This window comes from Microvirga sp. VF16, from assembly GCF_016864375.1.
In the GTDB taxonomy this organism is placed as follows: domain Bacteria; phylum Pseudomonadota; class Alphaproteobacteria; order Rhizobiales; family Beijerinckiaceae; genus Microvirga.
This window is the reverse complement of record NZ_CP069356.1, coordinates 115,343-571,586: the sequence shown is the minus strand read 5'-3', so window position 1 is coordinate 571,586 and position 456,244 is coordinate 115,343. Positions and strand designations below refer to the sequence as shown.

The window sequence follows — 456,244 nt, the reverse complement described above, 5'->3', positions numbered from 1 at the left end:
GCCAGAGACACCTTCGTTCCCGCAGCGATCTGGTCACGACTTCGCCCCGAGGGCCGCCAGAACCCGCCGAAGCGCCCGCTCGTTGACAAAGGCGTCAACCCGAACGCGCGCGCCGCCTGGCAGGTCGATCTCGATCACGCCAGGCCGCTCCTCCAGCGTCGACGTTCTGGTCGACCGATCGGCTCTCGACTGTGCTGAACTCTCCACCGGACTGGTGTCCGGCGGGCGAAGAGCCGGCATCGTGATCGCGGGCCCTTCGTCGTCGCACGTCCCGAAGACCCCGATCGGAATGAACTCATTGTGCGTCGAAGCCTTCGGTACAAGGATCAGAGGAGCCGGCCGGGGGCCCAGTTGGCCCGCTTCTGCCGCCCGGATCCAACCGAAAAGCTGATTGTTGTTGACGCCGTGCCGACGAGCCACCTCCGCGACAGCGTTTCCCGGGAGCCTGGCCTCCTCGACAAGCCGCCACTTCTCCTCCGTGGTCCAACTGCGTCGACGACGAGGCTCCATCTCTGACATGCATGCCGCCTAAGTGTCCGCTTCAATCTTCGTGGACACTTATCTCATCCTGATCGCCGCTTCGGTAGGCGGCCATGACGCCACGCTTACGGAACAAGAGCTGCTCTCAATGACACGATTAGGTAGAACGGATTGGCAACCCTTCACGACGAGCCTTCAGGACTGACCCGCTATTTGAAGCCAGATGATCCTCACGTCGCTCTGGTACCCGTTTGAAGCTCTTGCGCTAATCGGCTTCGGCGAACCTTTCCCGACACTGGCACTCTTTTGCGGACGATCCGTTGGCGGGCAGTAGGCTTTCCCATCCAGGTGTTCGGCCTGGATGACGGCATAAACATCAAGATCCAAGCTGTATTCAGCCATTGCGCGGGTCTTTTGGTCAGTTCATCGACCCATGTTCTTGCTACGTACTGCGTTAGCGTGTGTCGGCATTATAAACCAAACACAGCAATTCTGGAGATGGGATCGCTTTCTCGGATCTTGGTTTGACGCATTTCGTGCCCAACCGCCTGAACCGAAGCACCGGCGGTGTGATGGAGCGGCAATAGCCGAAGGTGAGGCAAATCCGCCTTATGCCAGACCATCGCCGCAAGCAGATGCCATCAATGGTCCTTATCTTGGAGGTCCTTATCTTGGAACGCCCTAGCCATGTCCGACATGGTAGTGATGCTCGCCACCGCCGACCACGAGGTCAGAGCCTCGCACAAAGCCATAGTTCCCAAGGAAAAGCTGTCTTTGGTTTATAATGCCGGCGTGTGTTCGGGAGCAGATCTTGTTCCGGCCCCTAATCTGCTGCTGTGGTGCCCAGCCTAATCACTGGTGCTATCGCCGGGGCGTTCCATTGTCCTGGTCCGGATGATCTTTGTCGCAGCCGTTGGCCTGACGACTGAAACAGAATGGAACCTTCCCTGCCCTTTCGCGCTGATAGCGATTCCGTGCTCTTCCGGCTGCGGGATTAGCCATGCCCGACGACCCTGAAAAGACCTTACAGGAGTTGCGTCAGCGAATTGCCACCGAAGGTCTGCCGAAGTGTGTTTCGGCGTGCAATGTTGGCTCTGACGCAATTTTGGTGGTGAGGCGCTATGCCGGCGCGACGAGGCGCGCCTCGAGCAGATCGAGTTTCCCGCGACCGTACATCTGGCGCTTCACCAGCTTGAGCTTGGTGATCTGGCCCTCAGTTTGGCCGTTGGACCAGGAAGACGTTATGGCCGCGGCGACAGCGGCGTGATCCTTTCTCACGCCGCGGCCGAACGCCGCCACGAGGCTCGAATTGGCTCGTTCCAGCCAGGGAGCAAGGTCAGCCAGAGCCTTCCTGCGGATCATGCCCTGGAAGGCAGCGATGATTTCACGCGCCTCGACAAGCGAGGGCACGCCGCTCTCGATCGCCGCAACCAGCACGGTTTCGGACCTGGAGAGCTTGTCGCGGGCGATGGTCATCAGTCGTGCGAGGGTTCTCGCCGATGGCGTCCGCTTCAGGATGCCGTCCTCGATCGTCTCAGCCCGCCGGCGGCGCGTTGCCCACTCGGTGACGACCCTCAAACTGCCACGGAACCCCTGGTGTCCGAGACGACGCCAGAGTTCGGCACCATTGCGCTGCCCGGCGGCCCACTGCGCGTCGAGCCAGGGCAGGAACAGTTCAAGCGAACTCTCTCGGGAGCGGAAGACATCCGAGCGCTGCCCGCGCAAAACGCGCCGAACCAGACCGCGGCTATATCCGGTGCGGCGAACGATCTCCTTGATCGTCACCTCTGCCTTTGCGAGTTCGAGAATAGCCGCGTTGGTCTCTTCGCGACGAAGGTATCCTTCATACTGGATGCGCTCGGCAGCGGTGAGCAGATCCGGGGCGATTGTCGCCGCGCCAACGACAGCACGGAGCTGGCGCATGGATTTGCGAACGGCGTCGATGAATGCCTGGCTCGCATTTTCCATCAGGTGCCAGCGATCAGCGACCTGCATCGCTGCTGGCAGGGCCTTGGCGGCGGCCAGAGCATAGCCGCCGCCCCGGTCTCGAGCGACAATGTTGATCTGAGGCTGGGCTGTAAGCCACGCCTGCGTCGTTGCCGGCTCCCGGTCAGGCAACAGAGCAATGGTCTGGCGCCGTTCCAGATCGCAGATCAACGTTCCATAGCGCTGATTGCGTCGCCAGGCCCAATCGTCGATCCCGATCACGGTGGGCGGGATGAAGGGCGGTCGGCCTCGCCTTCTGATCACCCGGAGCAGCGTGTCGTTGCTCGCCGGCAGCATCAGTCTTTGTGCAAAGCGTGCCGCGGGCCGGCCGCCCAAAGCGAGCCCGAGATGGTGGATGATCTGATCGAGCCGGGATGTGCGCCGAGACCACGGTAGTAGCACCCCATTGTCGAAGCGCTCTGTGAAGATGCGGCGCGGGCACAGAACCGCCTCGCAATGAAAGCGTCGTGCCCGAACGACGAGACGGACCGGCCTGCCGGAAAGCGGCAGATCCGCCAGCTGCCGGGTATAGCGGCTGTGAACGCGCGTTGAGGTTGTCCCGCATCCCGGGCAGCAACTTTCCGCGCTGGATGCTCGGAGGCCGATCCGGATGCCGAAATCCGCTTCGGCCACCTCATCGACGATAAAACCGCCCGGCACCAACTCCGAGACTCGCAAATGCTGACCCATGGCCTTGATTCTCCACGTGAACCAAGGCCAGCGAGACGCTCAACTCCATCAAAAGTGAGTCAGAGCCAACATTGCACGCCGAAACACAGACGAGGACAGAAACGGAATGGCCTCGAAGGTCCCAGTTGGATCAGACAGCAAAATTCCCTGTTCTTCAGGAACGTCCGGTGTGCCCTGATTAAGCAGACATTCGGTTCGCTTCCGAGAAGTGCCATGAGCGGTCCTTCCCTAAACCCGCAATCTCAATCCGACAGCAGCAATCTCCGTTTCAGCCGCGGTGCCGAAGCGCCTCGACGAGGACCTCAAGACGAGCAATCTCACTCTCTAGGCGCCGCACCTGGGCTTCCAGATTACGTAAGTGCTCGCCTCTCGGATCATCTATGCCGGAAAGCGCCTCGGAATACAGACGCATCTTCTCCAGAAACCAGTTCATCTTTCTTCCTCGTCTTTCGGATACTCTCAGATCTGCGCTATTCAGCTGCCGCAGCAAGGACGGGAAGCCTTTGCGGCTCAGTGCCGTGCAGTGCCTCATGTTCCTCATCGACGACCTCAGGCTTGATCCGGAACCACGCCGCATAGAGGGCCGGCAGGAAAAGCAGGATCAGCACCGTGCCGACCGCCGTGCCGCCAATCAGCGTGTAAGCCATCGACCCCCAGAAGACGGAATGCGTGAGGGGGATGAAGGCCAGCACAGCGGCAAGGGCGGTCAGGATCACGGGCCTCGTGCGTTGCACCGTGGCTTCGATGACGGCGTGATAGTCGTCAAGACCGGCAGCGCGGTTCTCCTTGATTTGTTCGGTCAGGATCAGCGTATTGCGCATCAGGATGCCCGCCAGTCCGATCAGGCCCAGAATGGCGTTGAATCCGAAGGGCTGGCTGAAGGTGAGCAACATAGGCACGACGCCGACGAGGCCAAGCGGTGCCGTCAGCAGCACCATGGCCATTGCCGAGAAGGATCGCACCTGCAGCATGATGACGATCAGCGTAACGGCGATCATGGCCGGGAAGACTTTGCCCAGCGCGGCGTTTGCCTTGGCCGCCTCCTCGATCGATCCACCCAAATCGATGTGATAGCCGACCGGAAGGGATGCGATCAGCGGCTGAAGCGCCGTCATGATCTGCTTGGAAACCTCTGGAGGCTGGGTCGCCTCATTGATGTCCGAACGGATCGTGATGACGGGCGTGCGATCGCGGCGCTTCAGGATCGGCTCTTCCAGACGGACTTCCGAATGGCCGATCTGGTCGAGCGGAATCTGGCGGCCGTCCCGGCTCATCAGTGAGAAATCCGCCAGACGGGTCGGATCCAGCCGCTCGCCGCCGGCGCTGCGGGCCACGATGGGGACATTGCGGATGTCCTCGCGGACCTGCGTAACCGGAATGCCGGTGAGGAGGAACTGGAGCTGCTGGCCCACCTCCGCCGGCGAGAGGCCGATGAGGTTCAGGCGATCCTGATCCGGGACAAAGCGCAGCACGGGCGTGCGGTTGCCCCAATCGCGGTTGGCCTGCCGCACGTCCGGGACGCCCCGCATCGTATCGAGGGCTTTTTCAGTGATCGCGTACAGTTGCGCGGGATCAGGTCCCATGACCCGGAACTCGACCGGGAACGGCGTGTAGGGTCCGAACACAAGCTGCGTGACGCGCACATAGGCCTCGGGTGCGAGCCCCTGTGACACCGCCTCTCGGAGCCGGTGCTTCAACGCCTCGCGCGCCTCAGCGTCCGGGGTCAGCACGACGATCTTGGCGAAGGCAGGATCAGGCAGCTCCGGCGCCATCGCGAAGAAGAAGCGGGGCGCGCCCTGACCGACATAGCTCGTGACAATCTTGGCCTCGGGCTGGTCGTCCAGCCAGTGCTCGAGTTTCCCGACCGCAGCGGTCGTCGTCTCGATGCTGGTGCCCTCCGGCAGACGGACCTCCACCAGAACCTCGGGGCGGTCGGAGGTTGGGAAGAACTGCTGTTTGACGGCGCCCATGCCGACACCGGAAAGCGCGAAGGCGATGCCAACGATGCCGCAGGTGACAAACTTGTGGCGCACGGCAAAGGTGATCAGCCCTCGCAGACGCCGATAGTTCGGTGTATCGTAGATCGCGTGGTGACCGCCCTCGATCGGTTTGATCGCGGGCAGCATCTTGACGCCGAGATAGGGGGTGAAGACCACCGCGACGATCCAGGAGACGATGAGGGCGAATCCCACGACCCAGAAGATGTTGCCGGCGTATTCGCCGGCCGTCGAACGTGCGAAGCCTACCGGCAGGAACCCGGCGATTGTCACGAGCGTTCCCGATAGCATCGGCGCCGCCGTGTGGCTCCACGCATAGGCGGCCGCCTTGATGCGGTCCATGCCCTCTTCCATTTTCACCACCATCACCTCGATGGCGATGATGGCGTCGTCCACGAGAAGACCAAGCGCCAGGATAAGGGCGCCGAGCGTGATGCGGTCGAAGAAGCGGCCTGTCTCCAGCATGATGAGGAACACAACCGCCAACGTCAGAGGGACGGCAGCCGCGACGACGATGCCGACGCGCCAGCCCAGGCTGAGCAGGCTCACCAGCAGCACCACGCCGAGCGCCATCGCGAACTTCATCATGAATTCATCGACCGCCGAGGTGATGTTGACGGCTTGGTCGGTCACCTTGTCGAGCGTCATCCCGAGCGGCAGTGTTTGTGCGATGGCCGCCGTCCTGTCCTCCAGCGCCTTGCCGAGCGCGAGACCATCCCAGCCCTCCTGCATCACCGCCGCGAGCATGATGGTGGGCTCACCCTGACGTCGGATGAGGTAGGTGGGAGGATCCTCGTAGCCGCGGCGGACCTCGGCGATGTCGGCGAGCTTCAGCGTCCGCCCCGCAGCGACGATCGGCGTGTCGGCGATCGCCTGGACACTGTCATAGGCGCCGTCGACCCGGATGAAGACCCGCGGCCCCCGGGTGTCGATCGAACCTGCCGGTGTGATGCTGTTCTGCCGCTGCAAGGCGGCGACGATGTCCTGTGCTGATACGCCGAGGGTTGCCAGCTTCGCGAAGGAGAACTCGACGAAGATCTGTTCGGGACGTTCCCCAAGGATGTTGATCTTCTTGACACCGGGCACGTGCAGGAGGTCCTGACGGATCACCTCGGCTTGCCTGGCCAGCTCACGCATCGGCATGCCCTTGGCCTTGAGCGCATAGAGGGCGAAGCTCACGTCCGAGTATTCGTCATTGACGAAGGGGCCGAAGACGCCGGACGGCAGGTTGCGGGCTTCATCCCCGAGCTTCTTGCGCGCTTGGTAGAACTCCTCTTGGACCTCCGATGGCGGCGTGCTGTCCTTCAGCGTAAGCGTCATGAGCGCAAAGCCCGGGCGCGTGGTCGTCTCAACCCGGTCGTACCAAGCCAACTCCTGGAGCCGCTTCTCGAGCGGTTCGGCGACGAGATCCTGCATTTCGCGCGCCGTCGCGCCCGGCCGCGCCGCCGTGACCGTCAAGTTCTTGATGGTGAAGCTCGGATCCTCAGCCCGGCCGAGCATGACGAAGGCGTAAGCGCCGGCGGCCACCAGCAAGAGGATCGAGAACAGGGTGACGGCCCGTTCGCGAACGGCGAGAGCGGAGAGATTGAGGCTCATCAGTTGCTCCTGCTTTCCAACGCAGTCCTGACGTGAGCGCCCTCCTGCAGGAGATGAGCGCCGAGCGAAACGATCGGATCACCAGAGCTCAGTCCGGAGATCACGGCGGTTTCGCCGCTCACCCGAACAAGCTTGACGGGCTGAAAGCGTACCGTCGAGGTGGCGCTGTCCAAGACCCACACGCCGGTCTTGCGGCCGTCGTCGAGCACGGCTCCCAGCGGCACCTGGACTTCCGGCTGGCCCGCTTGGCTGGCCAACCGAATGGTTACCGTCGCGCCAAGCGGTGCTGCCGCGGCCTCACCGTCGAGCACATAGCGGGCCTCATAGGTGCGGGTCTGGGGATCGGCGGCATCGGACAACTGCCGCAGGTGGGCCGTGTAACGAATTCCATCGCTTCCATAGATGCGGGCCTCGGCCGCCGAGCCGATCACCGGCCGGATCGTCTCGGGAAGCGCGACCACGGCCTCCCGGGGGCCGGCCTGGGCAAGACGGACCACGAGCTGTCCGGCCGAGACCACTTGCCCCGGCTCGCCAAGTGTTTCGACCACCGTTCCGTCCGCGTCCGCCACCAGGATCGAGTAGGTCGCCTCGTTCTCGGCGACCCGTGCTTCGGCTTCAGCGGCGGCGAGTTGCGCCTCGGCTGTATCCGACGCGGCTTTCGCTTGCTCATAGCGCTGTCGGGAAGCCCATCCGTTGCTGACCAAGTTGGCGTATCGCCGCTCATCCGCATCCGTCTGAACGACGGACGCACGCGCTGCGGCAACGGCGTTGCGCTTCGCCGTGAGCGCAAGGCGAAGGTCGGTTTCGTCGATCCGCATCAGCGGCTGACCAGCCTTGACCTGTTCTCCGACATTCACCAGCCGCTCCACGATCTTGCCGGCGACGCGAAAACCGAGATTGCTCTGCACCCTCGCTCCTATGATGCCTGTGAAACTGCGTTCGGATCCGGTCACCCGCGCTGCGATCACCAGTCTGACGATCGGTGGTTCCTGCCTTGGGTCGCTCACGGCAGAGGCTTGCTGCGTGCGAAAGGAAAGGGTGAAGACTGCGGCCGCCCCGGACACTGCGATCAGGAGGCCCCCCAACGCGATAGCTGGTTTCTTCTTCATGCCCGTCGCCTCGATAAAATTAGATTGCGTTCGCACTCTATATCGGATATAGATTACGAATGCAATCTAAAAAAGGAGAACGGCGATGCGCGTGAGTCGCGTTCAGGCTGAGAAAAACCGCCAAACCGTGATCGATGTGGCCAGCCACCTCTTTCGGGAACACGGCTTTGACGGCATCGGCCTCAAGGACCTGATGGAGAGTGCCGGGCTGACCCAAGGCGCGTTTTACAAGCAGTTCGCGTCGAAGGACGACCTGGCGGCGCAGGCGTCCAGACGGGCGTTGGAGAGTGCCTCCCGCCGGTGGTCCGCTGCCGCCGAGGCTAATCCGCAGGACCCGCTTGGCGCCGTGGTCGGGTTCTATCTCAGCACGGGGCATCGCGCAGAGAGGATGGACGGCTGCCCGGTGGTCGCGCTCGGCTCGGATGCCGCGAGGCAGGGCGCCGACGTAAAGGCGTCATTCGAAGCCGGGGTCCGGGACTACCTCAAGATGCTCAGCCTTTGGGTTGGCGAGCCGGGCGGCGAGGAGCCCAGCGGCAAGGCCATGGCCATTCTTTCGACAATGGTCGGCGCGGTGCTCCTCTCTCGCGCCGTCAACGACGAGCAGTTGTCGAAGCAGTTCCTGCAGGCGGCCGCCGAGAGCGTGCTGACAGAGTCGTCTGCTGGCGATGCCCAAGAAGGACCGCGCCCATGACGATGGATTCTCCAACCAAAGCGCGCAACGCCACTGCTCCTATCTCCGGGTTGGCAGGCTGGTCCGGGCTTGAGCTCGTTGCGAGGCTGGCAGACGGGAGCATCCGCCGCCCACCGATGGCGGAGACGCTCCCTTTCACCTTGCTTCCTCCGGAGGAGGGCAAAGTCGGGCTCCTGGCTACGCCTGAGCCGCGCTTTTGCAACCTGACGAATACGGTTCACGGCGGCTGGATCATGACGATGCTCGACACCGTCATGGCGCTTGCCGCCCAGACGACGCTTTCGCCGGGCGAAACCTGTCCGTCACACGAAACCACCGCCAAGTTTGTCCGCCCAATCTTCGTCGACTCCGGCGAGATGCGCGTCATCGGCCATGTGGTCTCGCGCGGCCGGACCGTCATCACGCTGGAGGGCAGGATTGAGGACGCGCAGGGTAGGCTCCACGCGCACGGTACGTCGAGCTGCTTGGTGGTGGGCAGGAAGCCGTGATGTCCGCGTTTTCGATCGCAACCCCGGCGCCTTCCCAGCGCCGCCTGACGGGCGGCACCCTGTTCCTGCTCGCTGGTCTGGCTGCGCTCGGCGCGCTCGCCACCAACATCATCCTCCCGGCCTTTCCACGGATTGGCGCCGGCCTCGGCGTTTCTTCCCAGGAACTCGGCCTGACGTGGAGCAGCTTCTTCGTTGCCTTCGCGTTCGGACAGCTTCTGGCTGGACCGCTCTCCGACCGCTTCGGCCGTAAATGGCTGGTGCTGGGGGGCCTTGCAGTCTTTGCCGCGGGCAGTGTCCTTTGTGCCTTCGCCGACACCTTGTCCTTTCTGGTCCTCGGCCGCGTCATCCAGGCGCTCGGGGCTTGCGCCGCCTCGGTCCTGTCGCGCGCCATCGCACGTGACCTGTTCGACGGCGAGGCGCTCGCGCGGGCTCTGGCGCTGACCATGATTGCCGGCGCGGCTGCACCGGGCTTTTCGCCGCTGCTCGGAAGTGCGCTTGACAGCCTGTTTGGTTGGCGGATCACCCTCCTCGTCGTTGCGGCGTTTGGCGTGGTGCTCGCGCTGCATTATTCGACGAGCGTCGGCGAAATTCATCTGGCCGACCGCAGGGCGTCCCTGGCGGCTTCGGCCGCGGCATCCGCCTATGGCCGCCTGGCCATCGATCCGCGCTTTCTCCTTCCCGCCGTTTCAGTGAGCCTTGTCATCGGCGGGCTCTACACCTTCTTCGCGGCGGCGCCCGCCATCCTGATAAGTGAGCTGGGCCTTACCGCCTTTCAGCTCGGATTGTCCTTCGCGACTACGGTTATGATCGTCTTCGTGGCTGGGTTTCTCGCGCCGCGCCTGGCTCACCGCTGGGGCCAGCGCACCATTGGCATGATCGGCCTCGTCATCGCGCTGGCTGGCAGCCTCTTTCTGTTCGCATTCGCCGCCGCGCCGGCCCTCACCCCCTTCACCACGGCCATCGCGCTGTATCTGCTCGGCATGGGATTGATCAATCCGCTCGGCACTGCGATTGCGCTGCATCCGTTTGGAAGGCAGGCCGGGCTGGCATCCGCGCTGCTCGGTTTCCTGCAGATGGGCTGCGCGGCCATCGGCGCGTCGTTCGCCAGCATTCTGCCTCTTCAGCCGTCTGCTTCCCTTGCAGTCATCCTGACGACGGGTTCGGCGCTTGCCCTTCTGGTCTTTGTCCCTGTCGCAATGCGTCAGCCCAAAGCGGAGGTGCAAGCATGAAACACGTTCAGCGCGACGCTCTGTATCGCAGGAGAAGCAAGCGGCAGTCGCGAGCGCGTCCCCGCACAGGATCGAGCCACAGCTCGGCAGTGCTGCCCACGGACCCAGATCGAGAGGAAGATAGATGCGACGGATTGTTGTAACAGGCATGGGTGCGGTCACGCCCCTTGCCGCAGATGTCGAAACGTCCTGGTCGCGTCTCCTGGCCGGTTGCTCGGGCATTCGGAGGCTTCCGGACGATGTGGTGAGAGACCTGCCGGCGAAGATCGGCGGCGTGGTTCCCTCCTTGGAAGAAGACCCCGAAGCCGGCTTCGATGCGAACACCGCCATGGCGCCGAAGGACCAGCGCAAGGTGGACCGGTTCATCCTCTTCGCGCTTGCCGCTACGCAAGAGGCACTCGCTCAAGCGAAGTGGACACCCGTCTCGGAAGCGGATCGCTTGCGCACGGCCACGATCATCGCTTCGGGCATCGGCGGGTTCCCCGCCATCACCGAGGCGGTGCGCACGGTGGACCAGCGCGGCGTCCGCCGTCTGTCGCCCTTCACGGTACCGTCCTTCCTCGTGAACCTCGCGGCGGGCCACATCTCGATCCGCTACGGCTTCAAGGGGCCACTCGGCGCCCCGGTGACGGCGTGCGCGGCCGGCATCCAGGCGATCGGCGATGCCGCTCGTCTTATCCGTGCAAACGAAGCCGATATCGCCGTGTGTGGCGGAACAGAAGCATGCATGAATATCGTCAGTCTCGGTGGCTTCGCCGCGGCGCGCTCGCTTTCCACCGGCTTCAATGAGACCCCAGCCCAAGCCTCGCGCCCCTTCGACCTGTCGCGGGACGGCTTCGTCATGGGCGAAGGGGCCGGCATCCTGGTCATCGAGGAATTGAGCCATGCGCTTGCGCGCGGTGCGAAACCGCTCGCCGAACTCGTCGGCTACGGCACGACGGCGGACGCTCATCATGTCACCTCCGGCCCCGAGGACGGCGATGGTGCGGGCAGAGCCATGGAGATCGCGATTGCTCAAGCCGGCATTTCGGCACGTGAGATTCGCCACCTCAATGCGCACGCGACCTCCACGCCAGTCGGCGATCTGGGAGAAATCGAAGCAATCAGACGGGTCTTCGGCACCGATTCCTCCATCACTGTCAGCGCAACGAAGTCGGCAACCGGACACCTGCTTGGAGCCGCCGGCGGGCTTGGAGCCATCTTCGCAATCCTGGCGCTCAGGGATCAGATGGCACCGCCGACACTCAACTTGAGCGCTCCCGATCCAGCCGGAGACGGGATCGACTTCGTCGTAACCCAGGCCCGGCCATGGGAGATGGACTACGCGATCTCCAACGGCTTCGGCTTCGGAGGAGTCAACGCCAGCGCGCTGTTCCGACGCTGGACGGACGAGCTGGCCGGCGCGAGCACCGGGAGAGATCCATGATCGAAGCCTTGCCTCTTCAGGTTTTTCCCAACCCATCCAATGGCTGACGGAGAGAACGATGTCGAAACAATCGATCAGCTCGACAACGGGCGCTCCTGACGCAGCCGGTGGCACAATGAGCAGCTTCGCCGGAAAATGGGCGCTGATTACAGGAGCATCGAGTGGCCTCGGCCTTGAATTTGCAGATCTACTGGCGGCGCAGAAGGTCAATCTCGTATTGGCGGCCCGCCGGCAGGAGTCGATGGAAAAGCTCGCCTCCAATCTTCGCCGCAAATACGGGGTGGATGTGCTGGTCGAGGTGATCGATCTTGCCTCATCCGGCGCGGCCAATCGCCTGAAAAGCAGTCTCGACGCGAGATCGGTGGCGATCGACATCCTGCTGAACAATGCCGGATACGGCCTGCACGGCGATTTTCTGGAAACCCCGATCGAGCGCACCGTAGATATGATCCAGCTCGACATCACGGCGCTCACCGAGCTGACCTATCTCTTCGGCCGCGACATGGCTACGCGGCGATCTGGATATATCCTTCTCGTCGCCAGCCTCCTGGCCTTCCAAGCCGTTCCCAGCTACGCGGCCTATGCGGCGACCAAGGCTTATGTGCTCGCCCTTGGCGAGGCCCTGCATGACGAGCTCCGCCCGCATGGTGTGATCGTGACCACCCTCTGCCCGGGGCACACTGCGACCGGGTTCGATGCGGCAGCTGGCGCAACCGCCTCGGCCTTGTTGCGTCTCCTCACCATGAAGCCACGGCCGGTCGCCGCGAGCGGTATTCGGGCGCTCTTGCAAGGAAAGGCCATGGTGGTCGCAGGCCTGCCGAACAAGATGGCTGCCTTTTCAAACCGTCTGACGCCACGATCGATGCAAAGGGCCACGATGAGAAGGATCATGGGGTCTTAGGGTCTGTGGCCCCACGCTACACCGCTGGAAAAATGGCGCGCTAATTGTCTGGTGGCGAACGTCCGTCGTTTGCCGCGGGCCTTTAAGGACAGTGGCTTGCCCTTCTATCCCAGCGACAGCGCGATCACTGGCCTGCGCATTGGGGCAGAGGAGAACACGCGCGCCGTGTCGGATGCGTTGTTCGAGGCGGGCATTTACGCGCCTGCGATGATCTATCCGGTCGTGGTCCGCGGGGAAGCACGTTTGAGGATGCAGGTCAGCGCGGCGCACACCGACGGCGATCTGGATCAGGTGGCACAGATGATCTCCCGGTGCATCGGGCAGGCTTCGTCGTAAGCCCCCGCCGTCGATTGCCGTCGCGTCACCCGAACCCATGCGAGCACGGATGCAAGAGCATTCTGGGCGGGTGCCGGTGCCAGCTCCGCCGAGACTGTGCTTTAAGCACGTAGGTCTCGGACCGGCTAGAGTCCGCTCTGGGTCAGGCAGTGAAATTCGCGGACCTTGAGGAGCGTCCGGTTACGCGAGGATTGCTGCCCTTCGGCCAACGTCTCAGGAGTGCCAGTTGGAGACGTTCCGTTGCAGGGGCATCAGGTAAAAGGCGACACTGGCGATGGGATACGGATAGTCATCACCCACCTGGGCTAGGCTGACGAACCGTCAGCCGCCTTCCGCGAGAAACTGTCGGACCTCGTCGGCCAGCCAATCGCGCACGGCGCGAACCTTGGGGTGGTCGTGAGTGCCGGTGCGATAGACGAGGTCATAGCCCCGCTCGGCCTTGAGCCGTATCTGCGGGAACGGGGCCACCAGCCGTCCGGCAGCAAGGTCCTCTGCCACCAGGACGCTGCGCCCGAGCGCGACGCCTTCCCCGCGAATGGCTGCCTCGGTGGCCATACTGCCATGAGAGTAGATCGGGCCACGCACCTTTGGAGCGCCATCCACTCCCGCCGTCGCAAACCAGAGCTCCCAGTTTGCCAGCATGCGGTCGTCACGCAGCAAGCGGTCTTCATGCAGTAACCTGCACGCGGCAAGACTCTCAACCGTCACCAGTCCACCCATTTCAGCCCGATAGCCCGGGCTGCACACCGGCGTGAGGGTTTCCTCCAGGATCCGCTCCGCAACGACGTGCGGGTAGCGGCCATGGCCGTAGCGCACCGCCGCATCGATCTGCCCGTCGTTCAGATCGGCATCGGGATCGGTGATGTCGAGGTGGATATCGAGTTCGGGATGGCGCGCGATCAGCCGATGCAGGCGTGGTCCCAGCCACTTGCTCGCGAAGGAGATGCCCGTGCTGATGGTCAGGCGCCCTCCGCTCCTCTGCCCCCGGAGACGTTCGGCCTCCCAGGTCAGTTTCGCCAGCAGGCGGGAGACCGTCTCATGGAATTGGGCGCCTTCGTCCGTCAGGACGATTTTGCGGGTCAGGCGTCGGAACAAGGCGACGCCAAGATGGCCTTCAAGGGTCTTGATGTGCCGGCTCACCGCCCCGTGGGTGACATGCAATTCCTCTGCGGCTCGCGTCATGCTCAGCAGGCGTCCGGTGGCCTCAAAGGCCCGCAGGGTTTGCAGAGGGGAAGCCGGTCGAACATGGGCCTGCATGCGTGAGTTTGGCTCACACGTTATGTGAGAACAAATGGTTTGTCAGCCATGCCACCCGCTCCTACCACTCGGGACAGTCGCGACGTCACGTCATCTCCATGCAGAGTTGTTCATGTCGAGCCAGAGCACAGCGGGCACACACCCCAACTCCTCTCTTTCCCCTGCTGCTTCCAGCAACGCGGCCCTGTCCGTGCGCAGCCTTGCGGCCATGTTGCTGCTCGCCCTCATGTGGGGGCTGTCCATTCCGGTCACGAAGCTTGGTCTCCTGACGTTACCCCCGTTGACCCTAACGGCTCTGCGGTTCGCCATCGCCGTGCCGTTGTTGCTGTTCCTTACCCTCGGCAAGCAGCGGCTGCCGATGCGTGCGCTCCCCCGCATCGCCGCCCTCGGTGCCCTGGGCATCGGCGTGGGCCAGGTTGCCCAGGCCTTCGGCGTCGCCGGCACGTCAGCCTCAGTCGGCACGATCATCTCTGCCACCATTCCGGTCTTCGTCGTGGTGTTCGCGGCACTCCGCCTCAAGCAGCCTGTCCCGGGTCGGCAGAAGCTGGGCTTGCTGGCGGCGTTCGCCGGGATCGCGCTCGTTGCGTTGGGCAATGGAGATGGGGCGAGTGCCGTATCCGCAACCACCATGGTCGGCGCCGGCCTCATGGTGGTCTCCGCGCTGGCCATTGCGTTCTATTACGTCTGGAGCGTTGAGCTCACCCACGAGTACGGCACCGCCACCGTGGCGGCCTGGAGCACCTTGTTTGGCTTCATCGCCCTGCTGCCTTGGACAGGCTGGGAGATGTGGCACGTTCCAGTCCACCTCACCGTTGAGGCCGTAGGCGCCGCGGTCTATCTCGGGCTCGCGGTGAGCGTCGCAGGTTTGTTTCTATGGTTGAATATCCTGCGCACCGTCCCGGCTGGGATTGCCGCCAGCGTTCAGTACCTCCAGCCGGTGTTCGGCATCGCCGCTTCATCTGCGATGTTTGGTGACGAGATGGGAGTGCTCTTTGCCGTCGGCGTGATCCTGGTTCTGGGTGGTCTGGCTCTGACCATGACCTCCCGCAGCAAGGCAGACGAAGCGCCTTAGGAATTGGCGTGATGCGAGCAGAGATGACGGTGAGTTCGCTTGGCCTCCAGATCGGCTAGAGGTCTCCGTCGGGTCAAAGGACTAAACCGCTACCGCGGTAGGATATGCCGGCTCTGTCGGCGTCTGGAACGATCATAGAGGTCACGCCGGGACGTGTCCGGCCTGAGAATGGAGAGGTTTCCTCCACCCTCAGGACAGGAGCCTCCCATGACCCACGCGTCCGTCAGCCCTCTCCGTCAGCGCCTGATCGACGACATGACGATCCGCCATTTCGCCCCGCGCACGCAGCAGGCTTACATCCGCGCCATCCGCCGCTTCAGCGCCTTCCTCGGCGCCTCCCCCGACCAGGCCGGCTTCGAGGACGTGCGTCGCTACCAGCTCTTCCTGATCGAGACCGGCGCCAGCCCGCCCACCATCAATCACGCCGTCACGGCCCTGCGCTTCCTCTTCCAGGTCACCCTGCACAGGCCCGAGGTCATGCAGCAGATCCCATTCGTGCCCGAGCCGCGCAGGCTGCCGGCGGTCCTCAGCCCCGATGAGGTTGCCCGCCTGATCGAGGCTGCCCCCACCCTCAAGTCCAAGGCGGCGCTGAGTGTCGCCTACGGCGCGGGCTTGCGCGCCTCCGAGGTCGTCACCCTCAAGGTCAGCGACATCGACTCCACCCGCATGGTCATCCGCGTCGAGCAGGGCAAGGGCCGCAAGGATCGCTATGTCATGCTCTCGCCGCAGCTTCTCGCGCTCCTGCGTGCCTGGTGGAAGGCGGCCCGGCCGCAGGGCTGGCTCTTTCCCGGCCAGAACCGGGTCAACCCGCTCACCCCGCGTCAGCTCAACCGCGTCTGTCATGCCGCCGCCCGCCTGGCCGAGATCGACAAGCCCGTCAGTCTGCACACCCTGCGCCACAGCTTCGCCACCCATCTGCTCGAGCAGAACGTCGACATCCGCGTCATCCAGGTGTTGCTCGGCCACACCAAGCTCGACACCACCGCCCGCTACACCCGCGTGGCCACCCAGATCATCCGCACCGTGATGAGCCCGCTCGATCATCTGCCTCTCGCGGATCCGCCCGCCTGAGGGCGGGCCCCATGCCCCGCCCGGCTCTCGAGGTGGCGGAGATCTTCCGCGCCCACGGGGCTGTCTGGCGCGCCGCCCATGCCGGCCATCTCAGCCTCGGCCAGATCAAGGTGATGAGCGCCATCGAGGCCTGCCGCACGGCCGCGCTCGGCGGTCATGTGGAGCGCTGTGAGACCTGTGCCCAGACGCAGATCGCCTACAATTCCTTGTATGGGGATTTTTCTGTCAAGTCGGTGGTGCGGTTCTCAGCATCTTTTTCCTTGAGTCTCTCGACTGCCGGCACCGAGGCCAGAAGTAAGGCAGTCGACCGCGAGGGTGAGGCGGGCGTGAACCCGGATCAGGAACAGGGCGAGCAATGCGAGGGGAGCCTGCCTCGGGGCGCAAAGCATCGCGCCGCGACCTTGTATTCGGTTGGGTCCGCTCGGGACCCTGACCATGAAGCAGTCAATGGCTTCAGCAGCAAGGCTCCGAGGCGGCGGGCCCATTCTGCCGACGGCATTGGAGCCATGGAATTGTTCGGGTCACCGCCACCTCGAATCGCTACGCCTGGGTTCGTCGCGACAGGCGATCCGTCGCGCAACAACCCTGTCGCGTGTTCAGATCGTCGGCCGTAGCGCGACGCCCGCCGGGATGTCGCCAATGGTGACCATGCGCCAAAGCGCAATCAGGAGCTTGCGGGCGAGCGCGACAATCATTGTGGTCTTGCGTGCTCCCTTCGGGCCATCAGTCCGCGCCCGGTACCATTGCGCGAGCGCGCTGCCGCTCTGGAACCTCAAAAACCGCCAGGCGAGTTGGATCAGTCCGCGACGCGCGCGGGGATTGCCTGCCTTGGCCAATCCTTTCTCCCGCCGCCTCTTGCCACTCTCGTCGGGCGAGCCCGTGAGGCCAACATAACGGGCTACAGCTCGCCGGTCTCGAAGGTTTCGGGACAACACCTCCTGTACCAACATGTCCGCAGTTTCCACTCCCACACCGACAACGCGGGCCAACAGGCGTACCATAGCGTGTGGCCCTGCTGCCGGCGCGTTTTCCAGGCGCGCAAGGCGGGCCCGTTCGATCCCATCGATCTGTTCGCGCACGACGGCGAGCCGATCCATGTCACGTCTGATCTCGTCGAGCGTGTTCGGTGGAATCGGAACACCCTCCGGCGTGCGCAAGGCGGCGAGCCGTTGCGGCGCCTTGCGCAAGGCCGGTTTGAACCCGCGGATGCCGAGCCGGGCCAAGGCCGCCTTCATGCGGTTGATGATCCGTGTACGCTCGCCGACCAGGCTTTCCCGTTCACGGCTCGGGCGCTTGGCGTCCTCTTGCTCGAGCGTTGGGATCGCCACCATCCGGCAGTGTCCGCGCTCGCCACGCAGCCATCCCACGAACACGCGCATCAGCATCGCCGTATCCAGCCGATCGGTCTTCGCGCGACGATGCTCGCGTGACACCGCGACGCTCGTCGAATGGACCACGTGCGCTGTGATGTCGCGCGCCTGCAGCCACCGCGCCAGCCAAAACCCGTCCCGTCCCGCCTCAAAGGCGAGGGCAATCTGTCCAATCATCTTGCCCGCCTTGATCGCCTCCAACCGCCAGCGCTCCAGCAGCCGCAGCAGCGCAACCGGGTCCGGCTCCTGCTTCTTCACGGGTTGGCGCTCAATGCCTGGAATCAACCCAGCGACGAGCCAACTGGCCTCGCTCAGCTCAACGACCACCGTCAGGGTAGTATTTTGATCAAAGGGAGCAAGGGAACGGCTTAGATCACTGACTTGACTCATGGGGCACATCCTTCCGTTTCATCGAGCACCGGAGACATTATTTCACGCCCGGGCCGCTCTCCCCATAGCTTCTGCCGCAACCGGCACTGCCCAAAATGCCAGGGCGCGGCGGCCCGGGACTGGCTCGCTGATCGCGAAGCCGAGCTGCTGCCCGTGCCCTACTTCCACGTGGTGTTCACGCTGCCGGCCGCGATCGCCGATCTCGCCTGGTCCAACAAGGCGGTGGTCTATGATCTGCTGTTCAAGGTCGCCGCCCAGACCCTGCTCACCCTGGCGGCCGATCCCAAGCATCTGGGCGCGCGCATCGGCTTGACGGCGGTGCTGCACACCTGGGGCTCGGCCCTGACGCATCATCCGCATGTGCACGTGATCGTGCCCAGCGGCGGCATCGCCTTGGATGGGAGCCGATGGATCGCGGGCCGGCCGGGCTTCCTTCTGCCGGTGCGGGTGCTCTCGCGGCTGTTCCGACGCCTGTTCCTGGACGGGCTGTCCCGCGCCCAGGCGACCGGGCGCCTGGGCTTCTTCGGAACTCAGACGCATCTGGCCCAGCCGAAGGCGTTCAACGCCTGGCTGGCGGCGCTGCGGCGGATCGAATGGGTGGTCTACTGCAAGCGCCCGTTCAGCGGGCCCGCCGCGGTGCTGGCCTATCTGGCGCGCTACACGCACCGCGTGGCGATCTCCAACAGCCGGCTGATCGCCTGCGATGCGGATGGGGTCACCTTCCGCTGGAAGGATTATCGGGCCAAGGAACGTCAGCGCTCCAAGGTGATGCGGCTGAGCGTCGATGAGTTCATCCGTCGCTTTCTGCTGCACGTGCTGCCTGACGGCTTTCATCGCATCCGCCATTACGGGCTGTTCGGCAATGGCGTGCGTCAGGAAAACCTCGCTCGTGCGCGTGCGCTGCTGGCGGTGGTCGGGAAGCCCCTGGCCGATGCTCCTGTACCCGACGCCTTGATCGCGCCGTCGCGGTGTTGCCCGTGCTGCGGCGGTCGCATGATCATCATCGAGCGGTTCGCCCGCGGATGTGCATCGCGTTCTGCGCCCCCTCACCCCATCCGGATCGACACCTCATGACCGCTCGCCTGCCCGCCCGTGACCCTCATGCTTCTGATGACGGGTGCTGAATCCGATGCTCGGGCGCTCGCTGTTTTGCCCCGTGCGGTGATCACGATGCATCCCCATCCGTGCAGTTGGCACTCCAAGAGTTTCATCGGCCGGGCTCGCGGCGGCCTTCACAGCGAGTTCACCCACACCGGATCCGGTCAGTGATGGTTGCTCAACACCCGATGCCGACGCCACAATCCCCATAACATCCGCAGCGTCAGCACGGTGTTCCGCGGTTTCCTCCTTTGAGGCTTATCGAACGCCTGCCGCTCGTGCCGCGGCTCCGTTCCGCCGCGGCAGGCATCCAACAAGCCTTAACACTCAAGCCTTAACACTGCAGACCTTTCTGAGACCTTCCTTGGTCTGCTGCCGGGGATCACAATACTTCAAGCTGGGCTCATACCGTCACTTGGGTGCCAACTTCCACCACGCGACCAGTCGGGATCTGGAAGAAGTCCGTCGCGTCGCTGGCAGACTTGGCCAGGCTGATGAAGAGCTTGTCCTGCCAGAACGGCATGCCGCCATGGACGGAGGGCCGGATCGAGCGGCGGGACACGAAGAACGACGTGGTCATGATGTCGAACTTGAACCCCTGCTTGCGCAGGAGAACCAGTCCGCGCGGGATGTTCGGCGCCTCCATGTAGCCGAAGGCCATAGTCGCGCGCCAGAACGAGTCCCCCAGGTGCTCGATCCGAACGCGCTCGTCATCGGCAACGCGCGGCGCATCCTCGGTCCTCACTGTCAGCACCACGTTCTGCTCGTGCAGGATCTTGTTGTGTTTGAGATTGTGCAGCAGGGCCGCGGGAGCTGTGTCGGGATCGCTGGTCATGAACACGGCAGTGCCCTTGACCCGGTGCGGCTGGCTCTTCTGGAGCATGGTGACGAGTTCGAGCAGCGGCACGTCGACCTTGCGGGTCTTCTCGAACAGGATGCGTGTCCCGCGCCGCCAGGTCATCATGAGCATAACCAGCAGGCCGCCAACCAGCAGTGGCATCCAGCCGCCTTGGGGAATCTTCAGGGCGTTCGCCGCCAGGAAGATCGCGTCGACGGCCAGGAAGGGCGCGATGACGGCGGCCGCGAGCCACGCTGGCCATTGCCAGAACCGCCAAACCACGAAGAAGGCCGTGACGGCGGTGACCACCATCGTGCCGGTGACGGCAATGCCATAGGCGTGCGCCAGGGCGCTCGAGCTCCTGAACACGATGACCAGCAACAGGACGGCCGCAAGCAACAGCCAATTCACCCGCGGCACGTAGATCTGGCCCTTCTCGGTCTCAGACGTCCACCGGATCTCCATGCGAGGCAGGAGACCGAGCTGGATCGCCTGCTGGGTCAGGGAGAACGCACCCGTGATCACCGCCTGGCTGGCGATGATGGTGGCGAGGGTTGCCATCGCGACCATCGGGAGCAGCGCCCATTCGGGATAGAGCAGGAAGAAGGGGTTCTCGATCTTGGTCGGATCAGCCAGGAGCAGGGCGCCCTGGCCGAGATAGTTGAGCGCCAAGCAGGGCAGGACGAAGCCCAGCCAGGCAACCTGGATCGGTCTTCGCCCGAAATGGCCCATATCGGCATACAGCGCCTCCGCGCCCGTGACAGCCAGGAAGACGGCGCCGAGGGCGAGAAGGCCAGCCGTGCCATGGGTGGCCAGGAAGACGATGCCGTAGGTCGGGCTGATCGCTTGCAGGATGCCTGGATCGTCGGCGATGTGAAGGATACCGCCCAGGGCCATAAGAGCGAACCATAAGCCGGTGATCGGCCCGAACCAGGCGGCGACCCGGGCCGTGCCGTGGCTCTGCACGGCAAAGAGGCCAATCATGATCACCAGGCTGAACGGCACCACGTAAGGCTCGAAGGTGGGCGTCACCAGCTTGAGGCCCTCGACCGCCGATAGGACCGAGATGGCCGGGGTGATGATGGCGTCGCCATAGAAAAGGGCCGCACCGATCATCCCCAGCAGGGCGATGATGAGGATGTTGTGCCCCACGGCTTTTTGCGCCAATGCCATGAGCGTGAGCGTGCCGCCCTCACCATTGTTATCGGCACGCAGAATGAAGAGCACGTACTTCACCGTCACGATGAAGATCAGCGCCCACAGGATCAGCGACACGATGCCGAACACCATCTCGCGCGCGACGGTCCCGCCCGCCGCCGCGGCCGAGAGGGACTCCTTCAGGGCGTAGAGCGGGCTCGTACCGATGTCGCCATATACGATCCCGAGGGTGCCCAGCGTCAGGGTCCAGAAGCCGGATGCGTGCGGGGCCGCGGGTTGGGCTGTTGGCTCCGCGGGGCTGGGCTGGCTGGAAGCCGTTGCGGTCATTTACCTCTCCACCCCATGTGTGATGGAGGCCGCTCCGGCCCTCTCCATCCGCCTGAACGCCGTGACGTTGCTTGGAGCCCGGCCCTGAGCCTTCAGAATCTGGACATGCACGAGAGCACCAAAGATCGCGAGCGCCGGGTTGTCGTGCTGGAACTCGGCGACGTCATCGACCCAGTTGATCGCAAGACCGCGGACGCCGATCGCACAGTTCCAGCGGCTGTCGTCACAGGACAGGCGGTGGATCACCCAGTCCGGCAGCTCACAGCCGATCAGCCAAAACCCGAGATCGACCCAGGCTTCCGCGTCGATCAGGCGCCGAACGAGATCGTCGGGCTGGGGCGCTGCCTGGAGCCGAGGACACGCGCGGTGGAGAAGCTCCGTCACGAGGCCTCCCGTCGGCTGGGAGGCCCCTCGATCCGCGACAGAAGCGAGCGGAGATCTTGTTCCTGGTTTTGCTTCGACCACATCTTGGCTGTCCAAACAAGTTGGGACCGGACAACCCGCGCCCCAAGGCCGGCAATCCAGCCCCGACCTCCCGGAACAGACATGGCCAGGGCCGCATAAAAAATCGATTGGGAAGTGAGGGTCGCGATATAAAGGCCGTATAAAGACGCCGGCCCGGCCGGAGCCTAGACGGTATCCAGCAGTCGGTAGCCGATGCCCGGTTCCGTCAGGATAAAGCGTGGGTCGGACGGATTGGGCTCGATCTTCTGCCGGAGTTGGCCGACATAGACGCGCAGGTACTGGGTGTCGTTGTCGTGGGCGGCGCCCCAGACGGCGGTCAGGATCTGCTTGTGGGTCACCACCTTGCCCGCATGGCCCGCCAGAAAGGCAAGAAGGTCGAACTCCTTCGGGCTCAAGTTCACCTCTGTCCCCTGCCATGCGACCCGACGCCGGGGGACATCGATCTCCAGCCCGCCGACGCTGACCACGGGGGTCTCGCCCTTGCGCTGCATGCGGTGGCGTAGCGCGGTACGCAGTCTGGCCATGAGTTCGCCCATTCCAAAAGGCTTGTTCACGAAATCATCGGCGCCGAGATCAAGGGCAGCGATCTTCTCAGCCTCACGGTCGCGGGCCGAGAGGACAATGATCGGCACGTCCGACCATTCGCGCACCCGGGCGATCACGTCTTTGCCGTCCAAGTCGGGCAGGCCGAGATCGAGCACGACAACGTCAGGAGCATCGGCGGCGATGCGCTTCAAGCCCTCGGCTGCCGTGCCGGCGCTCAGGGCTTCGTACTCGTTCACCTCGAGGGCCGGCCGGAGGAAGCGATGGATCGCCGGCTCGTCGTCGATGACGAGCACCCGTGTCGGATGGCTCATGGCGTGTTTTCCTCCAGAGGAATCCGTATGAAGATACGGGTGCCATGCCCGTTCGCGACAGGACTTTCCGCGGCAATCGACCCGCCATGCGCTTCAATGATCCCTTTCGCGATGGCCAACCCCAGCCCGGTTCCCTTGCCTCCGTCTCCATCCTGTTCCCGGCCTCGCGCGAACTTCTCGAAGACGATTGGGAGCAGGTTTTGCGGAATACCCGGACCGTCGTCGGTCACAGATAAGATGATGCCATCGCCGTCGCGGCGCGCCGCGAGGACCACCTGCGCATCCGGCCCCGCGTACCGGACGGCGTTGCCCACGATGTTGGCCAGAGCCTGATCGAGCAGGGAAGGATCGGCCACAGCGAAGGACAGTTGTGGGTCGATATTGAGACGGAGGGCTTGGGTTGCCCCTCTTCGCTTGGCCAGAGCCACGACGCGGTCGAAAGCCTCCCGGATGTCGATCCAGTCCTTGCGTAGCTCGAGCCCTCGAGCCTCGACACGGGTCATCGACAGGAGATTGCGGACCATTCTGTCGAGATGCTCCGCCTCATCCTTCACCTGGTCCAGAAGATCCCGTCGGGCATGCTCCGGCAGCTTTGGCCCGTACTCGATCAGTCCGGTCGCCGCGCCAAGAATGGAGGCGAGCGGCGTTCGGAAGTCATGGCTGATCGAGGCCAGCAGGGTGTTGCGCACCCGTTCCGTTTCGGCGGCCGTGTTGGCCGTCACGATCTCTCGCGTCAACCGCGCCCGCTCCAGGGCCGCAGCCGTCAGCTCCGCCACCGTCTCGACCAGGGTGCGGATCTCCGGATCGAACGCGGCTCCGTTGGGGGCGACACCCAGGACCCCGACCCGACCATGGGACGAACGCAACGGCAGAAAAATCCAGCGCGCCGAGGGGAGCGTTCCCGTACCCGCGCCGGCGGCCTCATCCCGTTCGTAGGCCCAGCGCGCGGCCGAGGCAGAGGCCGTATCGAGTTCATCCTCCGGAGGCCAGGAGGCCACCAGCTCAAGGGTATCAGTTTGAGGCAGGAGGATTGCCGCGGGATGGTTGAGATAACCATTCAGTTCCACGACCGCTCCTTCGGCGACCGCATTCGCATCGGGGAAGCTCGAGAGCCGGCGGGTGAACTCGTAGAGCCGCCGCGTCGCCCGGGCCCGAATGACCGCCGCCGCCGCCTGCTCCCGCGCCCGTCCGGCCAGGGCTGAGGTCAGAACGGCTGCGCCGAGGAAGATGAACAGGGCCAGCAGTTCGTGCGGGCGGGCAACCGTGAAGGTGTAGACGGGATCGATGAAGAAGAAGTTGTAGCCTAAGAACGACAGGATTGAGCTGACGATGGCGGGCCAGATCCCAAACCGCACGGCGGCAAAAAGCACCGCCACCAGGAAGATCATGGAGACGTTCGGCAACGAGACGGCCGACGTCATCATCCGTCCAACCACAATCGCTCCGGCGACAGCAAGGGCCGACCACACGAAGGGCGTCCACGACCGATCTATGTTCACGCGTGGCCTGCGGGTCCACCACCGCATCCTCCGAACCTGTCCGTCCTTGGCGGTGACGACATGAATGGCGATGTCCTCGGCGTGATGAACCAGTTGATGCGGCAGCGAGCGTCCGAGGAGTTCGGACCACCAGCCGCCGCGGGATCGTCCTACCACGATCTGAGTGACGTTCTCAAACCGGGCGAAGCGCAGAAGCTCCTGGACCATGTCGCCGGCCACCAGCGTCTTGGTTTCATCAGCGCCCAGCCGCGCGGCGAGTTGAAGCGTTTCATCCACGCGATGCCGTTGGTCGTTTCCGAGGCTCTCGCCCGGACGCTCGACGGTCACAGCGAGCCAGGGCGCTCCGATCGCATCCGCGAGACGCTTGGCGTGCCGCACCACCGCGGGGGAGATCTCGTCGGCGCCGACACAGACCAGAATGCGCTCCCCCGCAGCCCACGGGCCCTCGACGCCGCCACCCTGCATCCGCTCAAGCAAATCGCTGTCGATGCGCTCGGCGGCGCGGCGCAGCGCCAGCTCCCGCAAGGCCACGAGGTTGTTGGGACGGAAGAAGTTGTCCACGGCGCGCGCTGCCGTGTCCTGAACATAGACCTTTCCCTCGGCCAGCCGTTTGAGAAGCTCATCCGGTGGCAGGTCAACGAGAACCAACTCATCCGCCTCATCGAACACCGCATCGGGCACGGTTTCGCGAACGCGCACCCGTGTAATCCGCTGAACGATGTCGTTGAGGCTTTCGAGATGCTGAACGTTCAGCGTCGTCCAGACGTCGATGCCTGCCGCCAGCAGTTCCTCGATGTCCTGCCATCGCTTCGGATGGCGGCTGCCGGGGGCATTCGTGTGGGCGTATTCATCGACGAGGATAAGCTTTGGGTGGCGGTTCAGAGCAGCATCGAGGTCGAACTCCTGCACCATGCGACCCCGGTAGGGAACGGAGAGACGAGGCAGGATCTCGAAGCCCTGGAGAAGCTCCTCCGTTTCCTGACGCCCATGCGTCTCGACGAGGCCGATGATCACGTCAGCGCCGTCCTCGCGCGCCGTTCGGGCGGCCTGGAGCATGGCATAGGTCTTTCCAACGCCGGGAGCCGCCCCAAGAAAGATCTTGAGGCGGCCGCGTCCCTCCCGGTTGGCCAAGGTGAGCAGCGCGTCGGGCGATGCCCGGGGCGTCTCGGTCAGACCCATCAGAGCGAAACCTCCTGCGTCTTAGGATAAACCATCGTCGTGTCCCTCACGAACCCAGCCGGTCGAGCGCGCGGTTGACCCGCAGGACATTGACCCGTGGCTCCCCGAAGACTCCAAAGGTACGTCCCTCGGTTGCATCTTCGATGACCTGCCGGACCTGAGCCTCGGGAAGGTTTCGAGCCGTGGCAATTCGGCCGACCTGCTCCTCCGCGTAGGCCGGGGACGTGTGCGGGTCGAGGCCGCTGCCGGAGGTGGTGATCGCATCCCCGGGGATTGGCTGTGCCAAGCCCAATCCGCGCCAGGCTTCGGCGGAGACCGTCAGGCGTTCCGCCAGCTTCTGGGAGGTTGGCCCCAGATTGGAGCCTGCCGACGCCGCCGCGTTATAGGGCGCATCCACCGTTTTTGTCGGATCCGCCGGATCCTGAGCACTCGTCGCCGAGAGGCGTGGCCACAGGTAGCGGTCGGATGTGAACGCTTGTCCGATCAGATCGGAGCCGATCACGCGGCCGTCTCGTGTGATGAGGCTTCCGCTGGCCTGTGCGGGGAAGAGAGCCTGGCCGATCCCCGTCAAAACCAAGGGGTAGGCAAGCCCTGTCAGGGCTGTGAACAGCAGGAGGAGAACCAAAGCGGGACGAAGATGGGACATGTCGGCCTCCTTTCAGGCCCAGCCAATCGCCGTGACAGCGAGGTCGATGATCTTGATGCCGATGAAGGGCACGATGAGTCCGCCCAAGCCGTAGATCAGGAGATTGCGACGCAGCAGAGTTGCAGCCCCCAGAGCGCGGTAGGGAATGCCGCGCAAGGCGAGCGGGATCAGCGCAATGATGATGAGGGCATTGAAGATCACCGCCGACAGAATGGCACTCTGCGGCGTTGACAGGCCCATGACGTTGAGCGCACCGAGCTGGGGGATGGCCGCCACGAACAGCGCCGGGATGATGGCAAAGTATTTGGCGACGTCGTTGGCGATGGAGAACGTGGTCAGCGAGCCACGCGTCATCAGGAGCTGCTTGCCGATGCCGACGATCTCGATGAGCTTCGTCGGGCTGGAGTCGAGGTCCACCATGTTGCCGGCCTCGCGGGCAGCCTGCGTACCGGATTGCATCGCAACCCCCACATCCGCCTGCGCCAAAGCCGGAGCGTCGTTCGTGCCGTCGCCACACATGGCGACGAGGCGCCCTTCGGCCTGAGCACGGCGGATGTAGTTGAGCTTGTCCTGTGGCGTGGCTTCAGCAATGAAGTCGTCGACGCCCGCTTCCGAGGCAATCGCCGCCGCCGTCACCGGATTGTCGCCGGTCACCATGACGGTGCGGATGCCCATGCGGCGCAGTTCCGCGAACCGTTCCTTGATGTCGGGTTTGACCACATCCTTGAGGTGGATGACGCCCAGGATCCGGTTGCCGTCGGCGAGCCCGAGCGGCGTGCCGCCCGAGCGGGCGATCCGGTCCACGGCGGCTGCAAAACCCTGATCCGTCACGCTCCGCCCGCTGGCGTCGCGAACGAAGCGGAGTACGGCATCCACCGCTCCCTTGCGCAAGGATCGATTGCCGAGATCAACGCCAGAGAGACGTGTCGTTGCGGTGAATTCGATGAAGCGGGCATTCTCCGGCGACTGCTCCGGAACTCGCACACCATACTTTTCCTGAACCAACGCCACGATCGAGCGGCCCTCCGCCGTCTCGTCCGCAAGGCTCGCGAGCAATGCAGCTTCCGCCGCTTCGCGCTCCGAGACGCCGGACACCGGGATGATCTCGGACGCCATGCGGTTGCCGAAGGTGATGGTGCCCGTCTTGTCGAGGAGCAACGTATCGACGTCGCCTGCGGCCTCCACGGCACGGCCCGACATGGCAAGCACATTGAAGCGGATCAGTCGGTCCATGCCCGCGATGCCGATGGCCGAGAGCAGGCCGCCGATTGTCGTCGGGATCAGCGTCACGAGCAGCGCCACCAGAACCGGAACGGGAACATCGGCTCCTGAGTAGTGTCCCAACCCTGCAAGAGTCACGATGGTGATCAGAAAGACGATGGTCATGCCCGCCAGCAGGACGTTGAGAGCGATCTCGTTCGGGGTCTTCTGCCGTTCGGCCCCTTCCACGAGGGCAATCATCCGGTCCAGGAACGAGGATCCTGGCGCCGCCGTGATGCGGACAACGAGCCGGTCGGAGATCACAGTCGTGCCGCCCGTCACGGCGGAGCGATCGCCGCCGGATTCGCGGATCACAGGCGCCGACTCGCCTGTGATGGCGGCCTCATTCACCGAGGCGATGCCTTCCACGACCTCACCGTCACCCGGGATCAGGTCCCCGGCCTCGATGAGCACGAGATCGCCGACCTCGAGGTCGAGAGCGGGCACCGTGACATACAGTTCCTTGCGCTCCTGATCGTAAAGCCGCTTGGCGACGGTTTGCGTCCGGGCCTGGCGCAACGTGTCGGCCTGCGCCCGGCCACGCCCTTCGGCCACGGCTTCGGCGAAATTAGCGAAGATTACCGTGAACCAGAGCCACGCCGCAATCTGCCCCGTGAAGAAGGCAGATGCACCTGTCACAAGATCCCGGACAAGGAGGATGGTAACGAGCAGAGCTACAACCTCCGTGACGAAGATCACCGGATTGCGAATGAGCTTTCCAGGATCGAGCTTCCTGAACGAGTCGAGGATCGCCTGACGCAGGATCGCTCCGTCGAGCATCGATACAGTCGGTTGAATGTGTTTGCTCATGGAGCACCTGTCAGAATGTCTTGCCCGCCAGCATCAGCATCTGCTCGGCGATGGGGCCGAGAGCGAGAGCCGGAAAGAACTGAAGTCCGCCGAGGATCAGGATCACGCCGATCAACAGGCCGATGAACAGCGGACCGTGGGTCGGGAACGTGCCAGTCGAGGATTCAAGCCTCGTCTTCGCCGAGAGCGATCCCGCGATGGCCAGCATCGGCACGATGTAGGCAAAGCGGCCGAGCAGCATCGCGAGCCCGAGCGTCGTGTTGTACCAGGGCGAGTTGGCGGTCAGGCCTGCGAAGGCGGAGCCATTGTTGCCGGCCGCCGACGAATAGACATAGAGGATCTCGGAAAGGCCGTGCGGTCCCGCATTGAGGAGCCCGGCGAGCCCTTGCGGGATGACGGCTGAAACCGCCGAGAAGCCGAGGATCGCGGTCGGCAGGATCAGGATGGCGAGCATCGCCATCTTGACCTCCTTCGCCTCGATCTTCTTGCCGAGATACTCCGGTGTCCTGCCGACCATGAGTCCCGCCACGAACACGGCGATGATTGCCATGACGAGGATGCCGTAGAGGCCCGATCCGACACCGCCCGGCAGGATCTCGCCGAGCTGGATCAGGAACATCGGAATCAATCCGCCGATGGGTGTGAAGCTCGCATGCATGGCATTGACCGCACCCGTGGACAGGCCGGTGGTGACGGCGGCCCACAGAGCAGAGAGAGCCAAGCCGAAGCGAACCTCCTTGCCTTCCATGTTGCCATCGGCCGGGTTGATGCCCGCCGCGTGCAGCATCGGCGTGCCAACGGCTTCGGCCGCGTAGGTGATGCCGATGCCGGCCACAAGCAGGATGCCCATCACCCAAAGCAGGGCCCGTGCCTGCCGGCTGTCCCCGACGAGGCGCCCGAAGGCGAACACGACAGCGACTGAGATCACCAGCATCTGCCAGATCTGCACGACGTTCGTCAGCGCCGTCGGGTTCTCGAAGGGGTGCGCCGCATTCACGTTGAAAAATCCGCCGCCATTCGTGCCGAGCTGCTTGATCGCGATCTGGCTCGCAACGGGCCCGAGAGCGATGATCTGCTTCGCGCCTTCAAGCGTCGTGGCATCGCCGGAAGCACGCAGGGTCTGCGGCAGCCCCAGCGCCACGAGCACAAGCGCCGTGACGGCAGCAAGAGGGAGGAGGACATAGAGGGTTGAGCGGGTCATGTCGGCCCAGAAGTTGCCGACCGTGCCGACCTTGGAGCGGAGAAAGCCCCGCACGAGCGCCATGGCGAGAGCAAGCCCCGTCGCAGCCGACAGGAAGTTCTGCACGGTCAACCCTGCCATCTGCGAGAATTGGCTCATGGTGGTCTCGCCACCATAGGATTGCCAGTTGGTGTTGGTGACAAACGAGACGGCGGTGTTGAAGGCAAGATCCGGCGAGAGGCCGCCAAAGCCCTGCAGATTGAACGGCAGGACACCCTGCATCCTCAGGATACCATAGAGCAGCAGGAATCCTGCTCCGTTGAACACGAGCATGGCGAGCGCATAGGCACGCCAGCCCTGCTCGCGGGCAGGATCGACGCCCGCCAAGGCATAGAAGCTTTGCTCGACAGGATCCAGCACAGGCGAAAGGAACGTGCGCTTGCCTGCATAGATCCGCGCCATGAAGGCTCCTATGGGGATCGCTGCCAGCAAGACGGTTGCAAGAATGATGGCGATCTGGAGCCAGCCAATGAGTGTCATGACGGGCTCCTAGAAGCGTTCCGGCCTGACCAGCGCCAGGACTAGGTAAGCAGCGAGCCCAAAGGCGACGGTGCCGCCAAGGAGAAGATCGAGGGACATGGAGAGGCCTCCCTCACAGCCGCTCGGCTGCACGAGCATACAGCGCCATCAGCGCGAAGAACCCGAGGCCGACAACGAGATAGACAAGATCATCCATAACAGCACCCATAGATAGGAGTGCCGCAAGCTAGCTCTGAAGGGCATCAAGTCTCGATTGGGAAATGCGGCAGAGAATATAAAGGCGGTATAAAGGACTAGCTACCTTTTGAACTGAGGGATGCTTGGCGAAGAGGCTTGATCGGGCCAGCAACGGTCTCTGCATGCCGCCGTGTTAAGGTCAGCGCATCGCGCCTCTGCAAAACCTCAGCCTAGTTGCAGAGCATGCTATCTGGAGAGATAGCGGCACGTCACGGCTGCAACTCCCCTTAGCTCGGTAGATCGACTTCGCAGAGGATCACTTATTGAGTGCTTCCTTCATCGCCCATTCAGGCCAACAGTGATTTCTTCGCAAGCGACATGAAACCAGGAGATCTGCGGTGAAATACCTGCTCACGTTCTTAATGCTGGTTGCCCTTTCTGTCGCGACGCCGAGTCACGCCGGCAACACGTCCTCAAACTCCAGTTCGAACTCCTCAAATGGGGTCCATACTCGGGTCGATACTGTCATCACGGACGAGGGACGGGGGCGAACCGTCTATGAACGGCGCGTGTATCGCCAACGTGAACGGGATGATGATCGCTCGAAACGCCGCTGGCCGCGCGGCGAGGATGACAATTAGTGTCGCGTAGTTCCGATAAGACACTTTTCCGAAAATCTGGCGAATAAACGCCTCCTCAGAGACAGAAATACCAGTGATCGGAAAACACTGGTGCGCGGCGACCGAACTGACGTTGTTCCCTGGACAAGCGAGCGGCCGACTTGCTTTATTCTCTAGGTTCTTGGTGCAAGCTCCCTTTTTGGCTTGACCGGGAACTGCAACGGGCGCATCTGGCTTCTCATCGGCGCCCTGCTTCGGCGGGCGTCGAACCCACAGGAACCCTGAACCCCATGCCAAGCGACAGTCCCAGTCGATTGACCACGCCGTTGCCGGCCCGCGCGCGCCTGATCGCTTGATCGGCTCGCCTACGACCGGTCTGCAACGGCTGGTCGGAACCGAGGTGAGCCATGACCCTCCTGAACCTGATCCCGCTCCGCGCCCGTGAGCGCCCTGAGCCTGCTTCCGCGGACGACCGCAGCATTCTGCTGATGGTGGCCCTGCTCCTCGGCCTCGTGTTCGTGCCCATCATCGGCCTGCACATCGCCGCCGTCGCCTTCGACCCCGAAGTTGCGGCATCCTCGCCGGACAACCTCGCCCATCACGTTACCCCGCCGGCGAAGCACACGCGCGGCTGATCCGTTACACGCTGGAACGAACCGATGATGCATTTCCATGGCCTGCGCCAGGGCCGTCTCGTGCGCCTCGCACACGAGAGCACCACGCTCCCTGCTCCCTCTGACATGCTCTGGATCGACCTCCTCGATCCCACGCACGAGGAAGAGAAGGCCGTCGAGGCGCTGCTCGGGCTTCAGGTGCCAACCCGGCAGGAGATGGCCGAGATCGAGGAATCGGCCCGCCTGTACGAGGAGCACGGCGCCCTGGTCATGACCGCCGTGATCATCAACGGCGTGGCCGAGGGCCGGCCGTCCCGTACCCAGGTCACCTTCGTGCTCACTCCAACCCATCTGGTCTCGGTGCGCTACGCCGACCCGGTGCCCTTCCGCACGTTCATGGCCAAGTGCCAGCGCCAGCCGGAGGCCCACACCACCAGCGACAGCCTCCTGGCCTCGCTCCTGGAGAGCATCGTCGAGCGCGCCGCTGACGTGCTGGAGATGGTGGCCGCCGACTTGAACGAGGTCTCGACAAGGCTGTTCATCGAGGACCGCAGACCGAAACGCCGGGCCAAGCGGGTCGAGGACGAGCTCCAGGTGCTGATCAAGCGGCTCGGGCGCAAGAACATGACGGTGGCGATCCTGCGCGAGAGCCTGCTGTCGCTGTCGCGGCTGGTGCCGTACCTGCGCCAGGGCGCCGAGGAGTGGCTCACCAATGGCAGCCCGGCCCGGCTGAAGCAGGTCGAGCGCGACCTGCGCTCGCTCTCGGCCTACGAGGGACAGCTCTCGTCCGAGATCGTGTACCTGCATGACGCGACGCTCGGACTGATCAACCTCGACCAGAACCGCATCATCAAGGTGTTCTCGATTGCCGCCGTGCTCTTTCTGCCGCCGACCCTGGTCGGCACGATCTACGGCATGAATTTCGAATTCATGCCGGAGCTGGATTGGGACTACGGCTATGCCGTCGCCCTGGTCCTCATGGTGATCTCGGCCGTACTGCCCTATCATTGGTTCAAGTGGAGGGGCTGGCTCTAGCCCTCGTCCCTCCGGCCGGTCGCCAGGAGGATCGCCATGCTCCACCCCGTGCGCGCGTTGCTTGTTCTCGCTCTCACCTGGGTGGCGGCTCTGATCCCCACCATGCCCGCCCGGGCGCAGACGGAGGTGGATCTCGCCCTCGTCATTGCTGTGGACATCTCCTACTCCATGGACACGGACGAGCAGGAATTGCAGCGGGAGGGCTTTGCCGAGGCGTTCCGTTCGCCGCTCGTCCACGACGCGATCCGCCATGGCATGCTGGGCCGGATCGGCGTCACCTACATGGAATGGGCCGGATCGGGAGATCAGCAGGTGATCATCCCCTGGACGATCCTCGACAATATCGAGAGCCTGATGGCCTTTGCCGACAGGATCGCCTCGATCCCGTTGCACCGGGCGCAGCGCACGTCGGTCTCGGGCGCCATCGATGCAGCCGCGAACCTGTTCGACGGCAGTGGCCTAGAGGCCTCCCGCAGGGTGATTGACGTGTCCGGTGACGGCGCCAACAACCAGGGCCGCTCGGTCACGCACGCCCGCGACGAAGCCCTTGCGAAAGGGATCACGATCAACGGCTTGCCCATCATGCTGAAGAAGCCGGGCTCCCTCGACGATCCGGACCTCGACCTCTACTTCCGCGACTGTGTCATCGGCGGTCCGGGCGCCTTCATGGTGCCGGCACGCGAGAGGTCGCAGTTCCAACTGGCGATCAAGGCCAAGATCCTCCTTGAAGTCTCAGGGCTGCCGCCGTCCGAGGAGCCTCTGATCAGACCCGTGCAAGGTGATGCGACCCGTCGGGCGAACTGCTTCGCGGGCGAGGCCCGCTGGCAGGACCGGTTTGGCAATTAGAGGCTGCTGGCATCCCTGCCAGACCAGTTCAGTGCTTCGGCCTGAGCCAAGAGGCAGAGCCCTCGAACCCGGAATCGCAGGCCCAGGCGGAGCATGCGCTTCGCGGCTTTCGGTCGGCCTGCCGTGTCGAGGGTTTCGGCCAGGACAATCAGACGTCGGGCCGCGCTTTCCTGCCTGTGGGCTTGCCGTGTTAGGTCTTGATGATGGTGCCACGTTATCAGTCGTAGCCGCCGTGTCGCCATACCTACTTCCCGTCATGACCTGGGACGAGCGATCATCCCGTCCCCCTGCTGCCGCAATCAAACGGTAGCGTAGCCTTGACTGCCTGAACGGGAGCTTAGGATGGTCGGCATCAGGCGCTGCCTTGCAACCCTGCTGGTGGCTATAGGGATCTCGGTCACAGGGGCTGGGAGCGCCCAAGCCAAGACCGAGGTTGATCTCGCACTCGTGCTCGCGGTCGATATCTCCCAGTCCATGGAGACGGGTGAGCAGGAACTGCAACGGGAAGGCTAGTCGATGCCTTCCGCTCGCCGGAAGTGCACCGCGCCATCCGCCAGGGCATGCTTGGACGTATTGCCGTCGTCTATGCCGAGTGGTCTGGGGCCATGGAGCAAGAGGTCGTCGTCCCTTGGACCGTGATCGAGTATTCCGAGGATGCGCTTGGTTTTGCCGAACGTCTGGCGCGAAGCCCGATCCGCCGCGCGGGATACACATTCGTCTCAGGGGTGGTTGATTTCAGTATCGGGCTGCTCCGCGAGAGGGGGGGTCGATCCCGCTCGCCGGGTGATCGACATCTCCGGCGATGGGGCGAACAACCAGGGCCGCGCGGTCACGGTGGCGCGTGACTAGGCCCTGGCTCAGGGGATCACGATCAACGGCTTGCCGATCATGCTGAAGCGGCCCGACGGCTTCTGGGACATAGAGAACCTCGACCTGTACTTCTGTGACTGCGTGATCGGAGGACCGGGCGCGTTCATGATCCCGGTGCGGGAGAAAGCGCAGTTTGCCGCAGCCATCCGGACGAAGGTCGTCCGTGAGATTGCCGAAAGGCCCCAGACCGAGCTCCTTGCTCAGCCGGCCCAGGCGGAAGCACGGGCCAATTGCCTGGCCGGAGAACTCCGGCGGCAGCAGCGAATGGGGAATTGACCAATTCCGGGAGCGGATCAAAGCCAGCCGCTTCGGCGGAAGCGCCAGTAAAGCCACCCGCAAACCGACGCGATGATCGCCAGCACGAGGGCGTAGCCGTACTTCCATTGCAGCTCGGGCATGAACTCGAAATTCATGCCGTAGATCCCGGCCACCGCCGTTGGCACCGCCAGGATGGCCGCCCAGGCGGCGAGCTTGCGGGTGATCTCGGTCTGCTGGGACTGGCCCCGCATCAGGCTCGCCTCGAACGCGAAGGCCAGCACCTCTCGCAGCGACTCGATCTCCTCCTGCACCCGGCGGATGTGGTCGGAGACGTCACGGAACAGCGGCTGCATCGCCACGTCGATCCCCGGCAGCCCGGGCTGCTCCAGGCGGCGGCAGACCTCGACCAGCGGCACCGCGGCATTGCGCAGCCGCAGAAGATCCCGGCGGAGCTGGTAGATGCGGGTCATCTGGTCCTGAGATGGATTCGCGCTCAGGACGCTGTCCTCAATCTCCTCGACCTCCGCCTGGATCGTCTCGATCACCGGCATGTAGTTGTCGACGATGAAATCGAGAATGGCATAAAGGATGAAATCCTCCCCCTCCGAGAGGGACTTCGGGGCGGCCTCGCAGCGCTCCCGGACCGGCGTGTAGGTCGTGGAAGGCCCATGGCGGACCGAGATCACGTAACCACGCCCGATGAACAGGTGCGTCTCGCCGAAGGCAATCCGCCCCTCCAGCATCTGGGCCGTGCGGGCCACCACGAACAGCGCCTCGCCGTATTGCTCGACCTTGGGCCGCTGGTGCGCCTTGAGCGCATCCTCGATGGCAAGCTCGTGCAGGCCGAACTCGGCTTGGAGCCGCCGCAGGAGATCGAGACCGGGCTCGTGCAGGCCGATCCAGACCACGTGCCCCGGCTTGCGGGACCATTCCCCCGCCTCGTCGATAGCAATATCGGCCACGCGCCGGCCGCCCGCATAGGCGGCCGCGGCCACCACGCCGGGGGTGCGGCCGGGCTGGGCTGAAACGAGCTTGAGCGAGTTCGCCATGACCTATCAACGCTTGGCAGTGGCGTACGGTGCCCCCGGCGGGGGTGCCGACACCCGCGTGCCGCCCAAGGTGAAACCCTCCAGGGCACGGCTCCGTTAGGCCACGGAAGCCGAGTACGTTTTGTCAGTAAGGGAGGGCTGATCATGGCCACCACCGGAGTCAGCGCAGCCACCGCCACCGGCTCTCCAGACTACGCGCACGCTGCCCCGACCTCCTTTTGGGCCCTCACGCTCGGCTCCATCGGCGTGGTCTACGGCGACATCGGCACCAGCCCGCTCTACGCCCTCAAGGAAAGCCTCGCCGCCGCGACCGCGCATGCGGGTCACGCCGCCTTGACGCGCGAGATGGTGATCGGAGTGGTCTCCCTGATCCTCTGGGCCCTGATCATCATCGTCACGCTCAAGTACGTGGCCATCGTCCTGCGGGCCGACAACAACGGCGAGGGCGGCACCCTCTCCCTCGTGACCCTGGCGCAACGCGCCCTCGGCCACAGCACCGGCGCCACCATCATCCTCGGCATGGTCGGCGCCTCGCTGTTCTACGGCGATGCCATCATCACGCCCGCGATCTCCGTCCTCTCAGCGGTCGAGGGTCTCAAGCTGGTGACGCCCGCCTTCGATCCCTACGTCGTGCCACTCAGCCTCGCCATTCTGATCGGCCTGTTTGCGGTGCAACGCCACGGGACCGCGAGCGTGGCGATGTTCTTCGGGCCGATCACCGCCTTCTGGTTTGCCGTCATGGGCATCGGCGGCCTCATGCACATCCTGGACGACCCAGGCATCGTCGGCGCCATCAACCCGGTCCATGGCCTCAGCTTCCTGGTAAGCCACGGCACGGCCGGACTGTTCGCGCTTGGCGCGGTCTTCCTGTCGGTTACCGGGGCCGAGGCGCTGTATGCCGATCTCGGCCACTTCGGCCGCGCGCCGATCCGCGCCGCCTGGCTCGGCTTCGTCTTGCCGGCGCTCGCCCTCAACTATCTCGGCCAGGGCGCCATGCTGCTGGCTCATCCCGAGATGCTGGAGAACCCGTTCTTCCTGCTTTACCCCTCCTGGGCGCTGCTGCCGATGGTGATCCTCGCCACGGTGGCCACCATCATCGCCAGCCAGGCGGTGATCACCGGCGCGTTCTCGATCTCGCAGCAGGCGATGCAGTTGGGCGTGCTGCCGCGCTTCCGGGTCCTACGCACCTCCGAAACCGAGAAGGGCCAGATCTATATCCCGTTCATCAACTGGCTCCTGCTCGCCGCCGTCATCCTGCTCGTCGTGCTGTTTGAGACCTCCAGCGCCCTCGCGGCCGCTTATGGCATCGCCGTGACCGGCGACATGGTCATCACCACATGTCTCCTGTTCATCGTGGCCTGGAAGTTCTGGCGCTGGTCACCAGTGGTCACGGTGCTGGTGCTGGCGCCGTTCTTCGTCATCGAGCTGATCTTCCTGGGGGCCAACGCGCTCAAGATCCCGCAGGGCGGCTGGTTCCCGCTGCTGACCGGCGCGGGGCTGTTCACCCTGATGTGGGTGTGGCGCAAGGGCTCGCGTCTCTTGGCCGAGATCTCGCATCAGGGCCGTCCGCCCCTGCCCGAGTTCATCCGGATGGCCGAGAGCAGTCCAGTGCCGCGGGTGCCCGGCACGGCCATGTTCCTGACCGGCAACGCCCAGGACGTTCCGGCGGCTCTGTTGCACAATATGAAGCACAACAAGGTGCTGCACGACCAGAACGTCATCCTGACCGTGGTGACCGAGGAGGTGCCGCGTCTCCTGGAAGAAGGGCGTGTGACCATTGAGAAGCTCTCGGACCGGTTCTCGCGCGTGATGGTGCGGTTCGGCTTCATGGAGAGCCCGAACCTGCCCAGGGCGCTACGGGAGGCAGGCTTCGATCTGGAGAACGTGTCATTCTTCCTGTCGCGGCGGGCCTTGCAGGCGTCGCGTCAGTCGGGCTTGCCGCTGTGGCAGGACAACATCTTCATCCCGCTCGCGCGCTCGGCGAGCGACGCCTCGGATCATTTCTGCATCCCGGAGGATCGGGCCGTCGAGGTGGGTGCGCGGATCACGATCTGACCGAAGGCATGGGGTCGTCTCCCATGAGCCGTGAGTCCCTGGGAGCCTTTGTCTTGCGGCCTCGATCCCGGGCCACGGGGATCCGATCGGACGGCAGGGACGCTAAGGGATGAGCCACAGAATGGAGAGGAGGATCGAGAGCCCGGCCGTCACCCTTGCCATCCTGCGCCAGTACCTGAAGTCCCATTCCCTCTGGTAGGGCACGTCGCCGGTGTACGGGGTGAGCGGAGCCTTCAGGGCATCCTGAAAATGCTGCCAGGAGCGCCTCGCGATCAGCATGGCAACAACGGACACCCCGCCGAAGACAACGGCGAAACACCAGAGGCGGTCATTGTAGGCGCCGAATGTCACGCGAGGCTCCATGGAAGGAACTCGGGCAGCCTGCCTTATCCAGATAGGGCTCAGCTCCCTCTCGTCAGTGCCCGGTAGCGGCGTGGGGAGCGGTCACGGGCTTGGACTCGAGTGATCCCCGTTCCCGCAGGTAGATGCCGAGCACCGGCAGCACGGCAATCGACAGGAACTCGCTCTGCCAGTTCTGGAAGCTCTCGTACCAGAACTCCGGCTCCGCCAGGGTGTCGGCCATGGTCTGTGGCGGCTGATGATGCTGGAGCGCCTCCTCGTTCATCCGGCGCGTGCTCCCCGCCAGGTGCAGCCAGAAGGACGCGAGGAACAGCGTGACCAGTGCGATGCTGAGGGAATGCGAGTAGAGCTTCAGCAGCGGCCGCCGCGATGCACGGGCCAGGGAGCATCCGGATCGTTGCGCTTGGCGGAGGGCGGTTCATCCTCGGGGTTGTCCTCATCCGGCTTCTTGGACTCCGAGGCGCCCTTCTGGAACAGGAAGATGGTGAGCAGCACGTAGGCCGCCATCTGGAGGAACTCGCTCTCCCAGTTCTCGAACACCGCCGAGATGAAGTGGCCGCTGGTCAGGTACTCCAGAAAGCCGGTGGCAGGAAGTTCATGCAGACGGAGTTCCTCAGCGTGGGCCTTCCAGCCTGTAATTGCCTGACCAACAAGGGAAACCAGGAACAGGGTGAACAGCATCACCGACAGGCCATTGTCCCGAAGGAACCGCCGCATACGCCTGACCTCACCCGAACTGCCACGGTTTGACAACGCCGGACCATGCGCCCGGTTTCCGGTCCCATCCCGCCGTTGAGAACGCCCCCGGTTGTTGCATTGGATCGGCCACGACGATCGTCCTGTCGCTCCGGCCCGCCAAGTCGGCGGAATGCCGGATCCCGTAATGTCATCCGAATTCGGGCATGCCACTGCCGAGGCGGGAAACCAAGCCGAAGACAACTGCCTCGTCCCAGTAGTTGAGCGACGTGTCCATCGGGCGCTCGCGGGCATGCAGGGCAAGGACAATGCAAAGAACGGCAGCCAGGGCTGCCACCTCGAAGAACAGGGTCGGACCTCCGGACCCCGTCTGGAGGCCACAGATGATCAGGAACACGGCAAGCTTGAGACCGAAGCGAACGATGACGTGCCGGGATGCCTCAGGGAAGTGCCGGCTGACCGGATCCACGGGTTCACCCCCAGGATCGATGCGGCCGCGCGGGTCCGATCGCCTTCCGGAGCTCGCCGATGAGCCGGGCCGGCAGCACGGGCTTGGAGAGCGCAACCAGGTTGGGGTGGCGGTGGCGGACGTCCTCCGGGACAACACCGCCGGTGTAGATGACGGTCGGGATGCCTCGTGCGCTCAGGGCCTCCAGGATGGGCGTCACCGAGCCGTCGGCGAGGTTCACGTCCAGGACCGCCGCATCAAGCACGGCGACATCCCTGATGAGCTGGCGGGCCTCGCGCACGCTGGCGGCCGGTCCGACCGGCACCGCCTCCGCGTCCGTGAGCATCGCACTGATGCCCATCGCGATGAGCGCCTCATCCTCCACCACGAGAACACGGGATCCTGCCAGCATCGCGCTTCGTCCTTTTGAAGCTGGCCAACGAGTACCCGCGAGTGATGTTCCTCGTCGCAGGTCCCTGACGTCCGATTTCATGGCTGCCGTCCTGCATGGGTCCGGCAAGCTCAGCGGACCGGCGGATCGGGTACGGCCGTGCCAGACCCAGGCCACGAGGTCTGCTCGACGCGGGATGGTTGTGCTGGCGGTCGACTTGTGGGGCGGCTGCCCGGGTGGATGACCTCCGCACCGTCTGCCGGTCAAGCGGGATGAGCGTGAGCCGCGGTCGCCTCCCGCAACCTGGCGGCGCGCCGACGCTCCTCGAGGGCGGCCTGACACAGGTGCGAGGCTGCGGATCGCAAGCATAGGGTCCGGTCCATCTGGCCCTGGTCGGCGAGATGCCCGGCCTCGCGGTCGAGCACCGCGATGGCGCGGTCCCGCGCCTCGGCCCAGCGTTCGAGGGCCTCGGCATGCCTGAGGAACTCAGCCGGACAACAGACCCGGATCATCGCTGCACCCGGAACGTTCTGGTTGGGAAAACCGACCCTGCCCGAGAATTGCGTTCAAACCGAGTTCATGCGCCCGTGATGCCCGCGGCGCCTCCCCCGAGGGCTGCCTAACGACCATGGGGCGCTGGCGATCTGGTTGCCGCACGGCAGCCTCGATCGTAGAATCGCGGGTGCCTGACGGGCGGGGTTGCTGCGATCATGGAGGCTGCCATGGGACGCAAATACATCGACTGCCGTGCCTTCCCGAGCGAGATGAACTGCTCGATCACCATCATCGCCGACACCGAGACCGAACTGATCGAGGCCGCCGTGCAGCATGCGGTGGCCGTGCACGGCCATCAGGACACGCCCGAGCTGCGCGACCAGCTCCGGGGCGCGATCCGGGACGGCATGCCCTCCGAGGCAGCGCCATCCCGCGCCGCCTGACGGGTCAAAGCAGCCCGCCCCGGCACTACCTCCTTTGGGGAGCTTGCATCGTGCCGTGCCGGATCCCACTTGGCGGCCAGAACACGGCGAGAGCCGGGTGTCATCGGAGGAAGCCCATGTCCACCACGTCTGGACAGTCTGTTCGTCCGGCCTTGGGGAACACTCCCCGTGTCTATCCGCCCGACCTCCAGCCCCTGCTGCAATCGATCCTGGCCGCTTTGGCCGACATCGACTTCGTGCATGAAAGTGAGGTCGCGATCGTCAGGGACAGCGACGCGGACGAGTGGCTCAAGCAGACCGTGATCCGCAGGTTGGAAGAGCGCCACCGGGAGCGGCGTGCGCCGTACGTCCGGCAGCTTGCGGCCGTGGAGGAGCGTATCCGGGCGCTCGCCGCCTGACTGAAGTGCTTTCGTCATCGCCCATTCAGGCCACGTATGGTGTCGTCACCGGCTACTCAAAGCCAGGAGGTGATGGTGCAGCACTTGTTCATGATCTCAATGCTGCTCACGTTGTGTATCGCGACACCGAGCCAGGCCGGCAATACGTCATCAAACTCCAGCTCGAGCTCCTCGAACGGAGTCCATACCCGGGTCGACACTGTCATCACGGACAATGATCGCTCCAGGCGCCGCTGGCAGCGCGTGGAGGATGACGACTGAGGATCGCGCGCCGGCGATGTCGCCTTCTGCGACGAGGGCTGGACGATCCTTAGTAGGTACCGAGCGTGAAAAACTGGCTTCAGGATGAGCTACCGTTGGGCAACCGTCAGCCGTGGGGACCACAACGGCCGGAGAAGCGGTTCGGCTACAACCCCACCGATCATCGCAAAGGCCGCCAGGATGAGCCCAAGCCGGCCATAGAGCACAAAGCGATCCTTACGGGTCATGCACCCTCGCAATCGTTTGGCTGGAATCAGGTCAGACGGATCCTTGTGGCCAATTGTGGCGACAATACTGCTCAGATTTGAGGGGGGTGCTGCGCGTGATGCGCGTGTTTCCCTCGAACGGTGATCCCCATCAGAGCATGCGGCAGCGGCTTGGACCTTTGGGTCACGAACCCCTCGATCAGCCTGAACTGACCCATCCATAAGCCAGCGCTCGGAAGGTCTGCAACGGGTCCAGGCTGTGTGGAAATGCGTTCGTCTGTTAAGCTGCTGGTTGATCAGCGGAGGGCGAGATGAAGCGTTTCGTTGAAGGGCAAGACCGTCGGCAGACCACCCTGCTTCCTGAGTGCCTGGACGACTATGTGGCGCCCGACAATCCCATGCGCATCATCGAAGCTTTTGTCGATGAACTGGGCCTGGCGGCCCTCGGCTTTGCCGGCGTGGTGCCGGAGGCAACAGGCCGCCCGTCGTACCACCCCGCTATCCTGCTCAAGATCTACATCTACGGCTATCTCAACCGCATTCAGTCGAGCCGGAGGCTGGAACGGGAGAGTCAGCGCAACCTCGAACTGATCTGGCTGACCGGCCGGCTGAGGCCCGACTTCAAGACCATTGCCGACTTCCGCCGCGACAACGGGCCAGCCATCCGTGCGGCCTGTGCCCAGTTCATCGTGCTGTGCCGCAAGCTCAACCTGTTTACCCGCGCGGTCGTTGCTCTCGACGGCTCCAAGTTCAAGGCCGTCAACAACCGCGACAAGAATTTCACCACCGCCAAGGTGGCCAAACGCATCGAGCAGGTCGAGGCCAGTATTGCCCGCTACCTGGCGGCGCTCGATCGAGCCGACCGGCAGGACAACGATGTGGCCGAGGCCCGCACAAGCCGGCTCAAGGAAAAGATCAAGGGCCTGCGCCGGCAGATGCAAGCCCTCAACGCTATGGGCCAGCAGGTCGAGGCCGCGCCCGACCAGCAGATCTCCCTCACCGATCCGGATGCGCGCTCGATGGCCACCAGCGGCAAGGGCACGGGCATCGTCGGCTACAATGTGCAGATGGCGGTGGAGGCCGAGCATCATCTCATCGTGGCGCACGAGGTGACCAATGTCGGCAACGACCGCACAACTGCTCGCGATGGGATGGCAAGCCCAGGACGTGATGGCGTGCGAGGAAATCACTGCGCTGGCCGATCGAGGTTACTACAATGGCGAGGAGGTGCTGGCCTGTGAGGGAACCGGCGTGCTGCCCTGCGTTCCCAAGACCCAGACCTCCGGCAACACCAACCGCGGTCTCTTCACCGGGCAGGACTTCGTCTACGACGCCGAGCATGACCGCTACATCTGCCCGGCGGGCCAGCACCTGACGAAGGGCAAGGTACGCTCAGATCGTCGGGACACAATCGATCATTGCCGCAACCTGACCGCCTGTCCGACCTGTGCCCTCAAGCCCCGGTGCACGCCGGACAAGCACAAGCGGGTGAAGCGCTGGCAGCACGAGGATGTGCTTGACCGGATGCAGGCCCGGCTGGATGGCATGCCTGAGGCCATGACAATCCGGCGGCAGACGGTGGAGCATCCGTTCGGGACCATCAAGGCCTGGATGGGCAGCGCGCATTTTCTGATGAAGACCCTGGAGAAGGTCAAAACCGAGATGAGCCTGCACGTGCTGGCCTACAACCTGAAGCGAGTCATCAACATCCTGGGCGTGGGGCCCCTGCTGAAGGCTCTCGAAGCCTGACGCCACACGCCCGCCCATGCGCACCATGGCGGCACCCGCGAAACAGCGCCCGTCATCCGCACGAGGGCAGCAGCGTTTTGACACATTGGGTAATCGCGGAGCGAGTCGCCCTAAGACCGGATGGTCACTGCATGGAAGAGCGGGTGGTTGTTCCCCGATAAGATGGAATGACGGGCTCTCGACTGGACGCCGGGCCCAAGCATCGAACGGAGAACACCCATGGGCGAGTATATCGGTCTTGACGTGTCGGTGAAAGAGACGGCGATTTCCGTGCGGCGGGACGGCAAGCGGATCTGGCGCGGCAAATGCCCGTCTGATCCAACCCTGATTGCGGAGATCGTCCGCAAGCGTGCGCCTGCGGCCCAGCGGGTGGTGTTCGAGACCGGGCCTTTGGCGGTGTGGTTCTATCATGCGCTCCAGACCGAGGGGCTGCCGGCGATCTGTATCGATGCGCGCCATGCCAAAGCCGCCCTCGCCATGGCGCCCAACAAAACCGACGCCAATGATGCCGATGGCCTGGCCCATCTGGCCGAGGTCGGCTTCAAGCGCGCGGCTGTGGCCGTAGCCCGCAAGTTGGCGGTCATCATGCACGCGATGCTGAAATCCGGCCAGCCGTTCAACTGGGCAATCAGCGCCACCGCCTGACCGGCCAGAACTGCTATGCGCCTGTCCTGAGGCGTGCCGAGGCGTCCCTGCCGGGACGTGGATGAACCATTCCGCCTAGGCTGTTGCACCGACGCGCCCATAGGCCCGGAGCGTGCGTTTGACACCTTGGAAGGTTCCTCCTGCGAAGCCCCATCATGCGGCGACTGCTGTCGACCGCGAAGACGACACTGCTCCCGGCAAACCACAGCCTCGGCACCAAAAGGGCTTGCATTCCAACGAGCGATTAGACGACAGCCAGGGTCAACCTTTCACCTTCCGGACGCTCAATGAACGTCAGCTCTGACCAGCTAGAGCTGACCAAGCCTTTTGGACCGAGGCGTGCCACTAGCCGACCTAGCGACGTGAGCTGATCACTTCTGGGAAGCTCGTCCATCGTATTGCGATGGGCATTCTCGTTTTGGCAGGCCTATTGCATTTCACTTAAATTTCTATAAGTCTCGACATATGGAACCAGAAAACGTCATTCTTGCCCTTGCGGCCCTCGCTCAGCCCACGCGTCTCAACGTCTTCCGTCTCCTGGTAAGGCACGAGCCCGAGGGCCTTCCTGCGGGCGACATCGCCCGGGAGCTGGCCGTCCCTCACAACACCATGTCGAGCCATCTCGGCATCTTGTCCCGGGCGGGGCTCATCCACTCCGAGCGCCGCAGCCGCTCGATCATCTATCGGGCCGATCTCGACCGCCTGCGCGAGGTCGTGACCTTCCTGCTCCAGGACTGCTGCGGCGGCCATCCGGATGTATGTGCCCCTCTCGTCGACGCGCTGACGCCCTGCTGTCCTCCGAAGGAGAAAGCCGATGGCTGACCATCGTCCCTACAACGTGCTGTTCCTATGCGCCGGCAACTCTGCCCGCTCGATCCTGGCCGAAGGTATCCTGCGCAAGGACGGCGCCGGCCGCTTCAACGCGTTCTCCGCCGGCAGCCAGCCAAAGGGTGTCATCAATCCATTCGCCCTGAAGGTTCTCGACAGCTTCGAGTATCCAACCGACGGCTTCCGCTCGAAGGGTTGGGATGAATTTTCCGGGCCGAATGCACCCGTGATGGACTTCATCTTCACGGTCTGCGACGCCGCCGCCGGCGAGGCCTGCCCGATCTGGCCCGGCCATCCGGCCTCGGCCCACTGGGGCATCGAGGATCCGGCAGCCGTTCAGGGCACCGACATCGAGAAGGAAAGGGCCTTCGTACAAGCCTTCAAGTACCTGAAGAACCGGATCGCCGCCTTCCTGGCCCTGCCGATGGCGAGCCTCGATCAAATGACTCTTACGCAGCACCTAACGGAAATCGGACGACTGGAGGGTACGACTTCCGGCACGGTGCTTCCCTTCGATCGCTCTTCGACCTGAGGTTTCCCATGGACGTCATCATCTACCACAACCCGGATTGCGGCACGTCCCGCAACACGCTGGCCATGATCCGCAATGCCGGCATCGAGCCGCATATCATCGAGTACCTGAAGACCCCGCCGACTCGGCTCCTGCTGCGCCAGCTCATCCAGCGTATGGAGGGCCAGGTCCGCGACGTCATCCGCGAGAAGGGCACACCGTACCATGAACTCGGCCTCGATGATCCAGCCCTGACGGATGACCAGCTCGTCGACGCGATGATGACGCACCCAATCCTGATCAACCGTCCCATCGTCGTCACCCCCAAGGGCGTGCGCCTGTGCCGGCCGTCCGAGGCCGTCCTCGACATCCTGCCACCGCAGCAGGGCGAATTCCGCAAGGAGGACGGCGAGATCGTAATCGACTCATCGGGACGCCGCGCCGCCACTGCCTGATCGAACCGTAATCTACCGACTTCAACCGCCAACGGGTCGCGGCAGCCATGGACAGCGGCTCAGGGAGATAACTCATGGCCTCACAACTCAAGCCCCAGCGCCTATCGTTCCTCGACCGCTACCTGACGGTGTGGATCTTCGCCGCCATGGCGCTCGGCATTGTCCTGGGCACCGCGTTCGAAGGATTGCCCGCCGCCCTCAACAGCCTCTCGTCCGGCTCAACGAACATCCCGATTGCCATCGGGCTGATCCTGATGATGTACCCGCCCCTCGCCAAGGTCCGGTACGAGGAGCTCCATCAGGTCTTCAAGGACAAGCGGGTGCTGACCCTCTCGCTCCTCCAGAACTGGATCATCGGCCCGACGCTCATGTTCGGCCTAGCCGTCCTGTTCCTGCGTAATCATCCCGAGTACATGACGGGGCTGATCCTGATCGGGCTGGCGCGTTGCATCGCCATGGTGCTGGTGTGGAACCACCTCGCGCGCGGCGACAACCAGTACGTCGCGGGTCTCGTCGCCTTCAACTCGATCTTCCAGATCCTGTTTTTCAGCGTCTATGCCTGGTTCTTCCTCGCCGTCCTGCCGCCCCTGTTCGGCCTGGAGGGCAGCGTCATTGACGTGAGCTTCAGGACGATCGCGGAGGCAGTCCTGATCTATCTAGGCATCCCGTTTCTGGCCGGCTTCCTGACCCGGCGCATCCTGACCGTCCGTAAGGGCCAGGAGTGGTACGAGCGCGTGTTCATTCCGAGGATCAGCCCGATCACGCTCGGTGCCCTGCTCTTCACCATCGTGGCGATGTTCAGCCTCAAGGGCGGCGACCTGGTGCGCCTGCCCCTCGACGCCGTAATGATCGCGATCCCGCTGTCGATCTATTTCCTGGTGCAGTTCCTGATCAGCTTCGCGATGGGCAAGCTGATCGAGACCGACTATCCGCGCACCACCGCCATCGCCTTCACGGCCGCCGGCAACAACTTCGAGCTGGCCATCGCGGTCGCGATCGCCTCGTTCGGCTTGGCGTCGCCCGTCGCGTTCGCGGCCGTGATCGGTCCGCTGGTCGAGGTGCCCGTGCTGATCCTGCTCGTCCATGTCGCCCTGTGGTTCGGCCAGCGGTACTTCACTGGTCTCCGCAGCCACCATACTGCCCAAAGGAGAGCCGCATGAGGCTGCGCCCCCTCCCCGACCCGCACCATTTGCCCGCCCTGGACCCACGATACGCCCATGCCCGGCCTGCGGGCGGCCTTGGGCCGCAGGGCCACAAGCCCCGCATCCTGCTTCTCTATGGCTCCCTGAGGGAACGCTCCTACTCTCGGCTGGCCACCGAGGAGGCGGCCCGCCTGCTCGAGCACTTCGGGGCCGAGACGCGCATCTTCGACCCCTCCGATCTGCCGTTCCCGGACCAAGTCGACAAGGACGACCATCCCGCCATCCGCGAACTGCGCGAGCACTCCATGTGGTCGGAGGGTCAGGTGTGGTGCAGCCCTGAGCGGCACGGGCAGATCACGGGACTGATGAAGGCGCAGATCGACCATCTGCCGCTCAGCATGGGCGGAATGCGGCCGACGCAAGGTCGCACGCTGGCGGTCATGCAGGTCTCGGGCGGGTCCCAATCCTTCAATGCGGTCAACACGCTGCGCATCCTCGGCCGCTGGATGCGCATGTTCACGATCCCGAACCAGTCGAGTGTCGCCAAGGCTTTCCAGGAATTCGACCAAGCAGGGCGGATGAAGCCGTCGAGCTACTATGACCGCATCGTCGACGTGATGGAGGAGCTGGTGCGCTTCACGGTCCTGCTCCGTCCGCAGGTTGCCTCGCTCACTGACAGGTACTCGGAGCGCAAGGAGGCCAACAGGCCCATCGACCCTGCGCAGGATCTCTCGTCGATCGCCATCGCGCCCCAGGAGCCTGTCCGGCGCCATGGCTGACATCCTCGATGTCGTCGTCATCGGTGGCGGACAGGCAGGACTGTCGGCTGCCTACTATCTCAATCGGTCGGGCCGGAGCTTCCTGGTCCTCGACGATCAGGACACGGGCCGGCGGCGCCTGGTTCCACGGCTGGGGCTCCCTCCGGCTGTTTTCCCCGGCCGAGTACAGCTCGCTTCCCGGATGGAGAATGCCTCCGAGTGGAACCGGTCGCTTTCCGAGCCGTGACGAGGTCATCGACTATCTCCGGCGCTATGAGGAGCGGTACGGCTTCCCGATCAGGCGACCGGTCCATGTCGAGCGCGTCACCACCGATGGCGAGTCTTTCGCCATTGAGACGAACAGTGGCACATTGCGTGCAAGGGCCGTCATCAGCGCCACGGGAACGTGGAGCCGTCCCTTCATCCCGGGATATCCGGACATCGGTCTTTTCAGGGGTACGCAGGTCCATTCCGCTCACTACAGGGATCCGGAATCCTTTGCAGGGCAAACCGTGCTTGTCGTGGGCGGCGGCAACTCCGGTGCCCAGATCCTTGCGGAAGTGTCGAAGGTCGCAAGGACCGTCTGGGTTACCCTCGAGCTTCCGAGGTTCCTGCCTGACGACATCGATGGTCGGGTGCTCTTCCAGCGGGCGACCGATCGCTTCAAGGGCGAGGCTTCGCCACTTGGTGGGCTGGGCAATATCGTGATGGTTCCTTCCGTGCTCGACGCTCGGCAGCGTGGTGTGCTGGAGAGCGTTCGGCCGTTCGTTCGCTTCACCTCCAACGGAGTGATTTGGACCGACGGAACGGAAACCCAGGTCGATACCGTGATCTGGTGCACAGGCTTCAAGCCTGCTCTGGACCACCTGCGTCCTCTCGGCATCATCGGACCGGGTGACCGGATCACGGTGGCCGGCAATCGATCCGTGCAGGTCCCCGGGCTTTGGCTGCTCGGCTACGGGGATTGGACGGGTTTCGCCTCCGCGACCCTGATTGGAGCAGCGCGGACGGCACGGGCGGCGATACCCGAGGTCCTGGGATTTCTCGAAGCGCATAGCTCAGCCGCTTAGGACCGGATGTACCCGATCCGCTAAGCGTGGATAGGATGAAGGCAGCCGTTTACCTGGGAGACACCTCATGGCTGAACTGGAACTCATTCGACGCGATTTGGATCAGGTGGCGGCTACAAGCTGGGCCCTGCAAACGCTGCTTGTGTGCCTCATAAGCCGCTTGGACAACCAGGAGCCGCGCATCACAGGTCTCCTCCGCAATGCGGTCGACGACGCAGCGAACCTCACGGAGCAGATCGCGGTCATGGGCGGACAGGACAGCATGCGGTGTGCCGCAGCGATCAAGGTTCTCGAGGAAGTCCGGTTGGCAGTGCAGGGACAGGACCAACTCAGGCAAGGTCTCTGAACTGCTGTCAATGGCCTCCGGGATCGCTTGCCGGATTACTGATGCTGCGCAGATGCGGCCCCATTCCGCGACTGTGCCCGTTCCTCGTCTGCCCGAACATCGTCCCCGGTCTGGAACAGATCCGACAGAACCCGCAGGAGTTCCTCGTTGATCGTGTATCGCACGACGCCCGTCGTCGCATTGCGCGCCGGGTGGACGATGCCCTCCGCCACGAACACGTGCAGGTTCTTGATGACGGTGCTCTTCAGGTCCTCGGTCGCTTCGGCCAGCTCGTCGGCCGTGTGGGGAATGCGGTTCTGCTTCATGTACAGGAAGAGCATGAACCGCCTTTCCTGCGAGATGATCGACAGCTTCTTCCGTAGGTCCGAGTAGCCGTAGGTCCTCGGATCCGGCTCGCCGGATTGAAGAATTCGCTCAAGCGCCTTGTCCAGACGCTTCTTGGCAAGGGGGCGTGAAGGCTCCATCGATCGATTATCGCGCCGCACTCGGCTCCGTTGTCAAGCTCCGCTGATCGTCGGATACGAAAGTCTCGTCAAACGAATACCCTGCCCCGCGCACGGTGCGGATCGGATCCACTTCGCGCGGTCCGTTAATGGCCTTGCGGAGGCGGCCGACGTGAACGTCGACCGTCCGCTCATCGATGTAGACGTCCGAGCCCCAAACCCTGTCGAGCAAGCGCTCACGCGAGAAGACCCGTCCTGGGTATTGCATCAGGTACTCGAGCAGTCGGAACTCCGTGGGGCCAAGGTGGATCTCGCGCTTGGCACGTCTGACCCGGTGGGACTCGCGGTCAAGTTCCATGTCTCCTGCTATCAGCAGGGTGGCTACCTGTCCCGGGCTCGCTCGGCGCAGGAGGGCCCGTACCCGCGCCAGCAATTCGGGCACGGAGAACGGTTTCACGATATAGTCGTCGGCCCCTGTCTCGAGACCCCGGATCCGGTCGCCCTCCTCCCCTCGCGCCGTCAGCATGATGACAGGCGTCCGCTGGGTCTCGGCGCGGACCCGGATCCTGCGGCAGAGCTCGATCCCGGACAGGCCAGGAAGCATCCAATCGAGAATGACGAGATCCGGAATCTGCTCACGAAGAGCGATCTCCGCCTCGTCGCCGCGGGCGGCGGTGTCGACCTGGTAACCCTCCGACTCGAGATTGTAGCGCAGGAGGAGTGCCAAAGGCTCCTCGTCCTCGACGATGAGAATCCGGGGATTCATCGACTGCCCCTCACTTTCAGCTATTCTTTACTTCCGCCACGGCGAAATTGGCCTGATCATCCTTCGGCCGATCAGCCACGAGGGTTTCGCCCCGCACGAGATAGTGGATCGTCTCGGCAAGGTTTGTCGTGTGATCGCCGATGCGCTCCACGTTCTTCGCGCAGAAGAGAAGGTGGACGCAGAACGAGATGTTTCGCGGGTCTTCCATCATGTAGGTCAGCAGCTCGCGGAAGAGCGACGTATAAAGGGCATCAACGGCCCCGTCCCTTTTCCAGACGTCGAGCGCCTTGGCGATGTCCTTCCCCGAATAGGCATCGAGAACGTCCTTAAGCTGAGCCAGGACGAGATCGCTCATGTGCTGGATACCCAGCACGGTTTTCGCGGGCTGTTGCTGTCCGGCGATCGCCACCACGCGCTTGGCGATGTTCTTCGCCAAGTCACCGATCCGCTCGAGATCGCCTGCGACGCGGATGGCGGACACCGTCTCGCGCAGATCCACGGCCATCGGCTGGCGACGTGCGATCGTCAGGATTGCCTGCTCCTCGATGTCGCGCTGAATGGTGTCCATCCGTGCGTCGGCCGAGATGACGGCCTGTGCCAAGGCCGTGTCCTGCCGTGTCAAGGCCACGGTCGCGTCGCCGAGCATCTTCTCGGCCAGGCCTCCGAGTTCCGAAATCCGTGTGCGGAGGTTGGCCAGCTCTGCATCGAAAGCCTTCATCATGTGTTCGGCCATGGCTCGCGTTCCTTCCTGAGCGCAAAAGGTGAAGCAGGACCAATCAGCCGAAGCGGCCGGTGATGTAATCCTGGGTCCGCTTGTCGTGGGGATTGGTGAAGATCTGCTCGGTCGCACCTTCCTCGACGAGTTTCCCCAGGTGGAAGAATGCGGTCCGCTGGGACACGCGCGCCGCCTGCTGCATGGAATGGGTCACGATGATGATCGTGAAGTTTTCCCGCAGCTCGTCGATCAGCTCCTCGATGCGCGCCGTTGCGATGGGATCGAGTGCCGAACAGGGTTCATCCATCAGGATGACCTCCGGTTCGACGGCGATGGCCCGCGCGATGCACAGGCGCTGCTGCTGCCCACCGGAGAGGCCCGTGCCAGGCTGGTTCAGGCGATCCTTGACCTCCTCCCAGAGGCCGGCCTTCCGCAGGCTGGTCTCGACGATCCCGTTCAGATCAGTCCCTGAACGGGCAAGGCCATGGATGCGGGGTCCATAGGCCACGTTCTCGAAGATCGTCTTGGCAAACGGGTTCGGCTTCTGGAACACCATCCCCACTCTTGCCCGGAGTTGGACCACGTCGAGGCCTCGATCGTAGATGTCCTGTCCGTCAAGCTCGATCTTACCGTCCACCCGAGCAATCGGGATCGTGTCGTTCATGCGGTTGATGCACCGCAGGAAGGTCGACTTCCCGCAGCCAGACGGCCCGATGAAGGCGGTCACGGACTTCTCGGCGATGTCCACGGAGACATCATGAAGTGCGTGCTTGTCGCCATAGTAGACGTTTACGCCGCGGGTCTGGATCTTGCACCGCTTCGAGGTCGCGGAGCCGTGCGCGTTGCTGACGACCGGAGCGGATATTTTTACGCCTTGAGCCATGGTTGCGTCTTTCGATTGGTTGTCGGCGGCCGTTACCACTGGAGTCTCTTGCGGAGACGATAGCGAAGCGCGATCGCGATCGCGTTCAGACCCAGGGTGAACGCCAGCAGCACGAGGCCGGCCGCCGCGGCATTCGCGTGGAAATCGCTGCCGGGGCGCGAGATCCAGTTGAAGGCCTGGATCGGCAGGACGGTGAAGCCGTCGAAGAGCCAGCGGAAGGAGATGAACGGGAACTCGCCCGTGATCGGCGCCTCCGGCAGGAATGCGATGAAGGTCAGCGCGCCGATGGTGATGAGGGGGGCCGTCTCGCCGAGAGCGCGGGACAGCCCGATGATCACACCCGTCAGGACGCCCGGCATCGCTGCCGGGAGCACGTGATCCCGCGTCACCTGGCCCTTCGTCGCACCGATGCCGTAAGCGGCCTCGCGGATGCTCCACGGCACTGCCCTGATCGCCTCGCGGGTGGCGACGATGATGATCGGCAGGATCAGCAGGGCAAGCGTGAGGCCCGCCGTCAGGATACTGCGTCCGGTTCCCAGCGCGTAAACGAACAGGCCGAGCGCCAGCAGGCCGTACACGATTGAGGGTACGGCCGCGAGGTTCGAGACGTTGATCTCGATGAGGTTGGTCATCCAGTTCCGGCGAGCGTATTCCTCCAGGTACACGCCTGCACAGACGCCGAGCGGGATGGCGACCGCGGCGGTCACGAGAATGACGAGGACTGATCCGACCCAGGCCGACAGGATGCCGGCCTGCGCCGCCCGCCGGGAGGGGAAGCTGGTGAAGAACTCGAGGGAGAGCCGGGGAACGCCCGCGATTGCGAGATCGAGCAGGAGGGCAGCCAAGGTCAGCAAGGCGAGTGCGACCGACCCGATGCCGAGCGCAACGAAGATCTTCTCGCGGCGGCGCCGGGAGTCGATCTGTCCCTGATCAAGCGTGCTGCCGCTACCTGCCGCAGCATCCGTTTTCAAAGCCAGTTCAGCCATCAGTAAGCCTCCCGGAACCGTGCGCGCAGCCAGAAGGCGAACACGTTGAAGAGCAGGGTGATGAGAAGAAGGGTCAGACCGGCCGCGAAAATCGTCTGGTAGCCGATACTGCCATGCGGCAGGTCGCCAAGCGCCACCTGCACGATGTAAGCGGTGATCGTGGCTGCCGGCTCACGCGGGTCAAAGGTAAGGTTCGGTTGCTGGCCCGCGGCAATCGCCACGACCATCGTTTCACCGACGGCACGGGAGATCCCGAGCACGAAGGCTGCGGCCACGCCCGAGATCGCCGACGGGAGGACCACGCGGAAGGCCGTCTCAAGCCGTGTCGCTCCGAGCGCGAGCGATCCGTCGCGGAGACCTTGCGGGACGGCTCGCATCGCGTCCTCGCTGAGGGATGCGACATACGGAATGATCATGATCCCGATGACGATGCCGGCGCTGAGGATGTTGAACCCAGGCAGGCCGGGAACGATCTTTTGCAGGAGCGGCGTCACGAACAGCAGGGCGAAGAAGCCGTAGACGACCGTCGGCACACCGCTCAGGAGCTCGAGCATCGGCTTGACGACTTCGCGAACCCGCGGCGGCGCGAACTCGCTCAGGTAGACGGCGGTGATGAGGCCCAGCGGGCCGGCGACGCAGAGCGCGACCAGCGTGCTCAGGAGCGTCCCGGACAACAGGGGAAGGATGCCATAGCGGGGATTGGCGAACAGCGGCGTCCAAACCGTATCGGTCAGAAACTCCGTGATCGGCACGGTCTGGAAGAACGTCGCAGACTCGTAAACGAGGACGACCACGATCGCGATGGTGACGAAGACAGAGAAGGCCGCGCAAAAGAAGAGTGTTCCCTCGAAGAGCCTCTCGCGCAGGTAGAGGGTTCGAAGCTGAGCGGAGCTCAACCGAGAAGCCATGGGATTTCCCTTTTTCGCACGGTTGAGAGGCGGCTGACCATGACGTCCGCCACCTCCCGGTTAGTGGGTCAATGAGGATTTACGAGCGGGTCTCGCGCTTCATTAGATCGTCAAGCGACACGCCGACCTCCGGCACGCCACCAAAGACGGATCCCGTCTTGCCTTCATTGAACTTCTTGAGGGCGGCCTGGTAGGCCTGCCCCGGCAGCGGGAGGTACTTGACCTCCGTCACGAGCGGAACGGCTTCCTTCATCGCGAACTCGACGTACTGCTTGACCTCGGGCTTCTCAGCCGCCTTCTTGCTTACGTAGATGAAGAGCGGGCGGGCGAGCGGGTTGTAGGTGCCAGCCGTGACGGCCTCGAGGGACGGCTTCACGCAGCCCTTGCCACCGTCGACGCCAACAGCCTTCATCTTGGCCGCATGCGGGGCATAGTAGGCGAACGGAATGTAGCCGAGGGAGTTGGCATCATTCTCGATCCCCTGGACCAAGACGTTGTCGTCCTCGCTGGCCGTGTAGTCGGCGCGCGTTGCCTTGGCCTTTCCGTTAACGGCCTCGGTGAAATAGTCGAACGTGCCGGAGTCGGAGCCTGCGCCGTAGAGCGTGATCTTCTGGTTTGGCCATTTCGGATTGACGTCGCTCCAGTTCATCACCTTGCCCTGGGCGGCGGGCTCCCAGATCTTCTTGAGCTCGGCAACCGTGATGCACTCGAGGAAGGTGTTCTTCGGGCTGACGGCAACGGTCAGGGCGTCGAAAGCGATCGGCAGCTCGTAGAACTCAATCCCGGCCTGCTTGCAGGCTTCGATTTCCTCCTTGAGGATCGGGCGCGAGCCGTTGGAGACATCGGTCTCCCCACGGCAGAACTTCTTGAAACCGCCACCGGTGCCGGAGATGCCGACGGTCACGCGGACCTGACCCTTGGTCTGGCCCTGGAACTCTTCGGCGATGGCCTCGGAGACGGGGAAAACGGTGCTGGAGCCGTCGATTGTGATCGTCTTGGTCTGGGCGAACACGGGCGAGGTGTAAACAGCCGCGATAACCGCGACGCTTGCAAGATAGCGAATTTTCACAGGACTTCTCCCTGTCGGTGCACTGGAGTACGAAAAGGCGGTGCCGAGCTCATCGGCTCAACGCGCAGACCGGTATCGCTGCTGCATGCCAGTCATATGAATGTTCGATGACAGGTATGTGACAGTCGGGTTCCTGCCAGAGAACGGGGTCCGCGTCGGCTTTCGGTGCCAGCAAAGTCAGTCGCGCGTTCGAACCTGCTAACGTGACCCTTCGGTCTCAGTTCCCCGCTGGCTTCCCATCGCAAATGAACCGGGAGGCTGATGCAAGGTCATGCCTTGGCCGTTCTCATTGTGAAGCGTAACTCCTACCGAGTGATGCCTCGATTGCGCTCTTTTGCTTACTGCTGACAGTCAGAGGGTATTACGCCCAGGTCTACGTCGCGCTGGTTTGATCGAAGAGAGCCTACGTCATGACCGCTCACCGTCCGCTTGACGCAAAAATCCTGGCCGCGTTCAAACAGGCTTGGGCAGAGATCCGCCTCGATGTGGCCGACGATCTCTTCCGGGCGCTCAAAATTCTCGACGGGGCCGGGGCCCGGCTCGCCATTGGACGAGGCGTATTTCACCTTTTCCGCCACTCCCAAGGACCGCAAGCGCCCGAGGCAGCCACTCTAATCCGCCTTTATTCGAATATCCTAGAAATACCGCTTGACGAGCAACGCGGGCGGGTCCATGATATTTCCATGAACGTCGAACAAGCAGCCAAGCAACTTGAAGCGCTCGGGAACACCACCCGGTTGCAGGTCTATCGCACCCTCGTGCGGGCCGGAGAGGCGGGTTTGCCCGTCGGGCAGATCCAGGAGCGCCTCAAGATTCCGGGGTCGACGCTCTCGCACCATCTCCAGCGTCTCCTGCTCACCGGGCTGGTGACGCAGGAGCGGCAGGCCACGACGCTCATCTGCCGGGCCAACTACCCGGCGATGAACGGCCTCATCGGCTTCCTGGCCGACGAGTGCTGTGCCGATGCCGGATGCGCGCCCCAGGCGGAGAACGCCGCCTGATTTATTTTTGCCAGCTATTTCCAAACTACCGGAAATAGCGATGTAGGAGATGCCGATGCTTACGCTTCCCTCCTTTCCCACTCGCGGACGCCGCGTCGCCACGCACCGCGAGATGCTGTCCCTGGCAGACCTCGATGACCATCTCCTGCGCGATATCGGCCTGAGGCGGATTGAGCTCCATGCCGTTCCCGTGGAGCGATTCCTTCCCGCCTGCTGCTCCAGGGTGGCACGTCGCTGGGCCGAGTTCGTCACCCGCCTCCGCAATGTCCTCTCCCCCGAACCCGTCCCCTGCTGCCGATAGCCTCCGAAGGAGCCGCCCCATGCCATCGTTTGATGCCCTCCCCGTTGCCGTCATCGGCGCAGGCCCCGTCGGCCTGGCCGCCGCCGCCCACCTGATCCGGCGCGGCTTGCCCGTGAAGGTCTACGAGGCCGGAGCCACCGTCGCCGCCAACGTGAAGGATTGGGGGCACGTCCGCCTGTTCTCGCCGTGGGAGTACAACACCGACACGGCGGCGCGTGCGCTGCTCCAGGCCCACGGCTGGCAGGAGCCGCCCGGGAAGGCGATGCCGACGGGATCGGACCTGTACGAGGCCTACCTCAAGCCGCTCGCCGCGACGCCCGCGATGGCGGCGGTGATCGAGACCGGCGTGACGGTGAAGGCGATCACCCGCCAGGGCGCCGACAAGGTGCTCAGCAAGGGGCGTGACACCAAGCCGTTCGTGCTCGCCGTCTCGAGCGGCAACGGCACCATCCGGCGCGATCTGGCACAGGCAGTGATCGACGCCTCGGGGACATGGACGGTGCCGAATCCCCTCGGGGCGGGCGGCATCCCCGCGGAGGGTGAGGCCGAACATACGCGTCACATTGCGTACGGCATCCCGGACGTGCTTGGGCGAGACCGCGCCGCCTACGAGGGCAAGACGACCCTCGTCGTCGGCGCCGGGCATTCGGCGGCCAACGTGCTCCTCGACCTCGCGAAGATGGCGGAGCGGGATCCCGCGACGTCCATCGTGTGGGCGACCCGTGGCGCGAACCTGATGCGGGTGTACGGCGGCGGAAGCGCCGACCAACTCCCGGCCCGCGGCGAACTTGGTTCCAGGCTCAGGGCCCTCGTGGACAGCAGGCGGGTCACGCCGGTCTCCGGCTTCTCCGTGGTCCGCGTCAGAGCCGCTGGCGATCAGGTCATCGTTGAGGGCGAGACGGCGAACGGCCTCCGCGAGGTCGGTCCTGTCGACCGGATCGTGGTCTCCACGGGGCAACGCCCGGACCTGACCCTCACCCGCGAGTTGCGGCTCGACCTCGACCCGTGGCTGGAGAGCTCGAAGGCGCTCGGTCCCTTGATCGACCCGAACCTGCACTCGTGCGGATCGGTGCCACCGCATGGCCACCGCGATCTCGCCCATCCTGAGCCGGGCTTCTACACGGTCGGCATCAAGAGCTACGGCCGCGCCCCGACGTTCCTGATGCTGACCGGCTACGAGCAGGTCCGCTCCGTCGTGGCGGCCATTGCCGGAGACCTTGTCGCGGCCGACGACGTACACCTCGTCCTGCCCGAGACGGGCGTGTGCACGACGAACATCCCTGCTGACGGTGTAGCGGCATACTCGGGATGCTGCGGGGGGCCTGTCCCGGCGCAGGTCGACGCCTGCTGCGTCGCCGATGCCGAGGCCAAGGCCGCGGGCAGGTCGGGTTGCGGATGCGGCACGAAGGCGCCGGAAAAGGTTGCGGAACCTGCGGGCTGCTGCTGAGATCGCCCGTGTCAAGTCCTGTGAGTGAGTCCCTGGCGAGCGATCCCGCCAAAACGCAGCCGAGTCCGAGGGCGGTCATCTCCGCCCTCGGCATCACGCAGATTCTCGCCTGGGGATCGTCCTTCTACCTGCCTGCGGTGCTGGCTCAGCCGATCGCCGCCGACACCGGATGGTCGCTCGGCTGGGTCGTGGGCGGGCTGTCGATCGGGCTCCTTGCTGCTGGCCTCGTCGCGCCGCGGGTCGGTCGCACCATCGACCGCAAGGGAGGCCGCCCCGTTCTCATCGGCAGCTCAGTCCTTCTTGGATCGGGCCTTGCGACTTTGGGCTTGGCCCACAGCCTCCCGATCTACCTTGCGGCATGGCTGCTCATGGGCGTCGGCATGGGAGCCGGGCTCTACGACGCCGCCTTTGCCACCCTCGGGCGGCTCTATGGCAAACAGGCCCGACGTGCGATCACCACCCTGACCTTGTGGGGTGGCTTCGCCAGCACCGTCTGCTGGCCCTTGAGCGCCTATCTCGTCGAGCATCTCGGCTGGCGTGGAGCCTGCGCTGTCTATGCGGCACTCCAGATCTTCATCTCACTCCCCCTGCATGCCTTTGTTTTGCCCGGCATCGGCACCGTTAGGCCGGATACCAAGCCGTCAGGGCAGTCCTCCGACGCACCAGCTCCAGCGGTTCTGACAGATGGCAGACGCACGCAGGCCTTTCTGCTGCTCGCAACCGTACTCACCCTCGGTGCCATGACCGCCTCCATGATCGGCGTGCACCTGCTGACCTTCCTGCAATCCCGTGGACTGGAACTCGCGGCAGCCGTTGGTTTAGGGGCACTCGTCGGGCCGTCACAGGTCGGAGCCCGCGTGATCGAGATGGCCTTCGGGCGGCATTACCATCCGATCTGGACGATGGTGGCGTCCGTCACCTTAGTGGCCAGCGGCGTGATCCTGCTGCTCGTCGGCTTTCCCATCCTGGCCTTCGCTCTGGCGCTTTATGGTGCTGGCAACGGGATCGGCTCCATTGCCAAGGGCACCCTCCCCCTCGCTCTGTTCGGACCGTCGGGGTACGCCTCGTTGATGGGCAAGCTGGCCATGCCCAGCCTGCTCGCCCAGGCCTTATCCCCGTCGATTGGGGCTATTCTCATCGACGTCGGCGGACCGGATGCGGCGCTCAGAGTTCTCTCTGGGCTGGCTTGTTTGAACCTCGCCTTCGTGGGTCTGCTGTGGGTAGTCTCACGGCCGACCCTGGCGGCGAAGGTCGTAAGACTGCCCTAGGCGGCCGTAGCCTGAGCGATGGCTTGTCTGCGATCGGACGTACGGCGGTCGTATTCGTCCGCCAGGGCGGACAAGGCGGCTCGGCCATCGCCCGAGAAGGATGGGCCGTGCATCAGTGCCAGCGTCCGTGGCGACAGCGTTGCGAGACTACGGATCGTCGCTCCCATGTCGGGGCTCAGGCTGGAGTACTGGAACAGGTCCTCGGCGGCGATCGCCGGACCGACAATATCGCCCTCGATCAGCGCCGGGCCATGGCCGAGTTGGGTGAAGAGGTCGCCGCACAGCAGGGTTCCGGTCGACTCCTCATAAACCACGCCGGCATCCCACCCGTGCGGGGTGTGCGGGGTATCGATGTAGCGGATCCGCTTGCCGCCGATGTCGATCATCTCGTCGTTCGCCAGCACCCGCGGCGGGCGATCCGACATGTCGTTCAGCGACACCAGACACCCCGTCATCCCATGCGCCACCTGGGCCTGCGGGGCCACGGCCAGCCATTCGTTCATGGCGCCGCACTCATCGGCCTCGTAGTGGCCGAACGTGATCCAGCGAAGATCGCCGACCGGCATGATCCGGGACACCGCTCCGGACACGAGCGGAAACATCTTTCGCAACCCGGTGTGGAACAGGAGCGGCTCGTCGCCGAGCACGAGGAAATGGTTGAAGGTGAAGCCCGCGGGCGGGGCGATGTCCGGCACGAAAACCGAGATCCGATAGATGCCGTCGGCGATTTCGCTGATGTTGGGTTCCATGACTTTCTCCACGCGATCACCCTGGTGGTCGCCACCGGCCGGACTGGGCGACGGTGGACAGCAGTCACATTTGAACGTACAATCATGTGCATCGAAAATAGTGGATGGTCAATATGGCGGCCCAGTGCCGTGTGCCGAAACACACATGACCCGGACATACACCCTCAAGAAGCGTGCGGAACAACAGGCGGGAACCCGACAGAGGATCGTCGAGGCCGCCGTGGACCTGCATGGCAGTGTCGGTCCGGCGCTCACCTCACTCAGCATGATCGCCGAACGGGCTGGTGTTCAGCGGCACACGCTTTACGTCCACTTTCCCGATGAGCGCAGCCTTTTCCTGGCCTGCTCGGGACTGACGCTGGAGCGCGATCCCCTGCCCGATGCGGAGACATGGCGAACCATCGAGGATGGGATCGAGCGCCTCCGGGTCGGCCTTCTTTCCATTTACGGCTGGTACGAGCGCAACGCCGATCTGGCCGCATGCGTGCTGCGGGATGCCGAATACCATCCCCTGACGAAAGAGATCGCCGAGCTGCGGTATGGTCCGTTCATGGCGACATACCAGGAGGTGCTCGGAGCGGACCTGGATAGGACACAGCGGACGGTGCTGAGGCTGGCGCTCAACTTCTTCACATGGCGGACCCTGGTGCGCGAGAGCGGCCTCAAGCAGGAGGCGGCCGTGCGAGTCATGGTCCAAGTGATCGATTGCACCAAGGAAGCGTGACGAAGGGCTATACTGACCAAGTGAACATGCACCCGTTCCACTTCGCGGTCTGACCCAGGCAGCATTCGGCGCCCGTAGCCAGCCCACGCCGAAGTGCGGTAGCGTCGACCTTCCGCAGCATTTTGGCGGGCCGCACCATGGGTGCCTCTCGTTACGAGCCAATCAACGTCTACAAGCCCCTCGCGCCGGATATCGGCATCGTCGATGGCCCATTCGAATACCTGACCGTCGGCGGCATCAGGCTGCCGCTTCCGTTCACGACCCGCATGACCGTGGTGCGGCTGTCGAACGGCGACCTCTTCCTCCATTCGCCGATCAGGTTCGACGAGGGATTGGCCAAGGAGTTGGAGCGGCTGGGCACGATGCGTCATCTCGTGTCGCCGAACCAATTCCACTATGCGCACATCGGGGAATGGGCGCGGGCGTTTCCCGGAGCGATCGCGTGGGCGTCGCCACGGGTGCGCCAACGGGCACGGGCCCGGCACGTGGACATCAACTTCACGAGGGATCTCGATGCCCATGCGCCCGAGGAATGGCGCGGAGAGATCGACCAACTGCTTTTCCCCGGCGGCTATTTCAAGGAGATCGTTTTCTTCCACAAGGCTTCGAGGACGCTGGTCCTCACCGATACGATCATCAATCTCGAATTGGACAAGATGTCCGATCCCTGGCGAACGGCCGCCAAGCTCACCGGGATGTACCATCCCTACGGTCAGATCTTCTTCGGCATGCGGCTGCCGCTCCTCCTCCAACGGCACAAGGCACAGGCGGCGATCGGCAAGATCCACTCCTGGCAGCCGCAGCGCATTGTGCTCAGCCATGGCCGCTGCTTTGAGGCCGATGCCGATGAGGTCATCCGACGGATATTCGGCGGCCCGGTCCCTTGAGGCAGTGTGTCGGTGTGAGCGCCCTGACCGGCCGCAGGTCATGCAAAACGGAAGGGTCTCAGTTGCAGATGATCCGGCGCCCTTGAGGCTGCCCGCACCAGCAGGCGGACCTGCTCGGTGGAAGGACCCGGCGCATGCAAATGTCGTGGCGGGATAGACCGTCGTGCACATATCCGACGCACCAGAACCGTTCCGTCCGTCGCGCGTACCAAGGATTCAGGGACGGGTGGCTTTCCACTGCTTGCCATCGTTCGCGTGCTCCTGGTTTCCCCGGCGGCAGCAACCTCGGAGACCGCACAAGCCTAATACAACGGAAAGGGGAGGCAATGGATCGTGCTATGCCTTCAGTCCCTGCACGACAGGCTTGCGGAATTGAGCCACGGCGGGGATCAACGCCAGAACGCAGCCAAGGCCGAGGACCGTGCCTGCAAGAGCCAACTCCGGCCCCCCAACCTGCGGAACGAAAACAATTCCCGTTTCCTGTGCCAAGAACGACGAGACGACATACGCCAGTCCCACGCCCGTGATGAGACCGGCAACGGTCCCTGAAACGACGATGGCTCCCAGATAGCACCAGATCGTCGCGAGGATGAAGAAGCGTGAAGCGCCGATCGCCCGAAGGACCGCGAACTGGCGCTGGTACAGATCCATCAGTGCAACGACCCCGGCGATGATGGCCAGGATCACGAGGATCTGCGTGGCGGTGGTGAGATAGCTCATGACCTGCCGCACGTCCCCCATTACCCCGTAGAGCTGGATCAGCACCTCGGCAGGAAAGAAGGCGGTCGATTCCGTCGTTCTATACGCATTCCGCAAGCCATAGGCGGCCGCAAAGGACTCCGGCTTCAAGACGACTGCCGGAACGCCCGGGAGCAGCGCGGGATCATAGGGTCCACCGATCGCCTCCGAACCTTTCGGATGTCCGGTCGGGAGGCCATGAACCTCCCAGTTGTACTCGACCGGGACGACAATAGCCCGGTCCCAGGGACTTGCCGTAGGTTTCATGCGGCCGACGACGCTCAGCTCCCATCCATGTTCATGAGCACTATCCCCCACAGTCGCAGGCCCGTGGCCGTGGGTCGGACGAAAGCGGTGGCCGACGGGCAAATCCACGGCGGCACCGACAACGGCCTCCGATCGCGTCGCAAAGGCGCGACCTTCAGCCATCCCGTCGGCCAGATGGCTCACGAACCGCGCGCTCGTGCCAACGACCGGAATGCCTTGGAAGCTGTCCCCGAAGGCAATCGGCGCAGCAATGGTGGCCTTCGGCTCCGCCAGGATCCTTGCGAGTGATGGACCCGGAATCAGTTCGATGGCACTCGGTTGAAGGAAGATGGTGCTCAGGACAATGTCGGTTTGACTTCCAGGTGCGGCAACGATCAGGTCGAACTTGTCGACCGCCCGGGCTGCGCCCCGGCGAAGCGCCCGCTCCTGCGCCGTGAGAGCGACGCCCAGGGCGACGGCCGCCGCAATCAACGTGAGGAACAGGAAAAACGACAGGCGGTTGGCCCGAATGGTGGCACGGACGACCGGCAAAGGATTCATCTGCTTATACCTGAACTGCCCCGGCCGCAGCCATGTGGCCATGTTCCATGTGGAGGCGGACCGGCGCACGCTCGATCAGCCGCGGATCGTGGGAAACGGCGATGATGGTTCTTCCCGCGGACGCCGCGAGTTCGCTCAAGTCATCGAGGATGCGGGAGCTGGCCGCCTCATCGAGGCTCGCCGTCGGCTCGTCCGCCAGGATGATCGGCGGGTCGAAGAGAAGGGCGCGGGCCAACGCCACGCGTTGCTGTTCCCCGCGGGACAGGTCCAACACCCGTCGCCGCGCCGTCGGAACGGCGAACTGCTCCAGAAGAGCCTGCGCACGATCCCTCAAGTCCGCCGGGGCACGAAAGTTCTCGAACCAGGCCGGAAGGAGCGCGTTGTCGAGCGGGGACATTTCCTGGATAAGATGGAAATCCTGGAAGACGAAACCGAAATGATGGCGGCGAAAGCGGTCCCTTGCACGCTCGCCCAAGTGCGAGATGTTGGTCCCGCCCCAGCGGATCGCACCGCTATCAGACGAGATCAATCCGGCAAGCGCATAGAGAAGTGTCGATTTGCCCGCACCGGATGGACCCGTGATGACGGCGAATGAGCCGGCACCGAGATGCCAATGCGGCAGATCCACGATCCTCAGCGTTCCCCCGCCCGAGTCCCGGAAGCTGATTTGCAGATCCAAAACATCCAGTTCCAGGGCTCTGGGAGCCTTCGGCACCATCGGCTCAGGCCCTCTTGAACGTCGCATCGACGATCCGGATGAGGCTCAGGAACCCGGTCTCGGGATCCGTCTTGCTGCCCAGCTCAAGTGTTCCCGATACCTCGATGAGGATGTTGAAATCGATCGGGGTGAGCAATGATGATGTGTTGACTACGACGATGTCGTCAGGCCACTCGATCTCCGAGCCGCAGAACGGGCAGGACGCCATCGGCATCTTGGTCAGCACGAAGAACTTCGCCTCCGCCTTCAACGGCGGCGCCATGAAACCCCGCATCGTGACATTCTGCCGGGTGAGCTCGTTCAGGCGTGGGGAGAATTGTCCCTGACGAACATACAGGTCCCCGAAGGTCAGGGGCGTTGCGGCCTGTGCGGTCTTCGCAAGCAACGGAGTCGCGAGCAGTGCGAGAAGCTGCCGACGGTTGATCATTGAAACCCTACCTTCCAAACGACTGAGGTGGGCAGAGCGCTTCGCACGCTCAGGCCCACCTCCTCACGTTATCGGCCTGCACTACTTGGCGGCGTGCCGCTCTGTCAGCTTCGTCGCATGATCCATGATGTGGAACACGGTGTTCTGCTCCATGGTACCCTGAAAGAGATGAGCCCAAGGTCCTACGGCGTAGACGGCCACGTCATCACCGGCGTGGGTTTCGCTCTCGATCGGCACCAGCGCCTGCTGGATGAAGTCGGGCGCCTTGGTGTCGACGTTCGACAGATCGGCACGGGCCTGGTCCTTGATCGCGCCGGGACCGTTCGTATAGGCGAGCGTCGTGTAGGGCTTGCCATCTGTGCCCTTCGACATCTCGCCCTTCTCGTCGACGACAACGCCGAGAATCGGATTCCCGCGCTTGGGATAACCGCTCATCGTAAGGGTGTGGCTGTGATCCGCCGTGACCACAATGAGGGTCTCGTCGAGATTCACCTTTTCCATCGCACGCTTGATGGCTGCATCGAACGCCAACGTGTCCTCAAGGGCCCGATGGGCGTTTCCTGCGTGATGGGCATGGTCGATTCGTCCACCCTCGACCATCAGGAAGAAGCCCCGCTCGTTCTGCGCGAGCATGTCGATGGCCTTCGAGGCCATGTCTGCCAGCGAGGGCTCGCCACCCTTGTCCTTGGCGCGATCGGACTCGTACTCCATGTGGGAGCGCTCGAAGACACCGAGGAGATGCTTGGTGTTCTTGATGTCGATCTTGTCGAATTGATCCTTGTTCCAGACGACCGCGCCGGAATTCGAGTAGCGGTCGGTCCATGCCTTCAGGAGGTCCTGACCGTCCTTGCGGTTGCCCTTGCGGCCGTCATCTTCCGGGTCATTGGCGTCTGTTGGCAGGAAGTGCTGGCGCCCTCCCCCCAATGCGACTTCGAGGCCATCGCCGTGCGGCCACTTGACGAGCTGCTGGGCGATATCCATGACACCTGCCGCCTTGCATTCCGCCGGCATGGCACTCTCGTCCTCCCAGTCGCGATAGGCGGTGTGGGAGTAAACGGCGGCCGGAGTGGCGTGCGTGATCTTCGCGGTCGACACTACACCCGTCGACAGGCCGGCCCGCTCGGCCATCGCGGCGAGCGACATCACTTCCTGGCCACGAGCGGCCATGCAGTCCTTTTCCTTAACGGACGAGTTCATGCCGATCACGCCGTTCTGGAGTTTGACGCCGGACATCATGGCCGAGGCCGTCGGCGCCGAGTCGGACACCTGTCCATTGTGCGAGTAGGTCTTCGTCAATCCAACATAAGGAAATCTATCGATGGCCAGGCTGTTGGACTCCCCGTCGACGCCCCGCTTCTGTCCATCCAAGATCCGGGATGCCGTAACCGTCGCGACGCTCATGCCGTCGCCCACGAACAGGATGATGTTCTTTGCACGCCCCGTGCGCGGCGCCGCCCCGAGACGCCTGGCAAGTTCTTCCTTGCCGGTGGTGTAATAGGCATCGTTCGCCTGAGGGATTGTTTGGGAGTAGGCTCCGGTGCTCAAGGCAAAGAGCGAAATGCCGGCTGCAAACGCAGCATTGCGAATGGTCATGGGAATCTCCTGGGCCGGGGACCGTGTCGGTCGGGACACCTCATGGCGATAGGAACTCTCAATGACACTGGCGTGACAGACTGCGTGTCCTGCCTCGATTTTCATGCCGCTTCGTGCCGCGGTAACGTGCGGAGCACCGGAAGGCGTGCGCTCACCGTCAGTGACTGTGACCCGCATGGCTATGTTGGCGGGCGTTGGGCTTCATCACCTCCCCCTTCACACGCAATTCGCCGGCCCTTTCGAATTTGAGGACAAGATCGAATTCTTGATCAATGCCCAGAGGCCGCTTCAGTCCTTCGAGACGGATAGCAAATCCATCGGGATCCAGCCGCAGCCGGCCTCGTGCAGGAACACCAGCAGATCCAAGCGGCTGCGCGACTACGGTGTCTCCGCGGGTAGACAGGCCCACGATCGCGGCCGTCTCGGCATCTTGGCTCACAACACCAATAAGGCGATCCTCGCCTCCTCGGTTCTCGATGTCGAGGAACACGTCAGCGGGCTTTTTGGGATCAGAGACAGCCCTGGTCCAGACATGGACGACCTTGATGGCGCCGGCCTGAGCAGTATGGTGGTCCCCAGCGGCCGCAACGGGCCCCGCAGCCCCCACGAAGGAAAGAACCCCAACGGCGCAACCCAAACGGAATATATCCAGCATGATCGCTCCCCAAGCTAATCGTTCCGATAGCTGGGTTTGATGATGGAGCTGTGACACTTCCCTCTGACAATTGCGACTTGATGGTGCGTTCAAGCGGGCCGGACCTAATCGAGGGCACTCAGGACGGCATCGAAGGTCAACAAGATGGAAGCATGACGGGCGTTGACGTTTCGGGCCGGCAGAAATGCCTCGGCATCGCTCCACTTCCCTGTGGGTGGCACGCCATTGTCCTTCAGCATCGCGTAGATCGCCTGCCGGACAGCACGCAGTTCCTTCGCCGTCGAGCCAATCACATTCCGTGCCATGATCGAGGACGATGCCTGCCCGAGCGCGCAGGCCCTGACCTCGTGCGCGAAGGAGGTCACGACCTCGTCCGTGACTGTGAGATCCACCGTGACGGTCGAGCCACATAGCCGCGAATGAGCTGTGGCACTGGCATCCGCCGCCGGCAACCTGCCGAGGAGGGGAATGTCAGCGGCGAGTTCGAGGACGCGACGGTTGTACAAGTCGTTCAGCACGACGTCTCCTGTTCCCATCCGCGCACTTGCCAGACCTCAGCCCCCGGTCATGCTCATGTGGCGCGCAACCGCTGGCCGCGTGTGCCGCCTGTCGATGATGAAGTCGTGTCCTTTAGGCTTGCGGGCAATCGCGTCCGTGATCGCCTGCTCCAAGCGCTCGTTCCCCTCGGACATCCGCAGCGGCGTCCGGAGGTCAGCCGCGTCCTCCTGACCCAAACACATGAAGAGCTGGCCCGTGCAGGTCAGGCGGACCCTGTTGCAGCTTTCGCAGAAGTTGTGGGTCATCGGCGTGATGAACCCTAGCTTCCCGCCCGTTTCACTCACCCACACGTATCGCGCAGGTCCGCCCGTGCGATCGTCGAGGTCGTCGAGCGTGTACAATCCGGACAGGCGCGCCCGCACGACCGACAACGGCAGGTATTGGTCGAGGCGGCTCGGCTCGATGTCGCCGAGCGGCATCACCTCGATCAGGGTCAGGTCCATGCCGCGCCCGTGTGCCCATTCCATCAGGGTTCCGATCTCGTCCTCGTTGACGCCCTTGAGGGCGACCGTGTTGACCTTCACGCGCAGGCCCGCTGCCTGCGCGGCGTCGATCCCGGCCAGCACCTGTGCGAGGTCGCCCCAGCGCGTGATGCTCCTGAATTTCTCGGCATCGAGCGTGTCGACCGAGACGTTCACACGTCTCACGCCGCAATCGGCGAGTTCGGCGGCGAAGCGCCCGAGCTGGGAGCCGTTGGTCGTCAGGGTGAGCTCGTCGAGGGCACCCGAGACCAGGTGGCGCGACAGCGAACGGAACAGGCCCAGCACGTCGCGCCGCACGAGCGGCTCGCCGCCCGTGATCCGCAGCTTGCGCACGCCGTGCGCGACGAACGCCGAGCAGACGCGGTCGAGCTCGTGCAGGGTCAGCAGGTCCCGCTTCGGCAGGAACGTCATGTGCTCCGACATGCAGTAGACGCAGCGGAAGTCGCAGCGATCCGTCACCGAGACGCGCAGGTACGTGATGGCACGTCCGAACGGATCGATCAGCCCGGGATGCCGGGTCGGCTCCCGTTGTACGGATACGCGTTCCTTGGTGAGCAGCATCAAGGATTCCTCGCCACCTGTTCATTGCCGGGGCCGCGGCTCCCGCGAGGGGCCGGACGTGCCCGCCCGGCCCTTGCGGGGAAAGCCTACGAGACCTTGTACTCCTTCGACTTGAACGACAGGCCCTTCACCGCCTCCGGCGCGTCCGCGATCTTGCGGATGTTGCCCCAGGTCTGCTTGTAGTTCGGGATGATGAACTCGTTCACCCCGGCCGAGACCACGTTGCCCTGCACGCCCATCGGGTAGGCGAACAGCATGAAGGTCTGTTTCGGCTTCGCCGCCTCGGTGGGATAGGCCATTGCCTGCGTCGAGCCGTTGTCGTTGTAGACCTCGACCAGGTCGCCCGGCTTCAGGTTGAGCTCCGCCATGTCGCGCGGATTCATCTCGATGAACGGGAACGGCCAGCGGTCCATGACGAGGTCGTTCTCCTGGTCGAGATAGGCGCTCTGCCAGACATGGTTGGTGCGTCCGTTGTTGATCAGGAACGCGAACTTGTCCTTCTCCGCCTGCTTGCCCGCAGCCTGCAAGCCGCGCCATTGCGTCTCCATGAAGATGGCCTTGCCGTCCTTCGTGTTGAACTTCCCATCCGCGTAGAGCCGCTTCGTGCCGATGATGCGTTCGGTCCCGCCTGTCGGAGCAGGAGCCGCCGCTGAACCCGTCGCGGCCTGCTGCACGGGCTCCTTGCCGCGGGCACCCTCGATCGCCGGCCCCTGCACCACCATGCCGGGCTGCTGCCCCGTGGTCGTCCCGCCCGGTGAGCTGCCGGTGCCGACCGGGCCGCCCTCGATCCCGACCGCCGGCTCCTGGAAACCGTTCGTGCCCATCGCCCTGAGACGGGCGTAGGTCACGAACTCGCCGCCCTTCTCGTGCTGGTGGTAGCCGTCCATGAAGGCGTCTTCCTCGGTCTTCCAGTCGAAGCCCTTGAAGCGGTCGGCGACGTCCGTCTTGCCCGTCTCGCGGAAGACCCGCTCCAGGTTGTTGGCGATCCGCGCCGCGATCAGGCAGTCCGGCATGGCCCGGCCGGGCGGATCCATGTAGCGCTCGGTGAGCCGCATGCGCCGCTCGCCGTTCATCGACGTCAGGTTCATCTCGCCCGACGTCGCGGCCGGCAGCCAGATGTGGCTGGCCTGCCCGATCTGGGTCGGGATGATGTCGACGTCGACCGAGAACAGGCCACCCTTGCGGATCGCGTCCATGATCGCCGCGACCATCGCGGGGCGGTCGCCCCACGGTACGGCCGAAATGGCGTCCTTCACCAGGTCGGTCCGCTTCTTGTAGGCCTGCTTGAACTGGAGCGCGTTCAGCGTCGTCTTGTAGTGGTCGCAGCCCCAGATGTGGTGCACGCCGCCCTTGCCGTTGATCAGGAGCTGGTCGACGTATGCCGCGGGCCGGCCGACGTGGGCGTCGGCCGGCCGGGAATAGCCCTCCTGATGGCCGCCGAGGCGGACGCAGCCGCCGCCGGGACGACCGATGTTGCCCGTCGCAAGAGCGACGTTCACCAGCGCACCGTTGGTGCGGTAGTTGTCGTTGCCCCAGATCAGGCCCTTCTCGTAGGCGAACATGGTACGGCGACGGGCTCCGCCGGCCTTTGGTTGAGCGATCCACTCCGCCGATTGCCGGATCTGGTCGACCGTGAGGCCGGTGATCTGCGCCGCCTCCTCCAGGCTCGTCCGGTTGCCGGCAATCGCCTTGTCGAAGTCCTTCGTCGAGGCGTCGATGAAGGACTTATCGACCCAGCCCTTCTCCGCGATGTAGGTCAGCCAGGCGTTGAACAGCGCGAGGTCCGTGCCCGAGTTGATCGCCAGGTGCATCACCCGGTCCTTGCCGGCCTCGACCTCGCAGGCGTTGATCGTCACCGTGCGACGTGGATCGACAACGATGACGCGGGCGGGCTCGTGCGGCTCGCCCGGCAACTGCGCGTTCTTCTTGTCCGCGGACATCCCGCGCAGGTTCGGGATCCAGTGGTTCAGGAAGTAGTTGGTCTGGGTCTCGAGCGAGTTCGCGCCGACAACCACGATCGTGTCGGCGAGTTCGGCGTCCTCGTAGCAGTTGTTCAACTCGCCGACGCCCATGTCACGTGTCGCGTGGACCTCCGAATTGTAGGCGGGCCTGTTGTGGATGCGGATGTTCTTCACCTTCATGGCGGTGAAGTAGAGCTTGCCCGTGCCCCAGGTGTTCTCGTAGCCGCCACCGGCCCCGCCATGGTCGAAGGCGGATACGAACAGGCCGTCCTCGCCCTGCTCGTTGATGACCGCGGCGGTCACGCGGGCGACGAGGTCGAGGGCGTCGTCCCAGCTCGTCGGCTGCATCTGGCCGTAGCGCCAGACCATCGGATCGGTCAGACGTTGCTGCTCGGTGTTGCGCACGGGCGAGTAGGACATCTCCGCCATCCGGGCACCGCGGATCGAGCCGAGGCCCGAGTTCACGACGCAGTCCTTGTCGGGCTTGATGACGATGTGGACGTCCTTCCCGTCCTGCCGGACGACGTTGTACATCGCGGGCGCATACCAGGCCTCGGTTTCGGCGCCCTGCTGCTTGGCGAGATCGACGCCGAATTTGTTGCCGGATGGGTCTGTGGTGCCCTGTCGGTCGATGTCCCAGGTGTAGGCCTTGTAGCCGCATCCGACGATGCAGTAGTGACACACCACGTTGTGTTCCCTGGCGTCCGCCGGAATGATCGGAAGGCGGTCGATCTGTCGCTTGTAGGCCATCTCAGCCTCCCTCAGAGCACGTTGGACAGGCGGCCGTAGAGGAGCTCGTCGAGCCCTTCCGCGTAGATGTCGCCCTTGTCGTCGACCCGCAGCGAGTACTGCGGCAGGTTCTGGGTCGCGTGGCCCCAGGTCTCCTGCCCGCCGGCCTCGCAGTCGAAGACCGAGTAGTGGCTGGAGCAGTTCAGGGTCTTGGTCTGGGCGTTGTAGGCGAGCGGATAGCCCTTGTGCGGGCAGATCGTCGTGAAGCCGACGATGTCGCCGTCGGGACCGATGCCACCCTCGACCCGCTTCCCGAGCTTGAGCAGGACACCGGGCGCATCTGGATCGGGGTACGCGACGTCCACTGGCTCGTTGAGCTTGAGGTCCTTCACGTTGCCGAGACGGTTGGACGGATAGGCCACCCTGGCCGTCGGTACCGCGGCCTTGGCTTCCGCCGTGGGCAGGACGGCATTGGCGGCCGCCCCTGCGGCGGCAAGGCCGGCGCCGGACAGGAACCGCCGGCGGCCGAGATCGACGAGCAGATCGCAGCGTTTCATGGATTTCCTCCCGCGTGTCTTGTTGCGGAAGGCCATGTTGCAAGGAGCGTGCCAAGCGTTGCCTGCCGCTATCCGCCCCGTGGCCCCACGGGATCGACGGGTGATCCGCTCCCGCGATCGCCGGAAATCCGAACGTCGGCGCTCTCCATGTTCGGATTTCCGAACGTCCCCTTGCCTGCCGACCCGTCGATCCGGTGGCGGCGCATCTTCTCCCACATGGTCGTCCGCGAGATCCCGAGCATGCCGGCCGCCGCGTTGATGACGCCGCCGTTCAGGCGCAGCGCCCGCAGGATCTCCCGCCGCTCGGCCTCGTCCCGGACCGCCTCCAGGCCGCCCACCCGCGGCGCGGCATCGCCCCGCCTCCCGGCCCGTTCCGGGAACAGGTCGCCCGGCGTGATCCATGGTCCTGGTGACAGGGCGACCGCGCGTTCGATCCGGTTGCGCAGCTCACGCACGTTTCCCGGCCAGGCATGTGCCTTGAGCTCCTCAAGGGCAAGGCCGCTGAAGCCCGCCAGCTCGACTCCGGCATCGGCCGAAAAAACGTCTGCGAAGCGAACCGCCAGCCACTCGACATCGTCCGGACGCTCCCGCAGCGGCGGGACAGGCACGGTCAGGACGTTGATCCGGTAGTACAGGTCCTCGCGGAACTCGCCCGCCCTGATCCGGGCTGCCAGGTCGGCATTGGTGGCGCAGACGAGCCGGGCCTTGAACGGGACCTCGCTCTCGCCCCCGAGGCGATGGAAGGTGCGGTCCTCCAGCAACCGGAGGAGCTTGGTCTGCAACTTCAGGTCCAGCTCGCCGATCTCGTCCAGGAACAGGATGCCGTCGCGGGCGCGCTCGGCGTACCCGAGATGGCGGGCGGAAGCGCCCGTGAAGGCTCCCTTCTCATGCCCGAACAGCTCGCTCTCCATCAGGTCCCTCGGGATCGCCGCGCAGTTCACGGCCACGAAGGGACCGGGCGCGGGAGCGCGTAGCCCGTGGAGGTAGCGGGCGCACACCTCCTTGCCGACACCCGTCTCCCCGGTCAGCAGGACGGGCGCGGAGAGATGCCCGATGCGCTGGAGCAGCCGTTGGGTGTCGAGCATCTGCCGGCTGATCCCGAGGACGGCGGCGCCGGATGGCACCGTCGGACGGAGCAATTGCCCGAGCCGACTCAGGAAGGCGCTCATCTCGAACGGCTTCGTCAGGTAGTCGCTGGCCCCGTTGCGCATGAGCCTGACGGCCTGGTCGATGTCGGCGTGTCCCGTGACGAACAGGAACGGCGGTCCCTCAGGCATGGACGAGGCGATGCGGAACACGTCCTCGCCGGTGCCGTCCGGCAGGCGGATGTCACAGACAACGAGGTCGGGGGACGACGTCCCGAGGTTATCGACGGCGGCCCGGCAGTCCTGCCACCAGATGACGTTGGCCCCCTCCAGGGAGAGGCGGTCGGCCAGCGACTCGCCCATGATCGGATCGTCCTCGACCAGCGCGATGGTCCGTCCCTCAAGCGACATTGGCGGTTCCCTCCTCATCCTCGAGCGGGATCGTGATGCGAACGACGGTCCCGGCCGGAATTCGCGGCAGCGCCGCGACCGTGCCGCCGACCTCCTTGACCAGGCGATGCACCATCCAGAGGCCAAGCCCGCCCCCGGAGCCCGAGAGAGGCTTGTTCCCCGGATCCGTCAGCGCGTGTCGTGCGCCCACGGGAAGGCCGGGTCCCATATCCTCGATGGTGACGACGAAGCACGGGCCTTCGACGTGGGCCTCGAACGCGACCTGGCTTCCCTCCGGCGTCGCCCGGCAGGCGTTGAGAAGGACATTGAGCAGCACCTGCCGGACGACCGAGGGCGACATGGGCAGTTCGTCGTAACCCTCGTTGACCCACCGGAGCATCAACCGCTTGCGCCGGACCTCGGGCTCGACCAGCAGCCTGAGGTCATCGATGTCGGCCCGCTTGAGCGAATGGACGTCACGGTCGGCCCGGTAGGTCACGAGCGTCGTGCGTACCACGTCGCGGATGCCCTTCAGCCCCCGCTCGATCAGGTCGATCGTGCGGCGGCGGACGTCGCCGCGTTCCCCATGCTCCTTCAAGGTGTCGAGGGCGTTGAAGAGGCCGCCGAGCGGATTATTGATCTCGTGCGCCATCCCGGACGCCAGGCGACCGAGGCTGGCCAGCCGCTCTTCCTCGACGAGCTGGCGCGAGAGTGCCTCCCGCTCCCGCGCGGCCTCGGCCATGCGATTGAAGGCCCCGAACAGGCGGCGGAACTCGACCGGGGCTTTGTCCAGGAAGGAATCCGGAATGGGTTCGACCTGTCCCTGCATGCCGGTCTCGAGGTGAGACGCCAGAACCCGGACCGGCCGCATCATGCGTCGGACGACGAGCCAGGCCGCCAGCGCGAGAACGAACGTCAGCACCGCGTTGGTGACGATGAGGGACAGCAGGACCGAGCGCCGCTCGGCCAGGAGTGGGGCGATGTCGAAGGCGGCATGCACCGAGCCGACGACGGTGCCGCCGGAGGACAGGTCCCGGCGCGCGACGGCACGGGCCTCGTCGGCGCGCACAACGATCATCGGCGCCATGGCCCGCTGGGGCAGGAACGAGGGCGGCAGGGCCGACAGGGACGGATGGACCCGCGGGTCGGACGACGCGAGCACCCGCCCGTCGGCGAGCGCGACGACGGTCTCGGTCAGCTTGAGCCCGGCATGGGTCTGGCGCGCCCGGTCGACGATGTCGAACGCCTCCCAGACGTCCTCTCGGACCACCGGGTCGACGAGCGACGACGCGAGGCCGTCGAGGTAGATCGCGGCCAGGTCGCCGAGATGCTTGGTCTGCGCCTCCTGGAAGCGGGTGAGCACCCGCTCGGACACGAACACGGCGACCGCCGCCATGAACACCGTCACCACCAGCGGGATCTTGACGGCCATGGGAAGGCGGAGCGCGATCATCCGGCCCCTCCCCGCACGACCGCCATCTCGGCGGCGATCATGTCGTAGAGGCCGGGCGCCTCTATGCTGAACCCGTCCAGGCGCAGCAACCGCAGGACGGCCTGGCCGTCCGGGTGGTCGGCCATCCGGACGAGCGCGGTCCGCAGCGCCTCGGTCCTGGAAGCGTCCATGATGCTGGCCGCGCAGGCGATCGGCGGGAACCCCATGGGCTCGGACTGGCGGATGACCTTGGTCGGGGCAATGAGATCCGGCTCGGTCTCGCGCATGACTTCGTAGACGTAGCCGTCGACGCTGCCGCTCATGGCCAGTCCGGACGCGACGGCGCGGATGACGTTCCGGTGGCCGTAGGTGAAGATCGTCCGGCCGAAGAACCGCTCCGGCGTCCGGTTGTCCCGGGCGAGCGCCGCCGCGGTCACCAGCCAGCCCGAGTTGCTGTCTGGGTCGGAGAAGGCGTGGACGTCACCCTTCAGGGCCTTGAGACCATCCGCTTGCCTGTCCCGTCCGGTGATGAGGTAGGAGCGGTAGAGCGGCCTGCCGCGCCAGACCGGGACCGCGACGAGCGCCAGCCTCGGCTGGTTCGCCACGAACGGGTAGCCGCAGATCCAGGCCGCGTCGAGCTGTCCCGAGAGGAGGAGCGAGGTGATCTCCTGGTACGTGCGCCGTGTGACCAGCCGGACCGGGAAGCCCGTCGCGTGCTCCAGGTACGAGCGCAGGCGGTCGAGAAGCTCGAGGTCGGAGGTGAGGAAGACCGGGGTCAGGCCGAACCTGAGTTCTTCGGGCGCGGCAACGGCTGGGGGAACGCCGGTCACCGTTGCCAGTGCCAGGATGCCTGAAACCACCTCCCGGCGTGAAAGCCCGGGGCGATCCATCGCTTCCTCCCATCCGGATACCCGGAAAGTCTTTTGCCGGACATGCTATGCCCGAAGCTGCCAGGAGAGCAAGGCGACGCTTCTGTATCAGCCCTTTGGGTTAAAGGGTTGGCAGGCCGCTGCCCTTTCCTATCTCAGCCATTCGCCGCGGACTTTTTCCCGCGTGTGAGCAGTTCTTGCGGATGGCCTTGCCGGACGACGGTCCGCTTGGCTCGTACGCCGGAAAGACGTCGATTTTGTCGAGGGGGGTTGCCCCGAGCAATAAGGTCTTCAGAATGGAACAGGGGCCGGGTTTCTGGACTAATGGTATTCGGCTGGGACCCTCCGCTCGCTTGTCACGATGACGTAGCATGGACTAGCCCCTGCGCTCGGGAAATCTCAGATTGGTTGCAGTCAGCCGCATCATCGGAATGACCGCAACGGGTCATCCTTTCACCTTCCAGTCACCCAAGGGACGTCGGCTCATGACCGCGGAAGCGGACCAAGCGCTTACGTCTCTGGAGTGCCAAAAGGCGTCATTCGCCAGAATTCGGTCTGGGAGCAGATACTTGTTTCGCCGCATGACGCCACTCCATCGATGGCGTCCCGCCTTTCCATACCTGAAGTCTCATCGCGCATGCCTTCAGGACGGCGGCAACGGACATCACTGCCACGATCGATGAGACGATCTGGAACAGCCCCTCGTAGCCGTATGCCGCGATCAACGGCGTGCTCAGGAGGGGCGAACAGAACTGACCGATGAACACGGAAGCGGTCAGGATCCCGCCAGCCATCCCTCTCCTCCGGATTGGCGTAATCCCCAGGGCAAGGGTCACGAAGCCCGGCGAGACCAGTGCGTAGCCCGCTCCGATGGCTGAGGCCGCGACGAACCACACTGGAGGTGTCGAAGCATGGGCCAGCAGCAGAAACCCGGTTGCCATCGCACCATACCCCAACGCGAAGATGCCGACATGTCCGATGGCCTGCTGGACCCGGCCATACAGCAGCGCGAAACAGCCGCCCGAGAGCATCAGGACGCCAAGCGCCGATCCGGTCATCACCGGGCTATCGTAGCCAGCCCGCTCGAAGAAGAACGACAACTGGGTCGGCATGACGAAGAAGATCATGTTCGTGACGGCCTGAAGGAGCACGAGCGACGCGAGGGCGAAACCCCATGACGAGGGGGTCGGAGAGTTGTCCTGCGGGCTGGCGCCGGGATCGGATGAGGTCCGTTGCGGGTCGACGACGACCTTCCACATCAATGGCAGGAAGAGCGCGGCAACTCCGTAGATGGCAAAGGGCAGACGCGGCGAGATCACGGCAAACCATCCGGCGAGCGAGATGAACGCGAGTCCGCCGAAATTGCGGGCCGATATCTGAAGCCTGTCAGCGCGTTTCGGCCGGCACCGGTGAAGTAGTCGCCGACGAGCGCGGTCTGGGCCGTCATGATGAGGGCGACGGCGTCCCCCAGGATCAGTCGGCTGACAAAGATGGCCGGAAGATCAGGAAGGAGCAGTCCTGCGCATCCGGCCAGCACGAAGAGACCGACCCCGGTCAGGAGCATCCGTCGCCGACCGTACCGATCGGCGACGATACCCGCGAACGGCGCGAGGATGGCAACGGCGATTGAAGGTGCAGGCACCAGCAGCCGCACCAGCATCGCGGCGTTCGGATCATCCGCGAACAGGCGCTCTAGCCCGGGGAGCGCGGGACTGATGGTGGCGTTGGCCATGGTCGTGAGCGATGCCGCCATCAGCAGCACCACGGCTCGTGGATCATGCCAGACGGGCTTACGGGATTGATAGGGTGCCATGGCGTTCCTCTTGCTCAAATCGATGATTCGAAACACGGTACGACTTCAAGCCGCCTTGAGGTCAAGCATGGGAATGATGGATATCGGTGAGGTCGCCGAACGTTCGGGCGTGCCGGCCTCGACGTTGCGTTACTACGAGGAGGTCGGCTTGATCAGATCGGTCGGCCGGCATGGGCTGCGGCGGCAATTCGATCCCGATGTCCTCTTGAGGTTATCGCTGATCGAACTCGGGAAAACAGCAGGCTTCTCTCTCACCGAGATCGCGGGCATGTTCGGAAAGGATGGGCGGCCCGACATCCCCCGGGATCAATTGCACGCCAAGGCGGATGACTTGCAGCGCCAGATGATCGACCTGCGGGTGCTGCGGGATGCCCTTCGGCACGTGGCGGAGTGTCCCGCCCCGTCTCACTTGGAATGTCCAACCTTCCGCAAGCTTCTCAAGACAGCGACGCGCAGGCGCGTCAGCCGTCTGGCATCCGGTACGGGACATCGAGGACGCCGCCGGCTTGGCGAATAGAAGGAGACCGCGCCAGCGCATGGCCGGCCACGGTCCTGCATCGAAGACTCCTGCTCCCTTCAATGAGCTAGGCGGGCATCTGGAGGACGTCCGGATGCAGTAGCGGTGCGTCCTTGATCCAGATCCGTGCCCCTTGCTGTCCGGCCGTCCCGATCAGGTCCATCCCGGCAGGCAGTCGGCCCCAACCCTGCGCTTCCAGCTTCTCCCCGCCGACCGAGAGCTCGCCGGAGAGCACGAGAAACTCCAGTCCGCGCACGTTCTCGACCGTCATGGCCTCGCCAGCGGCCCAGTCCTCGAGGCACACCTTCTCCCGGCCGTCGTCGAACAGCACGGTCGCGCTCGCTGCGCCTTCGCGAGGTGCGGCCTCGTCGCCTTCGCCGGGCTGACGCACGATCTGCGCCTGATCGCCGGCACGGAACTGCCAGAGGCGCACGAAGATGGTGCAGCCGTCTTCCGACGCAGGGATGTGCGAGGTACCCGGCGGGTTGCGGAAGTAGCTTCCGGCTGGGTACTCGCCATGCTCATCCTGAAACGTGCCTTCAAGGACGACGATCTCCTCGCCACCGCTGTGGGTATGGCGTGGGAAGGCGCTCCCAGGCGCCTAGCGGACGATAGAGGTGGCGCGAGAGGTGGCGCGGGCGATCTCGTCGCCAATCCGGAACAGCATGCGCCGGTCCACGCCGGCGGCCGGGCTCGGGATCCACTCAAGCTTCGCGGCCTGGACGATCACGGGTTGGGTCAGGTCATCGTTGATGCGCATGGTCCGTCTCCTTCATGGTCAGCACCATCCGGAACTTCACGTTACCGGACTTCATCCTCTCATAGGCCTCGCGCGCCTTCTCCAGGGGCATGGTCTCGATCAGGGGCCTCACGGCCGTCAGCACGCTGAAGTCCAGCGCCCTCTCATTCTCGTAGGGCGATCCGGTGATCGATCCGAGCACGCTCCGCTCGCCGACGACGAGATGACCTGCCGAAACGGGCAGCGGGTCCTTGCCCGCGCCGAGCAGCACCAGGCGTCCCTGTGGCGCGAGCCCGCCCATCAGGGACGAAACGGCCTCGGGGTTACCGATGGTGGCGATAATCGCCTTGGCGCCGCCCATGCCCTTGAGCCTTTCCCCGGCGTTTTCCTGGCTGGTATCGATGTAAACGTGCGCCCCAAGCTCCAGGGCATCCCCGGCGATGTCTTGGCCACGACCGACGGCCACGACCTTGAATCCCATCCTGCGGGCATATTGCAGAGCCATATGGCCCAGACCGCCGATGCCGAGGATCGCCACCGTGTCCCCCACTTCGGCGCCTGACTTCTTAAGCGCGTTGAATGTCGCGATGCCGGCACAAAGGATGGGAGCTGCCTCCTCGGCCTCCAGCTCGTCGGGAATTGACACGAGACCCGTTCCGCGTGCGAGCATCACCTCGGCGTAGCCGCCATCGCAGGACGCGCCGACGAACGGCTGGTTCCGGCAGAGCTGGAACTGACCCTGGCGGCACTGGGGACATTCGTTGCAATGGCCGCCGAGCCGTCCGACGCCCACGCGCTGGCCCACCTTCCAGATCGACGGAACACCCCCGCCGAGGGCAATGATGCGGCCCACGACCTCATGGCCCGGCACGCGGGGCGGTTGCAGCGTCGGATCGGCCCTATCGATGTCGGCGGCATCCGCACCGCAGATCCCGCAAGCCTCGACCGCGATCAGGACCTCGCCGGCACCCGGGGTGGGCGTCTCACGCTCCACGAGCTCAAGGGTGCCGGGCGTCGCCACCTGCATGGCCCGATAGGTTTTCCTCATTGGTTCCGTCTCCCTAGTGTCCTGCTTCCAAGGGTTCAGTGTCGGAGGCTTCTGTCTGGAGGTCTTCAAGCGATCCAGGAGTCCAGTGACGGCACGTTCCGCCGCCTCAACGGCTCCGGCGACGTAGCCGGGCTCACTGAGGCTGGTTTCGCTCCCCGCCAGGGAAACGTGTGCCTGCCAGTCCCCGTCGACCCACGGCCGTCGGTCCGGGCTCGGATGCCCGCCGGCGATCCGATCGTCAGGCGTCGCCGTCAGGGGATCTGCGGCCCAATCCTTGAACAAGGTCGCAACCGGATTAGCGGCTTCAGGTCCGAACAGGCTGGCAAGCTGTTGGATGCAAGCCGTGACGAGCGCGTCCTGCCCGACGGCAAGGCGCCGTTCCGCAGGAACGCCGACGAACCCGAACAGCGCCGCCTGGCCCGAAGCGGTCGTCGCGTCGTGGATCTCGGCGAGCGGCCCCACCATGCTCTGGGCCGCGCCGGAGAGACCTCGATCGCGCCAGAAGGGACGATCATAGAGCGCGAAGAACTTGGCGTGCGGCGCCATCCACGTCGGCGTATCGTGCCAGCGCCGGGCCGTGGTGGCGTCGAGGGCGGGCGAGAACGAGACGGTCGCCTCGAGCAGACGCGGAGGCAGGGCAAGGACCACGTGCGAGGCGCGCATTGTCTGCTCGGACCCGTTCTCCCCAATGAAGCTGACTTCCACGCCCTGTCCATCGTGCGCAACCCGCACTACGCGGGCATTGAGCAGGATGCTCGACGTCGGAAGGCTGGATGCGAGCGTGCGGATGATGGCTCCGGTGCCACCTGCCAGCCGCATGGATTTCGGCTCCTGTCGCATGCCTCGGAAGCGCTGCGGCGCTTGGCCCAGCATCCGTTGGTAGATCACGTCGCCATCGCTGTGCTGCGGAAAGGATGACAGGCCAAGTTCCGCGATCAGCGCGGCCATCGCTGGCTGCATCCCGGGCCATATCCAGGAGGGTCCGAGATCGAAGCCGTCGTCCGAGATGTTTCCCGAGGCATCGGCAGACAGGATGCGTCCGCCCAATCGATCGCGGGCTTCCAGGAGCTGGAAATCGATCCCGGCGCGATGAAGGTGACGAGTGGCCGTCAGGCCAGCGAGGCCGCCGCCGACGATGAGAACAGGATGATGCATGGTGAGCTTCCCTCGCGGCGATGCCGGCGGAGATCATCCCGCCTGCATCGTTCATCCATCCTTACTGGCGACCGGCGGTCACGCCACCGTCGACGGGAAGCACGGTGCCGGTGATCCAGGATGCTCGGTCGGAAGCCAGGAACAGAATGGCCTCGGCCACGTCCCTCGGCTGGCCGTTGCGGCCCAGCGGATGGAAGGCATCGAAGGTCGGCAGCACCTCCTTCACCTGTTCGTCGGACAGGAAGGTGTTGTAGACCGGCGTCTCCACCACCGCCGGGGCCACGGCATTGATGCGGATCCTGTAGGGCGCGAGTTCGATCGCGAGGTTGCGTACCATGGCATGCACTCCGGCGTTGGCGGCGGAGTACGCGGCCGACGGCGTCGCGCCGATCGCCTGGATGGCCCACATCGATCCCGTCTGGACGATGGCGCCGCCCTTATCCCTCATGGCCTTCGCCGCAGCCTGGGCGGTGAAGAACTTCCCCTTCAGGATCGTGTCGAGATACCAGTCGTAGTCCGCCTCGGTGAGCTCGAGGAAGGGCTTGGGATTGAACACGCCGGCATTGTTGACGAGCACGTCGAGCTTGCCGAAGCGGGACACCGCAGCGTCCACCAGGGTCGCGCCGGTGGCGGGCTGGGCGATGTCGCCAGCCGACACGATGACGCTCTCGCCGCGTGGGTCGATCTCATGCGCTGCTGCCTCCAGCTTGGCGGCGTCACGCCCATTGATGGCGACCTTGGCCCCTTCCGCGATGAAGCGGGCAGCCGTTTCCTTGCCGATCCCGGAGCCACCGCCGGTGATGGCAACCACTTTTCCCTGAAAGCGCATTGTGCAATTCCTCTATCTATCAGTAGATAGGCAACTCGATAAGGGTTGTCAGGCGGTTTGGCAACATCTATCTATCAGAAGGTAGATAAAAAGGTCGGAGGTCATGAACGACACCGTGAATGCCATCATGGACGCGGCGGAGCGTCGTATCCGGGAGGCCGGCTACGGTGGCTTCAGTTTCCGTGACATCGCCGCCGATGTCGGCGTGAAGAGTTCGAGCGTCCACTACCATTTCCCGACCAAGGAGGCGCTCGCGGCCGCGGTCGCGTCCCGGTACACGGATCGCTTCACTGACGCCGTGGGCCAGCAGGTGGCGGATGGAGACAATCCCGTCGAGGCGTGGCGAAAGGCGTTCCGTCGTGCCTTGCGCGACGACGGCAGCATGTGCCTGTGCGGGTCACTTGCCGTGATGTCCAGGGACCTGTCGCGTGAGGTCGCAAGCGAGGTCCGCAGGTTCTTCGAGCTCGGCGTGGAAAACCTCGTTGCCCGAGGCCTGACGCGCGAGAGGGCCATGCAGGTGATAGCAACGCTCGAAGGAGCCATGCTGCTGGCGAATGTCCTCGGTGATGCAACCGCGTTCGACGAGGCGACCGCCGCCCTCGCGTAGGCCTCCCCGGGAGTCGTCCGAGAAGATGGGCGATCTTGCTGGACTGGGCTCATCGGCAGCTGCCTTTGGGACGAACGGGACACCGTGCCGCCTATCACGGATGGGTTGTCACGGCATCCGTAATGCGGGTGATCGCTTCATCAACCGTGGACCTTGGACAGCCGAGATTGACGCGCATGAATCCTTCGCCGTCGATACCGAACTTGGAGCCGTGATCGAGCCAAACCCGGGCCTTGGTGAGCATGAAAGTCCTGAGTTCCGGGGCCGACAACCCTAGCCCCCGGCAGTCCATCCAGGACAGGTAGAGGGAATCCGATGGAAGCACCCTGATCCTCGTCGTGGCGCTGTTGATCGTGCGCGCGAAGTGTTCACGATTGGCGCGGACGTAGTCCAGCATGGCCTCGAGCCAAGGCTCTCCATGCGTGTAGGCAGCCTCTGCCGCGACCATCCCGAGCACGTTCACCTGACCGGAGCCGTTTCTCTCGAGCTGACGGCGCAGCTCCCCACGAAGCCGCGGGTTGGGCACGATCACGTTCGCAGTCTGAAGGCCAGCGAGATTGAAGGTCTTGCTCGGAGCCGTGCAGGTGATGCTGTTCTGTGCGAATGCTTCGCCCAGGGACGCGAAGGGCACATGCCGCTTCGTCAGGTTCAGGACGAAGTCCTCGTGGATCTCGTCCGCGACGACTAGCACACCGTGACGCGCGCAGATCTCGCCCATTGCCCGGAGCTCATCTTCGGACCAGACGTTACCCGTGGGATTGTGCGGATTGCACAGGATGAAGATCTTCGTGTTGTCGCGAATGGCGGCTTCGAAGACCTTCTCGTCGAACCGGTACCCGTCCTCCGACAGGACGAGCCGGGCGTAAGCCAGACGCCGGCCGTTCACGACCGGATCGTCATGGAAGTGCGCGTAGACGGGCGGCTGGATCAGGATCGTGTCGCCTGCTTGAGAGAACGCCTGGATGATCGTCTTCAATGCGGTGACGACGCCCGGGCTTTGCAGCAGCCATTCCGGCGAGACGTTCCAGCCGAAGCGTTTGGCCTGCCAGTTGATGACGGCATCGACATAGGACTTCGGCACACCGCCGGGATAGCCGAGGATGCCGTGCCGGACGGTATCCGTGATGGCATCGAGGACGGGCTGGGGAGCCTTGAAGTCCATATCGGCGACCCACATCGGCAGCGGGTCGGCGGCGCACTCCTCGGGCGTCAGCAGTTTGCCGGAATAGGCCCACTTCACCGAATTGGATGAACGACGGTCTATGACTTCATCGAAAGCGAAACCATCGTCGGCTTGCTCGGGACTGCGACGATGGAAGGCTGTGACAGGGCTGTTCACTCGTACGTCCTTTGATCGGGTTGTAGGCTGAAAGTTCATCCGACCGCCGTCACGACGCCTTGGCGACCGAGCGGACAAGCGCGACGAGCAGGCTCAGGATGCCGCCGAACCATAGCGTCATCGCAACCGTGCCCAGAGCCATGGTCCAGCCCATGTCATCAGGCCCATGCATCATGGGATGGGGCCACGGAGCGCCCGTTGAGTCCATGGCGAAGTGCCGCGAACCGAACTGATGTAGAACGATCATCATGGCGATGCCGAAGAGCAGGGCAACACCGCCGATAGTGGCTAACCTCCTTGTACCAGTCATGATTGGTTCCTTTCTCGGTTGGTAGGTCGTGGTCGATCGTGATCAAGGTCTGGAAGACCGCTCCTGATCGGGGATCGGTACAGGTGTCCTCGCCTTCCAGGAGAGTGCAGCCCCGGCGAGCAGGAGCGGGGCGAATGAGATCCACAGGACCGTGTTCCAGCCATAGGTCGTCAGCAGGCTGCCCGATGAGAACGAGCCCACCGCCATGGTCCCGAACACCAGGAAGTCGTTGAGCGACTGCACCCGGGTACGCTCCTCCGGGCGATGGCACCCCAACACCAGGGCCGAGGCGCCGACGAAGCCGAAGTTCCAGCCGACGCCGAGCAGGATCAACGTCAGCCAGAAATGCGCCACGTCCACGCCTGTCAGTCCGATGGCGGCGGAGGCGGCGGTCAGGATGAGGCCGGCGGCCACGACGCGGGGCGCACCGAAGCGCGTGATCAGCCGTCCGGTGAAGAACCCGGGAGCGTACATGGCGATGATGTGCCATTGCAGGCCAAGGTTCGCCGATTCCTGCGGCAGGCCGCACAGGTGCATCGCGAGAGGTGCGGCCGTCATGATGAAGTTCATGAGCGTGTACGAGACGACACCGCAGATCACGGCCGTGATGAAGCGCGGCTGGCGCACGATATCACCGAGCGGACGTCCGCCCGCCATCTCCGCCACCGTCGGCATCGGAACCCGCACGCCGAGCAGAACGAGGGTGGACACGGCCGCCACTGCGGCCTGCGCCAGATACGTCGCCGCGAACTGGTAAGGCAGCCACAGGTCCATGGTGTAGGTCACGAGCTGGGGACCGATGACCCCGGCAAACACCCCGCCCGCCATCACGGTGGACAAGGCCCGCGGACGGCGCGCGGCCGGGACGCAATCGGCGGCGGCGAAGCGGAAGGACAGGACCACGGCGGCATAGGCCCCGCCGAAGAACGTGCCTAAGCAGAACAGCCAGAACGAGCCCAGCACGACCGCGAGCGCGGCGAGCAGTCCGGTGAGCACGCCACATCCCGTCCCCGTCAGGAATGCGGCGCGGCGGCCATGGCGCCGAGCGATGACCCCGGCCGGCAGGGTGCAGGCCGCCATCCCGACCACAAAGATCGAGATCGGCAGCGTGGCGAGCGCCTTGCTGGGGGCGAGCATGTTGCCGACGATGGCGCCGGTGGCGTAGACGACCGCCGAGTTGGCCCCGCCGAGCGCCTGGGCGACCGCGAGCCTCAGGACATCGGCATCCCCGGAGCGAGTCGCAGGTACCACCCCCGACACTGCATTGGCATTCATCTGTGACATGAGGTTCCTCAGGCGGCGAGTTGGCCGTGCCAGCGCGTGTCGCGTGATGACGGGCGGCGGTGCAGGCGGCGGTCGAGCAGTTCACCGGCCTTAACGGCCTCGCCGCTGCGCATGAGCGCCAGGAGAAGCATGTCCTCCATCATCTCGCGCTGGGCGCCGCTGCCGCCGATGCGCACGACCTCGGCCGCGACCGGCTCCAGGATGCGCGCGCAGCCGGCGTAATCGTCGTTCGCGAAGGCAAGAGCCGCGCGGCAGACCGCCGGCACCACCGGCCCTGCCGGCAAGCCTCCCGCCTCAATCAGGTCCATCTGGGCCTTCACGCGTTCTTCGATGGCGGCCTTGTCACCGGTCGCCGCGGCGATGAGCGCCATGTGGACGTCGGCAAACGCAAAGCCGGCCTTCTGGAAGTAGCTTCCCGAATAGGCTGCCGCATCCTGCCACAACCCCGCCGGAACCGTGTGGCCATAGGCCTTGAGCCGCCACAGGAACGAGGCCGTGTCGCTGACCACGTTGACCGGCATCCCCGCCGTCACCGACGGCTGGATGTAATCGGCGTAGATCGCCAGTGCCTGTTCCGGATCGCCACGCTCCAGCGCGCCAAGCGCCGAGTGCCAGGCGATGTGGCCATGCAGAATGCCGACGCGGTCGTAGCCCGGCAGCCAGTCGGCGATCAGCTTCTCCGCCTCATCGTGCGCACCGCCCTCGTACATGGCGTGGGAGAGCGCATGTGCCGCGTTGGCGTTGCTTCTGCGCAGGTCGAAGGCGCGCTGCGTGAGGGCGCGGCCGTGCGCGACGTTGCCATTCTCCGCATGAGACCAGCCCCGGTAGGTCAGGAACCACCAGTCGTCGGCGTCGAAGTGGCGGGCGTGACGCTCGCAGAGATCGACCCGCGCCTGGTCATGGTTCGCCATGCCGGAGAAGGCGAAGAGCCCGAAGGCACCGAGGGGCAGCGAGAGGATCAGGATGTCCCGCGGCCAGGTGTCGGCATGCGCGAGCGCCCGCTCCAAGGCCTGGGCCGATTGGCCATTGATGGCCAGCGACAGGACCGCTACATGGCTGCGCTCCCGCTCGGTTCCCCGCCGGGCGACGATCTCTTCCGCCGTCGCGATCCGCGCCTTGGCCTTGGTTAGCTCGGTGCGGATGACGTGCAGGCGGGCACGCGCGGCGTGGGCGAGAGCGAAATCCGGGTCGGCCGCGATGGCGTCGTCCAGGGCCTCCGCGGTGCCCGGCCAAGCGGAGAGGAGCAGGTCGACGCCCTCCCGGTAGCGCTCGGCTGCGAGGTCGGATGTGGTCGAGAGTGGCAGGCCACGGCTGTCGAGGCGGGTCATGGCAGGGTCCTCGTCATGGGATCGGGCGCGCATCGGCGCAGTACTCGGCCATCTATACGCGATCTTCTCCCGTCCGTATTTTGATAAGCCGTCAAACTGTGTAGAATATCAGCCAAACTGGAGGTGGGACATGATGTGGGAGAGGATCCAAGCGCCACCTGGGTTGGCTCCGCCCCAGCCGATCACCGTGCGCGCGCAGTCGATCCCGGCGCGGCACTTCTTCCCGGAGCATACCCACAACTGGAACCAGATGGTCTACGCGATCTCCGGCGTGCTGACGGTGGCGGTGGAAGGACATTCCTTCGTGATCTCACCGGAGCAGGCCGTCTGGTTGCCGACAGGCCTGCGGCACCGGGTCGGATCCTTGCTCGGAGCGGAGTTCCGCAGCCTCTGGATCGCTGACGAGGTGGGCCGTGGCCTTCCGGAGGACCCGACCGTGTTCAGCGTCACGCCGCTGCTGAAGGCTCTCATCGTCGAGGTCACCGAGATCAAGGGAGATGAGGATCATGACGGCTACGCCGACCGTGTGACGGACCTGATCCTGGACCAGCTCCGGCGAGCATGCCCCCTCCCCGGCGCCCTCCCATGGCCGCGCGGGGGCTCGTCCCTGACGGCATTGTGCGAGGCGCTCTACGCAGCCCCGGCCGACCGGCGTGGATCGGAGGCGTGGGGTCGGGAGCTTGGGATGTCGGAACGGACCCTGACTCGCCGCTTCGAGGCGGAGGTGGGCATGAGCCTGCGGACATGGCGCCGACGTCTGCGGCTGTTCAAGTCAATCGAACTCATGGGCGGCGGCCTCGACGTGACCCGGACGGCACTGGAGCTCGGCTACGGCTCAACGTCGGCCTTCGTGTACGCGTTCCGAACCGAGATGGGGTGCAGCCCCCAAGCCTACATGCGGGGATGTGGGGCGGGTCAGTAGGAATGACTGCAATGGGTCAACCCTTCACCTTCCGGCCGCCCAACGAACGTCGGCTCATGACCGCCGAAGCGGACCAAGTGCTTACGTCTCAGGGGTGCCAAAAGCTGTCGGCAGGCAGGAAAGCGAAGGCACCCGCCCACACTACTTAAAGTACAGTCGAATTACTGCTTAGCTTATCGCTTGACACATAAAGTGATTAGATCGCTTTCACTCATCTCGGATATGATAGAGGCCGCATTTTCAGCGCTTCATGCTGCGCACCAACGAGCCGGCCAATGTTCATCACCTTGCCGCGCTGCAATTTGCGAAGCCGGGCATTGAAGCCGTCATGAGGTAATCATGGCACGCTGGTGGCGACATATCCTCATTGCGGTAGCAAGCACCGCTGCTGCTCTCCCCCTGCGGGTTCAACTTGACCTCGGCCATAGCTCCAGCTTGCCCATCCTGGATGGCGCAGCTTTCGCCAAGGGCGGTGACCGTTCCGGGGGCGATGGGGGTGGAGGCCGCGGCGGCGACGGCAATGGAGGCGGGAAAGGCGGTCAGGGCGGCAAAGGCGGTGGCGATGGGGGTCGCGGCGGGAAAGGCAGCGATGGCAGGTCCGGCGACGCAGGCGGCACAGAAGGTGGAAACGGGAATGCCGGCGGCGGCAAGGCTGGCTCACCTGGAGGGAACCCGGCCGGAGGCAATGCAGGCGCAGGTGGCCCAGGTGCGGGCAACAAGGGCGGAGAGCGAGGTAACGGTCAAGGCGGGGGCAAAAGCAACCCTGGCCAGGGTGGCCAAAGCGGCGGACCCTCCGGAGGTCAACGCGGTGACGGAGGCGGCACAAACGCGGGGGCGAGTGCCGGTAACAGCAATGCTGGAGGAAACTCCCAAGGCCAGGGCAAAGGAGGCAGCTCGGGAAGCAACTCGTCCGCAGGCTCCGGTGATGGAAAGTCAGGCAACGGCGGGAGCGGCAAAGGACGAGGCGGCAAGGGGTCAGACAAGACCGACAGCGCACGGGGCGGAAACACGAGTGCCCGCGGCAACATGGGATCCGACGCGGCCGAAGCCGGGTCTGGTCTGGGCAACGGTAAAAGCAACGGCGGAAGCAAAGGGACCTCGAAAGGCAGTCCTAGTGGCGTCGGCTCGGTTCAGGGCAGCAGCAATGCTGACGGCAAAGGCGGCAAAGCCGGAGGCAAGAGCAGTAACGCTAGCGGGAACAGCGGCACGAGGACGAGAGGAGACGGCAGCGTAGCCGGCAGCACCGCCAGCGCAGGATCCAGCAAGGGTAAAGCTGGCGAGGATAAGGCTAGAGCGCAGAGAGCCAACGGTGCCCCGAAGGCTGGTGACACGACTACCTCTGCGAGCGGCACGGGAAGCTTCGCCAAGACAAGCAAGGCAGGTAACAGCGAAAGCCAACGCGGCAGCCCGAAGGCACAGGCGATCGCCAGTCCAACCGCGACGAGACAGGGCAAGACCGCCGAATCTGACCAGCAAAGGTCCGGTCGGACAAAAGCTGCCACTCAACCATCTGCGACATCAACGAAACCAACCCAGGCAAAGGTAGAAGTAGGTGCCTCCGTTGGCTCAACACCGCTGAGCCAGGACACCACCGCGATGCCCGACCAACCAACTGCGAACCCTGCCAACGCGTCCGCTCAATCAGCCGCTCCGACGTCTGCGACTTCTCAGGATCCAGCCGAGACGCAGGCCGCACAGGCAGATGCTCCCGCTAGCTCCGCTCCGATAAGCCAGAGCTCATTCCCCGCATCAGAGCAGGCAGTTGATCAGGCTCCTACGGCTTCTCCGACATCGGCAAGTGCCAGCTCGACGCCGACGAGCGAGACGCAAGCGCCCACCCCGGCGCAGGAAAAATCGCAGCCATCTAGCACGACAGAGACGGTACCGGCAGACGCCTCCACCAGCTCCACCCCGACGAGCCAGGATGCGGTCCCCGGGGCCGAATTGTCGACAGAGACACAGCCCTCCACAATCTCTCCGGCTCCAGGGAGCTCCAGTCCAGCCCCGTCGAGCCAGGACATAGCCGCTACACCTGACGAGCAAACGGTGAGCCCTGCCCCGGCACCCTCGCCGGCTACGACGAATTCCCAGGAAACAGCCGAGACGGAGGCTGTACAAGCTGGCTCGTCCACCAGCTCCACCCCGACGAGCCAAGCCTCAGTATCCACGCTCGATCAGACATCATCGAGCCAAACCCCGGAGTCCTCCCCGGCCCCCACGAGCTCCGAAGAAACAGCCGAGACGGAGACTGCACAACAAGCCTCCTCGACCACTTCGACCCCGACCAGCCAGGCCTCAGTGCCTACGCCTGAGCAGGCATCATCAAGTCCAGCTCCAGAGGATACCCCGGCCCCCACGAGCGAGGTCATGGCCACGGAACCCGACCAGCCTGCGGACCAACCACAAGCCGTCGCCGAGGTGCCGACGACATCACAGGGTTCAGCCGAGTCAGGGCCTGTGCAAGCAGACGCTCCGACCGGCCCAGCCTCAACGAGCAAGAGCATAGCTTCCGCATCCGAGCAGGAAACCTCGCCGACACCGGCAACATCGGAGGTTTCAACCCAGACGGAGACTGCGCAGGCTAGTGCCACCAGCCCAACGCCGACGATCCAGAGCACAGTCCCGGCATCCCCCGAGCCCATTGGGAGCTCGGCGCCAGCTCCGGCATCGGCGAACACCCATCCGACGCCGACGAGTCAAGGCGTGGTGGCCACATCGGATCAGCAGGCTTCGAGCGCATCCCAGGTGGGCTCCAAAGCAGGCGCGTCGACGCAGACGACCTCACAGGCATCAGCCCAGGCAGAGTCCGTGCAAACCGCCAGTGCCCCTGCCAGTGCGCCCGATGCCGTCGACCCACGCCCCAAGCCGCGGCAATCCACGAGCTCCATCCTGGCGTCGGGCCTGTCCCGGGACGATCTGACCAAGCTGACCGCTCAAGGCTTTCACATCGAAACCCAGACGAAAGGCCGGGTCGCCCCACAGGTGGTCAGGCTGCGCGTTCCCCAAGGCGCATCCCTGACGCAGGCCCGGCAAGCGGTCCGTATGGTCGATGCTCGGGCTTCAGCGGATTTCGATCACTACTACTATCTCGATGAGGGCGTGGGTACGTGCACTGGCCTTGAGTGCAGGGCGACTGCTCTCGTGAACTGGTCAGTGTCCGACGCAGCTCAGTGCGGCCCGACGCCTCTCATCGGCCTGATCGATACGGGCATCAACCTCGAGCACGAAGCCTTGAAGGACCAGGCGATCGAGGTTTTGCCACCTCCAGCATCCCATGCTGACGCCTCCTTGCAGGATCATGGCACCGCGATTGCGGCCCTCCTTGTCGGACGGCGAGGGAGCCAAACACCTGGTCTCCTGCCAGATGCGAAGATCGTCGCGGTCGATGCCTTCTACCGGGACGGCGGCACTGCTGATCGGACGGACGTGATGTCCCTTGTGGCCGGCGTTGAGGCATTGGTCGAGCGTGGTGTGCAGGTCATGAACCTGAGCCTGTCAGGCCCGCCGAATGAGGTCCTCCAGAAAGCCATTGAGGCAGCCCAGGCCAAGGGCATCGTGGTCGTCGCGGCCGCGGGAAACAATGGTCCCGGCGCCGAACCGTCATATCCGGCCGCCTATCCTGGGGTCATCGCGGTAACAGCAGTGGATCAGGAACTGAATGTGTACCGGCGCGCCACGCAAGGCGGATATGTCGACCTAGCTGCGCCCGGGGTGAATATCTGGACAGCATCGTCGAAGGGCAGCGGTGCCCTGAAGACAGGCACATCCTATGCCGCCCCCTTCGTGTCCGCCGCAACAAGCCTGTTGTTCGCGTCCAATCCCACGTTGGACTCCAACGTGGTTCAGTCCCGTCTTGAAGCGCGCACTCGCGACCTTGGGAAGCCCGGGTGGGATCCGACGTACGGGTTCGGCCTGATCCAGGTGGCAGGCCTGTGCGCACAACCCACGGAGCCGGCACCGGTGACAGCAGCCTATGAGCAGCCGGCTGCTTTACCTTTTGGAGCACGGACTTCAGACGTGCCTTGACCCGCGACATGCAATCTTACTTTGGGTGCAAAAAGGCGGCTGAGTGTATTTGCGAGCGAGGCCGTGCTTGAGGCCATTGGTACATCTGTCTCGGCCCATTCGGTGTGCCGGTACACCTTGAGAGGCCGGCGCGAGGCACCGGCCGTCGCCCGACTACTCTGACGAAACAACGCCCTCGAGGAAGCGCATGGGATCGTCGAGAACCACACGCCATTCGTCTATCCTGCATCCGGTACGCGGTGAATGTCCGTATCGGGTCTTGGCTGTGTAAAAACGCTGACGTGTCGCTCGCTGGAGCAATTCTATGTCTCGTGAGGCCGATTGGACCGGAGAATTCACGCCAAATGAAGCTGATGTTGTACAAATAGTTCCTTGAGAGCGGACCCGTTCGCGTTTTGACACATTGGGTAATCGCGGAGCGAGTCGCCCTAAGACCGGATGGTCACTGCATGGAAGAGCGGGTGGTTGTTCCCCGATAAGATGGAATGACGGGCTCTCGACTGGACGCCGGGCCCAAGCATCGAACGGAGAACACCCATGGGCGAGTATATCGGTCTTGACGTGTCGGTGAAAGAGACGGCGATTTCCGTGCGGCGGGACGGCAAGCGGATCTGGCGCGGCAAATGCCCGTCTGATCCAACCCTGATTGCGGAGATCGTCCGCAAGCGTGCGCCTGCGGCCCAGCGGGTGGTGTTCGAGACCGGGCCTTTGGCGGTGTGGTTCTATCATGCGCTCCAGACCGAGGGGCTGCCGGCGATCTGTATCGATGCGCGCCATGCCAAAGCCGCCCTCGCCATGGCGCCCAACAAAACCGACGCCAATGATGCCGATGGCCTGGCCCATCTGGCCGAGGTCGGCTTCAAGCGCGCGGCTGTGGCCGTAGCCCGCAAGTTGGCGGTCATCATGCACGCGATGCTGAAATCCGGCCAGCCGTTCAACTGGGCAATCAGCGCCACCGCCTGACCGGCCAGAACTGCTATGCGCCTGTCCTGAGGCGTGCCGAGGCGTCCCTGCCGGGACGTGGATGAACCATTCCGCCTAGGCTGTTGCACCGACGCGCCCATAGGCCCGGAGCGTGCGTTTGACACCTTGGAAGGTTCCTCCTGCGAAGCCCCATCAGCGGCGACTGCTGTCGACCGCGAAGACGACACTGCTCCCGGCAAACCACAGCCTCGGCACCAAAAGGGCTTGCATTCCAACGAGCGATTAGACGACAGGCTGGGTCAACTTCTGTCGTTTCCCTGCCACTCCGGGCAGTCTGGTTCCTGCTCTTGAACGGACGGTCGAGATACTTCTCATGCAGCGGTGTGAGCTGACGGGCTCGACTTGGACTCCGGCATGCTGGACGTGGGCGACCTCGCCATCCGGCAGGTGTTCCGGATGGAACGCCTTAGCATAACGGGAATTGCCTTGGGAGGCGGCGATGACGCCGCCCTGGAGGAGTTCGCCCGATGCCCGACCGCAAGCAGGATGGTCAACAGCCCGAGGCTTTGCGCTCCCTGAAATCCGCTGCGAAGGCGGGAAGTCAGAAACCGCGGGACCAGGGTCTCGAAGCCCGCGGCGACACCGCGCCGATCTCCGCTCCTCTGGAGCAGGAACAGGATGCCGCCACGAAGGTGCTTCGGGAGGGGGTCAAGAAGAACCCACAAGGGATGGAGAAGGCGGCCCGGAAGGCTCCTGAGCGATAGTCTCCCGAACCTTGAGATCCTCTCAGGGCAAGGGAGAGTGAAGGAACGTCAGTCCTGGCCATGGAGCGGGGGGCAGTTCGAGTACGTCTTCAAGGGCGGGCAAACTGCGACTTTGCACGGAACGAACAAGAGATCAGCGTACCGTTCGAACCCGGATGTTCGGTCTACTTCTGCTTCGTCTCACCCGAGGAAATTGCCGACGCCTTACGAATGTCTGTTGTCCCCTTCCCCAGCAGACATTCGGTCGACTTCGCAAATGTGCCATTTCCTGACCTTCGGCATCGCGGTTCAAGCGCGAGCTGGCCAGTTAGTACGAGTAGCCGCAAGCACTCTGGAACATTCCCAGAATCTGAAGAAGGAAGGCCTCCTCCCGTAGGCCCCGGGTGCCGAGGTAAAGGGCTTGGGTGCCATAGGCATCCGCCTCCAGCGCTCCCGGGCATCGGACGTGTTCATGCGCGCGGCTCATGAACTGCTGCGCATGCACCAGTTCGTGAACGAGATAGCTGCGCGCGAGCGGGGTGCCGGGATCGAGATCGTCAGCTAGGAGGATCTCTCGGGTCGCCGGGACATAGACGGCAGCCACGGTCTCGCCATGGGTCTCGTCAAAGGCTGCCGGGAACACGAGCCCCTCCAGACGTCCCTTCCTAGCCAGGCGCACGCAAGCCTCCGGGACTGGGATGCCCGTCTCCTCCGCCACGAAGGCTCTTGCCTCGGTGATCCAGTCGCCCTCAAGGCATCCGCCAGATCCGTCCGCGCGGGCCGTCGCAGGACCAATGGCGGCCAACAGCAACGCGAGGCTGCAGGCGACCAGGGCAAGCACATGAACCAGATGCGATACATCCCATGGAGCCTTGGCCGTGTCGTGATGGCTGTCTTGGCTCTGGAGTGGGCGAACTTTCCTCATGGTTCAATCCTTCCGCATGCGGTGCATGCGGGAGTTAGACGGATGGAGCGTTAGCCGAGCGTGAGGCGGGTGCTTCTCGGCGTTTCGTGGATCCTGACGCGGTGCTAGACTGGTCCTGCTGCGACAGCGTCCGAGGCATCCATGGCGGAACTCGAGATCGCACTACTCGGCGGGCTTCGCCTGCGGCATCCCGATCGCGGGCCCATCGAACTCGCGGGCGAGAAGGGGCCCCAGTTCCTCGCGCGCTTGGCCCTGCACCCCGGCACGAAGCATCGGCGCGACATTCTCCAGGCGCTGCTGTGGCCGGACGCTGACCCACCGCACGCCCAGGGCAACCTGCGCTTCGTCCTGCATCAGCTCCGGAAGATCCTTGGCGGAAGCGCGGGGCCGCTTTGCAGCGATAACCGCTCGGTCTGGCTCGACCCGGATCGCGTGGCCGTTGATGCGGTGCGCTTCGAGGCTCTCGCGACGGAGGGGACACTTGAGGCGCTCACCGCAGCCTGCGATCTGTACCGCGGCGACCTTTTGTCGGATGTCGGCGATCTCAGCCCCGAGTACGAGGATTGGCTCCTGCCCGAGCGGGAACGCTTGCGCGATGTGGCTCGCTCCGCCTTCTGGAACCTGTTCTCATTCAGGCTGTGGCGTGGCGAGGTGACGGAGGCGAAGGCCTGCGCCCAGCGCTATCTCGCGATCGATCCCTACTGCGAGCGCATGCACGCGGCACTAATGCGGCTGCACCTGACGCAGGGCGAGGGTGCGCTCGCGGCCGGTCACTATGCCGAGTTCCGCGCCCGCCTGGCACGGGATCTCCAGATCCCGCCGGGCGCCGAGGTCGAGCAACTCGCCCGCGCCGCGAGCCAGAATCGTGGGCGCTCTGCCCCGGAGCCGTTCAATGCTGCCTGGGTTCTGGGCCGCAGCGACGTACCCTCGGAGGGCAGGCCGCTCGTGGCGGTCCTGCCCTTCCGGGATCTCTCCGAGGATCAGACCTTGGTCAGCCTGCCAGCGGCCCTGACCGAGGACGTCATCGCCGATCTGGCGCGCTTTCGCCGGCTCGGTGTCCTGGCCCGGCACACGTCCTTCGCACTCGGTCGAGATCCCGATCCCGAAGCCCGGCTGCGCCAGCTTGGCGCCCGCTACACGGTCGAGGGCAGTGTCCGGCGCACCGGCAATCGCTTGAGCGTGACCGTCCGCCTGGTTGACAGCGCCTCGCAGCGCCAAGTCTGGGGCGAGCACTACCAGGGTGATTGGGAGGAGCTGCCCTCGTTCCAAGAGGAGGCGGCCATGGCCATCGTGGCCACCATCCCGGTGCAGGTCGAGCAGGCGGAGTTGGAGCGGATACGCCACCGGGAGATCCAGTCATTGAGCGCGTATGAGCATTGCCTGCGCGGCCGTGAGCACCAGCGCTCGATCGCTCATGCGTCACATGCCAAGGCCCTCGAACACTTCAGCCGCGCTCTCGAGCAGGATCCGACCTCGGCGGCCGCCCATTGCGGGCTCGCCGTGTGCTACATCTCGACCGGCGGGATCACGCCGGAAGAGGAGGACCTTCGACGGGAACGGGCGATCAGCCATGCGCAACAGGCGATTGCGCTCGATCCGCTGGATCCGCAAGGGTATTGGCTGTTCGGCATGCTGCTCCAGATGCGGCGCGACTTCTCCGGCGCCCGCTTTCATCTGGATCGCGCCGTCACCCTCAGCCCAGGCGATGTCGAGACCCTTGGCTATACAGGCCTGGAGTACGCCTATGCGGGTGAGCCCGAGCGCGGCATCGCGCAGGCTGAGCAAGCCATCCGGCTCAATCCGTACTTTCCGCCCGTATCCGCCGAGCAGATCGGCAAGGCCTGCTTCATTGCACATCGCTACGATGAGGCGCTGTTCTGGCTGAGGCAGACGCCGGACCGGATCACGACCAACCGCGGTTGGCTGGCCGCAGCGGCGGCTTATGCAGGACGGGTGGACGAAGCAGCCATGCATGCCCGGCGGATGCGCGCCACGCTGCAACAGCGTCTGGGCGAGGAGGAGCTGCGGTCAATTGGCGGTCCCATCGCGTGGCTCCGCTTGCCCGCCCGGTTCCAGCATGCAGCCGACCTGGAGCACTACGAACGTGGTTTGGCCATGGCCGGCCTTGAATAGAGATTTCGGCGACGGATCATGCGAGCCACGCCCGACAGGATCGCCCTCTTGCCTGCAAGCAAATCCATCTGTTGGTCCCGCTCGTGGGTGTATAATCGCTCTCCTGACCCGGGATCCCATCGGGTCTTCGGGTCGCACGGCGCAGGAGGATGCCATGCGGACTAACGTCGAACTGATCCAGATGCTTTATGAGGCCTTCCGCAGCGGGCGGATCGACACCATCCTGGAGCACTGCTCGGATACGATCGCTTGGGACTGCGTCGGCAATCCCGACTGGGTGCCGCTGGCCGGAACTCGCAGCGGCAAGGCTGCCGTGCAGCGCTTTTTCGAGGAGCTCGACCGCGGCTACACGTTCGAGGAGTTCGCGCCGCAGAGCTTCCATGACGCGGGCGACCATGTGTTCTGCTTCGGCCACGAACGGGCAACCGCGACCGCGACAGGACAGACCATCGACATCCGCTTCCTTCATGCCTTCCGGATTGAGAATGGCAAGGTGGCCGGGTTCACGCAGTTCTCGGACACGGCGGCGGTTGCCGTCGGGAGCGGAACCCTGCGTGTAGCCGGAGAGAAGACCAAGGCGGCCTAGCACGGCGCGCTGATAAATTCACTTCCATGGTCACAGGTGAAACCGACATTGGGAGACAGCGTCATGATCAACGCTCTCACATCGATTGCCGTCGGCCTGACAGCAAGCCTGCTCGCGACGGCCGCCTCGGCCCAGGCGACACTGAACAGCGTGAAGCAGAAAGGCATCCTGACCTGCGGCTCGAACCGGGGTGCCCCCGGCTTCGGCGCGCCGGATGCGCAGGGCAACTGGTCCGGTCTCGACGTTGACCTGTGCCGCGCCATTGCAGCAGCAATCTTTGACGACCCGACCAAGGTGCAGTTCGTTCCCCTCTCGGCGCAGGACCGTTTCACGGCGCTCCAGTCCGGGCAGGTTGATGTCCTTGCCCGCAACTCGACCGCGACCATGTCGCGCGACACCCAGCTCGGCCTCGAGTTCCCGGCGATCAACTACTTCGACGGCCAGGGCTTCATGGTCCGCAAATCCCTTAGTCTCACTTCGGCCAAGGAGCTGAACGGCAAGTCGGTCTGCACCGACCAGGGCACCACGACCGAGCTCAACCTCGCCGACTACTTCCGCGCCAACAACCTGACCTATCAGCCGATGAGCTTCGCGAACGCGACGGAGGCGAAGAAGGCCTATGAGGCCGGCCGCTGCGATGCGATGACGACCGACGTCTCCGGCCTCTATGCCGCGCGGCTGACCCTCTCGAACCCGGACGATCACGTCATTCTGCCCGAGGTCATCTCGAAGGAGCCGCTTGGCCCGGCCGTGCGCCAGGGCGACAACCAGTGGGCTGACATCGTGCGCTGGACCTTCAACGCCATGCTCGATGCCGAGGAGCTCGGCGTGACGCAGGCCAACGTCGAGCAGATGAAGGCCTCTGTCAATCCGGAGATCAAGCGCCTGCTCGGCACCGAGGGCAAGTTCGGTGAGGCCATCGGCCTGCCCAACGACTGGGCCGTCCGCGTCATCAGGCACGTGGGCAATTACGGCGAGAGCTTCGAGCGCAACGTCGGCGAGGGTTCTCCGCTCAAGATCAAGCGCGGTCAGAACGCGCTGTGGACCAAGGGCGGTCTTCAGTACGGCATCCCAGTCCGCTAGCAAGCCACGAGATTTCTCCGGCAGCCATTCCCACGACACGATCTGAGAAGAAGCGGATACGCGTGGGGGCTCCCGGCTCCAGTCATTTGGTGAAGGTCAGGAATGGGTCAAAGAGTAACGAACAGCCAATGAAATGAAGGTCCGCTCATCGCGCCTTTACAGACATTCGACGTACTTCTGGAACGTGCCACACGCAGACATTCTGACCCTTTTGATTGCTTGAAGGACGGGAGAGGGTATCGTCCTGAATTCGGCTCAAACGGCGACTTCGCTAGGCGCGAACATTGGAAGGGCGGTGACCCTCGCGTGTGCGGAAACCTAGGATAGCCTCACCCGCAGCCCACTCAGTCCAGCCTCTTCACCCTCAGCGCAACGCTCAAGATCAATCGCAGATGACGCCATTCGTCCCGGACCTCGACACACACCTCGCGGGTGCGTGGCAACCAATCCCGTCCAAGCGCAAGAGCGGTCTGCGTCGCCTCCTGCTCGGCACCCTCCAGGCTGTCGAGTTCAAAGCCGTCCGGATCTGAGAGGACCTCTGTCCCTGCCCGGACGTCGAAATAAAAATGCGGCATGTCACCTCTTCCATGAGCCGCGTGCGGCGGCTTTGCGGATGGGAAGCTCTGGGCCAAACCGACCAGGATTGGAATCAGGTGAGGACCCGGAACGACCGTCAGAGTTCCTCTGGTCCAGGCCAGAAGAGCCTACGGTTCAATCCGTTTTGGCAGCCTCGGCATAGTGGGCCTCTCCTCATGAGCTTGTGCTAGCCGCCTGCTTGTGCTGCCCAGCGGAAAGCTGCACCATCACTCCTTCCCAAGCCGCTGTCCAAGGGTTCGGTTACGAGACCGATGAAGGCTGATGGGACGTATTCTCCTAGTGTAGATCTTGAACCCACTGCCTCGCGTTGATGATCAGTTCGACTGCCAGAGTGAGTTCAGGCTCGTCGAGTTCGGTGCAGCCGCAACTGTCGACGACCGCTTGCCGTGAATGGGAGTAAAGCTCCAGCCAGAGCCATGGCAGACCCGGCAGCCTTAGCTCCTCCGGGATCTCGGTCAGCCGTGCCTCCAGCGCGCCGAACCGGACCACGGTCACAGTGCGCGAGCCATCCGTCTCAGGCGTGCAGGCAAGCTGGACATAGGCGCGGATGATGCGCTGTTCGATCTCGTCAGGGCTCATCGCGGCCCCGATGAGGCTGATGGGAATTCCTGTTTTTCCGAGCATCCCAAGCATTGCGGTCTCCGGACTGTCGATAGCGGAGGTCTGCCCCCCTGGTTCTTTCATCCGAATTTCTGACGGCCGATGCGATGATCGCTTTGTCGATCCGGGTGCCTGCGGCTCGCCAGAGGCCGATCAGGCGCCTGCCAATCCACGCCAGCATATTCTATTCCTCAGCTATCACGTCGGACGCCGCTCTCGCCGGGGCTCCGTCGCCTGGCGCTCTGAACGAAGGCCTCTGAAGGTCTAGCCTCCAGCCGGCCGGAAGACATGTCGGTCCGGACCAGCCCCAAGGCGTCGGCGCCAGTCAGCAAACCGCATTGCCACTTGGATTGAAATCAGGTGAGGACCGGAAGAGCGGGTCGGGATTGCCCTACTCTCTGAGACAGGGAGTCAGGGCTCGATCAGCTTGTTGCGCACGGCATAGAGGGCAAGCTCCACCCCCGAGCGCAGGTTCAGTTTCTTCATCGCCGAGGTCCGGTGGCTCTCGACGGTCTTGATGCTCACCTTCCAGCGCTCGGCGATGTCGCGGTTGCTCTGCCCCTCCGCCACGAGCTGGATAACCTCCCGTTCACGGGAGCTCAAGGTTTGCGAGGCCACCACCTTGCCGCCGCTCAGAAAGGTATCGAGCAAGGTTTCGGCCACTTGGGGCGAGAAGTAGGGCTGCTTGCGCAATAGAGCCCGCACCGCCCTGACAACCTCAGTGTCGTCCTCCGTCTTGAGCAGATAGCCGCGTGCCCCGGCTCGCAGCACGTCGCGGATCACATCGTCATTGTTATGCATCGTGTAGATCAGCACTTCGGTGCCCGGGCTGGCGAGGCGCATGTGGCGGGTGGCTTCGAGGCCGTTCAGCCCCGGCAGGGCGTAGTCGAGGATCGCCACGTCCGGCCGATGTTGGCCGGCTAGGTCGACCGCCGATTGCCCGTCGTCGGCCTCGGCGCAGACCTGCCAGCCGGCTTGCGCCTCCAGCAGAGCCTGCAAGCCCCGACGCACGATGGCATGGTCGTCGGCTACAAGAAGTTTGATGGTCATGGCACGCTCATAGGACCCGACAATTCTTACCTGCGGCGCCGTATCAGACCCATCGGGTCTGGACCCGAACAAGGACTCAGGATTTTCCTGAGTGCCGTGCCCCCTGGGAAGGCTACTCTCCCGAACCGATGGCACTTCGGACCCGGCGACCGTCAGTCTGGTCCTCTCCAGTGACAGCAGGGAACATCAGGCGCACTGTCGTGCCGCGGCCCTCTTCACTCTCCAGCTGCACGTCACCGGCACTTTGCTGGACGAAGCCCAGCACCTGGCTGAGGCCGAGCCCGTTTCCATGTCCCTTGGTGGTGAAGAAGGGGTCGAAGGCCCGCTCCAGCACCGCCGGAGGCATCCCGATGCCCGTATCCGTCACCGAAATCCGAACCCACCGCTCATCCCTGCCGGACATGCGGTGGAACGCCACCGGCCCGGGAGGTGGGGCGGTGATCTCGGTCGCCACGGTGATGATGCCCCCGTCCGGCATGGCATCGCGGGCGTTCAGCACTAGGTTGAGCAGCGTTGCTTCGAGCTGGACCGGATCGAGCAGGGCTGCGCTGCCCATGCCGGCCAACTTGAGGTCGAGCGCGATCCGAGGACCCGCCGCCTGCCGCAAGATCGGGGCAAAGCCCGCGATCCGCTCGTCGATCACGGTCACCTCCGGCCGAAGGTCCTGCCGCCGCGCGAAGGCGAGCAGGCGCTCGATCATGGCCCTCGCACCCTTGAGGGCCTGGTCGGCCTCGTCAACCAGGGACAAGGTGTCGGGGCGGTCGGCCAGAGAGGGCCTCAGGAGCAGAAATGTCGATTGCATGATCCGGATCGTGTTGCCGAGATCGTGTGCGATGCCGCCGGCGATGCGCCCGAGTCCCTCCAGTCGCTGCGCGCGGCTAAGCCGCTCCTGCTCGGCCTGTTCGCGTCGGCGGCTTCTCTGAACGAGGACAATCAGGGCGCCGACCAGGCCGAGGAGGACGGCCGTCGAGATGGCCTCCATGACCGCATGCTCGCGCCAAGGCTGAAACACGGTTTGCTGCGCCAGGCCAACCAGAACCACAGCCGGTGTGGTGCCGAGGGCATGATACGCGGTCACCCTGATCGTACGGTCGACCGGGCTGGCGCCCCAGAAGACGCCCTGCGAACTGCGTGATAGGTAAGTGTAGAATGGCTCCGCCGCTGCGTAGGACCTGCCGATGGCCTCCTCGGAGGCCGGGCTGCGGGCCAGAAGGGTGCCGTCGCGCAGCAGAAGCGCGATAAATCCGTTCTCACCAACAGAGAGGTTGCGGTAGAACTCCTCAAAGTACCTGGGCTCGACGGCGGCCACGACGATCCCGCCGAAGCTGCCGTCAGGCCGGTTGATCCTGCGGCTGAAGCTGACGAACCAGACATTGACTGACCGACTGCGAAGCGGCGGCCCGATCTGCAGGCCGAGGCTAGGATCTTCCTGATGTGCCTTGAAGTAGGGCCGGTCCGCCAGGGTGACTCTTGGTGTGGAGGGATAGTCGGTGTCGTGCGTGATGAGTCCATCCGGACCAATGACATAGAGGGCGCGAACATACGGCAAGGCCTTGAGCCGCTCTTTCAGCGCATCCCGGAAGCGGGCATCGTTCTCCGGCAAGTCGGGAGCGGCGGTCAGGGCCTCACGGAGCCCCAGCAGCGTGAAGTCGACCGCCTGGAAGGTTCGCTCGGTCTGCTCGGCCAGCACATGGACGAGATTCCGGGCATTCTCCTCGCCCCGTCCTACCCTCTCGTTGTAACTTTGCATGAGTTCGAGCGCGCCCAGCAGCACGATGCCGAGCGCGAGGACAACGGCTGGGGCAAGGGAAAAGCCAAACCGGGCAGACCGGGGCCTCATGCATTGATCTCCAGGCCGTGAAGCAATCACTGCATATGTTATCCTAGGTCGCCCGTTCCAATCAGTCATGAGGGACGAGCCAGACTCTTCGGCTGAATCGTTTGTGCGCACCGCAACAGGTGACCAGTTCGGGTCACGCACTGCCCCTGAGCGCGACGGTGTCGATGTCCGTTCCACCGCAGGAAGGCGGATCTTCAACCTACCACCGCTTGGTGCCAAAACCCGCACTTCGCATCAGACGACAGAAGGTTAGCTCTATCTCCTAGCCTCGATCTCCTGCTTTTGATCCCTTCCTGCCGCCAGATCGCGCAAGGCAAAGCTCCGTCGATCTAGGAGACAGCACTGGAGCAGCCCCTTCAGTCATGCCTCTCCGATGGCGCCACGCGGATGGGCAGTGCAGCCCCACGGCGACGACGACAACGCACCCGAACCGCCGATCGGATCAAATGCCACTGGCGTCGAGTTGTCCTGCGGTTAACCTGAACCGAAGGCACTGCACGATGGCCGACCCGGCTCCGGCGCCGCCCCCGCCTGCCCTTCAGCCTGCGGGATCCCCTATCCTGACCGCCGGTGGCATCGTCCTGGCAATAGCTGGCCTCTACTTCGGCCGCGATCTCTTCGTTCCCTTTGCTCTCGCGATCCTCCTGAGCTTCGCCCTGACGCCGCTGGTCAACTGGCTCAGACGCTGGAAGCTGCCGCGGATCGCAGCGGTGCTCGTGGCCGTGACCCTGGCCTTCATCCTGATCGCGGGCATTACGGAGGGACGGATGCTGGATCTGGTGATTGCCGCGAGGCGAAAGGATGTCGGCGGCTTCGAAGTTGGCCGAGTGCTGCCCTTCATGAGGCGGCGCATGGTCGGACCGTTCATCTTCTTCGACCATATGGGACCGGTGGACCTGCCGCCGCACATGCCTCGAACAACCAACGTGCGCCCCCATCCTCACATCGGCCTCTCAACCGTCACCTACCTGTTTGATGGCGAGATCACGCACTGGGACAGCACCGGGGCGCAGCAGGCCATCCGGCCCGGAGCCGTGAACTGGATGACCGCCAGCAGCGGCATCAGCCATTCCGAGCGGTTCGACGGCCCCATCCGCCAGAGCGTCGGGCGGGTGCATGGCATCCAAGCCTGGGTGGCTCTCCCGGAAGCCCAGGAGGAGATGGCGCCGAGCTTTGTCCATCATGGCGCTGAGGACCTACCAGTGTTCGGCGAACCGGGTGTCTCGGCCCGACTTATTGCGGGACAAGCCTTTGGGCTGTCCAACCCGGTCAGGACGCAATCACCCCTCTTCTACATCCATGCCGAGCTGCAGCCCGGCGGCCGGATCGGCCTGCCCAGCGAGTATCCGGAGCGGGCCGCTTATGTGGTGACGGGCCGGCTGGAGGCGGACGGGCGGGAATATGGCCCAGGGCAGATGCTGATCTTCGCCGGCAGCTCGGATCCCGTCCTGACCGCCCTTGAAGCCTCGACGGTCATGCTGCTGGGCGGGGAACCTCTGGGGCCACGGCACATCTGGTGGAATTTCGTGTCATCGCGCAAGGAGAGAATCGAGCAGGCCAAAGCGGACTGGCAGAACGGCCGCATTCATCTCCCCCTGAGCGATGACCAGGAGTTCATCCCCTTGCCCGAAGACCCGAGACCTGCTCCAGAACCGATGTCCTGAGCCAGACCCGCTCTGTGATAGGCGACGTGAGAGCATGCCTCAAAGCGGTCGAGGAGGCGGCAGGCCGCCTCCTGCGCCATCACGTGCCAGTAGCGCTCGACATCCTGCTCGATGCGCGTGTCTCGCTCCGCAGCGGAGAGGATGGGATACCAGCCAGAGCGCTCAATCGCTTCCTTGAGTGTGTTTCGGCGTGCAAGTTTGGCTCTGACGCAATTTTGGTGCAGTTTTGGACTGAACTGATGCTGTCTTCCCGCAAGAGGCAGTATTATGCACCGAAGCCTGCGCCCCTCAGCACTGATCCCGCCCGGCCTGATCGTGGATCAGATCCACGCTGATTCACGGCAGGTGACCATCACAGTCCATTCCGCTTACCGATCTGCCGCGTGCCCTTCGTGCGGCACCATCTCCTCGCGTGTGCATAGCCATTATCTCCGGCGCGTGGCGGATCTGCCGCTGGCAGGGAGACCGGTCCAGTTCCTGATCCGAGCGCGGCGCTTCCGCTGCGACGCGATGGGGTGCGGGAGGCGGATCTTCACCGAACGCTTTGCCCCAGATGTGATCGCCCGCCATGCTCGGCATACTGCCCGGCTCGAGGGCGTTGCCCACCACCTCGGCTTGGCTTTGGGCGGACGACCTGCAACGCGCCTGGCCTGGCGGCTGATGCTGCCTGTGAGCAAGGATACGCTCCTGCGCCTTGTGCGCCGGCATGCCCACCCTCCTTCTGAGCCGCTGAACGTCATCGGGATCGATGACTGGGCCTGGCGCCGCAATCACCGCTACGGCACCATCGTCTGCGATCTCGAACGGCGCCGGATCGCGTCGCTTCTTCCGGACCGGGAGCAGGCCACCGCACAGGCATGGCTGGCCCATCACCCGGAGATTACGGTTGTCGCCCGCGACAGAGGCGGCTATGGCGAGGCAGCGGCCAAGGCGCTGCCGGATGCGGTGCAGGTGGCCGACCGCTGGCACCTGATGGAGAACGCCAGCCGGGCCTTTTTAGAGGCCGTTTGCGCCGTGAGGAGACCAACGCAACAGTCATGGCTCTGGCTGCGGAAGGTATCCCGATCAAGCAGATCGTCCGGCAAACGGGCCTGAGCCGCGGCACGGTACGGCAGATCCTGCGAGGTGGCCGCAGCGATGTCTTCCGCCAGCGGGAGAGCAGTCTCGAGGCATACTGGCCGCTGCTTGAGGCTCTCTGGACCGGCGGGTGCCACAATGGTGCAGAGCTGTGGCGGCGTCTGCGGGCTAGCGGCTTTCGCGGCTCGCTGCGCGTTGTGGGGGAATGGGCCACCCGCCGCCGTCGGGCTGAACGGATCGGAGACGAGCAGCTTCAGCGCGTTCCGTCCGCCAGGACCATCGCCCGGCTGATGAGTACGGGGCGAGACACGCTCTCCAAGACGGACACGGTGACCATCGCAACCATCGAAAGCGGCGTACCAGCTCTCGCCAGTGCCCGCGACACGGTTGCGGAGTTCCAGACCCTGATCCGGAATGGCCGCGAGGCTGACCTGACGTCATGGATCGCCCGAGCACGCCAAAGCCTCGTGGCCTCATTCGCCAATGGCATCGCCAAGGACGAGGCAGCCGTTCGTGCGGCAATCACGCTGCCGTGGTCAAACGGTCAGACCGAAGGCCAGATCACTAAACTCAAGCTCGTGAAGCATCAGATGTACGGCAGAGGCCGTCTCGATCTCCTGCAAGCCAGATTAATTGGAGCGGAATGACAGTTCACGAGGACGGGTGCACCAAAACTGCGTCAGAGCCAGTTCAACGCCGATCCGGAGTTAATCTTCAAAGCTGATTGACATCCTTGAGCAGCGCCCGCGCTTCCCGTTCCACCTGATCTGGTCCGATGCTCACCGTTCAAGTCACGCCCTGATGCGGTGGGCGGTAAAGAAAAGACCGCTGTTCCCAGCGGCCTTGAGTTGAGAGGGGCTCGCCCTCTTTCCAGAGAACCGTTGCGTCCATCGTCGAGAACGCGCGAACGCGAAAGATAGTGACGTCAGGCCGGTTGATTGTGGACTCCCATGTCGTCAATGCACCCATGCGCGCAATTCAATGCACGTACCGCCTGCCAGTCGCCCAACAGGTTACAGCAGGCGCTTGTGACGAATGTCGGTCTCGACGATGAGGTTGTCGCCGAAGCGACGCTCGATATCGGATAATGGCCTGAGGCGATGCCTCGACTGCGACGCGGCTTGGATTGCCTGCAGCCTTAACGAGCACGCCAGGCACTTGGCGGACCCAGTCCTCGGCCATCGCCCCTTCCGACCGGACCTCACGCCTGATGGCGACTACATAGGTGGCCAAGGCTATCCCTCCGCGTGTCGGGGCTCACTATAGACCAACTTGCACAGCAAATGGGATCCCGCAGCCGTGAGAAGGATAGAGTTTGACCTCACGCAGGATCGCCCGCAGGATCCCTCGAGCAGCCTGTGACCGGTCAATGTTTCGGAGATCCTTTTCGTGGATATCGCTCGCGGAAGACTCGGTGACTACGTCCGCCGGTCAGGCCGCTTTGGCTGCATTGTTGAGAGCCGTTGGCAATGTCCGTAACCCTACTTATCGGACATTGGTGCAGTGCTCTGCTGCATGGATCGGATTGTGCACGCATTGAATGCATCCGGAGCCCGACTTCAAGCGATGCGGACGGACTTTGGGCGACCAAGCTCAAGCATGCAGTTCAGCGCATGAATGGCGAGGGTAACTTCGGTGGGCGACGCCGATCCGCTCGCGAGCGCAGGGCAGCGCCGATCACTCGTTTGAAGCGAATGATGGTGTCTCCACCAGAGCCCGGCGAGTGTACCCAGACCTTTTCTGTCAGCGTACACGTCCATGCTCAGCGATGCTTTTGAGATGCCGAGCGCTGGGTCGGGATGCTCTCCGCCATGTCGCTAGGCACTGCTGTTGAGCGTGGAGGAACGATCACGTCAGCATCAGGATGGCGCTTGGCGACGGTGGCATAGATGCCGGCCTGATCGTAGACTCCGTCGCCGGTGAGAGACGCCAGAGGACTTGTATCCAGAGGACTTGTATCTGGTCGAGCAAGGGCGCGACCTGCGAGCCATCGTCGACATCACTGGTCGTCAGCTCTGAGGCAGAGATCTTTCCGGTATCAGCATCGACGCCGATATGCAGCTTGCGCCAGGACCGACGTTTCTGGGTGCCGTGCTTCCCGACCAGCCACTCGCCGGATCCACCCATCTGCAGGCCTATGCTGTCCACCAGCAAATGAATGGGCCCGGTGCATGACTGTGGCCGTGGAACTTTCAGGGTTTCAGTTTCGGCACGCCGGCTCAGGGTCGAGTGGTCTGGGACAGCCAGATCCAAGCCAAGGAGCTGGAGAATAGAATCGGTCAAGCCCTCCGTCCGGTGCAGTGCCAACCGGAACCCCGCCCGCAGCGTCAGGGCTGTCTTGATTGCCAGAGCCGAGTAGCGTGGTTGACCACCCCGTTTCCTTCGGGGCTCAGCCCGCCAGACGGTGATCCCCTCGTCAGAGAACCAGACCGTGAGGCTGCCCCGCTGATGCAGGGCCGCGTCGTACTCCGCCCAATTCGTCATCCGATACCACTGCTTGGGTATGCGGTGCCGACGAGTGGCATTGGCTTCGAACGGCACGAGAGACATCCGGCGGGAAGGGCACAGTCCTCCTATGTGAACCGGTTCCAGTTACCAACCCGCCTATTCGTGCAACAAAGCGGGCCCAGCTCGTAATTATACGGTACGCCACCACCAAGCCTTTAGTCTCCTTTAGCAGGCGCCCCATGAGGTGCTATTTTTCAGCAGCCATCGTCTCTTATCTGGGCTGGATCTCATGCCATATCGTCAAGCTCCACCGGGAGCGACTGCCGAAGAGCCGATCATATTTATCGTTGAAGACGATGAAGCTCTGCGCGAAGCGCTCAGAAGCCTGTTTCGGTCAGTTGGGCTCAGGACCGAGATGTTTGGTTCGGCAGCGGAATTGCTACAAAGCAACCTGGTCAATGTAGCTAGTTGCCTGGTGCTCGACGTCAGACTTCCGGGACTGAGCGGTCTCGACTTCCAGGCCGAATTAGCCAAGGCGAACATTCATATTCCTATTATTTTCATGACGGGCCACGGCGATATCCCAATGTCAGTGAAAGCTATGAAGGCTGGAGCCGTCGATTTCCTAGCCAAGCCGTTTCGCGACCAGGATATGCTGGATTCAGTTGCCATAGCGCTTGAGCGCGATCGTCAGCGGCGGCAGGCCCAAAAGCAGCTGTCGGACGTGCGGGCGCGCTTCGACACCTTGACCCAGCGCGAGCAGGAGGTGATGGGCTGGGTTACTACCGGAATGATGAACAAGCAAATTGCGAATGAACTGGGGCTCAGCGAGATTACCGTCAAGATTCACCGCGGCCACGTCATGCGGAAAATGGGCGCGCGTTCGCTGGCCGATCTGGTGAGAATGGCCGAGTTGTTGGGAATCCACTCGTTGGTCTCGCGGTAGTTCCCCGAGAACTCCACCACCGCGGCGGGACCCGACCTGCCGCCGCTTCCTGCCACATGATGCGGCCTTCTGCTGCAGGCTGATGAGGAATGAAGAGCGGTGGAAAGCGTCCTCCGGTCGTAGTGGGGAAAAAGGTGCGGGATCAAATTGTATGAGAGCTCGGTTATTTCGGTCTAAGAACCCGCGTGAATCCTGAACGAGACAGGTAAGATCTGCTGCTAGAGAGAGATGTTTGATACCAAGATTTGATGGTGCATTCTTGTCTTCTGAATGGAGGAATATGCTGAACATGTAAGGGATCAGAGTGCGATCGCCTGATGCTCAGAGCTACAGCGCCTAAAACCTAAGTATGGTTTCATCCGAAAATATTCGGATCATACTCGGTCCAGTTGCGATGGTTTCCTAGTCGCAGGGCGTTCTATCCTCGAAGGTAGGAGGGCGGATCGTTGTCCAACGTTCCGGTCATTTCAGTCATTGACGATGATGAGTCCCTTCGCGCTGCAATGAAGAGCCTTGTGAGTTCGCTCGGATTGATTATTCACATGTTCCAATCCGCCGAAGAGTTTCTGCGTTCCTCCCACATCGACGAAACCTCCTGTCTGATTACAGATATTCAAATGCCGGGGGATGGTGATGGCGGGATCAGGTGACAGTTTCACTCATAGTTCGCCTCCAGAGGGTTAACGCGAAGAGCTGGAAACACCATTGGGCCGATGGCTGACTCGTCATGGCACCAAGTAATGGAACCAGCACACGCAGCACAGCTCCTATGCTCGTCATCCGTTTCCGTTCAGTCTCATCCGGTATACTATCCGGATGAATCTAAGCTGCACATTCGGCTACGGTGGCAATGAGACCGAAAGCGTCTATGAAGGATTGTGCGCTCCTTCCAAACCAAAGTATAGTGTATCTAATCTCAATCGACTGTCATTCTTTCCGCAAGGACAATCGAGCTATGACAGTGGGACGTGCTACCTTCACATCATTCTTTACTTGAACTTCGTCGTCGTTGAGCGGCCGTTAGGCGAATTGGCAGAGACTTCTATAGGTGTGATCAAAGGGGAACTACACTGACCACCGTACTAGAAACGGTGCCACACGGGATTGGCAGAGCATAGCCTGCCTAGCAGGGCGCTCATATCCGCATCGGGAAGCAGAGACGGGCTACGCAAAATGCGACTGTAGGGCGTCCATGGTTCTCAGGTAAGCAGTCGATACAAAGTGATTTCACACGGAGTACTGGGCGGTCTGCACACCGGCGCGATAACTGCTTGGTGCAGCGTCCAGTTATTGAGCGGTAATTTCATCCCAACGCGAAAAGCATTCATCAGTTTGGAGAACCGCATGTCCCGGCGCAGTGCAACGCATCCAGTTGGCCTACTCTCATCTGATCTCTGCCCCGATGAAATTGAGCAAAAGATAATCCGTGCTTATGTTAAGCTTGTGTTTAGTGCCAGAGATGCGACTGGATCTCGAACGACTCTAGTTGCACGGTTCGGCTCTCTTGATGTACGCCTAACCGAGTTTCCTCAAGAAAGTCTCTCAGATGGCCGGCCGCTGTTCTGGCTAGAGATCTACTCTCATGCGACCCGCTCAACGGTCGACAGTTGTGGCTGCTCTGAATTTGATGAGTCCGAGTTAGCTACTGCCGTAAACCTTGTGTTGAAGGCAAAGCAACGTCACGAGGTCTATCATTAAGTGGTCGGGACGAACTCAACCTGTCAGTCAGGTATAGGGATTCAGTGTCGCACTACGTCGTCCGAAGAGGAAGTCGGGACGGTCCCACGACGCGCATTGGCGAATACATTTTGACTGTATATTTTGACGTGAGGAACGTTTTGGATGAGTTTGGGAAGACGTGCTTTCATCAGCGCATATGAGCGCCAAGCCGCCTCTCTACGTGAAACGAGCCGGTTGCCGTGACTCCAAGTCAATACACTATCGACTGTGCTAGATCGGCGCCTGGCCGGGCGGACTGCCCAGCATCATTGCGTCACAGATTTCAATGCGGTGGGTTCCGGGTTTGCCGGAAGTCAATGCCTGTATTTACGGTGTGTCGTGGACTATGAAACGGCTGTTTCGCTCCTCAATCCGCCAACACTTACTGGCATTCAACATTGCTCTCATACTCCCTGTTCTAGTGTTTGCAGCTGTGCTTGTCTGGTGGTTCACCGAGGCCGAAAGCCGCTGCTATGAACGCGATGCGCGTGACGCAGCGCAGCGGATCATCATTGCCGTCGACCGTGAGCTTACGGAGGTGCTTGCGACGGCTCAAGCACTTGCTGCAGCAGCGTCCTTCGACAGCGAGTACGAAGCTTTCCATCGGCGAACTCATACTATTTTGCGCTCAATGCTTCCTGAGGAATCCGCGATCTACGCTCTTGTCGTCAGAGACACCACCGGTCAACAAGTAGTGAATACCCGCCTTCCCTGGGATACATCTCTTCCGAAGGACGTGAATCTTCGGATCGACCAAGAGGTGATCAACACAAAGAGCCCCTTCATTCAGGACTTGTTCGTTAGTCAAATCTCTGGGGACTTCGTTGTAGATGTGCGGGTGCCGGTGCTGAAGGACGGTCAGGTCACTCATGTCCTCTCCGTTGTCTTGGAACCGAAGCGCTTTACCAAATTACTTCAAACGCAAAGCATTCCAGCCGACTGTATGGTCGCCCTGGTCGATCGCGCTGATCGGATTATCGCCCACTCTTGGCAGTATGACGACTTTGTCGGCAGGCTCGCCACGGAAGACCTGCATAACAATGCGATTGCAGATGAAGGTGCCTGGGAAGGGGAGATTCAGGAGGGCTCCACAGTCTTGGCAGCCTATACTCGATCCAGACTATCGGGCTGGAGAGCGGTCGTCGGGGTAAGAAGCGAGGTTACCGAACAGCCGCTGAAGAGATCTTTGTGGGCCGCTGCGACACTAGGTCTAGCACTTACTGGCCTCTCCTGCCTGTTTGCGTTGGGATTCGGGCAGCGTATTACCGCTCCCATTCAAGCGCTCGCCGATCAGGCGCGGATGCTTGGAGTAGGTGCACCAGTGGTGCCGCTGGATACCGGCTTGTACGAGGTCGACAATGTTAGCCGTGCACTCTCGGCGGCATCCTCGAAGCTGCGACAGCGGGAGGCGTCTTTGCGCCAAAGCGAAGGTCGCCTATGGGCGACGCAAGAAAACGCAGCTGTCGGGATTGCCGAGGTGGATCGAGAGGGGCGCTTTGTCTACGTGAATGAGGCGCGGTGCAAATTGACTGGTCACACCCGGGAGGAGCTGCTGGGGTTGCACTTTACCCATGCGAATATTGGCGCTGAGCTGGAGGCCGATCGCGACTTATTCTTCCGACACATCGCGGGTAAGCTTGATGTCTATACCATCGAAAAACGGCACGTCCGCAAAGACGGAGCAAAGGGATGGACCCGCGTATCAAGCAGCGCGGTACGGGATGACTCAGGCCACTTTCTCTATGCGGTTCGGATCGTGGAGGACATCACCGAGCGTAAGCGAGCCGAGGAGCGCCAAAAATTCCTTGTCGATGAACTGAACCACCGAGTAAAGAACACGCTCGCCACCGTCCAGTCGCTTGCCTGGCAATCGCTCCGCCAAGGGTTGCCTCCGGAAATCGCCCGTGATCGGTTTGAGGCTCGTCTACTGGCATTGTCCCGCGCTCATAACCTTCTCAATGAGACCGGTTGGGAGGCAGCCTCACTGTGCAAGATCCTCAATGCCGAGCTTGGAGCCTTTGGGATTCAACAGCAGTATACCTTAACTGGGTCGGACGTGGATTTGCCTCCGAGAGCGGCCGTCGCTCTCGCTATGGCATTTCATGAACTTGCGACAAATGCTCTCAAGCATGGTGCTTTATCGGTGCCAACTGGGCGCATTTTGGTAGAGTGGAGGTCCGAGATTGACGACGGCGGAACGATACTTGACATTACTTGGCTGGAAGTGAGCGGCCCCAGAGTTGGAGAGCCGACCGTCGCTGGCTTTGGCACGCGCCTGCTTAAACGGACCGTCCAGCGGGAATTGGCGGGAAGCCTCGACATGCAGTATCGGCCTGAGGGTCTGGCCTGCCAAATGCGCCTCTTGCTCGGGGGGCTTACGAATGCTGCTGCTGAGGCGACAGGGCACAGCCAGCCTAACCCAGGAGCGACGGAGCACTCGCATAGCTGAGGGATGAACCCCTCCAATCACCCCACTGCTCCCATCGCCGCTCCCGGCTGAGGTAGCTATGCCGTCCAGTTGTAGACCTGCGTTCCCTTGAGCCTGCGGATGGCCGAGGAGATGCTTGCGGTCCGGGCATCCTGGTCAGCCACGAGACGGTGTGGCAATGCACGCTGAAGTTCGGCCAGAGCTTCGCCAATCAAATCCGGCAGCGTCTTCCAGCGGCTGGAGACAAGCGGCACCGGATGAGGTGGTAATCAGTATCTCTGGCCGGAGATCCAGAAACGGATTGGCACGGTCGTGGGGGAGGTCAAGATGCGCCCAGACATTGCGGGACTGGCGAAAGCGATCGGATGCTTGATGGCGCAGACAAAGGCCAGCACAGAGGAAGCACCAATCCCGGCACGCTCATCAGAAGGTGGCATTCTGCATGTCGTGATGAACGGAGCCCCAGGGCGGCTCCCTTGGTTGCCGCCATCTCCTCCCTCAACGTTCATGCCAGGGTACCGTTTACTCAGAAAATCATATCTTGGCCCAGCGCCGAGCCCTCGGCTCTGACATTCGAGCTCAGGTTCTATCGAAGTCAGCTCAGGCCACCACCTTCAACCAAGAACCTAAGCGTCCATATATTTTCGCCTGCCTCATCAGTGACGTGCAACCGCCACTCCGTGCCGTTCCAGAACTTTTTACCAGCGTCCCTGAGGAGTTCGCCTGCAACGATTATTGCATAGGCGCGGGCTTCCTCTCGATTGGCAAGGACAGTGCCGTGCTCGTCGTTAAGTTCTTCGTTATCGAAGATGTGGAAGAAATATCGACGCATTCTACGGTTCCTCACATCCAGCTAGGAACGAGCCCACCTAATCTGATCAATCTCACATTTCTGAGGCGGGACGCTGCGGAGCGATCAAGCTACGGTGCCTGATCATCCGCGCCCTCTTTCTAAATCTTAGATTTGCCTAAATCTTAGATTTGCCCGCGGGTGGAAACGCCTGTGCTTTGGAGTGGAGTATTCGTCGTTCTTGAATAATATCATTGCTCGATTAACAGTGTTATATGCGCATATGGCATGTTTTCCATCTTTGCCCGTCCGAATCCTCAGATCATGTCTAGAAAATGTCGCGATTAACATTGAAATTTCTTCGATGAATATCTTTCTGCGACCTCGAATTATTATATCTCGATGACATGCCTCAATTAGCTTTGTGGAAACTGTAGTCAGAAGAAGGGATTAGATATCTATACTTTGGTTTGTGTATATTGCACTGTTGCACGAACCTCGACGGTATAATCCAAAAGGTCCTGATAGGACTCCCCCCTTTAACAAGCCGGTTCTGAGATACTGCGTCGGTCTGGGACTATGAGGGGGCGGGAAGCCTCTGGCCCGCCTCAGGATTGAAGAGAGCACTGTTTCTAAGCGTAGCGCAGGCGACATTCGGAAGACGGTCGGCACACCGCGCAGGGCGCGTGGGTGAGAACGACGGCGTTCGCGCGGCTAAGCATACCAGGTTCAGCTCACCGCATCATGTTGAATGAGAACTCGCGACCAATGGTATATATCAGTGCTCCTCCGATGGGCAGGTACTCACAATACACGAGCGAGACCGATGTTGCTGCCCTCGCTAGGCAACCGACCGACTCAGGAGCCGGTGTAACCTGCGCGGTCAAGAATGTCCGGTCCCGCCTTACTTATGCTATGCGCCCCCGTCCAGGTATCTTATTATTCTAGCAAGTCTCCGGCGTCGGCACAGAAGACGCACCGGTCGTGCGAGTACCAAGGACCCAAGGCCAATGTCAGTCCCTGCTCCGGGCCTAACTTTGCGGTGGTTTGCTCGTCCGCTGATCCTGGCGGTCGCGGTGTTTCTAACGCTGTTTGGCGCAACTGGGTTTCTCCGCCTCCAATATTGGCACGAGCGGCAAGCGGCAGATCTCTCGCTCGAGCATAGCCGCCAAGTGCTCGATACGCTCGATCGGCTGCGGACGATCATCGCCAACCCGGAGGCCGAAAGGCGCGGGTATCTGCTGACCCTTGACCCGGCATATCTCAAGGCTTACGAGGTCTCTGATGACAGCGTCCGACGGGAGGCTCAGGCACTCCAGGCTCTGGTAGCGAACGATCCATTGCAGAATCTTCGCGCCGAACATTTGGCGCCGACTGTTTTAGCAACGCTGCACGAGATCGACGATATCGTCAAGACGCCCCATGTATCCGGGCTGGTGGCGCTTGCGATGATCCGCAATATGGACGAGATCCGATCACAAGTCGATCAGATGGCGGATCACGAGCGCTTCCTGCTCGCGGATTGGAAGACGCGCGCCACCACACTCGAACAACACAAGACCTGGCTCATCGCTGCGGCCGCCGTCAGTGTCACTGTCTTAGCAGGGACGGCGCTGGCGCTCGCACGGCTCGAAGCGAGACGGCGGCGGAAAGCGACCGAGGAGAACGTCCGACTCCACAGCGATCTTGAAAGACGCGAAAAGAAGATCCGGCGCCTAGTCGACGCTAACATCATCGGGATCGTGATATGGGATCTCGAAGGCCGAATCCTTGAGGCCAATGACGCCTTTCTCCGCATCATCGGCTACGACCGTGAAGACCTCGTCGCGGGTCGCATCCGCTGGACGGACCTGACGCCCCTAGAATGGCGCGAGCGTGACGTCCGGCTGACGCAAGAGGTGAAGAGAACTGGCAGCCTGCAACCGTATGAGAAGGTTTACTTCCGCAAGGACGGCAGCCGCGTGCCTGTGCTAATCGGCGCGGCAACCTTCGAAGAAGGCGCCAACCAAGGTGTCGCTTTCGTGCTCGATCTGACTGAGCGCAAGCGGGCGGAAGAGGAACTGCAGCGCAGCGAGGCCTACCTAGCGGAGGCGGAATCGCTGAGCAAAAGTGGCAGTTGGGCATGGAACCCCGCCACGAAGGCGATCATCTACTGGTCGCAGGAACGCTACCGCTTGTTTGGCTTCGATCCGAAAGCAGGTATCCCGTCCTTCGAAGCGCTTCTCCAGCGGATTCATCCGGAGGATCGGGGAAAGTGGCTGGCAAACACGGAAACCGCAATTCGTATCAGGGGCGATTCCGAAACCGATTTCCGAATCGTCCTCCCGGACGGCGAGATCAAGCACCTGCACGGTATCGGCCATCCCGTTTTCAGCGAGCCCGGCGACCTGCTTGAGATCATCGGGGCGGCGATGGACGTTACCGAGCGCAAGCAGGCGGAAGAGGCGCTGCGGGCGAGCGAGGAGCGCTTTCGCACCCTCGTGCAATTCTCCTTCGATGTGTACTGGGAGACAGACGCGCAGCATCGCTTCATCCGCCAGGAGTTCGCCGAAGACCTTGCCGACGCGCCGGCACCGGGCTCCGAGATCGGGAAGACGCGCTGGGAAGTACCCTACGTGGAGCCTGATGAAGAAGGCTGGCGGAAACACCGGGAGACGCTCGACGCGCATCTGCCGTTTCGTGATTTCGAGCTCGCGCGGCCTACGCCCGACGGCGGCAAGCGCTACGTGTCCGTCTCGGGGCTGCCGGTATTTGACCAGACGGGGCGCTTTATCGGCTACCGCGGCGTCGGGCGGCATATCACCGAGCGCAAGCAGGCGGAGGAAGCGCTCCGCGAGAGCGAGGAGAAGTGGAAGGCGGTCTTCGAAAGCAACCCAACCATGTACTTCATGGTGGACGCGGCTGGGACCACCCTCTCGGTGAACGCCTTTGGGGCGGAGCAGCTCGGTTACACCCCCGACGAATTGGTCGGGAGCCCGGTACTGAACGTGTTCCATGAGCCTGACCGCGAAGCCGTCCAGAGGCTGGTCGCCCGCTGCTTCGCTCAACCCAACCGGGCGATGAGCTGGGAGGCCCGCAAGGTGCGCAAGGACGGCACGGTGCTTTGGGTGCGTGAAACCGCCCGGTCCGTGCTGTTGAAGAACTGCCCGGTCATCCTGGTCGCGTGTGAGGACATTACTGAGCGCAAGCGCGCCGAGGAGGCGCTGCAGAAGGCGCAGGCGGAGTTGGCGCATGTCACGCGCGTGACGACGATTGGCGAGCTTACCTCCTCGATCGCGCACGAGGTCAACCAGCCGCTGGCCGCCATTGTCACCAATGCCAACGCGGCCCTGCGTTGGCTCGCCAGCCAGCCGCCCAATCTCGCCGAGGTGCGCGCGACGCTGGAGCGAATCGTTCAGGACGGGCACCGGGCCGGCGCGGTGATCGGGCGCGCGCGCGCCCTCTTCCGGAAGACGGCCACCATCACGACGCGGGTGGATCTGAACGAGCTGATCCGGGATACGGTGGCCCTCGTCCAGGGCGAGGTGCGCCGCCATCGGATCCTGCTGCGGACCGAGCTGGCGCCTGACCTCCCGCCCGTGGCAGGCGACAGGGTGCAGTTGCAGCAGGTGATCCTGAATCTGGTACTGAACGGCCTCGAGGCGATGAAGGAGGGGGCGGAGCGGCCGCGCGAGCTGCTGATCCGGTCCCGGCTGGATGAAACCGGGGCCGTGCTGGTCGCCGTGCACGACACCGGCGTCGGGCTAGACCCGCAGAATATGGAGCGGGTGTTCGAGGCGTTTTACACGACGAAGCTGGACGGCCTGGGCATGGGTCTGGCGATCTGCCGCTCGATCATCGAGGCGCATGGCGGCCAACTGTGGGCATCTGCGAGCGAGCCGTGGGGGGCCGTGTTTCAGTTCACCCTGCCGGCAGACCAGGACAAGACCGCTTCCGCTGAGCAGGGGAGCATGAGGAAGTGCGGGGCAGTTTGGTAACGGGCTGACGGTACTAGGCTCTCAACCGGACGAAACAAGATGGCGGGACACTCTCATTTGCCAAGGCGCGCCCATTCCGATCCGGAGACACCTATTCTTCCAATGCACCGTAGATCTGAGTTCTGTCGCAAACACGAAGTATAGTCCATTTCAGCACCATTTTTGCGTAACGCGGTCGCGTTAGCATTTTACAACACCCGGCCCTAGCGGATTAGCTATTTTAGGCAAATAAAATGCGAGTTTGCGACAGCCGTTCAGCATATCCTCATGCTGCTGACCCAGGCCGGTTCTTCTGGGCAGCCTTAGGACTTGACATAGGACGTCTCAAACGTCAGAAAACTTGTCTCAACTGAATTGAGCTCTGGGCTTCACCGCTACCGGGCGCTTTCTTTTTCAGCTTCCCTCGCAATTTAACTCCATGGGCATCATCGATAAATGCGCCAACAAGCTGCGCAGCCTCGCTGATGAAGCGCGCCCTCTGCCACCGCCCAACTGGCGACACCCCAATGTGTTTCATGAGGCCCGCAAGGAGTTGGCGCTGCAGATGCTGAACCTTGGGAACGTGGTGATGGACAACATCACCATCGCTCTGCCGCCAGCACGATCCTTCGTTCAGGAGAAGCCGATCATTTCGCCTTCGGGCGACGTAATCCCCTTCCCATGGCCAATCAAACAGCACTCAAAGTTTTCGCTCGTAACAATTTCCGCCTCCCTCGAGGGTCTTGTAATGCGACTTCAGAGCATCCTTCGAACTCTTGGATCATGGGCGCTCATTTAGAGCGAGGATTATCCACGCCAAAGTTCCAACGGCAGTCGCGATTAGTACCACGTAATATGCCAGTTCAAAGATGTCATTCCGCTTCCAATTCACGCCGACCCACCCACAGTGGAACCATAATTGACACAGGTTCGAGTCATCCAAGTTCGACAAGAATGGGCTTGCATCATGGGCCCAAAGAGAAACAAGTGCAGGCAGCTCGAGCGGTTCCTACAGCGATCGAACTGCCTGCTTCGCCTAGAAGAGGGAAGGACTTCTGGCGATCGTTCGGGGAACAGTCGTTCGCGTCCAAGAGCGATTCTTCCCCGAACCGATGTGGATAGAAGCGGGAACTTAGAGAGGTTGTCGATCAGACGAGACGGTGATCGATTCAAACCAAAGTGTTATTGGTCGAGCGAGCTGACTAGTGCCACACTTCAAGAGTGCTGGGTCTAATGCCTAAGCCCCTCGGTTGTCGAGCACGGTAGAGAATCCTGACGTAGGCGCAGCCCGGAGCACAAAGGGAAAGCCTGTCGAGGTGAAGTCCGCAATCGGAAGCGGGATTGATAGCTCACAATAAATGCCGCTCCCATAGGTTCTGTTGCAGCTTTGAAGCTTCCCCCTGCCCGGGCTATGACGTGAGGGCATTGTGAGAGGCTCGTGGTGAAGTACAACAAGAAGAATCCGTTCAAGGGTCGGCATTTCACGTCGGAGATTATCCTGTGGGCGGCCCATTGGTACCTGCAATTTCCGATCAGGTATCGTGATCTTGAGCGCATGCTGGCTGATCGCAGCGTCCAAGTGGACCACATGACCTTATCCCGGTGGCCTCAGGCATATGCACCCAAAATCGACAAGCGCATCCGTCCGCATCTTCGACCCACGAATGGCTCCTGGCGGATGGATGAGACTTTGAGTGAAGGGAGAATGGGTGTATCTGTACCGCGTCGCAGATGCGATGGGACAGACAATCGACTTCGTGCTTGCGGATTCCGACGAAGTCGGCCAGTTGTTCCGATGCGATGTCGGCCATGCATTCCGACCTGAAGTCGGCCACCTGAGGATAGTCCCCGGGTCCTTGTGTTGCAACGTGAGTGACGCTTGCGCGAAGGTCAAGCCGCCCCATCGAGCGCGGGTCTTGGCTCTCGCCCGCCAAACTCAGGCGATAGGTGTTGTGGACAACCCGGTCGAGAATGGCATCCGCCAGCGTCGGAATGCCGATCATCTCGTACCACTTCTCCACCGGCACCTGGCTGGTGATCAGTAGCGAGCCGGAATCGTACCGGTCCTCGACGATCTCCATCAGATCCCGCTGCTGTTCAGGGCTGAGCGGCTCGGGACCCCAATCGTCCAGCACCAGCAACTTCGCCCGCGCCAGCGTCCGCAGCAGACGGGCATGGCGGCCTTCCGTGCGCGCCAGGGCGAGAGCCGCAAATAGCCGCGGCACACGATGGTAGAGCACTGACAGATCCTCCCGGCACGCCCGGTGCCCAAGCGCGCAGGCGAGCCAGCTCTTGCCCACGCCGCACGGGCCAGTGATCAGCAGGTTGCGCCTCTCGCGGATCCAGTCGCACGACGACAGCTTGAGGAACAACGCCCGGTCGAGAGAGCGCGGGGCGCAGAAGTCGACATCCTCCACGCTGGCGGGATGGCGCAGCCGGGCGGCGCGGGCGCGGGTCTCGAAGCGCTTCTGCTGCCGCAGTGTCACCTCATGATCCAGGATCAGGCCGAGCCATTCGGCATGGCCCAGCGCCGGTGCCTCAGGATTGTCGCTGAGCGCCTTGAAGCCCTTGGCCATGCCATGCAGGCCGAGTTCGTGCAGCAATTCGAGAGTGGGATGGGTCAACATGCTTGTCGTCTCCTTCAGTGGAAGTAGCCCGGTCCGCGAATGTTGCGGTGGGTGATGGCAGGACGCTCGGGGGAAGCAGGCTCGGGGCTCGCGCGGGCATCGAGCAGAGAGACGATGCCCTTGTAGGAGAAGGCCCTGAGCGCCAGGGCTTTGGCCGATGCAGCCTCGACCCGCTCCTTGGAAAGACCACGCATGTGGCGCAGCACGCCGGTGCAGGTGCGATATCCCTGCTCGGGATGGCGGCGGGAAGCCAGGATGGCGCCGATCAGCATCTCGGTGTTGGGGCCGATCGAAGCGGCCCAGGAGCGGAGGCGCTCGGGTGACCAGGAGGCATAATGCCGATGCGAGGCCGGCATGTGCTCGGGCTTGGTGCCATGCGCCTGTCCGCCATAGCGGCGGCTGTGGGCGGCCACCCGCTCGCCCTTGTGGAAGGCCTCGAGGGTCCGCTGCGTCAGGCGCACGTCGACCTGCTCGCCGATGAGGCCGAACGGCACGGAATAGAAGAAGCCGTCCACCTCGATGTGATAGTCGAGCCCGACGGGGGCGAACTGCCATTGCGCGAACTCATAGTCTTCCGCCGGCAGGGCCGCGAGGGTTGGTCTCTCCACCGTCTCGAAGAGTTCGCGCCGGCTGATGCCGAGGCGGCCCAGGGGCGCGGTGTTCATGCGCTCCACTGCTCCCGCGATGGCGGCATTGGCCTCGGCGAGCGAGAAGAAGGTGCGGTTGCGCAGGCGCCCGAGAATGTAGAACTGGGCAAAGCGCACGCCCACCTCCACCTTGCTCTTCTTTCAAGTCCAGGACTGCAGTTCGTGCTGACACTCAAGCGCGTATAGAGTTCGAGGTCACGCACCCGTTCCATCCGTGGCGCGGCCAGCGCTTCGTGCTGTCGACCCGCAAGCAGAACTGGGGTGAGGACCGCGTCATGTTCTACGACGCGGAGGGACGGCTTCGTTCGCTGCTTGCGTCATGGACGGACGTCGCCGGACCCGATGTTTTCATTCAGGTCGCGGCCGGCAGGTCGTTTGTGCGTCCCGATGATCTGGCAACCTTGGCGGCGTTGATCGCGCAAATCGAGCGCAGCCATGGCGGCTGACCGCGTGTCAGGCAATTTATGCCGCATATGTCAAGCTAATTATGCCGCTGCATGCAGACGTTGCCGTCGGCCCTGGCCTCTGGTTTGCGTTAATTTCCGGCATTCGTTCCGTATGGTAGCAGCCTTCATTAGATTGACACGTTCTCTGCTAAGGCGTAATTTGGCTTACATAGAGGGAAGAGGCTATACCATGCCCAACGAGACCAAACGCGATCGACTGCGCCATCTCGGAGCACTCAACCCTCGTCCCGAAGCTGTCCGCGCACCCTGGTTTCGTGAGTCCAGCTTCTTCGATCCTCTCGATCTCGTGCAGGTGAAGTACGAGATGCTGCGTTACGTCCAGGAGGACGGCGTCACCAAGGCCGATGCCGCCGCGCTTTTCGGTCTGTCGCGGCCAACCTACTATCAGGCCGAGGCCGCGTTCGAACGCGAGGGCATCACCGGCCTGCTGCCACGCCCCCGGGGACCAAAGTCAGCCCACAAGCTCACCGCCGAGGTTATGCAGCTCATCGAGCAGAACCAGCACGCGGGGGCCCCGTTGCAGGCACGATCCCTGGCGCAACTGCTGCATTCGACGCTCGGTATCAGTGTCCATCCCCGCAGCATCGAGCGCGCGATCGCCCGTAAAAAAAAACGGTGAGACCCATGCGCGCATCCCGACACTGCCGCACGGCTGCAAGGATTGCTATGAGACGCTGCGCGCCGCCGTCTTGTGCGGTCAGGCCTGCGTCAAGGACATGGGCGCCATCGTTTTTCATGGCTTTTGGCAAGGGCTGGCGGTGCTGATCGCGGCTCCTCAGCCTCCCCCGCCGATCCATCGGCGGCCGGAACCACCGCCCACGGCTTCGGCGGCAGTGCACGATCGCCAGCTCGTGCATATGCTCGCCAACATGGTGCTGGCAGCAGAGACGCGAGGCAATCATGTCTACTGATATTGCCATGAAGGTTGGCGCCGACCATCTGCGGCGTGATGCGTTCCTCTACGTGCGTCAGTCCTCTCTTCGTCAGGTGTTCGAGAACACCGAGAGCACCAAGCGGCAATACGCCTTGCGCGATCGCGCCGTGGCGCTAGGCTGGCCCATCGAACGTGTCCATGTCATCGATAGCGACCTGGGTCTCTCCGGCGCGCAGTCGCAGGACCGCGACGGCTTCCAGCACCTGGTGACCGAAGTGGCGATGGGGCATGCAGGGATCGTGCTGGGGCTGGAAGTGTCGCGCCTGGCACGCAACAATGCCGACTGGCACCGTCTCCTTGAGCTGGCTGCCATGTCGCGCACGCTCATCATGGACGAGGACGGCGTCTACGATCCGGCTTATTTCAACGATCGCATGCTGCTCGGGCTGAAGGGCACGATGAGCGAGGCCGAACTGCACATCCTGAAGTCGCGGCTGCAAGGCGGCATTCTCAACAAGGCACGCCGCGGCGAGCTCGAGATGCCGTTGCCGATCGGGTTGGTCTACACCCCTGACGCGCGGGTCGTGCTCGATCCCGACCGGCAGATCCAGGACACGGTGCGGCTCCTGTTCGATACCTTCCGCGAGACCGGCTCAGCCTGCGCTGTCGTGCGCCGCCTGCGGGGTGAGCAGATCCTCTTCCCCCGGCGGATCCGCCGCGGCATCGGCAAGGGCGACGTTCTGTGGAGCGAGATCGACCATTCCCGCGTACTCCAGATTCTGCACAACCCGCGATATGCCGGCGCGTTCGCTTATGGGCGCACGCGCACAGCCTACAATGCCAAGCTCAAGTCCGTGCAGCTGCGCGTGGCGAGATCCGATTGGCAGGTGCTTATACCCGAAGCCCACGAGGGCTACATTCCCTGGGCCGAGTACGAGCGCAATCAGACAGCCCTGGAACAGAACGCCGCCGGCTTTTCACCTGGCCTGCGTGGACGCATGCCTCGCCAAGGCAGCGGTCTGTTGCAGGGACGGCTGCTGTGCGGCCGCTGCGGTGCACGCATGCGGGTCCACTATGAGCCGTTCGAGGGGCGGCTGCGCCCGTATTATGTCTGCAACGAAGCGGTCGTGCGACACGCCGGCAAGCACTGCCAATGGGTGCGCGGCGCTCCGGTCGATGATGCGGTGAGCACGCTCCTGCTGGAGGCGATGGCGCCGGCGGCGATCGATGTCGCGCTCGCCGTGCAGCAGGAGATCACCCAGCGCGTGGAGCAGGCTGCGGCGCTGCGCGGCACGCAGCTGCAACGCGCCCGCTATGAAGCTGAACTGGCCCGCCGGCGCTACCTGAAGGTCGATCCGGACAACCGTCTGGTCGCCGACGCGCTGGAAGCCGACTGGAACGCACGGCTGCGTGACCTCGACGCACTCCAGCGCACGCACGAGCGCCAGAACGAGGCCGACTGTTCGCTGCTGGACGAGCCAGCGCAGGAGCGCATCAGGGCGCTGGCCGCCGATTTCCCGCGCATCTGGAATGACGAGCGCACCGGTGCCGTCGAACGCAAGCGCATGCTCGGCCTTCTCATCGATGACGTGACGCTGCTCGTCGACGAGCAGGTCAACATCCATATCCGTTGGCGCGGCGGGCGCACGCAGAGCCTGTCGGTGGCCAGACCACGGCCTATGTCAGTGATACGCAAGACGCCGGCAAAGGTCGTGGCGTTGATGAACGAGCTGCTGGAGATCGCCAACGACCGGCAGATCGCCGCCCGTCTCAATGAACTCGGGCATCGCAACTGGCGCGGCGAACCCTTCACGCTGAAGAAGGTCATGCTGGTGCGCCGCACCTATGGCTTGAAGAGCCGGTACGAACGGCTGCGGGAGAGCGGCATGATCACCGGCGAAGAAGTAGCCCAGCAGCTCGGCGTGTGCGTCTCGACCGTTCACCAACTCGGGCGGAAGGGCATTCTCAAGCGCCATCGATACGCCACCAACCATCGATACTTGTACGAACCGCCGGGCAACGTCAGACTCGAAAAAGGTGCCGGCAGCCGATATGGTGGTCGTCCGCCCAGATTAATTGTCGCTCAACCACTCCAACAAGGTGCATCGTGATGCCTGCTCCTTGTCCCGAGGCTTGCGGCTGCGGGTGGGTAGGATGCCGACGTCGTAATGGGCCGCGAGCTTGCCGTAGCTGCGATTGAGCTCGGGATCGTAGAAGGAAGCCTTGTGTACGCCGCTCTTGAGGTTGTCCGGCACGACGATCCTTGGCGCGCCGCCAAAGAAGCGGAACATCCGCACATGGGCCTCGATCCAATCCGGCAGGGTCTGGGTCCAGGTCGCCTCGGCATAGGTGAAGTTGGAGGCGCCGAGCACCGCCACGAAGATCTCGGCATGGCGCACCTCGCCGGTGGCAGGATCGACGATGGGCAGCTTCTTGCCCGAGTAGTCGACGAACACCTTGCCGCCGGCGACGTGGTTCTGACGCATGGTCGGCGACAGGCGGCGCTCGAACTCGCGCATCAGGTCGCAGAAGCGCGAGTAGCCGTAGCCCTCAGGGCAGGCCGCCCTGTGCTCCTCGTGCCGGATAGTCATCGTGACGCCCGGGCGCTTCATCTCCCTGGCGAGAGCAGCCCAGTCCGGCTCCGGGCGCCGGCGCAGGCCGGTCTTGACGCCGCTCCTGGCGAACAGGCGCTGCTCGAGGAGGGTGTCGGTGAGATCTGCGGGCAAGGGCCAGGTCAGTCCGGCAGCCTTGGCCCGCTTCAGGGTGTCTTGGACAGTGGAGCGGGCGGCTCCGACGGGTCGTCCGATCGACCGGTCGCTCTCGCCGCTGGCGTGCAGGCGCAGGATGTGACGTATAGCTCTCATGGTCAGCCTTCTCTTTGCCGGCATGGCCGCTCCTTGTTCGTAACAAAGGAGCCTTCATGCCTGATCGGCGGACCCTGGGAACACCCTTCGACGCTGTCTCAGCCCCTGGCCGGACAATGATCGGAATGGTGGCCGGAGATTGATCGGAATCGCGGCCGGCTTCATCTCGGAATCCCTGGCCGAATGAAATCGGAATCTGCATGCGGCTGGTGTGATCATCATGAACCAAGGCACCGAAGGACAGACAGGGATCTTTGCTGGATCATTGGCAGCGGTTGCCAGAATCCCGGTACTCGGGGTACCGACGGAGGTCGGCCTCAGACTTGCAGCGGCGGCTCAGAAAGCGAATGGCACTGAAGTTCATTTGAAGATCGAGGCGGAGAACGGGATCCGCCTGACACACAATGTGATTGCCGAACAAGATACAATGAGCGGCAGCTTTGTCGTCGTAGGGGCTCACCTCGACAGTGTGTCGGAAGGACCGGGCATGAACGATAACGCCAGCGGCTCGGCGGCGGTCTTGGAAGCTGCTCTGCGGCTGGTTGGAGAGCCTGCAACAGGCATCCCCATCCGGTTTGCCTTCTGGGGTGCAGAGGAGCGCGGTCTTCTCGGGTCCCGGCACCACCTGAGTACCATTCCTGAGGAGGAGCGCCGGCGCATTGGGCTTTACATCAACCTGGACATGGTCGGGTCACCGAATTTCGCCCGCTTCATCCAGTACACCTCAGAGAATTCATCCGGGCTTGTGGCGAGAATCGCCGCGTCCCTCAACCATGCCTTTGCACAGCATCGCCTCCCCGTGGAGGAGCGGACCAGACGCTCCCGAGGGTTCGGCTCGGACGATGCTTCCTTTGCTACCAAGGGGATCCCGGCGATTAGCCTGTTTACAGGAGCTGGCGGGGTCAAGAACAAGGCACAAGCTCAGCAGTTCGGCGGGAGCGCCGGACAGCCAGTCGATCCCTGCTATCACAAAGCTTGCGATATAGTGGCTAACATCAGTGAGCAGGTACTGAAGCAGATCACGGATGCGCTGACCGATGCATTGAATGAGCTCGCTAGTCACTGAGCCGTCTGGCGGCGGGGAGATGCGAAAAGTTGCGAGCGCATTTTGCGGGCATCGGATCATCGATTGAAGGCCGATACGCTATCGCACATCTTGGTGTTGCTCTCTCAGATCAAAGGCATGTGGCTGCTCATGTTCTCTTCCCCGCTATTGCTCAGTGCGATTGCCATTGAGGGCTATGCCGTTCTCGCGGTGGAGCTCCTCACCATCCGTCAGCTTACCCCGTACGTGGGCAATGCGACCGACACCGTTGCCATCGTGATTGCCGCGGTTCTGCTCCCTCTTGCTTTCGGGTATGAGGCGGGCGGCCGGGCCAGTCTTGTTCCCGGCGATGAGCCAGGGGTGCGCCGTCAGCTCACCCGCAGCCTGCTGATTGCCGCCCTCGTCCTCAGCTTCGGACTGTCCCATCCCTTTCTGGCCGCATTCTTCGCGATCCTCGACAGCCTTGGGCTCACCCATCGCCTGGTCCAGACTGCCATTCATGCCTGCTTGTTCTTGGTCTACCCAGTCTACCTTCTGGGCCAGACCATCCCGCTGATCGCCTATTGCTCCACCGGCGTCAGCCTGCCCCGCTCCACCGGACTGATGCTGTTCCTGTCGACTCTTGGCTCGTTCCTGGGCTCCGTGGTCTCAACCCTCGTGTTCATGACCTTCTTCGACGTCCACATCACGGTGGCACTGACCCTCGGGCTTCTGGTGTTGCTCGCCACCCTCATTGGCTGGCGGATGGCGGGCCACAACAGGCTGGCTCTCACAGCCAGCGCGCTTGGGCTCTACATCATGGCCATCGACAGCCCCGCGGTGGTCAAAGCCTATGGCATCGTCAGCAATAATCTCTACAGCGAGGTGCGGATCGTCACTAACCCGGCCGAGGACAGCCGTCTCCTGGTCAACAACAACAGCCCGTCCTCCAAGTTCGCGGCCCATCCCGAGCATCGCTTTGCTTACTTGAAGTTCATCGAAAAGGAGATCCTCAGGCGACTCGAGACGGATCGGCCCCGGCGCATTCTGGTGATTGGGGCCGGAGGGTTCACCATCGGCTTGGAAGATCGCTTCCACGCCTACACCTATGTCGACATCGACCCTGCCCTGCGTCAGGTGAGCGAGGAGTATTTCCTGCGCCAACCTCTGTCGCCAAACAAGACATTCGTGCCGGAATCCGCCCGCGCCTTTCTGCGCCGCAATACCGAGACCTATGATGTTGTGGTGCTGGACGCCTTCACGAACCGGATCAGCCTGCCGCCAGACCTGATCACCCGCGAGGCATTTGCCGCCGTCCGGCAGGCGGTGGCGCCGGACGGTCAGGTCATCATGAACATCATCACCTCTCCAAGCTTCGCCGACAGGTTCAGCCGTGCATCGATGCCACGATCCGTAGCGTGTTTCCCTTCGTTTCCCGTCAGATCCTGCCTGAGACCCGGACCGGCAGCGTTGCGACTGTGCTCTATCTCGCGGGCCGTTCAGACAGCCAGCCGCACGACATCTACACGGACGATCGAAACCGCTCGTTCCTGGATGACTAGTGTTCGTGATGAAATCGGCCATCCGTTCCGGGAAGTGCAAGGCGCTGTACGCAGCCCGTGCGAGGAGCTCTTCCGGGAAGCTGCGATGAAGCCGGTCCGACGGCAGTACGAGAGGCACCAGGATTACGGCCGCCACTGTTACCCCACATGTTCTTATGCTCTCATCGTATCCAGCCTGCTCCATGCAACCCCTTGAATTCACGCGCACCACGGGCTCAGCAGCACTTCGCCTGACGTCCACGCTACCGACAGTGCGGTACAGGCGATCGCTTGCCGGATCACTTGCGCCATCCTGGGCTCGACGTCGTCGAACCGCTCGAGCCGGTGAACATTGGCCATGAGTTGGTCAATGGTCTGGATTTTCTCTCGCCGCAGCAGGTCCCAGGCCATGGGAGGCAGGTAGAGACCGCCAATCGGCCCGGCGCAGATATCATCAACATGGACCATAGGACTCTCCTGCCTCATCGATAAAAAGGACTGCGAGCAATGCTTCTCAACTTCCAGCGAGCGGATTATAGGCGGGCCTCGATGATCAGGTTGAACGGAGTCCGGGTGGCTTGGCGAATGGTTTCGAACCCGGCCGACTTCAGCACGGCTTCGAGCCTGCTCGGTCCTGCTTGGGCGCCGAGAACATGCGTTCCCTTCTCCGAGATTGCATGAGCGCAGCACAAGGTCGTCGAGGCCGCATAGTATAGCCGGCCGATCGGGCTGATGTTGTCTTCGACCCGGTTACCGGCATACGGCTCGATCAGCATGATCGCGCCATCCCTGGCCATCGCGGTCCTTGCATGGTGCATCGCATCGACCGGCCGGCCCATATCGTGCAGGCAGTCAAAGAAGCAGATGAGGTCGTAGTCGCGGCCGACATATTCGTCGGCGTTTGCGACCTCGAAGCTGACCCGCTCCTCCACCCCCGCCTCTTGGGCTACCCTTCGGGCGATCTCAATCGACCCCTCATGGACGTCGAAACCCCAGAAGCTGCTCTCGGGATAGGCCTTGGCCATCAGCACCGTCGAGTGACCGTGCCCGCAGCCGATGTCAGCGACCTTGGCCCCCTTTTCGAGTTTGTCCGTGACACCCGAGAGGGTCGGCAGCCACTCCTGGACAAGGCTCGCGCTGTAGTAGTTGCGGTAGAATGCGGCGACGCCGCAGAAGAGGCGGTCGCTATGCTCGCCCCAGCTCACGCCCTCTCCCGACTTGAAAGCATTGAGTGTCTTTGCCTCGTCGGCCCACATGGAGGCAACCACCTGCCAGGCATGCGGCAGGAACACCGGGCTCGTGTCGTCAGCCAGGACGGCGGCCTGCTCCGGCGTAAGTTCATAGGTCGCTGAAGCCGGATGGTAGGCGACGTATCCTCCGGCCACTTGGGAGTTGAGCCACTCCCGGACATAGCGTTCGCTACAGCGGCTGCGCCGGGCGATTTCATGTGAACTCAGCGGACCACCGCCGGCCATCGCACGGTAGAGACCCAGCTTGTCGCCGAGGCTGACCATGACGCCGCCGTAGCCGGCCGAAAGCTCTCCGAGGAGACTTCCGACCAGTGTATCGAGCTTCTGCTGATTGATCGTCATCGTTCACTCCATCCTTGCGCTTCCGCGCTCATTGCGCCCAATTCCAGGTCAGGATGCCGATTGGCTGCTGAGGCCGGGAGTGCGAGACTGGCCAGGATCGGTCCATTTATGCCAGGAGACCCGTCGATGCCGGAAATGGCGCGCCCGCTGCACATCAGCCTTGTTGCTATCCCCGATGCGGTCATCTCAACCCTGACCGGGATCTACGATGTTCTGGGCTCGTTCCGCATGCTCGGCCGCCTGGAGCCCTCAATTCCTGAATCGCCGCCGTTTACTGTCGAGATCGTCGCTATCGAGCGGGGCAACGTGGCGCTGGCGAGCGGCGTCCCTGTGCAGGCGCACCGCTCCGTCTTGGAGGTCGCGGCGACCGATATCATCATTGTTCCGTCGGTCCTGCTCGGGCACGACGGATGGACGCCCGGCCGTTACCCCGAGATTGTCGATTGGGCCCGGCGCATGCATACCGAGGGTGCCCTGCTCTGCTCGGCCTGCTCCGGTATATTCCTGCTCGCCGAGACCGGGCTCTTCAACGGTCGAGCGGCGACAGTGCACTGGGGCTACGCCGAGGCATTCTCAAAGGTGTTTCCTGATGTGCCTTTGAGCCCTGAGCGGGTACTGGTGGTCTCGGGAGAGCGCGAGGAGTACATCACCTCCGGAGCCTCGATGACCTGGCATGATCTCGTGCTCTATCTGATCGCCCGGCATGTGGGGGCCACCGCGGCACAGACCGTGGCCCGCTACTTCGCTCTGCAATGGCACCACGACGGGCTCGCGCCCTACATCGTCTTCCAGGGCCGCCGGGATCATGGCGATGCGGCCATCGCCGAGGCGCAGGCCTGGCTTTCAACCCATTTCTCGATCGCAGGTCCCGTCGAAGAAATGGTTCGGCGCTCGGTCCTCCCCGAGCGGACATTCAAGCGGCGCTTTACAGAAGCAACCGGCTTCACGCCGATCGACTATGTCCAGCGCCTGAGGATCGAAGACGCCAAGCGCCGGCTCGAGCGCACAGATGAGCCTGCCGACGAGATCAGCTGGAGGGTCGGGTATGAGGACCCTGCCTTCTTCCGTCGCCTGTTCAAGCGCGTGACCGGAATGACGCCTAGCGCCTACCGCCGACGCTTCCAGGTGCCCACCTTTGCTCGGTCGAAAGCGGGTCGATCGTCCACTTAGGGGCAACTTTCGTTCATTCACTGGCAACCCTCGGACCTCCGCCCGGCGAGAGCTCTGCCATTCCTGTGGCTTCATCCCGTCCTGTCAACCGTAGGCGCAAGGGCGCTGGTGCTTCATTTCGTTAGGGATCTGGTTTTACATATTGCCCGATATCAGCGCTCGTAATGTCGATGCGACGATCAGACTTCCTGCTCACTGTTTCCATCCTGGCGGGTCGCGCAAGAAGGATATACTAAGCGAAGTGTATGTCCTCCGGATTTACAGGCACTCCCTCAAGACCCACATTCCTGGAGAGGGAGACGCAATGGCTGATAAGAAGGATCTCACACGACCACCTACCGCTGGCGGCAGTCCGGCTTCGATGATCGACTCCTTCCTAACGGAGGCCAAACGCCTTGGACCACTGGCCGGCAATGCGCCCCGGGCGCGGCTCGTGTTCGCCCTCGATGCCACCATGAGCCGGCAGCCGACCTGGGATCTCGCCTGCCGCGTCCAGGGCGAGATGTTTGCCGCAACCAGCGAGGCCGGTGGCCTCTCGGTGCAACTTGTCTACTTCCGAGGGTTCGGTGAGTGCCGCGCGTCCCGCTGGGTCGCCGATCCGCGGGCGCTGACCGATCTCATGACCAAGATCGGTTGCCGGGGTGGCCAAACCCAGATCGGTCGGGTGTTCCGTCACGTCCGGACAGAGGCGAGCCAGACCCCGTTGAAGGTGCTTGTCTACGTTGGTGATGCCATGGAGGAACCGATCGACGATCTCTGTGCTGTCGCCGGCGAACTCGGTCTCCTCGGGATCAAGGCCTTCATGTTCCATGAGGGACATGACCCTGATGCGGCCCGCGCCTTTCGGGAGATCGCCCGCCTGAGCGGCGGAGCCTATGCCCATTTCGATGCAGGAGCCCCCCAAGCCCTGTCCGAGCTCCTGCGCGCCGCAGCAGCCTATGCGGCTGGTGGTGTCGAGGGGCTCACCCGGTTGACCGCCGGCAGCCCGCAGGCCCGCGGCCTGCTCACCGCAATCACTGGAGGCAAACCGTGATGCTGCTGTACGGCATCGCTGGCGTGGCAGTCCTGTGGTGGTTCCTGAGCAACTTCGCGCACGCGAACCCGGCTACCCTTGCGAAGCTTTTCAAGGTTATCGGCGGGGTTGTAGCGTTGGGCTTCGCGGGCTTGCTCGCGGTGCGGGGGCGGATCGATATGGCCCTGCTGATCGGCAGTTTCGGTGCTTGGCTCCTCGGATGGAGTCGCCTCACCTTGCCCAATCTCGGTGCGCGTGCACAGCGGGCCTCCGGACGCACCTCACGCGTTCGCTCGCAGCTGATTGAGATGACACTGGATCATGATACCGGGGAGATGGAGGGCTCCGTGCTCGCCGGTACCTCCGCCGGGCAGCAACTCGCGTCACTGGATGAGGCTCGCCTGCGGGATCTGCTGGCAGAGTGTCATGTCAGCGACCCGGAGGGTGTCCGCCTTCTCGAGGCCTATCTCGACCGCCGGTTTCCCCATTGGCGTGAGGATTCTCAGACTGAGGAGCAGCCGCAGGCAGACGCTTGGTTTCCATCGGGCGTGATGACCGCGGAGGAAGCCTACCGGATCCTTGGTCTCCAACCGGGAGCCGGCGCCGATGAAATCCGACAGGCTCATCGCAATCTGATGAAGAAGCTGCACCCGGACCAAGGCGGTTCGACCTATCTCGCAGCTCGCGTCAACCAGGCCAAGGACGTTCTGTTGAGACGGGGCAACGGGTAGTCGTGGAGGCACATTCTTGCTGCGTGCTTCGTCACAGTTTGTTTAGGCGCAATACTTGTTCCAATCCCAATCTGCCCCGCTTACCTCACGCAAGTAAGTGGGACAGATTGGCGAGCGAAGGCTCGAACTATGGCGCGGGAAAAGGTTCGAGACGGAGCGACTTTCGGCGGGCCGCGCCACTCCGCTCAACCTGCCTTGCGCTTGGCTATAATCAACGCCAGAGGATTGGGCTTCGCTTCTCCGACCCGGTGGAGCGTGTTCCGGTCCTGATGGGCAAAAGGCACATCCCGGCCATGCACCAGCAGCTCAGTATCGGTAACGTAGCTCCAGTTCCCCTCCGGATGGAAGGTGATCGTGATCTGGTAGCTGTTCGTGCGGAACGCCTGCTCCAGAAAGGTTGTCGAGCAGATGCCATAATCGGTCTGCCCGCGGGTTGCCGTCACGACGATCTCGTCTGAATCGGATGTCGCCTGGCCCGCCGCGATAGCGACTTGCCCGCGTGGGATGGCGATGGTCTGCATAACGAGGCCGGTGGCCGGCTCCCACAGCCAATACCCGACCTGATCGTGGAAGGTGATGTCCTCTTCCTCGGTCGTGATGTGGATGTGGTAGCGCAAGCCGTATAGCAGTTGTGGCCCGTTCGTCTGCGGGTCGATTGCCTGAAAATCGATATTTTCGATGAACACGCGCCGCTCCGGGCCTTCCGCTTTGGGGTTGAGATCGATGCCCTTGCGCGCGCGCCAGCGTCCCGCCAGCCGCCGCAAGGGGCCCAGATTATTGAGCGTTTCCGGATCGACGTCGCTGGGTTCGGTGAATACGTCCGTGAGGGCAGTCATAAGCGAAGGAGTCATGGCAGAACCTTTTTGTTCGCAGGTGAAGGGACTAGCAGACACCGACAATGCTTGTCCGCCAGGGCTGCGGCGGCAACCATGCGGCGGCGGTGTCCAAGGCGGCGTCATAAGGGTACTGTCAAGTTGGTAAAGGTCTGGGGTCTGTGGCAGGGCCCCAGACATGAGCACGATCTCCAACCCCTACCGCGGCTACCGCTTCCCGGCTGACATCATCAATCAGGCGGTCTGGTTGTATCACTGCTTCAGCCTCAGCCTGCGCGAAGTCGAACTGATCCTCGCGGCGCGAGGCATCGTGGTCAGCTACGAGACCATCCGCGAATGGGGCCTGCGCTTCGGACAGACTTACGCCAAGACCTTCAAGAGGCGGCCGAAACCCGGTGACAAGTGGTTCCTGGACGAAGTGTTTGTCCGCATCCGAGGCAAACTGCACTACCTCTGGCGAGCCGTTGATCAGCATGGCAACGTGCTCGATGGGTTGGTCCAGAGCCGCTGCAACAAGAAAGCGGTCAAGCCCTTCTTTCGCAAGCTGCTGAAGGGTTTGTGTTACACGCCCAGAGTCATCGCGACGGATAAACTCGGATCCTATGGCGCCGCTAACCGCGAGATCCTGGAGGGTGTTGAACATCGCCAGAGCCGATTCCTGAACAACCGCTGTGAGGTCCCACACCAACCCACCCGACGGCAGGAGCGCCACATGAGGCGATTCAAGTCGGCTCAACAGGCCCAGCAGTTTCTCTCAACCCATAGCCCGATCCACAACCACTTCCAGCTCTGCCGTCATCGCCTGTCTGCCAATGAGTACCGGACTGCGCGTGAGCACGCCTTCGCCACTTGGCGCAATGCGACCGGTGCTGCCTTCGTATAATCGCTTGGACCGACCTGACGGCTCCGCCCGCACCAGCTTTGTCCATTAGCCATCAACTTGACAGTACCCAGCCGGAACTATTGTATCTGGGTCGCGTTGGCTCTTGTTCTGCATGAACGGAGGACACCATGTGCCACTATCGAGGATCATATGTGTCCGAGGACAGGGCGAAGGCTGAGGCTGATCGCCAACGGGAGCTTGAGGCTAGACGCACCCAAGCTATCGATAAGCTGAAGCAGGAGGCCGACACAGCGGCCCAGAGGGCAGCGTCCACCCCAGCAAAGGAACCTGTTCCGGCGAAGTAGCTTGGCCCTACATTCGGGCGGTCATTGCAGGTACTGTGCCCTGCCAAGGCGGGGCATAGTCCATCCGAGGCGCAACGTTGCCGCTGCCGTCCCTGTGCAACAACATAAGGGCAGCAAAGCCTTAACGAAAACTCGGCACCTCGTAGCACCAAGTTCAAGTATTAATTTGACCGGCTATGGCAGATCCTGATCGCCGCACGATCAGTTAAGCAGCCTTTTTCGAGCGACGGCCCTTTGCGGGAGCGGCATCATTGGTGACAGCCTCTACCGGGGCCTTACCTTTCTTGCGCTGCTGGCCAAGTCCCATTGTCTTGGCAAGCTCGGAGCGCGCCTTGGCGTAGTTCGGTGCAACCATTGGGTAATTGGCTGGCAAGTTCCACTTGGCGCGGTACTGCTCGAGGGTCATGTCATAGGTCGTGCGAAGATGGCGCTTAAGCGATTTAAATGACTTGCCATCTTCCAGGCAGATGATGGCATCCGGGGTGATGGACTTCCGCACCGATACAGCAGGCACCAACTCAGTCTTGGGCTCCTCTTGCTGACCTTGTGCGGTCCTCGTCAGGGCAGCGTGAACGGACTGAAGCAGCGAAGGTAAGTCTGCTGCCGGAACCGAATTATTGCTGACATAGGCGGACACGATGTCAGCAGAGAGTTCGATGTAGTTCGGAGAGATTGCGCTCTCGCTCATGATATTCTTGTCCTCGGCTGCACGGGAGCTGGTTTGAGAAGGTGTATCGAACAAGAGAATCTGTTCTAACAGGATCAGCAGGAACAGCCCATACGGCACAACAGATACCTGTGATCTCGGCCCCACCTATGGCCTTTGTTGAACTTTGGCAAGGCTCATCCTCCGACATTGAGGTTAATCATTGCCTTTGTGCCACTAAACTTCACGATTAGGTTTGAATACCTCGGAACCTTTCGAGCCAGGAAACGTCAAGGTGAAACGCTCTCAAAACAGACCACCGACGCAACAGGCACTACCACAAAGCAGAAGACCGAGTGCTAACGACCCTCAGCTAGACCATGCGTACTCCTGCATTACTATTGGCCTGACACGCCCCAGCCAAGAGAGGCCAATTCGATGATCTGCCCCTTCTGCAAGCAAGAGGTTGATGAACCCTGCCACAATACCGTTGAGATGCAACGGCGGGCCCGCGATCATATCGACCGGTGCGACAAGGCTCTCAGAAGCCTAAAAGGGATCAAGTACAGCTAACCATGGCGATTGGCGTAGCGGAGTTTCTTGGTGAGGTTCATCCGTGCTTCGAGTACCTTCGCTGCAGCAAGGCTCGTGTGATTGCGCACCAATCCAGTACGTATCGCCAACAAAGACTCTGCCCTCGGATGGGCTAAGTCTCTCAAGAGAAAACATGCTGTATGGCGCAATGCTGCCCAACGCGCACCGGTTCCTGGCTCAGAAGGAAGAAAGTGGGACCGAACGAAGGGCTTAGCCTGCCGTTATTCTTGATATGCGACGCATGGCGCGACCAGGACGATGGAGGAAGACATGCTTGGTAAGCATCTCGTATTGGCTCTTCTCGGCACGGCTTTGGCGGTCGCCCCGGCTCTGTCTCAAACCAATCAGCCCGCTGGCGCAATGCCAGCACCTTCGGCGGGTGATGGTAGCTTCGGCGCGAGTGAACCAGTGCGCATAGATCCCGGCAATTGGCTGACCCAGGAGCAGTCGGGGCAGTGGCGGGCCTCCAAGCTTGAGGGCCTGGATATCTACAACCAGAACAACGAGAAGATCGGTGACATCAGCGAAATGCTCGTGGACAGTAGCGGCAGGATTCAGGCGGTGGTGGTCGGCGTCGGCGGGTTCCTGGGCATCGGTGAACGTGATGTCGCGATCCCATTCGATCAGGTGAAATTCGTGAATGAGCCGCGCGCCGCGGCGACCACAGCCACCACGACCGATCCGAATGCCCCAGCATCAGCGAGGGCCACAGCAACCGCTCCGGCGGCCAGCCCGAATGCGCCGAGCACCACCGGCACCGTGGCCACGGATCGGACCGCCGATGCGATTGCTCGCGCGGCTCCGGATCATGCGGTGCTGACGACGAACATCACTAAGGATCAGTTAAAGGCGGCTCCCGAGTTCAAATACGCTCGGTAAGGATGATCCTGACAAGAAGGGGCCACGAAGCCCTTCGGCTTTTGCTGCTGTCTGAGAGACGCAAAGATTCCTGTCTGTTTGAGAGGATAGCCTCAGTTATCTGTGACGGTTGGTGTCGCGGAGTTTCTGCTCAGGCGCAGAGGTAGGATTTTCAGCGATCACCCAGTAACCCCGATGCCATTCCCACCGGATGCGGCCCAGGCCGATATCGGTGACACAGCAGGGCACTGTGTTTGAGGTGTTCTCAGGCATACACAACCTCTCCGTGTTCGCGCATGGGTCTCGGGTTAGTCACCGTCAGGGGTTCTATCCGGTGCCGGAATATCGGCGTCACCAAAGCCACGCCGCCCATGGAGCTTGACCTTCGAGGTCGGTGCAGAACAGTCTTCCAGCATCCGCACGGCTTTCCAGACTGAGCTTACAACCCTCTGAATAGGACTAAGCGGCGTCTTGCTCTTGATAAGTTCGCCTTCCTCCACTGAAGCGGTATTGGCCGTTAGCGTCCCCCACCCTCGCCGGTCATCTTTGAGTTGGAGATGTCTGAAAACGCGACTGTCAGGCCATGCTGATTAGCTCTGACCATGATCGCGAAACTCCAGTCGTGCCGATCCTCGTCCTTTTGGGCACCACGCTGGCTCAGTCGTTTTGGAGTCTTGCTCATGCTTGGATGGGACAACGGAGCGCGGGCTTTTTGATGACGGTGAAGGCTTGGACGATCTGAGTTAGTGTCGCGGCCATGCGGATGGGCGGGACAAAAGCGACGTTTCTTCCCGAGCATGTTCGAACCGACAACAAACATATCCTTGCACTTGAGGAGGGCGTATACTCCCCGATTTTGGGAGGATATCAGAATGCAGCGCATCCGGTCCTATCTTTCCTACGGAAACGAAGCGACCTTTGCTGCCGCTCTGGCGTTCTTGTTCTGCGGGGCAGTGATCCTGGGATTCGTCTAGTGCTTGCCCAAACCTTGATCGCACTACTCCTGATGGCCGCTGTTGTGGCAATCTACGTCCTCGCGATCAGGGCTGGGTAGTGGAAAAAGCCCGGATGGTTGAGATGAAATTGTCCAGTTGCGATGATGTCGCCGATCTGCTGGGGTGCGCCGGACAACGAAGACTCATTGCCCGCGCTGTCGCAGCGCGAGCCTTGGAGGTGGCCTATGGCCTATATGATGTTTCAGTATGACCGTCCGACCGACACGCAGAACTGGAACAACTACAACCGGCATGTCTGGGACTGGATTGGTTAGCTTCTGAAACTGCCCGGAGTGGTATCCTTTGTCGCGTACCGCACCGCCAATCAGGAAAGTCCTGACACGATCACGATGCTGGAGTTCCGCACCATGCAGGAGGCTCAGCAAGCCGCAGTGCCGGAGCCATTGAAGCAAATTCTCGACGAGTTGCGGAGCGTTGGCGCGGTGGCCAGGGTGCTGCTGATTGAACGGCTGCCGTTCACGCCCGAGCCCATCCTGGCCTGAAATCAAAAATTCAGAGAGCGACTCAGCCACGCCAGCTTGGATGTTTTGCCCTAACCTTTCCTGGCCCCAGCACGCCTTACCTCTGGCGCGTATCAGTCCCTACCGGCTGAACTCGTGCTTGCTCGGTCCAGATAACCGATGGCGCGAAGCCGGGTACCTATCGTGAACTGATCAAGGCTGGCCAGCGGCAGGCGGAGGAACGTGCCGATCCGGCTCTTCAGGAACTGGAAGGCGCGAACAAAAGCTTGCTCCTTGTCGGCGTCAGAACCTTCGACAGCGGCTGGATCGTCGATGCCCCAGTGAGCGATTGAGGGAGGTCCCGGCCAGACCGGACAGGCTTCACCAGCCGCGCTGTCGCAGACGGTGACGATAAAGTCTATCACAGGGGTTCCCAGAGCCGCGAACCCGTCCCAGCTTTTCGAGCGGTATCCGTCTGTCGGATAGCCGTGGTCTCCGAGTACCTTCAGGACCAGTGGATGGATCATTCCCCTCGGCTGGCTGCGAAATACGCCCGGAAGTGTCCCTCACCGTCCTTGCGCAGGATGCCTTCGGCTAGGATCGAGCGGGCAGAGTCGCCGGTGCAGAGGGACAGAACATTGTCGGTTTGCTCGGTCATGGGTGCCCTCCCCGTGCCAGACATTGCACCTCAGCTCCGTGCGCCGAAGCGCCGATCCCCTGCGGCTGAAGTGCTGGTTTTACAAAGCCGGTGGCCTTCCCCGCTTGGTACCAAAAGAGCGAGCGGGAGTGCCAGGAAACAGCGACACATGCGTGTGCTGGGCCACCCACTCCTCACCCACGGCCTGCCGCCCGAGCGCAACTGTCGCGCGCCCAGGCCGATCAAATGCCTTGCCGTCTTCGGTGTAGCCCGTGGACTCGAACACCGCCATGCCGACTGCCGTGAGGCGGTCGGCTGAGATGATCGTTCGCAGGTCATCCAGGTGCCACCGGAACTGGTCGATATGGTCCCAGACGTGACGCCACTGCTCTCGTTCGGTCGCCTCGCGTCCAATCGTGAACGCGATGAAGGAGCCGAAGGTGATCATGTCTGCGGCAAAGAGTGGTCGGGAGCCGACGAAATCCCCCGTCTGAACGCAGAGTTGGAGCTTCCGGAACCAGCGGCGGATCAGGGCAACGTCATCGTCGTGCTCAGCCATGACAGCCTCCTGGAACTGAGGCTTGCAGGCCGATGGTGCGCGTGGCCTCGCAGAGGGTCAAGCCGTCCGCAGACTTCAGGTTCGCGACCGAATGGGCTGGCTGACGGGCAACCGTAGGTGTATGGTGAAGCTTCTACCAAGGTGGAGCGAGGCCATGACCATAGCCGCTCGCCAACACAGCCATCTCGCTGCTCAAGCGACAGGTCGCAGCCGGTCGGCCCAACGAAGGCAGGCACGGCTCCGTCATATCCATCGCCTCTCCCATGCGCAGCACCTCGGTCTCGTTGACGAGGTCCTTGCGGGCCGTCGCTCAACATACATGCGCGACCGCCTTCCCGCCGTTCTCCCCCACCTGCGAGCCTTCGCGTTGTCCCTGACCCGCGATCCGGACCGGAGTGATGATCTTGTGCAGAGCACCCTCCTGCGGGCTTGGGCAAACCTGGATCACTTCCAGCCCGGCACCAACCTGGAGGCGTGGCTGTTCACCATTCTGCGCAACAGCTTCTACTCAGAGCATCGTAAGCACAGACGCGAGATCGAAGACCCAGACAGCGGCTTTGCCAGACGCCTGATGGTTCATCCTGAACAGGAATCCAAGCTGATGCTAGAAGACCTTCAACAGGCGCTGTCGCATCTGCCGCCCGAGCAGCGTGAGGCTCTCCTCCTGGTGGCCGAGCAAGGCGAGACCTATGCCGATGTGGCAGCTCTCTGCGGTGTCGCGGAAGGCACGATCAAAAGCCGGGTGAACCGGGCTCGCACCCAGCTTGCCGCGTTGTTGCACATGGAGAACCGGCACGATTTCGGCCCGGATTGGGTGATGCAAGCCGCGCTGCAGCAGCCGAAGGCCACAGCTTCCATGTGAAACCGTCCCTGATTTCCAGAGTGGAGGGTCACATGTCCACTTCGAAGGTAGACAAACCGGGGCAGGAGAAGGTCGCCCAAGGCGAAGCCCAGGAGCCGACTTCCGCTTTCCTCAAGCCATTACAGCCCTCGCCGGAACTGGCGGCTATCGTGGGCTCAGACCCCTTACCGCGCCCGGAGGTGGTGAGCCGAGTCTGGGACTACATCAAGAAACACAAGCTCCAGAACCCGCAGAACAAGCGGGAGATCATGGCGGACGAGAAGCTTCAGGCGGTGTTCGGGGGCAAGAACAAGGTCAGCATGTTCGAAATGAACAAGCACCTCGCGCAGCATCTCAAGTGACCGCCTCGCAGAGCGAGCTACGCAAACTGCTCCGGGAAGCAAACTACATCTGGAAGGACAGCCCTTTGTTTGAAAAGAAGCAGAGCTACACACCCGCAGAAGCCCAGCGGGCCTACAAGCAACTGGGTCAGCTTGTCGCTAAGAAAAGCATCAATCCACGGCAGGCCAGCGCGTACCGGCGACACATTGCCAGCCGGGTCCAAGTCACGCTGAAGCCGTCCTACACTGCACAGGCGGCACGGTGGGCCAAGGCCGAGATTGTAAGGCTGACCGATGCTGGGGCGCTCACCATGAAGTCGGCAGCGGCGTACCAAGCACACATCACCAAACGTACCATCGGAGCCTAAAGCTTGTGGTCTGGGAGACTTTGGCTTGGATGATCCTGGGGAACCCATGACGATGAACCCACCATGTCTACATTCATTGGGATCATCCGGCTGCCAAAGCCGCACTTAATGCTTTGGATGCTTTGGTTTCCCCCAAGCTCTTTACTTAGGCTATGGTATCCCGGAACGGCGCGCGCAGCCTTGGCGTTACAACTGATGCAGGTTTTCGACACACCTGCTCTGAGTGTCCTGGAGGGCTCGTATGGCGAACGCATCTGGCATCGGCAGCCAACCCACTCCTGATAGAGCAGAGCCTAAGTCAGCGGAGTGTCCCCCGGACAACATGCTGCCCGAGAACTCGCAGGAGAGCCTCGATGCAAGGCTCGATCATGCCATCGAGGAGACCTTCCCGACGAGTGATCCGGTCTCGGTAACCATCACTAAGGGGCCTGAGCCTGATCGCTCTGATCAAGAAGCCAACATCTCTTCGGCGGATGACCAGCAGGGCCAACCGGAGCAGGGCTCAACCGAGCATGTTCTTGATCAGGTGCGGGAGGCGCTCAACGATGTCGCCGGAAGTGCCGCCGAAGCCGTAGGGACTGTGTACAGCCAGGGCGAGCGCTACGTGCGGCATGCAGGCGAACGCTATCCGCAGGCTGAGCGATATGTTCGTGAGGGGCAAAGCCTTGTGGGCCGATATACGACGGGGAACCCGCTTCTCTCGCTCTTCGTCGCTGGAGCCCTCGGCTATGCCCTGGCCTGGATGATCCATGGCGAGAGGCGAAACCGGGACAGGCGCGTGCCGGATTATGCCAGGACCAGACGCGACTATGCTTCGCAGGGTGACGCCCAACACCGGTGGTGACAGGCACACCAGCGCCCAGGGAGGCAGCGAGGTTACTCGAACACTTTTCAAAGGAGGAAGTGATGGCACAAACTGATACGACAACTCGCACCGACGCACCGGGAGTGATGACCGGCAAGCCCTTGATCGAGAGTGATCGGGTTGAGGGAACCGCCGTGTATGATCCGCAAGGCGACCACCTTGGCTCGATCAAGCGCCTGATGATCGAGAAGATCAGCGGCAAGGTCGCCTACGCGGTGATGTCGTTCGGCGGCTTCCTCGGGATGGGCGAGGACGAGCACACCATCCCGTGGGGCAAGCTGACCTACGACACTGGCCTGGGCGGCTACCGCACGGACATCACCGAAGAGCAGCTACGCGGCGCTCCGACCTTCTACCGGGATCGCGATGATTACGACTGGTCCGACCGGGAGCGCGAACGGGAACTGCACGACTACTGGCGAGCCCCGTACTACTGGCCGATCTGAGCGTTAGATGAGGTCAACTCGCACGGTGCAGCGGTAACCCAGAGGAGCGCGAATGCTCCTCTGGCCCATGTGAATGAGAGAAGTGAGGAATGCCGGATGGTTCCGAAGCCTCACCCAGGTTCAGCAATTCTCAGAGATGACACCCACAACGTTGTTGGAGGCCGAGTTCAACATGGCAAAGAACCCGTGGCTCAGTCTCTGGTTGAGTGCAGCAAATACCTGGGCTGGGGCGGCTCGTGGCTTCTGGACAGCCGAGATGCACCGTCAGCAGAAGGCGATGTTGAATGAGATGACGCGACCGAAGTCTCGGTCCTCGACCAAGACTCGCTCATCCAAGAAAGCGGCATCGGGTGTGCGGAGGAAAGCCAAAGGCTGATCATGGCCACACGCTCTCATCCGACATAGCCTCAATAATCCGGCACCAGCCGTCGCTCGACCAGCGGCGCATCCATCCGGAACCGCAATCCCGCGCTGTCGTAGTGAACCTCCACCTCGGCATTGCACTGCATCGGCAGAACCCGCTCAAGGAGCATCAAGCCAAAGCCCTGGTGCTGCGGCTCACTCACGGGTGGACCACCGAACTCTCTCCATTCCAGATGGAGCCTTCTGCCCACATCAGTCTCGACCACGTTCCACCTGATCTGGATGTATCCAGTCGGAACCGACAGAGCCCCGTACCGGACGGCGTTTGTGGTCAGTTCATGGAGCGCCATGCCGACTGGGACCGCCAGATCAGCCGATAATTCAACGCGTGGGCCAATCAGCATGAAGCGCGGCACTCGGCTTTCCGCAAAGGGTTTGAGTTCGTTGAGGGCGATTTCCCGCAGCGGTGCCGTCTGCCAATAGTCCTCGGTCAGCAGGTTGTGGGTCTTCGCCATCGACATAATGCGGTTGGAAAACGAGCGGTAGAACTCGTCAAAGCTGCCGGTGGACCGACCCGTGGCTCCGACGAGGCCCTGGACGGTTGCCAGCGTGTTCTTCACGCGGTGGTGAAGCTCGCGCACGAGCAGAGCCTGCCGCTGCTCGATCCTGCGACTGACCTCCAGGGCCTCACCCTGTTCCAGAATGACCCGTCGTCGCTCCAGTTGCGACATGACCTGCCGCGTCAAGGCTTTGAGGGCAAAAGCCTGATCGTCGGTCAGATCGCGCGCCACATAGTCGAGCACGCACAGGGTGCCCAAGGGTACACCGTATGGGGTTTCCAGCACGGCCCCGGCATAGAAGCGCAGGTGCGGCCTGCCCGCCACCAGCGGATCGGCGGCAAACCGCGCGTCTTGGGTCAGGTCGGGGATCACGGTCAGGCCCGCGCCACGAATGGTGCTCACGCAGATCGAGCGGTCCAGCGGCGTTTCGCGAAGACCGAAGCCTACCTCGGCCTTGAACCACTGTCGATCATTCTCAATAAGGCTGATGAGGGCGACCGGGGCCTGACAGACGCGTGTGGCAAGCTGTGCCAGATCGTCGAATTCAGGCTCGGGCGGCGTGTCGAGCACCCGGTAGCTGCGCAGGGCAGCCAGCCGCTCACTCTCGTTCCACGGGCGAGACATTTGTTCGTTCGTCACGACGGCTACTCACGCCACCACGGTGATGAGAACGGGCGACATGAGCGCGAGTTCGGGCCAATCCGACCCCTTCCCCAGAAGAGTTTAGGGACGCCCGACTGCAAGCTGCTGACAGGCTTCGACCAGCACGGCAGGCGGAGCGGGCTTCTCAATCCAGGGCACATGATGAAAGTCCGCCAGAAGCTGGCAGTTTTCGCTGAGGCCCGAGTAGATCAGGAATGGCACCTCGCGCCGTGCGAGTTCAAGAGCGATCTCGCGGCAGGGACCATCCTTCAAAGCCGCGTCCAGAATCGCGGTGTCGGGCGTCTGGGTCCGGAGCCATTCCAAGGCAGCGGCACAGGTGGTAAAGAGGCCAGCCACCTCATAGCCTGCGTCCTGTAGCTCGTCCTGGAGATCGAGCGCGATCAGGGCCTCGTCCTCCACGACGAGGGCAAGCGGTTTGCCATGATCCTGCTGGATCATCCGACGAGCCTTCACCCATTCCGCTTGAATCTATCCTGAAACGGCAAGCTTGACGATCACTTGGGTTAATGTAGCAGCTTACCGGGCCGCCAGGAGTTCATCCCGCAGTAATGCCTCGAAGCTCACCTCAATCTCACGGACCAACTCCTCAAGGCGTGGGGATAGCTGCTGCGGGAGGGGCTCGGCATACTTGATCTGGAGTCCCGCACCGATCCGGTCCTGTGTCTGACCTTGAATGTCGCGCCAGAGACTGTCCCTCGCTACGCATGAGGAACAACAAGGATCAGATCAATGGGCCACTCTTCGTTCGCGTCACATACCGTAAGGCGTTCCCTGCCAATCCGCTCTGTTCTGGGAGCGTGGCAGTAGACGGCCCAGGCCAGCCGACTTTCCAACATCACGGGAGATTTTCTAACCTATGTTAACGGCCCAGGTGAAACCAAGGCTGCCGCAGTCGGTTCTGCTCCCATAACGTCTGAGGGCAATTTGGTTGACGAATAAGCCAGAGGCGGGTGGCTCCGATGCACTCGCCCGAGGATAGTCGCATGACATGGATCGCCACAGCCGACTGCTGGGTTGGCCTGAAGCTTGCTGAAATGATCGGACACGACCTCCGGTCTCTCTGTTCCGAAGTCCTCCACATACCTCTCCCGGAACACCTGACAGCCATTGTCGCACGGCTGGAGGTCTATGGGAGGGGTGACCATGGCCGGTAAGCAAACTTCCTCCAAGTTTGGGTACTGGCACCTGATGGAGACAGCCCCACAGGATGGATCACCTGTTCTCCTGTTCACTCAGTGGCGCGAACGAGTTGTTGGACACTGGTCGCCAGAGCGCGGCGTCTGGATTGACGCGAGCCACGGGTTGTGGTGGCCGTCTGCTGGATGCCGCTCCCGGACCCACCCGTGACGGAGGCGAACGATGATGGAGAATGTTCTTACTCATCGAATCATAGCGGCAGCCGCCCAGGCATTCTGGTGTCAGGATGACTTCCTCCATGAGATTCAGATCACCCTCGCGGCTCTGGCCGATGTGGAATACCGCCGCGAGAAGGACCGTGAACGCCTGAAGCAGCGGTTTGGCCCAGATGCCGTCAAACACCGCCTGTGGGTTGAGCGGGAGAGCCGCTACCAAGCTGACCGTGAGCCGTACTTGCGGAAGCTCGAACAGCTTCGGCGGCGGATCAGAAGCGACCTATTCTCGGGGCTGTAGGGCTGCGTCGAGGAGACATGCCGCTGACGCTTCGTTTGAGGTGGGCCTCAAGCCTAACCCGATGAGGTCGGAGGGCCTGTAGTTCCTGATCAAGACCGTCACGAACCGACTATTAGCGATGCCCTATTCTTCCGTCAGTTCACGGATTAGTCGAATCATGCCCGTCATCCGGTATGGCTTGGGTACAAAGCGAGCGTCCGGAGCGACCCCGGAGAACCCAGGTGTAATGCGCCTGAGACGACGACGACAATCTGCGGATGCAGCGTCCGGGCGATCCGGGCCAGATCAAAGCCATTGAGGTCATCGGGTGTTACGGCTTCGGTAAACACTAATCGGATATCGGCCCTCCGTTGCAGAAGGGCCACGGCGTAGGTGGCGGACGATGCCTCAACAACATAGAAACCTTCTCCCTCACGGGCATCGACGGCCATTGCGCGCACGTGCGGGTCCGGTTCAACAACAAGAATTGTTAGAGCAGAGGAGGCTTGGATATCGGGCATAGTTGCCGACCAGATAGTGCGCCGATCTATGAGGTCAGGGCTTGACGTTCGAAGGCTGACACCGTCTGCCATCAGCGGCAAAGACTCCCCCGATTCATTTAACCTGATGGGTGAAGTCAAGCCGTGGACGTAATCGAGAAGCAGGCAACTAAACGGTTGCAGGTTCACAGGTTCCGTTGCAAACCCTGACTTAGGTTAAGCGAAGGCCGAACGTGATCCAGATCAGGCAGCAGCGCTGAAGAGAGCAGCAATGAAATCACGCTGAGCCTTCATGTCGTTTGCTGGTGCGATCGCGACCTGCCCTTTGCGGATCATCGCCATAGCCTCATAGCCAGCAATTGTCTGCGAGGCGGTCGAAAAGCTTTTGAAGCCCAGCCCCGGCCGAACCAGGTGCTTGATGCGCCGGTGATCCTGCTCGACGATGTTATTCAAGAATTTCACCTGTCGGAGTTTGGCAAAGCGCCAGAGTTCTCCATCACGTTTCATGGCTTTCGCCGCAATAGGATAAGCGGCGTTCTTGTCGACCGTAATGGTGCGTGGATTAACTGTATGCGGCTGCTTCAAGGCCTTGCGGAAGAAGCGTCGGGCGGCAGCTGCATTCCGTTTGGGTGAGAGCAGAAAGTCGATGGTTTGACCGGTCGCATCGATAGCGCGGTAGAGATAAACCCACTGACCCTTCACCCGGATGTACGTCTCGTCCACCCTCCACGAGCCATTCGCGGTTTGGAGATGAGGGCGGATGCGCTTCTCAAGTTCCGGTGCATAGGCCTGAATCCAGCGAAAGAGGGTGGTGTGGTCTACCTGGGCGCCTCGGTCGGAGAGCATGCACTCAAGATCACGATAGCTGATCGGGAACTGCAGATACCAGCGTACCGCCCACAGAATGATCTCTGCCGTGAACTGCCGACCCTTGAACGAGTTCTTGTAATTCAGTTTCACCCTCAGCCCCTCTCAGCACCCTTATGTCGTAGCTCAGGCGGAGCGAGGTCCAAAGCTGCAACAGATCCGTTGCAGGCGCGTTGGTGAACGCTCCGAGCCAAGGCAGCCAGGATGCTTGTATCATCCGAGTCCAGAACAGTAGCGGATTGGTAGCTTCCAGAAAGCGCCCTAAACCCTCGAATGGAGGCACCGGCCGGACGGCTAGAAGCATCCGCTCCGGCCCACCTTCCCAGGCGCGGCGATGGAGGATCTCGATGTCGGCATTGGGGAGGTGCGCGGTTATCTTTGTTTCATCATAAATACCTTGAGCCATGGCCTAATCTCCAGGTCCGTGCAGGACTAGCATAACCGCGAATGTGAAGCACTTCGTGCGCCAGTGAGCCGCATCTCCGCCAGCGGAAGGCGGGGTGTGGTAGAGCAACGAGCGGCTCACACAGCTTCGTTCCAAATGCCGGCCCGGTCAGAAGACCGGAACCTCCGGTCATCTCTGGTTGCTCGCTTTACAAATGCCTCAACGGCTGACAGCCTTTGCATCAAGATGTCAGCGGCAGCACTGGTAAGTCCCCACGTACTCGGTGTTCCTTCAATATAAACCGTGAAGGTGCCGTCCTGAGTGGCTTTCTTGGCAACCCGAGCCATCGCGCAATGCTCCTTCTGTGAAGCGTTCGAATCCTGAGGCGGGATTCGAACGGGAGAGACAGGGTCCGCATCGACGAAGCGGTGGTCGTGTTACGATGTCAGCCTGTGACAACTGCCCGGTGCGGCTCATTCCAGTGATGGGCCGGGTTAGGTTCCTGCGTCGTAGGCCAAGTACCAGTGCACGCAGAGTAGATCACCGATCGATCAAAATGCCGGCCTTTGAACACTGGGTCCTCCGCTACCGAGACTATCATCCCCGTAACTAAATTCTGAAACAAAGCATTTGCGACAGACCTCTCATGCGTGCCCGTCTGGCTCGATCATTGCAAGGAAGCATGCGAGCGAATGGCAGGCGTACACCCCGACATCTCGCTTCAGATACCGACGGCCGTCCTCATCACGCTCAATCTCCTTCGTCTTGTGCTCGATCCTGGCGAGGATACCGCGCCGGAACACGTAGGGCCTCCTGCAGTGCGCACATCGGCCCCGCTGATTGAGCCGTGGGCTCGGCACCTTCGATGGGTCCATCAGGATGCCAAGGATTCTCATTAAAACCTCACCGGGTTCTCACGTCCCGCCGTCGGGCTCGATGAAACAGAACACCTCTTCCTTGCCGAAGGTGGACGATGACGGAGGTGGCGCGCACAGGTGAGGTTCAGCGCCGAGTCCATCGGGCACCTGATCCCGCGGCACGATCTTGCTGGGAGGAATGTCCACCCACTGGCCGTATTTAAGCGCGGTCCATCGCTTCTTGACGCTGTCCCACTTCGCTTTGGTGGGAGCGCAGTCCTGCTCACTGCAACAGCTCGAGTTCTTCACGTCCGGGCGCATGATGCCGTTATAGAGGTGATGATAGGCGCCGTGCGCCGTCTGATGCTCGTGAGAGTATCCCTCCTCGGCCCTGGCAGGGAGCGAGTAGAAGAGGGCCGCAATGACCATGATCGTCATCACGACAGCCAAGGCGTTATTGAAGGCCGCCCAGATTCCGGCACGCCGCATCGAAGCCTCCTTTCCCCAAGACCGACGCTCGGTCAGGTCGGCGGTGTGCCCTGAGCCGTCACGAGCGCCGTCACCCGCAGCCGCACAGCGTTGCGCCACCATAAGGTGATGATGATCGCGGCCGCACTCCACGCCAATTGTCCACGTGGTTGGCTTGATTACACCTTGGTATGGGCTGGGGATGCGCGCGGTATAAGCGGGAGCCCTCCGATGGCTGAGCACCGGCTGCGTGGTGTTAGGGGCCCGAGTGCCGCCTCGACCTTCGCTGGAGGGAACGGCACGGAACGCAGCCGCATCATCGTGCGATCAAAAGGCAGATCCGACCCATGCTCGAGTTCCGGACCATAGCCAGTGCCATCGTGATCCTGAGCGGGATTGAGATGATCCCCATGATGTGCAAACAGCAGGCGAAGTACGCCAGCAATCTGCAACCGTCGCTTGCCTAGCCGTTTTACATGTCCCGCCCCATAAGCGCTTAACAGAACATCTGCGACTTTCTCGTCTATGCTTCGGATGTGCGACAGAACCAGCAGAAGCGGAAGGGCGGATCCGATACCCAAGAAAGCGCAAGGCTGGGCCTTCGCCGGTCTCAATCGGTCAACGCCATCGCCGATCTGACGATCTGATCGCGCAGCCAGATCGACCCTGGTTCCCTGTCGGCCCACCGGTGCCAGAGGACGCGATAGACGAAGTCCGGGACGTCGAACGGCACTGGATAGGTCGTCAGCCCCTCCGATCCTATCGCGTTGAGGACCCGCGAGGGTATCGTCATAACGAAAGGGGTCGCCCTCAATATCGCGGCCGTCGCCGCGAGGTGAGCGGTCTCCAATGCGACAGACCGGGACTGCCCGATCGCCGAGAGCGCGGTGTCGATCAAGTTGGGGATCGTCGTCGTGAAGTTCACCTTGAGATGCGGGTAAGCCAGGTAACCCTCTAGGCTGAGGCTCCGCCGATGGTTGCCTTGCGCCAAAGGATGGTGCGAGCCAACGACGACGACATGTGTCTCCCGGAACAACTCGGCGCTCGAGAAGGGGTCTCCGGGGGGATCGGTCGCCCAGAACGCCACGTCGAGCCGGCCATCTGCCAAGAGGTCGTAAACGGACTCGTCGATGCCCTGGAACGTGAAGCTTGCGCCGGGCGCTTGGGCAGAGAGTTCGGGGCAGAGCATCGGGAGCAGGGTCAGCGAGGTGAACTCGCTCGCGCCGATCGTGAACCTGCGCTTCGTCTCGGCTGGAGCAAATGTCGGCTCTTTCAGCGCGCGCTCCACCGCGCCCAACGCCTCACGGAGCGGGGACGCCAGTGCCACGGCACGCGCCGTCGGAGCGAGACGTCCGCCGCTGCGGATAAACAGGGGGTCGTCGAGCAGGGCGCGAAGCCTGCCCAAAGCGTGGCTGACGGCTGGTTGGCTGAGCCCGAGGCGGCCCGCAGCGTCAGTCACCGAGCCACAGTCCCAGACCTCGTTGAAGACAACGAGCAGGTTAAGGTCGATCCTCGCCAAATTCATCTTGTTCATGTGACCATGATATCAATGCATTTGCCGAATGTCTCTCCGTCCGACATAGTGCGGACCATCACCCGTTCTGCTCGGGGTTTCGAACCGCCGTCAGCTGCCGGAGCTCAGGCCACTCCGTCGCCGGGTCGATCCAACGCAGTCAGCGCCGTTCAAGATCGAATCTTGCTGGCAGCGGAGACTGCACCACGCCATCGGGTCGCGGGACCGACCTGACATCAAGAAACACCGGGAATCGCTATGACCGAACCTCTCAAGACGAACCGGAGACGAGTGCTGGGTACCGCCGCGGTTGGACTTTTCGCTCCCGTCATGTCGCCCCTCCTGGGTGCAACGATGTCCTCGGCGCGAGCCGCGGCGGTGGCGGGACCGTTGGACCTCGAGATCAAGCGGTATCAGCTCGGCTCGTTCAAGTTGACGGTGATCAGCGACGGCGCTTCTATCCAGCAGAAGCCGTGGGAGACGTTCGGCACCGACCAGCCGCAGTCGGCCGTGGAAGACCTCCTGCGCACCAACTTCCTGCCGACACAGAAGTTCGCCGTGAGCTATGCACCCGCCATCCTGGATACGGGGAGCGAGGTCATCCTGATCGACACGGGCTTTGGGGAGAGCGGCCGGATGTCGGGGTCCGGGAAGATGTTGCCCGCTCTGGCAGCGGCCGGGTACAGCACCGATCAGATCTCGATTGTCCTTCTCACGCATATGCATCGCGATCATATCGGCGGCCTCATCGAGGGCAGTATCTCGCCGTTCGGGAGCGCCCGCTACGTCGCGAACGCGACCGAATACGACTTCTGGGTATCGGACAACCGTAAGGGGACGCCGGCGGAGGCTAACCATCTCATCGCTCTCTCCAACGTCAAGCCGCTCGCTCCGAAGATGACGTTCGTGGAGGATGGGCAGGAGGTCGTTCCGGGGGTGACGGCCATCTCCGCCCCAGGCCACTCGCCCGGGCACATGATGCTGCATCTCGAGTCGGACGGCCAACGGATGGTGATGATCGCCGACACGGTCGTGCATTACGCCCTGTCGGTCCAGCGCCCCGATTGGGAGGTGCGCTTTGACATGGATAAGGCGCTTGCCGCTGTCAGCCGCAAGAGAGCACTGGACATGATCGCGACGGACCATTTGCCCTTCATGGGTTACCACATGCCGCACCCGTCGATCGGGTATCTCGATCGCTCCGGATCAGGCTATCACTACGCCCCGGCGACATACCAGTTCGATATCTAGTAACCCTCGGTCGGGATGTCCGCGCTCGGCCGGCGCCGGTCGATACGTGTCTGGTGGCGGAACGTTGTTGGGACCAAGTGCGTTGCGCGATTGAGGAGTATGCTTGGCGCTTTGACGGCCTGCGGCGCCGAGCTCCTCATCGCAGGAGGACATGATGCACTCCCTTCATCCGCAAGCCCGCACCACTCCAGCCGTCCGCCAGGAGATTGCCCGCTCATCCGAGCCGACGGGCGTGCTGGCCCAGCGCTTCAGTGTGAGCACCGAGACGGTCCGCAAATGGCGCAAGCGCGGCCCCAAAGACTGTCAGGACCACAGCAGCCGGCCGCACAAGCTGCCCTGGAGGGCCACCGAGGAGGAACGCGCCATCGTCTGCGCCCTGAGGCAGGCCACCGGCTTTCCGCTCGACGATCTGACCTTCGTGGTCACGCATTTCCTGCCGCATCTCAACCGTGATGCGGTCTACCGCATCCTCAAGGCTGAAGGCTTAGGCCGCCTGCCACCGGCGCAGCAGCGCCAGCGCCGGAGCGGCACCTTCAAGGACTACGATCTCGGCTTCGTGCACATGGACATCAAACACCTGCCCAAGCTGAGAACCGCCAATGGCGAGAGCCGCAAACGCTTCCTCTATGTCGCCATCGACCGCTGCTCGCGCTGGGTGCACCTGGCCGTCAAAGACGACGAGCTGGCCATAAGCGCGATTGCCTTCCTCAAAGAAGCGATCCGCGCGTTTCCCTTCAAGGTCACCCACGTGCTCACCGACCGTGGCTCGTGCTTTACCGCTGATGGCTTCGAGGACGCCTGCCACCAGTTGAAGGTGGAGCATCGCAGGACCAAGCCCTACACGCCGCAAACCAACGGTCTCGCCGAGCGCTTCAATGGACGGGTGCAGCGTGAAGTGCTCGGCATCACGATCTACAGCCATGGGGATCTGGAGACGCTGCTCAAGGGCTTCAACCAAGCCTACAACAGAAGACGCCAGCGCGTGCTCAAGGGGCGATCACCGGACGAGGTCGTGCGAAGCCGCTTGGTCGCTGAGCCGAAGCTGGCCAATCGGCGCGCGAAGCCACCCGATCCACACGCTTTGCCTCAAGCCCTCCAGGTCGTCGCTCACGCCAAGGAGGTCTCGCATCCAGACAGAACATCAGTGGCTTAGCGTCCTCGCGATGACCGCAAAATGGCGCTCACAACGCCGATACGTCGAGTTTGCGATAGAACCTTTCAATGCCATCTAAGATCACGCGCACTGGTGATAGACTGAAAGCCCAGCATGGGGCGGACGCGGCGTTTGACGGCACGGTGATCCTGCTCAATCCAATCCCGCAGTCGATTCATTGTGTCATAGGACAGGATCGCCGCAGATTTGGCCTGGCTGCCATCAATGACGATCCGCGCGAGGCGGACCGATCGAAATGCCTGCCGTTGAACACCACGTCCTGCGCTGACGGGATTTCAATCACAGTAGCGACAACTCGGAAACAAACTGCTTGCGCCATAACCCAGCTGGGATCTACCAAGGTGCGACAGCATTCTGCCTCGTGGATGAGGGCACCTATACTTTGATGTGATTGCTGTCGCATAGGGATGCCGCTTAAATACTGCACTGCGATAGGGCGAAGAGGTCGCAGCATTGCTGCAGTCTTGAACGTTTCCTCCTCAAACTCTGGGCCGCTGGTGACAGTGGCCTTTTTCTTGAGTGCTCCCTTGAGCGGGATTAAAGGCAAGTCGGCACCGAGCCTTGAGGGAGAGTTAGGATGAGATGACCCGCGTTCCGCGAAAGCTCCGATCCCACCGGGCAAACATGGTCCTCGTTTTGCCAAGGCAACCGATTGGAACAGCCGATCCGAACAAGGCGCATTCGCTGCTTTGTCGTGCCTCCGGACACATTTTCGCAAAGACGCGCACACCCGGTTCAGAGGAGACGCATCATGGCGCAAGTCGAAGGAGTCGAGGACTGGTCCGTCGCGAACCAGCATCTCGAAGAGGTTGGCCTCACCCGAATGCAGGCGAATGTCCCGTTCGTCATCCTCACTCGCCTGACGAAGGGCAATGGGATGGTCTCTATCGCAGATCAGCCGGGGACCAGCGACACGCCATATGCCCGCATCACCAGACGTACCAAGCGGCTCGAGGTCCTGTCCTACGGCGGAGTGGAACGCTTGCATGAAGCAACCGGGTGAAACCACGTTTGGCTGGATTCTGACGCAGGTGGCGCGGCTTCACCGCTTTTACCTGAATGAGAAGCTGGCTGAGATCGGCCTGTTCGCCGGTCAGGAGCAGGTGCTTCAGGTGCTCGATCAGCAGGATGCGATCACGATGAGCAAACTTGCCGCTATCCTGCGGGTGCGCGCACCGACTGCCTCCAAGACTGTGACACGACTGACGGCTTTGGGCTTTGTTGAACGGCAATCCGATGGCGGGGATCGGCGCTCGGTCCGGGTCAAGCTGACCCGAAAAGGCAAGGCCGCTGCCGCCCACCTACATGCACTCTGGGATGAGGTGGAGAGCGACATGGTAGCGGGGTTCGATCCGAAGGAGAACAAGCGGTTGCGCAAGCTTCTCCTGCGAGCGGCGACGAACCTTGGTGCAACCCTCAGCGGCACTGAGCAGGACTTCGATAGTCCGATCGACGCCTCAGACGATCACCATGTTTAGGCGACGGCACCAAGGCCTCTCCAGCCTTCCCTTCGCACTCTCTGCCCGAGGCACAATTCCGTATCAATTGGACACCCATCATGCCGGTTGAGATCGAGCGCAAATTTCTTGTTCTGAGTGATGAGTGGCGCAAGGCCGCCACAGGGTGCCAGCGGCTGCGGGACGGGATGCTGGCCCGCTTCGGCGACGGCAAGGTTCGGGTGAGGATTGCGGATGATCAGGCGTGGCTCACGGTCAAGGGGGCGCGCATTGGTCTGCGCCGGTTGGAGTTCGAGTACGAAATAGCGTATGCCGAGGCCGAGGAGATGCTGCGCACCCTCTGCCCTGAGCCGCTGATTGAAAAGATCCGGTACTTTGTCCCGTACGACGGCTTCATGTGGGAGGTTGATGTCTACGAGGGGGCTTTGGAAGGCCTGATCCTGACTGAGATCGAACTGGAGCACGAGGAACAGGCTTTCACCATGCCTGAATGGGTTGGGCCAGAGATCACGAACGATCCGGGCTACAAAATGGCCAACCTGTTCAAGCTGCATGCGGACCCGCAGAGCCTCTCCCGCAAGAGGGCAGCCTTGGCGGCCTCGTCAACTTAACGGGTCTTGCTTGCGTTACGAGGGTTTTTGATCCGGAGCAGGTTACGAAAATTCAACGGCTTAGAGGTGAGTGTGACGCTTTCAATCGACCCTTACTCGCTCAAGGTGACGATGCTACCAGAAGACCGCCGGAGCGATGCTCCTGTGGGTGCGGGCGCATCGCAGCCCGGTGGCGATCGGGCTCGTGCTGAATCGGCCACCAATCCGCTCGTCCTCTCCTGCCCTGGTGTGGCCGAGTGATGGGCTCGCATGTGCTGAATGTAAGCTGCGATCGGCATCGTCAGGGACTCGTGCGCCCTGATCTCGAGGGCGTGGCCATCAGGAGTGTCGCGGATCCAGGGCTCACCCTCTTGCGAGAAGTATTCCGTGCGGTGCCCGGCCATGTGGTCGAGCGTGAGCGTGTCAGACGGCACTGTAATCGTGTCCGACAGTGGAATGGGCTTCGAAGCCTGGGTCAGTCTGCGTGTTGAGTATGTCGGCTTGGGCAGACCGCGCTGCGGCGCTGCGATCGAGCTCGCGGAGCACCCAGCGCCGGGACCGCCGCTTCATTGAGAGCTTCATCCTCGCCTCCTGTGTGCTGGATGTGCGCAGGTGCTGCGTGGATATGACAGAACAATAGTGCGGGGAGCGTGCGTCGCTCTATTCTACGCAGGTTGGACCGGGGCCTATCTCGGTCGAACCGAATTCTGCCAAGGGTTTGGGCGAGCTATCACTTGGTGTTATGGCGCAGCGCGATTGCCAACCGGTGGCAAGGCCGGACACCTCCAGGCGCGGGCTGCTGGCCGCGATCTGCTCAAGCTGACCTGAGAGGCTCTGTCGCATGTATCGTCCTGTCTGGATGGCGCCCGTTTGGCAATGTGATTGTTGACGACGTTTGGGCCTAGCGGGGCGGATGCGGTCATGTCTCCGGCCTTTGAACGCGGTGCTACATGACCGCGGGCCCTGATGTTTTACGCTGGAGCTGGTCCCTCTCACATTATCGCGCTCGACTGACGCAAGACGACACCACGGGTTTGCCAGTTCCGGCGATCCATATCCGCTTGGCTTCACATCATCTCATCGTCACCGTGCCAACTGGGTTGCCCCAAGGGGCGAATGGTTTTGAGCTGGTCGTCTATGAGGCCGCCGGCGCGGCCGCTCCCTTGCCTCCCGGGCTCGTAAGCCGTGCTCCTGGCCATGACCGCCCAGGCGATCCGGGCGATCTTGTTGGCCAAGGCGACGGCGACCACCTTGAATGGCTTCTTGGCCAGCCGCGACCGGGCCCAGTCAGCCAGGGCCGTCCTGGTCTTGGCCGACTTCATGCTGTAGAGCGCCGCGTGTGCGCCGACGACCAGCAGCTTGCGCAGATGCCGATTGCCCATCTTCGAGATGGAGCCGAGCCTCGCCTTGCCGCCGGTTGAATGCTGCCGGGGCACGAGGCCGAGATAGGCGGCAAACTCCCGGCTGCCCTGGAACAGGCCGGCATCCGGAACACTGGCCGAGAGACAAGAGGCCGCAATCGGGCCGATGCCGGGAATGGTGGCGAGCCTGATGCTCACCGGATCGCTGCGGTGGGCCGCCAGAATGGCCTTGTCGAGCTTGGCGATCTGCGCCTCAATCTCAACCAGCATCGCCGCCAGAGGCTGGAGTGCGACCCGAGCTGCCGCGGGGAAGTCTGGATTGCCCTCCTCATGGAGGAAAGTGATCAACTGGCGCGTGGTGCGAGCGCCCTGAGCGACCACGATGCCCAATTCGGCGAAGTGGCCGCGCAAGGCATTGATCAGGGCGGTCCGCTGCCCGATCAGGAGATCGCGGGCTCCGTGCAGCATGAGGGTGCTCTGCTGCTGCGGGCTCTTGACCGGAACGAAGCGCATCGACGGCCGCGTGACGGCCTCACAAATGGCCGCCGCGTCGGCGGCGTCATTCTTCTGCCGGCGCAGATAGGATTTGACGTAGGCGGGAGGGATCAGGCGGACGTCGTGACCAAAAGCCATGAGCGTGCGCGCCCAGGGGCGAGCCGTCGCGCAGGCCTCCATCCCGATCAGGCAAGGCGACAGTGTGCTGAAGAAGCCTGGGACCTGGCTGCGCCGCAGTGCCCGGCGCAGGACGATCTTTCCACTCCTGTCGACGCCGTGCAGCTGGAAGACGTTCTTCGCGATATCAAGGCCGATCGTGACAATCGTAAGCGCGCATTTCAGTGCACCTCGTAAGGCGGCATTCAGGCTGGCTGTTTGTTGAAGTTGAAGGGCAGCAGGTCCTCGATATCGGCATCGTCGGGACGTTGCGGCAATTCGGTGAGGACGTGTCGTAACCACGCCAAGGGTTCGACGCGGCAGGCCCGGCAGGTCAGCATCAGGCTGTAGATGACGGCGCTGGCATGGGCGCCCTGGACTGTATCGCTAAAGAGCCAACTCTTCCTGCCTGTTGCAAAAATCCGGATGTCTCGCTCCAGAAGGTTGTTGTCGATCGGCATCCGGCCGTCTTCGGTATAGCGCGTCAGGTATTCCCACTGGTTGAGCGTGTAGGAGACGGCATCTTCGAGCTTGGTGTCTGGCACAACCTTCGGAGCGATAACGTCGAGCCATGCCTTGAGGGCGTTCAGGACCGGAACGGCATGTTTCTGGCGAAAGCGGCGTCTGGCGTCGGCTTGCGTTGCGCCCTCATCCGGCTCTTCGTCCCGCGCCTGCCTTTCAATCCGGTAGAGCTGGTCGAAGAACGTGAGGGCCTGCGCCGGCGGCCCGCCGGGTTTCTTCCTCGCCTTGAGGGCGTCGACAAAGCGCCGCCTGGCATGAGCCATGCATCCAACATGCGTGGCCCCGTTCACCGTGCGCCAGGCCGAGTAGCCGTCACTCATCAAGATGCCGCGATAGTCGCCGAGGAAGGTCCGCGGATGTTCCTGCCCGCGGCCGGGCTGGTAATCGAACAGCACGATCGGCTGCTCGCTGTCCTCGCCGCTGCGATAGGTCCACATGTACGAGGTGCTGGTGGGGTCCTTACCCTCTTCCTTCAGCACCTGAACCGTGGTCTCGTCGCCATGGATGACGGTCTGGGATCGCAGCCGCAGCTTCAGCGCGTCATAGAGGCGATGCAGATGCCTCTCGCTCGAACCGATCACCCAATGGCCCAGAGCGCCGCGGCTGACAGGAACCCCGGCCCGTGCGAAGGCCTGCGCCAGGCGATAAAGCGGCGTGCCGTCGACATATTTGTGAACGAGCGCGAAGGCCAGCGTCGAGGCCGTGGCGATGCTGCCGGGCAAGGGCTGCGCGGGCATCGGCGCGATGACGACGGGCGTGATGATCCCGGTGCGGTCGCAGTGTCGGCATGCATATTTGAACCGCGCATTCTGCAAAACCTTCGCCTTCACCTCGATCTGCAGCTGCTCGGTCACTAGCTCGCCCATGCGATGCATCGGGTTACTGCAGCACGGACAGTTCTTCTGGTCGTCGGCGAGGTCATACTCGACGCGCTCGCGTGGCAGGTTCGCCGGCAGGGGCCGGCGCCCGCGTTTCTGGCCGTCCGGCTTTTGGGTGTCCGGCAATCCCGTGTCCGGAAGTTCAACGGCATCCGCCTCGGCGCTGCCCTCGTCTGCATCGGCCTCGCGGGCGACCTGCTCGGCTTCGTTGAAGACGCGATCCATGTGCTTTTCGCTCCGCGGCGCAAACCGATGCAGCCGCGCCAGTGCCAGTTCTTCCTCCAGCTTGACGATGCGCTGCGAAAGAGCTTCCCGCTCGGCCTTCAGCGCGGTGATTTCGGCCGTATGCGCCGCCAGAAGCGCCATCAACTCCGCAACGGTCGGGGTGCCGGCTCGAGTCATCGTATTGTTGAATCGGAAGCCTCCCCTGACGTCAACCGGCAACCTCACCCGACAAATTCGTATTGCCGCACCGGATGGCGGACCATCGCGTCGAGATCGATGCCGTCGAGCAGCCAGTGCAACTGCTCGGCGTCAAGCAGGACCACCGTCTCCGGCCGCCGCGGCCAGCGGAACTTGTCTTGCGTCAGCGCCTTCAGCACCAGCACAAAGCCCGACCGGTCAAAGAACAGCAACTTTATCCGGGTACGCCGGCGATTGCAGAAGGCAAACACCGCACGCTCGAACGGGTTGAGGCCCATCGCCTGCTCGACCAGGATCGCCAAGGTGTTGATCCCGGCCCGGAAGTCGATCGGATCCCGGTGCAGGTAGACGCGCAGATCATCAGCGAGCCGGAACATGGCACCGCCCCAGCGCTTCGATCATCGCCGACAGAACCTGCGCATCCGCATCGTCCAGCTCCAGCCGCACCCCGTTCGGCAGCGCCGCCGTCACGCGGACCCGTGCCGCTGGCGGCCGAGCTGACGGGGCCGGCAGCCGCGCCATCGGCGTGGTCTCAACCACCGGCACGAAGGCTGACGGCGCGCCGCTCGGCATCACCGTCAACGCCGCCTTCTCGGTCGCCTTCCGGTCCTGGCGCAGCTTGACCCACTTGCGCAACTGATTGGCGTTGATCCCGTGCGCCAGCGCGAGCCCTGCCACCGATACCCCCGGCTCGAGGCAGGCGTCGATCAAGCGCTCCTTCTCGACCGGATCAAACCACCGCTTGCCGTTGCGAAGAACCCTGACGACCCGCAACTGCCCTGGTACTTCCGCGCTATTCACTGTCATTGCGTCCGCAGCCTCCATTGCGGACACAGACTCCTTCACTGCATCAGCAATGAAAAGGTGCAGAGATTTGCGCGCTTACTGACAATCTCTGGCATGGACGTGGATCCTCTCCGGTTCTTCAACATGCCCATTCTGGCACGTCTGACGCTGGTGGAGGGCGCCATCCACGACATCACATTAACTCGGGCGTGAGAGCGAGGCGTGTAGATGGGCTGGCATGACTCAGCCCGTCAGCTACAAGCGCCACCGCTTCCCGCCCGAGATCATCGCCCATGCGGTCTGGCTCTACTTTCGATTTCCGCTGAGCCTCCGCTTGGTCGAGGAGATGCTGCTGGAGCGCGGCATCCTCGTTTCCTATGAGACTGTCCGGCGATGGGCTCTGAAGTTCGGGCCCAATTACGCCCGCCGCCTGAAACGCAAGAAGCCGAGCCGGCGCGACATTTGGCATCTCGACGAGGTCGTGATCACCATTGCCGGCCAGAAGCACTGGCTGTGGCGAGCCGTCGATCAGGATGGCTATGTGCTCGACGAAATCGTCCAGACGCGGCGCGATACCAAAGCGGCCAAACGCTTGCTGAAGCGTCTGTTGAAGAAGCAGGGCTGTCTCCCTCGGCGGATGATCACCGACAAGCTGGGCTCCTATGTTGCCGCCCGGCGCCAGATCATGCCGGCGGTTGAGCATCACTCACATAAGGGTCTGAATAACCGGGCCGAGAATTCGCATCTGCCGCTGCGCCGGCGAGAGCGGGCAATGCAGGGCTTTCGATCACCGGGAGGCCTGCAGTGATTTGTCAGTGTGTTCCCTGCCGTCGGCAATCTCTTCGTTCCACCCCGTTCCCGCCGCTCTGCCCTTGCCATCCACCTTCACCGCCTCGACGCCATGGCGGCTTGGAAGGCTGCAGCCTGCGTTGCTGCCTGAGCCACTTAGGAAGCGAAGTTTGCCTTTACTCGTCCAACTTCAGTTAACGTGACAGGTCCCAGTGGAGACAACAGTGACGCTGGATTGTGGCGTGCACGTCCAGCGACTTCGGTCAGCAGGCGGGTTCTTCTGACCATTCGGCGACGCAACCCACGCAGAGCGACGTTCTGATAGTGCATGGACGAGCTGGATCGCCGTCATAGTGTTGCCGCAATCCCTAACCGAATCTTACCTCCGACAAGAAAGGGGATTGCGTATGAACAGAACATTCACGACGCTCGGGGCTTCCGTGGTTGCGCTAGGAACCCTGATCGGTAGCGTGGAGGCGAAAACCGTCTTTTACGAAGTCAACGGACAGCGTTACTCATACGACACCAGCAATCGTCGGCAGACGGCAGCTGCCCGCAAGGTGATCGAGGTCGCGAAAATTGCAGAAACAGCCAATGCGAAAGCTGCTGCGGAGCGTGCGAGCAACCCCCTGGTTGCCGTCTTCGGATCGCAGGCGCAGAGAGAGGCTGAAGCGGCGCAGGCACAGCTCAATCAGATCGTAGCAGAGCAGGAACAAGCCGCAGCCGCCACAAAGGCTCAGCGGGCGGCGCAGACTGCTACGGAGGAGAGTTCCGCGAAGTCTGGCAATGGGAAAGCTGAGAACCCGACACGCGTCAGCGAGCAGGATCAGGGAGCCGCAATCGGAATACCGACTGCCCAGCCTGTGACACCCGATCTTGCCGCCTCGGCAGAAGCAACCCATTCTGACAAGATCCCAAAGGCTGCGATCAAATCGGTTTTTCTTGATGCGGACACCGGGATCAAGACGATCATCCGAGCTGATGGATCAATGCACGAGGAGCCATTTGATCCCAGCGTTCTGTCGAAGCTCGATCCGGAGAGCCGTTCCGCGCCCCTTAGCAATGGTCCCGATACAGGGAAACTGGCCATGCCGGCACCGGATGGCGTGACGGGATCCACCAGCGTCCGAGGAACGACGTTTGGGATGAACTCGGGTGCTGCCTTGGACCGCGCATCTTTCGCCAACTGATGATGATCCAAGATCGATCTAGGTTCTGTCGCAAACTCGAAGTATAGGCATTTTGCAGCGCCATTTTGCGTCGTGACCGCAGCGCTAAGCCGTTGATTCTACAGCAGCTGGTCAGCGCGGAACCGCTAGGGCCTGTTAGGGCTTGAACTCATTTTGTTTGGAAGCGTTTTGCTCGTCCTGTTTGAGGAGGAGCTATGCTGACGGATGCACAATGGGCGATGCTAGGGCCACTGGTGGAGCAGTGCCGTCCCAAGGGCAAAACCCCGCCGCAGGATCTGCGCCGCACGCTTGAGGCGATCTTGTGGCGTCATGAGAACGGCGCGAAGTGGCGCTCTGTGCCAGCTGAACTGGGCCCCTGGTGGCGAGCCGCTCAGACCTTCATCCGCTGGGCGCGGTTGGGTGTCTGGGAGCGCCTGCTCCATCTGGTGCAGAACCATGGGATCCAGCTTGGCATGACCTTTCTGGACGGCACCAGCGTGCGGGCGCATCAGAAGGCGGCCGGAGCGCGCCGAAAAGGGGCTCTCAAGCTGAGCGAGACGATCGTGAAGCACTTGGCCGCTCTCGTGGCGGCTATGGCACCAAGGCTTGCGTGATCGCCGACGGTCTTGGACGCGCCGTCGCATTTCGGATCGCGCCCGGCCAAGCGCACGAGCTGCCGCACGCCCTTCCGCTGCTGGAGCAGCTACCAGGCGTGCCGACCTGGGTTGTGGCGGATCGCGGCTACACCAGCCATGCCTTTCGCGAGCATGTCTGGCGCATGGGAGCCAAGCCGGCCATTCCACCGCAGAGGCATGAGGCGCCGGTCGCTTGTCCAGACTGGATCTATACCAATCGAAATCTTGTCGAGCGGCTCTGGGCCCGGCTCAAGGAGTGGCGCGCTGTTGCAACCCGCTACGAGAAGACGGCCTCATCGTTCATGGGCGTGCTCTGCCTCGCCGCTGCGCTCGACTGGCTCAAGACCTAACAGGCCCTAGTATTGGCAAGTAAAAACCGATTTTGCGACAGAACCCGCAAGGTTTGTGCAATAAACCGCGCGAAACCGGACAAAGTAGGAACGATGCTCGTCAGGCTCGTTCAGCTTATTTGTGATGACCAACCCTGAGGCGATCAGAAACCCGAAAGAGATCAAAACCATCGCAGTATCGCTTATCGTCGATGGATGATCGGGAATGTCGGGCAACGCACGTTCCTCTGACCTGCGATTGCGAATACCATTGAAGGGCTACACCAAGCACAATTGGCTGCAAAATTGCGTCAAATCGCATGATTCCGGACAAATGTTCGTGCTTCGTCCAAGTTACCGAGGTTTGTTGAATAGACCTTGTGCGCTCCCCAACCTTGAAAAAGGACGACGCCGGCGCGATCGAAGCTGGAGAGCTTCCAGAGAGGCCGAAGTCCTGAGATTAGCGCCTCAAGCCTCCGCTACGAGGCCCTCTTTTGGTTTATAAAATCAAAGCGTATCTGCGCGCCCAGGCTGAGCGATCTCTGGATGCGCTCTGGCGAGCCATCGGCGACATCTGCGATGTGGTTGAACCTAAGTTGTCTGGTGGCGGAACGTTGTTGGGACCAAGTGCGTTGCGCGATTGAGGAGTATGCTTGGCGCTTTGACGGCCTGCGGCGCCGAGCTCCTCATCGCAGGAGGACATGATGCACTCCCTTCATCCGCAAGCCCGCACCACTCCAGCCGTCCGCCAGGAGATTGCCCGCTCATCCGAGCCGACGGGCGTGCTGGCCCAGCGCTTCAGTGTGAGCACCGAGACGGTCCGCAAATGGCGCAAGCGCGGCCCCAAAGACTGTCAGGACCACAGCAGCCGGCCGCACAAGCTGCCCTGGAGGGCCACCGAGGAGGAACGCGCCATCGTCTGCGCCCTGAGGCAGGCCACCGGCTTTCCGCTCGACGATCTGACCTTCGTGGTCACGCATTTCCTGCCGCATCTCAACCGTGATGCGGTCTACCGCATCCTCAAGGCTGAAGGCTTAGGCCGCCTGCCACCGGCGCAGCAGCGCCAGCGCCGGAGCGGCACCTTCAAGGACTACGATCTCGGCTTCGTGCACATGGACATCAAACACCTGCCCAAGCTGAGAACCGCCAATGGCGAGAGCCGCAAACGCTTCCTCTATGTCGCCATCGACCGCTGCTCGCGCTGGGTGCACCTGGCCGTCAAAGACGACGAGCTGGCCATAAGCGCGATTGCCTTCCTCAAAGAAGCGATCCGCGCGTTTCCCTTCAAGGTCACCCACGTGCTCACCGACCGTGGCTCGTGCTTTACCGCTGATGGCTTCGAGGACGCCTGCCACCAGTTGAAGGTGGAGCATCGCAGGACCAAGCCCTACACGCCGCAAACCAACGGTCTCGCCGAGCGCTTCAATGGACGGGTGCAGCGTGAAGTGCTCGGCATCACGATCTACAGCCATGGGGATCTGGAGACGCTGCTCAAGGGCTTCAACCAAGCCTACAACAGAAGACGCCAGCGCGTGCTCAAGGGGCGATCACCGGACGAGGTCGTGCGAAGCCGCTTGGTCGCTGAGCCGAAGCTGGCCAATCGGCGCGCGAAGCCACCCGATCCACACGCTTTGCCTCAAGCCCTCCAGGTCGTCGCTCACGCCAAGGAGGTCTCGCATCCAGACAGAACGTCCGTTGCGCTAGGATGTTTGCATTCTCACGGCCCGGTATGGGGGGCAAACTTTGCCCTAACGATCTCGGCAATGCTGGCCGGGCTGGCTGGCGGACGACCGTCGCAGGTGATCTCCGGTTGCTTTGCGACGTGCCACAGCATCAGTCCATCAAGGGGGTGGTCCTTTCCAGCAAGGACGATGTCCGCGAGGCGCTCCACAGAGTTGGAGGCGCCGCTTGGCCTCCTGTACTGGTCGGCGATGTTGACAGATCCCTTGCACGTCGCATCCGCAATCCGGTTGACGAGGATTGAATCACCCCATGCATGCTTTCCGGAGATCATGCCGATCGTCACCACGGTCCTGGCCGGCATGATCGCCCGGTACTGCTCGTAGGCGACGGCTTGATCATAGAAGTTGGATCCGGAGTCATAGGCCATGATATTCAGCAGGTCCACCAACTCGCCTACCGTTCTTCCTGCGTGTGGACCCGAGGGTACCGTACGCCTAAATGTCATGCGTTCGCGACCAGCAGATCCACCCGAACCCGACCTCCTTCCCGTGCCTTCGTCTCCGGTTGCAGCAGTGTAGTCGCTGCCGGTCGGAGATGCGGCGAGGGCCAGGATGCCATCAGGCCGTGCGGCATCCACTGCTTCGCGAAGGGCCTGGATGACACGGGTGTACTCTTCCACGGTTGCGGCATCGGCTGCGTGCCTCTCGTAGTCGACGTCTAGTCCATCCAGGCCGAGATCCCTGACGATCTGCGTTAGGGCGTTCTTGATCTGCTGGTTGTCATGCCCTGCCTCTGCTGCCAGAGTAGACCAGCCTCCGTAGCTCGCTCCACCGACCGACAGGATCACCTTTGCCCCCGTGGCCTTGAGCAAGGCTACCTCCTCCTTCACCTTGTCGGGTGGGGCCGAGAATTCCAACCCGGTGCCTTTCCAGGTGCCGGACTCAAGCCCCGACCACATGAGGTCGGGACGGGCAAAGGACAGCATGACGTGTGAGTACTGCCCGGCAATAGCGCCGAGAGGGGCTCCACGATCGTTCCAGGACGGATGGTATCCGACGAAGGCCCTGCCGCCCAGCTGGGCGGCAGGGCCAACACCTGTGGGTGCTGCGGAAACAGTCCCCCCTCTGGACAGGACCATGGACGTTGCAGTCACGGTCGCTATGAAGCAGGTGATCCTGCCCAAGACGAAGAGGAGGTCATGGAGGTGTCTGGCGCCGCTCAATGTTTCTTCCTCCAATGCTCGGGTGACCCATTTCAGCTGACCTAAGGCTGAAGGTACACTCGGAGGAGTTCCCCTTGCTGTCGAGGACGCGAAAAGCAAAGGATTGGCTCCGCTGACGTGAAGGGTCCCGATATCCTCGCCACCGCTTGGCCTGTGCCACGGCCTCCAGTACCTAGCCAGCCTCGGTCGCGAACACCTCAGCCAGCTTCTGCCCGTTGGTGCCGATCCGATGGGATGGACGCCTCCCTCCCGTAGCGCGTTCCGTTATGCTGGAGCGCTTGGCATTACCGGAGAATCCAACCATGGCAGTCGCCACCGTCGGTCTTGATACCACGGAGCATGTCTTTCAGGTGCACTGCGCAGACGCCCAAGGGCGGCCGCTGATCCGAAAGAGGCTCCGACGTGCTCGGGTGCAAGCCTTCTTTGAAGCCTTCCCGCCCTGCCTTGTCGGTATGGAGGCCTCCGCAAGCGCGCAACATTGGGCGCGGGAACTCAGCAGGCTCGGTACCGGGTCAAACTGGTGCCGCCTCGGCACGTCGGTCCCTTCGTCAGGACGAACAAGAATGATACCGCGGACGCGATCTGCAAAGCGGCCTCCATGGAGATTGACTACGTGAGTATATCAGGTGCAGCCTCTGTGTCGTTAGCGCCTATTTGAGAACAAGCCATTTCCCAATATACAAAGCCTTATGCGAGCACCAGCCATGAGATGTTGCGGTTACTGAGAGTTCTCAAACAGGCCCTTATCGGGCTTCCGGTTTATTCGGCCTATTTGGGGGTGATGAGCGTTACGGTAGCGCTATTCAACCGTGGAACTGAAAGGCCACACCTCGCTTTTTGAGGATCCACCTTCTGCAAACCTACGTACCAAGAACCTATCAGCGTAAAATTCGTGGACTAGCCATAAATAAGATTAGCCGCGAAATATCTATTCGAGCAAAAAAGCTGAATTGATAGGCAATAGTCATATAGATGCTTTTCCCACTTCGACGCAATGTTCTGACTGCGGCAAATATATGGCGACAAACTGCGGGCCGCAGCCCAGAAGATTTCTCGCCACGCCAATATACTACTTTTGGGCCCAGTTGGGGGTATTGCAGCATGAATGCAAAATCGACTACACCGCTATGCAACATCAAGAACGCTCCTGAATAGGAGTGATGAAATTCGCAATACCGCGTGAATAGCCTTCTTGTTCAAGCGCGTTAGTAATCGGCTTCCTTCACGAAATTCATATTGATTGGGCATGCGAAGTGTTGGGACACAAAGCGCTGTAACACTGGTATGGAATCGCCATTTTAGAACTCCAATCCAATAACGATACGGATTTCTGCTGAACCAGCAGAATTCTTTTCAAGCGATGCTTTGTAGAGCAGTTGGCGCGGCACCTTTGTCCCATCCGAAAGTGCAGAGTAACAATACCACGGTGTGAGCACGTAACTAGGAGCATTCGCGGCTCTATAGACGGAGGCGACTTGCCTATGAGCGGTATTGAAGCGAGCGACGTACTGCGGATAGCAGTCATTAGCGGCCTCATCGGCTTTGGCGTGTTTTGTGCGTCCTATAGCCTGAGCATCTGGTTCAAGCGTAATAAAGCCAAGCCGAACAGGCTCGCGCGGCTCAGTTTCCTCCTTCTTATGCTTGGCATTTTTGGCGCGGCCAGCAACTGGGCCTACATGGAATTCTCGCACCGAAGTGGCATCGTGGGTGGTCAGGACCTGTTTGTGGTTCATGCTAAGCGTAATGTGACTACTGACAAACTCGCGCCGGAAGGCGCTATCAAGGAAGGCGAGCGGCTTGTTGAATTCATCCCGCCTGCCATTGAAGGTCAGTTGGCGGTGGTCGACAGCCACATCAAGCAATCGCAGGCGAAAATCCAGGCACTTGACCTGCGGGCGTTGCCTGTGGACGCGTTACTGCTCCAGCGGCAGGCACAACTCAGAACCCAGATTGATCAGGCCAAAACATTCCAGTTCGATCTTCAAAAGTCCCGACGTGAGGTGGAGAAATCGAAAAACGACGTCCGTAACCAATGGACCAAAGAAGTCAGTCAAATCGACCTGCAAACGGCAGAGCAGCGGGAGCAGCTTACGACCGCAGCGGCGCAGTTGCAGATTGCGCAGACTGCGTCGACCCGTGCCACCGAACTGCGCAAGAATGGCATTGGGACGGTGAATGTAACTGAGGAGAAAACTTCGAACGCCCTGACGCAGGCGCTTGCGCTCAACAAGGCCAAGGCAAGCCTCGCCTCGTTGGATCGGTACAGGGTTGCCGTTGATAAGCGCTATGATGATTCCATTAAGGCGCTCGATGTGCAGCAGGCCAATATCGACCGAGACCTGAAAGAGGTTGAAGGTTCCCTCGCGCTGCTCTCCGGGCAATTGACGTTGGTCGAGAAGGCGGTTGCCGATGACCGCAAGCGGGCGGTGGATGCCATAGCACGCGAGAAGGAGGTAGCGCAACATGAACTCGAAGGCTTGCAGGCTGAACGCGTCAGCACATTGGCCGTCACGCAGGTCAAGGCCCCGTTCTCGGGTGAGGTTGTGTACCGACACCCGGCTCCCGGCTTCGCACCTGAGAACACGCCTGTGCTGGCCGTGTCGAAAGGCAGCGGTTTCGTCGCTCGTGTTTGGCTGCCTGAGGATGACGTGAAGAAGGTCCAGCACGCTGGCAAGGTCCAGTTTGCTCTTGAGCAGCCGATCCTCAACCGCTTCTTTGTCGGTGAGTTCCGTGACGCAGAGAAGGCTCCGTTCGAGAAGGAGCGCGTGATTGCTCACTTCGATGCGAAGCTGCCGCTTGATGCTATCACCTTGCTGGCCAGCGCCGGTAATCCGGTTCCGGTCCGCCTGCTGTGGCGTCCGAACCTGTTCGACAGCCTCGCCTTCAACGCCAGCCTCGGTCTCAGTGCCCTTGGCTTCCTGGGGGCGCTGGCGAGCGCCATGCGCGGTCGTGCCGTCAACGACGATGACGTGCCACAGCAGCAAATTAATTACGAGGCGCGAGACCAGCGCTTGCGAGAGATGGCGCAGAACTTTCATCGCCTGCTGCGGCACGGCCACTTAGAGCACGATTCCGATCTCGTGCGCGGCTTGGTCAAGCTCGTCAACCAGTTGGGTGAGCCTGCGGTCGGTGCCCTGCGTGATGAACTGGTCTTCGACAGTGAACTCGAAGACGCCATCCAGAGTGTCGATGACGAGAATGTCCTCACGGTGCTGGATAGGGCTCGCGGTCAGATCACCATCCCACATGTTGCCTAAGTATCAATAGAAATCCATGACCGAGATTGTTCAACGTGCCGCCGCAGTCGGGGAATTTCGTACAAAGCCTCGCACTTATCACCGGTGGGTCATCAACTTCCTGGCGATCACCACCTTCCTCTACGGACTGTCGCTGACCTTTACTCTGCCATGGACCGTTCAGGAGGCCGTGTTCTCATCCGAGAGCGGCCTTCTGAACAAAGGCCCTCTCTCGGCAGTATGGGGCATTTTCCTGATTGTGATCGGCGCTTTGATCATGATCCGCTGGATGACCGTGCAGGCGCTCGCCTTCTATGGGCATGATCGTGTGCGCCGGAAGCCGCCACAGCCGCTTGGTAACAATGCGCCGTTCGTGTCGATCCTTGTTCCGGCCTATAATGAGTCGGACACGGTCATCAATGCAATCACGTCGCTGGTGACGCTCGATTATCCAAACTATGAGGTAATCTTTGTAGACGATGGCTCGTCTGACGACACGTATGTGAAGGCGTTCGCCATGGCGGGGGCGTACGCGAACTGTACCCTTCACGTCTACACCAAGCCCAATGGTGGCAAATGGAGCACGCTGAACTTCGCTTACTATAAGTCAAAGGGCGACCTGCTCCTGTGCGTGGATGCAGATTCGGGTCTAGCCGAAGACGCGCTCAAGATCATGGTGCCGCGCATCTACGAAAAGGGTGTTGTGGGAGTGTCCGGGCAGGTGACGATCCGCAATCGCGTCAACTTCCTGACCCGTCTGCAAGCAGCGGAGTACCTGCTCGGAAACGGCGGTATGCGCATGGCCCTCAGCCTCCTTGGGGCCGTGACCGTCGTACCGGGGCCTATTGGCCTGTACCGGCGAGAGATGATGGAGGAGGTTTCCAAACTTCCCGGCAACCAGCCTTCAGAACGAATGAAGCACCACGGCGAAGGGCTGGTCTTTGGGCCGCTCTCCGGTGAGACCTTCGCGGAAGATTTCCAGCTATCGCTGTCGGCGCTCGCGCTTGGTGGGCGCATTGTCTATGAACCCCGTGCCTATGCCTATACCAAATGCCCGGAAGATGTCGGGACACTTATGAGTCAGCGCTATCGCTGGATTCGAGGCACGTGGCAGGTGTACATGCTGTACCTCAGGAGCCTACGCAAGTTCAACAAGACCAAGGCCCCGCTGTTGGGCATCGTGATGACCATCTTGTCCCAGTGGACATCTATCTCGTTCCAATCTTGAATTTCTACTTCTGGCTGGCCATCGGCTATTCGGTGGTATCCGGCTTTGCGATGGATTTTGTCATTGCATGGATCGGCTCGGTGGGCCTGCTGAATGTCATGACGGCCATGATCTACATCCTTGAGCAGGATGATGAAATCTCACTGATCCCCCTCATTCCAGCACTCGACATTTATCAAAGCCTGTTGATCAACAGTGCTTGGGTAATTGCTGCCGTCGATGAAATGCGCGGCACCGGAATGAGGTGGCATTAGCTACAACTCTCCGCACTTTACAGGGGCTTATCACGTTAACCGCTGTTGGGCGCAATGAGACCTGGCCGACAGCATAATTGTTCGAGCGGCAATGCCCGTCGCAGTTTTCCATTACGCAATGGCATTAAGGCGGTGAAGCTGGATGGAATGAGGGAGAGCATAGGGAAACGTGGGGCAACAACATCCTCCATAGCCTTAGCTGTCATTGCACCGCGGTCGACTTGGTTTGGTCGCAGCCTCCCGGACGCAGCCCTCCCACTGCGTGCCCACGAATCCTCATGCTCCCTGTGGATTTGATGTGCCGGCTATCTCTCCCTCCATCCAAGGCTACCTTGAGGGAAGCGCTCACGCGGTCGGCAGTTCCCAAGCCCGGAAATCACCTCGTTGGCTCCCGCGCAGATGCGGTTGCACCCTATAATCCTGTCTCCAACGGATAGGACACCCATTCATGCACGTCGTCGGCGCCTTTGAATTGGATGTTCAGCCCGGCACTCCCGACAATCCGGCATCCCTCAGGGTTGCCCTTCTGCGCTACGTCCGGGGCGAGGATGGGCGCCTCTTCATCACCCCGGAGTGCACGTCCTTCGAGGAAGTGGAAGGACAGCTCAATTCCCTGCAAGACGAACTGGACGAGATCCGCGAGAGAGCCCGCCGAGCGTTTCAGGTCGCATGATGAGCAGGTCAGGGCTGCATAGGCTCTGATGCCGTACCTAGAAGGCCCCTCATCGTCTTACTTTTGCGGACCGAGCGGAACAAGGCAGATTGAGCAGGCACTTCTGATGACCCATAGGCACTTTTGTATCGCGACAGGAAGGAACGATACACGCCATACTTGAAGTAGATCGGGTTCGCGTGCGTCGTATTTGGGCCCACCACATCAGCGGTGAGGCGCCCGTTGACATACACCCGGATGAACCCGTCTGCGGCCATCGACCAGCGTGCATGAACACGGATGTCCTGCCAGCGCCCTCGAAGGCTCCGCTCACTGATCAGTGGGAAGTGTCCAAGCTTAGTCTGGTTGAGATCGAGGTAGTAGCTTGAGGTATTCGAGCCCTGCGGAATACCGTACTGAAACAGCACAGGCGGGCTTGTGACGCCTTTCTGGTGGAACTGACCCAGGGCTGTCTTGGCCGGGTAGATATTCGGGAAGTTCTTTGGAAGGTAGAAGGAAAACTGATACCAGTACTCGTCTCCCACACGGCTCGACGCGTCGACCTCCCCCAACTCTGAGCGTTCTCGATCCCTAAAGCAGTCACGCGATGTGCAATCTCCGGGGCGCACCTCAAACCTCTGCACCGACCCTCTCCTGGATCCCGGGACCGTTGTGACGCCGTGTGGTCGATCACTCAGACTCCGCCTGAAGGGGGAAAACTCCTCGGCTCTAGCTGTCGCACTCGCCACGAGGAGCATGAGAACGATCGAGAGCAACTTCACCATCAGACCTCACGAGTGTTTGTTCGAGCGCCAGACTTCATAGCATAGCAGGGTGCTCGCAATTCTGCTTCGCCAGATGGTTTCATATCGAGGACGGCTGCACCCGAGTAACCTCTGCCTGAACCAGCTTCCCAAACCTTGAGGGAACCAGGACAATGATGGGCGATCGCATAGGACGTCCTGAAGTCAGCCGGAACGTAACCGCCGCCAGTTCTCCACCTGCCCGTGGGTTTGCATCACTTCAAACCAGCGCAGGTTGCGCAAGGTCTGGTCGGCACGCTTGATGGCGGTCTCGATGGCATCCTCAATGCTGCTGGTCAACGAGCCCACCAGTTCAACGACTTTGTAGACGTGATCCGACATCACAGGCTCCCCTCTCCTATTCAGGATCACAGGTAGGGCAGACGACGTTGCTTGCGAGACGGCCCGGCTCTTAACGCGCGGCGTGACACACCAATCAAGAACATTGCCGCGGCCGAGGTGGAACCGTGGCCGAGGTGTTCCGGTAGGTGTGAGGGAGCAGCCGCTCGAAGCTGCGGCGCACCGTGCCGTAGCACTCGCAGGAGGCCCTCTCCAGGCCGGCGCGGTCCGTCACGGTGATCACGCCTCTGCTCTGCCGGATCAGTCCCGCCTTCTGAAGCGATCGCGTGATGCTGCTCACCGTGGAGCGCTGCACGCCCAGCATGTCCGCCAGGAACTCATGCGTGAGCGGCACGGCGTCCCGATCCAGCCGGTCATGCATGCTCAGGATCCAGCGGCAGCACCGCTCCTCGACACTATGAACCGCGTTGCAAGCCACGTTCTGCAACACCCGAGCCATCATGGCTTCGGCAAAGTTCAGCACCAGCTGGCGCACCTTCGGACGGATCCTCATCACCTCGTGCAGGCGCTCCAGCTCAATCTGCGACGCGGTGCCTGTGGCCTGCACGATGTAGCGTCCGAAGGATTGGACGGCCGTCATGGCACTCACCAGGCCCAGGGCTCCCTCTCGGCCATAGACCGCCATCTCGGCCGAGCGGCCGTCCTTCAGCACGGCCACCAGCGAGACCACGGTGTCATGGGGGAAGTAGGCATGGCGCAGAGGATCGCCGGCCTCGTACAGCACCTGATCCTGCCGCAGGCTGACCCCGTGCAGGTGCGGCTCCAGTGCTGCGAAGTCATCGGGCTCGAGTGCCGCCAGGAGGCGGTTAGCCCGGTGATTGATGCTTGAAGCTTGAGCGGCGGCGTAGATGTGAGGTTTCATGTCTCAAGCCTAACCGGAGATGCGATCGAAGAAAGGATGAAAACTGGTGGAGACGTAACCGGGGACTGTCACGCCCGTCTTAGGATTGTGGCCGACGCGGTGGCTCTTGTTGCGTACTGTAGAAACCTGAACTTGATTTGACGGACAGTGTCGGAGCGAGTTGCACTCTGGCAGCCTGAAGGATGGCTTGGGGCTGCGGCGGGTCCTCAAGCCGTGCGCCTGCGGCGCACCGCTCAGCGGCTCTGGGGCTTGACCACCCGCCTGGCCCAAGCTGAGGGCGACCATGCCAGGATGGCGGGTTCTGAACCCGGCTCCCCCCGTACAGAACATGAATTGATCCGACACTGTCCGACAGGTCAAATCCAGACTTTCACACCCCTTCCCAAACTGAAGCCTCTCCGGCGCCTGGCTCAAGCGGCAGCGGACATCAGAGATCGATAGACATCTCCTCTGACCAGAAGCACCCAGGCTGTCCCGGCAGCAGTCCTCGTGCGCGCATAGCGGATCACCGTCGCGGGGGTCCCAGCTCCCGTGTGCTCATCCCGATCACCGTCATCGTTTGACCTCGCCGTAGGGGGCGTCAGCTCAGACCGAGCGTGACATCTCTATCCGGGAGGGCTGAGACATTTCCATCGGTGATCTACACCCTCAAAAGCCCACATTCCAGAATCGCGGTTTCGTTCCCGCCCACGCTTCATAGCCTTTCAGACGCGAGGTAAAGGCTGCAATCGTCGTGTCGTTGGCCCAGACAACAAGAGGCATATTGGCAACGAACTGCTGCTGCAAAGCATCAAGGGCTCTCTGCTTCTCCTCTGGAGTTGCGGCGGCGTAGAGCTTCGTCAGCTTTTCACGAGCGGCCGGACTATCCCAGACCTTGTCCGCCTGTTTTATCTTATCTCCGATGAAGCGGTCGAACAGGAACATCGGATCCAAATATGGGGCAACGTTCCAGACCGTCATTTGATAGCGGCCGGAGTAATACCGTTGGAACTGCGTTGCAAACTCAACCACTTCGACTTCGGCATTGATGCCAACCGCCTTCAACATCGCCTCGACAAAGATGGCAGTGTCCCCCATGATCGGAAACTGCTTATTCGTCAGGATGACAATCTTTTCGCCTTTGTAGCCGGCTTCGGTGAGCAATCTCCTGGCACCCTCTGGATCGTAACCTACTCCGGTTTTCTGTGCTGGTCCGTAATGTCTGCTTGTCACCGGAACGAGCGATCGATTGACCTCGGAGGTCCCGGCTGTCAATGCTTGAGATAATGCTTGGCTGTCAATCGCCATGGCAATAGCTCTGCGCACCCGAGGATCCTTGAGAACCGGGTCCTTGTTCTGCATCGGCAGGGTGTAGACAGCCGCGGTTTGAGCAACACTTGTGCCAACGGCGACACTCGCCTTGACCTCAGCATAGACGCTGGGATCGACATCGGCCCATAGGTCGATATTGCCCGACAGGACCGCGAGTTTCGTGGAAGAAGGATCCGGCACGATTTCTAGGCGCACCCTATCTATCTTCGCGTCTTTAGCCCCAGCATAGCCATCTGTCGGCTCTGCCCGACTGGCATATTCCTGATGGCGAACGAGCTCGACGAACTGCCCTTTGCGCCACTGCGAAAGCTTGTAGGGTCCTGTACCAATTGCTTGAGTCCAGCTGCCATCTGCCGCCATCGAGTCTGGATGCGCAATGCCGGTGGAATCGCAGTCTGAACGAGCCATTGCGCTGAGCAGCGCTCCGCTCGGTTTAGCAAGTTTGAATGCGACTTTTCGTTCGCCTATCGCTTCCACAGATTCGATCTTGATGTTGTCTCCATCAAAGGTGCCGCGGCATACCCATCCGGACTTCGGATCCAGAAACTGCTGCCATGTCCAAGCGACTTCTTTGGCGGTCAATGGCGCGCCGTTGTGGAACTTCACGCCCTCGCGTAGCATAAAGGTATAAAGTGCTCCATTGTCCTGTACATCAATTGTCTCAGCAAGCATCGGTGCGACCGTTCCGTCGGATTTCCACGCAACGAGGCCTTCATAGATATTCTGAAGCACCGTTCCGGTGCTGACATCCGGGCTCTTTCCGGGCATGGTACCGCGTATATCGGACGCGAGTATCGTCCGAAGCACGCGTTCCTGCGCAGTTGCCGCACCCGCCGATAAGGCAAACACCATGCTTGCGAGTGCAAAGGTAACCTTCGTTCTCATCAATCGACCCTCTGACGATAATTTGTTATCTTTTGTGCGGCCCGAGAAGCCGTTCTCAGAGCGCACGTCGCTTGAGGTAATGCTCGGCAAACTCTCGGCCCGTGACGATCTGCCCACCGCTGTCGCGTGCGCGTTGGAGCAACCGCTCTACCAGTGGCAGCCGTGCTGCTCGTCCGATGCCCTTATCTGCGCGCGGATGAAGCGTCAGGCACGCATAGCCACTTTCACTGAGAAGGGCATCAAGTTCCTCATTGAAGAATGCCTCAACGCGCTCTTGGGTCAGGAGGCGACTGAAGTGCGTTGCGTCCGTCAGTCCCTCGAACAGTGGGAGTTCGACCATCCCCGGCGCACCATCTTCATCAAGCAGATAGGGGAAGTCGTCGTCGACGAAACTCGAGTCGTAAAGATATCCAAGACGTCTCAGGTGGCTTAGGGTGGCATACGATACCGTTCCGTCGGGAGATCGAAATCCCGCCGGTCTCGTGCCACAGAGTTGCTCCAAGCGATCGCACGCCCGCTCAAGGACCTCAGCTTCGCGGTCTCCGAGGCTCGACAGGCTCTCAAAGCTCTGGCCATGGGAGCCGATTTCATGGCCATCCGCGATGCAACGCTCGAAGAGCGATCCACACCGTTCAGCTTCAAAAACAGGCCAGAAAAACGTGGCGCGAACATCCCACGTCCGCATCGCATCGAGGACACGAGACAACCCGATCCGATACGTATATCGCCCGTGCGCGAGCCGCCCAAAGAGGTGCTCCTCGGGAGCATTGACGGCTTCGGGACCTAATCCATGCACATTCACGGTAAGAAGGACAGACTTGGTCATGGACGGCGCGCCTTCAACGCAGCCTCATTCGCGAGGCAATGGTCAGCCAAATCACGGCAGGAGAGGAAGGAGACGTCCGGCTGCGCGGCAAGATGCTTGAGAAACCGCTCGACCGCTTTTGCCCGAGCTGGCGGCCCTGACCCTGCGCCGGCAATCGGATGCAGCGTCAGGTGCAGGTAACCGTCGGCATCCCGGATTGCCTCAAATTCCTCAATCCAATTCTGGAGCACCTCCGATGCTAGGGATTGTCCAAACTGGTACATCGGATAATCGTCGAGGGAGACTGTGTTGTTCGGCAGCATCACGAAGGGCTTCTCGCCGTCGCCGGACATAACATAGGGAAGGTCATCATCCTTTTCGCTGCAATCGTAGTAGTAGCCGAGCCGGCGCAGTGTCGGCAGCGTGAGCGAGCTCTTACGTCCCGATGGCGAACACCACCCGACGGGCGCCACCCCAATGACATCAGTGATAGTACGATGGGTCTTTTCGAGCAGTTCGGGCTCAGTCTCGCCGAGGTCCCACCCCTCATGCATGTAGCCGTGCGCCGCAATTTCGTGGCCGGCGGCATGGATGTCGCGGTATATCTGCGGGTAATGTTCGACATCGTGGCCACATGCGAAGAATGTTGCTGGCACGCCAACCCGTCCGAGCATCTCAAGACAGCGAGGAATACCCCGTCGCATGGCGTATCTGCCACGGGAGTGAATTCCGAGCGGCACCAATCCTTTCCCGACCTGTACGCAGGGGCCATCGACATGGATGGTCACGACCACCACTGTTCCCCTGCCGGACGGCCATGCTGGTTGGTGCACTCCTTCAAGTGACAGCATGGTATGTTCCCGTTTCCATTCGTTGCGCCGCCTGATCGGCCAGAGTTCCTTGCTCGTCGCGCCAGCGCAGACGGACCCCACCTCCCTCCTTCGCAACCAACATCGGAATGGCGGATAGAAGCTGACGCGTATATGGATGCTGTGGCCGGTCGAAGATCGCATCGCGACTCCCCTCCTCCACGATTTGACCATCCTGCATGACAACGACCCGATCGGCGACCTGCTCGACCACGCCGAGATCGTGGCTGATGAACAGGCAGGAGAAGCCATGCCGCTGCTGCAGATCGGCGAAAAGGTCGAGCACTTGGGCGCGCACGGTAACATCGAGCGCGGAGACAGGCTCATCGGCAATAACGAAGGCTGGTCGGCGCACGACAGCCCGGGCAATAGCCACGCGCTGGCGCTGTCCCCCGGAGAGTTCGTGCGGATAGCGGTTCGCATACGCCTCACCGAGGCCGACTTCGCGCAGCACCTCGTGAACGCGTTCCGTCTTCTCACGCCCGCTCATGTTCGGCATCTGGCGCAAGGCTTCGCGAACAAGCGCCCCAATGGTCATCCGAGGATCAAGGGAAGAATATGGATCCTGGAACACCATCTGGCAGTTCAGGCGGTAGTCATTCCATCCCTCGCTACCTGGAATGATCGAGCGGCCGGCGTAGCGAATTTCCCCGCTAGTCGGGCGGAGAAGGCCGGCAATCGCCCGCCCCAGCGTCGTCTTGCCGGATCCTGATCCGCCCACCAGCGCCACAACCTCGCGCGGCTTGATCGACAAGTCGATGCCACGCAGGGCCCGCTTACCGGGTTCCTTGCGAAAGAAGCCCTGCCGGCCGCTGTAATCAACTACAAGGTTGCAGATCTCGACGATGGGGGTTGCCATGGCCGGGATGCTCCGCGCCGGGAGGCGGCGCGGCATCGCGGCCAGAAGCTTCTGTGTGTACGGATGCTGGGGCTGGCGCAGCAGGTCCTGTGTCGCACCCTCCTCCACGATCTCGCCCTTTTCCATGACGATGATACGGTCGGTGTAGCGGGCGACCATCGAGAGATCGTGACTGATCATCAGCACTGCGGTGCCCCGGGCCCGCGTCAGCTCGACCATCAGCTCAAGGACATCTCGCTGCACGACGGCATCGAGCGCTGTGGTCGGTTCATCGGCGACCAGGAGCGCCGGCTGGAGGAGCATGACGGAGGCGAGCATGATGCGCTGGCGCATGCCCCCGGAGAACTGATGGGGATACGCGACGAGTGCGCCCTCAGGGTCCTTGATGCCAACACGCCTGAGCATGTCGAGGATGAGGGTTCGCCGTTCGTCGGCGCTGAGATTGCGATGAAGGGCAAGACCCTCATCGAGCTGCTGGCCGATGAGCATGGACGGGTTGAGGGATGTCATCGGCTCCTGAAACACCATGCCGATGCGCACGCCCCGCAACTTCCTCAACTCGCCAGGCGAGAGCTGCGCAATATCCGTCCCCTCAAACCGGATGGTTCCGGCGGTGCGGCGGATGGCCGGCGGCTCGAGTGCCATGATTGCGCGGGCTGCCAGGGTCTTTCCGCTGCCGGACTCACCGACGATGCCGACGATTTCCCCTGGGGCCACTGTAAAGCTGATGTTCTTGACGACCTCAAGTCCGCTTCGCGCCACCATGAGCCTTAGGTCTTCGACACTGAGAAGTGCAGTCTTGGTCATGTCAGACTCCTCGCATGCGCGGGTCGAGCTTGTCGCGCACAGCATCGCCAAGCAGATTGATGCCGAGAAGCGTCAAGGAGATGCACAGGCCGGGGAAGATGCCGAGCCAGACGGCCTGCGCGATGAAGGAGCGGCTGCTGGCCAGCATGTTGCCCCAGGTCGGTGCCGGCGGCGGCACGCCGAGGCCGAGGAAGCTCAGAGCGCTCTCGGACAGCAGTACCCAGCCGAACATCGACGTGGCGAGAACAGTCAACGGTGCGATGCAATTCGGCAGGATGTGTCGCGCCATGGTGAAGATCTCGGAATTGCCCATCACACGCGACGCTTCGACGAACTCCTTCTCGCGCAGCGACAGCACGGTACCGCGCACGATTCGTGCCACCGACGGCGTATAGGCCAGGCCGAGTGCCAGGATAATGCCGTACTTGTTCGCACCAATCACGGCGAGAAGGCCGAGCGCCAAGAGGATACCCGGGAATGCCAGCAGGGCATCGTTGAAGGCCATCAGGATGCGATCGGTCCAGCCACGCAGGTAACCGGTGAGGAGGCCGATGATCGTGCCGCCCGTCACGGCCGCCGCGACGGTGACGAGGCTGATCCAGACGCTGGTCGCCGCCGCCGCCATCAGTCGACTCAGCACATCGCGGCCGAATTCGTCCGTGCCAAGCAGGTAGACCGGGCCCGGCGGCTGCAGACGCGCCGCGAAATTGATCTTAAGTGGGTCGAAGGGCGTCCAGACTGCGCCGAAAAGCGCGCAGACGATGACAATGCCGATGATCGTGCCACCAAGGATGGCATTGGGAGCTGGTAATCTCATTCCGCAGTCACCCTTGGATCGAAGACGGGATAGAGCAGATCGACGATGAGGTTCACGACCACATAGACGAAGGCCACGAAGAGCAAGCAGCCCTGGATGACCGGGTAGTCGCGCGCGAAGATGGAGTCGACAAGGAGCCGACCGAGGCCGGGGATCGTGAACACCGTCTCCACCACGGCGATGCCGCCCAGCAGATTGCCGAGGACGAGGCCGATCAGGGTCCAGGTCGGGCCGAACGCGTTCTTGAAGGCGTGCCGCCACAACACAGCGTTCTCGGAGAGCCCCTTTGCGCGGGCATGAGTGATGTAATCGAGCCGGAGAACCTCAAGAGTGCTGGCACGCGCCATGCGGATCAGCACGCCCATCTCATGAAGAAACAGGGTCATCACCGGCATAATGATGTAGAGGAGCGCCGCCGTCGGATTCTCCATGAACGAGACATAGCCGACGACGGGGAGCCATTCGAGTTTCAGGCCGAAGAATAGCAGGAGCAGGAGCCCGAGCCAAAAGGTCGGGATGGACAGGAGCACGGTCGCAGTGCCCACAAGAGCAAGGTCGAGGGTACTGTTCTGCCGCCACGCCGCGATCATTCCGGCCGGGACGGCGATCACGCTTGCGATCAGGACCGCGATGAGCACGATCCTGGCACTGATCCAAAACCGGTCGAGCACGAGCGGCAGGACCGGCTGGCTCGACGTGATCGAGTTGCCGAGGTCGCCCTGCAGAACATTGCCGAACCAGATCATGAACTGAATCGGCAGGCTCTGGTCGAGGCCCAGCCGCTGCCGCAGGTCGGCGAGGCTCGCGGCATCCGCGAGGTCGCCGAGCATGAGGGAGGCCGGGTCTCCTGGGATGAGGCGGATCAGGACGAACACCGAAACCGCCATGATCAGCAGGGTCGGGACGGCCATGAGGATCCGTCTGAGTGCGAAGCGCAGCATGGTCGTACCCTCCCTCCCGTCAGTTCGTCACAATCCGGGCGCCCCACACGCGCGGCTTGCCCTCCCACGGAGCGGCGCCCTGGACACGCTTGGTATGAGCCCAGGCTTCCTGACCGTTGGCGAAGATGATCAGCGGCGTCGTTTCCAACTGGCGCTTGTGGAGTTCATCAAAGATCTTCTGGCGCTCGGCTTCGTTGGAGATCGCCGACGCCTTCTCGATCAGAGCCTGGGCTTCCGCCTCGTCCCAAACCTTGCGCGGCTGCTTGTCCTTCGGACCGGCAAACTGCTCGTAGCTCAGGGCGGGGTCGAGGCGCGCCGAATACGAGAAAGACATCATCTGGTAATTGCCCTTGTTGTAGCGGTCGAGCTGGGTCGCCCATTCGAGCACCTCGATTTCCGCATGGATGCCGACGGCCTGCATCATCGCCTGCGCAATGACTGCGGCATTGAAGCTGGGCACGTGAGTGCGCTTGTTGGCGATGATCTTGATCGGTTCGCCCTTGTATCCTGCTTCCTTCAGCAGCTTCTGGGCCTTGGCCGGATCATAGCTGTAGCCCTTGCGCTGGGCATCGTTGTAATAGGCGGACGTCACGGCAATCGCCGAGTTGTTGGGCTTGCCGTTGCCGTTTGAGACCGCCGCGACCAGTTGGGGCACATCGATGGAAGCTGCGATGGCTTGACGAAGCTTTACGTTGCTGAGAAGCGGATCGCGCGTCTGGAACAGGAAGGTGTGTTTCGTTGCGGCCGGGTGTAGGCTGACTTCGACGTTCTTGGCCTTCGCGAGTTCGGGCACGTCCGAATCCAGCACCTGCGCCATGTCGATGGCGCCCGAGACGAGAGCGGCCTTAATGGTGGACGCATCCGGAACGACGAGAAACTTCACCTCGGGCAGAACGGCGCGCTTGGCACCGACGAGACCATCTGGCTTGTCACCGGGCGGGGACTGGTACCCATCGAACCGCGTCAGGGTCACGTACTCGCCGCGACGCCATTCGCCGAATTTAAACGGGCCGGTACCGATCGGCTTGTCCCAGTTCCCATCCTCCTTGACCGAGCTCTTGTGCAGGATCGCCGTCATGCCGCAATCGGTGCGGGCCAGCGAGTCGAGGAAAAGCGCGCTGGGGCGATCGAGCGTCATGGTGAAAGTGGAGGCGTCAGGCGCTTCGACCTTCTCCACCTTGAGGCCGGCGCGGCCGTCGAAATCTGGACGGCAGCGCCAGTCGGTCTTGGGATCCATATAGCGGTTCCAGCTCCACATCACGTCATCAGCCGTCAGTTCCGCGCCGTTGTGGAACTTCACGCCCTTGCGAAGCCGGAACGTGTAGGTCTTGCCATCGGGCGACAGCTGGACCGATTCCGCCAGCAGGGGCGCCACGATTCCATTCTCCCGATAGCCAACGAGGCCTTCCACCATGTGCAACACCACCGCATCGGTGTTGTCATCCCGGTTCACGCCGGGATTGGTGCTGCGGATGTCGGCATTGAGCGCCACGGTCACGTTTTGAGCCGCCGCCGGAGCAGCTGTCACGAACACTGCTCCCAGCGCGGCTGCGATGGTTCTCTTCATTGTCTTATCCCTCTGCTCTGGCATTTTTTTGGGTGCGCCGGTCCTTCAGGACATCGGCGAAGAAGCTTTCCACATGTTCGACGATGCGCTTGCCGTCGTGCGGTACATTCGGCACGAGGTCGAAATGGACCTTGATTCCCTGAGCCTCGAAGGAGCGGCGCAGGCTGTCGAGGCGCTCGGGGCGGGTTCGTCCCGCATCGTTGGCCCCTGGCATCCAATGCCGGCCACCTTCACGATGGGTGATTTCCCAGGTCTCGAGATCGGCCGCGCCGACGATCATCTGCACGGGCACGCGCCTCATCGCGTCGGGATCGATCTCGATCCCGAAGCGATGCTTCACGTCGCGGATGCCGACCCACCAGTCACGGGTCGGGTCGAGCAACGTCACGGAACCGGGCGCGCCCACGGACGCAGCCCAGAGGCGTTCCGGGTGAAACATGAGGAAGCGGTGGGTGAAATGACCTCCGCCCGAGTAACCGAAAAGAGCAAAGCGGGTGACGTCGAGGCCATAACGCTCGCCGACCTCCTCCACGATCGAGAGAAGCACATCATCGTAGCGGATGTCGGCTTCCTGGATGTACTTGAAGCCGTCGCGGTTGCTATCGCCCAGTACCCCGACCGGAAAGAGCGGGCACAGAATGATGCAGTTATTCCAGCGGCCGAAATCCGCGAAGGCGTCGCGATAGGACATGAAGGCGCGCCCAGTGCCATGCATCGCCACGACCAGATCCGGCCTATCACCCTGACCGAGGGTCGGCGGCACGTAGAGGCAGTAGGAGAAGCGAGGGTCGCGTTTGCTCGCGAACACCGTCGTATGGCCCAGATCATAAATCTGGCGCCCGCGATCCTTCTTTCCGGCCTCTTTCAGCGGTTGAGCGAGTGCTAAATCCATAAGGGCTGTCCGATTGGTTGAGAAATTGGCGCCAAAATGTTTGCATTAGCCAGCATCTTTGGCAATACTGATTTCCGAATTTTTCTCAGGATGCCTATGATCCGTAATTTGATTACGGGTTCGACCGACGGCATTAAAGGATTGTTCCAGTCGACGGATGGCGTATGAGATGCGCCAATCTGTGCAATTGAGGTTCTGCTACTCCGATGACCGCCAAGAGTGAAAGATCGCCAGACAGCCTCGTCGATACCATGGCGCGGGACATTCAGGCGGGCGTCTTCACGCCTGGCACTTGGTTGAAGCAAATCGATCTTGAGAATCGCTACGGCGCGACCCGCATGGACATCCGCCGGGCCCTCGACCAGCTGGCTCTGAAGCGCCTGGTCCGGCATGTTCCTAACCGCGGCTACCATGTCCATGCCCTCGACAACCGGCAGGCCGATGAAATCCGCGACATCCGCGTGATTCTGGAGACCGCTGCGGCCGAGAGCATGGTCGAGAACGCCGGCGCCGCTGACGTGAAGGATCTTCGCCGTCTCGCTACGCGGTTCGACGAACTGATCCTGACCGGCACGATCCTGGAGCAATACGAGGCGAACATCGCTTTTCACGTGCGACTCCTGAAGCTTTGCTCCAACCAGGAACTGGTCAACCTCATCATGGAGTTGCGCGGCCGCGGCCCGTCGGCTCCCGCCACACAGTGGAAGACGCGGGCGCGCATCGAGCAATCCGGCCGCGAGCATTTCATGATGATCGACGCACTCGAGGCGCGGGATGCGACTGCACTCAGGCGCGTCCTGACGGCGCATATCCGACAGACCGGATCGGAAGAGGCCTCCGAGGTTCAGCCGCCCAAGCGCAGGAGCGGCTGAACCGGGCTGCGGATTGAACGGTCTCAATTCGTGACCCGCACCTCCCAAGCGCGCGGTTTGGACAGGACGGACGCGGTATAGCCTTGGACGTTCTTGTGATAAGCGCTCGTATCGACGCCGTTATAGAGCATCACGAACGGTACCTCCGTCAGGAACCGGCGCTGGAGTTCGTCGAAGATCTTCTGACGCTCCGCTTTGTCGGAGACGATCATGGACTTATCCAGCAGCGCCTGCGCTTCGGGATTGTCCCAGACCTTGCGCGGCTGCTTGTCCTTTGGACCCATGACGGATTCGTAGCTCAGCGAAGGATCGAGTCGCGCTGAATACGGGAATGCCATGATCTGGTAATTGCCCTTGCTGTAGCGGTCGAGCTGCGTCGCCCATTCCAAGACCTCCAGATTCGCATTGATGCCGACCGCCTGGAGCATGGCCTGAATGATGACCGAGGATGAGAACGTCTGCGGATACCGCTTGTTGGTGAGGATCACCACCGGCTCGCCTTTATAGCCGGCTTCCTGCAGCAGTTTCTTCGCCGTCTCCGGGTCATACTTGTAACCCTGGTCATGCGCCGCCGTGTGGTACGACGAACTCATCGGGACGATTGAGTTGTTGTGCTTCGCCAGTCCCTCGGTGACCGCCTGGACGATCTGGGGCGTGTCGAGCGCCGCCGCAATGGCCTGGCGCATCTTCACGTTCGAGAGCAGCGGGTCGCGCGTCTGCATCAGCAGCGTGCTCAGGCCCGCGTTCTGCGCAATGGAAAGGCCCAGATTCGGGTTGGCCTTGATTTCCTTCACGTCCGTATTGGCGACGTCGGGAACGATATCCACGTCTCCGCGCAGCAGCGCGGCTTTTGCGGCGGCATCGTCCGGGATCACCAAGAAGCGCACTTCGTCGACGAGCGGACGCTTCGATCCGGCATAGCCGTTGGGCTTGCCCTCAGCTCGGTTCGCATAGCCGTCGAACTTCGTGAGCTTGACGAACTCGCCGCGCCGCCATTCGGCCAGCTTGAAGGGACCAGTGCCGATCGGCTTGTCCCAGGTACCATCGGCTTTCACGGAATCCTTGTGAATGATGCCCGTCATCGCACAATCCGTGCGAGCCAGCGAGGCCAGGAAAAGCGCATCCTGGTTCGACAGGCGGAAGACGACGGTCTGCGGATCGGGTGCCTCGACGGCCTCGACCTTCGAGCGGCCGCGACCATCGAAATCCGCAAGGCAGCGCCATTCGGTTTTCGGATCCATATAGCGATTCCAGCTCCAGGCCACGTCCCCCGCCGTCAGATCGGCACCGTTATGGAATTTGATGCCCTTGCGGAGCTTGAAGACATAGGAGCGCCTATCCTCGGACACGGTCACGGATTCTGCCAGAAGAGGCTGGATGCTGGTATCCTCGCCGTAGGCGACAAGTCCCTCGACGGCATGAAGGACGACCGCATCCGTGTTGTCGTCCCGGTTGACGCCGGGATTAGTGCCGCGGATGTCAGCGTTAAGCGCAATGCGAAGCGCGGATTGCTGCGCGAGGGTTGGCAGCGCCGATGCGGTCATCAGGGCCGATACGCAACCGGCGAGAAGATGTTTTGCCTTCAGTCTCATCGTAGTCCTCCGAACATTTGATGGTTCCTGCTCTGTTATCGTCGAGGGCAGCTGTTGGTCGCTGCTTAAACGGCCTTCACGATCGGTGCGGCCTGGGCGGATCCGGGCTGGGCCTGAATGATTGGCCGCTGGACCTCCATATCGAGTTTGTACGTCGTGAAAGTACGGTTGAGGGCCGGCAGCATCGCCACTTCCATGACGCCGAGCATGGGCTCCATTGCGATCATCGCGACGGTCGCGCTGAGATTGCTGCTGAGGTTCTTGCGCGGCGGGCGGCAGACCGACCAGGGCGTTTCGAAATCATCGAAGAGAGCGTTCTTCACGGTCTCGCGCGTGATGCTGCCGAGACTCGGTTCGATGAGCGCGCGCACGCGAAGGTCGCGATAGAGGCTGTCGGGCGTGTTGGCGATGCCGGTGTCCTTCAGCTTCGAGAGAGCGATCGGGCTCTGGAAATGGTTGGCGTGGACGATGAGACCCCGCTCCGGATGAATCTGGAAGGTTTCGTCAGGCGCGCATTCGAAATCGATGGCGATGCCATTGGCTTGGCTGACGATCATGTTGTTGGCGGCAGATTTCGGCGTCGTATAGACCGCGTGCATGGCGGCGGCCAGCTGCTTCTGCTCCAGAACCTTCCGTCGGATCAGCGCCAAGGGAACACCGAGCCGGCGATAATCCCGGTCGGTCTCCAGATAGTTTGCCGTGATGGCGATACCGGCCGCATTGAAGCCTGAACGGGCGAGACCGCCCGCCTCCGTGAAGGTCAGGATATCGGGGCCATCATCGCGCCTGATCTTGAGAACGACGGCAGTTTCGGCGCATTCGACCTTCCAGTCCCAGTTCTGGGCGTGAATCAGGCGCCCTTCCTTGGTGACCCCCGGCATGGCGACGACGCCGGTGCAGCCATCAGGATCGTCATCCGGCACATTCCGGTCATCGGCCGGGCGCTGGGCGAGCTTGAGGATCTCGGTTCGCGCGTTGAGGAGGACGACGGATTCGAAAGGCACGCCGGCGCCTTCGGCAATCCCGCGCATCTCTTCGAGATAGGTCGGATCGAAGCGGGCGATGGTCGGCTCGAACCGCTGCACAAGTTGCTTGATGCCGTCGGAGGTCAGGTCGTTGCGGCCAAGCTGACTGGAATAATGTTCGATCCCGAGGCGCACCCGGTCCGCCGCCTGCTCACCATATTGGCGGCCCCGTTCACGGGGGCCGCCGGATACTTCAACGAGCGGGCAGGACGGTGTCATCGGGGTAGCCTCTCAATAAGTCTGGTGTTTTCGTCAGGTCTATTGTATTTCATCAGGAGGGAATACAATCAAGAGGAAATTCGGCGTGCATCAACCGACCCGCTTGCAGCAGGATCTAGCCGACCGCATCGTCCAACTCGTCAACGAGGAGGGCGTCGCCGTCGGAGACCTGCTGAACGAGAACAGTCTGGCGCGGCGGCTCGAGGTGTCCCGCACTCCGGTGCGGGGCGCCCTTCGGCATCTCGAAAATCAAGGCATCGTGGCCCGCAGGCCGAATCGGGGTGTCGAGCTGATTGCCATTCCTCCGACCGAAAAGGCCTCGGCTCCGGGTTCGATCGACGAGCACGAGGAGTGGCTTGTGCGGATCGCCCGGGACCACAGAAGCGGCTCCCTCCCCCAGGACATTTCCGAGGTCGAGGTCATGCGCCGCTACGGCCTGAACCGCCCCATGGTGCAGCGGGTCCTGTCCCGCCTGGCCGAACTCGAGATGGTGGAGCGCAAGCCCGGCTACGGCTGGCGTTTCCTAACGGGCGCCAGGGATAAGGCGACCCGTGACGAAAGCTACCGCTTCCGCATGATGGTCGAGCCGATGGGCATCCTCGAGCCGGATTTCCGTTTGGAGCCATCCTGGATCGAACACATGCGCCGGCTCCATGACGAGACCCTCGAGCGTCGCTGGCATGAAGCATCCAGCGTCGCTTTCTTCGAGATGAACGCCGCCTTTCACGAGGGTCTCGCCGCGGCGTCCGGCAACCGGTTCGTCCATGCGGCGATCCGTCATCAGAACCAGTTGCGGCGGTTCTCGCAATACGACTGGAAGTTCGGCTTCGAGCGCGTCGTCGTGAACTGCCGGGAACACCTGGAGATGCTCGATTACTTGGCCCGGGATGAGCGGCAGATCGCCTCCCTGCTCATGCGGCGGCACCTGGAGCGAGCCAGTCTGGTCCGATCTCGCGACAATCCTGACCCGCGTTGATCTGTGATTGTATTTCAATTTCACAAAAATCATATCGAGCCACCCAAAATCTGTCTTTGACAGGAGCATTCAGATGACCGCCTTGCCCCAGAAAGCCGCCCGCCCGCTCGCCAACGACGTGGGTGATGCCCACTGGCTTCCCTTCACGGCCATGCGCCAGTTCCGATCGAACCCGATGATGTTCGTTGGCGCCGAAGGCATGCACTATATCGCGGCGGACGGCCGGCGGGTTCTGGACGCGATGGCCGGGCTTTGGTGCGTCAACGCGGGCCACGCCCAGCCTCGCATCGTCGAGGCCATCCGTGAAGCCGCCGGCCGCCTCGACTTCGTCTCATCGTTCAAGATGAGCCATCCCGCCACGTTCGAACTCGCAGGCCGCCTCGCCGGTATCGCGCCCGACGGATTCGACCATGTCTTCTTCACCAATTCCGGTTCGGAAGCGGTCGACAGCGCACTGAAGATCGCCCGCGGCTATCACCGCGCGCGCGGCGATGCCGGGCGCACTAAGTTCATCGGACGCGCCAAGGGCTATCACGGCATGGGCTTCGGCGGTCTCTCCGTCGGCGGCATCGGACGCCACAAGCGGGATTTCGGCCCACTCCTCCCCGATGTCGCCCATCTCTCGCTTCCCTATGATCGCTCGTCGATGGGTTTCTCGCGCGGCCAGCCCGAAGTCGGCGCGCATTACGCAGATGAATTGGACAGCCTCCTCCAGATCAACGATCCGGCGACCGTCGCCGCCGTGATCGTGGAGCCCGTGATCGGATCTGGCGGCGTCTATCCGCCCCCGGTGCAGTATCTCGACAGGCTGCGTTCCATCTGCAGCAAGCATGGCATCCTTCTTATCTTTGACGAGGTCATCACCGGGTTTGGCCGACTCGGACGCCCCTTCGCGGCGCAGGCGCTTGGCGTCACACCCGACATCATCACCTGCGCCAAGGGCATGACCAATGGCGCGGTGCCGATGGGTGGCGTCCTCCTCCGCGATTTCGTGTTCGATACCTTCATGGACGGCCCACCGGAGACGATCGAACTCTTCCATGGCTACACCTATTCCGGGCATCCCCTCGCCTGCGCGGCCGGTCTTGCCACACTGGACGTCTACAAGGATCTCGGCCTTTTCGAACGGGCCGCAGCCATCGCTCCGTTATGGGAGAAGGCCCTGCACGGCCTGAAAGGCGAACCTCACATTGCGGATATCCGCAATATCGGCATGCTGGGCGTGGTGGAACTGTCGTCCCGTGCCGGCGAGCCGGGTGCACGGGGAACTCTTTGCGCCCAGACATGCTATGAACAAGGCGTTCTCGTGCGCGCATCGGGCGATCTCATCGTCCTGTCTCCGCCCCTGATCATTTCAGAAGAGCAGATCGAGCAGACGGTCGAGAGCATTCGCTTCGCACTGCGACAGATGAACTGACGCCTGCCGACACAGAGCCGGAGAACGACACGTGCAGTCTCACCATCACTTCTACATCGACGGTCAATGGGTCGCGCCGATTGAGCAAGGGCTCATCGATGTCATCAATCCCGCGACGGAGGAACCGGTCGCGACCATCGCGGTAGGCGGACGTACCGATGTGAACCGGGCGGTTGCCGCGGCGCGGCGCGCGTTCGAAACCTACGCCGAGACAACTCGCGAGGAGCGCCTGAGTCTTCTGGACAGAATCGTCGCGGTCTACCGGCAGCGCGCGGATGACCTTGCAGAAGCCATTTCCACGGAAATGGGTGCCCCTCTCGCCTTTGCCCGCGAGCGGCATGTGCCCGCCGGGCTCGGCCATCTGATGCGTGCCATCGAGGTTCTCAAGACGTACCAGTTCGACGAGACGATCAACGCGACTTTGATCACTCGCGAGCCTGTCGGGGTGGTTGGCCTGATCACGCCATGGAACTGGCCGCTGAACCAAATCGCCTGCAAGGTCGGCCCGGCACTCGCCGCCGGTTGCACCATGGTGCTGAAGCCCAGCGAGGTTGCGCCCCTGTCTGCCCTCATCGTCGCCGAAATCCTCCACGATGCGGGCGTGCCTCCGGGTGTCTTCAACCTCGTCAATGGAGATGGTCCCAACGCGGGCCAAGCCCTTGCGAGCCATCCCGACATCGACATGGTGTCCTTTACGGGTTCGACCCGCACGGGAATCCTGGTCGCTAAGGCAGCCGCGGATACCGTGAAGCGGGTGCATCAGGAACTCGGCGGAAAATCTCCCAACATCCTGCTGGACGATGCGGATTTCGACGCGGCGGTCACGCATGGCGCGCGAGCCTGCTTCGCCAACAGCGGACAATCCTGCAACGCGCCGACCCGCCTCCTCGTCCCGGCCGATCGGCAGGAGGAGGTGATGGAGATCGCCAGGCGCGTCGCCGAGGAAACCGTGGCCGGCGCCCCCAGGGCTGCCTCGACCACTATCGGGCCCGTCGTCAGCCAGGTCCAGTTCCATCGCATCCAGAGCCTCATCGAAGCGGGGATCAGGGAGGGCGCAACTCTCGTGACCGGAGGCCCCGGACGTCCCTCGGGGCTCGACCGAGGCTACTACGTGCAGCCGACCATATTCGCCAACGTGCGGAACGACATGAGCATTGCGCAGGAGGAAATCTTCGGGCCCGTTCTCAGCATCCTGCCCTACAAGGACGAGGAGGATGCCGTCCGGATCGCCAATGACACCATCTATGGGCTTTCAAGCTACGTCACGTCGGGCAATCTCGAGCGTGCCCGACGCGTCGCCCGCAGAATCCGCGCCGGTATGGTGCATCTGAATGGATCGCGCGGCGACACTGCCGCAGCCTTCGGTGGATACAAGCAGTCCGGCAATGGTCGAGAATGGGGCCGGTTCGGTTTCGAGGAGTTTCTGGAGGTCAAGTCAATCTTCGGCTATCTGGCGACCTGAGATGAGGATGTCACAGTACCTCTTGGTGAGGAATACGCGACCTAAAAGCTGCGGCATGGCCAAGCCTGTCAGCCACAAACGCCACCGCTTCCCGCCCCAGATCATCGCCCATGGGGTTTGGCTTTACTTCCGGTTCCCGCTGAGCCTGCGGCTTGTCGAGGAGATGTTGCTCGAGCGCGCGGCGTCGTCTCTTACGAAACAATCTGTTTGATCCCGCGATTGGTTGCGGTGGGGTGGACGCCCCCAGCGGCCTTTGTGCCAAAGTGGAGGTGTTGATCGTCCGTACAATGGTGCCAAGTTTCTCGATCTGGGTGAGGTTCCGACGGCCTTGAGATCTCAGCGCCGGAGGTGGCATGCGGAAGATGACTTTAACGTGGCTGCGGTCAATCTCGATCCGTCGCATGTCAAACGGTGTGAGGTTCGGCGACATCGTTTCAACTTTTCCGATCGTCAGATCCACCTCTGATCAGATCCACAGCCTCTTAGCGCCAAACTAGCGATGAAAATGCCTATACTTCGAGTTTGCGCTCAGAACCCCTGGTACCACGCCGGAATGTCGGTTCCATTGCAACTCCCGACATAGGTCGAGCGAAGGCCGGACAAGAACGCAATTACGCGGCTGCGCCGAACAGGGTGGCAATGAAATCGCGCTGCGCGCCTATGTCATTCGCTGGTGCACTGACAACCTGTCCCTTGCGGATCACGCCTCACCTCATAGCCGGCAACTGCAAGGCAGTTTGAAAGCTCTTGAAGCCCAAGCCTGGCCGGACCAAGCGCTTGATGCGCCGGCGGTCCTGCTCGACGATATTATTCAGAATTTTCACCTGCCGGACTTTGGCAAAGCGCCAAAGCGGCCCCTCCCGCTTCATGGCTTTTGTCGCGATGGGGTAAGCGGCGTTCTTGTTGATCGTGATGGTCCGCGGACTGCCTGTATGTGACTGCTTCAGAGCTTTCCGGAAGAACCGTCGGGCTGCCGCGGCATCCCGCTGGGGCGAAAGCAGAAAGTCGATTGTCTGCCCGGTCGCATCAACGGCGCGGTACAGGTACACCCACTCGCCTTTGACCCGAATATATGTCTCATCCACGCGCCATGAGCCGTTCGTTGGACGCAGATGCGGTCGGATGCGCTTCTCGAGCTCTGGAGCGTAGGCCTGGATCCAGCGAAACAACGTCGTGTGATCAACGCGGACACCGCGATCCGCCAGCATGCACTCAAGGTCGCGATAGCTGATCGGGAATTGCAGGTACCAACGCACCGCCCACAGGATGACCACCGCCGTAAATTGCCGGCCCTTGAACGGGTTTTTGTTATTTCGCTTCACCACCAGCGCTCTCAGCCCGCTCCTGTCGTAGCTCGGGCCGAGCAAGCTTCAAAGCTGCAACAGATCCCCAAAACCTGCCCAAGGTCGGCTGTCCGTCGCCTCAGAGGGTCTTTCGCGAGCAGCGAACACAACGCCAGTCCGAGCGTTATGGCTACCATCCGCAGTGGATGTACAGCCATGCCTTCTGCCCATCAGGCCGATCCGTCAGCTCTTCCTGTGCCATTGCCTCCTGGGCGGACCCACCACTTTGTCGGAACTTTCCGCAAAGGATGGTCGCAGAAACGAAAGACGGTCAGGCGCCAGACGCCCATGCTCCGCCTGCGGTCAGCCATCCTCCACCGTCCACAGGCAGCATTTCGGTGAAGGGGACGCATTGCGCAGAGATCATTCTCTCCAGTGCATCGCATGGCCACGCTCCTCCCGACTTGCTGGAGGCTGCCAAGCAGCCTCCAGCTTCTTGGGAGTCTGTGAATATGTCCATGAACCGCCCGCAGCCGAGGTCGAAAGCAGAGAGGGAGATGAGCCATGAGATTGCCAATGACTGGCTACGCCCAACGTGTTTCAGACACCGTCGAGCGAGCGATGAGCATCCTCAAGGACCGCAAAGATCCTGCGATCAAGGCTCAGGGCGGGGCGCAGCCTCAGGCCGTCTCGTCTCGAGCCAACCCACAAGCAATCCGTTAAACTTGCACGACAGTGCAGCATACTCCTCCTCACATTGCTCTGGCGCTCTCAATAAGTTTGGCTTGCAATGCAAACTGCCCGAGATCGACACAGCTGATCTATCTTGAAGCAATGCCTGCGTCGTTAGGCTGAGAGAAGGATGCCCGTCGAGGACCTGTTGCAACTTTTGGCCTCGCTTCACCTGAGCGACGACACAAGGCTGTTGAGAGGGATAGGCGGTGAAGCAAGGAAAAAGAACTCGTTCAAGGGGCGGCAGTTCACGACGGAGATCATTCTCTGGGCGGGGCGTTGTCACATGAACGAGTTTAACTTGCCTATACTGTGCCTCAGCCGAATACCGGATTGTGCGTTTTCAATGACTAAGGCAACCGGAGCTGACGGCCAAAATGGCCGTTACTGGCTTGATGTGACAACGCCGGCAACAAGACGGCTCCTCGACTGGCCACTCCTCGTTATACTGCCAAGGTTAATGCACCGATGCCAGGCCCTCAGGCCAAGGGCTCCAGTGGAGCTGTTGTGCAGTGCTGGTCCGGTCGTCATTGCCGGTGAGGCCGTTCACGTGCCGAAGATCAAACTTGCCCAAGGCCGTCAGGCTGTCCCAGTTGGAAATCTCAAGCACATGGCTCTTGAGCTTGATCAAGCCCATTGTGCGCATGGTCTGGATCACACGATTGACATGGACGATGGTGAGGCCGAGTGTGTCGGCAATGTCGCCCTGTGTGAGGGGCAGTTCATATCTGTGGTTCTGTGCAAGGCCTGCAGCATTGAGGCGCAACAGCAACTCACAGAACAGATGCGCGATGCGCTGGGTCGCATTACGCCGTCCAAGGGTGACGATCCGCTCCCGCAGCATAGCCTCCGTCACGAGGCCGCTCCAGTAGAGGGCGCGGCTGATGCGCGGATGCTGGTTTAGCATATCAAGGAACTGATGAGGCGAGATCACCCCGATTTCGCAGGGCGTCAGGGTGTCGATACAGTGCTCCATGTGTTTGGACAGCAAACCATGGTCATTGCACAAATCGCCCGGGATCACGAAGCTGATGATCTGGCGTTTGCCATCGGGAAGGATGGTATGGCGGCAGGCCCAGCCCGTCCGCACGAGGTAGATGGTCTCGCACGGGTCTCCCTCTCGCAGAATATTGCTGCGCTTGTTACAGACGACTACCCGTGACGTGAGGGCTGTGAGAGCGTTCATGTCTCGGTTTGACAGTGGTTCATACTGCTGAAGCTTCGCGACGAGCGGGTCCGGCATGGTGATCCCAACAGTCAGATGTTCATGGTCAGGCTCAATGAGCAACGAAGCCGAACCGCGATACTGCGAAAAACACTCCCCTGGCTCGTGGTCCGTAAGAGATCAGGCTTGGCTGATTGAGCCGTCAGGCCGGGGGCGTCATTCCTGGCGGAGCCTTTTGTCTGGTGCTTGCGACCCTCCCCCTGGACCGAACCGCTCACCCGTGGCCGGTGGAGGACAGCTGACCGCAGGCGGAGCAGAGGCTTACGCCGGCCGGTTCGCCATCAGCATGGACGTCCGGCGCCTGACCGTCTTTCGTTTCTGCGACCATCCTTTGCGGAAAGTTCCGACAAAGTGGTGGGCACGCCTCGGCCGTGCCGTCACAGCTGGGTCCGAAAGGTCCCAGGCGTGGTGCCGGTCAGCTTGCGGAACATCGTTGTGAAGTGAGCCTGACTGGGGAAGCCAACGGCGTAGCTGATCTCGGCCAAGGACAGCCGCGGGTCGGCCAGCAGCTCCTTGGCCCGGGCGACCTTCTGCTGCAACACATACCGGTGGGGTGCGAGTCCGGTACTCTCCTTGAAGACGCCCGCGAAATGGTGCGGGCTCAACTGAGCCACTTCGGCGAGCCGGCGCAGGCTGGTATCGCCACTCAGGTCGCTGGCAATGCAGTCGAGCACGCGGCGGAGCCGCGCCGGCGACAGACCACCCCGGCACGAGGCAGTCCTGAATGGAAAGACCGAATAGTGCCGCAGCAGGTGCACCGCCAGCGCCATCGCGAGGGACTCGCCATAGAGCCGGCCGGCCGGGCAACCTGCCCGCACTTCGGCAGCCAGGGCAAGCAGGAGATGGTGGACGGCCGCATCCTGGAACGTGCAGGGATTGGTGAACGCGACCCGACATCCATCAGCTCCGGTTTGCTCGGCGATGGCCGAAACATAAGCCGGGGCGAGGCCAGCCGCCAGGAAATCGGTCTGCCGCTGCTGCCACGCCGCCAGCGGCACCCCTTCCGAGACAAAGCAGATGTCCCCAGGCCGTGCCGTCGAACGGTGCGGGCGTTGCCCAGCGATCCGCATTTCGACCATGCCCGGCGCGGACAGACGGACCCCAAGCGAATGATGGCTGAAGTGGGCCTCCGGGACCTCGCCCTCCGCGACCCGGACGTGCTCAAGCTTGAGCACATCGTTCCAAGGGGCGTCCGTGCTCGACCAGAGCGTCCATGCGGCCTGGCGCGGGATCGGCCGTGCCACCAATTGGGAATGCAATGGCTCGGTTCGGGCTTCCTGGTCGCGCGGCATGGCCTATCCCTTCCCGAATGGCAGCAGTTCCGCCGGTTATCGCGCCAGCCCACACGATTGTCGTATGCGGCGCAAGGCACTCAGGCACTATCGCTTATAGTTGTCGCGCAATTTGGCAGAAACCTGACAGACCTCGTGGGCGCGAAGCGGCGCACGCCTCGGCTCCACCGCCAGCGACGAACCGGCCCGGCCCCTTCTCCGGATGGCTCTTCTCCATTCGGCGGGTTGAAGTCAAGCGTCTTCCAAGCTGTCTGTCACACCGATGGTGCTTGCCCTTCGCCAGGCCTTGCTTCTCTTCGAGATCGGCTCTCAAGCCGTCTCACCATGGGATCAGGCGAATGAAGCGGGCAATCTAAACGGCGCTGTTGCAGTAACTTGGACAGGGCACAACGATCCCCGTCGAACGGTCCGCTCAGGCAACAAGACCGAAGAGTTGATCGACCAGACGGATTTCGCCTGTTGGTCCGGCCTGTCGTAAGATGCAGTGACCGCGACGGATCATCCGCATGACCTCAAAGCCCTTCAGGGTCGCGGCGGCGGATTTCATCGTCTGGAACCCGCGAGTTGGCCGGATCACGCGCTTGAGCGCTCCATGATCAGCCTCGATGATGTTGTTCAAGTATTTCGATCTCCGGTGCTCGAGATCTTTCGGCATCAGCCCTTCATTCTGCAGGCGCCGGATTGCTTTCGGGTAAGACGCCAACTTGTCGGTCGTGATGGATGACGGAGGGCAGTCGCTCATCGTCTTCACCGCCTTACGGAGGAACCAATAAGCGGCCCTGGTGTTGCGCCGGTCGGACAACATGAAGTCGATCAGTTGACCGTGCCTGTCGACTGCACGGAACGGTATTGTTGCATGGATCGGCTTCTGCATGCAGTAAAGGCCCACAGGCCCGCAGTCAGACGATCCGGACGGACTTTGGGTATCCAAGCTCAAGCATGCGGTTGAGAGCACGGGCCGCGATGGCGACCTCAGTGGCACGTCGCTGGTCCGTCCGCGAGCGCAACCCATCCCCGATTACTCGTTTGAAGCGGCTGATCGCGGTCTCCACCAGGGCTCGCCGATTGTACCCGGACCGCTTCTGCCAGCCTATGCGGCCATGCTCCTGGATACTTTGGAGATGCCGATCGCGCTGGGTCGGCGCGATCTCCACCCCCTCACTCAACACCGCCGTTGATCGCGGTGGGACGATGACGTCAGCTTTAGGATGTCGCTTGGCGATCATGCGGTAGATATCGGCCTGATCGTAGGCTCCATCGCCGATGAAAGAGGCAGGTGGACCGGTAATCTGATCGAGCAAAGGCTCAACCTGCGAACCGTCATCAGCCTCGCTCGTGGTCAGTTCTGACGCGAGGATCTCTCCGGTCTCGGCATCGACGCCAATGTGCAGCTTTCGCCAAGCGCGGCGTCTTTGGGCGCCATGCTTTTCGATCAACCATTCGCCGGGCCCGCACAGCCGCAAGCCTGTGCTGTCCACCAGCAGGTGAATGGGTCCGGTGCGTGACTGCAACCGTGAGACCTCCAGAGTTTCGGCGCGGCGGCTCAGGGTCGAGTGATCCGGCACGGCCAAATCCAGCCCCAGAAGTTGGAGGATCGAGCCGATCAGGCCCTCGGTTTGACGCAGTGCCAGCCGGAACACCGCCCGCAGCGTCAATGCCGTTCTGATGGCGAGAGCAGAATAGCGCGGCTGACCGCCTCGTGTGGTGCGGGGCTCAGCGCGCCAAGCCGTAATGGCGTCCTCGGTGAACCAGACTGTGAGACTGCCCCGCTGACGCAGGCTGGTGTCGTACTCGGCCCAATTCGTCACCCGATGCTGCTGCTTGGGAGTGCGATGCCGGCGCGCGGCATTGGCTTTGAACGGCACGGGAGATATCCGACATGAAAGGCACAGGCCTCCTATGTCAGCCAGTTTCGGTTACCAACTCACCTATTCGTGCAACAAGGCGACCTCCCGTGCCCAAACCAGGTCGCGGACCGCCTCATGCCTTGCGTCCGGAACCCACACGGAGGTGAGTTCGCCGGCACGATGCAGTCGCGCCAGGCTCATGGCATCGCGGCGGTTGGTCTTCACACGATCTCCCGGGCGCTTCGGTATCAGCGACGGCGCGACAACGACGCAGCCATGGCCCATTGCGATAATTTGGCGATGGAGATCGTAGCTCGTCGGCCCGGCTTCGTAGCAAAAGTGAAGCCGTGCTCCTCGAGTGGCCAGCTTGTCGACCATCGACCTCACTGACCCAGGGTCCGACGGGATCTCCCCGTAAAAGCGCACCTCACCATTCCGTTCGCCGTTGGCAACTGCCACTGAAATTTTGAGCTTCGATGTGTCCAATCCGATAAAAGTCTCGCTATGCTGCTCCATGGTTCGCCCTCGCTTAAGCTTGGGGCTCGGCTCCGGCCCATCCGAAGCAACCCCCAACTTCAGCTTACCGCGGGGGCGGGCCACCTTCACTCCGCGAACATACAGTCTGTCAGAGCGTGGGTTGCTATCCATCCCCATAGGATCTGCACCCGCCCCGCTCGGCTCGATCGCCATCAACAATCACATTGCCAAACGGGCGCCATCCAGACATGACGGTGCCCTTTGACGTCCGATGCTCGACATCGTTCGACAGCAGCTCTTCGTCCTGCAGGTACCGGAACGCCTTGGGATAGGACGCCAGCTTATCGGTCGTGATCGAGGATGGTGGATAATCGCTCATCATCTTCCTGGCTTTTGCCAGACGGCTCCTGCGCCCGGCGCTCGAGCGGCATGGCCAACCCGACATGCCAAGGGGCTCCTATCCAGACCGGTCATATCACGATGGACATCGTATTGATCGACCCAAACCAAAGTATGATCGTCGCAATCTCTCCCGATGATTGGTGGACCCACAAAGACAATCGAGTCCCAATTATGAGATCGGCTAATGTCAGAACGTCAAGGCTCCCGAGGTGAACCTCACCAGCGAGGGCCAGCGAAGCGCCATCGTGCAGGAGACTGCTATGAGCCCGATCATGAACGAATGCGTACTGATCGTGGACAGCAATCCAGGTTTCTGCAAGCGGCTTGCGCAGGCGTGCCGGGCTGCGAACTACACTGTTTTGGCGGCCGACTCGGGCGAACGGGCCTTTCTCATCCTGAGGCATCGGCAACACCAGATCGGCTGGCTGTACAGCCGGGCTGCCTTACCGGGCTTGATCGATGGCTGGATCCTGGCAGACCAGTACCACCAGGCCTATCCCAGTCGCCCTGTCATCATCGCCGCTCACGATACACGCCTCTCCGCTCGAGGCGACATCGTCCTGAAAGAGCCGACAGTGACTGTCGTGTCAGAAACAATTCGGCACGTCATTGAGGGGACACAGCCGGCCCGAGCCGCTGCTCCGCTCGGGTTCAGCGAGCATCGACGCGCTGCGTAACAGATCCGTGCCTCGCGCGCCGATGGCCCATTCCTGGGATTGAGAATACAACGAGATGACGCGGGAGCTTCGAATGTCATGGGACTGTCGAAATGATTCCGGAAGTTCTCCCTTGTCCGACCTCTGCTCGGACGAGATTGAGCAACAGATCATCCGCGCTTACGTCCAGCTCGTGTTTGCGGCCGAGAATACAGCCGGCATTCGAACCACTCTTGTTGCACGGTTCTGCTCCTTCGAGGTGCGTCTCAGCGAACTTCCGGACGCGTCCGTCTTGCAGGATCTGCCGCCGTTCTGGCTCGAGATTTACTCGCATGCCACCCGCTCGACAGTTGATAGTCTCGGATGCTTTGAATTCGATGAAGCCGAATTGGCCATGGCCGTAGAACTGGTGCTGAAGGCGAGGCACTGTCGCGAGCTCTATCACTAAGTGATTTCGGCTGTCATGTTGATTGACGTTTGGTCGCCATCGCTGGATTGTGCCTACAGGTTTGCTCGATCGGCGCCGCACTGGAGGCTGTCTCGCAGATCAACCGAGAGGGTGCGGCGGCCTGGCTTCGAGCTCTATACCCCGGCGTCTCGGTCGATCGTCTGAAAAGCAATGGTCGTAAAGTGAACCGCGGGCCGATTGACCCTTCGTACTGGGTCGCTGATCTGAGGACCGGTGACCGAGACCCTATTGCATGACATCCGCATCCCGATTTCTCTTCAGAGCGGTATCGAGGCATTGGAGTAACGTTTGTTCGTCGAACGGCTTGCTCAGGAGACAAACCGCTCCAGTTTTCAGCAGTCGCAGTCGAATGCTCTCGTCGAGGACGGCCGTGATGAATACTATTGGCATGTGCTGACGTTGGGCGATCAAGGTGCGTTGCAGCTCGATTCCACTCATGCCCGTCATTTGAACATCCGTGATTAGACACGCTGTATCGCTCACGTACGCGGACTGCAAGAAATCTTCAGCGGATGCGAATAGGTGAACGATCATTCCAATCGAGTTCAGGAGGCTCTTCATCGCGATCCGAACGGACTCATCATCGTCGATGACCGAAATGATCGCAACTTGTGGCAAGTGACCCGCCCTCCTGATGTGAGAAATGGAACACTTTCTGATTACGAAGCCACCGCAAGTGCCAAGAGTATGATGCGAATATACGCCAATGATACCATACTTAGGTTTTATAAACGCTATGGCTTCGTGCGGATTGCCAGAGTCTCAGTCGTTCTCGCCACTTCCGCCAAACTCAGCCGTCGCTTCGCACGCTATAGTTGGAGCTTGAATGGCAGGTCAGGTCTAGCGTGGGAGTTCGGTGGGGCATTCAAACCGTGGGCCCTGGGTCACGACGAGATCTCCTGGTGTGGAGGCAAGGAGCTGAAACACAGCGTCGTGGGGTAAGTTCGCCGAAGCCCAAAGCCGTCTGCCGTGAGCTTCGACGATCGAGCGGCAGATCGGCCGTCCCCTACGAATGCCGCCGGGTTAGTGGTGTAGAGGCGTTGAATAGGTGGGACAGGCAGGCTAGATCCAGTCCCGGCCCAGAATCATGCGCAGCCACAAATACGCCGTGCGCGGCATCCCTGATCGTGCTGACCAGAAGGGTCCGGGTTCCAGCAAGGACGCCGCTCATGGCTTTGATGGCATTCATGACCAGGGTTAGGGTTACCCGTTGCAGCTGGACACGGTCTTCCGTACGAGCGGCGGGCCGGGCGTGAGCCGCGTCTCCGGCGAGACGCCGTTCCAAACCACTTCGTTATGGGCCAGTGCAAGAGTTTCGAGAATGGTGCCGGTGAGGTCGACCAGGTCATTGCGCCGCGGGACCTTCTTATAATGAGGGCGCGGAGCCGACCGGGGACTTCGCTGGCGCGATTGCCGTCCTTGGTGATGTGGTCGAGGGCCTGCCGGACCTTCTCCAGATCAGACGGTTGAGCGCCAAGTCAGCGCAAAGCGCGTGTGCGTGGGTGCCCGGCAGCAATCGGCAGATCGACCTCATGGGCGATTGAGGCCGCCTGTTGCCACCGTCGTGACGCGGTTGACATGCGCCAGCTCCATCTGTGTCTCGCGTAGGGTCTCTCGATCGGTCTCATGGAAGAGACTCAGCACAGACCGCCCAGTCAGCTTGCCGACAGTGTAGCCGAGCTGCACAGCGCCAAAGGGATTGATGGACAGGATGGTGCTGGGCACATCGGTGATGAAGTATTGGCGGATTGTTCTCGAATACGGCCCGCCATGGCTCCTCGCTGTTCATCGAGCGGGAATTCGTCATCTCAGCGCGGGCCCCCTCGCGCTGTCTCCATGCCCGTGGGCCTACTGTGAGGATGAGTGGCCTCTGAGCACCTCGGCCATTTTCACCAGATCGGCCAGAGAACGTGCGCCCATTTTCCGCATGACTTGGCCACGGTGGATTTTGACGGTGATTTCGCTGATCCCCAGCTCCCCCGCAATTTGCTTGTTCATTAGGCCGGCGGTGACCAGGCTCATCACCTCACGCTCGCGCTGAGTCAGGGTCTCGAAACAGGCCCGCAGGTCCGATAGCTGGTTCGCGGCCCGTCGCTGCTGACGATCGCGCTCGAGCGCCATGGCGACCGCGTCCAACATATCCTGATCGCGAAACGGCTTGGGCAGGAAATCGACGGCTCCAGCCTTCATGGCTTGCACTGACATTGGAATGTCACCATGGCCCGTCATAAATATGATCGGAATGTGAATATTTGCTTTGGCCAGCTCCGCCTGAAGGTCGAGGCCGCTCAGCCCTGGCAACCTGACGTCAAGCACCAGACAACTTTCCACGTCCGGAAACTTGCCGCGCAGCAGTTCGGCGGCGGAACTGAACATCTCGACCTTGAGTCCAACGGAGCGAAACAAGCTTCCGAGTGCCTCGCGCAGGGATTCATCATCTTCAACAATAAAAATGACCGGCTCTGCAGCCGCCGGCGGCGGTGGAGCTGGACGATGCGTCATGAGATCCTTCTCCCGCTACCAGGCGATAGCAGCTGAAATTAGCACTCAAGGAGAGATTGCTAAAGGAAGCTCGAACGGCTTGAGATTGCGCAAGTACGCGAGAGTCCGGCAGGTGGCAGGCTGGAGACCGAGCGGCTCAAAGCCAAGCCTGGCGCGATGCTAGCGAGCAGCCACGCTTAGCCCGAAGGCTGCGGCGCTGCACCAAATCGTTTCACCGAGCAGCGGCAGGTTTTATGCTCTGCCGTGTCCGACGGGCAGTATGCATCTCGAACGGCTTTGTCGCATCAAGCAAGTAAAGGCCGTTTTGGGTGTGCGCCGTGACAAGGCGGCGCACACCCGATGCAGACCTTCCGGCCCTCCGCTTCGGGCCATGGAGCTATCTTTCCGCCGACCTCGTCGGATCAATGAGCAGAGCCTCGACGATACAGACACCACCTGTGGGCTCGTACACGAGACGTGACGCGAAATCTGGTGGCGGTTGCTGCCGAATGCCGGAAATTTTCCTGGCAGGAGAAGCGCTGGCTTCAATAGATTGAGAGGCTTTTCCCTCGATCCTTGCTATCGAATGAAGGACCGTTCTCCTGGCCGACAGCGTGCTGGGGCGTCCTTAGGATTGACGGCCTCACCGCGCATGCAACGAGCTGACCGACTGATGGCGTATTTCTGCGAGAAGTTGAGGCACACTCGAAAATAAAGCTCAATTTTTGCAGCTACTTGGCGGACGGGCTGCGGCATCCTTTGGTAGCATCGACAGTAGCTGTGTGGCAAAATGGCCGATCAAGCTCGCTCTGGTCAGCTTACGCGGACGATGGGTGCGGAGGCATGGTAACGCAGCCGGTCCGCCAGCGGCCCCAGACTTGAGGGTGGAGTGCGGCACATGAATCTGAGCTTTCGGTTCGGCACTGAAGGGGAGAGCAACGTCCAAGTCCTGGGCCAGGACGATGAACGTGTTCTCGGTCGGGGCTGGCGCCTCGACCCCAACGGCCAGCGGCAGGCTGTGCTGGTCGTGCTACCCACCACCGAGCACCCGACGCCCTCGAGCCTTGATCGCCTCGCCCACGAATACGAGTTGAAGGATGAACTGGACAATGCATGGGCCGCACGGCCGCTGGAGCTTGTGCGCGAAGGCGGCCGCACCATGCTGGTGCTCGAGGATCCGGGCGGTGAGCCACTCGACCGGTTACTCGGTGCGCCCATGGAGTTGGGACGCTTCGTGCGCGTCGCCATCGGCATCGCCATAGCTCTGGGCAAGCTCCATCAGCGCGGCCTCGTCCACATGGACCTCAAGCCGGGCAATATCCTGGTGACCGGCGCGGACGGCCAGATGCGGCTCACCGGGTTCGGCCTCGCCTCGCGCCTGCCGCGCCAACGGCCGGCGCCCGAGCCGCCTGAAACTATTGCCGGCACCCTCGCCTACATGGCGCCCGAGCAGACCGGACGGATGAACCGGTCGATCGACGCCCGCAGCGACCTCTACGCCCTCGGCATCATCTTCTATCAGATGCTCACCGGCGTTCTGCCGTTTGCGGCATCCGATCCGATGGGATGGGTGCACTGCCATATCGCAAGACAACCGATGTCGCCCGCCGAGCGGCTGAAGGGCATCCCCGAGCCTCTGTCCGCCATCGTGATGAAGCTGCTCGCCAAGACCGCCGAGGAGCGCTACCAGACCGCCGCCGGCCTCGCGCACGACCTGCGGCGCTGCCTAGCCGCATGGACCACGCAGAGCCGCATCGAGGCCTTCCCGCTGGGGACGCAAGACCTGCCGGACCGGCTGCTTATCCCGGAGAAATTGTACGGGCGCGAGCGCGAGATTGAGATCCTGCTCGCCGCCTTCGATCACGTCGTCCAGGGTGGCGTCCCAGAGCTGGTGCTGGTGTCCGGCTATTCCGGCATCGGCAAGTCCTCCGTGGTCCACGAGCTGCACAAAGTGCTGGTGCCTTCGCGCGGGCTGTTTGCATCGGGCAAGTTCGACCAGCACAAGCGCGACATCCCCTATGCGACACTCGCGCAGGCGTTTCAGAGCCTGATCCGGGGCCTTCTGGCGAAGAGCGAGACCGAACTGGCCGGCTGGCGCGACGCTCTTCGCGAGGCGCTGGGCTCGAACGGCCAGCTCATGGTCGACGTCGTCCCCGAGCTGAGGCTCATCATCGGTCAGCAGCCTCCGGTCCCGCCGCTTGAACCACAGCAAGCGCACGGCCGCTTCCAGCTGGTGTTCCGACGCTTCATCGGCGTCTTCGCCCGATCGGAACATCCACTGGTACTCTTCCTTGACGACCTGCAGTGGCTCGACGCGGCGACGCTCGATCTGTTGGAGGATCTGTTGATCCGCTCGGATCTGCGGCACCTCATGCTGATCGGTGCCTATCGCGACAACGAAGTCACTGCTGACCATCCGTTGATGCGAAAATTGGACGCCATCAAGAGCGCCGGCGGGACGGTAGCAGCGATCACAGTGGCGCGGCTCGCCCGAGAGCATCTCGGGCAGTTGATGGCGGACGCTCTCCGCTGCGCGCCGGAGCGCGCCGCGCCGCTGGCGCGACTGGTACACGAGAAGACGGGTGGCAATCCGTTCTTCGCCATTCAGTTCCTGTCTTCGCTTGCCGAAGAGGGAATGCTCACCTTCGATCATGATGCGACGCGTTGGTGCTGGGATCTCAATCGCATTCATGCCAAGAGATACAGTGACAACGTCGTGGATCTGATGGTCGGCAAGCTCACCCGCTTACCGGCCGAAACGCTGAAGGCGCTGCAGCAGCTGGCGTGTCTTGGAAACATCACCGAGCTCACGACACTTTCGATTGTTTTCGAGACTTCGGAGGAGCAGATCCATGTGGCTCTGTGGCCGGCCGTTCGTCAAGAATTGGTCGAGCGCCTAACGGGCACCTACCGGTTTGTCCACGATCGCATACAAGAGGCCGCCTATTCGCTGATCCCGGAGGAGCTGCGTGGCGAGGCGCACCTTCGAATCGGGAGACTGCTTGCGACGCACATACCTCCTGAGAAGCGGGAGGAGGCGATCTTCGACATTGTCAACCAATTCAACCGCGGGGCGGCCTTGGTCACCTCGCGCGATGAGTGCGAGCAACTGGCCGAGCTGAACCTGCTTGCAGGCCAACGCGCCAAGGATTCGACCGCCCATGCCGCGGCGCTGACCTATTTCACCGCCGGTGCGGCGCTCTTGCCGGAGGACACTTGGGCGCGCCGGCCCGAACTCGTCTTCGCGCTGGCCTTGCACCGGGCCGAGTGCGAGTTCCTGACCGGCGCGCTGACGGAGGCGGAGGCGCGGTTTGCTGAACTTGCAGACCGCGCCACCAGCCTCCCCGATCTGGCCGCCATTACGCGGCTGCAGGTGGAGCTGTTCACGACCCTCGGCCGGAGCGACAGCGCCGTCGAGGTAACCCTCGACTACCTGCGCCGCGTCGGTATCGCTTGGTCGGCGCATCCGACAAAGGAGGAGGTCAGGCAGGAATACGCGCGGATGTGGCGGCAGCTCGGGGACCGCCCGATCGAGGCGCTGCTCGACTTGCCGCGGATGGCCGATCCGGCCGCGTGCGGGACGATGAACATCCTCACCGCGGTGGTGCCGGCGGCTAGGCACACCGACGAGAACCTGCGCCCGCTCGTCATCGGCCGCATGGCGAACCTCAGCCTGGAGCACGGCAACAGCGACGCGTCGTGCCATGCCTACGCCATGCTTGGCACCGTGCTGGGGCCGGAATTCGGCGATTACAAGGCAGGGTTCCGCTTCGGCCAGCTTGGCCTCAATCTGGTGGAGCAGCGCGGGCTGCGGCGCTTCGAAGCCCGCGTCTCCGTGTCCTTCGGCGCCGTCATCAATCCATGGACGAGGCACGTCCAGACCGGCCGGCAATGGGTGCGGCGGGCCTTCGATACGGCCAACAGGCTCGGCGACCTCACCTTTGCCGCCTATAGCCGCAACAACCTGATCACCAACCTCCTCGCCGCCGGCGATCCGCTCGCCGAGGTGCAGCGCGAGGCTGAGGCCGGGCTCGATTTCGCGCGCCAGGCGCGGTTCGGTCTTGTCATCGTCTTCATCACCACACAGCTCCAGTTGATCCGGACTCTCCGTGGTCTGACCCCGGCGTTCGGCCGCTTCGACGACGCCGGGTTCGACGAGGGCCGGTTCGAGCGGCACCTGGAGGCGGACCCGGGCCTGTCGATCGCCGCCTGCTGGTACTGGATCCGCAATCTGCAGGCGCGCTTCTTCGCGAGGGCCTACGCGTCCGGCCTCGAGGCGGCATCAAAGGCACAACGGCTGCTCTGGACGATGCCGGCCCATCTCGAGTGGGCGGAGTTCCATTTCTACGCTGCGCTGGTGCGGGCTGCCCTCTGCGACGCGGCCCGCGCCGCGGAGCGTAGCCGCCATCTCGAGGCCTTGACCACCCACCACCGCCAGCTCCAGGAGTGGACGGAGAACTGCCCGGAGAACTTCGCGAACCGCGCCGCGCTGATCGGCGCCGAGATCGCCCGTCTCGAAGGCCGCGAGCTCGAGGCCGAGCGGCTGTATGAGCAGGCAATCCGCTCGGCCCGAGGCAACGGCTTCGTTCACAACGAGGCGATCGCCTATGAGCGCGCTTCCGCCTTCTACCGGGCGCGCGGGTTCGACGAGTTCGCCGAGACCTATCTGCGCAAGGCCCGCGCCTGCTATGCCCGCTGGGGAGCCGATGGCAAGGTGCGGCAACTCGATCAGCTCTATCCGCACCTGCGGGAGGACGAGCCAGCACCCGGCCCGACAAGGACAATCGGAGCGCCGGTCGAACATCTCGACCTTGCGACCGTGATCAAGGTGTCGCAAGCCATCTCGGGCGAGATCGTTCTCGAAAAGCTGATCGACACGGTCCTGCGCACGGCCATTGAGCAGGCGGGGGCCGCGCGCGGCCTGTTGATCCTGGCGCGTGGGACCGAGCTGCGGATCGCAGCAGAGGCCACGACCCGCGGCGACACGGTCGTTGTGCAACTATGCGACGAGACTGTGACTGCGACCATACTGCCAGAGTCGGTCCTGCACTACGTCTTGCGCACCCGGGAGAGCGTGATCCTCGACGATGCGCTGGCCGAGAGCCCGTTTGCCGCCGATCCGTACATCCGTCAGTGCAAGGCCCGGTCCATTCTCTGCCTGCCATTGCTCAACCAGGCCAAACTCATTGGCATGCTCTACCTTGAAAACAACCTGGCTCCCCGGGTCTTCGTGCCGGCGCGGATCGCGGTGCTGAAGCTGCTCGCCTCGCAGGCTGCCATCTCACTGGAGAATACCGTCCTATACCGCGATCTCGCCGAACGCGAAGCGAGGATCCGACGCCTGGTCGAGGCCAACATCATCGGAATCTTCATCTTTGGTCTCGACGGCCGGATCCTCGAGGCCAATGACGCCTTTCTCCGCATCGTGGGCTACGATCGTGAGGATCTCGCAACGGGCCGCTTGCGCTGGACCAACCTGACCCCACCGGAATGGCTCGACCGCGATGCACGACAATGGGTGCCAGAGCTGGAGAGGACCGGGATCTTGCCCCCGTTTGAGAAGGAGTACTTCCGCAAGGACGGCAGCCGCGTGCCCGTGCTCATCGGCGTGGCACTTTTCAAAGAAGGTGGAGACCAAGGTGTTACTTTCGTGCTCGACTTGACTGAGCGCAAGCGGGGCGAGGAGGAACTGCGGCGCAGCGAGGCCTATTTAGCGGAAGCGGAGGCGCTGAGCAAAAGCGGCAGTTGGGCATGGAACCCCGCCACGAAGGCGATCATCTACTGGTCGCAAGAACGCTACCGTTTGTTTGGCTTCGATCCGGAAGCAGGTATCCCATCCTTCGAGGCGCTTCTCCAGCGGATTCATCCGGAGGATCGGGCCAGATGGCTCGGAAACGCGGAAAGAGCAGTTCGCATCCGGGGCGATTCCGAGACCGATTTCCGGATCGTTCTTCCGGACGGCGAGACTAAGCATCTTCACGGAGTAGGCCATCCCGTTTTCAGCGAGACCGGCGAGCTGCTTGAAGTTATCGGAGCGGCTATGGACGTTACCGAGCGCAAGCGGGCCGAAGAGGTGCTGCAGAAGGCGCAGGCCGAGCTTGCACATGTCACGCGTGTGACGACGATGAGCGCGCTGACGTCCTCGATCGCGCACGAGGTCAACCAGCCGCTGGCCGCCATCGTCACCAATGCCAACGCAGCCCTGCGCTGGCTCGCGCACCAGCCGCCCAATCTCGACGAAGCGCGGGAGACGGCGGGGCGCATCGTCCAGGATGGGCACCGGGCCGGCGCGGTGATCGGGCGAGTGCGCGCGCTCCTCAGGAAGACGGCCACCGTCAAGGAGCGGCTGGACCTGAACGACCTGATCCAGGATACGGTCGCCCTCGTCCAGGGGGAGGTGCACCGCCATCGAATCCTGCTACGAACCGAGCTGTCGCTCAACCTCCCGCCCGTGGCAGGCGACAGGGTGCAGTTGCAGCAGGTGATTCTGAACCTAGTGCTAAACGGCCTCGAGGCGATGAAGGAGGGGGCGGAGCGGCCGCGCGAGCTGCTGATCCGGTCCCGGCTGGATGAAACCGGGGCCGTGCTGGTCGCCGTGCACGACACCGGCGTCGGGTTGGATCCGCAGCATGTAGAGCGGGTGTTCGAGGCGTTTTATACGACCAAGCCGGAGGGGATGGGCATGGGCTTGGCGATCTGCCGCTCGATCATCGAGGCGCATGGCGGCCAGCTGTGGGCATCTGCAAACGAGCCGCGGGGGGCCGTGTTTCAGTTCACCCTATCTGCAGAACAGGACGAGACCGCTCCTGGTAAGACCCTCAGGAATGGTTGAACTGACAGTGCTGACGGGACCGCCGTGCCTTAAAAGCGGTCAAATCAATGGCTTGGCACCGACCGATCAAATGGAAATCGGTACTCTCCAGAAGCGGTGGACGCTCTCAAAAGTCCGCAACCCTGCCCCATGCAGAGGCGCTTAGGCGCTCAGGCCTGTAGGGGTGTGGATCAACAATCGGTGGTTTGCCCGTAATCAGATCCGCAATGAGGTGGCCAGCCCCTGGTCCAATGCCGAAGCCATGACCGCTGAAGCCGGCGGCCAGAATGAAGCCCGGAATACGCTCAACCTCGCCGATGGCAGGAACGCCATCAGGTGTGCTGTCGATATATCCGGCCCATATGTCGGATACGGGCATTTGCGGCTTTGTTGCATTAACTTGGAAAGGGCACCATGAATCCAGTCGAATGGGCCACTCAGGCCGCGAGACCAAAGAGCTGGTTGACCAGACGGATTTCGCCTATCGCGCCGAGCTGTTGCTGGATGCAGTGACCGCGGCGGATCATGCGCATGACTTCAAAACCTTTGATTGTTGCAGAGGCAGTTTTCATCCTCTGGAAGCCGCGCGTCGGCCGGATTACACGCTTAAGTGCGCCGTGATCCGCCTCAATGATGTTGTTCAAGTATTTCGAGGTCCGATGCACGACCTTTTTGGGCAGCAGCCCTTCGTTCTGCAGGCGCCCGATCGCTTTCGGGTACGATGCCAGTTTGTCGGTCGTGATCGATGCAGGAGGATAGTCGCTCATCATCTTGATGGCTTTGCGCAAGAAACGATAAGCTGCTCGAGTGTTGCGGCGATCCGACAGCATGAAATCGATTGTAGTAGTCGGTATTTGATCTGACAACTGGCGTCTGGAGATTGGTCGGGTTCCCCTGTCTGATGGCTTCATGCGGCGATCATTTTCTCCTTCGCTAACGGGATTGCATCGAGGAAGGTCTGCATTGGCGTCTTGCCAAAACACCACCGGCCCTGGTGCGGCCGCTCCTCATTATAACTCCTCACCCAGGCATCGAGATCGCTCTGCAATTCGGCAATTGAGCCATAGATCTTCTTGCGGAACGTCACACGATAGAACTCGTCCAGCACCGTCTTGTGAAAGCGCTCAACGATGCCGTTCGTCTGTGGGCTCTTGGTCTTGGTTCTGGAATGGTCCACGTCCTCGACTGCCAGATAGAGCTCGTACTCATGGTGTTCGGGATTGCCGCAGTACTCGGTGCCGCGGTCGGTGAGCACCCGACACAGCTTCACCTCATGGGCGTCGAAGAATGGCAGGACACGGTCGTTGAGCAGGTCGGCGGCGGTAAGCGGGATCTTGCGATCATACAGTTTGGTGAAGGCGACCTTGGTGTAGGTGTCAAGGAAGGTCTGCTGGTAGATCCGCCCGACCCCTTTCATGGTGCCGACGGTCCCACGGTCTTCTGCGGGGATCGGGCCGTGGCCGGCTGTCCTTACTGCGCCAAGCACCGCTCCTTGGCCTATATCAAGGCATGAGTTTGGATCGAGCAAGGCATCACTGAGCCTTGGAAGAGACTGCTGGCAGATTGAAGGCAACACTCTTCTCCTCGGAATTCACAGCTACTGGTGCGTGTATTTGACTCATCCCCGAATGAGAACATACTAGGAACATCATCAACAAGATATTTGCGTTTGGCACGGATTCCATGGACCCCGGGCGACAGGACAGGCTTGCCGATTTACGGCTCCAGATTGCCCGGCACGAAGGCGGGTCTCGCAGGTCCAAGCCCCTGCCTTTCGGTGTCCACGACCTCGACGGTCACCTGCCGGGCGGCGGCCTTGCCCGGGGCGCGCTGCACGAAATGATCGAGGCGGGGATCGCCTCCGAGTTCGCCGGTTGCACGACCTTGTTCACGGCTGGGATCGCGGCCCGCCTCAAAGGCCCCGTCCTCTGGTGCCTGACCCGTCGGGACCTGTTCGCGCCAGGACTCCTGCGCGCGGGGCTGCATCCAGATCGCGTGATCTACGCTGAAGCCGAGCGCGAGCACGAGGTCCTGCCGCTGATCGAGGAAGGACTGCACGTGAAAGGCCTCGCGGCCGTCATTGGCGAGGTTGCGCGCCTCGGCCTGACCGCCTCGCGTCGCCTGCAACTGGCGGCTGAAGCGACAGGGGTGACGGCCCTGGTGATCAGGCGCTGGTGGACGGTGGCCGAGAAGGACTTGGTCCATCTTCCGACCGCCGCAATGACCCGTTGGCGCATCGCCCGTGCCCCGTCCGAACTCATGCCGGCACCCGGTCTCGGGCGGGATCGCTGGCACGTCGAACTCCTGCGCTGCCGTGGCGCCCAACCCCGTACCTGGATTCTGGAGACCTGCGATGCGAAGGGTCGTCTCGCTCTACCTGCCGACCTGGCCGACCGATCGGGTCAGACGGCGGACCGGCGAGCCGCCGCGTCATGAACCGCTTGTGACCGTGCATACGATCGGATCGCGCCGCGTGATACGCGCGGCCTGTGCGGCTGCGCAGGAGGTGGGGCTGTACGTGGGCATGCCTGTCGCACAGGCGCAGGCGCTCGTTCCCAACCTGCATGTCGTCGACGCTGTACCCGAGGATGATGAGGTCTCGCTACGGGAGCTGGCGCGGTGGGCCATCGCCTATTCGCCCGTGGTGGCGCCCGATCCCCCCGACGGCCTGTGGATCGACATCGCCGGGGTCGCCCATCTGTTCGGCAGCGAGGAAGAGTTGCTCGCGGATCTGACCGGCCGCCTGACGCGGCAGGGTATCGCCGCCAGAGCCGCCGTCGCCGATGCCCCGGGTGCCGCCTGGGCGGTGGCACGCTACGGAATTGGCGGCGTGGTACCGACAGGTCGGACCGTTGACGCCGTTGCGACCTTGCCGATCGGGGCGCTACGGATTGCCGCCGACAAACTCACCGCCCTGCATCGGCTCGGCATCGAGCGGGTCGGACAGCTTGCTGCCATGCCACGGGCGCCTCTGGTCCGGCGGTTCGGCCGGGACGTGGCGCTGCGTCTCGATCAGGCCCTGGGCCACACCTTCGAGGTGATCACGCCACTGATCCCAAAGGAAACGCCGACGGCGTCCTGCGCCTTCGCGGAGCCCATCGGTCGGCTCGAAGACCTGAAAGCGATCCTGCTGCGCCTCTCCAAGGATCTATGTCGGCAACTGGAGCGCCGCGGCGAAGGGGTACGCCGGCTCGATCTCCTGTGTCAGCGCGTCGACCAGAAGAGCGCCTGCCTGCGCGTCGGGACCGCGCGAGCCAACCGGGATGCCGCCCATCTCGCGAAACTCTTCAATGAGCGTCTGCAAACCATCGATCCCGGGTTCGGCATTGAGGAGATCGTCCTCGTCGCGAGCAAGGTCGAGCCGTTGACGGAAACGCAACGCCAGGTTCGGGGGCTCGACGGCGACGATGCCGGTGACGCGGATCTCGGCCAGCTCGTCGACCGGCTCGGTGCCCGCATCGGCATGAGACGGGTCTACCGCCTCGCGCCCGTCCAGAGTCTCGTCCCCGAACGCATGGCGCGCAGGATTCCGGCACTGGCGCCACCGACCGGTGCCGTCTGGCCGCAGAACCTGCCGCGGCCCACGCGCCTTCTCGATCCACCCGAGTCCGTCGTGGCCACCGCCCTGCTCCCGGATCATCCACCGGCCTTCTTCGTCTGGCGCAAAATCCGGCACAGGGTCACCCAGGCCGATGGGCCGGAACGCATCACGCCGGAATGGTGGAACGGCGACAAGGGCTCGGCCGCACGCGACTATTACCGCGTCGAGACCGAGCAAGGCGGGCGCTTCTGGATCTTCCGCGACGCACCCGCCGCCGAGGGCGGGCGCTGGTGGATGCATGGCTTCTTCCCATGATGGACGATCATCCCTTCCATGTACGCAGAACTCCAGGTCACGACGCATTTCTCCTTCCTGCGCGGCGCCTCGAGCCCGCGCGAACTGTTCGAGCAGGCCAAACTCCTCGGCATCACGGCACTCGGTATCACCGACCGCAATTCGCTGGCTGGGATCGTGCGCGCTTATGAGGCAGCGCGCGACACGGGCGTCCGTCTCATCGTCGGCTGCCGGCTCGATCTCACCGACGGCACGTCGCTCCTCGTCTACCCGACCGATCGGGCAGCCTATTCCCGCCTGTGCCGGCTGCTGAGCATCGGCAAGAGCCGCGGCGGCAAGGGCAAGTGCCATCTGGTATGGGACGATGTCGTCACGTGGAATGAGGGTCTGCTCGCGATCCTGCTGGGCGATGATGCGAACGAGGAACTCGTTCGAAACCTCGCCCGCCTGAAAGGAACCTTTGGCAACCGTGCCTACATGGCGCTGATCCGGCGCTTTGCGCCTAACGAGCATCTCCGGCTCTACTATGTCGAGCAGGCAGCACAGGCCGCGCGTGTCCCGACCATCGCCATGGGAGATGTGCTCTACCATCATCCCGACCGGCGCCGCTTGCAGGACGTCGTCTCGTGCATCCGCGAGGGCTGCACCATCGACGAGGCCGGCTATCGACTCGAGCGCCATACCGACCGCCATTTTAAGGATCCGGTCGAGATGGAGCGCCTGTTCGAGCGCCATCCCGAAGCGTTCCGTCGCGTGCGCGAGATCCTCGAGCGCTGCACCTTCTCGCTCGATGAGCTGCGCTATCAGTACCCGAGCGAGACGGAGCCGGGCGAGACCGCGCAGGAGAAGCTGGAACGCCTCACCTGGGAGGGCGCGCAAAAGCGCTATCCGGAGGGCATTCCCGATGTCGTCGCGCTCACCTGCCGGCACGAGCTGCACCTGATCGAGGAGCTCGGATATGCACCTTACTTCCTGACGGTCCACGCCATCGCCTCGTTCGCCAGGTCGCGCGGCATCCTGTGCCAGGGCCGCGGCTCGGCGGCAAATTCCGCGGTGTGCTTCGTGCTCGGCATCACCTCGATCAATCCGACCGAGCACGACCTCCTGTTCGAGCGCTTCGTCTCCCAGGAGCGGCGCGAGCCGCCGGACATTGACGTCGACTTCGAGCACGAGCGGCGCGAGGAGGTGATCCAGTGGATCTACGACACCTACGGCCGGCATCGGGCGGCGCTCACCGCCGTCGTCACCTGCTACCGTGCCCGGGGCGCCGTGCGCGAGGTCGGCAAGGCGCTCGGCGTTCCCGAGGATGTGACGGCCGGTCTCTCCAAACTCGTCTGGGGCTGGGGCAATGAGGGCGTGTCCGACAAGGAAGCGCGGGAGCTCAACCTCAATCTCGACGATCCGCGCCTGCGCCTGACCTTGGAGCTGGCCGCCGAACTCATCGGCGCGCCGCGCCATCTCTCGCAGCACCCGGGCGGCTTCGTGCTGACCGAGGCGCGCCTCGACGACCTCGTCCCGATCGAACCGGCCGCGATGGAGAACCGTCAGGTCATCGAATGGGACAAGAACGACATCGACACCCTGAAGTTCATGAAGGTCGACGTCCTGGGCCTCGGCATGCTCGGCTGCATGCGGCGCGCCTTCGATCTCCTGCGCGAGCACAAGGGCGAGGACGTCGACATCGCCACGATCCCGGGTGAGGATCCGGCCACCTACGCCATGATCCGCAAGGCCGACACGGTCGGCACCTTCCAGATCGAAAGCCGTGCCCAGATGGCGATGCTGCCGCGTCTGAAGCCGAGAACGTTCTACGACATCGTGATCCAGGTCGCGATCGTCCGGCCCGGCCCGATCCAGGGCGACATGGTGCATCCGTATCTCCGTCGCCGCGAGAGGCAGGAGGCCCCGGACTATCCTCGACCAGAGCTCAGGCGCGTGCTGGAGAAGACCCTCGGCGTGCCCCTTTTCCAGGAACAGGCCATGCGGGTGGCGATCGAGTGTGCCGGCTTCACGCCGTCCGAGGCCGATCAGCTCAGGCGGGCGATGGCGACATTCAAGCTGACGGCCGGCGTCTCCAAGTTCCGCGACAAGCTGATCCAGGGCATGACCACCCGAGGCTATGACGCCGAATTCGCCGAGCGCACCTTCAAGCAGCTCGAAGGTTTCGGCTCGTACGGCTTTCCCGAGAGCCATGCCGCGAGCTTCGCCAAGATTGCCTATGCCTCCTCCTGGGTGAAGTGCCACCATCCCGATGTGTTCTGCTGCGCGATCCTCAACTCCCAGCCGATGGGGTTCTATGCGCCGGCCCAACTGGTGCGGGACGCCCAGGTCCATGGCGTGAAGGTTCTGCCCGTCGACATCAATCACTCGCGCTGGGACTGCACGCTGGAAACCACGGCGGACCCACGGCGCTTCGCTGTCCGTCTCGGGTTTCGGATGGTGCACGGTCTTGCCAATGCCGAGGCCAGCCTGATCCCGATCGTCCGCACCGAGCAACCGTTCTCGACCATTGAGGATCTTCGGCGCCGGGCCGGAATTTCGGTCGCCGCCCTCACACGCCTGGCGGAGGCCGATGCCTACGGCTCCCTCGGCGTCAAGCGCCGCGACGCGCTCTGGACCATCGAGGGGATGTCGGATGAGGTGATGCCGCTGTTTGCCGCCGCCGACGAACGCGGGCGCACGATCCAGCCGGAGGTCATCGAACCCGACGTCGAACTCGTTCCGATGACCGAGGGCCGTGAAGTCGTCGACGACTATCGCTCGAAAGGACTGACGCTGCGCCGGCATCCCGTGGCATTCCTCAGACAGGAGCTGACCGAGCGCCGGATCAGGTCCTGCGAGGACCTGCACCATGCCCGGGATGGGCAGAGGATCACGGTGGCGGGGGGCATCCTCGTGCGGCAGAAGCCGGGCTCGGCCAAGGGCGTGACCTTCATGACCATCGAGGACGAGACTGACGTCGCCAATATGGTGATCTGGTCGACGGTGTTCGAGAAGCAACGGCGGCTGATCCTGTCGGCACGCTTGATCGCTTGCCGGGGCCGGCTCCAGCGCGAAGGCGGCGTCACTCATCTGATCGCCGAACACTTCATCGACCTGTCCGACCTCCTGCGCTCGGTCGCGGATCGTGACGGTGACCTTCGCCTGCGCAGCGGACGTGGGGACGAGGCAAGGACCGGCACACGCGATTGGGTTCGCGGCGGTTCCGATGACGCCATTCAACGGCCGGAGACGAAGGCTGAGTTCGACGAGGCCGTCATCAAGATCCCCGCACGAAACTTTCGCTGATGAGAGCCAGCCGGGCGATCCCCCCTCTCCGGCGCGACGAGCTGTGCCGTTGCGAACAAAACGGGAAACGGGATCTATAGTGGACCCAAAGGAATGATTCGACTGTGTCCGCTAACCCCGCCTACCTTGACCACCTTAACCCGCGGCAGCGTCAAGCGGTCGAGCACGGCGTCATCGCCGGAGGTGCATCATCGTCAACGCCCTTGCTGGTCATTGCCGGGGCAGGATCGGGCAAGACCAACACCCTGGCCCACCGCGTGGCCCACCTCATCGCCAACGGCGCCGATCCGTGCCGCATCCTCCTGTTGACCTTCTCGCGCCGGGCCGCGGCCGAGATGGCGCGTCGGGTCGAGCGGATCGCCAAACGGGTCATGGGCCATAGCGCAGGCGTGATGACCGACGCTCTCACCTGGGCCGGCACATTCCACGGCATTGGCGCCCGGCTCCTGCGCGACTACGCGCCGGAGATCGGTCTCGACCCCGCCTTCTCGATCCATGACCGCGAGGACTCGGCCGACCTGATGAACCTCGTCCGGCACGAACTCAGGTTCTCCACCACCCAGAGCCGCTTTCCCGCGAAGGCAACCTGTCTGGCGATCTATTCCCGCTGCGTGAATGCCGAGACGGCCCTCGAGGGGGTGCTACGCACTTCATATCCATGGTGCGCCGGATGGGCCGCCGAGCTGCGGCAGTTGTTCGCTGCCTATGTCGAGGCCAAGCAGCGCCAGAACGTCCTCGATTACGACGACCTCCTGCTCTACTGGGCCCAGATGGTGGCCGAGCCTTCGATCGCAGCCGAACTCGGCGGGCGCTTCGACCATGTCCTCGTCGACGAGTACCAGGACACGAACCGGCTCCAGTCCTCGATCCTGCTGGCCCTCAAGCCGGGCGGCCAGGGCCTGACGGTGGTCGGGGACGATGCCCAGTCGATTTATTCCTTCCGGGCAGCCACGGTCCGCAACATCCTGGATTTCCCCGGCCAGTTCAGCCCGCCGGCCGCGATCGTCACCCTCGACCGCAACTACCGTTCAAGCCAGCCGATCCTGGCCGCGGCCAATGCGGTGATCGAGCTCGCCTCCGAGCGCTTCACCAAGAATCTCTGGACCGACCGCACGTCCGCTGAGCGGCCGCAACTGGTGGCCGTGCGCGACGAGGCCGGCCAGGCCCGCTACGTGGTCGAGCGTGTGCTGGCGAGCCGCGAGAACGGCGTGAGCCTAAAGCAGCAGGCGGTGCTGTTTCGGACCTCGCATCACTCCGGCCCCTTGGAGGTGGAGCTGACCCGCCGCAACATCCCCTTCGTGAAGTTCGGCGGCCTCAAGTTCCTCGATGCGTCTCACGTCAAGGATCTGCTCGCCCTGCTGCGGTTCGTGCAGAACCCGCGTGATCGCGTCGCCGGCTTCCGGCTGATGCAGCTACTGCCCGGCGTCGGCCCAACCTCGGCCCGGCGCGTGCTTGATCGCATGCATGACGCCGCCGATCCGATCGGAGCCCTGATGGAGGCACCGGCCCCGCCCCGGGCTGGAGATGAGTGGCGCTCCTTCGTCGACACGATCACGCAGCTTCGCGCCGGCACGGCAGGGTGGCCGGCCGAAATTGAAGGAGCGCGGACCTGGTACGAGCCGCACCTCGAGCGCATGCACGAGGATGCCGCCACCCGCAAGGCCGACCTGATCCAGTTGGTGCAGATCGCGGCCGGTTACCCGTCCCGCGAGCGCTTCCTCACCGAACTCACGCTTGATCCGCCGGATGCCACCAGTGATCAGGCCGGCGTGCCTCTGCGCGACGAGGACTACCTGATCCTGTCGACCATTCATTCCGCCAAAGGGCAAAAGTGGAAATCGGTGTTCGTTCTCAACGTGGTCGACGGCTGTATTCCGTCCGACCTCGGCACTGGGACGACGGCGGAGATCGAGGAGGAGCGGCGGCTGCTCTACGTCGCCATGACCCGAGCCAAGGACCACCTGCACCTCATCGTGCCGCAGCGCTTCTTCACGCATCAGCAATCCGCCACCGGCGATCGTCATGTCTACGCCGCTCGCTCCCGTTTCATCCCCAGCGCACTCCTGAAGCTGTTCGAGCGGATGTCGTGGCCCATGGCGATAGCGGAGCCGACTTCCGCAGCCACCGCAACGAGAGAGGTTCGGGTCGACATCGGCGCGAAGATGCGGGGCATGTGGCGGCAGTAAAGGGAAGTTGCATGGCACAATCAACGGCGATGCGGCATACGTGTGCATTCAAGGTGTTGTCTGCGCACCGATCACTTTGACGCTCCCATCCGGTCAACAGGCCAATTCCTCATCTATTGAAAGGTCCGGTATTCCTACCGTGAGCTGACGTTCGGTGTACTTCCGCCTCGTGCCAGAACGAGGCATTCCAGACACACAGACGAACAGGCCCTCTCCGGTCCGACTTTGAAGCCCATCATCGTTGTGCCCTGACGCCGGTGGATGACGGAAACATTTTGCCTGTGACCCCGCTCACAGATCCTGCATGGAGCGCATCGTAAACTCCTCACTTGTCGAAGAGGAGTCCTCCCATGAAGTCTGGTATTACAACATTCACCCAAGTTGCCGTCGCGCTCTCCGCCTGTCTGGTTTTCGTTGCCACACACGACGGAGCCATAGCACGTGACCGCGGCTACGATGGCAGCGGCTTCGTCGTGCGCGATCATCGCATGCCACCCGTGGTCCGTGATCATCGTGCGCCTGTGATCGTCCGAGATCATCGGGCAGAACCCGTGATCAGAGACCATCGCAGTAATCCAATCGTGCGGGATCACCGAGTGCCAAGAGGGCCGCAGGGTGGAGTGAGCGTCACATCCTCTGGGGGCCGGCGTGGTGGATTGTCCTGCATTCGCTCGGTGTTCGGCGGGCCTTGCTTCGGTCTGTGATGTGAAGCGGGGGCGAACGCGGATTTTCCGCCGCCCCCGCTCTGAATGCCACCGCTTGATTTGACGAGCAGGTCGAGCGGTGTCGCGAAATGGACTTCTGAAATGAGGGCCAATCGAGTCAATCGCTCCGTCAGCCACGTGTCTCAGACGCAGGATAGTCCGGAGTGGGTCAAAGAGTAACCAACGGCAAACGATTGGAAGGTCCGCTACGTCGTTATGACCGTAACACCGCGCTTCTTCCGAGAAGTGCCCGGAGCCGACCTAGACCCTGACTCGCCGCCCCCCGAATTGCAGGACGGCGATGCTGGCCAGGATCTAGCAAGACAACCAAGAAGATTTATCGTATCGCCGACCAGAAGGACGCCAATCGCCGACGCCACGACCAATCATTCACTAACATTGATCCCGGACCACCTCGTGGGGCCGGCCAGCGACGCCTGACCTCTGCACGGTCAGGTCGGGAGGTCGCTCGCCAAGTCGGGAAGGACCAAAGGAAACCCTTTCCTCTGAGCCGCTTCACCACAGGAATGACTGCGATCGCTTTCGCACAAGCCATGTGTGGCCCCGGTCACGGAAGGACGGGCTGTTTCGAGCGATCCTGGTGACATCGCAGGAGGTCACCATGACACGATCCTCAAAACGCCAGGCCAGACGCTGGATCATCCAAGAGCTGACTCGCTGCATGGAGCAGCGCAGCCAACCTCTCCCCTCATCCAAGCCGATTGGGGAGTGATCATGTTGTACGCGCGGGCCCAGGAAACCTCCGACATCATGGACAGCCAGATCAGGGCCAGGGCGAAGGCTCTCTGCGTCGACGATGGCTTCGATCCGGACCTGAGTGTGACGCACGCGTACGGCGACGACTTCACCGCCGAGGAGTGGGATTCCTGGTGGACATCCAACCCGGAAGTCCCCTTCCAAGAGGTGGTCAGCCCGATGTGGCGGCTGTACCGCGCCCACGCGTTCATGGAGCTGTCGCAACTCCAGAAGGTGCTTGAGACCAGCGCCAACGTCGTCTTCTTCAGGCGAAGGAACGTTTAGCGCATCGTGCGGACCCGGAGGGCCACGCCAGTGAAAAGTGGATCCGGTTTTCGCTGACGCGGACCTCCGGTTCCGCATCAACGATGCGCCGCTTAAGGGATTGAGCATCGGACCCAAAAGTGGGTCCACTTTTGGGTCCGATGCTCTAGCGTGGGGAAACACCCGACGTCGTGCTGACAGTCCCCACCCGCGAATTGCCGGAACGGCCGTTACTTGGCTGCGGTCGCGGTAGGTGCGATCCGATCCCCGAACCAGACCCAGGCCTTGCCCTCCGCTCCCTCACCCTTGACGTAGACGTAACCTGTTTGCTGCCAGGGCAGAACGGCATCCCTCTTGTTGTCCAGGATGAGATCGCCGAGATCCGTGCGCACCCTCAACACGGCATGCCCGGCGCCCAGTTCATCGATGACGACAGTCATGCGCATCGCCCGTTGCGGCAGTCCCCGTTCAACCAGGAGCTTGCGCTTGAGCAGTTGCATGTCCTCGCAGTCTCCAAGCCCGTCGTCCGGATAATCCCAGCGATCCACCACACCCCAGTGATCCTGGTCCGGCACCGCCGCTATCGTTCGGTTGACGTGCTTGTTGACCTCCTGAAGAGAGGACCAGGTGCCGTCGGTCAGCGGGATGGTGTCCGGCTCGGAGGAATCGATCGAGCACTCCCGTGGATGCTGATCGCAGAACTGCATCCAAGCCAAGGTCGGTCCGGCTTCTCCGGAAGAGCGAAGATCCTCGCTGACGATTGGCGGCGCCACAGGAGCGGGTTCGGGCGTCCCGGCGAGGACAGGGTGGGCGCCCCAGAGACACAGAACAGCGGCTGCCTGGCTGGCCCGCCTCAGGACACGATAGACACACGTCTCCTCTTGGGCGCGACGCCGCCTCGATGCATTCCGGTGCATATCTTGCTCGCTTGGCTTATTGCTTGGGCATTGGTCCACGCCCAGTAGACCTGCACAGTGACTAGGCAGGAACCACTTGAATGCCCTTTCTTGGTTCGCCAACCGCTGATAATGTGTGCTTTTGCCTATTGGTTAGGCAACACATTTGCTTTCTGAGACGTCATGTCGTTCGAGGCAAGACTAGCGCCTGAAAATCAGGCTCTCGCCGAGTGGTCTGGCAGTAAGCCTCACCGGACGGCATACCCGAAAAACCGGTCTCATTTTGCGCTGCACAAATTTGTCGCGGCGCCCTGAGCTACACTTCCGGACCATATGCGATACTCTCGCTTCCTGACGGCCCTCGCTATGGAGAGAAAGGACCATATGGTCCAGACATCGTGCCCAAAGTGTTCATGTGACGCGGCATCAGTCCTGAGCGTTGCCACGAAAGACGGGTACTTCACCGCCTCTGTACAGTGCCACGTCTGCGGGTTCGAGAAGAGCACGGATCAGGGTTTCCAGGACGAACGGACCGCCCGCGAGGCCGCTACCCAATCCTGGGTGGATGGAACGGAACCCATCGCTTCAAGCCAACAAGGGTGATCCGGAGTTGCGGGGTCAAGCGTCCTTCGCAACCGGATCTGCTACAGCGACGCGTCGCTTGGACCGCTGCGGGGCGCCCGCATGGGCTTCCGGGTCCCGTCATCTGGCGAAGGTCAGGAAGGGGTCAGGGACGGTCTCTAAGCGTGACCGTGTAAAGGTCCGCTTCGCTCGCCTCTTGCAGAAGTTCGGTTTAGGTCAGCCCCGTGCCAACTGCAGACCATCGGCAGAACCGTGATTGTCCTTTCATGAGCATAGGGATATCCCGGCGCTTTGTCGCCCTCGGGATGGAGACGCAACCGGCAATCATGCTCTGGCCGCTGAGGGCACCTAGAGACCCCAATCCGCGGAACCACGAAACGTTTGCCCACAAAGTGCCCCAGCGGAACAGATGGCAATCCCAAATGAAAAGGGGGCAATGCCCCTGGATCACCCCCGGCGGTTTCGATCAGGATGACAGCAGCACTGACCGCCAGCGTGACAAAGATGGCAATCCCGATCCCTTCGATCAGGTACTCCACCCTTTCGGTTCCCGGCGGCACCGGGCCGGCACTTGCAGTTGCTGTTATGAGAGGCTGGTCAAATGCAGGCGTCTCCGGCATCTGTGCCCCTCTGGCTGCAGTCCCAACACACAACCGCGGTCGAGCGCGGCAATCCGGCCTTATCCCTGACCCGTCCGCTTCCGCAGCTCGGCAATCTGCCGGACATAGGGTGTGCGGCGCTCGACGTGCCGCTGGCGTACCGTGTCCATGATCATTGCTGTGAGATTAGGTTTGGCCGTCACCCGGATCCGCGCCAACTCGAGCTCATACTCGACATCAATGTTGGCTAACGTCGTGGACAAGATAGCGATGAGTTCAGCAACGCGATTATCGTTCGCAGCCTTGTCCATGGACTTGTGTCCCTCCCTGACGGGTTCTTGAGGCTTCCAAAAGCAAACTTGATCGCGCCCCTCACCAGATCTTCTTCAGGCGAACCTGTTGCGGAAGGGGGGCCAAGTTTCGGGGGTGGCCGCACATCCGTGCCACCCCCTTAGCTCGTTCCTCGATCGATTTGGCGTCTCGCCGCCTCTCTGGGCGGCTCTCTCCCTAAACCGCAGGCATCGTCGCTGCCTGCCATTAACCTGAGATAACTTCTGACCCTAACGGGCACCAGTCGGAGATTCCCTACGGATTGTTCCGTAAAGGCTCAGAAGGCAGCCTCCACAGCATCGGCATGCTGAGCAGTTCAGGCAGGATTGGTCCGGTGAATGACCCCCTTGCTCCCTGCCCCGCTGACTGATGTGAAATCAGATCCGAGCCGTTAGTGACAGGCACTGCATGGATACTATCCTCGCCGGCGAGGCTGGCGTTCAGCCGGAAGCTCTCTCCAGGGGAGTACGTAAAGATCCGTCGTAACCCTACCCATCCCTCAGCACTTGTTAATCCAAGTTGATGCCGGCATCTCTTAGGCCAAGAAGCAAGAACACCAAGAGGAAACTATGCCTGATTATCCCACCGGACCTATCGCATAGCCTCGCCGAGCCTCGACGCCATGATGAGAGAAGTTCTCCATACGCTAGGTGACATCGACTTTGCGGCCGAGGTCGAGCTGGAAAACGTTGAGGTGAGTGCTCGCGAGCCAAAGCTGAAAGTGCACATCAAGAGCAAGATCAAAGCCGCTCATTGGGAGAAGCGCCAGCCATACGTGGACCTGCTGGAAACGCTGCGGCGGCAACAGCACCGCCAGTCTTTCGCTGCCTGAAGGTGTCAACGCTGATCGGTTTGCCTGCTCGAACTTTCCAGAGAGGCTCCATCGTCACCGGCTTGGGGCCGAGAAGGACGGAATAGGCAGGAGTGCAAGCGCAGCCAACTCGTACCGACATCCTCTGTTTGGCACAGATGTGGTCGCTAGCATCATTCACCACTCAAACTGGAAGGAGGAACAATGATCCAGGTTCGTGTAGAGCTGGGCTCCCTGATCAGAGCCTGCGAGGCCGCAGCCCAGACGCACATTCACTATGCGCGGCACGCCCATACCGAGTTCCAGCGTTCGTTCCATGAGCGGCGCGCGGCCGAGGCGCTCCAGAGGGCTCACAGGTATCGACAGGAGCTCCAACAACTCTCCCATGGCAGCTGAGGAGGCCACACGCACCGTGTCGTGCAGGCCGAGAAGGCCGCCGAGCGGGCCAGCCGCGCGCCTTGAGCTTCTCGGGTTCTGACATGAACGCTCTCGGCTCATCGGCCGAGAGCGTGGACGTTTATGAGAGTCCAGAGATCAAATACCTGGTTTTCGACACCTCATCCGCCGGCTTGATCTGCCGCCTGCTGCCGGTTGAGAGGTTTTCGGATCCGCACCTGCGCCGCAGCAGGATTGCAGCTTGTAATGCCCAAGCCCATTGCGGATGTTTAGCGTAATCCAGCTTTACTCTGGTACCGCTCCAGCCAGGGCTGGGCATCTGTGGTCTGACGCCTATAATGCTCACCCAGCACAGGTTTCTTATCATGATGCCCCTGTACTATCTCCACATTCGAAACGGGGACAAGCTCGAGGTAGATCCAGACGGCACAGAGCTGCCCGATCTCGATGCCGCCTTTGCGGAAGCTGTGAAAGTGGCTCGGGAGCTCGTGGACGAAGTGGATGACCTAGTTGTCTGGTGGCGGAACGTTGTTGGGACCAAGTGCGTTGCGCGATTGAGGAGTATGCTTGGCGCTTTGACGGCCTGCGGCGCCGAGCTCCTCATCGCAGGAGGACATGATGCACTCCCTTCATCCGCAAGCCCGCACCACTCCAGCCGTCCGCCAGGAGATTGCCCGCTCATCCGAGCCGACGGGCGTGCTGGCCCAGCGCTTCAGTGTGAGCACCGAGACGGTCCGCAAATGGCGCAAGCGCGGCCCCAAAGACTGTCAGGACCACAGCAGCCGGCCGCACAAGCTGCCCTGGAGGGCCACCGAGGAGGAACGCGCCATCGTCTGCGCCCTGAGGCAGGCCACCGGCTTTCCGCTCGACGATCTGACCTTCGTGGTCACGCATTTCCTGCCGCATCTCAACCGTGATGCGGTCTACCGCATCCTCAAGGCTGAAGGCTTAGGCCGCCTGCCACCGGCGCAGCAGCGCCAGCGCCGGAGCGGCACCTTCAAGGACTACGATCTCGGCTTCGTGCACATGGACATCAAACACCTGCCCAAGCTGAGAACCGCCAATGGCGAGAGCCGCAAACGCTTCCTCTATGTCGCCATCGACCGCTGCTCGCGCTGGGTGCACCTGGCCGTCAAAGACGACGAGCTGGCCATAAGCGCGATTGCCTTCCTCAAAGAAGCGATCCGCGCGTTTCCCTTCAAGGTCACCCACGTGCTCACCGACCGTGGCTCGTGCTTTACCGCTGATGGCTTCGAGGACGCCTGCCACCAGTTGAAGGTGGAGCATCGCAGGACCAAGCCGTATACGCCGCAAACCAACGGTCTCGCCGAGCGCTTCAATGGACGGGTGCAGCGTGAAGTGCTCGGCATCACGATCTACAGCCATGGGGATCTGGAGACGCTGCTCAAGGGCTTCAACCAAGCCTACAACAGAAGACGCCAGCGCGTGCTCAAGGGGCGATCACCGGACGAGGTCGTGCGAAGCCGCTTGGTCGCTGAGCCGAAGCTGGCCAATCGGCGCGCGAAGCCACCCGATCCACACGCTTTGCCTCAAGCCCTCCAGGTCGTCGCTCACGCCAAGGAGGTCTCGCATCCAGACAACTAGTGCGAGAAGCGGTCATCGAGATCGCCGATGGATCTGGGGATACAATTCTTACCGTGCCATTCTCAGACGCGGTCCGACCGCATTAGAGACGCGGGTCGTGCCGTTTCCTATCACCTGTGTGGTCAGCCTTGCCGATCCTGCGGTTTGGACTGCAAGCCGGCTGCAACCGCAATCTGCACCAGCTCGGGCAGGCTCTGAGCGCCCAGCCGCTCCATGATGCGGGCCCGGTGCGCCTCAACCGTGCGCGGGCTGAGCCCAAGGTCTCGTGCAATCGTCTTGTTCGTGCCCCCGGCCAGCAGCCCATCCAGCACCTCCCGTTCGCGCGGCGGCAGCGCCGCAATGAGCGCCTTCACGCGCTCGGTGGCCTGATCCTGCTCGGCCCTCTCGCGGATGGTCGCCTGGGCCGAGGCGAGCGCATCCAGCACCTGTTCAGGTTGATACGGCATGTCGAGGAAATCCACGGCTCCGGCCTTCATCGCCTGAACCCCAACCGCAACATTCCGGCCAGCCTCACCGAGCACAATGACCGGCAGCCCGGCCCGGCGCGCCTTCAGTTCTCTCGGAATCGTCAGCCCGCCGGCTTCGGGGCTGCGCGTATCAAGCACCACGCAGCCTGGCACCAACACCGGCGCCACCGCGAGGAAAGACTGCGCCGAGGCAAAGGATTTCACCTCGTAGCCAGCGCCCTGGAGCAGAAGGCTCAGGTCGCGACGTGAGGCCTCGTCGCCATCCACCACATAGACTATGGAGCCTTCGTGTTGGGTGAGATCCTGGGCGATGCCGCCCACCCGCCGGATCCGTCCCTGCTCATCTCGGATCGGAAAGAACGTGTCACGGATCCAGCGCACACCACCGTCAGGCCGGATGATGTGGTACTCGTGCGTGCCCTCCTCCCCACGTTGGACGCGCTCGAGGGTGGTGCTAGCCCGGTCACGGTCGTCGGGGTGAAGGGCCTTGGCCCAGTGACCCGGATCGCGTAAGGCGACCTCCACAGGCTCGCCCCAGATCGCCTCGTAAGCCGGGCTGACGTACTCCATCTCGTGGGTTTCGAGATCCTGGATCCACAGCACCGTGGAGGAGTGCTCGGCAAACTGCCGGAAACGCTCCTCACTGTGCCGGAGCGCCGTCTCGGCCCGGGCTCGCAGGATCGAGGTCCAGGTGCGCTCGGCCACCTCCTGAATCAGCGATACCTCGTCATCGCGCCAATGGCGCGGCTCGGTGTGATGAACATAGAAAGATGCGACCAGCCGACCGTCCCTGACCAGGGGCGCAATGATGGTTGAGCGCTTTCCCGCCCGGAGGAACTCGGCGGCGACGGGATCTTCCCCGGTGAGCGGATGCGCCAGGGCATCGTCGATGCACACGGTGCGACCCGCCCTCAACTCGTGGTCGATCAGAGGACCAAAGTCACTGATGCGGTGCTCGCCGGTAAAGCTTGGAGTTGTGGCATCGGTCCAGTCGCGCTCAACCGCAAAGGACTCACCACCCTCACTTAGTTCATAGTACCCGGCGCGGTTCGCCCTCAGGTGGCGTCCCAGCATCTCCGCGGCAGTGGCCATGACCTCGCGCGCGCCAGCCACCCCACGTAAGCGTGTGCTCAGATCGACCAGAAACCGAAGCCGCTGCTCAGTGAGCACGCGCTCTGTGGTCTCCTGCAAGATTATCAGAACGCCACCAAGCTGGTCAGCCCCGTCCATGACAGGGCTGACTGAGCCGGTCCACCAGGTCTCCTCGGGGTGGGTTCTTCGCTGCACGATGTCGATGGGCACGTCTTGAACATAGGTCGTCTCGCCACGAAGGGCTCGCGTGACCATCGGCGAAGCGATTTCCCAGATTTCGGACCAAGCCTGCGGCAGAGGTTGCCCGAGTGCCTCCGGTCGGTTCCCGCGTAGCTTGAGGGCGGGGTCATTGTAGAAGGTGATGAGATCCGCCCCCCATGCGAGATAGGTCGCGAATGCAGAGTGGAGCATGTTGCCGAGCGTGATACGGAGCGCTTCCGGCCAGGTTTCGATGGGACCTAGCGGCGAGCCTGACCAGTCATACGCCTGGATTCGGGCCCCCATGGTGCTGCCCATCAAAAATTGCCTCGTGCGCAAGCCGCCGTCTCTCCGTCGTTTGCCATCGACCAGAACCGACCAATCTTGGCGATAAGAGGTCTGGCACCTCCACCAAGGCTATCAGTCGCGCCCATCGGCCCTTCCGCTCCGTTCGAGAACGCCACACTGCTATGACGCAGGGTCACATCGAGCCGATGGAGGGTATTTCTCCGTCGTAGTGTGCCGACATGACAACGCGGATGCGCCCGAATAGATAAACCATTCCGGCACGATTACTTTTGCCCCTACGGGTCGGACCTTGGAGCGCCCCTGGAAGAGAGGGCGCTTTCTTTTTGTAGAGACAGGACCTTTAGGAAACTCGCCTCGCAGATCGCCGAGACTGCTGAGAGCTGAATCTCAGAGGTAAACGCCAGTCCAAGTAGCCACTGCCGCCCTCGACCCATCACGGGTGTCGTCTTGTCAAACGGCAAATGGCCATGCCGAACTGGCCGAGCCTGTCGAGCAGGCGTGCCTTTTCAGACTGCGTGTGCCCGAAGGGCTGCTCTGGGTCAGGAACCGAGATTCCCTGCGCTTTGGGAACGTCCGCTTCGATGAGGATTGCTGCCTTCGAGCTTACGTCTCAGGCGTGCCACTTGCTGACCTTAGCCGATGCCTCCCCGTTCACGGCAGGAGGCTTAGGGCCCCTTCACTTTCTCCCATTGGAAGAGAGCGAACACCGGCGCGGCTCCCAGCATGACGATGAACACTCGAACGATGTGATGAGCGGCCACAAAGGCCACTTCGATGCCAAGGGACAATGCCACGAGGCTCATCTCCGCCAGACCGCCGGGCGAGTAGGCCAACAGCAGCGGGACCTGGCCATAAGATGACACGTGGCTCACGCCGGCCGCGAAGACGGCCGTAATGGTGAGCAGGATCACCGTGGACCCAAGCGACAGCACGAGGATGCGGATGATCTCCCGCGGGGCCGTGCCGGCGAAGCGGCATCCGATGCTTGTGCCCAGCACCAGCTGCGCGACATTGACGATCTCGATGGCGGGAGCAAAGCGCGTCCAGCCGAGGGCGTGGACCGCCGCGCTGACCAGCATGGGACCGAGGAGCAGCCGGGCCGGCAGCCGCAGGAAGTGTCCGAGCAACGCTCCGGCCAGCGCGGTGCCGAGGAGCCATATCTCGTCCCGCAATGGCGTCTCGAATACCGACACGCCGAACTGGGGTCGTGCGCCGAGCGGAGCCCCGCTGATCAGGCGCACAAGAAACGGCAATGTGAGCACGACTAGGAGTACACGGGCCGAATGGACAAGCGCGATAGTACGGGCATCGCCGCCCTTGTCCTCACCGGCGATCACCATCTCCACCAAGCCGCCCGGCATGCCGGCAAAGTAGGCCGTCGGGCGATCAAATCCTGCAACCCGGCGGAAGTAGGTGACGCAGGCCGCGCCGCTGACCGCAATAAAGCCTGCCAAGCCGAGCACCGTCGGGATCCAGTTCCCCACGCTTTCAATGATCTGTGGTGTGAACCCCGTCCCCAGCATCACGCCGATGATCATCGTCATCGGCGGCCGCACGGCGCCAGGCGCGGCAATCGGTGCCCGCACGAGTGAAGCCAGCGTGCACGCCGTCATGGAGCCGAGCATCCACGGCAGGGGCAGACCTGCTCGCGCGAAGATCCACCCCCCGGCTGTGCCAACCAGCAGGGCGGCGATGAACCGGATGTACGGGAACGACGCAGGTGTGAACGTTCGCAACCATCCCTTCAATGCCCCTCGGATCCCAAGCACCTCAACTCACCTCCTCGATCTTGCCGCTCTCAATCAACGCTGTGTCCGCGGCGGATCCGCCGGACCAGCCAAGCCACGCCAATGAGGGCGAACGGAACCGTGAACGCGGTCGCCACATTGGGATCGACGTGGACGCCAGCGGAATGGGCCCCCTCGAACAGGAGATGGGCGAGGCTCGCGACATAGTACGTGATTGCAGCCACCGAGAGCCCCTCGACTGTCTGCTGCAGCCGCAGCTGGGTCCGGGCGCGCTCGTTCATGGTTTCCAGCAGGCTGCGGTTCTGCTGTTCCAGGGCCACATCAACGCGCGCCCGCAGAAGCTGCGCCGCTCTTGCAAGCTTGCGCGACAGGTTGGCCTGCCGCTCCTCCGTCGAGGCGCAGGTGCGCATGGCAGGGTTCAGCCGGCGGGAAAGGAAACCGGACCAGCTTTGCATTCCCGGCACTAGGCGCTCGCCAATGGCGTTCAGGCGCAGGCGAACGAGCTCGTCGTAGGCGCGTGTGGCGCCGAAGCGATAGAGGCTGGCGGCTGCGCCGGCCTCCAGTTCCGCCGCAAGCGCCGTGATGCGGTTGAGCAGGCGGTGGTTGGCCTCGAAGTCGTCGCTCTCCTGCATCTGCCGCAACAGATCCGGCAGCTCAACCTCGATCCGGCGTATCACCGGGGCCAGCGTCTGGGCTTCAGGCAGTCCAAGAAGGGCAAATGTCCGGTAGGTCTCAATTTCGAGCACCCTTTGCACCAAGGCTCCAGCCTGTTCGGGTGTCAGGCCGCGGTTGATGATCAGGACCCGCACCCAGCCATGGGCCTCGGGCTTGAAATCCGTTGCGATGAGGGCCTTACCCTGCTCCGCTTCCGAGGCTGCGATCTGCGTCTGGCCGAAGACCTCCTGCAACCCAGTTCGGATGGCGCCGTCCGGAACGAGATGGAGGTCGACGGCGACGAGAAGCCGACCCGGTGGTGGAAGTTGCGGCAGTTGGCTCAGGAAGGAATTGGCCGATGGATGGAACGGCTCCGCGGCAGCATGGCCAGGCCTCGCCAACTCCCAGGTGCACGTGGTAAACTCCGAGTGGCTCTCCCACACCAGAACTCCTTCCGGCGTGTCGATGCGCGTGTGCTTCGCGTCGGTTGCAGGATTTGGAAAGCCGCAGCGCGCGCAAAGGTCGATGAGGGCGTCACGATGGGCAGCCGCCGCCTCCGCGCTGTTCACATAGGCGAGATGCAGAAGCCGTGTCGGGGTTTCAACGGGAGAGAATGGGCGGGCATGAACTTCAGCAAGAACGCGCGCCCGCAGCGGGTGGATCTCCGAACTTTGGATCACGCGGCTCCTCCCGTCAGTCATGATGCAGTTGTCCGGCTGCACCACGGCAACAAGGCCTTGAGATGGCGTTCGCTCAGAACCCGGTGAGCACTTCGGACGTATGCTCAACCACGGGCGGAGCCTCGAAGCAGTGCGAGACCAGCTTTCGCCACTCGGCAAATCCCTCCGAGTTTCGGAAGTGAACCATGTGGTCCTCCACCGTGTCCCAGCCGACGACGAGCCGGTAGTTGCTGGAGTTCTCAATCGAGCGATGGAGCTTCAGGCTCCTGCACCCCCTGGCCTTCTGAAACACCGGAGCCGCCTTGGCCACGCCTGCCTCGAACTCGGACTCCATTCCCGCCTTGACGGTGATCGCCGCCACTTCCCAGATCACGTTGAATTCTCCCTATGTGGTCAGTGTTGAGATGAGTACCCCGGTGACATCGGCAGCGACACCTTCACTGGAAGCTGTTCCTCCAACCAAGCCCTGCCTCCGTCGTGGCCGCCGGCATATATTCAAGCCCAATCGACCCCGCGTAGTTTGCTGCGTCGAGCGCTTCAAACAGACCGCCAAAGTCGATGGTCCCGGTCCCTGGCTCGTGCCGGCCAGGATGATCGGCAATGTGAACGTGGGCGATGCGGCCGTGGTGCTCCTGGACGAAGGCAACCGGATCAATCCCTGCGTTCGCCGCATGAAATGCATCAAACAGCATGGAAAGATTGGGCGCTCCAATCTCCTCGATCGCCTGCAACGCAAGATAGGGATCGTCCATCATGTAATTGGCGAGGGTGGCCGCGCCGATGGGCTCGATCAATACCGACATCCGGGCTGCCTCGGCAGCCTTGCAGGCTGACTCCACGTTCCGGAGGTAGGTCGGCCAGACCTCCTCCCGGTTCATGTCGTTGGGCAGGACACCAGACATGACATGGACGAAGCGGCTGCCGATCTGCATAGCGTAGTCGAGGCCCTTCCTGACACTGGCCTCGAAATCCAGCTCTCGGCCCGGGAGGCACGCGATGCCCTTCTCTCCACGGCTGGCATCCCCTGCCGGAAGTGCCATTTGGGCAAAGGTCAACCCATGCTCCTCACAGAGGCTCCTTACCCGCTCCGCCGGCAGGCCATAGGGACTTGGATGCTCCACCTCTATGAAACCGGCTTGGCGTGCCGCCGCGAACCGCTTCTCCAGTGGCATCTCTGCAAACAGGTAGCCCAAGTGTGCACTGTATCGAATCATCGAAGGAGCCCCGTCCTTTAGCCTGCAACGGATTGGTGCGCTTCGATGATCGCTCTGTCGAACGGCAGCATAGACTCGGTGCCGGTCTTCCGTGCCAGATCGACGAGATCGGTGATCGTATCGTCAGGAAGACGAAGTCCCGCGCGACGGTTCCTAGCGTCGTTCCGGGCCTCCAACTCGCCCGGATACACGACCTCGTCGAAACCTTTGGCCAGAGGCACGGACTTCAACTCGGAAATGAGCTCTTCCATCCGGCCGTTGAATTCCTGCAGCGGCTGGAAGGCCTCGATGTTCATGACGATCATGAGATGCCCGACGCCGCCGGGATGCTCGGCCTGGTAGGGACCAGTCACCCCTTTGCCGAACTGGCTTCCGCTCAGAATGCCCGAGAGCATGTCCATCATGACCGAGATGGCATACCCCTTGTGCTCGGCCATCGGCAGCGTGACGCCACGCAGGGCCTCGACCGGATCGGTGGTCGGCTCCCCGTCCGCGTTGATGGCCCACCCGGTTGGAATGGGAAGACCCTTCTGCCGGGCCAGATAGATCTTGCCCCGGGCCACGGCGGTGTTGGCGATATCCAGAACCATCGGCGCGTGCCGGCCGGCGGGGGCGGCCCACGACCAGGGATTGGTCCCGACGGTCTTCTCCCGCCCTCCCCAGGGGGCCATGGCAGGGCTTGCGTTGGTAGAGAGGAACGCCACGCATCCCTCGGCGGCTGCCATCAGCGTGAAATACATCGCCGTGCCGAAATGGTTGGAGTTGCGCAGCGCCACAACGCCAACCCCGTGGGCCTTTGCCCGGCGAATGGCATCCCGCGCGGCCAGCGCCGTCAGAACCTGACCCATTCCATCTCGTCCATCCAGCACCGCCACAGCGCCGGCGTCCGTAACGAACTCAGGCTCGGCGACAGGCTTGACGACACCCGCCCTGAGACGGGCCGTATACCAGGACAGGCGCATGACGCCGTGGGACTGATGCCCCCAGAGGTCGGCCTGAACAAGGGTGTCGGCGGCCAGCCGGGCATCGGCCTGCGGCATGCCCGTGGATGCATAGACGGCTGTCGCGAAATCGCGGAGGCGGTCGCCTGAAACCAGGTTGTTGCTCGTCATATCTCTGCTCTCAAATCTGTTCGGTAACGAATGGTCTTGTGGCCTGCCGCTGCACCCGCGGCTTGAGCAGGCAGGGAATGTCAGTGCGATGTCGCCGTGCCTTCGGGATCGCCGACCCGGCGGCTGCGCAGGATCACTGGGATCAGCACCAGCAGAGCGGCGATCACGAGCAGGGACAGCGCGATCGGGTGGGTGACGAACACGCTGAGGTCACCCTGGCTGATGGTCAGCGCGCGGCGGAATTGCTGCTCCGCCAGAGGACCTAGGATCAGGCCGACGACGCATGGCGCAACCGGCACGTCGAGCACGCGCATCCCGAAGCCAAGGAGGCCGATCACCCACAGGATCACGAGGTCGACCAAGTTGTTGTTGAGGGTATAGGCGCCCATGGTCGCGAAGATCAGGATGCCTGCATAAAGCCACGGCCTCGGGATTTCGAGGAGCTTCACCCACACACCGGCCATCGGCAGGTTCAGCACCAGCAGCAGCACGTTGCCGATATAGAGGCTGGCGATCAGGCCCCACACGAGCGTGGGATTGCTGTCGAACAGCAGCGGTCCGGGCTGGATGCCGTATTGCTGGAAGGCAGCCAGCATGATGGCGGCCGTGGCGGAGGTCGGCAGGCCGAGCGCCAGCAGCGGGGCCAAAACCCCTGCGGCCGAAGCGTTGTTGGCCGCTTCCGGACCGGCAACGGCCTCGATGGCGCCATGCCCGAATTCCTCCGGATGCTTCGACAGCCTCTTTTCGGTCAGGTAGGACAGGAAGGTCGGGATCTCGCTTCCGCCGGCCGGCAACGCACCAATCGGAAAGCCCAGCAGGGTGCCGCGAAGCCATGGCTTCCAGGAGCGGCTCCAATCCTCGCAGCTCATCCACTTGGAGCCCTTCAGGGCGTACATCTCTTCCTTCTCGAAGCGATGGCGCGAAACCGCAAACAGGGTTTCCCCGACGGCGAACAGTCCCACGGCGACGACCACGACGTCGATGCCATCCAGAAGTTCGGCGATGCCCAGCGTGAAGCGTGCCTGGCCGGTCTGCAGGTCGATGCCCACGAGACCCAACGCGAGGCCGATGAACAGACTTGCAAGACCCCGGGGAAGCGAGTCGCCCAGCACCGCAGTGACTGTGGTCAGCGCCAGGACCATGAGGGCGAAGTACTCGGCCGGCCCGAACATCAACGCGAGTTTGACCATCAGGGGTGCGACAAACGTCAAGGCGCCTGTGGCGATGGTCCCGGCCACGAACGACCCGATGGCGGCCGTGGCAAGCGCCTGCGCTCCACGTCCTTTCTTGGCCATCGCGTGCCCGTCGAGCGCGGTGACAATCGAACCTGACTCGCCCGGCGTGTTGAGGAGGATGGAGGTTGTCGATCCGCCATACATGGCGCCGTAGTAGATGCCCGCGAACATGATGAAGGCGCTGGTCGGCTCAAGATTGTAGGTGACGGGCAGGAGCAGGGCGACCGTCAGGGCAGGCCCGATGCCCGGCAGCACGCCGATGGCCGTCCCGACCGTCACGCCGACGGCGGACCACAACAGGTTGTAAGGCGTCAGGGCGACGGAGAAGCCATGGCCCAAGGCTGCGAGCGTTTCCATAGGTAATGCCCTTGAATGCGTTTTGCGGCTTCGGACCGGCGAGACGGTCCGCCCGAATGGATCAACAAAATGTCACTCGGTAGCCTCGCCCGAACCCAGCACCCGCTCAAACAACGAGCCTGTGGGGAGGTTCAGATCAAGGCCGTAGTCAAAGACGGCGAAGGTCAGTGCGGTGAGCGCAAGCCCGAACGCCGCATTGAGAACATGCCGCCGGCTGCCAAAGGCGCGGGCCACCAGCATGAAGAGCAAAGTGCCTGCGGGGATCCAGCCGACAGCTTCCAGAAGCAGGATCTGAAGGACCAACGCTCCGGCAACCAGAGCCACCGCTGGCCAGTCGAGTTCCAGGCCTCCTTCGTGGGCGATGTGGCCGGCCAGCGCCTCCCGAAGGAGGCTCAGCCCGACCACGATCAGCCCGGTCGCCACGAGCCCCGGGAAGAGCTTGGGACCAACCGCGGACGATGCCACCGTCTCGGGCATCGACCACGTCTGGATCGCGACGAACAATCCGAGGGCGAGCACCCCCAACCCCAGCACGATCTCACCCCGACGAAGGCTTCGTTCCGTTGTCATCGCTCTCATCTCCCCATGGGCTCGCGGCGGTTTGGCATCACTTCAGGATGCCGGCATCCTTCAGGGCGCCCTCGATCTGCTGCTGCTGCTGCTTGAGGAACGGGCCGAACTCCGCGGTGGGCTGGTAGGTGTCGATCCAACCGCGCTTTTCCAGCGCTGCCTTCCACGCCGGGCTCTTGACCATGGTCGCGAGCATCTCCGAGATCGCCTTCTTGTCCACCTCACGGGTTTCCGGGTGGGTCATGATCCCGCGCCAGTTGACCAACGAGACATCCACGCCGGCCTCCTTCAGGGTGGGCACGTCGAACCCTGGGATGCGCTTGTCCGCCGAGATGGCAAGGGCGCGGACTTGGCCAGCCTGAATTTGCGGACGGAACTCCTCGACGCCGCTCACGCCGACCGTCGCATGCCCACCCAGGGTGGAGGCCATCACCTCACCGCCGCCAGCGTGCACGACGTAGTTGACCTTCGTGGGGTCGACGCCGGCAGCCTTCGCGATGAGGCCGACCAGCACGTGGTCGAAGCCGCCGATAGAGCCGCCGGCCCAGGATACCGATCCCGGGTTCGCTTTCATTTTGGCGACGAGGTCCGCTATCGTCTTGATGTCGGAGTTCGCAGGCACGACGATCACGTCGGACTCGCCCATGAGCCGGGCCACGGGGGTCGTCTGATCCAACGTGATGGCGGACTTCGTGGTCAGAACACCACCGACGAGGGCGAAGCCGACGATCATGATGGTGGGATTGCGCTTCTTGCCCGTGACGTACTGCGACAGCCCGACGGTGCCGCCGCCGCCGGCGACGTTTTGCACCTGAATGCCCGAAGCGAGCTTCTCGTCCTGAAGGACGGTCTGGATGGTGCGGGCGAGCTGGTCGTAGCCGCTGCCGGGTCCGCTCGGCGCCATGATCTCAAGGCCCTTGACTTCCGCTTGGGCAGCCCCGGCCCCAAGCATGATGGCGGCTGCCGTGACGGCCATGAACTTCGAGAACGAACGGCGGTAGATCGACGTCATTTCAGTGTTTCCTCTCTGAACATTTTACAAGTTTGCTGATCATGTGCCCGGCGGTTGTCCTCCCCGGGTCGTTGTTTTGGATGGTTCTGGCGGCACGCATTCCGCTTCCGCGCCGCCGTCGAGCAGGACCTACTTGGCGCCGTGTTCGGCGTCGATGGTCCGCGTGTCGCCGGTCGCGATGATGGTCCGCGTGGCGTCCACGGACGCATAGGTCCAGAAGATGCGCATCGGCTCGGTGTCCGAGGCGTTCCTGAAGAAGTGCGGGACGTCGGCCGGGATCCAGGTGGTGTCCAGCGGACCGAGAGCATGCTCCACCCCGTCGATCACCGCGATGGCGTGCCCTTCGAGGATCATCACGCTTTCCTCGCAGTTGTGCTTGTGCAGCGGGATCTGGGCACCGCCCTCGAAGGCCGTGATGCCGTTGATGAGGCTGGTCGACCCGACCCTGCGGGTGACGAGCGGCGTCGTGCGGGCGCCGCCGCCCCGCTCGCGCGGGGTGATCTCGGAAGGACGCAGGATGGCGCCGGTTGGTTGTGTGTTGCTCATGGTGGATGTCCTTGGCAGCCAGTTATTCGGATTGGGTGACTTTGGTCGCTACCTTCGCGGGGCCGATCCAAAGCGTCTTGTTGTTGGTGAACTCGCGGATCCCGAGGGCACCGAGCTCGCGGCCATAGCCTGACCGCTTGATGCCGCCGAAGGGCAGCGCGGGCTGGGAGGCGACCATGCCGTTGATGAAGACCGCGCCTGCTTCAATGTCTCGCGCGAACTCACGGGCCTTTGCGACATCCTTTGTCCAGAGCGAAGCGCCCAGACCGAACTCGGTGTCGTTGGCGAGCCTGACCGCCTCATCGGCGTTCTTCACGCGAATGACCGCGGCCACCGGCCCGAACGTCTCCTCACGGAAGGCAGTCATCTCGGGCGTGACGTGGTCGATCACCGTCGGGGGATAATAGAAGCCGTCCCCGTCCAGGATCTCGCCGCCCATTTTCAGCGTCGCGCCAGCATCCAGGGTGCGCCTGACCTGATCGTGCAGGCCGGCACGCAGGTTGGCGCGGGCCATAGGGCCGATGGCCGTGTCGGCTTCCATCGGATCACCGACCTTCAGCTTCCCGACGCCCTCACAGAAGGCGGCGATGAACCGGTCCGCGACAGCCTCCTCGACAATGAAGCGCTTGGCGTTGACGCAGCTCTGGCCGACGTTGATGTAACGGGCCTTGACTGCAACAGCGGCGGCTTCCTCGATATCCGCGTCGGCGAGCACGATGAACGGATCGGAGCCCCCGAGTTCGAGCACCTGCTTCTTGAGCGCCTTGCCCGCCTGGGAGGCGACAATGGCGCCGACCTCGGTTGAGCCGGTCAAGGTCACGGCAGCAATTCTGTCATCGGCGATGATGCCCGCGACCTGATCGGGCTGGATCAGAAGGGTGCGGAACAGCCCATCGGGGCAGCCTGCCTCCCGCACGACCTCCTCAATGGCCAAAGCGCACTGCGGCACGTTGTTGGCATGCTTGAGGATTGCTCCGTTGCCAGCGGCCAGCGCCGGCGCTAGAAACCGGAACAGCTGCCAGAACGGGTAGTTCCACGGCATGATCGTCAGAACGATGCCAAGCGGGTCATAGACAATCGCGCTTTCCGAGGCATTCGTGGCGACCAGCTCGTCCGCCAGGTAACGCGGAGCGTGCTCGGCATAGAAGTCACAATTCCAGGCACACTTCTCGATCTCGGCCTCGGACTCGACGAGCGGCTTGCCCATCTCCTCCGTGATCATACGGGCATACTTGTCCTTGCTGGCCCGCAAAGCCGCGGCCATGCGGTTCAGCAGCGTGACGCGTTCGGTGATCGGAACCTTGCGCCAGGCAGCCTGTGCCTTCGCGGCGGCCGCCAATGCTGCGTCGACTTCAGCAGGCGTATGCTCCTCGAAGCGGGCGATTTCCTTGCCGATCGTTGGATTGATCGAAACAATCATTCTGTGATTCCTCGTAATGGAGCGTTGGCCGGGCTTAGGCTGCCTTGTTGGAGCCGCTCTCGGCAGCGATGGCCGTGCACACGGCCTCTGCGAAGGCATCGGTGTTGAGTGAGCCTCCGATGTCGCGCGTGCGGGTCGCCGGATTGTCCAGGACCCTCTCAACGGCAGATTCGAGAAGAGCAGCCGCCTTCTTCAGCTTTTCGTTGTCATCGCGGCGCCCACGCCAGTCGAGGAGCATCGCAGCTGACAGAATTAGCGACGTTGGATTGGCGATATTCTTTCCGGCGATGTCAGGGGCGGAACCATGCTGAGCCTGAGCGACGCAGACGGACTCGCCTGCGTTGATGGCCCCTCCCAAGCCAAGGCTTCCCGACAACTCCGAAGCCTCGTCGGAGAGGATGTCGCCGAACATGTTGGTGGTGACGATCACGTCAAACCGGTCAGGGGTGCGGATGAGATGGGCGGCCGCCGCATCGACGATCAACTCCTCCAGCTGAACGTCCGGATAGTCTTGGGCCACTTTGCGGACCTCGCGTAGGAAGAGGCCGTCCGAGAGTTTGACCACGTTGGCTTTATGGACGGCGGTGACCTTCTTCCGCCGGCCCTGGGCCAATTCGAAGGCTGCCTGAGCCACTCGCGACGAGGCCTTGGCGGTGATCTTGCGGATCGAGAACGCCATGTCGGGATCAGGCATGAATTCGCCGCTGCCTGCGAACATGTTGCGATCCGAGTAAAATCCTTCCGTGTTCTCCCGGACGATCACCAAATCCATGGGCTTGCGCAAGATCGTCAGCCCCTCGCGCGAGCGGCAGGGGCGTACGTTGGCATAGAGCTCGAACTTGACGCGAAGCTCGCCAGAAGGGTTGATGCCGCCCTCCTGTCGTGACGGATACTCATAGTGCGACACGGGTCCGAGGATGACACCATCCATCTGCGGGATGCGCTCCATGATTGCGTCAGGCAAAGTCGTACCCTGTGACTTCAGCGAGGCCAGGCCGATGTCATGTTGCTCGAAGCTGAGGCCAAGACCGACCTGCACGTCGACGACCTGGAGCACTTTGATCGTGGCGGCGGTGATTTCAGGGCCAATCCCATCACCGGGGAGAACAAGGATTTTCATTTCAGCAGCCTTCCAAGAATGGTTTTGGGCAATGAAGCCGGATCTTCGCGTCACTCGGCTTTCAGTCCGGTCTGTTTAGCGATCTGGGCGTACTTCTCGCTTTCGGTTTTCACGAAGGCGGAGAACTGATCGACGGACATCGGCGTCACGTCCGCACCTTCCGACAGAAGTCGTTCGTTGATGTCGGGTTGGGCGAGGATCTTGTTAATCTCCCCATTGAGGCGCGTGACGATGTCTTTCGGTGTGCCGCGCGGCGCGAAGAAGCCAATCCACAGCGTGATGTCGAACCCCGGTGCGTTGATCGCCTCGGCCACGGTCGGCACATCGGGCGCACTCGCGCTGCGCTTCTCCGATGAGACCGCCAGAAGCTTCATGTTGCCGGACCTAACGTTCGGCATCGCGGCCGGAAGTCCCGGGAAATACAGGTCGACGTGGCCGCCCAAGATGTCGTTCAGTGCCGGGCCGGCCCCCTTGTAGGGAACATGGGTCATGCTGCCTTGGGTCTTCAATCTGAGGAGTTCGCCGGCGAAGTGGCTTGGCGTGCCTGCACCGGCTGAAGCATAAGAGAGCCCCTTCTGGGAGGACTTTGTCCCGGCGACGAGCTCCGCTAGGGTCGAGTAAGGCGACTTGGCCGGCACGACCAATCCAAGCGGCACAATGGCCCCGAGGGAGACCGGCATGAGGTCCTTATCGGGATTGTAGTTGAGGCCCTTGAGGAGATGCGGGTTGATTGCAATCTCAGCGCTTTGTCCGACGAGGATGGTATGTCCGTCTGGCTCGGCGCGCGCCACGCCACTGGCGGCGATACCGCCGCTGGCGCCGGCGCGGTTTTCAACCACAACGGACTTGCCAAGAGACTCGGAAAGCTTCTGCGCAACCAGACGCGCGATCACATCGCCGGTTCCGCCCGCGGCATAGCCGACCACGAAGGTGATGTTGCGGGTGGGATAGGTCTGGGCCGCTCCCGGGGAAACGAGCCCGACGAGCCCCGCCGAGAGCAATACTGCTCCTGCAAGCTTCCGAAGGGCCGCCGCCCTGAATAAAGTTTTGCCAATCATGTCGTCCTCCCAGAGTTCACTGTTGTCAGGCCCCCCGGCCCAGCTGTGATCATGCGAAGTCGAAGAGCTCGGCCGCATTGTCGACCAAGATACGGTGGTGCCGAGCGGGATCCCCTGCCCACTCGGCGAGCAGGTCGAGCACGTGCGCATCGTCGATCTGCTGGAACGGCTCGATATCAGTGGGTTGGCGCGCAGCCCTCTCAGCGAGGCCCCCGGTGTGGGGCCAGTCCGACGCCCAAACGAGGCGCTTGTGGTTGGCCTCGATCAGCGCCTCCGCGATTGGGCGAATGTCGCTGAATGAGGGCTTATCTTGGGAGGCGCGGTAAACGCCGGATAGCTTTACCCATACGGCACCGGTACGAAGCAGTTCCGTCAGGGCTCGGAAGCCGTACTGCTCGACGCCCAGAGCCGCCTTGGCCCCACCGAAGTGATCTAGGATGAGTGGAACCCGCAACTGGGCGATGTCGTCGGCCATGTCGGCGATGAGCTTCAGGTCGGCGTAGACTTGTACAGCAAGCCCAAATGACATCACGCGCTCAGAAATCGCGGAGATGACGCTGAGAGCGAGTCCCGAGCTCCGCTCGCCCTTGGACTCAAGATTGACCCGGACGCCGCGCACACCGGACTTGTGGAGATCCTGAAGCGTCACATCGCTCACGGTCTCGGGATCGATGACAGCCACACCGCGGGCCACGTCAGGCCCCAGGGTTGCGAGGGCGGAGAGAAGGCACCGGTTGTCGGTGCCGTAGACGCTCGGCTGGACGAGCACAACGCGGCTAATGCCAAGGCTTTTCCGAACGAGATCGAGTCCCTCAACGGTTGCTGCACCCGGCGTGTACGTCCTGTCCGGCGCATACGGGAAGTGTTCGGGGTGGAAGACATGGACGTGGCAGTCGCATGCGCCCGGCGGAACAGCAAAGCGGGGCTGTCTGGTCCTCCAAGACACATCGCTGGGCTGAGCCAAACCAGGAGCGGCCGCAGCGGGGGTGTGCATCTTTAAAGCGTTGCGATGGACGCTCTCAGGCATGTTTTCCTCTCTTGGCCGCAACTCTTGTATGGTTTTTTGGACTTACAAAATACCCGATAAAGAATTTTTTGGTATTATGCAAGCATGAAAAACCATGTATGGTTGGATTTATCAGTTGGACTGTGGCAGAAGGGGACGGTCACTTGAGCAGCCAGTGGACCATGCAGCCGACACCACTCATCACCCAGCTTGCCAACCGGATCGTTGAGCACATGCGATCCGAAGGGCTTGGAGAGGGCGAGCGCTTGACCGAGCGGAAGCTGGCGGAGTTGTTCCGCGTTTCGCGATCACCTGTCCGAGGCGCCCTGCGCCTGCTTGAAGAGGCGGGCATCGTTCGTCCAACCGAGCGTGGCGGCTTCGTCATCGCAAAGCCTGAGGGCATGCTCCCTGCGGCCCTTGAGGCGTCATCGACGGATGATGACGAGCAGGTCTATTTCCAGATCGCGGACGACAGGCTCAACGGCCGGCTCACGGAGAGGATCACCGAGAACGAACTGCTGCGCCGCTACGGTCTCACCCGAGGACGCCTGATGCGAATTCTTCGGCGTATCGCAAACGAGGGCTGGATTGAGCGTCTCCCCGGACACGGCTGGGCCTTTCTCCCCGTGCTGACGTCCCTTCAGGCCTACGAGGACAGCTACCGCTTTCGCCTTCTGATCGAACCGGCGGCAATCCTGGAGCCCCGCTTCACCCTGAACCGCCCTGCCCTGGAGCGTTGCAGGGAGCAGCAGCAGTGGCTCATCGACGGGGGGATCTGGGAGGTCTCGGATGCAAAGCTCTTCGAGCTGAATAGCGGCATGCACGAAACCATCATCGAGTGCAGCCAGAACAGCTTCTTCATCGACGCCCTGAAACGGATCGACCGCGTTAGGCGATTGATCGACTATCGGCAAATGCTCGACCGCGAGAGCGCGATTGGCCGCTGCCGGGAGCACGTCCATCTGCTAGACCTTTTGCTCGCAGATAAAAGGATCGAAGCGTCAGAGTTCATGAGGCAACACCTCACGGAGCTAAGCACGCTGAAGACGGCCGTTCGGACCAAGCGCCAGGAAAAGGCGCCTCAAGATCTCCAGAACAAACGAGCGGCGGCAGAATAACAGCCTGCGGCTGTCACACGCCCCTTGAGATATGTGGCCGACCAGCTCCGCGCGAGTTCCACCCGGCAGGATCATCGGGCCCATTCATTATTCCGGCATAAATTAAAGAGACTTTGATGACCGATTTACTCTCGCTTCCAAAGGATAAGATCCGGGCTCTCCTGCTGGAAGGTGTCAACAATAGTGCCGTCGACCTGATGCGGGCGGCGGGCTACACAAACCTGACCTATCTCAAGACGGCCTTGGACGAGGACGCGCTGAGGGAGGCCCTGCAAGGTGTCCATCTGCTTGGCATCCGCTCGCGGACGCAGCTAACCAGGACGGCTTTTGCGTCCGCCGACCGCCTCATCGCGGTTGGTTGCTTCAGCGTCGGCACGAACCAAGTAGATCTCGATGCCGCACGCCTGGCCGGCATACCGGTGTTCAACGCGCCTTTCTCCAACACCCGCAGCGTGGCGGAACTCACGCTGGGCGAGATCATCATGCTCTTCCGACGCGTGTTTCTGAAATCGACGTCAGCCCATGCTGGCGGCTGGGACAAGTCGGCAGCCGATAGCCATGAGGTTCGCGGCAAGACGCTCGGCATCGTGGGCTACGGCAACATCGGCTCTCAGCTCTCGTACTTGGCCGAAGCCATGGGCATGAGGGTCATCTTCTATGATCAAACCGACAAACTGCGGCACGGCAACACGGAGCCGACCGCCAGCCTCCACGACCTCCTGAGCCAGAGTGATGTGGTAAGCCTGCACGTGCCCGAGACGCCCGACACGCATGGCATGATCGGTGCCGCAGAAATCGATGCGATAAAGAAGGGTGCATTCCTGATCAACAACAGCCGGGGCACCGTGGTCGATCTCGACGCCCTCGCGGCAGCGTTGAAGAGTGGCCATCTGCGTGGAGCCGCTGTCGACGTGTTCCCAGTCGAGCCCCCCTCTAACAAGGAGCCGTTCCAATCGCCTCTACAAGGCCTCGACAACGTGATCCTCACCCCGCACATCGGTGCCTCCACCCAGGAGGCGCAGGAGCGGATTGGGGAGGAAGTTGCCAGAAAGCTCGTCGATTTCTCGGATGTCGGCTCAACGATTGGCGCAGTGAATTTCCCGCAGGTGCAGCTGCCGCGCCGACCGGCGGGCACGCGCTACATCCACATCCATCAGAACGTGCCCGGCATGCTCGGGCGCCTCAACCAAGCCTTCTCAGATCGCAGCCTCAACATCACGGCCCAGCATCTGCAGACCGACGGGGAACTCGGCTACGTGGTGATTGAGGCGGAAGGGGACCCTGGGCAGAGCCAAGGTGCTCTTGAGGAGATCCGCTCGATGGAGGGGACGATCCGAGCCCGGCTCCTGTATTAGGACGAGACAAAGCTCGCCTCGCAGCGAAGCTCAATTCAGGAAGATTACTGTCGAGAGACCCCGCCGAGCAGATACGACATGTGTACTCCAGGCTAAGGTCTGCTCAGAGTCAAAAGACGACATTAGCTCGCGGAGGCAAGAAATCTTCGGACCACGGGCTCGATTTTGGTATTGTCGGCTTGAGCAGCCGTGAGCGATCCGAACCCGCGAGGAAACTGCCGTGGACGAGCTGGAGCGCTGGCTGGCGCCACTAGGCTTGGCACAGCTCGCGCCCGTGTTGCGGGCGAACGATGTCGATTTCGAAGTTCTGCCCGAACTGAACGAGGCGGACCTGGAGAAGCTCGGTCTCTCGCTTGGCCAGCGCAAGAAGCTGCTGAAGGCGGTGGCGAGCCTGCCGGCCCCCTCAGCGCGAACAGCCCCCAACGCGACACTGGCGCCAAGCCAGATCCCCGCGTCTTCGGCCGAGCGGCGCCAGCTGACCGTGATGTTTTGCGACTTGGTCGGCTCGACGGCCCTCGCGTCACGGCTCGATCCCGAGGACCTACGTGAAGTGATTGGCGCGTATCAGCGCTGCGTTGCCGTGACGGTTGCCCGCTTCGACGGCTTTGTTGCCAAATACATGGGCGATGGGGTCTTGCTCTACTTCGGATACCCGCAGGCGCACGAGGACGACGCGGAGCGGGCGGTGCGGGCGGGACTGGCGCTGGTGGAGGCCGTCGGCCGGGTGCAGGCGGCGGAACCGCTGCGAGTTCGCGTCGGCATTGCCACTGGTCTGGCGGTCGTGGGCGATGTCATCGGCACAGGGGCTGCACAAGAGCAAGCGGTCGTCGGCGAGACGCCGAATCTGGCGGCGCGACTGCAGACCATGGCTGATCCTGATGCGGTGGTGATCGCTCAGAGCACCCACCAACTGGTGCACGGCCTGTTCGAGCTAACGGATCTCGGCCGTCACGACCTCAAGGGTTTTGGAGAACCGGTGCAGGCCTGGCGGGTGCTGGGCCAAAATCGCAGGCGGGACCGGTTCGAGGCGCGGCACGCCAGAGGCGTAACGCCACTGGTTGGCCGGGAGCATGAGCTCGGTCTTCTGCTCGATCGCTGGCAGCAGGCCAAGGAGGGCGACGGGCAGGTTGTTCTGTTGTCGGGCGAGCCTGGGATCGGCAAGTCCCGTCTCGTCCGCGCCCTGCGCGAGCGGCTCGTCAACGAGCCCTATACGCCGCTCAGCCATTTCTGCTCGCCTTTCCACCAGACCAGCGCACTCTACCCGATCATCGATCTGTTCGAGCGCGCCGCCGGGCTCTCCCGCGATGAGGCGCCCGAGCGAAGCCTCAGTAAACTGGAGGCGCTGCTGGCTCAGGCAACGACCGATGTGGCGAAAGCTGTGCCTCTGACTGCCATCCTGCTGTCGATCCCAGGGGGAGAGCGCTATCCGGCCCCGAACCTGACGCCGCAGCGGCAGAAGGAGGAGACCTTCGGCGTGCTGCTGGCTCAGCTCGCCGGGTTGGCAACCAATCAGCCGGTGCTGACCCTGTACGAGGATGTGCACTGGGCCGATCCGACCACGCTCGAGCTGCTCGACCGACTCATCACGCGCGTGCAGCGCCTGCCGGTGCTTGTGCTGATCACGTTTCGCCCCGAGTTCATCCCTCCCTGGCATGGCCAGGCGCACGTTACGTCGCTGACTCTTAACCGCCTCAGCCGCACCCGGGGCGCATCGATGGTGGCCGACTTGACCGGCGGCAAGGCGCTGCCGTCGCAGGTGCTGATCGAGATTCTGGCGAAGACTGACGGGGTGCCGCTGTTTATTGAGGAGCTGACCAAGACGGTGCTCGAAACGGGGCTGCTCCAGGACGAGGGTGAGCGCTACGCGCTCGCCGCCCCGCTGCCGACGCTGGCGATCCCGACGACGCTGCGCGACTCGCTCATGGCCCGGCTCGACAGACTAGGGGGCGTCAAGGAAGTGTTGCAAGTCGGCGCTGCCATCGGCCGCGAGTTCGGCTACGAGCTGCTCGCCGCGGCCACGCCGCTGGACGAAACCGAGCTGCAAGACGCCCTGCGTCGGCTGACCGAGGCTGAGCTCGTTTTTGCGCGAGGTACACCACCGAATTCGAGCTACATGTTCAAGCACGCGCTCGTGCGTGATGCTGCATACGAGAGCCAGCTCAAGAGCAGGCGCAAGCAGCTTCACGCCCGCATTGCCCAGGCCCTGGAGCAGCGCTTCCCCGAGACAGCAGAGGCGAAGCCGGAAGCGCTCGCCCGCCACTTCTGCGAGGCCGGGCTGGTCGACAAAGCGGTGCAGTATGGGCTCAAGGCCGGGCAGCTGGCGATCCGGCGCTCGGCTATGGCCGAGGCCATCGCTCACATCACCACAGCGCTGAACCTCCTTGCCAGCCTTCCGGAGAGCGCTGAGCGCTCAGAGCGAGAAATCGATCTCCAGATCGCCCTCGGCGGAGCATTGATCGCTGCGAAAGGCCACGCCGCGCCAGAGACCGGTCGGGCCTATGCCCGCGCGCGCGAGCTCTGCCGGCAGGTTGGCGACCTGGGCCGGTTATCTCCCCTGATGTTCGGACAGTGGGTGTTCCATATGGTCCGCGCCGAACACGTCGCGGCGCAGGAGATTGCCGAAGAGCTGCTCCGCGCCGCCAAGCGGGATGGCGATGCGGCTGGTCTGATGGTCGGCCACCGCGCGGCCGGGATCAGCTCGCTCTGGCAAGGTGCCCTCATCGCAGCGCGTGAGCACCTGGAACGGACGCTTGCATTATACGACCCGGAGCGACACCGGCCGCTCGCCAATGTCTATGTCTACGATCCACGGCTCGCGGGTCTAGCTGGGCTGGCTTTTGCCCTGTTTCAGCTGGGCTTTCCAGAGCAAGCCGTCGCGCGTTGCCGCGAGGCGGTCGACGACGCCGAGCGACTATCGCATCCTACCGGTTTGGCCTATGCCCTTCAGCACGCGTGCATGTTGGACCAGGTCCGCGGGGACGCTCTGGGCGTCGGGCAGCACGCTGCAGCCTTAGTTGCGCTTGCGGCCGAGCATGGTTTTCCTCTCTGGCACGCGTTGGGTGTGGCTTTCGACGGCTGGGCGCTGGTCCAGCAGGGTCGAGTGGCGGAGGGAATTGCCCAGATCGAAGCCGGCCTCCACGCCTATCGGGCGACGGGTTCCGCGCTTTTCGTTCCTTACTTCTTTGCCCTTCAGGGCACGACATGCGCCGCTGCCGGGCGAGCAGCTGAGGCCCAACGCCTGCTCGCGGCAGCTGTGGATGCTGGGAGCGCGAGCGGCGAGCGCTGGTTCGAGGCGGAGTTGTATCGGCTCAAAGGGGAGCTGCTGGTCTCAGCCGCCGGGGATCGAGCCACGGCCGAAGCTTGCTTTATCCATGCGATGGCCGTGGCCCGCGAGCAGAGCGCCAAGCTTTGGGAACTCCGCGCCGCCACGAGCCTTGCCCGGCTTTGGGCCGCGGAGAGCCGGCAGGCCGAAGCCCGCGAACTCCTCGCGCCCGTCTACGGCTGGTTCATGGAAGGTTTTGACACACCTGACCTGCGGGAGGCCAAGGCGCTGCTTGATGCGCTTTCGTGATACATTTCGTAATGTCAATCGGTGCGAGGAGTGAACCCTGATCGGCGTCGCACCGGAATGTCGGCTCAGGGTCGGGACTGTGCGAAAAGGACGGACGCTTACGCAACAGGAAAAAGCGGCAGCCTGGGGATGTCGGAATTGAGCATTTCCATAACGCTGACGGGCCACTCAAGATGGTCGCTCCTGAAGTCGCTTTGAGCCGGTATGATGGTGGTCCAGATGAGGCTGGACGAGCTCTGCTCACGGTCTTCCACATCACGAACAAAGGTCTAGCTGTTTGATCCCAGGGTTTGATGGTGCATTCTTATCGCCTGAATGGAGGGATGCGCTATGGGCCAGGTTCTCCATGGGAGCGCCACAACGACAGAGGCAATCCGTCGAGCGATACAGCATAGTCAAGCGAGCCTGAGAGCCTTGGCCCAGCGCTACGGCATCAACCCGAAGACGGTCGCCAAGTGGAAGACGCGCGCCTCAGTGTCGGACCTGCCGACCGGCCCCAAGGACGCCAAGTCTACGGTGCTGTCGCTCACGGAAGAGGCCATCATCGTCGCCTTCCGCAAGCATACCCTGCTGCCGCTGGACGATTGCCTCTATGCCCTTCAGCCGACCATTCCGCACCTGACCCGCTCATCACTTCACCGCTGCCTGCAGCGCCATGGCATCAGCCGCCTGCCGGAGGTGACCGGCGACAAGCCGGCCAAGAAGAAGTTCAAGGCCTACCCGATCGGTTACTTCCACATCGACATCGCTGAGGTGCACACGGAAGAAGGGCGGCTCTACCTGCTGGTCGCGATTGATCGTACCAGCAAGTTCGCCTTCGCCCAGTTGCACGAGAAAGCCACACGCCGTGTGGCCGCCGACTTCCTGCGGGCGCTGATCGCTCTCGTGCCGTACAAGATCCACACCGTGCTGACCGACAATGGCACCCACTTCACCACACCGGGCAACACCAGTTCAGCGGCTCCTTTGATCAAAGAGGCCATGGCACGAGGCGAGATCTTCCGCGCCCACTCATTCGAGCTCGCCTGTGCCCAGAACGACATCGATCATCGTTTGACCAAGCCACGGCACCCGTGGACGAACGGACAAGTGGAGAGGATGAACCGCACCCTGAAGGATGCAACCGTCAGGCGCTACTACTACGACACCCACGATCAGCTGCGGCGCCACCTGGATGACTTCCTCGCCGTCTACAACTTCGCCCGCCGGCTGAAGACCCTGCGCGGCCTCACCCCATACGAGTACATCTGCAAAATCTGGAAAACCGAGCCTCAACGCTTCAGGCTCGATCCACTCCACCAAATGCCGGGACTAAACACAGTCGCCAGTGCAGGATGTGGTCGAAGTGGTCCATCGTGGCCGTCCTTGTGGTGCACCCCCACGCGGAAAGGGTGCCCCTTGGGCGCTAGTCCTGTCAATCGATCGGGCGCAAGTTCATCCGGCTCCTCGTCTCGCACCAGACTGGTTGTGGGCGGCGATTGACCGATCTGGAATGTGTCGAGCTTTGGCGGATTGCCGTCGGTCACGAACGCTCCCTCGTACAGACCCGCTCGGGTATGGGCCACGCCCTCGATCGTCGATCCCCTCTTGGAGAGCATAAGGATTTATGGGGCAGGGATAGAGCACTTGAGAGCCGTCGTCATTGACGTGCTTATGAACGTATTGAGATGGTGGGCTCCTGAAACTGATCCGGTACTGGGTGTCCCACAGATCCTCATGCTCTCCCTGGCTGTCTCATGCCAAAATGGTCAGTGACACCGGGCCAATACCCTAGCCGAAGCCGGGACGGACTACATCGCGGGGCCGGCTCCGGTCAGGCTACATGTTGTCTTCGTCACGAAGAACGGTGCCAGCCCGCTTGGCCTCATCCTCGATTGCCTCGTCGATCGACTTGATCGCGTTCTGGATCTCCGTGAACTCGACGGCTCTCTCGGGAATGAAGGCCGCCGTGTTGATGATGATCTCGGCCATCTCGCGCCGGTGCGCGACCAGCCGCTCGCGTGCTTTCTGCAACTGCTGAACGTAACGGTGCGTCATGGGACCAATCCGCTTCGAACCCGGGTCAGGTCGCGCCAGAATAGCATGTTTGCCGACATCGGATCGACCGAAGCAGCCGGGTTGCCTGAGGGTCTCGAACACCAGCGTGGTGCAGCTAGCCACGTGCAAGGGAATGGGGCCCGGGAGACGCTTCCCTGACCAGGAACGGCCGCTCTTATATGGGCTTGTCCCGTTAGGCGCTGCTCAGGCGCCGCAGCGAAGGAGGGACACATGTCGATCGTGAAAATGGTGGAGTTGTCATCCCAGTCGCCGGACAGCTGGGAGGATGCGACGCGCCAAGCGGTCGAGCGCGCCGCACAGACGTTGCGCAACATTCGCTCCGTCTGGGTCAAGGAGTTCGAGGCTGTGGTGGAGAACGAGCAGGTCACCCAGTTTCGGGTGATCCTGAAGATCGCGTTCCAGCTCGACGAGGGGGCGAGTACCAGGAGCACACGGAGCATGGGAAGCGAGGAGATCCTGGGCTTGGAGTGAGATCCTCAAGGTTGCTGGCGGAGTCACGGATCGGCAGCACATGACGGCAGAAGCTTCGGCGGAGCGATGGGCACGAGCTTATCCCTGCACACGCTCTTCGCGAGGCCCGACGGTTAGGTTCCATACCGCCGGGCTCCTGCGGAGCGCGGGGCGTCTGAAACGGGTCAAAGTGTAACGTAGAGCGGATCAAATGATGGTCCGCTCAGCGCGTGACCGCGGAACTTCGGATAAAGTCAGCCCAGTGCCAAAAGGCGACCTACGCGCCAATTGCCTGGATCGCAGCCGGACCAAGCATAGGACACACGCGCAAAGTCCAAGCTTGCGGCATGAAGCGCGCCAGCCGCACCGATCCGCCAGTTCCTGCTATTGCAACAGCTCCTTGGCCGGGAGCTCAATGGTGCATTGCAGCCCGCCGGGTTTGAACGTCAGCGTCGTTGTTCCCCTGAGCTGGTACGGCACCGTCTGCGTCAGCAGCTCGGTCCCGAAGCCGCTGCGCCGCGGCGCGAGCGAGAGCACCGGCACCCCTGTTTCCGTCCACTCGATCCGCGGTGCTGTCCTGTCTGGATGGCGCCCGTTTGGCAATGTGATTGTTGTTGACGTTTGGGCCGAGCGGGGCGGGTGCTGTTGGAGTGGACGGCCCCCTTACGGCATCGCTGTGCCAGAATGAGGTCGTTGCAGATCTCAGTCACAGGAGACCGTCCATGGACCAGATTATCCGCATCGGAATGGATACGTCAAAGCACGTCTTCCAACTGCACGGCGTGAATGCCGCCGAGGAGCCGGTGCTGCGCAAGAAGCTGCGGCGCCAGGATCTGATCACCTTCTTTGGCAAGCTTCCGCCCACCGTAGTTGCCCTTGAAGCCTGTGGGGGCTCGCACCATTGGGCGCGCCTTCTGCAGTCGTTAGGGCACCAGGTGAAGCTGATCGCGCCGCAATTGGCCAAGCCGTACGTCAAGCGTGGCAAGAACGATGCGGCTGATGCCGAGGCGATCTGCGAGGCGATGAGCCGGCCCACCATGCGCTTCGTGCCGGTCAAAACAGCCGACCAGCAGGCGGCCTTGATGCTGGTGGGCGTGCGCGATCGCTTGATCCGGCAGCGCACCCAGCTGGTCAACGTGATCCGCGGCTATGCGGCGGAGTTCGGGCTCATTGCCCCTAAGGGGCTGTGCCGGATCGAGCCTCTGCTGGAGCGGGTCAAAACCGAGGAGACCTTGCCGGCTCTCGCCCGGGAGCTGTTTGCGATGCAGGCCACGGAGTATGCGCAGCTGCAGGCCCGATTGGAGGAGATTGAAGATCGCCTCATGGCTTGGCACCGCGCCCATGAGATCAGCCGACGCTTGGCCAGGATTCCTGGGGTGGGTCCGATCGGCGCTGCGATGTTGGTGATGAAGACGCCTGCACCCGAGGCCTTTCGCTCGGCCCGCCACTTTGCCGCCTGGCTTGGCTTGACCCCGAAGGATCATTCCACCGCCGGCAAGGTGCGGCATGGGGTGATCACGCGGGCCGGTGTTGAGCTGGTGTCGGACCTTGCAAGGAAGCGAGCAGATGGTGTGATCGATCGATCCAGACGGTGAGACACTCCGCACATGACTGTGGTCTGGCGAGGCCGCGGTGCTGTTGGGAACTCACAGAGCGGACGCCATCTTGGCCAGCGGTCATGTGTGACTGCAATGAAAGGCCGGACATATGACCGCAAGCGATCCGATCAAACCATGCCGAAATCTTCTTGCGAGGCGGGGGCCGTCCACATAAGTCATGTCTCCGGCCTTTGAACGCGGTGCTACATGACCGCGGGCCCTGATGTTTTACGCTGGAGCTGGTCCCTCTCACATTATCGCGCTCGACTGACGCAAGACGACACCACGGGTTTGCCAGTTCCGGCGATCCATATCCGCTTGGCTTCACATCATCTCATCGTCACCGTGCCAACTGGGTTGCCCCAAGGGGCGAATGGTTTTGAGCTGGTCGTCTATGAGGCCGCCGGCGCGGCCGCTCCCTTGCTCCCGGGCTCGTAAGCCGTGCTCCCGGCCATGACCGCCCAGGCGATCCGGGCCATCTTGTTGGCCAAGGCGACAGCGACGACCTTGAACGGTTTCTTGGCCAGGAGAGCCCGGGCCCAGTCAGCCAGGGCCGTCCTGGTCTTCCCCGACTTCATGCTGTAGCTTCATGCTGTAGAGCGCCGCGTGTGCGCCGACGACCAGCAGCTTGCGCAGATGCCGGTTGCCCATCTTCGAGATGGAGCCGAGCCTCGCCTTGCCGCCGGTTGAATGCTGCCGCGGCACGAGGCCGAGATAGGCGGCAAACTCCCGGCTGCCCTGGAACAGGCCGGCATCCGGGATGCTGGCCGAGAGACAAGAGGCCGCAATCGGGCCGATGCCGGGAATGGTGGCGAGCCTGATGCTCACCGGATCGCTGCGGTGGGCCGCCAGAATGGCCTTGTCGAGCTTGGCGATCTGCGCCTCAATCTCAACCAGCATCGCCGCCAGAGGCTGGAGTGCGACCCGAGCTGTGACGGGGAGATCGGGATTGGCGTCATCATGGATAAGGGCAATCAGTTGGCGCGTGGTGCGAGCGCCTTGCGCCACCACGACGCCCAATTCGGCGAAGTGACCGCGCAGAGCATTGATCAGGGCTGTCCGCTGCCCGATCAGGAGATCGCGGGCTCCGTGCAGCATGAGGGGACGTTGGTGCGTAATTCGGCCTGAGGTGTCGCGCGAAGATCGGGGTGAGGTATAGAGGCGGTCGTCGGAATCCGAGAGCTGCATGCCTTACAAGGTCAATCAAGAGCGCCGCCACAGAATCCCGAAGGCCCGCTGCCGCGTGAAGAATTGGCGCGACTACGATGCCGCCCTGCGTCGGCGCGGCGACCTGACGGTGTGGGTGACGGCTGAGGCGCTTGAGGCATGGACGCCGGCAACCACGGGCCGGCGTGGTCGACCACAGCGATACTCCGAGATGGTCGTCGAAACGGGTCTGATGCTGCGGCTGGCTTTTGGACGGCCCTGGCGCCAGACCGAAGGCATGCTGGCCTCGATCCTGCGTCTGCTCGGCTTGGCCCTCCCGGTTCCGGATCACACCACCTTCTCGCGTCGCAGCGTCGACCTGACCGTCGCCAAGGCGGTGAGAACAGCAACCACTCCAGTGAATGTGGTGATCGACTCCACCGGCCTGAAGGTGTTCGGGGCCGGCGAATGGCAGCGCGACAAGCATGGCGGCAAGGGGCGCCGAACCTGGCGCAAGTTGCACCTTGCTGTTGATCCCGAATCCGGCGAGATCCTTGCTTCAGAGCTGACCACCACGGAAGACGGCGATGCCTCACAGGTCGGACCGCTGCTTGATCAGATCTCAGGCCCGATCGCTTCGGTCACAGCCGATGGTGCGTACGATGGCGATCCCGTCTACCGCACCATCGCCGCGCGGGACCCTGCCGCCGCTGTGATCATCCCACCGCGATCAACGGCAGTGCCGAGCGGCACCGCCGAGACGACGCCTACGCCGCGGGATCGGCACCTCCGGATGATCGAAGAGCGTGGTCGGCTCGGCTGGCAAAAGGCGATTAACTACGGCCGTCGGTCATTGGGCGAGGTGGCGATGATGCGCTACAAGACCGTGATCGGGCGGCGCCTCCACGCCCGGACGCTGCCGACGCAAAAGGCTGAGGCCGCGGCCGGCTGCAAGGTCATCAACATCATGACCCGCCTCGGCATGCCGGTATCACAGTGCATCACCTGAGCCCCGCCGCAGGCACGGGAGCGGTCTACCTCTGAATTGCGCACCAAAGTCAGATGTCGGATCACTCACCGCTTTGGATCGAGATCGAGACGGACTTTGCAGACAGCTACCTCCAGGACATCGCTGGGTAGCCGCCACTACAACGACCTTAAACGGATCTGTCGCAACTCTTTCTTTCCTAGCGCAGGGCTATGGCCTGCGCTAGGAAAGAAAGAGAGTGAGGCATAATGTTCAAGGGCAGGCAATTTGATCGGTCAGTCATCCTGCTCTGTGTCCGGTGGTACCTGGCTTACAGCCTCAGTCTGCGCAACCTCGAGGAGATGATGGCGGAGCGCGGCATCTCCGTCGACCATGCCACAGTCGTGCGCTGGGTGGTTCGTTACTCACTCGAACTGCTCGACCGCTTCAACCTCTGGAAACGAGCCGTCAGCCGGAACTGGCATATCGATGAAACCTACATCAAGGTCAGAGGATGCTGGATGTGTGTGGACGCCCCGTTGAATGCAAGAGAAATCATAACGTGTGATCTTGGGTCTACGATCGGGTGCTGACGTGTGTCCGGCCTCTCGAAGCGGCAATCCAAACGCCGCAGGCCCTTATGGAAGTCCGCAGATCAGATCCAACGTGTATCTGCGCGCTCGAAGCGCCCATCCAGCGACTGGTTCTTCTGATCCCGTTCGACCCACCGATTTCCCATAAATCTCTGTTCGACCTTCTCACATCCTCCGGCAGTTCCTCGGGTTATACTGCCGACACGACAGCTCCCGAAGCTCGGTAAACTCCTCCCGGGCCATCAGCGCCCAGGCAATCCGCGCCATCTTATTGGCCAGGGCGACCGCAATCAGCATCGGCGGTTTGCGGCGCAGCATCCGTCCCAGCCAGGAGTGCGGAGCCGTGCCATGTCTGGCCGCCCATCGGACAACTGCCGTGGCACCGATGATGAGCAGGCGACGCAGGTCGCGTTGTCCCATTTTCGATGTCTTGCCTAATCGATGCTTCCCGCCAGACGAGTTCTGCCTGGGTGTGAGCCCCATCCAGGCTGCGAAATCCCGCCCCTTGTCGAAAGTCTCGGCCGCCGGAGCCAAGGCCTCCAGAGCTGTTGCCGTGACCGGACCAACACCCGGAATCGTCATCAGGCGTCGGATCTCGTCGTCCTGCCGCGCCCGCTGCGCGATCTCCCGGTCCAACCCACCGATCTTCTGGTTGAACTTACTTAAGGCCGTGATGAGCATCCGGCAGACGGATCGCGCCACCTCAGGAAGGCCATTCGCCGGATCGTCAACCGCGGTGACGAGCGTGTGAACGTGTCTCGTTCCTTGGGGTGCGATAATGCCGAATTCGGTGAGATGTCCGCGCAGGGCATTGATGATCTGGGTTCTTTGGCGCATCAGCAGATCTCTGGCCTTGAACACCATGGAGGAGGCCTGCTTCTCCTCACTCTTGACCGCAACAAAGCGCATGGTCGGCCGCTGAGCGGCTTCACAGATGGCTTGGGCATCGGCGGCGTCATTCTTCTGCCGTTTGACGAATGGCTTCACATAGTTGGGGGCGATCAGTCTCACTGTATGGCCCAAGGTGCTGATCTGGCGTCCCCAGTAATGAGCGCTGGCACAGGCTTCCATCGCGACAGTGCATTGGCGCTGGGTGGCAAGAAACGACAGCAGCTTGCCTCGGGACAGCTTCTTCTGAAAGAGCACAGCGCCAGTTTTGCGTGCGCCATGGAGCTGAAAGACATTCTTCGCTAAATCGATGCCGATGATATCAAGGGTCTGCATGGACGGGCCTCTTGGTGGTGGTTGCGGATGTGGCAACCTTGGCAGCTAGGCGCTGCCGGAGGGGCGTCCACCCCATTGTATCTTTACCGGGCTATCGACAGCAACGGCGACACGGTTGAGTTCTGGTTCAGCGAACGACGGGACCTCATTGCCGCCAACCGGTTTCTGCGCAAGGCCCTCAACCGGCACGGCCGGCCCGAGAGGATCGTCATCGACGGCAGCCAGACCAATCGGGAAGCCATCCTGTCGTGTGATGCCGAGAGCCGGCTGCAGGACCGTTCAAGACGCAGGCTCAAGCCGATCAGGATCCGGCAGAGTCAATACCTCAATAACCGTATCGAGCAGGATCGCCGCGCCGCCAAGTGCCGCGTGCGACCGCTGCTCGGTTTCAAGTCCGCTGACTGCGCCCGCGTGGTCCTGGGTGGCATCGAGTTGGTTCATATGCTGCGTAAACAGCAAGCGAAATATGTCTACTTTCAGCAGCTGTCGCTTGCGGAGCAGTTTCACCTGCTCGCCGCATAAGGGCAGTACGGTGCACCTGCTGCTTTCTCGTCCCTGTTCCGGATTTGCGACAGAACCGGCCGGCTTGCCTCGACAGCCTTATTCCTCCTGCACTTCGCCAGCTGAGTCCTTCATGTGCCGTGAAACCACGGTCTCCTCGCCGAGGAGTCCGCGCGGCCGCACCAAAAGAATGAGCACCAGAAGCAGCCCGATAAGAACGACTTGGAGGGTTGCTGCCCTGGCCTGATACTCAGCCGGCACTAATTCACGAAGCACATTCCCGGACAGGGTCCATAAGGCCCATACCACGAAGGCTCCAAGGATAGCCCCGAGATTGTTGCCCGAGCCGCCCACAATCAGCATCGTCCACATCTGAAACGTAAGAATCGGCAGAAAATCCTCCGGAGCAATGTAGCCGACAAAGTGCGCGTAAAGTGCCCCGCCAAGCCCCATGAGCATGCAGCCGATCACAAAGGCTTGCAGACGAAACCGGAAGGCCCGCTTCCCAAGGGACGCGGCCGCCGTCTCGTCCTCGCGGATCGCTCGCAGAACGCGACCCCAGGGGCTGCGCACCAAGCGTTCCAGGGCAACATAGCTGAGACCAAGCAATGTCGCGGCTATCACCAAGTAGGTCAGGTTCCAGGCGAGGTTATCCGCGATGATGTCGGCGAACGGCTTCGGGATGAACTGCAGCCCGAACGGCCCGCCCGTCAGGCCCTGGGCATTCAACGCGATCAGTTGCAGGGTAACAGCAATACCGAATGTGGTGATGGCCAGATAGTCGTGCCGCAGCCGCAGTGCTGCCACCCCAACGACGAAGGCTGCAAGCCCAGATGTCGCCATCGCGCCGATCCAACCGAGGGGAATGGGCAAGTCCAAGCCGCCGATCTGATCTGGGTAGTCCGGCGCTGTTAGGAGCGCCGACGTGTAGGCCCCAATCGCAACAAAGCCCGCCACGCCGACATTGAACAGGCCCGTGAAGCCCCATTGCAGGTTGAGGCCGAGCACCACCAGCCCAAAAATCGTGGCAAAGACGAGAAAGAAGGTGCCGTATGAGAGCAGACCGAGCAGATCGGGCATCACGTCCTCTCGCCGAAGAGACCGGTGGGGCGGACAAGCAAGATGGCGATGAGCACCACGAAGGCGGTGGCCGCTCGGTATTCAGCCCCGACGAGCGGCACCGACAGGCTTTCCGCGAGGCCGACGATGAGGCCGCCCGCGACCGCCCCGTAGACGCTGCCGATTCCCCCGAGAATCGCCGCGGCGAAGAGCGGAAGCAAAAGGTCGAGGCCGAGTTGCGGTCGCAGCTGGACAGTGAGGCCCGAGAACACCCCGGCCACGGCCGCGAGAACGGCACCGATGATCCAGGTGGCGCGGATCACGCGATCGACGTCGATGCCCGTCACTCGGGCAAGTTGTGGGTTGATGGAGGTTGCCCGCATCGCCTTGCCGAGGGTCGTGCGCGTGAGGAAGAGATGGAGCCCGACGACCGAAACGGCCGTCAGACCAAGGACAAAAAGCTGGTCCGGGGTGATCCGCAACCCGCCCAAGACATCCCTCGGAATCAGCCGGATCGCAACCTGGATCTCACGGCTGTAGTATTCCGGAACCGCCCCATAGATGAACTGGAGCAGGTTGCGCAGCACGAGAGCGGCTCCGAAGCTCGCCATGATCAGCGTGATCGCGTTCCCGTGCCGCCGCAGCTGACGGAACAGAAGCCGATCAACCAGCAGCGCCAGCGCCGCAGTTGCGATCGCGGCGACGACCAGTGCGGTGAGGAGCGCCCATCCGAACGAGAACGGGCCGAGGGGCTCCATGGGCCCCCAAACCGCCGCCATACCGAGGAGCGTCGTCCAAGCGAAATAGGCGCCCCAGGTCAAAAACTCGCCATGGGCGAAGTTCGCAAAGCGCAGGATGGAATAGACCAGCGTCACGCCGATCGCTCCGAGCGCAATGACCGAGCCGATGACGAAGCCGTCGGCCATGAGCTGCAACATTAGATGCCTCCTCGATGCTGTCCGAGATAGAGTGCGGCGACCTGCGGATCGTCCGAGAGGTCGCGCGCGGCGCCGACGATCCGGGTGCTTCCCTCGACCAGGACTGCGGCGCGATCGGCGATGGCGAGCGCCGCCTTCACGTTCTGCTCCACCAGCACGATTGTGACGCCGGTGGCGCGAACTTCCCTGAGCTTCTCGAAGACGATACCCACGAGCTTCGGCGAAAGCCCCGCTGAGGGTTCGTCCAGCATCAGGACCTTAGGCGCGCCGACCAGCGCCCGGGCGACCGCGAGCATCTGGCGCTGCCCCCCCGAGAGACGACCCGCCAAGAGTCGCCGCTGGCGTGCGAGGTCCGGGAACAAGGCATAGAGATCGTGGAGCCGCTGCTTCTTGGGCACCTTCAGGATCGAGGCGGCGAGATCGAGATTGTCCTCGATCGAGAGGTTCACGAACACATTCTCGGTCTGTGGCACGAATCCAAGACCTTCGTGGGCTAATCGATGAGCCGCGCGCCCCGTGATCTCGCGATCGTGCAGGAAGATCCTTCCAGCGGAGATCGGCACCAGCCCGGCGATGGCTTTGATCAGGGTCGACTTGCCAGCGCCGTTTGGTCCGAGGATGGCAACGATCTCGTTCGGCTCGACCGACAGTGACGCGCCGCGCACGATCGGGAGCCCTGGCTCATAGCCGGCCTCCAGAGCCTCGATCCGGAGAGCCGTCACGCCGGGGCTCCGCCGAGATAGGCTTCGACCACCCTCGGATCGTCACGCACCTCCTGCGCCGTCCCGGACATCAGAAGGCGACCCTGCGCCATCACCATGATGGGACGGCACAAACTCATCACCAGATCCATGTTGTGCTCGATGATCAGGAACGTGATGCCCTGCCGGTTGAGGGCCACGATCCGGTCGACGATCGCATCCAGCAGCACGGGATTGACCCCGGCTCCGGGCTCGTCGAGCAGGATCAGGCGCGGCTTGGCCACAAGAACCCGGGCGAGCTCCAGGAGCTTGCGCTGTCCGCCGGACAAGACGCGCGCCGGCTGCTGAGCGAGATGCGACAGGCCCACGAAGTCGATCCAGTGTCGGGCTGCGGCCGCCAACGCCCGTTCCTCGGCGGCTACGTGGCCCGGCGTGAGCCAGTTAGCCCAGAACCGCTCACCGCGCTGGTGCAGGGGTGCCACCATGACGTTCTCCAGCACCGTCATCTCGGGAAAGGGTCTTGGGATCTGGAACGTCCGGGCGAGGCCCTGGGCGAAGATCTGATCCGGCGCAAGCCCGTCGATCCGCTCCCCGTCGAGGCTGAGCAACCCGGACGTCGGGGGAAACAAGCCCGCCAGGCAGTTGAAGAGGGTCGTCTTGCCGGCCCCGTTCGGCCCGATGAGGCCCGTGATCGTCCCCTTCTCGATCGTGAAGGACACCGCGTCGACGGCGCGGTTGCCGCCGAAGGTCTTGGTGATCGATTGGGCTGTCAGCATGAGCGGAATGAAGTCACCGGCCGGGCCGTGTTGCGAGGGCGGCAATTTTGCGTCATGACAATGCGCACGTGCAACAGGCAATGGACGTTGTCCCGTGTCGGATGATTTCTTCGATCTCTACGACCTGCGGGTCGAGGTTGTCGCTCCGGAGGGTGCCACATTGTATTGTGGGGCCAAGCCCGGCGACTATTTCGAGCTCAAGGGGGAGATGCTTCACCTCCCCCCAGGCCAGGGCTTCTCGATCTATTCGCTCGCTGCGCTGCTGCCGCTCCTCCCCGCGAAACAACGCGTCACTCATCCGAACGACTGGATGTCCACCGATGCCGAGGTCGCCTGCCCGGACCCCAATTGTCCGAGCCGGCTCCGGATCAGCCGGATGGCGAAGCGCGTATTCCGCCACTCGGAGGTTACGGCCGTACCCTTGCCCGATGCGAAGGCCTGACATGACCGTCGAAACGATTGATCTCGCTCCGGGCTACCGAATCTCTCGCATGCTGCGTGGGGGCTGGCAGCTTGCCGGCGGGCATGGTGCCATCGAGGCCGAGCGGGCGATCGCCGATATGTCTGCCTTTGTAGATGGGGGCATCACGACCTTCGACTGCGCCGACATCTACACCGGCGTCGAAGAGATGATCGGGCATTTCCGCGATCGCATGCTCGCCGAACGCGGCTCCGCAGCGCTGAAGAACTTCAAGGTGCACACGAAGTTCGTGCCGGACTGGGATGCCCTCTCCCGCGTCGACCGTGCGTACGTGCGCGAGATCATCGACCGCTCGCTCCGACGGCTCAGGATGGAGCGTCTCGATCTGGTGCAGTTCCACTGGTGGAATTACGCCGTCCCGGGCGCTGTCGAGACCGCACTCATCCTCAAGGAACTCCAGGACGAGGGAAAGATCCACCAGATCGGCGGTACCAACTTCGATACCCCCCACACGCGAGCCCTGCTCGACGCAGGGGTGCCGCTCGTGTCCATGCAGGTCCAATACTCGCTTCTCGACCAGAGGCCCGAGAACGGCCTTGTTGCGCTGTGTCAGGAGCGCGGCATGAAGCTTCTGTGTTATGGTACGGTGGCAGGTGGTTTTCTGTCGGAGCGGTGGCTCGGCGTCCCGGAGCCCCAGGAGCCTTTCGCCAATCGTTCGCTTGTTAAGTACAAGCTCATCGTCGACGATTTTGGCGGCTGGTCCTTGTTCCAGAACCTGCTCGCCACCCTGCGGGAGATCGGGCGCAAGCACGGGGTCAGCCTAACGGCGGTGGCCACCCGGTGGGTCTTGGACCGGCCCGCGGTGGCAGGCGCTATCATCGGTGCCCGCTACGCCGAGCACCTGCCCGATAATCTCGATGTGTTTCGGCTCACCCTCGATGAGGAGGACCGGACCGCCATCAACAGGGTCCTCGCACTCAAGACCGGCCCTGAGGGGGATACCTACACGCTCGAGCGTGACCGGGAGAGCCGGCATGGTCGCATCATGCATTATAATCTCAATGAGGCCTGACCCCTCATGGGGCTCGACCATCCCCTCGCCCAAGCCGCACTGCAGGAGGTGGTCGACCTGCATGCCTTCTTCGAGACCTGGCTCTGCGGAACGGTCGAGAACACGCATGCCGTATTCTCTCGTCTGGAGAACGCTCTGGGTGAAGAGTTCACCATGGTGTCTCCAAGTGGAGCGAGGCTCCAGCGGCCGGACGTGATTGGGTGGTTACGAGGAGCTTACGGTACCAAAGGAAAGCAGGACCCGTTCCACATTGCCGTTGTCGAGCCCGAGCTCCTGCTCCTGCGGCCGCCGCTCATCATTCTCCGCTATATCGAGGAGCAAGCAGCGGGCAGCATCGTCACCCGCCGCCGATCAACCGCCGTGTTCGAGGCCTTGGCAGAGGAGGGTGTGCGATGGCTCGCCCTACACGAGACCTGGATCAGCCCGGGCTCTTGAGGACTATCCCAGCCCGCCCCGCTTGCCAAACGGCCGCCAAGGCGGAACACTGCCTACCCGCCGGGAGGGGCAAGTGACACCAAAGCTTACCTTCGGCGGACCAGATCAGGGAGAGTGTTCACCGTGCGCTTCGCATCCATTGTTTCAGCCGCCACTCTGGCGATGGCTCTTGCACCACTGCCGGCATCCGCACAGCAGCCCTGCACGCATACAGTCGGCGTTGTCGTGGAGCTGACCGGCCCAGCCGGACGCTTCGGCCAAGCTGCAGCCAAATCCATCGAGCTTGCCTTTAAGGAGATCAACGAGGCTGGCGGAGCGGCTGGGTGCCAGCTCGCCACGGACCTTCGGGACTCGCAGAGCCAAGGCTCCGTCGCGGTCGACCAAGCCCGACAACTTGTTGACCTCAAGCGCGTGCCTGCGATCATCGGCGGCATCATCTCCTCGGTGTCGCTCCCTGTACTGACCTCGGTGACGGCGCAGGCGAACGTGGTTCAAATTTCGCCCGCCTCCTCGTCGCCAACGCTCACGCGAATTGCACAGGAGGGGAAGACCAACGGCATCTTCTTCCGCACCATCACCTCGGACGCGCTCCAAGGCACGGCGGCTGCGAAGTATGCAATGGATCAGGGCCTGAAGAAGATTGCGATCATTCACGTCAACAACGATTTCGGCGTGAACATGGTGGCGGAGTTCAAGCGTGCCTACGAGGCGCTTGGGGGCCAGACCACATCCACTACGCCCTACAACCAAGGCCAAGCCTCCTATGCGCCGGAGGTCACTCGCGCTCTCGACGGAGATCCGCCCGCCCTTTACCTCGTCTCCTATCCGGGCGACGGCACATCGATCGCACGCACCTGGATCTCACAGGGTGGTGCCCCAAAGTTTCTCCTGAACGACGGCATGAATAGCGCCGACTTCATCCGCGACGTCGGGCCTCGTTATCTAAATGATGCCTTTGGAACCTCGTCGGGTACGACCAAGACACCCTCGACTGAGCACTTCGCAACAGCCTACCCGGCGATGTCCGGCGGCTTTGATGCCAATGCCCCCGCCGCTGACCGAGCTTATGACGCGGCGGCAATCCTCGGCCTTGCGGTGGCTCAGGCCGGCAAGTTCGAGGCGGCAGCCATCCGAGACGCCATTCGCAAGGTCACCGGGAGCGACGGCGAAGCGATCCATGCCGGACCTGAGGGCTTCAAGAAGGCGCTCCAGCTCATCAAAGAGGGCAAGCCGGTGCACTACGAGGGCGTCATTGGACCTGTGACGTTCGACCAGTACGGCGATATCACCGGCCCCTTCCGGCTGTGGCGGATCCAGAACGGCGAGGTCACGACCATTGGCCAGATGGGTGTCGATGAGGTTGATACCATCAAGGCGAAGATCCCGTCGCGCTAGACCCTGCTGGTCATTGGCTTAGGCTCCGCGCTCGGCGCGGAGCCTAAGCCGTTTTGCCGGAGATTGCCATGTCCATTCGTCCCGACCGGACACTGCTCGCACCTGGACTCGAGATCAGCCGCATGGTCACAGGCCTTTGGCAAGTGGCCGACATGGAGCGAGAAGGCCGTCTCTTGGATCGCGATACTGCAGCAGCCGCTATGGCCGACTACGCCCGCGCGGGCTTTGACAGCTTCGATATGGCAGACCACTACGGCAGTGCGGAGCTGATCACCGGTCGTTTTCTGGACATGCAGGTTGGAGCCGAGGGGCAGCGTCCAACTGCCTTCACGAAGTGGTGTCCCTCGCCGGGACCGATGTTCGCAGACGTCGTCCGGGCTGGCATCGCCGAGCGTCTGGAGCGCCTTGGTGTCGAAACCATCGACCTGCTGCAGTTCCACTGGTGGATGTTCGAGCACCCCGGCTATATCGATGCCATGAGGGAGCTCGCCGCGCTGCAGCAGGACGGGCGCATCCTCCATCTCGGCGTGACGAACTTCGATACCGACCACCTGCGCCTCTTGGTGAAGCACGGCTTTCCGATCGTGTCGAACCAGGTTTCGTTCTCCCTGCTCGATCGCCGCGCCGGGGAGGACATGAGCGCGTTTTGTCTCGCCACGGGCGTGCGCCTGCTGGCCTATGGTACACTCGGAGGCGGCTTCCTGACGGACCGGTGGATGGGTGCGCCGGAGCCAACCTCTATCAAGGATTGGAGCAAGTCGAAATACAAGCGCTTCGTTGACACGATTGGAGGATGGTCTGCTTTCCAGTCGATCCTGGCCGCCTTGCACAAAGTTGCTCGTAAGCACGGGGTGTCTGTCGCCAATGTGGCCACCCGTTGGGTGCTCGAACAGCCGGCCGTTGCGGCTGTCATTGTCGGAGCCCGGCTCGGGGAGCGTGAGCACCGGGCGGACAATGCGGCCCTGTTTTCGTTCTCATTGGACGAAGATGACAAGCAACGCATCGACGAGGCGTTGGCTTCCACCCAGCGTATTCCAGGGGATTGCGGTGACGAGTACCGTCACCCACCATTTCTCACAGCGTCGGGCGATCTCAGCCATCATCTTGAGAGCTTTCCACCAGTGTTCGACGCAGTCCCAATCGATGGGCGGCCCGACCGCCTACGCATTGACTCTGGCAGCGTCTGGGAGCCCATCTGTGGCTACAGCCGTGCGGTGCGGATCGGCAATCGCATCCTTGTCAGTGGAACCACGGCTACCCACGGCTCAGGCGAGATCATCTGCCCAGGCGATGCCCAAGGGCAGGCGGTCTACATTCTGGATAAGATCGCAGCGAGCATCGCCTCCTTGGGAGGAACGCTCGCAGACACTATCCGAACACGTATCTATCTAAACAATGCAGACGACTGGGAGCCCGTTTCTCGGGTGCATGGCCGCTACTTTGGAGCAGTGCGACCTGCGAATACGCTGCTTGAGATTTCACGTTTGGTAGGAGACTACGCGGTTGAGATCGAGGCCGAAGCTGTCGTCGGTTAGTTATCTTGAGTGGAATGGTTCAAGTCGCGGCTTTGTTGCATGGATCGGACTATGGGCGCATTGAAGGCCACCGAACCAGCACTCAAGCGATGCGGACGGACTTCGGGCGACCAAGCTCAAGCATGCGATTTAACGCATTGATGGCGATGGCCATCTCGGTCCTGCGGCGTTGTTCTGCCTGCGAGCGTAAGCCGTAACCCATCACTCGTTTGAGGCAGCTCATGGATGCCTCCACCAGGGCCCTTCGAGTGTACCCGGATGTTTTCTGCCAGACCATGCGTTCATGCTCGACGATGCTTTGGAGATGCCGATCGCGCTGTGTGGGCGCGCGCTCTACATCCTCGCTCAGCACCGCCGTTGATCGGGGTGGAACGATCACATCAGCATCAGGATGGTGTTTGGCGACGGTGTCGTAGATGCCCGCTTGATCGTAGGCTCCATCACCGATGAATGAGGCGAGTGGACCTGGGATCTGATCGAGCAAGGGCCCAACTTGCGAGCCATCATCGACATCGCTCTTGGTCAGCTCTGATGCGAGGATCCGCCCGGTCTCAGCATCAGCACCAATGTGCAATTTTCGCCAAGCCCGCCGTCTTTTGGTGCCGTGTTTCTCGATGAGCCACTCGCCGGGTCCACACAGCCGCAGGCCTGTGCTGTCGACCAGCAGGTGAACGGGTTCTCTTATTGCGCGACAATCTGGATTGGGAGTGGGCGGCGATCAGGATGGTGATTGGCTGTCGCGGCGGGCATGATGATTGTCGCGCCGCGACACAGATGCAAGCGCTTTCTTGATGGGGATGTCACGGTAACTTTTGGGCAGTGGCTTGTGGCTTAAGTGCTCGTGCATGACCAAGCCCATCAGCTACAAGCGCCATCGGTTCCCACCTCAGATCATCGCCCATGCGGTTTGGTTATACTTCCGATTTCCTCTGAGCCTCCGGCTCGTCGAGGAGATGTTGCTCGAGCGCGGCATCCTCGTCTCCTATGAGACCGTCCGCCGGTGGGGGAAGAAGTTCGGACCAGAGTATGTCCGGCGCCTTCGTCGCAAGCCGCCACGCCCAAACGACATTTGGCATCTGGACGAGGTCGTCATCAACATCGCTGGCAAGAAACACTGGCTGTGGCGGGCTGTCGATCAGGACGGGTACGTGCTTGACGAAATAAGGCCGCCGCAACACCAAGGCGGCGAAGCGCCTGCTGACCCGGCTGATGAAGAAACAAGGCATGGCACCCAAGCGCATCATCACCGACAAACTGGCCTCCTACGGGGCCGCAAAGCGGCAGGTCATGCCAAGGGTTGAGCACCGGTCCCAGAAGGGTCTCAACAACAGGGCTTCTTTATTCGGCCGATTGAAGTCAAGCGCAATCGGATCATCCAATCCTAGGGCTTCAACTGTCCTGCGGGCTCTTGCTTCTCTCCGGATTCGGCACAATGGCCCTTCCATCATGGGGTCGGAAGAATGAAGCGGAACTATCTGAGAAGCGTCCTTCTGCACCCAGAGGTGCGAGGAGCATGCCCTATTTCGAACTCGCCTCATTCATCGTCCCGCAGGGGACAGCCTTCCGCCCTGGTGCGGAAGCTCGTGGTTCTCCTTGATCAGACGGCGCGCGATCGGCGGGCCTGTCAGGCTGCTTGCGCCTCCCGCGTCCACCGGAATTCCGTGCCGTCGCACCACATGCGATGCATGATCACGGCCAGACGCCTCGCCAGGGCGACAACGGCTTTTCCGCTGCCGCGCCGCCGGGCCACCTTCATGGCCCAGGCCTTCAGCCACGACCACCGGGTGGACTGCCGCAGCATCGTCTGAGCTGCCTCGAACAGCAGCGTTCGCATCATGCCATCCCCACAGAGCGAGATCCGGCCAACCCGATCACTTTCGCCGGACTGGCTTCGGACGGGCGTCAGCCCCAGGACAGGCCCAACCGCTTTCGAGTTCCGGAACCGGGCCGGAATGTCGATCGTCGCCACAAAAGCCAGCGACACAACCGGACCCACCCCAGGAATGGTCATCAGGCGCCGGCATACCTCATCCCCGCGGGCGAGGTCCAGAAGCTTACGGTGCAGAGCGGCGAAGTGCTCGCGTAGCCTGCACCGGGCATCCAGCAGCCGTTCGACAATCTCGGCCAGGTCCGGCAGGCCTGCAACAAGCTCGCGGATGCGCTGCTCGAACTTGACCGCTCCCACTATGCCAATCTTGAGACCGAAGTTCAGCAACAGGCCACGGATGTCATTCTCAATTGCGATGGCTTTCTCCTGCAGGAGCTTGCGGGCGGTCAGCAGCACCCGCCGCTTTTGGCTGGTGAGCGTCTTCACGTGCACCGGACGAAAGAGATTGACCCGCATCATCTGGGCGATGCCGCGGGCATCATTGCGGTCGCTCTTGTTGATCTGCGCTTTCAGGAAGGCCTTGGCGTGGCGCGTCTCAATGCACACAACCGGCAGGCCCGCGTCTGCCAGCCCGTCGAAGAGCCACTGCGAGAGCTGGCACGCCTCGAGCCCGACCCGCTCCAGGTGCCAGGCTGGATCCTGTAGGATCCGCAGAAGATCCTCCGGATGGGTGGCGACCTTGACCTCACGGCAGATCTTTCCCGTCTCGTCCAGGATACACACGGAGGTTTCTTTGACCGCGATGTCTAATCCCGCATCGTGCTTCATGGTGCGTTTCTCCTACTGAGGCTCGAGGCCGTGACCTCGTTGTACCATCAGCCTGGAGCGCTGCGCCTCATGGCGACGTGGCAGGCGCGGCGGCAGGCCGAATACCTCATCTGAGAATTCACATCTCCCGTTGCGAAAGCGGGAGCGGATGATGCAGGGCTTTCGTTCCGCGGGAGGCCTGCAGCGGTTTACCTCGGTCTTTTCGGCTGTCAGAAACCACTTCGTTCCGCCTCGCCTGTACCAGTCTGCCCTTGCCACCCACCTCCACCGTCTCCATGCCATGGCGGCATGGAAAGCCGCGGCTGGAGTTCTGACCTGAGATCACTGAGGCAAGGCGTCTTGCGACCTTCTCAGGTTAACGTGACAGGCCCCGACGCTCGGCGTTCCCACCGCTCATTTCGAACCGTTTAGCTCCTAACATTAACGTGCACGGTTCTTGGGCTTGGGCTTGCGCTGGAGGTGCTGATCACTCCCTCGGGCACGGAATGCCCGAGCACGCTTGAGAGCTGCGCTCTTACTGCCGTGCTTGCCCGTTAGCCCGAGACGGTGAGCCTTTCCGATCACGGCATTGCGCGTGACGCCGCCGCCAAGCTTCTCCGCAATCAGGCGGGCCGTCGCTCCAGCAAGCCAAAGGCGCGTCAGCAGCTCCATTCGTGGCTCGTCCCAGGGCGCCGTCATCTCAACTCCTGAATCTCCTCGCCTCCAGCAAGACTGTGCCCATACAGATCGCCGATCAGGGGATGGAATTCGATGGACCCTGGGCGATCACCATGAATATGGCAGAGAGAACACCAGCGAGCAGCAGGCCGCCGAGGAAAACAGTACGCAGTGGAACGCGCCGGCTCATCCAAGCCAAGCGCACGCCTTCCCGGTGGTCCCGTTTGATGGCCTCATCATTTGCATCAGTAAGCCTGATAAGCGTATCAATATCATCGAGCAGATCGAGCAGATCCTTTGATTGGAGGGATCGCCGCCATTGCAGGCGTTGCTCCCGAGAGGTCTTGAGCTGAACTGATCGTGCCCGGATTTTGGCGTGCGACCGCATCTCTGTCCGGATGCCGTAAATGCCTGCAGCCATAAGAGCTGAGACGAGGGCGACGCCTCCAATAAAGATCCAGTCTATCGGGGTCAGCCGAGCCAGAAACCCATCCAATGCATCTGCTCTGTCGCAGGACCCACCAGCTTTGCCGGTGGCTCAATGAAGGAAGATCTATGAGAGCACCATCGATGCCTTTCTATGTCTTTTTTACAGGTTACAAGGAGTGCCGATGCTTTCGACGCAGGCAGTGCCGCGATTGTTGGCGGGCTGTTGAGCCCCTGAATGACAGCACTCGGAGCCTCTGATGACGTGGCGTCTCCCTGACGTGACACGCGCCCCCTCTGTGGTGGCAGATAAGGGCCGGTGGGGTTAATCATCAGGATCAGATCAACCTCCCATTCGCAGCCATTCCATCACTAAAATCCCTGGAGCGACCTGCAGTCGAGATCAGAGCTCACATGGTGTCCACTCGCCCTTTGAAGCCGAGCCCCAGTGCCAGATCGCCATGGCTCTGGGCCATCGGCTCAATTCCGCACCTGGGATCGTGGTGGGGTTTAGCCGATCAGCTTCGATCAAGCCGCTTGCCGATTGACGGCTGCTTCAGCCAACTGGGTCAGCACGGCATCGGTGTGCTTTTCTTCTTGCAGTGTTTGCTCGAGAAGCCGGGCGGCCTCGGTCAGGCCAAGCTGGGTCGCCCACGTCCGGAGCGTGCCATAGCGCGAAATCTCGTAATGCTCGACGGCTTGGGCCGCCGCGAGAAGCCCGGCATCGAGCGCGTCGGAGCCCTTGAAGTCCTCGATGACCTCTTGGCTCTCCTCGACCATGCCCTGGATCGCCTCACAGGGTTTGCCGCGCGCCGCTTTGCCCAGCATCTCAAACACCTGCTCCAGGCGCTCCACCTGGCCCTCGGTCTCCGCGCGATGCTGTTCGAAGGCCTGCCGCAGCTGATCTGACTCGGCCGCCTTCGCCATCTTCGGCAAGGCTTTCAGGATCTGCTTTTCGGCATGGTACATGTCCTTGAGGGTCTCGAGAAAAAGATCGTTGAGGGTCTTCTGCTTGGTGGCCATGGCACACCTCCTGTGCATGGGAGAACTTGGATTCAACCAACCGGAGGCATGGCAGTTCCGGCCTCCGAAGCGCTCTGGACTGTCCTCGCCCGCTCAACAGTTGGAGCGGCATTCTGGAACCGCCAAGTCAACCTTCTTGTTGTCTGGTGAACCTGGGGACCAAGCATGGCTCTTAATCCCACCGCGCGCACGCCGGCTGGTGCAGGACGCGAGGCGGAGGATTTCCCCATCTCCGCAGGCATCCTGTTCGGACTTGGACTTGGCGGCTTCTTCGACGGGATCGTGCTGCATCAGCTGTTGCAATGGCACCACATGCTGACCAGCGCCGGTTACCCACCCGACAGCGTGGAGAGCCTGAAGGTGAACACGCTTTGGGACGGCATCTTTCACGCCAGCACCTATATCTTCACGGCACTCGGCCTCTACATCCTGTGGCGGTTCTCGCGGACAACCCATATTCGGTGGTCCGGCAAACTCCTGCCGGGAACAATGCTGATGGGGTGGGGCATCTTTAACCTCGTCGAGGGCCTCATCGACCACCACCTGCTCGGCATCCACCACGTCAATGAGACAGTGCCACGGGAGCAGTGGCTCTATTGGGATCTCGGTTTCCTCATCTGGGGCGCTGCGATGCTCATCGGTGGCTGGCGCCTGCTTCGCGCTGGACAGCGCAATACATTGGAGCGGACACCATGAGCAGGTTGCGATCCTAATCCGGTTGTGAACCCTGTTCCGTCAACAGCCTTCTGCGCACTTTATCTCAGCGCTTGGATCAGATCTCAGCGCTTGGATCAGCAAGCGACGACGGAGCGGTTCCTCGACTGGCCACATGGGGTTATCTTGTCGAGGTGAACACAACGATGCCTGAGTAACGTCCCGGGCGCACCCGTCAGAACCAGCAGGGCTTGCAAAACCATCCAACCTCTTGAGGTCCGCTCACCGTGCAAACACCTGCGACCGCGGCAAGAGCGTCGTCCCTACCGCCACCTATGCCGATTGCGGGTCCTCGCTGAAGGTGTTGAGCACAGATTGAGCCTGATCGCCACCGGTGCAGTCGTGCTCAAACCCGGGTGCGGCGACTCGAGAAGTACCAGATCACGGCGGCGACAACGAGCACCAGCCCAGCAGGAGGACCCACCAGTAATCCGTGATCCCACCGGTTTGCCCTGTCTCGGCAGGGCCAGTGGCAGGAGGCGAGCCGGTTATCGTCTGCGCCAGGGCGGACGACGCAGCCAGGATGAGAAAGCCGATCAATGCCAGGGGCTGGAGCATGGATGTGTCTCCGGATGAGCGCAGCCGGCCAGATTTCTCCATCGAACAGCCAAGCCGGACCCACCACGGGAACGCATGCTGCGACAAGGTGTTCCGATCAGCGCGATCACATTGGCATCATCGGCGTGGTCCACGTTCTGCTCTCTGCTTCTTCACGTGGAGAACCGCATGGCCTGTCTCGGATGGATCGGGCGCGCCAGGCGGAGATGAAACAGGCGCTGAGGGGGACGATCGCCGTCATTCTTGCACGCGCCATCACCAAGGCGCTCGAACCTCCGCAAGGATACTGGGATGCGATCGATTCTGTCGCTAATGCTATGGACGGCGAAACGGCGCAAGAATGCCTCTATTTCGAACTTGCGACAGAACCAGATGGCAAGATGCCGGTCAGTTGAAGAGGAGCAGCACCCATGGTTCCGTTCCTCCTATCCAGAGCCCTCCATGAGAAAGCCCCACCCTGGGTAGACTTGGACGGAGCCTCTCTTCCTGGACGAGGCTAAGCAATTTACCTGTCAGCGGTCTGCCTTCTCGCCACTCGTGGTGAGTTCAACGTAGCGGCGAGTCACCGGCTCGATCAGATCAGCGGCCTGTTGTGCCGCCAGCTCTTCTTCCTGGATCGACTGGCGAAAGGCCGAGGCGTGAGCCGTCTCGCCGGCGGCCTCTGCAATCGCAATCAGCGAGCGGTAGGCGGCAATCTGCTCGTATTGATAGGCGTAACCAGCATAGAGGTTCTTGAGCGTCTCGTCCTGGAACATCCCATGCACGGTTGCCCCGACACTGCCAGCGACACTGGTCACCGTTTCCTTGAGACTGGATGGGCTCTCACCGACCGATTGGAGCGCCTGCTCGAGCCGTTGCACCTGCTGCCGTGTGGTCTCAATGTGCCGTTGGAGGAGCGCCATATAATCTGGGTAGTTCTCCAGTCGCGAGGCTTGGGCTTCCATCTGCTGCAAACCCTGCTGTTCCATAGCGTGGGTATTGCGCAATGCCGAGATATAGATTGAGCGAGCATCTGTGGCCATCAGCATACTCCCTATAAGCGCATCCGATGGTAACGGGCCGAAGTCGGACGGAGTTCCTTTGGCCACCGCATGCACAACCAACGACTGGCGTTTTCCAGAACCTGGCGCAACGCCTCGACAGGTGGGCGCTTCCAGCGCCGACAATGGCCATAGAAGACCGGAAGCCGAGCAAAGAAACTCCACCCGGGGCAGAGCTGGACTTCAGAGTTTCCGCTACGGCATCCAGGTTCTCGTGCGAGAGGATGCAGTGTTCAGGGACAGGTCTTTCAATCGGTCGGTGATCCTGTTGTGCGTCCGGTGATACTTGGCCGACAATCTCAGGCTGTGGGATCTTGAGGAGATGATGGCCGAGCGCGGCATCGCCGTCGACTGACGCGCAAGCAACGGGCGAAATGCGCCTGCACACTGCAGCCGTCACTCGCGGAGCAGTTCGACTGCTCGCCGCCTAAACGGCGAGCGCAGTATCCGCCGTTCTCGCGTCCGTCCTCCAAATTAGCGATGGACCCGCCGAAGGTTGTCAGTGTCCGGTCGTGGCGTGCGGTGCCGCAACCGGCTTCGACTCGGGCGAGCCGCGCTCCCGCAGGTAGATGCCGAGCACGATCAGCACGGCAATCGACAGAAATTCGCTCTGCCAGTTCTGGAAGCTCTCGTACCAGAACTCCGGCCCGGCCAGCATTTCACCCATGGTCTTCATCGGCTGATGGTGCTGAAGTGCCTCCTCGTTGGCCCGCCGTGTGCTCCCCGTCAGATGCAGCCAGAAGGACAGGACGAACAGTGCCACAAGCACGAGGCTGAGCGAGTGGGAGTAGAGCTTCAGCAGCAGGCCGCCGCGGTGAACCGGCCAGGGCGCGTTGGGGTCGCTGCGGCGGCTCTCCGGCGTCTCGTCTTCCGGATTGTCCTCATCGGGCTTCTTGGACTCAGACGAGCCCTTCTGGAACAGAAAGACGGTCAGCACGACGTAGGCTGCCATCTGCAGGAACTCGCTTTCCCAGTTCTCGAAGGTCGCCGAGAGGAAATGACCGGTCCGCAGGTAATCCACCAAACCGATCTCAGGCAGCTCATGCAGGCGGAGTTCCTCCCCATGGGTCCGCCATCCGGTGAGGGCTTGGCCCGTAAGCGAGACGAGGAACAGGGCCAATAGAGAGATGGACAGCCCGTTGTTTCGCAGGAACTGCCGCATCCTCCTCACCTCGCCGTTGTTGAACACTGGGCGAAAACCCAGGACTGGATCTTTGGGTTCCACAAGGTAAGCGCCTGTGACCGGCCCCTCACCTCCGCAACCGAGCTGCGCTGGGTCCGGTGTGGCCGTCTTGAGACGATACCCCAGGCCCTGTAGCGGGTGCGGCCGGTGAGCTCGCGCGGCAGCGCGCCGCCGAGCTGCGCCAGCATCAGGTCAATGGCCTTCGGCGTGACCTGCAAGAGCTTGGCTCCGAGCGGCACCGTCACCAGGGGACGCGACAGGAACAGCTCGACCAAATTCGGTAGCTTGGAGTTGCTGCGGCACTCTTTGGTCACCCGGCTCATCAGCTCGCGGGCGAGGATGAGCCGGTCGAGGTCCTTGTGGGCGATGGTCAGCGCCGCCTCGAGCACTTGGCAGAAGCCCTCCAGCTTCTCCTGCGCCCCTTCCCTGCTCTGCGGCCGGAACCGGGATTGTTTGAACCCGGCGGCGAGCGGCAGCAGATGGCCTGTCAGGCCGCGAGGGGCTCAGCTGCATCGGGTCGGACCCTGGAGATCTCTGCCCTTCACGAAAGTCTGCTTTGGCCGGGCGAGCAAACCGAAGCGTTACTTCCGAGAGGCGCCGGCTCTAAACCTTGGTGTTCTTGATCGAATGTAAATTGGCTTAAGGATTGGGATCGCGTTTTTGACGATGGCCGGACGGGTTGATCTTGGAGGATGTGTTTTCCGCCCGACCGATCATCCAGTCGGCAACTAGCCGGTCGTCGATGGTTTCTTCCGCGAGGAGGACCGCCTGCCGCCCTTCCTGCTGTCGCCGGTGCCGCGGTCCTCGCCCGACGACCTGCCGAGCGCGCTTGTCACGACCTCCCCTGCGGCTCCAATGGCAGCCGCTGCGATCTCCAGTGGAGCGGCGACGATCTCGGCGCCGAGGCTTCCTGCGGCCGACATGGCGTCCCTGCCCTGCTGCTTTCCGCTGTCCTGCCCCTGCTCGCCGCCCTGCGGCTTCTCAAGCACGTTCGCGACCGCCCTGAGAGCCTCCGCCATCACCGCGCGGGCATGCGGAGAGGTAGGCGTGGTCTCGAGAGCCGAGAGCCAGGCCATTGGGTTCATCATGCCGCCCTGCGACCGCAAGCGGGATGCGGAGCGGGTCTGCGTCGTGGACCGCGATCGCGATGCGCCCGAGGTCGAGCGTGCCGCCGTGCGCGATCCTGCGGAGGAACGGGATTTCGCCGGAACAGCCTGGGACTTCGTCGCGGATCGAGAGCCGGTCATCGCCTTAGGCTGCGCCCGCTTGGGAGCGGCAGCCCCTCGCTTGGCGGCAGACCGGGGGCGGACTTCGACGCCGACTTCTCCGGCGCCTTCCGGCTCCGGCTGGGTTGTGAAGTACCGTCCTTCTTGTTCGTAGCCATGGTCATTCCTTCGTCTGCTGGGGCCGTAAGCCGGCCGTGCCGAGGAGCAGTTTTCCTCAACGAGGACAATGACGACGTGGCTGTTCGGTTCGCACGCACAAGTAGCCAAAGATAGGGATTAGGGATCCTGCCGCCGAACCGTTTGAGCAGGTTTGTGATCGGCAGCGGAAGGTCCGCTAATGGGATGGACCGGCCGTGCTTACCGGCGCACCCTTCATCAGGGGCGCCCAGCACGAGGATCTGAGCCATGCCTAAAGCCCCGCTTCCGCCCATTGCCACCCTTGGCATCGACATCGGCAAGAACAGCTTCCACCTCATCGGCCTGGATGTCCGTGGCGCCATCGTTCTGCGCCAGAAGCTCTCGCGTGGACAGATCGAGGCACGCCTGGCCAATATGCCGGCCTGCCTGATCGGCATGGAAGCCTGCGTCGGCGCCCACCATCTCAGCCGTCAGTTGCTGGCCCTTGGCCATGATGTGAAGCTGATCCCGGCGCAGTTCGTGAAGCCCTTCCGTAAGAGCCACAAAAATGATTTCCGCGATGCCGAGGCCATTGCTGAAGCCGTACAGCGGCCCAGCATGCGCTTCGTGCCTACGAAGACAGTCGAGCAACTCGACCTGCAAGCTCTGCATCGTGTTCGCGCCCGCTTGGTCAGCCAGCGCACGGCCGTGGTCAACCAGATCCGCGCCTTCCTGCTCGAGCGCGGGATTGCGGTGCGACAGGGCTTGCGATCCCTGCGCCAAGCGCTGCCGGACATTCTCGCCCAGCGCACCGATGTCCTCACGCCGCGCATGGTACGCCTGATCGAAGGCTTGATGCAGGACTGGCATCACTTGGATGAGCGCATCGATGCTGTCACTGGCGAGATCGAGGACCTCGTGGCGGCCGATGAGGCCTGCCAGCGCCTGATGAGCGTGCCAGGCGTGGGACCGATCATCGCCAGCGCCATGGTAGCCGCCATTGGCAACGGCGCCGCCTTTAGCCGAGGACGTGATTTCGGCGCCTGGCTCGGGTTGGTGCCCAAACAGACGTCAACGGGCGACCGCACGATCCTGGGCCGCCTGTCGAAGCGCGGCAACAGCTACCTGCGCTCGCTCCTGGTTCAGGCCGCTCGCGTGCTGCTGCTCTGGCCGGCCAAGTGGCGCCAACACAGTTTCGGGGCATGGCTCACCGCCGCGTCCACACGCCTGCACCACAACGTGCTGGCGGCGGCTTTAGCCAACAAGCTGGCGCGGATTGCCTGGAGCGTGCTGAGCCAGAACCGCACCTATGAACCACGGACAGCGGCTGTAATGGGTTGAGGGCAGCATCGCCCCTCCCCTGCATCAACCGCCTGGAACTCGCCGAGGTCTGCGAGAGGAACACGAGATGGAGAACGGTCGCGCCGTCGCATCTGGGCTCTGGTGACCCGTTTGGCCATGAAGGGCCGGTCCGCTTATGAGAACCGATGCGCGCGGATCTCCATGATGGCCAGGAGCAATCGCTCCACATGGGCCGGATACATTAGCGCAAGACCAACCTCGCCATCTCGAAAAGCCTCTTGCGACGCACGGCCGGTCCATACAAGCGGGTCAACTCTTCACCTTCCGACCTCTCAATGAACGTCGGCTTTTCCCCGGCGGAGCGGACCAAGCTCTTTGGTCCGGGGAGTGCCAACAGCGGTCGTTGGGCTCGCTGGGCCAGAAGAAAGATTGCGCTTGCCTTTCCCCAGTTCGGCCGAGTGGCCAGTAGGAGATGAATTTTGCTGAGCTTGCAGTGAAGCTTCTCAATCGCTGAGAACTCTGCATGGAAGGCTATGTGGCATAGGCGATTGGGCGCTATCATAAACAGGAGCGGCACGAGATCGCCGGGGCGGAGGCCTCGTCGTGTCTCAGCAGAGGACGGCGGGGATGGCCGCAGGAGGACACCCTGATGACCTCCAACAGCGATCATCTCGACGTGGTTGTCGTTGGTGCTGGGTGGGCCGGACTGGGCGCAAGCTACTATCTGGCCCAGGCCGGACTGCGGCATTGCGTGCTGGAGCGGAGCCGGATCGGCGAGACCTGGCGCACCCAGCGCTGGGATGCCTTCCGCCTGAACACTCCCAATTGGGGGTCCGTCATGCCGGGCGATCACTCCGATGGCCCTGATCCGGACGGCTTCATGACGCGCGATGAGTTCGTGGCGCTCCTGGAGGGGTTCGCCGCGCGAAACGGCTTGCCGGTCGAGACCAACACCCCGGTAACCGAACTATCCCTCGATTCAGAGCTGGACGCCTTCCGTGTGCTCACGCCACGGGGGGCGCGATGGGCGCGCAATGTCGTGATCGCCAGCGGCAGCCTCAACCGCCCGCGCCGCCCGGCCGCGACATCCGCGCTGCCCTCCCATCTGGTGCAGATGGACGCGTCCGACTACCGCACTCCCGCGGCGCTGCCGGCCGGCGCGGTGCTCGTGGTCGGCAGTGCCCAGTGCGGCGGCCAGATCGCCGAGGATCTGGTACAGGCTAATCGCACGGTCTTTCTCGCCACCGGTCGGGTCGGGCGCATGCCCCGCCGCTACCGAGGCCGTGACATTGTCTTCTGGCTCCGGCGCAGCGGGCTCTTCGACGTGCCGCGCAAGGACTTCCTCGACCCCTCAGGCCGCGTCATGGGCCGGCCGCTGCTCGGTGTCGGCCACACCGTCAGCCTGCAATCGCTCAGCGCCCAAGGGGTGGTGCTCCTCGGCCGCCTCACGGGAGTCGATGGCAATCGGCGCCTGACCTTTGCGCCGGATCTGGAGGACAACATCCGCTTTGGAGATGAGACCTCCGAGCAGTTCAAACGCCACATTGACGCCTACATCGCACGCGAGGGCATTGATGCTCCGGCGGCGGAAGACGATCCTGACGAGACTGTTGCCCCGCACCTCCCCGATCCGCCGGTCGGCTCTCTCGATCCGGCCGAGCATGGCATTGCGTCCGTCATCTGGTGCACCGGCTTCGAGGGTGACTTCGGATGGGTGCAGGTGCCGGGGGTGCTCGACGCACGCGGCCAGCCCGTGCACGAGGAAGGGATCGCTAAGCGACCCGGCCTCTACTTCGCCGGTCTGGACTTTGCGTCCACGCGCAAGTCCGGCACCCTCCTGTCGCTCGCCGAAGAGGGCCCGCGCCTGATCAGCCACCTTATGGCGCGCCACGTGAGACCCTGATCAGGCACCACGCGGGCTGCATTCCTAGGGTGATGGGCGCAAAACTGGATCCGGAAGCCAGCGCCGTCCGGTCTGGCGCAGGTCATCGAAGGCCGCTTCGAACATCGGCGCGGCGAGCGTCGCTTCCACGTGCAGCGTCGTCTCAGCGGGATTGCGGAACCCATGCCGGTAACCCGCCGGCACGATCACGGACTGCCCGGCTGTCAGGGTGATGCGTTCGTCATCGATCCAGACCTCAGCTTGCCCGGCCAGCACGGTGAGTACCTCCTCCACCGCATGCAGGTGAGTGGGTGCGCCACAGCCAGGGTCGCACCACTGCTCAAAGATACACAACTGCGCCGCGCCGGTCAGGGCCGAGACGCGCATGCGGGTGAGCACGCCAGGTCGCCACTGTCCCGCTCATGTTCTACCGGATCAATGATGCGCATCAGGGCCTCGCTCAATCAGCGTTTGGTGGCGGTCCAGCACGAGGATGAGGATCGTGCAAGGGAATCTGTGCGACGAGCCCCCGTACGAGAGCTGCGTAATCCTCGTCGGTGTGGTAGGTCCACGTCGAGTCGGGCCCCGGATCGTCCAGGACGCGATGGACCTGCGCCACATGCTCTGGCGTGAGTGTCATCGGTTGGGTTCGCATCGGATTCCCCTGCCGGTCGACTGCCGCATTCCGACGATACCCGAGAGCGCCGGTCCTGTCGCGGAGGACCATCGTCGTCGAAATTCCGGGAGGACGCGCCGTGGGGTAAGATAGTCCCCTGACATCCCATCCGGTGGAGGCTGCGATGGCGGAGCCGAATCCCTCATTTCGCGCGTTCGAGCATCAGGGCTGGTCGGCGGAAACTGTTGCCGCCGGATACCACGACCATCTCTCCCCCGTCACGACGCAGGCCATCGAGGCACTCCTTGACGCCGCCGGAGTCACGCGCGGTATGCGTGTCCTGGATGTCGCCACGGGCGCGGGATATGCCGCGGCCGCCGCCGCCGGCCGCGGCGCCGATGCCATCGGAATCGACTTCTCCGCCACGCAGGTTGCCCTGGCCCGGCGACTCTACCCGGACCTGGATTTTCGGGAGGGCGACGCCGAAGCGCTCCCGTTTCCCGACGGCAGCCTCGATGCCGGCGTTTCCAATTTCGGCGTGCTGCATTTCCCCGATCCGGATGCCTTCCTGCGCGAGGCCTTCCGCGTGCTCCGTCCCGGCGGCCGGATCGCCTTCAGCGTCTGGGCGCCGCGGGACCGCGCTGGCTTCGGCCTCGTCTACGGCGCCGTGCAGGCCCACGGCCGCATGGACGTTCCCCTGCCGCCCGGTCCCAGCTTCTTCCTGTTCAGCGATCCGGCCCAGTGCGAGAACAGCCTAGCCGCCGCCGGCTTCCGGTCCGCGACCGTAGCCACGGTCCCGCTGGTCTGGCGCCTGGCGTCGCCGGACGGCCTCTTCGAAGCGATCATGAAGGGTTCGGTCCGTGCCGCCGCCCTGCTCCAGGCGCAGACGCCGGAGGCACTGGCAGCCATCCGCAATGCGATGCGCCAAGCCGTCGCCGCTTACGCACGGGACGGTGCGTTCGAATTGCCGATGCCGGCGATCGTGACCGCAGCCAAAAAGCTCTGAGACGCGCTCACAAAAGAGCGCCTCCAGGCGTCATTCGGAATAGCGACTTGATCCAACACGGGCGTCTTGTGAGGCACACGTTGTGCGCCAGCTACGTGGATCCATAAGGGCGTAAGGTCCGGGTTGGGTCAAAGTGTAACGTAGAGTGGATTGTGTGAAGGTCTGCTCACTGCTTCATGAGCAGACCAGAGCGCTCGATGGATCCGGAAAACGTTGCGTTCGAGCGTATTCGGAAGACCCCGTCGGCAACGTTGCGTCGCACCTATAGGACCGGGAGGACTCCTCACCCGGGCGTCCCCGTGAGGCGGCCTTTTCCGTAGCCTCGCCGACCGATTTCCCTATCATGGAGGTCGTGGACGAGACACCGCAGGTCGAACGCAAGCTGGTCGCGATCCTCGCCGCCGACGTGGTGGGGTACAGCCGCCTCATGAGCCTCGACGAGACGGGCACCCTGACCCGACTCAAGGCGCTGCGCCACGATGTGGTCGATCCGGTGATCGCAAACCATCACGGCCGCATCGTGAAGCTCATGGGTGACGGCGCGCTGGTCGAGTTCGCCAGCGTGGTCGATGCCGTGGCATGCGCCGTGGAGATCCAGCGTGCGATCGCCGCCCAGCGTGAGCCCCTCCCCGAGCACGCGCGGATCTCGCTCCGGATCGGCATCAATCTCGGCGACGTCATCATCGATGGCGATGACGTCTACGGCGACGGCGTCAATATCGCCGCCCGGCTGGAGGGCCTCTGCGAACCGAACGGCATCGTCATCTCGGGTACCGCCTATGACCACGCCAGGAACAAGCTTGACGTTGCGTTCCAGTCGCTCGGCAGGCAGCATCTGAAGAACATCCCAGAGCCGGTCCGGGTCTATCGCGTCCTGCTGAAGCTGCCTGCGCGAGGCCTAGGCCGGCGGCCGCGCTGGTCCACCCTGGCCGCGGCGCTGGTGCTGTTGGCCATCGTAGCCGCGATCGGTGCCGTTTCCTGGCCCCGGCCCGCCACCCTGTTGTCGGACCTCCTGCGCTCGACCGGACTGGGGGCGGGCAAGCCGTCGCTCGTCGTCCTCCCGTTCGACGGTCCCAGCGACAATGCCCAGCAGGACTATTTCGCCGACGGACTCACCGACGATCTCATCACCGACCTGTCCAAGATCTCGGGCCTGACGGTGATCGCCCGGCACTCGGCGTTCGCGTTCAAGGACCAGCCCAAGGACGTCGGGTCGATCGCCCGGCAGTTGGGGGTTCGGTACGTGCTCGGGGGCAACGTCCGCCGTGTGGGCGACACCATCCGGGTCAATGTGCAGCTCGCCGATGCCGCCACTGCAAGCACCATCTGGGCGGAGCGCTATGACGGAAGCGCCACCAGGATCTTCGAGTTGCAGGACCAGTTGATCAAGCGCGTCGTCGAGGCCCTGTCGGTCCGGCTGACCGAGAGCGAAACCTCCGCCATCACCCGCCTGCCCACCCGCAATCTCGAAGCCTACGATTTCTACATGCGGGCCGAACAGAAGGTCTATTCGATCGGGCAGCGGTCCCTGGGAGAAGCCCTCTCCATGTACGAGAAGGCGATCTCCCTCGATCCCGGGTTCGCCGACGCCTATGCGGGCCATGCGAGGGCGATCGTCGATGTTCTCGCCTTCGACTTCCAGCCCCTGATGCTGAGCGCGGTCGCCCGGCAGCGGGCCTATGAGTCGGCGGGCCGGGCCCTGGAACTCAATCCGGGACTGCCGCGGGCCTATGCCGTCCTCGGCATCCTGCAGATGCTCGACGGCGAGATCGACCGGGCAATCGAGTCGGTGCAACGGGCGGTCGCGCTCGACCCGAACGGCGCGGACGCCAAACTCAACCTCGCCATCGTGCTGACCTACGCGGGGCGGCACCCGGAGGCCCTGGCGGCCATCGAACGGGTGCTGCAACTCGATCCGAAGCCGAAGGCGCAGGTCTACGACTACTACGGCCTGGTGCTGTACATGAACCGCCGGTACGAAGAGGCGCTCAAGGTCCTCCGCTCGGTCGGCCCTGACGGGTTGGGCGATGTCGGCCTCGAGACCCTGGCCATGGCGAGCGCCCAACTGGGCCGCATGGAGGATGCGCACGGGGCCGTGGAGGCCATTCTCAAGAGGATCCCCAGTCAAAGTGTTGCCAGTCTCCGCGTCGTGTACGGGCATCATCGGCGACCGGAAGATCTGGACCACCGGGTGTCGGCGCTCCTCAAGGCAGGCTTGCCGGAGTGGTGTTTTGGTTTCAGTGGCCGCCTGGAGGATCGGCTGGATGCGTCGACGATCCGCTCACTCGCTTCGGGAAAGACGTGGATCGGGCACCTCCAGAACGGCGCGCCGTTCGTCATGCAGCTCGGCTCGAACGGCGACTTCGCGGTGCGTACGCAAACGAGGATGGCCGTTGGCCGGTTCACGCTCGAACAGGACCTCTTCTGCACGCAATCCGCGGGCGTCACTCTCGGCCGGAAATTCTGTAGTCCGGTCTATCGCAATCCCGGCGGAAGCGCCGAGACCCGGAACGAGTACGTTTATCCCGACTCCACCACCGTCCGGTACTTTTCGATCGCCCAATGACGTCGCCACGAAGGGCCGCGGCCCCAGGTGGGAGGCTGGAGACCGACGCTCAGTTGCCGCTCCCCTGTCGCGCACGGAATTCCTTCTGCTGGATGTCCGGCCACTTGACGTCCGCCTTCGCGACCACATCCCCAACGTGGGCGTCAAAGTCCTCCTCCAGGCCTTCCCGTCCGCCGAACAGGTAGAGTTTTCCGCCCACGATCCGCCAGGCTTCCGGATCGATGTTGGCGGAGGCTTCCTCGTTCGCCGTTCCCAGGGCGCAGAAGCCGCCATACTGCGGCGCGTAACGAATGGGTTCGGCCGCGAAGGCGTCCCGGTTCCCGGCGTTCGAAAATTGCCACGTGGCGCCAAGCCAGTCGTAACTGAACTCGGGAGCCCCCTTGGTCGGGCGGCCCTCGGTGAAGTAGGCGACCGCGTCGTAGCCCTTTATGGCGACGTTGCCGAAGTATCCGGTGTTCACGCCGTCGGCCCCTGTGGCGGTGCCGATGCCCAGGCACAGGAGCAGCGGGAGGGGTTTCACCGCGCGTGGCAACCATTCGGGTGTTAGGAAGCGACGCAAGGCCATGGCGGGCACTCCTCTTCTCTGATCCGGTCAATTCGCGGCCGCAAGGCACGCGGCCTGCGAAGCGCCGATCTTTTCTTTCGGCTGGCATCGGGCGCCGTGCCGCTTCAGCAGCGCCATCACCGCGGCGCTCTTGTAAAAGGTCGCCCGGCTCAACGGCGTGTAGCCGTAGCCCTGGACCGCCTCGACGTCGGCTCCGCGTGCGATCAGCAGCTCGGCAACCGCGGCTTGGTTCTGCTCGGCGGCGACATGCAGCGGCGTGATGGCGTGCATGCTCCTGGCATCGACCGCGGCGCCATGGTCCAGCAGCAGGGTCGCGATGCGTGGGCTGCCCGCATAGGCCGAGGCATGGAGTGCGGTGAACCCGCGGTCATTGCGCGCCTCGAGGTCGGCTCCGGCCTCGATCAGCGCCGCAACGGCTTCAGGCTGGTCCGCGAGTGCGGCTTCGATCAGGGGCGTCTCGCGCTCCCGGTCGCGGCCGTTCACGTCACTGCCGGTGGCAAGGAGCTGCTTGACCTGGTCGACGTTGCCTGTGCGGGCCGCATCATGGAGCGGCGCGGCATTCCCGTGACCGCCGGCGCCAAGGCAGACGGCGAAGGTCAGGGCAGCAAGCCATGGGGACCGCATCACGCTCGTCTCCAACGTGCGTCCGATCCAGATCGCCACGATGGTCCAGCGACTGGCACTGCCGTGGCATGGCGGAGCCGGAGTTTACTCGGCAAGCGACCGAACCCTGGAGGCTCCATCAATGGGGAAATCTTACGCCCGATCCCCAGGAAGGCAAGTAACCGCTCACCCGGCGTATTCGGACTGCCCGGCTTATTGCCGGGGCCGATCGGAAGATCCGTCGATGGATCGAGTCGTCAGGTACCGCCAGCATGCCCGTCCTTGATCGCCGAGAGATGAAGTTGGATCTGGCACCGCTCAGCGGGCAGCCGGTTTGGTTGGCCTTGTGGGGTCGTCCGCCCTCTCGCCTTCCGAAGGACAGGCTTCGTCATGGGACCGGCCGGATGTCCCCCTCACGAAGGGTAAACGCGGGTTCGAAAATCGCTGTTGGGTTTGGCGGTAGGATGGCGCAGTAGGTTGCATAGCCCATCATGAAGCCAAGCCCGCTCTCGAACCGCCCGCACCAATGCCCCCCGTCTTGTTTCACCCGTATCCCCGAGCAGCGCCCGATACTGGATCGCGAGAGCTCTGAGCGCAACGTCGGCGAGGGCTCTCCGCTCAAGATCAAGCGCGGCCAGAACGCGCTCCGGACCAAGGGGAGCCTCCAGTACGGCCTGCCGGTCCGCTAGCGGGCCGACGTCCGAGGCGCGGGATGCGGCAGGGCGCCGGGTCTCGTGCTACCCTTGGGCCAAGGATTGTTGCAGGAGCCTTCCGAATGGCGAGCACCCGGACCGAGCGGCGGCTGGCCGCGATCCTGGCGGCCGACGTGGTCGGCTACTCGCGCCTCGTCGAGCAGGACGAGGAAGGTACGCTCATTGCCTTTAGGGACATCCGAGGCGGCGTAATCTCCCCTCTGCTGGCCGAGCATCGCGGCCGGATCGTCAAGCTGATGGGCGACGGGCTACTGGCGGAATTCGGCTCCGTGGTCGACGCGGTCGCCTGTGCCCTTGCCATCCAGGCTGCGACGGCAGCCCGCCAGGACGACATCCTGCCGGAGCGCCGGATCGTGTTCCGGATCGGGATCAACCTCGGCGACGTGGTGGTCGAGGGCGAGGACCTCCTGGGCAACGGTGTGAACATTGCCGCGCGGCTGGAGCAGCTCTGCGAGCCAGGCGGGGTGATGGTCTCGGGAACCGCCTACGATCACCTGAAGGGCAAGCTCAATGTGCCCTTCGATTTTGCCGGACAGAAGCGCGTCAAGAACATCTCGCAACCCGTACGCACCTACACCCTGAGAATGGAGGGCGTCCAACGGAGCTGGTCGTGGCGCACCCGGCTCGTCCGCCGTTGGCACCTCGCAGCCACTCTTGCGGCGGTGTTGCTCGTCATAGGGCTCGGCCTCTGGTGGTGGTCTCAAAGGGGCGAGACCACCATCAGCGAGCCCGCCATCGGAGAGACCGGTATCGGCAAGCCCTCGATCGCCGTGCTGCCGTTCGACAATCTCGGCGGCGACGGTGCGACGGGACGCCTGGCGGCCGGGGTGACCGAAGACATCATCACGGATCTGTCCCGCTACCGTGACCTAGACGTCATGGCGCGCAACGCCACCGCGGCCTACGCCGGCAAGCCGATCGACATCCGGTCGGTCGGCAAGGCGTTGAATGTTCGCTACGTGCTGGGAGGCTCGATCCAGCGGAGCGGCGAGCAGGTCCGCGTGACGGCGCAGTTGATCGAGGCCGATCGCGGCACGCACCTGTGGTCCGAACGCTGGGACAGGCCTGCCATAGACGTCTTCGCGGTGCAGGCCGAGGTCGCCGAGCAGGTGGCGACCCGGCTGGCGGCCTCCGGCGGGGCGATTCCGGAGGCCGAACGGGCGGCCAGCCGGCGCGCGCGACCGGAGGACCTGAAAGCCTATGACCTCTATCGGTTGGGCCAGGAAGCGATGGGCCGCTTCACCAAGGAGAGCGTCGAGGAGGCCATCCGCTGGCTCGAGCAGGCGGTCGACCAGGATCCGAAACTCGCCCGCGCCTGGGTGGCACTGGCCGCCGCGCACGACCTGACAATGCATTATGGCGCGGATGCTGACACCGCGCGGGCAGCCGCGATGCAGGCGATCCGGCGTGGCCTCGAACTCGATCCCGTGGATGCGGCCGCCCATGCCACCCTCGGCCATATCCTGGGGATGGCCGGCGACCTGCCGCGGGCGGAAGCCGAGTTCGAGACCGCACTGCGGCTGAACCCGAGCGATGCCGGCATCCTGACGAACTACGCCGGGTGGGCAAGCACATTCGGTGACCCCGAGCGCGGCGCGCAGGCGACGGACCGGGCCATGCGCCTCAACCCGAACTACTCGGTCTCGGCCGCGGGGTTCTACAGGCTGGCCTACCTGATGGCCGGTCGCTACGAGGATGCCTTGCACCTCGTGGAGCGCGAGGATCCGCAGACCCGCACGCGCGGCGGTTGGGTGCAGGCGGCCGTGACCTATGCGGCGCTCGGCCGCCAGGAGGAAGCGAGGGCAACGGTCCTCGAAGCGCTCAAGCGCCATCCCAACCTCACGATCGAGAGCTTTGCCCTGAACAGCCCCGGCTACAGCGACGCCGAGCGGCAGCGGCTGGTCGAGGGGATGCAGTCCGCCGGCTTCCCGCCTTGCACCAAGCCTGAGCAGTTGCAGGCCATGCCGGCACCAGTCCACCGCTTGCCGGAATGTCAGACGGTCTCCCCACCGTAGGCTGAGCGGCTTCTGCAACGTGTGCACGGCGACCTTGGGCTCCGAGCTGCGGTCGTTGCACTGATGGCCCATAGCCAGCAACGCGATCTCCCAATACGGCTTGCTCAGTGCTCGTTCGGAATCAGAAGCGTCTGGATGAGGCGGACCAGCGTTTCGGGATGAACCGGCTTTCCGATGTGCTCATCGTGTGCCATGGCCACTTTCATTCGCTCGGCCAGCGTCGAAGGAAGAAGTCCATTCCAGGTCATCGAACTGCCCTGGATCTGAAGCAGCAAACCCGTAAAGGACCGCTTAGGGTCAAAGTGTAACCTAGAGCGGATCAAATGGAGGTCCGCTCAGTACTTGATTACGGAACTTGGGACAAGGTCTGCCCAGTGCCAAGCCAATAGGGGTCATTAGGACCGTGTGCGCCGAACAACCCAACTCAGCTCAACCGAACGCCCAAATCGCCGTTCTTTGGAAGTGGTTCGCCTGATCTGCCATACGGGCGGGGCAAATGAGCCTTACTTCACGGGCACCCATATCTCCAAGCCGCCTGCGCCGGTCCGCGGGTTGAACCGCTCGCCATACCTTTCGAGCAGGTCAGGCATGTCTCCGGCCGTCAGCCCGGCAGCGGGCAGCGCCTGGGCGAACACGGCATGGATCGTGCTGGCAATGGTGATGTGACCCTCGTGCGGAAACACAGCCCAGCGCTGCGCTGGAAGCCGCATCCCGGTGAAGCTGCTGTCGAGATCGACAAGATCCGCGACCTCGACGCCCGCAAGATAGAAATAGGTGCCCCTGGCCGCCGCCGTACCGGCGACCAGACCAAGGCGGCATCGCTCTTCTGGCCCGGGATTGCGCCAAGATAGGGGTGGAATGCCTGCCAGAGCGCCGGGATGCCGGCAAACTCGTCGTCAGCGAAGCGGCGCCCGATGCCGGCAATGAGCAATGGTCCCGGCGAGACAAGACGCGGCGGTGGTAGATGCACAGGAACCACCGGATCCTCCCGCAGCGGCTCCACCAGCGCAAGGCCCTCCAAATGGCCCCGCGCCCGGAGCTCGGCCGGGCTGAGGCCGAACTGGTCGCGGAAGGCGCGGGAAAAGGCTTCGTGCGAGCCGTAGCCGGCCTGGAGCGCGACGGCCAAGATGTCGGGAGCGCCGTCGGCCAGGGCGCGGGCCGCCTCCGTCAGGCGTCGCCTGCGCACATAGGCCGTCACCGTTGTGCCCGTGGTGCAGGAAAAAAGCCGCGACACCTGGAAGCGCGAGAGGCCGCAGACCCACGCCAGATCATCGAGCGTAATGGCGTGCGAAAAGTGGCTCTCGATGAACCAGATTGCTTTCTCGACCGGCGTTTGCATGCCCACCATGAGCCGCGGCCACCTCACCCCTCGAACACTTTCTCCTCGCGGCGGCGCAATGCGTTGAAAACGGTCTCAGGCACGCGCAGCCGCGCATCCTCCGCAAAGCGCCGCCTCACCGCATCGAAATTCGCATCCGGATCGGCCGTCAGCAAGGCGATTTCATCGAAGAATTCGAGTTCTGCATCCGGCAGGGTGGCTTCGGGCGCAGGCTGGGCGCCCCACACATCCCAGGGCAGGGTTTCGCAGCCGTTGAGGGTGGCGAGATCACGGATCAGGCTGCCGGCAATGAACCAGAGGCCGCGCAAGTGCGAGAACTCGATGCCGAACAGGTCTGGATCCAGTTCCCCGCTGCGGCATCGGCGCCAGGCGTCAGACGCCGTCAGGAACTGGTCTCGCGGCACGTCATAGATATCGTGGCCGATGGCGAGATTGCGGACGAAGACATCATCGAACTGGCTGTCCAGCAGCGCCCAGCGGCCGTCCTCCACCCTCCAGTATTCGCAGACCCAATGATCCTCGAACCTCCCCGGATTGAAGTAAGGGCCAAAGCCGCCCCTGCCCCGGGCGGGCACCCCGTGATGGCGAAAGATCGCGAGGGACAGCAGCATGAAATGGCGACAGATGCCGACGAGGCGCTTTTCGGGTGGTCGGCTGACATCGAGCGGGCGGTCGTCGAGCGCCAGCAACACATCGAGGATCTTCTCCATGGGCCGAATATGGCTCTCGGCGCGGCGTGCCTCGGGCAGCGCATAGCCGTAAAACGGTTCCGTGACGTGTTCATAGATCAACAAGCCTTGCACCGTGCGGGCGATACCAGCCGGATCAGACGGGAGCGCATCAAACAGGGCGGCATGGCGCCCGGGCGTGCTGAAGGGCGAGTGGTCGGCATAGGTGTCAAGCACGCGCTGGGACCCCCTCACATGATGCTTGAGACGCGCAGGAAGGACAGTGGCGTTCATGTCAGCCTCCAAAGGTTCAACTGCCTGTTCGCCCGTTCTTGCCTCGAGATTTGGTGGTTCGCTTGATCCTGTTTGCAGGCGCGAAGCTTCGCCGTCTTCCGCCTCGAATGAACAGCCATCGCGAAGAGGCAGATATGCCTGTCTATCGCGCAGGAACGGGCATCGGCTTCTGGGTTGGAGATCTTGCAACATCCCCAGCGAACGTCTGTTAACGTCAAAGTGTAACGTAGAGCGGATCAAATGAAGGTCCGCTCAGCACGCCACAGCGGAACTTGGGATAAGAGCAGCCCAGTGCCATTTCGGGTTTAATGAGAACTCATAAAATCTAAGCAGATGACCTTTCCATTATTCAGAGTGATGGCCAGGAGTTCGCCCTCAGCGCTACGATGGTGGCGCTCGTGTTCACCCCGGGACATACAAAGGCACGTTTAGGCTGTTCCTCCCGTCGAGGACAACGGCAAGCCGCTGATAGTGGCTGATTCGGCCGGAATGGCGTTCAACACCGTCAGCACGGTCGGCAACTCCCAGACCTACATCAAACCTCAGTGTCCGATGGCCGATTTGGCCAGAATCCTGGACGCGCCTGTTGCCATGTCAAACCGCTCCGAGCTCGCCAACGCGGTGAACAGAATCCGACAACGAGGACCAACTAGCCATGGGCCGGACCGGGCACCTGCGCCAGGTCCGACCCGTTCTGCCTCACTGGGCGCCGGCAACGCCGAGCACGGTGGTGAGAACGATCTTCTTCACCGTGAGATTGCTCTGGGGGTCAGTATCCATCCACTCGTCAAGCGAGTGGAAGCGGTCCGCTTTGCCGGTGCGCGGGATCGTGAGCGCTGGAATGCCGAGGCTCATCGGCATGTTGGAATCGGTCGAGGCGCATTCGTAAGCTGGCGGGACTCCATTCGCCTGGAAGGCGGCCGTCGCGATCTGCACGATGTCCTGCTTTTCGTCGGTTCGCCCAGCGGGCCGGTCACCGATGAGCTTGATATCGGCCGACACCAATCCTTGCTTGGTGGACCGGGCAAAGTTCTCCGTCTCCAGGGACTGATTCACGATGGCCAGGAAGCGCTTCTCGAGGCGGTCCAGCTCCTTCGCGTCCACGGAGCGCATGTCGAACTCCATCCAGACCTCGTTCGGGATCGAGTTGACGGACGTTCCGCCGCCCGTGACGCTCGCGGCGTACGTGGTCTTCGGCTGGGTGGGCGTCTGGATCTTGTAGAACTCGACCACCGTCTGGGCCATGGCAGCCATGGGGTTGACGAGCCCGAACGCCTGGTAGCTGTGCCCGCCCGGCCCCTTGTACGTCACCCGGTAGCGCTTCGATCCAACCCCGCAGTTCGTGATCGTGGGCGTGCCGCCGCCATCGAGCGAGAAGAAGTACTTGGCTTGGTCCTTGTACTTGCCCTCCGTGAAGAAGTAGCGCACCCCGCGCAGGTCCCCCGGGCCCTCCTCGCCGACGGTGCCCATGAAGACGATGTCGCTCTTCGTCTTAATCCCGGCCGCATTCATGGCCCGGACGATGCCGAGAAGGGTGGCAAGACCGGCGCTGTCATCGCTGATGCCCGGAGCGGCCAGGCGGCTGCCGTCCCGCTTGACCGTGACGTCCGTTCCCTCGGGGAAAACGGTGTCGAGATGGGCGGACACGACCACCAGCGGTCCGCCTCCGGTGCCTTTGCGCACGCCCATGGCGTTACCCTCCTTGTCGATCTCGACGTCGGTCAGGCCATGGGCCTTGAGCATCTCCATGTAAGCCTTGGCCCGCTCCTGCTCCTTGAACGGCGGAGCGGGAATCTCGGTCAGCTTGATGACTTCGCTGATCCAGCGGTCATGCTCATTCTGGAGCGCATCGACCGCCGCCTTGAAGGACGGGCTGTCCACGATGCGCTTCACGGTTTCCATGTGTGCCGGTGCAACCTCTTGAGCAGTGGCCGGGCCCGCAATCAAAGTTCCGACCACCAGAGCGTGTCCCAGTTTCCTTAGAGTCGAATGCATCGATTACTTCCTCCTGGTTGTTCAGTGCTGGGATCAGTACTGATGGAAAAAGGGCCAATGAGTGGGTGCTTTGTTTAGCTCTCTGCGAGGGACATCGCGAGCGATCGTCGCTGAACAACATATGCGGGCAGAAGAGCCAAGACCCATCCTGTGGCTAGTATGCTGGCTGCGATGAGGTACTCGCTTGAGGCGAGTGTCGGGGAAAGCTCCACGCCTGTATCAGCGGCAAGCCACTGGCTTACTCCGTATGAGAGCCCATAGCCGGCCCCGAGGCCGAGCAGCACTCCGGCGAGCACCAACGTGGCGGTAAAGCCCCAAGCAATGGCAGCAATGAAGAGTCGAGGAGCGCCTAGAGCCCTCAGGGTGATGAGCTGTGGCACGAGAAACCGAAACAACAATAGCACACCCATCACGATGGCCATTAAGACCAGCGCTTGTGTGACGATGGCTAGCAGGCTCATGAGCTGGCGCAAGTCACCCATCACAGAATAAAGACGGGCCAGCATAAAGACGGGCCAGCGCTTCGGCGGGAAAGAATGCCATGGACTCGTTGGTCGTATAGGCATTGCGAAGCTGATACGCGGCGGCGATCGTAGTAGGTCGAACCACGGCCGCCGGGACGCCGGGCGTCCGGGTTGGATCGAAGGGCGGGCCGACCGCTTCGCTGCCCTCCTCATGACCATCAGGCAGTGAATGGAGCTGCCAGACGAGCTCGACCGGCATCATGATGGCGCTATCCCACGGCGACCCTGTCGGCTTCATCCGGCCTACGACCGTGATCATCGAACCATGCTCGTGAGGATCAGTGTCTTCCTCCGGGTTGCTGTCCCGTGGTATGCCGTGCGTCGGTCGGAACGTCTTCCCAACGTTTATGGGCGAGGCAGCTCCCACAACCGCCTCCTCTCGACGGGCGAAAACCCGGCCTTCCTGCAATTCGTTCGATAAATGAGTGACGAGCTGGCTCGTCGTTCCGATAATGGGCGCATCGCGGTGGCTGTCTCCAAAGCCGATCGGAGCCACAAACGCCGCGCGTTTGTCGTTCAAGAGTCGCACCGTTACTTCTGGCGGGAGCAGTTTGGTCGTTCCAGGACGCAGAAACACAGCGGTGAGCAAGACATCAGTTTGGCTCCCGGGGGCTGCCACGATCAAATCGAAGCGGTCGGCCGCACGGGCGCTGCCGGCGCGCAAGGCCCGTTCTTGGGAAATGAGCGCGACCGCAAGGCTGACACCTGCTGCAACTAGGAAGATGAACGCGAGGGCGGCCCAGCGATGCCGGACCAGGAACGCACGTACAATGGGCCAGGGATTCATGCGCGGTCTCCCGCTCGGAGCCCAAGGAACTGATCCACGGCAGGCGGGCCAATCCGCCCAGCCTTCAATGAAATCACCTCATGTGCCCGTGAAACGAGCAGGTCATCATGAGTGACACATACGACGGTCCTCCCCTGTCCGGCGAGGCCCTCAAGTGCCCCGGCGACCGAGGCGGCGTTTGTGCGATCGAGGCTGGCGGTCGGTTCGTCCGCGAGGATGATCGCAGGGTCCATCAGGAGAGCGCGGGCAAGGGCGACCCGCTGCCGCTCGCCACGGGACAGGCGCGACGTTGGAACGGAACGCTCCAGCAATCCAAAATCGCGAATAAGCGTGCGGGCCCGTTCGCGCAGGATCGAAGGAACCCGATAGTGACCGAACAGCGCCGGCGTTGTGACATTCTCAAGCACGGTGAGTTCGTCGATGAGACGAAAATCCTGAAACACCATTCCGCAGTTGTGACGGCGCCATGCGTCACGAGCGCTCTCCCCTAAGGAGCTGACGATCACGCCACTATGACGAATCTCGCCTGAACTCGGAACGAGAATGCCCGCGATGCAATGCAGGAGGGTCGTTTTTCCAGAACCCGATGGGCCGACGATGGCGGTAATTTGACCGGGTTTGAACTGCGCCGTGATGCCGGACAGAGCATTGAACCGGTCGCCGGTCGCGTCGCAGAAGGAGACCCCAAGCTGGAAGACTGAAAGCCCTACCTCAGCGTCATGCGGGTTCACGCACCTGCCCTCTGAAAGACTGCGTCTGTCAGCCTGACCTTACTGACGAAGCCAGTCGTCGGGTCAGTCGCAGGCCCAACCTCGAGCGTTCCCTGCACCAGGATGAGTGTCCCAGGCGCAGCCATCTCCTGCCTCGTGCGCATGCGCACAAACACGATCGAGTCGATCCATTCACCCTCCGATGCACAGAAGGGGCAGGTCTCGACCGGTGTGTTCGACAAGATGAAGAAGTCGGAATCGACCTTTAGATGGGGCGCCATGAAACCCTGCATGGCGATACGTGTACCCTTCAGCTCATCTGCGCGTGGGGAGAAGGACCCGTCATGATTATAGAGTTCGCCCATGCGGATCCTAGTCGCGGCTAAACTCGCTTTTGGAAGAAGTCCGGCCGTCAGGGCAGCAGTGAGGAGAGTTCGTCTGGTCACCATTGCAGGTATGCCTCCTGACACGCTTCGCTCAGGTTGACGGATGGGCGGGAAAACTGCCCAGACTAGCTCGCTATTGTGATTAGACCCACAACTCGTACATTAGTTCAATGAACTTGAGCCTTTCCTTAGCGACCGAGGTGTCAACGGTCATAGGCTCGATCGAGGCCTTCAAAGATGGATCTGCACGAAGGGTGACAGTGCTCCATGCCGGCCAAGTGGTGACCCACCGTACGATCATGCAGGAGGTCTGGGGACCGAAGGTCGACGTGCAGTACTTGCGGATCTACGTGCGCCAGCTCCGCCAGAAGCTGAAGGTGCGGCCCGACCAGCCTCGGCACATCCTAACGGAGACCGGGGTTGGCTATCGGCTCCAGACCGACGCGGATATGCCGGCAGTCGGATTGCCAGTCTACGCTGCATCGCGGAATGTCGCTTCCGGGTCAGGAACCGAGATTCCCTGCGCTTTCGGAACGTCCGGTTCCATGAGGATTGTTGCCTTCGAGCTTAGGTCTCAGGCATGCCATGTGTGGACGTTCGCTTGCAGATCTACGGATGCCCCTGACAAGGAGCCGGGTATTCCCGTCTCGAGGGGTGCATCCAATGGGTTTCAGCAGTCGCGCCTTTGATGTCGTCCTTGGATCAGCGCTTCACCCGCTCGACAAGAGCGTTCAGGTTCATCGGCCACCGCCGGTTCGGAGGCGCAAATGCGGCCCGCATCCGCAACGCGCGGTACCCGCCACGAGTTGACAACAGGCCCCCTACGACCCGGTCGGAAGGCATCCGAGTTGCGGGAAGAGGCCGAGCCGGTCGAGCTCGACCCGGTCCTCTTTCAGCTTGCCGCCGGCGAAGCGGCCGATGGTGATGGTGTCCGCCTGAAGGCAGATCCCACAGTTCACACTCGTTGCTGAAGTGCTCTGCGCCATAAGTGCCACCGGCCCCCATGGCATGGCCGGAGCTTGTCTCATGGTTGAGGAACCGGGATGCGCCCGATCTCCCGAATAGTTCTGTCGGGGGCGACTGCGGCCACGACGATCTCCCCCGAGGCTGGATTGGAGCCAGTCAGCGCCTGGATGTTCGCGCCATGGGTCACGATAAGAAGAGTCTCGGGCCCTTTCCAGCCGGTGACGATGGCCTTGGCCCCAGCCGTCAGGGCAGTCCGCTGCTCCGCCAGAACAAAGGCGTTGGCGAACGTCGGCTCAATTTCGACAGGGCCCAGATCCATCAAGCGGGCCGTGTCGACACAGCGGCACCAAGGCGAACTCAGCAGCCTCGCGACGGCAACGCCCTTGGCCCGCAGTTTCTTCCCGATTGCTTGGGCGTCCGCGCGCCCCTTGGCGCTCAGGTTGCGCTGGGTGGAGCAGTCGTCGAGCCTGAAGCCTGGCGGATCACCGGCGCCGCCGGGCGCTTCGGCATGGCGCATGAGGGCCACGTGCCCATCTTGGCGCAAGGCCGTCCATGCCGCTGTCTCGTCTGCGAGCGCAGGCCCAACCATGCCGCCCCATCCGATAAAACCAAGAGCAGAGTATCGGGATAAGGTCCGCATCGAACGGTCCCCCTTTTGTCAGAGGGTCGAGCCCTTGCGCGACTTTTCCTGCTGGACCAGGTCCTGGAGGAGCTGGTGGGCAAGGGTCTCATGGGCCACCCGGGGATTAATTTCGGCGGACTTCCTGCCGTAGGTTGTCGTGACGGTCAGCAGTTTTCGGTCCACCTGGTAGGTTCCCGAGTAGGTTCTTCCGTCAACCTTGATGTGGATCGCATGGCCTGACATGGGAAAAGACCTCCTCAATGAGAGCTCGCCCGCTGCCTCGGCGGGAGAATACTTCCTCTACTGACGGGAGACCACACCCCGTGAGGTATTCCAAAGCGCGTGGGCTGCGAGCCTGGCCAGAGTGCAGTTGGCATGCCCAAGCGTCCGCGTGGGGTCAGCTGTTCACCCTCCGGTCGCCCAACAAATGTCGGCTCATGACCGCGGAAGCGGACCAAGCGCTTACGTCTCAGGAGTGCCAGGAGCTGACCTTTCGCCGCCACGCGTCATCATCAATACACCGGTTGCACCTCCGGAAATGTCCAAGTGCCGCTCAAGACTTCGGCACGAGGTCGAGAGCGGCGGACCACATGGAACGATGGTCGGCTCCGCCAAGATGATGGTCACCGCAAGTTTACGAGGATGCGCGCAGATGCCATGGCTCTCGCGGACGCAGCGTGGGGACCTCTAGTGGTCGAACTCAACGTCAACGCGGGGAGCCTGGGGAAGCTGGCGGTCGAGAGACTCCCGGTAGCGGAGGCAGCCGCGGAGGAACTGCGGCCAGGCCGGCACCTTGATGTCATCGGGGATCGGTTCGGGCAATAATCCCCATAATTGCGGGTGATGCCAACAGAGTTCGTGACCGCTGCTGTCGCGGTGTGCGCGGATGCCATTCCGGAGCCGGATCACCTCCGCGACGAGATCATCCCGCGAAAGATCGGTGAGATCGTCATCCATGTCAGCCTGCCGATTTGGTTCGGGCGTTGCTTGATAGCGGTCAAATGCGACGGAAGTCGTTCATCGACTCGGTGATCGCCCCCAAGGACTGCCGGACACCACGCAAGTGGTTGGATGAAGGACACTCACGCCCTGCGGCTGGCACAGGACCTCCACGGATCTCGAAGGCCTGCTAGTGCTCGCGTAGAAGCGGTCGCCACCCGCGGGCCTGCCTAGCCAAGGCGACAATGGGATCAACCCCATGGGAGCAGGCACCTTCACCGCGGAGGCATTCACACGCTGTCCCACACCCTTCTGGCTGTCTTTGCCATCTGGGACGCAACTCATCAATGATGCTAACCCAGTGATCCGTAAGCATTTATCGTTAAAACAGTGAGCATAGTAAACTATTTATGTCGAAAGTCGTTCTATTATGCATGAATTACTTCTGTGCTCTTCGAGCTTTTTGTGTGGCAAATTCACGGAGATTAGAGAGCAGTATTAAGAAGTACTGTCTGAGGGTTTACACTGATCCGAATCTCTTCTATCCAGAATTCGCTGGCTGACGCGAAATGCAGTGAACATCGCATCCAGCTCCACAAGCACGCGCTCAGAGCGCTCTCACTGTTCAATCCGTTTGATCCTCACGAGCTGGCGCATCGGCACGCGCCCGCTCGCCGGGCAGACACAACACAGGAGAATGACATGGCAACAATCGGCGGTAGCGAGAACATCGATCACTTGCAGGGCGCCTCCGGGGCAGACGCTATCTTCGGCCATGGCGGAGACGATCTGATCTTCGGCCGAAGCGGCGACGACGATCTGTACGGCGAGGACGGTGCAGACCTGCTCGATGGCGGCGCCGGGGAGGACTGGCTCTCTGGTGGTGCGGGTGGCGACAACCTGCTCGGCGGTTCCGGAGTCGATCACCTGCTCGGCGACGATGGGGACGATGATCTCGACGGCGGCGCTGGCACTGACATCGTGCTCGGAGGGGTCGGCAACGACGCGCTTGACGGCGGTGCTGGCGCTGACCTGCTGCAGGGCGGCGCGGGCGACGACATCCTGCGCAGCGGCTCCGGAGCCGATCTCATTGAAGGCGGAGCGGGTGACGACCTTCTCGTCGGCGGCGCGGGTGGCGACACGTTCGTCTTCACCGGCGGCGGCGGCAATGATGTCGTGCTGGATTTCAAGCCGGGCCAGGATCTGCTGCAGATCTCCAAAGGGATCAACGGCACCGATATCGCGACGGCCGACGATCTTGCCGATCGCGTTCAGCAGGTCGGCGACAACACAGTTATCGACTTGGGTCACGGCGACACGATCACGCTCGTCAATGTCGATGCTGAGGACGTGAACAGCAACCCGGGCGACTACTTCTCAATCCAATAAAGCGTAAGGGCGTCACGGCTCTCGGCCGTGACGCTTATCCCGAGCCGAGGGCAGCCAACCTCATGGGGTGAGGCGGCTTGCTGCAAACGTACGAGGTGTTGGGGCTGGAGGTTTCGCGGAGCCAATCCGAGCTTCTGTGACCTGCCTCCAGCAACCCGCACCGATGCTTCGAGCGGATCATTCCTTCTCTCCGCCAAGAGATCTCGCTCCGCAACTCGTGAAGAATGGTCCGCAGCTTGTGACGGGTCGACCGCCCCCTGTTGGCCCTGTCACCGGCAAGGTCTCGGATGACCGTAGCCACCATATCGGTCATCCGGGGCCTCCGCCGTGCCCGGGCGCGAATTGCGCGGAAGGCCATTCATGGAACTGGATGGTCGTAATGAGCGTGCCAACAAAAACCCTGCTCCGATATCGGGGCAGGGTTGAGTGATCTCCTCGCCTTCGGGGTTGCTCCGAAGCCAGGCCAGTAGGCCATGCCACGCCCTACCTGTCAAATCAGACAAGGTATTCATGAGTTTGTAGGCATGTATTCACGTCAGAATTACTGACGTTGCTGCGCAAATCAGCGAAGTGTTGCATCTTTGCTATAGGCCTTCTTGGATGGCGGTTCATACTCTGCCCTTGTGGATCTTTGCACATAAGGGGATTGCTCATGAAATCTCGACTTCTTGGGTTGCTTGCTGCCACAGCCCTCTCAACCGCGGCGGTCTCCACGGCCTTCGCGGCCGACCTTCCAAGCGCAGCGCCTCCGCCGGCCCCGATTGCGGCTGTTCCAGTCTTCACCTGGACCGGCTTCTATGTCGGTGGCAACCTCGGCTGGGGCTGGCGTGACGATGATAACGAAACCGTGGTGCTGACCGGCCCGGGCATTCCGGCCGGCCTCGTGGGCACGCTCAACTTCGACAACGGCAACGACGGCAACTTCACCGGCGGCGGCCAGATCGGCTACAACTACCAGATCGGCGCGTTCGTGATCGGTGCCGAGGCCGACATCCAGTGGATTGACACCGACGACAATGATGCGGTGTTCATCCCAGGCCCGGGCTTTGCCGGCACCTTCGTGCCCGGCGAATTCGAGGACTCTTCGGATTGGTGGGGCACGGTGCGCCTGCGCGCCGGTGTCGCCTTCGACCGCTTCCTGGTCTACGCCACCGGTGGTCTGGCCTACACCGACAACAACACCGGCTGGACGGCCGGCGGTGGTGTCGAGTGGGCCCTGCCGGTGAACTGGTTCGGCTCCTCAGCCGTCACCCTTGGCCTGGAGGGTCTGTGGGTCAGCATCGATCAGGACGATGATGACGACGGCCGCATCGGCACCTTCACGCCGGTTGGCGGAGCGCCGGTTGATGTGTTCCTGCCGCGGGACAATGACGAGCAGGACTTCTTCGTCGCCCGGGCCAAGCTGAACTTCAAGTTCGGCACCTACTAAGAGCGCCGCAGCACCCGCAGAAGAGGCCCCGGGGGAAGCCCGGGCCGCGCAATTCGCAGAAGTCCGGACACAACATCGCTTGGATCTCAAGGTGCCCATCGACCCGCTCGTGTTGATGGTGCACACCTGAGCGCCAGACAAGGGGAGCCCATGTCGAGACATCATCGAGCCGAGCTTGGACGGATTGAGTTGCTATCGCAACCGATTCAACTCCCAGGCAAAGCAGCGAGCACTCAGGTTGCGGTGATCGGCTGTGGAGCCTGGGGCAAGAACCTGGCCCGCTGCTTTGCCGAACTGGGCTGTCTCGGTGCTGTTGCTGATCATCACTCCGAGGCCGTCGAGACTGTCGCTGCCCGGCATGGTAGCCGAGCTCTGTCCTTCGACCAGATCCTGGCCGAGCCTTCGATCCAAGCGGTGGCGATCACGACGCAACCGTCAGCCCATCATCACCTCGCCAGGCTTGCCCTTCTGGCCGGGAAACATGTGTTCGTCGAAAAGCCGCTCGCGCTTGAACTCAAGCATGCCGAGGAGTTGACACACTTGGCGCGGCGCTTGGATCGACGGCTGATGGTGGGTCATATTCTCCAGTATCACCCTGCCTTTTCCAGGCTCCAGAACCTCATCGCGACCGGCGCCATCGGCCGCGTCCTGCGGGTTCAGGCCACCCGGATGAACCTGGGAGCGATCCGGCGCGAAGAGGACGTGCTCTGGTGCCTGGGGCCGCATGATATCTCCGTCATCTTAGCTCTCATCGGCACAGAGCCAAGCGAGGTTCATGCGGTCGGTGGCTATCACTTGCGGCAGGCCATTGCCGATGCTGCCACCCTTCACCTGTCCTTTCCCGCTGGCGAGCAGGCTCAGGTCAACCTGTCCTGGCTTCATCCGGTCAAGGAGCATCGACTCACCGTCATCGGGTCAGAGGCCATGATTGTGCTGGATGATAGCGCGCCATGGGAGCGCAAGTTGCTGCTGTATCCGCACGCGGTGACCGTAGCGCGGGACACCCCGGCAGTAATCCGTGCTGAACCGCTTCCGGTTGCGGTGGAGGAGCATGAGCCGCTCAAACTCGAGTGTCAGCATTTTCTCGACTGCATTGCCCAGAGGCGAAAGCCGAAAACAAGTGGCGAGGAAGGACTCCGCGTGATGCGGGTCTTGCTGCGGGCCAGCGAGGCGATGAACTCCCACCAAGGCCCGCGGACTGATCTCAGACGCGAAGACCCTATCCATCGCCATGTCTATCGCTAGAGCAAGCGTGCCAGACCTGATCCCCTTTATCGATCTTGGCGCACAGCGCCAGTCCCTTGGGCAGGCCGTCGACGAGGCAATCCTGCGGGTGCTCGACCACGGTGCCTACATCATGGGTCCGGAAGTCGCGCGGCTCGAGGGCGATCTCTCCGCGTTTTGCGGCGCCAAGCACACGATCTCGTGCAGCAGTGGCACCGATGCCTTGGCTCTTGTGTTGATGGCCAAGAATGTAAAGGCGGGCGATGCCGTGTTCTGCCCGGCCTTTACGTTCGCGGCCACCGCGGAGGCGATCGCCGGGCGTGGGGCAACGCCGGTGTTCGTCGATATCTGCGAAGATACCTTCAATCTTGACGTGAGCAGTCTGCGATCTGCCCTACTCGTGGCCAAGGACAAGGGCCTCAATCCAGTCGGGGTCATTGCGGTTGACCTCTTCGGCCAACCGGCCGATTACGATCCCATCGAGACAGTGGCGGCAAACGAGGGTCTGTGGCTCGTCTGTGATGCGGCACAAAGCTTCGGCGCGAGCTACAAACAACGCCAGGTCGGGACAATCGGTCTCGCCACCGCAACGAGTTTCTTCCCGGCCAAACCCCTCGGCTGCTACGGCGATGGCGGCGCGGTCTTCACAGATAATGCAGAGTTGGCGGAGATCATCCGCTCTCTCCGCCTTCATGGCCAGGGAGCGGATCGGTACGACAATGTCCGGGTCGGCATGAATGGCCGGCTTGATACCTTGCAGGCAGCCGTTCTGATCGAGAAGCTCAAGATTTTCCCCGGTGAGATCATCGCCCGCAACCATGTCGCCAAGCGCTACAACGAGCAGCTTGAAGACATCGCTCTCGTGCCAACGGTCCTGGAGGGTACGACCTCGGTCTGGGCGCAGTATACGCTCCGCCTGCCGGGCTGTGACCGGAAAGCGTTTCAAAGCTCCCTGGCGGCGGCTGGCATTCCAACGGCCATCTACTACCCGACGCCCCTGCACCGACAGGCTGCCTACAGGCACTTTCCAACGGCCTGGGATGGTCTGCCCGTTTCTGATCGCCTGGCGGCAGAGGTTATCAGCCTGCCGATGCACCCCTACCTGAGGGAGGAGGTGCAAGATCAGATCACGGCCGCCGTGCGGACGGTCGTGGCGGCGCAAGCTTAATCCTGGCTCCACGCAGGGGAAACGCCGCTATTCATACCGCCTCAGGGGACGGAGTTGCCCTCTGACCCGCATCAGATGCCCCTCGATGGCTCGCCTGCGGTCCATCAATCGACTCATTTCGACCAAGAGACGCTGCTTGTCCTGAGCAGCCCTTGTGGCGTCAGAAGCATCGTTGCAGAACCGCTGCCGCTGGGTGACACGAGCCACCGCGAAGTCGAGCCTTTCGCATTCGTGAGCAAGGCGATGGAGTTCCGCGATCAACTCCTGCTCATTCATCTGGTCCAGGCCAGACATCACCCTTGGACCTTGTCGAAGTTGCCAGCGCAGCTCTCTTCCGCCATAGGAATAACGCTACTCAGTATTTTGGGAGATATGGTGACGTATCTGGAGAAGGACCGCTCCGGGTCAAAGAGTGACGAACAGCAAATGAAATGAAGGTCCGCTCAACGCCTCATGAGCAGACCAAAGCGATTCTTCCGAAATGTGCCAGGTCCTGACATTGCCTTTTAGTGGCTTCCTGCGCGAGTGATCCTCTGGATTAACGGGACGCTTACTCGCCTGCCGGATAGTGCCGGTCTACATACGGCAAAGGAGAGGCCATGAGTGACGTCGTTGGAATTCCGGGCAATCGGATCCGCTCGTTTGTCGAGCGCATCGAGCAGATCGAGAACGAGATCAAGGACCTGAACGAGGCCAAGAAGGAAGTCTTCTCCGAGGCCAAAGGTGAGGGCTTCGACGTGAAGATCCTCAAGGAGATCATCAAGCTGCGCAAGCAGGATCAGGACGAGCGCGACGAGCACGACAGCCTGCTCGACGTCTACATGCGGGCGATGGACGAGGCAGGCCCGGCCCCTGTCGCTGAGGCGGCCTAATCGCGCCTTGAAGATTTCGGATGACGAGAAGGCCGCCGACCAAGGCGGCCCTCTTTCCCATGGAATGCAGAGCCGCCCGACCGATCATCCGGTCGGCTAATCGCCGCTCGCTGCTGAATTCTTGCGCGAGGAGGATCGTCTGCCGCCCTTCTGGCTGGCGCCTTTGCCGCGGTCTTCGCCTGATGAACCGCCGAGTGCGCTTGTCACGACCTCCCCTGCGGCTCCGATGGCAGCCGCGGCGACCTCCAGCGGAGCGGCGACAATCTCGGCCCCGAGGCTTCCGGCGGCTGACACCGCATCCCGGCCTTCCTGCTTTCCGCTGCCCTGTCCCTGCTCGGTGCCCTGCGGCCTCTCCAGCACGTTCGCGACGGCCCGCAGAGCCTCCGCCATCACCGCGCGAGCTTGCGGCGAGGTGAGTGTTGTCTCCAGGGTCGAGAGCCAGGCCATCGGGTCCAGCAGGCCGCCCTGCGCCCGCGAGCGGGAGGCGGAGCGGACTTGTGTCGTGGACCGCGATCGCGATGCGCCCGAGGTCGAGCGGGCCGCCGTACGCGATCCTGCGGAGGAGCGGGATGTCGCGGGAACAGCCTGGGACTTCGTCGCAGACCGGGAGCCGGTCATCGCCTTGGGCTGCGCACGCTTAGTAGCAGTCCCTCTCTTGGTGGCTGATCGGGAGGCGGCCTGCGACGCCGACTTCTTCGGCGCCTTCCGGCTCCTGCTGGGTTGTGAAGTACCGTCCTTCTTGTTCGTAGCCATTGTCGTTCCTTTGTCTGCTGTGGCCGCAAGTCGGCCGGACCGAGGAGCAATGGTCCTCGACAATGACAATGACGACATAGCCATTCGGTTCGCACGCACAAGCCGCCGAAGACGGGGGAACCTGTCTCCGAAGTGTTTGAGCAGATTCGTGAGTCGTACGAGATCTGCGTCGATCAGGCTCTGAAGCTCCTATCCTCTCTCAAGGCCTGCTGAGGCCCTGACGCGCAGACCCATACGCTGGTTCCAAGCAGTGTTTAGTGGCAACCAATCATGCGCGGGGTTGACGGTAGCGATCGGGCATCTGCGGGTTATTCGCCGGATTGGTGTCATGCCGCGAGATCCGCAGGATGGATATCCCGTCCACCACGGACTGCAAGTCAGCCTCAAGGGCGTCTGCTTCCTGCTTTGGATACACGGCCTCGCCTTTGATGTGGAGGGCAAATGACCGGACGTGCTTTGCCCTCTTGACGGGATCTTCGAGCGTCGCCTTCGTCCACGCATAGAGCGGGTAGCCTTCGACTCCATGCGCCTCAGCTTCCGCCACATAATCGGCAAAGGCGTCGAGCTGGCATTTCATGGTCGCGCTGTGCTTCTCTAGCACGCGGGCCAATGGTCCGAGTGCGGGAGCGGCGGGGTCTCCGCAGGCCACCGCAGCAAGCTCATCAGCCAGATAGATCCGTAATTGGTACTGCCACTGACCATTCATGTTTCAGCTCCATCGGGAATGTCCGCCGAATCCAGATCGCAGGGAAGTCTAGCACCATCCTCCAAATCAATCCGGGTCTGGTCAGCCCTGTGGTAATGCGTGATGGCGAGCGGTGGCCCGTGAAGGTCCGCACACCGCGCAAATGCGGATGTTCGTTCTGCTTCCGGAACGTGCCACGAAGAGACATTGCGAAATCATCGTTTTCCTGCGCCAGGGATAGTCGACATCGGACAATGCTCGACGTGGGGCAGACAGCATGGCGCCTGGATCTCTACGGTCTGCCAACCTTGAAGCTTGCTGCGATGAACAGCGTGGCAGCCCCTAACAGGGCAAATGCGGCTCTCAGGTCCGTCAGGTGAGCGACGAAGCCGATCAGCGCCGGGCCGACCAGGATGCCAAGGTATCCGAGCGTGGTTACGGCCGTCACTGCCAGGCTCGGTGGCATCGCACGGGTGCGCCCTGATACGGAGAATAGCACAGGGACAATGTTGGACGCCCCGGCGCCAACGAGCAGGAACCCGACAAGGTTTGCATAGGCGGTCGGGACGAAGGCAATCGTCGCGAACCCGACCGCGGCCAGGATACCGCCGATCAAGAGCACCCGTTGCTCTCCGAGGACCGTGCGCAACCGATCACCGGTGAGGCGTCCGAGGGTCATGCTGGCCGCGAAGGCCGCATAGGCCAAGCCCGCAAGCCCGATGCTGCTACCTCGCTCAGTGATGAGAAACACAGCGCTCCAGTCGAGGACCGCTCCCTCCACCAAAAAACACAGGAAGCACAGCAAGCCAATGAACAGGACTGCGCCCTTCGGCCAAGCAAAAAGCGGGGACTTCTCGCTGCTGTCATCCCCATAGGGAAGCAGGCCCGGCATCGCGAGCACGAGCAGGATCAGGGACACGACACTGGTCAGGCCCGCCGCAAGAAGGGAACTGATCGCACCGCTTCCCAGCAAGATGCTGACCAAGCCGGCGCCGGCGATGCCACCAACACTGTAGAGGCCATGGAAGCCGGACATCATCGGCTTGCCGCTGTTGCGCTCCACGATGATGGCCTGAAGGTTCATGGCGACGTCAACCGTTCCCAGAGCAGCGCCAAAGATGGCAATGGCTATTGCCATAGAGATCCAGCCCCCAAGCAACGCCAGGAGCGGCAGGGTCAGCAGGATCAGTAGGGTCGAAACGGAAATGACAACCTTGCACCCGATCCGGGTTGTCAGAATACCCGTGACGGGCATGGCCATGATCGAGCCAAGCCCCAGGAATAAGAGGAGCACCCCCAGGGAACCCTCATCGAGTTGGAGCCTCTCCCTCGCCAAGGGAACGAGCGGCGCCCAAGCCCCCGTGGAAAAGCCGGCGATGAAGAATGTGAGCCGTGTCGCAATTTGCTCGCGACGATGCTCTGCATCCCGCGTGGGGGCTGAAGTAAGGGGCGGATGCATTCGGACGAAACCTGGCTGGGCAATACAGGGTTATGGTGATGACTTTACGGACGCCTCCTCAAATTAGGCCTTCTTGCAGAATTTGCGACCACGGCCACCAATCCGGGCTCAATGAGCCGTCAGCAGCATTTACTTCGAGAACGGTATGGGAAACCGAGATTTCCCGGCGCGACGGCGTCGCAAGGGAGGCCATCCCACTTGAGAATCCAGCCAGTTGTTTGCCCAACGCATACAACGGAATTGCCAAGTGTCTCCGTTGGGGGCGGCACTGCCCGGGGGAGAAGGGCTGGAGGCTCCGAGGGCGATCGTCAAATGGTACAGAGCTAGCCCCGTCGGATCGGAGCCGACGATCACATCCTCATCCACGCGTCTTCTCTGCATTGAGTTTTCCTTCCCCCATCGCTGGATCGGTGCGAACGAACGGTGACGGGGTCGGTCCGAGGGCCCCCTCAACGGATCGGGCCCGCTCCCGGGATGACGTGTTCAATGCGGTAGGATCTGACCGAGGAAGTTGCGCGTACGCTCGTGCTTAGGGCTGCCGAAGAACGTGCTCGGCGGTCCTTCCTCGACGATCTCACCCCTGTCCATGAACATGACGCGATCCGCGACGCTGCGGGCGAACCCCATTTCGTGCGTCACGCACAGCATCGTCATGCCGTCCTCCGCTAGGCTGATCATGGTATCGAGCACCTCCTTGACCATCTCCGGATCAAGGGCGGACGTCGGCTCATCGAAGAGCATGATCTTGGGGTTCATGCAGAGGGCGCGGGCAATCGCCACGCGCTGCTGCTGGCCGCCCGAGAGCTGTGCGGGATACTTGTCAGCCTGTTCGGGAATACGCACCCGATTGAGGTACTTGCGGGCGATCGCTTCCGCCTCCCCCTTTGGAGTGCCGCGAACCTTCATGGGCGCCAGCGTGCAATTTTCCAGCACCGTGAGGTGCGGGAAGAGATTGAATTGCTGGAAGACCATACCGACCTCGCGCCGGATGGCGTCGAGACTGCGGCTGCTCGTCCCGAGCTCAATCCCGTCGACGACGATGCGGCCCTCCTGGGCATGCTCGAGATGGTTGATGCACCGGATCAGGGTCGATTTGCCGGATCCCGAAGGTCCGCAGATCACGATCCGCTCGCCGGTGCGGACCTCCAGATCGATGTTCCTCAAGACCTGGAAGGTCCCGTACCACTTCTGCACGTTCTCCATGCGGATGATGATTTCGTCCCGCACGTGCTGGGCCTGCAACGCCGTCGACATGTCTCGGTCCTCCGGTCAGGGCTTCTTCATCTCGGGCGCGTCCGTGCCTAGCCATTTCCTGTACGTCGCGTTGAGGGCGCCGTTTGCCTTCTCCTCGGCGAGGAACGCGTTGACGGCTCCCAGAAGTTCGTCCTGCCCCGGCCGCAGGGCGATCCCGTGCACCTGCTCGCGCAGGGTCAGCTTGCTGTCGAACTGGCCGGGTGCGACCTTCTCGATTTCGGCGACGACGTTCGTTGCCACGCCGATCAGGTCGACCTGTCCGGACAGCAGCGCCTGGACCGCTGACGCATCATCGTCGAAGCGCCTGATCTGGGTTCCCTGTGGGGCGACCGCGGTGACCGAAACGTCCTGCGTGCTCGCCCGCGCGACGCCGATCGCGAAGTTCTTCAGATCGGCAGGCTCCTTCACGCTCGCGGCCTTCTTGCCGTAGACGACGATGCGAATGCCGGCATAGGGATCGGAAAACGTCACCTGCTTGGCCCGCTCGGGAGTGATGGCCAGGGACGCGACCAGCATGTCGAGCTTGCCCGTCAGAAGAAACGGGATGCGATTCGGACCGGTGACCGGGACGATGTTCGCCTTGACACCGAGGTGCTTGGCCAGTGCCCTCGCAATGTCGGCGTCATAGCCGTCGGGCTGACCCTCGGCGTTCGTGATGCCGAACGGCGGGAAGTCCACCAGCATGCCGATCGTGACCTGGCCCTTCTTCTTGATCTCGTCGACCGATTGCGCAGCGGCTGGAACCATCGCGGCAAGTCCGGTGACGAGGATGGCTCCGATGGCGAGCGCCTTGCGGAAACCTTGGAAGTACGATGGTCGATTCATGGGATCCTCCCTGGGACGTGAGCACTGTTTGCGAGCTGATTGCCGCTACCTTGTGGTTGCGGCTGCGAAGCGGCGTTCGAGCCGCATGCTGAGGTGCGACAGCGGCCAGCACAGGATGAAGTAGATGGCTGCCACGATGCCGAAGACTAGAAACGGCCTGAAGGTTGCGTTGTTGATGATCTGGCCGGCGCGGGTCACCTCGGTGAAGCCGATGATCGCGGCGAGCGAGGTCGCCTTGATGAGCTGCACCAGGAACCCGACGGTGGGCGGCAATGCGATCTTGAACGCCTGCGGCAGGATGATGTAGCGCATCGTGGTTGGGTAATGCAGGCCCAGCGCCCCCGCGGCCTCCCACTGGCCCTTGGGCACCGCCTGGATGCACCCGCGCCAGATCTCGCCGAGGAAGGCACTGGCGTTGAGGGTGAGCGCGACGGCTGCCGCGATCCAGGGATTGATGTCGAGCCCGAGCGTGGTCGCCCCGAAGAAGACCAGGAACAACTGCATCAGCAGCGGTGTGCCCTGGAACACTTGGATGAACCCGCCCGCCGCGAGGGATACCGGCTTCACGTCGGAAACCCTCGACAGCGCCACGGTCAACCCGCCGATGGTTCCCCCCGCGAAGGCGATCAGCGACAGCAGCACCGTCCAGCGGGCCGCCGTCAGAATGAACAGGAACTCGCTCGTGCCGAACTGACGAAGCATCCGTTCCTCCTCAACGCCGATCGGGATACGCGAAGGCGACCCGGTGGATCGCCGAGAACAAGGCCGAGAAGGCCAGGGACATGACGAGGTACATCAGCGTGACGACGAGATAGACCTCGAAGCTCGTGAACGTCAGGGACTGGATGTTGTTGGCCACGGACGTCAGGTCGTCAGCCGAGATGGCCGACACGACGCTCGACGTCAGCATGAGCAGGATGAACTGGCTCGTCAGGGCCGGGTACACCGTCCGCAGCGCGGGCTTGAGGATGATGTAGCGGAAGACCTGGAGCGGCTTGAGGCCCAGCGCCAGGCCGGCTTCCACCTGCCCCTTGTGGATCGACTCGATGCCCGCCCGGATGATCTCGGTCGCGTAGGCCCCGACATTGATCACCATCGCCAGCAGCGCCGCGGCGTTCGGCGACAACCTCAAGCCGACCGCCGGAAGCCCGAAGAAGATGAAGAAGATCTGCACCAGGAACGGCGTGTTCCGGATGATTTCGATGTAGCCGTCGACCACCCATCGCAGCGGTTTCGGCCCGGACGTCTTGGCCCAGGCGCAGATGATCGCGACGACAAGCCCGAGCATCATTGCAGACGCCGAGAGCTGCAAGGTGAGCCAAGCCCCGGCGAGGAGGTCCCCGTAGGCTTCCAGCACGGGACCGAACCTGAACGTGTATGTCATGGCTGCCCCTGTTACGCGAGAGTTCGGGACATGGCAGGGCGTACCGGGGCGGGCGGGAGCGGTACCCGGCCCAGGATGTGGTCCGCCGCCTTCTCGCCGATCATGATCGTCGGCGCATTGGTGTTCGACGACGTCACGTACGGCATGATCGAGGCGTCACAGACCCGCAATCCCTCGATGCCGTGGACCTTCAGGTCGGGATCGACGACCGCCATCTCATCGGTGCCCATCTTGCAGGTGCCGCAGGGATGGTGATCGGTCTTGCACGTGGCAAACGCGTATTGGACAAGGTCCTCCTCGGTGGTCCTGTCCGGCCCCGGCATCCGTTCGGCCAGGATGAACGGCTTGAGGGCCGGCTGGCGCATGATCTCCCTAGCCAGGCGCAATCCCTCGAGGGACATCGCGCGGTCGTAAGGATCCTCCCAGTAGTTGGGATCGATCAGCGGCATCTCCGCGAAGTCCGCCGTCCTGAGGCGCACGGTCCCCCGTGATCGCGGACGCAGGAAGGCGGAGTTCAGCGTCACGCCGGCGTTGCGCAGCTTCTCCACGCCTGCCTCGATCCCGGATCCCAGGCCGAGGTGGAACTGGATGTCCGGCGAAGGGGCGGCCTTGTCCGCATACCAGAAGCCGCCGGTCTCGAAGAGCGTCGATGCCACCGGCCCGCGGCCGAAGAGGACGTATTGCAGGCCTGCCCATACCGTCTTGTGGAGCTTGGCATAGGAGTCGTACGTGAAGTCCCCGGTGCATTCGCAGATCGCGTAGAGGTCGAGATGATCCTGGAGATTGGAGCCCACGCCCGGCAGGTCATGCAGCACATCGATGCCGACCGACCTGAGGTGACCGGCCGGTCCGATGCCGGACAGCATCAGGAGCCGCGGCGATCCGATCGCGCCTGACGACAGCACGAGCTCGCGCTCGCAGCGGACCACCGAGCTGGCGGCGTCCGCTGACGCCAGCTCGACCCCGACGGCCCGTCGACCCTCCAGGATGATCCGCTTGACGGCCACGCCCGTCCGGACGGAGAGGTTCGCCCGCTCCCGGATGGGCTTGAGATAGGCGGAGGAAGCGGAGGACCGCCGGGCGTTCCGGACCGTGACCTGGTAGTGCCCGATGCCGTCCTGCGTGGCGCCATTGAAATCGGCATTGTACGGGACACCGTATTCCTGCGCCGCCCGGATGAAGGCCTCGCTGATCGGAAGCGGGTTCACGGGAACGGAGACGCCGAGCGGGCCGCCCGTGCCGTGATACGCATCGGAATAGCGCTGGTTGTCCTCCGCCCGCTTAAAGTACGGAAGGACGTCCGCGTAGCCCCAGCCCGCGCAGTTGCCCTGCCCGGCCCAGCGATCGTAGTCGAGCCGGTTGCCCCGGGTGTAGACCTGGGCGTTGATCGATGACCCGCCGCCGATCACCTTCGCCTGCGTATACCGCAGCACGCGCCCGCCGAGATGCCGCTGCGGAACCGTCGACCAGCCCCAACTGGCAATGCCCTTCGTCATCTTGGCGAAGCCCGCCGGCATGTGGAACAACGGGTTTCGGTCCCTGCTGCCGGCCTCGAGCAGAAGCACCTTGACGCCCGGGTCGGCGGAGAGACGGTTGGCGAGCACGCATCCCGCGGGTCCCCCGCCAACGATGATGTAATCGTATGTCATCGTAATCTTCCACTTCCCAGCTCGGTCAAAGGCGCGCGATGCTCAGGCCGCCGTCCACGTCGATGACGCTCCCGGTGGCAAAGGCAAAGGTGCCCGATGCGAGCGATGCCACGACGTTCGCCACGTCCTCGCCCTCGCCCCATCGACGCGCGGGCACGAGGCCGTCGGCGATCAGCCGGTCGTATTTGTCGGTCACGCTGGCCGTCATGTCGGTCCGGATGATGCCCGGGCGGACATCGAAGACCCCGATGCCTTCGGGCGCCAACCTGAGGACAAGCCCCTGGCTCCACATCGCGAGTCCGGCCTTCGAGATGCAGTAATCGAGGCGTTCCGGCGAGGCATGGGACGCACTGATGGAGGTCACGTTGATGATCGACCGGGGTCCATCCTCGCGCCGTTGCCCGAGCATCACCCTGAGTACCGCCTGGGTCAGGAAGAGGGTACCGCGGAGATTGACCCCGATGACGCGATCGAAGTTCTCAGGCAGCAGCTCCATGACGTCACCGCGAACGACGGCGCCCATGCCGGCATTGTTCACCAGGCAGTCGATCCGACCCGCGTTGTCACGGATCCAGGTGATCCAACGGTCATGGACCTGGAGGTCGCTGATGTCCCCGGACAGATAGGAGGCCTTGCCACCGAACTGCCGAAGCTCCTCGAGGGTGTCCTCGGGACCGTTGGCGGTGGTGCCCGTGACGATGAGATCAAATCCATCCATGGCGAGCTTGCGCGCGATGGCGAGGCCGATGCCTCGGCTTGAGCCGGTGACCAGGGCGACGGGACGGGCGTTCATGCTGCGAACCTTGTCGATTGGATGTGGTCGGCAACCCGCAGGGCCTGTGCCGCCACGGTCAGGGAGGGATTCACCGCTGCCGACGAGGGCATGAAGCCCGCATCGACGACGAACAGGTTGGGATGATCGTGGGCGCGGCAGAACGGATCGAGCGCGGATGTCGCGGGATCATGCCCGAACCGGACGGTGCCGCATTGGTGCGAGGGAGTCCGCTTGTCGAAGGCGCGGGCGAGCACGATCGGGTAGCCGGCTTCGCGGAAGACCTCCTTCATGCGGCGGACGAGGCCGCGATGCGCCGTCATGTTCGTGCGCTTCCATGCCAGGACGATCGATTTCCCGTCGACGTGCACCCGGCTTTCGGGATCGGGCAGATCCTCGCTCATCAGGTACCAGTCGACGCTGTGGCAGGCGAGGCGCTCGAGCACGAAGTCCGGCACCCATCGCAGGCTGGCCTTGAGGACGGGAGCCGAGATTCTACCCAGGAGCTGGACGTTGCCGAGGGGCGGGCCGCCGCGACCGTCGTCGAAGTAGAAATCGTTGATCCCAAGGGTCTTCTGGTAGACCGAGTCGTTGCGCTTGCGCGGATCGATCGTCAGCATCGCGGTCGCATTGTGATTCATGAAGTGACGGCCGACGACGCCGGAGCGATTGGCGAGACCGCCGGGGTGGCGCTCGGTGGCAGACCGGAGGAGGATCGCGGCGGAGTTAATGGCCCCGGCCGAGAGAACCACGGTGCCGGCACGGATCACGAAGCGCTCGCCGTCCTTGACGTACTCCGCTCCGGCAATGCGACTGCCATCCCTGTCCAACTGCAGGCGTTCGACCATCGCACCGGTCACCAGACTCACGGCCGGCTGCGCGAGCGCGAGCGCAAGCGCCGCCGTCTCGGCATCGAACTTCCCCGTCCGCGTGTCGGGATAGGCATCCCAGGGCGTCTTGGCATGGTCGAGCCATCGCCCGATATCGATGGCGAGCGGAAGCGAGAACGGATGCAGGCCCACCTTGCGCAACCGCTCGCGGGCAGCGGCGATCGCGGGTTCGTCGGGTACAGGCGGGTGAGGATAGCTGGCGGAATGTTCCGGTTCCGTCGGATCCTGTCCCAGCGCGCCCCTGACCTGGAACAGACGCTCAGCGGCGCAGTACCAAGGCTCGAGGTCGTGATAGCCGATCGGCCAAGCGGGCGACACCCCGTCGGCATGCGTGAGATCCTCGAAGTCGCGCTCCCGGTAGCGGAGCATCACGGCGCCGTAGAACTTCGAGTTGCCACCGACGTAATAGTAGTTGCCGGGGTTGAACTCGAGCCCTGCCGCATCCCGCCACATCTCCTTGGGCCGGTAATGCTCGTCGACGAAGATCGATCGCGGGTTGCGCGCATGCGCAGACTGCGGCAGTTGCTCCCCGCGCTCGAGGATGACCACGGACGCGCCGCTTGTGCTGAGGCCCGCGGCCATGCAGGCCCCGCCGATCCCGGACCCGATGATCAGGATATCGGCCGATTGCTCGCGCATCATGCCACCCGATTGCCCGAGGCAGGATCGAACAGCACGGCACGGTCCATGTTGTACGCGAAGTCCATCGTGGAGTGCAGCTTCACGGCCGCATCCGAACGCATGCGGGCAACCACGTCCTTGCCGCCGAGCCGGGTCACCACGAACGTGTCGGATCCGGCGGGCTCGACCACTTCGGTCCGGCAGTTCACGCGGATGACGTTGCGGGCATTGCGGTCGGCCCCATCGATGTCCGTGATCGCCTCGGGCCTGATCCCGAGGACGACCTTTCCACCAGCGTTGCCGGCGGGGGCGCGATCGTCGGCGATCGGCAGCACGACCGGTGCCGATCCGTTACGCTCGATCGAGACGGCATAGGCATTTCCGGACTTCACGAGCTCCCCGGGGACGAGGTTCATGGGAGGCGAGCCCATGAAGTCGGCGACGAAAGTGTTGACCGGATCGTTGTAGATCTCGGCCGGCGTGCCGAACTGCTGGAGATGACCGTCCTTCAGCACGGCGATCTTGGTGGCCAATGTCATGGCCTCGATCTGGTCGTGCGTGACGTACACGATGGTGGTGCCGAGGCTGTTGTGCAGCCGCTTGATCTCGGTCCGCATGTCGACGCGCAGCTTCGCGTCGAGATTGGACAACGGCTCGTCGAAGAGAAAGAGCTTCGGCTTGCGGACCAGCGCCCGGCCCATCGCGACGCGCTGGCGCTGGCCACCGGAGAGCTGGCTCGGCTTGCGGTTGAGGAGATGCCCGATCTGGAGCGTCTCGGCCACCTCCGCCACGGCCTTGTCGCGCTCGGGCTTGGGCACCTTTCGCATTTCGAGGCCGAACGCGATGTTCTGAGCGACGGTCATATTGGGGTACAGAGCGTAGGACTGGAACACCATCGCGATGTCCCGCTCGGACGGGCGCAGATCGTTGACGCGGCGGCCGTCAATCCTGATCTCGCCACTGGTGATGCTTTCCAGTCCGGCGATCGTGTTCAGCAATGTCGACTTGCCGCATCCGGACGGCCCGACGAGGACGAGGAAGCCGCCCTCCTCCATGGCCAGGTTGATGCCCTTCAGCACCGACACGGCGGCGTAGGACTTTTCAAGGCGGTTGATTTCGAGAAAGGCCATCGTAATTCCTCCCATTATCCTTTCACGGCGCCCGACATCAGGCCGCGCACGAAGAACCGGCCAGCGACGATGTAGACGATGAGCGTGGGCAGGGCGGCCAAGAGTGCCCCGGCAAAGTGGACGTTGTATTCCTTGACGCCCGTCGACGAGTTCACGAGGTTGTTCAACGCCACCGTGATCGGCATCGCGGTGGGGCCCGAGAACGAGGCGCCGAACAGGAAGTCATTCCACACGTTCGTGAATTGCCAGATCACGGTCACGACGATGATGGGCCCCGAGCTCGGCAGCAGGATGCGGTAGAAGATCTTGAAGAAGCTCGCGCCGTCGACCTGGGCCGCCCGCACCAGCTCGGTCGGGAACGCCTCGTAGTAGTTCCTGAAATAGAGCGTCGTGAAGCCGAGACCGTAGACGACGTGGACCAGGATCAGCCCGTAGATCGTGCCGGCGATGCCAAGCATCCCGAGAATGCGCGCCATCGGGATGAGCACGATCTGGAACGGGATGAAGCAGGCGAACAGCATCAGGCCGAACACGATCTTGTGGCCCGGGAACCGGTACTTCGTGAGCACGTAGCCATTGAGCGCGCCCAGGATCGTCGAGATCGCGACCGCCGGGACGACCATGAGGATCGAGTTCAGGAAGTACGGCGCGAGGCCCGTCGCCTCGACGCCGATCTGGGCCTCGTTCCAGGCCTTCCGCCAGGGCTCGAAGGTCGTTTCCGCCGGCAGGGACAGCATGTTGCCGCCCTGGATCTCCGCCAACGGCTTGACCGAGTTCACGACCATGATGAACAGCGGCAGGAGATAGTAGATCGCGAAGGCGATCAGCACGAGGTAGAGGAGCGCTCTCGCCAGGGACCGGGACGAGGTCGCGCCACGATCCTCGGGAATGGTGGAGACGTGCGCGGTCATTTCTTCTCTCCCCGCAGCTCGGCGTAAAGGTAGGGAACGATGATCGACGAGATCATGATGAGCATGATCACGGCGGATGCCGCACCGACGTTCATCTGGTTACGCGTGAACGTGTAGGAGTACATGAACGTGGACGGCATCTCGGTGGCGCGGCCGGGCCCGCCGTTGGTCATCGCGATGATGAGGTCGAACGACTTGATGGCGAGGTGGGCCAGCACGACGAAGGCGGACAGGAACGCCGGACGGAGCTGCGGGATCACGATGCGGCGGTAGGTCTGGACGGTCGAGGCGCCGTCGATCTGGGCCGCCTTCATGATCTCGCTGTCGATGCCTCGCAGTCCTGCCAGGAACATCGCCATGACGAAGCCGGAGGACTGCCACACCGCAGCGATGACGATGGTATAGATCGCCATCTGGCTGTCCTTGATCCAGTTGAAGGTGAAACTGGTCCAGCCGAGCGCGTGCATGGTCTGCTCGAGGCCGATGCCCGGGTCGAGGAACCACTTCCAGGCGGTTCCCGTGACGATGAAGGAGAGCGCCATCGGATAGAGGAAGATCGGGCGCAGCAATCCCTCACCCCGGATTTTCTGGTCGATGAGGATCGCCAGGAACAGTCCCATTGCGGTGCACAGGACGATGTACAGGGAGCCGAAGATCGCGAGGTTCTTCAGCGCGACGGTCCAGTTGGGAATCGAGAACAGGCGCGAATAAGCGCCGAACCCGATGAAGTCGAAGACCGGCAGCAGCGTCGAGCTGGTCGTCGACAGGTAGATCGTGAACAGGATGAAGCCGTAGACGAAGAGGATGAGCGCCGCGAAGCTGGGTGCGAGCACCAAGCGAGGTAGCCAGTCCTCAATCCCGCGCGACGTGCGGGCCGGCTTCGGTAACGTGGTATGACTCGGGATCGCGGCGACCGCCATGGCGTGTGCCTTTCGTCTCAAAGCAGGTTGGGTCGGGTCCTGGGTCCCGCAGGCAGGACCCAGGACGAACGGTGCAGCGAGCCTATTGCTTCGCGCCCGCGACGGCCGTCACGAGTTCCTTCACGCCTTGGTCGGGAGAGTAGTCCCCGTTGAACACGCCCGTGATGACGTCGTACATGGCGTTCTTGACCGCAGCACGCGCTGCGTGCCCATGGGCCAGCGATCCAAGCAGGGTTTCTTTGGCCACGGCTTCCTTGACGTCGGCGATCGCCTTCTTGCCGCAATCGTCGAAGGCGGCATCCGATACGTCGGTCCGGGCAGGAGCAGAGCCTTTCACGACATTGAAGGACGACTGGAAGCCGGGATCCTCGATGGCCGTGGCCATCTTCTGCTGCGCTGCCTGCCGGTCGGCGCCGACCTTGAACATCGCGAACTGGTCGGTGTTGAAGGTAACGACGCCCTGCGTGCCGGGGAAGCGGGTGCAGAGGAAGTCGGTGCCCGGCTTCTTGCCGGCATTCACGAACTCGCCCTTGGCCCAGTCACCCATGATCTGCACCGCGGCATCGCCCCGGATCACCATGGCGCTGGCCAAGTTCCAGTCGCGGCCCGAGAAGTTGTTGTCGACGTACTTGCGGAGCTGTGTCATCCGCTCGAAGACCTTCTTCATGGTGTCCGAGCCGAGCGCCTTTGGATCGAGGTCGATCAGAGCCTTCTTGTAGAATTCGGGTCCACCGGTCGCGATGACGACGCTGTCGAAGATCGTCGCGTCCTGCCAGGGCTGTCCCCCGTGCGCCAGGGCGGTCTTGCCCGATGCCTTGACCTTGTCGAGCGCCCCGATGAACTCGTCCCAGTTCTGCGGCGGCTTCAGGCCGAGATCGTCGAACACCTTCTTGTTCATCCAGATCCAGTTCGTGGAGTGCAGGTTCACCGGGGCGGCCACCCAGGTCCCCTTGTACTTGGAGAACTGCTGGAGGGCGGCCGGGATGTTCTTGTCCCAGTTCTCCTTGGTCGCGATGGCGTTGAGGTCCGCCAGGACGCCCTGCTCGGCCCAGTCCTGGATGTCGAAGCCCAGCATCTGCGAGGCCGTCGGCGGGTTGCCGGAGGTGACCCGGGCCCGGAGGACGGTCATGGCCTGCTCGCCGCCGCCGCCGGCGACGGGCACGTCCTGCCAGGCGACGCCCTCGCCGTTCAGGTTTTGCTTCAGGACGTTCAAGGCCGCGGCCTCGCCGCCCGATGTCCACCAATGCAGGACATCGACGCGCTGCGCCCCCTGGGCGAGAGCTGGCAAGCCAGCAAGCGCGCTCGAAGCGAGCAACGCTGCCGAGAAAATGAATGACTTCGTGACGTTCATCTCTGTTCCTCCCTAGAGCCGGATACGTTCCGGCGTACGCTTCAGGTTTCCGAAGGGCGTGGTACCCACCAGGCCGTGCGCGGGCCGGAGTGGAAGTGTAGTGTCTTCTCTTCGGTGTAGTCATCGACCGCCCTACGGCCCAACTCGCGGCCGAGACCGGATTGCTTGTACCCACCGAAGGGAAGTTCGCTCGCGCCGTCCATGAACGTGTTCATCCAAACGGTTCCGGCATGGATGCCGCGGCTGACGTTGAGGCAGGTGTCGAAGTCGCGGCTCCAGACACCGGCGGAGAGCCCGTAGTCGGTGCCGTTGGCGATCGCGACCGCTTCATCGGCCGTGTTGAACGTGAGAATCGACAACACCGGGCCGAAGATCTCTTCCCGGGCGATGGTCATCTGGGGCTTGACGCCGTCGACGATGGTCGGGGCCATGAACTGACCGCTCTCGTGGTCGAGCCGGGTCCCGCCCATCCTGACCTTAGCACCGGCCTCACGGGCTTCGGCAACATATCCCTCGATTTTCGCGAGATGGTCCGGCGTGACGATAGCGCCGACCCGCACGTCCTCGTCGAGCGGATCACCGACCTTGACGTTCCGCACCTTTCGCTGGAGGTCCGCCACGAAGCTCTCGGCGATCGGCCGCTGGACGATCAGTCGGCTTCCGGCATTGCAGCATTCGCCGGCGTTGAAGTAGGCACCGAACACCGCCGCATCGAGAGCGGCCTCGAGGTCCGCATCGGCGAACACGATCTGGGGGTTCTTTCCACCCAGTTCCATCGAGACCTTCTTCAGCGTCTGCGCCGCCGTGGCCATTGCGCTCTTTCCGACGCGCGTCGATCCCGTGAACGAGATCATATCCACGCGGGGGTCGGACGTCATCGCGGCGCCGACGTCCGCTCCCCTGCCGGACAGGATGTTTGCGACGCCGGGCGGTAGGCCTGCTTCGAGCAGAAGCTTTCCGAGGTGAAGCGTCGAAGCCGATGTCAGCTCGCTCGGCTTGACCACGGCCGTACACCCTGCGGCGAGCGCGAACGGTAGCTTCTGGCTGACGATCAGGAACGGGAAGTTCCAGGGCGTAATGATCGACACGACGCCGATCGGATCCCTGACGACCACGCCCAACTTATGCGGACCGATCGTTGAGAAGCTTTCGCCGTGCAAGTCCCGTGCAAGCGCGGCCGCATAGCGCCAGATGTCGGCGGCACCCGCGATCTCGCCGCGGGCCTGGGCAATCGGCTTGCCGCATTCCAGCGTGTCCAACATGGCAAGGAGTTCGGCATCACGCTCGATCAGGGACGCAACGTCGAGCAGGACCTTGGAGCGCTCGGAGGCCGTCATACGCGGCCACGGACCGCGGTCGAACGCAGCGCGGGCGGCCGCAATGGCGAGGTCAGCTTCATGTTCGGAAGCCCTGGAATAGGTCGAAACCGTAACTCCGTGCGCGGGGCTTGTGCGCTCGACCGTTTCCTCACTGCGGGCCTTGGTCCAACGTCCGTCGATCAGCAGCTCGTAGGAGCGCGGGGTCATTGCCAATGCGGCGTCCAACCGGGAGGAGTCGAGTTTGATAGGTGCGTTCATGGATCAACCCTCAAGTGTTCGAGTAGGACGGGGACCGCTTCTCGCGGAAGCTTGCGATGCCCTCTTTCAAGTCTGCGGTGTAGGACACGAGAGCACCCGCAATTCCCTCCACGGCAGCAGCGGTTTCCTCGCCTTCCGCGGCGTTGATGAGTTCCTTGCTGATCGACACGGCAATCGGCCCACGTTCGGCAACGAGCCCCGCAATCTCATTGGCTCGCGCGAGGGCACCGCCCTGCGGGACGACCTCATCGACAATCCCTTGCCGCTCGGCCTCCTCGCCGGACAGCAGCGCGCCCGTGAGCGAAAGGCGCCGCACGGTCTGCGACCCGAAGCGACGCACCAGGCGCTGGGTTCCGGACCAGCCGGGCACCATTCCGAGACCCGTTTCCGGAAGGCCGATCTTGATCTGCTTCTCGGCCACCCGGATGTCGGCTGCTGCGGCCAGTTCCAGACCACCGCCAAGGGCATGACCGCCGAGCGCGGCGATCAGCGGGACTCTCAGGCGGGCCAGCCGGTCGAACGCACGATGTCCCTGGCGCGTCCACACCCGCCACATGTCCAGGGGCTCGAGGACGCCCCAACCGGCGATGTCCCCGCCGGCGCAGAAAGCCTTGCCCTCGCCAGTGATGATCGCGCAGCGGATCTCGCGACTGTCCTCGATGGCGATCGCGGCATCCACGAGTGCCTCGATCATCGGCATGTCCAGGGCGTTCAGCTTCTCGGCACGAGCCAGGGTGATGGTCGCCACTGCACCGTCAACCTGGAAGCGGACGTAGGGTGTCGTCATGCCGCTCTCCTCTTGGCCTTCGCGGTATCTTCCCGCGCCGGAACCCGCAGGCCGAATGGTTCCGGCCGGAAAAGGGCGGCGTCCATCAGTTTCGGAGCAGTCGGCACGAGCAGGGGGAATGCGGCATGGGCGAGCACGTCCCGTTCAAGATTGATGCCCGGCGCGATCTCGACCACCGCGATCCCATCCGGCGTGAGCTTGAGGACGCAGCGCTCGGTCACGTAGGTGATGTCCTGGCCCTGCTCGATCGCGCGCCGGCCCGAGAAGGAAACATGCTCGACGGCCTCGACGAGCTTGTCGACCTTGCCCTCCTTCAGGATCCTGAGTTCCCCGTCGACGATCTCGAACTTGGCACCGGCCGTGTAGAAGCCCGAGAAGACGATCCGCTTGGCATGGCTCGAGATGTCGACGAACCCGCCGGCCCCGGCCGTGACATGCGGCCGTGCGCTCAACTTCGAGACGTTCACCGATCCGGTCCGGTCGATCTGGAGGAACGACAGGAGCGAGAGGTCGAACCCGCCGCCCTGGAAGTAGGTGAAGTTGTAAGGCGACGGCATAATGGCTTCGGCGTTCGATGAGCAGCCGAACTTGAAATCGAGCAACGGGATGCCACCGACGGCGCCGTGCTCGATCATCCAGGTGACATCGCCGTGGCATCCCTCCTCGATGAGGATCCTGGGGACGTTGGCCGAGATGCCGAAACCGATATTGATGGCGTCACCGTAATTCAGCTCCTGCGCGACGCGGCGGGCGACGACCTTCGAGACGTCGAATTCCGGAATGCTGAAGCTTGCCAGGGGCCGGAAGATCTCGCCCGAGATCGCCGGATCGTAGACGGTTTGGGTTGTCTGCATCTGGTCCGGCGCGACGACGACGACGTCGACGAGAATGCCGGGCACCATGACGTCGTGGGGCTTGAGCGTCCCGCTCTCCACCAGACGCTTCACCTGCGCGATGACGAGGCCGCCGTTGTTGCGGACGCTCAGCGCCTGCTCGATCGGGCCGAGATAGGCGCCCTCATGTTCGTACGACAGGTTTCCGCGCTCGTCGGCCGTCGTCGCGCGGATGATGGCAACGTTCGGAACGATGCTCTTGAAGAAGAGCCACTCGTCGCCCTCGAATTCCCGCGTCTGCACGATCGGCTCGGCGGACGCCCGCTCGTTCATAGCGCAGCCCTCGCGGGACGGGTCGACGAAGGTGTCCTTGCCGACCTTGGTGAGCACGCCCGGGCGCTTCGCCGCGGCCTCGCGGTGCATGTCGAACAGGATGCCCGAGGGGATGTTGTAGGCCGGGATCTCGTTGCCCGTGATCATCTTCCAGATGGCGGGAGGCTCCGCCGAGGACGGACCCGACGGGTACGAGCCGGCGATGATGCGGGCCAGCAGTCCCGGCTTCGCGAGATGGTCGACGCCCTTGATCCCGGACATGTCACCGGCAGCGATCGGATGGACCGTCGTCAGCGCGCGCGGGTGACCCGTTCCGTCGAACCGCTTGCCGATGGCGGCAAGGACGGCATCGGGACAGCCGAGCCCGGAGGCGGAGGATACCGTGACGGTGGCGCCGTCCGGAATGAGGGCGGCCGCTTCGTCGGCCTGGAGGATGCGGGGGAAGCTCATTGCGAAACCTTTGGGCTGTTTGGCTGAACGGGATCGATGGCGACGGCCCGGGATGTCCTGGCGGACTCGAGGGCTGCCGCGGCGACGGCCAGGGACCAGACACCGTCATCTCCGGTCGCGGCTGGATCGGCATCCCCGGCGACGGCCGCGGTGAAGCGCGCGACGCTGCGCTCGTAGAGATTGGTGCGGTCGATCGGCAGGAGTTCCTCGCCGGACGCCGTCCGCAGCAGGACATCGCCAACCGCCCTCTGCGTCATGCAATCGGTCCCGATCAGCGATCCGTCGGTGCCGTGGACCTCGAAGCCGGTCCTGGCGTGAGCGGTGGTGAAGGCGTCGTGGAACTGGGCCAGAACGCCGGAGCTGAAGCGGATCGCGCCCATGGCGCCGTCCTCGACCTCGCCCTGGGACAGGCCGGCGGACTGGGACATCGCCGTGACCTCGACGGGATCGTCCGCCAGGACGAAGCGCAAGGTGTCGGCGTCGTGCACGGTGATATCCAGGATCACGCCCGCGCCGGCGCCGGGGTTCGTGAGGCGCCAGCCTTGCAGGTGGGTCGGCAGGTAGACGGCGTGGAAGACCCGGGCGAAGAGCGGCCGCCCGATGCGACCCGCCCCGATGGCCTCGCGCATCGCCCGATGGGTTCCGGCGTTGCGGAGGTGATGGTTGGTTCCCAGCACGACGCCCGCGGCGCGGCAGGCCTCGACCATCCCGCGGGCCTCACTGATCGTGAGGGCGAGCGGCTTTTCGCACAGGACGTGCCGACCGGCACGGGCGGAGCGCAGGACCTGGTCATGGTGGAGTTCGTTGGTGGTCGAGACGTAGACCGCGTCGACCCTGTCCAGCAGCTCATCCAGGCTCGTCGTGGCGTGCGGGATCCGGTTGGCGTCCGCGTAGGCGGAGGCCCGATCCGGGTCGCTGCTCATCACCGAGACGACGTCGCCGCCCGTCGAGCGGATCGCGTCGATCATCCATTCCCGTGCGATCGTACTCGCCCCGATCAGTCCCCAGCGAAATGTCGTGTTCATGAGATCTTCCTTTCCCTCGGTGGCGGGCAGCAGCTTTCGCGGACGACGAGGCGGGCCTCGCCGATGTAGGTTTCCTGTGCCCGGCTGCCGGAGGCGATCTGGCGCAGGAGCATCTGTGCGGCCCGCTCACCGAGGTCTCCCGCATCGACCGCGATCGTCGTGAGCGGCGGAGAGACCTGTCGGGCTTCGGCCGTATCGTCGAAGCCGGTGATGGCCATGTCCCGCCCCGCGACGACGCCCTTGCGGCCCATCGCCAGCATGGCCCCGATCGCCACGACGTCGTTGAAGCACACGACCGCGGTCGGCCACTCACGACGGGCCAGCAGGTTGGACATCGCGGTGAACCCGCCGTCCTTGCTCGGCATCGACTCGAGCATGAGCGCGGGATCCACGTGCATCCCCGCCTCCTCGAGCGCGCGGGTGAAGCCGGCGATCCGGTCCTTGCGCACGGCCATGGGCTCCATGCCGCCGAGGAAGGCGATCCTGCGGTGCCCGAGGGAGATCAGGTGAGCGGTGATGCGGGCGGCTCCGGCCGTGTTGTCGGATGCCACGAGCGAGGACCGGGCGCCCGGCACGCGCCGGATCGCCAGGATGAGGGGCATGCCGAGATCGAGCAGGTCGTTGACCTCCCGGCCCTCGGTCTCGAGTGCCGGACACAGGATGATTCCCGAGGCGCCGTGCTCGCGCATCGAACGCACGACCTCGGCCTGGCGGACAACGCTTTCGGCCGTGTTGGAAATGAAGGGGATGTAGCCCGAGGTGCGCAGGACGCGCTCGATCCCGATGGCGAGCTCGGCGAAGAACGGGTTCGACAGGTCGTTGATGACCATGCCGACGATGCTCGACTGCGCGCCCCGCAGGTTCGCCGCGCCGCGGTTGTAGACGTAGCCGAGCTTGGACATCGCCTTCGAGACGCGGTCGCGGGTGTCGTCGGCCACGAGGGAACTGCCCTTGAGCACCAGCGACACGGTCGATTTTGAGACACCCGCCTCGCGGGCGATGTCGATGATCGTGACGCTCGCCGAGGCCCGCCGCTTGTCGGACATGGGGCTGCCTTTCCATCCCTAAAGTTATTGGAACGTTCCATATCACGCCGATTCGCGTTCTGTAAATATCCTTTTCGCCGCAGGGAAAATCGAATAATCGGCGGCCAAGCGGCAATCTGGCACTTGCGCATTTTTATTGGAACGTTCTAAAAGACAGCCCTGTTGAAGGGCCTGTGTTGGCGGCCCGGACGGGAGGTTGGAACGCTATGACTCAGATTGATCTGCTTCGTCTGGATGGCTCGGTCGAATCGCATCGGGTCGGTGAGGCTTCGCCTTATCCACTCACCTATTCGGGCCAGTCGCCCCGCACGGTCTATGCGGCTGCCCACGTCGTGGCCGACCCCGTTGCCCTGAAGAATCCCTGGCAGTCGTCGGACGTCGACTGGGACGCCACGCTCAAGTTCCGCCACCACCTGTGGGGCCTCGGTCTCAAGATCGCCGAGGCGATGGATACCTCCCAGCGCGGCATGGGCCTCGACTGGCCGGGGGCGAAGGAACTGATCAAGCGCTCACTGCTGGAAGCCAGGACGGTCCCCGGGGCCGACCTGGCCTGCGGCGCGGGCACCGACCACCTGAGCCCCGCCGACGTGCGGACCCTGGACGACGTGGTCGCGGCCTACGAGGAGCAGTTGGCCCACATCGAGGCCTACGGCGGGCGCGCGATCCTCATGGCGAGCCGCGCCCTCTGCAAGGTCGCCCACTCGAAGGACGACTATCTCTACGTCTACGACCGGATCATCCGCCAGGCCTCCGACAAGGTCATCCTCCACTGGCTCGGGGAGATGTTCGACCCGCAACTGTCAGGCTACTGGGCGAGCAGCGAGGTCGATGTCGCCATGGCCAACTGCCTCGAGCTCATCAATGCCCATCCGGGGAAGGTCGAGGGAATCAAGATCTCCCTGCTCGAACGCTCCTACGAGGAGAGGATGCGCGCCCTCCTCCCGGGCGACATCAAGATGTACACGGGCGACGACTTCAACTACGCCGACCTGATCGAGGGCGACGGCACGTACCATTCGCACGCGCTTCTCGGCATCTTCGACCCGATCGCATCCGCCGCGGCCGCCGCGATGGACTGCCTGGCGAGAGGTGACAGCGCGGGCTACCATGCCATCCTGGATCCGACCGTGGCGCTCTCGCGCCGCATCTTCGAGGCGCCGACCCAGTACTACAAGGCGGGTGTGGTCTTCCTCGCCTGGCTGAACGGCTTCCAGGATCATTTCCGGATGCTCGGCGGCATGGAGTCGGCCCGAGGCATCCTGCACTACTCCGAGATCTTCCGACTCGCCGACCAGGCCCGCCTGCTCGTCGACCCCGATCTCGCAGTCGCGCGGATGCGTCAGTTGAATGCCCTGAATGGCATCTAGCGTCGGTCTGTACATCAGAGATGAAACGCCAATCTTGACGCCGTTCGCATGGCCGGGAGGCCGGCCTCCCTGTCGCGACGGCATGCCGGACCGGAAAGGCCATGCCGATGGCTGACGATATCAGGATACTTCGCTCCCTGTTCGAGGCGGCCTTGCCCGACGGCAAGTTCGCCGCCAACCTGCCGAACCGCCCCAGGGGGCGCACGATCGTGCTGGGCGCGGGCAAGGCATCCGCCAGGATGGCCCAGGCCTTCGAGGCTGCCTGGCCCCATCCGTGCGAGGGTGTCGTGGTGACACGGTACGGTCACTCGGCGCCCACGCGGCGGATCAAGGTCGTGGAGGCCTCGCATCCCGTACCGGACCAGGCGGGCGTGGATGCCGCGGAAAGGATCCTGGAGCTGGCCTCCGGCGCGGGGCCCGGCGACTTGGTCGTGTGCCTGATCTCCGGAGGCGCATCGGCCCTACTTTCGCTGCCAGCCTCGGGCATCACGTTGGCGGACAAGCAAAGTATCACGAAGGCTCTCCTCAAGTCGGGGGCGCCGATCCATGAGATGAACAAGGTGCGCAAGTCGCTCTTCCGCATTAAGGGCGGCCGGCTGGCCCTGGCTGCCGCGCCGGCCCGGGTCGTGACCTATGTCATTTCCGACGTGCCCGGCGACGATCCCGCCGGCATCGGATCGGGTCCCAGCATTCCCGAGCCGCAGGATGCCGACGAGGTTTTCACCATTCTCGACCGTTATGGAATCGAGATTCCAGCCCCCGTGAGGGATGTGATCGTCGAGAACTGCCGGCATCATCAGGACGCCGAACGCGACTTACGCATTCTGGCAACCCCGATGATGGTCCTCACCGCCGCCGAGCGGAAAGCCCGCGAGCTCGGTCTCGGCACGCTGGTCCTCGGGGACGTGATCGAAGGTGAGGCTCGCGAGGTCGCCAAGGTGCTCGCGGGGCTTGCGCGCTCTGTGATCGATCACGGCGTGCCGGTGCGCAAGCCGTGTGTCCTTCTCTCGGGTGGGGAAACGACGGTTACGGTCCGCGGGAATGGTCGTGGCGGCCGGAATGCCGAGTTTCTCCTGGCCCTGCACCTCGCACTATCGGATTTTTCCAACGTTGCCGCCATCGCCTGCGATACGGATGGCATCGACGGGATCGAAGACAACGCGGGCGCCTGGTTCGATCATGGCAGCCCTTCCACCGTCGCTGCCCTGGACGCCTCCGCGTTCCTGGCGAACAACGATGCCTACGGGTACTTTTCGAGGCTCAACCAACTCGTCATGACTGGACCGACGTTGACCAACGTCAACGACTTCCGGGCCATCCTGATTAGGTGATTGAATTCGGGCGCAGGTACGATCCTCATCACACGCTTGGAGACCTACGATGAACGACAGCAACAATCTTGATGCGCTCTTGGCAGAAGAACGGGAGTTGCAGTTTCCGTCCTTCGGCGCCGATGTCGCTTGGGCTCTCGGCAGCCACATCTACCAGCGTGCGAAGGCCGGCTCCCTTCCGATTGCGATTGAGGTTTCCAGGAACGGCCAGCAACTGTTCTTTGCGGCATTGCCCGGGGCAACGCCAGACAATGCCGAGTGGATTCGACGGAAGCGGGCGGTCGTCCAACGCTTCCACCACAGCTCCCTCTACATGTCCGTCGAGGCAGAGGTGCAGAGGCGTCCGTTCTTGCAGCGTTACGGGCTTTCCGAGCAGGACTATGCGGCAGCCGGGGGTGGGTTTCCCATATTCGTCAAGGATACGGGTTGTGTCGGCGCGGTCGTCGCGAGTGGTCTTCCGCAACTTGAGGACCATCGCTTGGTCACGGAGTCGATACGAGCCATTATCGCTCAGTCAGCAATGTAGTATCCCAAGGGGATGAAGGATTGTTCGATCAAGCCCGACACAGTTGACGGACGCATGTGCCTTGGTCGGCCAGCAACCTTCTCATTTGTCGTGTCGCCCGAACTAGGCTGCTTCGAAACACCTGGATATGCGCGTGGATCTGCACCGATTGGTTGCGGAAGCGATCCTGGCCGCCGCCGTTGACGCCGTGGTAGCGACGGACCGAGAGGGGATCATTCAGGTGTGGAACCCGGGGGCCGAGCGGGTCTTCGGCTATCGCGCCGAGGAGGCTCTCAGTCAGTCGCTCGATCTCATCATTCCCGAGCGCCTGCGTGCCCGCCACTGGGAAGGTTTCCGCCATGTCATGGCGACGGGCGCGAACCGTTACGGCGAGGGCGACCTCTCGGTACCGGGCCTGCGCCAGGATGGGCAGCGGATCTCGCTGGAATTCGCCATCGCGCCGCTCAGGAACAGGCAGCGACAAGTGCAGGGCATGGCCGCCGTCATGCGCGACGTAACCAGCCGGTTCGAGGAAATGAGAGGTCTCAAGCAGAAGCTGGCAGAGGCCGTCGCGCGCTCCAACAGCTAGTGAAGGATCAAACGACTGAAGCTATGAGCATGCGCTGATCGGATCGAAATCACGGAAGGTCTGGAACGGGTCGAGCCTGTGTCAAAACTCAAAGCAGCCTGATCTCAACGAAATGTTTGTACAATTCGACGCCCTTATACTGGGAAATCCTCGGCTCGTTTAGACCTACAAGACATAAAATTGCCCTTGGCAAGGCCCCGTCAGCGTTTTGACACACTCTCGGTCAGGCTCTGACTATCCCATGCCTTTCAGGGACGTCCGGTGCTCTCCACTTGAGCGGACATTCGGCTTAGGTCAGCCCCTGCCAAAAGCGGTCGAATTGAGCGGCACAGGCATCCACGGACCCTCACTGAAGCTCCGACGCGCAAATCTCCTATCAAGATCATGGGCGTCCGTCCCTCGGGAGTGCGGCGACCAGTTCATGGGTCGTCAGGATGGTGTGCGCATTGGCGGTCCCAGGCCATTTTCAGTGTCCGGTCGCTTGGGAGACCTTGGAATGCTATAATTGATAGTTTGAAGCAACCGCATGTCGGTGATCGACGTTGCGTGGCGGCTCACGGCCGCTTGGAGGGCGACCAGGCGGATCACCAGCGCTTACCTCGAGACCGATCGGTAATGGGGAGGTGTCGATGGCTGCGAATGAGCAATCTTCCATCGACCAACTTGCGTTAGACGAGTTCGGATCAACCCTCCGCGGTGAGCTCGTTCGGCCCGGCGACGGCAGCTACGACGAGCGTCGGAGGGTGTGGAACGCCTCGATCGACCGGTACCCGGTGCTTATCGCGCGCTGCGCCGGCGTAGCGGACGTAATCGAAGCGGTGCGCTTTGCCCGCACCCACCAACTTCTCGTTGCTGTGCGCGCCGGCGGCCACAGCTACCCCGGCTACGGTGTGTGCGACGACGGCATGGTGATCGACCTGTCCCTGATGAAGGGGATTCGCGTCGATCCCGAAGCACGAACGGTTCGCGCCCAGGCCGGTGTGCTCTTGGGGGAACTGGACCGCGAGACGCAGGCCTTTGGATGCGCCGTTCCCGCCGGATTCATCTCACATACGGGCATGGCAGGGCTGACGCTTGGCGGAGGGATCGGCTTCACGATGCGAAAGCTCGGCCTCACCATCGACAACTTGCTCTCCGTCGACCTCATTACCGCCGAGGGCGAGTTCGTAAAGGCCAGTGCGCAGGAGAACGCCGACCTCTTCTGGGGTCTCCGTGGAGGAGGCGGCAACTTCGGGATCGCGACGGAGTTCGAGTTCCGTCTCAATCCGCTCGGGCCTGTGATCTACGCCGGTCCGATCTTCTGGCCGCTCGACGAAGCCCCGCGTGTCCTGCGCTTCTACCGCGATTGGATCGCCGACTGCCCCGACGAGCTCACGACCTTGGTAACCGAGCGGAGGGCTCCGGCGACGCTCGCCGGCTTGCCTCCCGATCTCGTCGGTCAACATATGATCGCCATCACGTCCATCTATGCCGGCTCCATCGATGAGGGGGAGAAGGTTGTGCGTCCGCTGAAGGGGTTCGATTCGCCCGCGCTCGATCGTTGTGCCCCTATGCCGTACCTGACGCTTCAGCAGTTGTTCAACGCATCGTTCCCCCGGGGTGGTGGTACTACTTCCGTTCGTGTGACGTCGCCGAGCTCAATGACGACATCATCGACGTCATGGTGCAGTACGGCGAGCAGATCGAGTCTCCGATCACGGCCCTGGGGGTCTGGCAAGGCGGTGGTGCGGTCTCTCGCGTCGGCGAGGGCGAGACTGCTTTCAACGGCCGGAGCGCCGGCCACACGTTCAACATCGGCGGAAACACCACGAGCGCCGAGGGCTTCGAAGAAGAGCGAGCATGGGTCCATCGATTCTGGACGGCCCTTCAGCCGTATCACACCAGCGTGTACGTGAACTTCCTCATGGACGAGGGCCATGAGCGGATCCAGCAGGCATACGGAACGGAAAAGTACCAGCGCCTCCGGGCGCTCAAGCAGAAGTACGACCCCAGCAACTTCTTCCGGCGGAACCAGAACATCCCGCCCGCCTAGGAAGGTCCGGCCCTGCGAGGCAAGGGATCTTGCTGCGCAACTTGGAGGGTGCTCTACCCAATGCATTGGGGCGCTTGAGGTCTTGGCTCATCCCGAGAGCAGTGCGCTCATGCACATCGGGGCGATAGCCTCAAATGGGACAACCACAAGGTTCGGCGTCTTTTGCGAAGATGCATTCGTCCACGCAGGGCCGCTTTGGGTCAGATCTTCACGTTCCCGCCGCTCAATAGAACGTCGGCTCTTAGGAGCCGAAGCAGACCAATCTGATTCACCCCCATTGGCTGCCGGTCCCAGCCGATCCGCCGGATGCGGACTGATCCGATTTTCGGTTTCAGTCTGGATCAACCCGTCACCTGGATTCGGACCTCGACCAAGCGCCCGGCCGGGATCTGGAGAAAGTCGGTAGCGTCGCTGGCCGACTTGGCGAGGCTGCTGAAAAACTCGATTGGGAAGTGTAGCCTCGAAGATTGAGGCATAAAGAACCGCTGCCGCCGGCTTGCGCGGCTTGGTGCCGGCTGGGACCTAAAGCCACCGCACCTGGCGGAAGCGCCAGTACAGCCAGCCACACACCAGCGCGATCACCACGAGCACGACAGGGTAGCCGTACTTCCAATGCAGTTCGGGCACGACGTCGAAGTTCATGCCATAGATGCCCGCCACCGCGGTTGGGATCGCCAGGATGGCCGCCCAGGCTGCCAGCTTGCGGGTGATCTCGGTCTGTTGCGCCTGACCCGTCATCAGGCTGGTCTCAAACGCGAACGAGAGCACCTCGCGCAAGGACTCAATTTCCTCCTGCACCTGGCGGATGTGATCAGACACGTCACGGAACAGCGGGTGCATCGCCGCATCGATCCCGGGCTGCCCGGGCTTTTCCAAGCGCCGGCACACCTCCACCAGCGGAATTGCGGCATTGCGCAAGCGCAGAAGGTCCCGTCGAAGCTGGTAGATCCGACCGATCTGATCCTGGGACGGCTGCGCGCCCAGAACACTGTCCTCGATCTCCTCCACCTCTGTCTGGACGGCCTCGATCACCGGTATGTAGTTGTCGACGATAAAGTCGAGGATGGCATAGAGGATGAAGTCCTCGCCCTCCGAGAATGCCGTCGGCATCGCCTCGCAGCGTTCCCGCACGGGGGTGTAGGTGGTCGAGGCGCCGTGGCGGACCGAGACCACATAGCCGCGCCCGACGAACAGATGCGTCTCGCCGAAGGCAATCCGCCCGTCCAGCATCTGAGCGGTGCGCGCAACGACGAACAGCGCCTCGCCATATTGCTCGACCTTGGGCCGCTGATGCGCCTTGAGCGCGTCCTCGATGGCCAGCTCATGCAATCCAAACTGTGCCTGCACCTTCCGCAGAATATCGAGGCTGGGCTCGTGCAGGCCGATCCAGACCACGTGCCCCGGTTTGTGCGACCAATCTCCTGCCTCTTCGATGGCAATGTCGGCGACGCGTCGGCCTTCCGCGTAGGCGACCGAGGCCACCACGCCAGGAATGCCCTTCGGCTGAACCGAAACGAGCTTGAGCGGCTTTGCCATGATGAATCAACGCCGAGCCACGGCATCCAGTGCCGCCGCCGTGCCCAGGTCCCGCCCAAGGTGAAACCCTTCGTGGCACGGTCACGTTGGGCCGAGGGGAGGCCACTCCTCATGAGTACGAGTGGGAGGCAGTCATGGCCGCAACAGGCATAAGTGGGAGCGCAGCCGCAGGTTCATCGGACTTTGGGCACGCCGCTCCGACCTCCTTCTGGGCCCTGACCCTTGGCACCATTGGGGTGGTCTACGGCGACATTGGCACCAGCCCGCTCTATGCCCTCAAGGAGAGCTTGGCCGCCGCGACGGGACATGCTGGCGCCGGAGCCCTCACCCGCGAGATGGTGCTGGGCGTGGTCTCCCTCATCCTGTGGACGCTGATCATCATCGTGACCGTGAAGTACGTGGTCATCGTCCTGCGGGCCGACAACAATGGTGAGGGCGGCACCCTCTCGCTCGTGACCTTGGCCCAGCGCGCCCTCGGCCACAGCACCGGCACCACCATCGTCCTCGGCATGGTCGGCGCTCGATTCGACAGTGTCGTGATCTGGTGCCGCGAGTTTTCGGTTCTGATCTCGCCGGCTGACCTACAGTTCAAGGCATCAAAGTTAAGTGCCGTGGGTGATTAAGACGCGATCATCAGCAGCAATTCGCTTGTTTGCCGCGGATGCGTGATGTAGGGCAGGTGCGGCGTGGGCAACTCGAAGCAGCGCCAGCGCTTGTTGTCTCGCGCCGCGGCGGCAAAGCGGTCGAAGTACGGGCTGGGCCAACCGAGGCATCGGATGTAGGTCCGCGGCAGCTTGTCGGCATCGGCGTTACGGCGCTGGACGGGCTCGGTGAAGTGTCCGAACGGGGTCGGGGCGAGGCGCGGCAGAACCCAGCTCAGGTCGGCCTCCTCGGTGATGCCCCAGGCTTCGGGGACGAACGTCTCCCAGGGCGGGGAAGCCAAGCGGGGCAGGAGCCAGCCGTCGCCTTCCCCCTGAACGAGCGCCTCCATCACCGAGCGCCTCTCGGGCGGGATCAGGTCGTACAGGCTCTCGGCGTCCTCCGGTACGAACGCGTCGAGATAGACGATGTGGCTGATGCGGTCGGGGACCCGGTCGGCGACTCCGGTGATCACCATCCCGCCGGAGCTGTTGCCGACAAGGATCACGCCGTGCAGGTCTTCGCATTCGATCACACCGACGACATCGTCTACGTGCGTTGCAAGGCCGACTTCCGGCCGCGCCAGATGCCGGCGCTCCCCTAGTCCGGTGAGTGTGGGGGTGTGAACTGCGTGGCCGTGGGCGCGCAGCAGGGGTGTCAGCTTTTTCCAGCACCAGCCGCCGAACCAGGCGGGATGCACCAGGACGAATGTGCTCATGGTCGTTCCCTTCCCATTCCATCATAGCAGACCGGCAGGGGCGAATCGTCTGCAATTGCCGCTCCGCGTGGCAGACGACCCGACGTGACACGCTCTCCCTACCTCGGGGCGCATTCAATGACTGGGGCTCAGGCTAGTTCTGGAGATGGACTGCGGCATGGTTGCAGAGCTACCAACCGGATTTCCGCGGTTTCCTGAAGGGCTGCCGAAAGACCGCTCAGGGTCAGGTACGGTCCTTAAACATGGACGTGTGAAGGTCCGCTTCACTCTCCACTTGCGGAAATTCGGCTTCGGTCAGCCCGTGCCGGAAGCCGCCGTTCTGGAGCCTGGGCTTTCGCGACCTCTGACTTGGGCCTAATATTAGTTGTGTGCCATCTTCTGAACGGGGCGAGAGCCCGCGTGATCTCTGGCCCTCTTTGAATTGTCGCGACTGTACGCAGTGTCTTCCTGCCTGGAACTCATCCGCCCCCGCAGAGGAGAACGATATGTCGACCTTCTCAGCCCGCATCGATGTGCATCACCACCTGATCCCTCCGGACTTTGTCGCAGCCATGGCCGCACGCGGGCTGACCGAGGTGGCAGGCTCTCCCCTGCCCGTCTCCTGGACCCCGGAGGCCTCCATCGAGATCATGGACGCGAACGACATCGCGACTGCCATCGTCTCGGTGCCTGCCCCGGTCTATTTCGGCGACCGCAGCGAAGCTCGCGATCTGGCCCGGACCTGCAATGAGTCTGCCGCGGAGTTAGTCGTTCGCCACCCAGGCCGCTTCGGCTGGTTCGCGGTGCTGCCGATGCCTTTCACGGAGGATGCCTGCCGGGAGGCGGTCCATGCGCTCGACGTGCTGCGCGCCGATGGCGTCATCCTGCTCGGCAGCACCGAGGGCAAGTTCCTCGGCGATCCTGTCTTCGACGAGCTGATGGCCGAGCTGGACCAGCGGGCGACCGTTGTCTTCCTGCATCCCAACCTGCACAAGACCAGCACCGAACTCGGCCTTGCTGGCCCAGGCTCGCTCATCGAGTTCCTCTGCGATACGACCCGGGCGGCAACGAACCTGATTCTGTCCGGCACCATGGAGAAGTATGTCCGCATCCGCTGGATCCTGGCGCATGCGGGCGGCTTCCTACCTTATGTGGCCTGGCGGCTGTCGCTTGTGGACGCGCTGCCGGAGTATGGACTCGGACTGCCGCAGAGCATGCTGACCTACATCCGCCGCTTCTACTACGAAACCGCGTTGTCACCCTCGCCTTACGCCATGGCGGCCCTGCGTGAACTTGTGGATCCCGACCAGATCGTCTTTGGCAGCGACTACCCGTTTGCGCCGCCGTCGCTCGTTTCGTTGGAGATCGCCACCTTTGAGGGCCTGAATGTGTTCAGTGAGGCAACCAAGCGGGGCGTCGACCGGGCTCATGCGCTCGCCCTGTTTCCGAAATTCGCCTCTGCCGACTACAGCGATGACCAGGTGCGGCCTGCGGCAGAGATGAGCCAGCCCGTAGAGTGATCAGACCTCTATTCCCTGTCACCTTTGATTGCCCGAGGCAGCCCTATGGCGGCCCGATGGAACCCTCGGGCCGTTTTCATGCCATTGAGCACTGTGCGGGAGTAGCAGGACGGATGTCCTTCGAGCCGAGGAAATCTACTTTCTGAAGGTGTCTGCTGTCCCGTTTGTAGCTGACGAAGCCGCAATGTCTCAGGCGTGCCAGGACGAGACATTCGCAGTCCCACGATCCTTGACAGCTCAACGGTATGATTGACGCTGCGAGGGCAATCTGGAAGTCTTTCCTTGCGACGGCCTGGCTACGATCAGCCATTCCTAAACCGCCGTCCCTGGATTGCCATGGGAAGTTGCACTGAGATTACTCATGGACCGGCATGACCAGGTTAGGAAGATCGTCATCCTCGCGGACGGCACAGGCAACGCTTTCAGGAACCAGGAATCGAACATCTGGCGGCTCTACACCGCTCTCGATCTCAAGGGCCAGGACCAAGTCGCAGTGTACATCCAGGGGGTGGGGACGTCCGGCTTCAGACCCTTCGCAATGTTCGACGCCGCGACCGGTATTGGGGTGCCCTCCAACGTTCGCAAGCTCTATCGCTTCCTGTGTTGGAACTGGCGGCCAGGCGTCGAGATCCACATGTTCGGTTTCAGCCGTGGGGCCTTCACGATCCGCACTCTGATCGGCCTGATTGCGAGCCAAGGTCTCCTCCCAACCGAAATCGACGGCTCTCAGGTCTCGCGCGCCGAGATGAGGCGCAATGCCAAGGCAGCTTGGCGAGCGTATCGCGCCGAAAAGGTAACCTGGCGCAACAGTTTCCCGACCATCCCGATCGCCCGTGCCATCCGTGACGCCGTTCTCGCGATCTATCGTCGTCTTCTCCGGCAGCGGAGCTATGCAGCCGTTCGCGCTACCATAGACCCTTTGAGACGGAACGTGCGCATCAGGTTCGCCGGCCTCTTCGATACGGTTGAAGCCTATGGCGTCCCGATCGAGGAGATGAGGACGGCGATCGACAAGGCCATCTGGCCAATATCGTTCCGCAATCGCGTCCTCAGCGACAAGGTGGATTTCGCGCGGCACGCTCTCGCCCTTGATGACGAGCGCACGACGTTCCATCCGCTGCGTTTCGATATGACGCATGAGGGCCCTTGGACAGCCAACGCCCGCATCAAGGAGGTCTGGTTTGCGGGCGTTCACTCGGATATCGGTGGCGGATACCCTGAGGACGCGCTGTCGTATGTGCCACTGACATGGATGATCGAAGAGATGGTCGCGACAGGCACGGGATCGGAAGGCGGTTTGCGTTTTCTGCCTGGCGCCCTTGATGCCTTCCGCGAACAGGCCTCGCCGCTCGCGCCGATCCATGACTCGCGTCAAGGACCTGCCGTCCTTTACCGCTACGATCCAAGGCCGATCGCATCGGGAGCGGAGAGCGGCGGCCCGCCGGTGATCCACCACTCGGTCGCCGAAAAGATGGTGTATGGCACCGAGAATTATGCACCGTTGACCCTCCCCAAGAGCGCCTATGTCCTGATGCCGGATGGCACCCGGCACCAGATTTCGGGGTTCAAGGCGGAAGAGTACCGGACGCACTCCCCCTTGGCGTTCGAGCCCCCAGCTGCCGCGACGTCGGCGATAGACGCCGTTCAGCGACTGAATGAGCCGAATGAAGCCTTTGTCGCTCTGACGCGCGACATGATCTGGTGGCGCAGGGTCGCATATTTTGCCCTGCTCACCGCAACGCTCGTCCTCATCGGCCTTCCGGTCACCGCGTCGGTGTTAAGCGATGCTCTCGACTCCGGTGTGCGCAGCCTCGCGTCGGCAGTCGGGCGTGAGGACCTCGCGGCATGGGCGCAGAGAAGACTGGACGATGCCCGCGACGGCCTCAGTTCGAACCTGACCGATCTGTCCACGACGTTCGGCGGCCTTGTTCCGAGCTACGCGAAAGGCTGGGTTGGAGCCCTTGTGACCCAACCGGTGACATCGCTTGCGATCATCATTGCAGTGCTCGGCCTTTATCGCGTAAACGGCAGCCTGCGCGATCGCATCGCCGACAGTGCACGTTGCGTCTGGTTCTTCGAAAAGCGCGCCGACGGAAGGGTGCCCCAGCAGGCCCGCCTGCGTGAGCCGGAAGAGCTGGGCTTCCTCGTCACTGTGGCGCGACGCCTGAGGCAATCGCGCGTTGCCGCTTTCCTGTACACGGTGGTGTCGCGCTACGTTTTGCCAGGAGCCACACTCGTCATCATACTAGGATTGGCCGCGGCCCTCGTGGGCCGGGCCGTGCTCAATTATCGATCCGGCGCAGGCGGCGTGTGCAAAGAAACCGCGGCGAAGAACCTGCTGCGCCAGCCCAAGGACGGTGTCGCGAACTTGGCTGAGGGTTTCCACACCAGCAATCCTTGCTGGGGCACCGGTATCTACGTCGACAAAGGCCGCCTCTATACGGTCTGGGTCGAGATGTCCGAACCGTATCTCGACGGTCGGAAGGTCGTAGACATCATGGGCTTCCGCGATACCTCCCCGCTTTATCTTCTCGGGCTGCCGCTTCGCCGCTGGTGGACGGCCGACTGGTTTCAGCCCATTGCCCGGATCGGTCACAGGGGCAATGTTGAGTGGGCGCTGCAGGCGAGCGATGGCGCAACAGCCCCGGAATTGGCCGACGACGCTGAAATCTCACCGGAGGGCAGGTTCCCAATCTGCGAAGGAACATCCGTTTTGGACAGCGCCCAAGTCCAGGAGATTCAAGCCCGCAAGGGCATACGAAAGAGCTTTGTGTCCCAATTCCAAGCGACTGCGAGCGGTGAGCTCTTTCTCTACCTGAATGACGCCATGACGGCAGTGCCATTCGGGCCGCTCGTCACGTGTTTTTATCAGAACAATGGCGGAGCCGCTAAGGTCACAATCGAGTTAATGCCCCGCCCCCAACCGCCGCCGCCACAGCCGTATGATTTCTCGCAAAATCCCTAATGAACTACGGATTAGCCGAACGCCAAACGCGCACTGGGCGCCAGGGATGGCGCTTATTGAGCATCATTGCCATTCTGTTGAGCGCTGTTTCCGGCCTTTGCACACGATAATCTGGGTTCAAGAATAGATGCGCAGCTGACCGAGCCTACCGGGAGCCCTCGGCTAAAACGGTCGCCCTCAGCCCGCCAGTGCTAAAGGTCTGCTCAGGATCAAAGAGTAACGAACGGCAAATGAAATGAAGGTCCGCTCACCGCATCACGAGCGGACCAAAGGGTTTCTTCCGAGAAGTGCCAGAAGGCGACATTCCCAGGTCCGCCAAGAGCGCGTCATGCACTTGGCGACAGTGCGGAATTCTACACAACCCCTGGAACATCTATCGCGGACTGCCGAGGAAGCGCTTCAAGCCGCGGAGATTTGCTGCCCCGGTTTTTCAGGAGAACGGAGTCGACTTGGCTCTTGATGGTCGGCTCCTTGAATCCCTGTGAGGCCGCCGCAGTATTCTTGATGGCACCACCATACAGAGCACACGCTATCTCCGATTCTGCCGGTGTCAGCTTGAACAGCCGCCGCAGCACGGTGGGATCAGGTGCACGAGTTTGATTGGGTGGACGCCGCGAAATATCTGTCTCGGCGTCCTTGATCTTATGGCCGGAGGTCGGGAAAGTCAGGCCGCGGCGGCCAGAGCGGTCCGGGCCTTCGCGGCCAGAACCTTGGTGGCATCGACGCAGTCCTGGCCTACATGCCAGTAGCGATCCTGCAGCTCGATGTTGAACACGACATTATGCGGAAAGATGCAGGACGCCATCAGCGCATCCCAAGGGATATCGCCCCACCCGACCGGCAGATGAAGGTCACCATGGCCATAGGCTAGCCGCTCGCCCTGCGTAAACATCCAGATATCATCCTGGCGGCCGAAGGAGTCGTGCACGTGCAGATGCTTGGCGAAGGGCGCGAGCGCCGCGCATTCCGACACGAGGTCGCCGCCGGTGAAGGAGAGATCCAGGTAGGCATGGCTGAAATCCAGCGTCGCCATGACATGGCTGTGTCCGACCGCCGCGAGCTCGCGGGCCAGACGCGAAGGGCTTGCGGTGTGGACCTTGCCCTCATGGCCACCAAACAGGTTTTCGACGCACAGAATGACATTGTGCTGTTTCGCGATGTTGCCGGCACGTACCAGCCATTCCCGCTGCCGGGTATAGGCTTCCTCTATGCCCTCGTTCTGCGTCACCCCGATCAGGCCCGAATGCATGACATAGTGGATGGCACCGAGTTCACCTGCAATTTCCAGCGAAGCCTGCAGGACCTCGAAATGGCGTTGGTTGCGAAACGGTGCATCGAAGAGGTTGATAGCCAACGGACCATGAACGGTATAGATCACGTCGCGTCCGGCGCAGATCGCCTTGAGTGCTGCAAGCTGATCCCTACGGATCCGGCCGCCGACGACAAGATCAAGGTCGAAGATCGGCAGCTCGATCGTGTCGACGCCGAAAGCCTGAGCTTGATCGAGATTCTGAGCAAATTCGCTGAGGTCCGGCTTGCCGGGCGTAGCCGAGATGCCGGTACCGAGAACATGCTGTGTCATCGAGGGAAACTCCTTTGAGGCGTAGGCCGAGGCAGCGGCCCGAGACGATTTCGATGAAGCGGATCAAGCTTCCATGCTTTCCCGCTGCCCGCACCTTTTGGTCATTGTCGTCCTGCCGTAAGAGAAGTGCGTGACGGCAGGATGAAGCTTGCACGAAACGTACATGACATTCGGCAATGTTGGCTCCGCATTCGACCGGTATCCGATCAACGCTACGGGCCATGCAGCCGTAGCAACGCAAGATGCGGACCTACCGCCTTTCTCAAGAGGCATTCCGACATCACCTGTCTGCCTCCTTCTCGAAGGTGAAGCTTTCCTCATGCAGGTGCAGGTCGAGAATGATGTCGTACAATTCGCCGGCGCCACAGGCGATATAATCTGCACCTGCACTCAGAAGAACGTCTGCGCGCCCGGCGCGCGGGTCGTTCGGCGCGATGAATCCGACTGCCCGTACCCCGGCCGTTTTGGCCGCCATGATCCCGTGAGGGCTATCATCAATGAACAAGGCACGCTCCGGATCTACGCCGCAGCGCTCAAGGCACAGGAGCGGAAGGTCGGGAGCCGGCTTGCCGCAAGCCACCATGTCGGCGCCATAGACATGCGGCGCGAAGTGCCGCCAGATCGGCAGGATGCCTAGACTGTTGACGAGCCGCTCCAATCGGCTGTTGGAGGCAACGCATTTACGAATATGAAGAGCATCGAGCACCTGCGGGATGCCGGCCATCTCCGTCAAGTGGCGGTGGAATTGAGGAAAAAGGTGTGCGTCATAGTCGGCCAATACCGCAGCCGGATTATTGATGCCGTAACGCTCGCGCATGATCCTTTGCGTATCGTCCGCACTAGAGCCGGTAAATGCGATCAATGCCTCGCGCGAGCTGATGTCAATACCCGTTACGCGATAGATGAACTCCGCCAGGACACGCGAGGCGAGCAGTTCGCTGTCAATCAGAACGCCGTCACAATCGAATATCAATAAATCAAGTTGAGACATTCAATAAGCCTCATTGCAGATGTGAAGTATTCGTCTGGAAACCTTTTAGGGCCTGTTAGGGCTTGAACTCATTTTGTTTGGAAGCGTTTTGCTCGTCCTGTTTGAGGAGGAGCTATGCTGACGGATGCACAATGGGCGATGCTAGGGCCACTGGTGGAGCAGTGCCGTCCCAAGGGCAAAACCCCGCCGCAGGATCTGCGCCGCACGCTTGAGGCGATCTTGTGGCGTCATGAGAACGGCGCGAAGTGGCGCTCTGTGCCAGCTGAACTGGGCCCCTGGTGGCGAGCCGCTCAGACCTTCATCCGCTGGGCGCGGTTGGGTGTCTGGGAGCGCCTGCTCCATCTGGTGCAGAACCATGGGATCCAGCTTGGCATGACCTTTCTGGACGGCACCAGCGTGCGGGCGCATCAGAAGGCGGCCGGAGCGCGCCGAAAAGGGGCTCTCAAGCTGAGCGAGACGATCGTGAAGCACTTGGCCGCTCTCGTGGCGGCTATGGCACCAAGGCTTGCGTGATCGCCGACGGTCTTGGACGCGCCGTCGCATTTCGGATCGCGCCCGGCCAAGCGCACGAGCTGCCGCACGCCCTTCCGCTGCTGGAGCAGCTACCAGGCGTGCCGACCTGGGTTGTGGCGGATCGCGGCTACACCAGCCATGCCTTTCGCGAGCATGTCTGGCGCATGGGAGCCAAGCCGGCCATTCCACCGCAGAGGCATGAGGCGCCGGTCGCTTGTCCAGACTGGATCTATACCAATCGAAATCTTGTCGAGCGGCTCTGGGCCCGGCTCAAGGAGTGGCGCGCTGTTGCAACCCGCTACGAGAAGACGGCCTCATCGTTCATGGGCGTGCTCTGCCTCGCCGCTGCGCTCGACTGGCTCAAGACCTAACAGGCCCTAGCAGGTTGGTTTCGACCTCTGCCGACTAAGCAGCCTGCACTCTTAAAGCCAGATCAGGGCTATCCGTCGTCAGATAACCGAGCCCTTTGTCAAGCCAGTGCCGCAATCCCTGCTCGTCATTGACGATCCAGACGCACAGCTTTTCCTTGGGATGCATGGCAACGATCCGACTCCATTCAGCCGCCATCAACTCGTGATGAACGGCGATGATATCGACCAGCGGCCTCGCCTTAGTCAGGAACGCCTCCACCCCGCCTGCCCTGTCGGCCCAATCGGCATTGACCGATACGAGACGCCTGATCTCTGGCGCCTCCTGACCGCACGTTTCTAGAACCGTCATATCGAAGCAGGTCAACCAAGCGCGATCCGCAAGCTTGTAGTGGCGGAGCATGTCCGCAGCTTTCTCGGCAAGACCAGGATAAGGTCGTCCGTTCTCGTCGTGCTTGATCTCGACATGCAGTTGCACGTCATGAGCGGCAAGAACCTCAAGCACCTCTTCAAGAATGGGAACATGATCTTCCGTCAGGCCTTCTGGACCTCTCAGCCGCGCCGCTCTGCGCGCATCGGGGCTCAGGGCTCTGACAGGGCCATTTCGATCGGTCGCTCGGTCCAGAGTGGCATCATGAATGACCAGAACTTCCCCCGCATTACTGAGATGCAGATCCAACTCTACCGCTTTTACACCAAGTTCCAGCACATTGCGGAACCCGGTGAGCGAGTTCTCCGCCCAGATATTACGCGCCCCACGATGGCCGATAATCATTGTCATCGTTCAGTATTCCTTTTGAAGGGTTCAACTGTCGCTGAAGAAAACTCAGCGCATGGTCGGATCGAGCCTGTCGCGCAGCCAGTCGCCTACCAGAGAGATCGAAAGCGTCGTCAGCATGATGACGAGTGCTGGGACCAGCATGATCCAGGGCGCCCGTGTGAGATACTCACGGCCGAAACCCACCATGTTGCCCAGCGAAGTCTCCGGCGGCTGCACGCCGAGGCCCAAGAAGGAAAGACCGCTTTCCATCAGGATGATCTCTGGAAAGGTCAGGGTCATCGAAACGATCAGCGTTGAGGCCACGTTCGGCAGGATGTGCTTGAGATAGACCCGCGCGGGCGTGGCGCCGAGTTGAACGACCGCGGCGGCATAACCCTGGGCGCCCGCCGAAATGGCAAGTCCACGCGCGATGCGGGCATATCGCTCCCATCCATAGAAGCCCATCAGGCAGACCAGAAGCGTCATCGACGACCCGAAGAAGGCCAACACGGAAAGAGACAGGATCATGAATGGCAGGGCAGCCTGAAAGTCCGCCAGTGTCAGAACCACATGCTCCACGATGCCGCGGAACCGTGAGGCCAGAAATCCCAAGGTCGTGCCGAACACTGCTGACAGCAACGTAGCTCCAAACGCGATGACGAGTGAAACCCGAATGGATTGCAGCAAGCGGGAGAGAACATCTCGCCCGAGTTCATCCGTCCCCAGCCAATGGCCCGGTGTGCCTGGGGCAGCCAACCGGGCTGAAAGATCCATTTTCGTGATGGGGTAAGGCCGCATCCAATCAGTCAAGATAGCGATCAGGATCATCAGAACGAGCCAAAGAAGGCCGCCGACGACGAGAAGGGGCACCTTGTTCCGGATACGAGGCAGAAACCCTGGACGCGCAACATGAGCTGCTGCATTTGCGACGAAGTCGGTCATGGTCGCATCTCCTTAATGTGCGCCCGATTTGCTGCGCAGGCGAGGATCCAGCCAGCCATACAGAATATCCACTGCGAGATTGGCCAGGACCATCGTGCCGGCAATCAGCAGAAGCAGGCATTGCACGACGGCGAGATCACGGTTGGAGACCGATACGACCAGCAATCGTCCAATGCCGGGCCAGGCAAATATCGTCTCGACGACCACGGCCCCGGCGATCAGAGATCCGATCATGAAGCCGACAATGGTGACGATCGGCACCGAGGCATTGGGAAGGGCATGTTTCCAGACCACATCGCGCCAGTTGACACCTTTGGCGGAAGCGGTCCGGATATAGGGCTGGCCCAGGACTTCGATCATGGCGGAACGGGAGAACCTCGCCAGAATGCCGATGCCGCCGATGCTCATGGTCAGGGTCGGCAGGATTCCATGAAGCCAGCTGTCCTGACCGCCGGATGGCAGCCAGCCGAGCGTCACCGAGAAGATCAGCACGAGCAGCAACCCGATCACAAATGACGGCATGGTAAAGCCGAACACGGCCAGCATAATCACACCACGATCGGCGATGCTTTCCCGATGGAGCGCCGCGTAGACGCCGGCCGGAATGCCGATGCCGAGCTTCAGAAGCAATGCCGGAATCGTCAACTGAAGCGTCGTAGGGATGCGTTCCAAAACCAGCTGCAGCGCCGGCGACTTATCGCGCATCGAAACGCCGAAATCGAGCGACATGAGTGATTTCAGATACGCCCAATACTGCACGATGATGGGGTCATTCAGTCCCCAACGCTCTCGGAACGCGTCGATTGCCTCCTGCGGAGCATCAGGTCCGAGCAGAATCTGGGCCGGATCACCGGAGAGGCGCAATACGCAAAAGGCAAAGGTCATGACCAGCAGCACGGTCATCGAAGCGCGCAGCAGGCGTGAAAGAATGAACGAAAGCATGAGACAATTTCCTTAGGCGAAGCTCACGCCATAAGGGGAACCTCAGACGGATCGAGGAGATGACAGGCCGCCATGCGCTTGCCCTCAAGCATCTTGAGCGCGGGAACGGAGCTTCGGCAGGAAGCTTGAGCCATTGGGCAGCGCGGGTGGAATGCGCATCCGGTTGGTCGCTTGGCCGGATTAGGCGGTTCGCCCTGCAAGATGATGCGACCTTCGAGTTTCCGTCCAGGGATCGGCACCGACGAAACCAGCGCTCGTGTATAGGGGTGCAGCGGCCTGGCGAAGATTTCGTCGGAGGAGGCCTCCTCGACGATCCGACCCAGGTACATCACGGCCACACGGTCCGCGATATTCCGCACGACCTTCAGGTCATGGCTGATGAACACCATGGCGATGCCATGCTTTTCCTGCAAATCGCGCAGCAGGTTCACCACCTGGGCCTGAATGGAGACGTCGAGAGCCGAGACCGGTTCATCACACACCAGCAGTCTCGGTTCAGTTGCGAGAGCGCGAGCGATGATGACGCGCTGGCGCTGACCGCCGGAAAGCTTATGGGGATAGCGTCCTGCCTGATCGCGTCGGAGCCCGACAGCAGCCATCAGTTCCAACGCGCGCTCCGTCACGTCCCCTTTGGCGACGAGGCCATGGATCACGAGAGGCTCGCCAATCTGCTCGGCAATCGGCAAGCGGCGATCGAGGGCGGCCAATGGATCTTGAAAGACCAGTTGCATCTGTGCCCGGAGCCTACGCCAGGCGAGCGTCCCCAGAGCCGGCATCGGCTTTCCATCGAACAGCACCTGCCCTCCAGTCGCGGGATCGATCCCTAAGAGCACTCGGCCGAGGGTGGATTTTCCGGAGCCGCTCTCTCCAACAATTCCCAGCGTTTCGCCTGCCGAAACCTTCAGGCTGACACCGTCGACGGCGCGCACGGGAGTGGGCTTTGACCAAAGCCCGTGTCGGGCTTCATAGACCCGCAAGAGGTGCTTGGCTTCCAGGAGAACCGTCATGCCGCGACACTCTCGCGACAATCGGGGACCTGCAGACGCTGACCACTTCCGGACACCGGGTGAAAGCAGGAGAGTTGGCGACCATCCGGCTGAAGCTTCAAAACGGGCAGCTTGTCACGGCAAAAACCCGTCGCCCGAGGACAGCGAGGGGAGAAGGCACAACCCTGCGGCAAGTTCTTCGGATCCGGTACGGTGCCATGGATCGGGATGAGCCTTTCGCGCCCGCCATCGAGTTGGGGAATGGCGTCGAACAGCCCACGCGTATAGGGATGGCGTGGATTGTCAAAGAGGATTCCGATCGATCCTTCCTCGACGATGCGGCCGGCATACATGACACAGATCCGCTCGCAAACTTGGCTGACGGCACCGAGATCATGGGAAATGAACACCATGGCCATGCCGGTTTCAGCTCGTATTGTACCTAGGAGGTCGAGAATCTGCGCCTGAATAGTGGCGTCCAATGCCGTCGTCGGTTCGTCAGCAATCAACAGCTCCGGCTCTCCAGCGAGCGCCATGGCGATCATCAGGCGCTGACACTGACCGCCTGAGAATTCATGCGGATAGGCGTCGAACCGGCCTCGGGCATCGGGAATGCCCACCATGTCTATCAGGCGGATGGCTTCGTTGCGAGCGGCGTCGCCCTCCAGCCCGCGGTGAATGCGGAGCGCCTCGGTGATCTGGCGTCCCACGCGGACAACGGGATTCAAGGAAGACGAGGGATCCTGAAAGATCATGGCGATGCGCCCCCCTCGAATACCCTCCAAGGTCGAGCGGGTGGCTCCGCAAAGCTCCTGTCCATCGATCGCCACCGAACCCATGACGCGGGCCCTGCCCGGCAGCAACCCGAGGGCTGCGAGCCAAGTCACGGATTTACCGCATCCGGATTCTCCGACCAGTCCGACGGATTCTCCCTTCGCGACATCGAGATCGATGCCGTGGAGGACCTGAATGCCGTCAAAGGCGACCCGCAAGTCACGTATCTTGATGAGGGACATGGCAGACCTTTTGTTGTTTGATGAGCCGCATTGGGTCATGCGGCTCAAGGTTCACACGGCAGGACGGCATGGAGCCTGGCCCCGGCAATGACGGTTGCCGGGGCCAGTCAACTCAGAGGGACCAGTTCTCTTTGCGGAAATCCATCGCGAAGGCCGGAGCAGCCTTCCACTTCAGGGACGACTTCACGCCCGTGAACACCGCGTTCTGATGAATGATCTGGTAGGCGGGATCCTCGCGTTCGCAGATCTCCAGCATACGGGCGAAGGCCTTCTTACGGGCTGCGCGATCCGTCGACTTCTGGATGATCTCAGCCATCCTGTTGGCCTCTTCGTTGGTCCAGTCCTTCTTCTGCTGAACCTCGCCGTTCGGCCCGAACTGGTTGACAATCGTTGCAACTGGATCGTTGAAAGCTGCACCGGCCGACCAGTCGCGCACGCCACGCGGCGCAGAGGCGTCATGGATCTGGGCCCAGTTTTCCTTCATCTGAATTTCAACGTTCAGACCGACCTGCTTCCACATCTCAACCATGATCTGCGCATTGGGGACCTGGTTGGTGTAGTAGTTGTTCAGCACGCGGAAGGGGATCGGATCGCTCTTGTAGCCGGCTTCCTTCAGCAGAGTCTGCGCGAGCTTCGGATCATAGGTCGGCACGCCCCAGCCATTAGCGAACATGTCGCCGTAGAACTCGAACTGAAGTCCCTTCGGGATATTGGTCTTGCCGGCCCACAGAGCTTCGACGATCGCCTGACGGTCGATCGCGTGGGTCATGGCACGACGGACCAGCGGATTCTCCAGGGCCGGATGGTACTTGTTGAAGGTCGAGATGCGGTGGTTTAGGATGGGAGAACCCTGCACTTCGAAACCGCTGGCCTTCTCCACAGCCCCGACCTGGTCCGGCGGAAGGTCACAGGCGAAGTCGTACTCTCCCGAGAGTAGGCCGTTGACGCGCGAAGATACTTCCGGCACCTCGACGAAGCGGATCTGCTGCAGCGGCGGACGGCCACCCCAGTAGTCGTCGTGAGCCTCCAGCACGAGCGAGACGTCGGGCTTGTACTCGATGACTTTGTAGGGGCCGGTGGTGATGGGTTTGCGCGCCCACTCCGTATAGGACTTGGCATCGTGCCAGGCGCGTCGGCTGGTGATCTGACTGCCGAAGGCGAACAGACGCCCTTCCAGCGTCACGTCGGGTGACGTATTGTGGAACCGAACCGTGTATTTATCGACAGCCTCAACGCCGCGCAGGGCCGGCCATATGCGGCGGGCGACGCCGGGGACGGAAGCGGGAAGCTCCTTATCGGTCTTGGGCTTGTAGTTTTCCTCATAGATGGTCTTGCCGCCGTCGGGCTGCGTGTTCGCGAACATCCGCTCCGCGGAGAAGGAGAACACCACGTCATCGGCGGTCATCTCATCGCCGTTGTGGAACTTGACGCCCTGGCGCAACTTGAGTTCGACGGTCTTGTCGTCGAGACGCTTCCATTCCGTGGCAAGTCCAGGAACCGGACCCTGATTGCCCATCCAGTTCCGCAGAATCAAGCCCTCCCAAAGGTTCGGGAAGAACACGCGCTCACCGACGTTGGACTGTTCGTACCAGACGTCGAGGGTGCCGTTGATGGTGATTTTCTGCACCGCAATGGTGATTGAAGGACGTGCGCTCTGCCCGATGGCAAAGCGCGGTAGGATCAGGGTGCCGCCGGTTGCACCGAGAAGTCCAAGCGCCTGACGGCGGTTCATCTTCAACATTCAATTCCCCTTGGCTAAGCAGTCAAGCATGAGCCGATCGCACGTCTTAGACGCGACTCAAAAAGGCAGCTGGAGGTACGAAACGACGCCACCCAGTTGCGATGGTTCAGGCCATATTGGGAATGTGCAAAGGTTGGATGATGTTTTCGTGATGGTTTGATGACGCTTGCGCTTACTGCGCGACTCTATCGAGAAGGAGGGATTGGTGCGAAGGTCGCGATATGCACGCTCACGGCAGCGGTGCCATGGTCAAAACCGACACTCAGCTCCTCTGCGGCGTGCATATCGCCGTGGTCGCGGAAGCTTTTGCGCTGGCCACCAAGGTTGGCGTCGATCTCAAGATCCTGCTCGAGATCATGAGTGGGTCAGCCGCCTCGAGCTGGATGCTGAAGGATCGTGGACCGCGCATGCTCGAGGCAGAGCCCGAGGTGACGAGCGCAGTCGACATTTTCGTCTAGGGTCTCGGGATCGTTCTTGATACCGGCCGCGACACGAAAGCGGCACTTCCTTTGGCTTCGGCAGCTCTTCAGATGTTCCTTGCCGCTTCCGGACGCGGAGACGGAGCCGCAGACGATAGTCAGGTGATCCGTTCTTACTTTACCTTGAATGGCAACAAATGACCGACATCACCGTTCAAGCTCTGTTGAGGGAAGCTTTCTCTTTGCGCTTTTGCTGGTTGACGCCCCGTCTGGATGTCTGCTTCGGGCCAGACTCTGAGATTCCCCTGCCCTTCACGAACATCCGGTATTCGCGCGCCAAGCGGACATGCGGTCTACTTCCGCCTCGTGCCATAAGCGGCCCTTCGGTCATCTGGACTCCCCGATGAATTCCGTACTGCTTCAGGCTGAGATTATCCCGGTGATGCGCGGATCCTCGAACAGGTTGCTGGTGTCCCCAGTGTGGAGGAAGACAACTTTGCTTCCGACCGAAACCTTGCCCTCGCGGATGTGGGTGAGCAGTCCTGCAAAGCCCTTGGCGGTACAGACCGGACCGAGGAAGACGGCGTCGCTCGCGGCGAGCTCCCTGATCGCTGCTGTTCCTTCGACCGATGGAACCGCATAATCTGGGCCGATGAACCGTTGGTCGATGTCCATCTCCGCCACGATGGCATCCTCGGTCGGAGGGACCTGTCCGAGACTGCCGTGGATGGCCTTGACGCGCTCGACGATGATGCCGTGATGGATGTAGTTGTCGGGACGATATGAGCTGATGGCGATCGACCTGATGCGCGGCGAGCCGCCCGTCAGCAGCTTGCCGGCGACGAACGCGGGCAGGACCCCACCGGTGCCGGTCGTGTGGTACAGGTAGTCCGGCGTGAACCCAAGCGCATGGCTCTGCTCGCTGATCTCCTTGTAGGTCAGGAGATGGGCCGCAAGGCCGGAGGGGTGAATCGCGCCGGCCGCTGCGATTAGCACCTTGTGCCCGTCAGCCTCGAGCTGGGTCTTGCGAACCTCGACCGCCGGATAGAGCGTCTGGTCCCAGACCTTCTCCTGCGACTCGCCCGGCTTGCGCGGGAAGCAATGGACCTCGATCCCCATCACCTTGTTGAGCAGAAGGTTGCCTACAGGTTCGGATCGGCCGGTATACAGGGACAATGGATGCGATCCAGTTTCGTTCAAGCGAGGCCTCATCATTTGCCCTATGGAACCGCGACCAAGGCGATGGACGTTGACAGGCACCCTTTACAGCGCCGGAGTACCCGTGCCCCGCTTCTTCTTCGACACTTACGACGGCGAACGCTTTGTCTCCGATGAGCAGGGCCAGGAACTGGAGGACATCGAGGCGGCTAAAATCATCGCCCAAGAGGAGTTGCCACAGATGGCGTGGGACGAGCTCCCGGATGGTGATCAACGCACCTTCATCGTCAGTGTGAGGGACGGAGCGGGACAAGTCGTGATCCGGGCCGCACTCTCCTTGGTCGTGGAATACCCATCCAAAGAGGCCGGGAGTGCGCCGGATTGACAATCACAGGAACGGTGGCGTGGTTCGATCAGACCAAACAATTTGGCTTCGTGGCGCTGGAGGGCGGTCATGGCGACGCCTTCCTGCACATGTCGGTGCTCAAAGAGGCTGGCTATGTCTGGCTACCGCGGGGTACCACGGAACGGGTCAGGGTCGAGATGGATCGTGGCAAGCAGCGGGTTGCCGAGGTACTTGAGGTTGATCCCAGCACCGCCAGACTGGGAGAGAACGAACCGATCCTGCGTAAGCCTAGGACCTGAGTGCCCCAAGTCTGCGCGCGTAATTCGCAAAATCCCTTTTCTGACGAGCGGCTCAGCCTCGGCCGATAGCGTCTCGGATCAGCCCTCGATGGACGTACCAGATCTCAAGGGTGTCCTCGAAGTTCTGAAGCAATTTCTTGGCTTCAGTCGTGTCCTGGCCCCGCTGGGTCATGTTCTGGATCAGGATGATCTGCTTGGCGATCCGCCGTTTGCCCGCAGCGAGATGCTGATCCGCCAGGATCAGGTGTTCACGTTCCTGCTGCCGGTCGACCATGGCAGCGCTCCTCGGCCTTGTAGGCGGGAGCGCGCGTCTCTCAGTCACCAGCGCCTACGGGTTCGGAACGGCTGGTGATGGAGCTATTCTACGCCTTGTGAGGTGGCGAACGTTAGGCTTTTGAGGTGCGTTAATGGTCTCGTTGCTCTGCCACCAGGAGCAGCCTTGTATTCCCCACACCATGATAAGGCCGCCGAGTATCGGCAGCAGACTCAGGAGGTCCGGGACCTCGCCCGTCAGATCTCGATCAATGACGCCCGCCGCCAGCTTCTTGAGACTGCCATGCATCTGGAGGCGCTGGCGGAGGAAGAGCGCAGGGTTCAGGAAACCGCTCCTGATCATGTCCCTCGCACGATAAAGGAATCAACGCTGAGTTGCGAATAACGAGACATTATAGAATGCGGCGCCACGCGATGGTCCGCTCAGGGTCACGTCGCCCGATGCCTGGCCAAAGCTCTACTGCAAGGGTCTGGCGCTCAACTGCTGGCGCCGTCTTACACGTGTTACAAACGGCAGGGTTGATCTGCCAAGGCCGTGGAGGTGTCACCGTGCTCAATCGAACGGGGCTGGAACCGGCGGTGTGCGAGCCCCCGCTTGCCCCATACGGGCCCGGATGCTCCGGCGCCGTAGAACACGATCGGGTCGCTGAGGCTGTTATCACGCAGGATTGCCCTATTTGGGATGGAGTATCGTCATGGTGCCTATCTCGGAACAGTCCGGAGAGCTTTTTGCCCCGCCTCGTCGTCGTGTCCAATCGGGTCGCAATCCCCGATGCTTCTGGCAAGAGCTCCGCCGGCGGCTTGGCGGTTGCCCTTCGCGAAGCTTTTCAGCGTCAGGAAGGTTTATGGTTCGGCTGGAGCGGTAAGGTTTCCGCCCATCCCTCCACCGAGCCCAAGATGACCGATAAGGGCCATGTCCGCTACGCCCTGATGGACCTGACCGCCACCGATCGCCAGGAATATTACAGCGGCTTCGCCAACCGGGCCCTCTGGCCCGTGATGCATTACCGGATTGGGCTGTCGGAATTCTCCCGGGCGGACTACGCTGGATACCTGCGGGTCAACCGGACCTTCGCCCGTGCGCTGGCACGACTGATCCAGGCAGACGATCTCATCTGGGTGCACGACTACCATCTGATCCCCTTGGCGGCCGAGCTGCGGGTGCTAGGCCTGGCCAATCGGATCGGCTATTTCCATCACATCCCCTGGCCGGCTCCGGAGGTCATCGGAACGCTGCCCGGAAGCCAGGACTTGCTGCGCGCGATCACGGAGTACGATCTCGTCGGCGTGCAGACCGAGCGGGATGCAGACAACCTCCGGCGCGGCATTATCCAGGAGTTCGATGCTACCCAGCGCACAGCTGATGTGATTGTCCTCGGCGGTCGCCAGACACGGGTCAAGGATTTTCCCATTGCCATCGACGTGAGTAGCTTCGAGCAGGCAGCATGCCGACCCGCCAGGCATCGCTTGATCCAGCAGACCGTCGCCAGCCTCGGCTCGCGCAGCCTTATCATCGGAATCGACCGCCTTGACTACTCGAAGGGAATCCCCGAGCGGATGGAATCCTTTGAGCGCTTTCTCATCAGCAACCCCGATCAGCGCGGCCGCGTGACCTATCTTCAAATCGCGCCGACGAGCCGCAGCGAGGTCCCCGAATATGCCTCGCTCAGCCGGACCGTGAGCGAGACCCTCGGACGGATCAACGGAGCGCACGGCGAACCCGGCTGGGTGCCGATCCACTACGTGACGAGCGCCTATCCCCGCGGCGTGCTGGCGGGTCTCTACCGGATCGCACGGGTAGGCCTCGTCACGCCGATGCGCGACGGCATGAATCTTGTGGCCAAGGAATATGTGGCCGCGCAGGATCCGGAGGATCCCGGCGTGCTGGTGCTGTCCAAGTTCGCCGGCGCTGCCGAGCAACTCGGCGGCGCGCTGATCGTCAACCCCAACGACAAGTTCGAGGTGGCTGAGGCGATCAGCGTGGCCCTCCACATGGAACGGTCCGAGCGGATCGCCCGCTGGCGGCGGATGATGGATGTGCTCCGGCGCTATGACATCTCCTGGTGGACCGATGCCTTCCTGACCGAGCTCGCGAGCCAGAGGAAAGCCAGCAAGACGCGGAGCCCAGCGCCGGTCTAGGATCAATGTCCAAGATCATCGACGCGCAGGCCAATACGACCCTTGCAAATGGCAAGTGGGCGGAACAACGGAGTTGCACAATGTCAGGGTCTCAAGAAGCTCGGAAGCCGAATGCAGCTTTGATGAAGCCGTTGCAGCCCTCGCCGGAACTGGCTGCCATTGTGGGCTCGGCTCCCCTGCCGCGTCCGGAGATGGTGAGCAAGGTCTGGGAGTACATCAAGAAGCATAAGCTCCAGAACCCGCAGAACAAGCGTGAGATCATGGCGGACGAGAAGCTTCAGGCGGTGTTCGGGGCAAGAACAAGGTCAGCATGTTCGAGATGAACAAGCACCTTGCCCAGCACCTGAAATGACGCTCATGGTCGGGTGACGGAGATGCTCAGCCTGCCCAACGGCGGGCCCGGGCTGTTGCTGGCCAGCTTATAGAGCTGTCCCTTGGCGGCGCGAAAGGCACAGCGCCCGTCCGAGCACCGCTTGCCATCGAGCGAGAGAGCGGGTGGAGCGCTGTTGATGTCTTCGCTCCCCTTGACCATCCTCTTAGCGCTCGCCTGGACATCGGCATCTTCCGGCGCCAAAAACTCGACGGCATAGGGTTTCTGAAGGTCTCCGCATCTCACCGCACCGATGGCCTCAATCATCTCGGCTGCGAACACGGGGAACGCAGACAATCCAGCGGCGAGTCCGACAGCCTGAGCTTTCACGAGAAGCTGGCGCAACATCGTCTCGGCTCCTTCCGAGAAATATCGCTGACGCGCTGCCAGCATCTTAGCAACTTTTTCCCGGCTCGGGAGACAATCCTGCCTGATCTGGAACGCTGCTCTGGGATCAATCGGAAGTCGGGCAATTGTGCTCCTTGGCGCCACGCGCAGTGCCTCGAGTGCAGGCGTGGACGGATCCAAGATCCCGCCGGTCCTCAGTCCTTCTGCGGGTGCGCGAGGATTGAGAGCGTTGATGCGCGTGGTGCGGTGCCCTGGAACAGACTTAGGGAGGAGCGCCGAAGGTCACCTTCTCCGGTACAGGCGCCGCTCAGCCCTCCGAGTGTCTCAGGGCCGGCCCTTCGCGTCCAACCACCCTAGACATCGGGAGGGTCAGCGCCGCTCGCCCTGCGCCATCCCGGGTCCTGAGGAGACGGCAGCCCCTATCGCTTTCAGGCGCGCATAGCTGACAAGGCAAAGGCCTGTGCGATAGCCCTGCCGCCCTGGGCCCCCGCGTCTTCGTGCTCCTGAGACGCCTTTCAGCGAGTTGCGCTACCCTTTTCAGCGCCCTGGCCAGTCAACACGATGATGTTATCCGGTCGATGCTCGATCCAGTGACAGGTGGCGGCATAGTCGAGGCCGAGCTTGAAATCGTCGCTGCGCTGGCCCAGGCTCACCGTCCACCAGTGCCTGAGGCTCTGCATCGAGATCCCCTGCCCTTCGGCCTTGCCCAAGCCACGCACGAGATGACGGACAATATGGAGCGCGATGTTCTCTGAGGTTGCGGGGCTCACAGCGAAGGCCTCCTTCCGTTCGGTGTCCTTGTCGCGAGAACTCCTGCGGTTCATGCCACCTGAACCCTCAGCCGATGGGACTGCGTCAGCAGGTTCAGAAGACCTCGTATCATCGACAACAGGCTAGCGTTCGCAGCAATCGGTCGTAAGTGCCAGTGCTATTTGGAGGAGTGACGGTTGGGTAACCTCGCCTCAGAAGAAATGAGAAGCCAATCCCGAAGATGCGAGGCCACATCCGAGGGTATGGGATAAATTCAACCAGAGCGTAGAGCTGATGGGATAGATATGACTTAAGCGATCGCCTGGGCCGTCGTTCAGGCACTCAGTTCGCTTCACAGGATCAATAGTCTACGACGCTCAAATTACCCAGTGCCGACGGTCTGCGCACGAACGAGAAGTGCATCCACCCGCCGCTAGAATGCTCAAGAGATCGGATTGTGCGGCCCTTGGGAAACCATAAAGATGGCGGAGCGCACAGCCGCCAACATCAACCTACCCTGCAACAGCGTGCCAGAGGGGATGTGGTGGCTCTTCCAGGATAGCCACACCGCTTCCTTGTGCTCTGCCCAGTGTGGCTTTGGCTTTCGATCTGCCATGATTGCTCCTATTCTTCCGAAGAGGCCCCCGTTTTGACATCATAACTGCCGACGATAGGCTTCGTTTCGACAGCAACGGCTTGAACACAGGGGGTGCTTCATTGATCAAGGGCGGAGTTGAGCTGGGCTACCTTTGCCCTGGCTGTGGATCGATGCGGGCAGTCGTGTCCCCGAAGCCTCATGACCACTCGATTGTCCGCTGTTCTGAGTGTCAGCGGACGCTTGGCTGCCTCAGTGACATCAGACGGGAGCTCGCAGTCAAAGCCCGAGAAGACGCGAGCGCTCTCGCCAAGCAGATCTATCGACAAGGTCGAGGTGTTCGACGCTCCTGAGGCATGCCCTCATCTTTCGACGAGCAGGCACCGGAGAAGCGAGCGCTACCTCATGGTGGGAGGATGCCCTGTGCGAAAGCCCTGATCTCCGAATTCAGAGCACGTGTTTCCCGATGCTGCGTGATGGCCTCGCGACTGCGCTGTATGAGCGGCATCTCAGAATGGCCAGGGGCATGGAATTGATCGCAACCCAGGTGCTGGGGCATGAGACGGGTTGAGCGAGCGATCTAAGTCCCAGCGCGCTATTTGTCGCTGCTGGACAGCTGACACTCGCCCTTCATGTGACGTGCGATGGCTGTCATTGCGTCATTGAGAGACAGGAAGTTGGCAGTCCCCATCCCCGACAGCCCGGAACTGCCGTTTGCATCGATGGCGAATAGCGCCGGAGAGACTTCGCTAATTATCCCGAGGGGCCGCCCCAGTCGATCGCTCAACGTCCAGGTCCCTGTTGGTTTGAGCTCGGCCAGTGTCACCACCACGTCCATGGTAACTTCTCCGCTTGACGCAGAATAATGACATTTGTCTTGCCTCGAGAAGTCGCTTGTCAAGCGAAGTCTCAACGGAGGCCGTGAGACCCCCTCTGTGGAGAGCCACGCGAGGCTGATGCCACAGGCCCAGCCACGGGAGGACAGTGCCTGAGCGATGTCAGCGCCCATGAAGGGGATAGAAACCGGAAGAAAATCCTCCCGAAGCTTTAAGGTTGCTCATGGATGTGTCTCAGGTTGAGAAGGTCCAGTGCGGCCATCTCCACCGACGACTAAGCTGGCTTCATTCGAGAACGCATCGTGATCGGGCTTATTCATAGGGCTTATTCCTAGGCAAGCCACCCTGTGCTGGATAAACTTCGATCGACCATGACAGGGACTGAGCAGCCGAGATGATGAAGAAGCAGACGCTCGCAATCCAAGACATCTATGTGCCCGTGCAGCGGCGGCAAACGCTTGATCCCAAGAAAGTCGAAGCCGTTGCAGAGAGCATCATGGAGAAGGGACAGGACGTCCCCATTCTTGTGCGGCCTGATGGCAAGCGCTTTGTTCTAGTCGAGGGCCTCCATCGATTGGAAGCCTGCAAGGCACTCGGTGAGACAACCATCCCTGCCTACTTGGTTCAGGCGCGGAAACATTGATCCGCGCCGTGCGGGGCTGGAACAGCTCGGTTACAGGCCTTGGAGGGAGCCAATCGGGTCAGAGGCTGATCGCGCCGAACCGGGGCTGTGGCCTCTTGCGAGGGGCTCGTCGCTTCGATCCTGGAGAGGTTGAGAGGCAGCGGGAGATGAGAGATCGCCTGTAGGGAGATGGGTTGCATGATCCATCCTATGTGCACCGGCGCCCATCAGCCCTGCTCTGGCAGAACCTTGTAAAGGCCAAAGAGCCAATCTATCGTCCGGATATCGAGATTGGCCAACGACTGAGCTGCTGCGCTTGACCGTGCACCTGCACGGACGACCTCCCCAAGCATCGATCCTTATCAAGCCAAGGCGCTGATGCATCTTGGCCTAACCTTATCATGAGCAGCGAAAGGAACTCGCCATGGCGACCGGCACGGTGAAGTGGTACAATGAAACAAAGGGCTATGGCTTCATCCAGCCTGACAGCGGCGGCAAGGACGTCTTCGTCCACGCATCGGCCCTGGAGCGCGCCGGCCTGCGCGGCTTGGTTGAGGGACAGAAGGTCTCCTATGAGGTTGAGTCTGACCGCCGCACCGGCAAGGAGTCGGCTGGGAACCTGAAGACGGCCTGATCAAGCCCTTGATCACCTGTTTTGCAATCGAGGCTGCCCCTGATGGGCGGCCTCTGCGTTTTTTGCTGATGCAGCTTTCTGGTGCGTCGCGCCAAGAAAAGGATACGAACGTTGGCCCGCAAGAAGTCAAAGCCCGTTGAGAGCGGCTATACCCTCTTCGACGTTCTCTACGAAGATGGCTCTCGTAGCTCGAACCGGCGTGTTCCCCGCTCTCTTCTGGGCGGTCTCGACGGCGATGAGCCCGCCCGCAAGGCGATTGAAGAGCAGGACAACGCCATTGCCGAGAAAGCCGGCCGGTCCCGCATTCCGATCAAGAAGATTACGCATTCACCCACCTAGCGTGAACTATGCTTCCGCACAGGAATTTCGACTCGTGATCATAGTCATTTCTGGTGAGATCGTCCGATTTCGAACTCTCAGCAGAATATTTCTTAGTGAGTTGTGAAAGAAAATCTTGTCAGGCGGCCCGATTCTGCCTCAATTTCCGAGCGGTCTCTTGTAAAAAACGGATTGGCCCCTATATCTTCATTATCGACTTTGGCCGGACAATCGGGCCGTTTCGCTGTTGGCACTGCCAGGCGCACGTTCAGACGCTCTCTCCAAACCATCGACGAACCGAGTTGAGGTCACGTTTCGCGTGCCTTCACTCATGTGCATCTGCAACAACCGCGAAAGGTTATTCCCATGATCATGGGCACTGTGAAATTCTACAACGACATGAAGGGCTTCGGTTTCATCCAGCCGGACGATGGCAGCAAGGACGTATTCGTCCACGCCACTGCCCTTGAGCGCGCCGGCATGCGCAACCTCGTCGAAGGTCAGAAGGTCTTCTTCGACACGGCCGAGGATCGCCGCAGCGGCAAGGTCGCCGTCAACAACATCCAGAAGGCCTAAGGATGATTTGGCGCATATCATAAGCGCCTCTCCGAAGCCGCTCCCGGGTGGAGCGGCTTTTTCTTTGCGAAGCTCCATCGTTCGATGGTCCAACGAGTGAGGAAGCGATGAACACGTTTCGAAAAACTGCCCCTGCAAAGTCCGTCATGTTCATGGTGAACTATGACGATGGTCGCACGGCCTACCTGTGGGTCGACAATCCTGCCGAGGCGGGCGACACGCGGGCCATTGGCTTGATCGCCCGAGCCCAGCAAGAGCAAGGCGCCCTGCCGGAGGGCACCATCACCAGCATCAGGCGTGTCCGATAGTCGACACGGGTCAGATAAGGCATCCGTATTGAGATCAATGAGTGGAATGAAGCAGAAAGATTTTAGCGAACGGCTGAGTGCCGCCAGAGACGCAAAGCAGGCAATGGCTGCTAAGTTTCGTCAGCGCCCCGGCTCTGATGACCCAGTGGTTGCGGAACGGCGGGCCGCTCGGGCAACCGTGAGCGCCGCGCGGGATGCTCGCATCGCTGAGCGGGAAGCCCAGCGCCTTGCGGAGAACGCCCGCCTTGCCGCGGAGCGTGAGGCCCGTGCGGCAGAGCACGCCGAGCAGGAGCAGCGCGCAGCTGCCGAAAAGGCAGTGAACGATGCCAGGCTGGAGGCCGAGCGCAAGGCCGCCCGTGATGCCCGTTACGCGGCCCGCAAAGCATGGAAGTAGTGCCCCCTACCAAGTCGCATTCTGATGATTGCGCCCAATCCAACTCACTCAGTAACGAGGAGATTGACCGATGGCTCACAAGTTCAAGGTCCGGCTGAAGCAGCCCGGGTTTTCTGACGCCCAGACGACCTCAACCGGTGTTTACGAAGTCGTAGGGCTGAGCCGGCCGATCAGACCGGCGAGCTGTCCTACCGCATCAAATCAGGCGTGATTGAGAGAGCCGTCCGCGAGAGTGAAATTCGCAGCACGTAGTATCTCTTAAGCCTATTGCTGACCGTCTAGCAGTCACATGCTGCGACGGCCCGGACGCAACGAGCAGAGAGGACATTCATTGCAGGTCTTGGTACGCGACAACAATGTCGATCAGGCACTCAGGGTGCTTAAGAAGATGCAGCGCGAAGGGATCTTTCGCGAAATGAAAGCACGGAAAGCCTACGAGAAGCCCTCCGAGCGTAAGACGCGCGAGAAGGCAGAGGCTGTGCGGCGCAGCCGCAAACTGGCCCGTAAGCAGGCCATCCGGGAGGGACTGATCGCTGCTCCCAAGCCCAAACCTCGTTTTGCTGGACCGCGTCGACCCGTGACTGCTCCAGGCGTCGGCTCCCCCACCCCGACAGCAGAGCCGAAGGTTTAGCGTGTTCCGAGATAGAGCCTCGTATCGGGTCCAGGCTTTGCAAGTGGCGCACAGAGTATCGTGCGCCACTTAGCATCTCAGCATCTCAGTAGTCAGTGCCGAACCTGGACGTTAGCCGATCATCTCGATGATGTGACGGATCTCCTCGCGCGAGAGGCCAGACGGTTGTGGTTTGGCGGCTGCCTTGATCTGTTGGGTGTCTTTCGACGGCTGCGGTTTGTGCTTCGGAAGCTGGGTTTGCGTTGAAGTAGACATAGATTTCCTGTCGCCGCATCGGATCATGTTCCAAGCAGCCTTTTGTGGTTGAAGTCGTCGAATGCAAAGCAACGACGTGTAAGTCCGCTTGCGCAGACGGGAGAGTAGCAATCGATTGGAACGGAAAGCGGGCTCGGCGCTCAATCACGAGCAAGGGAGAGCAGGCCGAACACGTCGGTTGATTGATTCAAGATGGACCACGACTTGGTCTTTTGCAAGACCAAAACCATCCTAAGGCCAACAATCTCTTTTCTGGCAGTGTGCCTTGTATTTGCCGCAACCGAGCACTAGGTAATGCTTATCGACATTTGGCCGGACAATCGGGCCGTTACGCCTTGGCACTGCCAGGCGCACGTTCAGACACTCTTCCCAAACATCGACGAACCGAATGCAGGGACATGCTTCTTGCATGCCCTCCGTTCACGTGCGCTTACGCCTACAAACCAAGAATATTTACATGAATACGGGGACGGCTAAGTTCTACAACGATCAAAAAGGCTTCGGCTTCATCCAGCCGGACGATGGCAGCAAGGACGTGTTCGTCCATGCCACCGCTCTTGAGCGCGCCGGCATCCGCGGTCTGCGTGAAGGCAGAAGGTTTCCTTCGACACCGCCGAGGATCGCCGCTCCGGCAAGGTTGCCGTCAACAACATCCAGACGGCGTAATTTTCGTTGAAAGAGGCGGCCTGGCATCCATTGCCGCCGAGCAAAGCCGCTCCAGAGGAGCGGCTTTTTGTTTTCTACAAAAGGATTTTGCAATGGCTAAGGAAGAACTCATTACATTCGAAGGCGAGGTCGTCGAGATCCTGCCGGATGCGCGCTATCGCGTGAAGCTCGAGAGCGGTCACGAGATCGTCGCATACACGGCCGGCAAGATGAAGAAGAACCGCATCAAGACGCTCGCGGGCGACCGCGTCACCGTCGAGATGTCGCCGTATGATCTCGACAAGGGCCGGCTCATCTTCCGTCATAAGGACAGCGGTTCGGGCGCTCCCCGTCCGGGAGCTCCGCGCCGTCCGCAGTTCCGCCGCCGGTAAGGTGTGCAGCGGAACCGTCAAGGAACAAATCACGATGCTTGAAAAGACTTGGACGTTCGAGGCCGGCGACCGCGTGCCGGAATGGCTCATGCGTCAGATCAACTGCGTGTTGCGGTTCGACCGCGACGCTGTCGTCGTCGAGAACAACAGCGAATTCCAGATCTACCCGGCCAGCGCGATGAGCGACGACGATACGATGGTGCTGGCCGAAATCATCGATCAGCAGATTGATGCCGAGGTTGAGCATGTTCTGCCGATTATAGCCCATACAACTCCCCGGTCGATGTCCCTTAATTGACGAGAGGAGGCTTTTCCATGAGCCACAAGTATTCGATTGGCCAGTTGGTTCATGCCGCTGGCACGCACCTTGCCGACCGCACAAGCGGTATCTATGAAGTCATTCGTCTGATGCCCGAGAGAGACGGCGAGTTCAGCGACAGAATCAGGAATACCGCGAGCGGGACGGGGCGCGCCGCGGGCGAGTCCCAGATCCGCACCGTTGACGCCGGACTTGGCGTGCGGGCGTCGGCATCCGTTGACCGCTGATTCATTCCAAGGAAGCCACCCATCGTGCAGCGTATCCGCTCTACCCTCTTTGACGTTCTGCTGGCCATCTGGACGGGCCTCTTCGTACCCGTCCTGGCACTCCTTTGGCTATGCGGCTCCCCGGAGCGTGGCGTTCGACTGGCGTCACGGTTGTGGGCTCGCGGCATACTCGTCAGCCTGAAGTGCCTCGTTGGACTGACCTATGCCGAGCGGGGCCAACACAATATTCCTGACAGACCCTGTCTGATCATCGCCAATCACCAGTCAACCTGGGAGACGCTCGCGTTCCTGATCCTGTTTCCGGATGTCGCCATTGTCGCGAAGCAGGAGTTGCTGACGATCCCTGTCTTCTCCTGGTTCCTGCGCAAGTCGCCAATGATCCTGATCGACCGGGAGAGCGGCTCGAAGGCTGTCCGGAGGATGGTGCAAGGGTGCCAAGCGGCGCTGGCGCAGGGCCGTTCCGTGCTGATCTTTCCCGAGGGAACGCGAAAGCCGGTTTCCGAGCCGATCGAGTTCAAGCGCGGAGTTGAGTTGCTATACGCCAAGCTCGATACACCGGTTCTACCTGTCGCTGTGAATTCAGGACACTTCTGGGGACCCGGCCGGCCCTACAAACGAGCGGGAACAATCTCGGTTTCTTATCTTGATCCGATTGCCCCAGGTCTGGCCGGCCATGAGTTCATGCGCAAGGCGGAGGAACTTCTTGAGGCTGAGACAAAATCCTCGTGGCCTCAGGCCGCTTAAATCCAGTACCTGATGATCGGCGTCTCGCCGGATCCATGCTCAGCCGGCCGTAACGGTCGGCTGACCCGGCTCGTAGTTGCTTATCGTTCAGCGACCAGCTCGATGAAGGGCTCAAGACTGGCATAGGGCAGCGTAAACTTCTCGCCTCGGAACAGCATTGGTACATCTTGCCCGCCGGCGAAGCCGTGGGTCAGCTTGCTACGAACCGTAAAGGTCTCGCCGGCTGTCACCTGCCCCCAGGATTCATCGGTGTGATCCATGATGCCAAGCTCGTTCAGCTTCGCGTTGACGGTCTGCGTCCGAGCGTGAGAAGGCAGTTCACGGAGGCTGCTTTCGATATCGCCACGCATGGCAGCGTATGCGGGGTTACGAACCTTATAGCGAAGCTCTGTATCCTGAGTGAAGCGCCATACGGAACCGATCGCCATCTGTTGCTGCTTGGTGACTGGCTTCTTCTCAGTCTTCTCGCCTTTCTTTGCAGACTTGGCGCGGGCACGAGCCTCGGCAGGCTGAACGTCGGCGATCAATGCCCATTTTCTCGACCATTCTACCGCCCGATAATCGCCCTTTGTGAGGCGATCGGTGAACTCGAGAATATCCTGATCAATGGGACGTTTGCCACCACTCGCTTCGAAGTACCGCAGCCGCATATCGTCCGGAAGCAGCAGGTAGAAGTTGTCGCTTTTGACGTCCACATCGAAGATGTTCGTGACTTTCACCACCTGATCGCGGGCGGACGGAGCCTCAACGCCATCACCCGTCGGGTAGACACAGGTCCCTTTGGGAACGCGGATGTAACCGCCCATCTGAATCTCTGACATTTGTTCTTGTCTTTCTGTTAGGTGATCGGCAGTTGCTGAGAAGGCCAAAGGCTTGAAATGGGAACGGCACCCGAAGGTGCCGTTTCTGTTGCTAGGCTGTCCCGAGCCCCGGATGGTTACGCCGCGAGGCGCACTGCACCCATGTCAACGTTGTCGTTGGCATTTATGAATTTGCACTGTTAAGGCCGTAGCTCAGCCTAATCGCAACCTAGCCTTTATCGCGCCCAGTCGAACCCATGTCGCCCCCATCACAAACACACCGGGATGGCGGCCTGACCTCAACGAAAGGCCAGTCGCCCAACATCCGTCTTGCAGTCCCTGGACGGCCGGTGTGCTTGTGGTGGAGGCGGCGGGAATCGAACCCGCGTCCTAAACGCCTATTCCACTCTGCCTCTACGATCATAGTCAGGCGAACCTGACAACTGCGATATAGACACCCGAAGGCACAATATCCAGTCTTAAAGCAGACGATCTTTTCAGCGATGAACCCGATTCGGCGGCCCGCGCTCTGCTGGTGGGCTCAAGCGAGATTGGTTCCCGAAGCAGCGACAAACATGCTGGATCATCCTGGATCATCCGCGCGCCGCGCTCCTTGGCCGTCCTGACGGCTCTGGACAGCTTGAGACGGAGCCGTCCTGCCTGACGATCCAGCACCTCGGAGAAGGGCAGCACCAGAACCAGCTCGCCCGCAGCATTCACAATCTCGAAGGCATAGGAGCTGGGATTGCAGCCCTCGGCGAGCCTCTCCTGCGCCATGTCCGTGGCGGCCCGGAACGTCCAGGTAGGCGGCTTCAACATCGGGACAGTCCATTCCCGTGTCATCCTGTTTATAGCCCTCAGGGTCACCTCTGAGATGAAAGAAAAAACGCGACATGACGGCGCTCCTCAACCTTGCAGGCGGGAGCGCACGTCTCTCTCGGCCACCAGTGCCTACGGGTACGGTTTAACTGGTGATACAGGGCAACGGATCAGATCCGGGTCTGTTCGCACGTCCACCACGTCCACGAATTTCGCATAAACCGCAGAATGGAATTCGGCTTGCCTCAAGGCTGGCGCTTTAGGGAATCCAATAGGGGCCATGACGGAGGTAGCGAGCACGGCTAGATGTGCGGGCTTCGGAGCAGCGCAACAGACTGGGCAATCCGTGCCTTGCTATAGCGGATCAGCTCCCGGGAACGAGCCACGAGCATGGCGGAGGTCTGGCAGGCCACAGAGCAGGCTTGTACGGCCTCGGACTGGTCGACGGCTCTCCTGCGCTCTCCTCCGCATCCACTTGGATCAACAGCAGTGGCCTTGCGCGAGCTTTCGAGGCGGTGCGCCTGAATTCCCAACGGCCCCGCCTGGCCTCCAGTCTCATCGACAGCCGCAATGACAGCCTGGGCACACTGCCGGAATGGCTGCTTGAGTCGTTCCGGCTCTCGGTCCCAGCCCCGCGCGCAGTCCTGAGCGTCGTAGAGCGTTTGAGCGATGACTTCGACTTCGTCTTTGGTCACGAGCATAGGCGACCTCTCAGCTAGCGACACAGATCCTGACCACAAATAAAGGCGAGATTAGATGTTTGATCCCCGGGGTTTGATGGTGCATTCTTATCGCCGGAATGGAGGGACGCGCCTGGCTTCTCCGATGCTCGGATAAGCTCCGGTAATGTTTATGAGGTCGTGCGGCTCATGCCTACCGATCAGACCGGGGAACTTTGGTATCGGATCAAGTCGGGAGCTATCGAGCGAGCCGTTCGGGAGGGCGAAATCCGGGGCGCTTAGCCATCAGAGCTTCGAAGTAACGGATATCCTTCGCAGGTTTTCGTCAGAGATAACAACGTTGACCAAACCCTTCGAGCGCTCAAGAGGAAGATGCAGCGAGTAGGGGGTTTTCCGTGAAATGAAAGCACGGAAATTCTATGAAAAGCCATCTGAGCGAAAGATCCGCGAGAGAGCGGAAGCGGTCCGCCGGGCGCGCAAGCTCGCACGCAAGCAGGCAATCCGGGAAGGTTTGATCGCGGCGCCAAAACGCCCTGCCCGCCACGGGCGCGGACCCACGGGGCTCGCTCGTCCTGGTGCACCCGCACCAAAGCCGTCGCTGTAGCCGAATCTTTGGTTTTGCTTTGCAGGGACCCGGGAGCCTGGGATCATGCGCAGTGGCCTGCCGGCTCGGAGAGTGAGCGGACCTGCCGAGCCAGCCGTAATGATCCATATGCAGAGTATTTAAGGCCAGGCTCGGTACATTATCATCGTTCCCTACTGAAATCGATGAGTTTTGCGGAACCTATTTCACAGTTCTCCCTTGCCTCCATAAGGCTCGCTTTCTCGGATCGGACCCACAGTCGGCAGATTGTCAGTCCCAAATCTCCGGTTCAACGGAACCAGAAGGTACTTACCTGCGAGATTCGACCGAGCCGTCACCGACCGCAAAGGTGCCTTTTGCTCGTGCATTGCGGCCTGCACGAGCCAACACGGAAGGCACGCCATGCAAGTCCATCGGTTTGCGGTCGGAGAGATTGTCCTATGCGCTGAGAAGCGCCATCCCCATTTCACCTGGAAGGCTCCTTACACGGTCCTCGCCTGCATCCAGTCCGAGGCCGCCGAGCCGCAGTATCAGATCGCGTCCGGTCATCGGCACGAGATCCGTATGGCTGGCGAGCACGAACTCTGCCGAACACCGCAGCCGCTGTCAGCCTTCCGACAATCCCGTGAGCAGCTTCTTGATGCCCTATCCTGTCTGGAGCCGGCCAACCTGAACCTGACGCCTGGTTTTGATGATGCCTTAGTGCCCCGGCCCCAGCATCCAGACATCGGAGGCCATCATGTCTAGGCTCGTTCCAGTCCCGCCTGAACACCAGAGGATCTGGTTCTCGACCCTAAGCTTGGCCGCTGCCCTGTCGTTTCTCATGTTCATTGTGCTGTTCATGAGGTGAGCAGAGATGCGCCCCACTCGGAAACCAGGCATTTGCCTTGAAAGGCGCTGCTGATGCCGGCTCACGTTTATCGATGCGGACAGTACGTCACATTCGTCGACAAGCGGCTCCTCGGCCCGAGTTGGAGTGGCGATTTCCTCATCGTCAGGCATCTGCTGTCCGGAGATGAGGAACCCCGCTATGAGGTCAAGAACGCGTGCGAGGTGTACAGCCGCGTCGCGTATGAGTATCAACTGGCCACTTCGTTCACAATTTTCAGATGACCGACGAGCAACCGGAGCACATCATGCCTGACACAAAGAAGCTCGCACGCTTCCTGGTTTTGCCGTCATCGGATGGCAGCGACCCCGAACTCGTGATCGAGTTGGAGGATGGTTTCAGGCTCGCCCTGACAGCAAGCGTCGAACAGATTGAAGACATGGCGGACGTTCTGGACGGGATCCTAGATGTTGCCGCGCCCGAAGAGGAAGGCGATCTGGATCGACTGCCGGCATTTGTGCCACGGGACAGCTCCGCGGGTTGATGCGAGCTGATGGATGCACTTGGTCGAATCTGCAGCATCACGGATGGACGACGGACTGGTGATGCCTTCCGTTCCACTGTCCAGATACACCTGAGCTCAAGCTCACGCCAGCACTACGCCATCAAGGACGGCACCAAAGTGGCAGCTGGCTGCGGCCAGCACAAACGCGTGCCAAATAGCGTTCTGGAAGCGCAGGCTTTCCCATAGATGGAAGACGACGCCGATTGTGTAGAGAACACCGCCGGCGAAAAGAAGCCCGAGCGTCGAGGTCGGCAGAGTACCGAGGACGGACTCATAAGCTATGATACCGCTCCAGCCTATAAGGAGATAAAGAACGATCGAGAGGCGCTCGAAGCGGCCCGGGAAAGCAAGCTTCAAAGTGACTCCCACAACAGACGTTACCCACACACCAATTATGAGGGCGATTGCCTCGAATCCTGCTTTCATCTGCGTGAAGAACGGTGTGTAGGTTCCTGCAATGAGGAGATAAATGGCAGAGTGATCAAACCGACGTAGGATCCATTTCACTGGAGTGACAGGCCACAGGTTGTAGAGAGCCGAGGTAACAAGGACCGTCAGCAGACCGCCGCCATAGATGAGGATAGACGCCAGCTTCCACGGAGCGGCTGTCTGAGCAGCGATCACCAACAAGGCGATAACGCAGGAAAGCCCGAGCAGAACTTCCAGTCCGTGGATAATCCCATCCGCCAGAATCTCCTCCGGATCATAATCCCACTTCATTGATTGTTGCTCTCACGTTGCGTGAACTTACCTCAGGGCTCGGGAGTACACGCGTGCATAACAATGAGTTTTCCAGGAAGACTTAGCTCAGCGCCCTCTTGATCGCACGACGGGTCATCTGCCGCGCAACCGTCCGGGATGCAGCTTAACTTGTCGCAGCGTCTCCGGTGTCGGAATATCCGTTCTGGCTTTCTATGGATTCGATCTTGGCATCCACTAGGTCGGCCAAGGCGCTGTCCGAGGTGAGAGCCCGCAAATCCATCGACGCCTGTTTGAGCTCCGTTAAAGTCGCTCCATCCAGCAACATTCGCTTTGCAATGTGCAATGCTTCTGCGTAAAACATCCTTGAAACCTTTGATCCTCGTGTGAACTGGCATTTGACGCTCTGAATGAGACCTTCGGACGTCCTGCCTGGGATCATTTGAGGGCGCGCGAATGTTCTCTGGATCCCATTTCCAAGGTTTAACCTCGGTGAGGAGACGAGAAGCGAGATGATCCTCTGAACACCGTGATATCTCTTGTGCACATTTGGCCGACTTGGGAGCTGCGCACTTGTCTTCGATATTCCGTCTATGAGGATGCGCCGGCTTTCGTGGATCCTAGGTCGGTGAGCAGGATCATGCCATCCGGTCCATGCTCGATCCATTGGCAATGACCGGCATAATCAAGGCCTAGGTCAAACGCTTCACCCCGCTGTCTCAAGCTGAGGATCCACCAGTGCCGAAGCTTTTGGATGGGTACGCCCTTCCCTTGGGCCTTGCCCAGCCCTCGTGCAAGATGGCGTACGATATGAAGAGCTATGCTCTCGGTAGGGTCAGTGCTCATGATATGCGACCAGTGCGGGTTTGCAGGGATCGACTCTGCATGAGGTCTTCAGGTGCATAGCCCAGAAGTTCGGCAAGGCGAAGGCGAGCCTGGTTGACCCGGCTCTTGATCGTTCCAACGGGTATCCCGCAAGCCGTCGCGGCCTCTTCATATGAAAGCCCATGAGCTCCAACGAGAAGCAGCGCCTCACGCTGGTCGGGAGCAAGTTTCGGTAACGCATTCTGCAGGTCTTGAAGATTGAGCCCGTCCATTTGCCCTGGAGCTATGGCTAGCTGCGCGGCATAGGCTCCATCCGTATCGGCGACCTCATGACTACGCCTGCGGTGGTCGGTATAGAAGCCATTCCGCAGGATCGTGCAGAGCCACGCATTCAGGTTCGTGCCCGGCTGGAAGAGAGCCCGCTTGCTCAAGGCCCGAAGCATGGCGTCTTGCACGAGATCGTCGGCGCGGTCCGGACTTCCGGTCAAGGAAATCGCGAAGGCGCGCAAGTTGGGTCGAGCCTCCACGATCCCATTCTGAAACTCTGATAGCTCCGCCTCTCCCCTAAGAGCTAGGTGGCGGTCGATTTTGGCCGCCAAGGTCCTAAGCGGCTCTGGCAAAGGCCAAGGGCCCATCGCTTCATCAGCCAAACGCAGATGCTGCCCCAAGTGATCCTGGATGTCCCGCCCTATTGCCGGCCGATAGCCTGGCAACGCAAGGGCGATCTGCGATGTGGAAGAAGAATTGCTGGGCATGCTGCACTCCGCGACAGACGGCGGGAGCGCTCGATGTCTCTCAGCCGCTGGCGCCTAGGGCCATATGCCAGCGGTACTAACAAAGGTGGGGTTGGTCAGCGCTACCAACAAGGGGAAGCGTGGTCGAAATCGAAACCCCGGCCGACAGACTCGAGAATGTCCGTGCGTGACAGAGACACCATGGCCCGCCTATGTGGCACGAGCCTGGACTTCAGATCATTCGCGATCAGAGTTTTGATCTGGCGAGGGAATATCCCGGTCGCCGTAGCCGCGCCGCCCATTGAGTTTCACCTTTGGCAGCGGTGCGGGACGATCTTCGAGCATCCTGACGGCTTTCCAAACCGAGTTCACAACTCTCTGAGTGAGGCTGAGATGGCTCTTGCCCATGACAGGTTCGTCTCCTTCTGTCTAACTGCACGATGGCAGTCGCTTCACCCCAGCTAGTCGGTTGCCTTTCGGTCGAGGACTTGAGAGAACGCGACTGTCAGCAGCTGTTGATTGGCTCTGTCCATGATCTCGACGCACCAGCTTCGCCGGTCCTCGCCAATCTGATCACCATCCGTGATCATGTCGCGCGCCTTGGCAATGGCGGCCTCTCGCGCCGCCTGTAGGTCAGGATACTTGTCTCCTTCAGGATCGTCGACCACGCCGTCTTCGGTCCGGATGTTGAAGGAGTACAAAGCCGTTTCCGCCCTTTGCTCGGGAGCCTGCGGCGGCTCGTGGGAAGGGTAACCTGAGCGAGGCGCAGCGCCCTTATCATCCCACCGCTTGAGATCGTCGCGCTGGCTCGAGTGCTTTGGAGCTTTGCTCATATTGAAGGGATTAAGACGAGCAGCAGGCTTTTTAATGTCGGACGGCGTGACTGCTGTTCTCTCTATCTCCTGCCGATGGGCCGCCACTACTTAGACCATGAGGGCGGATATCAGCATCCGATGCAGATGTCCTTTGAAATCTCCCGCATTCTGCGATCCCGGGCGCGTTCCATGGCTTCGGCTTTTTGCCGGGCCTTGGATGCCAGCACTGCCGATTCCTCGGCCGTATACGATTGCGAGAGGGAAGCTTTTAGACTTCGCGCCTCAGGCGCGGCCTTGTCCTGGGCCATGGCGCCCGAAGACAATACCGACAAGGCAAGCAAGGCCGTAAATATCGTAACTCGCATGGGAGCGCTCCTCAAGGAGCGTATCGGCGGCTCCAAGCCTGGATATAGGGGCGGCGACCTGGATCCCCAGTCCTTCGGACGGCAATGTGAGCTAATTTTAAGAAGCCCCCCAATTAGCCATTATCCTGGCCGAGGGTTCATCCTGAACTCTGGTCGAGGGAAAACCTTTCATGCGCGTTTCTGCAACTCCCCTTGTCGCCACGCTCTGCCTAGCCAGCGTGGCTCACGCCCAGAGCACTCCGCCCGCATCCGGCGCGCCTCAGTTCATCACGATTGGCAGCAATGCCATCCTGAGTTCGCGGCTCATCGGCCTGAACGTTCAAACCGCTAGTGGTGAGGGCATGGGCAAGATCGAAGACATCGTCTTCGAGGGCGGTGCGATCACAGGGGTCGTGTTGTCGGTCGGGGAGATCCTAGGAAGTGGCCCACGATACGTAGCCGTGGACCCTTCCGCGATCTCGATCCGGTACGTGGAAGGCGATCACAAGTGGCAGGCGACCATGAATGCCAATCTCGATCAGCTCAGATCAGCGCCAGAGTTCCGCTACGAAGGCAAGTGGGAACGATAACGTTTTCCGGCGTGACATTTGCAGGCGTCTTCCAAGGAGGTCGAAGCAAACACCTGGTGCCTAGAAGCCTACTAAATCATTCACTGGAGCGGGATTTGTGCAATGTTCATCATTGAGTTCTTTCGGCTTCGGAAAACAAACGGTGCGCATGCCATCTTGGACCGTGTGGAACATGACACCCCCGAACTGGAAGACGCCAAGGTCAGGGCTCAATCGCTGTTCGAGACCTTGAACATGCCGCAAAAGCCCGATGCCGTGCGGATCATGGATCAGAACGGCGATGAGGTATTTTTCTGGAGCCCGAAGCACCACAGAACCTGAGAGGGGGCCCTCAGCGGGCACTGAGGCTTGGAATGCGGAACTGCTTCATCGGATATCCTGTTCTGCTCGAAAGCGTCTTACGGGAGAACAGCGATGGACAAAGTCCACTATGAAGTTGTGGAGCACGATGGCGGGTGGGCCTACAAAGTCGGGGACGTCTTCTCGGGGCGTTATGCCAGCCATGATGAAGCCCGGGAGGCTGCTGAGCGAGCTGCTGCCGAACAGAGGCTGCCTGGCGCCACAGAAGACATTGAGTATCAGGATAAGGCGGGCGACTGGCACGAGGAAGTCTCTCAGGGGAAGGACCGACCAGAGACAGATGTCACCGGTTAAGCGGCTCGAAGCATTTCTGAACTTGGTTGCTTGAGGCCCGAGGGCATTATTCCCCGTCCAAACCTGTCGCAGAACTGGGATGGAAACCATGAGCGGGAGCCGCCTATCGACCCTTTGCGAGGCGCTGGCAGATCCACAGCTGGGCTGTCTCCAGATCAGCATATATCGGGTGATCCGGTCTTCCCAGGCGCCCGAACCCTGCCTCGAGGAACCATTGCCCCGGAGCAACCTCGTTCTTCGCCGTGAGATGGGTCAGAACCGCCACAAGCGGTTCTGTCGCAAACTCGCTTTTTACTTGGCAATATTGATGAATCCGCACAGGCCGGATCCCGCAAAATCAACGGGTTGGCGGTTCGTCCGCGACGACGAAATGGCGCGAAGTATGCCTATACTTCGATTTTGCGACAGAACCTGTCTGGCTCGTCCGCTCCGCCATCAGGCATCCTCACTGTCATGTCGCTCGGGACGACAGCCCATGCCGGACCTGAATCCACTTCTCCTGCGCAGCAATCCACGTGTTTTCGCGACCGGTCGCCTGATCAAGGGCCTCTACTACTCCGAGACCCCGCAAGGGCTTAACGCCGTGGCGGCGTTCTACATGGTCTGTGACCGGCGTCTCGAACGGAAGCCGTTCCTAATGATGGATTTTCGCTCCAGCCAGTTCTTCCTTGACGGTAATCGGGATGGCTGCGTCGACGCGACCGGGACATGGCCACGGCCGGAGATTGATCCAGCGGATTTTCTCCCCTTCGTTGATGGAGCAGAAGAATTTTGTAGCGGGGACCTCATCAGCTAACACCCGCTCAACGATTTGGGTGCCATTTTACAAAGGCACTTAACGGAAATTCCACGAGCGTGGGCTTACCTTGAGTGGGTCGCATAGGGCAGCAGGCGCTCATACACATCGCGGACCCTGCCGTAGCATTCACAGGCCGCGTCCTCGAGGCGGCTTGGGTCGGTGACGATGATGCCGCCCCTGCCCTGCTTGATCAGCCCTCTGGACTGGAGCTTCCCCATGACACTGCTCACGGTCGAGCGCTGAACGCCGAGCCGTTCGGCCAGGAACTCGTGGGTGATCGGCAATGCATCGTGATCGATGCGGGAGTGGAGCATCAGGACAAAGCGGCAGCACCGGGCTTCCACGCTGTGCAGGGCGTTACAAGCCACCGACTGCAGAATGCGCGCCATGGTGGCTTCCGTGAAATGTCGCAGCACGCGCTGGAGGTTCGGGCGGGCAGTGATCGCCGCGGTCATCGTGTCCAGGTCGATCCGAGACGCCGTGCCGGGGAATTGGACCACATAGCACCCGAAGGCTTTGCGGCTAACACTCGCATTGACGAGGCCAGAGACCCCTTCCCGGCCACAGAGCGACATCTCCGCCGAGCTCCCGTCCGCCATGACGGCCAGAAGCGAGATCACCGTGTCGTGCGGGAAGTAGGCGTGCCGCATGGTGTCGCCCGTCTCGCAGAGGACCTGCCTCTGGTGCAGGTGGACGAACTCCAGGTGCGGCTCGAGGTCGGCAAAGTCCTCTGGCTCCAGAGCGGCCAACAACCGGTTGGCGCGATGATCCTTAGCGGATTGTACTTTTATCATTGCCTAAGAGTATAGTCCTGTATTCAACTCGGATCATCCCACTCGGAACACGTGATTCACCACCTGTCGATACGGAAGAGACAGAACAGCAAGATCAATCGTTCTGAGTTCAACTGAGGTTATGGCAATCAAATCATGCCAGTGCAGATACTGGCTCAGCCGATGATCGGCTACACTTTCAAAGGTGTCACGCTGACGCAGGCAAGTCTCGCAAAAAGCATGGGGCTGTCCAGAGGGCCTATGCGATGGCACTCAACCCCGCTCGATCTTTTGGCTCCTGTGCGGGCAATCAGAGTGGGGATGTCACATTAACGGCGAAGACTGCCCTGTACTCGTCAAGGAAAAATCTCGCGCCGAGGGAAATCAACGGCTTGGGCTGTGCAAAAACTAGCCTCGTCGGGCAGCCCAACGGCTATACTCAGTTAATGTGACATCGCACTGTTAAGGGCAACTGACTCAGGAGCCGTCCAATGCCAAGCTGACGATGAGCTGGGATGAGAACGGGCCGGTATTGCAGACGGCCGAGGTTGAGAATCCATTGGTGGATCGGCGTTGGAGCGCTCCAGTCGGAAAGCTAACGGAGGATGAAAGGCAAGAGGTGTTGTCGGCAGCCCAGAGGTACCGTCAACTCAACACATCTATTTGCTCTTTCCGCTGTTCAGTCCGGAGCGGGCCACGCATTTTCAATAGCTTAGGCCGCCCTAGAACAGCCGAGAACGCTGAAAAGCGGCCTTTGCAGCCACGACCATTAGCTTGCGCTGCATTCTCAATATCAGCCCGGCCGGACTGCATCGGCGTATCGGTGTGATCTTGGGTTCTCGTGAAGAGGCAGAACGCATCGCCCGCTATCACCGTGAGAACGCGCAGGGACAGCCAAGTCCAGCCGGAGGAACTTTCCGAGGAGCTTGTTAGGTGAACAAAGTCGCGCACGTCATAGTCGTAGATGTCGGTGGGACGCATGTGCGAGCCATCCGGGCGGACGCGTCTGGCACGATCCTGTGCAATGCGTCCGCGCCGGCGGAGCGTCTTCGGATAGAAGATCCCATTGAGGTCCTCGTTGAACTTATTGAGCGCGTTCGCCACGCGATCGACAGCCAAGTTAATGGCGTCGTCATAGGCATCCCGGGCATCCTCGATCCCCGGCGACGTAGCGTGGTGAATACTCCCAATATCCCGACCTTGAACGGGCTACCTGTCGCCGACCTGCTCGAGGGCGCCCTCGGCGTCCCTGTTCTTCTCGACCACGACGCGACCCTGCAGACCCGCGGCGAGGCCGCTCGTGGAAGTGCAGCAGGAAGAAACCTGGTTCTCGGTGTCTATTTCGGAACCGGTGTCGGGGCCGCATTCCTCGACCATGGTCAGCTCATGGGCGGGATCTACCGCATGCAGCTCGGTCACGTACCATTGCGGGGCGAAGGCAGGATCGGCACAGGCGGCGCCGTTGACTGCGTCGAAGCCTACGCTTCGGGAGCGGTTCTACAGTCGCTCGCGCGGAAATATGGACTTCCCGTCAACCAGCTTTTTGCCGTTTCGTCCGCCGGCAATCTCAGCTCAGAACTCGATACGTTCCTGTGCGACCAGGCGCTGGCGATTGCAATGGCAGTGACTCTCACCGATCCGGAGGTTGTCGTTATAGGTGGCGGTGTGATCGACATGGAGGGCTATCCGTTCAACTCCCTGGTCCAAGCCGTCCAATCCTGTCTCTCGCCGGTCCTGGGCAACGATCGTGTTGTCCTGACCCGGGCTGAACTTGGATCAGCCGCGGCGACGTGGGGTGCGCTGAGCCTCCTAACGAACGCCGAGGGGCAGATGCGGGTAGAGATTGCTGAGCGCCGTCTGACCTGCGCTAGCGCAGCAAAAATCGAGTGCGAATGATGCCGCGGTCGAAGTCACCGGGTTCCGCGGGTGGGCTCTATGCTCACGTGGACGGCGTTTTGGCACCCGACCTGCGATCCGCAATGTCGCCCGACGACTTCACGAAGTGCCGGCCACTTCCCGATGTCTACCCCGAATCTGTGACGAAGCCCTGCCGAGATCATCCAGAATCGAGGGCCGGTATCGAGACTGTTAGCGTAGCCAAACTTCCACGTCATGTGTTAGTCTGTTTCGATCCCGTCAACCACCACGTTGCGTCAGGCGTTCTGGAAGAGAGCGAAATGGGCGAAGCGGCAGGAGGGGCTTGTCACTTTAACCACCTTTGAACGCAATGAGACCTGATTAGCGGCGTAGTTGGTTCAAGCGGCGGCGCCGACCACAACTTTCCATTCCGCCATCGCGGTGAGGCGATGCAGATGCGTGGCAAGGGCGGAGCGGCGGGAACGGGGTGGAACGAAGAGGTTGCGGACGGCTGAGAAGATCGTGGTGAACCTCTGCAGGCTTCCCGGTGATCGAAAGCCCTGCATGATCCGCTCTCGTTGGCGCAAGGGCAGATGCGAATTCTCTGCTCGGTTGTTAAGCCCTTTGTGCGACCGGTGTTCGACGGCTGGCATGACCTGACGCCGGGCAGCGGTGTAGGAGCCCAGTTTATCGGTAATCATTCGCCGCGGCGGGCAGCCCTGTTTCTTCAAGAGGCGGGTCAGCAAGCGCTTGGCGGCCTTGGTGTCGCGGCGGCTCTGGACGATCTCATCGAGGACGTAGCCATCCTGGTCCACGGCGCGCCACAGCCAGTGCTTCTTGCCAGCGATGGTGACCATGACCTCATCGAGATGCCAGATATCGCGGCGGCTTGGTGTCTTACGCTTCAGGCGGCGGGCGTAATCGGGTCCGAACTTCAGCGCCCAGCGACGAACAGTCTCGTAGGAGACGACAATACCGCGCTCCAGCAGCATTTCCTCAACCAGCCGGAGGCTCAAGGGAAAACGGAAGTACAACCAGACGGCATGGGCAATGATCTGGGATGGGAACCGATGGCGCTTGTAGCTGACGGGGCTGCTCATGTTGCGGCTCTTACGCCACAAGCCCCGGACCAAAAGTTACCGTGACATCGCCAATGTGACCCCAGCGGCCGAGTTCAACTGCTTCGTGGATCCGGAGGCGGCTGAGCGAGTGTTGAGTTCCGGAGCGCCAGTCGTGATGATGCCGCTGGATGTCACCCACAAGGCTCACGTGACGGCTGATCGGATCGAACGCTTCCGCACAATGCGGAACAAGGTCGGCCCGATCTTCGCGGAACTCCTCACCTACGCTAAGCAGTTTGACTGGCAGAAGTACGGAACTGACCGCGCCCCGATGCACGATCCGACAACAGTTGTCTGGTTGCTGCGACCCGAGTTGTTCTCGGGTCTCCATGTGAATGTCGAGGTCGAGACGACCTCTCCTCTGACAACTGGGATGACAGTGATCGATTGGTGGGGCGTCACCAACCGGCAAAAGAACGCTTACGTCGTCCGTGATGTTGATGCCGAAGGGCTTTACGATCTGATTTTCGAGAGCTTCCGCCGTCTGCCCTGATGACGCAGGATCAGGACATTTTAACTTTGCGGCTACATGGTTTGTGGCTGATAACAAACATTTTGACAAGAAGTCTGGGGCCGCATGAGTTGCCTGGGTTAGCCGCGCCCGACTTCCTGGCAGCCGATCGGTTTCGCACCTTCACCCCGCCGTTGGTCGTAGAGGTCTGCACTGGTCCCTTTCGCCCACCAGATGTAAGGGCCTGCCGCATATCGGGCTCCGGATCCGGACAGCACACCGGCAAACACCAGCGCTTCCCCGGAAACGGGGACAACGGCAAGAGCGTTGGAGCCCGCATTGATGTACTCGACCCTGATCTGCGGCAGGCCCTCGCACGCATACGTCACGACATTCCGCGCAACTGACGAGGCTTGTGGTAGACGGATCACAACATCCGCCGCAACGCCAATCGTGGGAAGCGAACACAGCAGCACTGTCAGGCAGCTTCTGTTCATGGCTCGTGCTCCTGCGATAGCAAGTTCAGATCCGCCCGGCGGCCCCGGTCAGCTCAGCCCCGGCACCAACGCAACAGTCGCAAGGATGCACGCTACCGCAGCGGCGTCTCCGCTGACTTCGTCAGCTGGCGCAGGGCTGCTGTATCCAGTTCACTGATGACGGTCAGGTCTTTGCTGCGCTGGGGTCTCACAGCTGGCTTTTGAGGACCCGGGGCGGTGATCCCGACAGTCGCAATCTGCGGATGGCGAGGCTGCTTCTCCAGCAGCTTTGCTGAGGCTGCTTTGTCCTTCTGGGCCGTGCCGGTCCTCTCCCCGATCGATCCTGTCCTGGACGCGTCATGGTTGGCGTCGCTGAGTCGGAGGTTCGTACCCTTGATATCGGGCCTGACCGGAGGAAGATCCGTCAGGATTTGTTCACGTCCTTGAGAAAGCCGATTGATTTCTCGCCGAGCGGTTGCAAGCTCTCCACGGAGCTGCACCATTTCGGACAGTGAGACTTGAGCCTTCATCTGCTCGGCAACAAGCTGGGTCTGAGCTGCCTGCAGGCTTGTGGTCTGATCACGAAGCTGGTGTTCGACCGCAGCCGACGTGTGCCTCACGATGGCATAGGAGCCCCATCCTGCGGCAGCTGACAGGCTGAGCGCCACAAGAAGACAGCGGTGTACGTTGGACAGGCGTGGTACAAAGTCTTGGACCATAGACAACTCCCCGCATACGCAAGTCGATCGAAATCCAGCGCTACTTATTCGGGCCCGCGGTTTGGGCGACAAAGAGGCTGAAGCCGACCGGCTCAGGTCGTCGGCCGCCAGGATGCAGGTGTTTTTGTTGTCTTGGTTAATGTCTTGTCAAAGCAGAGGGGCAGCCTGACTTTCCGACACCGGTGCCTAAGACAGAGCCAGACGTAGAGCCTGATCTGCTCCCGCCTGAGCCTTCTGGCCATCTGGAGATGAGATCCCCAAAGTGGGTTAGTGAAGCCTCGTGAGACCTGAGCAGGAGGCCATGCAAGATGTCAGATCCGCAACAGCCAGATGTTCCCTCTCCGCCGCCTGACCCACCGGCACCTGGCCCAGAGCCTGTTCTGCCACCCGTTGAAGTCCCGAACCCGGGCGAGCCGACGGGCGTGCCGCCGACAACGCCTCATGAGGTGCCAACCAGGACGCCGTCATTTCCGCAGCCCCGGGTCTGAGCGAGGCCGCATTCCGCCCCCATCAACCAGCACGGTTGGAGCTACCACTCTTTGAGATCAGACAGTTGAGCAGTTGCAAGCCTGACGGCGTGCTTCGATTTCAGCGTCAATCAGAGCAAGTGTGGCGCGGGCATCTTGGCGAAAGGCTTCCTTCAATCGCTCAGGCTCTCTGTCCCATCCACGTACGCCGTCTTGCAGAGCATAAAAGGCCTTGGCGATACATTCGATTTCATCGTCCATGAGAATCTCCCAGGGGCGTCATCTCGCAGCACACTGGGATGATCGATCAGGTATGGTTAATCCCTTCTTAATCGCCCGCATCCATGAGCTTGGTACCCTCCTGTAGCCGATCCGCCCAAGGTCAAACGATGTCGTGGATCGTGCCGCTTTCCGAGGGTTAATCCCCGTGCACTGCCAGGATCATCCCCTTGATTTCCACTTCATTCAGGGAAGCGGTCTAAAATCAGGTTCGGATATCCCTTTGACCGGAGGGGATCATGTCACACGAGCGGAAAACCCAGTGGACGCATCGGCTCGAGCACCTGCATGCCCTGCGGGAGCGCTTTCTGGCAGCCCGCCGCTACGATCGGGCCTACGAGACCTACCTTACCATTCAACACGCATACGACCTCTGGGCGGATGAGATGTTCCATTCGCGTGGGTAGCTCTTTGGCAGACCTTGCCTCCACTTCCATCGATTGTGTCTGGATGGAATTCCGGTGAACGTTGCCCTCAAGACAAAGCAACGCGTCGAGCCGGTCGTGTCGTGCGGTGAGCGCAGCTCAAATCTTGTCTGGCACGGCTTCCGGATGATGGTCTGCTCAATCATTGGACTCGCTGGCCGTCTTCCAACGAGCCGCATCGATGCGGGCCGAAACATTGGCGCGCAATGGTCGAGTCGAACATCTATACCAAGTGAGCAGGTTCGCTCCGCGCCGCGAGGGCCTCGGAGAACACCGCAAACACACCCGCCCGGCTTAAGTGCCGAACCGCGAGGGCTGCGCTTCCGACCTTGATCCCATGAGAGGGATTGCAAACCCGGACAAAGAGCCGTATTCTATATTTAGTAGGCGATATGCTTACGAGGCCCGATATGTTGCGGCATGTCACGGATGAAGAGATTGAGCAGCGCGTGAAGGCCCTCCGACGGGAGCTTGGTCTTCAGAACCAGAGCTGCCTCGACATGATGACCGTGTTGCAGAGGCTGACAACCAGCTTTCGGCACTTCAATTATCAGCAGGTATCAGACGCCGAGATACCCGATGCAGAAGCTCGGTGGGACGCTCGAAAGGGCCTCCTGCGGATGCTTGAGAGTGTGGTGGGTGCCATGCAGAGGGGTGAGCCAAGAGCCCGAATGGCCATCGCCAATGAGATTGGGCACTTCGCCATGCGGCACTCGGGTGCTCGCAACAGGAGCACGACCCAAACGACTGCTGGAAGATCTTTGCTAGAGGCCAAGAAAGAGGAGAGTGAGGCTAGACGATTTGCTGCGATGTTCTTGGCTCCCAACTATCTTCTCAGTTCGACTGATACGGTTGAGGATATTGTGGACCGTTTTGGACTGAGCTTTGAGGCGGCTATGATCCGCAAGGGCGAGTTCGATGCGTTCCAGCGACGGGCCTCCGGGCACCGGCGCGAGCTACCATCCGTCGTGGTCGATTACCTGAAGGAAGCTCAGAGCCGAGGTGTGAAGCTGCGGACAGAGTTGAATTAGCGACCTCTGACGTTGGCGAATAAATTGATGCGGGATCATCTCCAAACCCGGATCGATTCCCTGTCGCTTGGTGAGCATATCAGGACATTTTAACTTTGCGGCGACACACGCGATTTCGTTGAAAGGATTTTGACAAGAAGTCTGTAACCGGTGCTGTGGCAAGGTCCTCTTGATTAGGAGGATCTTATGCAGACCAATCGTCGGCTGGCCCAGCTCTGGCTCGATGCCTTGGCGACGGAACTCGGGGCCTCTTCTGGCACCATTGCCACCTACACCGACGACCTCAACTGTTATCTTACCTGGCTCGAGGAAAACAGCCTCGGCCTGGACGAGGTCGGCCTGGAGCAGATCCGGGACTACGTCGCCGCTCTCGATGAGCGCGACTACGCGGGCTCGACCATCGCCCGCAGGATCACGGTGGCGCGCGGCTTGCACAGGTTCCTGATCGCCGAGGAGCTCGGCTCGCGCGATCCCACCGCCCATCTGGCGGCTATGAAGCGGTCGCGCAAGCTGCCCTTCGTCCTCTCCATTGCCGAGACCGAAGCGCTCCTGGAGACGGCCCACAAGCTTGCGGCGGATCCCTCGGTGGGTCTCTACCGGCAGGCCGGCTATGCCCGGCGAGCTGCCCTGTTCGAGACGCTCTATGCCTCCGGCATGCGCATCAGCGAAGCCCTGTCCCTGCCATCCGACGCTGCGCCTGCGGGCACCTGCATGCTGCTGGTGCGCGGCAAGGGCGACAAGCAGCGCCTCGTGCCGCTGCATGAGCGGGCGATCGCGGCCCTTGCCCTCTGGCAACGGCTGGCGGGGGCCTATTCCGGTGGAGCGCCCTCCCCCTGGCTGTTCCATTCGGTGCGCAATGGCGCCAGGGCGCTCACGCGCCAGGCGGCCCTGCTCGAAATCAAGGAGGCGGCGGTGGCCGCAGGGCTCTCCAGCCCCGAGCGAGTGTCGCCGCATGTGCTGCGGCATGCCTTTGCCACCCACATGCATTCCGGCGGCACGGACCTGCGTGTGCTGCAGGAGCTGCTCGGCCATGCCGGCATCGAGACCACCCAGATCTACACCCATCTCGATCCCTCCCGCCTCCACCACATGGTCCGCGACCTCCACCCGATGAATGAAAGGCAGGAGCAGGACGAGGCCCTATTCCGCTTGTGAACACAGCTGCATCAGTAAAGTCCGGACGCTGGCGTGTGGTAGAATAGGTCTCGGACTATCAATCCAGGAGGTGCGTGATGATCCGAGCCTCATGTCATACAGCTGATAATGCCTTGGACCTCGAGTTCGACGCAACGCCATGGTTTGTCGAGGCTGACCGGCAAAGCCTTTTGCACTTGGCCAGGCAGGGCTGGTCCAGCACGTGGGTTGCCGACGCTCTCGAGACACATCCTGGCTATGAGGGTCTGCATCAGCTGGTCTGCTATGCCGCTACCCGGCTTCGGGACGAGTCGCTTGAGGATCCTACCTGGGATGCGCTGGACTGCAGTGTCAACCAGTCTGATGCGATGCTCTGGCTGGCTAAGAACAGGCCAGAGATTGCTTCAGTGATCCAAGACCAACACAGGCACTAATGATTTTCACGAAAGTCCTGTGACGGAGAGGCCTGCATGCTGAAAGAAGCGGACGATCATTTCAGGTCGGCGCTACAGGCAGGAGAACTCGCGGCGCGCCAGACGATGCAGGTCGGCGGTTGATTGAGGCAGTGCGTTCTCCATAGCCCGTTTAACAAGCGCATTGCACTGTTCCTCCGGATTGAGCTCGGGTGCATAAGCCGGCAGGTAAGCCACCGCATACTCCTGCGCATGCGCTGAGACGAAGTCCATTGTCGCTCGTGAGCGGTGCGCGTTGAGATGATCCCAGACCACCAGCAGGGGTGTGCCGATCTTTCGGCGGAAATACTGCAGGGCCAGGATCACGGTTTCACTCGAGACGCTGGTGCGGAAGTGGCGGGCATAAAGCCGCCCGTCGGGCGTGATCGCCACGATGCTCGAGACCTCGCGCCGCTTGCTCACCCGCCGCAGCACCGGGGTCAGTCCGCGCCGCGCCCAGGTCGTGCCGGGCCGGGCGCGGAAGCTGTGCCCGGTCTCGTCCCAGAGGACAAGCGTGCGGCGCTCCCGCTGTGCCTTCTTTTCAAAGCAACCCATTCGCGCTTGGGCCAGACCGCAATCACGAGTTCGTCGCGCTCCTTGGCCTTTGTGGCGGGACGCTGCACGCTAAATCCATGCGCCTTCAGCGGCCGCTCCAGATAGTGCGGGATGATAGTGCACCCCGAACTCGCGCTCGATCAGGGCCGCAATGCGCTTCAGCGTCCAGCGCTCGCTGGCAAAGCCGGCCGCCACTGCACCCCGGTCCAGGAACCGGCCCAGCCGGCCCCAGGCTTTCTCATCGAGCCGCGGTGGTCGTCCTGTGATTGGCCGGGCCTCCAATCCGCGTCGCCCCTCTTGGGCGAGCGTGGCGGCCCAGCGCGAAACACTGGCGCGGCTGACACCCAGCTGCCGAGCAATCTCTGCCTGGGAGAACCGTCCCTGCCGCAACAGTGCCGCTGCCGCCAGGCGGCGCTCCTCCATTTGCTCCGGCGTTAGATGCGCCGGACGCCAAACGTTGCCATCCATCGCGCACCTCCTCACGAGGACCGACACCGCCCTATGTTACACCCGTTTCGTGAAGATCATTAGTGATGCGCCGCAGGTCGACAGGTCTATATGGCTCTCCGGCTGAGTAGCCTGTGAAGCAAGTGGGTTTGTCTACGTGTTGCCCGTTCCCGAACTGCAGGTAAGTCAAAAATCCTGGGAGAAGGGGTGAGTAGGGATGAAGCCTCATGGCGCGGAGATCAGACACATCGACCAGGCTGATGCTGGGAGTATGAGATCTTATGGCTACGAATGATGACTTGACGGTCCCTCCGGGTGCTGACAGCCTTTTGAAAGGGCGACGCCACAACGCAGAACTCCGCCACCATGATCAAGTCCGAACTGGTCCAGAAGCTCGCTGAGCACGATCCGCATTTGTCCCGTCATGATTTCGAGAAGGTCGTGGATGCCATCCTTCGTGCCATTCGAGAGGGGCTTGCCCGAGGTGACCGGGTTGAGCTGCGTGGCTTTGGAACGTTTGCTTTGCGCAAGCACGCGGCCCGGATCGGCTGCAACCCGCGCACCAAAGATCCGGTCAGTGTGTCAGAGAAAGTGGTTCCTGCCTTCAAGGCTGCCAAGGAGATGCATCAGCGCCTCAATCCCACATCGCTCCGGCAGCAGAACAGAAAAGCAGCAAGGGCATCGAAGGCTGACATTGTTCGTTACGTCGATGCGTAGGCCACTGTCGCTTTCGTCGTCACACCAGCGAGCGCGAGCCATGACGACGGGATAGTCGGTCGGCAGCTAGCAACGCGGACTTCGACCGGCCTGACCTCCCTAACAACGCCCGGCACCTTCAGGTGGATAGGAAAGCCGAGTTCGTCGCAACGTTCTCCAAGGACGGTTACGAGAGCCAAGACATCATGGTTCAACCCCGCGTGGCCGGTAGCGGCGCAGCAGGATTTGCTGGCAACGTCCTGATCGGCGGCCTGGTTGGTATGGGTGTCGACGCTGCAACTGGGGCGACTCTGGAGTACTATCCAAATCCGGTATCCGCGAGCATCGCTCCGCTGGTTGTCTCGGCAAAATACCGCGGACGCAAGCGCACTGCCCCTCGTGGGCCGGTGAAGGAAGATGTCTCGCCGACCTCATGATTGTCAGATGGACGAATGCACAACCCCGCCTCAAAGCCGGGGTTTTTGTTTGTCGGCCGTCATTCCCGTCTTTGACCTTCCTCCTACAGCGTTTGCGGTCGCCGGCCAGCCCAGCAGCACCCAACCTCAGGAATGACCGCGCCAAGCGTCTCTACCTCTTCGTGCCACTACCGCAGCCGTCCATATCGGCGATAAAATAGGAGCGAGATTTGGCTAGGGTGCCGGAATGAACCGTCTGCTGATAGTGTTGGCCGTTTCAGGGTGGGCACTCTTTGGATTATCTGTCTTGGGCCCCGGCTTCTCAGGGGCTGGTACGGAGGCCAGGATCGTTCACTTGACCCAAGTGGTTCAGAAGGCTGAGGCCGATCGCGACGCACTTGCTGCGGAGCTAGGCCCTCTCAAAGAGGCCCATCATGATCTTCAGCACGTGGAAAAGCGCATCGCGTCCACGTCCGAGGAACTGAAGCATCTTGAGTATCTTCGAACTCGGGTCAGCGGCGAGATCGACACGATGCGCCCTTAGCCTCGCGGCCAAACACGCAGCTTCCGCTTCAGAGATTGAGCACAAGCCCGCTATGGCGGATCAAATGACAGATCAGGGCTGCAGCCGGAACGCTTGATTGGCAACCTGCGTTGGCGCAGCAGGGCCGTTGGGCGAGAGGTGCATGCAGACGCTTCCGGATACACATTGCCTGATATCGCGCGCACCACGTTCATCCGCGGACAAGATCGTTGCCCCGGTGCGGATCGGCACCGCCGCCTGGAGCATCCCGAAGGAGCATACCGCCCCCTTCCCCGCGGCGGGATCCCACCTGGAGCGCTATGCCGCCGTTCTCAATGCAGTAGAGATCAACTCTTCGTTTTACCGCCCGCACCGGACAGCCATCTACGAGCGCTGGGCCGCATCGGTGCCGGAGGACTTCCGCTTTGCCGTAAAAGTCCCGAAGGCGATTACCCATGAGCGCCGGCTGATGGATGCCGACGACCTGCTGGACCGGTTCCTGGCGGAGGCGGGAGGCCTCGGGCCCAAGCTCGGCCCGCTGCTCGTCCAACTGCCTCCGAGCCTGAGCTTCCAGGCCGGCGTCGCTGACATTTTCCTCGGTGAGTTGAGGGGCCGGATCCAAGGCAGCATCGTCTGCGAGCCCCGCCATGCCTCCTGGTTCACCCCGGAGGTCGAGACCCTGCTCGACGGGCTTCGGATCGCCCGCGTCGCGGCCGACCCGGCTCCAGTCGCAGGCGCTGACGAGCCGGGCGGCTGGCGCGGTCTGTCATACTACCGGCTGCACGGGTCCCCTCGGATCTACTACTCGGCCTACAGTCCTGAGTATCTGGCAGCCATCGCCGAGGTGCTCGCCCGGAATGCCGCAACGGGCGCCGAAACGTGGTGCATCTTCGACAACACGGCGGCGTTTGCCGCGACGGGGGACGCGCTCACCACCCGAAGCCTGGCGATCGCCGCCGACTGTCCTCAGTCGCAACAGGACTGAGCCTGCTGCATCTCGCGACGGCTGACCCACCGCTCAGGGGTTCCGAGACGGTTTGAGCCGCGCATGGTCCGGTGAAACAACTGGCCCCTTTCATAGACGGCCCGTACAGACGCGTGTGCGGCCGCACAGTCATCCGGCGGCCGCTGCACTATCCCACATCCTGCACGTGGTCATGCAGGAGGGTGCCATGCAGGACGACAGAGAACGGTTTTCGTTAGCAGCAGCGATCACAGCCGTCCTCACGTTGGGCTGCACCATCGGTGTTCTCTACCTGCCGCTCTTCCTGCGCTGAGCGGCTGCTTGGATATGGTTCTCGCTTTGCCCTTGCTCTATCCGGTCGGCATCGTCACCGTCATATCCGTTCGACCCATCCGTCTCTGCAATTCATTACAGTCTCGCGCCCGAAGGCCCTGGAGATGCTCCAGGCTGTCTTGAAGCTCGCCCCATATCGAATCAACGGAGCACGACCAGCCCAGGTCCTCGCAAGCGCCGGGAGAGCGTCCTGATCCCTAGACGTCGATCCCATCAGCGCTCAGAAGGAGCATATGGCAGCAGGCGTTCAAGAATGTCGCGAACCCTTCCATAGCACTCACACGCCTCCGCTTCGAGGCCAACGGGGTCCGTGACTATGATGCCTCCCTTAGCCTGTTTGATCAGCCCTTTCGCTTGCAGCTTGGACATCACTGCACTGACAGTGGTGCGCTGCACTCCGAGCCGTTCGGCAAGAAACTCGTGCGTCAAGGCAAGCGTATCCTGGTTGATGCGGTAATAAATTGTGAGAATGAAGCGGCAACTGCGGGCCTCGACGCTGTGGAGTGCGTTGCACGCGACCGACTGCAGAACCCGCGCCATGGTCGCTTCTGCAAAGTGTCGTACCATCGCCTGAATCCTTGGACGCTCACGCATCAACCGGAACATCTTGTCGAGACTGATCCGGGAGGCTGAACCGGCCATTTGGGCGATGTAGCGCCCGAACGACTGGTTCGCGACTGCCGCGGCCAGGAGACCTGCGACCCCCTCGGGTCCGTAGACTGACATCTCGGCTGAACTGCAGTCGTGCATCACAGCCACAAGCGAGATCACCATATCATGCGGAAAGTAGGCAAATCGGATCGTGCCGCCGGTCTCGTAGAGAACCTGCCTGCGTTGCAGGTGCACGAGTTCCAGGTGCGGCTCAAGAGAGGCGAAGTCCTCTGGCTCAAGCGCAGCCAGGAGCCGATTAGCGCGGTGACTACTATCTGCTCGCATTTACGACACTCAAGAAACGCGTTTGTCGACGTGCCCCTCGAGCCAACTAACTTCTTTTCGAGGCGGAAGGTCCTTCCGGCGACGGAAGCCTCTACTTAAGGGTAGAATGCGCTTTGAGGGGCTCCAAAGGGATCTGCCGCAACAATGTGTTTCATTGTTTCAAAAGCCATGATCTGCGTCTTTGTCGCGGAGGCAACAGGTGCCAAGGAAGGCATTTTGTTCGGTCGGTGATCCCACCCTTTTTGTTCATGATCGGCTTTGCACCTGAATTGAAGAGCCAGGGTTTGCTCGGCCTCAGACCAAGCCGGGCGTCCGGCATGGAACCTCCTCTCCCGATCGGGTTTGATTTCTTCGCAAAGGGGAGCAACCCCTATGAAAGGCTATGTTTGCGGGATGAGCAGAACCAGCGGGTCTGCACCGTGACCGCATCGATGCGGATCGAACGGCACGGCCCATCCCATCAGGGGCCACATTCCTGGAGCGCGTAAGTCTCGAGGGGCTATCATGGGATGCTCTGATGAGGACTTCTATCAAGGAGCTTATCGAACTGGCGCATGCCGGAAAGACACCTTGACCGTATTGGCAACCAACTATCAGCCAGCTACGTTCTCTTCGATGTGTGACGCACGGTGGGTTCCTGATGACCCGGAAGGATCGTGTTGCGCTGTGGGGACGCGTAGGCCTTGTCCTGGTGTCCCTTGCCCTGATCGGTGGGATTGTGGCCGAGCCGCTTCTCCGGCCCATGTGGTCGGCCCATTTGACCGTTGCCCAGCGGTAGTAACAACCCATCGCCGCCTCGGCAACGGAGAATGGATACAACCGTCCTTGTTGAGGAGGCGGTACCGTCGCTCGGCTGGTGAAAGAACACCTTGCTGTGGCCGGCGTGATCCGGGCCGCGGCCGTCGAAGACGACAATCACGCGGAAGGATCCGTCACTGTGTCGGCGTTCCTGTCAATGCGCGTTCAATCGTCTCCACCAATTCCGTGAGGCGGTACGGCTTGGCGAGAAAAGGCATTCCCGCTGATGCGCATAGGCCGTGGCAGATCCGAGAGCGGCCTGAGGTGAAGACAACCGACAAAAGCGGCTGGAGAGACAAGGCAGCTTGCGCCAGCTCAAAACCGTCTTGACCGCCCAGATTGATGTCGGTGAACAGAACATCCACGGACACATCCCGCAAAAGGATCTCGGCCTCTTCAGCGCTCGCTGCCGTGAAGACCTCGTAGCCCGCATCCGTCAGGGCCTCGGCCGCAATCTCGCCGATGATCAATTCGTCCTCAACGACGAGAACACGTTGACGCAGGGACTTCGGGGCTGATTTCTTCGCCGGCTCGGGGCGGGTCCATGGGGACAGGATCGGTGTCATGTACGCAACCTCACTGTACACATCCGTGTGGTTAACGGCCGATTGTGGCAGGCGTTCAGGCCACGATCCGGCAAGTATCAGGTATGGTCAGCAAAGAGTTAAGGGCTGCCCACGCGTTCTTGTTCAGCGGGGCACTTCGCAACTACTGAGACGGCTTGGGTGCAATTGAAAGAGCGGCGGTCACGGGTAGGGTCGGATAGCCAACTAAGCTCCGACACACTTCAAGATCACCCAAGCCGTCTCAATAATAAGCTGCTGGCCAGGTCGAAATACCTTTCAACGGTTCGCAGCACTCATGTTTGATCAGAACCGTGCGCAGGTCGCCGTTCGCTCGCGCAGGACGGCCTCCTGGTCAAAGCGCTGCCGGTACGCGGCGATGATCTCTGAAATCTTGCTCCGTGCTGTGAAATCACCGGCATGGAGCACGGTCACGACTTCGGATCTCTCTCGTTCGAGGTGGCCGTTCGCATTCCGCCATTGCCCGGTTGCCTTCACCACCGTCAGGCCATCAGGAAAGCGGGGCGTGATGCTCTCATTCAGGAACCGCTGCCACTCGGCCTCGCGAACTGCTCCTCCATTCGGGCGGTTACGGCCAAAGTACAGCGTGTCGCGGACCATCGATTGATCGCCCGCGTCGCACATCCATCCGCTCGGATGCGTGGCCAGAGAAGACGAGACGCAGCCTGTCATTCCCAGAAGAAACAGCGCCAGGATCCCATGCCAGTGCATATGGTTAGCCTGCTTCGGGCGACCGCCATTCACTTGCCGGCAGCCTTGCGGAGGGCTGCATTGATCCGGTCCTGCCAGCCTGGGCCGTCCTCCTGGAAGAACTCCAGCACATCCTGGTCGATGCGCAGGGTGACGGTCTCCTTTACGCCAGGAATGGATGCAGTTTTGGGCGGCTCCTCGATCGGCTTCGTTGTCGCCTTCTTGAAGGCAGCTTCGGCAGCCTTCAGTAGATCGTTCGGACGGCGCCCACCTGGTGATCGCGACATCATCTTCCTCCCGGTTAGGTCCGGTCTCCGGTGACATGAAATAGCGAGATTTCTCAACGGAGCAACTCAAGGACGGGTATTCCATTGATGCTTGCCAACCCTTGGTCCCGCAACTAGCTTTCCTCCGCTGGGAGTAGGGCGGCAAAGGCAGAGTGGTATCAGACACCATTCGGGCCGATGGAGAGGGAATACAGACGACAATGGCGACAGGTACGGTGAAGTGGTTCAACGAGACCAAAGGTTATGGCTTCATCCAGCCGGATACCGGGTGCAAGGATGTTTTCGTGCATATCAGTGCGGTTGAGCGTGCTGGTCTCAGAGGTCTGAGCGAAGGGCAGAAGGTTTCCTACGAGGTCCAGTCCGACCGCAGGACCGGCAAGGAGTCGGCTGTCGATCTGAAGGTATAAGGCACTTCAAGACATGATGCGGATTGTCCGCAGTTCCGAACAGCCGCTCCTGTTGGGAGCGGCCATTTTGTTGTGCCCTGCCCGGTCGAGCAAAGCCCAACGGTAGAGACACGATGATGGTCTTTCTGACCGATGAGTGTCTCGTCAAAGAGCACCTGAGGAAGCTCGCGCTCATCATGGACCACGATAGCTACTCTGAGATCTTAGCTCCGAGGCGTTGCAGAATTTGCTGGCAAAAGCTTTGAAGTCAGATCGCCGGTATGCTCTTTAAGTCCCGTGGTTTGGGTTTCACATCGTTGATGTGGGCGATCCCGCCGATGCGAACTCAATCGCCTTGAGCAAAGGCTCAGCGCCCCTGGGGCTGCAACGAGCGGGCGAGCTCCCGGATCACGCTGTCCTCGATGTTGAGCCTGTCGAGGTCTTGCTCGGTCTCAGCGTCCAGGATCGGCTCGGAAGGCTCGGGGGCACGCACCGCCCGGGATGGTTGCGGCTGGGGCTCGCCAGCACGGTGATCCAGCACATCAAGCAGGCTATGAAGGGCCGCATTCGTGACTTCCACCTCCGAAGCAGATGGCAGGCCGGCGAGCGCTATCGAGCGCGCCCGATAGCTGAGGTCACTGGAAACTTCGGGCCCAAACCAGACCGGCGGCTGGAACTTCCGGGCTGACCTGTCTTGTTTGAACGTAATGCTGATCAGATCGAGCGGCGCCGGGGTGATGACGCGCTGGATGGTGGCGTTGTGAGAACCGATGGCGATCGTGATGCTCAGATACTCGATCCGCCCAGCGGTCAGCTCGAGCAGGGCTTCCGCCTGCGAGCGGGAGATCCCAGCTGGCTCCTCATGGGGATCGGCTGCGGACTGGGAGACCAGGATGAGGTGGCCGGTCTCGCCTGCCAGCTGCACGTGGGCGCTCCGGTCTGCCCGATCCGGGAAGAAGCCCTGCCGGACGCGCTGACCTCCCCGCTCCTTCTCGATCAGCCGAGCCAAGGCGGAGGCGAGCAGAAAGACACGGGTGGTGCTCATCGGTGTCAGCTTTCTACAAAGGGTGCTGCGGGTCGGTCCAGCTCTGCTCAAGCTAGGGTGTGACGGTGAGCTGGGAAAGAGAGTGCGGCACTCTCTGCATCAGCCGCAAACCGATGGTGACCAGCGCCCTCCGCACGAGCGCACGTGCCGCGTCAGACAGCCCTTCGGATCCGGCCCTAGGCGTTGATGAAGGAGCGATCGGCAACCCGGAGGTTCTCGTTGGCCCACATCGCGGCCTGAGTGCGATTGGCAGCTCCAATCTTGCGGAGGATGGATTTCACGTGGACCTTGATGGTGGCCTCCGTGATGTCGAGCTTTCGTGCGATCACCTTGTTAGCCTCACCTCCCATGAGAGACTGGAGGATCACCATCTCTCTCGGGGAGAGTTTGCCCGCTTTCGGATCATGAGAGGTCAACTCAGCGACCGATGAGGTCTGAGCCGCGCTTGAAGTCAAAGGTGCGTGGTTGAGAAGTGCTTGAAGCACTGTCCCAGGAAGCACCTGTTCGCCCAGCATGGTGAGCTCGAGGATGTTGATCAGAACCTCCCGCTCTGCGGTCGCGATGCAGACGCTATCGATCTCCCTCGCGACCGCCAGATGGATCAAGCCAAGATCAAAGCGGTCCGCGATCAGCACAACACGTGCCGCAGGATTCTGGCACTTGGCCAGTTCGATAAACTGAAGCGTCTGTTCAGATGATCCGCCGGCATCAACAATAAACAGAGCCGGATGTGGGCTCGCCTCACCGGAGAGGGCGGTATGCCCATGGTGGTCAACCACAACGAAGGGTGTGCCCGTGAGGAGCTGGGCGAGACCGGCTTGAAGCAGCGAACTCCCGCCGAGCAACACAGTCTCAATGGCCTGATCGACGCCACCTGAAGCGCCAGCCACTGGCGCCTTCGGCTGCGCGGCGCAGCCGTATTCGTCTTTCAACATTCCCCGCCCCCTGAGGTCCGCCCCGCGCAAACGCGGTACGTTCATCCATGAAGAGGAAGAACCCGGATCTGATCAAGAGGTCGGCAGCCTGGTTAGCCACTAAGGAGTAAACGTTACTCCGTAAGAATGTTGAAGCGTTTGGCTTGTCTCAGGACGTATCTTGATCGGGCTTCTTTCGGAAGCATGGAGAGAAACCTGGGCACCACTTCCTGCCTTCCCAGACAACAACAGAGGTCCCGGCGGGACCTCAAGTTTCTCCGAGGAAGCAAGCAACACCGTCGAACAAAGGTGAGTTTCCGCCTGGCATTGAGAGAATAAACCACAGTTGTCCCGGACGAGTGACGGGATGGTCCGGAACCCGCCAGTTCCGACAAAGAGAAGCGCCTGGCGTGTGGCAAAGGCGCTTGAGCTCCAGGAAGGACCGCCCCCATCCGCTCCTCATGGTCTGGACCCGAATGCCCGATGGATGAGGCTGTGGCTGTACCTAAGCGGGCACAGGCATCGAAGATGCACGGTCAGAGGCTGGCCAGCAGGAGGCTAATGCCGATCAATACAGCAAGGGAGACGACAAATCGAATAGCAGCCGACGTGAATGTTGGTGTCGACACAGGAGACAAAGCAGGCGCTGTGACTTCTGTCTGCGTCATGGTGAATCTCTTCGATCAATTCGGCTGGTTCTGGAAAATCGGCACAGAGAGAGCGATCGTGCCGCTCGGCCGCCGCTCATCTGTCCGATTTACGCGCTGATGTCTGTAGCCGACAGGACACACGGCCGGTCCTGATGCCGCTGATCGTCGGCGGGTCTGTCCCAGTCGAAGCACAAGCGATTTGGCCCAACACATGAGCAGGGCTCGTCGAATCCTCTAGTGGTCGACAGCGCCAAGAGTTGAGAGCCGTATGACGTGTGCCTAATCCTCTGTCGCATCAGCCTGCTTGGCCGACGTTGATCGTTTGCGTGACTCGCGCGTGTAAGTGTTCGGCCGGGTCACAGGCTTGGGTTGAAGTAGTTGGAACTTAATCTGACAGACGGTGTCGATTGGCTGAGGCATGAGCCGAGGCTGGGCGCGGAGTGGTCGGGGTGCGCAGCGCCCGGCCTCGGCGTTCACAAGGAACACCGCCATGACCCGCGAGCAGAAGATCATCCGCGCCAAGGTTGGCCTGCTGGAACTGGCCAAGCAGCTCGGCAATGTCAGCCAGGCCTGCCACATGATGGGCTACTCGCGCGACAGCTTTTACCGCTTCAAGGAGCTCTACGAGACCGGCGGCGAGATGGCCCTGCAGGAGCTGACCCGGCGCAAGCCGCTCCTGGCCAACCGCACCCCGGCCGAGGTCGAGACGATCATTGTCGACCTCTCTCTGGAGCAGCCTGCCTTCGGTCAGATCCGCATCGCCAACGAGGTGCGCAAGCGCGGTCACTCGATCTCGCCCGCCGGCGTGCGCGGGGTGTGGCAGCGGCATGATCTCGAAACCATGAACAAGCGCCTCAAGGCGCTCGAAGCGAAAGTGGCCCAGGAGGGCCTGATCCTGACCGAGAGCCAGTTGGCTGCCTTGGAGAAGGCCAAGACTGAAAAAGAAGCGCACGGCGAGTTCGAGAGTGAATGCCCCGGCTATTGCGGCGGCCAGGACACCTTTTACGTTGGCAACATGAAAGGAGTGGGACGGATCTACCAACAGACGTTCATCGACACCTACACCAAGGTGGCGTTCGCCAAGCTATACGATCGCAAGACGCCGATTACCGCTGCCGACCTGCTCAACGACCGTGTCCTGCCGTTCTTCGATGCCCACGAGGTGAAGCTGTGTCGGGTGCTCACCGATCGTGGCACGGAATACTGCGGCAATCCCGAACACCATGAGTACGAACTCTACTTGGCGGTCGAGGACGTGGATCATTCCAGGACCAAGACCAAGAATCCTCAGACCAATGGCATCGTTGAGCGCTTCCACAAGACGGTGCTGGATGAATTCTATCGCGTGGCCTTCCGCAAGAAGATTTATGGCTCGATTGCGGAGCTACAGAGCGATCTTGATGCTTGGGTCCGGAGTTATAATGAGGAGCGGCCGCATCAGGGGCGGTGGTGCTTCGGCAAGACGCCGATGCAGACCTTCTTCGATGCGGTGCCGCTGGCAAAGGAGAAAATGATTGCAGCCTGATCCGGTCGGACAGGCTCGACCCGATCACTCTCTGACGCCGAGTGTCCGATCAAATGCCGACTACTACACAGGACGTCCTCCCTCCGGAGCCATTTGATCGCTGGAGTGCGCTATCCCCCACCGTTGAGACAAACGATTCAGAGCCACGAGCAGTCGTTACTCAAACCCGTAGCAATAGGAAGAATCTTTACCGTTCGAGCTGAGTCTCAACCGCCAGCGGCGAAACCATGGTGCAAACTACACCACTAGGCTCGAACTTGATTTCCACCTTGCCGCTCAACTCCTGAGCAAGGCTGCGCTCAATCAATCTCGTTCCAAAACCTCTGCAGCTCGGCTCCTGAACAGGCGGGCCTCCCATTTCCTCCCAGCACATTTCCATCACGGGCTGGCCCGCATCGCCCGTCAGTGTCCAGACAATCATCACCCGGCCTGTCCCATTCGAGAGTGCACCGTACTTCACCGCATTCGTCACAAGCTCCTGGAGTGCCATGGCCATCGCCAGCGCAACGCGAGGGGATAGCCTGACCTCAGGCCCTCGGATGTCGAAGCGACCATCGCCGTACCAGCGGTAAGGCTCGATGGCTTGGCAAATGATTTCACGCAGATAAGCGCCTTCCCAGTTCTCACGGGTCAGAACATCATGAGCTCGCGATAAGGCAATCAGGCGGCTTGCGATAGCTTCCCTGGCCGCTTCCGGTGTCGCAGCCGTGCGCAGGGTCTGACTTGTGATGGATTGAACGGTAGCAAGGGTATTTTTCACCCGATGATTCAACTCGTTGATCAGTAGGCGCTGATGCTCCTCTGCCCTTTTTCGCTCGCTGATGTCCCTGAAGTAGACCGACAGCCCGCCATCGGCTGTTGGATAGATGCTGATATCCACCCAGTATTTTACAATGGGCGATAAAGCCTCAATGCGCACCGGGCGGCGCTCCTGCATCGCCTGTTGATGGGCCTTATAGGGAATACTAGCGACAGATTGAGGGAACTCTTCCCAATAGACCTTGCCAATAAGGTCCTCACGCCTGCGGCTCCAAATCTCTTCGGTCTTGCGGTTGATGTAGGTGAAGCGCCACTCATGATCCACAGCATAGAAGGCGTCCGAGATACTCTCCAGGATCTCCCAAAGCCGCTCTTGGCTCTCGCGTAGGTCCTGCTCGCTTTGCCGCTCCTCCGTACGATCGCGCAGGATCTTGAGATAGCCCAGTAGCTCGCCATCCTTGATGGGCATAAGAACACCGTTCCCCCAGAAACAGGTTCCGTCCTTCTTCAGGTGCCAGCGTTCGTCCCCGGCTCGTCCTTGAGCCACAGCGGTTTGCATCTCCTTCTTCGGCACACCTGCTTCCCGGTCCTCAGAGGTGAAGAAGAATGCTCCATTGCGTCCGAGGACCTCATCTTCATCCCAGCCGAGGATGTTCCGCGCTCCGCTGTTCCAGCTTGTGACAGCGCCATTCAGGTCAAGCGTGATGATGGCGTAGTCCGTTGCGCTCTCAAGGATGGCGCGAAGCCAGCTTTCACTGGCACGCAGTGAATTCCGGGATTGCCTGAGTTCCCTGATGCGCGAACTGGCGCTAGCCAGCCTGTGAGCGTGCTCTAATGCGACGGAGGCTATGTCCTCTTGTACTTTGTCCGCCGTAGAAGCCGCAGTAGCGTTGCTTTCGGCACGTCGAGCCGTCAACTGAGTCCGAAGATACTCGTTCTCATGCTCTAGCTTCTCAAGACGCTGGAGCGTCGCCTCAAGCTGCTGAAGCAGGCTATTCTGGTCCAACAACTCAGGATTTTTGTCGCTCATGCTCAGACGCTCGGCGGGGGCTGTTCTGAATCTTTTCTTCCCGTATAAGCAGCCTCAGAGCCGCGCGGACCACCTCACTCGCGCTCTGATATTGTCCAGAAGCCACACGGGCTGCAACGAACTGTTCCAGTTTCGGGGTGATGGAAACATTCATGGTTCTGCGTGCTGACATAGCCAGGGAGGTTAAGGGTGAGCGGCTGAGTGTCAAGGTGTGCCACACCCCCCCCAATCTCGGCATTAGTGCTCAGACGCTTTACTCCGTCACCGTCTAGCAGGCCGCGACGACAAGGACACTCCAAGCCAACCGCTCTTCACTCTCTGCCTTGAGGGCCGCGGCGAAGGGTTCTGACAGAACCCCTTCTTCCACCCGCGCAAGATGGCCTATCTTTGATACCGGATCGGGAATGCAGTGCTGACGTCAGAGTGGGTTGTCAGCCAAAGCAAGAAAATCGCAGCCTCAAGCCTATCGCTGACGCTCCTTAGGCTGAGATTGACGGACTTCTACAATCCCATAATCCGCCAAAGCGTTGTGGAGCGCGTCGATGGTTGATGGGATAGACACCCAGGGCATCTGCTGAAACTCAGGCAGAGCATGTTTTTGTTCATGAGGTGAGTAGACAATGATTGGCACTTTCCGCTGCTTCAGTTCACGCGCCATTCCAACGCAGGAGCCAGACTGCAAGTCAACATCCAAGACCGCTATGTCAGGGGTGTCGGTCGCGAGCCACTTCATCGCGCCAGCACAAGTAAACGGGCCCGCAACTGCATAGCCTTGATCCTCCAGATCATCGGCTAGGTACATGCCAATAGCGGCATTGCTCTCGACGAGTAACGCACAAGGGCGTCCCGCGGCACTGGACCGGGCCACAGCATATTCCCTTCTACGCCATATTCTTAGTCGCTTATCGGAACGCTGTACTTGGGCGCGTCACCAGACCAGTCATAGAGGCGTATCCATGCTGGATGTAGTTACGATTACACACCTTCTTCAATGAAAACAATTGCCCATAATTTATACTATTAAACGATTAGTAATATAAATCTCTGCGAGAGCAGCTAAATGGGAATGTGTTGCGCTTTTTATTACGGAGCTTCAGCGATCGTGACCGATGGCGGAGGGTGGCGTGTTCAAGAGCTCTGTTGCATTAACCTGTCAAGCCGCAGGATCTAGTAGCTGCTTCAGCGGACAGATACGCTATAGCTTGTGCCTCGCACAGTTAATGCAACATGGGGGCCTGATCTGGCCCTACGTCGTCGACGTGTACCTGAAGGGACAGACGCCGCTGCCGTTGGACCTCCTGTACTGGAACTCGGATTCGACCCGCATTCCCGCAGCGAACCACAGCTTCTATCTGCGGCGCTGCTACATCAACAATGATCTCTCGCAGCGGCGCATCCAAATGGGCGGCGTCACCCTCGACCTCTCGAAGGTGACCACACCGATCTACCATCTGGCGGCCCAGGAGGACCATATTGCACCGGCGCGGTCGGTGTTCTCAGGGGCCCAGTTCCATGGGGGCTCCATCCGGTTTGTCGTGGCCGGTTCGGGTCATATCGCCGGAGTTGTGAACCCGCCGGCACGGAACCGAGACCAGTACTGGACTGACGGGCCGCCTGTGGGGGAACTCGAGACCTGGCTCGAAGCCGCGCAGGAGCACCCGGGCTCCTGGTGGCCGGACTGCAGGACTGGAGCGAGGCACAGGACGGGAGACACGTTCCGGCCCGGGAGATCGGCGGGGGTAGGCTCACCCCCATTGAGGATGCGCCGGGCAGCTATGTCCGGGTGAAAAGCTGAGCACAGGACCGCTGCCGTCGGTGTTTCGGTTGCCATGATCTTCCTTCAAGTGCTCAACTCGCATGCCCCCAGGCGCTGTCCAAGAGCCGCAAGTGTGCGATGCCATAGGGCTGAACGCCCGTGAACAAGCGAACCCAGGGCCAGAGCAGATCGTAGGGCCAGCCCAGCCGCTCCATCACCGGGTAGGTGCCAATTACATGCCAGCGCGGTTCGCCAAGCGAAAGCTCCTCCGGGCACGCCAGACCCCATCTGAACTCAGCCCCGAGCCGGCGCAGCGACAGATTCAGCCATGCCTGGCCGACCATGTGGGAACAGTAGTAGTCGTAGGCGAACTCGGCCGGGCCACCCCCTTGTACCTCTGCCAGGTCTCGCGCCAGCTGAAAAACCTGCGCGCGCTCGAGATACATCAAGAGACCTTCGGCGACCACGAAGGTCGGGCCACGCAGATCGCCAAGGCTGGAGGTCCAACCGGCCTCGGTAACTGAGGCGCTCACCAGGCACCTGCGCGGGTGGGGCGGGAACAGGGTGCGTCGCAACTCCACAACCTCGGGGAGATCGACATCCACCCAGCGGAGCCGACCGTTATCAAGCCGCTCAAACTGGGTCGACAGGCCAGACCCCAGGCTGAGCACCTGAGCGTCGGGGTGAGGGTTGAGGAAGTCACGCAAGAGCCGATCCAAGACCAGACTGCGCTCGACCAAGCCCCGCAGCATCTCCCGGTCAGCTTCGAATGGGGTGAGGTCGTAAGCAAGGCGCACGACGATCGCTTCGGCCGTTGGATCAGCAAAGCCCCGGTGAGGGAGAAGACGGCGGGCGAGCGCGCGTGCAGCCAGGGGGATGAGCAAGGTCTGCTCGACGCAGCCCAGACCCGCAATCGAGCGTCCGGTGTTCGGTTGGACAGTCAATCCCACGCTCGCTCTCTTCGTGGAGGTGAGGCATCGTCAACTTAACGGGTTTCGCCTGCGTTTTGTGAATTTTTCGCCCAGAGTGGATAATGGACGTCCAATGGCTTCGCCCTGAGCGTGATGACTTCCAACAGCCCTTATTTGCTTAAGTTGATGGAGTGGACGCTCCCTGCTCATCGGCATCAAAGTGCCAAAGGGTGGTCGTCATGAAGAGGGCCACAAGGGGAGGGAGCGTCCGCCATGCAGATTACCACAGTCGGCCTGGATCTGGCCAAACACATCTCCCAGGTGCACGCCGTTGATGCCGCCGGCCAAGTCGTGGCTCGCAAGAGGCTGCGCCGCACGGAGATGCTGTCGTTCTTTGCAGATCTCCCACCGTGCCTGATCGGCATGGAGGCGTGCGCGACCGCTCACCACTGGGCACGTGAGCTGACCAAGCTGGGGCATGCAGTCAAGCTGATGCCGCCGACTTACGTCAAAGCTTATGTCAAACGCGGCAAGACCGACGCGGCCGATGCCGAGGCAATCTGCGAGGCCGTGACCCGCCCGAGCATGCGCTTCGTGCCGGTCAAATCAGCCGAGCAGCAGAGCGTCTTGATGCTCCACCGGGTGCGAGCGCTTCTGATCCGCCAGCGCACCATGCTGGTCAATGCCCTACGCGGGCATTTGGCCGAGTTCGGCATCATCATCGCGCAAGGGATCAGTCGCATCCGCGAGTTGATCGCAATCCTTACGGATGAGAGTGACAAGGCCGTGCTGCCGTCGCTGGCCCGCCGGGCTCTGGCGCCTGTTGTCGACCAGCTGATCGATCTGCAGCCGCGGATCCGAGCGCTTGAGGGCGAACTGCTGGCCTGGCACCGGCAGAGCTAGGAGAGCCAAAGGCTTGAGACGATCCCCGGCGTGGGCTTCATCACTGCTACGGCCCTCGCGGCGACCGTTCCCGATCCGTCCCACTTCCGCTCCGGCCGGGAGTTTGCCGCTTGGCTGGGACTGACCCCGCGGCCGAACTCGTCAGGCGGCAAGGAGCGGTTGGGGCGGATCTCGAAGATGGGCGATGGCTACCTGCGAACGCTGCTGGTGGTCGGCGCGACAGCGGTGATCCGTTACGCCCGAACGAAGACAGCGGCAGACACCGCTTGGATCAACAGTCTGCTGACGAGGAAACCAGTTCGGCTGGTCTCTGTGGCTCTAGCTAACAAGACGGCGCGGATCGCCTGGGCACTGCTGGCCAGAGGCGAGGCCTATCGATCTGCCGTGGTGGCTGCCGCTTGATGGGTTGCTACGGATTGAAGTTCTGAGTTTGGGAAGGGTGACGATGACGTGATGCAAACCGGTCGAGCCGGGATCAGGCAAACCCGAGGTACTGTCAGAGCTGCGAGCTCGCCAAGTTGTGAGGGATCTGATCTGCGGACTGACATCAGGGCCCGCGGCCACACGAGCCGCACTCACAGGCCGTAGATATGACTGCCCCGACCACTTGCACTCACGTTCAACAAAACCCTTGCCGGCAGGGAGCGTCCAGATATGACAATGCCAGCCAGATAGCATGGCTGATCACCTCGGCCAGGAAGCGGTGGCGGGTATAGTGAGGATCACGGGTCGGTTTCATCCCTCACAGATACCCCGATCTGGTCACCCGCCGGTTAACCTGACGGTGCCCTCTCGCGACTGCACCCGGAACGGCAGAGCAACTCAGCCCGTTGATGCTGCTGAGAGGAGTTGGACCGAACTTCCGACTTTGGCCAGAGGGTAGTGTCAGATGAAGTACAAGCTGATCCATGAGAGCGACGACCAGCGGACCTTTGTTGCCATCCTGGAGACTGGCGATGAAATCATGGCCAGTCTCAAGAGCTTGGCGAGCGAGCAAAGCCTCTCTGCGGCCCAGATCACAGCAATTGGCGCTCTCAGTGATGCGGTGGTGTCCTATTTTGATTGGGAGACCAAGACCTACTTGGAGATCCCTGTCAATGAGCAGGTCGAGGTCGCGTCCCTTAACGGTGACATCGGTCTTGACGAAGCAGGCAAGCCCGCAATCCACATTCATCTGGTTTTGGGCAGACAGGATGGTAGCGCGATTGCTGGTCATTTAGCGAGAGGATATGTCCGCCCGACGCTTGAGGTTATCATCACCGAGGCACCGACTCACCTTCAACGATGCAAGGACGCGGAAACAGGTCTCAATCTTATCCGCATCTGAGGATGCGCCCTTTGCGAGATTCATCCCAATCGTGACATATTCTCCAATAGACGCCGCCCGTAAGCGGTGCTCAAAACCTCCACGGTGGCACACCAAGTTCGCTGGAGCGACTCCAGCAGAATCATGATGCGGGTCTCATTCGTGCTGTCGGAACTGGTCGGCGCCCACCGAATTTGCCCCTCCAGCCGAGCCTTGGTCCAGCAGTGGAGCGAACCTTATGCCTGAGACGACATGGTGGAAGCATGGCATCGTTTATCAGATCTATCCTCGCTCGTTTCAGGACAGCAACGGCGACGGCATCGGTGATCTGAAGGGCATTTGCCAGCGCCTTGACTATTTCACCTGGCTTGGCGTCGACGCAATCTGGATCTCGCCGATCTACAACTCACCCATGGCCGACTTCGGCTATGATGTGGCCGATTACTGCGGCATCGATCCGATTTTCGGTACACTGGACGATTTCGATCACCTTGTTGGGGAGGCACACGCCAAAGGGCTCAAGGTCATCCTCGATTTTGTACCCAATCATACGTCAGATCGACATCCCTGGTTTCAGGAGAGCCGCTCGTCAAGAAACACTCCGAAGCGCGACTGGTACATCTGGCGTGATCCCACGCCGGACGGTGGCCCGCCGAACAACTGGATTAGCAATTTCGGCGGATCGGCATGGGAGTGGGCTGATGCGACAGGACAATACTACTACCATGCCTTCCTGAGGGAGCAGCCGGACCTCAACTGGCGCAATCCTGAGGTGCGTACGGCCATGTACGATGTCTTACGCTTCTGGCTTGACCGCGGTGTCGACGGCTTTCGGGTCGATGTGATCTGGCACCTGATCAAGGATGAGCATTTCCGGGACAATCCACCGAACCTCGCCTATCAGCCGACCCAGGCGGAGATCAATCGCTTTCTCCAAGTCTATTCAGCCGACCAGCCGGAAGTGCACGAAGTTGTAAGTGATATGCGCCGCGTGCTGGAGGAGTATCCGGAGCGGGTGCTCATTGGGGAGATCTACCTGCCGCTGGAACGCCTCGTCAGCTATTACGGCCAGGATCTTGCCGGTGCTCATCTGCCTTTCAATTTCCAGCTCATTCATACGGCGTGGAATGCGCGAGAGATCGCGGCCCTCATCGATGAGTACGAGGCCGTCCTCCCTGAGGGTGGCTGGCCGAATTGGGTGCTCGGCAATCATGATCAGCCGCGGATCGGCGCCCGTGTCGGGCCGCCGCAGACGCGGGTGGCTGCCATGCTGCTTCTGACTCTCAGAGGTACGCCGACCATGTACTACGGCGACGAGATTGGGATTGGCAAAGTGGAGATCCCACCAGAGGCAGTCCAGGATCCTTGGGAGAAGACTGAGCCAGGGCTGGGACTGGGACGCGATCCGGAACGGACGCCCATGCACTGGGATGGCTCAGCCAACGGGGGCTTTACAAGCGGCAGGCCCTGGCTTCCACTGGATTCGACCTTCGCATCCCGTAATGTGGAGGGACTGCAGAATGATCCTACCTCCATCCTGATGCTCTACCGACGTCTAATCGCGCTGCGGCGGAAGCACTTGGCCTTGAGCATTGGTCGCTACACGCCAGTCACGGCAGAAGGCGATGTCCTGGCCTATGAGCGGCAGCATGGGATGGAGTGCTTTCTAGTGGCGCTAAACCTTGGCTCCCAGCCGCATACTCTTTCGTTGCCGGACGGGGCACGCGGACGGGTATTGCTGTCGACCTTGCAAGGTCGGAGTGAAGACATGACGGGAACACAGGTCAATCTGGGGCCTGACGAGGGGCTCATCATTTCACTCGAGAAGAACGAGCTCTCCGGGTAGCCTTCAGGAGAAAGGGCTGTTACCCAGAATCTACCGCCGCTCACCCTGCGCACGAAACCAACGGTAGCCATAGGCACTCAGGGGAATCGCCTCGGAAGCGTCGCGCATAGTCCGATCATCCTGGTCGCAGAAGAGAGGCCGCAACCGGCTGACATCGTCGAGCGGGAACTCTACTTCAACCGCGTGATCGCCAAGATTATGGAAGGTCAGGACAGTCTCTCCCTGCCAGTCGTAACGTAGGGCAAGAACGCTGGTTTCTGCTGTCTCAAGGACCTGGCACTTGCCCCAGCCGATCTCGGGGCACGCGCGCCGCGTGCGGATGAGCCGTTGCAGAACGCTCATCAGAGAGCCATCAAGATCGTGTTGAGCCGCAACGTTTATGCAACGGTAGTCGAAGGCTCCATCCGAGATAACAGGCCGCACGAGTTGCTTGGCCGGTGCTGTCGAGAATCCTGCATTGGGCTCGTCGGCCCATTGCATTGGGGTTCTAATCGAGTTGCGCTCTGGCAGAGAGAGGTCATCTCCCATGCCGATCTCGTCGCCGTACCAGAGCACAGGCGTTCCTGGTAGGGCGAACATGAGGCTGAATGCCTGTTTGAGCCGCTGCCCGTCGCCGCTGAGCATGGGCGCCAGACGTCGCCGAATGCCGCGCTCATAGGCCTGCATCTCAGGAGCCGGGCCGAAGGCCGCGAAAACCTCGCTGCGCTCTGCATCCGACAGCCGTCCGAGATCAATTTCATCATGATTGCGCAGGAAGCTCGCCCATTGGCTCTTCGGAGGAATCGCAGGGGTCTGTGCCATGACACGACGGATCGGCTCGGCATCTTTGCGGGTCAGCCCCAGAAACAGGTGCTGGTTTAACATGAAGTGGAAGATCATGTGGAGCCGATCGCCCGAGGGACCGAAATACTCGTCCACTTGATCCATAGTAATGTTGGCCTCAGCCAGCAGCATACCCTCGGCGCGGCGCCACGACACGAAACCCCGCAGTTCATTGAGATACTGGTGAGGGTCATCTTTCGGCTGCTCCCCGGCTGGGAGACCACGGTACTCGATCAGGAAGGGAGCCGCATCGAGCCGGAACCCGGATACACCGAGCTGTAGCCAGAAGCCCATCACCTTCTCGAGTTCCTCACGCACCTCCGGGTTCGCGATGTTGAGGTCGGCTTGGTGCTTATAGAAGCGGTGCATGTACCAAGCCTGCGCAACCTCGTCGTAGGTCCAAGTCGTGTCCTGCACGCCGGGAAAGACAACGCCCTCGTGGATGTTCTCAGGCTTCTCCTTCGACCAGACGTACCACTCGCGGTAGCGCGAGTTCGGATCTCGCCGCGCCTCCTGAAACCAAGGATGATCGATGGAGGTATGGTTCGCCACAAGATCGATGATGACCCGCAGACCTCTGTCGTGGGCTGCATGCGTGAAGGCGACAAAGTCGCCAAGGGTCCCGAGCCGCGGATCGACGGCGTAGAAGTCTGTGACGTCGTAGCCATTGTCCCGATTCGGGGTCGGATAGAATGGCAGCAGCCAGATGCAGGTGGCCCCGAGAGCCTCGACATGATCGAGCCGATCCGCAAGACCGCCGAAGTCGCCGATACCATCTCCATTCGAATCCATGAAGGTTTCGACATCGACGCAGTAGATGACGGCGTTCTTGTACCAGAGATCGAGCATCTTGAACCCACCTAGCCGATCATGCGAGCGGCGTGCTCCCGCTCCGGCAGACGACGCGAGCGTGTCGGAGGAGTTCTCTTGCCCCAATACCACGCCGCCGTGATGGCACCGGCAATGCCGCCAAGTGCAACAGCCGCGAGGATGCCGCGCGCTGTTGTGCCTGAGACCGAAAGCACCTGCTGACGGGAGCGCGAGCCGAAGCGTCCACGCGCTCCAGGATCGCCGGGAGGCACATCGAACAGGTTATCGTCGCGAGGCGTTGCTGGCTCGTCCGCCATCTGCCCTTCCCAGGCTCGGCGTGCCATCAAGCGGTCGAGGAGACCGGGGGCCACCATGGTTCCCAGAATTGCCTGGATCGTGGGGCTGCCGATCCACATCTCGCGCGGGGCCTCCAATGCGGCCCGCATGATTGCCTCAGCCACGGCTTCCGGCTCATAGATCGGTGGCACAGGCTGCAGCCCCCGTGGCAAGTGACTGCGTGCCCATTCGAACTGCGGGGTATTAACGGCGGGAAGCTGCACCATCGTGAGGCGAATCCCACTGCCGTCGTGCTGCAACTCACTCCGGAGGGAATCGGTAAAGCCCCGCACGGCGAATTTCGCTGCGCAATAGGCCGACTGCAACGGGATCGAGCGATAACTGAGGGTCGACCCAATCTGAACGATCGTGCCTGAATTCCTCGTGCGCATGTGATGGAGGGCCGCCAGGGTACCATGGACCTGTCCTAGATATGTGACCTCCGTTACCCGGCGGATCTCATCGGAGCTGAGAGCTGTCGCAGGACCGAAGACCGACGCCATGGCGTTATTGATCCAGATGTCGATATGTCCCCAGGTGGAGACCACTTGAGCCGCTGCCTCGTCGATTGCGCCTGCATCCGCCACGTCAGCGGCGAGAACCAGCGTTTGACCGCCTGCCTGCTCGACTTCGTGGGCTGCACTCGCAAGGCGTTCATGTCCACGGGCGATCAGAGCAACCCGCCAGCCTTCCCGCCCGAACGCAATGGCCACCGCACGGCCGACCCCTGCGGATGCTCCGGTTATTACGACAACCGGCTCGTTCCGATTGGACTTGTCTCCGGTCCCGTGTTCTCTTGGATTGGCCCGACGCCTATTGCGAGCGTTGTTAGTCACTGTCGGCCTTTGCTCTCGAGAAGACGCATCCAGAGTGATAAGAAGCGACCGTTTGGCAGGTTCCATCGACACGCTTCTGGCTCAAAGGGCTGAAGGTCCATTGTCCCTTACTCCTTCGATGGCAGGATCGATCCGACGAGGCTTCGTGCCGTATCGAGGATCACGCTTCCGCTCTCCGGGTCCTCTTTGGCAAGAGCCTCCATGAAATGGCGCGCCTGCTTCAACGTGATGTGCGGCGGTAGCGGCGGCACGTTGGGATCCGTCACCATGTCGAGCACGAAGGGCCTGTCGGCTGAAAGGGCCGCCTCCCATGCGGGGCCGACTTGCTCCGGATTCTCGATCCGGAGCGCTCCAAGCCCGATTGATCGGGCGAACTCGGCATACGGCACGTCAGGAAGCTGCTGTGAGGGCTCCCATTTCGGGTCGCCGGTCTGGACGCGTTCCTCCCATGTCACATAAGCAAGGTCGCGATTGTTCAGCACCATGACCACCAAGCGAGGATCAGCCCATCGTGTCCAGTACTTCGAGATCGTGATGAGTTCCGTCAGGCCGTTCATCTGCATCGCACCATCACCGACGAGTGCGATCACCGGACGATCGGGATGAGAGAACTTGGCTGCAACGGCGTACGGTACAGCGCAGCCCATGGTCGCAAGGGTGCCTGAAACCGAGCCCATCATCCCACGCCGGAAATGGAGATTGCGCGCATACCACACTGTTGTAGTGCCGCTGTCCGCAGTCACTATACAGCGGTCCGGCAGGCGCTGCGACAACTCCCATGCAACGCGTTGCGGGTTGATCGGATCAGCCGGGGCTAAAGCCATTCCACGAATCTCTGCCTGCAACGAGGCTACGCTGGCCTCGACCGTCTCCCGCCAGGACCGATCCTGCTTCTCGTTCAGCATGGGAAGGAGTGCAGTCAGCGTTGCGGCGGCGTCACCCAGGAGATTGACCTCCATCGGGTATCTTAATCCCAGCATGCCGGCATCCCTGTCGATCTGGACTCCGCGAGCTTTTCCCTTCTTCGGCAGGAATTCCGTGTAGGGGAAGCTCGACCCCACCATGAGAAGAGTGTCGCAATCCTGCATCAGATCCCAACTGGCCTTCGTTCCCAAAAGACCGATCGATCCGGTGCAGAAGGGCACATCATCAGGAACCGCCGCTTTGCCGAGCAGTGCCTTGGCAACCCCAGCCCCAAGCCGCTCCGCGACGGCCACGACCTCGTCCGTTGCCGCGAGCGCGCCCGCCCCGACCAGAATCGCCACCCGCTCACCGGCATTGAGCACCTCCGCCGCCGGCGCCAAAGCCGCGGCATCGGGAACGACGGGCGACAGCTCGATGCCCACGCCTGAATGGGTCATGGCATGCTCGTGGGTGGGCTGCACCATCGAGGCAAGTTGGAGGTCATTGGGGAGAATGAGGCAGGTGACCCGGCGCTCGCCCTTGGCGATGCGATAGGCGCGATCGATCAGATGCCGCACCTGAGCCGATGTTGATGCTGTCTCCACATAGGCGCCAGCCACATCCTTGAAGAGCGACTGCAGGTCGAGATCCTGCTGGTAATGAGAGCCGATCGCCGTGCGGGCCTGCTGCCCGACAAGGGCCAGCACCGGCTGGTGATCAAGCTTCGCATCGTAGAGGCCGTTCAGGAGGTGGATCGCACCGGGTCCGGAGGTTGCGATACAGACGCCGACTTCGCCTGTGAACTTCGCGTGGCCGCAAGCCATCAGGCCTGCCATCTCCTCATGGCGAGCTTGAACGAAATCGATGGCACCGTCCAGCCTTGCAAGAGCGCTGATCAGCCCGCCGATCCCGTCGCCCGGGTAGCCATAGACCCGGTGTACGCCCCAGGCCTGTAAACGCTGCCAAATGAAGTCCGAGACGGTTTCGGCCATGACGCTCTCCTGTCAGGTTTCAGCTCCGTCAACCTCTACCGCTCCATGAGAGTTGCATGGCATCGCCTCAGTGCTGCTTAAGGATTTAGGGTGGTGAGCGCGCCGGGACTCGAACGGAAAACCCTCTGACAAAAAGTCAGAGTGCCTTCCGCCTGCGAACACCCTGTAGATGGTAGATTCACAAACGACAAATTCTGCTACGTCCGGCTTGGCCGTTTGGTTCTGACATGGAGCCGGGTTCCGTTTAGCCCCTGCCGCCGACGTGCGGCCCAACAGGGTTCTGCTCCCGAGGCATCCCGCCCCCAGGGAGCAGATCATGCGCCAGCCACCGTGGAGGATCGTACGGCACTGGGCCCACCACCCGGATGCGCAGCGGCGTTGGGACCGTGCGTTCCAGCTGCTCCTGGAAACGGCACGCCCGGCCGAACCCGACCCGGACGGCGGCGGGGGCGAGGCGACCCTACAGGAGAGCCCCCATGCTAATCCTCGCCGCTTATGGCCGCGCCTCCACCCAGCGCCAGGTTCAAAGTCAGTCGACTGAACAGCAGATCGAACGGTTGCGAGCCTACGCTCTCGCACAAGGGACAGATCTGGCCCCCGAGTACATCTTTCGCGACGATGGCTACAGTGGCTCCAGCCTGCAACGCCCTGGGCTCGATAGGTTGCGCGATGCTGTCGCAAGCGCCCGCCTCGACCGCATCCTGATCACAAGCCCGGACCGCCTGGCTCGCAACTACGTTCATCAGGTTCTGCTGGTGGAGGAGCTTCAGAAGCATGGTGCCACGGTCGAGTTCCTTGACCGGCCCATGAGCCAGGATCCGCATGATCAATTGCTCCTCCAGATCCGCGGCGCGGTGGCCGAGTACGAGCGAACCCTGATTACCGAGCGCATGCGTCGCGGCCGGCTGCGGCGGCTCAAGGCGGGAACGCTGTTGCCGTGGACGCGTCCACCTTACGGCTACCGTCTTGATCCCGACCGCCCGCGAGACCCGGCTGGCGTGCGCATTGACGAAGCCGAAGCCGCCGTCGTGCGCGATCTTTTCGCCTGGTACATCGAAGGCGCGACCATGATCGCGTTGATCCAGCGCCTGGCCCGACTTGGCATTGCCTCGCCCACGGGATGCATGACTTGGAGCCCCTCGGCCTTGCGGTGCTTGCTCACCAATCCGGCCTATGCGGGTCAGATCTTTGCCAACCGCATGCGAACCAGCCCTCCGCAAACGCGATACTCGGCGCTGCGCCCGGTCGGCCACTCAAAAGGAACGCGCCGGCCTACCGATGTGGCGGAGTGGATCGCGGTGGCCTCTGTTCCGGCCATCATCAGCCGGGAGCAGTTTGACGCGGCCGCCGCACGGCTGGTGTATAATCGCCGGATGGCCCCACGTAACAACCGGGTGCATCAGTATCTTCTGCGCGGGCTTGTCAGCTGCGGATGCTGTCGGCGTGCCTGCACCGGCCGCCGGCTGCCGCCAGCTTATGATTACTATCTGTGCCGCACGAAGACCCAACTGCGCCTGCTCGTTCCTGGTGAGCGTTGCCCGGCGCGCTATATTCCGGCCAGGCCTCTGGAGGAGCTGGTCTGGCAGGATCTTTGTGAGGTGCTGCAGCATCCAGAGGTTATCGCGCAAGCCATGGAGCGAGCCCGCAGCGGTCATTGGCTGCCGCAGGAATGGCAGGCCCGGCGGGAGAACCTGCGGCGCGGCCGGATGAGCCTGACCCAGCAGATCGAACGACTGACCGAGGCTTACTTAGGCGGGGTCGTGCCCTTAGCCGAGTTTGAGCGGCGGCGCCGGGAAACCGAGGGCCGCTTGGGGGCTTTGGAGAGGCAAGAACAGGAACTCCTTGCTGACGCACGCGATCGGCATGAGACGGCGCGCTTGGCGGATAATGCTGAAGAGTTCTGCCGACGCGTTCGCGATGGATTGGCCAGTGCCGACTTCGACCGCAAGCGGGCTCTTCTCGAGCTGCTCGTTGATCGCGTTGTTGTCACTGACGGTGAGGTGGAGATCCGCTACGCCTTCCCAACCGGCCCCAACGGTGAACGCGAGCCGTTTTGTCGGTTGCGTACAGACTATCTAGCCACTCCTCCCATGTCGCTTCGTGCGCTAACGGGGATTGCTGAAGAAGGTGTCCTCCGTGGCCAGATCAGTGATGAGCTGCGCTAAAGCCTGGACCGCCGACAGCAACTCCTGTCTCTCATCCTCTGTCAACTGCCCGATCGGAGCGCTCCAGCACCGATCCGACACAGGATTCTCCACCTCAGCCGTGTGCAGGACAGGCCCGTTCTCATCCCAGCTTACTGTCAGCGTTGGCATCGCACAGCTCCTGAACCAGCCGATCCACCAAACGACTGCTCATGAGAATATCGCATCCGGCTGAGATCACGAACCGTCTACACCATAGGTTACGGCTTCCCGCCCAACCGAGGCGAGGCCGTTCCGATGCGATCGTCGCCTGCTCCTTGCCCTCCGCCGAGAACCTCTGGATCGTCGCCTTGGGCTCCGGCTCCACCCCCAGGTTGCCGGCGGAGCCGACGCCGACATAAAGCCGGCCATCCGGCCCGATCTCGAGGTCGCGGTTGGCGTGCCCCTGCACGACCCCGAAGACCCCCCGGGCGGTGATAAGCTTCTGACCGTCCATGACCGGATCAGGCTTACGCTGCTCCGGCGGGACATCCGCCGCGCGGCGTGGTTGCGCTCCCTGGCTGCGGACTGCCCCATCCTGATATGCCAAGCTCCAGATGCCCTCCTGGTCGGCCACCAGCAACTCACCGCGCCGATGGGCAATGCCGTTGGGCTTATTGAAGCCGGCCGCGAAGCGCTCAACCCATTCGGCGCGTCCATCCTGGTCGGCATCGCGCAGGATGAAAATGGTGCCCGACCCCTGGCTCACAACGGCCAGATCGCCGTTGGGGAGCACGAGGGCCTGACGCGGATTGTCGAGTTTGTCGGCAAAGAGCGACACCTCAAAGGCTTCTGGCACGACAGGTGTCTTATTCTCCCTGTCCAGGATCAGGGGAGGATTGCGCACAATAGGGCCCTCAAAGGGTTTTGGGAGCTGATCCGCCTTGACCTCGAAGCGTTGGCCGATGGCTTGATCGGAGCCTGGACTAATGGTCTGCGCCTGAGCAAGGGCTGAGGCTGACAAAATCAGGAGCAAAACGGCAGAAAGTGGGGTGCTGGGCATGCGAAATCTCCGGGCACGTCCGCTTTCGAAAAGCAGATGCCAAAGGCTCTGTTCCGGCTCCGCCCGCCTCGGTGCTTCACAAACGTGTGCTTGGAGCATGAAAAATCTGGGGGGCGGCTGGTCGTCCGGTACTCTTGGGACCATGCTCGATGCTCCATCATCCCTTATCCACCAGCACAAGATGAGCCTTGGCGACCGTGGTCGAGCCTCACAGGCCTTTCTATCAACGGCTCCTCGGATCGTCTGGATCACTCTGGTTCTTCTTCGAGCGACCGGCACACACCCGACAGAAAGTCTCGGATCCTGTAGAGGCTGAAGGTCATGGGCGTGCTCGACAGGCTGACGTGGAGCATCCCGATCGGCGAGGCGCCAATCCGGAAGAAGCCGACGAACTCGCTCGTGCTGAGGAGGCCTTTCTGCAGTTTCTGCGAGTATGTTGCGTCATCGGGAAGCGCATTGGTGAGGATCAGGGTCGAGGTGTCGAAGTCGAAGCTCTGCCAGGTCATGGCAAACGGATCGGCCGGATCGGCCTCCTCAATTCTCCCCTCGGCATTGGACCTGACATGCGACAGCGTGGTGCAATGAAGCCGCGCAGCTTCGGCACCGTCGGGTAACAGCCCCGCGCCGGCGGTCAGGAAGGCCGCGAGGCGCACTGAAATTACCGTGGCGATCCTCATCGGAGGCTGACCAAGAACCGTGCACTGCACTCCACCCAACCATAACGCATGCAGGGCCGGAAACGATGTCAAGGCGACTCACAAACGGAGTATAATCCCGTGACTGTGACCATGGCTGATCGTCACCGACGATCGATGCCCAGTCATCTCGGAGAGGGAGCATCGCTTGCCTGACTCCAGCTGGCCTCACCCATGAGAGCAATGGCGGCGATCCTGCGGTGCCGGTAGTCAGGTTTGGCCGTTCGGTCGCACCATTGGAGGAACCCGATGCGCCTGCCGCCCGCCCTGCCGATATGCCTGGCTCTCGCCGCGTGCGTCTCGTCGGGAGAACAGCAGCAGACACAGCCCTTACCGCCCGCGAATGTGGGCGACACCCGGGCCGCGGCTGCCGTGCCGGCCCCGCCGATCGCCCCCGCGCCCACCAATGCGAAACATATCGTCTACAACGGGGCCGGCGGCTACGTCCTGCCCGACGGCACGACGGCGGCGGGAGACGGATCGGGCGGCTTCCGGCTGCCGAACGGGGCCTACGTCGCGCCCGACGGAACGGGCGGTGTGACACTGCCGAACGGCACCAAGTGCATGTCCGATGGCGCGCGGGGATATTTATGCCAGTAACGAGGGAGCCTCGAAACGGCCACGACGGGCGCATGTTCCAGGAGTTCGCCGTGGGTCGGCACTGGGGTGCACTGCTGCAGTCTCGTCTGCTGTTACCCGTGGCGCGTAACCCAAGAGTAAAAGAGTAAATCGGACGCGCGCGAGAGAGAGCGTGAGGAAGTGTGGGGCACTCAGTCAGGGGCTGTTTCGAGAGCTCGCCATTTCAACACGTCTCCCTGCCCGCCAATGGGGCCGCCCTCAAGCGCTTCATCGCCGCCCCATAAGACCTCATGCTCTCCTTTATCGTTGTGCTGTTCTTCCCGGCGTCAGGCTGTTCTGGATCTCGCTAGGCCAAAGGCCTAATGCCGGGAACCGCCGGTCTGGCTGTGCAGGCCGCCCGGCTGTGAGATGCCGGCCATCGCGGTACCAACCTTCGCGGCCTTGTCGTTCATCGCCAGATCACCCAGCGACACAATGCCAACCAGGCGCTTGTCACGGTTGAGCACCGGCAGGCGGCGGACCTTGATGTCGGCCATGTTACGCTCCACCTTGACAGTGTCATCGTCCTCGAAGCAATACAGGACCTCGTCCGTCATCGCCTCACGGATCGGGGTGTCAGGGCCTCGGCCCTGGGCGACGGCCCGGATGGCGATATCACGGTCGGTGATCATGCCGACCAGGCGGTCGCCTTCGCGCACCGGCATGATGCCGGCATCCAGCTCGGCCATCAGCCGAGCCGCATCCCGGATGGTCTGGGTCGGCTCGATCAGCCGCACATCACGTGTCATGACTTCACTGATTTTCATGAGTTCCTCCTCATGCTGCGCCCCCGATACGATCTCGCTTCGTGGGCCTCGCGCCTCTCGGTGGGCGGGGACCTGCATGGCCAGCGCTATGCGGCCCCTGAGCCGGGCCTATCTCCACCCGTGGGGAGAACCCGCACTGCGTCGGATTGTGCCGCCAGCACCACATTGGGATGACAGCAGGACTCGCCACCTCCTCTAACCCGGCGGTCGTCATGCACAGCAGAGGCTCATTCGGGATCATGCCGGTCGAACGGGCGTAATCTACGTTGGTTCCGAAAGCCGCGTCCGGAACCAGGGGCATCAGGGTTCGTGCGGCCGTCGATCGGCAGGCTGAAATCTGCGAGGGGGTGGATGGTGGCGGCGGGCGCAGTTCGGTCTGACACGAACCTCGTTCCATCGGGCACCGTTCGAAACAACCAACACACTTCCTCAAGCTCCCCTCCTTGTGAGGGGGCATGAGGTCGTTAAACGCGGCTGGCCGGGAGTGATGTCAGGGCCACCTTGTTCGTACCCCGGATCCCTTGTCGTTTTGCGCCGCCCAATGTTGTCGCGGCCTCCCCGGCTCGGACGCAGCGCTATTTGCGTTAACGTCGCTCAACCAGCTGCAATCGGCGGGAAAGGGAGAGCCCTATGGATCAGAGATTGTGTCCACGGTGTTCCTGCGATGCAGCGTCGGTCCTGAGCTTCGCCCCGAATGATGGGTGCTTCGCGGCCGCTGTTCAGTGCCACGTCTGTGGCTTCGGGCAGCCCACCAAGCGTGGTTTCGCGGGCGAGCAGACCGCGCGGCAGGCTGCAAGGCCTGGGTGGAGGGAACGGGCCCCTCCCCTTAGTCCTGCTCTCGTCTGAAATAGATCGGATCAAGCTCATAATGCCTGGCTTGGCTACTGGGGGAGCGCGCAAGGTCTGTTCAACAAACCTCGGTAACTTGGACGAAGCGTGAACCTTGGTCCGACAGCATCCAATTTGACGCCGTTTTGCAGGTGCTCTCGCCTCGCGTAGCTCCTCAACGCGGTCGGCAGCCGGATGCCAGATGAAGGCCCGCTGTTTGATGGTACTAATCATCAGCTGAGAGATGGACAACGTGGCTAGGGCTTTGATCTCCTGGGAGTTTCTGGTTGCTTCAGCCGATGTCACACCTCAGCAACTCCCAGCGCCTGAGAGGTCTTGTTCCAAATTTGTCCTGTTTGACGCGGTTTATTGCACAAACCTTGCGCGCTCCCCTTATGAGGATCTGCCCCGCCAACGGGAAACCGATTTTTAGGGTGGGACCGTGGCCACAGTACTGATCGGATCGTTGTCGTGGTTGAACAGACGCGGGTGAGAAACCCGCGTCCAAAGGCAAGCATCGGCTCAGGCGACAGCGGCGAGAAGCTGATCCTTCATCACGCCAAGAGCAATGATCGTGTCGCCCTCGTTGGTCGTGACGGTGGTCGCATCGACCAGAACCTGCCCCTGCTCGTTCGGCGGGAACTGCGAGAGGAACCGGGCGACCTCGCGGAAAGCCTGTTCGCCCAGGAACGTCTGGGACAGGCGCTGCCCCACCTCGGGGACACCGAGCCCCTCCGCCTCAAAGGCGGCGAGCACAGGCACGAGGTCGACCTTTCCTTCCGCGATGCTTGCGATATTGGCGACGATCTCCGGGGCAATATCGAGCCTGTCATGACCATTCCCGAAATCGAGTGCGATCACGGTATCCTGCGCATTGTTGCCGACGATCTCCCGGCCGATGAAAAAGGTATCGTTCCCAACTCCACCAAAGTGGATGCCAAGACCCTCCCCCGTATCGGTCAGATCGTTGCCTCGATTGCCGAGTGCATAGTCCGCGCCCTTGCCGGCGCGGATCACGTCATCGCCGAAATTCCCCCACAGGGAGTCAGTGCCCTCGCCGCCCAGGAGGCGGTCCCGGCCGAAGCCGCCATTCACCACGGCATCGTCGCCAATCGTCCGGACAACATCCTTGCCAAAGCCAAGATCGACCGTCACATCGTCGGCCCGCACCCGAACGGTGTCGCGGCCGAAGCCTGTGAACACAACGCTGCCGTCCGCGTCGACGGTGACCCTGTCGTTTCCGAAGGACCCGAAGGGCCGGTAGTCCCATCCGAAGTCATCATGATAAGACATTGCTAAACTCCTTAAGCAGCGAGTAGCAGTCGCCTAAGGGCGGAGAGCCCTTGGCTCTGGCGCGGCGGCGCTACAGCAGCCTTGATTCAAGCGCCGCACGTCACGAATGCATGAGATCGATCATGGCCGCAGGATCATAGGGCCGCGAGAACGCCAATAGCGGTGCGCCGCCATCCGTGAGAGCGGCAAGCCTCAGGACCTCGGCATGATCACGCGGTCGATGACGTGAATGACGCCGTTCGATGCGTTCACGTCAGCTTGCGTGACAGTGGCATCATTGACCTTGACGGCGTTGCCGCTGGCATCGATCCGCACGGCGGTGCCTTCGACAGTCTGAGCGTTTGTCGTTTTGCCCTTGAGATCACCAGATTTAACATTCCCGGCGACCACATGATAGGTCAGCACCTTCTGAAGCTGAGCCTTGTTTTCCGGCTTCAGGAGGTTTTCCACCGTCCCGGCTGGGAGCTTCTTGAAGGCCTCGTCAGTAGGCGCAAAGACCGTGTACGGCCCTTTGCCCTTGAGCGTGCTAACGAGGTCGGCGGCTTGCAACGCGGCCGTGAGGGTCTTGAAGTTGCCGTTCGTCACAGCCGTTTCGACGATGTCTGCTGCCGCAGCCGGAGATGCCACGGCAAGCATGGCCAGCACGGCGCAGACGCTATACTTCGCAGTCATTGCTCTCTCCTCTTCCTGATCGTTGTGCCCTTGAGGTCCACCAACATCAGCCTTGATTGGTATGCCCGGGTCACGACCGATTATTCATCGGGACTTTCCTGAGGAGACCCGGAAAATCACCGTAGACGGTGCACTTTCCCTTGTGCCGGTGGGAAATGACAGCAAGGATCGACATCGCTTCTCGCCGCCGAACTGCAGCCAAGCTTAAGGCTCGTATGGACCGTCCCAGACCAAGCCGGGTTTCATTGATGGAGTATCAGTCCGCCAGAAAGCGCCGCAGCACGACAGGGACGTTACACGCTCGCCGGCTGCCGACCCTGATCGCGCCTGGCGTCGAGGCGGAGGCTTTGCTGCGTTCGACCCTGGACGCCCTATCGGCTCATATTGCCGTGCTGGACGAGACAGGGACGATCATCGCAGTGAACCGAGCCTGGCGCACCTTTGCGCACGCCTCTGGCTATGCCGATGAGAACCATGGCGTCGGCATCAACTACCTCGCCGTCTGCGAGGGAGCTGCGCCCCTGTCAAAGGAGGCTGCGAGGACTGCGCAGGCGCTGCGGGAGATCATGGCAGGCGCCTGCTCTGAGTTCCGGATGGAGTATCCCTGCCGCAGTCCGCAGGGACCGCGCTGGTTCCAGATCCGGGTGACCCGCCCAGATCAGGCGCAGATATGCCGGATCGTGATCGCGCATGAAGACATCACCGAGGTCAAACGCACGCAGCAGGAACTGGCCCGATTGAGCGGCCGTCTTATGCATCTGCAGGACGAGGAGCGACGTGCTATTGCGCGCGAGCTGCACGACACGACGGCTCAGAACCTTCTCGCCATCACGTTGAATGCCTCCCGCCTACATGGCCAGCTCTGCGATGCGGGTGAGCCTGTCCACCGCATTCTCAAGGAGACTCTCGAACTGGCTGAGCAGAGCCTTCAGGAGGTCCGCACGCTGTCCTATCTGCTCCACCCTCCGCTCCTCGATGATGTTGGGCTCACTGCGGCCTTGAGCTGGCTCGCGAGAGGGTTTTCAGAGCGAAGCGGCATTCGGGTCGATATCAGTATCGAGAATAGCGGTGAGCCATTGCCTCGGCCTATTGCAACTGCCCTCTACCGGGTCGCCCAGGAGGCCCTGTCGAACGTTCACCGCCACTCCGGCAGCAAGCAGGCGCGGCTCGCGCTGTCCCGAAAGGATGACATTGTCCGACTCGACATCGTCGATGGCGGCATTGGGTTCAAAGCCCTCCCGCATGCGAACGGAGATGATGCTCAGTTGATAGGAGTCGGGATCTCCGGGATGCGCTTGCGTCTGGAGCAACTCGGCGGCCAACTTGAGATCCATTCGAGCCCTTTGGGCACTCGCGTGAGCGCCAGCTTTACCATCGGCTCCTGCTATGCGGATGGGTGCCCGCCGAACGATCTGTCTAAGATGCCTTCCAGTGAGCTCTGAGGACTTACCATGCTACGCATTCTTCTCGCTGACGACCATGACATCGTCCGGCGCGGGCTCAAGGATCTCCTGGAACAGCACGTGGGGTGGCAGGTCTGCGCCGAGGCCTCTAATGGACGAGATGCCGTCGACCTCGCCTTGCAGCATCGGCCCCATGTCGCGGTCATCGACCTGTCCATGCCGGAACTCAATGGCCTGGAAGCGACCCGCCGCATTCGCCAAAGCCAGCCGGAAACCGAGGTTTTGATCTTCACGATGCACGAGAGTGAGGAACTGATCCGCGAGGTGCTGGGAGCTGGCGCCCGCGGCTACCTGCTCAAGTCCGATGCGGTCCGGCAGCTGATCCCGGCAGTGGAAAGCCTGTCGCAAAAAAGACCCTTCTTTGCCGGGCGGGTGTCTGAAGTAGTTCTGGATGGCTTCCTTAAAGGTGGACCAGCGATGCCCGCTCGTCCCGTGGCCGAGCGACTGACTTCGCGCGAACGCGAGGTCATTCAACTTCTGGCCGAAGGCAGAAGTAACAAGCAGATTGCACGTCTTCTGGATCTCAGCGTCAAGACCGTGGAGACGCATCGCACCGCCGCGATGCGCAAACTGGAACTCAGTTCGTTGCCTGACCTGGTCCGGTACGCGATCCGGGCGCAGATCATCCAACCCTAACCTGCTGGCGCAACAGGTTGGTGCATCCCATGCTTCCACCTTCGCCATCTTCACGGTTGCGCAGTCTCGAACGACCGGTTCAAGCAGTTGTTATCGGGGCTTCCGGCGGCATTGGATCCGCCGTCACAGGCCTTCTTGCCTCGGAAGAGTTCGAGGCCGTTCATGCATTATCCCGCTCCGGAGCCGATCGGAGCTTGGCCGGCGTACGGGTGGGTCGGATCGATATCGAGGACGAGGTACGCTTCGCCGCGGCAGCCGAGCAGCTTGCTGACGGCGCCCCGCTGCGCTTCATCCTGGTGGCGACAGGGCTCCTTCATGACGCGACGCTCCAGCCTGAGAAGACTTATCGCGCTCTCGATCCGTAGCAGCTTGCCCAGAGCTTCCGGATCAATGCCATTGGCCCGGCGCTTGTGGCCAAGCATCTGCTGCCGCTTATGCCGAAAGCAGGCAAGAGCATCTTTGCGGTCCTGTCTGCGCGGGTTGGCAGCATCGAGGACAACCATCTTGGAGGCTGGTATGGCTATCGCGCTTCGAAGGCCGCCCTCAACCAGTTGCTGCGAACCTTCGCAATCGAACTCAATCGTCAGAAGCCGGAAGCCGTGTGTGTCGTTCTTCACCCTGGAACCGTTGACACAGCTCTCAGCCGTCCGTTCCAGAGCGGGAGCGAGAACAGGAAGGTGTTCTCGCCCATCTCTGCTGCCGAGAAGATTCTTGCTGTCGTGGATGGTCCAACTGCGGCACAGTCAGGTCGGTTCTTTGCCTGGGGCGGGCAGGCAATTCCCTTTTGAGAGGGAGCGTAAGCCCGCCCACTGCGGGAATGTCACGATAACCCTCAATCAGGACTTCGACTACGCCCTCATCCATCACGGGCGACAAATTAGCCTGTTTTGCGCGGCTGATCCTGGCATCGTCAGTCGAGCCGGTGTATTGTGTCAAGCGAACCGAAGAATTGACCCCTCCTGTTGCCTCACCGGAGAATGTTACCGGGCGTTGTGATGGAGCGGGCGATCTCGCCCTCCGCGGCTGAAGGATAGGCGTGCACCCGCTTGATCCAGTCCCCGTCGAGTATGATCCGCCCCATCACGTCAGCCCGCCAAACCTTCACGAGCCTTTGCACCATCCGCAGGCTCCTCGTCCGGAAGCGCGCCGGATCGGCATCCATGAGACGCTGCAGCACCGTCGCCGCCGGGATCGCGGGCTCGGCCTCAAGCCACGCCTTGATCTGGGCCTCATACGGCTCAAACATGCTCGGCCGCTTCGGATATGGCTTGGTACGCCGATACGGCCGTCGATGCGTCGGTCGCGTCTCGCCGGCCTGCCAGGCCGTCTTCAGGCTCGCCGCAAAGCGCTGAAGGTCAATGGCGACCGGTTCCTCAGGCGTGCTGTTCAGGTCACGACGATCAACCCGTTTCCCAAGCTCTTCCTGGGCCACGCGGATACCAGTAAATAGCGTGACGGGATCCGATGCTCCTAACAGGTCCCGTAGCCGCTCTTTGTCTGCCTCGCTCACACCGGGATGAGCCAGCATGTCAATCAGATGTCGTCCGGGAAAAATCGCTGTCGTCCCAAGATCCGAATATGTCAACCGTGAACAGCAGGCCTACGGCGTTGGGTCTCTCGACCTTCTCCTGCTCAGGGAACTGCCGCGGGACGTAGCCCGTGCGTCAGGGAATGGCGCAAGGGCGACTGACTCATCCGGATCTCGTGTCGCTCGACTGGTCCGAGATACCGGCCTTTGCTCGATCCTCGTCTTCAGGGCTGGTGCCGCCGGAGGGGCCCTGTCCGGCTGCACCGCGACCCTGAACCTGGATGCGGCGTGAGCGCTCCTGTCGCCCGGTCTTGGGCACCGTCACGGTGAGCACTCCATTCTCGAAGCTGGCCTGAATCTGCTCAGGTTCTACCGGGTAGGGTAGCCGCAGCGAGCGTTGGAACGTGCCGTAGGAGCGCTCGACGAAGTGGAAGTTCTCCTTCTCGTCCGTGCGCTCGAACTTCTTCTCGCCGCGGATGGTAAGCACATCATCATCGAGGCTGACGTCGATGTCCTGCTCGGTCACGCCCGGCAGTTCCGCTGTGATGCGGATTTCCTTGTCCGTCTCCGACACGTTCATGCTGGCGTTGACGACACTGCCGACGCTCTGGCCCTGACCACCAGCCGTGGGCAGGCCAGGACCGCGAAGAACGTCGTCGAAGAGACGATTCATCTCGCGGTGAAGCGAGAGGAAGGGATCGCTACCGGCCAGCAGACCAAAGCCGGAGCGGGAGGGGGTCATGGGATTGCGGGCCATTGTGCGTTCCTCCTCGTTCAACTTGCGAGCCTCGGCGGAGGTGGGTCCGCCGGAAGGGCAACACAACTCGGATTGGATGGTATCAGAGCCAAAGCACTCGACCATCGAAACCAATTATATTCCGGCACCGATCTGTCCGGAATCGCGATTGGACCAACAATGGAGAGCAGAAGCATTGGGTTTGCTTGGGCCCGACAGTCCTCCTCCGTTTTCTTCAAGTCAGTGGGGATGAGCATTCCGGTGATCCGGCCAACCGCAGTAATCGCCGCTGGCGATAGAGCCTTATCCGCAATGAAGGCCTGTCACGATGCCGGCGCGGTCCACCTCGATGTTCAGCCGGTCGGCGTTGAGATCGGTCGTGTAGGCGCCCCCCGGCTCGACCTTTTGGACCTCGCGAGCCCCGGCTGTCCGGCGGGCCCTCTCGGCCAGCTCAGGCGAGTACGGTTGCCCGATGACGGCCTCGGCCTCACCTGCCGCACACGCCTGTCGGTCCGGAGCCGGTTGGGTGAGCCCTCCGGCCGGGATCAGGGCGAGAGCGGTCAGCAGGACCGCCAAGAACCGGATTACACGCGAGCTCATGCGATGCCTCCGCTCCCAGATCAACCGAGGTGATGCAAGCTCTCTGCGCCTCGGCGTTCCGCCCGCTCTGGGTGCGAGAACCGCGTGCCGATGGCGTCTTCCGGTCCCAGACCAAGGTTGTCCGCGAGCTGGTGGCGGGCCCGGTTGACCCGGCTCTTGACGGTGCCAACCGTCACGTGCTGACGGGCGGCGATTTCCTCATAGCTCAGGCCCTCCGCGCTGATCAGCAGGAGGACCTCGCGCTGCCACGGAGGCAGTTTCGACAAAGCCTGCGAGAGATCCTGCAGCTCCAGCCTGGACAGCTGATCCGGGAGCGCAATCAGGTGTGCCGCATAGGCGCCCTCGATGTCCTCCACCTCCCGCCGCCGTTTCCGGTGCTCGGTGTAGAATTCGTTCTTCAGAATCGTGAACAGCCAGGCCTGGAGGCAGGTGCCTTGCTCAAACCGGTTGCGCCGGTCACAGGCCTTCAGGAGCGTGCTCTGCACCAGGTCCTCGGCGCGGTCCACATCATGGGTGAGCGAGATCGCAAAGGCACGCAGATGACGGATGGAGTTCAGGAGGTCCTGGACGAAGCCTGGATCATGCGGATCGTGGGGGATCCGAATGGAACTCTCCAGGCGTGCGATCAGCCTGATGAGATCCGGAGGCAGATCGGAGGTGATGAAGTCGGAATAGATGCCACGCAACTGCTGTCCCAGATGCTCGCGGACCGCATCGCCGAGAACAATAGGATTGGGTGGTCTAAATTCAGCGCCAGCCATAAAGAAAACATGTCGTCCGATCACTGCGGCATCAACCTGCCAGGCTGTGACAAGCTTACGCAGTCCCACATGACCTGCTTAACAACCTGGCTCCTCATCAGTCTTACCGCTCGTAGACGCCAACCACCTCCGCCTCGGCAATGATGTGGGGCAGCGCCTTCGCCCAAACGTCCTCGGCCTTCGCCGGCGCCGGCATGTCGAGCCTTGGCACATCAAGGGCGGCCAGCCGGAAATGGTAGTGATGCGGCCCATGCCCCTTCGGCGGCTGGGGACCGTCATAGCGGGCGTTCCGGAACCCGTTCACACCCTCTCCCGCCCCGCGGAGTCCTTGGGCGGACGCTCCCTCCGGCAGGCCGGCTTCGCCGGCCGGGATGTTGTACATCGCCCAATGCCGGAACGTGCCTGACGGCGCGTCGGGGTCCTCGACAAGCAACACGAAGCTCTTGGTTTCGGGCGGCGCATCCCGCCACTCTAGCGGCGGCGAGCGGTTCTCGCCGTCGCGGGTGTACCGGGTCGGGATGACCTCGCCGTTCCGGAAGGCCGGACTGGTGATGGTAAGCGACATGGCTCCTCTCCTTCAGCGTCAGGTTGCGGCATCCGGATTGATCGTGCACTTGGCGAGCAGGCTCAGCCGCTCGTCCGTGCGTTTCTCCTCCTCCAGGATGGCCAGCAGCGCCTGCACATCCTCGTCCAGCCCGAGCTGCTTGGCCCAAGTGGCGAGCGAGCCGTACACCGCGATCTCGTAGTGCTCGACCCGCTGCGCCGAGGCGATGATGCCGGCATCGCGCAGATCCCGGTCCTGCACCATGCTGGCCCACTTCTCGGCTTCCTGCAGCATCGCCTGCATGGCCTGGTCGATGTGCTTGCGCGGCTCGGCGTTGTGCCGGCGCAGGATCTCCTCCACGCGGGATTGCTGGGCGCGGGTCTCCTCCAGGTGGGTTTGGATCCCCTGCTTGAGTTCCGGATGGCCGGCCACATCGGCCATCTTCGGCAGGGCTTCAACGAGCTGCTCCTCGATGCCGCGGATTTCTTGGAACTCGGCCATGTACAGGTCACGAAGACCGGTGACGGTCATGGCACATCCTCCCTGGTCCAGCGTTGGGCCTCGTCCAGAAGCGTGGTCACCTCCCGGTCCGAAGTCTGGCGGAAGTCATCGTAGTGTTCGCCGACGGCGTAGAACTGCTCCGGCGTCCTCAGGCAGACCACCTCGTCGGCTTCGCTCGCGAGGCGCGCGAGGGTGTCCTGGGGCGCGACCGGCACGGCCAGGATGAGACGGGCCGGCCGAGCGCGGGACAGGCCTTTCAGGGCTGCCCGCACGGTGCTGCCCGTGGCGATGCCGTCATCGACCACAATGGCAACCCGGCCCGCCACGTCGATCGGGCGCCGGCCCGCGAGATAGTGCTCGCGCCGTCGCTCGATCTCCTTCAGCTGCCGTTGGGTTTCGTCTTCGATGTAGCCCGGCGGCACTTTGACGTGGCCAAGGGCTTCCTCATTGAGCACGACCTGGGGATGGGCGCCGTCGACCACCGCACCCAGGCCGAATTCGGCGTGGCCGGGAGCCCCGATCTTGCGTACGAAGATGAGGTCGAGCGGCGCCCGCAAGGCCCGAGCGACCTCGAACGCCACTGGTACGCCGCCGCGAGGCAAGGCCAAGATTACAGGGTTCTGATCCGCATAGGCCGTCAGACGCGGAACAAGTTGGCGTCCAGCCTCGGCTCGGTCCCGGAAGCTCAGATCATCCGGCTGCATGTTCAATCTCTCTGGTCCAGGCGCGGGACGAACCAATCGCGCGCCAAGGTCACCACCTGATCGAGCGTGCCGGGCTCCTCGAACAGGTGCCCGGCCCCGGGCACAACCGCCAGGCGCTTCTCGCAGGTCAGATGGGTCAGCGCCTCCTCGTTCAGCTCGATCACCGCATGATCGTCTCCGCCAACGATCAGGAGCGTGGGCGCCCGGACGCGCGGGAGCGCGACACCCGCCAGATCCGGGCGGCCGCCGCGGGACACGACGGCAGCGATCCGGTGTCGTGTCAGGGTCTCTGCCATCAGAGCCGCGGCTGCGCCCATGCTGGCGCCGAAGTAGCCGACGGGCACGTCCGGCAGTTCCTGAGAGCACACCCAATCCGTGGCCAACGCCAGCCGCGCGGCGAGCAAGCTGATGTCGAAGACGTTAGTGCGGTTGTCCGCCTCCTCCGGTTGGAGCAGGTCGAACAGCAGCGTGCCGAGTCCGCTCCGTTGCAGCCGTTCGGCCACTAGGCGGTTGCGCGGGCTCAGGCGGCTGCTGCCGCTGCCGTGGGCGAACAGCACGATACCCTGCCCGGCAGCCGGATGCACCAGCGTTCCCGGAAGGCCAAGCGGCGCAATCGAGACCTCAACCTGAGGCTGTTCGTGTCGCTGGCCCAGCGGCGCGTTGAGGTTCCCGCCTGCCATGGCAAGTCTCCGGGCTATGCCGATCTCGCTGTATCAAGACTCAGTGCCGGGGACCGCCGGTTTGGCTGTGCTGACCGCCCGGCTGCGAAATGCCGGCTACGGCTTCGCCCGCCCGGCCAGAGCCATCTGACACCGCCATGTCGCCGAGCGAGATGATGCCGACCAAGCGCTTGTCGCGGGTGAGCACCGGCAGCCGGCGGACTTGGATGTCGGCCATGTTGCGGGCGACATCGTTGGTGTCGTCGTCCTCGTAGCAGTACTTCGCGTCCTGCGTCATCACCTCGCGGACAGGGGTGTCGGGCCCCTTGCCTTCGGCGACGGCCCGGACCGCGATATCCCGGTCGGTGATCAGGCCGACCAGCCGATCACCCTCACGGATGGGCATGATGCCGGCATCCATCTCGGCCATCAGCTTCGCCGCATCGCGGATGGTCTGGGTCGGTTCGATCAGCTGAACGTCCCGTGTCATGACTTCACTGACTTTCATGGCTTCCTCCTCTTGAGTGCCTTCTGGGGGATCGGGCCCCAGAGATAGCAGCCATTCTCCACGATCCCGAATGCGACGACGGCTTGGTCGAGGTCCAGCGTCCAGGGTTCATCCGGAGCGATCTGCTCCTCCAGGGTCCAGGGCCCGTCCGAGGCGGGGAGCATGGCACCATCCGGATCGCCGGTGATGCCGCGCAGGTCAGGGGCCGTCGCCGAGTGGAACACGTAATACGTGGTTCGTCTCATGAGCGCCTCCCTTTCACCGGGATGGACCGCCTCTGGGCCTTGACTCATGATCGGGAAGATAACGCGATCATCGGTCCTTCAGGTCCGGTCCCGAAGATCAAGAAGACAATCCCAAGCGGCCCATGCGGGATGATCGGCGGGCTCTCCGCACTTGACCGGTGTTGCAACCGCTTGAACCCGGTTCATCCCTCCTCGAGTTGGGCTTGACCTTGCAGGAGTGGCTTGTCACGGCCATGTAGGTGTTAGGCCAGTTGCGATCCCATATCTGATCGGACGCCACCACAAGCCAAGAGGACGACGCTGAGTGAGGTGTCCGTCCGGCCGTGGCGATTGCTTGATGTTCAGGTCCTTGCTGTGCAGCCTCGTCGTCGACCCATGACCCGTCCTGAGATTACGAAGCCATCGCCGCGCTATCAAACCCCGCTCCTGGAAGCCCGCGCGTTCCAATGCCGCTTCATTGTCTCCGAGGACATGCGGGAGGCCGTATGCTGTGGCGCCCCGACGAGCGGAACATCGAGCTGGTGCGAGTGGCACCGGCAGCTGGTCTATGTCAGGCCGCACGGGCAGGAGCGCAAGGCGGCCTGAGCCTTTACGCTGCCGTCCTATCCTGTCGTCTCCAGTTCCGACGCGCCACATGATCTTCACCTGGGCGCATGGCTTGGGTATGTAGGATTGGGCGCTTGAGCCAGAGGCATGTCGCGATGCACGAAACACCCATCACCCCCGCGCAGCTGCGCGCCGGACGGGCGCTCCTCGGCTTGTCTCAGGCCGAACTGGCCGGGTGCTCGTGCCTGTCTCTCCACACGATCAAGCAGGCTGAAGCCGAGGGGGAGGCGCATGCCTCCGAAGCTGCCCTGGCCGCCATCCGGGTTGCTCTCGAGGATCAAGGCGTGATCTTCCTCGATGCTGATGGTGGTGCAGGACCCGGCGTTCGTCTGCGCCGCTCCGGGGCGCCCGACGAGGGCCTGCGCCCGGATCAGCTCACAAGCGAGAACGACGTCTAACCCAGCAGCGGCCGCCAATCGCAGCCCCTGTCGGAAGCCCTACAAGCATGTCACTTTGAGCGGTGTGATGCTGGGAAGTCCTCATGGCCTACCGTGTCCGGTGGCAACTGGTCGGACGATCCGGACAACCGCTGGATAGCGGTTGCGTCGGTGAAGGCTTCTGCGCCTATGGCGATGCAGTAGCGACAGTGGTCGAGTTCCTGCGCCCCTAACCGGAGGTAAGCCGCTGCCCGACGGAAAGCTACTGGCTGGCACGCCGGTCGTGCAGGCGAACGTATGGGTTGTTCTCGAGAGTTGTCGCAAGGCGTTGTCACATCAACTGACGTCGAGCGCATAAGGCCAACGCGTTCATCTGACAGGTTCACGCAACAACGCCGGCTGCAGACTTCCACGCCGCCATGGCTTTGAGGCGACGCAGATGGGTGGCAAGAGCAGAGCGACGAGAGCGGGGTGGTACGAAGAGGTTGCGGACAGCCGAGAACACGCTGACGAACCGCTGCAGGCTTCCTGGTGATCGGAAGCCGTGCATCGCCCGTTCTCGTCGGCGCAAGGGCAGATGCGAATTCTCCGCTCGATTATTGAGCCCTTTGTGCGAGCGGTGTTCGACCGCCGGCATGATCTGACGCCGGGCCGCGATGTAGGAGCCCAGTTTATCGGTGATCATCCGTCGGGGTGAACACCCTTGCTTCTTCAACAGGCGCTTCAGCAAACGCTTGGCTGCCTTGGTATCGCGACGTGTCTGAACGATTTCGTCGAGCACGTAGCCATCCTGATCCACCGCCCGCCACAGCCAATGCGTCTCGCCAGCGATCGTGACGACCACCTCGTCCAAGTGCCAGATGTCGCGGCGACTCGGCGACTTGCGTTTGATGCGGCGAGCGTAATCTGGCCCAAACTTCAGAGCCCACCGCCGGACCGTCTCGTAAGAGACGATAATGCCGCGCTCGAGCAACATCTCCTCGATCAGGCGAAGGCTCAGCGGGAATCGAAAGCAGAGCCAAACGGCGTGGGCGATGATCTCACGTGGAAAGCGATGGCGTTTGTAGCAGACGGGCGTGGTCATGCCAGTCGATCTACACGCTCGGCCCTCACATCTGGGTTAACGTGACACCCCCCGCCCCTCAGCACCGTCTGAACGGGCGACCGGACTTGACTGATTTAGGAACCTGGGACCCATTCCGATTATGATGACAACCCGTTGATCTGCAATGATTTAGCCTAATCACATAGAATAACACAAGCAATTCATATCGAAATTCGTTCAATTATGCATGGACTGTTCCTGAAGTATTTCGGTATTTTTTACGGCGAGTTTGCGGACATTAGAAAGCAATATTAAGAAGTACTTTGAGATGGTTTACACTGATCCGAATCTCTTCTATCCAGAATTCGCTGGCTGACACGAAAAGCAGTGAACATCGCATCCAGCTCCACAAGCACGCGCTCAGAGCGCTCTCACTGTTCAATCCGTTTGATCCTCACGAGCTGGCGCATCGGCACGCGCCCGCTCGCCGGGCAGACACAACACAGGAGAATGACATGGCAACAATCGGCGGTAGCGAGAACATCGATCACTTGCAGGGCGCCTCCGGGGCAGACGCTATCTTCGGCCATGGCGGAGACGATCTGATCTTCGGCCGAAGCGGCGACGACGATCTGTACGGCGAGGACGGTGCAGACCTGCTCGATGGCGGCGCCGGGGAGGACTGGCTCTCTGGTGGTGCGGGTGGCGACAACCTGCTCGGCGGTTCCGGAGTCGATCACCTGCTCGGCGACGATGGGGACGATGATCTCGACGGCGGCGCTGGCACTGACATCGTGCTCGGAGGGGTCGGCAACGACGCGCTTGACGGCGGTGCTGGCGCTGACCTGCTGCAGGGCGGCGCGGGCGACGACATCCTGCGCAGCGGCTCCGGAGCCGATCTCATTGAAGGCGGAGCGGGTGACGACCTTCTCGTCGGCGGCGCGGGTGGCGACACGTTCGTCTTCACCGGCGGCGGCGGCAATGATGTCGTGCTGGATTTCAAGCCGGGCCAGGATCTGCTGCAGATCTCCAAAGGGATCAACGGCACCGATATCGCGACGGCCGACGATCTTGCTGACCGCGTCCAGCAGGTCGGCAGCAATACCGTTGTCGACCTTGGGAATGGCGACACGATTACCCTCGTGAACGTCAATGCTGAGGAGGTGAACAGCAACCCGGGCGATTATTTCTCGATCCACTAATGGCCTCAGGCCGTCACGGCTCTCGGCCGTGACGGCCATCCCGCGTCGAAGGCTGCTGACCTCATGGGCGAGGCGGCCTGATGCAAACGCTCGAGGTGTTGCGGCAGGGAGACGTCGCGGAGCCAATTCGAGCCTCTATGACCTGAGTTAAGCAACCCGCCCCGATGCTGCGACGCGGATCATTCCTTCTCACTCCTGGGGCACCGCGCTCCGCACCTCGTGAAGAATGGTCCGCAGCTTGTGACGGGTCGATCGCCCCCTCGTTGGCCCTGTCACAGCAAGGCCCCGGATGACCTTAGCCATATCGGGCATCCGGGGCCTTCGCCGTACTTTTACTTCAATGAGATCGGCTTTCGCTGGTCGCAGCGGATCCTCACGGGCCCAGCGCCGAGCCGCACCGGTAAGGGACGTCAGGTAACGACGACGCTGTGGGCACGTGTCCCACCACCCCTGGAACTCTCGCCGTGTTCCGCGTCGCCATTGGGCGCGGGGTGCGCCAACCGAAGGCCGGCGGGATCGACCTCGTCTCGAAAGGAGCTGTCTTTGGTGACAATGCCGGCGCGGGTTATCGCACAAACCTTGTGCCGCCCAATACCTGAACAATCACTGCGAGGCCTCCCACCACCCCACCCGATGGGGCACCGTCAGTGTATCTAAAGGTGAGTGCCTGACTAGAGGATATAGCCGGCTCGTCGCGGAGACGAGAACGCGTGATTGAACCCAAACTCACACTGAATGCGGCCGCTAAATTGAAATGTCTGGCGGCCGGCAAAGCGGGATCAGGACATTCTAACTTTGCGGCTACAGGCGAATTTCGTTGAACATTTTTTATGGAACCTGAATCGGAATGTGAGTGCCGTTGTCAGATGAGGTAGCTAGTCTACCCGCTGACCTTCCTTGTACTTCGCTCGCAGAACGTGCTTCTGAAGTTTGCCGGAGGCGGTTCTCGGCAACTCGTCGGTAATCACGACGCGCTTCGGGATCTTGTAGCGAGCCAGGCGTGTGTCGCAGTGAGCAAAAACATCGGCGTCGGCGAGCGCAATCCCTGATCGGGGAACGATATAAGCGCAGCCGACCTCGCCCCATTGATCGTCCGGAATGCCAATCACGCAGGCTTCAGCCACAGCATCCATCTCCAGAATGGCGGCCTCCACCTCAGCCGGATAAACATTCTCTCCGCCCGAGATGAACATGTCCTTCTTGCGATCGACGATGTAATAGAAGCCGTCGGCATCGCGTCGAGCCGCATCCCCTGTTCGAAACCAGCCCCCGGCGAAATCCCCCGATGCGGGAGGCTGATTCCAATACCCGGGCGACACGTTCGGCCCACGCACCCAAATCTCGCCAACCTCACCGTCCGGAACATCGTTGCCATTGTCGTCAACCAGCCGGACCCTGACGGCAGCCGGTGGCAGACCTGCCGATCCTGCCTTAGCCGATATGCGCTGCAAGTTGCCCAAGGGCATGCCGAGAATGGTGCCACCCTCGCTGCTGCCGTAGCCATCGACCATGGGAATGCCTTCGGCCAGAAAGCGACGGATGAGCGCTGGAGGATTGGGAGCCCCTCCGGTGCCGAAGGCAACCAGACGCGACAAGTCTGCTTGTTCAAACGCAGGTTGGGAACGCAGGACTTGAGCCATCTGAGGCACGCACATGTAATGCGTGACCCCCAACGCAGGGTCGGATAGCCGTGCAAGCGTGAGAGCCGGGTCAAATCCTGGAGAGATCAGCAGCGTGCCCCCCTGCAACAGGGTGGAGCGCGAGATCGTCAGGATCCCAATCACATGGAACAGCGGCATATCGCAGAGGAAGACGCAGGTGTGATCCATGCGTTTCTCAAGGGCGAAGTTGAACGCGGTGAAGAATGCGTTCCGCTCGGTCAGGAGAGCGCCTTTCGGGCGTCCTGAGGTGCCGGACGTGTAGATGATCGTCGAAGGTGTATCTGCGTCACGGGGCGCAAATACCCGGCGGCCGGGAACAGCCTCCTGCTCAGCTCTCGCCTCTGCCGCCTTGATCTGACGCAGAGAGGGAATTTCCGCGCCTAATGCAGCAGATGTCTCGTCGAAGTCGGCACTGAACAGAAGCAGTGAGGGAGCGGCATCGTTAAGAAGCCAAATGAGTTCAGGGACAGCAAGGCGCCAGTTCAAAGGCACGAAGACCATCCCTGACCGTACACAGGCCAGATGCGTGATGAGCATGTCGACGCTGTTGCGGCTCAGATAGGCGATCCGTTGCCCCGGCTCCTCGTCGACGCAGCTGACCAGCCATTCGGCGCATTGGTCGATGCGGCGGTTCAACTCGGAATAGGTCAAGCGCTCCCCAGACGCGAGATCCACACACGCGAGTTTTCCCGGTTGCGCCGTCGCTTGGTATGCGACGGCATCGGGGGCTTCCCACTGGACGCCGGCACCGTTCCTGCTTGGATTGGTCTTCGGCACGCCTCTCCTCCCTCACTCCGATCTTCTGCCGGATTGATTCTGTTGCCTGCGGGTCACGGCTGAGCGATCAGCCGCTCAATCACGCTCGTACGCTCCCAGTCCAGGACGATAGGTCTTGTCATCGATGAACTGCTTGATGCCCCTTTTACGTCCTTCGGTCTTGTCGAGGTAGTTCAGGGATTCCTGGCGCACGACAAGGTAATCCTCCGCAGCATCGAACGGCATCTCAACCACGCGCCGGAAAGCGTCCTTGGCGGCCTTCAGGGTGGCTGGGTTCTTCTGCATCAGATTGTCAGCCAGAGCCCGCACCCGAGAGCGCAGCTGATCACTGGGGACAGAGAAGTTGACGATCTTCATCTCAGCCGCCTTGCGGCCATCGAAGGTCTCGCCGGTCATAATGTAGTACATCGCGTCGCGCTGGCTCATCAAATCGGCCAGAACCTTTGTCACGTTGCCGCCGGGAATGATGCCCCAGTTGATCTCCGATACACCGAACTGCGCCTCGTCCGCGGCGATCGCCAGATCACAGGCAAACAGGGGCGAGAAGGCGCCGCCGAAGCACCAGCCATTCACCATGGCGATCGTCGGCTTCTCGAACCAGCGCAGCCTGCGCCACCAGCCATAGGAGTCCCGTTGCGCGCGGCGCACTGCGATGTGCCCCTTGGCTTCAGTCTCGCGGAAGTATTCCTTCAAGTCCATGCCGGCCGAGAAGGACTCCCCTGCCCCGGTCAGAACCAGGACCTTGCAGTCATCATTCGCTTCCAGGTCATCCAGGACCCGATGCATGCGAGCATTCAAGGTCGGGTTCATGGCATTGCGCTTGTCCGGCCGGTTCAGCGTGACCCAGGCCACGCCGTTCTCGAATTCGACCTTGACCACCTCTTCGCCAGCAGACTGGGATTGCGTGCTCATTGTGGGCTTCCTGGTTATTGTAATCGTTTCATCGAGGCGCTGAGTGTCAGATCGGGAACTGACCCGGGAGAGTTTCGACAGTGATCCAGCGAAGTTCAGTGAAGGCGTCGATGCCGGCCTTGCCGCCAAAGCGGCCGTAGCCGCTGGCCTTCACACCGCCGAACGGCATCTGCGCCTCGTCATGAACGGTCGCCCCGTTGATGTGGCAGATCCCCGACTTGATGCGCTTGGCGACGCGCAATCCCCGGGTGATGTCCTTGGTGAACACAGCGGCCGAGAGGCCATATTCGGTGTCATTGGCGACACGGATCGCCTCCTCTTCGCCGTTGACGCGCACAACAGTCACGACGGGTCCGAAAGACTCTTCGCCGTAGATCCGCATCTTGGGGATCACATGGTCGAGGATCGCTGCGGGCATCAGCGTTCCAACGCGTTGACCCGCCTGATGCAAGGTTGCCCCCTGGTCGACGGCATCGTCAACGAGCGCCTGGATGCAGGACGCGGCGCCCGGATCGACGATGGAGCCCAGCGGGGTCTTTCCCTCCCTAGGATCGCCCGCGACCAGCACGGTGCCCTTGGCCGAGAACTTGGCAATGAATTCATCGGCCACCGCGTTGTCGACGACGATGCGCTCGGTCGACATGCAGATCTGCCCCTGGTTGAAGAAGGCCCCGAAGGCCGCCGCCTTGACGGCTTCGTCAAGATCGGCATCGTCTAGGACGAGAAGCGGGGCCTTGCCGCCGAGTTCGAGCAGAACCGGCTTCAGGTGAGCCGCCGCCCGTTGCGCGATGATACGGCCAACGCGGGTGGACCCGGTGAAGTTAATCCGGGCCACTGCCGGGTGATCGATCAACGCATTGACGATCTCACTGGCTTGGTCAGGCGCATTGCTGATGACATTCACCACGCCCTTCGGAAAACCGGCATCGGCAAAAGCCTGAGCGATCAGGGTATGCGTGCGCGGGCACAGTTCGGACGCTTTGAGCACCACGGTGTTGCCGCACGCCAAGGCCGTGGCGATCGCCCGCACGCCGAGGATCACCGGAGCGTTCCAGGGGGCCATACCGAGGATTACGCCGACGGGCTGGCGCACGGCCATGGCCAGACATCCGGGCTTGTCGGATGGGATGATCTCTCCGGAGATCTGGGTCGTCAGCGAGGCGGCCTCGCGGAGCATGGACGAGGCGAGCATCACGTTGAAGCGGGCCCAGCCTTCGGTCGCGCCGGCCTCCGCCGTCATCGAGGCGACGAAGTCGGCGGCACGGCCGGCAAGAGCGTCTGCGGCTTTCAGCAGGAGAGCCCGGCGGGCGTTCGGTCCGGTCTCGGACCAGTCCGGGAAAGCCGCTGCCGCTGAAGCAGCGGCAGCAATCGCATCTTCGACCTGAGCGGCAGCAGCAATGGTCGCGACATCACCCGTGATGGGATTTCTCCGCTCAAAGCGGCGTTGGCTGCCGGATGGTACGGTCTGGCCATTGATGAAGAGGTCGACCGTCGTTCCAGATTGGGTGTCCATGGTTTCCTCCAACGAACGAGCGCTTGGTGTTTGTGTTGTTTGGCGCTGGGCAACGTTATGTGGCATAACAATCCACCCACGTCAAGAATTTAGCTATGATGTATAACAATTATCCTGCTAGATATAAATCTAAGCCGCTGTATAACGATTGAAGCATTCGGTCTTTTGTACGAGATATCATGGCGAAGCCTGCTGAAGTCGAAGTTCCCCCGGCCACGCTGCGGATGTCACTGGTCGAAGATATCCTGGGGTACAATTTGCGTCGTGCCGCTGGTGTCATTCTGCGTGACTTTGCGGAGACGATCGGAGCTTACGACATCCGCCCAACGCAGTATGCCGTGCTATCCCTCATCGCCTTGAACCCAGGCCGGAAGCAGACGGAGGTGGCGGAGGCGCTCGGGATCAAACGAGCGAATTTCGTGCCTCTGTTCGACATCCTTGAGGCTCGCGGCCTTGCGGTTCGTAAGCCGGTTCCCAGCGACCGGCGCTCCTATGCGTTGTATCTGACCGATGCCGGACACGTTCTGGTCCACGAGATGCGGGTCAAGATCGTTGAACATGAAGCAAAGTTCCTGGCTCGAATGACAGATGAAGAGCGCACAACGATGTTGTCCGTGCTCAAGCGCATCTGGGGAGACGCTGGCAATCAGGATGCCTCTTGGGCCGGAGATGAGGCCTGATTGAGCGAGTTAAGCCGTTCAACGTCCCTGGATCCGTACTCCTCTTGATTGAGCCAAGCGCAACAGGCTTCTTTGAGCGCGAGCGGTCGACCTGACGCGCCTGAGCCAGCGCTGTGTGCAGTTCATCGCTCAGAACTTCGACAGGTGTAGAGTAAATATGTCATGGTGTTTCGTTGCGCACCTTGAGGCCCAGGCGAAATTTTGCAATCCCAGGCTTGACGTAAGTTATAAGGCATAACAATAATCCTCCCCAACAAAGTGGGTTGGCCAGACTCCTGATTAAAGCGAACCGTTTCAGTTTGGTGCCCTGGACAACAACAGCGTCTCCAAAGCTGGCAAGAAGCTCCCTTGAAGAGAGCGTAGTGAGGGAAGGAAACGAAGATGAAGCTGGGATATTTCTGTGCGGCCGCTCTGCTGCCATTTGTTTTGTCAGCAATGTCTGCTCGTGCTCAGATCTCGAACGATGCGGTCCGGATCGGTGTTCTCACCGACCTTTCGGGACCGTACTCGGCCAGCACAGGCAAAGGGTCCGTGACGGCTGCCCGCATGGCTGCTGAGGATGCTGGCGGCAAGGTTCTCGGCAAGCCTGTTGAGATTCTCGCCGGCGACCACCAGAACAAGCCGGACGTAGGTTCGACCCTCGCCCGACGCTGGTTCGACCAGGATGGGGTCGATGCCGTTGCCGATATGCCGACCTCGTCCATTGCCTTGGCGGTGCAGAAGCTCGCTATGGACAAGGGCAAGGTCACGCTCATCGCAGCGGGGGCAACGTCAGACCTGACAGGTCCGGCCTGCTCTCCCACCGGTGTGCACTGGGTCTACGACACCTATGCCCTGTCTCAGGTCGTCGCCAAGGCTCTTGTCGCCCAGGGTGGTGACAGCTGGTACTTCGTCACGGCTGATTACGCTCTTGGCCAGGCGTTGGAACGCGATACCGGTGAGTTGGTGACGCACGCTGGCGGAAAAGTCGTGGGCAGCGTGCGTCACCCCCTAGGCACGACTGACTTCACCTCCTTCCTGCTTCAGGCCCAGAGTTCGGGCGCGAAGGTGATCGCGTTTGCCAATGCGGGCGCTGATACGGCCAATGCTATCAAGCAGGCCCAAGAGTTTGGTTTGACCAAGGGGGGACAGAAGCTTGTCGGGCTTCTCACCAACATTGTGGACATGAAGGGTGTTGGGCTGGCTGATGCGCAGGGCATGCTTCTCACGGAAGCCTTTTATTGGGATCGCACACCGGAATCCCGCCAGTTTGCTCAACGCTTCTACGAGCGGGAGAAAGCGATGCCAACCCCAACGCAGGCGGGCATCTACTCGGCGGTGCGCCACTACCTGAAAGCTATCGAACGGGCCGGTACCGACGAGGGCAAGGCCGTCGTGCCGGCCATGCGGGCGGAGCCGATCTCCGACTTCTTCGCTGAGAAGGGCACGCTGCGTGAGGACGGGCGCATGGTGCACGACATGTACCTGTTCCAGGTCAAAAATCCGCAGGAGTCGAAGGGAGACTGGGACCTCTACAAGCTCGTCAGCACCTTGCCTGGCGATGAGGTCTTCAGACCGCTCAAGGACGGTAACTGCCCGTTCATCAAGTGAACTCCGGCCCGACGCCTTGATGGTGTGGACGCCCCCAACGGCCTCAGTGTGCCACAGTGGAGGTGTTGAACACCACTTAAGGGAGGCGTCCATGGGAGAGGTTAGCATGATTGGCTTGGATCTGGCGAAGAGCGTGTTCCAAGTGCACGGTGCCGATGCATCCGGAGCGGTTCTATTTCGCAAGAAGCTGCGGCGGCATCAGGTTCTTACGTTCTTTGCTGGCCGACCACCCTGCACGGTGGCGATGGAGGCCTGCGGCAGCGCTCACCATTGGGCCCGTGAAATCGGCCGGCTCGGGCATGCGGTCCGGCTGATCCCGCCGGCTTACGTGAAGCCTTTCGTCAAGCGCCAGAAGAACGACGCTGCCGATGCTGAGGCGATCTGCGAGGCGGCCCAGCGCCCGACCATGCGCTTCGTGGCTCCCAAGAGCGAGCAGGCTCAAGCCGCCGCTGTCGTGTTCCGGGCGCGCGATCTCCTGGTGAAGCAGCGAACCCAGATCATCAATGCTTTGAGGGGACATCTGGCCGAGTTCGGCATCGTGGTGCCGAAAGGGCCAGCTCACGCCCCGCACCTCGTGCGGGCTGTCGAGGATATGGCAGAACCGATCCCGGAGCTCGCTCGACCGATCCTTCAGATGCTGGTTGAGGCGCTCCATCGGTTGGACGAGCAGATCACATATCTGGATCGCGAGATTGCCGAGAGGGCTAAGAGAGATGAGACGGCGCGTCGGCTGATGACCATTCCTGGTGTGGGCCCAGTCACTGCGGTGGCATTGGCGGCGCTTGCCCCACCCGCTGAGACCTTCAAGCGCGGACGGGACTTTGCCGCCTGGGTGGGACTCACGCCCCTGCAGCATTCGACCGGCGGCAAGCAGAAGCTCGGCGCCACCTCGAAGATGGGCGAGCGGACGCTGCGGCGCTTGCTGATCCTTGGCGCCAGCGGCGTCTTACGCTGGGCGGCCCGCAACGGAGTTCCGGCAGGGTCGTGGCTTGCACGAATGCTGGCCCGCAAGCCGCCGATGCTGGTGCGGGTGGCCTTGGCCAATAAGATGGCTCGCGTCATCTGGGCCTTGATGGCCAGGGGCGGGATCTACCGAGCTCCGGCCGTGAGCGTATAAGCGCTCGCGTCTGTGGGGCGGTTGGGGCGGAGGAAGGTCGAAGGAGAGAGATGGCGCAACGGTCGATGAAACGGGAGCAGGAAAACCAGTGTGCAACAACGCGCCTTGAGCGCGCCGCCTTGAATTGGACCTGATCCGCGAACTCCATCCGGGCCCGCGGCATGTGAATGGCCGCAGATGAGGCCGTACACATGGCTTATGTGGACGGCCCCCGCCTCGCAAGAAGATTTCGGCATGGTTTGATCGGATCGCTTGCGGTCATATGTCCGGCCTTTCATTGCAGTCACACATGACCGCTGGCCAAGATGGCGTCCGCTCTGTGAGTTCCCAACAGCACCGCGGCCTCGCCAGACCACAGTCATGTGCGGAGTGTCTCACCGTCTGGATCGATCGATCACACCATCTGCTCGCTTCCTTGCAAGGTCCGACACCAGCTCAACACGAGAGCGCTTGAAGGGTTCTCATGTCGGGCTGATCTCTACACAGCGCACGCCGCTGCCGATACTGACGCTGGGGCTTTGTAGCTCTCCCCTGTCACCATCAGCTTCCAGGCAATGCGGGCGATCTTGTTGGCCAGCGCCACGGCAACCAGCTTGGGCGGCTTGCGCTGGAGCAACGCCACCAGCCACGGCGAAGGCGGCGCACTCTGGCCGCGCCGCAACTGCCGGATGACAGCAGTCGCCCCGACCACCAGCACGCTGCGCAGGGCCTCGTCACCGGCCCGCGTGATCACCCCATGCCGCACCTTGCCGGCGGTGGAATGATCCTTCGGGGTCAAGCCAAGCCAGGCGGCAAAGTGGCGGGCCGAGCGAAAGGCCTCGGGTGCAGGCGTCTTCATCACCAACATCGCAGCGCCGATCGGACCCACCCCAGGAATCCTGGCCAAGCGTCGGCTGATCTCATGGGCGCGGTGCCAAGCCATGAGGCGATCTTCAATCTCCTCCAATCGGGCCTGCAGCTGCGCATACTCCGTGGCCTGCATCGCAAACAGCTCCCGGGCGAGAGCCGGCAAGGTCTCCTCGGTTTTGACCCGCTCCAGCAGAGGCTCGATCCGGCACAGCCCCTTAGGGGCAATGAGCCCGAACTCCGCCGCATAGCCGCGGATCACGTTGACCAGCTGGGTGCGCTGCCGGATCAAGCGATCGCGCACGCCCACCAGCATCAAGGCCGCCTGCTGGTCGGCTGTTTTGACCGGCACGAAGCGCATGGTGGGCCGGCTCATCGCCTCGCAGATCGCCTCGGCATCAGCCGCATCGTTCTTGCCACGCTTGACGTACGGCTTGGCCAATTGCGGCGCGATCAGCTTCACCTGGTGCCCTAACGACTGCAGAAGGCGCGCCCAATGGTGCGAGCCCCCACAGGCTTCAAGGGCAACTACGGTGGGCGGAAGCTTGCCAAAGAAGGTGATCAGATCCTGGCGCCGCAGCTTCTTGCGCAGCACCGGCTCCTCGGCGGCATTCACGCCGTGCAGTTGGAAGACGTGCTTTGACGTATCCATTCCGATGCGGATAATCTGGTCCATGGACGGTCTCCTGTGACTGAGATCTGCAACGACCTCATTCTGGCACAGCGATGCCGTAAGGGGGCCGTCCACTCCAACAGCACCCGCCCCGCTCGGCCCAAACGTCAACAACAATCACATTGCCAAACGGGCGCCATCCAGACAGGACAGCGCCGCTCCTAAACCGCGAAACCGATGCCTCTCGGGTGCCATCGTTCATCCTGCGAACGGATTGCAGCCTGAGCCAGCGCGATAGCGCGAGGGCCGGCTCAACCCCGTGGCCTGAGACTCTGGCATACACGAACGCTCCTTGCACAGAAACCGGAAGGGCTCGGGATTGGCCAGAGCGTCTTGTTGCGGCTGGTTTTCCGCTGACCCCGTGAAATCGGCTGGCACGTGCGTCAGCGCACATTGGTGCCGCTGGGTCAGCCTTATGCCATGTTTTTTATACCGTTCGATCTAAAATCTTTGGCATCCCTCTTTCGTAACCTACCAATCGATACTATACCAATCGGTACGGTTTCGACATCACTCAGGCCCTCTGATGGCCCTTCGAATGGATCGCTCGCTCATGACAATCTTCCCCAGGCCTGTTCCACGTACGCCCTCTAGGGTGATAGCACTGCTCCTTGGTGGTGCAGCTCTCTGGTTTGCAATCGGCAGCACGAGTACCCAGGGCAGCGACACGGGACCGGCGCCCTCTGCCACGCCTGCGACTGTGGTCGCCGTAGGCAGACACGAGCTTACGCTATGGCAGGAATTTTCAGGCCGCCTTGAGGCGATCGAGCGCGTCGATCTGCGTCCCCGCGTTCCAGGCGCCATCCAGGCCGTTCATTTCCGAGAAGGATCTTTGGTAAGGCACGGAGATCTTCTCTTCACCATTGATCCCGAACCGTATCGTGCCGAAGTCGAGCGGGCGGAGGCGCAGATCAGCGCGGTCGAGGCAAGGATTGCTTTCGCGCGCAATGAGCTGGATCGCGGCATGAAGCTGACGGCCAACCAGACGATCACACAACGCGACCTTGACACGCGCGAGAACAGCTTACGCGAGGCGGAGGCCAGTCTGCGTGCGGCGCAAGCCGCAGCAACGACCGCTCGCCTCAATCTGTCCTATACCGAGGTGCGCGCGCCGATCTCTGGACGGGTGGGCAAAATCGAGGTTACCGCAGGCAATCTCGTCAATGGTGGATCTGGCGCTCCGGTCCTGACGACGCTCGTCTCGATCAACCCGATCTATGTGAGCTTCGATGCCGATGAGCGCGCGGTCCAGCGGGCTCTCGAGACGCTGCCGGCCGGAGGCGACCGGCGTGAACATCTCGCGCGCATCCCGGTTGAGATGCGCTCCGGACCGGAGGCCGAGGTCGTACGCGGCAAGCTGCAACTCATCGACCATACGGTCAATGGCGCCAGCGGCACGGTCCGCGTGCGGGCGGTATTCGACAACAGCGGTGATCATCTGATGCCAGGCCAGTTCGCCCGCATCCGGCTGGGGCAGGCCAGGACGACCCCTGCGGTGGTCGTGCCCGAGCGGGCCATCGGGGTCGACCAGGACAAGAAGTATGTGCTCGTCGTCGATCCGGCTCACAAGGCGAACTACCGCGAGATCAAGCTCGGTGCAGCCGTCGACGGCGGGCGCATCGTCACCAGCGGCCTGAACGCAGGGGAACGGATTATTGTCGACGGGCTGCAGAAGGTCCGTCCCGGAGCCCTGATCGCGCCGCAGCCCGAGGCATCCGCCGCACTTCAAACACGGAGTTCTTCCGCTTCCGCGGAGAACTGATCGCACGCCACAGGCTTGAGGGCCGACGCCATGAACATCTCCCGCTTCTTCATCGATCGCCCAGTCTTTGCCGGGGTTTTGTCGGTGCTCATCTTCGTGGTCGGACTGCTGGCCCTGCGGATCCTGCCGATCTCGGAATACCCCGAGGTCGTGCCGCCGCAGGTGGTCGTCCGAGCGCAGTATCCAGGCGCGAATCCAAAGGTCATCTCTGAGACCGTGGCCGCCCCGATCGAGGAGGCCATCAACGGGGTCGAAGACATGCTCTACATGGGCAGCCAGGCGACCACGGACGGTGTGCTGACGCTGACCGTGACTTTCGCCCTCGGCACCGATCCCGACAAGGCGCAACAGCTCGTCCAGAACCGGGTGTCACAGGCCGAGCCCCGGCTGCCTGAGGAGGTGCGGCGCTTGGGCGTCACCACCGTGAAGAGCTCACCTGATCTCATGATGGTCGTGCACCTGCTCTCCCCTGACAGCCGCTATGACGTCACCTACCTGCGCAACTACGCGGCGCTCAACGTCAAGGACCGGCTCGCCCGCATCCAGGGCGTCGGGCAGGTCCAGCTGTTCGGAGCCGGCGATTATTCCATGCGCGTCTGGCTCGACCCGCAGAAGATTGCCGAACATGGTCTCTCCGCCGGCGACGTCGTCAACGAGATCCGGGCCCAGAATGTGCAAGCAGCAGCAGGCGTCGTTGGCGCTTCGCCGGGTCTGCCGGGAATCGATCATCAATTGTCGATCAATGCGCAGGGCCGCCTTCAGGATGAGGAGCAGTTCGGCGACATCATTGTCAAAACTGGTGCGAACGGGGAGATTACCCGCTTGCGCGACATCGCCCGCATCGAGTTGGGTGCCGCCGACTACGCCCTGCGGTCTCTTCTAAATAACAAGCCGGCCGTGGCGATTCCGGTCCTGCAGGCGCCGGGATCGAACGCCATCGAGATCGCCGACAAGGTTCGCGCCGAGATGGCGGACATCAAGGCCAACATGCCGGAAGGTATCGACTTCCAGATCGTCTACGACACGACCCAGTTCGTGCGGGCATCGATCAATGCGGTGGTCCACACGCTGCTTGAGGCCGTGCTCCTGGTGGTGCTCGTGGTGGTTCTGTTCCTGCAGACCTGGCGGGCGTCCATCATCCCGCTTGCCGCCGTTCCGGTCTCGATCGTCGGCACGTTCGCGGTTCTGCATGTCCTGGGCTTCTCCATCAATGCCCTGAGCCTGTTCGGCCTGGTGCTGGCCATCGGTATCGTGGTCGATGATGCCATCGTGGTGGTCGAGAATGTGGAGCGGAATATCGAGAAGGGGCTGAGCCCCCGGCAGGCGACCTATCGGGCCATGCAGGAGGTCTCCGGGCCGATCGTCGCCATCGCGCTGGTGCTGGTCGCCGTGTTTATCCCGCTGGCGTTCATCAGCGGACTGACCGGGCAGTTCTACAGGCAGTTCGCCGTTACCATCGCAATCTCGACGGTGATCTCCGCGATCAACTCGCTGACCCTGTCGCCCGCCCTAGCAGCCCTTCTCCTGCGCGATCACCAGGCGCCGAGGGACCGGCTCACTCGGCTCATCGACACGCTGTTCGGCTGGCTGTTCCGGCGCTTCAATGCTGTTTTTCATCGCGGGTCCAGTGCCTATGGTACTGGCGTGCGGCGGGCGATCTCGACGAAGGCTCTGATGCTGGTCGTCTATGTCGCCCTGCTGGGCGCGACGGGTTTCCTGTTCAAGACCGTGCCGGGCGGCTTCGTACCCGGGCAGGACAAGCAGTATCTGGTCGGCTTCGCCCAGCTGCCGGACGCTGCCACCCTCGACCGGACAGAGGACGTCATCCGGCAGATGACGGATATTGGGCTAAAGCACCCCGGCGTTGAGAACGCCGTTGCGTTTCCGGGTCTGTCGATCAATGGGTTCACCAACAGTTCGAATGCAGGCATCGTGTTCCTGACGCTCAAGCCATTTGAGCAACGTCAGGACCCGAGCCTCGCGGCTGGAGCAATCGCAGGTCAGCTGAACCAGCAGTTCGCCGCCATCTCGGAGGCCGTGATCGCGATGTTTCCGCCCCCGCCGGTGCAGGGTCTGGGCACGATCGGCGGCTTCAAGCTGCAGATCGAGGATCAGGCCGGCCTCGGCTACGAGGTGCTCGACCGGGCCACGAAGGAGTTTCTGGCCAAGGCTACGGCAGCGCCCGAACTTGCGGGGCTGTTCTCGAGCTACTCGATCAACGTTCCCCAGCTCTACGCGGATGTCGATCGCGCCAAGGCGCGTCAGCTTGGGGTTCCGGTCTCCGATGTATTCAGCACACTCCAGATCTATCTCGGCTCGGTCTACGTGAACGACTTCAACAAGTTCGGCCGGACCTACTCCGTGCGCGTCCAGGCGGATGCTCCCTTCCGGGCGCGTGCCGAGGACGTCGGCTACCTCAAGGTTCGGTCGATCTCGGGCGAGATGGTTCCGCTGACAGCCCTGCTGAGCATCCAGCCGAGCGTGGGACCGGAGCGCGCCATGCGCTACAACGGCTTCCTGTCGGCCGACGTCAACGGACAGTCGGCCCCGGGGTATTCGTCCGGCCAAGCGCAGGCAGCGGTCGAGCGGATCGCGGCCGAGACCCTGCCGAAGGGCTTCAGGGCCGAGTGGACCGAGCTGACCTACCAAGAGATCCTGGCTGGCAACTCGGCGATCCTGGTCTTTCCGATTGCCATCCTGCTCGTCTTCCTGGTGCTGGCAGCGCAGTACGAGAGCCTGACCCTTCCAGTGTCGATCATCTTGATCGTGCCACTGGCGTTGCTTGCTGCTTTGGCCGGTGTGTGGCTGACCGCAGGCGATAACAACGTGTTCACCCAGATCGGGCTCATCGTCTTGGTCGGCCTCTCCGCCAAGAACGCGATCCTGATCGTGGAGTTCGCCCGTGAGCTCGAGTTCGAGGGGCGCACTCCCGTAGAAGCGGCGATCGAGGCCAGTCGACTGCGTCTGCGGCCGATCCTGATGACCTCGCTTGCGTTCATCATGGGCGTCGTGCCGCTGGTGGTGTCGACGGGCGCCGGCGCCGAGATGCGAGCTGCGATGGGTGTGGCCGTGTTCTCAGGCATGATCGGCGTGACGGCATTCGGCCTGTTCTTCACGCCAGTCTTCTATGTCTTGGTGCGCCGGTTGGCGGGGAACCGCCATCTTCAACATGAGCCTGAACCTGTCGCACCGGGTCCGATTGCGAATGCGCACCCGGTGAAGGAAATGGCGAGCTGATCAAATGCATGGGACGCTGCTTGAGCCGGCGCCCCTCTGCCAATCCTGCCCAAATAACGGAACGCCATTCATGGATCGATTTGGAAGAAGCCTCAGACTTGCTGTGGCGTCTGCACTGCTGCTCGTCATGAGCACACTATCGGAAAGCGAAGGCCGAAGAAGACTACCGAATTACGAATGATGTTGTTCTGATGGACGTGCGTGTCTCGCCTGCAAAGGAGAAGAGACAGACGCACATTACACTCGTAATGGAGAACCGAAGCGCGGAACGGATTTTGTTCGAAGGAATAACGGTCACAGCCGCCCGCCGCTCCCGGATCGTCGCGTCCCTTGGCAACGGAGCGACGACAACACTGGACTCGATTCCTGTCGCTCCCGGCGAGATCCTCTCAGCAGACGGAGAGGCGCTTTGGGTCGAAGTTGACGGTCTGGTCAGTCTTGCACCCGGCGGTATGATCGAGGCTACCATAAACTTTGAGACGATCGTCATTCCGATCAGCCTCACGGTTAATCATGACAGCAAACCCTCCAGCTGGTAGGCGCAGGAGCAATCCAGCCTTCACCGCAGCACAGTCGGCCAACCCCGTAGAGCGAAGTCTACCACACGATGGAGTTCCTCACGCGAGGCCCCCGATGCCGCCTTGACCGCCATTCCAAGGCCGATGGACACGACATAGCGCGCCCAATCAACCGGACCCTCGTCCTTAGGAAAATCGCCGTTGGAACGTGCCTGCTCGAGACGATCTCGCAGGTTGTTCTCGTTCACCATCCGGCGCGCGATGAGCTCCTCGCGGATGGCTTCACTCGCCTCGCTGCAGGCCACGGCTCCGTTTACGCCAAGACAGCCGGGAGGGTTCATGGGATCGGTCAGCACATCGGCATAACCGCGCAGGAGCCGCTCGACCGCCTCCCGAGCCGTCGGCGCCTGAAGAGCCTCGTGCGCGAAGCACAGGTGCTGGCGCTCGTAGAGGTCGAGGGTCTGGCGGAAGAGGTCCTCCTTGTTGCCGAACGCGGCATAAAGGCTGGGGCGAGTGATGCCCATGGCATCCGTAAGGTCAGAGATAGAAGTCCCCTCGTAGCCCTGGCGTCGGAAGACCTGAAGCGCGATGTGCAATGCCTCGTCAGGATTGAATTCGCGGTGGCGGCCCATGGTTCTCCCATTCCTCCACTGGAATGCTACGCTGTTGCCAACGTGACAATAAATTATACCAATCAGTATGATAATGGTTTTCCCTGAGCTTTCAAGGTCTTAATCTTCGGGCAATCTGATTGAATGAGAGCGCTTGGGGATGTCACATTAACTGAGTATAGCCGCGGAGCCGCTCAACGAGGTCGACTTTTGCACAGGCCAAGTCGTTGATTTCTCCCGGCGCGCGATTTTTCCTTGACGAGTATAGGGCAGCATTCCCCGTTAATGTGACATCTCCAGCGCACGCGGCGCTCTACAGCATGAAGTCGGCCAAGACCAGGACGGCCCTGGCTGACTGGGCCCGGTCGCGGCTGGCCAAGAAGCCATTCAAGGTGGTCGCCGTCGCCTTGGCCAACAAGATCGCCCGGATCGCCTGGGCGGTGATGGCCAGGAGCACGGCTTACGAGCCCGGGAGCAAGGGAGCGGCCGCGCCGGCGGCATAGACGGCCCGTTCAGACGATTCGCCCCTCGAGGCAACCCAGTTGGCACGGTGATGATGAGATGATGTGAAGCCACAGCGGATATGGACCGCCGGATCTGGAAAGCCCGTGGCGTTGTCTGGCGTCAGCCCAGCGCGATAATGTGAGAGGGACCAGCTTCAGCGTAAAACATCAGGGCCTGCGGTCATGCAGCACCGCGTTCAAAGGCCGGAGACATGACCGCATCCGCCCCGCTAGGCCCAAACGTCGTCAACAATCACATTGCCAAACGGGCGCCATCCAGACATGACGTCCCCGCCCGTCTAACTCTCTCTCTGCGGAGACGCTTGATGGAATTGATCAGGCCGTTCGTCGAGCTATCGTGGGACGTCACATCCTCGGCCGTCCGAAGTTCCGGCAGGATCCGGGAGGCGAGTTCCTTGCCGAGTTCGACTCCCCACTGATCGTAGCTGTTGATCTCCCAGATGATGCCCTGGACGAAGATCTTGTGCTCGTAGAGAGCAATAAGAGATCCGAGGCAGTGCGGCGTCAGCTTCCGGTAGAGCAATGAAGTCGTCGGCCTGTTGCCCTCGAACACCTTGTGCGGCAGTAGCGCCTCGAGGGCCTCGCCCGATATGCCCTTCTTCTCGAGCTCCGCTCTGGCCTCCCTTTCGGTCTTGCCGAAGGCGAGCGCCTCCGTCTGTGCGAGGAAGTTGGCGAGCAGCTTGTCATGGTGGTCACCAAGCGGCGTCTGGCTCTGCGCGGCGGCGAGGAAATCGGCCGGAACCAGCTCCGTGCCCTGGTGGAGCAACTGATAGAACGCATGCTGGCCGTTGGTGCCCGGCTCGCCCCAAACCACAGGTCCCGTCAGGTAGTCCACTCGGCTGCCGTTCCGGCGCACGAACTTGCCGTTGCTCTCCATGTCCCCCTGCTGGAAATAAGCCGCAAAGCGATGCAGATGCTGGTCGTAGGGCAGCAAGGCCAGCGTCGAGGCGCCGAGGAAGTTGCGGTACCAGATGCCGAGTAGGCTCATGACAACCGGCATGTTCTGCTCGAGCGGAGCGCTGCGGAAGTGCTCGTCCATGGCATTGGCGCCCCCGAGCAGTTCCACAAACTGGTCGAACCCAACCGCGAGCGCGATCGGCAGGCCGATGGCCGACCACAAGCTGTAGCGGCCACCAACCCAGTCCCAGAACTCGAACATGTTGGCCATGGCGATGCCAAACCGCGACACTTCGGCCGCGTTGGTCGAGACAGCGACGAAGTGCTTGGCGACGGCGTCCTCCCCGAGTGCAGCGGTCAGCCACGCCCGCGCGCTGGCGGCATTGGTCATCGTCTCCTGGGTGGTGAAGGTCTTCGACGCCACGATGAACAGCGTGCGCGCCGGATCAAGACCCGCGAGCGTGTGGACGAGATGTGCCCCGTCGACGTTGGACACGAAGTGAGTCCGAAGGTCCGGGCGCTGATAGGGTTTTAGGGCTTCGCAGACCATCAGCGGGCCAAGGTCGGAGCCCCCGATGCCGATATTCACGAAATCCGTGATGGTCTCGCCGGTCGCCCCGCGCCAGTCGCCACTCCTCACGCGCTCGCAGAAGAGTCGCATCCTCTTCAGGACCGCCTCCACGCCCGGCATGACATCGGCGCCCTCGAACAGAATCGGGCGGCCGGAGCGGTTGCGCAGCGCCACGTGCAGAACGGCGCGATTTTCAGTGGAGTTGATCTTCTCGCCGGCAAACATCCTGTCCCGCCAGCCTTCCACGTTGGCAAACCGCGCGAGGTCGAACAGAAGCTGCATGGTTTCAGTCGTGATCCGGTGCTTGGAATAGTCGAGCAGGATATCGCCGAGCTGAAGCGAGAATCGGGTGAAGCGTTCAGGGTCCTGCGCGAACAGGTCACGCAGATGCTGCCCGCCCATGGCTGCGGAATGCACCTGGAGCGCCTGCCAGGCAGGTGAGGCGGTCACTGTTGTCATGGGTCTCTCCTCTCGATCGTCATCGTTTCGCTACTTGCTTGGGCCAAGCCGGGCGGGCGACAGGGATCGCATGCGATGGAGATGATCACGCTGCCGGTGAAGACGGCTAGCCAGATCTTCAGGGCTTGTGTTCCAGAGTATCTCAACTTGTCTTGGCTGAAGCAGCGTTATTCTTGAGGCCCGCCAATCCCGTGGCCGACTGGATGTATCACTCTCGGAGATGTTCGCAGCACTACCTTGGCCTCTTGGACGGTGCTTGTCTTGCTGGCCCATCCATCCCGCCATCATTGACATCCTGGCCGTGCTGGTTGCCCTGGAGCGTGGTCTGGAACAGATCCGATCGCCGCAGCGGGGCAAGAAGTGCGTGCGCGAAAAGCGGTCCAACACATGAGATGCCATTATGCCTCATCGAGCGGATGGATGCTGTTCCCGGATGTGAGGAAGTGGCTCTGATCGGTTAGATGGCCTTCATGATCGTACTTGTACCAGCCGTTGTGTTGGATCCCATCCTCAGAGTCTAAGGCTTGATAGCTCTCGTAACGGGCTACGAAGCGCCCATCGGCGCCAGACTCGCGATGCTCCCAGTGCACCTCCATGAGGACGCCACCGCGGCTGCGCGTTTTGACCTGCTTGAGCGAATGATGGGGCGGGATCCGGAATGCGTGTTCAAAGCATAGCATTGGCTTGACCAGGGGTATGCCGCAATTTGCTGATCAGATCGTCAGCGGCCGATGTCGTGAGGCCCCAAGCGACGGCCTTAGTCTCCACGTAGACCGTAAAAGTGCCGTCTTGAGTGGGCTTCTTGGTGATGCGCAACATCAATTGTGCTCCTCATGGGGTTTCAGTTTTGCGACACCATGGTCGTGGACCGGCAGCTATTTCGAAGACGGACTCCATTCGAACGGCCCAGGGGCCGGTGACGGATGTAGGCGGCCGTCATTGGATTGCACTGTTCTTGAGACGCAGGGTCGCCCGCGCCAATTCCGTGATCCGCTGCCAATCGCCGTCGCGGATTGCCTCGCGTGGTGCGAGCCAGGAGCCGCCCACGCAGACCACGTTCGACAGCGCAAGATAGCGCCGGGCTTTCTCCGGATCGATGCCGCCGGTCGGGCAGAAGTGGGCGGCGGGCAGGGGCGAGGCCAGCGCGCTCAGCAGGGCGATGCCGCCTGCCGCCTCGGCAGGAAACAGTTTCATGTAGGTGTAACCGCGCTCAAGGATGGCCATGACCTCGCTGGCCGTCGCCGCTCCTGGCAGGAGCGGGACCGGCGAACCCGCGGCGGCATCGAGCAAGGTCGGAGTGGCGCCGGGGCTCACGGCAAAGGCCGCGCCTGTTGTGACAACGTCCTCCAGTTGGGCCGGCGTGAGAACGGTTCCGGCACCGACAACGGCGTCGGGAACTTCATCGCGGATGCGCCGGATCGCTTCGAGCGCCACCTCCGTTCTCAGGGTGATCTCGAGCACGTTCACGCCGCCGGCCACGAGGGCTCGTGCGAGCGGCACGGCATGAGCGACATCTTCGATCATGATGACCGGGATGACAGCGACCTGGCTCAGGATGGTCGCAATCGCGCTGTTGTCCGGCATGACGGTTCTCCGTTGCTGGCTTCGAGGCCGTTGGCTCCGGCCTCTCGTTCATGGTCGATCAGGATCGAGGGATCACGTCACGCGACTTCCGACCAAAACGTGGCGGCGCCGAGATCGGCCCGGCCGACACTTGCGCGGAAGACCGAGAAAAGGTCTCGACCTAGGGACGCGGTAGCGGCCGCCGAGTTGGACCGGGCCGGCACCCGCGCCATGAGCCTTGCGGCGTCCACGGCAAGCTCCAACCGGCCAGTGGCGGCATCGATCGTGATCAGATCTCCGTCCTGGATCAGACCGATCGGCCCTCCGCTTTCCGCCTCCGGCGTCACATGGAGCGCGCTGAGGATCTTGCCCGAGGCGCCCGACAGACGACCGTCGGTCAAGAGAGAGACGCGCAGGCCGCGGTTCTCCAGGACACCGAGGGCCGGCATCAGGCTGTGGAGTTCCGGCATGCCATTCGCCTTCGGGCCCTGCTGGCGCACGACGATGACCACGTCGCGGTCGAACTGGTTGGCCTTGAAGGCCTCCATGAACTGCTCCTGGCTCTCGAACACGCGGGCGGGCGCCGTCAGGGCAAGACGGTCGGAGCGCACGGCCGATGTCTTGACCACGGCGCGTCCCAGATTGCCCGTCAGCAGCGCCAGGCCGCCATTCGCCTGGAACGGATTGTCGATGGTGCGCAGGATCGACGGCTCGAGTGGCTCATCCGCCACATCCCGATAGGCGAGCCGGCCGCTGTCGAGCCACGGCTCGCGGGCATAGGCCGCAAGATCGTGTCCGGCCACGGTCTCGATCTCGCGGAACAGAAGCCCGCCGCGCAGCAATGCGCGGATCACGAAGGCGATGCTGCCGGCCCCGTGGAACTGGTTCACATCCGCCGGACCGTTGGGATAGATCCGCGCCAGGAGCGGCACCACGGTGGCAAGATCAGAGAAGTCCTCCCAGGTGATCACGAGCCCGGCCGCGCGGGCCATGGCGACCAAGTGTAGCAGATGGTTGGTGGAGCCGCCGGTCGCATGCAGGCCCACAATGGCGTTCACGAAAGCCTTCGGGCCCAGACGCTCGCCGATGCCGCGTACGCCCTGCGGCGCCCGAACGGCGTCGACGGACAGGCGCACGGCCGCGCGGGTGAGCGCATCGCGCAGCGGCGTGCCGGGCGGAACGAAGGCTGCCCCTGGAACATGCAGACCCATGATCTCCATCATCATCTGGTTCGAGTTGGCGGTGCCGTAGAAGGTGCAGGTGCCCGGCGCGTGGTAGCTCTTCATCTCGGAGGCGAGCAGCGCATCGCGCCCAACTTCGCCACTGGCATAGGCTTGGCGCACGCGCGTCTTCTCGTCGTTCGACAACCCCGTCGGCATCGGACCGGCCGGCACGAATACCGTCGGCAGATGGCCGCAGGAGAGCGCCCCCATGACGAGGCCCGGCACGATCTTGTCGCAGACCCCGAGCATGAGCGCGGCATCGAACACGTTGTGCGAGAGCGAGATCGCCGTCGACATCGCGATCACATCGCGCGAGAACAGGGACAGCTCCATGCCCGGCTGGCCTTGCGTGACGCCGTCGCACATGGCCGGCACGCCGCCGGCCACCTGGGCGGTCGCTCCGCGCGTGCGGGCCTCCTCCTTGATCAGGTCTGGATACGTGGCGAACGGCTGGTGGGCAGACAGCATGTCGTTGTACGAGGTCACGATGCCGAGGTTCGGCACGCTGCCTGTGGCCACAGGCATCTTCTCGTGAGCCGAGCAGGCCGCTGCCGCATGAGCGAGGTTGCCGCAGGACAGCTTGCGCCGGGGCGGATGGCTGCGGCGGACCTCTTCGAGGCGGGCGAGGTATTCGCGCCGCAGTTCTCCCGACCGTGCGGCGATGCGGGCTGCGACGTCTTCAAGGACTTGTCCGGTGGGCGCAAACGACATCATGGCAACCTTCATTCAGCATAATAGACGCGAGGCGGAATGCCGTCCTCGAACAGGAGACGGACCGGTGCGGCACCCGGATCGGCCGACGCGAGGGCTCGGGTCAGGGCCGCCAGCTTGTCCTGACCGGCGATCAACAGCGCCTTCCACCGCGCCCTTGTCAGGGGAACCGGCCCAAGGGACAGTCTCGGCTCCAAATTGGCCGGACAGGCAGCGAGCACCGCCGACGCCATCCCTCTCCCGGCTCGATCGAGTCTCCGGTCCCCTGGAAAGAGCGAGGCGATGTGCGCATCCGCCCCCATGCCGACGACCAGGACGTCGAGTGGTCCCAAAGCGCTTACCCGCTCCGCCAAGGCTGTGGCGCCCGCCTCGGGAGACCCGCCGACGGCACGGAGCGGCACGAGGCTGTCTGATGGCAAGGGCAGGCATTGCCGGATCATGCGCTCGTTCGAGCGGGGATCGTCCGGCGGAACATCCCGCTCATCCGTCGGGACGACCGTGATGATATCCCAGGGCAGATCATGCTGCCCCAATCGTGTCAGGAATTCCCGTGGCGTCGTCCCACCCGGCACGGCAAGGGTCGCCCGCCCCCGTTCGCTGACCGCCTGCCGGAGGACGCGCGCGACGTCGTCCGCCAAGCGCTGCGAAACCTGCCGCAGGTCGGGCCCACGGACGAAGTCGACCGCGGCCTCGATCACCCCTGGGCCTCCGGCTCGGCCCAGCTGCGGCCGTCGCGCTCGATCATGCCGACCGCCTGCGACGGTCCGAAGGTGCCGGCCGCATAGCGGTGCGGCGTGGCGTAATGCTCGCTCCAACCCTCGATGATCGGGTCCACAAAGCTCCAGGCCGCCTCGACCTCGTCGCGGCGCATGAACAGGGTCTGGTCGCCCCGGATCACGTCGGTCAAAAGGCGTTCGTAAGCATCGGGCGTGCGCTCGCCGAAGGCCGTGTCGTAGCGCAGGTCGAGCATGCGCGGCACCAGCTTGAGGCGGCCGCTGCCCGGCACCTTCATCATGAACTGCAGCTGGACGCCGTCGTCCGGTTGAACCCGGATGACGAGCCGGTTGGGATCGGGATTGCCGCGGAAGATCGAGTGCGGCACGCTCTTGAACGTGACCGCGATCTCGGAGCAGCGTGCCCCCATGCGCTTGCCGGTCCGCAGGTAAATCGGAACCCCGCCCCAGCGCCAGGTGTCGATCTCGCAGCGCAGCGCCGTGAAGGTTTCAGCGCCGCTGTCGCGTCCAAGCTCCTCCGCATAGCCGGGCACCGGCTGGCCCGCGATGGAGCCGGCGGTGTATTGCCCGCGCACGGTGTGGCGCAGCACGTCACGGCCCTGGATGGGCCGCAGCGCCCGCAGGACCCGCACCTTCTCGTCGCGAACCGCGTCGGCATCGAGAGTGTTGGGCGGCTCCATGGCGAACAGGCACAGGAGCTGCAGCACGTGGTTCTGTACCATGTCCCGGAGCGCCCCCACGCGATCGTAGTAGTCGGCGCGTTGTTCCAGCCCGACCGTCTCAGCCACGGTGATCTGAACGTGGTCGATGTCGCGTTGCGACCAGGAGCGCTCGAACAGGCTGTTGGCGAAGCGCAAGACCAGTAGGTTCTGGACCGTTTCCTTGCCGAGGTAGTGGTCGATGCGATAGGTGCGGCTCTCGGCCAAGACCTCGGCGACCGCGTCGTTGATCGCGCGCGCTGACGCCAAGTTCCGGCCGAGGGGCTTTTCCAGGATCAGCCGGCTATCGTGATCGAGCAGGCCTGCGCTCTTGAGCGAGCGGGCGGCCGGGATGAACAGGTCCGGTGGCGTGGCCAGATAAAAGGCGCGTACCCTGCCTGGATCGTCAAGGCAGACGCTCAGATCCGCCATGGAGGCTGGATCGGAGACATCGGCGCGCACATAGCTGAGGCGTGCCAGGAGGCCGTCAACGTCGGATGTCCGCAGACCCTGCTCGGTGAGGCGGGCGGCGGTGCCGGCTTTCAGGCTTTCTTCCGCCTCGCCTGAGCGCACGATTCCCACAATGCGGCTGGCGTCCGGGATCACGCCCTCGGAGATGCGCTGAACCAGGGCGGGGAAGAGCTTGCGGATGGCGAGATCGCCGCTGGCTCCGGCAATTGCCAAATCGAAGGTCGGGACCGGCGTCCGCTCGGGCAGCGGGAGCGTCGAAGAGTGGTGATACATGCGACCTCGTCCAAAAAGGGGCGGACGCTAGCCACAGCCGTGGCATCCGACCTGTTGCAGAGGAATGGCAGCGAAACCACCATATCCAGACAGCCGGGCGTTGTTATGCCCGGCTGCCATGTTTAGCGGCTGATCAGCGGACCGCCTGCCATCCCTTGTACTCATTTACGTTTGCGCGCGTCACGAGCTTCGAGGGGAGGAGAATGACGGTCTGCTCAGGCTTCTTGCCATTGAGGGCTTCGTTGCCGAGACGAACGCCCATCTGGGCCATCACGTAAGGATCCTGGCTTGCGGATGCCTGCACCAGCGTGTTGGCCTTCAGCGTCGACTCGATATCCGGAGCGCCGTCGACGGACGTGATGATGATGTTCGACCGATTCAACTGCTTGGCGGCCAGATCCGAGCCGATCGCCTGCGGATCATTGATGGTGAAAACCGCATCGACCTTCGGGAAGCGGGTGAGGTGTCCCTGCATCACGGCAAGGCCACCATCACGAGACCCCTTGCCGTCCTGATCGCTGGACAGAACCCTGATGCCGGCGGCCGCGCCCAGGACCTTCTTGCATCCATTCACGCGATCGATAACAGCAGAAACCTGGGGTCCGTTCTGGATGATAACGTCGCCCTTTCCACCGAGTTTGTCGACGATGTACTGACAGGCGATCTCGCCAGCCTGGGTATTGTCGGTTGTGACTGTGATGTCAGCGCCTTTGGCTGCCGTGTCGACAGCCACCACCAGGATTCCCGCCGCCTGCGCGCGCTTGATGGCCGGCTCGATCGCATTGGGATCGCCAGGATTGAGCAAGATCATATCGACGCCCGCAGCAATGAAGTTGTCGATTTGGTTGAACTGCTTGTTCAGGTCATAGTCGTAGCCAACCGTGTTGACCTTGACATTCGGGTTGATCTTCTTGGCTTCCGCCTCCGCCCCCTTGGAGAGAGCCACAAAGAACGGATTACCCATCGAGCCCAGCGAGATGCCGATCGACTTGAGCTCCTTGGCCGATGCACCCCCCGCCGACAAGGCGATGATGGCGGCAGCAGTGAGAAGTGCCTTCTTCATGAGTGTCCTCCATATGCTCGGTCGGAAAGTGCTTCCTCGCAGGAGTCGACCGCATCTCGCGCAAGGTGACTGTTAAGTCCGGGCAGAACCGGACAGACGGTAACGATCGAGCGCGACCGCACCGATGATCACGAAGCCCTTGATGATGAACTGCCAGATGTCCGAGACCCCGATCAGGATCAGGCCGTTCGACAGCACGGCGATGATCAAGGCCCCGATGAGAGTGCCCCAGATCGAACCGATGCCGCCAACAAAGCTGGTTCCGCCGAGGATCACGGCCGCGATGGCATCGAGCTCATAGGATTGCCCGAGTTGGACTCCGTTCGCCGCGAAAAGGCGTGCGGCTGACATGACGCCGCCTAACCCCGCCAAGAGACCCGACAGGCCGTATACGAACAGGAGGACGATCCAGACCTTGATCCCGGACAGGCGTGCCGCGTCCGGGTTGCCGCCGACAGCGTAGATATACACACCAAGGACGGTCCGGCGCAGAATGACCCATGACGCGACCACAACCAAAGCCGCGATGACCACGAGCCACGGAATGCCAAAGAGCGTCCCGTTGCCGATAAAGGCAAAGGAGAGGCTTGGGTTGAAGACCGTAGTGTCGTTGCCCATCAATCGGGCCAGGCCTCGAACGGCCGTGAGCGCCCCAAGGGTCACGATGAACGGTGGCAGGCGCAGGAATGCGATGAGAATGCCGTTGGCAAGACCGAGCGCGCCACCGATGAGAAGCGCCGCCGGAATTCCGAGAAGGCCCCAGCTCGGAATGAGCGAAGCATAAATAGCAGCCATCGCCGACGCGGCTAAAACCGAGCCAACCGAAAGATCGATACCGCCTGTCAGGATGACAAAGGTCATTCCGGCCGCGAGAACAGTGTTGATGGCAGCCTGCTGCATGACGATGGCAAGGTTCTGCCAACTCATGAATCGGCCGGTCGACCACGCATCGACGAGACTGCCCGACTCTGAATAACCGGAAAGCAGTTGGAACAGGATCGCGATCAGGATTAGCACCGGCAGCATGCCGAGGGCCTGAACCGTCGTGGCAAACTCCAGACGCATTCCCGGGACTGGTGTTACTGGAGCTGATGAAATCATGGTCATGGCTTCAGTCTTTCGCAAAATGGGCCTTAGGCGGCAATGGCGGCTGCAGATGTCGCGATGGCGATGATGTTTTCCTGAGTGACCGGTAGCCCGTCGGGGCCGCCGACCTCGCCTGCGATGCGCCCTTCGCGCATGACGAGGACACGGTCGCAAACTCCGATAATCTCCGGCAGTTCGGACGAGATTACGATGACGCCGACGCCGGCCTTGGCAAGATCGTCGATCAACCTGTAGATCTCGGATTTCGCGCCGATGTCGACACCGCGGGTCGGCTCGTCGAGGAGGAGCACCCGTGGCTTCGTCTCCAGGAGACGCGATAGAAGCACCTTTTGCTGGTTGCCGCCCGAAAGGCCTCCGACAGATACCGAGGCTGAAGGTGTCCGGATCGCCATGGATTGGATGGCCTGAGTTGCCCGTTCACGTGCGCGCTTTGCATTGAGGAAGCCGCCCGGATGCGCATCCCGGCCGATCACGCCGAGGTTGATGTTGTCCTCGATCGACATATCGAGGAAGAGACCGAGTTGTTTGCGGTCCTCGGTCAAGTAGACGATTCCAGAGCGGATGGCGTCGACCGGACTTTTGATGGCGCAAGGCTGTCCATCCAACGTCAGAGTGCCGGACAGGCGAGCGTCCGCGCCGTAGATCAGACGGGCCAGTTCGGTCCGCCCGGCACCCACCAAGCCTGCAATTCCCAAGACCTCGCCCTCATGCAGGTCGAATGAGTTGTCGAAAACACGACGGCGGTCACCGATGTTGCGAACCGAGAGGATGACCTTACCGCGAGATCCACGGGCGTCATGCTCCTTCTTATAGAACGATGAGAGATCACGCCCGACCATCATCTGAACCACGGCCTCAGGGAGAATATCCTCGCGATCGAGCGTTCCCACATAGGAGCCGTCACGCAGCACTGAAACTCGGTCAGACAATGCGTAGACTTCATTCATGCGGTGGCTGATGTAGACGATGGCAAGCCCATCAGCTCTGAGCTGCCGAACAACGCCGAACAGCTTGTCCGTCTCGCGCTCGGAGAGGGTCGTGGTGGGCTCATCCATGACAAGAATACGGGAATTGGCATGGATGGCGCGCGCGATCTCCACCAGTTGCCGCTCGGCAATCGACAGGTCACGCACAAGAGCGCTCGCCGTGAAGGGAGCGCCCAGACGGCTCAGGACATTATCGGATTGTGCGATCATGGCCTGGCGGTCGACAAAGCCCGCCCGGCGAAGTTCACGGCCCAGATAGATGTTCTCGGCAACGCTGAGGTTGGGAGAGAGCGCCAACTCCTGATAGATAATGGAAATGCCAAGCGCCTTGGCGGCCATCGGCCCCTGAATCTGGACCGGTGCGCCATTGATCAAGATCCCCGATCCTGGATCGGGTATGTAGGCTCCCGCCAGAATCTTCATCAAGGTCGATTTGCCGGCGCCGTTCTCGCCCATGAGCGAGTGGACTTCTCCAGCGCGCAAGTCGAGCGAAACGCCTCGCAGCGCCTTTATGCCTGCAAATGTCTTGGAGATGTTACGCATCTCCAAGAGCGAGTGTCTTACGGTCTCACCCGGCATACTTCCCTCCCAAGGGTCGGGGCGCCCTCTCCGCTGGCGATGTGGCCAGGCCGAGGGTTGTTCTTTTGACCCTAGCCTCACTCCAAAAGAGAGGGTTGTCAATAATTAAATCATTATGAATTATCAATTGACAGGAGCTGCTAGCCTAGCCATTTTCTTTGTGTCTGCCGAAGGGCTGGATTAGAACGGGCCCAGCGACCCGGCTCCCGAAGGTCGCAATTGAAGCGCGCCCAGCCGGGCGAACCGACACCGGACGGCACTGATGGTTTTCGCATCTGGCATGGCTCATACTGCGACCCAGGACAGGGCGAGGGGTAGCAATCTCACGGGTGTCCGCGCCTATAACGAACGCCTGATCCTCTCCCTCGTGCGCCGGCACGAGAACCTATCCAAGGCTGACATCACGCGGGCAACGGGCCTGTCAGCTCAGACTGTCTCCGTAATCGTGCGAGCCCTTGAGGCGGACGGCTTGCTCTTGCGGATGTCGCCGCAGCGGGGTCGGGTCGGCCAGCCCTCCGTTCCTCTCCAAATTGATCCGACCGGTGCATATTCCATCGGCCTCAAGATTGGGCGCCGGAGTGCCAACCTGGTCTTCATGGACTTTGCCGGGACTGTCTGCCGCGAAATTCATTGGGCCTATCCCTATCCAACCCCGGAAGGGTTGCTCACAAAACTTGGCAGCGGCTTGGCGGAAATCACCAAAGGTCTCAGCGATGCGGAACTCCAACGCATTGCCGGGATTGGAGTCGCCACTCCGTACGAGCTTTGGAACTGGACCGAGGCATTGGGCGCGCCACAAGAGGTGCTGGACGCCTGGCGCAATTTCGACATGCAAGCCGAGATCAGCGCCCTGAGTCCCTTCCCCGTTATCGTCTCCAACGATGCCACGGCCGCCTGTGGCGCCGAGCTCACCTTTGGGATCGGGCGCGAGCACCCTGACTTCGTCTATTTCTTCGTTGGCTCCTTCATCGGCGGCGGGATCGTTCTGGGGCGAAGCCTCTATCCCGGCCGCTTTGGCAATGCTGGGGCTGTCGGATCAATGCCCATCCCGTGTTACAAAGGCGCAGGAGTCGGGAGCGCCGGCGGCTCACAGCAACTAATTGCCCTGGCATCTCTGGTGCGCCTTGAGGAGCGTCTTGCGTCCAAGGGCCATGATCCATTGTCGATCTTCCAATCTCCGTCGAAGTGGCAACCCATCGGCCCGTTGCTCGACGAGTGGATCGACGAAGCCGCCTATGGGTTGGCCCACGCCATTGTGGCGTCCGTTTCGGTCATTGATTTCGGAGCGGCGATCATCGATGGTGCCTTTCCTCCAGATGTGTGTCGTCAACTTGTGGCGCGAACACGCGAGCGGATTGCCGAGATCGATCTTCAGGGCCTTTCACCGTTTCAGATTCTTGAGGGCTCCATCGGCGCCAACGCCCGCGCGATCGGAGGAGCCAGTCTGCCGCTCTTCGCGAAATATCTTCTCGATCGCGACGTGCTGTTCAAGGAGGAGGTTTGATGCGCCGAGGCGTCCGGCCCGGGCTCAGACCCCAATCGATTGTCTGCCGATTTCCTAACTGTGTGAGATGCGAGCATGATCCTCGTATGTGGTGAAGCTCTGATCGACCTTTTCGTTCATGACGGTCCATTGGGCTGCCTCAAGACGGAGATCGCCCTTGGCGGGTCGCCCTTCAATGTTGCCATTGCACTGTCGCGCCTCGGCGAACGCTCCTCTTTCTACGGAGGCATTTCGGCTGATCATTTCGGCCGTGCTTTAGCGGAATCGCTAGCATCCGAGGATGTAGATCTCGCCTACGCTGTCCGCTCGGAGCGGCTGACAACGATCAGCGTCGTGGCAACCGATGATACGGGTCATCCGGCCTATTCCTTTCACGGCGAAGGCAAAGCTGATCGTCACGTCACGGAGGCAGATTTGCCGCCAATGCTTCCTGACACCATCGAGGCTATCACGTTCGGCTCGTATACGATGGCTGTTGCGCCGGTCGCGGATGCCTATCTCGCTCTGGCCAGACGGGAGGCGGGACGTCTGACCATCTCGGTTGATCCGAATGTCCGGCGGACAGTGACCCCCGACCTGGAGGAATGGCGTTATCGCTTCGAGGCTTTCCTTCCTTATGCCAATATCGTCAAGGCAAGCGATGAGGATCTTGTTACAGCCTATGGCCCGGACGTCGATGTCGAAGCCCTTGTGCGGAGGTGGCACACAGCTGGCCCCTCACTGATCCTGGTGACACATGGAGCAACCGGCGCAACCGGCTATCTTCGCGGACAGATGCCCGTCGTGGTCCCAGGTCGTAAGGTCGCCGTTGTCGATACCGTTGGAGCGGGAGACACCTTCCATGCGGCTGCCTTGGCCTACCTTGCCAAGATCGGGCGTCTGCCTCATTGCCGGTTTCAGGACCTGACCGTCGCCGAACTGCAGCAGACCCTCCGATATGCAGTTGCGGCATCGTCTATCACCTGCACGCGACAGGGCGCGAATGTCCCAACTGATGCCGAGGTGCAGAGCGTTCTTGGTGAGGAAGGGCCCAAATCTGATCCGGATGCCACTAAGCGCTTTGTGAAGGCTCTTTCAGCCGCATTGATGCTCCTATAGAGGTCAAGAGGTCGAAGGGACCGTCGTGGGATCCCTTCTGGCTCGGCAGAGATAGCCAAAGATCTCCCGTGCGACAAAGCGCTTGAGACAACGAATGATCTCCATCTTGCCTTTACCTTCTGCCGTTCGTCGACGGACATAGTCAAGGGTTAGTGGATGGCTGCGCATCCTGATAATGGTACTGTCAACTTGGCGCCGAACAGACAAAGCTGCCGTCTGGGACGCCATCGAGGCGGTTCACATTAGCCTATAAGGGCAGCACCCGTCGCATCACGCCAAGCGATAGAGGCGCGATCGCGGGCGTCGCGGTACTCGTTGACGGAAACACGGTGACGGCGAAGTTGGAAGTGGTTGTGGATCAGGCTGTGAGTGGCGAGGAACCTTTGGGCATGCCGAACTTGTCTGGATGCGAGACCTCCTTGGCGTGAGCGACGACCTGGAGGGCTTGAGGCAAAGCGTGTGGATCGGGTGGCTTCGCGCGCCGATTGGCCAGCTTCGGCTCAGCGACCAAGCGGCTTCGCACGACCTCGTCCGGTGATCGCCCCTTGAGCACGCGCTGGCGTCTTCTGTTGTAGGCTTGGTTGAAGCCCTTGAGCAGCGTCTCCAGATCCCCATGGCTGTAGATCGTGATGCCGAGCACTTCACGCTGCACCCGTCCATTGAAGCGCTCGGCGAGACCGTTGGTTTGCGGCGTGTAGGGCTTGGTCCTGCGATGCTCCACCTTCAACTGGTGGCAGGCGTCCTCGAAGCCATCAGCGGTAAAGCACGAGCCACGGTCGGTGAGCACGTGGGTGACCTTGAAGGGAAACGCGCGGATCGCTTCTTTGAGGAAGGCAATCGCGCTTATGGCCAGCTCGTCGTCTTTGACGGCCAGGTGCACCCAGCGCGAGCAGCGGTCGATGGCGACATAGAGGAAGCGTTTGCGGCTCTCGCCATTGGCGGTTCTCAGCTTGGGCAGGTGTTTGATGTCCATGTGCACGAAGCCGAGATCGTAGTCCTTGAAGGTGCCGCTCCGGCGCTGGCGCTGCTGCGCCGGTGGCAGGCGGCCTAAGCCTTCAGCCTTGAGGATGCGGTAGACCGCATCACGGTTGAGATGCGGCAGGAAATGCGTGACCACGAAGGTCAGATCGTCGAGCGGAAAGCCGGTGGCCTGCCTCAGGGCGCAGACGATGGCGCGTTCCTCCTCGGTGGCCCTCCAGGGCAGCTTGTGCGGCCGGCTGCTGTGGTCCTGACAGTCTTTGGGGCCGCGCTTGCGCCATTTGCGGACCGTCTCGGTGCTCACACTGAAGCGCTGGGCCAGCACGCCCGTCGGCTCGGATGAGCGGGCAATCTCCTGGCGGACGGCTGGAGTGGTGCGGGCTTGCGGATGAAGGGAGTGCATCATGTCCTCCTGCGATGAGGAGCTCGGCGCCGCAGGCCGTCAAAGCGCCAAGCATACTCCTCAATCGCGCAACGCACTTGGTCCCAACAACGTTCCGCCACCAGACAACTTAATACGAACGAACACCTCGTCCAGAAACCATTTGTCGCCGGGTTGCGGCCGGCGCCGCTTGAGGCTGCTGGCATAGGCGCGCCCGAAGCGCAGGCTCCACTCACGGATGGTCTCGTAGCTGACCACGATGCCTCGCGCCGCGAGGATCAACTCGACTTCGCGTAAGCTCAGGCTGAAGCAGTGATACAACCAGACGGCCTGATTGATGATCTCGGCCGGAAAGCGAAAGCCGCGGTAGAGGTTGGACGTGGTGCTCATGCCCAAGACCCTGCCACAGGCTTCGGGTTAAGCCAACTTGACAGTACCCTGGCCTGCGAGGGCACCGGTGTCGTGCCCTATGTTCCCAAGACGCAGACCTCCGGCAACACCAACCGCGGCCTGTTTACCGGGCAGGACTTCGTCTATGACGTCGAGCATGACCGCTACATCTGCCCGGCCGGCCAGCACCTGACGAAGGGCAAGGTGCGTTCAGATCGGCGGGACACCATCGATCATTACCGCAACCTGACCGCCTGTCCGAGTTGCGTCTTCAAGCCGCGATGCTCGCCAGACACGCACAAGCGGGTGAGGCGCCGGCAGCACGAAGATGTGCTCGACCGGATGCAAGATCGGCTCGAGCGCATGCCAGAGGCCATGCTCATTCGCCGGCAGACGGTGGAGCATCCGTTCGGGACCATCAAGGCCTGGATGGGCAGTACCCATTTCCTGATGAAGACCCTGGAGAAGGTCAAAACCGAGATGAGCCTGCACGTGCTGGCCTACAACCTGAAGCGGATGATCAACATCCTGGGTGTCAGGCCTCTGCTCAAAGCGCTGGCAGCCTGACCTCCCATGCCGGCCAACTCAGGCCAGGGATGTACACGCAAACAGCGGCCATCGCACGTTGCTCGAAATCGCGTTTTCACACGACCTCGGTCACGAGCAGGAGATCGGAGCAAAGTAAGAGACGTCCGGCTTACCTTGGTAAGCTGACGAAGAGTTTGGGAGGTATGCTCAGTCTGGGATTTGTCGGCAGAACGGCCAAGGTTCATTGCGGGGGGCTTCGCTTCAGGAGCACTGCAATGCAAGACATGATCGCTGACCACACTTGCCGAACTACCACACCTTGGGACCGAGGCAAGCTGATTGGACCCAAGCCGCCTCTCAAGGCTAAGGAGATCTGGTCCATTCGGGTCAGACTCCAGGTTGCGCAACGTGTTCGGGATCTGGCTCTGTTTAACCTCGCGCTCGACAGCAAGCTGCGCGCCTGTGACCTCATCGCGCTCCGAGTGGATGATGTGGCGCTCAATGGGCGGGTGCGATCCCGCGCCACCGTGATCCAGCGGAAGACAGGGAGACCCGCTCAGTATGAGATCACGGAGCAGACCCGCGAGGCTGTAGGGCGCTGGCTCAAGAAGAAGGACCTGCATAAGGGCGAGCCGCTGTTTCCAAGCCGGATCAATCGGCAGAGATCCATGACTACGCGCCAGTACGCTCGCCTGCTCGGATCCTGGCTTCGTGCGATTGGGCTGGATCCCTTGGCCTACGGCACACACTCACTGCGGCGGACCAAAGCCTCGATGATCTACCGAAGGACAGTCATGTAAGTTGTCTGGTCGGATTGGGGCCAGAGCAGAAAGAGAATGGCCAGGAGATTCAGGAACGTGACCCCAGGGTGGCGCCTAGTTTAGTGATCGGAAGGCGGAATATGCTCTTCGGATTAAGGTGCCAAGGGCAAAGAATAGTTGCATTCTATAGTGGCAAATTACTGGCATGTTGCCGCCCTTGGCTTCATAATCGCTGGAATACGACAGCTGCGGGTCTAGGGATCTTGATGATCTATTCGCCTTCCGTTTCGACGCACCATGCGATCCCTGCGTTGCCGCCCCAGCGGGTCTTCGGCGAACCCGGCTGAGGCGCATAGATCATGGCCAGGCAGCATCTGCGATTCCGTGGCCTCTTTCAGAAATACTTCCTCGTGCTGTTTCTGGCCGTGGTCATCCCACTCGCAACCAATGGCGTTAGTGAGGCGTGGTTTGGCTATCGCGATCAACGTACGAGGCTCGAGCAGCTTCTGGGTGTCGAGGCGAGGTCAGCGGGAACCAAGATCCAGGGCTTCCTCGACGGCATCACCAATCAGCTGGGCTGGTTGGTTCAACTCCCCTGGACCGGAGAACCGGACGAGAGGCGGCGCATAGATGCCTTGCGTCTGCTGCGACAGGTGCCGGCCATCGTCAGCCTCACCCTGATCGACGGCAATGGTCGCGAACGTCTGTATGTCTCGCGCATAGGCTTGAACCGGAACGAGAGCCGGGTGGACAGCTCCGCCGACGTGGCGGTTGCAGGAGCCCGCTCGGCCGGGCTCTGGTATGGCAAGGTGAGCTACTATCGAGACTCCGAGCCCTACATGACGATCGCGATGTCCGGTAACCGGCCGTCCGTCGGCATGGTTGTCGCCGAGGTGAACCTGAAGCTGATCTGGGACGTGATCGCGGCCATCAGGATCGGACAGACGGGCCACGCCTTCGTGCTTGATGAGCCGGGGCGGCTCGTGGCCCATCCAGACATCAGCCTTGTGCTGCGGGGTGCCGATGAGACCACGCTCGCTCCCTTTCGGGAGATCCGGGAGGCAGTGAGGCGCGCCGGTGCGGATGTGGCAACGAGTCGGAACGCAGCGGGCATAGCCGTTGCGGCGGCCGCCACACCCGTAACGGGCCCCGATTGGACCGTTGTGGTCGAGCAGCCTCTCACCGAAGCCTTCAGGCCGATTTATGCGGCTCTGTGGAGAACGAGCGGGCTTCTTCTCGCCGGTGCCGCCTTCGCAGGCCTGCTGGCCTATGTTCTCGCCAGCCGGATGACCAAGCCGGTCCACTTGCTCGAGGAAGGCACCGAACGCATCGGTGCCGGACAGTTCGACCACCGGATTGAAATCAACACAGGAGACGAACTTCAGCGGCTGGCCGAAAGCTTCAACGCAATGGCGGCCGGACTCGCAGTGTCGCAGGAACGCCAGGAGCGAATTGCCAAACTCAAGCGGTTTCTGGCGCCCCAGGTGGCGGAGCTGGTTGACCGCACGGGCGACGACGACGTGCTCGAAGGCCGCCGCGCCGAGGTGGTGACTGTCTTCTGCGATTTGAGGGGCTTTACGGCTTTCTCGGCAAGAGCGGCTCCCGACGAAGTGATGAGCGTCCTGTCGGAGTACTACCATGCTTTGGGCCAGATAATTACCAAGTATGCGGCCACTCTCACGAGCTTTTCGGGCGATGGGCTGATGTTGCTGATCAACGCCCCTGTTTCCGTCGCCGAGCCGGCACTGCAGGCTGTCGATCTGGCGGTGGAGATGCAGGTGAGCGTGCAGAAACTCATCGTCGACTGGCAGGAGCGAGGCTACCGGATCGGGTTCGGGATGGGACTTGCCATGGGATCGGCCACGGTCGGGCGGATCGGCTACGAGAGCCGGTTCGACTACACCGCCATCGGCAGCGTCGTAAACCTCGCCGCCCGCTTGTGCGCGTCGGCCTCGGATCGCGAGATCCTTGCAGACGCGACGGTTGCGGAAGCGGTTAAGGACAAGCGCACCGTGCACCCGATCGGCATGCGTCTGATCAAGGGCTACGACGAAGAGTTCCTAGTGTACCGCGTAGCCTTCGCTAAGCGGCCTGAAGCTTCTTGATCGCCCCTCCTCTAGGGTCGCTCAAACTGGTTTCGTGAAACGGTTATTGCGGCTATGATGGCAGCAAGTCGTCGGATGCTCCTGAAAACTGCAAGATGACCGGATGACAGTGGCTGGAATGAAATCCCATCTCGCGTATGTCCCTCGCATTCACGCCCAGATGCTGATGCGATGAGACGGCGGGACGTGCTCGCATGGCTGGGCAGTGCGGCGGCATGGACACTCCCGGTGCGCGCGCAAACTCCGGCAATGCCCGTCATAGGTTATCTCGCGCCGGAATCGCCCGGACCGTTCGACAGTCGCCTCAAGGCGTTCCGGGAAGGCCTTGCCGATGCCGGCTATGTCGAGGGCCGCAATGTAGCGATTGAATACCGATGGGCAGAAGGCCGGTACGACCGGTTACCCGCGCTGGCAGCTGATCTCGCCAGCCGACAGGTCACTGTCCTCGTCGCGTCCGGCGGCGCACCTGCCGCGCTCGCTGCGAAAGCGGCGACGAAGACGATCACCATTGTCTTCGAGATGGGGGGCGACCCCGTCGCGCTCGGCGTGGTCGACAGCCTGTCGCGGCCGCGAGGCAATCTCACCGGCGTTTCGAGTTTGAGCGTGGAAGTCTCACGCAAGCGGCTGGAATTCATGCATGAGCTGCGTCCGGCTGCTTCGTCCTTCGCCGTTGCTGTCAACCCGACCAGCCCAACCTCGGGCTCACAGGTGCGGAACCTCCAGACGGCCGCCGAGGCTCTCGGGGTTCGGCTCCATGTCATGAATGCCAGCACCGAAGGTGAGTTTGAAGCGATGTTCTTGGCCGCCACCCAAGAGCAGGCAGGAGGGCTCGTCTTCACCTCGGATCCTTACTTCGCTTTCCGCAGTACGCAGCTTGCCGATTTGTGCTTTCGCTATTCCATGCCCGCGGTCACGCAGTCCCGCGACTTTCCCACGGCAGGTGGCCTGATGAGTTATGGCGGCGACTTCGCGCAATCGCATCGCCGTGCCGGCAGCTACGCCGGGCAGGTCCTGAACGGCGGGAAGCCTTCCAATCTGCCGGTGCAACTCGTCACGAAAGTCGAGTTGGCCATCAATCTAAAAACGGCAAAGGCCCTCAGCATCGCCATCCCGCCCTCACTGATCAGCGGTGCCGATACGGTCATCGAGTGATGTCCTTATTCGAGTTCCAACTTACGCTTTGGGAGTGACCTGGCGCGTTGCGATGCGATCTCAGGGGCCGCGTCTGCGAAGTCGCGGTATCTTTACCAAAAACGTCTAAAGCGGGTCATGTACTGATGATCCCTGTCTTCCAGGAACGTCTGCTGTTCCTTGCCAGGACAGACATTCAGCTTACTTCCGTCTCGTGCCGATTTTGTTGAAAAACTGCCGGGCACTGCTGCGTCGGTCTATTACTGGGGTCAGTGTACCAGACCAGGCTCAGCATCCTGTATGCCAGCCGCACGAAAAACGGCTCTTGCGGACTTTTTCAACACTATCTGCCATGTGTGGACGGCTCCCTGTTGGCAAGGGATTTATTAAACGCTTCTGCAAGGCTGGTCGATGCTGTTGGAGTGGACGGCCCCCTTACGGCATCGCTGTGCCAGAATGAGGTCGTTGCAGATCTCAGTCACAGGAGACCGTCCATGGACCAGATTATCCGCATCGGAATGGATACGTCAAAGCACGTCTTCCAACTGCACGGCGTGAATGCCGCCGAGGAGCCGGTGCTGCGCAAGAAGCTGCGGCGCCAGGATCTGATCACCTTCTTTGGCAAGCTTCCGCCCACCGTAGTTGCCCTTGAAGCCTGTGGGGGCTCGCACCATTGGGCGCGCCTTCTGCAGTCGTTAGGGCACCAGGTGAAGCTGATCGCGCCGCAATTGGCCAAGCCGTACGTCAAGCGTGGCAAGAACGATGCGGCTGATGCCGAGGCGATCTGCGAGGCGATGAGCCGGCCCACCATGCGCTTCGTGCCGGTCAAAACAGCCGACCAGCAGGCGGCCTTGATGCTGGTGGGCGTGCGCGATCGCTTGATCCGGCAGCGCACCCAGCTGGTCAACGTGATCCGCGGCTATGCGGCGGAGTTCGGGCTCATTGCCCCTAAGGGGCTGTGCCGGATCGAGCCTCTGCTGGAGCGGGTCAAAACCGAGGAGACCTTGCCGGCTCTCGCCCGGGAGCTGTTTGCGATGCAGGCCACGGAGTATGCGCAGCTGCAGGCCCGATTGGAGGAGATTGAAGATCGCCTCATGGCTTGGCACCGCGCCCATGAGATCAGCCGACGCTTGGCCAGGATTCCTGGGGTGGGTCCGATCGGCGCTGCGATGTTGGTGATGAAGACGCCTGCACCCGAGGCCTTTCGCTCGGCCCGCCACTTTGCCGCCTGGCTTGGCTTGACCCCGAAGGATCATTCCACCGCCGGCAAGGTGCGGCATGGGGTGATCACGCGGGCCGGTGACGAGGCCCTGCGCAGCGTGCTGGTGGTCGGGGCGACTGCTGTCATCCGGCAGTTGCGGCGCGGCCAGAGTGCGCCGCCTTCGCCGTGGCTGGTGGCGTTGCTCCAGCGCAAGCCGCCCAAGCTGGTTGCCGTGGCGCTGGCCAACAAGATCGCCCGCATTGCCTGGAAGCTGATGGTGACAGGGGAGAGCTACAAAGCCCCAGCGTCAGTATCGGCAGCGGCGTGCGCTGTGTAGAGATCAGCCCGACATGAGAACCCTTCAAGCGCTCTCGTGTTGAGCTGGTGTCGGACCTTGCAAGGAAGCGAGCAGATGGTGTGATCGATCGATCCAGACGGTGAGACACTCCGCACATGACTGTGGTCTGGCGAGGCCGCGGTGCTGTTGGGAACTCACAGAGCGGACGCCATCTTGGCCAGCGGTCATGTGTGACTGCAATGAAAGGCCGGACATATGACCGCAAGCGATCCGATCAAACCATGCCGAAATCTTCTTGCGAGGCGGGGGCCGTCCACATAGGCCATGTGTTCGACCTGTTGATGCGGTGCTTATGACCGCTGGCCATAATGCCCTCCGCGAAGGGGTCCCGACCAAAAGCTCGCATTCCAAGATGCTCTGGCACGAGTGGGGTGTCCCGCTTCCCGGTTCGACCGGATCCTGCATTAACGTCTGTTCGCCCTTTCCAACCTCGTGATCGCCGGAGCCTTCCGACGATGATTATGCCGCTTGTACAACAGGC

417 protein-coding genes, 1 other RNA gene and 54 pseudogenes (2 of these 472 cut by a window edge) are annotated in these 456,244 nt (G+C 62.2%); 212 read left to right on the top strand and 260 right to left on the bottom strand.

From position 1 onward, the window contains the following. The 6 genes from tnpB (JO965_RS35010) to JO965_RS34985 all read right to left on the bottom strand — a co-directional run. Positions 1-11, bottom strand: the 5' end (the start) of a protein-coding gene (gene tnpB, locus JO965_RS35010; protein ID WP_371826970.1) for an IS66 family insertion sequence element accessory protein TnpB. Its footprint begins 316 nt before the window's first position; 11 of the gene's 327 nt are visible here — the first part of the coding sequence; it begins with the start codon at positions 9-11; its stop codon lies beyond the left edge, outside the window. A 22-nt stretch (positions 12-33) separates the two neighbouring features. Further along, the gene (locus JO965_RS35005; protein WP_203445781.1) at positions 34-519 is read right to left on the bottom strand and encodes a transposase; all 486 of its coding nucleotides are present in this window, start codon (positions 517-519) and stop codon (positions 34-36) included. A 1,080-nt stretch (positions 520-1,599) separates the two neighbouring features. Continuing rightward, on the bottom strand, positions 1,600-3,156 hold the full coding sequence (locus tag JO965_RS35000; protein WP_203443549.1) for an ISL3 family transposase: 1,557 nt from the start codon (positions 3,154-3,156) through the stop codon (positions 1,600-1,602). Between the two features lie 268 nt (positions 3,157-3,424). Then, entirely contained in the window at positions 3,425-3,589 is a 165-nt protein-coding gene (locus JO965_RS34995; RefSeq protein ID WP_203446551.1) for a hypothetical protein, read from the bottom strand. A 37-nt stretch (positions 3,590-3,626) separates the two neighbouring features. Beyond that, on the bottom strand, positions 3,627-6,749 hold the full coding sequence (locus JO965_RS34990; RefSeq protein WP_203446550.1) for an efflux RND transporter permease subunit: 3,123 nt from the start codon (positions 6,747-6,749) through the stop codon (positions 3,627-3,629). Next, positions 6,749-7,858 carry an efflux RND transporter periplasmic adaptor subunit gene (locus JO965_RS34985; RefSeq protein WP_203446549.1) on the bottom strand — a complete coding sequence of 370 codons (1,110 nt, stop codon included), beginning with the start codon at positions 7,856-7,858 and terminating at the stop codon, positions 6,749-6,751. The genes JO965_RS34990 and JO965_RS34985 overlap by 1 nt, the downstream gene beginning before the upstream one ends. An 85-nt stretch (positions 7,859-7,943) precedes the next feature. Here JO965_RS34985 and JO965_RS34980 point away from each other — a divergent pair, with 85 nt between their 5' ends. The 6 genes from JO965_RS34980 (at position 7,944) to JO965_RS34955 (ending at position 12,929) form a co-directional block, all read left to right on the top strand. Continuing rightward, entirely contained in the window at positions 7,944-8,549 is a 606-nt protein-coding gene (locus JO965_RS34980) for a TetR/AcrR family transcriptional regulator (protein WP_203446548.1), read from the top strand. Next, on the top strand, positions 8,546-9,037 hold the full coding sequence (locus JO965_RS34975; RefSeq protein WP_246777180.1) for a PaaI family thioesterase: 492 nt from the start codon (positions 8,546-8,548) through the stop codon (positions 9,035-9,037). The genes JO965_RS34980 and JO965_RS34975 overlap by 4 nt, the downstream gene beginning before the upstream one ends. Beyond that, positions 9,037-10,266, top strand: a complete 1,230-nt coding sequence (locus JO965_RS34970) for a Bcr/CflA family efflux MFS transporter (RefSeq protein WP_203446547.1) — start codon at positions 9,037-9,039, stop codon at positions 10,264-10,266. The genes JO965_RS34975 and JO965_RS34970 overlap by 1 nt, the downstream gene beginning before the upstream one ends. A gap of 124 nt (positions 10,267-10,390) precedes the next feature. Continuing rightward, on the top strand, positions 10,391-11,692 hold the full coding sequence (gene fabF / locus JO965_RS34965; protein WP_203446546.1) for a beta-ketoacyl-ACP synthase II: 1,302 nt from the start codon (positions 10,391-10,393) through the stop codon (positions 11,690-11,692). A 115-nt stretch (positions 11,693-11,807) separates the two neighbouring features. Beyond that, complete coding sequence (locus JO965_RS34960) at positions 11,808-12,593, top strand: SDR family oxidoreductase (protein WP_203446688.1); 786 nt, start codon at positions 11,808-11,810, stop codon at positions 12,591-12,593. Positions 12,594-12,644: 51 nt separating this feature from the next. Beyond that, positions 12,645-12,929, top strand: a complete 285-nt coding sequence (locus JO965_RS34955) for an aminotransferase class I/II-fold pyridoxal phosphate-dependent enzyme (protein WP_203446545.1) — start codon at positions 12,645-12,647, stop codon at positions 12,927-12,929. Between the two features lie 321 nt (positions 12,930-13,250). Here the strand turns inward: JO965_RS34955 and gcvA are convergent, their stop codons facing one another. Beyond that, positions 13,251-14,186, bottom strand: a complete 936-nt coding sequence (gene gcvA / locus JO965_RS34950; RefSeq protein ID WP_246777178.1) for a transcriptional regulator GcvA — start codon at positions 14,184-14,186, stop codon at positions 13,251-13,253. Between the two features lie 208 nt (positions 14,187-14,394). On the opposite strand from gcvA, the gene JO965_RS34945 reads away from it, so the two are divergent. The 3 genes and pseudogenes from JO965_RS34945 to JO965_RS34935 form a co-directional block, all read left to right on the top strand. After that, a complete protein-coding gene (locus JO965_RS34945) occupies positions 14,395-15,258 on the top strand; it encodes a DMT family transporter (RefSeq protein ID WP_203446687.1) in 864 nt (287 codons plus the stop codon). Between the two features lie 207 nt (positions 15,259-15,465). Next, complete coding sequence (locus JO965_RS34940; protein ID WP_203446544.1) at positions 15,466-16,329, top strand: tyrosine-type recombinase/integrase; 864 nt, start codon at positions 15,466-15,468, stop codon at positions 16,327-16,329. Between the two features lie 11 nt (positions 16,330-16,340). Further along, positions 16,341-16,535 (top strand): annotated as a pseudogene (locus JO965_RS34935) (transposase zinc-binding domain-containing protein); the annotation flags it as partial. 390 nt (positions 16,536-16,925) lie between these two features. On the opposite strand, the gene JO965_RS34930 reads toward JO965_RS34935, so the two are convergent. Continuing rightward, positions 16,926-18,089 (bottom strand): IS110 family transposase, encoded by a 1,164-nt coding sequence (locus tag JO965_RS34930; RefSeq protein ID WP_203446543.1) that lies wholly within the window; start codon positions 18,087-18,089, stop codon positions 16,926-16,928. A 36-nt stretch (positions 18,090-18,125) separates the two neighbouring features. Here JO965_RS34930 and JO965_RS34925 point away from each other — a divergent pair, with 36 nt between their 5' ends. After that, positions 18,126-19,163, top strand: coding sequence for an IS91 family transposase (locus tag JO965_RS34925; protein WP_371826992.1), 1,038 nt, complete (start codon positions 18,126-18,128; stop codon positions 19,161-19,163). Between the two features lie 427 nt (positions 19,164-19,590). On the opposite strand, the gene JO965_RS34920 is transcribed toward JO965_RS34925, so the two are convergent. The 8 genes from JO965_RS34920 to kdpF all read right to left on the bottom strand — a co-directional run bounded on the left by JO965_RS34920 (position 19,591) and on the right by kdpF (position 30,045). Continuing rightward, the gene (locus JO965_RS34920) at positions 19,591-21,510 is read right to left on the bottom strand and encodes a potassium transporter Kup (protein ID WP_203446542.1); all 1,920 of its coding nucleotides are present in this window, start codon (positions 21,508-21,510) and stop codon (positions 19,591-19,593) included. Beyond that, positions 21,511-21,894: a hypothetical protein gene (locus JO965_RS34915; RefSeq protein ID WP_203446541.1), complete on the bottom strand. Its 384-nt coding sequence runs from the start codon at positions 21,892-21,894 to the stop codon at positions 21,511-21,513. Between the two features lie 245 nt (positions 21,895-22,139). Then, positions 22,140-22,832 (bottom strand): winged helix-turn-helix domain-containing protein, encoded by a 693-nt coding sequence (locus tag JO965_RS34910; RefSeq protein WP_203446540.1) that lies wholly within the window; start codon positions 22,830-22,832, stop codon positions 22,140-22,142. Next, positions 22,829-25,510, bottom strand: coding sequence for a sensor histidine kinase KdpD (locus JO965_RS34905; protein ID WP_203446539.1), 2,682 nt, complete (start codon positions 25,508-25,510; stop codon positions 22,829-22,831). Before JO965_RS34905 ends, JO965_RS34910 begins: the two co-directional genes overlap by 4 nt. 46 nt (positions 25,511-25,556) lie before the next feature. After that, on the bottom strand, positions 25,557-26,156 hold the full coding sequence (kdpC, locus tag JO965_RS34900) for a potassium-transporting ATPase subunit KdpC (RefSeq protein ID WP_203446538.1): 600 nt from the start codon (positions 26,154-26,156) through the stop codon (positions 25,557-25,559). Positions 26,157-26,168: 12 nt separating this feature from the next. Then, a complete protein-coding gene (gene kdpB / locus JO965_RS34895) occupies positions 26,169-28,226 on the bottom strand; it encodes a potassium-transporting ATPase subunit KdpB (RefSeq protein WP_203446537.1) in 2,058 nt (685 codons plus the stop codon). 10 nt (positions 28,227-28,236) lie between these two features. Further along, the gene (gene kdpA, locus JO965_RS34890; protein WP_203446536.1) at positions 28,237-29,946 is read right to left on the bottom strand and encodes a potassium-transporting ATPase subunit KdpA; all 1,710 of its coding nucleotides are present in this window, start codon (positions 29,944-29,946) and stop codon (positions 28,237-28,239) included. Positions 29,947-29,955: 9 nt separating this feature from the next. Further along, positions 29,956-30,045, bottom strand: coding sequence for a K(+)-transporting ATPase subunit F (gene kdpF / locus JO965_RS34885; protein WP_203446535.1), 90 nt, complete (start codon positions 30,043-30,045; stop codon positions 29,956-29,958). Between the two features lie 476 nt (positions 30,046-30,521). Between kdpF and JO965_RS34880 the strand changes: the two genes are divergently transcribed. The 6 genes and pseudogenes from JO965_RS34880 to JO965_RS49015 all read left to right on the top strand — a co-directional run bounded on the left by JO965_RS34880 (position 30,522) and on the right by JO965_RS49015 (position 34,384). Further along, the gene (locus JO965_RS34880) at positions 30,522-30,764 is read left to right on the top strand and encodes a hypothetical protein (RefSeq protein WP_203446534.1); all 243 of its coding nucleotides are present in this window, start codon (positions 30,522-30,524) and stop codon (positions 30,762-30,764) included. Between the two features lie 386 nt (positions 30,765-31,150). Further along, positions 31,151-31,378, top strand: coding sequence for a hypothetical protein (locus tag JO965_RS34875; RefSeq protein ID WP_203446533.1), 228 nt, complete (start codon positions 31,151-31,153; stop codon positions 31,376-31,378). Positions 31,379-31,402: 24 nt separating this feature from the next. Then, entirely contained in the window at positions 31,403-32,392 is a 990-nt protein-coding gene (locus JO965_RS34870) for a magnesium transporter CorA family protein (protein WP_203446532.1), read from the top strand. A 36-nt stretch (positions 32,393-32,428) separates the two neighbouring features. Next, positions 32,429-33,238 carry a DUF1194 domain-containing protein gene (locus JO965_RS34865; protein WP_203446531.1) on the top strand — a complete coding sequence of 270 codons (810 nt, stop codon included), beginning with the start codon at positions 32,429-32,431 and terminating at the stop codon, positions 33,236-33,238. Between the two features lie 342 nt (positions 33,239-33,580). After that, positions 33,581-34,083, top strand: a pseudogene (locus JO965_RS49715) (DUF1194 domain-containing protein). Next, positions 33,968-34,384: pseudogene (locus tag JO965_RS49015) on the top strand (DUF1194 domain-containing protein). Before JO965_RS49715 ends, JO965_RS49015 begins: the two co-directional pseudogenes overlap by 116 nt. A gap of 17 nt (positions 34,385-34,401) precedes the next feature. Here JO965_RS49015 and corA read toward each other — a convergent pair. Next, complete coding sequence (gene corA / locus JO965_RS34855) at positions 34,402-35,415, bottom strand: magnesium/cobalt transporter CorA (protein WP_203446530.1); 1,014 nt, start codon at positions 35,413-35,415, stop codon at positions 34,402-34,404. A gap of 144 nt (positions 35,416-35,559) precedes the next feature. Between corA and JO965_RS34850 the strand changes: the two genes are divergently transcribed. Then, on the top strand, positions 35,560-37,470 hold the full coding sequence (locus JO965_RS34850) for a potassium transporter Kup (RefSeq protein WP_203446529.1): 1,911 nt from the start codon (positions 35,560-35,562) through the stop codon (positions 37,468-37,470). Between the two features lie 102 nt (positions 37,471-37,572). On the opposite strand, the gene JO965_RS34845 is transcribed toward JO965_RS34850, so the two are convergent. From JO965_RS34845 to JO965_RS34825, 5 genes and pseudogenes are all read right to left on the bottom strand, one after another. After that, entirely contained in the window at positions 37,573-37,821 is a 249-nt protein-coding gene (locus JO965_RS34845; RefSeq protein WP_203446528.1) for a hypothetical protein, read from the bottom strand. Positions 37,822-37,885: 64 nt separating this feature from the next. Further along, a pseudogene (locus JO965_RS34840) lies at positions 37,886-38,547 on the bottom strand (DUF6766 family protein). Between the two features lie 169 nt (positions 38,548-38,716). Then, complete coding sequence (locus tag JO965_RS34835; RefSeq protein ID WP_203446527.1) at positions 38,717-38,995, bottom strand: hypothetical protein; 279 nt, start codon at positions 38,993-38,995, stop codon at positions 38,717-38,719. Between the two features lie 4 nt (positions 38,996-38,999). Continuing rightward, a complete protein-coding gene (locus JO965_RS34830) occupies positions 39,000-39,467 on the bottom strand; it encodes a response regulator (protein ID WP_203446526.1) in 468 nt (155 codons plus the stop codon). 161 nt (positions 39,468-39,628) lie between these two features. Further along, on the bottom strand, positions 39,629-39,877 hold the full coding sequence (locus JO965_RS34825; RefSeq protein WP_203446525.1) for a hypothetical protein: 249 nt from the start codon (positions 39,875-39,877) through the stop codon (positions 39,629-39,631). A 210-nt stretch (positions 39,878-40,087) separates the two neighbouring features. Between JO965_RS34825 and JO965_RS34820 the strand changes: the two genes are divergently transcribed. Both JO965_RS34820 and JO965_RS34815 read left to right on the top strand, forming a co-directional pair. Further along, a complete protein-coding gene (locus tag JO965_RS34820) occupies positions 40,088-40,303 on the top strand; it encodes a DUF1059 domain-containing protein (RefSeq protein ID WP_203446524.1) in 216 nt (71 codons plus the stop codon). Between the two features lie 116 nt (positions 40,304-40,419). Further along, positions 40,420-40,701, top strand: a complete 282-nt coding sequence (locus JO965_RS34815; RefSeq protein ID WP_203446523.1) for a hypothetical protein — start codon at positions 40,420-40,422, stop codon at positions 40,699-40,701. Between the two features lie 350 nt (positions 40,702-41,051). Here JO965_RS34815 and JO965_RS34810 read toward each other — a convergent pair whose 3' ends face one another. After that, positions 41,052-41,189 (bottom strand): hypothetical protein, encoded by a 138-nt coding sequence (locus tag JO965_RS34810; protein WP_203446522.1) that lies wholly within the window; start codon positions 41,187-41,189, stop codon positions 41,052-41,054. A 290-nt stretch (positions 41,190-41,479) separates the two neighbouring features. Here JO965_RS34810 and JO965_RS34805 point away from each other — a divergent pair. The 9 genes and pseudogenes from JO965_RS34805 to JO965_RS34765 all read left to right on the top strand — a co-directional run bounded on the left by JO965_RS34805 (position 41,480) and on the right by JO965_RS34765 (position 48,672). Further along, a pseudogene (locus tag JO965_RS34805) lies at positions 41,480-42,917 on the top strand (IS1182 family transposase). A 219-nt stretch (positions 42,918-43,136) separates the two neighbouring features. Continuing rightward, a pseudogene (locus JO965_RS34800) lies at positions 43,137-43,466 on the top strand (transposase); the annotation flags it as partial. 561 nt (positions 43,467-44,027) lie between these two features. Further along, positions 44,028-44,384: a helix-turn-helix transcriptional regulator gene (locus JO965_RS34795; RefSeq protein WP_203446521.1), complete on the top strand. Its 357-nt coding sequence runs from the start codon at positions 44,028-44,030 to the stop codon at positions 44,382-44,384. Next, positions 44,377-44,922: an arsenate reductase ArsC gene (locus JO965_RS34790; RefSeq protein WP_203446520.1), complete on the top strand. Its 546-nt coding sequence runs from the start codon at positions 44,377-44,379 to the stop codon at positions 44,920-44,922. The genes JO965_RS34795 and JO965_RS34790 overlap by 8 nt, the downstream gene beginning before the upstream one ends. 8 nt (positions 44,923-44,930) lie before the next feature. Continuing rightward, a complete protein-coding gene (gene arsC, locus JO965_RS34785) occupies positions 44,931-45,356 on the top strand; it encodes an arsenate reductase (glutaredoxin) (protein WP_203446519.1) in 426 nt (141 codons plus the stop codon). Positions 45,357-45,430: 74 nt separating this feature from the next. Continuing rightward, complete coding sequence (gene arsB, locus JO965_RS34780; protein ID WP_203446518.1) at positions 45,431-46,516, top strand: ACR3 family arsenite efflux transporter; 1,086 nt, start codon at positions 45,431-45,433, stop codon at positions 46,514-46,516. Beyond that, positions 46,513-47,277: an arsenical resistance protein ArsH gene (arsH, locus tag JO965_RS34775; protein ID WP_203446517.1), complete on the top strand. Its 765-nt coding sequence runs from the start codon at positions 46,513-46,515 to the stop codon at positions 47,275-47,277. Before arsB ends, arsH begins: the two co-directional genes overlap by 4 nt. Continuing rightward, positions 47,270-48,326 (top strand): annotated as a pseudogene (locus JO965_RS34770) (ArsO family NAD(P)H-dependent flavin-containing monooxygenase). Before arsH ends, JO965_RS34770 begins: the two are co-directional and overlap by 8 nt. A gap of 67 nt (positions 48,327-48,393) precedes the next feature. After that, on the top strand, positions 48,394-48,672 hold the full coding sequence (locus JO965_RS34765) for a hypothetical protein (RefSeq protein WP_203446516.1): 279 nt from the start codon (positions 48,394-48,396) through the stop codon (positions 48,670-48,672). Between the two features lie 35 nt (positions 48,673-48,707). On the opposite strand, the gene JO965_RS34760 is transcribed toward JO965_RS34765, so the two are convergent. From JO965_RS34760 to JO965_RS34730, 7 genes are all read right to left on the bottom strand, one after another. Further along, entirely contained in the window at positions 48,708-49,136 is a 429-nt protein-coding gene (locus JO965_RS34760) for a hypothetical protein (protein WP_203446515.1), read from the bottom strand. A gap of 7 nt (positions 49,137-49,143) precedes the next feature. After that, positions 49,144-49,881 carry a phosphate regulon transcriptional regulator PhoB gene (gene phoB / locus JO965_RS34755; protein WP_203446514.1) on the bottom strand — a complete coding sequence of 246 codons (738 nt, stop codon included), beginning with the start codon at positions 49,879-49,881 and terminating at the stop codon, positions 49,144-49,146. Between the two features lie 16 nt (positions 49,882-49,897). Next, a complete protein-coding gene (gene phoU / locus JO965_RS34750) occupies positions 49,898-50,614 on the bottom strand; it encodes a phosphate signaling complex protein PhoU (protein WP_203446513.1) in 717 nt (238 codons plus the stop codon). A 43-nt stretch (positions 50,615-50,657) separates the two neighbouring features. Continuing rightward, entirely contained in the window at positions 50,658-51,479 is an 822-nt protein-coding gene (gene pstB, locus JO965_RS34745) for a phosphate ABC transporter ATP-binding protein PstB (RefSeq protein ID WP_203446512.1), read from the bottom strand. 32 nt (positions 51,480-51,511) lie between these two features. Next, entirely contained in the window at positions 51,512-52,465 is a 954-nt protein-coding gene (gene pstA / locus JO965_RS34740; RefSeq protein ID WP_203446511.1) for a phosphate ABC transporter permease PstA, read from the bottom strand. Continuing rightward, positions 52,465-53,373, bottom strand: a complete 909-nt coding sequence (gene pstC, locus JO965_RS34735; protein WP_203446510.1) for a phosphate ABC transporter permease subunit PstC — start codon at positions 53,371-53,373, stop codon at positions 52,465-52,467. Before pstC ends, pstA begins: the two co-directional genes overlap by 1 nt. 79 nt (positions 53,374-53,452) lie before the next feature. Beyond that, positions 53,453-54,442 (bottom strand): PstS family phosphate ABC transporter substrate-binding protein, encoded by a 990-nt coding sequence (locus JO965_RS34730; protein WP_203446509.1) that lies wholly within the window; start codon positions 54,440-54,442, stop codon positions 53,453-53,455. A 683-nt stretch (positions 54,443-55,125) separates the two neighbouring features. On the opposite strand from JO965_RS34730, the gene JO965_RS34725 reads away from it, so the two are divergent. Genes JO965_RS34725 through JO965_RS34710 form a run of 4 tightly spaced genes read left to right on the top strand, consistent with a single transcriptional unit; the run spans position 55,126 to position 58,459 of the window. Further along, a complete protein-coding gene (locus tag JO965_RS34725; RefSeq protein ID WP_203446686.1) occupies positions 55,126-55,443 on the top strand; it encodes a helix-turn-helix transcriptional regulator in 318 nt (105 codons plus the stop codon). A gap of 55 nt (positions 55,444-55,498) precedes the next feature. Next, complete coding sequence (locus JO965_RS34720) at positions 55,499-55,744, top strand: DUF1127 domain-containing protein (RefSeq protein WP_203446508.1); 246 nt, start codon at positions 55,499-55,501, stop codon at positions 55,742-55,744. 19 nt (positions 55,745-55,763) lie between these two features. Beyond that, a complete protein-coding gene (locus JO965_RS34715; RefSeq protein WP_203446685.1) occupies positions 55,764-57,191 on the top strand; it encodes an NAD(P)-binding domain-containing protein in 1,428 nt (475 codons plus the stop codon). A 32-nt stretch (positions 57,192-57,223) separates the two neighbouring features. Beyond that, positions 57,224-58,459: an MFS transporter gene (locus JO965_RS34710; protein WP_246777192.1), complete on the top strand. Its 1,236-nt coding sequence runs from the start codon at positions 57,224-57,226 to the stop codon at positions 58,457-58,459. Here the strand turns inward: JO965_RS34710 and JO965_RS34705 are convergent. Beyond that, positions 58,456-59,208: an MBL fold metallo-hydrolase gene (locus tag JO965_RS34705; protein ID WP_203446506.1), complete on the bottom strand. Its 753-nt coding sequence runs from the start codon at positions 59,206-59,208 to the stop codon at positions 58,456-58,458. The genes JO965_RS34710 and JO965_RS34705 overlap by 4 nt on opposite strands. A gap of 145 nt (positions 59,209-59,353) precedes the next feature. Between JO965_RS34705 and JO965_RS34700 the strand changes: the two genes are divergently transcribed. Further along, the gene (locus JO965_RS34700) at positions 59,354-59,932 is read left to right on the top strand and encodes a TetR/AcrR family transcriptional regulator (RefSeq protein ID WP_203446505.1); all 579 of its coding nucleotides are present in this window, start codon (positions 59,354-59,356) and stop codon (positions 59,930-59,932) included. A 137-nt stretch (positions 59,933-60,069) separates the two neighbouring features. Next, entirely contained in the window at positions 60,070-60,819 is a 750-nt protein-coding gene (locus tag JO965_RS34695) for a DUF4336 domain-containing protein (RefSeq protein ID WP_203446504.1), read from the top strand. A 336-nt stretch (positions 60,820-61,155) separates the two neighbouring features. On the opposite strand, the gene JO965_RS34690 is transcribed toward JO965_RS34695, so the two are convergent. The 14 genes from JO965_RS34690 to JO965_RS48440 form a co-directional block, all read right to left on the bottom strand. Next, complete coding sequence (locus JO965_RS34690; RefSeq protein ID WP_203446503.1) at positions 61,156-62,364, bottom strand: FtsX-like permease family protein; 1,209 nt, start codon at positions 62,362-62,364, stop codon at positions 61,156-61,158. A gap of 4 nt (positions 62,365-62,368) precedes the next feature. After that, entirely contained in the window at positions 62,369-63,082 is a 714-nt protein-coding gene (locus JO965_RS34685) for an ABC transporter ATP-binding protein (RefSeq protein WP_203446502.1), read from the bottom strand. 4 nt (positions 63,083-63,086) lie between these two features. Beyond that, on the bottom strand, positions 63,087-63,509 hold the full coding sequence (locus tag JO965_RS34680; protein ID WP_203446501.1) for a hypothetical protein: 423 nt from the start codon (positions 63,507-63,509) through the stop codon (positions 63,087-63,089). 81 nt (positions 63,510-63,590) lie between these two features. Further along, the gene (locus tag JO965_RS34675) at positions 63,591-65,102 is read right to left on the bottom strand and encodes an alkaline phosphatase (protein ID WP_203446500.1); all 1,512 of its coding nucleotides are present in this window, start codon (positions 65,100-65,102) and stop codon (positions 63,591-63,593) included. Between the two features lie 157 nt (positions 65,103-65,259). Beyond that, positions 65,260-65,757: a copper chaperone PCu(A)C gene (locus JO965_RS34670; RefSeq protein WP_203446499.1), complete on the bottom strand. Its 498-nt coding sequence runs from the start codon at positions 65,755-65,757 to the stop codon at positions 65,260-65,262. A gap of 104 nt (positions 65,758-65,861) precedes the next feature. Then, positions 65,862-66,275 (bottom strand): iron-sulfur cluster assembly scaffold protein, encoded by a 414-nt coding sequence (locus JO965_RS34665; RefSeq protein WP_203446498.1) that lies wholly within the window; start codon positions 66,273-66,275, stop codon positions 65,862-65,864. A gap of 36 nt (positions 66,276-66,311) precedes the next feature. Continuing rightward, the gene (moaA, locus tag JO965_RS34660; RefSeq protein ID WP_203446497.1) at positions 66,312-67,358 is read right to left on the bottom strand and encodes a GTP 3',8-cyclase MoaA; all 1,047 of its coding nucleotides are present in this window, start codon (positions 67,356-67,358) and stop codon (positions 66,312-66,314) included. A gap of 86 nt (positions 67,359-67,444) precedes the next feature. Continuing rightward, positions 67,445-70,069: an arsenate reductase (azurin) large subunit gene (locus JO965_RS34655; protein WP_203446496.1), complete on the bottom strand. Its 2,625-nt coding sequence runs from the start codon at positions 70,067-70,069 to the stop codon at positions 67,445-67,447. A gap of 11 nt (positions 70,070-70,080) precedes the next feature. After that, a complete protein-coding gene (locus JO965_RS34650) occupies positions 70,081-70,605 on the bottom strand; it encodes an arsenate reductase (azurin) small subunit (RefSeq protein ID WP_203446495.1) in 525 nt (174 codons plus the stop codon). 68 nt (positions 70,606-70,673) lie between these two features. Then, on the bottom strand, positions 70,674-72,101 hold the full coding sequence (locus tag JO965_RS34645) for a sigma-54 dependent transcriptional regulator (RefSeq protein ID WP_203446494.1): 1,428 nt from the start codon (positions 72,099-72,101) through the stop codon (positions 70,674-70,676). After that, positions 72,091-73,533: a sensor histidine kinase gene (locus tag JO965_RS34640; protein WP_246777177.1), complete on the bottom strand. Its 1,443-nt coding sequence runs from the start codon at positions 73,531-73,533 to the stop codon at positions 72,091-72,093. The genes JO965_RS34645 and JO965_RS34640 overlap by 11 nt, the downstream gene beginning before the upstream one ends. Further along, positions 73,530-74,402: a PhnD/SsuA/transferrin family substrate-binding protein gene (locus JO965_RS34635; RefSeq protein WP_203446493.1), complete on the bottom strand. Its 873-nt coding sequence runs from the start codon at positions 74,400-74,402 to the stop codon at positions 73,530-73,532. The genes JO965_RS34640 and JO965_RS34635 overlap by 4 nt, the downstream gene beginning before the upstream one ends. A gap of 515 nt (positions 74,403-74,917) precedes the next feature. Next, positions 74,918-75,700 (bottom strand): MFS transporter, encoded by a 783-nt coding sequence (locus JO965_RS48445; protein WP_246777176.1) that lies wholly within the window; start codon positions 75,698-75,700, stop codon positions 74,918-74,920. Continuing rightward, positions 75,697-76,194 (bottom strand): MFS transporter, encoded by a 498-nt coding sequence (locus tag JO965_RS48440; protein WP_246777175.1) that lies wholly within the window; start codon positions 76,192-76,194, stop codon positions 75,697-75,699. Before JO965_RS48440 ends, JO965_RS48445 begins: the two co-directional genes overlap by 4 nt. A gap of 67 nt (positions 76,195-76,261) precedes the next feature. Between JO965_RS48440 and JO965_RS34625 the strand changes: the two genes are divergently transcribed. Then, complete coding sequence (locus tag JO965_RS34625) at positions 76,262-76,711, top strand: helix-turn-helix domain-containing protein (RefSeq protein WP_203446492.1); 450 nt, start codon at positions 76,262-76,264, stop codon at positions 76,709-76,711. Between the two features lie 67 nt (positions 76,712-76,778). Here the strand turns inward: JO965_RS34625 and JO965_RS34620 are convergent. The 4 genes and pseudogenes from JO965_RS34620 to JO965_RS34605 form a co-directional block, all read right to left on the bottom strand. Then, positions 76,779-77,471, bottom strand: a pseudogene (locus tag JO965_RS34620) (cupin domain-containing protein). Beyond that, positions 77,455-78,498, bottom strand: a complete 1,044-nt coding sequence (locus tag JO965_RS34615; RefSeq protein ID WP_203446683.1) for an alcohol dehydrogenase — start codon at positions 78,496-78,498, stop codon at positions 77,455-77,457. Before JO965_RS34615 ends, JO965_RS34620 begins: the two are co-directional and overlap by 17 nt. Before the next feature lie 66 nt (positions 78,499-78,564). After that, positions 78,565-79,653, bottom strand: a pseudogene (locus tag JO965_RS34610) (flavin monoamine oxidase family protein); the annotation flags it as partial. Between the two features lie 61 nt (positions 79,654-79,714). Then, a complete protein-coding gene (locus JO965_RS34605) occupies positions 79,715-80,482 on the bottom strand; it encodes an SDR family NAD(P)-dependent oxidoreductase (RefSeq protein ID WP_203446491.1) in 768 nt (255 codons plus the stop codon). 103 nt (positions 80,483-80,585) lie between these two features. On the opposite strand from JO965_RS34605, the gene JO965_RS34600 reads away from it, so the two are divergent. After that, positions 80,586-81,089 carry a TetR/AcrR family transcriptional regulator gene (locus tag JO965_RS34600; protein ID WP_203446490.1) on the top strand — a complete coding sequence of 168 codons (504 nt, stop codon included), beginning with the start codon at positions 80,586-80,588 and terminating at the stop codon, positions 81,087-81,089. A gap of 94 nt (positions 81,090-81,183) precedes the next feature. Here the strand turns inward: JO965_RS34600 and JO965_RS34595 are convergent, their stop codons facing one another. The 4 genes from JO965_RS34595 to JO965_RS34580 are packed head-to-tail and all read right to left on the bottom strand — an operon-like array spanning position 81,184 to position 85,350. After that, on the bottom strand, positions 81,184-82,428 hold the full coding sequence (locus JO965_RS34595; protein WP_371826987.1) for a MalY/PatB family protein: 1,245 nt from the start codon (positions 82,426-82,428) through the stop codon (positions 81,184-81,186). Positions 82,429-82,477: 49 nt separating this feature from the next. Next, positions 82,478-82,738 (bottom strand): hypothetical protein, encoded by a 261-nt coding sequence (locus JO965_RS34590; RefSeq protein ID WP_203446488.1) that lies wholly within the window; start codon positions 82,736-82,738, stop codon positions 82,478-82,480. 42 nt (positions 82,739-82,780) lie between these two features. Then, a complete protein-coding gene (locus JO965_RS34585) occupies positions 82,781-84,013 on the bottom strand; it encodes an MFS transporter (RefSeq protein ID WP_246777190.1) in 1,233 nt (410 codons plus the stop codon). A 17-nt stretch (positions 84,014-84,030) separates the two neighbouring features. Next, positions 84,031-85,350 (bottom strand): tetratricopeptide repeat protein, encoded by a 1,320-nt coding sequence (locus JO965_RS34580; RefSeq protein ID WP_203446486.1) that lies wholly within the window; start codon positions 85,348-85,350, stop codon positions 84,031-84,033. 130 nt (positions 85,351-85,480) lie between these two features. On the opposite strand from JO965_RS34580, the gene JO965_RS34575 reads away from it, so the two are divergent. Both JO965_RS34575 and JO965_RS34570 read left to right on the top strand, forming a co-directional pair. After that, positions 85,481-86,272 (top strand): helix-turn-helix domain-containing protein, encoded by a 792-nt coding sequence (locus JO965_RS34575; protein ID WP_203446485.1) that lies wholly within the window; start codon positions 85,481-85,483, stop codon positions 86,270-86,272. A 448-nt stretch (positions 86,273-86,720) separates the two neighbouring features. Then, a complete protein-coding gene (locus JO965_RS34570) occupies positions 86,721-87,506 on the top strand; it encodes a hypothetical protein (protein ID WP_203446484.1) in 786 nt (261 codons plus the stop codon). 532 nt (positions 87,507-88,038) lie between these two features. Here JO965_RS34570 and JO965_RS34565 read toward each other — a convergent pair. Continuing rightward, a complete protein-coding gene (locus tag JO965_RS34565) occupies positions 88,039-88,440 on the bottom strand; it encodes a hypothetical protein (protein ID WP_203446483.1) in 402 nt (133 codons plus the stop codon). A 640-nt stretch (positions 88,441-89,080) separates the two neighbouring features. Here JO965_RS34565 and JO965_RS34560 point away from each other — a divergent pair. The 3 genes and pseudogenes from JO965_RS34560 (at position 89,081) to JO965_RS34550 (ending at position 91,986) form a co-directional block, all read left to right on the top strand. Then, positions 89,081-90,298 (top strand): S8 family serine peptidase, encoded by a 1,218-nt coding sequence (locus tag JO965_RS34560; RefSeq protein WP_203446482.1) that lies wholly within the window; start codon positions 89,081-89,083, stop codon positions 90,296-90,298. Positions 90,299-90,835: 537 nt separating this feature from the next. Continuing rightward, positions 90,836-91,165 (top strand): annotated as a pseudogene (locus JO965_RS34555) (transposase); the annotation flags it as partial. 584 nt (positions 91,166-91,749) lie between these two features. Beyond that, the gene (locus tag JO965_RS34550; protein WP_203446481.1) at positions 91,750-91,986 is read left to right on the top strand and encodes a hypothetical protein; all 237 of its coding nucleotides are present in this window, start codon (positions 91,750-91,752) and stop codon (positions 91,984-91,986) included. 307 nt (positions 91,987-92,293) lie between these two features. Here the strand turns inward: JO965_RS34550 and JO965_RS34545 are convergent, their stop codons facing one another. Beyond that, a complete protein-coding gene (locus JO965_RS34545; protein WP_203441330.1) occupies positions 92,294-92,890 on the bottom strand; it encodes a DUF6647 family protein in 597 nt (198 codons plus the stop codon). A gap of 141 nt (positions 92,891-93,031) precedes the next feature. Between JO965_RS34545 and JO965_RS34540 the strand changes: the two genes are divergently transcribed. From JO965_RS34540 to JO965_RS34530, 3 genes are all read left to right on the top strand, one after another. Then, positions 93,032-95,023: a BTAD domain-containing putative transcriptional regulator gene (locus JO965_RS34540; RefSeq protein ID WP_203441331.1), complete on the top strand. Its 1,992-nt coding sequence runs from the start codon at positions 93,032-93,034 to the stop codon at positions 95,021-95,023. Positions 95,024-95,177: 154 nt separating this feature from the next. Next, on the top strand, positions 95,178-95,609 hold the full coding sequence (locus JO965_RS34535; RefSeq protein WP_203441332.1) for a nuclear transport factor 2 family protein: 432 nt from the start codon (positions 95,178-95,180) through the stop codon (positions 95,607-95,609). 63 nt (positions 95,610-95,672) lie between these two features. Next, positions 95,673-96,692: an amino acid ABC transporter substrate-binding protein gene (locus tag JO965_RS34530; RefSeq protein ID WP_203441333.1), complete on the top strand. Its 1,020-nt coding sequence runs from the start codon at positions 95,673-95,675 to the stop codon at positions 96,690-96,692. Between the two features lie 344 nt (positions 96,693-97,036). Here the strand turns inward: JO965_RS34530 and JO965_RS34525 are convergent, their stop codons facing one another. From JO965_RS34525 to JO965_RS34510, 4 genes are all read right to left on the bottom strand, one after another. Next, positions 97,037-97,267 (bottom strand): hypothetical protein, encoded by a 231-nt coding sequence (locus JO965_RS34525; RefSeq protein ID WP_203441351.1) that lies wholly within the window; start codon positions 97,265-97,267, stop codon positions 97,037-97,039. Between the two features lie 298 nt (positions 97,268-97,565). Beyond that, positions 97,566-97,922, bottom strand: a complete 357-nt coding sequence (locus tag JO965_RS34520) for a hypothetical protein (RefSeq protein WP_203441352.1) — start codon at positions 97,920-97,922, stop codon at positions 97,566-97,568. Positions 97,923-98,300: 378 nt separating this feature from the next. Then, positions 98,301-98,939, bottom strand: coding sequence for a response regulator transcription factor (locus JO965_RS34515; RefSeq protein ID WP_203441353.1), 639 nt, complete (start codon positions 98,937-98,939; stop codon positions 98,301-98,303). Between the two features lie 112 nt (positions 98,940-99,051). Then, entirely contained in the window at positions 99,052-100,779 is a 1,728-nt protein-coding gene (locus JO965_RS34510) for a hybrid sensor histidine kinase/response regulator (RefSeq protein ID WP_203441354.1), read from the bottom strand. Between the two features lie 362 nt (positions 100,780-101,141). Here JO965_RS34510 and JO965_RS49710 point away from each other — a divergent pair. From JO965_RS49710 to JO965_RS34495, 4 genes and pseudogenes are all read left to right on the top strand, one after another. Beyond that, positions 101,142-101,522, top strand: a pseudogene (locus tag JO965_RS49710) (AI-2E family transporter); the annotation flags it as partial. Positions 101,523-101,546: 24 nt separating this feature from the next. Next, a complete protein-coding gene (locus JO965_RS34505) occupies positions 101,547-102,443 on the top strand; it encodes a pirin family protein (protein ID WP_246777189.1) in 897 nt (298 codons plus the stop codon). Between the two features lie 267 nt (positions 102,444-102,710). Then, positions 102,711-104,167, top strand: a pseudogene (locus JO965_RS34500) (ISL3 family transposase). Positions 104,168-104,470: 303 nt separating this feature from the next. Then, entirely contained in the window at positions 104,471-104,608 is a 138-nt protein-coding gene (locus tag JO965_RS34495) for a hypothetical protein (RefSeq protein WP_203446479.1), read from the top strand. Between the two features lie 471 nt (positions 104,609-105,079). On the opposite strand, the pseudogene JO965_RS34490 reads toward JO965_RS34495, so the two are convergent. Continuing rightward, positions 105,080-106,061 (bottom strand): annotated as a pseudogene (locus tag JO965_RS34490) (IS5 family transposase). Positions 106,062-106,257: 196 nt separating this feature from the next. Here JO965_RS34490 and JO965_RS34485 point away from each other — a divergent pair. The 4 genes and pseudogenes from JO965_RS34485 to JO965_RS49705 all read left to right on the top strand — a co-directional run. Further along, a complete protein-coding gene (locus JO965_RS34485; protein WP_203446478.1) occupies positions 106,258-106,914 on the top strand; it encodes a response regulator transcription factor in 657 nt (218 codons plus the stop codon). A 446-nt stretch (positions 106,915-107,360) separates the two neighbouring features. Then, positions 107,361-107,564, top strand: coding sequence for a response regulator (locus tag JO965_RS34480; protein WP_203446477.1), 204 nt, complete (start codon positions 107,361-107,363; stop codon positions 107,562-107,564). Between the two features lie 1,373 nt (positions 107,565-108,937). Beyond that, positions 108,938-111,082 (top strand): PAS domain S-box protein, encoded by a 2,145-nt coding sequence (locus tag JO965_RS34475; protein WP_203446476.1) that lies wholly within the window; start codon positions 108,938-108,940, stop codon positions 111,080-111,082. 84 nt (positions 111,083-111,166) lie between these two features. Next, positions 111,167-111,350: pseudogene (locus tag JO965_RS49705) on the top strand (IS6 family transposase); the annotation flags it as partial. A 306-nt stretch (positions 111,351-111,656) separates the two neighbouring features. On the opposite strand, the gene JO965_RS34470 reads toward JO965_RS49705, so the two are convergent. Further along, entirely contained in the window at positions 111,657-111,893 is a 237-nt protein-coding gene (locus JO965_RS34470; RefSeq protein ID WP_203446475.1) for a hypothetical protein, read from the bottom strand. Between the two features lie 968 nt (positions 111,894-112,861). Between JO965_RS34470 and JO965_RS34465 the strand changes: the two genes are divergently transcribed. Beyond that, on the top strand, positions 112,862-115,828 hold the full coding sequence (locus JO965_RS34465) for a PAS domain S-box protein (protein WP_203446474.1): 2,967 nt from the start codon (positions 112,862-112,864) through the stop codon (positions 115,826-115,828). A gap of 1,883 nt (positions 115,829-117,711) precedes the next feature. Here JO965_RS34465 and istB read toward each other — a convergent pair. Both istB and JO965_RS34455 read right to left on the bottom strand, forming a co-directional pair. Beyond that, positions 117,712-118,434, bottom strand: a pseudogene (gene istB / locus JO965_RS34460) (IS21-like element helper ATPase IstB); the annotation flags it as partial. 14 nt (positions 118,435-118,448) lie between these two features. After that, positions 118,449-119,198 carry a transposase gene (locus JO965_RS34455; protein WP_203446473.1) on the bottom strand — a complete coding sequence of 250 codons (750 nt, stop codon included), beginning with the start codon at positions 119,196-119,198 and terminating at the stop codon, positions 118,449-118,451. 65 nt (positions 119,199-119,263) lie between these two features. Here JO965_RS34455 and JO965_RS34450 point away from each other — a divergent pair, with 65 nt between their 5' ends. From JO965_RS34450 to JO965_RS34440, 4 genes are all read left to right on the top strand, one after another. Then, a complete protein-coding gene (locus JO965_RS34450; protein WP_203444175.1) occupies positions 119,264-119,527 on the top strand; it encodes a DUF5372 family protein in 264 nt (87 codons plus the stop codon). Between the two features lie 190 nt (positions 119,528-119,717). Next, on the top strand, positions 119,718-120,167 hold the full coding sequence (locus JO965_RS48430) for a helix-turn-helix domain-containing protein (RefSeq protein WP_246776544.1): 450 nt from the start codon (positions 119,718-119,720) through the stop codon (positions 120,165-120,167). After that, positions 120,115-120,459, top strand: a complete 345-nt coding sequence (locus JO965_RS48425) for a hypothetical protein (protein ID WP_246777174.1) — start codon at positions 120,115-120,117, stop codon at positions 120,457-120,459. Before JO965_RS48430 ends, JO965_RS48425 begins: the two co-directional genes overlap by 53 nt. Then, on the top strand, positions 120,449-122,533 hold the full coding sequence (locus JO965_RS34440; RefSeq protein ID WP_203439340.1) for a recombinase family protein: 2,085 nt from the start codon (positions 120,449-120,451) through the stop codon (positions 122,531-122,533). Before JO965_RS48425 ends, JO965_RS34440 begins: the two co-directional genes overlap by 11 nt. 9 nt (positions 122,534-122,542) lie before the next feature. Here the strand turns inward: JO965_RS34440 and istA are convergent. Then, a pseudogene (gene istA, locus JO965_RS34435) lies at positions 122,543-123,310 on the bottom strand (IS21 family transposase); the annotation flags it as partial. A gap of 196 nt (positions 123,311-123,506) precedes the next feature. Here istA and JO965_RS34430 point away from each other — a divergent pair. Both JO965_RS34430 and JO965_RS34425 read left to right on the top strand, forming a co-directional pair. Next, positions 123,507-124,352, top strand: a complete 846-nt coding sequence (locus JO965_RS34430) for a M20/M25/M40 family metallo-hydrolase (protein ID WP_203446472.1) — start codon at positions 123,507-123,509, stop codon at positions 124,350-124,352. 129 nt (positions 124,353-124,481) lie between these two features. Beyond that, positions 124,482-126,068 carry a fused MFS/spermidine synthase gene (locus JO965_RS34425; RefSeq protein ID WP_203446471.1) on the top strand — a complete coding sequence of 529 codons (1,587 nt, stop codon included), beginning with the start codon at positions 124,482-124,484 and terminating at the stop codon, positions 126,066-126,068. A gap of 2 nt (positions 126,069-126,070) precedes the next feature. Here JO965_RS34425 and JO965_RS34420 read toward each other — a convergent pair whose 3' ends face one another. Together JO965_RS34420 and JO965_RS34415 are read right to left on the bottom strand one after the other, a co-directional pair. Further along, positions 126,071-126,319, bottom strand: a complete 249-nt coding sequence (locus JO965_RS34420; RefSeq protein ID WP_203446470.1) for a hypothetical protein — start codon at positions 126,317-126,319, stop codon at positions 126,071-126,073. 65 nt (positions 126,320-126,384) lie between these two features. Continuing rightward, positions 126,385-127,443, bottom strand: coding sequence for a class I SAM-dependent methyltransferase (locus tag JO965_RS34415; protein WP_203446469.1), 1,059 nt, complete (start codon positions 127,441-127,443; stop codon positions 126,385-126,387). A 126-nt stretch (positions 127,444-127,569) separates the two neighbouring features. Between JO965_RS34415 and JO965_RS34410 the strand changes: the two genes are divergently transcribed. The 3 genes from JO965_RS34410 (at position 127,570) to JO965_RS34400 (ending at position 130,356) form a co-directional block, all read left to right on the top strand. Continuing rightward, entirely contained in the window at positions 127,570-128,613 is a 1,044-nt protein-coding gene (locus tag JO965_RS34410) for a GlxA family transcriptional regulator (protein ID WP_203446468.1), read from the top strand. 304 nt (positions 128,614-128,917) lie between these two features. Then, the gene (locus JO965_RS34405) at positions 128,918-129,646 is read left to right on the top strand and encodes a VWA domain-containing protein (protein ID WP_203446467.1); all 729 of its coding nucleotides are present in this window, start codon (positions 128,918-128,920) and stop codon (positions 129,644-129,646) included. Beyond that, positions 129,643-130,356 carry a DnaJ domain-containing protein gene (locus JO965_RS34400; RefSeq protein ID WP_371826986.1) on the top strand — a complete coding sequence of 238 codons (714 nt, stop codon included), beginning with the start codon at positions 129,643-129,645 and terminating at the stop codon, positions 130,354-130,356. Before JO965_RS34405 ends, JO965_RS34400 begins: the two co-directional genes overlap by 4 nt. Positions 130,357-130,541: 185 nt before the next feature. On the opposite strand, the gene JO965_RS34395 is transcribed toward JO965_RS34400, so the two are convergent. Next, positions 130,542-131,207 carry an FABP family protein gene (locus JO965_RS34395; protein ID WP_203446466.1) on the bottom strand — a complete coding sequence of 222 codons (666 nt, stop codon included), beginning with the start codon at positions 131,205-131,207 and terminating at the stop codon, positions 130,542-130,544. Positions 131,208-131,367: 160 nt separating this feature from the next. Between JO965_RS34395 and JO965_RS34390 the strand changes: the two genes are divergently transcribed. Beyond that, entirely contained in the window at positions 131,368-132,072 is a 705-nt protein-coding gene (locus JO965_RS34390; protein ID WP_203446465.1) for an IS6 family transposase, read from the top strand. A 510-nt stretch (positions 132,073-132,582) separates the two neighbouring features. Here JO965_RS34390 and JO965_RS34385 read toward each other — a convergent pair. Continuing rightward, the gene (locus JO965_RS34385; RefSeq protein WP_203446681.1) at positions 132,583-133,065 is read right to left on the bottom strand and encodes a MucR family transcriptional regulator; all 483 of its coding nucleotides are present in this window, start codon (positions 133,063-133,065) and stop codon (positions 132,583-132,585) included. Positions 133,066-133,887: 822 nt separating this feature from the next. On the opposite strand from JO965_RS34385, the gene JO965_RS34380 reads away from it, so the two are divergent. Together JO965_RS34380 and JO965_RS34375 are read left to right on the top strand one after the other, a co-directional pair. Continuing rightward, positions 133,888-134,496: a PRC-barrel domain-containing protein gene (locus tag JO965_RS34380; RefSeq protein WP_203446464.1), complete on the top strand. Its 609-nt coding sequence runs from the start codon at positions 133,888-133,890 to the stop codon at positions 134,494-134,496. 1,267 nt (positions 134,497-135,763) lie between these two features. Further along, on the top strand, positions 135,764-135,973 hold the full coding sequence (locus tag JO965_RS34375) for a hypothetical protein (RefSeq protein WP_203446463.1): 210 nt from the start codon (positions 135,764-135,766) through the stop codon (positions 135,971-135,973). A 92-nt stretch (positions 135,974-136,065) separates the two neighbouring features. Here the strand turns inward: JO965_RS34375 and JO965_RS34370 are convergent. Together JO965_RS34370 and JO965_RS34365 are read right to left on the bottom strand one after the other, a co-directional pair. Then, positions 136,066-136,589 (bottom strand): annotated as a pseudogene (locus tag JO965_RS34370) (arsenate reductase ArsC). A gap of 79 nt (positions 136,590-136,668) precedes the next feature. Continuing rightward, positions 136,669-137,127 carry a ketosteroid isomerase gene (locus tag JO965_RS34365; RefSeq protein WP_203446462.1) on the bottom strand — a complete coding sequence of 153 codons (459 nt, stop codon included), beginning with the start codon at positions 137,125-137,127 and terminating at the stop codon, positions 136,669-136,671. A 319-nt stretch (positions 137,128-137,446) separates the two neighbouring features. Here JO965_RS34365 and JO965_RS34360 point away from each other — a divergent pair, with 319 nt between their 5' ends. The 5 genes from JO965_RS34360 to JO965_RS34340 all read left to right on the top strand — a co-directional run bounded on the left by JO965_RS34360 (position 137,447) and on the right by JO965_RS34340 (position 139,988). After that, the gene (locus tag JO965_RS34360; RefSeq protein ID WP_203446680.1) at positions 137,447-137,989 is read left to right on the top strand and encodes a sigma-70 family RNA polymerase sigma factor; all 543 of its coding nucleotides are present in this window, start codon (positions 137,447-137,449) and stop codon (positions 137,987-137,989) included. Positions 137,990-138,021: 32 nt separating this feature from the next. Then, positions 138,022-138,330: an SWIB/MDM2 domain-containing protein gene (locus tag JO965_RS34355; RefSeq protein WP_203446461.1), complete on the top strand. Its 309-nt coding sequence runs from the start codon at positions 138,022-138,024 to the stop codon at positions 138,328-138,330. Beyond that, the gene (locus tag JO965_RS34350; RefSeq protein WP_203446460.1) at positions 138,327-138,677 is read left to right on the top strand and encodes a hypothetical protein; all 351 of its coding nucleotides are present in this window, start codon (positions 138,327-138,329) and stop codon (positions 138,675-138,677) included. The genes JO965_RS34355 and JO965_RS34350 overlap by 4 nt, the downstream gene beginning before the upstream one ends. 241 nt (positions 138,678-138,918) lie before the next feature. Then, positions 138,919-139,521, top strand: a complete 603-nt coding sequence (locus JO965_RS34345; protein ID WP_203446459.1) for a hypothetical protein — start codon at positions 138,919-138,921, stop codon at positions 139,519-139,521. A 62-nt stretch (positions 139,522-139,583) separates the two neighbouring features. Next, on the top strand, positions 139,584-139,988 hold the full coding sequence (locus JO965_RS34340; RefSeq protein ID WP_203446458.1) for a PRC-barrel domain-containing protein: 405 nt from the start codon (positions 139,584-139,586) through the stop codon (positions 139,986-139,988). Between the two features lie 407 nt (positions 139,989-140,395). Here JO965_RS34340 and JO965_RS34335 read toward each other — a convergent pair whose 3' ends face one another. Both JO965_RS34335 and JO965_RS34330 read right to left on the bottom strand, forming a co-directional pair. Further along, positions 140,396-141,550, bottom strand: a complete 1,155-nt coding sequence (locus JO965_RS34335; protein WP_246777173.1) for a sensor histidine kinase — start codon at positions 141,548-141,550, stop codon at positions 140,396-140,398. 84 nt (positions 141,551-141,634) lie between these two features. Next, positions 141,635-142,012 (bottom strand): response regulator, encoded by a 378-nt coding sequence (locus JO965_RS34330; RefSeq protein WP_203446457.1) that lies wholly within the window; start codon positions 142,010-142,012, stop codon positions 141,635-141,637. Positions 142,013-142,933: 921 nt separating this feature from the next. On the opposite strand from JO965_RS34330, the gene JO965_RS34325 reads away from it, so the two are divergent. Further along, positions 142,934-143,224, top strand: a complete 291-nt coding sequence (locus JO965_RS34325) for a hypothetical protein (protein ID WP_203446456.1) — start codon at positions 142,934-142,936, stop codon at positions 143,222-143,224. A gap of 164 nt (positions 143,225-143,388) precedes the next feature. On the opposite strand, the gene JO965_RS34320 is transcribed toward JO965_RS34325, so the two are convergent. From JO965_RS34320 to JO965_RS34300, 6 genes and pseudogenes are all read right to left on the bottom strand, one after another. Then, positions 143,389-143,724 (bottom strand): response regulator, encoded by a 336-nt coding sequence (locus tag JO965_RS34320; RefSeq protein ID WP_246777172.1) that lies wholly within the window; start codon positions 143,722-143,724, stop codon positions 143,389-143,391. A 222-nt stretch (positions 143,725-143,946) separates the two neighbouring features. Continuing rightward, positions 143,947-144,657: an IS6 family transposase gene (locus JO965_RS34315; RefSeq protein ID WP_203446678.1), complete on the bottom strand. Its 711-nt coding sequence runs from the start codon at positions 144,655-144,657 to the stop codon at positions 143,947-143,949. Continuing rightward, the gene (locus JO965_RS34310) at positions 144,560-144,976 is read right to left on the bottom strand and encodes a hypothetical protein (protein ID WP_203446455.1); all 417 of its coding nucleotides are present in this window, start codon (positions 144,974-144,976) and stop codon (positions 144,560-144,562) included. Before JO965_RS34310 ends, JO965_RS34315 begins: the two co-directional genes overlap by 98 nt. Before the next feature lie 485 nt (positions 144,977-145,461). Next, positions 145,462-145,529, bottom strand: a pseudogene (locus JO965_RS49700) (IS6 family transposase); the annotation flags it as partial. 70 nt (positions 145,530-145,599) lie between these two features. Then, positions 145,600-145,758: a hypothetical protein gene (locus tag JO965_RS34305; protein WP_203446454.1), complete on the bottom strand. Its 159-nt coding sequence runs from the start codon at positions 145,756-145,758 to the stop codon at positions 145,600-145,602. Between the two features lie 111 nt (positions 145,759-145,869). Continuing rightward, positions 145,870-146,301 (bottom strand): hypothetical protein, encoded by a 432-nt coding sequence (locus tag JO965_RS34300; protein ID WP_203446453.1) that lies wholly within the window; start codon positions 146,299-146,301, stop codon positions 145,870-145,872. Positions 146,302-146,597: 296 nt separating this feature from the next. Between JO965_RS34300 and JO965_RS34295 the strand changes: the two are divergent. Continuing rightward, positions 146,598-146,747: pseudogene (locus JO965_RS34295) on the top strand (IS6 family transposase); the annotation flags it as partial. A gap of 143 nt (positions 146,748-146,890) precedes the next feature. Here the strand turns inward: JO965_RS34295 and JO965_RS34290 are convergent. Next, positions 146,891-147,814 carry a LysR family transcriptional regulator gene (locus JO965_RS34290; RefSeq protein ID WP_203446452.1) on the bottom strand — a complete coding sequence of 308 codons (924 nt, stop codon included), beginning with the start codon at positions 147,812-147,814 and terminating at the stop codon, positions 146,891-146,893. Positions 147,815-148,051: 237 nt separating this feature from the next. Here JO965_RS34290 and JO965_RS34285 point away from each other — a divergent pair, with 237 nt between their 5' ends. Both JO965_RS34285 and JO965_RS34280 read left to right on the top strand, forming a co-directional pair. Next, positions 148,052-149,044: an MBL fold metallo-hydrolase gene (locus tag JO965_RS34285; protein ID WP_246777171.1), complete on the top strand. Its 993-nt coding sequence runs from the start codon at positions 148,052-148,054 to the stop codon at positions 149,042-149,044. Between the two features lie 154 nt (positions 149,045-149,198). Further along, positions 149,199-150,197 (top strand): IS481 family transposase, encoded by a 999-nt coding sequence (locus JO965_RS34280; RefSeq protein WP_203446676.1) that lies wholly within the window; start codon positions 149,199-149,201, stop codon positions 150,195-150,197. A gap of 86 nt (positions 150,198-150,283) precedes the next feature. On the opposite strand, the pseudogene JO965_RS34275 reads toward JO965_RS34280, so the two are convergent. Further along, positions 150,284-150,487 (bottom strand): annotated as a pseudogene (locus JO965_RS34275) (IS6 family transposase); the annotation flags it as partial. 482 nt (positions 150,488-150,969) lie between these two features. Between JO965_RS34275 and JO965_RS34270 the strand changes: the two are divergent. From JO965_RS34270 to JO965_RS34260, 3 genes are all read left to right on the top strand, one after another. Beyond that, complete coding sequence (locus tag JO965_RS34270) at positions 150,970-151,221, top strand: hypothetical protein (protein WP_203446451.1); 252 nt, start codon at positions 150,970-150,972, stop codon at positions 151,219-151,221. Beyond that, on the top strand, positions 151,205-151,696 hold the full coding sequence (locus JO965_RS34265; protein ID WP_203446450.1) for a MarR family winged helix-turn-helix transcriptional regulator: 492 nt from the start codon (positions 151,205-151,207) through the stop codon (positions 151,694-151,696). Before JO965_RS34270 ends, JO965_RS34265 begins: the two co-directional genes overlap by 17 nt. 80 nt (positions 151,697-151,776) lie before the next feature. Further along, positions 151,777-152,286, top strand: a complete 510-nt coding sequence (locus JO965_RS34260) for a CYTH domain-containing protein (RefSeq protein WP_203446449.1) — start codon at positions 151,777-151,779, stop codon at positions 152,284-152,286. 92 nt (positions 152,287-152,378) lie between these two features. On the opposite strand, the gene JO965_RS34255 is transcribed toward JO965_RS34260, so the two are convergent. From JO965_RS34255 to JO965_RS34230, 6 genes and pseudogenes are all read right to left on the bottom strand, one after another. Next, a complete protein-coding gene (locus JO965_RS34255) occupies positions 152,379-152,699 on the bottom strand; it encodes a hypothetical protein (RefSeq protein WP_203446448.1) in 321 nt (106 codons plus the stop codon). Then, a complete protein-coding gene (locus JO965_RS34250) occupies positions 152,689-152,847 on the bottom strand; it encodes a hypothetical protein (protein ID WP_203446447.1) in 159 nt (52 codons plus the stop codon). Before JO965_RS34250 ends, JO965_RS34255 begins: the two co-directional genes overlap by 11 nt. A 596-nt stretch (positions 152,848-153,443) precedes the next feature. Further along, positions 153,444-154,445: pseudogene (locus JO965_RS34245) on the bottom strand (IS110 family transposase); the annotation flags it as partial. A 38-nt stretch (positions 154,446-154,483) separates the two neighbouring features. After that, complete coding sequence (locus JO965_RS34240; RefSeq protein WP_203445812.1) at positions 154,484-156,079, bottom strand: IS66 family transposase; 1,596 nt, start codon at positions 156,077-156,079, stop codon at positions 154,484-154,486. A 44-nt stretch (positions 156,080-156,123) separates the two neighbouring features. Further along, a complete protein-coding gene (tnpB, locus tag JO965_RS34235) occupies positions 156,124-156,477 on the bottom strand; it encodes an IS66 family insertion sequence element accessory protein TnpB (RefSeq protein ID WP_203445813.1) in 354 nt (117 codons plus the stop codon). Continuing rightward, positions 156,461-156,907, bottom strand: coding sequence for a transposase (locus JO965_RS34230; RefSeq protein ID WP_203445814.1), 447 nt, complete (start codon positions 156,905-156,907; stop codon positions 156,461-156,463). Before JO965_RS34230 ends, tnpB (JO965_RS34235) begins: the two co-directional genes overlap by 17 nt. A 217-nt stretch (positions 156,908-157,124) precedes the next feature. On the opposite strand from JO965_RS34230, the pseudogene JO965_RS34225 reads away from it, so the two are divergent. The 5 genes and pseudogenes from JO965_RS34225 to JO965_RS34205 form a co-directional block, all read left to right on the top strand. Then, a pseudogene (locus JO965_RS34225) lies at positions 157,125-157,826 on the top strand (IS6 family transposase). Between the two features lie 256 nt (positions 157,827-158,082). Beyond that, complete coding sequence (locus tag JO965_RS34220; protein ID WP_203446446.1) at positions 158,083-158,865, top strand: hypothetical protein; 783 nt, start codon at positions 158,083-158,085, stop codon at positions 158,863-158,865. A gap of 194 nt (positions 158,866-159,059) precedes the next feature. Then, positions 159,060-159,829 (top strand): IS5 family transposase gene (locus tag JO965_RS34215; protein ID WP_203446318.1). Its coding sequence is split into 2 segments (ribosomal slippage): positions 159,060-159,381 and positions 159,381-159,829, totalling 771 coding nucleotides; the frame shifts between segments, so codons are not numbered across the junction. Between the two features lie 473 nt (positions 159,830-160,302). Next, positions 160,303-160,452, top strand: coding sequence for a hypothetical protein (locus JO965_RS34210; protein WP_203446445.1), 150 nt, complete (start codon positions 160,303-160,305; stop codon positions 160,450-160,452). A gap of 60 nt (positions 160,453-160,512) precedes the next feature. Then, a pseudogene (locus JO965_RS34205) lies at positions 160,513-161,493 on the top strand (IS481 family transposase); the annotation flags it as partial. Positions 161,494-161,525: 32 nt separating this feature from the next. Here the strand turns inward: JO965_RS34205 and JO965_RS49695 are convergent. Further along, positions 161,526-162,629 (bottom strand): glycoside hydrolase family 18 protein, encoded by a 1,104-nt coding sequence (locus tag JO965_RS49695; protein ID WP_371826991.1) that lies wholly within the window; start codon positions 162,627-162,629, stop codon positions 161,526-161,528. A 1,565-nt stretch (positions 162,630-164,194) separates the two neighbouring features. Here JO965_RS49695 and JO965_RS34195 point away from each other — a divergent pair. The 4 genes from JO965_RS34195 (at position 164,195) to JO965_RS34180 (ending at position 168,104) form a co-directional block, all read left to right on the top strand. Continuing rightward, positions 164,195-165,970: an HlyD family efflux transporter periplasmic adaptor subunit gene (locus JO965_RS34195; RefSeq protein WP_203446443.1), complete on the top strand. Its 1,776-nt coding sequence runs from the start codon at positions 164,195-164,197 to the stop codon at positions 165,968-165,970. A gap of 16 nt (positions 165,971-165,986) precedes the next feature. Continuing rightward, a complete protein-coding gene (locus tag JO965_RS34190; RefSeq protein WP_203446442.1) occupies positions 165,987-167,177 on the top strand; it encodes a glycosyltransferase in 1,191 nt (396 codons plus the stop codon). Next, the gene (locus tag JO965_RS34185) at positions 167,150-167,431 is read left to right on the top strand and encodes a hypothetical protein (protein ID WP_203446441.1); all 282 of its coding nucleotides are present in this window, start codon (positions 167,150-167,152) and stop codon (positions 167,429-167,431) included. Before JO965_RS34190 ends, JO965_RS34185 begins: the two co-directional genes overlap by 28 nt. A 448-nt stretch (positions 167,432-167,879) precedes the next feature. Beyond that, positions 167,880-168,104 carry a hypothetical protein gene (locus JO965_RS34180; RefSeq protein ID WP_203446440.1) on the top strand — a complete coding sequence of 75 codons (225 nt, stop codon included), beginning with the start codon at positions 167,880-167,882 and terminating at the stop codon, positions 168,102-168,104. A gap of 8 nt (positions 168,105-168,112) precedes the next feature. Here JO965_RS34180 and JO965_RS34175 read toward each other — a convergent pair whose 3' ends face one another. The 11 genes from JO965_RS34175 to JO965_RS34125 form a co-directional block, all read right to left on the bottom strand. Further along, positions 168,113-168,841 (bottom strand): polysaccharide lyase, encoded by a 729-nt coding sequence (locus JO965_RS34175; protein ID WP_371826990.1) that lies wholly within the window; start codon positions 168,839-168,841, stop codon positions 168,113-168,115. 210 nt (positions 168,842-169,051) lie between these two features. After that, positions 169,052-169,228, bottom strand: a complete 177-nt coding sequence (locus JO965_RS34170) for a dodecin (RefSeq protein WP_203446438.1) — start codon at positions 169,226-169,228, stop codon at positions 169,052-169,054. A gap of 94 nt (positions 169,229-169,322) precedes the next feature. Then, positions 169,323-170,108, bottom strand: coding sequence for a Crp/Fnr family transcriptional regulator (locus JO965_RS34165; protein ID WP_203446437.1), 786 nt, complete (start codon positions 170,106-170,108; stop codon positions 169,323-169,325). Between the two features lie 648 nt (positions 170,109-170,756). Beyond that, on the bottom strand, positions 170,757-172,304 hold the full coding sequence (locus JO965_RS34160) for an ABC transporter substrate-binding protein (protein WP_203446436.1): 1,548 nt from the start codon (positions 172,302-172,304) through the stop codon (positions 170,757-170,759). A 55-nt stretch (positions 172,305-172,359) separates the two neighbouring features. Further along, positions 172,360-173,130, bottom strand: coding sequence for a polysaccharide deacetylase family protein (locus tag JO965_RS34155; protein ID WP_203446435.1), 771 nt, complete (start codon positions 173,128-173,130; stop codon positions 172,360-172,362). Then, positions 173,127-173,960, bottom strand: coding sequence for a polysaccharide deacetylase family protein (locus JO965_RS34150; protein ID WP_203446434.1), 834 nt, complete (start codon positions 173,958-173,960; stop codon positions 173,127-173,129). Before JO965_RS34150 ends, JO965_RS34155 begins: the two co-directional genes overlap by 4 nt. Then, the gene (locus JO965_RS34145; protein ID WP_203446433.1) at positions 173,947-175,644 is read right to left on the bottom strand and encodes an ABC transporter ATP-binding protein; all 1,698 of its coding nucleotides are present in this window, start codon (positions 175,642-175,644) and stop codon (positions 173,947-173,949) included. Before JO965_RS34145 ends, JO965_RS34150 begins: the two co-directional genes overlap by 14 nt. Position 175,645: 1 nt before the next feature. Next, on the bottom strand, positions 175,646-176,461 hold the full coding sequence (locus JO965_RS34140; protein ID WP_203446432.1) for an ABC transporter permease: 816 nt from the start codon (positions 176,459-176,461) through the stop codon (positions 175,646-175,648). Continuing rightward, positions 176,458-177,402: an ABC transporter permease gene (locus JO965_RS34135; protein ID WP_203446431.1), complete on the bottom strand. Its 945-nt coding sequence runs from the start codon at positions 177,400-177,402 to the stop codon at positions 176,458-176,460. The genes JO965_RS34140 and JO965_RS34135 overlap by 4 nt, the downstream gene beginning before the upstream one ends. A 19-nt stretch (positions 177,403-177,421) precedes the next feature. After that, positions 177,422-178,969 (bottom strand): ABC transporter substrate-binding protein, encoded by a 1,548-nt coding sequence (locus tag JO965_RS34130; protein ID WP_203446430.1) that lies wholly within the window; start codon positions 178,967-178,969, stop codon positions 177,422-177,424. Positions 178,970-178,973: 4 nt separating this feature from the next. Beyond that, complete coding sequence (locus JO965_RS34125) at positions 178,974-179,861, bottom strand: alpha/beta hydrolase (RefSeq protein WP_203446429.1); 888 nt, start codon at positions 179,859-179,861, stop codon at positions 178,974-178,976. A gap of 206 nt (positions 179,862-180,067) precedes the next feature. Here JO965_RS34125 and JO965_RS34120 point away from each other — a divergent pair, with 206 nt between their 5' ends. Beyond that, positions 180,068-180,733: a GntR family transcriptional regulator gene (locus tag JO965_RS34120; protein WP_203446428.1), complete on the top strand. Its 666-nt coding sequence runs from the start codon at positions 180,068-180,070 to the stop codon at positions 180,731-180,733. A gap of 23 nt (positions 180,734-180,756) precedes the next feature. Here JO965_RS34120 and JO965_RS34115 read toward each other — a convergent pair whose 3' ends face one another. Both JO965_RS34115 and JO965_RS34110 read right to left on the bottom strand, forming a co-directional pair. Further along, positions 180,757-182,325: an ABC transporter substrate-binding protein gene (locus JO965_RS34115; protein ID WP_203446427.1), complete on the bottom strand. Its 1,569-nt coding sequence runs from the start codon at positions 182,323-182,325 to the stop codon at positions 180,757-180,759. A 65-nt stretch (positions 182,326-182,390) separates the two neighbouring features. Continuing rightward, positions 182,391-183,569, bottom strand: a complete 1,179-nt coding sequence (locus JO965_RS34110) for a C45 family peptidase (RefSeq protein ID WP_203446426.1) — start codon at positions 183,567-183,569, stop codon at positions 182,391-182,393. Between the two features lie 85 nt (positions 183,570-183,654). On the opposite strand from JO965_RS34110, the gene JO965_RS34105 reads away from it, so the two are divergent. From JO965_RS34105 to JO965_RS34090, 4 genes and pseudogenes are all read left to right on the top strand, one after another. Further along, positions 183,655-184,545, top strand: a complete 891-nt coding sequence (locus JO965_RS34105) for a GntR family transcriptional regulator (RefSeq protein WP_203446425.1) — start codon at positions 183,655-183,657, stop codon at positions 184,543-184,545. Positions 184,546-184,618: 73 nt separating this feature from the next. Continuing rightward, positions 184,619-185,962 (top strand): aspartate aminotransferase family protein, encoded by a 1,344-nt coding sequence (locus JO965_RS34100; RefSeq protein ID WP_203446424.1) that lies wholly within the window; start codon positions 184,619-184,621, stop codon positions 185,960-185,962. A gap of 31 nt (positions 185,963-185,993) precedes the next feature. Beyond that, positions 185,994-187,424, top strand: coding sequence for an aldehyde dehydrogenase family protein (locus tag JO965_RS34095; protein ID WP_203446423.1), 1,431 nt, complete (start codon positions 185,994-185,996; stop codon positions 187,422-187,424). A gap of 55 nt (positions 187,425-187,479) precedes the next feature. Then, positions 187,480-187,628, top strand: a pseudogene (locus tag JO965_RS34090) (IS6 family transposase); the annotation flags it as partial. A 407-nt stretch (positions 187,629-188,035) separates the two neighbouring features. Here JO965_RS34090 and JO965_RS34085 read toward each other — a convergent pair. The 7 genes and pseudogenes from JO965_RS34085 to JO965_RS34055 all read right to left on the bottom strand — a co-directional run bounded on the left by JO965_RS34085 (position 188,036) and on the right by JO965_RS34055 (position 194,725). Beyond that, positions 188,036-188,746 (bottom strand): annotated as a pseudogene (locus JO965_RS34085) (IS6 family transposase). Between the two features lie 1,150 nt (positions 188,747-189,896). Further along, complete coding sequence (locus JO965_RS34080; RefSeq protein WP_203446422.1) at positions 189,897-190,625, bottom strand: Crp/Fnr family transcriptional regulator; 729 nt, start codon at positions 190,623-190,625, stop codon at positions 189,897-189,899. Positions 190,626-191,041: 416 nt separating this feature from the next. After that, a complete protein-coding gene (locus tag JO965_RS34075; RefSeq protein ID WP_203446421.1) occupies positions 191,042-191,956 on the bottom strand; it encodes a helix-turn-helix domain-containing protein in 915 nt (304 codons plus the stop codon). A 412-nt stretch (positions 191,957-192,368) separates the two neighbouring features. Then, positions 192,369-192,830 carry an IS6 family transposase gene (locus tag JO965_RS34070; protein WP_203446420.1) on the bottom strand — a complete coding sequence of 154 codons (462 nt, stop codon included), beginning with the start codon at positions 192,828-192,830 and terminating at the stop codon, positions 192,369-192,371. A gap of 25 nt (positions 192,831-192,855) precedes the next feature. After that, a complete protein-coding gene (locus JO965_RS34065) occupies positions 192,856-193,821 on the bottom strand; it encodes an IS5 family transposase (RefSeq protein ID WP_203446419.1) in 966 nt (321 codons plus the stop codon). A 75-nt stretch (positions 193,822-193,896) separates the two neighbouring features. Continuing rightward, positions 193,897-194,319: pseudogene (locus tag JO965_RS34060) on the bottom strand (transposase); the annotation flags it as partial. 124 nt (positions 194,320-194,443) lie between these two features. Then, the gene (locus tag JO965_RS34055; RefSeq protein WP_203446418.1) at positions 194,444-194,725 is read right to left on the bottom strand and encodes a DDE-type integrase/transposase/recombinase; all 282 of its coding nucleotides are present in this window, start codon (positions 194,723-194,725) and stop codon (positions 194,444-194,446) included. 217 nt (positions 194,726-194,942) lie between these two features. Between JO965_RS34055 and JO965_RS34050 the strand changes: the two genes are divergently transcribed. Continuing rightward, entirely contained in the window at positions 194,943-195,359 is a 417-nt protein-coding gene (locus JO965_RS34050; RefSeq protein WP_203446417.1) for a response regulator, read from the top strand. 112 nt (positions 195,360-195,471) lie between these two features. Further along, positions 195,472-195,786 (top strand): hypothetical protein, encoded by a 315-nt coding sequence (locus JO965_RS34045; protein WP_203446416.1) that lies wholly within the window; start codon positions 195,472-195,474, stop codon positions 195,784-195,786. Between the two features lie 246 nt (positions 195,787-196,032). Here JO965_RS34045 and JO965_RS34040 read toward each other — a convergent pair whose 3' ends face one another. The 3 genes from JO965_RS34040 to JO965_RS34030 form a co-directional block, all read right to left on the bottom strand. Beyond that, positions 196,033-196,425, bottom strand: a complete 393-nt coding sequence (locus JO965_RS34040; protein WP_256451938.1) for a response regulator transcription factor — start codon at positions 196,423-196,425, stop codon at positions 196,033-196,035. Between the two features lie 912 nt (positions 196,426-197,337). Further along, positions 197,338-197,541, bottom strand: a complete 204-nt coding sequence (locus JO965_RS34035; RefSeq protein WP_256451941.1) for a PAS domain-containing protein — start codon at positions 197,539-197,541, stop codon at positions 197,338-197,340. 114 nt (positions 197,542-197,655) lie between these two features. Next, positions 197,656-198,309 (bottom strand): response regulator transcription factor, encoded by a 654-nt coding sequence (locus JO965_RS34030; RefSeq protein WP_203446414.1) that lies wholly within the window; start codon positions 198,307-198,309, stop codon positions 197,656-197,658. 877 nt (positions 198,310-199,186) lie between these two features. On the opposite strand from JO965_RS34030, the gene JO965_RS34025 reads away from it, so the two are divergent. Then, a complete protein-coding gene (locus JO965_RS34025; protein ID WP_203446413.1) occupies positions 199,187-205,120 on the top strand; it encodes an AAA family ATPase in 5,934 nt (1,977 codons plus the stop codon). 106 nt (positions 205,121-205,226) lie between these two features. Here the strand turns inward: JO965_RS34025 and JO965_RS34020 are convergent. The 3 genes and pseudogenes from JO965_RS34020 to JO965_RS34010 form a co-directional block, all read right to left on the bottom strand. Next, a pseudogene (locus JO965_RS34020) lies at positions 205,227-205,472 on the bottom strand (NAD(P)/FAD-dependent oxidoreductase); the annotation flags it as partial. Positions 205,473-205,536: 64 nt separating this feature from the next. Beyond that, positions 205,537-206,010, bottom strand: a complete 474-nt coding sequence (locus JO965_RS34015; RefSeq protein ID WP_203446412.1) for a DDE-type integrase/transposase/recombinase — start codon at positions 206,008-206,010, stop codon at positions 205,537-205,539. After that, positions 206,007-206,579: pseudogene (locus JO965_RS34010) on the bottom strand (integrase core domain-containing protein); the annotation flags it as partial. The gene JO965_RS34015 and the pseudogene JO965_RS34010, both read right to left, overlap by 4 nt. Before the next feature lie 203 nt (positions 206,580-206,782). Between JO965_RS34010 and JO965_RS34005 the strand changes: the two are divergent. The 5 genes from JO965_RS34005 to JO965_RS33985 all read left to right on the top strand — a co-directional run bounded on the left by JO965_RS34005 (position 206,783) and on the right by JO965_RS33985 (position 216,153). Next, positions 206,783-207,535 carry an ImuA family protein gene (locus JO965_RS34005; RefSeq protein ID WP_203446411.1) on the top strand — a complete coding sequence of 251 codons (753 nt, stop codon included), beginning with the start codon at positions 206,783-206,785 and terminating at the stop codon, positions 207,533-207,535. Continuing rightward, positions 207,453-208,955 (top strand): DNA polymerase Y family protein, encoded by a 1,503-nt coding sequence (locus JO965_RS34000; protein ID WP_203446410.1) that lies wholly within the window; start codon positions 207,453-207,455, stop codon positions 208,953-208,955. Before JO965_RS34005 ends, JO965_RS34000 begins: the two co-directional genes overlap by 83 nt. An 18-nt stretch (positions 208,956-208,973) precedes the next feature. Then, positions 208,974-212,222: an error-prone DNA polymerase gene (locus JO965_RS33995; RefSeq protein WP_203446409.1), complete on the top strand. Its 3,249-nt coding sequence runs from the start codon at positions 208,974-208,976 to the stop codon at positions 212,220-212,222. Positions 212,223-212,326: 104 nt separating this feature from the next. Beyond that, a complete protein-coding gene (locus JO965_RS33990; RefSeq protein ID WP_203446408.1) occupies positions 212,327-214,408 on the top strand; it encodes an ATP-dependent helicase in 2,082 nt (693 codons plus the stop codon). A gap of 1,439 nt (positions 214,409-215,847) precedes the next feature. After that, the gene (locus JO965_RS33985; protein WP_203440775.1) at positions 215,848-216,153 is read left to right on the top strand and encodes a hypothetical protein; all 306 of its coding nucleotides are present in this window, start codon (positions 215,848-215,850) and stop codon (positions 216,151-216,153) included. A gap of 209 nt (positions 216,154-216,362) precedes the next feature. Here the strand turns inward: JO965_RS33985 and JO965_RS33980 are convergent, their stop codons facing one another. Together JO965_RS33980 and JO965_RS33975 are read right to left on the bottom strand one after the other, a co-directional pair. Then, a complete protein-coding gene (locus tag JO965_RS33980; RefSeq protein WP_203440774.1) occupies positions 216,363-217,049 on the bottom strand; it encodes a transglutaminase-like cysteine peptidase in 687 nt (228 codons plus the stop codon). Positions 217,050-218,289: 1,240 nt separating this feature from the next. Further along, complete coding sequence (locus JO965_RS33975) at positions 218,290-218,520, bottom strand: hypothetical protein (protein ID WP_203446407.1); 231 nt, start codon at positions 218,518-218,520, stop codon at positions 218,290-218,292. A 641-nt stretch (positions 218,521-219,161) separates the two neighbouring features. On the opposite strand from JO965_RS33975, the gene JO965_RS33970 reads away from it, so the two are divergent. The 4 genes and pseudogenes from JO965_RS33970 (at position 219,162) to JO965_RS33960 (ending at position 221,351) form a co-directional block, all read left to right on the top strand. Then, the gene (locus JO965_RS33970) at positions 219,162-219,371 is read left to right on the top strand and encodes a hypothetical protein (RefSeq protein WP_203446406.1); all 210 of its coding nucleotides are present in this window, start codon (positions 219,162-219,164) and stop codon (positions 219,369-219,371) included. 183 nt (positions 219,372-219,554) lie between these two features. Beyond that, entirely contained in the window at positions 219,555-219,746 is a 192-nt protein-coding gene (locus tag JO965_RS33965; RefSeq protein WP_203446405.1) for a hypothetical protein, read from the top strand. A 338-nt stretch (positions 219,747-220,084) separates the two neighbouring features. Beyond that, positions 220,085-220,234: pseudogene (locus JO965_RS49690) on the top strand (hypothetical protein); the annotation flags it as partial. A 130-nt stretch (positions 220,235-220,364) separates the two neighbouring features. Then, a complete protein-coding gene (locus JO965_RS33960; protein WP_203444133.1) occupies positions 220,365-221,351 on the top strand; it encodes an IS481 family transposase in 987 nt (328 codons plus the stop codon). 122 nt (positions 221,352-221,473) lie between these two features. Here JO965_RS33960 and JO965_RS48420 read toward each other — a convergent pair whose 3' ends face one another. From JO965_RS48420 to JO965_RS33890, 14 genes are all read right to left on the bottom strand, one after another. Beyond that, positions 221,474-223,426: a PAS domain-containing protein gene (locus JO965_RS48420; protein WP_246777170.1), complete on the bottom strand. Its 1,953-nt coding sequence runs from the start codon at positions 223,424-223,426 to the stop codon at positions 221,474-221,476. 656 nt (positions 223,427-224,082) lie between these two features. Further along, complete coding sequence (locus JO965_RS33950) at positions 224,083-225,153, bottom strand: AbrB family transcriptional regulator (RefSeq protein WP_246777169.1); 1,071 nt, start codon at positions 225,151-225,153, stop codon at positions 224,083-224,085. Between the two features lie 62 nt (positions 225,154-225,215). After that, on the bottom strand, positions 225,216-226,520 hold the full coding sequence (locus JO965_RS33945; protein WP_203446404.1) for a DUF3422 family protein: 1,305 nt from the start codon (positions 226,518-226,520) through the stop codon (positions 225,216-225,218). Between the two features lie 52 nt (positions 226,521-226,572). Next, the gene (locus JO965_RS33940; RefSeq protein WP_203446403.1) at positions 226,573-226,872 is read right to left on the bottom strand and encodes an antibiotic biosynthesis monooxygenase; all 300 of its coding nucleotides are present in this window, start codon (positions 226,870-226,872) and stop codon (positions 226,573-226,575) included. A gap of 64 nt (positions 226,873-226,936) precedes the next feature. After that, complete coding sequence (locus tag JO965_RS33935; RefSeq protein ID WP_203446402.1) at positions 226,937-227,713, bottom strand: hydroxypyruvate isomerase family protein; 777 nt, start codon at positions 227,711-227,713, stop codon at positions 226,937-226,939. 17 nt (positions 227,714-227,730) lie between these two features. After that, complete coding sequence (locus JO965_RS33930) at positions 227,731-228,825, bottom strand: Ldh family oxidoreductase (RefSeq protein ID WP_203446401.1); 1,095 nt, start codon at positions 228,823-228,825, stop codon at positions 227,731-227,733. Positions 228,826-228,905: 80 nt separating this feature from the next. Further along, complete coding sequence (locus JO965_RS33925) at positions 228,906-230,417, bottom strand: tripartite tricarboxylate transporter permease (RefSeq protein WP_203446400.1); 1,512 nt, start codon at positions 230,415-230,417, stop codon at positions 228,906-228,908. A gap of 72 nt (positions 230,418-230,489) precedes the next feature. Then, entirely contained in the window at positions 230,490-230,987 is a 498-nt protein-coding gene (locus JO965_RS33920) for a tripartite tricarboxylate transporter TctB family protein (protein WP_203446399.1), read from the bottom strand. Between the two features lie 37 nt (positions 230,988-231,024). After that, a complete protein-coding gene (locus JO965_RS33915) occupies positions 231,025-231,999 on the bottom strand; it encodes a tripartite tricarboxylate transporter substrate binding protein (RefSeq protein WP_203446398.1) in 975 nt (324 codons plus the stop codon). Between the two features lie 129 nt (positions 232,000-232,128). Beyond that, complete coding sequence (locus tag JO965_RS33910) at positions 232,129-232,545, bottom strand: cupin domain-containing protein (RefSeq protein ID WP_203446397.1); 417 nt, start codon at positions 232,543-232,545, stop codon at positions 232,129-232,131. Between the two features lie 22 nt (positions 232,546-232,567). Continuing rightward, the gene (locus JO965_RS33905; protein WP_203446396.1) at positions 232,568-233,965 is read right to left on the bottom strand and encodes an NAD-dependent succinate-semialdehyde dehydrogenase; all 1,398 of its coding nucleotides are present in this window, start codon (positions 233,963-233,965) and stop codon (positions 232,568-232,570) included. Positions 233,966-233,999: 34 nt separating this feature from the next. Then, positions 234,000-235,085, bottom strand: coding sequence for an isocitrate/isopropylmalate dehydrogenase family protein (locus JO965_RS33900; RefSeq protein WP_203446395.1), 1,086 nt, complete (start codon positions 235,083-235,085; stop codon positions 234,000-234,002). A gap of 50 nt (positions 235,086-235,135) precedes the next feature. After that, positions 235,136-236,143 carry a tripartite tricarboxylate transporter substrate binding protein gene (locus JO965_RS33895; protein WP_203446394.1) on the bottom strand — a complete coding sequence of 336 codons (1,008 nt, stop codon included), beginning with the start codon at positions 236,141-236,143 and terminating at the stop codon, positions 235,136-235,138. Positions 236,144-236,192: 49 nt separating this feature from the next. Then, positions 236,193-237,170, bottom strand: a complete 978-nt coding sequence (locus JO965_RS33890) for an amidohydrolase (RefSeq protein WP_203446393.1) — start codon at positions 237,168-237,170, stop codon at positions 236,193-236,195. Positions 237,171-237,313: 143 nt separating this feature from the next. Here JO965_RS33890 and JO965_RS33885 point away from each other — a divergent pair, with 143 nt between their 5' ends. From JO965_RS33885 to JO965_RS33870, 4 genes and pseudogenes are all read left to right on the top strand, one after another. After that, on the top strand, positions 237,314-238,267 hold the full coding sequence (locus tag JO965_RS33885) for a GntR family transcriptional regulator (protein ID WP_371826985.1): 954 nt from the start codon (positions 237,314-237,316) through the stop codon (positions 238,265-238,267). A gap of 116 nt (positions 238,268-238,383) precedes the next feature. Beyond that, positions 238,384-239,622 carry a phosphoglycerate dehydrogenase gene (gene serA, locus JO965_RS33880; protein ID WP_203446392.1) on the top strand — a complete coding sequence of 413 codons (1,239 nt, stop codon included), beginning with the start codon at positions 238,384-238,386 and terminating at the stop codon, positions 239,620-239,622. Between the two features lie 220 nt (positions 239,623-239,842). Further along, positions 239,843-243,193 carry an adenylate/guanylate cyclase domain-containing protein gene (locus JO965_RS33875; protein WP_203446391.1) on the top strand — a complete coding sequence of 1,117 codons (3,351 nt, stop codon included), beginning with the start codon at positions 239,843-239,845 and terminating at the stop codon, positions 243,191-243,193. A gap of 330 nt (positions 243,194-243,523) precedes the next feature. After that, positions 243,524-244,510: pseudogene (locus tag JO965_RS33870) on the top strand (IS481 family transposase); the annotation flags it as partial. Positions 244,511-245,011: 501 nt separating this feature from the next. Here JO965_RS33870 and JO965_RS33865 read toward each other — a convergent pair. Next, on the bottom strand, positions 245,012-245,230 hold the full coding sequence (locus JO965_RS33865; protein ID WP_203446390.1) for a hypothetical protein: 219 nt from the start codon (positions 245,228-245,230) through the stop codon (positions 245,012-245,014). A 231-nt stretch (positions 245,231-245,461) separates the two neighbouring features. Here JO965_RS33865 and JO965_RS33860 point away from each other — a divergent pair, with 231 nt between their 5' ends. Then, on the top strand, positions 245,462-245,722 hold the full coding sequence (locus JO965_RS33860) for a dodecin family protein (protein WP_203446389.1): 261 nt from the start codon (positions 245,462-245,464) through the stop codon (positions 245,720-245,722). A 363-nt stretch (positions 245,723-246,085) separates the two neighbouring features. Here JO965_RS33860 and JO965_RS33855 read toward each other — a convergent pair whose 3' ends face one another. Next, positions 246,086-246,244 carry a hypothetical protein gene (locus JO965_RS33855; protein ID WP_203446388.1) on the bottom strand — a complete coding sequence of 53 codons (159 nt, stop codon included), beginning with the start codon at positions 246,242-246,244 and terminating at the stop codon, positions 246,086-246,088. A gap of 179 nt (positions 246,245-246,423) precedes the next feature. Between JO965_RS33855 and JO965_RS33850 the strand changes: the two are divergent. After that, positions 246,424-247,290, top strand: a pseudogene (locus JO965_RS33850) (IS110 family transposase); the annotation flags it as partial. Positions 247,291-247,691: 401 nt separating this feature from the next. On the opposite strand, the pseudogene JO965_RS33845 reads toward JO965_RS33850, so the two are convergent. Further along, a pseudogene (locus JO965_RS33845) lies at positions 247,692-248,409 on the bottom strand (IS110 family transposase); the annotation flags it as partial. Between the two features lie 76 nt (positions 248,410-248,485). Between JO965_RS33845 and JO965_RS33840 the strand changes: the two are divergent. Together JO965_RS33840 and JO965_RS33835 are read left to right on the top strand one after the other, a co-directional pair. Continuing rightward, the gene (locus tag JO965_RS33840) at positions 248,486-249,454 is read left to right on the top strand and encodes an IS5 family transposase (protein WP_203446387.1); all 969 of its coding nucleotides are present in this window, start codon (positions 248,486-248,488) and stop codon (positions 249,452-249,454) included. A 227-nt stretch (positions 249,455-249,681) separates the two neighbouring features. Beyond that, positions 249,682-249,933, top strand: a pseudogene (locus tag JO965_RS33835) (IS6 family transposase); the annotation flags it as partial. Positions 249,934-250,195: 262 nt separating this feature from the next. On the opposite strand, the pseudogene JO965_RS33830 reads toward JO965_RS33835, so the two are convergent. After that, positions 250,196-251,229: pseudogene (locus tag JO965_RS33830) on the bottom strand (IS110 family transposase). Positions 251,230-251,304: 75 nt separating this feature from the next. Between JO965_RS33830 and JO965_RS33825 the strand changes: the two are divergent. After that, positions 251,305-251,751 (top strand): annotated as a pseudogene (locus JO965_RS33825) (DDE-type integrase/transposase/recombinase); the annotation flags it as partial. Between the two features lie 78 nt (positions 251,752-251,829). Here JO965_RS33825 and JO965_RS33820 read toward each other — a convergent pair. From JO965_RS33820 to JO965_RS33805, 4 genes are read right to left on the bottom strand one after another with little or no spacing between them, the layout of a single operon-like run. Beyond that, positions 251,830-252,810, bottom strand: a complete 981-nt coding sequence (locus JO965_RS33820) for a branched-chain amino acid ABC transporter permease (RefSeq protein WP_203446385.1) — start codon at positions 252,808-252,810, stop codon at positions 251,830-251,832. Next, complete coding sequence (locus tag JO965_RS33815; protein ID WP_203446384.1) at positions 252,810-253,727, bottom strand: branched-chain amino acid ABC transporter permease; 918 nt, start codon at positions 253,725-253,727, stop codon at positions 252,810-252,812. Before JO965_RS33815 ends, JO965_RS33820 begins: the two co-directional genes overlap by 1 nt. Then, complete coding sequence (locus tag JO965_RS33810; protein ID WP_203446383.1) at positions 253,727-254,449, bottom strand: ABC transporter ATP-binding protein; 723 nt, start codon at positions 254,447-254,449, stop codon at positions 253,727-253,729. The genes JO965_RS33815 and JO965_RS33810 overlap by 1 nt, the downstream gene beginning before the upstream one ends. Beyond that, positions 254,446-255,204, bottom strand: coding sequence for an ABC transporter ATP-binding protein (locus JO965_RS33805; RefSeq protein ID WP_203446670.1), 759 nt, complete (start codon positions 255,202-255,204; stop codon positions 254,446-254,448). Before JO965_RS33805 ends, JO965_RS33810 begins: the two co-directional genes overlap by 4 nt. A gap of 94 nt (positions 255,205-255,298) precedes the next feature. Here JO965_RS33805 and JO965_RS33800 point away from each other — a divergent pair, with 94 nt between their 5' ends. The 5 genes from JO965_RS33800 to JO965_RS33780 all read left to right on the top strand — a co-directional run bounded on the left by JO965_RS33800 (position 255,299) and on the right by JO965_RS33780 (position 260,062). Continuing rightward, complete coding sequence (locus JO965_RS33800) at positions 255,299-255,646, top strand: TIGR04076 family protein (RefSeq protein WP_203446382.1); 348 nt, start codon at positions 255,299-255,301, stop codon at positions 255,644-255,646. A gap of 1 nt (position 255,647) precedes the next feature. After that, positions 255,648-256,697, top strand: coding sequence for an aldo/keto reductase (locus tag JO965_RS33795; RefSeq protein WP_203446381.1), 1,050 nt, complete (start codon positions 255,648-255,650; stop codon positions 256,695-256,697). Positions 256,698-256,703: 6 nt separating this feature from the next. Next, positions 256,704-257,132, top strand: a complete 429-nt coding sequence (locus JO965_RS33790) for a hypothetical protein (RefSeq protein ID WP_203446380.1) — start codon at positions 256,704-256,706, stop codon at positions 257,130-257,132. A gap of 162 nt (positions 257,133-257,294) precedes the next feature. Further along, positions 257,295-258,527 carry an ABC transporter substrate-binding protein gene (locus JO965_RS33785; RefSeq protein WP_203446669.1) on the top strand — a complete coding sequence of 411 codons (1,233 nt, stop codon included), beginning with the start codon at positions 257,295-257,297 and terminating at the stop codon, positions 258,525-258,527. A gap of 68 nt (positions 258,528-258,595) precedes the next feature. Continuing rightward, positions 258,596-260,062, top strand: coding sequence for an aldo/keto reductase (locus JO965_RS33780; RefSeq protein WP_203446379.1), 1,467 nt, complete (start codon positions 258,596-258,598; stop codon positions 260,060-260,062). Between the two features lie 82 nt (positions 260,063-260,144). On the opposite strand, the gene JO965_RS33775 is transcribed toward JO965_RS33780, so the two are convergent. Then, on the bottom strand, positions 260,145-260,747 hold the full coding sequence (locus JO965_RS33775) for an IS5 family transposase (protein WP_256451940.1): 603 nt from the start codon (positions 260,745-260,747) through the stop codon (positions 260,145-260,147). Positions 260,748-260,907: 160 nt separating this feature from the next. Between JO965_RS33775 and JO965_RS33770 the strand changes: the two are divergent. Beyond that, a pseudogene (locus tag JO965_RS33770) lies at positions 260,908-261,397 on the top strand (IS6 family transposase); the annotation flags it as partial. A 289-nt stretch (positions 261,398-261,686) separates the two neighbouring features. Here the strand turns inward: JO965_RS33770 and JO965_RS33765 are convergent. Beyond that, entirely contained in the window at positions 261,687-262,718 is a 1,032-nt protein-coding gene (locus JO965_RS33765; protein WP_203446378.1) for an IS110 family transposase, read from the bottom strand. 100 nt (positions 262,719-262,818) lie between these two features. Here JO965_RS33765 and JO965_RS33760 point away from each other — a divergent pair. Further along, positions 262,819-263,037, top strand: a pseudogene (locus JO965_RS33760) (IS6 family transposase); the annotation flags it as partial. A 101-nt stretch (positions 263,038-263,138) separates the two neighbouring features. Here the strand turns inward: JO965_RS33760 and JO965_RS33755 are convergent. Next, on the bottom strand, positions 263,139-263,396 hold the full coding sequence (locus tag JO965_RS33755) for a GcrA family cell cycle regulator (RefSeq protein ID WP_203446377.1): 258 nt from the start codon (positions 263,394-263,396) through the stop codon (positions 263,139-263,141). A gap of 933 nt (positions 263,397-264,329) precedes the next feature. Further along, entirely contained in the window at positions 264,330-264,824 is a 495-nt protein-coding gene (locus JO965_RS33750; RefSeq protein WP_203446376.1) for a ferritin-like domain-containing protein, read from the bottom strand. A gap of 165 nt (positions 264,825-264,989) precedes the next feature. Between JO965_RS33750 and JO965_RS33745 the strand changes: the two genes are divergently transcribed. Next, positions 264,990-265,520, top strand: a complete 531-nt coding sequence (locus JO965_RS33745; protein WP_203446375.1) for a DUF2243 domain-containing protein — start codon at positions 264,990-264,992, stop codon at positions 265,518-265,520. A 399-nt stretch (positions 265,521-265,919) separates the two neighbouring features. Here JO965_RS33745 and JO965_RS33740 read toward each other — a convergent pair whose 3' ends face one another. Further along, a complete protein-coding gene (locus JO965_RS33740; RefSeq protein ID WP_203446374.1) occupies positions 265,920-266,096 on the bottom strand; it encodes a hypothetical protein in 177 nt (58 codons plus the stop codon). A 206-nt stretch (positions 266,097-266,302) separates the two neighbouring features. Between JO965_RS33740 and JO965_RS33735 the strand changes: the two genes are divergently transcribed. Then, positions 266,303-266,491, top strand: coding sequence for a hypothetical protein (locus JO965_RS33735; protein ID WP_203446373.1), 189 nt, complete (start codon positions 266,303-266,305; stop codon positions 266,489-266,491). Positions 266,492-266,608: 117 nt separating this feature from the next. Here JO965_RS33735 and JO965_RS33730 read toward each other — a convergent pair whose 3' ends face one another. After that, positions 266,609-267,118 (bottom strand): ferritin-like domain-containing protein, encoded by a 510-nt coding sequence (locus tag JO965_RS33730; protein WP_203446372.1) that lies wholly within the window; start codon positions 267,116-267,118, stop codon positions 266,609-266,611. A 247-nt stretch (positions 267,119-267,365) separates the two neighbouring features. On the opposite strand from JO965_RS33730, the pseudogene JO965_RS33725 reads away from it, so the two are divergent. Continuing rightward, a pseudogene (locus JO965_RS33725) lies at positions 267,366-267,488 on the top strand (IS6 family transposase); the annotation flags it as partial. Between the two features lie 147 nt (positions 267,489-267,635). Here JO965_RS33725 and JO965_RS33720 read toward each other — a convergent pair. The 3 genes from JO965_RS33720 to JO965_RS33710 form a co-directional block, all read right to left on the bottom strand. Beyond that, a complete protein-coding gene (locus JO965_RS33720; RefSeq protein WP_203446371.1) occupies positions 267,636-268,298 on the bottom strand; it encodes a DUF6766 family protein in 663 nt (220 codons plus the stop codon). 5 nt (positions 268,299-268,303) lie between these two features. Further along, complete coding sequence (locus JO965_RS33715; protein WP_246777185.1) at positions 268,304-268,795, bottom strand: helix-turn-helix domain-containing protein; 492 nt, start codon at positions 268,793-268,795, stop codon at positions 268,304-268,306. A gap of 252 nt (positions 268,796-269,047) precedes the next feature. Further along, a complete protein-coding gene (locus tag JO965_RS33710) occupies positions 269,048-269,407 on the bottom strand; it encodes a hypothetical protein (protein WP_203446370.1) in 360 nt (119 codons plus the stop codon). On the opposite strand from JO965_RS33710, the gene JO965_RS33705 reads away from it, so the two are divergent. The 3 genes from JO965_RS33705 (at position 269,406) to JO965_RS33695 (ending at position 272,867) form a co-directional block, all read left to right on the top strand. Continuing rightward, positions 269,406-269,699: a hypothetical protein gene (locus JO965_RS33705; RefSeq protein WP_203446369.1), complete on the top strand. Its 294-nt coding sequence runs from the start codon at positions 269,406-269,408 to the stop codon at positions 269,697-269,699. The genes JO965_RS33710 and JO965_RS33705 overlap by 2 nt on opposite strands. Positions 269,700-269,950: 251 nt before the next feature. Beyond that, the gene (locus JO965_RS33700) at positions 269,951-271,003 is read left to right on the top strand and encodes an IS110 family transposase (protein ID WP_203446368.1); all 1,053 of its coding nucleotides are present in this window, start codon (positions 269,951-269,953) and stop codon (positions 271,001-271,003) included. A 610-nt stretch (positions 271,004-271,613) separates the two neighbouring features. Further along, positions 271,614-272,867, top strand: a complete 1,254-nt coding sequence (locus tag JO965_RS33695) for an FAD-dependent oxidoreductase (protein ID WP_203446367.1) — start codon at positions 271,614-271,616, stop codon at positions 272,865-272,867. A 24-nt stretch (positions 272,868-272,891) separates the two neighbouring features. On the opposite strand, the gene JO965_RS33690 is transcribed toward JO965_RS33695, so the two are convergent. Then, on the bottom strand, positions 272,892-273,245 hold the full coding sequence (locus JO965_RS33690; RefSeq protein WP_371826984.1) for a cupin domain-containing protein: 354 nt from the start codon (positions 273,243-273,245) through the stop codon (positions 272,892-272,894). A 61-nt stretch (positions 273,246-273,306) separates the two neighbouring features. After that, a complete protein-coding gene (locus tag JO965_RS33685) occupies positions 273,307-273,501 on the bottom strand; it encodes a hypothetical protein (protein ID WP_203446366.1) in 195 nt (64 codons plus the stop codon). Between the two features lie 145 nt (positions 273,502-273,646). Here JO965_RS33685 and JO965_RS33680 point away from each other — a divergent pair, with 145 nt between their 5' ends. Together JO965_RS33680 and JO965_RS33675 are read left to right on the top strand one after the other, a co-directional pair. Then, positions 273,647-274,468, top strand: a complete 822-nt coding sequence (locus tag JO965_RS33680) for a class I SAM-dependent methyltransferase (RefSeq protein WP_203446365.1) — start codon at positions 273,647-273,649, stop codon at positions 274,466-274,468. A 352-nt stretch (positions 274,469-274,820) separates the two neighbouring features. Further along, positions 274,821-277,034, top strand: a complete 2,214-nt coding sequence (locus tag JO965_RS33675; protein WP_246777168.1) for an adenylate/guanylate cyclase domain-containing protein — start codon at positions 274,821-274,823, stop codon at positions 277,032-277,034. A 49-nt stretch (positions 277,035-277,083) separates the two neighbouring features. Here JO965_RS33675 and JO965_RS33670 read toward each other — a convergent pair whose 3' ends face one another. Together JO965_RS33670 and JO965_RS33665 are read right to left on the bottom strand one after the other, a co-directional pair. Then, positions 277,084-277,599, bottom strand: coding sequence for a YHS domain-containing (seleno)protein (locus JO965_RS33670; RefSeq protein ID WP_246777167.1), 516 nt, complete (start codon positions 277,597-277,599; stop codon positions 277,084-277,086). 27 nt (positions 277,600-277,626) lie between these two features. Next, on the bottom strand, positions 277,627-278,223 hold the full coding sequence (locus JO965_RS33665; RefSeq protein WP_203446666.1) for an ankyrin repeat domain-containing protein: 597 nt from the start codon (positions 278,221-278,223) through the stop codon (positions 277,627-277,629). Between the two features lie 560 nt (positions 278,224-278,783). Between JO965_RS33665 and JO965_RS33660 the strand changes: the two are divergent. Beyond that, positions 278,784-278,891 (top strand): annotated as a pseudogene (locus tag JO965_RS33660) (amino acid ABC transporter substrate-binding protein); the annotation flags it as partial. A gap of 86 nt (positions 278,892-278,977) precedes the next feature. After that, the gene (locus JO965_RS33655) at positions 278,978-280,930 is read left to right on the top strand and encodes an adenylate/guanylate cyclase domain-containing protein (protein WP_203446363.1); all 1,953 of its coding nucleotides are present in this window, start codon (positions 278,978-278,980) and stop codon (positions 280,928-280,930) included. Between the two features lie 104 nt (positions 280,931-281,034). Here the strand turns inward: JO965_RS33655 and JO965_RS33650 are convergent, their stop codons facing one another. The 9 genes and pseudogenes from JO965_RS33650 to JO965_RS33615 all read right to left on the bottom strand — a co-directional run bounded on the left by JO965_RS33650 (position 281,035) and on the right by JO965_RS33615 (position 287,696). Next, complete coding sequence (locus tag JO965_RS33650) at positions 281,035-281,178, bottom strand: hypothetical protein (protein ID WP_203446362.1); 144 nt, start codon at positions 281,176-281,178, stop codon at positions 281,035-281,037. Positions 281,179-281,433: 255 nt separating this feature from the next. Then, a complete protein-coding gene (locus tag JO965_RS49685; RefSeq protein ID WP_371826989.1) occupies positions 281,434-281,736 on the bottom strand; it encodes a GyrI-like domain-containing protein in 303 nt (100 codons plus the stop codon). 281 nt (positions 281,737-282,017) lie between these two features. Then, a pseudogene (locus JO965_RS49680) lies at positions 282,018-282,269 on the bottom strand (helix-turn-helix transcriptional regulator); the annotation flags it as partial. Positions 282,270-282,292: 23 nt separating this feature from the next. Continuing rightward, on the bottom strand, positions 282,293-283,231 hold the full coding sequence (locus JO965_RS33640; RefSeq protein WP_203446361.1) for a transglutaminase domain-containing protein: 939 nt from the start codon (positions 283,229-283,231) through the stop codon (positions 282,293-282,295). Positions 283,232-283,930: 699 nt separating this feature from the next. Beyond that, entirely contained in the window at positions 283,931-285,226 is a 1,296-nt protein-coding gene (locus JO965_RS33635) for a M20/M25/M40 family metallo-hydrolase (protein WP_246777166.1), read from the bottom strand. 74 nt (positions 285,227-285,300) lie between these two features. Then, complete coding sequence (locus tag JO965_RS33630; protein WP_203446360.1) at positions 285,301-285,699, bottom strand: FtsX-like permease family protein; 399 nt, start codon at positions 285,697-285,699, stop codon at positions 285,301-285,303. 1 nt (position 285,700) lies between these two features. Next, positions 285,701-286,537, bottom strand: coding sequence for a hypothetical protein (locus JO965_RS33625; protein ID WP_203446359.1), 837 nt, complete (start codon positions 286,535-286,537; stop codon positions 285,701-285,703). Beyond that, positions 286,534-287,268 (bottom strand): ABC transporter ATP-binding protein, encoded by a 735-nt coding sequence (locus JO965_RS33620; RefSeq protein ID WP_203446358.1) that lies wholly within the window; start codon positions 287,266-287,268, stop codon positions 286,534-286,536. Before JO965_RS33620 ends, JO965_RS33625 begins: the two co-directional genes overlap by 4 nt. Next, on the bottom strand, positions 287,265-287,696 hold the full coding sequence (locus JO965_RS33615; protein WP_203446357.1) for a hypothetical protein: 432 nt from the start codon (positions 287,694-287,696) through the stop codon (positions 287,265-287,267). Before JO965_RS33615 ends, JO965_RS33620 begins: the two co-directional genes overlap by 4 nt. A gap of 107 nt (positions 287,697-287,803) precedes the next feature. On the opposite strand from JO965_RS33615, the gene JO965_RS49675 reads away from it, so the two are divergent. Next, positions 287,804-288,322 carry a helix-turn-helix domain-containing protein gene (locus JO965_RS49675; RefSeq protein WP_203446356.1) on the top strand — a complete coding sequence of 173 codons (519 nt, stop codon included), beginning with the start codon at positions 287,804-287,806 and terminating at the stop codon, positions 288,320-288,322. A gap of 132 nt (positions 288,323-288,454) precedes the next feature. Here JO965_RS49675 and JO965_RS33605 read toward each other — a convergent pair whose 3' ends face one another. From JO965_RS33605 to JO965_RS33590, 4 genes are all read right to left on the bottom strand, one after another. Beyond that, positions 288,455-288,619 (bottom strand): hypothetical protein, encoded by a 165-nt coding sequence (locus JO965_RS33605; protein ID WP_203446355.1) that lies wholly within the window; start codon positions 288,617-288,619, stop codon positions 288,455-288,457. A gap of 38 nt (positions 288,620-288,657) precedes the next feature. Next, positions 288,658-289,188, bottom strand: coding sequence for a histidine phosphatase family protein (locus JO965_RS33600; protein ID WP_203446354.1), 531 nt, complete (start codon positions 289,186-289,188; stop codon positions 288,658-288,660). 69 nt (positions 289,189-289,257) lie between these two features. Further along, positions 289,258-289,464, bottom strand: coding sequence for a hypothetical protein (locus JO965_RS33595; RefSeq protein ID WP_173949000.1), 207 nt, complete (start codon positions 289,462-289,464; stop codon positions 289,258-289,260). Between the two features lie 444 nt (positions 289,465-289,908). Further along, a complete protein-coding gene (locus JO965_RS33590; protein WP_203446353.1) occupies positions 289,909-290,178 on the bottom strand; it encodes a hypothetical protein in 270 nt (89 codons plus the stop codon). 684 nt (positions 290,179-290,862) lie between these two features. On the opposite strand from JO965_RS33590, the gene JO965_RS33585 reads away from it, so the two are divergent. The 6 genes from JO965_RS33585 (at position 290,863) to JO965_RS33560 (ending at position 296,242) form a co-directional block, all read left to right on the top strand. Beyond that, on the top strand, positions 290,863-291,549 hold the full coding sequence (locus JO965_RS33585) for a calcium-binding protein (RefSeq protein ID WP_203446352.1): 687 nt from the start codon (positions 290,863-290,865) through the stop codon (positions 291,547-291,549). A 652-nt stretch (positions 291,550-292,201) separates the two neighbouring features. Next, complete coding sequence (locus tag JO965_RS33580; RefSeq protein ID WP_203446351.1) at positions 292,202-292,978, top strand: outer membrane protein; 777 nt, start codon at positions 292,202-292,204, stop codon at positions 292,976-292,978. 150 nt (positions 292,979-293,128) lie between these two features. Beyond that, positions 293,129-294,223: a Gfo/Idh/MocA family protein gene (locus JO965_RS33575; protein WP_203446350.1), complete on the top strand. Its 1,095-nt coding sequence runs from the start codon at positions 293,129-293,131 to the stop codon at positions 294,221-294,223. A 7-nt stretch (positions 294,224-294,230) separates the two neighbouring features. Further along, positions 294,231-295,370, top strand: coding sequence for a DegT/DnrJ/EryC1/StrS aminotransferase family protein (locus JO965_RS33570; protein ID WP_305846612.1), 1,140 nt, complete (start codon positions 294,231-294,233; stop codon positions 295,368-295,370). 54 nt (positions 295,371-295,424) lie between these two features. Then, positions 295,425-295,805 carry a hypothetical protein gene (locus tag JO965_RS33565; RefSeq protein WP_203446348.1) on the top strand — a complete coding sequence of 127 codons (381 nt, stop codon included), beginning with the start codon at positions 295,425-295,427 and terminating at the stop codon, positions 295,803-295,805. Between the two features lie 164 nt (positions 295,806-295,969). After that, on the top strand, positions 295,970-296,242 hold the full coding sequence (locus JO965_RS33560) for a DUF2312 domain-containing protein (protein ID WP_203446347.1): 273 nt from the start codon (positions 295,970-295,972) through the stop codon (positions 296,240-296,242). A 96-nt stretch (positions 296,243-296,338) separates the two neighbouring features. On the opposite strand, the gene JO965_RS33555 is transcribed toward JO965_RS33560, so the two are convergent. From JO965_RS33555 to JO965_RS33465, 19 genes are all read right to left on the bottom strand, one after another. After that, positions 296,339-296,995, bottom strand: a complete 657-nt coding sequence (locus tag JO965_RS33555) for a hypothetical protein (protein WP_203446346.1) — start codon at positions 296,993-296,995, stop codon at positions 296,339-296,341. Positions 296,996-297,263: 268 nt separating this feature from the next. Next, positions 297,264-297,701, bottom strand: coding sequence for a hypothetical protein (locus tag JO965_RS33550; protein ID WP_203446345.1), 438 nt, complete (start codon positions 297,699-297,701; stop codon positions 297,264-297,266). A gap of 271 nt (positions 297,702-297,972) precedes the next feature. After that, complete coding sequence (locus tag JO965_RS33545) at positions 297,973-299,139, bottom strand: MFS transporter (protein ID WP_203446344.1); 1,167 nt, start codon at positions 299,137-299,139, stop codon at positions 297,973-297,975. A gap of 483 nt (positions 299,140-299,622) precedes the next feature. Continuing rightward, a complete protein-coding gene (locus tag JO965_RS33540; RefSeq protein ID WP_305846611.1) occupies positions 299,623-300,393 on the bottom strand; it encodes an amino acid ABC transporter ATP-binding protein in 771 nt (256 codons plus the stop codon). Positions 300,394-300,408: 15 nt separating this feature from the next. Continuing rightward, positions 300,409-301,218 (bottom strand): transporter substrate-binding domain-containing protein, encoded by an 810-nt coding sequence (locus tag JO965_RS33535; protein WP_203446343.1) that lies wholly within the window; start codon positions 301,216-301,218, stop codon positions 300,409-300,411. Positions 301,219-301,263: 45 nt separating this feature from the next. Then, complete coding sequence (locus JO965_RS33530; protein ID WP_203446342.1) at positions 301,264-301,920, bottom strand: amino acid ABC transporter permease; 657 nt, start codon at positions 301,918-301,920, stop codon at positions 301,264-301,266. A 10-nt stretch (positions 301,921-301,930) separates the two neighbouring features. After that, positions 301,931-302,602 carry an amino acid ABC transporter permease gene (locus JO965_RS33525; RefSeq protein ID WP_203446341.1) on the bottom strand — a complete coding sequence of 224 codons (672 nt, stop codon included), beginning with the start codon at positions 302,600-302,602 and terminating at the stop codon, positions 301,931-301,933. Positions 302,603-302,613: 11 nt separating this feature from the next. Then, positions 302,614-304,251 carry a GMC family oxidoreductase gene (locus tag JO965_RS33520; protein WP_203446340.1) on the bottom strand — a complete coding sequence of 546 codons (1,638 nt, stop codon included), beginning with the start codon at positions 304,249-304,251 and terminating at the stop codon, positions 302,614-302,616. Positions 304,252-304,276: 25 nt separating this feature from the next. Continuing rightward, the gene (locus JO965_RS33515) at positions 304,277-305,044 is read right to left on the bottom strand and encodes a 3-ketoacyl-ACP reductase (protein WP_203446339.1); all 768 of its coding nucleotides are present in this window, start codon (positions 305,042-305,044) and stop codon (positions 304,277-304,279) included. Beyond that, on the bottom strand, positions 305,041-306,555 hold the full coding sequence (locus tag JO965_RS33510) for an FAD-dependent oxidoreductase (protein WP_246777165.1): 1,515 nt from the start codon (positions 306,553-306,555) through the stop codon (positions 305,041-305,043). The genes JO965_RS33515 and JO965_RS33510 overlap by 4 nt, the downstream gene beginning before the upstream one ends. Next, complete coding sequence (locus tag JO965_RS33505; RefSeq protein WP_203446338.1) at positions 306,552-307,664, bottom strand: ABC transporter ATP-binding protein; 1,113 nt, start codon at positions 307,662-307,664, stop codon at positions 306,552-306,554. Before JO965_RS33505 ends, JO965_RS33510 begins: the two co-directional genes overlap by 4 nt. Before the next feature lie 14 nt (positions 307,665-307,678). Next, on the bottom strand, positions 307,679-308,575 hold the full coding sequence (locus JO965_RS33500) for a carbohydrate ABC transporter permease (protein ID WP_203446337.1): 897 nt from the start codon (positions 308,573-308,575) through the stop codon (positions 307,679-307,681). After that, entirely contained in the window at positions 308,572-309,495 is a 924-nt protein-coding gene (locus tag JO965_RS33495; RefSeq protein WP_203446336.1) for a carbohydrate ABC transporter permease, read from the bottom strand. Before JO965_RS33495 ends, JO965_RS33500 begins: the two co-directional genes overlap by 4 nt. Before the next feature lie 82 nt (positions 309,496-309,577). Continuing rightward, positions 309,578-310,846: an ABC transporter substrate-binding protein gene (locus JO965_RS33490; RefSeq protein ID WP_203446335.1), complete on the bottom strand. Its 1,269-nt coding sequence runs from the start codon at positions 310,844-310,846 to the stop codon at positions 309,578-309,580. A gap of 41 nt (positions 310,847-310,887) precedes the next feature. Further along, positions 310,888-312,423, bottom strand: a complete 1,536-nt coding sequence (locus JO965_RS33485) for an aldehyde dehydrogenase family protein (RefSeq protein ID WP_203446334.1) — start codon at positions 312,421-312,423, stop codon at positions 310,888-310,890. A 10-nt stretch (positions 312,424-312,433) separates the two neighbouring features. Further along, a complete protein-coding gene (locus tag JO965_RS33480) occupies positions 312,434-313,210 on the bottom strand; it encodes an enoyl-CoA hydratase/isomerase family protein (RefSeq protein ID WP_203446333.1) in 777 nt (258 codons plus the stop codon). After that, positions 313,207-314,826, bottom strand: coding sequence for an acyl CoA:acetate/3-ketoacid CoA transferase (locus tag JO965_RS33475; protein ID WP_203446332.1), 1,620 nt, complete (start codon positions 314,824-314,826; stop codon positions 313,207-313,209). The genes JO965_RS33480 and JO965_RS33475 overlap by 4 nt, the downstream gene beginning before the upstream one ends. Next, a complete protein-coding gene (locus JO965_RS33470; protein WP_203446331.1) occupies positions 314,823-315,851 on the bottom strand; it encodes a Gfo/Idh/MocA family protein in 1,029 nt (342 codons plus the stop codon). The genes JO965_RS33475 and JO965_RS33470 overlap by 4 nt, the downstream gene beginning before the upstream one ends. After that, on the bottom strand, positions 315,848-316,897 hold the full coding sequence (locus JO965_RS33465) for a LacI family DNA-binding transcriptional regulator (RefSeq protein ID WP_203446330.1): 1,050 nt from the start codon (positions 316,895-316,897) through the stop codon (positions 315,848-315,850). Before JO965_RS33465 ends, JO965_RS33470 begins: the two co-directional genes overlap by 4 nt. A 206-nt stretch (positions 316,898-317,103) precedes the next feature. On the opposite strand from JO965_RS33465, the gene JO965_RS33460 reads away from it, so the two are divergent. The 6 genes from JO965_RS33460 (at position 317,104) to JO965_RS48410 (ending at position 322,721) form a co-directional block, all read left to right on the top strand. Continuing rightward, on the top strand, positions 317,104-318,264 hold the full coding sequence (locus JO965_RS33460; RefSeq protein ID WP_203446329.1) for a dihydrodipicolinate synthase family protein: 1,161 nt from the start codon (positions 317,104-317,106) through the stop codon (positions 318,262-318,264). Between the two features lie 107 nt (positions 318,265-318,371). After that, positions 318,372-319,595: a glycerate kinase gene (locus tag JO965_RS33455; RefSeq protein WP_203446328.1), complete on the top strand. Its 1,224-nt coding sequence runs from the start codon at positions 318,372-318,374 to the stop codon at positions 319,593-319,595. Positions 319,596-319,644: 49 nt separating this feature from the next. Beyond that, positions 319,645-320,121, top strand: coding sequence for a heme-degrading domain-containing protein (locus JO965_RS33450; protein ID WP_203446327.1), 477 nt, complete (start codon positions 319,645-319,647; stop codon positions 320,119-320,121). 133 nt (positions 320,122-320,254) lie between these two features. Beyond that, positions 320,255-320,689 carry a PAS domain-containing protein gene (locus tag JO965_RS33445; RefSeq protein WP_203446326.1) on the top strand — a complete coding sequence of 145 codons (435 nt, stop codon included), beginning with the start codon at positions 320,255-320,257 and terminating at the stop codon, positions 320,687-320,689. A gap of 629 nt (positions 320,690-321,318) precedes the next feature. Further along, a complete protein-coding gene (locus JO965_RS33440) occupies positions 321,319-322,584 on the top strand; it encodes an FAD-binding oxidoreductase (RefSeq protein WP_246777164.1) in 1,266 nt (421 codons plus the stop codon). Between the two features lie 8 nt (positions 322,585-322,592). After that, positions 322,593-322,721, top strand: coding sequence for a BBE domain-containing protein (locus JO965_RS48410; RefSeq protein WP_246777163.1), 129 nt, complete (start codon positions 322,593-322,595; stop codon positions 322,719-322,721). A 522-nt stretch (positions 322,722-323,243) separates the two neighbouring features. On the opposite strand, the gene JO965_RS33435 is transcribed toward JO965_RS48410, so the two are convergent. Continuing rightward, on the bottom strand, positions 323,244-324,257 hold the full coding sequence (locus JO965_RS33435) for a magnesium and cobalt transport protein CorA (protein WP_203446325.1): 1,014 nt from the start codon (positions 324,255-324,257) through the stop codon (positions 323,244-323,246). Positions 324,258-324,391: 134 nt separating this feature from the next. On the opposite strand from JO965_RS33435, the pseudogene JO965_RS33430 reads away from it, so the two are divergent. Then, a pseudogene (locus tag JO965_RS33430) lies at positions 324,392-324,778 on the top strand (KUP/HAK/KT family potassium transporter); the annotation flags it as partial. A gap of 98 nt (positions 324,779-324,876) precedes the next feature. Here the strand turns inward: JO965_RS33430 and JO965_RS33425 are convergent. Beyond that, on the bottom strand, positions 324,877-325,614 hold the full coding sequence (locus JO965_RS33425; protein ID WP_203446323.1) for an alpha/beta fold hydrolase: 738 nt from the start codon (positions 325,612-325,614) through the stop codon (positions 324,877-324,879). 485 nt (positions 325,615-326,099) lie between these two features. On the opposite strand from JO965_RS33425, the gene JO965_RS33420 reads away from it, so the two are divergent. Beyond that, complete coding sequence (locus tag JO965_RS33420; protein ID WP_203446322.1) at positions 326,100-327,113, top strand: amidohydrolase family protein; 1,014 nt, start codon at positions 326,100-326,102, stop codon at positions 327,111-327,113. A 361-nt stretch (positions 327,114-327,474) separates the two neighbouring features. Further along, the gene (locus JO965_RS33415; RefSeq protein ID WP_203446321.1) at positions 327,475-330,078 is read left to right on the top strand and encodes a DUF2235 domain-containing protein; all 2,604 of its coding nucleotides are present in this window, start codon (positions 327,475-327,477) and stop codon (positions 330,076-330,078) included. A gap of 664 nt (positions 330,079-330,742) precedes the next feature. Here JO965_RS33415 and JO965_RS33410 read toward each other — a convergent pair. Together JO965_RS33410 and JO965_RS33405 are read right to left on the bottom strand one after the other, a co-directional pair. Beyond that, complete coding sequence (locus tag JO965_RS33410; RefSeq protein ID WP_203446320.1) at positions 330,743-331,660, bottom strand: sugar phosphate isomerase/epimerase; 918 nt, start codon at positions 331,658-331,660, stop codon at positions 330,743-330,745. A 280-nt stretch (positions 331,661-331,940) separates the two neighbouring features. Then, positions 331,941-332,651, bottom strand: a complete 711-nt coding sequence (locus JO965_RS33405; RefSeq protein ID WP_203446319.1) for an HAD family phosphatase — start codon at positions 332,649-332,651, stop codon at positions 331,941-331,943. A gap of 114 nt (positions 332,652-332,765) precedes the next feature. Here JO965_RS33405 and JO965_RS33400 point away from each other — a divergent pair. Then, a protein-coding gene (locus JO965_RS33400; protein WP_203446318.1) for an IS5 family transposase occupies positions 332,766-333,535 on the top strand; the annotation gives its coding sequence in 2 pieces (ribosomal slippage) (positions 332,766-333,087 and positions 333,087-333,535; 771 coding nt in all). 34 nt (positions 333,536-333,569) lie between these two features. Here the strand turns inward: JO965_RS33400 and JO965_RS33395 are convergent. The 6 genes from JO965_RS33395 to JO965_RS33370 all read right to left on the bottom strand — a co-directional run bounded on the left by JO965_RS33395 (position 333,570) and on the right by JO965_RS33370 (position 339,919). Beyond that, a complete protein-coding gene (locus JO965_RS33395) occupies positions 333,570-334,313 on the bottom strand; it encodes a glycerophosphodiester phosphodiesterase family protein (protein WP_203446317.1) in 744 nt (247 codons plus the stop codon). Between the two features lie 45 nt (positions 334,314-334,358). Further along, positions 334,359-335,234 carry an ABC transporter permease gene (locus tag JO965_RS33390; protein WP_203446316.1) on the bottom strand — a complete coding sequence of 292 codons (876 nt, stop codon included), beginning with the start codon at positions 335,232-335,234 and terminating at the stop codon, positions 334,359-334,361. Between the two features lie 12 nt (positions 335,235-335,246). Beyond that, complete coding sequence (locus tag JO965_RS33385; RefSeq protein ID WP_203446315.1) at positions 335,247-336,176, bottom strand: ABC transporter permease; 930 nt, start codon at positions 336,174-336,176, stop codon at positions 335,247-335,249. A 23-nt stretch (positions 336,177-336,199) separates the two neighbouring features. Then, positions 336,200-337,183: an ABC transporter ATP-binding protein gene (locus JO965_RS33380; protein WP_203446314.1), complete on the bottom strand. Its 984-nt coding sequence runs from the start codon at positions 337,181-337,183 to the stop codon at positions 336,200-336,202. Further along, positions 337,180-338,178, bottom strand: a complete 999-nt coding sequence (locus tag JO965_RS33375; RefSeq protein ID WP_203446313.1) for an ABC transporter ATP-binding protein — start codon at positions 338,176-338,178, stop codon at positions 337,180-337,182. Before JO965_RS33375 ends, JO965_RS33380 begins: the two co-directional genes overlap by 4 nt. Positions 338,179-338,290: 112 nt before the next feature. Further along, a complete protein-coding gene (locus JO965_RS33370) occupies positions 338,291-339,919 on the bottom strand; it encodes an ABC transporter substrate-binding protein (RefSeq protein ID WP_203446312.1) in 1,629 nt (542 codons plus the stop codon). Between the two features lie 233 nt (positions 339,920-340,152). Between JO965_RS33370 and JO965_RS33365 the strand changes: the two are divergent. Then, positions 340,153-340,539, top strand: a pseudogene (locus tag JO965_RS33365) (NAD-binding protein); the annotation flags it as partial. Positions 340,540-340,758: 219 nt separating this feature from the next. Here the strand turns inward: JO965_RS33365 and JO965_RS33360 are convergent. Continuing rightward, entirely contained in the window at positions 340,759-341,514 is a 756-nt protein-coding gene (locus tag JO965_RS33360; protein WP_203446311.1) for a pyridoxal-phosphate dependent enzyme, read from the bottom strand. A 73-nt stretch (positions 341,515-341,587) separates the two neighbouring features. On the opposite strand from JO965_RS33360, the gene JO965_RS33355 reads away from it, so the two are divergent. Further along, complete coding sequence (locus JO965_RS33355; RefSeq protein WP_246777162.1) at positions 341,588-341,881, top strand: hypothetical protein; 294 nt, start codon at positions 341,588-341,590, stop codon at positions 341,879-341,881. Next, the gene (locus JO965_RS33350; RefSeq protein WP_203446310.1) at positions 341,878-342,141 is read left to right on the top strand and encodes a cold-shock protein; all 264 of its coding nucleotides are present in this window, start codon (positions 341,878-341,880) and stop codon (positions 342,139-342,141) included. Before JO965_RS33355 ends, JO965_RS33350 begins: the two co-directional genes overlap by 4 nt. 52 nt (positions 342,142-342,193) lie before the next feature. On the opposite strand, the gene JO965_RS33345 is transcribed toward JO965_RS33350, so the two are convergent. Next, the gene (locus JO965_RS33345) at positions 342,194-342,415 is read right to left on the bottom strand and encodes a hypothetical protein (RefSeq protein WP_203446309.1); all 222 of its coding nucleotides are present in this window, start codon (positions 342,413-342,415) and stop codon (positions 342,194-342,196) included. Between the two features lie 728 nt (positions 342,416-343,143). Here JO965_RS33345 and otsA point away from each other — a divergent pair. Beyond that, the gene (gene otsA / locus JO965_RS33340; protein WP_203446308.1) at positions 343,144-344,553 is read left to right on the top strand and encodes an alpha,alpha-trehalose-phosphate synthase (UDP-forming); all 1,410 of its coding nucleotides are present in this window, start codon (positions 343,144-343,146) and stop codon (positions 344,551-344,553) included. Positions 344,554-344,633: 80 nt separating this feature from the next. Next, positions 344,634-344,905, top strand: a pseudogene (locus JO965_RS33335) (SWIB/MDM2 domain-containing protein). Positions 344,906-344,908: 3 nt separating this feature from the next. On the opposite strand, the gene JO965_RS33330 reads toward JO965_RS33335, so the two are convergent. The 3 genes from JO965_RS33330 to JO965_RS33320 form a co-directional block, all read right to left on the bottom strand. Further along, positions 344,909-345,271: a hypothetical protein gene (locus tag JO965_RS33330; protein ID WP_203446307.1), complete on the bottom strand. Its 363-nt coding sequence runs from the start codon at positions 345,269-345,271 to the stop codon at positions 344,909-344,911. A 515-nt stretch (positions 345,272-345,786) separates the two neighbouring features. After that, positions 345,787-346,095, bottom strand: coding sequence for a hypothetical protein (locus JO965_RS33325; protein ID WP_203446306.1), 309 nt, complete (start codon positions 346,093-346,095; stop codon positions 345,787-345,789). A 1,116-nt stretch (positions 346,096-347,211) separates the two neighbouring features. Continuing rightward, positions 347,212-347,454: a hypothetical protein gene (locus tag JO965_RS33320; RefSeq protein ID WP_203446305.1), complete on the bottom strand. Its 243-nt coding sequence runs from the start codon at positions 347,452-347,454 to the stop codon at positions 347,212-347,214. 392 nt (positions 347,455-347,846) lie between these two features. On the opposite strand from JO965_RS33320, the gene JO965_RS33315 reads away from it, so the two are divergent. The 8 genes and pseudogenes from JO965_RS33315 (at position 347,847) to rpsU (JO965_RS33285) (ending at position 350,935) form a co-directional block, all read left to right on the top strand. Then, entirely contained in the window at positions 347,847-348,095 is a 249-nt protein-coding gene (locus tag JO965_RS33315; RefSeq protein WP_203446304.1) for a ParB N-terminal domain-containing protein, read from the top strand. Positions 348,096-348,498: 403 nt separating this feature from the next. Beyond that, complete coding sequence (locus JO965_RS33310; protein ID WP_203446303.1) at positions 348,499-348,708, top strand: cold-shock protein; 210 nt, start codon at positions 348,499-348,501, stop codon at positions 348,706-348,708. A 111-nt stretch (positions 348,709-348,819) separates the two neighbouring features. Further along, entirely contained in the window at positions 348,820-349,047 is a 228-nt protein-coding gene (locus JO965_RS33305; RefSeq protein ID WP_203446302.1) for a hypothetical protein, read from the top strand. 345 nt (positions 349,048-349,392) lie between these two features. Beyond that, the gene (locus JO965_RS33300; protein ID WP_203446301.1) at positions 349,393-349,602 is read left to right on the top strand and encodes a cold-shock protein; all 210 of its coding nucleotides are present in this window, start codon (positions 349,393-349,395) and stop codon (positions 349,600-349,602) included. Positions 349,603-349,709: 107 nt separating this feature from the next. Continuing rightward, positions 349,710-349,910: a hypothetical protein gene (locus JO965_RS33295; RefSeq protein WP_203446300.1), complete on the top strand. Its 201-nt coding sequence runs from the start codon at positions 349,710-349,712 to the stop codon at positions 349,908-349,910. Positions 349,911-349,947: 37 nt separating this feature from the next. Beyond that, the gene (locus JO965_RS33290) at positions 349,948-350,304 is read left to right on the top strand and encodes a DUF6481 family protein (protein ID WP_203446299.1); all 357 of its coding nucleotides are present in this window, start codon (positions 349,948-349,950) and stop codon (positions 350,302-350,304) included. A 70-nt stretch (positions 350,305-350,374) separates the two neighbouring features. Next, a pseudogene (locus JO965_RS48405) lies at positions 350,375-350,556 on the top strand (hypothetical protein). A 79-nt stretch (positions 350,557-350,635) separates the two neighbouring features. Then, positions 350,636-350,935 (top strand): 30S ribosomal protein S21, encoded by a 300-nt coding sequence (rpsU, locus tag JO965_RS33285; RefSeq protein WP_203446298.1) that lies wholly within the window; start codon positions 350,636-350,638, stop codon positions 350,933-350,935. A gap of 111 nt (positions 350,936-351,046) precedes the next feature. Here rpsU (JO965_RS33285) and JO965_RS33280 read toward each other — a convergent pair whose 3' ends face one another. Continuing rightward, on the bottom strand, positions 351,047-351,190 hold the full coding sequence (locus tag JO965_RS33280) for a hypothetical protein (protein WP_203446297.1): 144 nt from the start codon (positions 351,188-351,190) through the stop codon (positions 351,047-351,049). Positions 351,191-351,647: 457 nt separating this feature from the next. Between JO965_RS33280 and JO965_RS33275 the strand changes: the two are divergent. The 5 genes and pseudogenes from JO965_RS33275 to JO965_RS33255 all read left to right on the top strand — a co-directional run bounded on the left by JO965_RS33275 (position 351,648) and on the right by JO965_RS33255 (position 353,517). Next, positions 351,648-351,856 (top strand): annotated as a pseudogene (locus JO965_RS33275) (cold-shock protein). A 92-nt stretch (positions 351,857-351,948) separates the two neighbouring features. After that, complete coding sequence (gene infA / locus JO965_RS33270; RefSeq protein ID WP_203446296.1) at positions 351,949-352,227, top strand: translation initiation factor IF-1; 279 nt, start codon at positions 351,949-351,951, stop codon at positions 352,225-352,227. A 34-nt stretch (positions 352,228-352,261) separates the two neighbouring features. Then, on the top strand, positions 352,262-352,525 hold the full coding sequence (locus JO965_RS33265) for a hypothetical protein (protein WP_203446295.1): 264 nt from the start codon (positions 352,262-352,264) through the stop codon (positions 352,523-352,525). Between the two features lie 17 nt (positions 352,526-352,542). Next, positions 352,543-352,773, top strand: coding sequence for a hypothetical protein (locus JO965_RS33260; RefSeq protein ID WP_203446294.1), 231 nt, complete (start codon positions 352,543-352,545; stop codon positions 352,771-352,773). Between the two features lie 24 nt (positions 352,774-352,797). Next, complete coding sequence (locus JO965_RS33255) at positions 352,798-353,517, top strand: 1-acyl-sn-glycerol-3-phosphate acyltransferase (protein WP_203446293.1); 720 nt, start codon at positions 352,798-352,800, stop codon at positions 353,515-353,517. Between the two features lie 80 nt (positions 353,518-353,597). On the opposite strand, the gene JO965_RS33250 is transcribed toward JO965_RS33255, so the two are convergent. The 3 genes from JO965_RS33250 to JO965_RS33240 form a co-directional block, all read right to left on the bottom strand. Continuing rightward, entirely contained in the window at positions 353,598-354,323 is a 726-nt protein-coding gene (locus tag JO965_RS33250) for a hypothetical protein (RefSeq protein WP_203446292.1), read from the bottom strand. An 88-nt stretch (positions 354,324-354,411) separates the two neighbouring features. Then, positions 354,412-354,797, bottom strand: a transfer-messenger RNA (tmRNA) gene (gene ssrA, locus JO965_RS33245). Positions 354,798-355,438: 641 nt separating this feature from the next. Then, on the bottom strand, positions 355,439-355,837 hold the full coding sequence (locus tag JO965_RS33240) for a hypothetical protein (RefSeq protein WP_203446291.1): 399 nt from the start codon (positions 355,835-355,837) through the stop codon (positions 355,439-355,441). 351 nt (positions 355,838-356,188) lie between these two features. Here JO965_RS33240 and rpsU (JO965_RS33235) point away from each other — a divergent pair. The 3 genes and pseudogenes from rpsU (JO965_RS33235) to JO965_RS33225 all read left to right on the top strand — a co-directional run bounded on the left by rpsU (JO965_RS33235) (position 356,189) and on the right by JO965_RS33225 (position 357,772). Next, positions 356,189-356,420, top strand: a pseudogene (gene rpsU / locus JO965_RS33235) (30S ribosomal protein S21). Positions 356,421-356,801: 381 nt separating this feature from the next. Next, positions 356,802-357,146, top strand: a complete 345-nt coding sequence (locus tag JO965_RS33230) for a hypothetical protein (protein WP_203446290.1) — start codon at positions 356,802-356,804, stop codon at positions 357,144-357,146. A 389-nt stretch (positions 357,147-357,535) separates the two neighbouring features. Next, positions 357,536-357,772, top strand: coding sequence for a hypothetical protein (locus JO965_RS33225; RefSeq protein WP_203446289.1), 237 nt, complete (start codon positions 357,536-357,538; stop codon positions 357,770-357,772). Between the two features lie 102 nt (positions 357,773-357,874). On the opposite strand, the gene JO965_RS33220 is transcribed toward JO965_RS33225, so the two are convergent. The 5 genes from JO965_RS33220 to JO965_RS33200 all read right to left on the bottom strand — a co-directional run bounded on the left by JO965_RS33220 (position 357,875) and on the right by JO965_RS33200 (position 360,884). Beyond that, positions 357,875-358,513, bottom strand: a complete 639-nt coding sequence (locus JO965_RS33220) for a hemolysin III family protein (RefSeq protein ID WP_203446288.1) — start codon at positions 358,511-358,513, stop codon at positions 357,875-357,877. Positions 358,514-358,658: 145 nt separating this feature from the next. Beyond that, complete coding sequence (locus tag JO965_RS33215; protein WP_203446287.1) at positions 358,659-358,856, bottom strand: hypothetical protein; 198 nt, start codon at positions 358,854-358,856, stop codon at positions 358,659-358,661. A gap of 478 nt (positions 358,857-359,334) precedes the next feature. Beyond that, on the bottom strand, positions 359,335-360,072 hold the full coding sequence (locus tag JO965_RS33210) for a sigma-70 family RNA polymerase sigma factor (protein WP_203446286.1): 738 nt from the start codon (positions 360,070-360,072) through the stop codon (positions 359,335-359,337). Between the two features lie 216 nt (positions 360,073-360,288). After that, positions 360,289-360,459, bottom strand: coding sequence for a hypothetical protein (locus JO965_RS33205; RefSeq protein ID WP_203446285.1), 171 nt, complete (start codon positions 360,457-360,459; stop codon positions 360,289-360,291). A gap of 53 nt (positions 360,460-360,512) precedes the next feature. Further along, positions 360,513-360,884, bottom strand: coding sequence for a hypothetical protein (locus JO965_RS33200; RefSeq protein ID WP_203446284.1), 372 nt, complete (start codon positions 360,882-360,884; stop codon positions 360,513-360,515). Positions 360,885-361,401: 517 nt separating this feature from the next. On the opposite strand from JO965_RS33200, the gene JO965_RS33195 reads away from it, so the two are divergent. The 4 genes from JO965_RS33195 to JO965_RS33180 all read left to right on the top strand — a co-directional run bounded on the left by JO965_RS33195 (position 361,402) and on the right by JO965_RS33180 (position 363,250). Beyond that, positions 361,402-361,800 (top strand): PRC-barrel domain-containing protein, encoded by a 399-nt coding sequence (locus JO965_RS33195; RefSeq protein WP_203446283.1) that lies wholly within the window; start codon positions 361,402-361,404, stop codon positions 361,798-361,800. A 156-nt stretch (positions 361,801-361,956) separates the two neighbouring features. Beyond that, positions 361,957-362,121: a hypothetical protein gene (locus tag JO965_RS33190; RefSeq protein ID WP_246777161.1), complete on the top strand. Its 165-nt coding sequence runs from the start codon at positions 361,957-361,959 to the stop codon at positions 362,119-362,121. Positions 362,122-362,214: 93 nt separating this feature from the next. Then, positions 362,215-362,454 carry a DUF2188 domain-containing protein gene (locus JO965_RS33185; protein WP_203446281.1) on the top strand — a complete coding sequence of 80 codons (240 nt, stop codon included), beginning with the start codon at positions 362,215-362,217 and terminating at the stop codon, positions 362,452-362,454. 475 nt (positions 362,455-362,929) lie between these two features. Next, positions 362,930-363,250 carry a hypothetical protein gene (locus tag JO965_RS33180; protein ID WP_203446280.1) on the top strand — a complete coding sequence of 107 codons (321 nt, stop codon included), beginning with the start codon at positions 362,930-362,932 and terminating at the stop codon, positions 363,248-363,250. Positions 363,251-363,315: 65 nt separating this feature from the next. Here JO965_RS33180 and JO965_RS33175 read toward each other — a convergent pair whose 3' ends face one another. Further along, a complete protein-coding gene (locus JO965_RS33175) occupies positions 363,316-364,047 on the bottom strand; it encodes a Crp/Fnr family transcriptional regulator (RefSeq protein ID WP_203446279.1) in 732 nt (243 codons plus the stop codon). 912 nt (positions 364,048-364,959) lie between these two features. On the opposite strand from JO965_RS33175, the gene JO965_RS33170 reads away from it, so the two are divergent. Continuing rightward, a complete protein-coding gene (locus tag JO965_RS33170) occupies positions 364,960-365,922 on the top strand; it encodes an ROK family protein (RefSeq protein WP_203446278.1) in 963 nt (320 codons plus the stop codon). 359 nt (positions 365,923-366,281) lie between these two features. Here the strand turns inward: JO965_RS33170 and JO965_RS33165 are convergent, their stop codons facing one another. Further along, positions 366,282-366,983: an IS6 family transposase gene (locus JO965_RS33165; protein ID WP_203446277.1), complete on the bottom strand. Its 702-nt coding sequence runs from the start codon at positions 366,981-366,983 to the stop codon at positions 366,282-366,284. Between JO965_RS33165 and JO965_RS33160 the strand changes: the two genes are divergently transcribed. After that, a complete protein-coding gene (locus tag JO965_RS33160) occupies positions 366,982-367,497 on the top strand; it encodes a nucleoside hydrolase (protein ID WP_203446276.1) in 516 nt (171 codons plus the stop codon). The two genes, JO965_RS33165 and JO965_RS33160, sit on opposite strands and share 2 nt — an antisense overlap. A 98-nt stretch (positions 367,498-367,595) precedes the next feature. Here JO965_RS33160 and JO965_RS33155 read toward each other — a convergent pair whose 3' ends face one another. The 3 genes from JO965_RS33155 to JO965_RS33145 form a co-directional block, all read right to left on the bottom strand. Further along, the gene (locus JO965_RS33155) at positions 367,596-367,952 is read right to left on the bottom strand and encodes an MliC family protein (RefSeq protein WP_203446275.1); all 357 of its coding nucleotides are present in this window, start codon (positions 367,950-367,952) and stop codon (positions 367,596-367,598) included. Between the two features lie 92 nt (positions 367,953-368,044). Next, positions 368,045-368,650 carry a hypothetical protein gene (locus JO965_RS33150; RefSeq protein WP_203446274.1) on the bottom strand — a complete coding sequence of 202 codons (606 nt, stop codon included), beginning with the start codon at positions 368,648-368,650 and terminating at the stop codon, positions 368,045-368,047. A 545-nt stretch (positions 368,651-369,195) separates the two neighbouring features. Further along, positions 369,196-369,378: a hypothetical protein gene (locus JO965_RS33145; protein ID WP_203446273.1), complete on the bottom strand. Its 183-nt coding sequence runs from the start codon at positions 369,376-369,378 to the stop codon at positions 369,196-369,198. Between the two features lie 257 nt (positions 369,379-369,635). On the opposite strand from JO965_RS33145, the gene JO965_RS33140 reads away from it, so the two are divergent. The 3 genes from JO965_RS33140 to JO965_RS33130 all read left to right on the top strand — a co-directional run bounded on the left by JO965_RS33140 (position 369,636) and on the right by JO965_RS33130 (position 372,007). Next, positions 369,636-369,803 (top strand): hypothetical protein, encoded by a 168-nt coding sequence (locus tag JO965_RS33140; RefSeq protein WP_203446272.1) that lies wholly within the window; start codon positions 369,636-369,638, stop codon positions 369,801-369,803. A 428-nt stretch (positions 369,804-370,231) separates the two neighbouring features. Further along, a complete protein-coding gene (locus JO965_RS33135; protein ID WP_203446271.1) occupies positions 370,232-370,852 on the top strand; it encodes an ImmA/IrrE family metallo-endopeptidase in 621 nt (206 codons plus the stop codon). 186 nt (positions 370,853-371,038) lie between these two features. Further along, positions 371,039-372,007 (top strand): tyrosine recombinase, encoded by a 969-nt coding sequence (locus tag JO965_RS33130; protein WP_203446270.1) that lies wholly within the window; start codon positions 371,039-371,041, stop codon positions 372,005-372,007. A 485-nt stretch (positions 372,008-372,492) separates the two neighbouring features. Here the strand turns inward: JO965_RS33130 and JO965_RS33125 are convergent, their stop codons facing one another. Both JO965_RS33125 and JO965_RS33120 read right to left on the bottom strand, forming a co-directional pair. Then, positions 372,493-372,993: a transposase gene (locus JO965_RS33125; RefSeq protein ID WP_203446269.1), complete on the bottom strand. Its 501-nt coding sequence runs from the start codon at positions 372,991-372,993 to the stop codon at positions 372,493-372,495. A gap of 69 nt (positions 372,994-373,062) precedes the next feature. Next, the gene (locus tag JO965_RS33120) at positions 373,063-373,461 is read right to left on the bottom strand and encodes a helix-turn-helix domain-containing protein (RefSeq protein WP_203446268.1); all 399 of its coding nucleotides are present in this window, start codon (positions 373,459-373,461) and stop codon (positions 373,063-373,065) included. A 345-nt stretch (positions 373,462-373,806) separates the two neighbouring features. On the opposite strand from JO965_RS33120, the gene JO965_RS33115 reads away from it, so the two are divergent. The 4 genes from JO965_RS33115 to JO965_RS33100 all read left to right on the top strand — a co-directional run bounded on the left by JO965_RS33115 (position 373,807) and on the right by JO965_RS33100 (position 376,060). Continuing rightward, a complete protein-coding gene (locus JO965_RS33115; RefSeq protein WP_203446267.1) occupies positions 373,807-374,157 on the top strand; it encodes an HU family DNA-binding protein in 351 nt (116 codons plus the stop codon). Positions 374,158-374,279: 122 nt separating this feature from the next. After that, on the top strand, positions 374,280-374,573 hold the full coding sequence (locus tag JO965_RS33110; RefSeq protein WP_371826982.1) for a hypothetical protein: 294 nt from the start codon (positions 374,280-374,282) through the stop codon (positions 374,571-374,573). A 334-nt stretch (positions 374,574-374,907) separates the two neighbouring features. Next, positions 374,908-375,096, top strand: coding sequence for a hypothetical protein (locus tag JO965_RS33105; protein ID WP_203446266.1), 189 nt, complete (start codon positions 374,908-374,910; stop codon positions 375,094-375,096). 142 nt (positions 375,097-375,238) lie between these two features. After that, positions 375,239-376,060: a DUF72 domain-containing protein gene (locus JO965_RS33100; RefSeq protein ID WP_203446265.1), complete on the top strand. Its 822-nt coding sequence runs from the start codon at positions 375,239-375,241 to the stop codon at positions 376,058-376,060. A 525-nt stretch (positions 376,061-376,585) separates the two neighbouring features. Here JO965_RS33100 and JO965_RS33095 read toward each other — a convergent pair. Next, positions 376,586-377,308, bottom strand: coding sequence for a Crp/Fnr family transcriptional regulator (locus tag JO965_RS33095; RefSeq protein WP_203446264.1), 723 nt, complete (start codon positions 377,306-377,308; stop codon positions 376,586-376,588). A gap of 640 nt (positions 377,309-377,948) precedes the next feature. On the opposite strand from JO965_RS33095, the gene JO965_RS33090 reads away from it, so the two are divergent. Beyond that, positions 377,949-378,086 (top strand): hypothetical protein, encoded by a 138-nt coding sequence (locus JO965_RS33090; RefSeq protein ID WP_203446263.1) that lies wholly within the window; start codon positions 377,949-377,951, stop codon positions 378,084-378,086. Positions 378,087-378,240: 154 nt separating this feature from the next. Here the strand turns inward: JO965_RS33090 and JO965_RS33085 are convergent, their stop codons facing one another. The 3 genes from JO965_RS33085 to JO965_RS33075 all read right to left on the bottom strand — a co-directional run bounded on the left by JO965_RS33085 (position 378,241) and on the right by JO965_RS33075 (position 379,667). After that, the gene (locus tag JO965_RS33085; RefSeq protein ID WP_203446262.1) at positions 378,241-378,672 is read right to left on the bottom strand and encodes a response regulator; all 432 of its coding nucleotides are present in this window, start codon (positions 378,670-378,672) and stop codon (positions 378,241-378,243) included. 303 nt (positions 378,673-378,975) lie between these two features. After that, complete coding sequence (locus JO965_RS33080; RefSeq protein ID WP_203446261.1) at positions 378,976-379,401, bottom strand: DUF3574 domain-containing protein; 426 nt, start codon at positions 379,399-379,401, stop codon at positions 378,976-378,978. 29 nt (positions 379,402-379,430) lie between these two features. Beyond that, positions 379,431-379,667 carry a BrnA antitoxin family protein gene (locus JO965_RS33075; RefSeq protein WP_203446661.1) on the bottom strand — a complete coding sequence of 79 codons (237 nt, stop codon included), beginning with the start codon at positions 379,665-379,667 and terminating at the stop codon, positions 379,431-379,433. Positions 379,668-379,867: 200 nt separating this feature from the next. Between JO965_RS33075 and JO965_RS33070 the strand changes: the two genes are divergently transcribed. Continuing rightward, the gene (locus tag JO965_RS33070; protein WP_203446260.1) at positions 379,868-380,074 is read left to right on the top strand and encodes a cold-shock protein; all 207 of its coding nucleotides are present in this window, start codon (positions 379,868-379,870) and stop codon (positions 380,072-380,074) included. 346 nt (positions 380,075-380,420) lie between these two features. On the opposite strand, the gene JO965_RS33065 is transcribed toward JO965_RS33070, so the two are convergent. Together JO965_RS33065 and JO965_RS33060 are read right to left on the bottom strand one after the other, a co-directional pair. Continuing rightward, positions 380,421-381,098 carry a hypothetical protein gene (locus tag JO965_RS33065; RefSeq protein ID WP_203446259.1) on the bottom strand — a complete coding sequence of 226 codons (678 nt, stop codon included), beginning with the start codon at positions 381,096-381,098 and terminating at the stop codon, positions 380,421-380,423. A gap of 176 nt (positions 381,099-381,274) precedes the next feature. Then, on the bottom strand, positions 381,275-382,033 hold the full coding sequence (locus JO965_RS33060) for a response regulator transcription factor (protein ID WP_203446258.1): 759 nt from the start codon (positions 382,031-382,033) through the stop codon (positions 381,275-381,277). 540 nt (positions 382,034-382,573) lie between these two features. Between JO965_RS33060 and JO965_RS33055 the strand changes: the two genes are divergently transcribed. Together JO965_RS33055 and JO965_RS33050 are read left to right on the top strand one after the other, a co-directional pair. Next, positions 382,574-382,780: a hypothetical protein gene (locus tag JO965_RS33055; protein WP_203446257.1), complete on the top strand. Its 207-nt coding sequence runs from the start codon at positions 382,574-382,576 to the stop codon at positions 382,778-382,780. Between the two features lie 372 nt (positions 382,781-383,152). After that, positions 383,153-384,187 carry an IS481 family transposase gene (locus JO965_RS33050; RefSeq protein WP_203446256.1) on the top strand — a complete coding sequence of 345 codons (1,035 nt, stop codon included), beginning with the start codon at positions 383,153-383,155 and terminating at the stop codon, positions 384,185-384,187. Between the two features lie 187 nt (positions 384,188-384,374). On the opposite strand, the gene JO965_RS33045 is transcribed toward JO965_RS33050, so the two are convergent. The 3 genes from JO965_RS33045 to JO965_RS49670 form a co-directional block, all read right to left on the bottom strand. Next, positions 384,375-385,976, bottom strand: coding sequence for a sensor histidine kinase (locus tag JO965_RS33045; protein ID WP_203446255.1), 1,602 nt, complete (start codon positions 385,974-385,976; stop codon positions 384,375-384,377). Further along, complete coding sequence (locus JO965_RS33040; RefSeq protein ID WP_203446254.1) at positions 385,957-386,130, bottom strand: type II toxin-antitoxin system ParD family antitoxin; 174 nt, start codon at positions 386,128-386,130, stop codon at positions 385,957-385,959. Before JO965_RS33040 ends, JO965_RS33045 begins: the two co-directional genes overlap by 20 nt. A gap of 309 nt (positions 386,131-386,439) precedes the next feature. Beyond that, the gene (locus JO965_RS49670; RefSeq protein ID WP_371826981.1) at positions 386,440-386,844 is read right to left on the bottom strand and encodes a response regulator; all 405 of its coding nucleotides are present in this window, start codon (positions 386,842-386,844) and stop codon (positions 386,440-386,442) included. Between the two features lie 349 nt (positions 386,845-387,193). On the opposite strand from JO965_RS49670, the pseudogene JO965_RS33035 reads away from it, so the two are divergent. After that, positions 387,194-387,771, top strand: a pseudogene (locus JO965_RS33035) (class I poly(R)-hydroxyalkanoic acid synthase); the annotation flags it as partial. 53 nt (positions 387,772-387,824) lie between these two features. On the opposite strand, the gene JO965_RS33030 reads toward JO965_RS33035, so the two are convergent. Further along, positions 387,825-388,682, bottom strand: coding sequence for a class I SAM-dependent methyltransferase (locus tag JO965_RS33030; protein ID WP_203446114.1), 858 nt, complete (start codon positions 388,680-388,682; stop codon positions 387,825-387,827). Positions 388,683-388,916: 234 nt separating this feature from the next. On the opposite strand from JO965_RS33030, the pseudogene JO965_RS33025 reads away from it, so the two are divergent. From JO965_RS33025 to JO965_RS33015, 3 genes and pseudogenes are all read left to right on the top strand, one after another. Beyond that, positions 388,917-389,948: pseudogene (locus JO965_RS33025) on the top strand (IS110 family transposase). A 487-nt stretch (positions 389,949-390,435) separates the two neighbouring features. Then, positions 390,436-390,873: a PPC domain-containing DNA-binding protein gene (locus JO965_RS33020; RefSeq protein ID WP_203446252.1), complete on the top strand. Its 438-nt coding sequence runs from the start codon at positions 390,436-390,438 to the stop codon at positions 390,871-390,873. 217 nt (positions 390,874-391,090) lie between these two features. Continuing rightward, positions 391,091-392,698, top strand: coding sequence for an alpha-amylase family glycosyl hydrolase (locus tag JO965_RS33015; protein ID WP_203446251.1), 1,608 nt, complete (start codon positions 391,091-391,093; stop codon positions 392,696-392,698). 30 nt (positions 392,699-392,728) lie between these two features. Here JO965_RS33015 and JO965_RS33010 read toward each other — a convergent pair whose 3' ends face one another. From JO965_RS33010 to JO965_RS33000, 3 genes and pseudogenes are all read right to left on the bottom strand, one after another. Next, entirely contained in the window at positions 392,729-394,369 is a 1,641-nt protein-coding gene (locus JO965_RS33010; RefSeq protein WP_203446250.1) for an alpha-amylase family protein, read from the bottom strand. Positions 394,370-394,380: 11 nt separating this feature from the next. Then, positions 394,381-395,433, bottom strand: a pseudogene (locus JO965_RS33005) (SDR family oxidoreductase); the annotation flags it as partial. Between the two features lie 176 nt (positions 395,434-395,609). After that, entirely contained in the window at positions 395,610-397,397 is a 1,788-nt protein-coding gene (locus tag JO965_RS33000) for a thiamine pyrophosphate-requiring protein (RefSeq protein ID WP_203446248.1), read from the bottom strand. 476 nt (positions 397,398-397,873) lie between these two features. Between JO965_RS33000 and JO965_RS32995 the strand changes: the two genes are divergently transcribed. Next, positions 397,874-399,562 (top strand): recombinase family protein, encoded by a 1,689-nt coding sequence (locus JO965_RS32995; protein WP_203446247.1) that lies wholly within the window; start codon positions 397,874-397,876, stop codon positions 399,560-399,562. 121 nt (positions 399,563-399,683) lie between these two features. Here JO965_RS32995 and JO965_RS32990 read toward each other — a convergent pair whose 3' ends face one another. Both JO965_RS32990 and JO965_RS32985 read right to left on the bottom strand, forming a co-directional pair. After that, positions 399,684-400,583, bottom strand: coding sequence for a hypothetical protein (locus JO965_RS32990; protein ID WP_203446246.1), 900 nt, complete (start codon positions 400,581-400,583; stop codon positions 399,684-399,686). 248 nt (positions 400,584-400,831) lie between these two features. After that, entirely contained in the window at positions 400,832-401,260 is a 429-nt protein-coding gene (locus JO965_RS32985) for a hypothetical protein (RefSeq protein ID WP_203446245.1), read from the bottom strand. 267 nt (positions 401,261-401,527) lie between these two features. Between JO965_RS32985 and JO965_RS32980 the strand changes: the two genes are divergently transcribed. Next, positions 401,528-401,878 carry a hypothetical protein gene (locus tag JO965_RS32980; protein WP_203441367.1) on the top strand — a complete coding sequence of 117 codons (351 nt, stop codon included), beginning with the start codon at positions 401,528-401,530 and terminating at the stop codon, positions 401,876-401,878. 338 nt (positions 401,879-402,216) lie between these two features. Here JO965_RS32980 and JO965_RS32975 read toward each other — a convergent pair whose 3' ends face one another. The 3 genes from JO965_RS32975 to JO965_RS32965 form a co-directional block, all read right to left on the bottom strand. Continuing rightward, a complete protein-coding gene (locus JO965_RS32975; RefSeq protein ID WP_203441368.1) occupies positions 402,217-402,663 on the bottom strand; it encodes a CBS domain-containing protein in 447 nt (148 codons plus the stop codon). Positions 402,664-404,013: 1,350 nt separating this feature from the next. Then, entirely contained in the window at positions 404,014-404,784 is a 771-nt protein-coding gene (locus JO965_RS32970) for a calcium-binding protein (protein WP_203446244.1), read from the bottom strand. A 192-nt stretch (positions 404,785-404,976) separates the two neighbouring features. Beyond that, positions 404,977-405,456: a fasciclin domain-containing protein gene (locus tag JO965_RS32965; protein WP_203446243.1), complete on the bottom strand. Its 480-nt coding sequence runs from the start codon at positions 405,454-405,456 to the stop codon at positions 404,977-404,979. 248 nt (positions 405,457-405,704) lie between these two features. Between JO965_RS32965 and JO965_RS32960 the strand changes: the two genes are divergently transcribed. The 3 genes and pseudogenes from JO965_RS32960 to JO965_RS32950 all read left to right on the top strand — a co-directional run bounded on the left by JO965_RS32960 (position 405,705) and on the right by JO965_RS32950 (position 408,343). Beyond that, positions 405,705-406,898, top strand: a complete 1,194-nt coding sequence (locus tag JO965_RS32960) for a PAS domain-containing sensor histidine kinase (RefSeq protein WP_203446242.1) — start codon at positions 405,705-405,707, stop codon at positions 406,896-406,898. Between the two features lie 9 nt (positions 406,899-406,907). Continuing rightward, positions 406,908-407,555, top strand: a complete 648-nt coding sequence (locus tag JO965_RS32955) for a response regulator transcription factor (RefSeq protein ID WP_203446241.1) — start codon at positions 406,908-406,910, stop codon at positions 407,553-407,555. 29 nt (positions 407,556-407,584) lie between these two features. Continuing rightward, positions 407,585-408,343: pseudogene (locus tag JO965_RS32950) on the top strand (SDR family NAD(P)-dependent oxidoreductase). Positions 408,344-408,522: 179 nt separating this feature from the next. Here JO965_RS32950 and JO965_RS48400 read toward each other — a convergent pair. From JO965_RS48400 to JO965_RS32900, 10 genes are all read right to left on the bottom strand, one after another. Further along, entirely contained in the window at positions 408,523-409,083 is a 561-nt protein-coding gene (locus JO965_RS48400; protein ID WP_246777159.1) for a hypothetical protein, read from the bottom strand. 163 nt (positions 409,084-409,246) lie between these two features. Continuing rightward, complete coding sequence (locus tag JO965_RS32940; RefSeq protein ID WP_203446240.1) at positions 409,247-409,840, bottom strand: Hsp20/alpha crystallin family protein; 594 nt, start codon at positions 409,838-409,840, stop codon at positions 409,247-409,249. 282 nt (positions 409,841-410,122) lie between these two features. Beyond that, complete coding sequence (locus JO965_RS32935; protein WP_203446239.1) at positions 410,123-410,419, bottom strand: I78 family peptidase inhibitor; 297 nt, start codon at positions 410,417-410,419, stop codon at positions 410,123-410,125. Positions 410,420-410,439: 20 nt separating this feature from the next. Further along, positions 410,440-411,249, bottom strand: a complete 810-nt coding sequence (locus JO965_RS32930) for a sigma-70 family RNA polymerase sigma factor (protein WP_246777158.1) — start codon at positions 411,247-411,249, stop codon at positions 410,440-410,442. Positions 411,250-411,283: 34 nt separating this feature from the next. Next, complete coding sequence (locus JO965_RS32925; protein WP_203446238.1) at positions 411,284-411,745, bottom strand: YbhB/YbcL family Raf kinase inhibitor-like protein; 462 nt, start codon at positions 411,743-411,745, stop codon at positions 411,284-411,286. A gap of 18 nt (positions 411,746-411,763) precedes the next feature. Continuing rightward, positions 411,764-412,255 (bottom strand): ferritin-like domain-containing protein, encoded by a 492-nt coding sequence (locus JO965_RS32920; RefSeq protein WP_203446237.1) that lies wholly within the window; start codon positions 412,253-412,255, stop codon positions 411,764-411,766. Next, positions 412,252-412,929, bottom strand: coding sequence for a phosphoribosyltransferase (locus JO965_RS32915; RefSeq protein ID WP_203446236.1), 678 nt, complete (start codon positions 412,927-412,929; stop codon positions 412,252-412,254). The genes JO965_RS32920 and JO965_RS32915 overlap by 4 nt, the downstream gene beginning before the upstream one ends. A gap of 2 nt (positions 412,930-412,931) precedes the next feature. Next, entirely contained in the window at positions 412,932-413,609 is a 678-nt protein-coding gene (locus JO965_RS32910; protein ID WP_203446235.1) for a dienelactone hydrolase family protein, read from the bottom strand. 40 nt (positions 413,610-413,649) lie between these two features. Next, positions 413,650-414,096 carry a CBS domain-containing protein gene (locus JO965_RS32905; RefSeq protein WP_203446234.1) on the bottom strand — a complete coding sequence of 149 codons (447 nt, stop codon included), beginning with the start codon at positions 414,094-414,096 and terminating at the stop codon, positions 413,650-413,652. Next, positions 414,093-414,341 carry a hypothetical protein gene (locus JO965_RS32900; RefSeq protein WP_203446233.1) on the bottom strand — a complete coding sequence of 83 codons (249 nt, stop codon included), beginning with the start codon at positions 414,339-414,341 and terminating at the stop codon, positions 414,093-414,095. Before JO965_RS32900 ends, JO965_RS32905 begins: the two co-directional genes overlap by 4 nt. Before the next feature lie 375 nt (positions 414,342-414,716). On the opposite strand from JO965_RS32900, the gene JO965_RS32895 reads away from it, so the two are divergent. The 3 genes from JO965_RS32895 to JO965_RS49010 all read left to right on the top strand — a co-directional run bounded on the left by JO965_RS32895 (position 414,717) and on the right by JO965_RS49010 (position 415,557). Beyond that, the gene (locus tag JO965_RS32895; protein ID WP_203446232.1) at positions 414,717-414,926 is read left to right on the top strand and encodes a hypothetical protein; all 210 of its coding nucleotides are present in this window, start codon (positions 414,717-414,719) and stop codon (positions 414,924-414,926) included. 95 nt (positions 414,927-415,021) lie between these two features. Further along, positions 415,022-415,345, top strand: a complete 324-nt coding sequence (locus JO965_RS32890; RefSeq protein ID WP_246777157.1) for a DNA-binding protein — start codon at positions 415,022-415,024, stop codon at positions 415,343-415,345. Between the two features lie 83 nt (positions 415,346-415,428). Continuing rightward, positions 415,429-415,557: a hypothetical protein gene (locus tag JO965_RS49010; RefSeq protein WP_256451937.1), complete on the top strand. Its 129-nt coding sequence runs from the start codon at positions 415,429-415,431 to the stop codon at positions 415,555-415,557. Positions 415,558-415,706: 149 nt separating this feature from the next. Here JO965_RS49010 and JO965_RS32885 read toward each other — a convergent pair whose 3' ends face one another. After that, positions 415,707-416,408 carry an IS6 family transposase gene (locus JO965_RS32885; RefSeq protein ID WP_203446231.1) on the bottom strand — a complete coding sequence of 234 codons (702 nt, stop codon included), beginning with the start codon at positions 416,406-416,408 and terminating at the stop codon, positions 415,707-415,709. Positions 416,409-416,884: 476 nt separating this feature from the next. On the opposite strand from JO965_RS32885, the gene JO965_RS32880 reads away from it, so the two are divergent. Further along, complete coding sequence (locus JO965_RS32880) at positions 416,885-417,571, top strand: calcium-binding protein (RefSeq protein ID WP_203446230.1); 687 nt, start codon at positions 416,885-416,887, stop codon at positions 417,569-417,571. A 428-nt stretch (positions 417,572-417,999) separates the two neighbouring features. Further along, positions 418,000-418,170 (top strand): hypothetical protein, encoded by a 171-nt coding sequence (locus tag JO965_RS32875; RefSeq protein WP_203446229.1) that lies wholly within the window; start codon positions 418,000-418,002, stop codon positions 418,168-418,170. 276 nt (positions 418,171-418,446) lie between these two features. Here the strand turns inward: JO965_RS32875 and JO965_RS32870 are convergent, their stop codons facing one another. The 3 genes from JO965_RS32870 to JO965_RS32860 all read right to left on the bottom strand — a co-directional run bounded on the left by JO965_RS32870 (position 418,447) and on the right by JO965_RS32860 (position 422,434). After that, a complete protein-coding gene (locus JO965_RS32870; RefSeq protein ID WP_203446228.1) occupies positions 418,447-420,009 on the bottom strand; it encodes an AMP-binding protein in 1,563 nt (520 codons plus the stop codon). A 75-nt stretch (positions 420,010-420,084) separates the two neighbouring features. Further along, entirely contained in the window at positions 420,085-420,921 is an 837-nt protein-coding gene (locus JO965_RS32865) for a p-hydroxycinnamoyl CoA hydratase/lyase (RefSeq protein WP_203446227.1), read from the bottom strand. A 46-nt stretch (positions 420,922-420,967) separates the two neighbouring features. Further along, positions 420,968-422,434 (bottom strand): aldehyde dehydrogenase, encoded by a 1,467-nt coding sequence (locus JO965_RS32860; RefSeq protein ID WP_203446226.1) that lies wholly within the window; start codon positions 422,432-422,434, stop codon positions 420,968-420,970. Positions 422,435-422,613: 179 nt separating this feature from the next. Between JO965_RS32860 and JO965_RS32855 the strand changes: the two genes are divergently transcribed. From JO965_RS32855 to JO965_RS32845, 3 genes are all read left to right on the top strand, one after another. After that, a complete protein-coding gene (locus tag JO965_RS32855) occupies positions 422,614-423,114 on the top strand; it encodes a MarR family winged helix-turn-helix transcriptional regulator (RefSeq protein ID WP_203446225.1) in 501 nt (166 codons plus the stop codon). A 381-nt stretch (positions 423,115-423,495) separates the two neighbouring features. Then, a complete protein-coding gene (locus JO965_RS32850) occupies positions 423,496-424,704 on the top strand; it encodes an ABC transporter substrate-binding protein (protein WP_203446224.1) in 1,209 nt (402 codons plus the stop codon). A gap of 91 nt (positions 424,705-424,795) precedes the next feature. Further along, the gene (locus JO965_RS32845; RefSeq protein WP_203445607.1) at positions 424,796-425,821 is read left to right on the top strand and encodes an IS110 family transposase; all 1,026 of its coding nucleotides are present in this window, start codon (positions 424,796-424,798) and stop codon (positions 425,819-425,821) included. A gap of 478 nt (positions 425,822-426,299) precedes the next feature. Here JO965_RS32845 and JO965_RS32840 read toward each other — a convergent pair whose 3' ends face one another. Beyond that, entirely contained in the window at positions 426,300-427,343 is a 1,044-nt protein-coding gene (locus JO965_RS32840; RefSeq protein WP_203439317.1) for an IS110 family transposase, read from the bottom strand. A 523-nt stretch (positions 427,344-427,866) separates the two neighbouring features. Between JO965_RS32840 and JO965_RS32835 the strand changes: the two genes are divergently transcribed. The 3 genes from JO965_RS32835 (at position 427,867) to JO965_RS32825 (ending at position 432,878) form a co-directional block, all read left to right on the top strand. Then, positions 427,867-429,102, top strand: a complete 1,236-nt coding sequence (locus JO965_RS32835) for an efflux RND transporter periplasmic adaptor subunit (protein ID WP_371826980.1) — start codon at positions 427,867-427,869, stop codon at positions 429,100-429,102. A gap of 30 nt (positions 429,103-429,132) precedes the next feature. Continuing rightward, complete coding sequence (locus tag JO965_RS32830) at positions 429,133-432,339, top strand: efflux RND transporter permease subunit (RefSeq protein WP_203446222.1); 3,207 nt, start codon at positions 429,133-429,135, stop codon at positions 432,337-432,339. A gap of 191 nt (positions 432,340-432,530) precedes the next feature. Next, positions 432,531-432,878: a hypothetical protein gene (locus JO965_RS32825; RefSeq protein WP_203446221.1), complete on the top strand. Its 348-nt coding sequence runs from the start codon at positions 432,531-432,533 to the stop codon at positions 432,876-432,878. Between the two features lie 20 nt (positions 432,879-432,898). Here JO965_RS32825 and JO965_RS32820 read toward each other — a convergent pair whose 3' ends face one another. Further along, positions 432,899-433,489 (bottom strand): TetR/AcrR family transcriptional regulator, encoded by a 591-nt coding sequence (locus JO965_RS32820; protein WP_203446220.1) that lies wholly within the window; start codon positions 433,487-433,489, stop codon positions 432,899-432,901. 278 nt (positions 433,490-433,767) lie between these two features. On the opposite strand from JO965_RS32820, the pseudogene JO965_RS32815 reads away from it, so the two are divergent. Beyond that, positions 433,768-433,971 (top strand): annotated as a pseudogene (locus JO965_RS32815) (IS110 family transposase); the annotation flags it as partial. Positions 433,972-434,224: 253 nt separating this feature from the next. Here JO965_RS32815 and pgi read toward each other — a convergent pair. The 9 genes from pgi to JO965_RS32770 form a co-directional block, all read right to left on the bottom strand. After that, complete coding sequence (pgi, locus tag JO965_RS32810) at positions 434,225-435,919, bottom strand: glucose-6-phosphate isomerase (protein WP_203446218.1); 1,695 nt, start codon at positions 435,917-435,919, stop codon at positions 434,225-434,227. 666 nt (positions 435,920-436,585) lie between these two features. Beyond that, entirely contained in the window at positions 436,586-436,738 is a 153-nt protein-coding gene (locus JO965_RS32805) for a hypothetical protein (RefSeq protein ID WP_203446217.1), read from the bottom strand. A 117-nt stretch (positions 436,739-436,855) separates the two neighbouring features. After that, positions 436,856-437,503 carry a bifunctional 4-hydroxy-2-oxoglutarate aldolase/2-dehydro-3-deoxy-phosphogluconate aldolase gene (locus JO965_RS32800; protein ID WP_203446216.1) on the bottom strand — a complete coding sequence of 216 codons (648 nt, stop codon included), beginning with the start codon at positions 437,501-437,503 and terminating at the stop codon, positions 436,856-436,858. 77 nt (positions 437,504-437,580) lie between these two features. Then, complete coding sequence (edd, locus tag JO965_RS32795) at positions 437,581-439,419, bottom strand: phosphogluconate dehydratase (protein ID WP_203446215.1); 1,839 nt, start codon at positions 439,417-439,419, stop codon at positions 437,581-437,583. A gap of 8 nt (positions 439,420-439,427) precedes the next feature. After that, on the bottom strand, positions 439,428-440,114 hold the full coding sequence (locus JO965_RS32790; protein ID WP_203446214.1) for a 6-phosphogluconolactonase: 687 nt from the start codon (positions 440,112-440,114) through the stop codon (positions 439,428-439,430). After that, on the bottom strand, positions 440,111-441,592 hold the full coding sequence (zwf, locus tag JO965_RS32785) for a glucose-6-phosphate dehydrogenase (RefSeq protein WP_203446213.1): 1,482 nt from the start codon (positions 441,590-441,592) through the stop codon (positions 440,111-440,113). The genes JO965_RS32790 and zwf overlap by 4 nt, the downstream gene beginning before the upstream one ends. A gap of 133 nt (positions 441,593-441,725) precedes the next feature. Then, positions 441,726-442,655 carry an ABC transporter substrate-binding protein gene (locus JO965_RS32780; protein ID WP_203446212.1) on the bottom strand — a complete coding sequence of 310 codons (930 nt, stop codon included), beginning with the start codon at positions 442,653-442,655 and terminating at the stop codon, positions 441,726-441,728. A 72-nt stretch (positions 442,656-442,727) separates the two neighbouring features. Beyond that, positions 442,728-443,756 carry a ribose ABC transporter permease gene (locus JO965_RS32775; RefSeq protein ID WP_203446657.1) on the bottom strand — a complete coding sequence of 343 codons (1,029 nt, stop codon included), beginning with the start codon at positions 443,754-443,756 and terminating at the stop codon, positions 442,728-442,730. Positions 443,757-443,788: 32 nt separating this feature from the next. Next, complete coding sequence (locus tag JO965_RS32770; RefSeq protein WP_203446211.1) at positions 443,789-445,327, bottom strand: sugar ABC transporter ATP-binding protein; 1,539 nt, start codon at positions 445,325-445,327, stop codon at positions 443,789-443,791. A 262-nt stretch (positions 445,328-445,589) separates the two neighbouring features. On the opposite strand from JO965_RS32770, the gene JO965_RS32765 reads away from it, so the two are divergent. Both JO965_RS32765 and JO965_RS32760 read left to right on the top strand, forming a co-directional pair. Further along, on the top strand, positions 445,590-446,831 hold the full coding sequence (locus JO965_RS32765) for an ROK family transcriptional regulator (RefSeq protein ID WP_203446210.1): 1,242 nt from the start codon (positions 445,590-445,592) through the stop codon (positions 446,829-446,831). A 75-nt stretch (positions 446,832-446,906) separates the two neighbouring features. Further along, positions 446,907-447,929 carry a carbohydrate kinase gene (locus tag JO965_RS32760; protein ID WP_203446209.1) on the top strand — a complete coding sequence of 341 codons (1,023 nt, stop codon included), beginning with the start codon at positions 446,907-446,909 and terminating at the stop codon, positions 447,927-447,929. A 3-nt stretch (positions 447,930-447,932) separates the two neighbouring features. On the opposite strand, the pseudogene JO965_RS48395 reads toward JO965_RS32760, so the two are convergent. The 3 genes and pseudogenes from JO965_RS48395 to JO965_RS32750 form a co-directional block, all read right to left on the bottom strand. Further along, a pseudogene (locus JO965_RS48395) lies at positions 447,933-448,106 on the bottom strand (IS110 family transposase); the annotation flags it as partial. A gap of 181 nt (positions 448,107-448,287) precedes the next feature. Continuing rightward, positions 448,288-449,310 carry an IS481 family transposase gene (locus tag JO965_RS32755; RefSeq protein WP_203446656.1) on the bottom strand — a complete coding sequence of 341 codons (1,023 nt, stop codon included), beginning with the start codon at positions 449,308-449,310 and terminating at the stop codon, positions 448,288-448,290. A gap of 60 nt (positions 449,311-449,370) precedes the next feature. Then, entirely contained in the window at positions 449,371-449,679 is a 309-nt protein-coding gene (locus tag JO965_RS32750) for an IS6 family transposase (RefSeq protein WP_203446768.1), read from the bottom strand. Between the two features lie 39 nt (positions 449,680-449,718). Here JO965_RS32750 and JO965_RS32745 point away from each other — a divergent pair. From JO965_RS32745 to JO965_RS32725, 5 genes and pseudogenes are all read left to right on the top strand, one after another. Further along, positions 449,719-450,246 (top strand): annotated as a pseudogene (locus tag JO965_RS32745) (transposase); the annotation flags it as partial. 245 nt (positions 450,247-450,491) lie between these two features. Beyond that, positions 450,492-450,998 (top strand): annotated as a pseudogene (locus JO965_RS32740) (tyrosine-type recombinase/integrase); the annotation flags it as partial. A 329-nt stretch (positions 450,999-451,327) separates the two neighbouring features. Further along, the gene (locus JO965_RS32735; protein ID WP_203446208.1) at positions 451,328-453,073 is read left to right on the top strand and encodes a HAMP domain-containing protein; all 1,746 of its coding nucleotides are present in this window, start codon (positions 451,328-451,330) and stop codon (positions 453,071-453,073) included. A 171-nt stretch (positions 453,074-453,244) separates the two neighbouring features. Further along, positions 453,245-454,225, top strand: a complete 981-nt coding sequence (locus tag JO965_RS32730) for an ABC transporter substrate-binding protein (protein ID WP_203446207.1) — start codon at positions 453,245-453,247, stop codon at positions 454,223-454,225. A gap of 473 nt (positions 454,226-454,698) precedes the next feature. After that, on the top strand, positions 454,699-455,742 hold the full coding sequence (locus JO965_RS32725) for an IS110 family transposase (protein WP_203439317.1): 1,044 nt from the start codon (positions 454,699-454,701) through the stop codon (positions 455,740-455,742). A 480-nt stretch (positions 455,743-456,222) separates the two neighbouring features. Here the strand turns inward: JO965_RS32725 and JO965_RS32720 are convergent, their stop codons facing one another. After that, positions 456,223-456,244 carry the final stretch of an IS110 family transposase gene (locus tag JO965_RS32720; RefSeq protein WP_203443608.1) on the bottom strand. 1,004 nt of this gene lie beyond the right edge of the window, so the window shows 22 of its 1,026 coding nt (coding positions 1,005-1,026); its start codon lies beyond the right edge, outside the window — the gene reads right to left on this strand; it ends in the stop codon at positions 456,223-456,225.

Coding starts and splice junctions, on each gene's coding strand:
- JO965_RS35005 (WP_203445781.1), bottom strand. CDS start 519: ATGTCAGAGATGGAGCCTCGTCGTCGACGCAGTTGGACCACGGAGGAG.
- JO965_RS35000 (WP_203443549.1), bottom strand. CDS start 3,156: ATGGGTCAGCATTTGCGAGTCTCGGAGTTGGTGCCGGGCGGTTTTATC.
- JO965_RS34995 (WP_203446551.1), bottom strand. CDS start 3,589: ATGAACTGGTTTCTGGAGAAGATGCGTCTGTATTCCGAGGCGCTTTCC.
- JO965_RS34990 (WP_203446550.1), bottom strand. CDS start 6,749: ATGAGCCTCAATCTCTCCGCTCTCGCCGTTCGCGAACGGGCCGTCACC.
- JO965_RS34985 (WP_203446549.1), bottom strand. CDS start 7,858: ATGAAGAAGAAACCAGCTATCGCGTTGGGGGGCCTCCTGATCGCAGTG.
- JO965_RS34980 (WP_203446548.1), top strand. CDS start 7,944: ATGCGCGTGAGTCGCGTTCAGGCTGAGAAAAACCGCCAAACCGTGATC.
- JO965_RS34975 (WP_246777180.1), top strand. CDS start 8,546: ATGACGATGGATTCTCCAACCAAAGCGCGCAACGCCACTGCTCCTATC.
- JO965_RS34970 (WP_203446547.1), top strand. CDS start 9,037: ATGTCCGCGTTTTCGATCGCAACCCCGGCGCCTTCCCAGCGCCGCCTG.
- fabF (WP_203446546.1), top strand. CDS start 10,391: ATGCGACGGATTGTTGTAACAGGCATGGGTGCGGTCACGCCCCTTGCC.
- JO965_RS34960 (WP_203446688.1), top strand. CDS start 11,808: ATGAGCAGCTTCGCCGGAAAATGGGCGCTGATTACAGGAGCATCGAGT.
- gcvA (WP_246777178.1), bottom strand. CDS start 14,186: ATGCAGGCCCATGTTCGACCGGCTTCCCCTCTGCAAACCCTGCGGGCC.
- JO965_RS34945 (WP_203446687.1), top strand. CDS start 14,395: ATGTTGCTGCTCGCCCTCATGTGGGGGCTGTCCATTCCGGTCACGAAG.
- JO965_RS34940 (WP_203446544.1), top strand. CDS start 15,466: ATGACCCACGCGTCCGTCAGCCCTCTCCGTCAGCGCCTGATCGACGAC.
- JO965_RS34930 (WP_203446543.1), bottom strand. CDS start 18,089: ATGAGTCAAGTCAGTGATCTAAGCCGTTCCCTTGCTCCCTTTGATCAA.
- JO965_RS34920 (WP_203446542.1), bottom strand. CDS start 21,510: ATGACCGCAACGGCTTCCAGCCAGCCCAGCCCCGCGGAGCCAACAGCC.
- JO965_RS34910 (WP_203446540.1), bottom strand. CDS start 22,832: ATGAGCCATCCGACACGGGTGCTCGTCATCGACGACGAGCCGGCGATC.
- JO965_RS34905 (WP_203446539.1), bottom strand. CDS start 25,510: ATGGGTCTGACCGAGACGCCCCGGGCATCGCCCGACGCGCTGCTCACC.
- kdpC (WP_203446538.1), bottom strand. CDS start 26,156: ATGTCCCATCTTCGTCCCGCTTTGGTTCTCCTCCTGCTGTTCACAGCC.
- kdpB (WP_203446537.1), bottom strand. CDS start 28,226: ATGAGCAAACACATTCAACCGACTGTATCGATGCTCGACGGAGCGATC.
- kdpA (WP_203446536.1), bottom strand. CDS start 29,946: ATGACACTCATTGGCTGGCTCCAGATCGCCATCATTCTTGCAACCGTC.
- kdpF (WP_203446535.1), bottom strand. CDS start 30,045: ATGTCCCTCGATCTTCTCCTTGGCGGCACCGTCGCCTTTGGGCTCGCT.
- JO965_RS34875 (WP_203446533.1), top strand. CDS start 31,151: ATGACCCTCCTGAACCTGATCCCGCTCCGCGCCCGTGAGCGCCCTGAG.
- JO965_RS34870 (WP_203446532.1), top strand. CDS start 31,403: ATGATGCATTTCCATGGCCTGCGCCAGGGCCGTCTCGTGCGCCTCGCA.
- JO965_RS34865 (WP_203446531.1), top strand. CDS start 32,429: ATGCTCCACCCCGTGCGCGCGTTGCTTGTTCTCGCTCTCACCTGGGTG.
- corA (WP_203446530.1), bottom strand. CDS start 35,415: ATGGCGAACTCGCTCAAGCTCGTTTCAGCCCAGCCCGGCCGCACCCCC.
- JO965_RS34850 (WP_203446529.1), top strand. CDS start 35,560: ATGGCCACCACCGGAGTCAGCGCAGCCACCGCCACCGGCTCTCCAGAC.
- JO965_RS34830 (WP_203446526.1), bottom strand. CDS start 39,467: ATGAAATCGGACGTCAGGGACCTGCGACGAGGAACATCACTCGCGGGT.
- JO965_RS34825 (WP_203446525.1), bottom strand. CDS start 39,877: ATGATCCGGGTCTGTTGTCCGGCTGAGTTCCTCAGGCATGCCGAGGCC.
- JO965_RS34820 (WP_203446524.1), top strand. CDS start 40,088: ATGGGACGCAAATACATCGACTGCCGTGCCTTCCCGAGCGAGATGAAC.
- JO965_RS34815 (WP_203446523.1), top strand. CDS start 40,420: ATGTCCACCACGTCTGGACAGTCTGTTCGTCCGGCCTTGGGGAACACT.
- JO965_RS34810 (WP_203446522.1), bottom strand. CDS start 41,189: ATGACCCGTAAGGATCGCTTTGTGCTCTATGGCCGGCTTGGGCTCATC.
- JO965_RS34795 (WP_203446521.1), top strand. CDS start 44,028: ATGGAACCAGAAAACGTCATTCTTGCCCTTGCGGCCCTCGCTCAGCCC.
- JO965_RS34790 (WP_203446520.1), top strand. CDS start 44,377: ATGGCTGACCATCGTCCCTACAACGTGCTGTTCCTATGCGCCGGCAAC.
- arsC (WP_203446519.1), top strand. CDS start 44,931: ATGGACGTCATCATCTACCACAACCCGGATTGCGGCACGTCCCGCAAC.
- arsB (WP_203446518.1), top strand. CDS start 45,431: ATGGCCTCACAACTCAAGCCCCAGCGCCTATCGTTCCTCGACCGCTAC.
- arsH (WP_203446517.1), top strand. CDS start 46,513: ATGAGGCTGCGCCCCCTCCCCGACCCGCACCATTTGCCCGCCCTGGAC.
- JO965_RS34765 (WP_203446516.1), top strand. CDS start 48,394: ATGGCTGAACTGGAACTCATTCGACGCGATTTGGATCAGGTGGCGGCT.
- JO965_RS34760 (WP_203446515.1), bottom strand. CDS start 49,136: ATGGAGCCTTCACGCCCCCTTGCCAAGAAGCGTCTGGACAAGGCGCTT.
- phoB (WP_203446514.1), bottom strand. CDS start 49,881: ATGAATCCCCGGATTCTCATCGTCGAGGACGAGGAGCCTTTGGCACTC.
- phoU (WP_203446513.1), bottom strand. CDS start 50,614: ATGGCCGAACACATGATGAAGGCTTTCGATGCAGAGCTGGCCAACCTC.
- pstB (WP_203446512.1), bottom strand. CDS start 51,479: ATGGCTCAAGGCGTAAAAATATCCGCTCCGGTCGTCAGCAACGCGCAC.
- pstA (WP_203446511.1), bottom strand. CDS start 52,465: ATGGCTGAACTGGCTTTGAAAACGGATGCTGCGGCAGGTAGCGGCAGC.
- pstC (WP_203446510.1), bottom strand. CDS start 53,373: ATGGCTTCTCGGTTGAGCTCCGCTCAGCTTCGAACCCTCTACCTGCGC.
- JO965_RS34725 (WP_203446686.1), top strand. CDS start 55,126: ATGAACGTCGAACAAGCAGCCAAGCAACTTGAAGCGCTCGGGAACACC.
- JO965_RS34720 (WP_203446508.1), top strand. CDS start 55,499: ATGCTTACGCTTCCCTCCTTTCCCACTCGCGGACGCCGCGTCGCCACG.
- JO965_RS34715 (WP_203446685.1), top strand. CDS start 55,764: ATGCCATCGTTTGATGCCCTCCCCGTTGCCGTCATCGGCGCAGGCCCC.
- JO965_RS34705 (WP_203446506.1), bottom strand. CDS start 59,208: ATGGAACCCAACATCAGCGAAATCGCCGACGGCATCTATCGGATCTCG.
- JO965_RS34700 (WP_203446505.1), top strand. CDS start 59,354: ATGACCCGGACATACACCCTCAAGAAGCGTGCGGAACAACAGGCGGGA.
- JO965_RS34695 (WP_203446504.1), top strand. CDS start 60,070: ATGGGTGCCTCTCGTTACGAGCCAATCAACGTCTACAAGCCCCTCGCG.
- JO965_RS34690 (WP_203446503.1), bottom strand. CDS start 62,364: ATGAATCCTTTGCCGGTCGTCCGTGCCACCATTCGGGCCAACCGCCTG.
- JO965_RS34685 (WP_203446502.1), bottom strand. CDS start 63,082: ATGGTGCCGAAGGCTCCCAGAGCCCTGGAACTGGATGTTTTGGATCTG.
- JO965_RS34680 (WP_203446501.1), bottom strand. CDS start 63,509: ATGATCAACCGTCGGCAGCTTCTCGCACTGCTCGCGACTCCGTTGCTT.
- JO965_RS34675 (WP_203446500.1), bottom strand. CDS start 65,102: ATGACCATTCGCAATGCTGCGTTTGCAGCCGGCATTTCGCTCTTTGCC.
- JO965_RS34670 (WP_203446499.1), bottom strand. CDS start 65,757: ATGCTGGATATATTCCGTTTGGGTTGCGCCGTTGGGGTTCTTTCCTTC.
- moaA (WP_203446497.1), bottom strand. CDS start 67,358: ATGCTGCTCACCAAGGAACGCGTATCCGTACAACGGGAGCCGACCCGG.
- JO965_RS34655 (WP_203446496.1), bottom strand. CDS start 70,069: ATGGCCTACAAGCGACAGATCGACCGCCTTCCGATCATTCCGGCGGAC.
- JO965_RS34650 (WP_203446495.1), bottom strand. CDS start 70,605: ATGAAACGCTGCGATCTGCTCGTCGATCTCGGCCGCCGGCGGTTCCTG.
- JO965_RS34645 (WP_203446494.1), bottom strand. CDS start 72,101: ATGTCGCTTGAGGGACGGACCATCGCGCTGGTCGAGGACGATCCGATC.
- JO965_RS34640 (WP_246777177.1), bottom strand. CDS start 73,533: ATGATCGCGCTCCGCCTTCCCATGGCCGTCAAGATCCCGCTGGTGGTG.
- JO965_RS34635 (WP_203446493.1), bottom strand. CDS start 74,402: ATGGATCGCCCCGGGCTTTCACGCCGGGAGGTGGTTTCAGGCATCCTG.
- JO965_RS48440 (WP_246777175.1), bottom strand. CDS start 76,194: ATGGCACCCTATCAATCCCGTAAGCCCGTCTGGCATGATCCACGAGCC.
- JO965_RS34625 (WP_203446492.1), top strand. CDS start 76,262: ATGGGAATGATGGATATCGGTGAGGTCGCCGAACGTTCGGGCGTGCCG.
- JO965_RS34615 (WP_203446683.1), bottom strand. CDS start 78,498: ATGAGGAAAACCTATCGGGCCATGCAGGTGGCGACGCCCGGCACCCTT.
- JO965_RS34605 (WP_203446491.1), bottom strand. CDS start 80,482: ATGCGCTTTCAGGGAAAAGTGGTTGCCATCACCGGCGGTGGCTCCGGG.
- JO965_RS34600 (WP_203446490.1), top strand. CDS start 80,586: ATGAACGACACCGTGAATGCCATCATGGACGCGGCGGAGCGTCGTATC.
- JO965_RS34590 (WP_203446488.1), bottom strand. CDS start 82,738: ATGACTGGTACAAGGAGGTTAGCCACTATCGGCGGTGTTGCCCTGCTC.
- JO965_RS34585 (WP_246777190.1), bottom strand. CDS start 84,013: ATGAATGCCAATGCAGTGTCGGGGGTGGTACCTGCGACTCGCTCCGGG.
- JO965_RS34580 (WP_203446486.1), bottom strand. CDS start 85,350: ATGACCCGCCTCGACAGCCGTGGCCTGCCACTCTCGACCACATCCGAC.
- JO965_RS34575 (WP_203446485.1), top strand. CDS start 85,481: ATGATGTGGGAGAGGATCCAAGCGCCACCTGGGTTGGCTCCGCCCCAG.
- JO965_RS34570 (WP_203446484.1), top strand. CDS start 86,721: ATGGCGCAGCTTTCGCCAAGGGCGGTGACCGTTCCGGGGGCGATGGGG.
- JO965_RS34550 (WP_203446481.1), top strand. CDS start 91,750: ATGCCCGACCGCAAGCAGGATGGTCAACAGCCCGAGGCTTTGCGCTCC.
- JO965_RS34545 (WP_203441330.1), bottom strand. CDS start 92,890: ATGAGGAAAGTTCGCCCACTCCAGAGCCAAGACAGCCATCACGACACG.
- JO965_RS34540 (WP_203441331.1), top strand. CDS start 93,032: ATGGCGGAACTCGAGATCGCACTACTCGGCGGGCTTCGCCTGCGGCAT.
- JO965_RS34535 (WP_203441332.1), top strand. CDS start 95,178: ATGCGGACTAACGTCGAACTGATCCAGATGCTTTATGAGGCCTTCCGC.
- JO965_RS34530 (WP_203441333.1), top strand. CDS start 95,673: ATGATCAACGCTCTCACATCGATTGCCGTCGGCCTGACAGCAAGCCTG.
- JO965_RS34525 (WP_203441351.1), bottom strand. CDS start 97,267: ATGCCGCATTTTTATTTCGACGTCCGGGCAGGGACAGAGGTCCTCTCA.
- JO965_RS34520 (WP_203441352.1), bottom strand. CDS start 97,922: ATGCTTGGGATGCTCGGAAAAACAGGAATTCCCATCAGCCTCATCGGG.
- JO965_RS34515 (WP_203441353.1), bottom strand. CDS start 98,939: ATGACCATCAAACTTCTTGTAGCCGACGACCATGCCATCGTGCGTCGG.
- JO965_RS34510 (WP_203441354.1), bottom strand. CDS start 100,779: ATGAGGCCCCGGTCTGCCCGGTTTGGCTTTTCCCTTGCCCCAGCCGTT.
- JO965_RS34505 (WP_246777189.1), top strand. CDS start 101,547: ATGCTGGATCTGGTGATTGCCGCGAGGCGAAAGGATGTCGGCGGCTTC.
- JO965_RS34495 (WP_203446479.1), top strand. CDS start 104,471: ATGTCGTCAATGCACCCATGCGCGCAATTCAATGCACGTACCGCCTGC.
- JO965_RS34485 (WP_203446478.1), top strand. CDS start 106,258: ATGCCATATCGTCAAGCTCCACCGGGAGCGACTGCCGAAGAGCCGATC.
- JO965_RS34470 (WP_203446475.1), bottom strand. CDS start 111,893: ATGCGTCGATATTTCTTCCACATCTTCGATAACGAAGAACTTAACGAC.
- JO965_RS34465 (WP_203446474.1), top strand. CDS start 112,862: ATGTCAGTCCCTGCTCCGGGCCTAACTTTGCGGTGGTTTGCTCGTCCG.
- JO965_RS48430 (WP_246776544.1), top strand. CDS start 119,718: ATGCCCAACGAGACCAAACGCGATCGACTGCGCCATCTCGGAGCACTC.
- JO965_RS34440 (WP_203439340.1), top strand. CDS start 120,449: ATGTCTACTGATATTGCCATGAAGGTTGGCGCCGACCATCTGCGGCGT.
- JO965_RS34430 (WP_203446472.1), top strand. CDS start 123,507: ATGAACCAAGGCACCGAAGGACAGACAGGGATCTTTGCTGGATCATTG.
- JO965_RS34425 (WP_203446471.1), top strand. CDS start 124,482: ATGTTCTCTTCCCCGCTATTGCTCAGTGCGATTGCCATTGAGGGCTAT.
- JO965_RS34420 (WP_203446470.1), bottom strand. CDS start 126,319: ATGGTCCATGTTGATGATATCTGCGCCGGGCCGATTGGCGGTCTCTAC.
- JO965_RS34415 (WP_203446469.1), bottom strand. CDS start 127,443: ATGACGATCAATCAGCAGAAGCTCGATACACTGGTCGGAAGTCTCCTC.
- JO965_RS34410 (WP_203446468.1), top strand. CDS start 127,570: ATGCCGGAAATGGCGCGCCCGCTGCACATCAGCCTTGTTGCTATCCCC.
- JO965_RS34405 (WP_203446467.1), top strand. CDS start 128,918: ATGGCTGATAAGAAGGATCTCACACGACCACCTACCGCTGGCGGCAGT.
- JO965_RS34395 (WP_203446466.1), bottom strand. CDS start 131,207: ATGACTCCTTCGCTTATGACTGCCCTCACGGACGTATTCACCGAACCC.
- JO965_RS34390 (WP_203446465.1), top strand. CDS start 131,368: ATGAGCACGATCTCCAACCCCTACCGCGGCTACCGCTTCCCGGCTGAC.
- JO965_RS34385 (WP_203446681.1), bottom strand. CDS start 133,065: ATGAGCGAGAGCGCAATCTCTCCGAACTACATCGAACTCTCTGCTGAC.
- JO965_RS34380 (WP_203446464.1), top strand. CDS start 133,888: ATGCTTGGTAAGCATCTCGTATTGGCTCTTCTCGGCACGGCTTTGGCG.
- JO965_RS34365 (WP_203446462.1), bottom strand. CDS start 137,127: ATGGCTGAGCACGACGATGACGTTGCCCTGATCCGCCGCTGGTTCCGG.
- JO965_RS34360 (WP_203446680.1), top strand. CDS start 137,447: ATGCGCGACCGCCTTCCCGCCGTTCTCCCCCACCTGCGAGCCTTCGCG.
- JO965_RS34355 (WP_203446461.1), top strand. CDS start 138,022: ATGTCCACTTCGAAGGTAGACAAACCGGGGCAGGAGAAGGTCGCCCAA.
- JO965_RS34345 (WP_203446459.1), top strand. CDS start 138,919: ATGGCGAACGCATCTGGCATCGGCAGCCAACCCACTCCTGATAGAGCA.
- JO965_RS34340 (WP_203446458.1), top strand. CDS start 139,584: ATGGCACAAACTGATACGACAACTCGCACCGACGCACCGGGAGTGATG.
- JO965_RS34330 (WP_203446457.1), bottom strand. CDS start 142,012: ATGATCCAGCAGGATCATGGCAAACCGCTTGCCCTCGTCGTGGAGGAC.
- JO965_RS34325 (WP_203446456.1), top strand. CDS start 142,934: ATGATGGAGAATGTTCTTACTCATCGAATCATAGCGGCAGCCGCCCAG.
- JO965_RS34320 (WP_246777172.1), bottom strand. CDS start 143,724: ATGCCCGATATCCAAGCCTCCTCTGCTCTAACAATTCTTGTTGTTGAA.
- JO965_RS34310 (WP_203446455.1), bottom strand. CDS start 144,976: ATGGCTCAAGGTATTTATGATGAAACAAAGATAACCGCGCACCTCCCC.
- JO965_RS34300 (WP_203446453.1), bottom strand. CDS start 146,301: ATGCGGCGTGCCGGAATCTGGGCGGCCTTCAATAACGCCTTGGCTGTC.
- JO965_RS34290 (WP_203446452.1), bottom strand. CDS start 147,814: ATGAACAAGATGAATTTGGCGAGGATCGACCTTAACCTGCTCGTTGTC.
- JO965_RS34285 (WP_246777171.1), top strand. CDS start 148,052: ATGACCGAACCTCTCAAGACGAACCGGAGACGAGTGCTGGGTACCGCC.
- JO965_RS34280 (WP_203446676.1), top strand. CDS start 149,199: ATGCACTCCCTTCATCCGCAAGCCCGCACCACTCCAGCCGTCCGCCAG.
- JO965_RS34270 (WP_203446451.1), top strand. CDS start 150,970: ATGGCGCAAGTCGAAGGAGTCGAGGACTGGTCCGTCGCGAACCAGCAT.
- JO965_RS34265 (WP_203446450.1), top strand. CDS start 151,205: ATGAAGCAACCGGGTGAAACCACGTTTGGCTGGATTCTGACGCAGGTG.
- JO965_RS34260 (WP_203446449.1), top strand. CDS start 151,777: ATGCCGGTTGAGATCGAGCGCAAATTTCTTGTTCTGAGTGATGAGTGG.
- JO965_RS34250 (WP_203446447.1), bottom strand. CDS start 152,847: ATGAAGCTCTCAATGAAGCGGCGGTCCCGGCGCTGGGTGCTCCGCGAG.
- JO965_RS34240 (WP_203445812.1), bottom strand. CDS start 156,079: ATGACTCGAGCCGGCACCCCGACCGTTGCGGAGTTGATGGCGCTTCTG.
- tnpB (WP_203445813.1), bottom strand. CDS start 156,477: ATGTTCCGGCTCGCTGATGATCTGCGCGTCTACCTGCACCGGGATCCG.
- JO965_RS34230 (WP_203445814.1), bottom strand. CDS start 156,907: ATGACAGTGAATAGCGCGGAAGTACCAGGGCAGTTGCGGGTCGTCAGG.
- JO965_RS34220 (WP_203446446.1), top strand. CDS start 158,083: ATGAACAGAACATTCACGACGCTCGGGGCTTCCGTGGTTGCGCTAGGA.
- JO965_RS49695 (WP_371826991.1), bottom strand. CDS start 162,629: ATGGTCCTGTCCAGAGGGGGGACTGTTTCCGCAGCACCCACAGGTGTT.
- JO965_RS34195 (WP_203446443.1), top strand. CDS start 164,195: ATGAGCGGTATTGAAGCGAGCGACGTACTGCGGATAGCAGTCATTAGC.
- JO965_RS34190 (WP_203446442.1), top strand. CDS start 165,987: ATGACCGAGATTGTTCAACGTGCCGCCGCAGTCGGGGAATTTCGTACA.
- JO965_RS34180 (WP_203446440.1), top strand. CDS start 167,880: ATGCACGTCGTCGGCGCCTTTGAATTGGATGTTCAGCCCGGCACTCCC.
- JO965_RS34175 (WP_371826990.1), bottom strand. CDS start 168,841: ATGCTCCTCGTGGCGAGTGCGACAGCTAGAGCCGAGGAGTTTTCCCCC.
- JO965_RS34170 (WP_203446438.1), bottom strand. CDS start 169,228: ATGTCGGATCACGTCTACAAAGTCGTTGAACTGGTGGGCTCGTTGACC.
- JO965_RS34165 (WP_203446437.1), bottom strand. CDS start 170,108: ATGAAACCTCACATCTACGCCGCCGCTCAAGCTTCAAGCATCAATCAC.
- JO965_RS34160 (WP_203446436.1), bottom strand. CDS start 172,304: ATGAGAACGAAGGTTACCTTTGCACTCGCAAGCATGGTGTTTGCCTTA.
- JO965_RS34155 (WP_203446435.1), bottom strand. CDS start 173,130: ATGACCAAGTCTGTCCTTCTTACCGTGAATGTGCATGGATTAGGTCCC.
- JO965_RS34150 (WP_203446434.1), bottom strand. CDS start 173,960: ATGCTGTCACTTGAAGGAGTGCACCAACCAGCATGGCCGTCCGGCAGG.
- JO965_RS34145 (WP_203446433.1), bottom strand. CDS start 175,644: ATGACCAAGACTGCACTTCTCAGTGTCGAAGACCTAAGGCTCATGGTG.
- JO965_RS34140 (WP_203446432.1), bottom strand. CDS start 176,461: ATGAGATTACCAGCTCCCAATGCCATCCTTGGTGGCACGATCATCGGC.
- JO965_RS34135 (WP_203446431.1), bottom strand. CDS start 177,402: ATGCTGCGCTTCGCACTCAGACGGATCCTCATGGCCGTCCCGACCCTG.
- JO965_RS34130 (WP_203446430.1), bottom strand. CDS start 178,969: ATGAAGAGAACCATCGCAGCCGCGCTGGGAGCAGTGTTCGTGACAGCT.
- JO965_RS34125 (WP_203446429.1), bottom strand. CDS start 179,861: ATGGATTTAGCACTCGCTCAACCGCTGAAAGAGGCCGGAAAGAAGGAT.
- JO965_RS34120 (WP_203446428.1), top strand. CDS start 180,068: ATGACCGCCAAGAGTGAAAGATCGCCAGACAGCCTCGTCGATACCATG.
- JO965_RS34115 (WP_203446427.1), bottom strand. CDS start 182,325: ATGAGACTGAAGGCAAAACATCTTCTCGCCGGTTGCGTATCGGCCCTG.
- JO965_RS34110 (WP_203446426.1), bottom strand. CDS start 183,569: ATGACACCGTCCTGCCCGCTCGTTGAAGTATCCGGCGGCCCCCGTGAA.
- JO965_RS34100 (WP_203446424.1), top strand. CDS start 184,619: ATGACCGCCTTGCCCCAGAAAGCCGCCCGCCCGCTCGCCAACGACGTG.
- JO965_RS34080 (WP_203446422.1), bottom strand. CDS start 190,625: ATGAACGCTCTCACAGCCCTCACGTCACGGGTAGTCGTCTGTAACAAG.
- JO965_RS34075 (WP_203446421.1), bottom strand. CDS start 191,956: ATGCCGCGCGACCAGGAAGCCCGAACCGAGCCATTGCATTCCCAATTG.
- JO965_RS34070 (WP_203446420.1), bottom strand. CDS start 192,830: ATGCAGAAGCCGATCCATGCAACAATACCGTTCCGTGCAGTCGACAGG.
- JO965_RS34055 (WP_203446418.1), bottom strand. CDS start 194,725: ATGTCGGGTTGGCCATGCCGCTCGAGCGCCGGGCGCAGGAGCCGTCTG.
- JO965_RS34050 (WP_203446417.1), top strand. CDS start 194,943: ATGAGCCCGATCATGAACGAATGCGTACTGATCGTGGACAGCAATCCA.
- JO965_RS34030 (WP_203446414.1), bottom strand. CDS start 198,309: ATGACGCATCGTCCAGCTCCACCGCCGCCGGCGGCTGCAGAGCCGGTC.
- JO965_RS34025 (WP_203446413.1), top strand. CDS start 199,187: ATGAATCTGAGCTTTCGGTTCGGCACTGAAGGGGAGAGCAACGTCCAA.
- JO965_RS34015 (WP_203446412.1), bottom strand. CDS start 206,010: ATGAAGCCATCAGACAGGGGAACCCGACCAATCTCCAGACGCCAGTTG.
- JO965_RS34005 (WP_203446411.1), top strand. CDS start 206,783: ATGGACCCCGGGCGACAGGACAGGCTTGCCGATTTACGGCTCCAGATT.
- JO965_RS34000 (WP_203446410.1), top strand. CDS start 207,453: ATGCGAAGGGTCGTCTCGCTCTACCTGCCGACCTGGCCGACCGATCGG.
- JO965_RS33995 (WP_203446409.1), top strand. CDS start 208,974: ATGTACGCAGAACTCCAGGTCACGACGCATTTCTCCTTCCTGCGCGGC.
- JO965_RS33985 (WP_203440775.1), top strand. CDS start 215,848: ATGTTGTACGCGCGGGCCCAGGAAACCTCCGACATCATGGACAGCCAG.
- JO965_RS33980 (WP_203440774.1), bottom strand. CDS start 217,049: ATGCACCGGAATGCATCGAGGCGGCGTCGCGCCCAAGAGGAGACGTGT.
- JO965_RS33975 (WP_203446407.1), bottom strand. CDS start 218,520: ATGGACAAGGCTGCGAACGATAATCGCGTTGCTGAACTCATCGCTATC.
- JO965_RS33970 (WP_203446406.1), top strand. CDS start 219,162: ATGATGAGAGAAGTTCTCCATACGCTAGGTGACATCGACTTTGCGGCC.
- JO965_RS33965 (WP_203446405.1), top strand. CDS start 219,555: ATGATCCAGGTTCGTGTAGAGCTGGGCTCCCTGATCAGAGCCTGCGAG.
- JO965_RS33960 (WP_203444133.1), top strand. CDS start 220,365: ATGCACTCCCTTCATCCGCAAGCCCGCACCACTCCAGCCGTCCGCCAG.
- JO965_RS48420 (WP_246777170.1), bottom strand. CDS start 223,426: ATGGGCAGCACCATGGGGGCCCGAATCCAGGCGTATGACTGGTCAGGC.
- JO965_RS33945 (WP_203446404.1), bottom strand. CDS start 226,520: ATGACTGACGGGAGGAGCCGCGTGATCCAAAGTTCGGAGATCCACCCG.
- JO965_RS33935 (WP_203446402.1), bottom strand. CDS start 227,713: ATGATTCGATACAGTGCACACTTGGGCTACCTGTTTGCAGAGATGCCA.
- JO965_RS33930 (WP_203446401.1), bottom strand. CDS start 228,825: ATGACGAGCAACAACCTGGTTTCAGGCGACCGCCTCCGCGATTTCGCG.
- JO965_RS33925 (WP_203446400.1), bottom strand. CDS start 230,417: ATGGAAACGCTCGCAGCCTTGGGCCATGGCTTCTCCGTCGCCCTGACG.
- JO965_RS33920 (WP_203446399.1), bottom strand. CDS start 230,987: ATGACAACGGAACGAAGCCTTCGTCGGGGTGAGATCGTGCTGGGGTTG.
- JO965_RS33915 (WP_203446398.1), bottom strand. CDS start 231,999: ATGACGTCGATCTACCGCCGTTCGTTCTCGAAGTTCATGGCCGTCACG.
- JO965_RS33910 (WP_203446397.1), bottom strand. CDS start 232,545: ATGAGCAACACACAACCAACCGGCGCCATCCTGCGTCCTTCCGAGATC.
- JO965_RS33905 (WP_203446396.1), bottom strand. CDS start 233,965: ATGATTGTTTCGATCAATCCAACGATCGGCAAGGAAATCGCCCGCTTC.
- JO965_RS33900 (WP_203446395.1), bottom strand. CDS start 235,085: ATGAAAATCCTTGTTCTCCCCGGTGATGGGATTGGCCCTGAAATCACC.
- JO965_RS33895 (WP_203446394.1), bottom strand. CDS start 236,143: ATGATTGGCAAAACTTTATTCAGGGCGGCGGCCCTTCGGAAGCTTGCA.
- JO965_RS33890 (WP_203446393.1), bottom strand. CDS start 237,170: ATGCCTGAGAGCGTCCATCGCAACGCTTTAAAGATGCACACCCCCGCT.
- serA (WP_203446392.1), top strand. CDS start 238,384: ATGACCGATTTACTCTCGCTTCCAAAGGATAAGATCCGGGCTCTCCTG.
- JO965_RS33865 (WP_203446390.1), bottom strand. CDS start 245,230: ATGACGCACCGTTACGTTCAGCAGTTGCAGAAAGCACGCGAGCGGCTG.
- JO965_RS33860 (WP_203446389.1), top strand. CDS start 245,462: ATGTCGATCGTGAAAATGGTGGAGTTGTCATCCCAGTCGCCGGACAGC.
- JO965_RS33840 (WP_203446387.1), top strand. CDS start 248,486: ATGCCTTACAAGGTCAATCAAGAGCGCCGCCACAGAATCCCGAAGGCC.
- JO965_RS33820 (WP_203446385.1), bottom strand. CDS start 252,810: ATGCCCGATCTGCTCGGTCTGCTCTCATACGGCACCTTCTTTCTCGTC.
- JO965_RS33815 (WP_203446384.1), bottom strand. CDS start 253,727: ATGTTGCAGCTCATGGCCGACGGCTTCGTCATCGGCTCGGTCATTGCG.
- JO965_RS33805 (WP_203446670.1), bottom strand. CDS start 255,204: ATGCTGACAGCCCAATCGATCACCAAGACCTTCGGCGGCAACCGCGCC.
- JO965_RS33795 (WP_203446381.1), top strand. CDS start 255,648: ATGACCGTCGAAACGATTGATCTCGCTCCGGGCTACCGAATCTCTCGC.
- JO965_RS33790 (WP_203446380.1), top strand. CDS start 256,704: ATGGGGCTCGACCATCCCCTCGCCCAAGCCGCACTGCAGGAGGTGGTC.
- JO965_RS33785 (WP_203446669.1), top strand. CDS start 257,295: ATGGCTCTTGCACCACTGCCGGCATCCGCACAGCAGCCCTGCACGCAT.
- JO965_RS33780 (WP_203446379.1), top strand. CDS start 258,596: ATGTCCATTCGTCCCGACCGGACACTGCTCGCACCTGGACTCGAGATC.
- JO965_RS33765 (WP_203446378.1), bottom strand. CDS start 262,718: ATGAAGCACGATGCGGGATTAGACATCGCGGTCAAAGAAACCTCCGTG.
- JO965_RS33755 (WP_203446377.1), bottom strand. CDS start 263,396: ATGACGGCGCCCTGGGACGAGCCACGAATGGAGCTGCTGACGCGCCTT.
- JO965_RS33750 (WP_203446376.1), bottom strand. CDS start 264,824: ATGGCCACCAAGCAGAAGACCCTCAACGATCTTTTTCTCGAGACCCTC.
- JO965_RS33745 (WP_203446375.1), top strand. CDS start 264,990: ATGGCTCTTAATCCCACCGCGCGCACGCCGGCTGGTGCAGGACGCGAG.
- JO965_RS33740 (WP_203446374.1), bottom strand. CDS start 266,096: ATGCTCCAGCCCCTGGCATTGATCGGCTTTCTCATCCTGGCTGCGTCG.
- JO965_RS33735 (WP_203446373.1), top strand. CDS start 266,303: ATGAAACAGGCGCTGAGGGGGACGATCGCCGTCATTCTTGCACGCGCC.
- JO965_RS33730 (WP_203446372.1), bottom strand. CDS start 267,118: ATGGCCACAGATGCTCGCTCAATCTATATCTCGGCATTGCGCAATACC.
- JO965_RS33720 (WP_203446371.1), bottom strand. CDS start 268,298: ATGCGGCAGTTCCTGCGAAACAACGGGCTGTCCATCTCTCTATTGGCC.
- JO965_RS33705 (WP_203446369.1), top strand. CDS start 269,406: ATGCCGCCCTGCGACCGCAAGCGGGATGCGGAGCGGGTCTGCGTCGTG.
- JO965_RS33710 (WP_203446370.1), bottom strand. CDS start 269,407: ATGATGAACCCAATGGCCTGGCTCTCGGCTCTCGAGACCACGCCTACC.
- JO965_RS33700 (WP_203446368.1), top strand. CDS start 269,951: ATGCCTAAAGCCCCGCTTCCGCCCATTGCCACCCTTGGCATCGACATC.
- JO965_RS33695 (WP_203446367.1), top strand. CDS start 271,614: ATGACCTCCAACAGCGATCATCTCGACGTGGTTGTCGTTGGTGCTGGG.
- JO965_RS33685 (WP_203446366.1), bottom strand. CDS start 273,501: ATGCGAACCCAACCGATGACACTCACGCCAGAGCATGTGGCGCAGGTC.
- JO965_RS33680 (WP_203446365.1), top strand. CDS start 273,647: ATGGCGGAGCCGAATCCCTCATTTCGCGCGTTCGAGCATCAGGGCTGG.
- JO965_RS33670 (WP_246777167.1), bottom strand. CDS start 277,599: ATGGCCTTGCGTCGCTTCCTAACACCCGAATGGTTGCCACGCGCGGTG.
- JO965_RS33665 (WP_203446666.1), bottom strand. CDS start 278,223: ATGCGGTCCCCATGGCTTGCTGCCCTGACCTTCGCCGTCTGCCTTGGC.
- JO965_RS33655 (WP_203446363.1), top strand. CDS start 278,978: ATGGCGAGCACCCGGACCGAGCGGCGGCTGGCCGCGATCCTGGCGGCC.
- JO965_RS33650 (WP_203446362.1), bottom strand. CDS start 281,178: ATGACCTGGAATGGACTTCTTCCTTCGACGCTGGCCGAGCGAATGAAA.
- JO965_RS33640 (WP_203446361.1), bottom strand. CDS start 283,231: ATGAACGCCACTGTCCTTCCTGCGCGTCTCAAGCATCATGTGAGGGGG.
- JO965_RS33635 (WP_246777166.1), bottom strand. CDS start 285,226: ATGCATTCGACTCTAAGGAAACTGGGACACGCTCTGGTGGTCGGAACT.
- JO965_RS33625 (WP_203446359.1), bottom strand. CDS start 286,537: ATGAATCCCTGGCCCATTGTACGTGCGTTCCTGGTCCGGCATCGCTGG.
- JO965_RS33615 (WP_203446357.1), bottom strand. CDS start 287,696: ATGGTGACCAGACGAACTCTCCTCACTGCTGCCCTGACGGCCGGACTT.
- JO965_RS49675 (WP_203446356.1), top strand. CDS start 287,804: ATGAACTTGAGCCTTTCCTTAGCGACCGAGGTGTCAACGGTCATAGGC.
- JO965_RS33605 (WP_203446355.1), bottom strand. CDS start 288,619: ATGGCGCAGAGCACTTCAGCAACGAGTGTGAACTGTGGGATCTGCCTT.
- JO965_RS33600 (WP_203446354.1), bottom strand. CDS start 289,188: ATGGTTGGGCCTGCGCTCGCAGACGAGACAGCGGCATGGACGGCCTTG.
- JO965_RS33595 (WP_173949000.1), bottom strand. CDS start 289,464: ATGTCAGGCCATGCGATCCACATCAAGGTTGACGGAAGAACCTACTCG.
- JO965_RS33590 (WP_203446353.1), bottom strand. CDS start 290,178: ATGGATGACGATCTCACCGATCTTTCGCGGGATGATCTCGTCGCGGAG.
- JO965_RS33585 (WP_203446352.1), top strand. CDS start 290,863: ATGGCAACAATCGGCGGTAGCGAGAACATCGATCACTTGCAGGGCGCC.
- JO965_RS33580 (WP_203446351.1), top strand. CDS start 292,202: ATGAAATCTCGACTTCTTGGGTTGCTTGCTGCCACAGCCCTCTCAACC.
- JO965_RS33575 (WP_203446350.1), top strand. CDS start 293,129: ATGTCGAGACATCATCGAGCCGAGCTTGGACGGATTGAGTTGCTATCG.
- JO965_RS33560 (WP_203446347.1), top strand. CDS start 295,970: ATGAGTGACGTCGTTGGAATTCCGGGCAATCGGATCCGCTCGTTTGTC.
- JO965_RS33555 (WP_203446346.1), bottom strand. CDS start 296,995: ATGGCTACGAACAAGAAGGACGGTACTTCACAACCCAGCAGGAGCCGG.
- JO965_RS33550 (WP_203446345.1), bottom strand. CDS start 297,701: ATGAATGGTCAGTGGCAGTACCAATTACGGATCTATCTGGCTGATGAG.
- JO965_RS33545 (WP_203446344.1), bottom strand. CDS start 299,139: ATGCATCCGCCCCTTACTTCAGCCCCCACGCGGGATGCAGAGCATCGT.
- JO965_RS33540 (WP_305846611.1), bottom strand. CDS start 300,393: ATGTCGACGGCGTTGCAGGCCCAGCACGTGCGGGACGAAATCATCATC.
- JO965_RS33535 (WP_203446343.1), bottom strand. CDS start 301,218: ATGAATCGACCATCGTACTTCCAAGGTTTCCGCAAGGCGCTCGCCATC.
- JO965_RS33530 (WP_203446342.1), bottom strand. CDS start 301,920: ATGCTTCGTCAGTTCGGCACGAGCGAGTTCCTGTTCATTCTGACGGCG.
- JO965_RS33525 (WP_203446341.1), bottom strand. CDS start 302,602: ATGACATACACGTTCAGGTTCGGTCCCGTGCTGGAAGCCTACGGGGAC.
- JO965_RS33520 (WP_203446340.1), bottom strand. CDS start 304,251: ATGACATACGATTACATCATCGTTGGCGGGGGACCCGCGGGATGCGTG.
- JO965_RS33515 (WP_203446339.1), bottom strand. CDS start 305,044: ATGAACGCCCGTCCCGTCGCCCTGGTCACCGGCTCAAGCCGAGGCATC.
- JO965_RS33510 (WP_246777165.1), bottom strand. CDS start 306,555: ATGATGCGCGAGCAATCGGCCGATATCCTGATCATCGGGTCCGGGATC.
- JO965_RS33505 (WP_203446338.1), bottom strand. CDS start 307,664: ATGGCCTTTCTCGAAATCAACCGCCTTGAAAAGTCCTACGCCGCCGTG.
- JO965_RS33500 (WP_203446337.1), bottom strand. CDS start 308,575: ATGACCGCGCACGTCTCCACCATTCCCGAGGATCGTGGCGCGACCTCG.
- JO965_RS33495 (WP_203446336.1), bottom strand. CDS start 309,495: ATGGCGGTCGCCGCGATCCCGAGTCATACCACGTTACCGAAGCCGGCC.
- JO965_RS33490 (WP_203446335.1), bottom strand. CDS start 310,846: ATGAACGTCACGAAGTCATTCATTTTCTCGGCAGCGTTGCTCGCTTCG.
- JO965_RS33485 (WP_203446334.1), bottom strand. CDS start 312,423: ATGAACGCACCTATCAAACTCGACTCCTCCCGGTTGGACGCCGCATTG.
- JO965_RS33480 (WP_203446333.1), bottom strand. CDS start 313,210: ATGACGACACCCTACGTCCGCTTCCAGGTTGACGGTGCAGTGGCGACC.
- JO965_RS33475 (WP_203446332.1), bottom strand. CDS start 314,826: ATGAGCTTCCCCCGCATCCTCCAGGCCGACGAAGCGGCCGCCCTCATT.
- JO965_RS33470 (WP_203446331.1), bottom strand. CDS start 315,851: ATGAACACGACATTTCGCTGGGGACTGATCGGGGCGAGTACGATCGCA.
- JO965_RS33465 (WP_203446330.1), bottom strand. CDS start 316,897: ATGTCCGACAAGCGGCGGGCCTCGGCGAGCGTCACGATCATCGACATC.
- JO965_RS33460 (WP_203446329.1), top strand. CDS start 317,104: ATGACTCAGATTGATCTGCTTCGTCTGGATGGCTCGGTCGAATCGCAT.
- JO965_RS33455 (WP_203446328.1), top strand. CDS start 318,372: ATGGCTGACGATATCAGGATACTTCGCTCCCTGTTCGAGGCGGCCTTG.
- JO965_RS33450 (WP_203446327.1), top strand. CDS start 319,645: ATGAACGACAGCAACAATCTTGATGCGCTCTTGGCAGAAGAACGGGAG.
- JO965_RS33440 (WP_246777164.1), top strand. CDS start 321,319: ATGGCTGCGAATGAGCAATCTTCCATCGACCAACTTGCGTTAGACGAG.
- JO965_RS48410 (WP_246777163.1), top strand. CDS start 322,593: ATGGACGAGGGCCATGAGCGGATCCAGCAGGCATACGGAACGGAAAAG.
- JO965_RS33435 (WP_203446325.1), bottom strand. CDS start 324,257: ATGGCAAAGCCGCTCAAGCTCGTTTCGGTTCAGCCGAAGGGCATTCCT.
- JO965_RS33425 (WP_203446323.1), bottom strand. CDS start 325,614: ATGAGCACATTCGTCCTGGTGCATCCCGCCTGGTTCGGCGGCTGGTGC.
- JO965_RS33420 (WP_203446322.1), top strand. CDS start 326,100: ATGTCGACCTTCTCAGCCCGCATCGATGTGCATCACCACCTGATCCCT.
- JO965_RS33415 (WP_203446321.1), top strand. CDS start 327,475: ATGGACCGGCATGACCAGGTTAGGAAGATCGTCATCCTCGCGGACGGC.
- JO965_RS33410 (WP_203446320.1), bottom strand. CDS start 331,660: ATGACACAGCATGTTCTCGGTACCGGCATCTCGGCTACGCCCGGCAAG.
- JO965_RS33405 (WP_203446319.1), bottom strand. CDS start 332,651: ATGTCTCAACTTGATTTATTGATATTCGATTGTGACGGCGTTCTGATT.
- JO965_RS33395 (WP_203446317.1), bottom strand. CDS start 334,313: ATGACAATGATTATCGGCCATCGTGGGGCGCGTAATATCTGGGCGGAG.
- JO965_RS33390 (WP_203446316.1), bottom strand. CDS start 335,234: ATGACCGACTTCGTCGCAAATGCAGCAGCTCATGTTGCGCGTCCAGGG.
- JO965_RS33385 (WP_203446315.1), bottom strand. CDS start 336,176: ATGCTTTCGTTCATTCTTTCACGCCTGCTGCGCGCTTCGATGACCGTG.
- JO965_RS33380 (WP_203446314.1), bottom strand. CDS start 337,183: ATGACGGTTCTCCTGGAAGCCAAGCACCTCTTGCGGGTCTATGAAGCC.
- JO965_RS33375 (WP_203446313.1), bottom strand. CDS start 338,178: ATGTCCCTCATCAAGATACGTGACTTGCGGGTCGCCTTTGACGGCATT.
- JO965_RS33370 (WP_203446312.1), bottom strand. CDS start 339,919: ATGTTGAAGATGAACCGCCGTCAGGCGCTTGGACTTCTCGGTGCAACC.
- JO965_RS33345 (WP_203446309.1), bottom strand. CDS start 342,415: ATGGTCGACCGGCAGCAGGAACGTGAACACCTGATCCTGGCGGATCAG.
- JO965_RS33330 (WP_203446307.1), bottom strand. CDS start 345,271: ATGTTGCGCCAGCTTCTCGTGAAAGCTCAGGCTGTCGGACTCGCCGCT.
- JO965_RS33325 (WP_203446306.1), bottom strand. CDS start 346,095: ATGAACCGCAGGAGTTCTCGCGACAAGGACACCGAACGGAAGGAGGCC.
- JO965_RS33320 (WP_203446305.1), bottom strand. CDS start 347,454: ATGGACGTGGTGGTGACACTGGCCGAGCTCAAACCAACAGGGACCTGG.
- JO965_RS33315 (WP_203446304.1), top strand. CDS start 347,847: ATGATGAAGAAGCAGACGCTCGCAATCCAAGACATCTATGTGCCCGTG.
- JO965_RS33310 (WP_203446303.1), top strand. CDS start 348,499: ATGGCGACCGGCACGGTGAAGTGGTACAATGAAACAAAGGGCTATGGC.
- JO965_RS33300 (WP_203446301.1), top strand. CDS start 349,393: ATGATCATGGGCACTGTGAAATTCTACAACGACATGAAGGGCTTCGGT.
- JO965_RS33295 (WP_203446300.1), top strand. CDS start 349,710: ATGAACACGTTTCGAAAAACTGCCCCTGCAAAGTCCGTCATGTTCATG.
- JO965_RS33290 (WP_203446299.1), top strand. CDS start 349,948: ATGAGTGGAATGAAGCAGAAAGATTTTAGCGAACGGCTGAGTGCCGCC.
- JO965_RS33280 (WP_203446297.1), bottom strand. CDS start 351,190: ATGTCTACTTCAACGCAAACCCAGCTTCCGAAGCACAAACCGCAGCCG.
- infA (WP_203446296.1), top strand. CDS start 351,949: ATGGCTAAGGAAGAACTCATTACATTCGAAGGCGAGGTCGTCGAGATC.
- JO965_RS33265 (WP_203446295.1), top strand. CDS start 352,262: ATGCTTGAAAAGACTTGGACGTTCGAGGCCGGCGACCGCGTGCCGGAA.
- JO965_RS33260 (WP_203446294.1), top strand. CDS start 352,543: ATGAGCCACAAGTATTCGATTGGCCAGTTGGTTCATGCCGCTGGCACG.
- JO965_RS33250 (WP_203446292.1), bottom strand. CDS start 354,323: ATGGGCGGTTACATCCGCGTTCCCAAAGGGACCTGTGTCTACCCGACG.
- JO965_RS33240 (WP_203446291.1), bottom strand. CDS start 355,837: ATGCTCGTGACCAAAGACGAAGTCGAAGTCATCGCTCAAACGCTCTAC.
- JO965_RS33230 (WP_203446290.1), top strand. CDS start 356,802: ATGCAAGTCCATCGGTTTGCGGTCGGAGAGATTGTCCTATGCGCTGAG.
- JO965_RS33225 (WP_203446289.1), top strand. CDS start 357,536: ATGCCTGACACAAAGAAGCTCGCACGCTTCCTGGTTTTGCCGTCATCG.
- JO965_RS33220 (WP_203446288.1), bottom strand. CDS start 358,513: ATGAAGTGGGATTATGATCCGGAGGAGATTCTGGCGGATGGGATTATC.
- JO965_RS33215 (WP_203446287.1), bottom strand. CDS start 358,856: ATGTTTTACGCAGAAGCATTGCACATTGCAAAGCGAATGTTGCTGGAT.
- JO965_RS33210 (WP_203446286.1), bottom strand. CDS start 360,072: ATGCCCAGCAATTCTTCTTCCACATCGCAGATCGCCCTTGCGTTGCCA.
- JO965_RS33205 (WP_203446285.1), bottom strand. CDS start 360,459: ATGGGCAAGAGCCATCTCAGCCTCACTCAGAGAGTTGTGAACTCGGTT.
- JO965_RS33200 (WP_203446284.1), bottom strand. CDS start 360,884: ATGAGCAAAGCTCCAAAGCACTCGAGCCAGCGCGACGATCTCAAGCGG.
- JO965_RS33195 (WP_203446283.1), top strand. CDS start 361,402: ATGCGCGTTTCTGCAACTCCCCTTGTCGCCACGCTCTGCCTAGCCAGC.
- JO965_RS33185 (WP_203446281.1), top strand. CDS start 362,215: ATGGACAAAGTCCACTATGAAGTTGTGGAGCACGATGGCGGGTGGGCC.
- JO965_RS33180 (WP_203446280.1), top strand. CDS start 362,930: ATGCCGGACCTGAATCCACTTCTCCTGCGCAGCAATCCACGTGTTTTC.
- JO965_RS33175 (WP_203446279.1), bottom strand. CDS start 364,047: ATGATAAAAGTACAATCCGCTAAGGATCATCGCGCCAACCGGTTGTTG.
- JO965_RS33160 (WP_203446276.1), top strand. CDS start 366,982: ATGTTGCGGCTCTTACGCCACAAGCCCCGGACCAAAAGTTACCGTGAC.
- JO965_RS33165 (WP_203446277.1), bottom strand. CDS start 366,983: ATGAGCAGCCCCGTCAGCTACAAGCGCCATCGGTTCCCATCCCAGATC.
- JO965_RS33155 (WP_203446275.1), bottom strand. CDS start 367,952: ATGAACAGAAGCTGCCTGACAGTGCTGCTGTGTTCGCTTCCCACGATT.
- JO965_RS33150 (WP_203446274.1), bottom strand. CDS start 368,650: ATGGTCCAAGACTTTGTACCACGCCTGTCCAACGTACACCGCTGTCTT.
- JO965_RS33145 (WP_203446273.1), bottom strand. CDS start 369,378: ATGGACGATGAAATCGAATGTATCGCCAAGGCCTTTTATGCTCTGCAA.
- JO965_RS33140 (WP_203446272.1), top strand. CDS start 369,636: ATGTCACACGAGCGGAAAACCCAGTGGACGCATCGGCTCGAGCACCTG.
- JO965_RS33135 (WP_203446271.1), top strand. CDS start 370,232: ATGTTGCGGCATGTCACGGATGAAGAGATTGAGCAGCGCGTGAAGGCC.
- JO965_RS33130 (WP_203446270.1), top strand. CDS start 371,039: ATGCAGACCAATCGTCGGCTGGCCCAGCTCTGGCTCGATGCCTTGGCG.
- JO965_RS33125 (WP_203446269.1), bottom strand. CDS start 372,993: ATGGGTTGCTTTGAAAAGAAGGCACAGCGGGAGCGCCGCACGCTTGTC.
- JO965_RS33120 (WP_203446268.1), bottom strand. CDS start 373,461: ATGGATGGCAACGTTTGGCGTCCGGCGCATCTAACGCCGGAGCAAATG.
- JO965_RS33115 (WP_203446267.1), top strand. CDS start 373,807: ATGATCAAGTCCGAACTGGTCCAGAAGCTCGCTGAGCACGATCCGCAT.
- JO965_RS33100 (WP_203446265.1), top strand. CDS start 375,239: ATGCAGACGCTTCCGGATACACATTGCCTGATATCGCGCGCACCACGT.
- JO965_RS33095 (WP_203446264.1), bottom strand. CDS start 377,308: ATGCGAGCAGATAGTAGTCACCGCGCTAATCGGCTCCTGGCTGCGCTT.
- JO965_RS33090 (WP_203446263.1), top strand. CDS start 377,949: ATGACCCGGAAGGATCGTGTTGCGCTGTGGGGACGCGTAGGCCTTGTC.
- JO965_RS33085 (WP_203446262.1), bottom strand. CDS start 378,672: ATGACACCGATCCTGTCCCCATGGACCCGCCCCGAGCCGGCGAAGAAA.
- JO965_RS33080 (WP_203446261.1), bottom strand. CDS start 379,401: ATGCACTGGCATGGGATCCTGGCGCTGTTTCTTCTGGGAATGACAGGC.
- JO965_RS33075 (WP_203446661.1), bottom strand. CDS start 379,667: ATGTCGCGATCACCAGGTGGGCGCCGTCCGAACGATCTACTGAAGGCT.
- JO965_RS33070 (WP_203446260.1), top strand. CDS start 379,868: ATGGCGACAGGTACGGTGAAGTGGTTCAACGAGACCAAAGGTTATGGC.
- JO965_RS33065 (WP_203446259.1), bottom strand. CDS start 381,098: ATGAGCACCACCCGTGTCTTTCTGCTCGCCTCCGCCTTGGCTCGGCTG.
- JO965_RS33060 (WP_203446258.1), bottom strand. CDS start 382,033: ATGTTGAAAGACGAATACGGCTGCGCCGCGCAGCCGAAGGCGCCAGTG.
- JO965_RS33055 (WP_203446257.1), top strand. CDS start 382,574: ATGCCGATCAATACAGCAAGGGAGACGACAAATCGAATAGCAGCCGAC.
- JO965_RS33050 (WP_203446256.1), top strand. CDS start 383,153: ATGACCCGCGAGCAGAAGATCATCCGCGCCAAGGTTGGCCTGCTGGAA.
- JO965_RS33045 (WP_203446255.1), bottom strand. CDS start 385,976: ATGAGCGACAAAAATCCTGAGTTGTTGGACCAGAATAGCCTGCTTCAG.
- JO965_RS33040 (WP_203446254.1), bottom strand. CDS start 386,130: ATGAATGTTTCCATCACCCCGAAACTGGAACAGTTCGTTGCAGCCCGT.
- JO965_RS33020 (WP_203446252.1), top strand. CDS start 390,436: ATGAAGTACAAGCTGATCCATGAGAGCGACGACCAGCGGACCTTTGTT.
- JO965_RS33015 (WP_203446251.1), top strand. CDS start 391,091: ATGCCTGAGACGACATGGTGGAAGCATGGCATCGTTTATCAGATCTAT.
- JO965_RS33010 (WP_203446250.1), bottom strand. CDS start 394,369: ATGCTCGATCTCTGGTACAAGAACGCCGTCATCTACTGCGTCGATGTC.
- JO965_RS33000 (WP_203446248.1), bottom strand. CDS start 397,397: ATGGCCGAAACCGTCTCGGACTTCATTTGGCAGCGTTTACAGGCCTGG.
- JO965_RS32995 (WP_203446247.1), top strand. CDS start 397,874: ATGCTAATCCTCGCCGCTTATGGCCGCGCCTCCACCCAGCGCCAGGTT.
- JO965_RS32990 (WP_203446246.1), bottom strand. CDS start 400,583: ATGCCCAGCACCCCACTTTCTGCCGTTTTGCTCCTGATTTTGTCAGCC.
- JO965_RS32985 (WP_203446245.1), bottom strand. CDS start 401,260: ATGAGGATCGCCACGGTAATTTCAGTGCGCCTCGCGGCCTTCCTGACC.
- JO965_RS32980 (WP_203441367.1), top strand. CDS start 401,528: ATGCGCCTGCCGCCCGCCCTGCCGATATGCCTGGCTCTCGCCGCGTGC.
- JO965_RS32975 (WP_203441368.1), bottom strand. CDS start 402,663: ATGAAAATCAGTGAAGTCATGACACGTGATGTGCGGCTGATCGAGCCG.
- JO965_RS32970 (WP_203446244.1), bottom strand. CDS start 404,784: ATGTCTTATCATGATGACTTCGGATGGGACTACCGGCCCTTCGGGTCC.
- JO965_RS32965 (WP_203446243.1), bottom strand. CDS start 405,456: ATGACTGCGAAGTATAGCGTCTGCGCCGTGCTGGCCATGCTTGCCGTG.
- JO965_RS32960 (WP_203446242.1), top strand. CDS start 405,705: ATGGAGTATCAGTCCGCCAGAAAGCGCCGCAGCACGACAGGGACGTTA.
- JO965_RS32955 (WP_203446241.1), top strand. CDS start 406,908: ATGCTACGCATTCTTCTCGCTGACGACCATGACATCGTCCGGCGCGGG.
- JO965_RS48400 (WP_246777159.1), bottom strand. CDS start 409,083: ATGCTGGCTCATCCCGGTGTGAGCGAGGCAGACAAAGAGCGGCTACGG.
- JO965_RS32940 (WP_203446240.1), bottom strand. CDS start 409,840: ATGGCCCGCAATCCCATGACCCCCTCCCGCTCCGGCTTTGGTCTGCTG.
- JO965_RS32935 (WP_203446239.1), bottom strand. CDS start 410,419: ATGAGCTCGCGTGTAATCCGGTTCTTGGCGGTCCTGCTGACCGCTCTC.
- JO965_RS32925 (WP_203446238.1), bottom strand. CDS start 411,745: ATGTCGCTTACCATCACCAGTCCGGCCTTCCGGAACGGCGAGGTCATC.
- JO965_RS32920 (WP_203446237.1), bottom strand. CDS start 412,255: ATGACCGTCACCGGTCTTCGTGACCTGTACATGGCCGAGTTCCAAGAA.
- JO965_RS32915 (WP_203446236.1), bottom strand. CDS start 412,929: ATGCAGCCGGATGATCTGAGCTTCCGGGACCGAGCCGAGGCTGGACGC.
- JO965_RS32910 (WP_203446235.1), bottom strand. CDS start 413,609: ATGGCAGGCGGGAACCTCAACGCGCCGCTGGGCCAGCGACACGAACAG.
- JO965_RS32905 (WP_203446234.1), bottom strand. CDS start 414,096: ATGAAAGTCAGTGAAGTCATGACACGGGACGTTCAGCTGATCGAACCG.
- JO965_RS32900 (WP_203446233.1), bottom strand. CDS start 414,341: ATGAGACGAACCACGTATTACGTGTTCCACTCGGCGACGGCCCCTGAC.
- JO965_RS32895 (WP_203446232.1), top strand. CDS start 414,717: ATGACCCGTCCTGAGATTACGAAGCCATCGCCGCGCTATCAAACCCCG.
- JO965_RS49010 (WP_256451937.1), top strand. CDS start 415,429: ATGGCCTACCGTGTCCGGTGGCAACTGGTCGGACGATCCGGACAACCG.
- JO965_RS32885 (WP_203446231.1), bottom strand. CDS start 416,408: ATGACCACGCCCGTCTGCTACAAACGCCATCGCTTTCCACGTGAGATC.
- JO965_RS32880 (WP_203446230.1), top strand. CDS start 416,885: ATGGCAACAATCGGCGGTAGCGAGAACATCGATCACTTGCAGGGCGCC.
- JO965_RS32865 (WP_203446227.1), bottom strand. CDS start 420,921: ATGAGCACGCAATCCCAGTCTGCTGGCGAAGAGGTGGTCAAGGTCGAA.
- JO965_RS32860 (WP_203446226.1), bottom strand. CDS start 422,434: ATGGACACCCAATCTGGAACGACGGTCGACCTCTTCATCAATGGCCAG.
- JO965_RS32855 (WP_203446225.1), top strand. CDS start 422,614: ATGGCGAAGCCTGCTGAAGTCGAAGTTCCCCCGGCCACGCTGCGGATG.
- JO965_RS32850 (WP_203446224.1), top strand. CDS start 423,496: ATGAAGCTGGGATATTTCTGTGCGGCCGCTCTGCTGCCATTTGTTTTG.
- JO965_RS32845 (WP_203445607.1), top strand. CDS start 424,796: ATGGGAGAGGTTAGCATGATTGGCTTGGATCTGGCGAAGAGCGTGTTC.
- JO965_RS32840 (WP_203439317.1), bottom strand. CDS start 427,343: ATGGACCAGATTATCCGCATCGGAATGGATACGTCAAAGCACGTCTTC.
- JO965_RS32835 (WP_371826980.1), top strand. CDS start 427,867: ATGGCCCTTCGAATGGATCGCTCGCTCATGACAATCTTCCCCAGGCCT.
- JO965_RS32830 (WP_203446222.1), top strand. CDS start 429,133: ATGAACATCTCCCGCTTCTTCATCGATCGCCCAGTCTTTGCCGGGGTT.
- JO965_RS32825 (WP_203446221.1), top strand. CDS start 432,531: ATGGACGTGCGTGTCTCGCCTGCAAAGGAGAAGAGACAGACGCACATT.
- JO965_RS32820 (WP_203446220.1), bottom strand. CDS start 433,489: ATGGGCCGCCACCGCGAATTCAATCCTGACGAGGCATTGCACATCGCG.
- pgi (WP_203446218.1), bottom strand. CDS start 435,919: ATGACAACAGTGACCGCCTCACCTGCCTGGCAGGCGCTCCAGGTGCAT.
- JO965_RS32805 (WP_203446217.1), bottom strand. CDS start 436,738: ATGTTGCGCATCACCAAGAAGCCCACTCAAGACGGCACTTTTACGGTC.
- JO965_RS32800 (WP_203446216.1), bottom strand. CDS start 437,503: ATGCCGGACAACAGCGCGATTGCGACCATCCTGAGCCAGGTCGCTGTC.
- edd (WP_203446215.1), bottom strand. CDS start 439,419: ATGATGTCGTTTGCGCCCACCGGACAAGTCCTTGAAGACGTCGCAGCC.
- zwf (WP_203446213.1), bottom strand. CDS start 441,592: ATGTATCACCACTCTTCGACGCTCCCGCTGCCCGAGCGGACGCCGGTC.
- JO965_RS32780 (WP_203446212.1), bottom strand. CDS start 442,655: ATGAAGAAGGCACTTCTCACTGCTGCCGCCATCATCGCCTTGTCGGCG.
- JO965_RS32775 (WP_203446657.1), bottom strand. CDS start 443,756: ATGATTTCATCAGCTCCAGTAACACCAGTCCCGGGAATGCGTCTGGAG.
- JO965_RS32770 (WP_203446211.1), bottom strand. CDS start 445,327: ATGCCGGGTGAGACCGTAAGACACTCGCTCTTGGAGATGCGTAACATC.
- JO965_RS32765 (WP_203446210.1), top strand. CDS start 445,590: ATGGTTTTCGCATCTGGCATGGCTCATACTGCGACCCAGGACAGGGCG.
- JO965_RS32760 (WP_203446209.1), top strand. CDS start 446,907: ATGATCCTCGTATGTGGTGAAGCTCTGATCGACCTTTTCGTTCATGAC.
- JO965_RS32755 (WP_203446656.1), bottom strand. CDS start 449,310: ATGCACTCCCTTCATCCGCAAGCCCGCACCACTCCAGCCGTCCGCCAG.
- JO965_RS32750 (WP_203446768.1), bottom strand. CDS start 449,679: ATGAGCACCACGTCCAACCTCTACCGCGGCTTTCGCTTTCCGGCCGAG.
- JO965_RS32735 (WP_203446208.1), top strand. CDS start 451,328: ATGGCCAGGCAGCATCTGCGATTCCGTGGCCTCTTTCAGAAATACTTC.
- JO965_RS32730 (WP_203446207.1), top strand. CDS start 453,245: ATGAGACGGCGGGACGTGCTCGCATGGCTGGGCAGTGCGGCGGCATGG.
- JO965_RS32725 (WP_203439317.1), top strand. CDS start 454,699: ATGGACCAGATTATCCGCATCGGAATGGATACGTCAAAGCACGTCTTC.